At 43.7% G+C, this 461,373-nt stretch carries 352 protein-coding genes, 4 tRNA genes, 3 rRNA genes, 4 pseudogenes and 1 riboswitch (2 of these 364 cut by a window edge); of the genes and pseudogenes, 202 read left to right on the top strand and 161 right to left on the bottom strand.

The genetic code is table 11. The features are described 5' to 3' along the window. Positions 1–2,047, bottom strand: the 5' portion of a protein-coding gene (locus BF9343_RS16730; protein WP_010993435.1) for a VapE domain-containing protein. 113 nt of this gene lie to the left of the window's left edge; only the first 2,047 of its 2,160 coding nucleotides appear in the window; it begins with the start codon at positions 2,045–2,047; its stop codon lies beyond the left edge, outside the window. A 65-nt stretch (positions 2,048–2,112) separates the two neighbouring features. After that, positions 2,113–2,493, bottom strand: coding sequence for a hypothetical protein (locus tag BF9343_RS16725; RefSeq protein ID WP_005790536.1), 381 nt, complete (start codon positions 2,491–2,493; stop codon positions 2,113–2,115). A gap of 745 nt (positions 2,494–3,238) precedes the next feature. On the opposite strand from BF9343_RS16725, the gene uphY reads away from it, so the two are divergent. From uphY to BF9343_RS16640, 18 genes are all read left to right on the top strand, one after another. Further along, a complete protein-coding gene (uphY, locus tag BF9343_RS16720) occupies positions 3,239–3,778 on the top strand; it encodes a capsular polysaccharide transcription antiterminator UphY (protein WP_008769904.1) in 540 nt (179 codons plus the stop codon). A gap of 44 nt (positions 3,779–3,822) precedes the next feature. Next, the gene (locus tag BF9343_RS16715; RefSeq protein ID WP_005790533.1) at positions 3,823–4,308 is read left to right on the top strand and encodes a UpxZ family transcription anti-terminator antagonist; all 486 of its coding nucleotides are present in this window, start codon (positions 3,823–3,825) and stop codon (positions 4,306–4,308) included. A 51-nt stretch (positions 4,309–4,359) separates the two neighbouring features. Beyond that, complete coding sequence (locus tag BF9343_RS16710; protein WP_010993434.1) at positions 4,360–5,451, top strand: MraY family glycosyltransferase; 1,092 nt, start codon at positions 4,360–4,362, stop codon at positions 5,449–5,451. Positions 5,452–5,496: 45 nt separating this feature from the next. Then, a complete protein-coding gene (locus tag BF9343_RS16705; RefSeq protein WP_010993433.1) occupies positions 5,497–6,846 on the top strand; it encodes a flippase in 1,350 nt (449 codons plus the stop codon). A gap of 34 nt (positions 6,847–6,880) precedes the next feature. Beyond that, the gene (locus BF9343_RS16700) at positions 6,881–7,858 is read left to right on the top strand and encodes a nitroreductase (protein ID WP_065814074.1); all 978 of its coding nucleotides are present in this window, start codon (positions 6,881–6,883) and stop codon (positions 7,856–7,858) included. A 21-nt stretch (positions 7,859–7,879) separates the two neighbouring features. Further along, entirely contained in the window at positions 7,880–9,079 is a 1,200-nt protein-coding gene (locus BF9343_RS16695) for a polysaccharide pyruvyl transferase family protein (protein WP_158236938.1), read from the top strand. Between the two features lie 43 nt (positions 9,080–9,122). Continuing rightward, positions 9,123–10,082: a glycosyltransferase family 10 domain-containing protein gene (locus tag BF9343_RS16690; RefSeq protein ID WP_041926337.1), complete on the top strand. Its 960-nt coding sequence runs from the start codon at positions 9,123–9,125 to the stop codon at positions 10,080–10,082. 28 nt (positions 10,083–10,110) lie between these two features. Further along, positions 10,111–11,037: a glycosyltransferase gene (locus tag BF9343_RS16685; protein WP_010993429.1), complete on the top strand. Its 927-nt coding sequence runs from the start codon at positions 10,111–10,113 to the stop codon at positions 11,035–11,037. Continuing rightward, positions 11,037–12,023: a glycosyltransferase family 2 protein gene (locus BF9343_RS16680; RefSeq protein ID WP_010993428.1), complete on the top strand. Its 987-nt coding sequence runs from the start codon at positions 11,037–11,039 to the stop codon at positions 12,021–12,023. The genes BF9343_RS16685 and BF9343_RS16680 overlap by 1 nt, the downstream gene beginning before the upstream one ends. Beyond that, complete coding sequence (locus BF9343_RS16675; RefSeq protein ID WP_010993427.1) at positions 11,993–12,832, top strand: glycosyltransferase family 2 protein; 840 nt, start codon at positions 11,993–11,995, stop codon at positions 12,830–12,832. Before BF9343_RS16680 ends, BF9343_RS16675 begins: the two co-directional genes overlap by 31 nt. Next, on the top strand, positions 12,811–13,863 hold the full coding sequence (locus tag BF9343_RS16670) for an EpsG family protein (protein WP_041926255.1): 1,053 nt from the start codon (positions 12,811–12,813) through the stop codon (positions 13,861–13,863). The genes BF9343_RS16675 and BF9343_RS16670 overlap by 22 nt, the downstream gene beginning before the upstream one ends. Next, positions 13,863–14,918, top strand: a complete 1,056-nt coding sequence (locus BF9343_RS16665; RefSeq protein ID WP_010993425.1) for a glycosyltransferase — start codon at positions 13,863–13,865, stop codon at positions 14,916–14,918. The genes BF9343_RS16670 and BF9343_RS16665 overlap by 1 nt, the downstream gene beginning before the upstream one ends. Continuing rightward, positions 14,905–15,717 carry a glycosyltransferase gene (locus tag BF9343_RS16660; RefSeq protein WP_010993424.1) on the top strand — a complete coding sequence of 271 codons (813 nt, stop codon included), beginning with the start codon at positions 14,905–14,907 and terminating at the stop codon, positions 15,715–15,717. The genes BF9343_RS16665 and BF9343_RS16660 overlap by 14 nt, the downstream gene beginning before the upstream one ends. Positions 15,718–15,741: 24 nt before the next feature. Then, a complete protein-coding gene (rfbA, locus tag BF9343_RS16655; protein WP_010993423.1) occupies positions 15,742–16,629 on the top strand; it encodes a glucose-1-phosphate thymidylyltransferase RfbA in 888 nt (295 codons plus the stop codon). Next, positions 16,626–17,168, top strand: a complete 543-nt coding sequence (gene rfbC, locus BF9343_RS16650; protein WP_005817306.1) for a dTDP-4-dehydrorhamnose 3,5-epimerase — start codon at positions 16,626–16,628, stop codon at positions 17,166–17,168. Before rfbA ends, rfbC begins: the two co-directional genes overlap by 4 nt. After that, entirely contained in the window at positions 17,165–17,881 is a 717-nt protein-coding gene (locus BF9343_RS16645; RefSeq protein WP_010993422.1) for a CpsB/CapC family capsule biosynthesis tyrosine phosphatase, read from the top strand. Before rfbC ends, BF9343_RS16645 begins: the two co-directional genes overlap by 4 nt. 157 nt (positions 17,882–18,038) lie before the next feature. Further along, positions 18,039–18,182: a hypothetical protein gene (locus BF9343_RS23770; RefSeq protein ID WP_010993421.1), complete on the top strand. Its 144-nt coding sequence runs from the start codon at positions 18,039–18,041 to the stop codon at positions 18,180–18,182. Between the two features lie 356 nt (positions 18,183–18,538). After that, positions 18,539–18,979, top strand: a complete 441-nt coding sequence (locus BF9343_RS16640; RefSeq protein ID WP_009292665.1) for a cold-shock protein — start codon at positions 18,539–18,541, stop codon at positions 18,977–18,979. 228 nt (positions 18,980–19,207) lie between these two features. On the opposite strand, the gene BF9343_RS16635 is transcribed toward BF9343_RS16640, so the two are convergent. From BF9343_RS16635 to BF9343_RS16610, 6 genes are all read right to left on the bottom strand, one after another. Then, the gene (locus BF9343_RS16635; protein ID WP_010993419.1) at positions 19,208–20,107 is read right to left on the bottom strand and encodes a ChaN family lipoprotein; all 900 of its coding nucleotides are present in this window, start codon (positions 20,105–20,107) and stop codon (positions 19,208–19,210) included. Further along, positions 20,088–22,952 carry a M16 family metallopeptidase gene (locus BF9343_RS16630; protein WP_010993418.1) on the bottom strand — a complete coding sequence of 955 codons (2,865 nt, stop codon included), beginning with the start codon at positions 22,950–22,952 and terminating at the stop codon, positions 20,088–20,090. The genes BF9343_RS16635 and BF9343_RS16630 overlap by 20 nt, the downstream gene beginning before the upstream one ends. Beyond that, complete coding sequence (locus BF9343_RS16625) at positions 22,939–24,129, bottom strand: DUF4929 domain-containing protein (protein WP_224223206.1); 1,191 nt, start codon at positions 24,127–24,129, stop codon at positions 22,939–22,941. Before BF9343_RS16625 ends, BF9343_RS16630 begins: the two co-directional genes overlap by 14 nt. Before the next feature lie 29 nt (positions 24,130–24,158). Then, complete coding sequence (locus tag BF9343_RS16620; RefSeq protein WP_010993416.1) at positions 24,159–25,607, bottom strand: RagB/SusD family nutrient uptake outer membrane protein; 1,449 nt, start codon at positions 25,605–25,607, stop codon at positions 24,159–24,161. Positions 25,608–25,620: 13 nt separating this feature from the next. Continuing rightward, entirely contained in the window at positions 25,621–28,671 is a 3,051-nt protein-coding gene (locus BF9343_RS16615; RefSeq protein ID WP_010993415.1) for a SusC/RagA family TonB-linked outer membrane protein, read from the bottom strand. 375 nt (positions 28,672–29,046) lie between these two features. Next, the gene (locus tag BF9343_RS16610; RefSeq protein ID WP_008657359.1) at positions 29,047–29,895 is read right to left on the bottom strand and encodes a hypothetical protein; all 849 of its coding nucleotides are present in this window, start codon (positions 29,893–29,895) and stop codon (positions 29,047–29,049) included. A gap of 172 nt (positions 29,896–30,067) precedes the next feature. Between BF9343_RS16610 and BF9343_RS16605 the strand changes: the two genes are divergently transcribed. The 3 genes from BF9343_RS16605 (at position 30,068) to BF9343_RS16595 (ending at position 36,646) form a co-directional block, all read left to right on the top strand. Beyond that, positions 30,068–31,513: a CCA tRNA nucleotidyltransferase gene (locus tag BF9343_RS16605; RefSeq protein WP_005802427.1), complete on the top strand. Its 1,446-nt coding sequence runs from the start codon at positions 30,068–30,070 to the stop codon at positions 31,511–31,513. 264 nt (positions 31,514–31,777) lie between these two features. Further along, positions 31,778–33,880, top strand: coding sequence for a WD40 repeat domain-containing protein (locus BF9343_RS16600; RefSeq protein ID WP_005802428.1), 2,103 nt, complete (start codon positions 31,778–31,780; stop codon positions 33,878–33,880). A gap of 3 nt (positions 33,881–33,883) precedes the next feature. Beyond that, complete coding sequence (locus BF9343_RS16595) at positions 33,884–36,646, top strand: caspase family protein (protein ID WP_005790478.1); 2,763 nt, start codon at positions 33,884–33,886, stop codon at positions 36,644–36,646. Positions 36,647–36,805: 159 nt separating this feature from the next. On the opposite strand, the gene BF9343_RS16590 is transcribed toward BF9343_RS16595, so the two are convergent. The 3 genes and pseudogenes from BF9343_RS16590 to BF9343_RS24205 all read right to left on the bottom strand — a co-directional run. Beyond that, a complete protein-coding gene (locus BF9343_RS16590; protein WP_005797880.1) occupies positions 36,806–37,969 on the bottom strand; it encodes a M24 family metallopeptidase in 1,164 nt (387 codons plus the stop codon). 170 nt (positions 37,970–38,139) lie between these two features. Beyond that, positions 38,140–39,477: an NADP-specific glutamate dehydrogenase gene (gene gdhA, locus BF9343_RS16585; protein WP_005790474.1), complete on the bottom strand. Its 1,338-nt coding sequence runs from the start codon at positions 39,475–39,477 to the stop codon at positions 38,140–38,142. A gap of 149 nt (positions 39,478–39,626) precedes the next feature. Continuing rightward, positions 39,627–39,758, bottom strand: a pseudogene (locus BF9343_RS24205) (peptidase); the annotation flags it as partial. A gap of 133 nt (positions 39,759–39,891) precedes the next feature. Here BF9343_RS24205 and BF9343_RS16575 point away from each other — a divergent pair. The 11 genes from BF9343_RS16575 to BF9343_RS16530 all read left to right on the top strand — a co-directional run bounded on the left by BF9343_RS16575 (position 39,892) and on the right by BF9343_RS16530 (position 54,454). Continuing rightward, positions 39,892–42,861 carry a PEP/pyruvate-binding domain-containing protein gene (locus BF9343_RS16575; RefSeq protein WP_005790471.1) on the top strand — a complete coding sequence of 990 codons (2,970 nt, stop codon included), beginning with the start codon at positions 39,892–39,894 and terminating at the stop codon, positions 42,859–42,861. Positions 42,862–43,084: 223 nt separating this feature from the next. Further along, positions 43,085–43,894, top strand: coding sequence for a DUF4493 domain-containing protein (locus tag BF9343_RS16570; RefSeq protein WP_005792636.1), 810 nt, complete (start codon positions 43,085–43,087; stop codon positions 43,892–43,894). 20 nt (positions 43,895–43,914) lie between these two features. Beyond that, complete coding sequence (locus BF9343_RS16565) at positions 43,915–45,243, top strand: DUF4493 domain-containing protein (RefSeq protein ID WP_005797878.1); 1,329 nt, start codon at positions 43,915–43,917, stop codon at positions 45,241–45,243. A 12-nt stretch (positions 45,244–45,255) separates the two neighbouring features. Then, the gene (locus tag BF9343_RS16560; protein ID WP_005790466.1) at positions 45,256–47,046 is read left to right on the top strand and encodes a DUF4493 domain-containing protein; all 1,791 of its coding nucleotides are present in this window, start codon (positions 45,256–45,258) and stop codon (positions 47,044–47,046) included. Between the two features lie 10 nt (positions 47,047–47,056). Then, the gene (locus tag BF9343_RS16555; protein ID WP_005781085.1) at positions 47,057–47,782 is read left to right on the top strand and encodes a hypothetical protein; all 726 of its coding nucleotides are present in this window, start codon (positions 47,057–47,059) and stop codon (positions 47,780–47,782) included. Positions 47,783–47,802: 20 nt separating this feature from the next. After that, positions 47,803–49,413 (top strand): PCMD domain-containing protein, encoded by a 1,611-nt coding sequence (locus tag BF9343_RS16550; RefSeq protein WP_010993413.1) that lies wholly within the window; start codon positions 47,803–47,805, stop codon positions 49,411–49,413. 11 nt (positions 49,414–49,424) lie between these two features. After that, the gene (locus BF9343_RS16545) at positions 49,425–51,530 is read left to right on the top strand and encodes a DUF4493 domain-containing protein (RefSeq protein WP_010993412.1); all 2,106 of its coding nucleotides are present in this window, start codon (positions 49,425–49,427) and stop codon (positions 51,528–51,530) included. Between the two features lie 2 nt (positions 51,531–51,532). Further along, positions 51,533–52,210 carry a DUF4493 domain-containing protein gene (locus tag BF9343_RS16540; RefSeq protein WP_010993411.1) on the top strand — a complete coding sequence of 226 codons (678 nt, stop codon included), beginning with the start codon at positions 51,533–51,535 and terminating at the stop codon, positions 52,208–52,210. Positions 52,211–52,314: 104 nt separating this feature from the next. Further along, positions 52,315–52,467 carry a hypothetical protein gene (locus BF9343_RS23075; protein ID WP_077687742.1) on the top strand — a complete coding sequence of 51 codons (153 nt, stop codon included), beginning with the start codon at positions 52,315–52,317 and terminating at the stop codon, positions 52,465–52,467. Between the two features lie 253 nt (positions 52,468–52,720). Next, complete coding sequence (locus tag BF9343_RS16535) at positions 52,721–53,941, top strand: ATP-binding protein (RefSeq protein WP_005797870.1); 1,221 nt, start codon at positions 52,721–52,723, stop codon at positions 53,939–53,941. 6 nt (positions 53,942–53,947) lie between these two features. Further along, a complete protein-coding gene (locus BF9343_RS16530; protein WP_010993409.1) occupies positions 53,948–54,454 on the top strand; it encodes a hypothetical protein in 507 nt (168 codons plus the stop codon). A gap of 899 nt (positions 54,455–55,353) precedes the next feature. Here the strand turns inward: BF9343_RS16530 and BF9343_RS16525 are convergent. From BF9343_RS16525 to BF9343_RS16515, 3 genes are all read right to left on the bottom strand, one after another. Then, positions 55,354–55,710: a hypothetical protein gene (locus BF9343_RS16525; RefSeq protein ID WP_005790457.1), complete on the bottom strand. Its 357-nt coding sequence runs from the start codon at positions 55,708–55,710 to the stop codon at positions 55,354–55,356. Positions 55,711–55,740: 30 nt separating this feature from the next. Then, entirely contained in the window at positions 55,741–57,447 is a 1,707-nt protein-coding gene (locus BF9343_RS16520; protein ID WP_041926254.1) for a hypothetical protein, read from the bottom strand. A 927-nt stretch (positions 57,448–58,374) separates the two neighbouring features. Beyond that, positions 58,375–58,830: a helix-turn-helix domain-containing protein gene (locus tag BF9343_RS16515; RefSeq protein WP_005802441.1), complete on the bottom strand. Its 456-nt coding sequence runs from the start codon at positions 58,828–58,830 to the stop codon at positions 58,375–58,377. Between the two features lie 199 nt (positions 58,831–59,029). Between BF9343_RS16515 and BF9343_RS16510 the strand changes: the two genes are divergently transcribed. Beyond that, a complete protein-coding gene (locus BF9343_RS16510; RefSeq protein ID WP_005790449.1) occupies positions 59,030–59,350 on the top strand; it encodes a hypothetical protein in 321 nt (106 codons plus the stop codon). Positions 59,351–59,610: 260 nt separating this feature from the next. On the opposite strand, the gene BF9343_RS16500 is transcribed toward BF9343_RS16510, so the two are convergent. The 13 genes from BF9343_RS16500 to BF9343_RS16445 all read right to left on the bottom strand — a co-directional run bounded on the left by BF9343_RS16500 (position 59,611) and on the right by BF9343_RS16445 (position 76,930). Beyond that, a complete protein-coding gene (locus tag BF9343_RS16500; protein ID WP_010993406.1) occupies positions 59,611–60,735 on the bottom strand; it encodes a hypothetical protein in 1,125 nt (374 codons plus the stop codon). 3 nt (positions 60,736–60,738) lie between these two features. Continuing rightward, the gene (gene yhdJ / locus BF9343_RS16495) at positions 60,739–61,599 is read right to left on the bottom strand and encodes an adenine-specific DNA-methyltransferase (RefSeq protein ID WP_010993405.1); all 861 of its coding nucleotides are present in this window, start codon (positions 61,597–61,599) and stop codon (positions 60,739–60,741) included. Positions 61,600–61,616: 17 nt separating this feature from the next. Beyond that, positions 61,617–62,003: a hypothetical protein gene (locus BF9343_RS16490; RefSeq protein ID WP_010993404.1), complete on the bottom strand. Its 387-nt coding sequence runs from the start codon at positions 62,001–62,003 to the stop codon at positions 61,617–61,619. Positions 62,004–62,324: 321 nt separating this feature from the next. Next, on the bottom strand, positions 62,325–63,356 hold the full coding sequence (locus tag BF9343_RS16485; protein ID WP_010993403.1) for a BT_3987 domain-containing protein: 1,032 nt from the start codon (positions 63,354–63,356) through the stop codon (positions 62,325–62,327). A gap of 12 nt (positions 63,357–63,368) precedes the next feature. Next, on the bottom strand, positions 63,369–64,550 hold the full coding sequence (locus BF9343_RS16480; protein WP_010993402.1) for a DUF1735 and LamG domain-containing protein: 1,182 nt from the start codon (positions 64,548–64,550) through the stop codon (positions 63,369–63,371). A gap of 23 nt (positions 64,551–64,573) precedes the next feature. Beyond that, on the bottom strand, positions 64,574–65,614 hold the full coding sequence (locus tag BF9343_RS16475) for an endo-beta-N-acetylglucosaminidase family protein (protein WP_005790443.1): 1,041 nt from the start codon (positions 65,612–65,614) through the stop codon (positions 64,574–64,576). A gap of 31 nt (positions 65,615–65,645) precedes the next feature. Then, positions 65,646–67,274: a RagB/SusD family nutrient uptake outer membrane protein gene (locus BF9343_RS16470; protein ID WP_010993401.1), complete on the bottom strand. Its 1,629-nt coding sequence runs from the start codon at positions 67,272–67,274 to the stop codon at positions 65,646–65,648. Between the two features lie 20 nt (positions 67,275–67,294). Further along, a complete protein-coding gene (locus BF9343_RS16465; protein WP_010993400.1) occupies positions 67,295–70,564 on the bottom strand; it encodes a SusC/RagA family TonB-linked outer membrane protein in 3,270 nt (1,089 codons plus the stop codon). Positions 70,565–70,744: 180 nt separating this feature from the next. Continuing rightward, entirely contained in the window at positions 70,745–71,734 is a 990-nt protein-coding gene (locus tag BF9343_RS16460; RefSeq protein WP_005802446.1) for a FecR family protein, read from the bottom strand. 46 nt (positions 71,735–71,780) lie between these two features. Beyond that, positions 71,781–72,320: an RNA polymerase sigma-70 factor gene (locus BF9343_RS16455; protein ID WP_005797853.1), complete on the bottom strand. Its 540-nt coding sequence runs from the start codon at positions 72,318–72,320 to the stop codon at positions 71,781–71,783. 649 nt (positions 72,321–72,969) lie between these two features. Then, on the bottom strand, positions 72,970–74,304 hold the full coding sequence (locus tag BF9343_RS16450; protein ID WP_010993399.1) for an NADP-specific glutamate dehydrogenase: 1,335 nt from the start codon (positions 74,302–74,304) through the stop codon (positions 72,970–72,972). Positions 74,305–74,468: 164 nt separating this feature from the next. Further along, a complete protein-coding gene (locus tag BF9343_RS23050) occupies positions 74,469–74,645 on the bottom strand; it encodes a hypothetical protein (RefSeq protein ID WP_002562412.1) in 177 nt (58 codons plus the stop codon). Next, positions 74,642–76,930, bottom strand: coding sequence for an NADP-dependent malic enzyme (locus BF9343_RS16445; RefSeq protein ID WP_005790429.1), 2,289 nt, complete (start codon positions 76,928–76,930; stop codon positions 74,642–74,644). The genes BF9343_RS23050 and BF9343_RS16445 overlap by 4 nt, the downstream gene beginning before the upstream one ends. A 339-nt stretch (positions 76,931–77,269) precedes the next feature. On the opposite strand from BF9343_RS16445, the gene BF9343_RS16440 reads away from it, so the two are divergent. From BF9343_RS16440 to BF9343_RS16420, 5 genes are all read left to right on the top strand, one after another. Beyond that, a complete protein-coding gene (locus tag BF9343_RS16440) occupies positions 77,270–77,563 on the top strand; it encodes a hypothetical protein (RefSeq protein ID WP_010993398.1) in 294 nt (97 codons plus the stop codon). Between the two features lie 15 nt (positions 77,564–77,578). Beyond that, positions 77,579–77,872, top strand: a complete 294-nt coding sequence (locus BF9343_RS16435) for a cell division protein ZapA (RefSeq protein ID WP_005790425.1) — start codon at positions 77,579–77,581, stop codon at positions 77,870–77,872. 108 nt (positions 77,873–77,980) lie between these two features. After that, positions 77,981–79,516 carry a ribonuclease Y gene (gene rny, locus BF9343_RS16430; protein WP_005790424.1) on the top strand — a complete coding sequence of 512 codons (1,536 nt, stop codon included), beginning with the start codon at positions 77,981–77,983 and terminating at the stop codon, positions 79,514–79,516. A gap of 91 nt (positions 79,517–79,607) precedes the next feature. Beyond that, positions 79,608–80,363, top strand: a complete 756-nt coding sequence (locus BF9343_RS16425) for a copper homeostasis protein CutC (protein ID WP_005797842.1) — start codon at positions 79,608–79,610, stop codon at positions 80,361–80,363. A 109-nt stretch (positions 80,364–80,472) separates the two neighbouring features. Continuing rightward, positions 80,473–80,955, top strand: a complete 483-nt coding sequence (locus BF9343_RS16420) for a PepSY-like domain-containing protein (protein WP_009292689.1) — start codon at positions 80,473–80,475, stop codon at positions 80,953–80,955. 77 nt (positions 80,956–81,032) lie between these two features. Here the strand turns inward: BF9343_RS16420 and BF9343_RS16415 are convergent, their stop codons facing one another. Beyond that, positions 81,033–82,202, bottom strand: coding sequence for an acyltransferase (locus BF9343_RS16415; RefSeq protein ID WP_009292690.1), 1,170 nt, complete (start codon positions 82,200–82,202; stop codon positions 81,033–81,035). A 152-nt stretch (positions 82,203–82,354) separates the two neighbouring features. Between BF9343_RS16415 and BF9343_RS16410 the strand changes: the two genes are divergently transcribed. Beyond that, a complete protein-coding gene (locus tag BF9343_RS16410) occupies positions 82,355–82,921 on the top strand; it encodes a 5'-methylthioadenosine/S-adenosylhomocysteine nucleosidase family protein (protein WP_010993397.1) in 567 nt (188 codons plus the stop codon). Here BF9343_RS16410 and BF9343_RS16405 read toward each other — a convergent pair. Then, positions 82,888–83,250 (bottom strand): YbaN family protein, encoded by a 363-nt coding sequence (locus BF9343_RS16405; protein ID WP_005790413.1) that lies wholly within the window; start codon positions 83,248–83,250, stop codon positions 82,888–82,890. The genes BF9343_RS16410 and BF9343_RS16405 overlap by 34 nt on opposite strands. A 116-nt stretch (positions 83,251–83,366) precedes the next feature. On the opposite strand from BF9343_RS16405, the gene queD reads away from it, so the two are divergent. The 6 genes from queD to BF9343_RS16375 all read left to right on the top strand — a co-directional run bounded on the left by queD (position 83,367) and on the right by BF9343_RS16375 (position 88,008). Then, positions 83,367–83,699: a 6-carboxytetrahydropterin synthase QueD gene (gene queD, locus BF9343_RS16400; RefSeq protein ID WP_005790409.1), complete on the top strand. Its 333-nt coding sequence runs from the start codon at positions 83,367–83,369 to the stop codon at positions 83,697–83,699. Further along, a complete protein-coding gene (locus BF9343_RS16395; protein WP_005790407.1) occupies positions 83,686–84,231 on the top strand; it encodes a 7-carboxy-7-deazaguanine synthase QueE in 546 nt (181 codons plus the stop codon). Before queD ends, BF9343_RS16395 begins: the two co-directional genes overlap by 14 nt. A 136-nt stretch (positions 84,232–84,367) precedes the next feature. Then, a complete protein-coding gene (locus tag BF9343_RS16390) occupies positions 84,368–85,108 on the top strand; it encodes a (Fe-S)-binding protein (RefSeq protein ID WP_005790405.1) in 741 nt (246 codons plus the stop codon). Beyond that, positions 85,105–86,490, top strand: a complete 1,386-nt coding sequence (locus tag BF9343_RS16385) for a lactate utilization protein B (protein WP_005790403.1) — start codon at positions 85,105–85,107, stop codon at positions 86,488–86,490. The genes BF9343_RS16390 and BF9343_RS16385 overlap by 4 nt, the downstream gene beginning before the upstream one ends. Then, entirely contained in the window at positions 86,487–87,065 is a 579-nt protein-coding gene (locus BF9343_RS16380) for a LutC/YkgG family protein (protein WP_005790401.1), read from the top strand. Before BF9343_RS16385 ends, BF9343_RS16380 begins: the two co-directional genes overlap by 4 nt. A 70-nt stretch (positions 87,066–87,135) precedes the next feature. Further along, entirely contained in the window at positions 87,136–88,008 is an 873-nt protein-coding gene (locus BF9343_RS16375) for a pyridoxamine kinase (protein WP_005797836.1), read from the top strand. A 200-nt stretch (positions 88,009–88,208) separates the two neighbouring features. On the opposite strand, the gene BF9343_RS16370 is transcribed toward BF9343_RS16375, so the two are convergent. Both BF9343_RS16370 and BF9343_RS16365 read right to left on the bottom strand, forming a co-directional pair. Continuing rightward, positions 88,209–88,523, bottom strand: coding sequence for a hypothetical protein (locus tag BF9343_RS16370; RefSeq protein ID WP_005790398.1), 315 nt, complete (start codon positions 88,521–88,523; stop codon positions 88,209–88,211). A 202-nt stretch (positions 88,524–88,725) separates the two neighbouring features. Next, a complete protein-coding gene (locus BF9343_RS16365; protein ID WP_010993396.1) occupies positions 88,726–90,558 on the bottom strand; it encodes a vWA domain-containing protein in 1,833 nt (610 codons plus the stop codon). Between the two features lie 190 nt (positions 90,559–90,748). On the opposite strand from BF9343_RS16365, the gene BF9343_RS16360 reads away from it, so the two are divergent. Genes BF9343_RS16360 through BF9343_RS16340 form a run of 5 tightly spaced genes read left to right on the top strand, consistent with a single transcriptional unit; the run spans position 90,749 to position 94,781 of the window. Beyond that, entirely contained in the window at positions 90,749–91,405 is a 657-nt protein-coding gene (locus BF9343_RS16360) for a CDP-alcohol phosphatidyltransferase family protein (RefSeq protein ID WP_010993395.1), read from the top strand. Continuing rightward, positions 91,402–92,358 carry a phosphatidate cytidylyltransferase gene (locus BF9343_RS16355; RefSeq protein WP_005790388.1) on the top strand — a complete coding sequence of 319 codons (957 nt, stop codon included), beginning with the start codon at positions 91,402–91,404 and terminating at the stop codon, positions 92,356–92,358. Before BF9343_RS16360 ends, BF9343_RS16355 begins: the two co-directional genes overlap by 4 nt. Before the next feature lie 24 nt (positions 92,359–92,382). Further along, positions 92,383–93,039, top strand: a complete 657-nt coding sequence (locus tag BF9343_RS16350) for a lysophospholipid acyltransferase family protein (protein WP_005790386.1) — start codon at positions 92,383–92,385, stop codon at positions 93,037–93,039. Continuing rightward, positions 93,040–93,615, top strand: coding sequence for an RNA polymerase sigma factor (locus BF9343_RS16345; protein WP_009292693.1), 576 nt, complete (start codon positions 93,040–93,042; stop codon positions 93,613–93,615). Further along, positions 93,612–94,781, top strand: a complete 1,170-nt coding sequence (locus tag BF9343_RS16340) for an energy transducer TonB (protein WP_010993394.1) — start codon at positions 93,612–93,614, stop codon at positions 94,779–94,781. The genes BF9343_RS16345 and BF9343_RS16340 overlap by 4 nt, the downstream gene beginning before the upstream one ends. Before the next feature lie 50 nt (positions 94,782–94,831). On the opposite strand, the gene BF9343_RS16335 is transcribed toward BF9343_RS16340, so the two are convergent. The 3 genes from BF9343_RS16335 to BF9343_RS16325 form a co-directional block, all read right to left on the bottom strand. After that, positions 94,832–94,904, bottom strand: a tRNA-Trp gene (locus BF9343_RS16335). A gap of 65 nt (positions 94,905–94,969) precedes the next feature. Continuing rightward, entirely contained in the window at positions 94,970–95,323 is a 354-nt protein-coding gene (locus BF9343_RS16330; RefSeq protein ID WP_010993393.1) for an arsenate reductase family protein, read from the bottom strand. A gap of 2 nt (positions 95,324–95,325) precedes the next feature. Continuing rightward, a complete protein-coding gene (locus tag BF9343_RS16325; protein ID WP_005790379.1) occupies positions 95,326–95,916 on the bottom strand; it encodes a uracil-DNA glycosylase family protein in 591 nt (196 codons plus the stop codon). A gap of 106 nt (positions 95,917–96,022) precedes the next feature. On the opposite strand from BF9343_RS16325, the gene BF9343_RS16320 reads away from it, so the two are divergent. Both BF9343_RS16320 and BF9343_RS16315 read left to right on the top strand, forming a co-directional pair. Beyond that, the gene (locus BF9343_RS16320; protein ID WP_005790377.1) at positions 96,023–96,730 is read left to right on the top strand and encodes a nucleoside-specific channel-forming Tsx family protein; all 708 of its coding nucleotides are present in this window, start codon (positions 96,023–96,025) and stop codon (positions 96,728–96,730) included. Between the two features lie 6 nt (positions 96,731–96,736). Continuing rightward, a complete protein-coding gene (locus BF9343_RS16315; protein ID WP_005790376.1) occupies positions 96,737–98,062 on the top strand; it encodes a nucleobase:cation symporter-2 family protein in 1,326 nt (441 codons plus the stop codon). 90 nt (positions 98,063–98,152) lie between these two features. On the opposite strand, the gene BF9343_RS16310 is transcribed toward BF9343_RS16315, so the two are convergent. The 4 genes from BF9343_RS16310 to BF9343_RS16295 form a co-directional block, all read right to left on the bottom strand. Next, a complete protein-coding gene (locus BF9343_RS16310) occupies positions 98,153–100,252 on the bottom strand; it encodes a KamA family radical SAM protein (protein WP_010993392.1) in 2,100 nt (699 codons plus the stop codon). A gap of 133 nt (positions 100,253–100,385) precedes the next feature. Continuing rightward, entirely contained in the window at positions 100,386–101,024 is a 639-nt protein-coding gene (locus BF9343_RS16305) for a hypothetical protein (protein WP_005790373.1), read from the bottom strand. 100 nt (positions 101,025–101,124) lie between these two features. Further along, complete coding sequence (locus BF9343_RS16300; protein ID WP_005790372.1) at positions 101,125–102,504, bottom strand: alanine/glycine:cation symporter family protein; 1,380 nt, start codon at positions 102,502–102,504, stop codon at positions 101,125–101,127. Between the two features lie 35 nt (positions 102,505–102,539). Continuing rightward, positions 102,540–103,181, bottom strand: coding sequence for an AlbA family DNA-binding domain-containing protein (locus BF9343_RS16295; protein ID WP_005790370.1), 642 nt, complete (start codon positions 103,179–103,181; stop codon positions 102,540–102,542). Positions 103,182–103,329: 148 nt separating this feature from the next. Between BF9343_RS16295 and BF9343_RS16290 the strand changes: the two genes are divergently transcribed. After that, positions 103,330–103,506, top strand: coding sequence for a histone H1 (locus BF9343_RS16290; RefSeq protein ID WP_005780999.1), 177 nt, complete (start codon positions 103,330–103,332; stop codon positions 103,504–103,506). Positions 103,507–103,669: 163 nt separating this feature from the next. Here the strand turns inward: BF9343_RS16290 and msrB are convergent, their stop codons facing one another. Continuing rightward, complete coding sequence (gene msrB, locus BF9343_RS16285; protein WP_009292704.1) at positions 103,670–104,755, bottom strand: peptide-methionine (R)-S-oxide reductase MsrB; 1,086 nt, start codon at positions 104,753–104,755, stop codon at positions 103,670–103,672. A 171-nt stretch (positions 104,756–104,926) separates the two neighbouring features. Between msrB and BF9343_RS16280 the strand changes: the two genes are divergently transcribed. From BF9343_RS16280 to BF9343_RS16270, 3 genes are read left to right on the top strand one after another with little or no spacing between them, the layout of a single operon-like run. Then, the gene (locus BF9343_RS16280) at positions 104,927–105,826 is read left to right on the top strand and encodes a helix-turn-helix transcriptional regulator (protein ID WP_010993391.1); all 900 of its coding nucleotides are present in this window, start codon (positions 104,927–104,929) and stop codon (positions 105,824–105,826) included. Continuing rightward, on the top strand, positions 105,823–107,088 hold the full coding sequence (locus BF9343_RS16275; RefSeq protein WP_005802486.1) for a putative DNA modification/repair radical SAM protein: 1,266 nt from the start codon (positions 105,823–105,825) through the stop codon (positions 107,086–107,088). The genes BF9343_RS16280 and BF9343_RS16275 overlap by 4 nt, the downstream gene beginning before the upstream one ends. 7 nt (positions 107,089–107,095) lie before the next feature. Further along, positions 107,096–107,869, top strand: coding sequence for a TIGR03915 family putative DNA repair protein (locus BF9343_RS16270; protein WP_005804815.1), 774 nt, complete (start codon positions 107,096–107,098; stop codon positions 107,867–107,869). 2 nt (positions 107,870–107,871) lie between these two features. Here BF9343_RS16270 and BF9343_RS16265 read toward each other — a convergent pair whose 3' ends face one another. Then, positions 107,872–108,540 (bottom strand): MgtC/SapB family protein, encoded by a 669-nt coding sequence (locus tag BF9343_RS16265; RefSeq protein WP_005790360.1) that lies wholly within the window; start codon positions 108,538–108,540, stop codon positions 107,872–107,874. A gap of 224 nt (positions 108,541–108,764) precedes the next feature. On the opposite strand from BF9343_RS16265, the gene BF9343_RS16260 reads away from it, so the two are divergent. Together BF9343_RS16260 and BF9343_RS16255 are read left to right on the top strand one after the other, a co-directional pair. Further along, on the top strand, positions 108,765–109,136 hold the full coding sequence (locus BF9343_RS16260; protein WP_010993390.1) for a ribosomal maturation YjgA family protein: 372 nt from the start codon (positions 108,765–108,767) through the stop codon (positions 109,134–109,136). A 118-nt stretch (positions 109,137–109,254) separates the two neighbouring features. Then, entirely contained in the window at positions 109,255–115,128 is a 5,874-nt protein-coding gene (locus BF9343_RS16255; protein ID WP_010993389.1) for a DUF3320 domain-containing protein, read from the top strand. Here the strand turns inward: BF9343_RS16255 and BF9343_RS16250 are convergent. Both BF9343_RS16250 and BF9343_RS16245 read right to left on the bottom strand, forming a co-directional pair. After that, complete coding sequence (locus BF9343_RS16250) at positions 115,118–116,017, bottom strand: ion transporter (RefSeq protein ID WP_009292706.1); 900 nt, start codon at positions 116,015–116,017, stop codon at positions 115,118–115,120. The genes BF9343_RS16255 and BF9343_RS16250 overlap by 11 nt on opposite strands. 44 nt (positions 116,018–116,061) lie before the next feature. Further along, the gene (locus BF9343_RS16245; protein WP_041926252.1) at positions 116,062–117,039 is read right to left on the bottom strand and encodes a lytic transglycosylase domain-containing protein; all 978 of its coding nucleotides are present in this window, start codon (positions 117,037–117,039) and stop codon (positions 116,062–116,064) included. A gap of 136 nt (positions 117,040–117,175) precedes the next feature. On the opposite strand from BF9343_RS16245, the gene BF9343_RS16240 reads away from it, so the two are divergent. The 5 genes from BF9343_RS16240 to BF9343_RS16220 all read left to right on the top strand — a co-directional run bounded on the left by BF9343_RS16240 (position 117,176) and on the right by BF9343_RS16220 (position 126,010). Beyond that, complete coding sequence (locus BF9343_RS16240; protein WP_224223207.1) at positions 117,176–117,562, top strand: HYC_CC_PP family protein; 387 nt, start codon at positions 117,176–117,178, stop codon at positions 117,560–117,562. A 191-nt stretch (positions 117,563–117,753) separates the two neighbouring features. Next, positions 117,754–121,512: an efflux RND transporter permease subunit gene (locus BF9343_RS16235; RefSeq protein WP_005797815.1), complete on the top strand. Its 3,759-nt coding sequence runs from the start codon at positions 117,754–117,756 to the stop codon at positions 121,510–121,512. 179 nt (positions 121,513–121,691) lie between these two features. Next, on the top strand, positions 121,692–123,197 hold the full coding sequence (locus BF9343_RS16230; protein WP_008657265.1) for a TolC family protein: 1,506 nt from the start codon (positions 121,692–121,694) through the stop codon (positions 123,195–123,197). 31 nt (positions 123,198–123,228) lie between these two features. Beyond that, the gene (locus BF9343_RS16225) at positions 123,229–124,875 is read left to right on the top strand and encodes an efflux RND transporter periplasmic adaptor subunit (protein ID WP_010993387.1); all 1,647 of its coding nucleotides are present in this window, start codon (positions 123,229–123,231) and stop codon (positions 124,873–124,875) included. A 346-nt stretch (positions 124,876–125,221) separates the two neighbouring features. Then, a complete protein-coding gene (locus tag BF9343_RS16220; RefSeq protein ID WP_005790342.1) occupies positions 125,222–126,010 on the top strand; it encodes a histidine kinase in 789 nt (262 codons plus the stop codon). On the opposite strand, the gene BF9343_RS16215 is transcribed toward BF9343_RS16220, so the two are convergent. Beyond that, positions 126,011–126,835 carry a fimbrillin family protein gene (locus BF9343_RS16215; protein WP_032601254.1) on the bottom strand — a complete coding sequence of 275 codons (825 nt, stop codon included), beginning with the start codon at positions 126,833–126,835 and terminating at the stop codon, positions 126,011–126,013. A gap of 82 nt (positions 126,836–126,917) precedes the next feature. Further along, positions 126,918–127,790: a fimbrillin family protein gene (locus BF9343_RS16210; protein ID WP_005797807.1), complete on the bottom strand. Its 873-nt coding sequence runs from the start codon at positions 127,788–127,790 to the stop codon at positions 126,918–126,920. A 188-nt stretch (positions 127,791–127,978) separates the two neighbouring features. On the opposite strand from BF9343_RS16210, the gene BF9343_RS16205 reads away from it, so the two are divergent. After that, positions 127,979–128,665: an HAD family hydrolase gene (locus BF9343_RS16205; protein ID WP_005790337.1), complete on the top strand. Its 687-nt coding sequence runs from the start codon at positions 127,979–127,981 to the stop codon at positions 128,663–128,665. Between the two features lie 119 nt (positions 128,666–128,784). Here the strand turns inward: BF9343_RS16205 and BF9343_RS16200 are convergent, their stop codons facing one another. Beyond that, positions 128,785–129,114: a DMT family transporter gene (locus BF9343_RS16200; RefSeq protein ID WP_005797806.1), complete on the bottom strand. Its 330-nt coding sequence runs from the start codon at positions 129,112–129,114 to the stop codon at positions 128,785–128,787. Positions 129,115–129,261: 147 nt separating this feature from the next. Between BF9343_RS16200 and BF9343_RS24200 the strand changes: the two are divergent. Continuing rightward, positions 129,262–129,532, top strand: a pseudogene (locus BF9343_RS24200) (site-specific integrase); the annotation flags it as partial. A 176-nt stretch (positions 129,533–129,708) separates the two neighbouring features. On the opposite strand, the gene BF9343_RS16190 reads toward BF9343_RS24200, so the two are convergent. The 5 genes from BF9343_RS16190 to BF9343_RS16170 all read right to left on the bottom strand — a co-directional run bounded on the left by BF9343_RS16190 (position 129,709) and on the right by BF9343_RS16170 (position 134,171). Then, positions 129,709–132,021, bottom strand: a complete 2,313-nt coding sequence (locus BF9343_RS16190; protein WP_010993385.1) for an ABC transporter permease — start codon at positions 132,019–132,021, stop codon at positions 129,709–129,711. A gap of 590 nt (positions 132,022–132,611) precedes the next feature. After that, positions 132,612–132,755: a hypothetical protein gene (locus BF9343_RS23035; protein ID WP_164088334.1), complete on the bottom strand. Its 144-nt coding sequence runs from the start codon at positions 132,753–132,755 to the stop codon at positions 132,612–132,614. Between the two features lie 46 nt (positions 132,756–132,801). Beyond that, a complete protein-coding gene (locus BF9343_RS16180; RefSeq protein WP_010993384.1) occupies positions 132,802–133,236 on the bottom strand; it encodes a DUF6078 family protein in 435 nt (144 codons plus the stop codon). Positions 133,237–133,530: 294 nt separating this feature from the next. Further along, complete coding sequence (locus BF9343_RS16175) at positions 133,531–133,806, bottom strand: hypothetical protein (protein ID WP_005790330.1); 276 nt, start codon at positions 133,804–133,806, stop codon at positions 133,531–133,533. A gap of 101 nt (positions 133,807–133,907) precedes the next feature. Next, entirely contained in the window at positions 133,908–134,171 is a 264-nt protein-coding gene (locus tag BF9343_RS16170) for a hypothetical protein (RefSeq protein ID WP_009292712.1), read from the bottom strand. A 156-nt stretch (positions 134,172–134,327) separates the two neighbouring features. On the opposite strand from BF9343_RS16170, the gene BF9343_RS16165 reads away from it, so the two are divergent. Beyond that, complete coding sequence (locus tag BF9343_RS16165) at positions 134,328–135,323, top strand: hypothetical protein (RefSeq protein ID WP_005790325.1); 996 nt, start codon at positions 134,328–134,330, stop codon at positions 135,321–135,323. A gap of 47 nt (positions 135,324–135,370) precedes the next feature. Here the strand turns inward: BF9343_RS16165 and BF9343_RS16160 are convergent, their stop codons facing one another. Together BF9343_RS16160 and BF9343_RS16155 are read right to left on the bottom strand one after the other, a co-directional pair. Beyond that, positions 135,371–136,327: a homocysteine S-methyltransferase family protein gene (locus BF9343_RS16160; RefSeq protein WP_010993382.1), complete on the bottom strand. Its 957-nt coding sequence runs from the start codon at positions 136,325–136,327 to the stop codon at positions 135,371–135,373. Between the two features lie 127 nt (positions 136,328–136,454). Continuing rightward, a complete protein-coding gene (locus BF9343_RS16155; RefSeq protein ID WP_005802501.1) occupies positions 136,455–137,495 on the bottom strand; it encodes an N-acetylmuramoyl-L-alanine amidase family protein in 1,041 nt (346 codons plus the stop codon). Between the two features lie 169 nt (positions 137,496–137,664). Here BF9343_RS16155 and BF9343_RS16150 point away from each other — a divergent pair, with 169 nt between their 5' ends. Continuing rightward, positions 137,665–138,945, top strand: a complete 1,281-nt coding sequence (locus BF9343_RS16150; RefSeq protein ID WP_005790318.1) for an O-acetylhomoserine aminocarboxypropyltransferase/cysteine synthase family protein — start codon at positions 137,665–137,667, stop codon at positions 138,943–138,945. A 148-nt stretch (positions 138,946–139,093) separates the two neighbouring features. Here the strand turns inward: BF9343_RS16150 and BF9343_RS16145 are convergent, their stop codons facing one another. The 3 genes from BF9343_RS16145 to BF9343_RS16135 all read right to left on the bottom strand — a co-directional run bounded on the left by BF9343_RS16145 (position 139,094) and on the right by BF9343_RS16135 (position 144,936). Further along, on the bottom strand, positions 139,094–140,521 hold the full coding sequence (locus tag BF9343_RS16145; protein WP_010993381.1) for a TolC family protein: 1,428 nt from the start codon (positions 140,519–140,521) through the stop codon (positions 139,094–139,096). Positions 140,522–140,531: 10 nt separating this feature from the next. Continuing rightward, positions 140,532–143,738 carry an efflux RND transporter permease subunit gene (locus tag BF9343_RS16140; RefSeq protein WP_005802508.1) on the bottom strand — a complete coding sequence of 1,069 codons (3,207 nt, stop codon included), beginning with the start codon at positions 143,736–143,738 and terminating at the stop codon, positions 140,532–140,534. A gap of 82 nt (positions 143,739–143,820) precedes the next feature. Next, entirely contained in the window at positions 143,821–144,936 is a 1,116-nt protein-coding gene (locus tag BF9343_RS16135) for an efflux RND transporter periplasmic adaptor subunit (RefSeq protein WP_005802509.1), read from the bottom strand. Between the two features lie 150 nt (positions 144,937–145,086). Between BF9343_RS16135 and BF9343_RS16130 the strand changes: the two genes are divergently transcribed. Next, entirely contained in the window at positions 145,087–145,932 is an 846-nt protein-coding gene (locus BF9343_RS16130) for an AraC family transcriptional regulator (protein ID WP_005802510.1), read from the top strand. A gap of 26 nt (positions 145,933–145,958) precedes the next feature. On the opposite strand, the gene BF9343_RS16125 is transcribed toward BF9343_RS16130, so the two are convergent. Then, positions 145,959–146,192, bottom strand: coding sequence for a hypothetical protein (locus BF9343_RS16125; RefSeq protein WP_005802511.1), 234 nt, complete (start codon positions 146,190–146,192; stop codon positions 145,959–145,961). 177 nt (positions 146,193–146,369) lie between these two features. Between BF9343_RS16125 and BF9343_RS16120 the strand changes: the two genes are divergently transcribed. Both BF9343_RS16120 and BF9343_RS16115 read left to right on the top strand, forming a co-directional pair. Continuing rightward, a complete protein-coding gene (locus BF9343_RS16120) occupies positions 146,370–146,657 on the top strand; it encodes a YciI family protein (RefSeq protein WP_005790301.1) in 288 nt (95 codons plus the stop codon). Between the two features lie 231 nt (positions 146,658–146,888). Next, on the top strand, positions 146,889–148,382 hold the full coding sequence (locus BF9343_RS16115) for an IMP dehydrogenase (protein ID WP_005790298.1): 1,494 nt from the start codon (positions 146,889–146,891) through the stop codon (positions 148,380–148,382). 395 nt (positions 148,383–148,777) lie between these two features. On the opposite strand, the gene BF9343_RS16110 is transcribed toward BF9343_RS16115, so the two are convergent. After that, positions 148,778–150,391 carry a serine hydrolase gene (locus BF9343_RS16110; protein ID WP_010993380.1) on the bottom strand — a complete coding sequence of 538 codons (1,614 nt, stop codon included), beginning with the start codon at positions 150,389–150,391 and terminating at the stop codon, positions 148,778–148,780. Positions 150,392–150,787: 396 nt separating this feature from the next. On the opposite strand from BF9343_RS16110, the gene BF9343_RS16105 reads away from it, so the two are divergent. Further along, positions 150,788–151,459, top strand: a complete 672-nt coding sequence (locus tag BF9343_RS16105; RefSeq protein ID WP_010993379.1) for a cysteine hydrolase — start codon at positions 150,788–150,790, stop codon at positions 151,457–151,459. Between the two features lie 104 nt (positions 151,460–151,563). Here BF9343_RS16105 and BF9343_RS16100 read toward each other — a convergent pair whose 3' ends face one another. From BF9343_RS16100 to accC, 3 genes are read right to left on the bottom strand one after another with little or no spacing between them, the layout of a single operon-like run. After that, complete coding sequence (locus BF9343_RS16100) at positions 151,564–153,099, bottom strand: acyl-CoA carboxylase subunit beta (protein WP_005790286.1); 1,536 nt, start codon at positions 153,097–153,099, stop codon at positions 151,564–151,566. Positions 153,100–153,118: 19 nt separating this feature from the next. Next, positions 153,119–153,619: an acetyl-CoA carboxylase biotin carboxyl carrier protein subunit gene (locus BF9343_RS16095; protein WP_005790282.1), complete on the bottom strand. Its 501-nt coding sequence runs from the start codon at positions 153,617–153,619 to the stop codon at positions 153,119–153,121. A 4-nt stretch (positions 153,620–153,623) separates the two neighbouring features. Next, complete coding sequence (gene accC / locus BF9343_RS16090; protein ID WP_005790279.1) at positions 153,624–155,138, bottom strand: acetyl-CoA carboxylase biotin carboxylase subunit; 1,515 nt, start codon at positions 155,136–155,138, stop codon at positions 153,624–153,626. Between the two features lie 138 nt (positions 155,139–155,276). Continuing rightward, positions 155,277–155,496: riboswitch (cobalamin riboswitch) on the bottom strand. A gap of 183 nt (positions 155,497–155,679) precedes the next feature. On the opposite strand from accC, the gene BF9343_RS16085 reads away from it, so the two are divergent. Both BF9343_RS16085 and BF9343_RS16080 read left to right on the top strand, forming a co-directional pair. Next, positions 155,680–157,944, top strand: a complete 2,265-nt coding sequence (locus tag BF9343_RS16085; RefSeq protein WP_005790275.1) for a cation:proton antiporter domain-containing protein — start codon at positions 155,680–155,682, stop codon at positions 157,942–157,944. A 748-nt stretch (positions 157,945–158,692) separates the two neighbouring features. Beyond that, entirely contained in the window at positions 158,693–159,904 is a 1,212-nt protein-coding gene (locus BF9343_RS16080) for a peroxiredoxin family protein (protein ID WP_005802516.1), read from the top strand. 23 nt (positions 159,905–159,927) lie between these two features. Here BF9343_RS16080 and pncB read toward each other — a convergent pair whose 3' ends face one another. Continuing rightward, complete coding sequence (gene pncB / locus BF9343_RS16075) at positions 159,928–161,094, bottom strand: nicotinate phosphoribosyltransferase (protein WP_010993378.1); 1,167 nt, start codon at positions 161,092–161,094, stop codon at positions 159,928–159,930. 229 nt (positions 161,095–161,323) lie between these two features. Between pncB and BF9343_RS16070 the strand changes: the two genes are divergently transcribed. Continuing rightward, on the top strand, positions 161,324–162,190 hold the full coding sequence (locus tag BF9343_RS16070) for a helix-turn-helix domain-containing protein (RefSeq protein ID WP_005797785.1): 867 nt from the start codon (positions 161,324–161,326) through the stop codon (positions 162,188–162,190). Positions 162,191–162,622: 432 nt separating this feature from the next. Continuing rightward, entirely contained in the window at positions 162,623–163,834 is a 1,212-nt protein-coding gene (locus BF9343_RS16065; protein WP_005814707.1) for a site-specific integrase, read from the top strand. Positions 163,835–163,996: 162 nt separating this feature from the next. On the opposite strand, the gene BF9343_RS16060 is transcribed toward BF9343_RS16065, so the two are convergent. Then, positions 163,997–164,875 (bottom strand): helix-turn-helix domain-containing protein, encoded by an 879-nt coding sequence (locus BF9343_RS16060; protein ID WP_005814709.1) that lies wholly within the window; start codon positions 164,873–164,875, stop codon positions 163,997–163,999. Positions 164,876–165,172: 297 nt separating this feature from the next. On the opposite strand from BF9343_RS16060, the gene BF9343_RS16055 reads away from it, so the two are divergent. From BF9343_RS16055 to BF9343_RS16015, 9 genes are all read left to right on the top strand, one after another. Then, entirely contained in the window at positions 165,173–166,441 is a 1,269-nt protein-coding gene (locus tag BF9343_RS16055; RefSeq protein WP_010993377.1) for a fimbrial protein, read from the top strand. 126 nt (positions 166,442–166,567) lie between these two features. After that, complete coding sequence (locus BF9343_RS16050) at positions 166,568–167,470, top strand: FimB/Mfa2 family fimbrial subunit (protein ID WP_005802521.1); 903 nt, start codon at positions 166,568–166,570, stop codon at positions 167,468–167,470. A gap of 45 nt (positions 167,471–167,515) precedes the next feature. Beyond that, positions 167,516–169,282 (top strand): DUF1566 domain-containing protein, encoded by a 1,767-nt coding sequence (locus tag BF9343_RS16045; protein ID WP_005790254.1) that lies wholly within the window; start codon positions 167,516–167,518, stop codon positions 169,280–169,282. 26 nt (positions 169,283–169,308) lie between these two features. After that, positions 169,309–171,003: a fimbrillin family protein gene (locus tag BF9343_RS16040; protein ID WP_010993375.1), complete on the top strand. Its 1,695-nt coding sequence runs from the start codon at positions 169,309–169,311 to the stop codon at positions 171,001–171,003. A gap of 36 nt (positions 171,004–171,039) precedes the next feature. Further along, positions 171,040–172,809: a DUF4906 domain-containing protein gene (locus BF9343_RS16035; protein WP_010993374.1), complete on the top strand. Its 1,770-nt coding sequence runs from the start codon at positions 171,040–171,042 to the stop codon at positions 172,807–172,809. Between the two features lie 12 nt (positions 172,810–172,821). After that, positions 172,822–173,457, top strand: a complete 636-nt coding sequence (locus tag BF9343_RS16030) for an Lcl domain-containing protein (protein WP_005790247.1) — start codon at positions 172,822–172,824, stop codon at positions 173,455–173,457. Between the two features lie 18 nt (positions 173,458–173,475). After that, complete coding sequence (locus tag BF9343_RS23985; protein ID WP_008769814.1) at positions 173,476–173,838, top strand: hypothetical protein; 363 nt, start codon at positions 173,476–173,478, stop codon at positions 173,836–173,838. After that, positions 173,835–174,398 carry a DUF3575 domain-containing protein gene (locus BF9343_RS16020; protein ID WP_005790242.1) on the top strand — a complete coding sequence of 188 codons (564 nt, stop codon included), beginning with the start codon at positions 173,835–173,837 and terminating at the stop codon, positions 174,396–174,398. The genes BF9343_RS23985 and BF9343_RS16020 overlap by 4 nt, the downstream gene beginning before the upstream one ends. A gap of 29 nt (positions 174,399–174,427) precedes the next feature. Beyond that, positions 174,428–177,433: a tetratricopeptide repeat protein gene (locus BF9343_RS16015; protein WP_010993372.1), complete on the top strand. Its 3,006-nt coding sequence runs from the start codon at positions 174,428–174,430 to the stop codon at positions 177,431–177,433. A gap of 403 nt (positions 177,434–177,836) precedes the next feature. On the opposite strand, the gene hdhA is transcribed toward BF9343_RS16015, so the two are convergent. Further along, on the bottom strand, positions 177,837–178,616 hold the full coding sequence (gene hdhA / locus BF9343_RS16010; protein WP_008657214.1) for a 7alpha-hydroxysteroid dehydrogenase: 780 nt from the start codon (positions 178,614–178,616) through the stop codon (positions 177,837–177,839). 928 nt (positions 178,617–179,544) lie between these two features. On the opposite strand from hdhA, the gene BF9343_RS16005 reads away from it, so the two are divergent. From BF9343_RS16005 to ric, 4 genes are all read left to right on the top strand, one after another. Then, positions 179,545–180,405 (top strand): DUF6845 domain-containing protein, encoded by an 861-nt coding sequence (locus BF9343_RS16005; protein WP_010993371.1) that lies wholly within the window; start codon positions 179,545–179,547, stop codon positions 180,403–180,405. A gap of 9 nt (positions 180,406–180,414) precedes the next feature. Further along, the gene (locus BF9343_RS23015) at positions 180,415–180,810 is read left to right on the top strand and encodes a thiol-disulfide oxidoreductase DCC family protein (RefSeq protein ID WP_010993370.1); all 396 of its coding nucleotides are present in this window, start codon (positions 180,415–180,417) and stop codon (positions 180,808–180,810) included. A 63-nt stretch (positions 180,811–180,873) separates the two neighbouring features. Further along, positions 180,874–181,338 carry a MaoC family dehydratase gene (locus BF9343_RS16000; protein WP_005790230.1) on the top strand — a complete coding sequence of 155 codons (465 nt, stop codon included), beginning with the start codon at positions 180,874–180,876 and terminating at the stop codon, positions 181,336–181,338. Positions 181,339–181,580: 242 nt separating this feature from the next. Beyond that, the gene (gene ric, locus BF9343_RS15995; RefSeq protein ID WP_041926251.1) at positions 181,581–182,300 is read left to right on the top strand and encodes an iron-sulfur cluster repair di-iron protein; all 720 of its coding nucleotides are present in this window, start codon (positions 181,581–181,583) and stop codon (positions 182,298–182,300) included. Positions 182,301–182,545: 245 nt separating this feature from the next. On the opposite strand, the gene BF9343_RS15990 is transcribed toward ric, so the two are convergent. The 5 genes from BF9343_RS15990 to BF9343_RS15970 all read right to left on the bottom strand — a co-directional run bounded on the left by BF9343_RS15990 (position 182,546) and on the right by BF9343_RS15970 (position 187,538). Next, complete coding sequence (locus BF9343_RS15990) at positions 182,546–183,145, bottom strand: hypothetical protein (protein ID WP_005797760.1); 600 nt, start codon at positions 183,143–183,145, stop codon at positions 182,546–182,548. A 182-nt stretch (positions 183,146–183,327) separates the two neighbouring features. Next, positions 183,328–185,217 (bottom strand): fimbrillin family protein, encoded by a 1,890-nt coding sequence (locus BF9343_RS15985; protein ID WP_008657207.1) that lies wholly within the window; start codon positions 185,215–185,217, stop codon positions 183,328–183,330. Positions 185,218–185,497: 280 nt separating this feature from the next. Then, positions 185,498–186,355, bottom strand: coding sequence for an AraC family transcriptional regulator (locus BF9343_RS15980; protein ID WP_005790222.1), 858 nt, complete (start codon positions 186,353–186,355; stop codon positions 185,498–185,500). Between the two features lie 85 nt (positions 186,356–186,440). Continuing rightward, on the bottom strand, positions 186,441–187,103 hold the full coding sequence (gene ung, locus BF9343_RS15975; protein ID WP_005797756.1) for a uracil-DNA glycosylase: 663 nt from the start codon (positions 187,101–187,103) through the stop codon (positions 186,441–186,443). Positions 187,104–187,211: 108 nt separating this feature from the next. Beyond that, positions 187,212–187,538 (bottom strand): cupin domain-containing protein, encoded by a 327-nt coding sequence (locus BF9343_RS15970; protein ID WP_005790218.1) that lies wholly within the window; start codon positions 187,536–187,538, stop codon positions 187,212–187,214. 308 nt (positions 187,539–187,846) lie between these two features. Here BF9343_RS15970 and BF9343_RS15965 point away from each other — a divergent pair, with 308 nt between their 5' ends. Beyond that, positions 187,847–189,133: an MATE family efflux transporter gene (locus tag BF9343_RS15965; RefSeq protein WP_010993368.1), complete on the top strand. Its 1,287-nt coding sequence runs from the start codon at positions 187,847–187,849 to the stop codon at positions 189,131–189,133. A gap of 7 nt (positions 189,134–189,140) precedes the next feature. Here the strand turns inward: BF9343_RS15965 and BF9343_RS15960 are convergent, their stop codons facing one another. Further along, positions 189,141–189,683, bottom strand: a complete 543-nt coding sequence (locus BF9343_RS15960; RefSeq protein ID WP_010993367.1) for a GNAT family N-acetyltransferase — start codon at positions 189,681–189,683, stop codon at positions 189,141–189,143. A gap of 585 nt (positions 189,684–190,268) precedes the next feature. On the opposite strand from BF9343_RS15960, the gene BF9343_RS15955 reads away from it, so the two are divergent. The 5 genes from BF9343_RS15955 (at position 190,269) to BF9343_RS15935 (ending at position 199,317) form a co-directional block, all read left to right on the top strand. Continuing rightward, the gene (locus BF9343_RS15955; RefSeq protein ID WP_010993366.1) at positions 190,269–191,468 is read left to right on the top strand and encodes a glycoside hydrolase family 76 protein; all 1,200 of its coding nucleotides are present in this window, start codon (positions 190,269–190,271) and stop codon (positions 191,466–191,468) included. A gap of 130 nt (positions 191,469–191,598) precedes the next feature. After that, positions 191,599–194,754: a SusC/RagA family TonB-linked outer membrane protein gene (locus BF9343_RS15950; RefSeq protein ID WP_005790209.1), complete on the top strand. Its 3,156-nt coding sequence runs from the start codon at positions 191,599–191,601 to the stop codon at positions 194,752–194,754. Positions 194,755–194,774: 20 nt separating this feature from the next. Then, on the top strand, positions 194,775–196,640 hold the full coding sequence (locus tag BF9343_RS15945; RefSeq protein WP_005790207.1) for a RagB/SusD family nutrient uptake outer membrane protein: 1,866 nt from the start codon (positions 194,775–194,777) through the stop codon (positions 196,638–196,640). A gap of 92 nt (positions 196,641–196,732) precedes the next feature. Then, positions 196,733–197,719, top strand: a complete 987-nt coding sequence (locus tag BF9343_RS15940) for a glycoside hydrolase family protein (RefSeq protein WP_010993365.1) — start codon at positions 196,733–196,735, stop codon at positions 197,717–197,719. A gap of 5 nt (positions 197,720–197,724) precedes the next feature. Next, complete coding sequence (locus tag BF9343_RS15935) at positions 197,725–199,317, top strand: MGH1-like glycoside hydrolase domain-containing protein (protein WP_010993364.1); 1,593 nt, start codon at positions 197,725–197,727, stop codon at positions 199,315–199,317. A 113-nt stretch (positions 199,318–199,430) separates the two neighbouring features. Here the strand turns inward: BF9343_RS15935 and BF9343_RS15930 are convergent, their stop codons facing one another. Further along, on the bottom strand, positions 199,431–201,395 hold the full coding sequence (locus tag BF9343_RS15930) for a sialate O-acetylesterase (protein ID WP_010993363.1): 1,965 nt from the start codon (positions 201,393–201,395) through the stop codon (positions 199,431–199,433). A 219-nt stretch (positions 201,396–201,614) separates the two neighbouring features. Between BF9343_RS15930 and BF9343_RS15925 the strand changes: the two genes are divergently transcribed. Then, positions 201,615–203,564: a glycoside hydrolase family 97 protein gene (locus tag BF9343_RS15925; protein WP_010993362.1), complete on the top strand. Its 1,950-nt coding sequence runs from the start codon at positions 201,615–201,617 to the stop codon at positions 203,562–203,564. Between the two features lie 215 nt (positions 203,565–203,779). Beyond that, entirely contained in the window at positions 203,780–207,838 is a 4,059-nt protein-coding gene (locus tag BF9343_RS15920; RefSeq protein WP_010993361.1) for a hybrid sensor histidine kinase/response regulator transcription factor, read from the top strand. 33 nt (positions 207,839–207,871) lie between these two features. Here BF9343_RS15920 and BF9343_RS15915 read toward each other — a convergent pair whose 3' ends face one another. Next, on the bottom strand, positions 207,872–208,711 hold the full coding sequence (locus BF9343_RS15915; RefSeq protein ID WP_010993360.1) for an AraC family transcriptional regulator: 840 nt from the start codon (positions 208,709–208,711) through the stop codon (positions 207,872–207,874). A 112-nt stretch (positions 208,712–208,823) separates the two neighbouring features. Here BF9343_RS15915 and BF9343_RS15910 point away from each other — a divergent pair, with 112 nt between their 5' ends. From BF9343_RS15910 to BF9343_RS15900, 3 genes are read left to right on the top strand one after another with little or no spacing between them, the layout of a single operon-like run. Next, positions 208,824–209,333 carry a nitroreductase family protein gene (locus tag BF9343_RS15910; RefSeq protein WP_005790192.1) on the top strand — a complete coding sequence of 170 codons (510 nt, stop codon included), beginning with the start codon at positions 208,824–208,826 and terminating at the stop codon, positions 209,331–209,333. Positions 209,334–209,353: 20 nt separating this feature from the next. Continuing rightward, positions 209,354–209,977, top strand: a complete 624-nt coding sequence (locus tag BF9343_RS15905; protein ID WP_010993359.1) for a sugar O-acetyltransferase — start codon at positions 209,354–209,356, stop codon at positions 209,975–209,977. Next, the gene (locus BF9343_RS15900) at positions 209,955–210,593 is read left to right on the top strand and encodes an HAD family hydrolase (protein ID WP_010993358.1); all 639 of its coding nucleotides are present in this window, start codon (positions 209,955–209,957) and stop codon (positions 210,591–210,593) included. Before BF9343_RS15905 ends, BF9343_RS15900 begins: the two co-directional genes overlap by 23 nt. A gap of 263 nt (positions 210,594–210,856) precedes the next feature. Here the strand turns inward: BF9343_RS15900 and BF9343_RS15895 are convergent, their stop codons facing one another. The 4 genes and pseudogenes from BF9343_RS15895 to BF9343_RS15880 form a co-directional block, all read right to left on the bottom strand. Next, positions 210,857–213,859: an RNA-directed DNA polymerase gene (locus BF9343_RS15895; protein ID WP_010993357.1), complete on the bottom strand. Its 3,003-nt coding sequence runs from the start codon at positions 213,857–213,859 to the stop codon at positions 210,857–210,859. Between the two features lie 4 nt (positions 213,860–213,863). Next, on the bottom strand, positions 213,864–215,243 hold the full coding sequence (locus BF9343_RS15890) for an ATP-binding protein (protein ID WP_010993356.1): 1,380 nt from the start codon (positions 215,241–215,243) through the stop codon (positions 213,864–213,866). Between the two features lie 160 nt (positions 215,244–215,403). Next, positions 215,404–216,132 (bottom strand): SLATT domain-containing protein, encoded by a 729-nt coding sequence (locus BF9343_RS15885; protein ID WP_010993355.1) that lies wholly within the window; start codon positions 216,130–216,132, stop codon positions 215,404–215,406. A 58-nt stretch (positions 216,133–216,190) separates the two neighbouring features. Next, a pseudogene (locus BF9343_RS15880) lies at positions 216,191–216,561 on the bottom strand (AlbA family DNA-binding domain-containing protein); the annotation flags it as partial. Between the two features lie 339 nt (positions 216,562–216,900). Here BF9343_RS15880 and BF9343_RS15875 point away from each other — a divergent pair. The 7 genes from BF9343_RS15875 to BF9343_RS15850 all read left to right on the top strand — a co-directional run bounded on the left by BF9343_RS15875 (position 216,901) and on the right by BF9343_RS15850 (position 221,086). Further along, positions 216,901–217,470: a Crp/Fnr family transcriptional regulator gene (locus BF9343_RS15875; RefSeq protein ID WP_041926334.1), complete on the top strand. Its 570-nt coding sequence runs from the start codon at positions 216,901–216,903 to the stop codon at positions 217,468–217,470. 46 nt (positions 217,471–217,516) lie between these two features. Next, positions 217,517–217,918: a cupin domain-containing protein gene (locus BF9343_RS15870; protein ID WP_100764412.1), complete on the top strand. Its 402-nt coding sequence runs from the start codon at positions 217,517–217,519 to the stop codon at positions 217,916–217,918. Positions 217,919–217,969: 51 nt separating this feature from the next. Then, the gene (locus BF9343_RS15865) at positions 217,970–218,875 is read left to right on the top strand and encodes a helix-turn-helix domain-containing protein (RefSeq protein ID WP_010993351.1); all 906 of its coding nucleotides are present in this window, start codon (positions 217,970–217,972) and stop codon (positions 218,873–218,875) included. Positions 218,876–218,955: 80 nt separating this feature from the next. After that, positions 218,956–219,957 carry an aldo/keto reductase gene (locus BF9343_RS15860; protein ID WP_010993350.1) on the top strand — a complete coding sequence of 334 codons (1,002 nt, stop codon included), beginning with the start codon at positions 218,956–218,958 and terminating at the stop codon, positions 219,955–219,957. A 59-nt stretch (positions 219,958–220,016) separates the two neighbouring features. Further along, a complete protein-coding gene (locus BF9343_RS23980) occupies positions 220,017–220,256 on the top strand; it encodes a hypothetical protein (protein ID WP_077687921.1) in 240 nt (79 codons plus the stop codon). Beyond that, positions 220,210–220,629, top strand: a complete 420-nt coding sequence (locus BF9343_RS15855) for an RteC domain-containing protein (RefSeq protein WP_010993349.1) — start codon at positions 220,210–220,212, stop codon at positions 220,627–220,629. Before BF9343_RS23980 ends, BF9343_RS15855 begins: the two co-directional genes overlap by 47 nt. 130 nt (positions 220,630–220,759) lie before the next feature. Beyond that, on the top strand, positions 220,760–221,086 hold the full coding sequence (locus BF9343_RS15850; RefSeq protein ID WP_041926333.1) for a helix-turn-helix domain-containing protein: 327 nt from the start codon (positions 220,760–220,762) through the stop codon (positions 221,084–221,086). A 49-nt stretch (positions 221,087–221,135) separates the two neighbouring features. Here BF9343_RS15850 and BF9343_RS15845 read toward each other — a convergent pair whose 3' ends face one another. The 6 genes from BF9343_RS15845 to BF9343_RS15820 all read right to left on the bottom strand — a co-directional run bounded on the left by BF9343_RS15845 (position 221,136) and on the right by BF9343_RS15820 (position 226,175). Next, on the bottom strand, positions 221,136–221,861 hold the full coding sequence (locus tag BF9343_RS15845) for a hypothetical protein (protein ID WP_010993347.1): 726 nt from the start codon (positions 221,859–221,861) through the stop codon (positions 221,136–221,138). A gap of 4 nt (positions 221,862–221,865) precedes the next feature. Further along, entirely contained in the window at positions 221,866–222,780 is a 915-nt protein-coding gene (locus BF9343_RS15840) for a relaxase/mobilization nuclease domain-containing protein (protein WP_010993346.1), read from the bottom strand. After that, on the bottom strand, positions 222,746–223,129 hold the full coding sequence (locus BF9343_RS15835) for a MobC family plasmid mobilization relaxosome protein (RefSeq protein ID WP_010993345.1): 384 nt from the start codon (positions 223,127–223,129) through the stop codon (positions 222,746–222,748). Before BF9343_RS15835 ends, BF9343_RS15840 begins: the two co-directional genes overlap by 35 nt. Before the next feature lie 157 nt (positions 223,130–223,286). Next, positions 223,287–224,321 (bottom strand): toprim domain-containing protein, encoded by a 1,035-nt coding sequence (locus BF9343_RS15830; protein ID WP_010993344.1) that lies wholly within the window; start codon positions 224,319–224,321, stop codon positions 223,287–223,289. A gap of 335 nt (positions 224,322–224,656) precedes the next feature. Then, positions 224,657–225,889: a VapE domain-containing protein gene (locus tag BF9343_RS15825; RefSeq protein WP_041926250.1), complete on the bottom strand. Its 1,233-nt coding sequence runs from the start codon at positions 225,887–225,889 to the stop codon at positions 224,657–224,659. Continuing rightward, the gene (locus BF9343_RS15820) at positions 225,870–226,175 is read right to left on the bottom strand and encodes a helix-turn-helix domain-containing protein (protein WP_028727080.1); all 306 of its coding nucleotides are present in this window, start codon (positions 226,173–226,175) and stop codon (positions 225,870–225,872) included. Before BF9343_RS15820 ends, BF9343_RS15825 begins: the two co-directional genes overlap by 20 nt. 342 nt (positions 226,176–226,517) lie before the next feature. Here BF9343_RS15820 and BF9343_RS15815 point away from each other — a divergent pair, with 342 nt between their 5' ends. From BF9343_RS15815 to BF9343_RS15800, 4 genes are all read left to right on the top strand, one after another. Then, complete coding sequence (locus BF9343_RS15815) at positions 226,518–226,805, top strand: helix-turn-helix domain-containing protein (RefSeq protein ID WP_010993342.1); 288 nt, start codon at positions 226,518–226,520, stop codon at positions 226,803–226,805. Positions 226,806–226,810: 5 nt separating this feature from the next. After that, the gene (locus BF9343_RS15810) at positions 226,811–227,098 is read left to right on the top strand and encodes a helix-turn-helix domain-containing protein (RefSeq protein ID WP_010993341.1); all 288 of its coding nucleotides are present in this window, start codon (positions 226,811–226,813) and stop codon (positions 227,096–227,098) included. A 100-nt stretch (positions 227,099–227,198) separates the two neighbouring features. Next, positions 227,199–228,224: a nucleoid-associated protein gene (locus BF9343_RS15805; protein WP_157395710.1), complete on the top strand. Its 1,026-nt coding sequence runs from the start codon at positions 227,199–227,201 to the stop codon at positions 228,222–228,224. Then, complete coding sequence (locus BF9343_RS15800; RefSeq protein ID WP_061430061.1) at positions 228,211–229,800, top strand: hypothetical protein; 1,590 nt, start codon at positions 228,211–228,213, stop codon at positions 229,798–229,800. The genes BF9343_RS15805 and BF9343_RS15800 overlap by 14 nt, the downstream gene beginning before the upstream one ends. A 50-nt stretch (positions 229,801–229,850) precedes the next feature. On the opposite strand, the pseudogene BF9343_RS15795 reads toward BF9343_RS15800, so the two are convergent. The 7 genes and pseudogenes from BF9343_RS15795 to BF9343_RS15765 all read right to left on the bottom strand — a co-directional run bounded on the left by BF9343_RS15795 (position 229,851) and on the right by BF9343_RS15765 (position 236,987). After that, a pseudogene (locus tag BF9343_RS15795) lies at positions 229,851–231,067 on the bottom strand (site-specific integrase). A gap of 251 nt (positions 231,068–231,318) precedes the next feature. Further along, positions 231,319–231,391, bottom strand: a tRNA-Phe gene (locus BF9343_RS15790). Between the two features lie 118 nt (positions 231,392–231,509). Next, entirely contained in the window at positions 231,510–232,544 is a 1,035-nt protein-coding gene (gene thiL, locus BF9343_RS15785; protein WP_010993338.1) for a thiamine-phosphate kinase, read from the bottom strand. Positions 232,545–232,571: 27 nt separating this feature from the next. Next, the gene (locus tag BF9343_RS15780) at positions 232,572–233,381 is read right to left on the bottom strand and encodes a purine-nucleoside phosphorylase (RefSeq protein ID WP_005789915.1); all 810 of its coding nucleotides are present in this window, start codon (positions 233,379–233,381) and stop codon (positions 232,572–232,574) included. After that, the gene (gene lpxK, locus BF9343_RS15775; RefSeq protein ID WP_010993336.1) at positions 233,320–234,450 is read right to left on the bottom strand and encodes a tetraacyldisaccharide 4'-kinase; all 1,131 of its coding nucleotides are present in this window, start codon (positions 234,448–234,450) and stop codon (positions 233,320–233,322) included. The genes BF9343_RS15780 and lpxK overlap by 62 nt, the downstream gene beginning before the upstream one ends. A gap of 8 nt (positions 234,451–234,458) precedes the next feature. Beyond that, positions 234,459–236,237, bottom strand: coding sequence for a signal peptide peptidase SppA (sppA, locus tag BF9343_RS15770; RefSeq protein ID WP_010993335.1), 1,779 nt, complete (start codon positions 236,235–236,237; stop codon positions 234,459–234,461). Positions 236,238–236,474: 237 nt separating this feature from the next. Beyond that, positions 236,475–236,987 carry a ferritin-like domain-containing protein gene (locus BF9343_RS15765; RefSeq protein ID WP_005782541.1) on the bottom strand — a complete coding sequence of 171 codons (513 nt, stop codon included), beginning with the start codon at positions 236,985–236,987 and terminating at the stop codon, positions 236,475–236,477. Positions 236,988–238,473: 1,486 nt separating this feature from the next. Here BF9343_RS15765 and BF9343_RS15750 point away from each other — a divergent pair. From BF9343_RS15750 to BF9343_RS15670, 17 genes are all read left to right on the top strand, one after another. Continuing rightward, a 16S ribosomal RNA gene (locus BF9343_RS15750) occupies positions 238,474–240,002 on the top strand. A 154-nt stretch (positions 240,003–240,156) separates the two neighbouring features. After that, positions 240,157–240,233 (top strand) — tRNA-Ile (locus BF9343_RS15745). Between the two features lie 28 nt (positions 240,234–240,261). Further along, a tRNA-Ala gene (locus BF9343_RS15740) sits at positions 240,262–240,335 on the top strand. Positions 240,336–240,485: 150 nt separating this feature from the next. Further along, positions 240,486–243,373: ribosomal RNA gene (locus BF9343_RS15735) — 23S ribosomal RNA — on the top strand. 90 nt (positions 243,374–243,463) lie between these two features. Then, positions 243,464–243,574: ribosomal RNA gene (gene rrf, locus BF9343_RS15730) — 5S ribosomal RNA — on the top strand. The 16S, 23S and 5S rRNA genes sit together here with 2 tRNA genes alongside, the layout of an rRNA operon. Before the next feature lie 125 nt (positions 243,575–243,699). Continuing rightward, positions 243,700–243,972 carry a hypothetical protein gene (locus tag BF9343_RS15725; RefSeq protein WP_005802694.1) on the top strand — a complete coding sequence of 91 codons (273 nt, stop codon included), beginning with the start codon at positions 243,700–243,702 and terminating at the stop codon, positions 243,970–243,972. A gap of 401 nt (positions 243,973–244,373) precedes the next feature. Then, positions 244,374–245,870, top strand: a complete 1,497-nt coding sequence (locus BF9343_RS15720) for a 2-isopropylmalate synthase (protein ID WP_005789851.1) — start codon at positions 244,374–244,376, stop codon at positions 245,868–245,870. A 47-nt stretch (positions 245,871–245,917) separates the two neighbouring features. Next, a complete protein-coding gene (gene leuC, locus BF9343_RS15715) occupies positions 245,918–247,312 on the top strand; it encodes a 3-isopropylmalate dehydratase large subunit (RefSeq protein ID WP_005799043.1) in 1,395 nt (464 codons plus the stop codon). A 112-nt stretch (positions 247,313–247,424) separates the two neighbouring features. Continuing rightward, entirely contained in the window at positions 247,425–248,015 is a 591-nt protein-coding gene (leuD, locus tag BF9343_RS15710) for a 3-isopropylmalate dehydratase small subunit (protein ID WP_005789845.1), read from the top strand. Next, positions 247,994–249,523, top strand: coding sequence for an alpha-isopropylmalate synthase regulatory domain-containing protein (locus BF9343_RS15705; protein WP_005789843.1), 1,530 nt, complete (start codon positions 247,994–247,996; stop codon positions 249,521–249,523). Before leuD ends, BF9343_RS15705 begins: the two co-directional genes overlap by 22 nt. 12 nt (positions 249,524–249,535) lie before the next feature. Further along, entirely contained in the window at positions 249,536–250,597 is a 1,062-nt protein-coding gene (gene leuB / locus BF9343_RS15700; protein ID WP_005789841.1) for a 3-isopropylmalate dehydrogenase, read from the top strand. 217 nt (positions 250,598–250,814) lie between these two features. After that, a complete protein-coding gene (locus BF9343_RS15695) occupies positions 250,815–251,549 on the top strand; it encodes a glycosyltransferase (protein ID WP_005789838.1) in 735 nt (244 codons plus the stop codon). A 4-nt stretch (positions 251,550–251,553) separates the two neighbouring features. Then, on the top strand, positions 251,554–252,201 hold the full coding sequence (locus tag BF9343_RS15690; RefSeq protein WP_005802698.1) for a lipid-A-disaccharide synthase N-terminal domain-containing protein: 648 nt from the start codon (positions 251,554–251,556) through the stop codon (positions 252,199–252,201). Continuing rightward, complete coding sequence (locus tag BF9343_RS15685) at positions 252,191–253,744, top strand: ArnT family glycosyltransferase (protein WP_005789833.1); 1,554 nt, start codon at positions 252,191–252,193, stop codon at positions 253,742–253,744. Before BF9343_RS15690 ends, BF9343_RS15685 begins: the two co-directional genes overlap by 11 nt. A gap of 13 nt (positions 253,745–253,757) precedes the next feature. Then, positions 253,758–254,768: an NAD-dependent epimerase/dehydratase family protein gene (locus BF9343_RS15680; protein WP_005799038.1), complete on the top strand. Its 1,011-nt coding sequence runs from the start codon at positions 253,758–253,760 to the stop codon at positions 254,766–254,768. Positions 254,769–255,640: 872 nt separating this feature from the next. Then, positions 255,641–258,820: a SusC/RagA family TonB-linked outer membrane protein gene (locus BF9343_RS15675; RefSeq protein WP_010993331.1), complete on the top strand. Its 3,180-nt coding sequence runs from the start codon at positions 255,641–255,643 to the stop codon at positions 258,818–258,820. 12 nt (positions 258,821–258,832) lie between these two features. Next, positions 258,833–260,452 (top strand): RagB/SusD family nutrient uptake outer membrane protein, encoded by a 1,620-nt coding sequence (locus BF9343_RS15670; protein WP_005789827.1) that lies wholly within the window; start codon positions 258,833–258,835, stop codon positions 260,450–260,452. Between the two features lie 221 nt (positions 260,453–260,673). Here the strand turns inward: BF9343_RS15670 and BF9343_RS15665 are convergent, their stop codons facing one another. The 4 genes from BF9343_RS15665 to BF9343_RS15645 all read right to left on the bottom strand — a co-directional run bounded on the left by BF9343_RS15665 (position 260,674) and on the right by BF9343_RS15645 (position 267,003). Continuing rightward, complete coding sequence (locus tag BF9343_RS15665) at positions 260,674–261,690, bottom strand: hypothetical protein (RefSeq protein ID WP_041926249.1); 1,017 nt, start codon at positions 261,688–261,690, stop codon at positions 260,674–260,676. Positions 261,691–261,739: 49 nt separating this feature from the next. Then, entirely contained in the window at positions 261,740–263,878 is a 2,139-nt protein-coding gene (locus BF9343_RS15660; RefSeq protein WP_041926248.1) for a TonB-dependent receptor, read from the bottom strand. A 596-nt stretch (positions 263,879–264,474) separates the two neighbouring features. Continuing rightward, positions 264,475–265,140, bottom strand: coding sequence for a phosphatase PAP2 family protein (locus BF9343_RS15650; RefSeq protein WP_005789818.1), 666 nt, complete (start codon positions 265,138–265,140; stop codon positions 264,475–264,477). Positions 265,141–265,164: 24 nt separating this feature from the next. After that, on the bottom strand, positions 265,165–267,003 hold the full coding sequence (locus tag BF9343_RS15645) for an LTA synthase family protein (protein ID WP_164088322.1): 1,839 nt from the start codon (positions 267,001–267,003) through the stop codon (positions 265,165–265,167). Positions 267,004–267,093: 90 nt separating this feature from the next. Between BF9343_RS15645 and cysK the strand changes: the two genes are divergently transcribed. Together cysK and BF9343_RS15635 are read left to right on the top strand one after the other, a co-directional pair. Continuing rightward, positions 267,094–268,044 (top strand): cysteine synthase A, encoded by a 951-nt coding sequence (gene cysK, locus BF9343_RS15640; protein WP_008661312.1) that lies wholly within the window; start codon positions 267,094–267,096, stop codon positions 268,042–268,044. Positions 268,045–268,118: 74 nt separating this feature from the next. Beyond that, positions 268,119–268,970: a tetratricopeptide repeat protein gene (locus BF9343_RS15635; protein ID WP_005789811.1), complete on the top strand. Its 852-nt coding sequence runs from the start codon at positions 268,119–268,121 to the stop codon at positions 268,968–268,970. A gap of 394 nt (positions 268,971–269,364) precedes the next feature. Here the strand turns inward: BF9343_RS15635 and recQ are convergent, their stop codons facing one another. After that, positions 269,365–271,170 (bottom strand): DNA helicase RecQ, encoded by a 1,806-nt coding sequence (gene recQ / locus BF9343_RS15630; protein ID WP_041926332.1) that lies wholly within the window; start codon positions 271,168–271,170, stop codon positions 269,365–269,367. A gap of 233 nt (positions 271,171–271,403) precedes the next feature. Between recQ and BF9343_RS15625 the strand changes: the two genes are divergently transcribed. The 3 genes from BF9343_RS15625 to BF9343_RS15615 all read left to right on the top strand — a co-directional run bounded on the left by BF9343_RS15625 (position 271,404) and on the right by BF9343_RS15615 (position 274,678). Next, entirely contained in the window at positions 271,404–271,868 is a 465-nt protein-coding gene (locus BF9343_RS15625) for a helix-turn-helix domain-containing protein (protein ID WP_005789808.1), read from the top strand. A gap of 92 nt (positions 271,869–271,960) precedes the next feature. Next, the gene (locus tag BF9343_RS15620; RefSeq protein WP_010993325.1) at positions 271,961–274,012 is read left to right on the top strand and encodes a dipeptidyl-peptidase 3 family protein; all 2,052 of its coding nucleotides are present in this window, start codon (positions 271,961–271,963) and stop codon (positions 274,010–274,012) included. A gap of 3 nt (positions 274,013–274,015) precedes the next feature. Continuing rightward, complete coding sequence (locus BF9343_RS15615) at positions 274,016–274,678, top strand: DNA alkylation repair protein (RefSeq protein WP_005789797.1); 663 nt, start codon at positions 274,016–274,018, stop codon at positions 274,676–274,678. A gap of 97 nt (positions 274,679–274,775) precedes the next feature. Here the strand turns inward: BF9343_RS15615 and BF9343_RS15610 are convergent, their stop codons facing one another. Then, positions 274,776–276,443 (bottom strand): ArnT family glycosyltransferase, encoded by a 1,668-nt coding sequence (locus BF9343_RS15610; protein WP_010993324.1) that lies wholly within the window; start codon positions 276,441–276,443, stop codon positions 274,776–274,778. Between the two features lie 95 nt (positions 276,444–276,538). Here BF9343_RS15610 and BF9343_RS15605 point away from each other — a divergent pair, with 95 nt between their 5' ends. From BF9343_RS15605 to BF9343_RS15585, 5 genes are all read left to right on the top strand, one after another. Next, positions 276,539–277,027: a Fur family transcriptional regulator gene (locus BF9343_RS15605; RefSeq protein WP_005789793.1), complete on the top strand. Its 489-nt coding sequence runs from the start codon at positions 276,539–276,541 to the stop codon at positions 277,025–277,027. Beyond that, positions 277,024–278,295, top strand: a complete 1,272-nt coding sequence (locus tag BF9343_RS15600) for an adenylosuccinate synthase (protein ID WP_005789791.1) — start codon at positions 277,024–277,026, stop codon at positions 278,293–278,295. The genes BF9343_RS15605 and BF9343_RS15600 overlap by 4 nt, the downstream gene beginning before the upstream one ends. A 137-nt stretch (positions 278,296–278,432) precedes the next feature. Next, positions 278,433–279,737: an alpha-L-fucosidase gene (locus BF9343_RS15595; RefSeq protein ID WP_008769537.1), complete on the top strand. Its 1,305-nt coding sequence runs from the start codon at positions 278,433–278,435 to the stop codon at positions 279,735–279,737. A 118-nt stretch (positions 279,738–279,855) separates the two neighbouring features. Continuing rightward, the gene (locus tag BF9343_RS15590) at positions 279,856–280,542 is read left to right on the top strand and encodes a zinc metallopeptidase (RefSeq protein ID WP_005789787.1); all 687 of its coding nucleotides are present in this window, start codon (positions 279,856–279,858) and stop codon (positions 280,540–280,542) included. A gap of 471 nt (positions 280,543–281,013) precedes the next feature. Then, the gene (locus BF9343_RS15585) at positions 281,014–281,988 is read left to right on the top strand and encodes a 6-bladed beta-propeller (protein ID WP_005799019.1); all 975 of its coding nucleotides are present in this window, start codon (positions 281,014–281,016) and stop codon (positions 281,986–281,988) included. A 102-nt stretch (positions 281,989–282,090) separates the two neighbouring features. Here BF9343_RS15585 and BF9343_RS15580 read toward each other — a convergent pair whose 3' ends face one another. Next, on the bottom strand, positions 282,091–283,479 hold the full coding sequence (locus BF9343_RS15580; protein ID WP_005789783.1) for a TPR end-of-group domain-containing protein: 1,389 nt from the start codon (positions 283,477–283,479) through the stop codon (positions 282,091–282,093). 95 nt (positions 283,480–283,574) lie between these two features. Between BF9343_RS15580 and hisS the strand changes: the two genes are divergently transcribed. Beyond that, complete coding sequence (hisS, locus tag BF9343_RS15575) at positions 283,575–284,939, top strand: histidine--tRNA ligase (RefSeq protein ID WP_010993322.1); 1,365 nt, start codon at positions 283,575–283,577, stop codon at positions 284,937–284,939. Positions 284,940–285,194: 255 nt separating this feature from the next. Here the strand turns inward: hisS and BF9343_RS15570 are convergent, their stop codons facing one another. Both BF9343_RS15570 and BF9343_RS15565 read right to left on the bottom strand, forming a co-directional pair. Beyond that, positions 285,195–287,732, bottom strand: a complete 2,538-nt coding sequence (locus tag BF9343_RS15570; RefSeq protein WP_010993321.1) for a S9 family peptidase — start codon at positions 287,730–287,732, stop codon at positions 285,195–285,197. A 23-nt stretch (positions 287,733–287,755) separates the two neighbouring features. Next, entirely contained in the window at positions 287,756–289,939 is a 2,184-nt protein-coding gene (locus tag BF9343_RS15565) for a GH92 family glycosyl hydrolase (protein ID WP_010993320.1), read from the bottom strand. A 302-nt stretch (positions 289,940–290,241) separates the two neighbouring features. On the opposite strand from BF9343_RS15565, the gene BF9343_RS15560 reads away from it, so the two are divergent. From BF9343_RS15560 to BF9343_RS15535, 7 genes are all read left to right on the top strand, one after another. Beyond that, positions 290,242–291,393 carry a glycosyltransferase family 4 protein gene (locus BF9343_RS15560; RefSeq protein WP_005814817.1) on the top strand — a complete coding sequence of 384 codons (1,152 nt, stop codon included), beginning with the start codon at positions 290,242–290,244 and terminating at the stop codon, positions 291,391–291,393. Between the two features lie 29 nt (positions 291,394–291,422). Further along, the gene (locus tag BF9343_RS15555) at positions 291,423–292,442 is read left to right on the top strand and encodes a lysylphosphatidylglycerol synthase transmembrane domain-containing protein (RefSeq protein ID WP_041926247.1); all 1,020 of its coding nucleotides are present in this window, start codon (positions 291,423–291,425) and stop codon (positions 292,440–292,442) included. Positions 292,443–292,524: 82 nt separating this feature from the next. Beyond that, a complete protein-coding gene (locus tag BF9343_RS23765) occupies positions 292,525–292,686 on the top strand; it encodes a hypothetical protein (RefSeq protein ID WP_005789763.1) in 162 nt (53 codons plus the stop codon). Between the two features lie 361 nt (positions 292,687–293,047). Beyond that, on the top strand, positions 293,048–293,278 hold the full coding sequence (locus tag BF9343_RS23975) for a hypothetical protein (RefSeq protein WP_029327280.1): 231 nt from the start codon (positions 293,048–293,050) through the stop codon (positions 293,276–293,278). A 224-nt stretch (positions 293,279–293,502) separates the two neighbouring features. Next, positions 293,503–293,976, top strand: a complete 474-nt coding sequence (locus BF9343_RS15545; protein ID WP_005789761.1) for a sigma-70 family RNA polymerase sigma factor — start codon at positions 293,503–293,505, stop codon at positions 293,974–293,976. A gap of 10 nt (positions 293,977–293,986) precedes the next feature. Continuing rightward, complete coding sequence (locus BF9343_RS15540) at positions 293,987–294,565, top strand: hypothetical protein (RefSeq protein ID WP_005799006.1); 579 nt, start codon at positions 293,987–293,989, stop codon at positions 294,563–294,565. A gap of 328 nt (positions 294,566–294,893) precedes the next feature. Then, positions 294,894–295,775 (top strand): polyphosphate kinase 2 family protein, encoded by an 882-nt coding sequence (locus BF9343_RS15535; protein WP_005789758.1) that lies wholly within the window; start codon positions 294,894–294,896, stop codon positions 295,773–295,775. A gap of 186 nt (positions 295,776–295,961) precedes the next feature. On the opposite strand, the gene BF9343_RS15530 is transcribed toward BF9343_RS15535, so the two are convergent. The 7 genes from BF9343_RS15530 to BF9343_RS15500 all read right to left on the bottom strand — a co-directional run bounded on the left by BF9343_RS15530 (position 295,962) and on the right by BF9343_RS15500 (position 304,088). After that, entirely contained in the window at positions 295,962–296,504 is a 543-nt protein-coding gene (locus BF9343_RS15530) for a DUF3575 domain-containing protein (RefSeq protein ID WP_005799003.1), read from the bottom strand. 3 nt (positions 296,505–296,507) lie between these two features. Continuing rightward, positions 296,508–298,544: a carboxypeptidase-like regulatory domain-containing protein gene (locus BF9343_RS15525; protein ID WP_032578978.1), complete on the bottom strand. Its 2,037-nt coding sequence runs from the start codon at positions 298,542–298,544 to the stop codon at positions 296,508–296,510. 25 nt (positions 298,545–298,569) lie between these two features. Beyond that, positions 298,570–299,388, bottom strand: a complete 819-nt coding sequence (locus tag BF9343_RS15520; protein ID WP_172579065.1) for a hypothetical protein — start codon at positions 299,386–299,388, stop codon at positions 298,570–298,572. A gap of 83 nt (positions 299,389–299,471) precedes the next feature. Further along, positions 299,472–300,554, bottom strand: coding sequence for a hypothetical protein (locus BF9343_RS15515; protein WP_005789744.1), 1,083 nt, complete (start codon positions 300,552–300,554; stop codon positions 299,472–299,474). Positions 300,555–300,571: 17 nt separating this feature from the next. Beyond that, the gene (locus BF9343_RS15510; protein WP_005789743.1) at positions 300,572–301,705 is read right to left on the bottom strand and encodes a DUF5031 domain-containing protein; all 1,134 of its coding nucleotides are present in this window, start codon (positions 301,703–301,705) and stop codon (positions 300,572–300,574) included. Positions 301,706–301,718: 13 nt separating this feature from the next. After that, the gene (locus tag BF9343_RS15505) at positions 301,719–302,858 is read right to left on the bottom strand and encodes a hypothetical protein (protein WP_008769551.1); all 1,140 of its coding nucleotides are present in this window, start codon (positions 302,856–302,858) and stop codon (positions 301,719–301,721) included. Positions 302,859–302,888: 30 nt separating this feature from the next. Then, positions 302,889–304,088: a FimB/Mfa2 family fimbrial subunit gene (locus BF9343_RS15500; RefSeq protein ID WP_010993315.1), complete on the bottom strand. Its 1,200-nt coding sequence runs from the start codon at positions 304,086–304,088 to the stop codon at positions 302,889–302,891. A gap of 681 nt (positions 304,089–304,769) precedes the next feature. Here BF9343_RS15500 and BF9343_RS15495 point away from each other — a divergent pair. The 6 genes from BF9343_RS15495 (at position 304,770) to BF9343_RS15470 (ending at position 309,851) form a co-directional block, all read left to right on the top strand. Further along, positions 304,770–305,042, top strand: a complete 273-nt coding sequence (locus BF9343_RS15495; protein ID WP_005789740.1) for a co-chaperone GroES — start codon at positions 304,770–304,772, stop codon at positions 305,040–305,042. A 42-nt stretch (positions 305,043–305,084) separates the two neighbouring features. Then, entirely contained in the window at positions 305,085–306,722 is a 1,638-nt protein-coding gene (gene groL / locus BF9343_RS15490) for a chaperonin GroEL (RefSeq protein ID WP_005789739.1), read from the top strand. Positions 306,723–306,867: 145 nt separating this feature from the next. Continuing rightward, the gene (locus BF9343_RS15485) at positions 306,868–308,025 is read left to right on the top strand and encodes a 6-bladed beta-propeller (protein WP_032533745.1); all 1,158 of its coding nucleotides are present in this window, start codon (positions 306,868–306,870) and stop codon (positions 308,023–308,025) included. Positions 308,026–308,050: 25 nt separating this feature from the next. Further along, the gene (locus BF9343_RS15480; RefSeq protein WP_010993313.1) at positions 308,051–308,602 is read left to right on the top strand and encodes a carboxypeptidase-like regulatory domain-containing protein; all 552 of its coding nucleotides are present in this window, start codon (positions 308,051–308,053) and stop codon (positions 308,600–308,602) included. After that, the gene (locus tag BF9343_RS15475) at positions 308,587–309,078 is read left to right on the top strand and encodes a Kelch repeat-containing protein (RefSeq protein WP_005789737.1); all 492 of its coding nucleotides are present in this window, start codon (positions 308,587–308,589) and stop codon (positions 309,076–309,078) included. The genes BF9343_RS15480 and BF9343_RS15475 overlap by 16 nt, the downstream gene beginning before the upstream one ends. A 197-nt stretch (positions 309,079–309,275) precedes the next feature. Beyond that, a complete protein-coding gene (locus BF9343_RS15470; RefSeq protein ID WP_005789736.1) occupies positions 309,276–309,851 on the top strand; it encodes a flavodoxin family protein in 576 nt (191 codons plus the stop codon). Positions 309,852–310,080: 229 nt separating this feature from the next. Here the strand turns inward: BF9343_RS15470 and BF9343_RS15465 are convergent, their stop codons facing one another. Continuing rightward, the gene (locus tag BF9343_RS15465; RefSeq protein WP_010993311.1) at positions 310,081–311,820 is read right to left on the bottom strand and encodes a thiamine pyrophosphate-dependent enzyme; all 1,740 of its coding nucleotides are present in this window, start codon (positions 311,818–311,820) and stop codon (positions 310,081–310,083) included. Positions 311,821–312,060: 240 nt separating this feature from the next. Here BF9343_RS15465 and BF9343_RS15460 point away from each other — a divergent pair, with 240 nt between their 5' ends. After that, positions 312,061–312,279, top strand: coding sequence for a winged helix-turn-helix domain-containing protein (locus BF9343_RS15460; protein WP_005789734.1), 219 nt, complete (start codon positions 312,061–312,063; stop codon positions 312,277–312,279). A 122-nt stretch (positions 312,280–312,401) separates the two neighbouring features. On the opposite strand, the gene BF9343_RS15455 is transcribed toward BF9343_RS15460, so the two are convergent. Beyond that, entirely contained in the window at positions 312,402–312,827 is a 426-nt protein-coding gene (locus BF9343_RS15455; protein WP_005789733.1) for a DUF6249 domain-containing protein, read from the bottom strand. A 133-nt stretch (positions 312,828–312,960) separates the two neighbouring features. Between BF9343_RS15455 and BF9343_RS15450 the strand changes: the two genes are divergently transcribed. The 3 genes from BF9343_RS15450 (at position 312,961) to BF9343_RS15440 (ending at position 314,986) form a co-directional block, all read left to right on the top strand. Then, entirely contained in the window at positions 312,961–313,512 is a 552-nt protein-coding gene (locus BF9343_RS15450; protein WP_005789731.1) for an RNA polymerase sigma factor, read from the top strand. After that, the gene (locus BF9343_RS15445) at positions 313,512–313,883 is read left to right on the top strand and encodes a hypothetical protein (protein WP_005789729.1); all 372 of its coding nucleotides are present in this window, start codon (positions 313,512–313,514) and stop codon (positions 313,881–313,883) included. The genes BF9343_RS15450 and BF9343_RS15445 overlap by 1 nt, the downstream gene beginning before the upstream one ends. 89 nt (positions 313,884–313,972) lie before the next feature. Beyond that, the gene (locus BF9343_RS15440; protein ID WP_010993310.1) at positions 313,973–314,986 is read left to right on the top strand and encodes a threonine aldolase family protein; all 1,014 of its coding nucleotides are present in this window, start codon (positions 313,973–313,975) and stop codon (positions 314,984–314,986) included. Between the two features lie 119 nt (positions 314,987–315,105). Here BF9343_RS15440 and BF9343_RS15435 read toward each other — a convergent pair whose 3' ends face one another. Beyond that, entirely contained in the window at positions 315,106–317,319 is a 2,214-nt protein-coding gene (locus BF9343_RS15435) for a TlpA family protein disulfide reductase (protein ID WP_005798983.1), read from the bottom strand. Between the two features lie 743 nt (positions 317,320–318,062). On the opposite strand from BF9343_RS15435, the gene BF9343_RS15425 reads away from it, so the two are divergent. The 5 genes from BF9343_RS15425 to BF9343_RS15405 all read left to right on the top strand — a co-directional run bounded on the left by BF9343_RS15425 (position 318,063) and on the right by BF9343_RS15405 (position 324,470). Continuing rightward, positions 318,063–319,283, top strand: coding sequence for a BamA/TamA family outer membrane protein (locus BF9343_RS15425; protein WP_010993309.1), 1,221 nt, complete (start codon positions 318,063–318,065; stop codon positions 319,281–319,283). Beyond that, complete coding sequence (locus BF9343_RS15420; RefSeq protein ID WP_010993308.1) at positions 319,270–320,970, top strand: lipid A phosphoethanolamine transferase; 1,701 nt, start codon at positions 319,270–319,272, stop codon at positions 320,968–320,970. The genes BF9343_RS15425 and BF9343_RS15420 overlap by 14 nt, the downstream gene beginning before the upstream one ends. 298 nt (positions 320,971–321,268) lie before the next feature. After that, the gene (locus tag BF9343_RS15415) at positions 321,269–322,900 is read left to right on the top strand and encodes a sensor histidine kinase (protein ID WP_009292983.1); all 1,632 of its coding nucleotides are present in this window, start codon (positions 321,269–321,271) and stop codon (positions 322,898–322,900) included. Between the two features lie 301 nt (positions 322,901–323,201). Next, entirely contained in the window at positions 323,202–324,143 is a 942-nt protein-coding gene (locus BF9343_RS15410) for a DnaJ C-terminal domain-containing protein (RefSeq protein WP_005789714.1), read from the top strand. A 15-nt stretch (positions 324,144–324,158) separates the two neighbouring features. Then, a complete protein-coding gene (locus BF9343_RS15405) occupies positions 324,159–324,470 on the top strand; it encodes a chaperone modulator CbpM (protein ID WP_005789711.1) in 312 nt (103 codons plus the stop codon). 144 nt (positions 324,471–324,614) lie between these two features. Here BF9343_RS15405 and BF9343_RS15400 read toward each other — a convergent pair whose 3' ends face one another. The 8 genes from BF9343_RS15400 to BF9343_RS15365 all read right to left on the bottom strand — a co-directional run bounded on the left by BF9343_RS15400 (position 324,615) and on the right by BF9343_RS15365 (position 341,280). Then, entirely contained in the window at positions 324,615–328,640 is a 4,026-nt protein-coding gene (locus BF9343_RS15400) for a glycoside hydrolase family 2 TIM barrel-domain containing protein (protein ID WP_010993307.1), read from the bottom strand. Between the two features lie 232 nt (positions 328,641–328,872). Beyond that, positions 328,873–330,576, bottom strand: coding sequence for an acyl-CoA dehydrogenase family protein (locus BF9343_RS15395; protein WP_005789707.1), 1,704 nt, complete (start codon positions 330,574–330,576; stop codon positions 328,873–328,875). A 3-nt stretch (positions 330,577–330,579) separates the two neighbouring features. After that, the gene (locus BF9343_RS15390; protein WP_005798976.1) at positions 330,580–331,599 is read right to left on the bottom strand and encodes an electron transfer flavoprotein subunit alpha/FixB family protein; all 1,020 of its coding nucleotides are present in this window, start codon (positions 331,597–331,599) and stop codon (positions 330,580–330,582) included. 15 nt (positions 331,600–331,614) lie between these two features. Continuing rightward, positions 331,615–332,487, bottom strand: a complete 873-nt coding sequence (locus BF9343_RS15385; protein WP_005789703.1) for an electron transfer flavoprotein subunit beta/FixA family protein — start codon at positions 332,485–332,487, stop codon at positions 331,615–331,617. A 399-nt stretch (positions 332,488–332,886) separates the two neighbouring features. Then, positions 332,887–334,767, bottom strand: a complete 1,881-nt coding sequence (locus tag BF9343_RS15380) for an alpha-L-fucosidase (RefSeq protein WP_010993306.1) — start codon at positions 334,765–334,767, stop codon at positions 332,887–332,889. Between the two features lie 76 nt (positions 334,768–334,843). Continuing rightward, positions 334,844–336,535, bottom strand: coding sequence for a RagB/SusD family nutrient uptake outer membrane protein (locus BF9343_RS15375; protein ID WP_010993305.1), 1,692 nt, complete (start codon positions 336,533–336,535; stop codon positions 334,844–334,846). Positions 336,536–336,549: 14 nt separating this feature from the next. Next, on the bottom strand, positions 336,550–339,705 hold the full coding sequence (locus BF9343_RS15370; RefSeq protein ID WP_005802751.1) for a SusC/RagA family TonB-linked outer membrane protein: 3,156 nt from the start codon (positions 339,703–339,705) through the stop codon (positions 336,550–336,552). An 894-nt stretch (positions 339,706–340,599) separates the two neighbouring features. After that, on the bottom strand, positions 340,600–341,280 hold the full coding sequence (locus tag BF9343_RS15365; protein WP_010993304.1) for a transporter: 681 nt from the start codon (positions 341,278–341,280) through the stop codon (positions 340,600–340,602). A 189-nt stretch (positions 341,281–341,469) separates the two neighbouring features. On the opposite strand from BF9343_RS15365, the gene BF9343_RS15360 reads away from it, so the two are divergent. Together BF9343_RS15360 and BF9343_RS15355 are read left to right on the top strand one after the other, a co-directional pair. Beyond that, positions 341,470–342,639 carry a sensor histidine kinase gene (locus BF9343_RS15360; RefSeq protein ID WP_005802755.1) on the top strand — a complete coding sequence of 390 codons (1,170 nt, stop codon included), beginning with the start codon at positions 341,470–341,472 and terminating at the stop codon, positions 342,637–342,639. Continuing rightward, positions 342,636–343,373: a LytR/AlgR family response regulator transcription factor gene (locus BF9343_RS15355; protein ID WP_005789688.1), complete on the top strand. Its 738-nt coding sequence runs from the start codon at positions 342,636–342,638 to the stop codon at positions 343,371–343,373. Before BF9343_RS15360 ends, BF9343_RS15355 begins: the two co-directional genes overlap by 4 nt. 181 nt (positions 343,374–343,554) lie before the next feature. Here BF9343_RS15355 and BF9343_RS15350 read toward each other — a convergent pair whose 3' ends face one another. Further along, positions 343,555–344,739 carry a C1 family peptidase gene (locus tag BF9343_RS15350; protein WP_005789686.1) on the bottom strand — a complete coding sequence of 395 codons (1,185 nt, stop codon included), beginning with the start codon at positions 344,737–344,739 and terminating at the stop codon, positions 343,555–343,557. An 89-nt stretch (positions 344,740–344,828) separates the two neighbouring features. Continuing rightward, entirely contained in the window at positions 344,829–345,707 is an 879-nt protein-coding gene (locus BF9343_RS15345; RefSeq protein WP_005789684.1) for a helix-turn-helix domain-containing protein, read from the bottom strand. Positions 345,708–345,877: 170 nt separating this feature from the next. Here BF9343_RS15345 and BF9343_RS15340 point away from each other — a divergent pair, with 170 nt between their 5' ends. Genes BF9343_RS15340 through BF9343_RS15325 form a run of 4 tightly spaced genes read left to right on the top strand, consistent with a single transcriptional unit; the run spans position 345,878 to position 351,935 of the window. Further along, entirely contained in the window at positions 345,878–346,945 is a 1,068-nt protein-coding gene (locus tag BF9343_RS15340; RefSeq protein ID WP_010993303.1) for an efflux RND transporter periplasmic adaptor subunit, read from the top strand. Then, positions 346,945–350,070 (top strand): efflux RND transporter permease subunit, encoded by a 3,126-nt coding sequence (locus BF9343_RS15335; protein ID WP_010993302.1) that lies wholly within the window; start codon positions 346,945–346,947, stop codon positions 350,068–350,070. Before BF9343_RS15340 ends, BF9343_RS15335 begins: the two co-directional genes overlap by 1 nt. Before the next feature lie 17 nt (positions 350,071–350,087). Continuing rightward, positions 350,088–351,467, top strand: a complete 1,380-nt coding sequence (locus tag BF9343_RS15330; protein WP_005789673.1) for a TolC family protein — start codon at positions 350,088–350,090, stop codon at positions 351,465–351,467. A gap of 12 nt (positions 351,468–351,479) precedes the next feature. After that, the gene (locus tag BF9343_RS15325) at positions 351,480–351,935 is read left to right on the top strand and encodes a copper resistance protein NlpE (protein WP_009292968.1); all 456 of its coding nucleotides are present in this window, start codon (positions 351,480–351,482) and stop codon (positions 351,933–351,935) included. Between the two features lies 1 nt (position 351,936). Here the strand turns inward: BF9343_RS15325 and BF9343_RS15320 are convergent, their stop codons facing one another. Then, positions 351,937–353,142: a hypothetical protein gene (locus BF9343_RS15320; RefSeq protein WP_009292966.1), complete on the bottom strand. Its 1,206-nt coding sequence runs from the start codon at positions 353,140–353,142 to the stop codon at positions 351,937–351,939. After that, a complete protein-coding gene (locus BF9343_RS15315) occupies positions 353,139–354,464 on the bottom strand; it encodes a DUF4270 family protein (protein ID WP_009292964.1) in 1,326 nt (441 codons plus the stop codon). The genes BF9343_RS15320 and BF9343_RS15315 overlap by 4 nt, the downstream gene beginning before the upstream one ends. Before the next feature lie 197 nt (positions 354,465–354,661). Here BF9343_RS15315 and BF9343_RS15310 point away from each other — a divergent pair, with 197 nt between their 5' ends. The 6 genes from BF9343_RS15310 to BF9343_RS15285 all read left to right on the top strand — a co-directional run bounded on the left by BF9343_RS15310 (position 354,662) and on the right by BF9343_RS15285 (position 361,090). Then, entirely contained in the window at positions 354,662–355,714 is a 1,053-nt protein-coding gene (locus BF9343_RS15310; protein WP_010993301.1) for a Kelch repeat-containing protein, read from the top strand. Then, positions 355,695–356,045, top strand: coding sequence for a DUF4907 domain-containing protein (locus BF9343_RS15305; protein WP_041926245.1), 351 nt, complete (start codon positions 355,695–355,697; stop codon positions 356,043–356,045). The genes BF9343_RS15310 and BF9343_RS15305 overlap by 20 nt, the downstream gene beginning before the upstream one ends. A gap of 373 nt (positions 356,046–356,418) precedes the next feature. After that, the gene (locus BF9343_RS15300; RefSeq protein ID WP_005802769.1) at positions 356,419–358,608 is read left to right on the top strand and encodes a cation:proton antiporter; all 2,190 of its coding nucleotides are present in this window, start codon (positions 356,419–356,421) and stop codon (positions 358,606–358,608) included. 67 nt (positions 358,609–358,675) lie between these two features. Then, the gene (locus BF9343_RS15295; protein ID WP_010993300.1) at positions 358,676–359,515 is read left to right on the top strand and encodes a patatin-like phospholipase family protein; all 840 of its coding nucleotides are present in this window, start codon (positions 358,676–358,678) and stop codon (positions 359,513–359,515) included. 129 nt (positions 359,516–359,644) lie between these two features. Continuing rightward, complete coding sequence (locus BF9343_RS15290) at positions 359,645–360,343, top strand: type 1 glutamine amidotransferase domain-containing protein (RefSeq protein ID WP_005789656.1); 699 nt, start codon at positions 359,645–359,647, stop codon at positions 360,341–360,343. An 18-nt stretch (positions 360,344–360,361) separates the two neighbouring features. After that, positions 360,362–361,090 (top strand): nitroreductase family protein, encoded by a 729-nt coding sequence (locus tag BF9343_RS15285; protein ID WP_010993299.1) that lies wholly within the window; start codon positions 360,362–360,364, stop codon positions 361,088–361,090. Here BF9343_RS15285 and BF9343_RS15280 read toward each other — a convergent pair. Continuing rightward, on the bottom strand, positions 361,087–362,352 hold the full coding sequence (locus BF9343_RS15280; RefSeq protein ID WP_005789653.1) for an MFS transporter: 1,266 nt from the start codon (positions 362,350–362,352) through the stop codon (positions 361,087–361,089). The genes BF9343_RS15285 and BF9343_RS15280 overlap by 4 nt on opposite strands. A gap of 1,351 nt (positions 362,353–363,703) precedes the next feature. Here BF9343_RS15280 and BF9343_RS15275 point away from each other — a divergent pair. The 12 genes from BF9343_RS15275 (at position 363,704) to BF9343_RS15220 (ending at position 379,780) form a co-directional block, all read left to right on the top strand. After that, positions 363,704–365,242, top strand: coding sequence for a DUF4082 domain-containing protein (locus BF9343_RS15275; RefSeq protein WP_010993298.1), 1,539 nt, complete (start codon positions 363,704–363,706; stop codon positions 365,240–365,242). A gap of 46 nt (positions 365,243–365,288) precedes the next feature. After that, positions 365,289–366,062 carry a BT1926 family outer membrane beta-barrel protein gene (locus BF9343_RS15270; RefSeq protein ID WP_005789644.1) on the top strand — a complete coding sequence of 258 codons (774 nt, stop codon included), beginning with the start codon at positions 365,289–365,291 and terminating at the stop codon, positions 366,060–366,062. Between the two features lie 154 nt (positions 366,063–366,216). After that, complete coding sequence (locus BF9343_RS15265; RefSeq protein WP_005789642.1) at positions 366,217–366,573, top strand: helix-turn-helix domain-containing protein; 357 nt, start codon at positions 366,217–366,219, stop codon at positions 366,571–366,573. A 250-nt stretch (positions 366,574–366,823) separates the two neighbouring features. Continuing rightward, a complete protein-coding gene (locus BF9343_RS15260) occupies positions 366,824–369,112 on the top strand; it encodes a TonB-dependent receptor (protein ID WP_041926331.1) in 2,289 nt (762 codons plus the stop codon). Positions 369,113–369,236: 124 nt separating this feature from the next. Continuing rightward, positions 369,237–371,105 carry a GH32 C-terminal domain-containing protein gene (locus BF9343_RS15255; protein ID WP_010993296.1) on the top strand — a complete coding sequence of 623 codons (1,869 nt, stop codon included), beginning with the start codon at positions 369,237–369,239 and terminating at the stop codon, positions 371,103–371,105. 45 nt (positions 371,106–371,150) lie between these two features. Next, the gene (locus BF9343_RS15250) at positions 371,151–372,317 is read left to right on the top strand and encodes an MFS transporter (protein ID WP_005789635.1); all 1,167 of its coding nucleotides are present in this window, start codon (positions 371,151–371,153) and stop codon (positions 372,315–372,317) included. A gap of 31 nt (positions 372,318–372,348) precedes the next feature. After that, positions 372,349–373,239, top strand: coding sequence for a carbohydrate kinase family protein (locus BF9343_RS15245; RefSeq protein WP_005789633.1), 891 nt, complete (start codon positions 372,349–372,351; stop codon positions 373,237–373,239). A 186-nt stretch (positions 373,240–373,425) separates the two neighbouring features. Continuing rightward, positions 373,426–376,149 carry a hybrid sensor histidine kinase/response regulator transcription factor gene (locus tag BF9343_RS15240; RefSeq protein ID WP_010993295.1) on the top strand — a complete coding sequence of 908 codons (2,724 nt, stop codon included), beginning with the start codon at positions 373,426–373,428 and terminating at the stop codon, positions 376,147–376,149. A gap of 30 nt (positions 376,150–376,179) precedes the next feature. After that, complete coding sequence (locus tag BF9343_RS15235) at positions 376,180–376,524, top strand: MGMT family protein (RefSeq protein WP_005802790.1); 345 nt, start codon at positions 376,180–376,182, stop codon at positions 376,522–376,524. A 334-nt stretch (positions 376,525–376,858) separates the two neighbouring features. Continuing rightward, positions 376,859–378,085, top strand: a complete 1,227-nt coding sequence (locus tag BF9343_RS15230; RefSeq protein WP_010993294.1) for a quaternary amine ABC transporter ATP-binding protein — start codon at positions 376,859–376,861, stop codon at positions 378,083–378,085. After that, positions 378,082–378,906, top strand: coding sequence for an ABC transporter permease (locus BF9343_RS15225; protein ID WP_005789625.1), 825 nt, complete (start codon positions 378,082–378,084; stop codon positions 378,904–378,906). Before BF9343_RS15230 ends, BF9343_RS15225 begins: the two co-directional genes overlap by 4 nt. 19 nt (positions 378,907–378,925) lie before the next feature. After that, positions 378,926–379,780 carry a glycine betaine ABC transporter substrate-binding protein gene (locus BF9343_RS15220; RefSeq protein ID WP_010993293.1) on the top strand — a complete coding sequence of 285 codons (855 nt, stop codon included), beginning with the start codon at positions 378,926–378,928 and terminating at the stop codon, positions 379,778–379,780. A gap of 41 nt (positions 379,781–379,821) precedes the next feature. On the opposite strand, the gene BF9343_RS15215 is transcribed toward BF9343_RS15220, so the two are convergent. From BF9343_RS15215 to BF9343_RS15200, 4 genes are all read right to left on the bottom strand, one after another. Further along, entirely contained in the window at positions 379,822–380,325 is a 504-nt protein-coding gene (locus BF9343_RS15215) for an acetyltransferase (protein WP_005814892.1), read from the bottom strand. 201 nt (positions 380,326–380,526) lie between these two features. Then, positions 380,527–384,081 carry a pyruvate:ferredoxin (flavodoxin) oxidoreductase gene (nifJ, locus tag BF9343_RS15210; protein ID WP_005789619.1) on the bottom strand — a complete coding sequence of 1,185 codons (3,555 nt, stop codon included), beginning with the start codon at positions 384,079–384,081 and terminating at the stop codon, positions 380,527–380,529. A gap of 36 nt (positions 384,082–384,117) precedes the next feature. Continuing rightward, positions 384,118–384,678: a DUF4870 domain-containing protein gene (locus tag BF9343_RS15205; RefSeq protein ID WP_008661197.1), complete on the bottom strand. Its 561-nt coding sequence runs from the start codon at positions 384,676–384,678 to the stop codon at positions 384,118–384,120. 18 nt (positions 384,679–384,696) lie between these two features. After that, the gene (locus BF9343_RS15200; protein WP_005780701.1) at positions 384,697–385,875 is read right to left on the bottom strand and encodes an ATP-binding protein; all 1,179 of its coding nucleotides are present in this window, start codon (positions 385,873–385,875) and stop codon (positions 384,697–384,699) included. Positions 385,876–386,644: 769 nt separating this feature from the next. On the opposite strand from BF9343_RS15200, the gene BF9343_RS15190 reads away from it, so the two are divergent. After that, positions 386,645–387,832, top strand: coding sequence for a hypothetical protein (locus BF9343_RS15190; RefSeq protein WP_010993292.1), 1,188 nt, complete (start codon positions 386,645–386,647; stop codon positions 387,830–387,832). 4 nt (positions 387,833–387,836) lie between these two features. On the opposite strand, the gene BF9343_RS15185 is transcribed toward BF9343_RS15190, so the two are convergent. Both BF9343_RS15185 and BF9343_RS15180 read right to left on the bottom strand, forming a co-directional pair. Beyond that, positions 387,837–390,107, bottom strand: a complete 2,271-nt coding sequence (locus BF9343_RS15185; RefSeq protein WP_010993291.1) for a sensor histidine kinase — start codon at positions 390,105–390,107, stop codon at positions 387,837–387,839. A gap of 83 nt (positions 390,108–390,190) precedes the next feature. Next, entirely contained in the window at positions 390,191–391,711 is a 1,521-nt protein-coding gene (locus BF9343_RS15180) for a glycoside hydrolase family 10 protein (protein ID WP_032534552.1), read from the bottom strand. Between the two features lie 267 nt (positions 391,712–391,978). Here BF9343_RS15180 and BF9343_RS15175 point away from each other — a divergent pair, with 267 nt between their 5' ends. The 3 genes from BF9343_RS15175 to BF9343_RS15165 are packed head-to-tail and all read left to right on the top strand — an operon-like array spanning position 391,979 to position 394,146. Then, entirely contained in the window at positions 391,979–393,406 is a 1,428-nt protein-coding gene (locus BF9343_RS15175) for a carbon starvation CstA family protein (RefSeq protein WP_009292946.1), read from the top strand. A gap of 19 nt (positions 393,407–393,425) precedes the next feature. Next, positions 393,426–393,656, top strand: coding sequence for a hypothetical protein (locus BF9343_RS15170; protein WP_005780694.1), 231 nt, complete (start codon positions 393,426–393,428; stop codon positions 393,654–393,656). Between the two features lie 7 nt (positions 393,657–393,663). Next, positions 393,664–394,146: an outer membrane beta-barrel protein gene (locus BF9343_RS15165; protein WP_005780691.1), complete on the top strand. Its 483-nt coding sequence runs from the start codon at positions 393,664–393,666 to the stop codon at positions 394,144–394,146. 168 nt (positions 394,147–394,314) lie between these two features. On the opposite strand, the gene uvrA is transcribed toward BF9343_RS15165, so the two are convergent. Then, on the bottom strand, positions 394,315–397,092 hold the full coding sequence (gene uvrA / locus BF9343_RS15160; RefSeq protein WP_009292944.1) for an excinuclease ABC subunit UvrA: 2,778 nt from the start codon (positions 397,090–397,092) through the stop codon (positions 394,315–394,317). A 169-nt stretch (positions 397,093–397,261) separates the two neighbouring features. Between uvrA and BF9343_RS15155 the strand changes: the two genes are divergently transcribed. Beyond that, the gene (locus BF9343_RS15155) at positions 397,262–398,770 is read left to right on the top strand and encodes a glycoside hydrolase family 10 protein (RefSeq protein ID WP_005814905.1); all 1,509 of its coding nucleotides are present in this window, start codon (positions 397,262–397,264) and stop codon (positions 398,768–398,770) included. A 171-nt stretch (positions 398,771–398,941) separates the two neighbouring features. Here BF9343_RS15155 and BF9343_RS15150 read toward each other — a convergent pair whose 3' ends face one another. The 11 genes from BF9343_RS15150 to BF9343_RS15100 form a co-directional block, all read right to left on the bottom strand. Next, positions 398,942–399,490, bottom strand: coding sequence for a chromate transporter (locus BF9343_RS15150; protein WP_005814907.1), 549 nt, complete (start codon positions 399,488–399,490; stop codon positions 398,942–398,944). 25 nt (positions 399,491–399,515) lie between these two features. Then, positions 399,516–400,058, bottom strand: a complete 543-nt coding sequence (locus BF9343_RS15145; RefSeq protein WP_010993290.1) for a chromate transporter — start codon at positions 400,056–400,058, stop codon at positions 399,516–399,518. Positions 400,059–400,085: 27 nt separating this feature from the next. After that, the gene (locus BF9343_RS15140; RefSeq protein WP_005789596.1) at positions 400,086–404,078 is read right to left on the bottom strand and encodes a hybrid sensor histidine kinase/response regulator transcription factor; all 3,993 of its coding nucleotides are present in this window, start codon (positions 404,076–404,078) and stop codon (positions 400,086–400,088) included. A gap of 171 nt (positions 404,079–404,249) precedes the next feature. Next, complete coding sequence (gene purL / locus BF9343_RS15135; protein WP_005814911.1) at positions 404,250–407,954, bottom strand: phosphoribosylformylglycinamidine synthase; 3,705 nt, start codon at positions 407,952–407,954, stop codon at positions 404,250–404,252. A 180-nt stretch (positions 407,955–408,134) separates the two neighbouring features. Beyond that, a complete protein-coding gene (locus BF9343_RS15130; RefSeq protein WP_009292941.1) occupies positions 408,135–409,427 on the bottom strand; it encodes an LruC domain-containing protein in 1,293 nt (430 codons plus the stop codon). 242 nt (positions 409,428–409,669) lie between these two features. Continuing rightward, positions 409,670–410,944 carry a TolC family protein gene (locus tag BF9343_RS15125; RefSeq protein WP_005789589.1) on the bottom strand — a complete coding sequence of 425 codons (1,275 nt, stop codon included), beginning with the start codon at positions 410,942–410,944 and terminating at the stop codon, positions 409,670–409,672. Positions 410,945–410,971: 27 nt separating this feature from the next. Then, a complete protein-coding gene (locus BF9343_RS15120; protein WP_008661179.1) occupies positions 410,972–414,007 on the bottom strand; it encodes an efflux RND transporter permease subunit in 3,036 nt (1,011 codons plus the stop codon). 142 nt (positions 414,008–414,149) lie between these two features. Further along, entirely contained in the window at positions 414,150–415,202 is a 1,053-nt protein-coding gene (locus tag BF9343_RS15115) for an efflux RND transporter periplasmic adaptor subunit (RefSeq protein ID WP_005789585.1), read from the bottom strand. Between the two features lie 351 nt (positions 415,203–415,553). Next, a complete protein-coding gene (locus BF9343_RS15110) occupies positions 415,554–417,869 on the bottom strand; it encodes a family 65 glycosyl hydrolase domain-containing protein (protein WP_010993287.1) in 2,316 nt (771 codons plus the stop codon). Between the two features lie 352 nt (positions 417,870–418,221). After that, the gene (locus BF9343_RS15105) at positions 418,222–419,538 is read right to left on the bottom strand and encodes an MFS transporter (RefSeq protein ID WP_010993286.1); all 1,317 of its coding nucleotides are present in this window, start codon (positions 419,536–419,538) and stop codon (positions 418,222–418,224) included. 20 nt (positions 419,539–419,558) lie between these two features. After that, positions 419,559–420,569, bottom strand: a complete 1,011-nt coding sequence (locus tag BF9343_RS15100; protein WP_005789577.1) for a LacI family DNA-binding transcriptional regulator — start codon at positions 420,567–420,569, stop codon at positions 419,559–419,561. Positions 420,570–420,884: 315 nt separating this feature from the next. Between BF9343_RS15100 and BF9343_RS15095 the strand changes: the two genes are divergently transcribed. The 4 genes from BF9343_RS15095 to BF9343_RS15080 all read left to right on the top strand — a co-directional run bounded on the left by BF9343_RS15095 (position 420,885) and on the right by BF9343_RS15080 (position 430,123). Continuing rightward, positions 420,885–423,893, top strand: a complete 3,009-nt coding sequence (locus BF9343_RS15095) for a SusC/RagA family TonB-linked outer membrane protein (RefSeq protein WP_005789575.1) — start codon at positions 420,885–420,887, stop codon at positions 423,891–423,893. 10 nt (positions 423,894–423,903) lie between these two features. Beyond that, complete coding sequence (locus BF9343_RS15090) at positions 423,904–425,523, top strand: RagB/SusD family nutrient uptake outer membrane protein (protein WP_010993285.1); 1,620 nt, start codon at positions 423,904–423,906, stop codon at positions 425,521–425,523. A gap of 35 nt (positions 425,524–425,558) precedes the next feature. Beyond that, positions 425,559–427,157, top strand: coding sequence for a SusF/SusE family outer membrane protein (locus BF9343_RS15085; RefSeq protein ID WP_010993284.1), 1,599 nt, complete (start codon positions 425,559–425,561; stop codon positions 427,155–427,157). Positions 427,158–427,261: 104 nt separating this feature from the next. After that, the gene (locus BF9343_RS15080; RefSeq protein WP_010993283.1) at positions 427,262–430,123 is read left to right on the top strand and encodes an alpha-amylase family glycosyl hydrolase; all 2,862 of its coding nucleotides are present in this window, start codon (positions 427,262–427,264) and stop codon (positions 430,121–430,123) included. 110 nt (positions 430,124–430,233) lie between these two features. Here BF9343_RS15080 and BF9343_RS15075 read toward each other — a convergent pair whose 3' ends face one another. The 3 genes from BF9343_RS15075 to BF9343_RS15065 form a co-directional block, all read right to left on the bottom strand. Next, a complete protein-coding gene (locus tag BF9343_RS15075) occupies positions 430,234–431,760 on the bottom strand; it encodes a M48 family metallopeptidase (RefSeq protein ID WP_010993282.1) in 1,527 nt (508 codons plus the stop codon). Between the two features lie 137 nt (positions 431,761–431,897). Then, positions 431,898–433,019 carry a TlpA family protein disulfide reductase gene (locus tag BF9343_RS15070; RefSeq protein WP_010993281.1) on the bottom strand — a complete coding sequence of 374 codons (1,122 nt, stop codon included), beginning with the start codon at positions 433,017–433,019 and terminating at the stop codon, positions 431,898–431,900. 347 nt (positions 433,020–433,366) lie between these two features. After that, the gene (locus BF9343_RS15065; RefSeq protein ID WP_005789565.1) at positions 433,367–433,618 is read right to left on the bottom strand and encodes a type B 50S ribosomal protein L31; all 252 of its coding nucleotides are present in this window, start codon (positions 433,616–433,618) and stop codon (positions 433,367–433,369) included. A gap of 271 nt (positions 433,619–433,889) precedes the next feature. Here BF9343_RS15065 and BF9343_RS15060 point away from each other — a divergent pair, with 271 nt between their 5' ends. Together BF9343_RS15060 and BF9343_RS15055 are read left to right on the top strand one after the other, a co-directional pair. Further along, complete coding sequence (locus BF9343_RS15060; protein ID WP_008769604.1) at positions 433,890–434,909, top strand: endonuclease/exonuclease/phosphatase family protein; 1,020 nt, start codon at positions 433,890–433,892, stop codon at positions 434,907–434,909. Between the two features lie 180 nt (positions 434,910–435,089). After that, entirely contained in the window at positions 435,090–436,094 is a 1,005-nt protein-coding gene (locus BF9343_RS15055) for a class II fructose-bisphosphate aldolase (protein ID WP_005798895.1), read from the top strand. Between the two features lie 94 nt (positions 436,095–436,188). On the opposite strand, the gene BF9343_RS15050 is transcribed toward BF9343_RS15055, so the two are convergent. The 12 genes from BF9343_RS15050 to BF9343_RS14995 all read right to left on the bottom strand — a co-directional run bounded on the left by BF9343_RS15050 (position 436,189) and on the right by BF9343_RS14995 (position 450,464). Continuing rightward, a complete protein-coding gene (locus tag BF9343_RS15050; RefSeq protein WP_010993280.1) occupies positions 436,189–437,784 on the bottom strand; it encodes an MFS transporter in 1,596 nt (531 codons plus the stop codon). 4 nt (positions 437,785–437,788) lie between these two features. Next, complete coding sequence (locus BF9343_RS15045; protein ID WP_008661172.1) at positions 437,789–438,856, bottom strand: HlyD family secretion protein; 1,068 nt, start codon at positions 438,854–438,856, stop codon at positions 437,789–437,791. Positions 438,857–438,868: 12 nt separating this feature from the next. Further along, positions 438,869–439,309, bottom strand: coding sequence for a MarR family winged helix-turn-helix transcriptional regulator (locus BF9343_RS15040; RefSeq protein WP_005798889.1), 441 nt, complete (start codon positions 439,307–439,309; stop codon positions 438,869–438,871). A 157-nt stretch (positions 439,310–439,466) separates the two neighbouring features. Further along, positions 439,467–441,317 (bottom strand): glycoside hydrolase family 13 protein, encoded by a 1,851-nt coding sequence (locus tag BF9343_RS15035; RefSeq protein WP_008769607.1) that lies wholly within the window; start codon positions 441,315–441,317, stop codon positions 439,467–439,469. Between the two features lie 503 nt (positions 441,318–441,820). Continuing rightward, entirely contained in the window at positions 441,821–443,113 is a 1,293-nt protein-coding gene (locus BF9343_RS15030; RefSeq protein ID WP_008769608.1) for a tetratricopeptide repeat protein, read from the bottom strand. A gap of 16 nt (positions 443,114–443,129) precedes the next feature. Continuing rightward, on the bottom strand, positions 443,130–444,461 hold the full coding sequence (locus BF9343_RS15025; RefSeq protein WP_005798885.1) for a tetratricopeptide repeat protein: 1,332 nt from the start codon (positions 444,459–444,461) through the stop codon (positions 443,130–443,132). 148 nt (positions 444,462–444,609) lie between these two features. Beyond that, positions 444,610–445,770: a sodium ion-translocating decarboxylase subunit beta gene (locus tag BF9343_RS15020; RefSeq protein ID WP_005789543.1), complete on the bottom strand. Its 1,161-nt coding sequence runs from the start codon at positions 445,768–445,770 to the stop codon at positions 444,610–444,612. Between the two features lie 2 nt (positions 445,771–445,772). Further along, complete coding sequence (locus BF9343_RS15015; protein WP_005789540.1) at positions 445,773–446,204, bottom strand: acetyl-CoA carboxylase biotin carboxyl carrier protein; 432 nt, start codon at positions 446,202–446,204, stop codon at positions 445,773–445,775. Between the two features lie 25 nt (positions 446,205–446,229). After that, entirely contained in the window at positions 446,230–447,144 is a 915-nt protein-coding gene (locus BF9343_RS15010; RefSeq protein WP_005798883.1) for an OadG family transporter subunit, read from the bottom strand. 20 nt (positions 447,145–447,164) lie between these two features. Next, positions 447,165–448,718 carry an acyl-CoA carboxylase subunit beta gene (locus BF9343_RS15005; protein WP_010993279.1) on the bottom strand — a complete coding sequence of 518 codons (1,554 nt, stop codon included), beginning with the start codon at positions 448,716–448,718 and terminating at the stop codon, positions 447,165–447,167. Positions 448,719–448,843: 125 nt separating this feature from the next. Continuing rightward, positions 448,844–449,248 (bottom strand): methylmalonyl-CoA epimerase, encoded by a 405-nt coding sequence (gene mce / locus BF9343_RS15000; RefSeq protein ID WP_005789532.1) that lies wholly within the window; start codon positions 449,246–449,248, stop codon positions 448,844–448,846. 232 nt (positions 449,249–449,480) lie between these two features. Beyond that, a complete protein-coding gene (locus BF9343_RS14995; RefSeq protein ID WP_010993278.1) occupies positions 449,481–450,464 on the bottom strand; it encodes a GNAT family N-acetyltransferase in 984 nt (327 codons plus the stop codon). Between the two features lie 117 nt (positions 450,465–450,581). Here BF9343_RS14995 and BF9343_RS14990 point away from each other — a divergent pair, with 117 nt between their 5' ends. From BF9343_RS14990 to BF9343_RS14965, 6 genes are all read left to right on the top strand, one after another. After that, on the top strand, positions 450,582–451,124 hold the full coding sequence (locus tag BF9343_RS14990) for a beta-class carbonic anhydrase (protein ID WP_005814945.1): 543 nt from the start codon (positions 450,582–450,584) through the stop codon (positions 451,122–451,124). A gap of 166 nt (positions 451,125–451,290) precedes the next feature. After that, positions 451,291–451,827, top strand: a complete 537-nt coding sequence (locus BF9343_RS14985; RefSeq protein WP_010993276.1) for a nitroreductase family protein — start codon at positions 451,291–451,293, stop codon at positions 451,825–451,827. Positions 451,828–451,829: 2 nt separating this feature from the next. Continuing rightward, complete coding sequence (locus BF9343_RS14980; protein ID WP_005814948.1) at positions 451,830–452,162, top strand: hypothetical protein; 333 nt, start codon at positions 451,830–451,832, stop codon at positions 452,160–452,162. Further along, entirely contained in the window at positions 452,159–452,950 is a 792-nt protein-coding gene (locus tag BF9343_RS14975; RefSeq protein WP_005814950.1) for a Rossmann-like and DUF2520 domain-containing protein, read from the top strand. Before BF9343_RS14980 ends, BF9343_RS14975 begins: the two co-directional genes overlap by 4 nt. Before the next feature lie 20 nt (positions 452,951–452,970). After that, a complete protein-coding gene (locus BF9343_RS14970) occupies positions 452,971–453,492 on the top strand; it encodes a KdsC family phosphatase (protein WP_010993275.1) in 522 nt (173 codons plus the stop codon). A gap of 31 nt (positions 453,493–453,523) precedes the next feature. After that, positions 453,524–454,105, top strand: coding sequence for a Maf-like protein (locus BF9343_RS14965; protein ID WP_008769613.1), 582 nt, complete (start codon positions 453,524–453,526; stop codon positions 454,103–454,105). A 192-nt stretch (positions 454,106–454,297) separates the two neighbouring features. Here BF9343_RS14965 and BF9343_RS14960 read toward each other — a convergent pair whose 3' ends face one another. The 5 genes from BF9343_RS14960 to BF9343_RS14940 form a co-directional block, all read right to left on the bottom strand. After that, positions 454,298–454,690 carry a hypothetical protein gene (locus tag BF9343_RS14960; protein ID WP_005789333.1) on the bottom strand — a complete coding sequence of 131 codons (393 nt, stop codon included), beginning with the start codon at positions 454,688–454,690 and terminating at the stop codon, positions 454,298–454,300. A gap of 104 nt (positions 454,691–454,794) precedes the next feature. Then, the gene (locus tag BF9343_RS14955) at positions 454,795–455,835 is read right to left on the bottom strand and encodes a hypothetical protein (RefSeq protein ID WP_010993274.1); all 1,041 of its coding nucleotides are present in this window, start codon (positions 455,833–455,835) and stop codon (positions 454,795–454,797) included. 18 nt (positions 455,836–455,853) lie between these two features. Beyond that, entirely contained in the window at positions 455,854–457,236 is a 1,383-nt protein-coding gene (locus BF9343_RS14950; RefSeq protein ID WP_005802825.1) for an MBOAT family O-acyltransferase, read from the bottom strand. Between the two features lie 3 nt (positions 457,237–457,239). Beyond that, entirely contained in the window at positions 457,240–457,482 is a 243-nt protein-coding gene (locus BF9343_RS14945) for an acyl carrier protein (protein ID WP_005802828.1), read from the bottom strand. Positions 457,483–457,496: 14 nt separating this feature from the next. Then, positions 457,497–459,011 (bottom strand): amino acid adenylation domain-containing protein, encoded by a 1,515-nt coding sequence (locus BF9343_RS14940; RefSeq protein ID WP_010993273.1) that lies wholly within the window; start codon positions 459,009–459,011, stop codon positions 457,497–457,499. Positions 459,012–459,384: 373 nt separating this feature from the next. On the opposite strand from BF9343_RS14940, the gene BF9343_RS14935 reads away from it, so the two are divergent. Beyond that, a complete protein-coding gene (locus BF9343_RS14935) occupies positions 459,385–460,224 on the top strand; it encodes a glycoside hydrolase family 16 protein (RefSeq protein WP_010993272.1) in 840 nt (279 codons plus the stop codon). A 128-nt stretch (positions 460,225–460,352) separates the two neighbouring features. Here BF9343_RS14935 and BF9343_RS23760 read toward each other — a convergent pair whose 3' ends face one another. From BF9343_RS23760 to BF9343_RS14925, 3 genes are all read right to left on the bottom strand, one after another. Continuing rightward, the gene (locus BF9343_RS23760; RefSeq protein ID WP_010993271.1) at positions 460,353–460,505 is read right to left on the bottom strand and encodes a hypothetical protein; all 153 of its coding nucleotides are present in this window, start codon (positions 460,503–460,505) and stop codon (positions 460,353–460,355) included. A 42-nt stretch (positions 460,506–460,547) separates the two neighbouring features. Continuing rightward, entirely contained in the window at positions 460,548–461,057 is a 510-nt protein-coding gene (locus BF9343_RS14930) for a DUF3836 domain-containing protein (protein WP_005789313.1), read from the bottom strand. A 245-nt stretch (positions 461,058–461,302) separates the two neighbouring features. Next, a protein-coding gene (locus BF9343_RS14925; protein ID WP_010993270.1) for a tetratricopeptide repeat protein crosses the window boundary here: on the bottom strand, positions 461,303–461,373 show its 3' end. 2,128 nt of this gene lie beyond the right edge of the window; the window shows 71 of its 2,199 coding nt (coding positions 2,129–2,199); its start codon lies off the right edge, out of view — the gene reads right to left on this strand; its stop codon occupies positions 461,303–461,305.

Here is a 461,373-nt window from a genome sequence, read left to right as displayed (position 1 = left end):
CACGCTTGCCGAAGGTATCCCTTTCCAGAATCTGTACCAACACTTGTTGCGTTTGCGCGTTGGCCTGTGTCCGTCCGTATACAGATAGAGTAGCCAGTATTGCGGCGGCGGGTTTCCATTTCACCTCAAAGTCCTTTTCTCCTGCCGGACGGAAGTAAACATACAGGTTCTCTTCCAGTGGGTCTTTCATGCGGTGGCGTTCGTTTCGGGTGTTGATGTCGTCTATCTCGTTTCCTTCAAACCAATAGCGGAAACCGTCCTCTATCAGTTGCACCGCCTGCGCGTACACCCCTTTGTGGTCTACCGGGGTGCGGTAGTCGATGGTCTTTACAGGAATGACCAGGAAGCGCCGGTTTCCTCCGTAATCCTTGAGGAACTGCATGTTGTTGGTGCTTCCGATGAACGATGCCCTGCGTGGATACAGTTGTGCCTGGGTGTCATACACTTTCCGGATGGTGACGTTTTCTTGCCCGATGATTCGTTTTAGTTCGGCGATGTCCCCCGTTTTCACACCCTCAAACTCTTCCATGTTGATCAGCAGGCGGGTGGACAGCAGTAAGAGGTCGTCCTTGTTTGCCGGATCTATCATTCCGTTTCGGTAATATTCTGCCAGTTCCGGAGGCAGCAGATGCCTTATCCAGGTACTTTTTCCTTTTCCCTGTGCTCCGTGCAACACCAGTGCTTCTTGGTTTGCTTTGCCCGGTCGGAGGGCCGAGGCCACCATGGCCACGATCCACCGCCGGAATCCCTCCCTCCAGAACTCCTGATCTTCCGCCTGTATGGTGTCCGCCAGTTTTCTGATGTGGTCAGTCTTCCTGTCCCACCGGGCATTTCCTTCGAAGTAGTGCGTGAAGGGGTTGAACTCCGGTGAATAGTCCGAGTCGATGACCGATTTCAGGCTGTTGAGCGGATAAGCTATGCCCTGCCTGCTGATGTTCAGGAAGATGGAGTTGAAATCCTTGTTCCGCATGGCATAGAAAGATTTCTCTTCCGTTTGGGATAAGTCGCACATCTCGAGGCGGTCGAGCACCGTGTTTCGCCTGAAAGCATAATTCTTGTTCAGATAATCTATCACCTGTTCCACGAGTGGTATCTTTTTCTTCTCCTCTGCCCGTTCCGTCCTGTCGGTATATGTGTAGGCGTTTCCGATGGGTGTGTCCGTGTCCATCCCTCCTCCGTCTCCCAGCCTTTCCGCCGCCAGGCGCTTCACTTCCGACTCTTCGAGCCCTTTTCGGAAACATTTGTTTCCCAGGGTGAAGAGGAACGAATTGCGGCTTCCTTCCGTATATTTCATCAGCCTTTGCGTGGAGCAGAGGCATTTGTTGAATTCCATACACGTATAGGCGCTGATATCTCCCGTCTGTCCCGTTTCGGGTTCTTTCTTTTTCTTCCTTCCCCTTTGTGCAGGTTCGGGAGCTTCGATGGTGAGTGTCCGTTCGGGGATGCGTGCCACCCTTTCGGCAGAGTAAAATGCCTTCGGGTCATACGAGGCGAAGACACCTCTCGACAAGTCTTTTCCGCTGGTGTCCACCTCTGTTTGCAGCAGTTTCTCGTAGTGTTTCCGGGTCAGTTCGTAGATGCCTGCGTGATACTGTTCCAGTCTGTCGTAGGTGATGGTTGCTGTCTTGAAGAACGAGTTTCTCCACGCCTCCGCCTCAAGGTCTGTCAGGTAAGCCAGAATTTTGAAACCGTGCTGCTTGGCGGTGAGGAAACAGGCGAGCGTCGCTTCGTCGGCTTCTATCAGAGCCCGTATGCGTTCCAGTTCCTCTTCCCGCAGCTTGTCGATGTCGATGGTGCTGGTGTCGTTGTATGCGGCTATGCTGTGCGCCAGCCTGCATTCATGATAGTTTGCCGTGACGGTGAAGTAGTCCAGTTGCCGCTTCACATTCTCCGCCTCCTTGGTTTTTCCTTCACTGACCAGCCTTCCTATTTTCTCTATCAGGTTGGCGTATTGTCTGCTCCGTACCCATCCGATCAATTCCTGCAGTGAACATTTCCCTTTCACTTTGCTGAAACCCCTGTAAGTGGTAATACTAATGCTTTTCATCTTTCATTTTTTAAGTTTAACATAAATCTTTGATTGCAAAAGTACGGGGCTTTTTTGTACCCCTGTTAGACGTTTTCATCCAGAAACAGGCTGATATCGTCTAATAGATTTATAATCAAGTCTTTATCTTCCGCTTTTTTCATGCTTTTTAATATCCTTAGTATCTTAAATATCTCAGTTTCAATGGAATCCGGCTTCATCTCCTCGTTGCTGTTGTGTTTTTGTCCGAAGAACAGTGACCGGTGCATGATCTTTGCCAGTTCCCGTATGTTTTTTCTCTTTTTGGGATCTTTCTGCTGATGGTTCAGCCATACGAAAAAGAAGATGACAAGCTCCCTATGCGAGCCTATATCCATCTTTTCTATGTTTTCTTCCAGTGCTTCCAACACTTTCTGTCCTTCGTCACTTTTTTCATTGACGATTACTACGTAAGGGGTATTTCCCATGTTTAATACCACTCCTTCATTCGGTTTTTTTTGCTCATTTCGTCTAATAAGTTTTTTTATTACGAATGCAAAATTAGTGGTTCTTATATGGATATTTCTATATATACGCGTATATTGTTTATTTTATATTGATGTTTCGCTCCGTTAAACAAATAGGTAAGGTATACCTGACCTATTTACTTAACGGGGTGAAATAGATTAAAAAAGAAAAGATTATGCGCATAGGCGTACGCGCGATTATATATAATATATTAAGCTTCAGGAAAATCGAATTGTAAAGAAAAGAAGGCGTGTTTCAAAAAACGTTCGTTCAATGGAACAAAGGTAAACAGTATTTTTACTATAGCAAAATATTTTTATAAATAAATTCATTTATTCTATTTTTATCTTCTTCATGATGCTGTAAATCAATGAATTATTGGAATCTAAAAAATATAGATTTTCTTTTTGAATTTTTCTTTTTATCCGGTTCTGAATTTCATCAAAAATGATGTTTCAAAAGACGAACGTTTTTTGAAACATAAACCGTATCTAATATCTTCGTTCATAGCTAATTAGTCTTTAAAATCAGCGTTTTTACGAAATCGGCTGTTTTTTGAGGCGGTCACATAACATTTCAGCATCCTTCTACTGTGATAGGGGAGGGTTTTGAGATCACATGAATGCAAGCAAGACTGATATTCGCATTACATCACCTGACCGGGAGGTACTTTCGTACTCCGGTGTCCCCAAAGAACATCCTTTTGTGAAGGAATCCCCAGAGCTGTTTTGGTATGCCGTTCGTGTCACTTACAGCCGTGAGCTTGCTTTAAAAGAGTATCTCGATGGTGAATGTATCGAGAATTTTATCCCCATGCACTACGAATACATCGTCAAGAACGAGCGCCGCGTGCGTAAATTGGTTCCTGCGGTCCACAACCTGGTGTTTATCCGTTCGAGCCGTGAACGTATCGATCGTATCAAAGACGAGATGGGCATGACCCTTCCGATCCGTTATATCATGGATCGTGAAAGCCGCCAGCCCATTGTTGTTCCCACTTCTCAGATGCGCAGCTTCATGGCGGTTGCCGGCAGTTACGACCAGCAACTGGTCTATCTCGAACCCTCAGCCGTAGCTTTCCGTAAAGGGCAGCGTGTGCGTGTGACAGGAGGCATCTTTGCCGGCGTCGAGGGTGAGTTTATCCGTGTGAAAAACGATCGGCGTGTGATGGTTTCCATCCAGGGTGTCATGGCCGTTGCCACCACCTACATCCATCCCTCTCTAATCGAGCCGCTCGATCTTTAAACAGTAAAATAGCAGACAATAAATCGTAAATTGTAAATATTTCCATGAACTCTTTAGATTCTCAAATTACCGCTTTGTACACCTTGGCGCACGAACTTCTTTATCTCGGTTCCGATGGCAGCCCCATCTACAGCGACCACTTCAGCCGGTTGAACGGTGATGTACTCAGTCGTGCCAATACTTTATATCCCCATCATGGCTCCACCGACGAGGAAGAAGCCCGTTTGTGCCTTTCGCTTCTGATGGGTTATAACGCGACGATCTACAATAACGGTGACAAGGAAGTCCGCATCCAGCAGATCCTGAACCGTTGTTGGGAAGTGCTCGACCGCTTGCCCGCTTCCTTGCTGAAGGTGCGCCTTCTGACTTATTGCTATGGTGAAGTCTTTGACGACGACCTCTCCCGTGAGGCGCATAGCATCATCGACAGCTGGGGAGAGCGTGCCCTTTCCGGCGATGAATGTGAGATTGCCGAACAACTCCGCAGTCTTGAAGAGAATCCTTATCCCAACTGGGAAGTAGAGGAGTAAACTCTTTTCTTTTTCGACACAACACTGTATATAACCTAAATCCCCTTTGTCTTGAATATCCTTTTCATCATATTGGCTTTTGTCATCTCTGCTTCGGTTGCCCGGCTTATCATTCCCCGCATCCTGCTTATCTCTTTGCGGAAGAAGCTTTTCGATATGCCGAGTGAGCGCAAGGTTCATAAACGTGCCATTCCCCGTTTGGGCGGTGTCTCTTTCTTTCCCACCATCCTGCTTTCCTCCTGTGGCGTGTTCGCCCTTCGCATCCTGATGGGTTATGATGTTCCCGCCCTCCGTGCGGTGTACTTGTTGCCCGAGTGCTTGTTTCTGGTCTGCGGGATGACTTTGCTCTACCTGACGGGTATTGCCGATGACCTTGTCGGAGTGCGCTACCGTCAGAAATTTGTGATCCAGATCATCTGTGCTTCGTTTTTTCCCCTGGCCGGCCTTTGGATCAATAACTTCTACGGTCTTTTCGGCCTGTATGCCCTTCCTGCCTGGATAGGTATGCCTTTTACGGTTCTTCTGGTTGTCTTTGTCACCAATGCCATCAATCTGATTGACGGTATCGACGGTCTTGCCTCCGGTCTGAGCAGCGTTGCCCTGCTTGTCTTCGGCTTCCTGTTCATGCAGAAAGAACTTTGGACGTACAGCATGCTCGCCTTTGCCACGTTCGGTGTGCTGGTCCCTTTCTTTTACTATAACGTCTTCGGCAGTGCGGAACGTGCCCGTAAGATTTTTATGGGTGATACGGGCAGCCTGACTTTGGGCTATGTGCTCTCTTTCCTTGCCATCAAATACAGCCAGTACAATCCGGATGTCACCCCGTATACCGAAGGTGCTTTCGTGATTGCTTTCAGTACGCTGATTGTCCCTGCGTTCGATGTGATCCGTGTGGTGATGGTTCGTGTTCGCAGTGGCAAGAGCCCTTTCGAACCGGACAAGAACCATATTCATCATAAGTTCCTGGCAATGGGTTTCACACCAAGAAAGGCGATGATAACGATCTTGCTGATTTCTTGTGCGTTTAGTGCGGTGAATATTCTGTTTATGCCCTATGTAAATAATACAATAATGTTAATAGGAGATATTACTGTGTGGGTGGGACTGAATTTATGGTTCGACAGGGTAAGAGATAATTATTGACATTGTAAATTCTATTTTGTATTAAAGTAGAAATGAATAAATAGAATGTTTAAATTACTTGTTGGAAATTATTTGTTAAATTTATCAGATACAAAAAAAAGAGTTTTCTTGAATGTCTTTTGGGCTATACTAGGTAAGGTAGCCAATATGTTAGGAGCTTTGTTTGTTGGTATTTTAGTTGCTCGTTATTTAGGACCGAGTGATTATGGATTAATGAACTATGTTATCAGTTATGTTTCTATTTTTTTGATTATATCTTCTTTTGGTTTAGATGATATTGAAATTAGGGAGTTTTCACGAAATCCCCAAAAGTATCAAACAATAATAGGCACTGCATTTTGTATACGATTTTGTTTTGCTTTACTAGCATATATTTTAATAGGAATAAGTCTATTAATTTATAAAACTGATCTCTTTACATCTACTATAATATTAATATATGCAGTAACTGTTTTTTCAAATTGCTTTAATGTTATAAGAAACTATTTTACATCCATATTGCAGAATGAATATATTGTTAAATCAGAACTTTTTAGGATTATTATAGGGGCTTTTTTAAAGATAATACTTTTATGGTATAAGGCTCCGTTGGAGTACTTCATTATAGCTACTATGTTTGATACTGTCTTAGTTTCTGGAGGATATTTTTTATCTTATTATCGAAAAATCGGGAAAGTATCTTATTGGAATTTTAATAAGAAAATAGCTTTTTTTTTAATAAAAGAATCATTTCCGCTTGTCTTATCTGGTGCGGCTGTAGTTATTTATCAACGTATTGATCAGGTTATGATAAAAAATATGATTGATAATGAGTCTGTTGGATATTTTGCAACAGCAGGACGCTTTTTAGATATTATTTTATTTTTACCAATGATTTTGGTACAGACTATAACTCCTTTGTTAGTGAGAGTGAAAGAAAAGAATATTGTTGAATATGAAGAAAAGAAAATATTATTTGTAAGCATAGTTGTTTGGATTTCTATAGTTATAGCTATATCAGTTTCTCTTATATCTTATTGGTTAATTTATTATACTTATGGTGAGAAGTATCTAGCAGCGGTACCTGTTTTACAAATAATGTCTTGGAAAACAGTCGGAATGGCTCTATCTGTATGCTCAGGTCAGATTATGATAATGGAACACATTCAAAAATGGGCTGTTGTCCGTAATATTATAGGTTGTTGTGTCTGCGTGTGTGGAAATTTATTATTAATACCAGTTTGTGGTATAGTTGGATCTGCTTGGGTTACAATAATAACAATATTTTTTGCAGGATTCTTTTCTTGTTTTTTAATTCCTGTTTATCGTCCAATATTTTTTATTGAAGTTAAAGCCATTTTAAAAGGATGGAAAGAGTTGTTTCGCTTGAAAGAATTAAGGGGGAAATCAATTTAATTTTTTATATAAATCAGTTGTTATTGTGAAAAAAATGCTCAAGCCATTTTATAATTGGCTAAGATTAAAATTGCAATTCTTGGAAGAGGCTTATTATTTTTGGCTCTTGCTTTGTAGACATAATGCTTCTGTTAATACAGAAGCAAGTATGAAAAAAATGCAATATATTTTATTGCGTGAGGCACATGTTATAGAAAAAGGCATGTCTATGAGAAATCCACGCAAAGGATTTGGTCAAGCTAAGATTTTAATAATGCTGCAGAATTTAAATAGATATTATGATTTATATTCCACAGAAGATTTGGATTTTCTTAAATTCCCTATATCTACAGTTGGCAGTTATATACAATATACTAATGAAATGGGGATAGATATTACCAAGATAGAACAACAATATTTAAACTTAGTATCTAGAACTGGATTCCAAAATCTGAATAGACATTCAGGAATAGAATCTATAGCTAAGAGTGATATATTAAAGGAATGTAATAAGACTTTTGAATCTTTGTTGTATAGTCGGCATTCTATTAGATATTTTGATAATAAAATACCTTCTAAAGAAATGCTTGAAAAAGCGTTGAAACTAGCATCTCGTACTCCGTCGGCTTGCAATCGTCAAGGATGGCTTACTCATATTTTTATAGGTGAAAAGAGTTATTCACTTTTACAATGGCAGGGTGGATCGAATGGATTTGAGAAGGAAATTCATTGTTCAATATTAGTAACTGCTAATTTGAATGCCTTTTTATCATATGAGGTTCATCAAGCTTATGTGGATGGTGGTTTATATGCTATGAATTTGCTAAATGCTTTACATTCATTAGGATTAGGGACAATACCTTTATCATGTGGTTTTGGGTATAGTAAATTAAGGATGTTGAAGAAGCAATTCTATATTCCAGAAAATGAAGTACCTATAATGATCATTGGTGTTGGTGAACTATTGGATCATTTTAATGTAGCTATATCTATGCGAAGGGATGTTTCAACTACCAATACGTATCATTATTAAATGAATTATAAGACATTAGTTATGAAAATATTAATTATAAATCAACATAGCATGAATCATGGAGATGAGGCGGCGGGAAAGGCTCTAATTCGTACGTTATATGATAGAGGATTTCAGGATATAGCAGTTTCATATAATATGAATGATTTTGATGCAAGTTGTTTATTTAAGTATAAAAATGTAAAACAAATATTGCCTACAAAGAAGAAAGCTAGAGGATTAGATAAAATAACAAAACTATATTTGAAATGCCCTTGTTTTATTACTAGGTTTTTAACTTTAATGTATTTGCAAAGACGTCGAGAAGTTAAAATGATAAAAGAAGCTAATATTGTTATTAGTGCTCCGGGCGGGGTAAATATGGGATTATATCGTGATTATGGATATGTTTGGAGGTTGAAGGAGGTTTTATATCAAGGAAAGTCATTAGTAATTTATTCCCCTTCAATCGGTCCTTTTACTACGAATGATTTTTTTAGGAAAATAGCAAAGGAGATTTTGACACGTTCTACTTTTGTAAGTTTGCGAGATACACAGAGTTATAGATATGCTGAAGATTTATCAGTACATTATATTCAATCAATTGATACTGCTTATTTGGAAACCCCACGAATGGACTTACCTTTAGAGCTATTAAATTTACTTCCTAAAGAATATGTAGTATTAGTTCCTAATGAGTTATATAGTTGGCATATAGATTATTTTCATTATGATAAAAGGTCTATAGATCGTTTTTATTCTAGTCTAATTGATAAATTCACATCAAACGGATTGACTGTTGTTTTGTTACCTCAGTTGTTCTATCAGCCAAATATGGAAGATGAAGATTATTTTAACAGATTAAAAGCAGAAAACGAAAAAGTTATAGTGATTCCAACTTATTACGATTCGGATATACAACAAGCCATAATAAAGAGAGCTCAGTTTGTTGTTGGCGCTCGCTACCATACTATAGTTTTTTCTATTAATAATGAGACTCCTTTTGTTTGCTTATCTTATGAACATAAAATGAAAAATATGTTGGAAATACTTTCTTTAGATTCTTATTCAATCGATATTTCTTATGCATTTGAAAATCATAAAATTGTTATAGATAAGATTTGGAAAATGTATTTAGATCGTGTAAGTGTTCTAAATGTATTATATGATGGTAAGAAAAAAGCAAAATTACTTGCTAGAAAAACTTTTGATTTTTTGATTAAAAAGTTGAGAAGTATGTGAAAATGTTTTGTGTGATTGCTTGTCTATCATATTGTTAGTCAAAATGAAAAAGATTTATTTGAAATTTGTTGATTTTTGGGATGGATTTGATACTATTTCTAACTTTATTGTGGATGCTTTGTCCATTCAATACGAAGTAGTACTATCTAATGAGCCAGATTATTTATTCTATTCATGTTTTGGAACGTCACATTTAGAATATGATTGTATAAAAATCATGTTTATAGGTGAAAATATAGTTCCTGATTTTAACGTTTGTGATTATGCCATAGGTTTTAATTATATTGATTTTGGGGACCGTTACTTGAGGTTGCCTTTATATGCTATATATGATGGATTTTCAAACTTGCAGAATAAAAAGATTGATGTAAATAAAGCTTTAGACCGTAAATTTTGTAGTATTGTTGTTTCAAATAATAAATGGGCAGATCCTATTCGTGAGACTTTCTTTAAATTACTATCTAGTTATAAGAAAGTAGACTCTGGTGGAAGAGCTTGGAATAATATAGGAGGACCTGTTGATAATAAATTGGATTTTATTAGCCAATATAAGTTTAATATTGCTTTTGAAAATAGTAGGGTACTGGGATATACAACAGAAAAAATAATGGAACCTATGCAGGTGAATTCTATTCCAGTATATTGGGGAAATCCTTTGGTTGGTAAAGATTTTAATGTGGACTCCTTTGTAAATGCTCATGATTTTGATTCTTTAGAAAGATTAGTTGAGTATATTATAGAATTGGATTCTTCAAAGGATAAATATCTGGAAATGTTGGAAAAACCTTGGCTTCTCGATAAGACATATTTGGATTGGAAACAATTGCTGTTAAATTTTATTAATAATATTATGATGAAATCATATAAGGATGCGAAGTATTTGGTTAATTATGGTCATGCTGGAAAGTATAGAAATGAACAACGCTTTTGGGGGAGATGTGAACGTAAATTTAAACTTCAAAGAATTATTGAATATTATTCTCAATTGTTTGATAGAAAATAATTATATTTTATAATTTCTATTTTGAGATATGGTAGTTAGTGTGTTGATGCCTACTTATAATCATGAAAGATTTATAGAGCAGGCTATTTTGAGTTTTATTCAGCAACAGGTTGACTTTGATATAGAATTGCTAATAGGTGATGATTGCTCTTCTGATAATACCTCTTTTATTGCAAGAATTTATGCTGAAAAATATCCAAATAAAATTCATTTATTTCAATATTCGGTGAATAGAGGGCTAATGCATAATTATAAATATTTGCTTAATCAAGCTAAGGGTAAATATATAGCAATATTAGAAAGCGATGATATCTGGCTTGACCCCTTTAAACTTCATAAACAGGTTGAAATAATAGAAAAAACTCCCAATTGCGGTTTGGTCTTTTCTAATTGGATCGTTATAGATGCTGATTCAAAGGAAGTAACACGATCCCAAAGAACTTTAAAGACAATAGGTTATTCTGATTTATTGAAAAGCAATATGGTTGCGGCTGTAACTGTGTTATTTTCAAGAAACATGTTTGATTTATACTGTGATATTGATGAATATATACTCCGTAACTTTAAGACATTAGATTATCCTGTATGGTTATCTATTAGTGCACATTCAAATATTATTTATTTAGATGATTATACTGCAGGATATAGGTGTTTGTCAACTTCAATAAGTAATAGTAATAGTTATCAACGTTCTATGGCATTTAATCAAAGTATAGATGCTATTGTTCAATATGTTGTAAGTAAATATGGTAAAGGAGAGCTAACAATAAAGGAGTTAGAGAATGCAAGTAAACTTCGTTATTTGACTCAAGCCTTTCAATTTAAAAAATTCTCTCAAGCCTTTAGTATTGCTTGGACATTTCATGCTACAAATATAAAATCATTTATTATAAAAGTATTACCTTTTATATGGCTTTGTAAAAATAGAAAATTAATAGGGCAACGCTTAAAGTAATGGTCTCAATTATTATTCCAATATACAATGTACAAGATTATATAAATGATTGTTTATATAGCGTTTATACTCAAACTTATTCAGAAATAGAAGTCATTTTAGTGAATGATTGTACTCCTGATAATTCAATGTTAATTGCACATTCTAATATTGAAAAATTAAAGAAAAGATTTAATGTAAAAATTATAGATCACAAAAGTAATAAAGGATTGTCTGCTGCTAGAAATTCTGGGGTCAAAGAAGCCACTGGGGAATGGGTATACTTTTTAGATTCTGATGATGAAATAACTCCGGATTGTATAGAATGTTTTGTGCGACTTGCTGAAAGGTATCTTTCTGTTGATTTTATTGTTGGCGGTATTAGAGTTATAGGAAGAAATATTTCTTATAGACTTACTACTTCTGAATATGTTATAGGAAATGATAATATTTTGAAATGTTATATTAGCGGAATGTGGTATGAGATGGCGTGGAATAAACTTATTCGAAAAGAATATTTTGTTTCAAACAATCTATGGTTCAAAGAAGGACTATTACATGAAGATCAATTATTTTCATATCAGTTAGCTACTACTGCTTTGACGATGGCTACAGTTAATAAACCTACTTATATTTATAAAATGCGAATGTCAGGAGCTATTACGTCATCAAATGGTAGGAAAAACTTTGATTCATTTATTTGTATATTGGAATATATGGTTTATTCTGTCATGCAAAAATATTCGACTTCTAGTGTTACACTTGAATATGCTCAAATAATTAGATTTTCTTATTCTATATTGTTGTCACTGTATGGAAAGCATAATTTGACAGAAATGGAAGTGGTAAATTATGAATTAAAGGTGGATAGAATATGTAGAATCGTGACCTTTTATAAATGTAAACTACCAGTTCCTATACAGATTAAGTTAACTATCATAAAATTACCACAAACGATGAGAAAGGTATTATTGAAATGGCACAACAAAAAGATACAAAAAAAATAACTGTTTTTACTTCAACTTACAATAGAGCATATATTTTGCCAAAGTTGTACGAAAGTTTGAAATTACAAACGTGTAAAGATTTTGAGTGGTTGGTTGTAGATGATGGTAGTGAAGATGAAACAAGTGAATTGTTTGATAAGTGGTTGGAGGAGGATGTTATTGAAATAGCTTATTTTAAGAAAAAAAATGGTGGAAAACATCGAGCCATTAATTTTGCAGCATCAAAAGCACAAGGGCAGTTATTTTTTATTGTAGATAGTGATGACTATTTAACCTTAACTGCTGTTGAGATTATTTGTAAGGAATGGGAAAAGGTAGAGAATAAAAAGCAGAGTGCTGGATTGTGCTTTAGGAAAATTTGTTATAATACAGGAAAAATGATTGGTGCAGATTTTCCTGTATCGCCTATTGATGCATCAAGTTTGACAATATGTTATAAATGGAAGATATATGAGGATAAAGCTGAAGTTTTTAAAACTGAGCTGATACGTCGGTTCCCATTTCCTGAAATCGAAGGAGAGAAGTTTATATCAGAAGCTATTGTCTGGAATAAAATTTCGGTCTGTGATTCTCCTTTGCTAAGATGTGTGAATACAGGTATTTATATGTGTGAATATCTACCAGATGGGTTGACCGCTAATTTTATAAAACTTATGAAAAGAAACCCTAAGGGTGGAATTCTTTACTATAAGAGCTTATTTAATTTATCATGTATACGGAAAAATCCTATTGATATTTTAAAAATTTCACTGAGATTATCTCAGTGTATTATTTATTCATTTTTGAGATGCTTTGGCTCTTATTTGTAATAGTGTTTGTTTCTTTTTTATCTTTTTCTGATTTTGATAGAAAAAAGGTCAATTACTTTTCTGTTGTTATTGTTGGAATATTATTGTCAATAACGGCTGGATTTCGGAATGTTGGAGGTGTTGATACAGACTATGCTATATATAAAAATCATTATAATGGTGAATTGGGATCATATTCTTATGAACTTTTTGAACCAGGGTATAATACTGTTGTTTGGCTGGGAAATATAGTAGGATTAAGCTTTAACCTATTTGTTTTTATTTTAACTTCTATATGTTTACTATTATTGTTAAAATTGATTTTTAAATATAGTAAATATCCGATGCTTAGCGTAATGATATACCTTGGAACTTATTTCTTGTTTTATAATATGGTACTTATGCGGCAAATGGTTTCTGTAGTTATGTTTTTGTACTGTATCAATTATACTATTGAAAAAAAATATATAAAATGTTTATTGTGCTTTCTGGTTGGTCTGTCTTTTCATTTATCGATGATCGTCTTTCTTCCTGCTTTTTTTGTATTACGATATTTTAAATTGAATATATGGAATATTATTTTTATTTTAATAATAGGAGTTTTTCTGAAAATTGTAGGAGCGATTAATTTAGTAATGTTTGTAGGAGGAGTTATAGAATCAAGAATGGCTAATTATCTTGCTGGAGATGGATTCACTTTAAATATCATGGAGTATATAAAAATGATAATTATTATTTGTGCTATTCTTATATTATTTCCTAAACTAATTGGAGATTATTTTAATGAAATATTGATAAAATCATATTGTGTGTTTTTTATATTGATTTTTGCATTCGGTGATATTGAGATTTTTTTTAGAATTGCTATGTATTTTGATTTAGTTATATTGTTTCTTATTCCGATTCTTTTTGATAAAATATCAATGACTCGTTTTTCTCGGATAACTATATATACACTTGTGGTAATCTTTTTTGCATTTTCTTTTATTTATAGAGTCCATAATTTTGATAATGGTGAATTTTATCAATATAAATTCTTTTTTCTAGAATAATGAAAATAGCTTTCATAGTACCTTCTCTCATAAATAAGGGGCCTATAATAGTCGTTGATACTTTAGTTCGAAATCTTATTAATCAGGTAGAAAAAGTAGATCTTTTCTATTTTGATGAAAAATATGGGATTGATTTTTGTTGTCAGACATATCGAATTGATTTTGATACACCAATATCTTTTGATAATTACGATATAATTCATTCTCATGGATTTCGTCCTGATAAATATGTTGCTAAGTGGAAAAATAATATTTCTAATGCTAAAGTTGTTACTACTATTCATTCTGATATAGCTTGCGATTTATGCTATAATTATAATTTTTTCGTCTCTTTTATATTTACAAAGATATGGTTGCATTATATTAAAAAATTTGATGCTGTAGTGGTGATATCAGATCAACTAAAAAAGATATATGAATGTAAACTAAAATCTATTAGTAGAGTATATAATGGGATTGATATAACGTATAGACCAGATAAGAATGATCCTTCAATTATAGCACAAATAAATAAATTTAGAGATTTAAATTATAAGATTATTGGAAGCTATGCTTATTTAACTCGGATTAAAGGGTTAGAACAATTAATAAAAGTGCTAGAAAAACGAAAGGATTTGGCTGTAGTTATAATAGGCGAAGGAGAGGCTAAAAACGAACTGATTGAACTGAGTCGAACTTTAAATGTAATAGATAGAACATTATTTTTGGATTATTTACCCACTCCATATAATTATTTATCCCTTTTTGATGTCTATGCGATGTGTTCACGTAGTGAAGGTTTTGGACTTGCAGCGGTCGAAGCTACATTAATGCAAACTCCTGTGGTATGTTCTAATATATCTATATTCAAAGAGATTTTCGATGATACTAAAGTCTCTTTTTTTGAATTAGATAATATTTCATCACTTCTAGAGTCAATAAATATTGCTATTTCAACAATTGGTAAATTAAAGGCTAAAGTAGCACTAAATTATTCTTTAAATAATTTCTCTGGATATAAAATGGCTAGTAATTATTTGGATATATATAGTAATCTTCTAAATGGAAAAATTTAGTGTTTTAATGTCGGTTTATCATAGAGATAATGCCGTATATTTGAAGGAGGCTTTAAATAGTATTTTTGACCAAAGTATTTTGCCGACTGAAATAATATTGGTTAAAGATGGTTTGTTATCTCAGGAGTTAAATAGTGTAATTGACTACTTTGTTGAGAAATACTCGTCTGTCAAGATCGTTGAATTGTTGGATAATCAAGGGTTGGGTAGGGCACTTAATGAAGGTTTAAAATACTGTTCTTGTGATTTGATAGCTCGTATGGATGCTGATGATATATCGAAATTTAAAAGATTTGAAAAACAAATAGAGATGTTTGAAAGATATCCAAAGTTAGATATTGTTGGAGCTTGGGTTGATGAGTTTAGAGACGATGTCTCTAATGTTGTTTCTGTAAGAGCACTTCCAGAACTCCATAACAGTATATTTTGTTATGCAAAGAAAAGATGTCCATTAAATCATCCGGTGGTTATGTTTAAAAAACACGCTGTGCTCGCTGTTGGAGGATATATGCATTTTCCACTTTTTGAAGATTATTATCTTTGGGCTAGAATGTTAATAAATGGTGCTATGTTTTATAATATTCAAGAAAGTCTTTTGTTTTTTAGATCTTCTGAAGAGATGTTTAAGCGACGTGGAGGTTTAAAATATGCAATCAGCGAATTGAATTTACAAAGAGAGTTTGCAAGAATGGGGTTTATTAATTATTACGAATTATTTCGAAATGTAACAATAAGGTTTGTATCTCGTTTGATTCCAAATAAGGTTCGGGAATTTGTCTATTTGAAATTACTTAGATAATATTGTGGAAATGATAGTAACTTTATGAAAGGCATTGTTTTAGCCGGTGGTTCCGGTACTCGTCTGTACCCCATCACCAAAGGAGTTAGTAAACAGCTTCTTCCTATTTTTGATAAACCGATGATTTATTATCCGATTTCGGTGTTGATGCTTGCCGGTATCCGTGAAATCTTGATTATATCTACTCCGGATGATCTTCCTGCTTTCCGACGTTTACTGGGAGATGGTTCTGATTACGGAATACGTTTAGAGTATGCGGAACAACCTTCTCCGGATGGTTTGGCTCAGGCATTCATTATTGGTGAGGAATTCATTGGGAGTGATTCGGTCTGTTTGGTGCTTGGAGATAATATCTTCTATGGGCAGAGTTTTACCCGTATGCTGAATGAAGCTGTACGTATGGCAGAGGTGGAGCAAAAGGCAACGGTGTTCGGTTATTGGGTAAGTGATCCGGAACGTTATGGAGTGGCTGAATTTGACAAAGAAGGAAATGTCTTGAGTCTGGAAGAGAAGCCTGAGGAACCGAAGTCTAATTATGCAGTGGTAGGGCTTTATTTCTATCCGAATAAGGTGGTGGAAGTAGCAAAAAAAATAGAGCCCTCTGCACGCGGAGAATTGGAGATAACGACAGTGAATCAGGAATTTCTCAAAGATCAGAAACTGAAAGTCCAGTTGCTAGGTCGTGGTTTTGCCTGGTTGGATACCGGTACGCATGATTCTTTAAGTGAAGCATCTACTTTTATTGAAGTGATAGAAAAACGTCAGGGATTGAAAGTAGCTTGTTTGGAAGGAATTGCTTTGAGACAAGGTTGGATCAGTGCCGATAAGATGCGTGAATTGGCAAAGCCCATGCTGAAGAACCAGTACGGACAGTATTTGTTGAAAGTGATACAGGAACTTGGTTTGAAATGAATGTAATAAAGACTGCTATCGATGGGGTTGTTATCCTCGAACCCCGTATTTTTAAAGATGACCGGGGATATTTCTTTGAATCTTTTAATCAGAGGGAGTTTGAGGAAAAAGTATGCAAGACTACATTTGTCCAAGATAATGAAAGTAAATCGAGTTATGGTGTACTTCGTGGTTTACATTTTCAACAGGCCCCTTTTGCTCAGAGTAAATTGGTGCGTGTAGTGAAAGGAGCGGTATTGGATGTAGCTGTTGATATCCGTAAAGGATCTCCTACATTTGGACAACATGTGGCAGTAGAGTTGACGGAGGATAATCATCGTCAATTTTTCATTCCCCGTGGGTTGGCACATGGATTCAGTGTATTGAGCGAGGAAGTCGTTTTTCAGTATAAGTGTGATAATTTTTATGCTCCGCATAGTGAGGGTGCCATTACCTGGGATGATCCGGATTTGGGTATTGACTGGCGTATTCCGGCAGATCGTGTGATTCTCTCGGAGAAGGACAGCAGGCATCCCCGGTTGAAAGATTTAAATTTATGATTCTCTCTTCTTTGGTACATACCGATTTTCAGCCTTATTTACTTCCTAATACGGATGCATGGGCTTTGCCTGGGGATAAGGCGTTGGAATTGTTGGTTTATCTTGAACAGCAAGGTGTCAGGCAGATCTACTGTGTACCTCCGGTAAAGGTGGAAAATGAAGGGAATGCTTTTTCTTTTCTGAAAGATGCCTTTCAATATTTACAGCAGCAATACTCCGGTAATATCTCTCTGCGTTTGTCGGCAAGATATCGTTTGGATGAAGGATTTCCGGCTTTGTTGGAGAAGGGAGATTTGTTGGCGATAGGAGGGGGGAAGGAGTTACTGGTAGATGTGTCTCCTTTACAACAGCCGGAAGGACTCAGTGAGATGATTCATGCCATCTGCCGGTCGGGTTATATCCCTGTCCTGATGCAACCGGAACGTTCGCTTTATTGGGGAACGGAAGACTATCTGCACTTGCGGGAATCGGGATGCAGGCTGATGCTGAATCTATATTCCTTGTTCGGTTATAATGGTGACGGAGCGTTGAATTACAGCCGTATGTTGTTGAGAAAGGAGTGGTATACATATCTCTGTTCGGGTAGGGAGGATACGAAAGTGATGCGCTATGGTGAATCGTTTTCGATAGAGGATGATGATGATTTGGCGATGAAATTGCAGGAGATAGAAAGAAACAGCAGGCTGTTGTGGGCTGCTATGGAAAACGGGTAACGGCGGTTATTCGTGTTTTAGGCGGCAGCCGGGATTACCGTAACAGGTGATTCCGGCTGTTTTTATATAATATCTTTGAGCCTCTTGAGGAATCAATATCTACTGATATGCTCAGTATAAATTAAAGGAATTGAAATTGTGCAAATAAGTAATTATCATGGGAAATATCCGTTACTTTGCTGAGAAGTTCTGTACTCACCCTGCCATAATAGTAGGAAGGCTGCAACATCTAAAGGTAATATCTTATTGGCAGGATCAGGAACTGATAGAGAAGGTCGATTTGGATAGTGCCGTTAAGTGATTGCGCTATCTGGCAATTCCGGTTCCATCACGATTGGGGCCGGAGAATTAGGAATAACCGAATAAAATGTGTATATTTGCCGTTACTAACATTGAGTTTATACTGAAATCTTCTTTGTGCATGGTTGTTTTCCGCTTTATTCTGCGGACTATGGCATTCTCCAGTCGACATCATTATTTGCTGTTTTGTTCAGGATAATAGTAATTGCGCCTATGTGTTACAAGCATTCAGCGTGGTGTGTAGTCTGGATATAATAATGAAATCGTTTATTTATTGGTGTGCGTGACATAAAACTGCCTATTGACAATCAACATGAAGGAAAACAGGCAGTATTGATTCTGACATAAAATTATTGAATGGTAAAAAAGATAACAATAAGTAAACGTGACCGGGAGAAGCTAAAGGAGCAGAAACGTAAGGAGAAGCAACAACGTAAAGAGGAACGCCAAAGTAACGGTCCGAGTTCTTTTGAGGATATGATTGCATATGTAGACCAGTTCGGTGTTTTGCATTCAGTGCCGCAGGAAAGGCTTGAGGAAGAAGTGGATGCCTCTCATATCGAGGTTTCTGTACCCAAACAAGAGGATGTGGAAGTGGCTCCCCTTATGGGACGTATCGAGTATTTTAATGCCGCGAAAGGCTATGGCTTTGTGAAGGATGCGGATAATGGCGAAAAGTATTTCTTCCATATCTCTTCTGCCCCTGCGACAATTGCGGAAGGTGATAGAGTGACATTTGAAATAGAGCGCGGTATGCGTGGAATGAACGCTGTACGAATATCAATAGTGACTGAATAGCAGGAACTTTCCGTAGCTTTATTTCCAGGCCCTAATCGTACCTTGATATTGAATTTTGCTTGAAATGAACGCTTTATAAGAATTTTGTTTGAACTTAGGTTATACAAAAAATGAAATACCAAAGCGATGATCCTCTTCTCCGGTATCGATATAGTGATTTAAAAAAACGATATTGATGCCGAAGAAGAGGCAGATATTTTATCCGGGGGGGGACGAAGGCTTCGGTAGTTAGTAACTGTTTACCATGTCTTCGGGTACGCAGATGTAAAAGTCTGCCAAGCCTTTATGGTCGTCATCCAGTTTCCGGATGGACTCTTGACGTACCGAGGTTACCGTCACTATACTCGTATTGGGGCGGTAACGGAGCAGATAAGGGATGATGCCTCCCTGTCGGTTGGAATGATAACTACCGTTGATATGCAGGAATTTATTTTTGATATTACGGGCTATGAACCATCCCATTGTAGCATCTTTTATGGCTTGTGCCTGTGCCAACTTCCGATTGTTGCCGGCCCGGCGTCCTCCCATCATGTTCATCATACTGAAAGCTGCTGCGCTTTGGGCTTCATCATATTCGAAATCGATCGGTAAAGGAGCTATATATCGTTTGGCTTCCTCGGATAACGAGTCGAGTGCTTCGAACCCTTTATCTTTTACAATGTTGGCGTAGCGTCTCGGGATATTGGTTGCAATGAACGGAATGTGATGTTCTTTGGCAAAGAAAACAACCGGATAATAGTCAGTCCGGTAATTATCCCATAGACGGGCTTCGGCCTCAAAGCGGTCGTAAGAGATCTTTTGCTGCATGTATTCGTCAAAAATCAGTTGATTGTCACTTTCGAACATTTCGGCTCCCAGCATCAGTTGATCTTTATGAATGTTATAGATGGAACGGGTTATTTCGAATTCCAGCCAATGGGTGATGGGGCAGTTATGCAGTTCCCCGAGGAAGATAACATCATAGCCGGAGAGTCGTTTGATTAATTCTCCGTAGCTGATTTGTTTTCCTGTGTTGTCGAACAGGGTATAGGCCGGTTTGTCCTTATCATCCTGAGAGAAGGCTGACTGCTGAAGGAAACAGCACAGGCAGAGCAGGCATGAAATCTGTTTAATGGTTTGAAGTATCATTTTTCAGTTTGTTTTTGCTTAAATATAAAAGGATATAATTCTCGGTATCCAGATAGCGACGGAATGCTTCGCGGAGCATGGCGGGAGTGATGCTGTCGAGACATTGTTCGTAGTGATCGAAGTCGCTGATGGTTTCACCGTTTTTTAGTAAACCGACCAGGGCGGTTCGCCAGGCAGAAGGTGATTCTTTGTTTAACGCTTCGCGTTTGGCTATCAGAAATGAACGTTTAAGGGTATTCAGTTCTTCATTATCCACTTCTTGCTGTTTTAATTGGTGGAGAATCTCTTTCAGCAACTGTTCTATTTGAGGCATGTTATCGTTATCGGCGGATGCATTGATGTCAAAGTAGAAAATTCCTTGTGGGATGCCTTCATACATTAATGAAATGTAAGGAGAGTAGACAAGGGATTTTTGTTCTCTGAGGACGGAGATCAAACGGTTGCGAATAAGGTCACGCATCAATTTTAAAGTGAGTGTGTTTTTTAATCCCGGTTGATAGTGGCCGGGGAGAAGATAGTCGAACAGTGTCTGAGTGTCATTATCATTGGGAAAGCCTTCTATATGCTTTCTGACTGGAAAATTGAAATGCGGATAAGAAAATCGGGACAAATGTGACGAAACAGGAATACGTCCGAAAACGGAGACAAACTGCTGCATGAGAGTGTCCGCATTGAAATTGCCGCAAATGACATAGGTGGTTCCTTGGGGATTCGTATAGAGCTTTTTATAAAAAGCTGCGATGGAATCCAGATTCAGATTTTTGATTTGTTCGGACGAAAGCTTTTGGGAAGAGCGGGCGAAACCGGTTCCGGTCAACTCGTTTATGCGGGCAGATAATAACCGGTCAGGACTTCGTTGAAGCATTTTCTCCAATATCGTTTCTTTGTCTTGATTTTCTAAAAGGTCCTGGCGTATTTCCTCAAATTCGTCATATTTTAATTCGGGATCGAATATCTTTTCATAAATCAGATTGAATAGCTCGGGAGCATTTGCAGTGGGAGACATGCCTATGAAGCCATGCCAGTGATTTTCGACTGCCATGGAAAGTGAGATTTCTTTCCGGAAGAGGTAATCGGACAAAACTTGTCCATCTACTTTTGCGATATCTCCCATATCTATGTATCCGGCAAATCCCTCTAATAAAGGATATTCTTCATCGGATAGGGAAGAAGTGCCGAAAGGGGCAAAAGAAGTGATCAGCAGGGTGGAATCTGCTTCGAGGGTAGGTTTGAGGACTAACCGTATGCCGTTCTTCAGTTCTACTTCACGAATCCTGTTTTGCGGATATTCTGTTTGTCGTAATACGGATGCAGGATCGAAAGGAAAACGGGCTGCCAGACATGGAGGAGTCTCAATGTCGATCTCTTCTTGTTTTTCAGGACGGAAATAAAGAAAGGGAGTGCATTCGACTTGCTCGCCTTGGGCCCATGCCGACGCTATTTCGGTTTCCGATAACGGGGCTCCCAGTCCCGGATGGGTTGAACAGGCTACTAATAGAGTTTCTTCACGGTAAGACATCCACTCCTTGAGCAATGTTTGCAAAGATTGGCCGGAGACACGGGACATGGCTTCTTTGAGTTGCTGCTGTTGGGATGGATCGGTCAGATAGCGGTCTCCCGATATAACGTAATCGGCAAAATCGTCACACCACATGGAGGAAGGACGTGACGGGGCATCGGTGGACAATTTCATCCGGCGGCAAAAATTGTTTTTAATATCTTGTAATTCGTCCTCTTGCCATCCGTTGCGTATCAGATCATTCAACAGAGATACGGTTGTAGAAATAGATGTAAGTATTTCTTTTCTGTTTTCTCCTTCCACTGTCAGAACAAAATGGTTCTTGTCACTTAAATACCATTGGTCTGTAACATCGGTCTTTAGTTTTCGTGCACGGAATCGTGAAGAAATGGCACTGACGAGCAGGCGCCCTTTCTCCTTTGCTATGGCGTCTTCCATGGTACGCTCTACTGTGCAAGGGTGTGGAATCATTAGTTCGACCTTTGTACGGGGTTGCAGAGAGTCTCGTATGGAGGCCAGATGAATTCCCCGGGTGTACTCTAACGGGTAGTTCCGGAAGTCATTGACCGGACGTCCGGGCAAGGATTTGAAACGTTCTTTGATTTTAGATTCGATCTCCAGGGGAGATATGTCGCCTACAATGACCAATGTTGCCAAAGAGGGCACATACCATTTATGATAATAATTTTTGAGCACCTGCGGGGTGACCTTGCGGATATCGTCTGTTGTGCCCAAAGGCATACGGTGACTGAATATGCCTTGTCCGATTTTGAGCGGATAGAAATCGTCTTCCGGGTCGAATCCGCGTAGTTCTTCAAGAATGATTCCTTTTTCATTCTCTACTTTTTCCGGATCTATAGTGACACCGTCCAACCAATCGTGCAGGATTAGTAATGAACGATCGAGAGCTTCGTCTTTGGCAAAATCGGTGGGAACTGCGAACATATAGATTGTACGGTCGAAACCGGTGAAAGCGTTGATATCTTGTCCGTACTTCATTCCTAAGGACTCGAGGTACTCTACTAAAGAGCGTTTAGGAAAATGACGGGTACCGCCGAAAGTGATGTGTTCGAGGAAGTGGGCACAACCTTTCTCTTGCTCTGTTTCTTGTACGGAACCTACCCGCATGATCAGCCTGAACTCTACTCTGGATGCCGGAGAAGCATTGTGCAGGATAAGATAGTGCAGTCCGTTGGGAAGGCGTCCCTCTACCGTTCCGGGTGGAAGAAGGATTGGAGTGGACTGCGGGCAGGCTGTATATGGGAGCATAGCAGCTATGAATATAGCTGCTATGTATAAATATCTGTTTTTATTATTTCTTTTCATAAACTACGGTTATGCGTGTATATCCTCCGGCGTTAGCATGGCTCAGGAGAAATTGATAAGTCATTTTATCTGTGGCAAAGTCTATGTTTCCGGTGGATTTGATAAAGTTTTCGGGGGTATCATAGTTGTCGGAATTGACAAGATCGTAGCAGTTGAGGTAGTAAGCCGGATCTGCGGAAGCTCCCTGGTCATTGATCTCTTTAATTTCTGCGTTTCCACTTTCCAGGAGCTTGTTTTGACGGTCTAAAGCACTGAATTGGTAGGTAAATGGAACGATGGTAATAGGAGCTCCATAATAGTTTTTTCCCGGACCCAGATATTCCAGCCGGGTTGAAGTGGAAGTGATGTCTTTGAGTCTGATTGCATCCAATGATACGGCAAATGTCTCTTTACTTTCTTTATTCCAGTTGAGTAGTTTCATCAGTTTTTGCGGTTCCGGCTGTTGAGTCCAGAATTCCGGATCTGCTACGGTCTCGGAACGGAGTACAAAGTATAAATATTCGGTCAGTCCGAATGGATTGTCTGTCATTTTTAATACCGGCATGTCTTCTGTGGCCTGCTCACTGAGAGTGATGACGGTCTTGCCATCATATTCTTTCGTAAATGCTGCTGCAAAGGGTTGAAGATACCCATCTGCAGGGCTTTGCACAGTGGTATGGCAAGAGAGGACTCCGAGCCATTTATTCAGGTCAATGCCGTATTTGGTCTTATAACCTTTGATTAACGCTTTTTGCTGAGGGGACAATTCCGGAATTTTAGGGTTAGGCTTGACACGTACCTGCAATGTTTCGTTTAACATTAAATTATCGGTAGGGAATTGAGAAATTCCGACCTGAAAGTATGTATCCTCGGTTAATAAATTCTTTTGGTTGGAAACTACTTCGAATGTTGCAGAACGTTTTCCGGCTTTAATCGTGACGGGATTGTTCTCTAATCTTAGAACTCCGTTTTTATCATCGGGCAATTCAAAGTTGAGTACGAGGTCCTGTTCACAGGTCAATGTTAAATCTACATTTACTGTTAATGGAATGTTTTCGGACTCGGTAATAACCGGGGTTTCGGCAGACAGGTAGATTTTGTTGATTCCTGTATATTTATTTTCTTCTCTATCGTCTTTGCATGACGTGAAAGCAGACAGTAGGCAGATGCCTACTGTGTAGATAAACAGTTTTTTCATTCTAGTTTTCATTTAGTTTAGCATTTTATTTATTTTTCGACTTTAGTCCATCCTGCATTTTGCGATATATTTTCATTATATAGATATTCGCCTTTCGGAATGGGGAAAAGCCAGCGGTAGTCATCTGGTTTGATTGGTTTATTTTTCATTGTGGCAGAGAGATTCCAATCGGAAAGCAGGCTTTTCCGATAGCGCTTTAAATCAAAGTAACGTTCACCTTCACCGGCAAATTCTTTCCACTTTTCCTGAAGGATAGCTTTCAATAGGGGAGCGCCGGAAAGTGATGTGTCAAGCAAGGGAGCTTCACGTTGGGCCAGGTAGTTGTTTATTACTTCCAGGGCCAATGCATCGTGACCTTTCTGGTCTTGACAATAGGCTTCGGCAAGAATAAAACAGATGCCGGATACACGAAGTTTGTTGATATATTGTATAGGCTTATAATTCCAGTTCTGTTTGTTGTATTTTCCCAGATATAGTACCGGTAAGGTCTCGCCGATGCTTTCACCAGGCATTTCTTGGGGATAGACCGTTGCTTCGTAACGGATGTCATTGGCAGTATATAATTGGGTGAGTGTGGAGTTGATCGTGAAGTAGTCTCCTTTCTTCCTTTCGTAATTCATATCGGTATAATATGAATTGGTGGTATGCAGAGAAAAAATACATTCCTCGCATGGTTCTTGTTCCCATAGTTTTTTATAATGTACGGGGGCCAAGACATTGTATGCATTGGTTGAAGACAGGATTTTTAAGGCATATTCTTCGGCTTTATCGTAATTTTCGGCATAGAGTTCTAAGGCTGCCAATAGATAATAAGCACTTTGCCGGGAAAACCAGTAGACCTGTGAAGGACGGTTGTCTACGGTAACTGCTTCGGTCAGCAATTGGCGGATAGCATTCACACATTCACTGATGCTCGAGCGTTTTAGAAAAGCAAGTTCGAACCGCTCTTTTAAGATGATTCCGTCTTTTTCGGGACCTTCCGGATAGGTGGGGGCAAAAAGTCTGAGCAGATTGAAGTAACAATACGCTTTTAGGGTTTTCGCTTCGCTAACGATACATTGCAACTCTTGCTTGTCACTGTCTGAAATAGGGGATACATAATGGATGCGCTCCAGTACCGTATTGGCTATGGCTATGGCTGAGTAATATTTTTCCCACAGAGAGTTCGATAAGTCCTCCATCGGTTTAGGATGCCATTTATACAGGTTATTCAGGTCGGCATTCAAGTTTATTAAAAAAGTAGGCTGGAAGTCGTCGCTCAATACGGATAAACTGAATTCCGGTTTGGGAATTGCATCATAGGCTGATGCCAATAGTTCGCGTGCGGCAGTTACTGTGGTAATGGCATCCGGATCTGAATACTGATTCTCGTAGGGGATATTGAGCGAACAGGCTGCACAACTGAATATCAATATGCAACAGATTTGTACTTTGCGTATTGGGCGTTGGAAATTATTTATTATTGGGTTTAGGTTCATATATTACTTGTATTTAGAAGGTCAAACTAAGATTGATGGTTAATACGGGCTGCATAGCTCCGGCCAATGAACCTGTTTCGGGATCGGACTCTTTATAAGGAGTAATCATAAAAAGGTTGGATGCCTGAAAGGCGATATTGGCATATTTTATGAAATGACAATTCTTCTCCAGAAAGGTGTGTGGAACCCGGTAGCGTAGCGACAACATGGCCAATTTCAGATAATCGCTTTTCCCGACGGTTTCTGTATTGGGCTGTTGGAGTGAAGCATTGGCAGGAGATATGTAAAATGGAGAATGGTATATTTTTCCTTCATCTCCTCGGTGGAACCACATGTTTTCTAATTGCTTTTGAATGGCATTCTTATTGGCACTGTCGGCTGAACGGACATAAGAATAATTGTAGGGTTTAATGCCGCCGAACACATAGTAAAAGTCCATATCCAAATCGAAATTCCGATAGGAGAAATTCAGGTTGAATGTACCGCTGTAGGGAGGAGTGCTATGCCCCAAAACGATGAAGTTTTCTCTGGCCGGATTTTGTGTCGGGGAAATCTCACTTCCATCGGCTCCTTGAAATACCGGAAGACCGGTGATAGGGTTTATGCCTAATGACTTCAGCCCATAAAGCATGTTATAAGCTTTTCCGACTTCATAGTCGGGAGTCAGGGCGGTTTCGCTGGTGTATAAACGGTCGGTATAGTACAGGCTGATTACCTTATTACGGTTGTAGGCCAGTGAACCGCGTAAAGATACACGCCAGTCCGGTGTATCGAGCACTTTTAGTGCGGCGGTCAGCTCGTAGCCTTCATTGCGTAATACACCGATGTTACGTTTCATGGTATTGAAACCGTTGGAAAGGGGGATGGGGACGTCCAGCAGTGCATCACTCGTTTCGCGGCGGTATAGATTGAGACCTAATGTCAGCCGTTTGAAGAATTCGATGGATAGACTGAAGTCTGTTGTGGAAGTCTGTTCCGGTTTCAGATCGGTATTATAAAATCCGAGTAACTGTAGCAGACGGGCATTTCCGTAATAATTGGTGGAGTAGCTGAAGGTGCCGATTGTGGCGGAGGCAGATACTCCGGATAGGTTTGCCATACGTCCATGGGAACCTTTCAGGTTCAGGAGAGTGATGACCTTATTGTTTTTCAGGAAAGAGTATCGGCTGAGGGTCCACCCCAAGCCTACTGCCCATGCTGCATTCCAGCGCTTGTCCGGAGGGAGAACAGAAGAAGCATCGGCTTTGTAAGTAGCAAAAAGGTCATAGGTGGAATCAAAACTGTAGCCCATGACTATCCCGAATCCTAACTGAGCCGTTTTGTCCAGAAGCGAACTGGCTGTCGGCTTCCGGGCTCCGGTGATGGAGTGGTTGATTGCGTTTAGTGACATTTGTGTCCCTACTCCGTATCCGGTGGCAGACATGTTGTCTGTCTGGGTCAGATAGTAGTCCATGTTTCCACCGATTGTCAGGTCGTGTCTCCCGGCGAATGTCTTGTTGTAAGTGATACGTATATTGGAGGAAATATTGGTCGTTGTATTTTTTTCTTTTGTTAATTTTCCACGTTCGGCTATCGCTATTCCCATTTCCCGCTCTGCTATAGACGTGGAAGGAACAAGCGTAAGGGCTTCGTTCAGAAGGAAATCGATGCCGGTTACTGCATCTATCTCCAAACCTTCGAGTGGCCTTAAGTTGAAACTTCCGCTTACTCCGCCACGCTTATCGGTAGATTTACTATGGTATTGGCTCATCAAATCATTTAATGTATATTCGGATGATTTTTCGGAGTAGGAGATTAATTTACCGGTTTTGGTTTCATAAGGATTAAGTTGATAAATCAGATCTGTAGGGGAATGGGTGCTGCCGTTGGGAGTATCGGTTGCCGAATAACCTGCATCGGTGCTTAAGGAAAAATATCCCCAGTTTCCCAGTTTCTGATCGAGGCTCATACGGGCGGTGAAACGTTGAGTGTCATTACCCGGTACTCGTCCTCCCTGCTTGGCATAATTGGTGGATATATAATAAGATGTCTTATCTGTTCCTCCTTTTATGCTAAGGTTATGACGCTGGTAGATGCTACGATGTATCAGTTCATCAAACCAGTCGGTATGGATATTCTTTAATGAGTCGAGTACTTGTTGTCCTTCTGCGATCAGCTCGTCGAGGTTGGGGGCGGTAGCATAATATTTCCGATAGTAATCTTCACTGTATCGATATCCCGGAGTCGATATATTCTGTAAACGTCTTTCTAATTCTAACTTTTCTTCGCTATCCATCATCTTGACTCCTCTGCGTCCACGGGTGGTGATACCTATATTGAAACTGTAACTGGTGGTTAGTCTTCCGTCGGGATTGCCACGCTGGGAGGTGATTTCTATTACACCATTGGCTGCTTTTATTCCGTATAAGGCACAAGCCACAGCATCTTTCAGAACCTTTATTTCCTGAATATCGGCGGGATTAAGAGTCATGAAGGCATCAGATGATATTACTTTGCCGTCCATGACGTAGAGGGGTTCGTTAGCCATATCTCCTTTACGGAAAGATGAATTGCCTCGAATACGAATTTCCGGTTTGGAGCCCAGGTCGCCGGTATTGGTAATAATCAGGCCGGGTACGGCTCCTTGTAGGGCGAGGGACATATCGATCATGGGCTTACTGTTGAGACGTTCTACGTCGACTCGTTGTACAACGCCGGATTTGGCACGAATATCCAATTCGTTGATATTCTGCCGGGCAACGATGACCACTTCATCCAGTGCTTTGGGATCTTCTTGCATGGCTGCATCTTGTACCTTCTGACCGGTGTATTTCACACGTATCTCTTTCATTCCTATGAAAGAGAAAAGAATTAGATCGTTTTCTTTCCATTTGCCACGTAACAGATAATGCCCGTCGGTATCTGTTACTGTGCCGAATTGGGTACCCTTAATGCGGATAGTGGCACCGGGAAGCGGTCCGTTTTGATGATCCGTAACTGTTCCTGTCAATACAATATCTCTTTGCTGAGCATGACTAGTAAGGGTGGAAAGGGTGATAAAAAAAGAAATGATTACTGCTTTCATATTAGCGTTCTATCATATGTACTCAAATGTTTCGGGGGACAAAGATAGATACTATGAATAGTCTGTGTAATCGCTACACATAATGAACTTGTTTCTGAAAATACCTAAAAATTGCTATCTTTATTTTAATTTGAACTCCGTATTATTGGGGAAATTCATGAGATGAAGAGTGAGAGCATGGAGAGGCGGTCGATCATTGATAGCGACAGGATAGTGGGGAATAATCGGGACGGCCTTTTCGGAGGGGATAAAAATAGATAGGACGGAAAGAGTTCACCACAGATTGACGGATGGGACAAATAAATACGATAGCTTGTGAGCTGTATTTTGTGTGATCCGTTAATCCGTGGTGAAACAGACAGTTGGGGTGCTTTATTATCTTTGTTTTTCCGCAGCCTCTTCTTGGGCTTTCTGTTCCATTTTTCTTTTCACAAATTCGATTTTCAGGTTGGCTTCTTCTTTCTCTTGCTGAATCTGACGTATGGATGAAAGTAATTTGGCCAACTCGTAAGTACCGACGAGTGCTTCACGGTCGGAAGGAGTCATGGTAGTGGAGAATTTCCGTTCGCCGAGATACTCGACACGGATATTTTTCTTATCGCGGTTCATGTAGAGGAAACTGAGGACGTTGCCGTCTTCTCCCATTTTGTAGTCGGCTTTTTCGATTTTTTCTCCCAGATCGGTAGTCTCGTAGCTGTCGTTGGAGGCTGGGGTTTCGGCAAAACTTCCGTCCGGTGCTATCACTTTGACGGCTACGTGGTGGATGTTGCTTGGTCCGCAGTAGATAGACGTCAGTGTCATTACTCCCTGTTCGTTCACCTGAAAACGGAGGAAAGAGCGGTGCAGGTTCTTCTCTACGGTCTGGGTAGGCCAGAAGTAGTTACCGATTTTTTGGTATTCTTCGTTTTTCTCGAAAGTATATTTGTTCTTGATCGCTTCGAATTCTTCCTGTTTGACCTGAAGCATGCTGTCGAGATAAACCAGGCTTTCCTGTTGCTCTTTCAGTTCGACTTGTTGCATCAACTTGATGCCCTCTTTACGGGTGTCGAAAGCTTTAGGATAGAGAATTTTAATACTGTCGATCTGCAACTTGGCTTCGTTGTAGTCGTTATGCTCAAAGGCTGCACGGGCAGCGGCAAGCTTTTCACCCGCTTTCTTTTCGATGCTGTCACCACAAGCTGTCAGTAGTGACAATGTACATGTCAGGACAATCAGTTTCTTCATTTTGTTGTTCTTTGTTATAGAGGGCAAAAATACAAATTTAGAGTGAAGAGTGGAAAGTGAAGAGCGAAAAGTTGTACCTTTGCAGACTGATTAGCTATAAAGAGGGTATGCCAAAAGCGTCAGAGGGCTTAGGCAGGCCTTTTTCAATAACTGTAAAAAAGATAAATAAAAGATGATAGAGTTGACTCAGGAGGAATTGAAGCAGCATTTCAGTGAGCCCATTTTCGGTCAGATCTCAGAGACGGCTGATGCGTTGGGATTGGAGTGTTATGTGGTAGGCGGTTATGTCCGTGACATTTTTCTGCAACGTCCTTCTAAAGATATAGATGTAGTAGTGGTGGGGAGTGGCATTGCGATGGCCGAAGCGTTGGGAAAACGTTTGGGACGCGGTGCGCATGTCTCTGTTTTTAAGAATTTCGGTACGGCCCAGGTGAAGTGTCACGGTACGGAGGTGGAGTTTGTAGGTGCCCGGAAGGAGTCGTATCAACGGGATTCCCGTAAACCGATTGTGGAGGACGGGACGTTGGAAGACGATCAGAATCGCCGGGACTTTACGATCAATGCACTGGCTGTCTGCCTGAACAAAGGGCGGTTTGGAGAACTGGTCGATCCGTTCGGCGGCATGAATGATTTGAAGGAGAAGATCATTCGTACTCCTCTCGATCCGGACATAACGTTCAGTGACGACCCCTTGCGCATGATGCGCTGTATCCGTTTTGCTACCCAGCTGAATTTTTACATCGATGATGATACATTTGAATCTCTTTGCCGTAACAGAGAACGGATTGAGATCATTTCACGTGAACGCATTGCCGACGAATTGAATAAGATCATGCTTTCACCTATACCTTCGAAGGGTTTTATCGATCTGGACAGGAGCGGGCTGTTGGAATTGATTTTTCCTGAATTAGTGGCTTTACAGGGAGTAGAGACCCGGAACGGGCGTGCCCATAAGGATAATTTCTATCATACGCTGGAAGTACTCGACAATATCAGCAGAGTGACGGATAACCTTTGGCTCCGTTGGAGTGCTCTGTTGCATGACATTGCTAAACCGGTGACTAAACGTTGGGAGCCGAAAGCGGGATGGACCTTCCATAATCATAATTTCATCGGTGAAAAGATGATTCCGAATATCTTCCGGAAGATGAAGCTGCCGATGAACGAGAAGATGAAGTATGTACAGAAGATGGTGAGCCTGCACATGCGTCCCATTGTGATAGCGGATGATGTGGTGACGGATTCGGCTGTACGGCGTCTGCTTTTTGAAGCCGGAGATGATATAGACGATCTGATGACGCTTTGTGAAGCGGATATAACTTCGAAAAATATGGAACGTAAACAGCGCTTCCTGAATAATTTTCAATTGGTGAGGCAGAAATTGAAAGATCTGGAGGAAAAAGACCGTGTCCGTAACTTCCAGCCACCTGTGAGTGGGGAAGAGATTATGGAGGTGTTCAATCTGGGACCTTGCAGGCAAGTGGGCTCGTTAAAAAGTGCTATAAAAGACGCTATTTTGGACGGAGTGATTCCCAATGAATACGAAGCCGCCTATGCATTTATGCTTCAAAAAGCCGAAAAAATGGGATTGAAACCCGTACAAAACAAAGAGGTTTAGATGCAATAAGTTTTTGTTTTTAGTGATCTCCGGGGATTCATGCCGGAAAGGATTATATATGCCATAGAGCAGTTTTGTAACGGTTTTCCGTTACAAAACTGCTTTTTTTATCTACTCTTTCTGTCTATTCTTTTTTCATTTCTGTGTATAAACAACCAAACTTTCGAGAAAATAAAAAAAAAGGAGTTTCTGTTAGTGATAGATTGCGGAATAAGTGCTTATTTTGCAAAACACTATTAAACATAAACTAAATCATTTTAAGGTATGAATAGGATGAAATGTGGATTTTACACTTACAGAGGTATTGCTTTTTGTTTTGTAGCCGCGATGTTCTGCGGACAAACAATGGCACAGGTTGTAGAAAAAAGGGGATTCGACTCTCAGAAAAAGATTAATGCATTTGATAACACGACTTTTTGTACTGCTTATTTGTCTGACGGAGCCCTGTATACCATGCGTGATATCGCTATTAATGATGTACGAAAAATTGAGCGTATCGTGTTTAACCCGACGGGAAGCTCCATCGCTCTGTTGAGGGCGAAGAATCCGATAAGTATTTACTCTTTTCGCGACAGGAATAAGAAGCTTTTCGAACTGAAGGAGAAACGTAAGAAATTGAAGGCTAAACCGATGCCGGTGTCGATGTGCTATTCTGCTGACGCCCGTAGTTTTATTGTGGGTAACTCGTTGGGAGAAATTGTGATTTATGATACGAAAGAATATATGCCGTTAGCTTATATTCAGGGGGAGGCTCCGGCCACTGCCCTGGCCATGAGCTCGAACAATTATTTTATCGCCGCAGCGGTAGGACAGAATATTAATATCTGGAATTTCCAGACAAAGGAGTTGAGAAAAGCGATTCCTATGCCGGCAGTCGTTAAAGAGGTGACTTTCTCTCCGGATGCTGCATTGCTGGCTGTAACTACAGATGACAATCACTTGACCATTATCGATACGAAAAACTGGGATAAGGTAGATATATTTGATAAGCTGGGTGGAACACTCAGTTCTCCGTCATTCCATCCGGAAGGAAAATATATCAGTGTGGTGAAAGATGGAAAGAATATAGAGATCATCAACCTGAAGAATGGTGTTGTGGAACAAGATATCGTTGATCCTACAGGCGGTGTTACCGGTGGGCGTTTCTTTAAGAACAACCAGAACAGCGAGGTATTTCTGCTGACCAATCGTACGAAACAAATGGTCTTCTGGGATGCAAACGGACTGAACCCGTTCTATGGTAAGATTATGGGTAGGGAAGTGGATGCCAAGATGAACGAATGGGTGAAGATGATGCAGGGGGAATCGATGGAAGATTATGCGATTCGTGTAAACGATGAAACCCGTATCAAACAGCAACAGCTGTTTGCTCAGGAAGTTGCTACGGCATTGGCGGGTGACCGTATTTCTATGGATAATCCTTTTATAGATGGTTATGATGCTTCGAATAATATGTTGAATATCGGTTTTAAGGGACTGCCGTCTATCGGACTGGAAGTTCCCTCCAATGAAGCGGGCGACTTTAAAGACGGTAAGATGAAATTCTCGAATGCCGTATATGTGCTGAATGATAAAGATGAATTTGAGTTGGCCTATGTTGAAGTTACCAACGAAACGACGAACAAGGTTTATATTTATGATAATATCGGACGTACAAAACTGACTGCTCTGGAAGCAGATGAAAACTTTGTTCCTCTGGAAATTATGCAGCAGGCTACCCGTGAGGAAGCACAATTGGCCGAGATCAAAGAACAGGTCATCGAGGAGAAAAAACAAGATAAACTGATCACTGATAATACGCAGATCAATGTGAAGACAGAGGTAATCCCGGGAGTGGATGCGAATGGTAAAAAGATTCTGAACTACAAGGTGGGTTACCAATATGAAGTGATCAATAAAGAGTTTTCGGCTAAGGAAGACTTCCCGTCGGGAGGTTATAATATCGAACGTTCGAATGCAGCCATGTCATTGATGAAGATTATCAAGAATGCGTTTGAAGGTGACTTTGCCAAATATCTTTCTGAAGGTAAGCAGGTGAAGGTGATTATTACGGGATCGGCAGACGCAGCCCCGATTCGCGGACGTCTGGCTTATGACGGACGTTATGGAGAATTTGTGGACGAACCTTATTACAAGGATGGCAACCTCGATAATATCACAGTCACCAAGGCCGGAGGAATCACTCAGAATGAACAGTTGGCCCTGATGCGTGCAGCAGGCGTAAAGACTTATATTGAGAAGAACGTGACAACATTGGGTAATACAAAGAACGAATACGAATATCATGTGGAAGTAGCCAAAGAGCGTGGTGGAGAATTCCGCAAGATCAACGTAGAGTTTGTAATTATGGATGCATTTCAACAATAAACAATGAAGAGATTTTTTTTACTGACAATCATTCTTACTGTTGTTGTAACAGGTAAAGTGGGGGCACAAGAAGCTGCCTCCGCTTCAAAACGTGCTAACCAACAGTATGTGCTTTTTGAAAGTGAGCGGGATAAGGGAACGAACGTAACGGCCATGTATGATTATTTGATGGATAGTTACGAAAATTTCATGAAGGTTGTAGAGGCACCGGATAACAGTCAGTATATTGGAGGCGCCAAGAATCGACTGAGAGCGTTGTATCCTTATCTGCTGAACGGGGCAGTGTACTATTCGGAACAGAAACAACCGTCCAAAGCATTGGATTTTGCTGCTGCTTATATCGATATGCCGCAGCTGAAACTGTTCCGTAGTGAATTGTTGCCGAAAGATAACCGATATGCTTCGGTGGTGTATTACGCAGCTGTAGCGGCCTTCAATCTGGAGAAGAACGAAAAAGCTTTGAGATATTTTCAGGAATATCTCAATACCGGTACGGAGGCCCAGCAGAAAGACTGCTATGTTTATATGAATATGATTTATCAGAAGCAGAAGAAGTATGCGGACCAGGAACGTGTGCTGGAACAGGCTATTGCCAAGTATCCCGTTTCGCTTGATTTCCTATACAATCTGGTGAATGTGCATATTGCTACCAATAATATGGAGAAGCTGATTGGAGCAATAGACCGTATTCTGGCTGTCGACCCGAATAATGATAAAGTGTTGCCTATCAAGGCACGCATCCTGGAGCGTCAGGGAAAGAATGTGGAGGCATTGGATATTTATAAACGTCTTTATGCACTGCACCCTGAGAGTTTTGAATTGATGACGGGAGTGGCACGTGCCAACTTTAACTGTGCTACGGAGATTGTGAACAATGGTGCCACTATTGCCAACGATACGGAATATGCTTTGGTACGTCAACGTGCATCGGGTTATCTGATGGATGCCAAAGACCTCTTCCTGAAAATTTTGCAGAAAGATCCTTCTTCCAAAATGTATATGCAGGGACTGGCCGGGGTGTATCAGTATATGGATATGAAACCGGAATATGAGGTGCTGAACAAAATCGTTCAGGATGGGGCTTCTTATACCGCCTTTCCGTCTCGTCTTGCGGCCTATAAAGAGGCATTGAAAAAAACGGAGAATGTGGCTCAAGAGCAACAAGCGGTTCCCGTGCCTATTGAACCGGCTATGCTGGTTATCAAAGTAGACCAGTTTACGGATGCTAATAACAATAAGGTGATCGATGCCGGCGAAAGTTTTGCTATACGGTTCACCATAGAGAATCAGGGTAAGGGAGATGCCTACAATGTACGGCTTCGCCTGGCTGAACAGCAGGGCTATGATCAGTATTTTGACGGCCCTCGTGAACTGGACGGTGGTAATATTGCTGCCGGGAAGTCTAAGGAATACACTTTCCGTTATATAGCCAAGAAGGAGTTGCCGACAAGTCTGGCCAAGATTAATATTTATGCGTTCGAGGCGAATGGATTTGATGCGGATCCTTCCGAGCTGATTGTGAACACTCAGGAATATGCAATGCCTCGTCTGCGTGTTGCCGATCACCAATTCTTCGCTTCCGAGGGTTCTTCCATCACTTTGGGTAAGAACGGTAAGCTGACTGTTGCCTTACAGAATTTCGGTACGCAGACTGCACGCAAGGTGAAAGTGAACTTTACTTTGCCGAAGAATGTATATACGACTGATACGCCGGAAATTATTGTCGATAGCATTGCCCCGGGAGATGTAGCTATACTCGACTATGGTTTTTTGGTGAATAAACGTTTTGATGGAGATTCGATTGCAGTTATGCTGGCTGTCACGGAATCTACTCGTTCGGCTTCTCTGAATGAAGCTTATAAGGTGAAAGTCGGAGAGTACCTGAGTGCTTCCGCTTCGATGAACCTGAGTGGAAATGTAGCTGCACGTAAAGTGAATGTGAAAGACTTCTCACTCGGCTTTAAGAGTGAACTGATGGAGGATGTGCCTGTGGGAGCTGTCAATCGCCATCGGTATGCATTGATTATCGGTAACGAGGATTATAGCATGACAGGGGCTAATGCGGAAATAAACGTACCTTATGCGGTCAATGACGCTGTGTTGTTCCGTGAGTATTGCGTGCGTACTTTTGGGGTGCCCGACGGACAAATCAAGGTAGTGCCGAATGCCACAGCCGGTATGATGCACGAGCAACTCGACTGGCTGGTGAATATGGCAAGTACGGATCCGCAGGCGGAATTGATATTCTACTATTCAGGACATGGAAATAACGACGAGGCTACCAAAGAACCTTATCTGTTGCCGGTAGATATTACCGGTAAGAATATTCGTTTGGGTATCTCGTTGAGTGACTTGTATAAAAAACTGGCTACATATCCGGTGAAAGGGGCTTATGTATTCCTCGATGCTTGCTTTAGCGGTGGTTATAAGAGTGCTGCTCCGTTATTGGCACAGAAAGGGGTGCGTGTGGTACCAAAGGTGGGTTTACCACAAGGAAACACATTGAGCTTCTCGTCCAGTAGCGGTGACCAGACTTCAAGCGTTTATCATGAAAAGAAACAGGGATATTATACTTACTTCCTGATTAAGACCATTCGGGACGCAAAAGGGAATATCTCCATGAAAGAACTGTTTGACAGAACCAGTGCTGCCGTGAAACGTGCAACCGCATTGATCGATAAGATTCAGGAACCTCAATGTATGGCTTCTCCTACGTGGATAGGCTGGGAAGATATAAAACTGGAAACTCCGGTTGTGACGCCTTAGTAGCATAACAGCCGGTAGTGGTATAAAAAAGAATCGGGAGAGCACTTTTTTGAAAGTGCTCTCCCGATTCTTTTTATTGTTGCGGCTTTAATTTACACTTCAGGTTCATCAATAGTGTGAACCATCCCTCGGTTATCAGTATCCGTAGAGAGAGCTGTCTTATTGCAACTCAATAATCTCTTCGTTGCAGATAGTCAGTTTCTCAACACCTTCGGGAGTTACTGCCCAAGAGTTTTCGATACCTACGGGACCTACACCCGGAATGACGATTTTCGGTTCGAGAGCGAAAACCATCCCCGGTTCCAATTCTTGTTTCATACGGGGAGCAAGTACAGGGGCCTCGTTGATTTCCAGGCCGATACCGTGGCCAATGAATTTGGCTTGTTGACTGATACCCATAAATTTGTCGGCAAAACCGGCTTTGGTTACTATGTTGATCGCTGCATTATATAAGTCTTCGCATACAACGCCGGGTTGAGCCATCGATGAAACGGCTTCCTGAATGTCAAGACAGACCTGATGAGCTGTATAAGCCTCGTCACTTAGCTTTCCGACAGAGAATACACGACTCATATCTCCCATATATCCATTGAAATTTCCGCCTAAATCTACCATAACACTTTGTCCTTCTTTTAAAGGAGTCTTATTCAGTCCGCCTGGCAAAGCCGGGTCCAACCCTTCGCCCCCCAAAGCGAAATCGTAAGGTGAAGGATAAGCTGCATTGTCACCCGTCAGTACGCTACCCATAAAAATCTCCATACTTTGACCGAATACGCGGAAGATACCTAAGTTACCTTGCAGACGCATCAGCCTTTCTATTTCAATGGAGAATTCCAGATCAGTCATTCCCGGGCGATATACCGAAGGAATCTGGTCGTAGGCTTTGGCATGAGCTACACCCGAACGGCGGAATAATTCTATCTCTACAGGAGTCTTAACGCTGCGCGCTTCACGGATCAGAGGAGTACCGTTTACAATTTCCGATTCAGGGAAAATAGCAGCAAGGCGATTGTATTCTGTAAACGAAAGTTCGTCGCCTTCCAACATCAACTTTTGTGGCATCGGCAGATTGTTTTCTTTGATCAAGTCTGGAATCTGTTCCGGTTTACGGATGGGAAATACATGTTCGCCGGTGATATTGTTGGGGCGTTTGATGAATAATAAAGCCGGTGAGTGGAGAGGTAAGTAGAGGTATCCGCTGACGATACGGCCGTAAGTATAGAGCAAATTTACATTACAAGTGATAAGTGCGGCTTCAATATTTTGCTGAGCCATAAGCACACGAATTTTATCGCGGCGCATCTTTAATTCGGGTTGTAACATTTTGTATTATTATTTGGTTTCGAGGTGCAAAGTTAGGCGATTTTAGTTGAAAATGAAACCTTTTTATAAAAAAGTAGCGTTACCCATGTCCTGTCTCAGGAGATGGATAACGCAAACCATAAATACAAATACAACTAAACAAAGTTTTTATGTTAGTGGACAAGTAATAATCAGATGATTCCTTGTCCCATCATTGCATGGGCTACTTTCATGAAACCTGCAATATTGGCACCTTTTACATAATTGATATATCCGTCGGGCTCTGTACCATACTTCACACATTGTGCATGAATGCCGTGCATGATAGAATGCAGTTTCTCGTCTACCTCGGCTGCACTCCAGCTCAAGTGCATTGCATTTTGTGACATTTCGAGTCCGGATGTTGCCACACCGCCTGCATTGACAGCTTTGCCGGGAGCGTACATTGTTTTGTGTTCGATAAAGAGATCGATAGCTTCGGGTGTACAACCCATATTGGAGATCTCTCCGACACAAAGAACGTTGTTGTCGATCAGGTTCTTGGCATCTTCGCCATTCAATTCGTTTTGAGTGGCGCAAGGAAGCGCTATGTCTGCTTTTACTTCCCATGGGCGTTTACCGGCTACGAATGTAGAACCCGGAAATTCATCTGCATACGGAGCCACAATATCGTTGCCCGAAGCACGCAACTCAAGCATATAATCGATCTTCTCTCCACTGATTCCATTCGGATCATAGATATATCCGTCCGGTCCGGAGATGGTAACTACTTTGGCTCCCAGTTCGGTAGCTTTGGTAGCAGCTCCCCAGGCAACGTTTCCGAATCCGGAGATAGCCACAGTTTTACCTTTTATGTCGATACCCTTGGTCTGCAACATTTGGTTGACGAAATACAATCCGCCGAATCCAGTGGCTTCCGGGCGAATCAGTGAACCGCCAAATTCAAGTCCTTTACCCGTGAAAGTTCCTGTAAACTCACGGGTCAGTTTCTTGTACATACCGAACATATAGCCGACTTCACGTCCTCCTACACCGATATCACCGGCAGGCACATCCATATCCGGCCCTAGATGACGCCACAATTCAAGCATGAATGCCTGACAGAAACGCATGATTTCCGCATCACTTTTTCCTCGTGGAGAGAAGTCGGAACCTCCTTTGCCACCGCCCATAGGTAAAGTTGTCAGTGCATTTTTGAAAGTCTGTTCGAATCCCAGGAATTTCAGGATCGAGAGGTTGACAGAAGCGTGGAAACGGATACCGCCTTTGTATGGGCCGATAGCGTTGTTGAACTGAACACGATATCCCAGGTTGGTCTGAACTTCACCTTTATCATCCACCCATGTTACACGGAATGTGAAAATACGGTCGGGCTCTACCAGTCTTTCGATGATTTTGGCCTTTTCAAATTCTGGGTGTTGGTTGTAGATATCTTCGATAGAGAGTAATACTTCTTTTACGGCCTGAAGATATTCAGATTCACCGGGATGTTTTGCCTCAAGAGAGGACATGATTTTTTCGATGTTCATAATAGTATGTTTTAAAAAGGTTGATTCTGATAAAATGTAACTTGTTTCATATGCAAATATAAGAAAAGTTTTCTGATGTCATTCGGAATGGCGTATTATTTTGATTAAATAATGATAAAATGACAAAAATACCTATTCGGATATTTATGTCAGTATTTCATTTTCATCCCCAGGTTATACATGATAAATGCATAGATGTCTGCTTGCTCCTTTACTAACTTTGTTGTGGCTTTGTTGGAACCATGTCCGGCCTTGTGGTCGATACGTATGAGAGTAGGAGAGATTTTAAGCCGAAAACGAGAAAGCAATCTGTGCATATATGGATAGTCAGCAATAAAGTGAATTGTTTTTTCTTGTTTTTCCCAATAAAAACAGCGACTTTTGTCTGTTGAATTTTAAAACTACGGGAAGCCCATGCTCAGCAAATTTAAATTAAACCAGCTCTACTTTAAAGATACCCAGTTTGCTAACCTGATGACAAGGCGAATTTTTAACGTCTTACTGATAGCTAATCCTTATGATGCTTTTATGCTGGAGGATGACGGGCGTATCGATGAAAAGATTTTCAATGAATATACCTCACTTTCTCTCCGTTATCCCCCCCGTTTTTCACAAGTTTCCACCGAAGAAGAGGCGTTGAGGCAGCTTGAAAGTGTATCGTTCGATCTGGTGATTTGCATGCCGGGTACGGGAGATAACGATAGTTTTGATATCGGGCGTCATATTAAGGAGAAGTACGAACAGATACCGATTGTTATCCTGACACCGTTCAGTCATGGTATTACCAAACGGATTGCAAACGAAGATCTGAGTGCATTCGACTATGTGTTCTGTTGGTTGGGAAATACCGATTTGCTGGTGTCTATCATTAAGCTGATCGAAGACAAGATGAATCTGGAGCATGACGTAAAAGAGGTGGGCGTGCAGTTGATTCTGTTGGTGGAAGACAGTATCCGCTTCTATTCTTCCGTACTTCCCAATCTTTATAAATTTGTATTGAAGCAGAGTCAGGAGTTTTCTACCGAGGCCTTGAATGCCCATCAACGTACACTCCGTATGCGTGGTCGTCCCAAAATTGTATTGGCTCGTACTTACGAGGAAGCGATGGATATATATAATAAGTATACTAACAATATATTGGGAGTTATTACCGATGTCCGTTTTCCTCGTGTGGATAAGGGAGAGAAGGACGGTATGGCAGGTATCAAGTTGTGTGCCGAGGTAAGAAAGAAAGACCCGTTTGTTCCTTTAATCATCCAGTCGTCCGAGACGGAGAATGCGGCCTATGCGGCAAAATACGGGGCCACGTTTATCGATAAGAATTCCAAGAAGATGGATGTCGATCTTCGCCGGATTGTTTCCGATAATTTCGGTTTTGGTGACTTTGTGTTCCGTAATCCCGAAACGGGAGTCGAGATAGCCCGCGTACGGAATCTGAAAGAGTTGCAAAATATCCTTTTTGCCGTTCCTGCCGAATCTTTCCTTTATCATATCAGCCGTAACCATGTCTCACGTTGGTTGTATTCACGCGCCATGTTTCCGGTAGCCGAATTTCTTCGTCCCATCACCTGGCATAGTCTGCAGGATGTCGATGCACACCGCAAAATCATCTTTGAGGCCATCGTGAAATATCGAAAGATGAAAAACCAGGGAGTGGTAGCCGTATTCAAGCGCGACCGTTTCGACCGTTATTCAAACTTTGCCCGTATCGGAGACGGTTCGTTGGGAGGAAAAGGGCGCGGACTGGCGTTTATTGACAATATGGTGAAGCGCCATCCGGAATTTGAAGAATTTGAGAATGCCCGTGTAGCTATCCCGAAAACAGTAGTGCTCTGTACCGATGTATTCGACGAGTTTATGGATACGAATAATCTGTATCAGGTTGCCCTTTCCGATGCTGATGACGATACGATTCTGAGATATTTCCTGAAAGCAAAGTTACCCGACCGCTTGGTTGAGGACTTTTTTACTTTCTTCGATGTAGTGAAGTCCCCTATTGCCATCCGTTCTTCTTCTCTGCTTGAAGATTCCCATTATCAGCCTTTTGCAGGCATCTATAACACTTATATGATTCCTTATCTGGACGATAAATATGAGATGCTTCGCATGTTGTCCGATGCTATTAAGGGAGTATATGCATCAGTCTATTTTCGTGACAGTAAGGCATATATGCAAGCCACTTCGAATGTGATCGATCAGGAAAAGATGGCCGTTATCCTGCAACAGGTAGTCGGCAATCAGTATGGTGACCGTTATTATCCTTCCATGTCCGGTGTAGCCCGCTCTCTCAATTATTATCCCATTGGTGACGAAAAGGCTGAAGAAGGTACGGTAAATCTGGCTCTCGGTTTGGGCAAGTATATCGTAGATGGAGGCATGACTTTGCGTTTCTCGCCTGCCCATCCTTCGAAAGTGCTACAGACCAGTGAATTGGATATTGCCTTGAAAGAGACGCAGACCCGTTTTTATGCCCTCGACCTGAAGAATGCCGGTGATAACTTCTCGATTGACGATGGCTTCAATCTTTTGAAGTTACATGTGAAGGAAGCCGAAAAAGACGGTTCGTTGCGTTATATTGCCTCTACTTACGATCCTTACGATCAGGTGATTCGGGACGGTTTGTATCCCGGAGGGCGCAAAGTGATCACGTTTGCCAACATCCTGCAGCACGATGTATTTCCGTTGGCACGCATCCTGCGCTGGGTACTTCGTTATGGTCAGCAGGAGATGCGCCGTCCGGTAGAGATCGAATTTGCCGTGACGCTCAATCACGACCGTGATAAGACCGGTACATTCTATCTGCTTCAGGTGCGTCCTATTGTGGACAGTAAAGATATGTTGGACGAGGATCTTACGACTATTCCTGACGAAGACGTGTTGCTTCGTTCCAACAACTCTTTGGGGCATGGCATTATGAACGAGATACACGATATTGTGTATGTCAAAACCGATCATTACAGTGCATCGAACAATCAGAATATAGCTTGGGAAATAGAGAAAATCAACCAGCAATTTCTGAATGAAGGCAAGAACTATGTGCTTGTCGGCCCCGGACGATGGGGAAGCAGTGATACTTGGTTGGGTATTCCGGTGAAGTGGCCACATATTTCTGCCGCGCGTGTCATTGTGGAGGCCGGACTTACTAACTATCGGGTAGATCCCAGTCAGGGAACACATTTCTTCCAGAACCTGACTTCTTTTGGTGTGGGATATTTCACGATTAACGCGTTTATGAATGATGGAGTATACAATCAGGAATTCCTGAATACGCAACCTGCTGTATTTGAAACCGAATATCTCCGTCATGTACGCTTTGAAAGGCCGATTGTTGTGAAAATGGATGGCAAAAAGAAACTTGGAGTAGTCCTTATGCCCGATAAATAATTGAATAACGTTGTATAAAAAAAGTCCTGTTTTTCATAAGAAATGCAGGACTTTCTTGTTTTACCTCCTTTTTGTGGTCTGTTTTTATGATTAAACAACTTTTTGTGGCTCTTTTTTCAGATTTTGTAAGGAATCGCATGTTGTGCATTTATTATAATAAAGGAAAACTATAACTTTGCGTTCGGTTTTTACAACTTATGAGTAATAATTAGTAGTTATCATTATGAAAAGACTCTCTTTTATGGTTAGTATGGCGATGCTAATTTCATGTGTTGCCTCGTGTGATTCCGGCAGTGATGCTGTTTCATACGGTGTAGGAACATTGAGCCTCGGGCTCTCTGCCAATCCTTCTTTTTCCACGAAAACCCGTTCCGTCAACGAAGCGGAATATAAAAAAGCCGATAATTATCAAGTGACGGTCAAGGATGCCGACGGTGCCTCTTTATACAATGGCTTGTACAAAGACATGCCCTTGTCCATTGATCTGACTGCCGGTAAGGGGTATACCGTAAAAGCTTTCTATGGCGAGAATGTGAACGCAGGCTTCGACAAGCTATATGTGGAAGGTAGTCAGGAGTTCACGGTCAGTGAAGGCGAACAAAAGAATGTTATTTTGTACTGCAAACCGGCTAATGTCAAAGTATCGGTTGTCTATACCGAAGATTTTCTGAAATATTATTCGGATTGTACCGTATCGCTCTCTACTTCACACCTGACTGCTCCTTTTGAAGTGAATATGAAAAAAGATTCCGGCAAGGATGCTTATCTGAAAGCAAATGCCGATGGCGAGAAGGTATCGATCACTGTAGGAGGTTTCAGAGATAAAGAAGGCAATGAGGTGGTGATGGAAGCTTTGGTTGCTGAGAAAAAAGTGGCTCCCAAAACACACCTTACTATTACAGTCGATCCGGAAGTTATTACTATTTCCACGGGTACGGCGTCGTTGGACGTAACAGTAGATACCGGTACAGAAGATAAGGATGTGAATATCGAGATTCCGGAAGAGTATTGGCCGGGTAATGCAAGTAAGTAAATATAAAAAGATTGGTATATATGAATGCGATAAAAAACATATATGCGGTGCTGGCATTGATAGCACTTTGTTTGAGTTCCTGCGAGATGAAGAATGAATTGGAAGGCAAATATAATTTGAAGAATGACGAGGGGCTTCTGACATTGGATCTGGTGAACAAGACTCAGGCTACGCCTACTACAAAGGCTGAAAGTACATCACTTACTGATGAACTGGATGTGAATACCTATAAGGTGGAGATTGTTGATAATGCCACTGAAGCCGTGGTCCGTTCATTTGCCAGCTATGCAAAGTTGAAAGAAGCTTTGCCGTTGGTCGTTCCGGTAGGAAACTATAAGATTGTGGCTAAAAGCGGTGTTTTGCAAGATGCTTCGCGTACTCCCTATTTTGAAGGAAGTTCTTCTATCGAAGTGAAGCAAGGAATGGAGTCTAAGGCAGAAGTTCTTTGTAAATCGGCAACTGTGAAGGTTAGTTTGAATATATCAGAAGAGTTTCTCAATATGTTTGCCGATGATTACGTGTTCACTGTTTCAAACGGAATCGGCGGAGTCATTTATGTAAAGAAGGAAGATTTAAGTTCGATTTATCTCAGTATTCCTGACGGCTCTACCTCGATCAAAATTGTAGCGAAAGTAACGGAGAAGGACAGTGGTAGAGACATTGAGACTGTTTATACAGTGACGAAGCCCGATGCAGAAGGTCTGCAAGGCGGTGATTCTTTTAATGTCACGGTGAAACCGGTAGAAGAAGGTGAAGATCCGAACAATCCCGACGTAACTCCTTCTGATCCGAAGTTGGGGATACAGTTGGATATTGACTTGACCATGGATGAAACTGGCATTACAGTGAAAGTACCGACTGAACTGATAGAAGAATCGAAACCGGACGAACCGGATCAACCAACAGATCCCGATCAGCCGACAGTAGACGGACCGGAGATTATCGGGGCGGATGAAGTGGTAGAAGTGGATACCAATAATCCTCCAACAGTTCAGGTTACAATGAAAGCTCCGGCTGGAATTCAGAATTTACTTGTGACGATAACTTCAGATTCCAACGAGTTTATAGGTTTAATTTCTCAAATGGGGTTGGGCGAAACGTTCGACTTAGCTAATCCTGGTGATTTGGAGGATAAACTTGGAGGTAGTTTAGAAGACGGATCCGGTATAGGCCTGATTGACCCGAATGATCCGATTAAAGATAAAAAAGAGTTTATCTTTGATGTATCCGGTTTTATGCCTATGTTATCGCCGTTTGGGCTTCAGCAACACTATTTTACTATTAAACTGATTGATAATAATGGTAAGGAGTTAGCCAAGAAATTGACAGTAAAAGTGGTGAAAAACTAATTTGAATTTTCAATGAAAAGATATATATATTTGTTCGTCTCTGTCTTTACTCTTGTGATGGCATCATGCCAACAAGAGGAGACTTCCAATGGTAAGACCGGATTTCTCCAGTTTTCCGTGGAGAAGAATACAAGTACGATTTTAGTTCCGGCAACAAGAGCAGAAGAGTTGCCGATTGCCTTGCAGGTAGTTGACAGAGCCGGGACCGTTGTAAAGGAGACTGATGATTGGCATAACTGGACATCTACTCCTCTTGAATTGCCATTAGGTTCCTATACCATTAATGCTTTCTCAAAAGGGGTTGATGTAGGGACAGCCGGATTTGACGAGCCTTATTACTGGGGGCAAAGTGAAGTAACGGTTGTTCCGAAAGTAAATCAGAGTGTTAACATAGAGTGCCGTTTGGCCAATGTGAAAGTGACAGTCAATTACAGTGCTGATGTGAAGAAGTATTTTTCGAAACTGAACTGTTCTGTGGGTAATTCTTCCGGTAAGCTGGTTTTTGGTAAGGACGAGACACGCTCCGGGTATTTTGCGGTGGATAAGTTGAATATTTCGTTGGCATTGACAAATACGGATGGGCGTTCTTTTGTTTTTGAATCCGAACCGATTACAGATGTAAAAGAACGTCAGCACTATCGTATTAACTATACTATGAAGGCCAATGGTGCTATTGGTGGGGTATCAGTCACCTTAGATCCTTCTACCAAAGAGTATAATGTGAATATAGCCATTCCTAAAGAAAGTAATCCGAGTGTAAATGTTTGGTCTGATTTTGCAGACGTAACTCTTCCTCTTCCTGACGGCGTCGTTACCAAAGAGTGTAAGTATCGCATTTCCGGAACGGAAGATTGGAATACGGTGTCCAATGTTGAACAGGCCGATGGAAAGCTTGTTGCAACCATAACCGGTCTGATTCCCGGTACGGAGTATGATTTCTGTTTTGCAATAAATGGAGTAAACGGAAAAATAACGACTGCGACCACCGAACTCCAGAAACAACTGGAAAATGGAAGTTTTGATGAATGGAATCAGAATGGAAAAACTTGGTTCCCGGGAACTGCGGCTGAGGCTTCTGCAAAGAATTCGTATTGGGATACCGGTAATGTGGGAGCAGCTACCATGAGTAAAAATCCAAGTATCGGAGAAAGTAACGATGTACATACCGTAGGTGGTAAATCGGCCAAATTGTCTTCGCAATTTGTGGGAATGTTTGGTATCGGAAAATTTGCTGCCGGTAACATCTATATCGGGCGTTATATGGAAACGTATACAAGCCCGATGGGAGCACGTATACGTTTCGGCCGTGAGTTTACGTCACGTCCTACGCAGCTGAAGGGATGGTACAAATACACTCGTGGAACCAGTATAGATCGTGGAGATCATAATGTGGAGGAATTGAAAAACTCGGGTGGTGATAAATGTGCTATCTATATTGCCTTGACTGACAATGAAGGTTTGGTTGATGATAATGGAGTGAAGACGGCTTACGAAGTCAACAATAACAAAGAAGGCAGTCCTACGCGTTATACGGTTGATCTTTCTGAAGCCAATAAAGATGTTATAGCTTACGGTTCCATTACCGATGAAGAGTCTAAAGGTTCTTTCGATGAAAGCGGAAATGTAGTCTGGAAGCAGTTTACGATTGATTTGAAATACCGTGATTTGACCCGTAAACCCAAATATATTATCGTCGTTGCTTCTGCAAGTAAATATGGTGACTTCTTTACCGGCAGTGAAAGCAGTGTCATGTTGATTGATGATTTTGAATTGGTGTACGGTACACCTGTTACCGCCAACTAATCCATAGCGAATGAAAAAAATAATCATATTTCTACTTCTTCTTTGTCCGGTACTGGTCCAGGCAAAGAAGAAGTTTGACCGTGGAATCGTGAAGAGTGTGTTTGTCCCGAAAGGGCAATGGTTTATGGGTTCTACAGTTTCGTATTCGGAGCAGAGTGCTGATCAATATCAGTTTTTGGTATTGGCAAACATCGATGCCAAAGGTTATACATTCCGTTTGAGTCCTTTCGGAGGATACTTTTTTGCTGATAATATGGCAGCGGGAGGCAGGTTCACCTACTCCCGTACCTACTTCAATATAGGAAACGTAGACATTAATCTGGGCGATGATCTTTCGTTCCACATCAAAGACGATATGTATCTGGAGCATAACTACTCCGCATCCGGATTTCTGCGTACCTATATGGGGCTGGGCAGCAGTAAAGTGTTCGGCTTCTTCAATGAAGTACGTCTGACTTATGCTTACGGGCAGGGGAAACATTCCAATGGTACGGGTAACGACTTGACGGGATACTATCAGCGTTCTCACACGTTTGAGATCGGTGCGGCTCCCGGATTGGCGGCATTCGTATCCGATTTTGCTTCGGTAGAAGTTTCGGTAGGAGTGATGGGATTCAGTTATAAATGGGTCGATCAGATACACAATCAGGTAAACAAGGCGTCCCGTCATAGTGCAAGTGGTAATTTTAAGATAGACTTATTCTCGATTAATCTCGGAATGACGATGTATTTCTAACTTAAGCAGTGTTTTGAGAAATGAAGAGTTTACAAATTTATCTATTCCTGTTTCTGTCGGTCTTTGCTCTGGGTGCTTGCATACAGAATGACATTCCTTACCCTTACATCAAAGGCGAAATTACAGCTTTCGAAGTAGAAGGGCAGACCGGTGATGCCGAGATAAACAAGAACAGCCGCACCATCGTAGTGGAAGTGGGTGATGAAGTCGATATAGAAGAATTACGTATTACCAGGTTCGTTGTGAACGAAGAGGCCACTTACAGCATAGACGAACAATACTGCGTCAGCCCCAATAAATTTCCTTCGGCCGGCTTTTCTGCTTTAGCCGACTTGCCGGCAGGAGCAGATACACGGGTCGATTTCAGTAAGACCGTTCCTGTTCTGTTGCGTACTTATCAGGATTATCAGTGGATGATAACCGTTAAGCAGACAATCGAGAGAGTAGTCGAAGTCGAGAACCAGGCCTTACCTGCCATCATCGATGATAAGAATCACACGGTATTGGTGTATGTCTCGCAGAAACAGGATTTGTCTGCTGTCAAGATAACAAAGATGATTCTGGGAGGCAGTAAGGCTACCATCACTCCCGATCCATCCACTGTAACCAATTTCAGGAGACCGCAGGAGTTTGTTGTCAACCGTTTCGATAAAGAAGAGCTATGGACGGTCGATGTGGTACGTACCACATCGACAGGTACCACGGGAAGTGCCGATGTGTGGGCTACAAGAGCCACATTGAACGGGGGTATGAAGCAAGGAACCACTCCCCGTGTGGAATACAGGAAGAAGTCGGAAGATACCTGGACCGTTGTACCCGAAACAGATGTGAAACTGGAAAGTGGTACAACTTTCAGTACGACGCTGACCGGATTGCAAGATGGTACCGATTACGTTTGGCGGGTAGTGGTCGAGGAAGTTCCTAGTACGGAATCCGGATTTACTACCGAAAAGATACAGGAAATACCTAACTTAAACTTCGATACCTGGTCGCAGAATCCCACAGGAACCTTTAAGAAGAGTTGGTATCCTAATGCCGATGGCTCAAATTCTTTCTGGGCAACCGGAAATGATGGAGTGACCTCTTCACTGGCGGGCAGCCGTGATTCGAGTACCCGCCCGGAAGAAAAGAGCGTTGTGAACGGAAAGGCGGCTTATATGGTCACTTTAGGTAGTGTGCCGCTGGTAGGGGTGGCTGCCGGCAATCTGTTTATCGGTGATTATAAAACGAATGCCCAAAGTCCCAAGGATAGCCCCAAGTTTGGACGTTCGTTTACGGGGGCACGTCCCACCGGATTGAAGGGGTGGTATAAATATACTTCTAAACCGGTGGATTATGTCGGTAATCCGGATAATCTGAAAAATGATGAATGCCATATCTATCTCCGTCTGTGGGACGATAAAGATAACGAGATCGGTTACGGAGAGTTCATCGGAAAAGAGACGGTGACCCAATATACTCAGTTCCGGTTCGATGTGACTTATACCAATAAAACGGCGAAGCCTGCCAAGATAACGATTGTTGCCACTTCGAGCCATTATGGCGGTGACTTTACCGGGATGAAGGTGACCGGTTCGGTAGGTGTAGGCAGTGAACTGTGGGTCGATGAATTTGAATTATTGTATGAATAAGAAAGAGAGCTATGCATAAATCTGTTTTATCTTTAGTGTGTTGTTTGTTCTTTTTCCTGTCGTGTCAGGAAGAAATAGAAACGATGCCTAACGGCAGTTTGAATATCGTATTGACGGATGAAGCGGCGGTTACCCGGACTTTGCCGGAGGCTTTGTCAGATGAATTGCGGCAACAGTTCACGATTGAGTTGCTGCGTGACAGAGAAGGGACAATCGTGCCCGAATACAAAGGTGCATTGAGAGATTTCGGAGATCAAAGGGTATTCAAGGTAGGCAGTTATCAACTGAAGGCTTATCTTGGAGAGAATCCGTCACTGGCATTGGATGCACCCTATTATTATGGAGAAGTTCAAGACATTGCCATCGAGAAGGGTAAAGCAACGACGGTTACTGTCGGCTGTAAGGTAGCCAATGCGCTGGCTACTTTTGAGATTGTGAATCAAGAGGTCTTTGATAAACGTCTGAAAGATTATTATGTGGAAGTCAGCGCAGGGGGGGAGTCGGTTACTTGGAAACCGGGAGACGCCACACATCCCTACTTTAAAGCCGGAGGCCGGGTGACAATGGCATTGATTGGTACTTCTGTAGAGACAGGGCAGGAGGGAAGTTATGCTTTGAATCCGATCGAGACAGTGAAAGCGGGTGTTAAGTATAATTATAAGCTCTCCATGAAGGCTTCCAATGTAAGTCTAGAGGTCACTACGGAAACTCAACAGGAACCTATTACTATCAACGAAACCGTACCCGACAGCTGGTTGCCGAAGGCTAAGGTATTTAGTGAGGATTTCGATGAAAATCATGTGTTGACTTATACCGAGACGGCAGATGCTTTGTCGAGAGCCGGCATTGCGTATACAGCTTTGCGTCCGGTTCAGGATGTGGAGTTTGCCTTTAACTTTGCGGATAAGCATTTGGAACATCTGAATAAGACGTATCTGCTGTCGGAACTTTCCGAAGAAGATCGGCGGGCTTTGGCTGCTGTGAATATTGTCTTGCCCGATCTGACTGCAGGAAGTACTGAGGGAGTTATCGACTTTGCCGGAGTAACTTCCGGCATGCTGACTCACGATGGAGGACAGGATACGGATAATATAATAGCCGTTCGGGTAAAAGCAAATGACCGTTGGAGTGATGCCGGTATGTATACCATCCGGACTGTGAAACCTGTCTTTAAAGTGGGTTATTATCCGGGCAATGTTTGGACGAAAGAGTTTACTTTGAACACACTCACTGCCGATAGCGTGAAAACCGGCAATTTAGATAAGTTTACCGATATTGCTTACGAATTTAGTGCCGATGGTAATAGTTGGGAGGCGATGCCCGGAGATTTGCGAAAGGCAGGGCTGAGTCCGGGAACCTCTTATTATGTGAGAGCGAAATATAGGGGAGAAGTACCGGGAGAGAAAGTGGAGGTGAAAACGTATCCTCAGACACCGTTGGAGAATGGTAACTTGGCTGTATATTCAATTGTGAGAGGTGAGGATGGCAAGGCTTCAGGTAGTTATGGCGCCCAATATGAATGGAGTGGTTGGACTACATTGAATGTAATGACAGCAGGTGAATGTGCTATAACGGCGTATGCGTATAATTCTCGTTCTGGAACGCGACCAACTGAGGATGTACCTGAGGGTGCAGAGACAGGAGATAAATCGGCTGTCTGGATTATGACAATTGGTTATGGATATGGTGGTACTAATAATAAACCTAAGAATATCACTCAAAGCGAATTAAAGAAAGATATTTCGTATAGTTCACATCCTACAGGTGTCCGTTTTTGGTACAAATATGCTCCTTATAAAGGAGATAAAACTGACATAAAGGTGGAAATATATAATGGAGAAACTCTTATCGGTGATGGTCAGTTGCAAACGGACGAAGTAATCAGCTCATATCAACCATATTTACTTAATATAAATTATTTGAATGAATATATTGATTTAAAGCCAGATAAATTAGTTCTGCTTTTTAAATCAGGTTTTAACACAGAGGTTGAGAAGCGGGAATCTTTTAGTGGATCTTGGTGGCAACCGGAATTAACAAATTCTAATATGGCTAACCCTATGTTTCGTGGTAGTGAACTATTCATTGACGATGTAGAACTAATTTATGACAAATAAATATGAAAACCTATATATACCTCTTTCTCCTCTTGCTTGCTACGGCTTCCTGTAGCGAGCAAACTGCTCCCGATCATTCCGTCGGTTATCTCCGTGTAGAAAATATCATCCTCAGTTGTGATACCGAAACGCTGCCCATTACTCGTGCCGTCGATGCCGGACTTAAGCTTGAGATCTGGCAAGGTTCTGAGTGTGTACGTAGTTATGATCCTGGAGCAGCGGAGCTTTCCAAAAGGATCGTTCTTCCGGTTGGTGAATATACCCTGAAGGCCTTTACTCCCGATCAGACCGAGGCGCCGGACAATGAATCGGGTACACCCATCTACAGCGTCGACTATCCTTTCGCTATTGTATCGGAGGATGTTACTCTGATTTCGGTGAAAGCACCGCAAGTTAATATCGGGGTTGGCGTTGAGTATTCGGATGAATTTATGGCAAACTTTACAGACTTCTCCGTTACCGTAAGTAGTCCTACAGGACGTCAGGCAAGCCTGGCAGGTAATGTGACAGACCTTTTATATTTTAATGTCCCGACCGGTGGAACCCATTTAAGTTATACGCTTACCGCCACCAATGCCGATGGAGAAACAATGACTTCCGAAGCGCGTTCCATCCTTCAGGAATCGGGAGCGGAACTTACTTCCGGAAATTATAAAGTCCGGATCGGCCTGGTTCAGTAAGGAAGGTCGATGAAAAGCAGTCCGGCTACTCCTAAACTTCCTTAAACCTCCAAACTTTCTTCTTCCGGATTTGTCATATTGCCAATCTTTAAAACGTAGAAAGTATGAATAGAGACAGGCAATTGAAGAAGGACATGGAGAGCCGGGAAGTGCAGATCCATGAAGAATATGAAAAGAACAGGCATCTGATGTCTGAGGACAAAGTAAAGGAATATCAAAAAAAGAATAGGGGCATTAAGACCACTACCCAAAAATGACTCTTTGCGTGCAAACGGTTAATGGTTTAGCGATAAACAGTTAATAGTTTGCACGCAAAGTTTTATTATAGGGTAGGAGCTTTCTGGAGTATGTTATATCTGCGATTGATTCATATTTACCTTCGTTGCCGGTCTTCGATCAAACGACGATTGTGCGGCTGCCCGATCTTATTTTATTAACTTTTGTGAGAAAACGGGTTAATAATGTATTTTTGTAGTATATTTGAATGTAAATATCAATAGGGGTTTATTTATGAATGAAACAGTTAATCTTACTGTATATCAGTTTGGACCTATATCCGAGGCGGATGTCGTGTTCGACAAATATACGGTTTTGATAGGAAAACAGGGATCGGGAAAAAGTACCATTGCCAAATTATACTCCATGTTTACGTGGTTGGAGAAGGGGCTGGCACGCCGTATCACCAGTGAAAAATACATTACCCAATATTCACGATTCCAGAAAATATATTGTGCCTATCACCGTTTGGAATCATACTTTAAGAGAGAAACGGTTATCCGTTTTTATGGATTACATTATAACTTCTTCTATGAAAATGAAAAATTTCATGTCGAAGCCAAAGGACTTCCGGAGTCTTATAAGGTAGCGAAGGTAATGTATGTTCCAGCTGAACGAAATTTTTTGAGTACAGCCGATGATACGGATGGATTGAAAAGTCTGCCGGAATCTTTAGAAACCCTGCTTGAAGAGTTTGATAAGGCTAAGGAGGCATTCAAAACCGGATATCGGCTTCCATTCAATGACACTGATTTTGAATATGACGCACTCAATAAGATATCGTGGATTAAAGGCAGCGATTACAAGATTCGTTTGTCGGCAGCTTCCAGTGGTTATCAGTCTGTTTTACCTCTTTCTTTAATTACCAGATTCTTATCCGACCTAGTGCTGGACAATGCCAATAAAGAGGACTTGAGCATTAAAGAGAAGAAGCAGATTGAAAAGGAAGTGAATAAAGTTATGAATGATAAATCACTTACGGATGGGGTAAAGTTCGCTATGTTGCGCAATATCTCATCCCGGTTCAAATATTCCTGCTTTGTGAACATTGTTGAAGAGATGGAACTGAATCTCTATCCGGAGTCACAGCGAAGTGTACTTTTCGATTTATTAAGTTATGCCAATAAGATAGAGTTGAACCGCCTTGTGCTTACTACGCATAGTCCTTATGTCATCAATTATCTCACTTTAGCCGCAAAAGCTTTTTTGCTGACTCAAAAAGTATCTGCAAATGAAACTTTGCAAGAGAGAATAAAAGAGGTAGTTCCTGCGGACAGTGCGATAGATCCGGCGCGACTCCGGATTTACGAACTGAAAGACGGAGGAGTATTTAGGTTAAGTACTTACGAGGGCTTGCCTTCTGACGAGAACTTTTTGAATATCCAATTGGGAGTGACTAATGAATTGTTCGATCAGTTACTTGAAATAGAACAAGAGTTTGATTATAAAAACTAAGTGACTATGTCCATTGATTTTTTTATAGCAAAGTGTCAGACAGAGAACATCGTTGATAAGGAATCTGGCATTTGCGATGATGAAGACGAAGAAAAAAAGACCCCTGCTTATGTAGATAGGAATCAACCGGATAAATGGGTTGCTGTGGTAAAGAACCAAACGAATCAATCTATCAACTTTACAGCAGTCGATAATTGCGTAGAGATGAATCGAAGTGACGGAACAATGGACTTTCGTTGTGATGCCATGTTAACCAATGATGACAATATTGTTTTCGTTGAACTGAAAGTACAAGCAGCCGATTGGATCTTTCATGCGGTGGACGAACAATTACAAACTACCATTGATCATTTCAAGGCTAACCACGATTTATCGAGATATAAATATAAGCGTGCATTTGTATGTAATAAAAGGCATCCTAACTTTAGGGTCAACTATAAGGACAAAATGACATCATTTTATCAGAAAAACGGTATTCGTTTGAATCTGGTTAGAGAAATTATTTTTAAGTAAGAGACGTATACACTATTACTGAAAAGATATAAATCTGATGATGTAGAAGGGGAATATCAAAATTATATCGTTTCTGCTGTAATACAGATAAAAAGCAATAAAATTCTTCTTTTTACAGACTCGTACTTTTCTTTCTCCGGATCAACTAGGACGGTAGAAGTGAGAAATGGCTGGTTTCTTTGGCGAAGAACCGCTCTTTTGAGTCGGTAGAGCCTTGCTTTTCCGGAAAACAAGTAAGCATTTACCTCAAAACAAGTAAGCATTTGCCTTGAAAGACGGTTACATTTTCCTAATTTGCTTACTTCTTTTTTAAATATCTCCTAATGTTTTGGCAGATTACATATATTGTTATGCAAATCGGGCGATAAGAGCACGGATTTTCTTCCCGTTGCTTGCCGGAAAGTATCCTGTCCGAAGTGTGTAAAAGAATGGTATTCTACTCTAACAAGGAGATTACGGCGGATAATACTCCTTTATTGTTTCTATTTGATAAGGAAGCAGCTGAATGACCTGTTGAAATGATAATCGGGGAATCGTCTGTGAGCCGTTTTTCCGAACTTCATCAGAGACGTGCCCGAAAGAACGGGATATAGAGCCATTGGATTATCATTTTGACATTTTGGCACTTTGACATTTGCTCTCAAACACTTTCTATGACAACCCTATGTCAGTAAGTCTAATATATCCAGATAACCATGTTCCGGTATTGTAGTCGTCCTTGCAGATTAGAGGAAGTTATACTTTTATTGCTGGTTAGAAATTTCATGTTTTTAATAAAGCGCAGAAACATATTACCACTTCATATTAAAGGTCTGGGGTATCTTCTTTCCTTATTAAAAGATGGTTTTGACAGGTTCAAGCTGAATCTGTCAAAACCATTCTGGGTTTAAATATTATAATCATTCTCTTCCAATGACCTGACGAGATTCGCCATATGTCACTGTTGTTGTTTTATCCGGTCTAACCTGTATTCCGATGTCCGAATACATATCAGAAGAATCATCAGAGGGTTTTATATAATAATTCCCTATATTCAACGATACTTTCAATACTCCATTAACATTCGGGGATTCTACTAAAATGGGGTACTTAGTATTCTCCATCGAACAAATAGCAACTTTGAGTCCCTTTGTCGGTTTGGCGAATGTTATAACGAGCTTACCTTGTAACTCCTCTGCATCGTTAGAGCATGATGATACACCTAGTAGTATTCCAGCCAATATCAGGCACAACCACGTAATTCTTAATTTTTTCATTATTCTTATCGGTTTAAATTAAATATATTCTTAATGACGGATATAAACGTTCTCCGTTATACTATAAATGGGATTTAACAAAAATGTTTTCGTTACTACTGTTGCAGCCGCACCATCATGCGGTTCAATTAGAAGCGTGAAGCGTACTGCACATTTAAATGGTTTTTCATCAAATGGAGGAACCTCTTCAGGGCTTGATTGCCCAAAATAAAGTCCACACTTAATTTCATTGGGATCAACATACCCCTTCTCGTCACCAAATTCTTCTACCTTAGCATTGGTAGTAACACTTCTTGCTTTGTCTTCTACAAAAATCAACAATTCTTGTTTCTGTATTTTTATATTTACAATATCTCGAATAGAAGGATTAAATTCGAGATATTGCGAAAAATCTCTGGGAGAAAAGCTAACTGTCTCATTTATTACAGTTTCTCCTTCGTCAACAACATTAAGAATCCGTATATCCCTCTTGCCGGTAATTGTTATATTCCCCTTTACAAAATTAAATATCCCTAAACTTTCATTATACAAAGGAAGATAGCCTATCGCAGTTGGTGGTATTGAAGTTCCAGGCATCCAAAAAGATGTAGGACTTGATGGGAAAGAGCCACTATTTAATCCGGTTCCTTCCAAGTTGATATTAGCTTTAATATTCAAACTAACAAGTTGTGGGCTCTCACCTTTTTTAAACATAGCACTAAAAATACCAATTATTTGTCTCGGTAATCCATTTGCACTATTAGTTATAGCACTTCTTATCCCTTTTAGGGCAGCTTTAAAAATAGAATTGGGTAAACCCAAGTTATTCTGTCCGGTATCTTCATTTATAGTATTCTTGGTAAGGAAATTCTCGCCGAGTCCTGCAACAACTCCTGTACCCGCCACTTTGGCAACATCACCTACAGCTTTTCCTAGATTTGAAAAAATATTATTTTCAGAGGAACTACCAATTGTTCCCTTAATCGTTCCAACAAGATCTCCACCCAGTTTTATTTTTTCGACATTATGATAATTCATATACCAAGCCATTTGAATGGAGTTATAGGGTAGCTTGCTTATTCCTTTATCATAAGCTAATTCATATTGTACCATATACCATTTATTTGAGGCTAAAGGAAGAGAACCATCATCCGGAGCCGGTTGCATTTGTGAATAAGTTTGCTTTGGTTTATCCGTATCTATAATATATTCCCCCATAAAATTGAGCATAGAGGATTTATAACCACTGGAAGTAATTGAAAGGCCATCCTGAATATACGTTGATGGGGATATAAATGGTGTAGTGGTATAAAGAAAAATACGCATTAAACCACGATATTTATTATAAAGTATAAAATATGGATTTATCAACGGGCCTGTTGCTGTTGAATTAAAAGAATTATATAAAAGTAACCAGCCATCTGATGCCTTTCGATCATTAACAACATCTATTCCATAGACAGATACTATACTACCTTGCCCTACCCAAGGACTGGGTATAGGACTTTGGCCTTTGGGGGTAGGCATCCAATCACAATTCTCCCAATCAAACTCTGGGGTCGGAATAGCACGTGTACTTATTGGTGTACTTTCATTCTCAATAAATAATTCATCCTTACATCCTGTTAAAGAAACCAAGAAAAAAAATATTAAAATATTCCATCTCACTATTTGGGATATATCCGTTGTTATAGCGCAGTTATTTATAAAATAGTGATGACTATTTTGCGGGAAATTTTTTATAACTAATTTTTTCATAATTAATTTTTTAGGTTAAACTATATTTAAGGAACTCTTTTCTTCTTTTTACGAAAGTCAGAATCTATAAAATGTTTATCCAAACTCTATAGAAATATCTTGGATAATTGGTGCTTTTGAGTCTGGCGCACTGCTTATTAGTGTTTTTTAATAATGTGATTGTAATACTATATTTTTTCCTAAACAATTAAAGAGCTTAGATATATTCTCACTTGTTAATACTCGGTATTCAACGATTCTATTATTCTTCTTTTGGGATAAGGCAACAAGTACGAGAGATAAACAGAGTGAATCAAATTTTTTCATAATTAAAATTAGTTTAGTTTATGCAAACTTACAAATTTTTTCTTGTTAGCAAAATACCTATTAGTTGGTATTTTATTAATGGAATAATAGAATTGTATGAAATTTGATTGAGAGTTGGCCAATAGGGACCAAAGCTCCTTTTTAGCTAGTGAGAAAGAGGAAGAATTCATTCTTTTCTCAATTTGGACTGAGAAGATAATATCTTCTTTTGCGTCAAATAAGCGATAAATCGTTTCATAACTGTCAATTCCTGATGCTTTCTTTATAGCTCTAATATAACTGTCTGTCAGTTATAAACTGATTAAAACTCTTTTTTTCTTTCCAGACCACATGCCGGCAGAAGTTTCTGATTGGATACGCCAAGCATATTCCATTGCTTTTTTTATGTATTTAATGATGTGTTAGCGGAAACAGATACATGTATACAATGTCATGTGGAATATACCCGGATCGAAGATTTGTCCGGAGAAACGGGTGAGGGATGCCCGCCCCGATGGAACTTGCACATAATAAGTAGGGTGTAGCCATCCGGGACCGATAGCTACACCCTAACCCCGGTATGGCTACACCCTAAGCATCGGATGGCTATACCCATTTATATGGAGAGATATGTTTGCGGAATTACTTTCCGTTGTTATTTTGCTGTTCCAGACCTTGAATCCGTTTTTCAAGCGCAGCATATTTTTCATCTTTCTCTTTGAGAAGACGCTCGTAGAGTTCGGTGATTTTATCAATCGGATTAAAAGTGTTAGTTATACTATCGTTGTTATATCCTGTAGATCCCATTGAGCTGTCTTTATTGTCATGCACATTATTTGTGATATTCTCAAATACCACAGAAGGTGCATCCTCTTCCAGCGTTTTCAGATATTCTACCGGCACATTCAGTGCCCTTGCGAATCTATTTAGCATTTCATCCTCAATCACCCGCATCTTCTCGTATTTGGATACATTCGGTTGTGTCATGTTTACGAGTGCTGCCAATGCGTCCTGCTTGATGTTTTTCTCGATCCGGGTGCGCCTTATGTTATGTCCGTGATGGACATTTACATTCTGTATTTCTTCTTCTGTTTCCATGTTCTTTTTGCTTTTTGAACAACGATTTCCGTTAAAATGTTCCGTTCGAAGCAAATATACGAAAAAATGGAATAAGATGAATAAAATGAATATTACTTTGCTTAAAAATAGAATATAAGGAATACGTATATGCTTGCAGAATCAACTGTTTTACGCTTATTTTACAGCTATTGAAATAACAACAATACTATTACACACTATGATCGGACTACTGACAACTAAAGAACTTGATTTCCTCACCAAACTGGCTGAACTTTTAAAAGAATACAGTGCCATAATATCTTACGGTCATTGTAGCGAACTGCGTATTCTTGTTTGTGCTGGTGACAGCGAAGATGTGGAAAAATATCCCATTATATTTGAGGACAGCTTTGATGAAAATGAGATTTATGATCTGTTGCGCAAAAACAGAAAACGGATCGAGGAGATTATCGAACGTGAAGTAGCTGAGGCTGTTCCCGAAGGAGAACTATCTCAGCCGGACGATCAGGCCGGATCAATGGCAGACCATTTTCACTAAAGATAGTAAGGAATATGAAATGCGTTCAGAGGCATAACATGGAGAAGGGTACTGCTTCACCTGTTTGTATATTAATGTGGAATAATGATAATGCCATTAATTTACTTAATACCTTCATTTATAGACTAACTAAAATAAATGTTGACGAAAAGAAAGAGATATTATTTCTTTCTTTCCCCAGCATCTATTTGCTTACCAGTACTCATAAGTTTGGTCCGCTTTGAATATATAAATAGAAAAGCAATATAGAGAATAGAAAACTAATCCTCTTCGCCTTCTTCCTCGTCATCGTAATTAAATTCAACTTTACTCTGAATAACAATTTCATCAAGTACTGCATTCAAGCAGCCATTCTTTTCAATTTCAGCAAAACATTCTTTTAATCGATGGATATTTATTATTTCTTCAATACACTCCATATACTTATCCACAATAGACTTTATAACATAAGTCTTAGTGGCATTTGCCCTCAATTGCGATATAATACATTCATTATCTTCAAGTGTCTTAATCACAAAGGTTATAGGAAACTTTTCAATTTTCTCTATATCTAGAAAATATTTTTTAAAATCTAAAGTTTCTGTTACCTGAAAGAAACGTCCTAAAGGCTTCATGACAAAATCAATACCACCATCATTTGCATTTGTTCTTCCTGTTTTATACAATTTCAGAGTTTCAGTATTTAGGTTTTCCATATCATATCCCCAAATAATATTTTGCTCTTTATAATAATGCTTCAATATAGCATAGCTCACAATTTCGAAAAGACGAGCATCAGCAGTAGGAGCTAGTAAACTAGATACAAAATCATGAATTTGTTCTGAACCTGTAGAAACTATGTCCTGAAGAATCTTGCATTGTTCAATAAAACGTTGAAAAGAATCTTGTTTTGCTTTTACATATTCGTCAATAATTTCTATTACGGCATTGGATATATTAACGATTGAGCCATGAACTTTTATCTTAAGTAGATTTTCATTAATCCAATATCTATTATTAGTTAGGTTTCTAATTATTGGAACAAAATCAGCTGTGGGAAAAAATTTTTGGAATTCTGCATTGGTACGATTATTTAAAGCATGATTCTGCAATTTACTACCAAATGGTAACTCTCTTTGTCTACGAAATAAATTCGTATATTGCGCACCCTCATATGTGGAATACCCGTTGGTATCAACAAATCCTTGTTGAATATAATCTTCAACAATAACATAAATAGCATACAGATTTGCAAAACTACCTCGCGATTTAGAACCTTTATTAGCTGATTTTGTCTTCTGATTGATATATTTTATCAGCATACTATTCTCAAATATATCTTCTCCATGCTCCCCAAAATATTTATTAAGAACTGATTTTATTACAGGTGTAAAATTGTGCTCCATATATTACATAAAATTTAATGTTGTTTGTTTGTCTCCATCTATAGCTTGTCTTTGATAGGTTTTTAACTCTCTCTGGATGGCTTCCCCGTTATATTCAGATGCTAATTCGAGCCTTCTCAATCCTATTTTTACATAATCTTCTTGTAGCTCTATACCTATGGCCCTTCTGTTTAAAGTTTTTGCAACAAAAGCTGTAGTGAATGTTCCTGAGAAAGGATCTAATATTAAGTCACCTTCATTTGAACTGGCTTTAATGATACGTTCTAACAATGCAACAGGTTTCTGTGTTGGATGATTTTCATATTCATCCATCCGATATCGTACTCTAGCAAATTCCCAGACATTACCTGGTACTTTCTCAGTACTATATGGCTGAGGTGGGTTTTTCCTATAATCGATCAAACCTCTTTTAGCACCAGTTTTAGCTTCTACTAAAATAGCTTCAGAATTGAATGTATAGTTATTCTTATCTTTCACACAAAAAAGTATAGGTTCATACATCGAACCAAAATAATTTTTTGCTTGAACTCCGGAACTATCATAATACCATATCAGACGTGACAGGATCGTTAACTTTTCTCTAAGATAAAGATCAAAAAAAGGCATAAACTGAGTGGAGGTCATTACATAAAAAGCACCTGATGGCTTCAATTTACGAATACATAAATCTAACCATTGATAACACCATGATAAATATTTATCATCAGTCTCCCATTTATCTATACAACCAGCAAAGTTCTTGCCTATATTGTATGGAGGATCTGCAAAAATCAAATCTACAGAATTATCTTCTATTTCATTTTTCAATGCTTCAATGGCATCCCCATGTATAATCTTATAACTATTAGTTCCCAGTAAATTCATTTGTGTAACATTCTATTTTATGCAAAAATACAAAAAGCCAAATTCAATGCAGCATTGAACTTGACTTTTTTACTGAAATCTAACAAAATAGAATCATTAGAGCTTTGTACCCTAACTATCTTTTGCCTTTGTTTCATTCGTACAGACTGATTTAGCTTATTCAATTGTTCCTTAAACCAGTCACTTACATTGATATGATTGATATTTAAAAACAATTTATTCTTATCAGTTGGTTTAATCCTAATTTGAGTAATAGACATGGTTTGTTGCAAAATCTCGCCCATGTTCTTGTGAACGTAGCTTTCAGCTATACTCAATGGAGTACCTATTATCATAGTTGCTGTTTGTAGATTCCCATAAGAAATGAAGCTTGGAATCTTTACAAGAATATACATATTGTTCATATATACTAAGCTATAAAATCAGTCCCTATCTATGGGGGCATCATATTGCTTCATAATAAAAAATATAAATATTATGTTTATTGTTTTAAAACACAGACGTTTATGCTGAGTTTTAAAGTGCATTACAGTATCCAAATAGTAACAATAAAGTAGAGATTATATGTCAAAAAATCAAATAAATATACCTATTTAAAAAGAAATATAATACAGTTGTATTGTAGCTTTGAATGTGCTGTCACATGGTTTTAAGGAAGGGGCGGGACTTATGAAATAACAGTCCCGCCCCTTCACGGCGTGAATAAAAAGTAATGAAATCTTGCTTTACCGGAAAGCTGTGACTTCATTTACATCAACGGAAAATCTGCCATTGAAGGCCATCATATTCTCGAAACGCACTTTAGTACATTCCACCGGTTTTTTAAAGCTTATATAAGCAATTCCATCCATACTCTTGCGGTCGAATACTCCATGGTTCACCCAATTCCCATCCGGTGTTTCAACCATCACTCTACAGGATTTGAGCATATACGAGCCGCTTGGAGAGGTGTTGGTGTCCAGCCTGAACCCTTTGAGCGATTGTTTTTCCGGTAGAATTATCGTCAGATAATTGTTCGCGTTGGAGGTATACCAGTTGTTGGCTGTGAAGTTGCCATCGTTTAGCGAACCTAATTTATCCGGGCGTATGTCCGATTTAAAACTGATTTCTTTGTTGAATCCTTTTCCTTCGATCTTTTTATTGCTTGAATCGATATTGTCCAGGCGTATAGAAAGATTTAGTTTCACAAAGTATGACGAGCGGGTTCGGGCGATGGCCAAATGTTCATGCGATCCTTCCATCGTCAGCTTTATGGCCATCACATAACCCGATAGGTTGTTTAACTTCTCAACATCCTTGAGGGTCAGTTTCACCGTTGTTTCCAGTTCGCCGGCTTTCAGCACACCGCCTTCAAAGGTGCAGTTTTCGCTCGGAAAAAGAGGTATTCCCTCCGCCATCTCTGGAAAATCGGTTACCAGTTTGTCTTCTTTCATAAGATTGACTTTGATATCTTCTTTGTAAGGCTTCGTCACTTTTACTTTGAACGAAAGTTCGTTCTTTCCCACCAGTGTGGTATTTACCAGGTCGTTGATTGCCTCCAACTGTGTATAAGGATTGCCGTAATATCCCAGGTACACCAGATCTGTGAACGGATCGATGCCGAGTTGCTCACGGATATCTTCTTCGATATACTTATTGTCCATTTGCCAACTTGTATCCTGATCTACGATCTGTATTTCGTCTTTACTGCACGATGCTGACAAAATGAGTAATAGAACCCATAAAATGCTTTGGGCGGATTTTATTCTTCTTTTCATTTTGAATTCCTTTTATTCTTGATTTACAATTACTAATTCATCTGCCGGGAATTTAACGTTTTCCACATATTCAATGCGGGCTTTCGTGGTTACATTCTCCGTACCGGCGGGGGCTTTCAGGTCTTTGGTCTCCATCTCTTTGCTCAGTGGCAGATACGAAATGAGATGCGGGGTTGCAGGGTCCATCGGGAGGTATAAGTAATCGTTGATTTCCGACTCTGTCAGCGCCTTGTCCCATAAACGTATCTCGCGAAGATAGTCGTTACGGTAACCGGAGTTTCCGACTACGATCATGCTGTTCTCGCCAAAGGTGATGGCACTGTTCTCAAAGACCTTCTGGACCTTTCCGTTGACATAGACTGTCGTTTTCTTATCCTTGTGCACATAGGTGATATGCAGCCATTTACCCGCTTGCAGAGGCATTTGAGTCCATGTGTCGTCCCCGTCGCGTCCGTTTTTCACTTGTATGCCGGCAGTAGATGAAATGCGGGTATAGAATGCTCCTCCTGTTCCGTTGCTTAGATAGGCTGTGGTCAGGTTGCTTCGGGTCAGGCTGGAATAGATGGCGCTCATTTGAATGGTCCATTCGGCCTTTGTGTGCATTCCGACAGGTTTTATCCGGATGCCTTCTCCACCGCTGACTTTGGCTACCGACGAAAGGATGGAACGATTCAGGAGCAAGATCGCGCTGCGTTGTGAGGGAATCAGCGAATAGTTGGAAGCACCCGTGATGCTCAGGGGAATGGCGTATTTCTTACTGTCGGGGAAATCCTTGGAATTCAGTTGTCCTACTTTCACCATTATTTTTGCTGAAAAGTCACCGGCGGGTACCCGTATGCCTTCGGAGGCGGATAGCTCGTTTCCCTCTGCATCTGCCAGTTTAAAAGCGGAGGGGGGAAGGGGTTCATACGAGGCCCCGTTGTCCTTGTTGTATTTATCCAAGGCCTCTTTGTCATAACCCACTTGTATAGTCACCGGGCTTTGGCTGATATTGGCCAGCCGGGGTGTCAGATAGGTTATTCCGCCATCGGGCTCTAAAGTGAAGTTGACGATGCCTTTATTATCGGGTGTTTCCATGTATACTGCGTTTTCCGAGCCTGAACCTTCTCCGTCGGCATAGTCACAGGCGGAAAAGAGCGGGCAAAGTATGCCGATCGCAATAAACAGATATTTGTAAGATACGTTACATTTCATGTTTCAAACTGTTTTTAGGTTAATTATTTTACGGGAGGATTCATGATAGAGATGGCCTTTCTGATGTTAACATAGGCTTCGTCTTCAAATGCGTCTTCATTAATATGAAAGACTCCGATTCCTCCCACATTGCCTTGTTTGGAAGCCACGTAACCGGCGTATGTACCCGGGAATCTGCTTCGTGCACCGGGCTTGTTCTGAAAGCTTTCCGTAAATACGAGCTGTTCGGGTTTGATATTCAACCGGTTTTGGATATCATTGGTCCATCTCTCAAAACTGGAAGCCGATCCGTTGTAAGATTGAACGACAAAACGGTCGAAATACTGTGCCGCACGCGGGTCCAGCCAGTGGATAGAGCCGTTCAGATGAAACAGTTTGTCCGGGCCCAGCAGCTCGCGCATGGTCTTCATAAACAAGATTTCTTTCTCTTTATTATAATCGCGTGAGCAAGAAGTCAAATTGCCGCAATGGTTGCCCGGCTTGAACGGTGATGCGTATGACGGCTCATAGTCATAATCGAATCCGTCGTAGCCGTATTTGTTGATTGTGTCTACGATGGCTTGCGCATACTCTTTGATGGCTTGAGTATCATCGGCGGGCCATTGGTCGCGTCCCCATTTTATCTGGTCGCCTATATCTTCTATAATCCAGCCGATAATGACTTTGGTTCCTTTGGCCTGTACGCTCCGCAACTCTTTGATTTTTTCTTCGCTCAGAGAGTGCCAGTTTCCCCATATCGAAACAACATCCATGCTGTCCGGCAAAAGAGACAGGCGGGGATATTTTCCCGCTCCGTCCGGTTGCCAGGCATTGAACCACCCGAACATAATGGGGTGCTTGGTGCTTTTGTAAGCTCTCAGGTTCTCCAGGTATTTTTCGTAGGCAGCTTCGTTCTCTTTATGCCTTTTTTCTTCTTCGGCCCACTTGATGGAGTCGCGTTTGGAGTAAAGGTCACCCACTGCTTCGTTTTCTACATCGAGTTTCTCCGGTGAGGTCCAGTCATCGCATGCGACGAAGCCTACCAACAATGCTACTCCGATAAATGTAAAAATGGTATTTCTCATATTCATGTTTCTTTAATTTTCAGGTTCATTATTATTTGCTTTTTTTGTCCCACCATACTTTGGTGGCAGCATTGTCTACTCCTCCCAAATACTGGCTGATGGCGTTGTGGAGGTTTTCGCCGTTTTGTTCATATTCGGTGCGGGGATAGGGCAGTCTCCTTACGCCTCCCAGGTCGTATCCGTTTCCGATCAATACTGCGGAGTTCGTTTTATTTTCGGCAACGACTATTTGGCGGGGATATCCGGTACGTCTCCACTCGGTCCATGCCTCTTGACCGTTGGGGAAGATGGCGAGATATTTTTGAGTGATGATACGTTCCAGCTTTTCTTCTTCCGTAGCTCCGTTTTCCCAACGGATGGTGATGCTGCTCGGAGCATTGGCGCTCAACTCGCCGTTGGAGGTATCGGTGTAGTTGGCCGGTTTGCGGGTGGAGTCTTTCAGATAGGTTTCGGCCGACGAATTGTCCAGTCCATTCTCACTGAACGACATGCGGATGCCTGCGTTGTAGAAGTCGCCGGCACTGCCGCCCATATCGAATCCGGCCAGTGCCCCTTCGGCTTTCAAGAAGCATACTTCGGATGCTTTCATCCAATAGAGAGGGTCGTCTTCATGCACGTTCGGGCGTGTGAATCCGTTATAGGCGTCTCCGGACTTGGCGATCCCGCAACGTACGGCTTTGAAACCATTGTTTTTGACAAAGTATACGGCAGCGCGGGCGTCATTGTATCCTGCCAGGTAAGAATAGATGGTGGCCCCCATACGGGTGTCATTGTATTCTTCGTTGATCACTTTCAGCGGATTCTTCATCTGCAGGCCGGCTCCTTTACCCATCTGGGCTGCCAGTTCTTTACTGTTGATCAGGCCTGCGGGATGCTTCACGGCTTTCTCCGCATATTCTTTGGCGAGTCCCGCATCGGCAAAACGGACACGGATGGCCAGGCGGAGCATCAGCGAATTGGCAAAGCGCATCCATTTATTGACATCGCCGTTATAAACAATGTCGAAGGCAGGCAATACTTCTTTGCTCTTATTCGAGTAATCGTCCAGGGTTTGGACAGCCTCTTCCAGTTCTTTCAGAAAAGAGCGGTATACGCTTTCCTGAGAGTCGTATGCCACTTTAAAAGAACCTTTGCCCACTTGTGAGTAGGGAATCGGGCCGAACATATCCGTAGTGCGGTGCAGTGCCGCGATCTTGATGATCTGGGCCAAGGCATAAATCTCGTCATTTCTTGTCCCTTCATCCTGCGAGATGCGTTTTATCTGCATCCATGGCGAATATACATCCGTCACCATAAAAGAATACACATAGTTCACCCAGTTTTCGTACATGAAATAGTTGGTGAAATTCTTGCTGCCGTTGAATTTGTTGTCTCGGGGAGACATGTATCCCGCCCAGGCGTCACCGGCCAGATTTACTCCGATCTGATAGCGGTTTACCGGTTCTGTACTTTCTGAAGCGGTGCCGATGGGGATTACACTTTTTTCAAGATTGGGCAGGTAGGCTCCGTAAATAACTCCGTCCATCTTTTCATCTTCTTTCGTCGGAAGCAACGGGTTCCGGTTGATATCTTCGGATATACACGAGGTGCATAGTGTTGAACCCAAGAGGGCTATGACCGATAGAGTTCTCCACATATTCTTTACTTTATTTAATTTCATAGTGTTGCATTTTTTAAAGGTTATAATTCAATCTTCACGCTAAATCCCACACTACGCAAACTGGGTGGCATAAAGACATCTCCCCGGTTATAGGTACCTGTCGAAGAGGTCATTTCCGGATCGAATGGGGCTTTATTATAGATCATCCACAAATTGCGCCCGATGGCGGAAACTGTCAGCCGGTTGATCACATTTCCGAACCATTTGCCCGGTAGGGTATAGCTCAGGCTGGCTTCTTGAAGACGAATATTGGTTGCTTTGTATGCATAATATGCCATCAGTTGTTCGCCGCCGATGGTCGTATAATATTTTTCCGCGTCGTATTGGGTTCCGTTCACCCATACACCACCGTTCTGACGCGCTTTATAAGTGTCTTTCGATACACCGTAGTCGTCAAGGAATGCTTGGGTGGAAGAAGTGACAATACCCCCGAAACGTCCGTTGAACAGCAGGTCCAGAGTAATGTTGTTCCAGGTGACATTGTGTCTCCAGCCGATCGAGAAGTCCGGATTGACCGATCCTATCTTGATGCGTTGTGAGCGGTCTACTTTATATCCTCCTTCTTCTTCGATCAGTTTACCGTCTTTGCCCCTGGCAAGGATGCCTTTTACATATACGTCTCCGATGGCGTCCTTTTCCCGCAGGTAAACTCCTCCCTTATCTTGCAGGGTCAGTTCAGTGATGCTGAACAGCGAACCGTCCGAAGGGTTCTTATAGTCATGCACCATCTTCATGATTTTATTTCGGTTGGCTGTATAAGTCAGATTGGTGGCATATCCCACTTTTCCGAACCGGTCGTTATAGCCTAATGACAGTTCGATACCTTTGTTGCGCACTTTACCCGCCTGTACATAGAAGCCCGAGTATCCCGAAGCAGGAGACATGCTGGAAAGGAAGGTCTGGTTGTAGGTATCTGTCAGGTACACCGTGGCATCGATATTGATTTTGTTGTTGAAAAGTCTCAGGTTAGTTCCCAACTCATACGATTTGGTTTGTTCTGCTTTGAAGTTCGGGAAAGGATAGACAGATATCGGATTGATGACTCCGCCTTTCATGGGATCGGTGACAGTTCCGGGAGTCAATCCGGTATAGTTGATCGGTCCTCCTACTTCGGCGAAGGAAGCTCTCATCTTCCAGAATGAAATAAATTTAGGCAGACTTATCATCTCAGAGATTACGCCCGACACTCCGACAGAAGGATAGAAATAGGTGGGCTGGTCAGAGTTGACTAACTGGGAAGCCCATTCCTGTCGTCCGGTAAGTGTGAGGTAAAGCATGCTTTTATATCCCAGCTCGGTGCTTACAAAGACCGAATTGTTACGTGTATGGGTGTGCGATTGCGAACCGGGTCCGGAAGCCGGATCGAAGTTATAGGCAGAGAACAGGTTGGGGACGGTAAACAGTTTTCCTCCGATGCCCATGCCGGTGGTCAGGTGATCTTCATAACTGAATCCGGCATTTGCCGTCAGGTTGAAGTTACCGAAATTCTTGTTCACATTCAGCATAATATCCGCATAGGTCTGCTGATATTCTTCCATGCTCCGGTTGTAGGCTCCTTTGTCCGATTGGGCATGCAGCTTGATTGTCGAAGCGTGTAATTTGCGCTCGGAAGTAGTGTTGGTGTTATCCACACGTATACGTCCTGCTATGTTCAGCCAACTGAGAATATCGTATTTTACGTTGGCATAAAACATGTAACGTTTCTTTTTGGAAACAAACATTTCGCGGTTCACAATCCAGTACGGGTTTTCCAGATTCAGGCCCTGATCGCCATAAGACCATTCCTGTATGGGGAATTTTCGGTTGGTGTCATAGCGCTCGTACACTTTGACTGCTTCGAAATCTTCACCCCGCGGAAAGAGATACAGAGGTACCAGCGGATTAAAGTAACGCCCTGCCGACAGCATATTCTGGTCTCCCTGCAGAACATAACTGGCTCCCAGGTCGAGATGGAGTTTGTCATTCAGCATACTCGCGGTGTTGCGTAATGTGAAGTTGTAACGATAGTATTCGTTGTTGGGAATGATGCCGGTGGAGTTTGTTGTTGCCACCGATACGAACGTTTGATTATTTTTGTTTCCTACTGAAAAATTGGCGGCATTCATGATATTGGCTCCTGTCTTGAAGAAGTCTTTCGGGCGGAACGTTGAAGGCTGTTGCAGCATCTCACCCCAACTCTTGTATGATCCTTTTGCATTACCGTATCGATTTTGAAATTCCGGCATTACATACGGGGTCATAAACTCCGTATTGTTGGAGATCGAGATTTTCAGTTTGCCTTCCTGCCCTTTCTTGGTGTTAATCAGGATAACACCGTTGGCTGCCGATGAACCATACAGGGCTGCGGCGGCCGGACCTGTCAGTATCGATAGACTTTCGATGTCCTCCGGGTTGAAGTCGGAAATACCTTCACCTCCTCCCGGAGTGCTATAGTCATTGTTGATTTCGCCTTTTGAAGGGTTGCCGATAGGCATACCGTCCACCACGTAGAGCACATTATTGTTTCCTACGATAGACTTGGCTCCGCGCATGACAACACGGGTCGCCCCGCCGATGCCCGAGGAACTCCGGTTGATGGATACACCTGCAACTTTCCCGGTCAATCCGTTCACGAAGTTGGCATCTTTCACATCGTTGATAGCATCCGATTTTACCTGCTGAACACTATAACTCAATGCCTTTTCCGCACGTTTGATACCCAGTGCGGTAACAACTACTTCGTCCAGTGCCTTGGCGTCTTCTTCCAATACGACAGTTAGCGAAGAAGCATCGCCCACTGTAATATATTGGGTGGTATAGCCTACGTAGGAGAATTCAATGATATTTCCTTTGGCAGCCAGAATGGAAAATCGTCCGTCAAGACCGGTGACGGTTCCTGTGGGGCTGCCTTTGAAGGAGACGTTGACTCCGATCAAGGGATCTCCTTTGTCATCTTTCACTATCCCCGACAGTTTTTTGCTTTCGACTTCCACTTTTGATTGCGGAATAATCATGATATATTTGTCTTTGATTTTGTAGGAAAGCCCCGTTCCGGACAGGATAGAAGCCAGTGTCTTATCCAGAGATTCAGCATTAATATTCAGGTTAACGCGCTTGGTTTTCTCAAGTTTGGATTCGTTGAAAGCGATCAGATAATCAGATTGTTTCTCAACCTCCCGCAATGCTTCCTGCAACGTGATATTCTTTTTCTTGATTGTTATTTTTACGTTGTTTTGAGCAAAGGCAGCCGTTTGTAGAATAAAACAGCTAAAAATTATAAAAAAAATAGACTTTAATCGATAAAAATTCATAGATTTGAACGAATTTTAGTGTTAAATCATAATATTTATTTCCCAAAAAGTAAAGCATAAGCTTTAACGCAAAGAATTCAGATTTCATATCCGGAATCAGGTGGCCGCCTCTTTCCGGATACTTTTTTACATACTAAACAATTGTTTTTAAGGTTAAACAAATCAATATATTAAATCATTTTATTTTTTTGTCTCCGGTTTTATATAACATATATTTCCCTTCAGTTCATGACTGAATCCTCCCACAACTTCTTGCATAATGTTCAGGATATCTTCCAAAGTGGATTTTTCACGAAAACGGAAGTTGAATTTATCATCATTAAATAAATTGGCGTTATACTGGAAGGTGACTGCATAGCGTCTTTCCAGCTCGTTCAGGATTTCTGACATGGTGACGCCTCTGAATACGTACATTCCTTTTTGCCAGGCTGTTACGTCTTCGATGTTTGCTTCGGCGAGCCGGCTTTCTCCCGTACTTTTACGATAAGTGACCTGTTGTCCGGGAGTGACGATATAACTCTCTTTCCCATTGTCGCATTCCACTTTTATTTTTCCATGGATCAAAGTTGCAATCATTTCGTTCTCTTCCGGATAAGCAGCGACATTGAACTCAGTGCCCAAGGCTGTCACCGACATGGTACCCGATCTGACAATGAATGGCTGACCGGAGTTTTTCTTTACTTTGAAGTTGGCCTCACCGATTAGGTAAACTGTGCGGGTTTCACCTTTAAACTTTTCGGGGTAGAGCAAGATACTGCCCGAGTTGGTTTGTACTATGCTGCCGTCCGGAAGACGAAGGCTGCTCAGTCGTCCGTCCGGTGTTATGTTTTCAATAAGGGGAGCTTCGGCAAAGTGCTGTTTGGTCATTTGAAAAGTGACCGAAACTGATACGATCAGCAACGCTATGGCAGCCGCATAATGTGCGAAACGGATACGTGGCTGATGTCTGTCCCCGGAGTTGGCTCCGACTTTGGTATATACCGATGCAAGAGAATCCCAGGTAGTTTTGTCCACCTTTCCTTCCGTTTCGTTCCATAAATCGTGCAGTGCCGTCTCCTTTTCCCCGGCATGCTCCTGATCGAGCAGCCATCGGTGGATCTCTCCGGTGAGCTTTGGGTCGGGGTCGGAGGTGGCAAACAAACGGATGATTCTCTGAATATAATTCTTCATTTTTATAGCCTTTATATAGATAAGACAATTAGGTGTGACTGATTACTCAACCGAGATAGAAAAAAAATAGGGTGAGGAGTACTTTTTTTAAATCGATTAGTGCCAAATAGATGTGGCGCTCTACAGTGCGGATCGAAATATTCAGCTCGTCGGCGATTTCCTGATTACTTTTTTCCTGTGTCCGGCTCATTCGGAAGATTTTCCTCCTCTGTTCGGGCATATTGGCAATCGTAAGTTTTATCAGAAGTTCACTTTCCTTGGCATAAAGTTGATCGTGAATGTCAGTTTCGGATATAGCCGGCTCCTCTTTTGTGCATTGCTCCTGATAGGTCTGCCGGATTGATTTATGTTTTAGAAAGTTATAGATATGGTTGCGGACCATAGTATATATGTAGCTGTTCCAAGTTTCCTGATTTTCCCAAATCTCAGGATTAGTCCATAGTTTTGCGAATATATCCTGGGCTATATCTTCTGCATCTTCTTCTGACTTCAACAATTTCCATGCAAACGCTTTGACTTTGGGATAAGTCATAATGAAAAACTGCTCAAATTTCTTCTTCTTATTAGACTCGTTATTTAAAATCATTTAGTAGAATATAAGGCTGATTGTGATTTTTTCAAAAATAAGGCTTTGGTTTTTAAAATTCCAAAAGTAAATGGTTTAAAACAAACAAGCAAATTTTTAATAGATTAAAAAAAGAGACCTCTTTTTAGTTTTATGAAAGATTGAAACGATTGTTTTTATTTTTGTGATGCCGGCAACTTCTTTTATAGCAAACTGATAAGGCATCTGTTTGAACCGCCTGTTAATATTATTTTTTGTGACTGAACGGTTGGCGGAATATCGGCAGGAACTGAATGGGGAGACATATTCCGGTGCCGTTGGGAGTACCGGACGGAGGTCGGTAAAATGGTGGACGCGTGAAGGGAATTAAAAAAGCACTACTGGCTCTTCAATATAGTTGGTAATGCCTGTCAAGCCGTTTTCTATTCGGATTTTCGTATGGTTGCAACCAGATGAGGGATAGTTGTACTCGCAACGCCGGATGGCTCTGCCTGATTGGTTGCGGAGGTATGAAAGGGGGGGACATATGTGTGAAAGCTGTTCGATAGGGAGAGTTTCGAACCGGAGGTTATTGTAAAGAAGTAGTGTGGATTGTTTAAAATGAAAGCCCGTCCTCCTTTTAGGAGAAACGGGCTTTCTTTTACTATGACATTATTGGATTCTTTGCTGATTATACGATTCCTTGTGCCATCATTGCTTTGGCTACTTTCATGAATCCGGCAACGTTAGCACCCTTCACATAGTTTACGTATCCGTCCGGTTCGGTACCGTACTGTACGCAAGCTTCGTGAATGTTCTTCATGATGCTCTTCAGTTTTTCGTCCACCTCTTCCGAACTCCAGCTCAGTTTGATAGAGTTTTGAGTCATTTCCAATCCTGACACAGATACACCGCCTGCATTGGCTGCTTTACCCGGAGCGTACAGGATCTTAGCATCCTGGAACACTTTGATGGCTTCAGGTGTAGAAGGCATGTTAGCACCTTCCGATACGGCTATCACCCCGTTGGCAACCAACTTGCGTGCATCGTCTCCGTTAAGTTCGTTCTGAGTGGCTGAAGGCAGTGCGATATCACCCTTTTCACCCCAGGGGCGGGCTCCTTCAACATATTTACAACCATAAGTTTCGGCATATTCGCGGATACGTCCACGATAGAGGTTCTTCAACTCCATGATGTAATCCAGTTTGGCGCGGTCGATTCCGTCCGGATCGTAGATGTAACCATCGGAGTCGGACATGGTAACTACTTTACCACCGAGTTCCAATACTTTTTCGGCAGTGTACTGAGCCACGTTACCCGAACCGGAGATCAGGCATACTTTACCTTTCAGATCGGTTTCTTTGGTCTTCAGCATTTCCATCAGGAAGTAGATGTTACCGTAACCTGTAGCTTCCGGACGGATCAGTGAACCGCCGAATTCGCGTCCCTTGCCGGTGAATGTTCCGGTAAATTCGTGAGATAACTTCTTGTACATACCGAACATGAAGCCTACTTCGCGGCCACCTACACCGATGTCACCGGCCGGTACGTCGGTTTCAGGACCGATGTGGCGCCACAGTTCGAGCATGAAGGCTTGAGTGAAACGCATTACTTCGGCATTTGACTTTCCGCGTGGAGAGAAGTCCGATCCACCTTTACCGCCACCCATAGGCAATGTGGTCAGCGAGTTTTTAAATGTTTGTTCGAAAGCAAGGAATTTCAGAATACCAAGGTTTACAGAAGCATGGAAGCGGATACCTCCTTTGTACGGGCCGATGGCGTTGTTGTGCTGAACACGGTAACCCATGTTGGTCTGCACGTTGCCTTTATCGTCTACCCAAGTTACACGGAACTGGTATACTCTGTCTGGAATGCAAAGACGTTCAATCAGATTGGCCTTGTCGAATTCAGGATGTTTGTTGTATTCTTCTTCAATGGTAGAAAGAACTTCTTCTACTGCCTGATGATACTCCGGTTCGTTGGGGAACCTTCTCTTCAAATCTTCTAATACCTTAGCTGCATTCATAATTCTTTTTTCTTTTTAATATGATTGTTTTTAAATTCTATCGTCTCTGTTGATGACGTTGCAAAAGTAAACATAAAAATCGAACTAGCAAGCATTTTATAAAGAAAAACGGCATAAAACATCAAAATTGATATTTTATGCCGCAAAAAAGGAATAAAAAGATATTATTTATTCTTTTTAAGTGATTTATAGACGGGAATAAACACTAATGCTGCCGAAATGATAAGCATAAGTATGGTAGGACCGTCAATACGTTCGGCGTATACCAATACTATGTAACAAAGCGCCACCCAAAGCAGAATGATACAAACTATTTGTGATTTGGATAATGGCCGTTTCATTTATTAGCTTTTTTCTTTTCTACAATAGCGTCGATCACAGCCACGGCTGTGATGTTTACGATGTCGCGTACCGAGCTTTCTATATCCGTAAAGTGGATAGGTTTGTTCAGTCCCATCTGGATCGGGCCGATGAATTCGGTATCCGGGTCCATGGCTTGCAGCAGCTGATATCCTGCGTTGGCAGAACTCAGGTTGGGGAATACCAATGTATTGACATCCTTGCCGTTGAGGCGGGTGAAAGGGTACTTAGAGTCACGGAGCTCGCGGTTCATGGCGAAGTTCACCTGCATTTCACCGTCAATTGCCAGTTCGGGATATTCCTGTTGCATATAGGCCACTGCCTCGTGTACCTTCAGCGGGCTTCCTGCCTGGTCGGAACCGAAGTTGGAATAGCTCAGCATGGAGATCACCGGAGTATGATTGAAGAATCTGACAGTTTGATCGGCCAGTTTGGCTATATCTATCAAAGTGGAAGTATCCGGATGACGGTTGATCAAAGTGTCAGCCAGGAAGTAAGTTCCCTTTTTGGAGTTCAGGATGTGCATGGTTCCGAAATGTTTGTATTCCGGACGGATGCCGATAACTTCTTTCGCTACTTTGATGGTATTGCTGTATTTGGTGTACAGTCCGGTGATGAAAGCGTCTGCGTCTCCGGTTTCAACCATCATCATACCGAAGTAGTTGCGCTCGAACATCTTGTCGTTGGCCTCTTCGTATGTAGCACCTTCGCGGGCACGCTTCTGAGAGAGGATGTGTGCATAGCGCTCACGGCGTTCCGCTTCACGGTCGTGGCGGAGGTTGATGATTTCGATTCCGTCCAGGCTCAGGTCGAGTTCTTTGGCCAGTTTCTCGATGCGCTCTTCGTTACCTAATATAATAGGATGGCAGATTCCTTCCGATTTGGCTTCGACAGCAGCTTTCAACATGTTGGGGTGTCCGCCTTCGGCAAATACCACACGTTGCGGATTGCGACGGGCCGTGTCGTAGAGTTGGCGGGTCAGCTGAGATTCCTGTCCCATCAATTCGCGGAGATGTGTTTTATAATCATCCCAGTTCTCTATATTCTTACGGGCAACACCACTCTCCATAGCGGCACGGGCCACGGCGATGGATACTTCCGTGATCAGGCGGGGATCTACCGGTTTCGGAATAAAATATTCCGGACCGAAGGTGAAGTTGTTCACATGGTAGGCTTCGTTCACTACATCGGGTACGGGCTGTTTGGCCAGATTGGCAATGGCGTGTACAGCGGCAATTTTCATCTCTTCATTGATCGCTTTCGCTTGCGTGTCGAGAGCTCCGCGGAAGATATACGGGAAACCGATTACATTATTAATCTGATTGGGATAATCCGAACGTCCGGTTGCCATCAATACGTCCGGACGGGCTGCCATGGCGTCTTCGTAAGAGATTTCCGGGGTCGGGTTTGCCAGGGCAAAGACGATAGGCATCGGAGCCATGCTGCGCACCATATCCTGCGACAAAGTGTTTCCTTTGGAGAGTCCTAAGAATACGTCGGCATCTTTGATGGCTTCGGCCAGTGTGTGAATATCGGTACGGTCGGTTGCGAAATAACGCTTCTGTTCGTTCAGGTCGGTGCGTGCCTTGCTGATAACACCTTTGCTATCGAGCATGACAATGTTTTCAAGGCGTGCGCCCAATGATACATAAAGCTTCGTACACGATACGGCCGAAGCACCTGCACCGTTAACTACGATTTTTACATCTTCAATCTTTTTACCGGCTACTTGCAAGGCATTGACCAATCCCGCACTGGAGATGATGGCCGTTCCGTGCTGGTCGTCATGCATTACGGGAATGTCGAGTTCCTCTTTCAGGCGGCGTTCTATTTCAAAACATTCGGGTGCTTTGATATCTTCCAGGTTGATACCCCCGAAAGTAGGGGCGATGGCTTTGACGGCTTCGATAAATTTGTCGGGGTCTTTTTCATTGACTTCGATATCGAATACATCGATTCCTGCATAGATTTTGAAAAGCAAACCTTTACCTTCCATTACCGGTTTGCCGCTAAGAGCGCCGATATCACCCAATCCCAGAACAGCTGTACCGTTTGAGATAACAGCTACCAGATTGCCTTTGGCTGTATATTTATAAGCATCTTGTGGGTTCTTTTCTATTTCGAGGCATGGTTCTGCCACGCCGGGAGAGTAAGCGAGAGATAAGTCGGTTTGTGTACTGTAGGGTTTGGTAGGTACCACCTCAATTTTACCGGGTTTGCCCTGTGAATGATAGAGCAATGCGGCTTCTTTGGTTATTTTAGCCATGATTATGCGTTTTAATAAAGGTTATCATTTGCCCGCAAATGTAGGAATAAAAGTTCGAAATCGTAGTCTATCTGATATAAATTCTATTAAATTAATAACAAAAAGCCACAAAAAGATGAAAATGTATCCGGTTTTTTGCACTCTTATTGCATATTTATAACAAATCGGTTGTCGATTTTGGATAATTGTGCTTGTAGCGGGCTTTTATATAATTAGGAGTCGGGGGAGGTAAAGGAAGTCCCCCGGATAACTATTTTCACTATAAATGACTATTTTCCGCCGAAAAGTTTTTGTAATATCAGAGTTAATCGTATTTTTGTGTACAATTTTGGTGTAGTGATGACAGAAGAAGAAAAGAAGCTATTAAGTACCTTTGAAGCAAGGCTGCGGCATTTAATCTATCTGCACGATGAATTAAAGCGCGAAAATGCTGAGTTAAAGCAACTTCTCGAAGATGAGAAGTCCGAACTCGAAAAGGCGAGAGCTGAATACAAAGCGTTAGAATCAAGCTACACAGACCTAAAAACAGCTACGACAATCAGCCTTAACGGCAGCGACGTAAAAGAGACGAAGCTGCGATTGTCCAAATTAGTGCGTGAAGTCGATAAATGCATCGCTTTGTTGAATGAATAACATAAAAAAGGATGTATGAACGATAAAATAAAAATAAACCTGCAAATAGCGGATTCTTATTATCCTCTCACCATTAACCGTGATGAGGAAGAGACCGTAAGAGAAGCGGCAAAGCAGGTAAATATCAGGCTCAATGCGTATCGGGAGCACTACAGGAACGTGGCTCCGGAGAAGATTATAGCTATGGTGGCATATCAGTTTTCACTGGAGAAACTACAGTTGCTGCAACGTAATGATACCCAACCGTATACGGCCAAGATAGAAGAACTTACGGAAATGCTGGAAGAGTATTTCAGGAACGAGGAATAACTGTTTCCATTTTTATAAAGAAAATCCACGCACTGCTAAAGATGCCCGAAAGAGGAAGCTCTCGGGTATTTGGCAGTGCGTTTTTATTTATATTTAAATTAAATTACAATGTTAGTAACAATAGTAGCATCCATTGCATGCTTCATCGTAGGAGGAATCTTATCGTACGTATTGTTTAAATACGGACTAAAGGCCAAATATGATAATGTCCTGAAAGAAGCAGAGACAGAAGCGGAAGTGATTAAGAAAAACAAACTGCTGGAAGTGAAAGAGAAGTTTCTCAATAAGAAAGCAGATTTGGAGAAAGAGGTAGCTCTACGTAACCAAAAGATCCAACAGGCCGAAAATAAGTTGAAGCAACGTGAAATGGTGCTTAGCCAGCGCCAGGAAGAGATTCAGCGTAAAAGAGCCGAGGCTGATGCGGTCAGAGAAAATCTGGAAGCTCAATTGGGTATTGTAGACAAGAAGAAAGAAGAACTGGACAAACTCCAGCATCAGGAGATTGAGAAGCTGGAAGCACTTTCCGGTTTGTCGGCCGACGAAGCCAAAGAACGTCTGGTAGAGTCACTGAAAGAAGAAGCGAAAACCCAGGCACAGTCTTATATCAATGATATCATGGATGATGCCAAGTTGACCGCAAGTAAAGAGGCTAAACGCATCGTGATACAGTCTATACAGCGTGTGGCTACAGAAACAGCTATTGAAAACTCAGTAACTGTATTCCACATTGAATCGGACGAAATCAAGGGACGCATCATCGGACGCGAAGGCCGCAATATCCGTGCTCTCGAAGCTGCTACCGGTGTTGAAATCGTAGTAGACGATACCCCCGAGGCTATCGTTCTTTCTGCGTTCGACCCTGTTCGCCGTGAAATAGCCCGTCTGGCATTGCACCAGTTGGTTACTGACGGACGTATCCACCCGGCACGCATCGAAGAGGTGGTTGCCAAAGTGCGTAAGCAAGTGGAAGAAGAGATTATCGAGACAGGTAAACGCACCACTATCGACCTTGGTATACACGGATTACATCCGGAGTTGATTCGTATCATCGGTAAAATGAAATATCGTTCGTCTTACGGACAGAACCTGTTGCAACATGCTCGCGAAACGGCTAATCTTTGTGCTGTGATGGCATCCGAACTGGGACTGAATCCGAAAAAGGCAAAACGTGCCGGATTGCTGCACGATATTGGTAAGGTGCCCGATGAAGAACCGGAATTGCCACATGCTTTGTTAGGTATGAAGCTTGCTGAGAAGTTTAAGGAAAAACCGGATATTTGCAACGCTATCGGTGCTCACCATGATGAAATAGAAATGACCAGTCTGCTTGCACCTATCGTACAGGTGTGTGATGCTATTTCAGGAGCACGTCCGGGTGCACGCCGTGAAATTGTTGAAGCTTATATCAAGCGTCTGAACGATCTGGAACAATTGGCTATGTCTTATCCGGGTGTGACCAAGACTTATGCCATTCAGGCAGGACGTGAACTTCGCGTCATTGTCGGAGCGGATAAGATAGACGATAAGCAGACGGAGAATCTGTCGGGTGAAATTGCGAAGAAGATTCAGGATGAGATGACCTACCCGGGACAGGTGAAGATAACCGTTATCCGCGAAACACGTGCGGTGAGCTTTGCAAAGTAAAGATTGAAAAAGAAAATGTTTAGGATAAGGGCGAAGCAATTCGCCCTTTTTTAATTCTCCGTTCAACAGTTGTTTTTAATATGGATAAAATATGAAGAATTACTTATTTGAGGTTTGTACCAACTCTGTAGAGAGTTGCATTGCTGCACAGGAAGGTGGAGCAAACCGTGTGGAACTTTGTGCCGGTATCCCCGAAGGCGGAACTACTCCGTCGTATGGCGAGATAGCAATGGCACGTGAGGTACTGACGACCACCCGGCTGCATGTCATCATACGTCCGCGCGGCGGCGATTTTCTTTATTCTCCTGTCGAGGTAAAGACCATGCTGAAGGATATAGAAATGGCTCGTCAACTTGGAGCCGACGGGGTGGTGTTTGGCTGCCTGACTACAAATGGCGGGATAGACGTACCGGTGATGAAACAATTGATGGAGGCCTCAAAAGGCTTATCTGTCACTTTCCATCGGGCATTTGATGTCTGCCGTGATGCGTCTGAAGCTTTGGAACAGATAATTGATCTGGGATGCGACCGTATCCTGACTTCGGGGCAACAGGCAACGGCGGAACTTGGAATACCTTTGTTGAAGGAACTCCGTGAAAGGGCGAACGGCAGAATTACTCTCCTTGCAGGTTGTGGGGTGAACGAAAAGAATATCTGCCGGATTGCAAAAGAGACCGGTATTCAGGAATTCCATTTCTCGGCTCGTGAAAGCATTAAGAGCGGAATGGAGTATAAGAATGAGGCGGTATCCATGGGAGGAACTGTCCACATCAGTGAGTATGAGCGGAACGTGACGACAGTGAAACGCGTGAAAGATACGATTGAGAGTATTACTTCTTCTCTTTAAAAGAGTATTTGAGCCGGTTCGAATGGGTGTCGGCCGTTTTTTCGAAACAAACCATCCCTGCAAACTGTTAGTTAGCGAAAAGTATTCACCCGATTAAAATGCTTTAGCTATGATAAAATTGAGATTCAGCTTGTTGATGGCTTTGTTGGTAGTGGCTGTGTCGGTTTTTGCGGATAATGCACCTGCCAAAGTGCAGACAGCCCTGAAAAAAATGTATCCCAAGGCTGATGGAATCGCCTGGTCGCAGGACGGTGGTTACTATTGTGCCGATTTTATGATGAATGGTTATGAAAAGAATGTCTGGTTCAATGCACAGGGACAATGGCAGATGACGCAGACAGAGTGGGGAGATACCGATGAACTTTCTGCCACGGTATATAATGCGTATGCTTCCGGACCCTATTCCGGCTGGCAGGTAGAGGACGTCACTTACGTAGAATTTCCGAAATGGCAACCGATTATTGTCATTAAGGTGGGACAGCAAAATGTAGACATCCAGTATCAACTGTTCTATAGTCCGAATGGGACATTGCTGCGTACTCGCAATGTGAGCTATATGGGTGATATATTGGGCCCCGGTACTTTTTTGTAGCTTTCTTCATATTATGGATTTACGGGTGGATGGAAGGAGTCCGAATATCTTTCCATTCACCCGTAAATGCTTGTTCTTTATCCCATAAACCAAACGGCTTTTTGTGGCATCAGCTTATAAATTAGTGCAGTAAATGCCCAACTGCAAAGGAATATGCAGATAGCCATCAGTGGAACCTGCAAAGGGATGGGCAATGACGAAGGTCCTATTAAAAGGAAGAAGGGACCTACGACAAAATAGTGTACCATATAGATGCCGAAACCACACTGGGTCATATTGGCCAATACTTTAATGACAGTAGAGTTGGTGATGACAACCTTTTGTAATAGTAAGAAGGTAGCCAAAGTCATTAGTAGCACATTGGGGCTGCAGAAGGTAAAGAAGAGTTCCATCTCCGTTTCCGTCGCATTGGGATTTGACGCTGTGGTGCTGAACCCTGTATAAGTGATATAATATCCGACGGCAAACATGAGTATGCAGAGTATGAATGTTTTCATAAGGCTCCAGTCATTTCCTTTTTTGACATAATGCCCCAGTAATAAATAGCCGTTGAATCCGGCAAAGTAATAGAAGAGCCCGAATTCATTCCACGTGTCCGTGCCGAATACATATCCGCTTCTTTCGAACAAACAATTGGCAACATACTCTTTCAAATAAGGGATGAAGAGTGAGATAATCCATATCAGGAGAAAAGCTCGTTTGGTCTTTCGGTCGGCATTTTCTATCCATGCCGAGAAGAATGGCATGTAGAGATACAGACCGATAAGTAGATAGATATACCACATGTGGTTCTCTTTATGGCTGAAGTTGAATGGAATCATTGCCACATCTTTAAGAGAGTCTATCAGGCTTTGTGATTCCTGCCCTTGTGTATAGCAAAAGAAGTCACCGATGATCTCTTTCGGTAGTCCGAGTACGCCTGTAACCCAAGGAAACATGCTATACAACACCGACCATATAAGAAAAGGGAACAAAACACGGTAAATGCGCTTTTTGTAGAATTTACCCAGTGGTTGTTTTTTTACGGGGAGCAGAAGCAGTCCCGTCATCATAACAAACAGAGGTACCGACGGACGGAGCAGTGAACCATAGATCGCTGCCCAATGCGTGTATTCCGGAATAGCCCGCATTGTGGGAGAAATGTAAAAAGGGTCGATACAATGAACGCCTATGACCATTATCATTGCAACACAGCGGATGACGTCGAGCCAGACGATACGATTGTCGGAGATAGAGTTTTGAATCATGATATTTGTGCTTTAAGTTTCGGGCAAAGATAGGATGAAAAGGAGCCGGGTATATGTAGATTCTGACCAATTAAAGATAATATCTGGTCAATTTGGCTTTAATTGATTACTTTTGCAGCGATATAAATGTATGAAATTCAAAAAAAGTAATCATGTTAAAGATATTGGTGACTTATGCCGTACAAGGCGAATTTACAGAAATCAAGTGGCCCGACGTGGAGGTATATTATGTGCGGACCGGTATTGGAAAAGTGAAATCGGCTTTTCATTTGTCCGAGGCTATCCAGCAAGTGAAGCCCGATATTGTGATCAATCAGGGAACAGCCGGAACTATTAATCATCAGGTAGGGGACGTTTTTGTCTGCCGTCATTTTGTCGATCGGGATATGCATAAGATGACCGGATTGGGAATGGAATACCGTATTGATTCGTCGGAATTGCTTGCTGCCAAGGGCTTTTGCCAACACTGGACCGAATCGGCAACCTGCAATACCGGTGATAGCTTCCTGACTGAGCTGACGGATATTGAGGGAGATGTGGTTGATATGGAGGCTTATGCGCAGGCTTTTGTATGCAGAGCCAAAGAAATTCCTTTTATTTCGGTTAAGTATGTTTCGGATGTGATTGGACAGAATTCTGTGAAGCACTGGGAAGACCGTTTGGAAGATGCCCGTGCAGGCTTATCTCACTTTTTCAATGTTTTAAAAGAAAGTATATGATAAGTTACGCCTGCGGCTATCAGGAAGAGGAGTATCTTGACCCAGACCAACGGGATCAGGAAGAAAATGCAATAAAGCATTGTGCCCCACATGAGCAGCAGTGAGATGATTTTGGCGCGTAACGGGATCGCTTTATTTTCCCGAAAGTTGCGTATATAAGTACCAAAGTATTTGTGATTCAGAAGCCACTGGTATAACCGGGGAGATCCCTTGAAATAGAGGGCGGCAGTGAGTAGCAGAAACGGGGTAGTGGGCAATAATGGCAGAAAAATGCCAAGAATGCCGAGCCCCAGCGAAATGGTACCTAATATAATACAGATAGTTTTCATTCGGCAAAAATAGGAAAAATAACTTTTCTCGCTGAATGAAAACTATCTTTTGTATTATCTTTGTGCCCGCACCGAGGTGACATTAGGTGCAGTAACCATTAATAATATCTACAACAATGTTTACAGTAATCAAAAGAATGGAGATATCGGCTGCACATAAGCTGATTCTTCCGTACCGGAGCAAATGCGCCAGTCTTCATGGTCACAACTGGATTATCACTGTCTACTGCCGTTCTGAGCGGCTCAATGCAGATGGAATGGTAGTGGATTTCACCCAGATTAAGCAGGCCGTTAAGGAGAAACTGGATCACAGGAATCTGAATGAGGTACTTCCTTTTAATCCCACGGCAGAAAATATTGCCCGTTGGGTATGCAAGCAAATACCTCAATGTTATAAGGTCGAAGTGCAGGAATCGGAAGCAAATACGGTGATTTATGAGAAAGATTAACGAAATTTTTTATAGTTTACAGGGAGAGGGGTATCATACGGGTACCCCTGCTGTTTTTATACGTTTCTCGGGCTGTAATCTGAAATGTGACTTCTGTGATACCCGACACGAAGAGGGTGAAATGATGACAGACGAAGATATTGTCAATGAAATAGGGAAGTATCCGGCTGTCATGGTGATTCTTACCGGAGGAGAGCCTTCTTTGTGGATTGACGATGCTTTTATAGACCTTTTGCACCGTGCAGGCAAGTATGTATGTATCGAAACCAATGGTACGAAACCCTTGCCCGTTGCTATCGATTGGGTGACCTGCTCTCCCAAGCAGGGTGTCAATTTAGCTTTAAACCGGATGGATGAAGTTAAAGTTGTTTACGAAGGACAAAATATTGACGTTTATGAACAACTTCCCGCCGAACATTTTTTCCTTCAGCCTTGTTCTTGTAATAACACCGCAGAAACGGTGGATTGCGTGATGCGACATCCTAAATGGAGACTTAGCCTGCAAACGCACAAACTGATAAATATTCTATAAGCTGTGGGATCTGATTCGGGCTATATATATGTGATAAGCTGCAAGATATAGGCAGCCGTATTGTGTCTTGTGTGTTATTGATCGTTTGTGACTCGTAGCTTGTGACTCGTGACTTGTAACTAATTAATGATATATTATGAAAGTAGGTTTATTTATCCCCTGTTATATCAATGCCATTTATCCGCAGGTAGGGGTGGCATCATATAAATTACTGAAGAACTTAGGGGTGGATGTTGATTATCCTCTTGACCAGACCTGTTGCGGACAGCCCATGGCGAACGCCGGTTTTCAAGATGAATCTTTAAAAATGGCTATTCGTTTCGATGATTTATTCCGGAAGTACGATTACATTGTCGGTCCCTCTGCCAGTTGTGTGGCTTTTGTGAAAGAGAATCATCCCGGCATTCTGGCCAAAGAAGGCCATCAGTGCCAAAGCGCAGGTAAGATATATGACCTTTGCGCTTTCATTCACGATGTGATAAAACCTACGAAAATTCCTGCCCGCTTTCCCCATAAAGTCAGCATCCATAACAGTTGTCACGGTGTACGTGAACTTTTCCTGTCAGCTCCGAGCGAACTGAATATACCTTATTTTAATAAATTGCGTGATTTACTTCAGATGGTCGAAGGAATTGAAGTTTTTGAGCCCTCCCATGTGGACGAATGTTGTGGTTTCGGAGGTATGTTTGCAGTCGAGGAGCAGGCTGTTTCAGTCTGTATGGGACGCGATAAGATACGGCATCACATGGAGACCGGTGCCGAATACATCACCGGAGCGGATAGCTCCTGCCTGATGCATATGCAGGGTATCATCGAACGTGAGCACCTGCCTATCCGAATGATTCATGTTGTAGAAATATTAGCATCACAATTATGAGTACCAAGCATGCAAAAGCTGCCGAAAAATTCCTGGAAAATCCGGTGATGGCAGCATGGCACAACGAGACCCTTTGGATGGTTCGTGCCAAGAGAGACAAGATGAGCAAGGAAGTACCCGAGTGGGAAGAATTGCGTGATAAGGCATGTGCGTTGAAACTCTACTCCAACAGCCACCTTGAGGAACTCTTGCTGGAGTTTGAGAAGAATGCCACAGCCAATGGAGCCATCGTTCACTGGGCAAAAGATGCGGAAGAGTATCGTGCCATCGTTTATGAAATATTGAGCAGTCACGGAGTAAAGCATTTTGTAAAAAGCAAATCGATGTTGGCAGAAGAGTGCGAACTGAACCCGTTTCTGATAGAGAAAGGAATCGATGTGGTGGAATCCGATCTCGGTGAGCGTATCCTGCAATTGATGAATCTGGCACCGAGTCATATTGTACTTCCGGCTATCCACATCAAGCGTGAGCAGGTAGGAGAACTTTTTGAGAAAGAAATGGGAACGGAGAAAGGGAATTTTGATCCCACTTATCTGACCCATGCCGCCCGAAAGAACTTACGAAATATCTTTCTGAATGCGGAAGCCGCTATGACGGGAGCCAACTTTGCTGTGGCGTCTACCGGAGATATTGTGGTTTGTACCAATGAAGGAAATGCCGATATGGGTACATCGTGCCCGACACTGAATATTGCTGCTTTCGGCATGGAAAAGATTGTGCCGGACATGGAGGCTCTGGGAGTGTTTACCCGTCTGTTGGCACGTTCGGCAACGGGACAGCCGATCACTACTTATACCTCTCAATACCGGAATCCCCGTGAAGGAGGTGAATATCATATTATTATTGTAGATAATGGACGGAGTGCCCTGCTGGCCCATCCCGATCATATCAAGACTTTGAACTGTATCCGATGTGGTGCCTGCATGAATACGTGTCCGGTGTATCGTCGGAGTGGAGGATATTCTTACACTTACTTTATTCCCGGACCTATCGGTATCAATCTGGGAATGGCACATGATCCGGAAAAGTATTACGATAATCTGTCAGCCTGTTCTCTCTGTATGTCTTGTTCGGATGTTTGTCCGGCAAAGGTGGACTTGGCCGAACAGATTTATAAATGGAGGCAGGATCTGGATAAGATTGGAAAAGCTAATACGGGTAAGAAAATAATGTCCGGTGGCATGAAGGTGTTGATGGATCATCCTACGCTTTTCAATGCGGCGCTTTGGGCTGCTCCGGTAGTTAACCATTTGCCACGTTTTATGAAGTATAACGATTTGGATGCGTGGGGAAAAGGACGAGAACTTCCTAAATTCGCGGGCGAATCGTTTAACGAGATGTGGAAGAAAAATAAAGTGCAGGGAAAGGAGGAAAACAAATGAGTAGTAAAGAAGACATATTAGCGAGTATCCGTAAAAATACGAAGAACCGCTACGAATATCCCGATTGGCAGATCAATGCAACTGTTTATCCGGACGTGGTTGCCAAATTCTGTGAAATGAGTTTTGCCGTCGGTGGTGAGGCTATTGTGCTCGGTGAGGGAGAAGATATCAATGCTGTCATTCGCCGTACTTACCCTGATGCCGGCAGCATTGCTTCCGATTTGGAGGAAATCACGTGTGCTACGTTCAATCCTGATTTGTTAGGTCGTGCGCAGGATCTGAACGGAACCGATATAGCCGTTGTCAAAGGTGAAATCGGAGTAGCCGAGAATGCGGCTGTCTGGATTCCTCAGACAGTGAAATACAAGGCACTCTATTTTATTGCTGAGAAGCTGGTGATTGTTCTGGACAAAAATCGTATTGTGAGCAATATGCATCAGGCTTACGAACGGATAAAAGATGAAAAATATAAATTCGGTACATTTATCTCGGGACCCTCAAAGACTGCCGACATTGAACAGGCATTGGTGATGGGAGCTCATGGAGCGAGAGATGTATTGGTAATATTAAAGTAACGAAGCAGTGTCAGAGGAGATGCGACTGCGGGTTGCCTGGATGAATATTGGTTTTGATTAATATAAGTGTATGTTTGCAAATAAAGTAAAGAAGGTGGCGGCCATTCACGATCTTTCCGGTATGGGAAGGGTCTCTCTGACGGTCGTCATTCCCATTCTGTCATCGATGGGGTTTCAGGTATGTCCGTTGCCTACGGCCATCCTGTCTAACCACACGCAGTATCCTGATTTTACTTTTCTTGATCTGACGGACGAGATGCCTCGTATCATTGCTGAGTGGAAACGGTTGGAAGTGGAGTTTGATGCTATTTATACCGGTTATCTGGGATCGCCCCGACAGATTCAGATTGTATCTGATTTTATTCGTGATTTTCGCAGAAAAGATAGTCTGACTGTAATAGATCCCGTTTTGGGAGACAATGGTAAGCTCTATTCCAATTTCAATGAATCGATGGTGGTGGAAATGCAGCATTTAGTCACACATGCCGATGTGATCACCCCCAATCTGACGGAACTTTTCTATCTGCTCGACCGGCCGTATAAAGAGAGTAATACCGATCAGGAACTAAAAGAGTATTTGCGTTGTTTGTCGGACAAAGGGCCGGAAGTGGTCATTATCACCAGTGTACCGGTGTTGGACGAACCCCACAAAACTTCTGTTTATGCTTACAATCGGACAGGAAACCGTTACTGGAAAATCACATGTCCCTATTTGCCCGCCCATTATCCGGGTACGGGAGATACGTTTACGAGTGTCATTACCGGAGCTTTATTGCAGGGAGACAGTCTTCCCATTGCTCTGGACCGTGCTACGCAGTTTATTTTGCAGGGCATTCGTGCTACTTTCGGTTACGAGTACGACAATCGTGAGGGTATTCTGTTGGAGAAGGTACTTCACAATCTCGATATGCCCATCCAGAGCAGCAGCTACGAGTTGATTTAAGTAGTGACTCTGAATTTTGTTCCGGAAGTCGGTTGCTTATATTTATTGTCCCTATCATTCGTTGCCGGACAGGAGGAGGCCAGTCAATAGATGATAAGAGGCAAATAAACTGTAATGGTAAGTCCACATTCCTCCATAAACGGGAAAAGCACTGCTCCCCTGATTGGAAACAGTGCTTTTCGCCCTTTAAACGTGCACTTTTATTTTACTTCTTCCCCTTTTTCGTTCAATACCACAGTCACGTCTGTTCCGTCTTTCTGAGTAACGACTACTTTGTAAAGTTTACCTTCTTCTTTAGTTGTTACCGATGCTTCCTTGATGGTTGATTCAGGATAAGCTTTTCCGAGAGTTTCGGTTACTGCTGCGGGCAGATCCTTTACTTCAATCTTTGTATACTCGTCTTGCGGAGCTTGTGCGGTTGCTACCACTGCGTTAGCGTTTTCTGCGTTCTGTGCGAATGCTACTGAGCTACCTAATCCCATAACCAATGCTACTGCTACTAATACCTTTTTCATAATTGTAAGTTTTAAGTTAATAAATGAAGTTTGTTTTTCTGTAAGCCACTTGCTTACGATAATAATAGTGCAAGCCTCGTGCCAAAACGAAGGTGGATGTGTTATAGTGCTAGTATATAGCTGTTTATGAACGATAACCTAAAGTTCAAACTGTGGAAAACGGGACTTTGGAGTGTGGATACCGTGGAAAACTTCCACAATCTCAGAGACTTTTGGCAGTTTCTGCAAGCCGTATGAATTCTCTTTTGTACCCTTTTTCATCATTTTCTAATCCGGTTTTTGCCAAAGAGATCACTTTGTCATAAGTGGCGTTTCCTTTGAATTCCGAGTCTCTCAGTAGTTGTCCGAACATGGCTACTGCGGCTGCAAAGCGGAAATCGGCAGAGACCCGGTTGCTTTTATGGTCAATCAACGGCAATTCTATCTTCTTGCTGGTATTACTGTCCGGAGCTTTGTAACGTAGCTTAATGGTTAATAACTCGTCAGATTCATTGAGAGGCGTAGATGGTTTTTGTTTTTTCTGATATTTGAGATCGTCTATTTTTCCTGCAAAATCACTCTTTACTCCCGTGGGAATTACTTCATAGAAAGCTGTCATTGTATGTCCGGCTCCCATTTCTCCGGCATCTTTTGTATCGTTATTAAAATCCTCGTCTGCAAGCAAACGGCTCTCGTAACCTATCAGTCGGTAGGCCTGCACTTGTGCCGGATTGAACTCTACCTGTAACTTTACGTCTTTGGCAACAGTGTGTAAAGTTGCTCCGAATTCGTTCACCAATACTCGGTTGGCTTCTTGTAAGTTATCGATGTAGGCATGGTTTCCGTTGCCTTTTTCGGCGAGAGTCTGCATCTTGCTGTCTTTGTAGTTGCCCATTCCGTATCCCAATACGGTGAGGAATATACCGCTTTTACGCTTTTGTTCAATCAGCTTTTCAAGTTCCTTGTCCGATGATACGCCCACATTGAAATCACCATCGGTGCAGAGTATGATACGATTGTTGCCTCCTGATATAAAGTTCTTTTGGGCTATTTTATAAGCCAGCATGATCCCTTCACCTCCTGCGGTAGAACCACTTGCTTCCAGCTCGTCAATGGCTTCACGTATCTTTTGTTTGTCACTGCCCGGAGTTGCTTCCAGTTTCACACCGGCATTGCCTGCATAAGTCACGATAGCTACTTTATCTTTATCACGTAAGTTGTTTACCAATAGTTTAAGAGAGGATTTCACTAAATCCAACCGGTTCGCTCCCCACATAGAGCCAGAGACGTCGATCAGAAAGACAAGATTGGATGCAGGCAGATTGTCCGTCGGGATTTCTTTAGCCTTCAGTCCGATACGGACAAGACGGTGATCTGCGTTCCAAGGGCAGGTTCCGGCTTCCATCGTAATCTTCACAGGATCACTTCCCGTCGGTTTCGGATAATCATAGGAAAAGTAGTTCACTAATTCTTCCGTACGGATTGCATCGACTGGAGGCAGTTTACCTTTATTGATAAAACGACGCATATTGCTGTAAGAAGCGGCATCCACGTCAATAGAAAAAGTAGAAAGTGGAGCATCCGACACATTCTTGAAACCATTTTCCTGAATCTCGCCATATTCTTCCGCATTTACAGCATTATACATGATTCCCGATGCGGGACATACTGCCATATAAGCAGTAGACATTGATTTAGTGGCCCTTAGTTCGTGTCCGTATCCTACAACCACACATTCTTCCAATACAAGTTCGTCAGCTTTCATCTTCACATCCAGCGTGGACGATTTTACCACCCTTTTCTCTTGCTTATAGCCGATATACTGAAACAACAACGTCTCTCCTTTCTTAGACTGAATCGTGTATTGACCGTTCATGTTCGTCACCGTACCTTTCGTAGTACCCTTTATCTGTACCGAACAGCCGACAAGCGGAGTTCCATCTTTTGCATCTGTTACAGTACCCGACACAGTAATAGCTTGTGCACTCACTGTAGCCAAAGAGATAACTGCCATTAGCAGTGCGAGCACCATCGCTCTGAATTGATTTGTTTTCATAACTTCATTATTTTAAAATGTTACTATTAGTTCGCTTTTACTATAGAGATGCAGATTCCACACAGATTCCATAAACAACCCAAACTTTTTTTATTTTGCTGCAAAAGAGGTTCATTTCAAAATTCTCACTCATTCCTTTGCAACTCATCAGATGATGTGTATATTTGCGAATCATAAACATATCACAAATATGAAAAATGAAGTTGATGGAAGGCGGGAAATAGCCTCACGAAACACGGCCTGGGCTAATATCATTGCCCGTAAACTTACTCATTGGGGTGTCACACCCAACCAAATTTCCATGATGAGTGTATTCTTCGCTATGGTGGGATGTCTCCTGCTGATTGGCACAGTCATTTATCCCGGCTTCAATAAATATGTAGCCTATATTCTGTTTATCGTTTGTATGCAGTCGCGATTACTCTGCAATCTGTTCGACGGGATGGTAGCCATTGAAGGAGGAAAGAAAAGTGCCAATGGAGATCTTTATAACGATATGCCCGACCGCTTTGCCGATGCTCTGTTCATCATTCCCGTGGGGTATGTAGCTGGTGGATTCGGCATTGAATTGGGATGGTTGGCTGCTTTTCTCGCTGTTATGACTGCCTATTTCCGCTGGATAGGGGCATACAAGACACACCAGCATTTCTTTAACGGCCCGATGGCCAAGCAGCACCGTATGGCATTATTGACTCTTACCTTCGTGGTCGCCACTTGCACTATTTATTCAGGATACGACCAGATGGTATGCTTCATAGCTCTAATCATTATCAACATCGGTCTTATCGCAACACTGATACACCGCTTGTACCTCATATCACACACTACAAACACTGAAATAAAATGAAAGATCTACTGGATAAAATATTCCCCACATTAAGCGATGAACTGATTATTGTCATCTCGCTTATCATCGGACTACTTGTTACGGCAAGCCTTATTCTCTTTCTCGTAAAGAAGATATTTCCGAAAACAAATATCAGTGAACTCGCTGCACGCACACGCTCATGGTGGATCATGGCGGGCATGTTTATCGGTGCCGTATTTATCAGCTATAACATCTCTTATTTCTTCCTTGCATTTCTCTCTTTTATCGCCTTCAGAGAACTTTATTCGGTACTGGGATTCAGAGAAGCGGATCGCGGAGCATTGTTCTGGGGCATACTAGCCATTCCCATTCAATATTACCTTGCCTACCTGGCCTGGTATGGAGCCTTCATCATATTCATTCCGGTAGTCATGTTCCTTGTATTGCCTTTACGACTGGTTTTAAAGGGAGACACGCATGGAATTACCAAGTCGATGGCCCTGTTGCAATGGATTCTGATGCTTTCGGTATTCGGTATCAGTCACCTTGCTTATCTCCTGTCGCTTCCCGAACTACCGGGATTCAGTTCAGGAGGACGAGGTCTGCTGTTGTTCCTTGTATTCCTTACCGAAATAAATGATGTCATGCAGTTCATTTGGGGTAAACTCTTGGGACGGCATAAGATACTTCCGAAAATAAGTCCGAACAAAACATGGGAAGGTTTTCTGGGTGGTGTAATCAGTACCACTGTGATTGGTTACTTTCTCGGTTTCCTGACTCCCCTCTCCGCTCCTAATGTCATCCTGGTAAGTGCCCTTATCGCAATTGCCGGATTCTCGGGAGATGTAGTCATCTCCGCGATCAAGAGAGACAAAGGAATCAAAGATATGGGAAACAGTATTCCCGGTCATGGAGGGGTGTTCGACCGGATCGACTCTCTGGCCTACACTGCCCCCGTATTTTTTCATTTAGTTTATTATATTGCTTATTAAGAGGAAAAGATGGAAAAAAGATTCATGCAATCTGTTGCCATGCGGATTATATATAAAGGTGTTTTCCACTGGTTCCTGAAATTAATCGTAGGGGTTCAGTTCACCGATTGCCAGTTCCTCAAAAAGGAGAAGCAGTTTATCATCCTTGCCAATCATAACAGCCACTTGGATACCCTCAGTTTGCTATCTTCTTTGCCCGGTAACCTTTTATGGAAAGTCAAACCTGTAGCGGCAGAAGATTATTTCGGGAAAACTCGCTTTCAGGCTTCGATAAGTAACTTTTTCATCAATACTCTTTTAATCAGGAGAAAAGGGGAAAAAGATTCGGAACATGATCCGATTCGCAAGATGCTCGAAGCCATTGATGCCGGATATTCACTGATTCTTTTTCCGGAAGGAACCAGAGGAAAGTCGGAACAAATGGGAAAAATAAAATCCGGTATAGCCCGTATCCTGTCTCTGCGACCTGAAGTGAAATATATTCCCGTGTTCATGACCGGCATGGGACGTTCACTGCCTAAAGGCAAAATGATACTGCTACCCTACAAAGCATCCGTCTATTACGGTATACCCACATTGGTAAAGAGTACAGATACACATGAAATATTAGACCAGATTACAGGTGATTTTGAAGTAATGAAAGAAAAATATCAAGTCGTTATCGACGAAGAAGAGGAATAGATGTTGTTTTTCAAAAGAAACATATCGAGACTATCGGACGAGGAATTACTGATACACTATACGAAGTCTGGCGATACGGAATATTTCGGCGAATTATATAACCGATATATACCGTTACTGTATGGACTTTGCCTGAAATACCTGCATGATGAAGACCGGGCACAGGAAGCAGTCATGCAACTATTTGAAGATTTACTACCTAAGTTGGGAAATTATGAGATAAAAGTGTTCAAGCCATGGCTCTACCGGGTAGCGAAGAATCATTGCCTGCAACTTTTACGGAAGGAAAATAAAGAAATTCCGTTAGATTATACGGTTAATATTATGGAATCTGACGAATTTCTGCATCTATTAAGTGAAGAGGAAAGTTCGGAGGAACAACTGAAGGCATTACATCACTGTCTCGAAAAGTTGCCCGAAGAACAACGGACCAGTATTACGCGTTTCTTTCTCGAAGAGATGTCGTATGCCGACATTGTGGAACAAAACGGATTTACTCTGAACAATGTGAAGAGTTATATCCAAAATGGAAAACGAAATTTAAAGATTTGCATTAAAAATCAGCTTAAGGGATGAAACTATCGGATTACATACGGGGATTCCGCAAGGGGAAAGAAGCACATCGATTGGAGAAAGAAGCGATGCGTGATCCTTTTTTGGCCGATGCGTTGGAAGGGTATAGCCGGGTGGAGAGTGGAGCCGATGAGCAAATAGAGTTGTTGCGTCGCCGGGTGAATATGCGCGTAACGCAAAAACGCAGGCATACCATTGCTTGGAGTGTGGCTGCCAGCCTTCTGATCGGAGTTTGTATCGGTTCTTATTTCCTGCTTCAGGAGAATACTTTACCGGATGAAGCACGGATAGCAATGGAAGAAGTATCTCACTTGGAACCTTTGTCTGTACAAAAGGAAGAAAAGAAAGAGGATTTGGTGGCGACGGTGAGAAAAGATTCCGCAACTATTCAGAAGGGATTGATAACCGGGAATAGAGAGAAAAAAGTTGTTGTATCTCCCCACACAGAGGTGCCTCAGGCCATGACACAGGGATGGATCGATGAGGCATTGGAAACCACTATTGCCGAAGAGCCTTTGGCTGCTACCACAAGTTCGGCTATGAAATCTATTCCGGCTAATGACAGCAGCCTTACTGCTCAGGTAGCGGTTGGGGGTAAAGTACATGGCAGAGTGACAGACTCCAGCGGTTATCCTATTGTCGGTGCTACCGTTAAGCTGAAAGGGACTAATCAGGGAACTATCTCCGACGTAAATGGTAATTTTGTATTGAAGACAGGTGGAAATCGGGAACTTGCAGTCGATTATATTGGTTATGAATCCGTTACGCTTCCGGTTGATACGACTAAAAGCTTATTGATAGCGATGAACGAAGATCAAGCCACGCTTGATGAGGTGGTAGTGGTAGGGTATGGTTCGCAGTCGAAAGGGAGTATAACGGGAGCTGTAGCGAGTCTGAAAATGTCCGGTACTCCCCAACCTACCATAGGTAGAAAGGCATTTCGGAAATATCTGAAAGAGAGTCTGGTTCATCCGTCTGATAAAGACTGTGCGCGTGCCAAGGGAAAAGTTATTCTTACTTTTCGGGTAGATAAGGAAGGACGTCCACAAGACATTACTGTTAAAAAGGGACTTTGTGCTTCGGCTGATGAGGAAGCCATTCGCTTGATCGAGGAAGGACCTGACTGGACAATGGGTGAGGAACCGGTAGAAATCAGTATCCGTTTTTGATTAATGAAAAATCCCGCCTAAGTCATGTGACCTAAGCGGGATTTTTTCTGCACGGGAGGAGAGGCTCGAACTCCCGACACCCGGTTTTGGAGACCGGTGCTCTACCAACTGAGCTACTCCCGTGTTTGCGGCTGCAAAGGTAGAATAAACTTCTGAATTTGCAAGCTTTTATGCAAAGAAGTTGCTAATTATTTTAATTTTTCCCATTCTTCGGGTTTAAATCCTACCAATACGAAGCGCTCGGTCACTACCAGCGGGCGTTTCACTAATTTGCCATTGGTAGCTAAAAGGGCGATCTGTTCTTCTTCAGTCATTGTAGGAAGCTTGCTGCTGAGTTTCAGCTCTTTATATACTACACCACTGGTGTTGAAAAACTTCTTAACGGGTAGTCCGCTTAGTGGAATCCAAGCTTTCAATTCTTCTACTGTGGGATTATCGTCCACAATAAGGCGGTTAGTATACTCAATGTTGTTTTCTATCAGCCACTTTTTAGCTTTCTGGCAAGTGCTGCATGCGGGATATTGCAAAAAGAGAGTTTTCATATTTATTCTATATTAAGCATTTGTAAATCCTGATACATGGTGCGGTATGCTGCCGCTTTTTTGTCGAGTGCCAACGGATAGGCTCGTGAAGAAGAAGGCATGCGGTATAAGCGCACCGGGCGTCCATCAAAGACGAACTCAGAGAAATCGCCCACCTTGGGTTCTTCCACTTCGAATTGTGCCCGGAGTGTATCTGTTGCCTTTTGCCCTGTTGTGACGATGGCTTTGCATTCCGGGAGTTGTCCGAGAAGTCGGCTTATATCAGTGGGCTGCACCACTTCCAGGAACTTGTCTGAGGCATTGTCCTGTAGGCGTCGGATGGCCGAAGCGGTATCGAATAAAGCTATTCCTTTATCGTTGAGAAAGCTGATAATGCGTTCGCGGCAGAAAGCTTTCCGGGTTTCGTTAAGGAAGTAGTCTTTGTTGTTAAAGAACAGCAATCCCACGATTCTCCACATATCATTGTTCAGGTTCGGATAGTAAAAATCCATCGACCATCGTTTCTTTTGAGGTGGAAAACTTCCCAGCATCAGCAATCGGGCATTGGCGGGGAGAAAGGGCTCTAACGGATGATTTTCTATTTCTATGTCCATTGTTTACTATTTGATCGGGAGCAAAAATAGTGATAATATCTATTTGATAGAAACGTACTCCCACGATTTTTAATTACTTTTGCGCCTTAATAAAAAAACATTCAACATGAGAAGGACTGCTATTGCTCTTTTTTGCCTGTTTTTGTTATCCGTTGGCATCGGATTAAGGGCACAAAACATTCAGTTGCACTATGATTTCGGACGTTCTTTGTATGATAAAGATTTAAAGGACCGTCCTGTATTAACCTCTACCGTGGAGAAGTTTCATCCTGATAAGTGGGGTAGTACTTATTTCTTTGTGGACATGGACTATACTTCTGACGGAGTAGCGGCTGCTTATTGGGAAATAGCCCGTGAATTGAAATTCTGGAAGAATCCGTTCTCGGTACATGTGGAGTATAATGGAGGTCTTGCCAAAGGTTTTTCTTATCAGAACGCTTATTTGGGGGGAGTTACCTATACTTATAATAATACTGCTTTCTCGCGTGGCTTTTCATTGTCGGCCATGTATAAGTATATTCAGAAACACCATTCTCCCAATAACTTTCAGCTGACCGGAACCTGGTATATGAATTTCAGCAATAACTTGCTCACTTTTTCCGGCTTTGCTGACTGGTGGCGTGAGGAGACTGCTTATGGGAAGACTATTTTTCTTACCGAGCCCCAGTTTTGGGTGAATCTGAACCGTATAAAAGGTATCAGTGATAAATTTAAGTTGAGTGTGGGCTCAGAAGTTGAGCTGAGTAATAATTTTGGTGGACGCGATGGTTTTTATGTCATCCCTACACTGGCACTGAAATGGACAATAAACTAAAAACTGATGAAAACAGACTTGATATACGGTATTGAAGACCGTCCGCCTTTTAAAGATGCATTATTTGCGGCATTGCAGCATCTGCTTGCTATTTTTGTAGCTATTATTACTCCGCCGTTGATTATCGCCAGTGCCTTGAAACTGGATGTGGAGAAAACCGGTTTCTTGGTTTCGATGTCTCTCTTTGCTTCGGGGGTATCTACTTTTATCCAGTGTCGCCGTTTTGGACCTATAGGGGCAAAGTTGCTTTGTATTCAGGGAACAAGTTTTTCGTTTATCGGTCCTATCATTGCTACGGGACTTGTCGGTGGACTTCCTCTTATTTTTGGTGTCTGTATGGCGGCTGCTCCCATTGAAATGATCATCAGCCGCACTTTCAAATATATGCGTAATATTATTACTCCGTTGGTTTCGGGTATCGTGGTGTTGCTTATCGGGTTAAGTCTGATAAAAGTAGGTATTATCTCTTGTGGAGGTGGTTATACTGCGATGGATAATGGTACGTTTGCTTCTTGGGAGAATCTTTCGATTGCAGGTGCGGTTTTGCTCAGCGTGCTGTTTTTTAACCGTTGCAAGAATAAGTATTTGCGCATGAGTTCCATTGTGTTGGGACTCTGTTTGGGATACGGCCTTGCTTTTGTTTTGGGAAAAGTAGATATGAGTGCTTTGAATGTAGAGATGCTGATGAGTTTCAATATTCCCCAGCCTTTTAAATACGGACTCGATTTTAATGTGTCTTCTTTCATTGCCATCGGGCTCGTATATATGATTACAGCTATCGAAGCGACCGGAGACGTAACGGCCAATTCGATGATTTCTGGTTTGAAGATCGAGGGTGACGACTATCTCAAACGAGTTTCGGGAGGTGTGATGGCCGATGGTTTTAACTCTTTTCTGGCAGGTATATTTAACTCTTTCCCTAATTCTATTTTTGCTCAGAACAATGGAATCATTCAATTGACAGGAGTGGCCAGTCGGTATGTGGGTTACTATATAGCTGCAATGTTGATTCTTTTGGGGCTATTTCCGATTGTGGGAGCTGTTTTCTCACTGATGCCGGACCCTGTGTTAGGCGGAGCTACTTTGTTAATGTTCGGAACTGTCGCAGCAGCCGGAATCCGCATTGTTGCATCACAAAATATCGGACGGAAGGAAACATTGGTATTGGCTGTCAGTCTTTCATTGGGACTTGGAGTAGAATTGATGCCCGATGTGTTAAGCCAGGCTCCGGAAGCTATTCGTAGTATCTTTTCGTCTGGCATCACGACCGGTGGTTTGACTGCTATCATAGCGAATATCGTAATTCGGGTGAAAGAGGAAAACGAGGAATAACGGACGCTCGGCAAAGAGTGATGAACAGTGAATAATAAACAGGATACGCATTATATATTAGGAGGCTGTTTATTGTTCACTGTTTGTTGTTTATAATACTTCCAGATTGCTCATCCGTTCTGTTGTGTGGAATTCAAATTCAGGGTATTCATACAACTTGAAGCGAGGTTCTGTTTCTCCTTCCGTATAGCTCCAAATGCTGGCATAATCTTCCGGATCTTCCCCCATTTTGCTTAATTGCCTTAGATAAGCTGCGAGTGATTTATTTTCTACGATATATATTTTTCCCAGTTTGTCAATGATAGAGCTATGACGGCGGGTGCTGTCATGGTCGAAACGAAGGATACGTCTGCCTTCCTCTGTTATTCCCACTAGGTTGAATGTCATGCTCTTGCCGATAGCGGGCAGATTAAGTACACTTCGGTCTGTTGCCATGAAGGGTAAATGATGTTTCTTCATGAAATGACGTATTCGAGTAGCGATGTCCTCACCTGTTTCAAGAAGAGAGTACAGTTCTTCAGCCTGTTCCTGCGTCAACTTGCCAAATGCTTTTTCTTCATGTTGCTCCTGCATCGATCGGCTGTTGGGAGTGAATACGGCATAATTTTCATTGAATCCTTTGACGGAGAAGGTATAATAACAAACTACTCCCAGCGAATTGAGTACTTGTCTCAGTCTTGTGGTGTGTCCCCGTCGGGATGCAGCTACGGTATATACCAGCTGATTCGTAATCAGCCATCCGGCAGAAAGGATTTTCCGGATAGCTTCCCGGGTGTAGGGAGTAACCTCTAAAGGACTTTGGAAGTGAGTTTGAATAATAAATTGTTTCACTCCGATGGCAGAAGCCTTTTCTTTAAATTCTCTTAGAATCTCTATCAATTCATCGTTAATACGCATAGGTAGGTAAGCTAATAATCTTGATCCCAGACGGACACGTTGCAATTCTGCGTATTTTTCTCCTTCCGGGCGTTCCTGATTTGCTTTTCTTTTACGTGCGGCCATGCGGTAAACAGCCTCAAGAATATTTTTCAGGGTTTTGTTCTGACTCATCAGAGCATCTCCTCCGGTAATCAATATATCTCGTAATTGGGTATCTTCTTCAAAATAAGACATTAATCTGCGTAGCTTTTTGTCCCAGCTTTCTTTAGGACGAAGTGCGTCGAACTCGAAATTCAATCGTTCGCTTTGGAAGTCGTACATGCGTTGACATGAAGCGCACAATCCTCCACAAGCCCGTCCCATTGTATCGGGGATCAAGATAGCTACTTCCGGATAACGACGGTGGATGTTATGTCCATCCGGCAATAACCATCCGGCGGCGTTCGGTTTACCGGCTTCTACAATGTCTTCACGTTCCCAAGCACGAATGTTACCATAGGTTTCTACCAGACGGGGGGAGTAAAGAATGTAGCTGCGGATGGCTTCATCGTTATACCCTTCTCCACTGGTATTGAGTAAAGAAAGATAGTAAGGAGTGGCAAAAAAAGGCATTCCTTTTTTGCGGGCCCGTGACAACAAATACATTGTTTCGCTGGAAAGGGAGTTCCCGAGAAAGCGGTTCAACTCGGTAGGAGTTTTGATGGCCATTGAAAGATGGAAGCGAAAGTCGTTCCACCACTGACAGACCTGTTGATATTTCTCTTCATAACTCATTCCTTCTTCAAAGTGAAAACGTGAAGATGGTTTGGATTTCCGGTTTTCTATTTTTTGTATCAGTAGATGCAGCATCCGTTCCTGATTCTCGGAACGTAACTCTATCACATCTTCGTCCAGTCCGGTGGCCCAGCGTTCGGTTCGGTTTTTAATTCGTTGTGGAGAGGGGAGTGGGGATTCCGGCTCTTCCAGCCTTTTAAAGAGATAGTATAGGTCCAGGAATAAGTCAGTAGGTATTTCTGCATTTTCCAAATTCCCGGTCAAGAAGCGTCGGAGAAGAGATAAGGTCTGTATTTGCATATCCTGTTCGTTAGACAGCTCATGAACAGTCTTTCCGTCGTAGCTGATAAGGAGTCGAATTTGCTCACCCGCTTTGTTCCCTCCGGATATGTAAGGAGTGAGGAACTCTTGCAGGTGGTTTTTAAAGTCGGTGTCGTCAAGACTTTGTTGAGCCATTGCTGTGAGTTCAGGTAACTCCTGACAGTATAGTTGCCGTATTTGGGAAAGTGTGAGTGAAAGCATTTTCTTTTGTTTCATACGCGATTGTTTTTAGATTGTTAAAATTGAAATATTTGCATAAATATAACAAAAAAAGCGGAGGTAGAAAACCTCCGCTTTGCTATTCGTGCTATTCTTTACGATTCTTTTTTGTTTAATAACATTCCGCTTTTCATTTTGCTTTCGCTTCTTCGTCCTTATGTTTCGGCTCTTTTTTAGCCAGTAAAACAATGTTGTATACGTACTCTGACATCCATTGTTCCGAAAATCCGAGACGTTCTTTGTACTGGCGTACTGCGGCAGCCGTTTTGTGTACGTCATCAGCTTTCCATACTGTTTTGGTACATACATCGTGCACAGTTTTTTCTGTCATGGAGCGCAAGGCTTTTTTGAATATCGCCGGCATACGGAACTTCCATTGCATCAGGTTACCCATCAGCATCATCAGGTCACTTGAGAATCCCTGGTACATGAAAAGATATGCCTGTACATCATTTTGTGTGCGGCAGTTTTTCTTGATAGAGGTGTCTATCTCTTTAAAAAACGATTCACTGATGCCGTAATCCTGCATCAACATCTTGCGGGAAGCTGATTTCTCGGCAAGTCCTAATTTGCCACCTTGTGTGGCTACTTTGAATAAACGTTTGAAGTTGGCTACATCCGGCAGAAAACGGATATTCGTGATACCTAAATTTACTGCGATTACAGATTGAAAATATACACGTGTCAGTGATACGAAATCTTCTACATTGCCTACTACTTTTGCGTCAGCGTCGGCCTGTTTTTTAAATAAGTTAGCGAATATGCTCATAAGTCATTTTGTCAATTATAGATTGAGGTTGCAAATTTACTAAATAAGTTGTTAAATTACTACAGATTATACGGATAACATCTATTCTTTTTGAGGCTCTTTACCAACACTCAATATCTTTTTCAATATCCTTCATCTTGTTTTTGGTGAATACCGGGCTTTTGATGCCTGACTTTTTCTGTTCACGATAGTCCTGCAGCAATCGGAAAGCATATTTTCCCAGAAAGGCGATCGCTATCAGGTTGCAGATGGCCATTAACCCCATGGTGATATCTGCCAGTCCCCATACAAAATCGAGAGTGGACATGGCTCCCACCCATACCATCCCTCCTACCAATAGACGGTAAAGGTAAACTATCCATCGTTTGTGGGTGAGGTATCGGATATTTGCTTCTCCATAATAGTAATTGCCGATGATGCTGCTAAACGCAAAAAAGAAAAGGGCAACTGCCACAAATATACCTCCTATGCTTCCTATTTCGTTGTTCAACGCATGTTGAGTGAGTTGTACTCCGTTGGTCGAACCATCGAGCGGAGCACCACTGAAAAGAATGATGAATGCTGTGCATGAACAGATAATAAGAGTATCTGTGAAAACTCCTAAGGTCTGAATCAGTCCTTGTTTCACCGGGTGTGATACGAATGCGGTTGCAGCTACGTTCGGTGCCGAACCCATACCGGCTTCATTGCTGAACAGCCCACGTTTGATGCCTTGCATCAATGCAGCTGCTACACCTCCTCCTAAAGCCTGTTGCCAACCAAAAGCATGGCTGACAATGGTTCCGATAACATCCGGCAGATGTGTGATATTGATGAGTACAATGACCAATGCCAATCCTACATATCCCAGTGCCATGACAGGGACGATGATGCTGCTTACTTTAGCAATGCGCTGGATACCTCCGAAAATAATCAATAGAGTCAGTCCGGTCAGGATGATGCCCATAGGCACATGGCTGATGCCAAACGCATGTTCTACAGCTGCACAAATGGTATTGCTTTGTACTGAGTTGAAGGCAAATCCGAAAGTGACAGTAATCAGTATGGCAAACAGAATTCCCATCCATGGTTTTTTTAACCCTTTCTTCATGTAGTAGGCAGGGCCTCCGATAAAAGATTCCTTCCCTTTTTCCTTATATAATTGTGCGAGGGTAGATTCTACAAAAGCACTCGATGCTCCTAATAGAGCAATGATCCACATCCAAAATATGGCACCCGGTCCGCCGATGGCAATTGCCGTAGCTACGCCAGCCAGATTTCCTGTACCGACACGGCTTGCCAGTGATATGGCAAAGGCCTGGAACGAAGAAATATGTTTCTCTCCATGTTCTCCTTTTCCGGCAGAGTCTTTCAACAGACGTAGCATTTCGCCGATCATGCGGAATTGCACGAAACGGGTTTTAATCGTGAACCAAATGGCGCATCCCAACAGCATTGCAATCAGGATGTAGGTCCATAATATATCGTTAATTAGATTCATATCTATTAATTAATTGGTATCAGGGGCAAATTCTTTTATTTTAGCCTGAAGTAGAATTTATGGTTCTCGAATATCGGTTCCACGATATCAAACCGGATAAATTTAGCCAGTAAATGCTCTGCAGCCCGTCGGGAAATACCTGCTTGCCGGCAATAGCGGTTAAGAGAAAGCGAAGTATTTTCTTCCAGTAAGTCCAGCAACAGTTGTTCCCGTTCGGTATAGCGGATCAATTCTCCTGCCGGACTACCGCTTTGCTGCCAGACGCGCAAATGTACCGGAGTAGCCAGGATATTTTCATCTTTGATCCGAATATATGCCAGTGATTTACCGTTTTCGTCTTTTGCAAAAACGGGCTTGTGTTCACTTTCATCTATTTGTACGACTAATACAGAACGTCCTTCAACGTGAAATGTTTGCATGGAATAATCAACTTCCGGCCGGCAATAAAGTTGGGCAGCTGCTTCTATCATATATTTTTCTTCATCCGAACGTACGCCGGCTATTTTTCCATTGTCTTTAACGCCGATCAACAGCCGTCCTCCATCGGTATTGGCAAAAGCTGACAGTGTTTTGGCGATTTTACGGGCATCGGATATTTCAAATTTAAAGTCTTGCTGTTGATGCTCCCCTTCGGCTATCAATGCGTGTATGTAATCAGTATCTGTAAGCGGTTTCATGCCTGCAAAAGTAGATAAAAAAGACTAAACCTTATTTTTTTGCTGATTTTTAGCTGATAATTTCAAAAAAAATATCGTTTTTATGCGTTTATTTCGGGAAAGGATGTATTTTTGCCCATCATTATTAACGAAGAAATAAATAAGGATTATGAAAGAATTAGTAGAAAAGATTGCTACTTTGGTAGCTGAGTTCAACAAAGATGCAAATGCTCAGATTGAAAATGGTAACAAAGCTGCAGGAACTCGTGCCCGTAAAGCTTCATTGGAAATCGAAAAAGCAATGAAAGAATTCCGTAAAGTATCTTTGGAAGAATCAAAGAAGTAATCTTACGAATAGAAAAAATGGAAAAGTCGGTCTCAATTTTGAAACCGGCTTTTTTGTTTTACAGAATTTTAATCCGTCTATATTTCAGAAACGATAATCTTGTGGATATCCTCTTTTTGTGTACACTGGGATTCCGACAATGATTTTGATATCTGTTGGTGACTTATTTTTGAGGCAGAAGTTTCAAGTACTCTCCATATCCTTCTTCTTTCATTTTCTCTTTTGGAATGAAGCGTAAGGATGCACTGTTGATGCAATAACGTAATCCTCCTTTTTCTTTAGGGCCATCCGTGAAGACATGTCCTAAATGTGCATCTCCCGTTTTACTCCGTACTTCTGTGCGTATCATTCCGTGTGATGTATCCATCTTCTCTTTTATCACTTCTTTTTCTATCGGTTTGGTGAAACTGGGCCAGCCACAGCCGGAATCAAACTTATCTGTTGATATAAAAAGAGGCTCACCGGTAGTGATATCTACGTAGATGCCATCTCGTTTTTCATCCCAGTATTCGTTATGAAAAGCTGGTTCGGTTGCGTTCTTTTGTGTGACCGCATATTGCTCGGGCGTCAATTTACTACGAAGTGTGGCGTCATCCGGCTTTTTGTAATTTGTCTGGGGCTGCTCAGCCTGTGCATTTGCTTTTTTTGCCAACTCGAATAGTGCAGGGTTAATATGGCAGTATCCTCCGGGATTCTTATCCAGATAATCCTGATGATATTCCTCGGCTTTGTAGAAATTGGATAAGGGTTTCACTTCTATGACTATAGGTTTGGAATACTCTTTAGCCAATTCGTCGATGGCTGTCCGGATAGTCGGCAAGTCAACTTTATCAGTATAATAAATACCGGTGCGATATTGCGAACCTTTGTCATTGCCTTGTCGATTCAGACTTGTAGGATCTATTGTCTTAAAAAAAAGGTCGATCAATAGTTTTAGGGGAACTTCTTGTGGATTATACTCCACCTTAACGGTTTCTGCAAAATTGGTTTTTCCTGTACACACCTGTTGGTAAGTCGGATTAGCAATGTTTCCGTTGGCATATCCGACCTGAGTCGATTTTACTCCTCTGATCTGTTTCAGGAAATGGTCTGTTCCCCAGAAACAACCGCCTGCAAAATATATTTCACTCAGATTCTTCATGTTTTTTTTCTCCTGTTTTTGTTGATAAATCCATTGTACGCCTTGTGCATGGCCAGTGTAAATGATACCGGCCAATAGCACGACAAATATAGTAAACTTCTTCTTCATAATTTTCAGTCTCTTTTATAAATAACAAACGAAGATCGTTTTCGGATTATTAAGAACTGTTGTATCCTGCAATGAAGTGGTTAAAAAGAGATTATCTTTTGATCTTTTGGAGGATTGTGCTTATTTTTGGCATAAACATTTCCTTGCTTTGCAGCAGAAATCAAGTTTAGTATGGCAAAACAACAATTCAATAAACTAATCTGGCTGGTAGATACTATCTTCCGGAATGCTCCTGTGACATTTGCCGAAATCAATCGTCGTTGGAGAGCGGGAGATGATAATCGTTCTGATATACCTTTGCGGACTTTCCATAACCATCGACAGGCCATTGAAGAAATATTCGACATAAACATTGAATGTGATAAACGGAACAATACCTATTATATAGCAGACGCCGAAGGAATGTTGGGCGATAAGTTGAAGATGTGGTTACTGAATAGTTTTTCGTTGAACAATGTATTGCAGGAAAATGTGGATATGAAGAACCGGATTGTATTTGAGGAAGTACCTTCGGGAGTGCAATTCATGGATCTTGTTATTGATGCTATGCGTAGCGGACGCGTGCTTGCTATGGAATATCAGGCGTACAACTGGGAACACTCCAAAGATGTGTTACTTGAGCCTTATTTCGTGAAATTATTCCGTCATCGCTGGTATTTGATAGGAATAAACCGGGAATATAAAGCTTTTCGTTCTTATTCTCTCGATCGGATCAAGAGAATCGCTCTTTCGGAAGAGACATTCAATTTCCCACGTAAGTTTACTCCTCAGGATCATTTCAGAGATAGTTTTGGTATTATTCGTGATGAAAATCTGCTTCCTCAGCACACTGTCCTCAGGACCACTATTTCACAGGCTCCATACCTGAGAAATCTTCCTTTACATTCCAGTCAAAAGGAGATTGCCGTTACAGAGAGTTATGTTGATTTTGAACTTTATATTTCGCATACTTATGATTTTATTCAGGAGTTATTATCCAAAGGAGCGGCAGTGGAGGTGTTGAAGCCCCAGTCGCTGCGGGATAAGATAAAAGCCGAGATACAAAACATGCAAACTCTTTACCACTTATGAATGCAAATGTTCTCGAAAAATTGAAGATACTGGCAGAATCGGCCAAGTACGATGTTTCCTGCGCCTCAAGTGGCACGGTGCGTGCCAACAAGCCCGGTACATTAGGTAATACGGTGGGTGGATGGGGTATTTGCCATAGTTTTGCGGAAGACGGACGTTGCATTTCGTTACTGAAAGTGATGCTTACCAATTATTGCATATACGATTGTGCCTATTGTATTAACCGGAGAAGTAATGACTTGCCCAGGGCTACGTTATCTGTGTCCGAACTGGTAGACTTGACGATTGAGTTTTATCGTCGAAATTACATTGAAGGGTTGTTTTTGAGTTCCGGTGTGGTGCGAAATCCCGATTATACAATGGAGCGTTTGGTACGTGTGGCGAAAGATCTGCGTGAAGTGCACCGCTTTAACGGGTACATTCATTTGAAAAGTATTCCGGGAGCCAGCCGGGAATTGGTGAACGAAGCCGGGCGTTATGCTGACCGGCTTAGTGTGAACGTGGAGATCCCCAAAGAAGAGAACTTGAAACTGCTGGCTCCTGAAAAAGATCATAAAAGTGTATTTGCACCGATGCTTTATATTCAACAGGGCGTACTGGAAAGTAGTGAAGAACGAAAAAAGTTCCGGTATGCGCCCCGCTTTGCTCCTGCGGGTCAGAGTACACAGATGATTGTCGGTGCTACGGCTGAAAGTGATAAGGATATTCTCTTTCTTTCTTCCGCCCTTTACCAGCGTCCCACGATGAAGCGTGTCTATTATTCCGGTTACGTATCAGTAAATACATACGATACTCGTTTACCTGCACTTAAACAGCCTCCTTTGGTACGTGAGAATCGTCTTTATCAGGCAGATTGGCTGATGCGGTTCTATCAGTTCAAAGTCAATGAAATTGTGGATGACACCTATCCTGATCTTGATCTGGAAATAGATCCCAAGTTGTCGTGGGCGTTACGTCATCCCGAGCAGTTTCCTGTTGATATCAACAAGGCGGATTATGAAATGATACTTCGTATTCCGGGAATTGGGGTAAAGTCGGCAAAATTAATTATAGCTTCCCGTCGTTATTCGAAGTTGGGATATTATCAACTTAAAAAAATAGGTGTGGTTATGAAAAAAGCACAATATTTTATTACTTGCAGCGAATTACCCATGCGGACTGTAAATGAAATGACTCCACAGACCGTACGTAGCTTGTTACTGCCCAAATCTGCTAAGAAAAAGACGGATGAAAATCAGTTATCATTTGTTTTTAACGATTGAGATTGTTATGATTCTTTTTATCTACGATAAAACACTTGATGGCTTGCTGACAGCACTATTCGATGCTTATAACCGCAAGACCTTTCCTGATGTCTTACTCTCGAAAGGAGATACTTTACCACTTTTCTATGATGACATTTTTACGGTTATCACTGATGAAGAGAAGGCAGGACGTGTCTGGCGGGGATTGCAGAAGAAGATATCGGCATCAGCCCTTTCAGCTATCACCTGGTGTTGGCTTTCAGAGTTACCGGAAGTAGGTATGCTTTTGTTCCGATACATCCGAAAGGCCATTGACTCTCCCGTCTCCATTGAGACTAATTTCGGTGATCCGGATGTTCTCGCTCTTTCCAAAATATGGAAGCGGGTAGATTGGGAGCGTTTGCGTATGTTGCAGTTCGTACGTTTTCAGAAAGCGGTGGATGGTACCTTTTTTGCTGCTTTTGAACCACAGCACAATGCTTTACCTTTAACGGTAGGTCACTTTAAAGATCGTTTTGCCGATCAGCGGTGGCTGATTTATGACATGAAGCGCCGTTATGGTTTTTATTATGATCTACACACGGTAGAGGAGGTGACATTTGATGATGATGGTCAAGCAGCACATCTGATTACCGGAATGCTGGACGAAAGTTTGATGGATAAGGACGAAAAACTTTTCCAACAACTTTGGAAGACTTATTTTAAATCTATCACAATTAAAGAAAGACTGAATCCTCGTAAACATAAACAGGATATGCCGGTGCGTTATTGGAAGTATATCACCGAAAAACAGAAATAATCTTATTCAATTCGTTCTACTGTCACTTCAGGAAATTCTTGTATTAAAGATAGCAAATGTCCTTCGTCATTGTTCCGTTTGGATTTGATGATCATTGTCACTTGATAGGTTTCTATGCTTCCGTGCTTCTGTGTATCCATCTGATACGACACTATGAGGTAATCTTTGGAATTAAATCGGTCAGCCACTCCTTTCAGTACTTGTTTGTTATCGGTCGAAAAAGTTATCATTGAGCTTTTCATTCCTATGCTTTTAAACAGGTAACTTAGCACTTCAAGACCAATCAGGGTCAGTACCATGGCAGCAATACCTATGACGTACATGCCCGCGCCTACTGCCAGGCCTATTCCGGCTGTCGCCCAAATCCCTGCCGCTGTAGTCAGTCCTCTGACTATCTGTTTTTGAAAGATAATCGTTCCGGCACCGATAAAACCAATCCCACTGACTACTTGTGCCGCTACACGGCTTGGATCGAGTGTAACACTATTTTCTTTTATGATTTCTTGAAAGCCGTATTGAGAAACGATCATAATCAGTGCACTACCCAATGACACCAGAAAGTGTGTGCGATAGCCCGCTTCTTTGGCACGATATTCTCTGTCCAAGCCAATGATGGCACCTAAGATTCCGGCGACTAACAGTCTTAATACAAAGTCGAAGTTCAACATCATACGTAAATTTCCTTTCTATCTTTATTTCAATCGTTTATTCATTACCTAAAGATACAATAGTTTTTTAGAAATAACGTATATTCGCAGTCAAAAGATTATTTCTATCGGAAATACTGACATCATAAAGTTGATGTAATACATAAAGTTCTTAATAGTATTGATAAACAACAATCGAACTTTGTATTCTCAGTATATCCTGTGAAAGATAAAATTCGAAAGACACCATGAATAAAAATTTTTTCTATGCGATATGTTTTGTCGTAATACTGGTAGTTGAGATTATTATTGGTATATATGTTCGTGATAGCTTTGTACGTCCTTATATGGGTGACGCACTGGTTGTTGTGTTGATTTATTGTTTTATACGGATTTTTATTCCGAACGGTTTGTCACAATTACCTTTGTATGTGCTTGCTTTTGCCTGTTTCATAGAGATACTTCAATATTTTCAGTTGGTGGATGTGTTGGGAATATCGAATCGTATACTCCGTATAGCCCTTGGTTCTACTTTCGATTTGAAAGATATGGTCAGTTATGCCGGCGGATATGTATTTATTCTACTGGCAGAATATTTTTTAGATAAGAAAAGAAAATAATACATATATTTCTGCTTGTTTTGTAAATTCTTTAAATTAAAGAGGTCTCCTTTATAAATAAATATGTAATTTTGCCACATGTTATTGTTTGAATGTGAATTAATTAATCTCGTTTATCATGAGTCAAGAGAATCCTTCTTCACAATTGGATGTGGAATTTATTTATTTGCCTGTTATCAATTATTCCATGCAGCAAAACCGGATACCTGTTGTCCGGTTACTTTCTATTAAAAATAATACAGAACATCCGCTTGCGGATTTAAAGGTATTTCTAACTCTGGAGCCTGAATTTGCATCAGTTTCACCGGTAATGGTAGAAAAATTAGCTTCCGGTGAGATTATTACAATAACCGGATTAAATCTGATGCTGGACCCTTCTTTTTTTATTCAGCAAACCGAACGCTTGTCCGGTACTATCGTTCTGGTAGTTTCTGATGAAAAAAACGTATTTTTTCAAGAGAAGTATCCTGTTGATATCCTGGCTTTTGATCAATGGGGAGGCATTCAGGTATTGCCTGAACTTTTGTCTGCATTTGTGGTTCCTAATCATCCGGTACTTACAGGAGTTCTTTCGCGGGCGTCATCTATCCTGAAAGAGTGGTCCGGTAATTCTTCATTGGATGCTTATCAGAGTTGTAATCCCAATCGGGTGAAGTTACAATTGGCGGCTCTGTACGAGGCTATTAAAGAACAGCATATTGCATACTGCACGCCTCCGTCCAGTTTTGGTGATGCCGGTCAGCGAGTCAGGCTTTCGGATAATGTACTTTCCGGTAAATTAGGGACTTGTTTGGATCTGTCACTGTTGTATGCTTCATGTGCCGAAGCCATGGGGTTGCATCCGTTGTTGGTGATCATTCAGGGACATGCTTTTGTGGGATGCTGGTTGATTGACGGGACATTTCCTGATGCGGTGAACGATGACCCTTCGTTATTGACCAAACGAACGGCGGACGGTATCAACGAAGTTATTTTGCTGGAAGCCACTTGTATGACCGATGGAAACAATGTGACTTTCGATACCGCAGTCGGGCTGGCTAATGACAAAATGTTGGCTGTGAATGACTTTACTTGTTTTATAGATGTTGCTCGCAGCCGTTTTGCTCATATTTTGCCTTTACCTCAACGGGTTATGCATGGGAAAGCATGGACTGTGGGTCCGGAGGTAGCTCAGATTCCTAAAAGCGGGTTGTACATTAGTCCTGTTAGTGCTCCGGAAGAGATTAAGCAATATGATTTGGATAATCAGGATAGTTATGTGGAATTCACCAAACAACTTTTGTGGGAACGAAAGTTACTTGACCTGAGTCTACGTAATAATTTTCTGAACCTGCGTATTACCCGTAATGCCCTTCAAGTGATCTCTGCGGATATAGATAAGATGGAAGATGCTTTTTCGGACGGAACAGAATTTCAGATTTTGGGTAAGCCCTCTGATTGGGATAATCCGTTGTATGACTTCGGGCTTTATGGCACTTTAACGGAATCGGATCCGATGATTGATTTGATTAAGCAGGAGCTGACTCAAAAAAGATTGAGAACCTATCTTACCGAACAGGATCTGAAGAAATCGCTTACTTATTTATATCGTTCTTCCAGAATAGCATTGGAAGAAAATGGTGCAAATACTTTATATCTTGCCTTGGGGCTGCTGAGGTGGTATGAAACCGAACATAGTGAGCGTCCTCGCTATGCCCCGATATTGTTACTTCCTGTTGAGATGATCCGTAAGTCGGTATCCAAAGGATATATTATCCGTGCCCGTGAAGAAGAGAGTATGCTTAACATTACCTTGTTGGAGATGTTGAGACAAAACTTTGGCATCACTATTTCTGGGCTCGATTCATTGCCGAAAGATGAAAATGGAACCGATGTGAAACGTATTTTCTCAATCTTTCGGAAAGCTGTGATGAACGAAAAGCGTTGGGACGTAGAAGAACAGGCTATTTTGGGTACTTTTTCATTCAGTAAGTTCATCATGTGGAATGACATTCATTCGAATGCCGAAGAGTTGAGTAAAAATAAGATTGTCGGCAGTTTGATGAGTGGTAAAATGGAATGGGAGGTTGCAGAAGTCGATGCCAATGCCGTAGAACTGGATCATGCTTTAACTCCTGCTGATATTGCGTTGCCTGTCAGTGCCGATTCTTCGCAGCTTGAAGCGGTTTATGAAGCTGTAAATGAGAAAAGCTTTATTTTACATGGACCTCCGGGAACTGGCAAGTCACAAACCATTACGAATATTATAGCCAATGCACTGTATCAGGGTAAACGGGTATTGTTTGTGGCCGAAAAAATGGCTGCACTCTCCGTAGTTCAGAAAAGGCTTATGAATATAGGTTTAGCTCCGTTCTGCCTGGAACTGCATTCTAATAAAGCACGAAAGACAGATGTACTGAGTCAGCTGAAAGAATCAACTGAGATCTTTCGTTATAAGGAACCGGAAGAGTTTAAGGAAGAGTCGGAAAGGCTGTTTAAAATGCGTCAGCAGATTAATGGATATGTAGAGGCATTACACCGAATATATCCTTGTGGCATATCTGTCTACGAGGCTATCACCCGTTATAGCTCCATTGACGAAACAGAAGAAATAATGATACCCGCTTCTTTGCTTGCTTCGTTGACTAAGGAGCAATTCAATGAATGGAATCATGCTGTGGAAGAGTTGATCGGAGTTGGAAAAGTAAGTGGACATTCCCATCAGCATCCTCTCACAGGAATCAATATAATGGAGTACTCTTCTCAACTGAAAGAAGAAGCGGATAAACTTCTGAAAGACTATATGATTCTGTTGCAGAAGATGGAAGAGAAGATGAATAGATGCTTCTCAAATTATGGAATAGGGAATAAATGCACAGAGAAGCTATTGGATAACTTTGTTCGGTTCATCCGAATCCTAATGCAACTTCCTGGTATGACCGGTAACTTGATGTTGTTAACCGATCTTGACGAGAATGTTGATAAGATAGGCCGGATCATTGAACATGGACGAAAAAGAGATGAATTTTGCAATCTGCTAAAACAATCATTTGAAGACACTTTTCTCACTTTACCGGTGCAGCAAAAGATCTCGGAATGGAAAGATATTACACAGAGTTGGTTTCTGCCTCGCTTGTTAAAACAACGGAAGTTTTGTAAGGAACTGTCTCTCTTTTCGCTTCAGGGCCGTGTCAATAAAGAACAAGTTCTTCCCGCTTTGCAACAATTGCTCTTTTATCAGCAGCAAAAACAGGAAGTAGATAGCAGTAGTCGTTGGTTTGAGGACTTATTTGGGAATAAATCCCATCCCGGTGAAGAGCAATGGGACGATATAGAAGTGATGAGCAAGGCTATACTCCAATTGAACAGGCTTCTGGTGGAGGTAGTGGATGATCCTATGTCTATACGGCGAGTTAAGGAGAAACTGGCGGAACAACTCTCTGGGGGGTATTCTTTGTTCCGGCAAATGAATCGGGAGTTGTTGGAAGGTTTGGTATACGACTGGGAGTGTATAAAGCAATTGGAAAAATCGATGTTGCAATTATTGGGCGTTTCCAAAGAGGTGCTTCATGCTTGTGAAGACGACTGGCTGGCAGGAGCGTCACGACAATGTGAGATTTGGGCAAGGAACACGGATAAGTTGAAAGATTGGTATCGTTGGCTGAATGTATCTCGTCGGTTCGAGGCTTGTGGCTTGACTTCTGTATTTGCAGCATATACGGAACGTAACTTGCCTGCCGAACGGATGATGAATATTTATTTGAAAGGGTTTTATCATAGTTTTATTGAATATGCCATCGGGAAGGAGCAGGTTCTGCAATTTTTTAACGGGGAGCTGTTCAATGACAGTATCCGGCGTTTTCGTGAATTGAATACGGAGTATCAGGAATTAATAAAAAAGGAACTTTATACAAAACTGGCTTCTAATATCCCATCGTTTGTACTTGCGGCTGCCCAAAGTTCGGAGGTTGGTATTTTGCAGAAATGTATTCGCAGTAACGGACGTGGAATGTCTATTCGTAAGTTGTTCGATTCGATTTCCAACTTATTGTCACGTATGTGTCCGTGTATGCTGATGAGTCCAATGTCAGTAGCGCAGTATATCAATGTGAACCACGATAAGTTTGATTTGGTTGTATTTGATGAGGCTTCACAGATGCCTACTTGTGAAGCCGTAGGTGCTATTGCCCGTGGAAATCATGTAGTCGTTGTAGGTGATCCGAAACAAATGCCCCCGACTAATTTCTTTACCAGTAATTCAGTTGATGAAGAACATATAGAGATAGAAGATCTGGAAAGTATCCTGGATGATTGCCTGGCTTTGTCTATGCCTTCTAAATATTTGTTATGGCATTATCGCAGTAAACATGAAAGCCTGATTGCTTTCAGCAATTCTCAGTATTATGATAATAAGTTGCTGACTTTTCCATCTCCGGATGATCTGGCTGCCAAAGTTACTTTAGTACCCATCGAGGGATATTACGATAAGGGTAAAAGTCGTCAGAATCAAGCTGAGGCACAGGCGGTAGTAGACGAGATTGTTCGCAGACTTTCCGATCCGGAATTGAGAAATCAGAGTATAGGTGTTGTAACTTTTAGTTCCGTACAGCAGACTTTAATAGAAGACATGTTATCGGATGTTGTTTTACAGAACGCAGAATTAGAGAATCTTGCATTCAATCGTGAAGAACCTGTTTTTATTAAGAATCTGGAAAATGTGCAAGGGGATGAACGGGACGTTATTCTTTTTTCTGTAGGTTATGGTCCGGATGTCAACGGAAGGGTGAGTCTCAATTTCGGACCGTTGAATAGGGATGGTGGCGAACGTCGTTTGAATGTGGCAGTGTCACGTGCCCGATATGAGATGAAAGTCTTCTCTACATTAAGAGCCGACCAGATTGATCTGAAAAAGACATCTTCTATAGGAGTGGCAGGTTTGAAATATTTCCTTGAATATGCAGGTAAGGGTACCGGAGTTTTGAATCATTCTTATGCAGCGGTATCCGAAGAGGTCGAAATGGGTGAGCTGATTGCTGCGGCACTTCGTGAAAAAGGACATCAGGTGAAAACCAAAATCGGATGTTCCGGATTCAAAGTAGATGTAGGTATTATCGATCCTAATGATACCTCCCGTTATATGCTCGGGATTTTGTGTGATGGCGAGAATTATCGGGCTGCAAAAACAGCTCGGGATAGGGAGATTGTGCAAGACAGTGTACTGAAAATGTTGGGATGGAACATTTGTAAAGTATGGACTCTGGATTGGTGGGAAGACTCACAGAAAGTTATTGACCATATAGAGGCGGAATTGAAAAGAGCAGAGTGCGGAAAATCGCAACGATCCGTTCCGGTGATTTCTTTGGCTTCAGGATCGGGAGAAGTGCAAAAAGAGGGTTTACTATGCCATGCACAACACTGCTTAGTGAAGTTGCCGGAGCTAGTAATTCGGGAAGAAGTGAAGGCTGCGCCACCGGAGATCTATGAAAAAACTCTTTTAAACTCTGTAAATGTATCTGCTTGGGAATTGATGATGCCACGCCGGGAGCCCCGTATCAGAAAACAATTGAATGAGATCATGCGTACGGAGGCTCCGATTAGCCGTTCATTGTTAAGCAGCAGAATCTTTAATGCTTATGGCATTCTTCGGAAGACAGCTCGCCTGATTGAATGGATGGATGGTATACTGGATAAAACTCCTTATTACAAGCAGGAAATTGATGGATTGGTTTTCTACTGGAATACCAAGGAAGAAGCAGACTCGTATACCGGATTCCGCATAGACTCCAAGCGTGAAGCCGTAGATTTACCTCCTCGTGAGGTAGCCAATGCGGCTCGGAATATACTGGAACAGCAGGTCGCTTTACCTTTGGTTGACTTAATGCGGGTAACCGCCCAGTTGTTGGGGTATGCACGTTTCGGGTTGAATGTGGAGACTGCCATGCGCAGGGGAGTGCAAATACTGTTGGACGGAGAAGAGGTAAAGATCGAAGGGGGTAAGATACTTATGAAGTAGTCCGATCCGGATCAGTTGCCGTGTTTTCTTGCTGGTAAATTTCATCATTTTTCAATTTATGTCCGCAGTATTTACAATAAGTGGCATTCTCTTCGTGCCCCGTTTTATGACAGTTGGGACATTGTAAGTCTTTTAATTTTTTGTATTCTTTCATCATGGATGCAGAGACGATACCTGTAGGGACAGCAATAATTGTGTAACCGATCAGCATCACGCAGGCAGAAAGAAATTTGCCAAGAGCGGTAGCAGGAGTGATGTCTCCATAGCCTACGGTGGTCATGGTGACAATGGCCCAATAGATACTATTCGGAATGTTATTAAATTGTGTATTGGGTTGAGTCCCTTCAATCATGTACATTAAAGTGCCGATGGCAACGACGAGGATGACAACAAAGAGGAAAAAGACGGCGATCTTTTTGCTGCTTTCCCGCAGGGAAGTGAGTAGACGTTCACCTTCGAGCCAGAAGTTGAACAACTTGAATATTCGGAATACCCGGATAATCCGGAAAGCACGTATAATCAGCAGATAGCGTGCTCCGGGCAGGAAGAAGGCAAGGTAGAGTGGCAATGTAGCCAGAAGATCGACAATACCGAAAAAACTGAAAATATATTTCCGTGGATTGGGTGAGCAATAGATGCGGGTGACATATTCAAAGGTAAAAAAAACTGTGAAAAGATATTCAAGCACGATAAAGGGAGTGGAAAGCCAGGAAGGCAGACCTTGAAGGCTTTCGATTATAGCAAGCAGGATACTCAGCAGAATACATATGATAAGGGTTACGTCGAATGCTTTCCCTGCGGGTGTATCGGATTCGAAGATAATGACATACAGCTTATGCTTTAGCGGCTGATTATGCAAAAAACGATGGAGCCAAGAATCACTTTTCAATGTGCCAATATATTAATATACCAATGTACTCGTTTGATTAACCATTAGTCAATCACCCATTTATGTTCGTGAGGAACTGTTTTACGAGAATCATAATTCATACCCTCTTGCGTGGGTATATGTAAAACGTATTTCTTCCCGGTTTTGTTTTTTAGTGATGAACCTCGAAGCCAGGGGTTGGCATCGCGAAGTTGTGCATAGGTGATGCCTTGTTTCTGTGCAAAGTTGCTCAAGTCACTGATTTCTGTATCTACCGCCACTTCTTTGTAGGGGATGGCAGGGTAGAGATGTTCCCGCTTCAGCAGAAAACCGAAACGTTGAGGATTGCCGAATACCTCTTTTACAGCCAGTAGGCGGAACATGTAGCGTGAGGTTTCTTCTGCCAGCCAGAGGTCCATGGCATGATCCGCCAATTGTTTGTCCAGTTGAGAGGAAATACGTCCTTGTCCGGCATTGTAAGAGGCAGATACAGCCATCCAGTCGCCATATTTGGCATAAGCCTGCTTGAAATAACGGCAGGCGGCTGCGGTAGCTTTCTCAATATGATAGCGTTCGTCTACGTTATCATTTACTTCAAGACCGAATTCACGGGCAGTGACAGGCATAAATTGCCATAAACCGGCGGCACCGGCCGGTGAACGTGCTATCGGGTTGAGATTGCTCTCTATTACCATCAAATATTTGAAGTCGTCCGGAATACCGTTGGCTTTCAGTAATGGTTCAATGACAGGGAAGTAGCGGTTGGCCCGTTTAATCATTTGCATGGTGCTGGAGTGCATGTAAGTGAAGGACATCAGTTCGCGGTCCATACGTTCACGGCGGTCATAACGACGCAGGTCGATTGTGTCACCATCAAACACAGCTTGTTCGGGAACAGTGGGAGGAGTGACGCAATAAGGAACTTCGGATTGTACAGAGTGTTGTTCGCTGAGGCAAGTGCTGCCTACAAGGACAGGGATGCTGATGCCGATACCTAAAGCAAGTGCAGTAGTTAGAATATAGTTAATAGATGTATGTTTCATGACAATTATTATGTTAATTAGTGGGGTAAAGATAACCAAAAGGATTAAACCAAAAAGGATGTTCATACGTTAATTATATGTAACGGGTATCGGTAGTATCGGTGTCGATACTTATTTTCGCAGCCTCAAAATGCACATGAAGAAGTTTATATTAATCACCTTGACGTTGCTTTATGCCGTTGTTTCATCAGGCATAACGATTAATTTCCATTACTGCATGGGCCGTCTGGCGGATGTAGAGTGGGGAAGTGCGTCCGTTTGTGCATCGTGTGGAGAGAAGAAGATGACCTCACATTGTTGTAAGGACGAGGCGCATTACGTCAAACTGGCGGTAGATCAGGATGTGAACCACGTACCGGTAACTAATCTATTACCGGCAGTGACAGAACTGTTACCTGTGATGTATAGTGCTTTTATACCATTGGAGGCAGAAAGTCTGCGTCGAAGTGTTGCTTCTTTCAATTTCCCACCTTGGCAAACAGATATTCCGCTGTTTGTTCATCATTGTACTTATCTGATTTAGTTTTCACATAGCTTCTCTTTCGGCCAGAAAAGAAGAGAAAATTAGACCTTACTAATTTTAAAGTGAGGTAGGAGTCGTCATACCCATGTATCGATGGGGAATTGGCTCCTACTTTCTATTTTATTATCACTTTACTGATCCTTTTTGGCATTGCCAAGTGTTTACTAATTTAAAATAAATAATCTATCTGTATGATTAATAAAATAATTCGTTATTTCCTTGAAAATAGGGTGATAACTATTCTTCTGCTGACACTTGTCGTGGTTTGGGGAATTTCTACTGCGCCCTTTAACTGGCATGGGGGGATTGTGCCGCGAAACCCGATTCCTGTGGATGCTATCCCCGATATCGGTGACAACCAGCAGATTGTGGCTACGGAATGGATGGGACGTTCGCCTAAGGACATCCAAGATCAAATTACCTATCCGCTGACCACTTCATTGTTGGGTATACCGGGGGTGAAGACCATCCGCAGTTCGTCTATGTTCGGTATGTCGTTTATCTACATTATTTTTGAGGATGATATTGAGTTCTATTGGAGTCGTTCGCGCATTTTAGAGAAACTCAACTCGTTGCCTCCGGGCACTTTGCCCGAAAATGTGCAGCCTACGCTGGGGCCGGATGCTACAGCATTGGGACAAATCTATTGGTATACGCTGGAAGGGCGTGATCCTAAAACCGGGAAACCTGCCGGCGGCTGGAACGCTGAGGAATTGCGTACTATTCAGGACTTTTATGTCAAGTACTCTTTGTCTGCTGCCGAAGGTGTGTCCGAAGTAGCTTCAGCAGGAGGTTTTATCAAGGAGTATCAGATCGAGTTGAATCCGGATGCAATGTACTCGTTCAATGTGTCGGTGATGGATGTGATGAATGCTGTGAAGAAGAGTAACCTTGATATTGGTGCCGAAACAATGGAGGTGAATAAAGTGGAATACTTGATTCGTGGTCTTGGGTATGTGAAAAATGTGGCAGATATAGAGAATACGGTTGTTACCGTCCGTGAAGGGGTACCTGTACGTATTTCCGATATTGCCTTTGTGAATATCGGGCCGGGGACGAGACGTGGCGGCTTGGACAAGGAAGGAGTAGAGGCTGTGGGGGGCGTGGTGATTGCCCGTTATGGCTCCAATCCTCTGGAAGTAATTAATAATGTGAAAGAAAAGATACATGAGATGGATGCCGGAATGCCGCAGAAAACATTGGCTGACGGGACGGTGTCGAAAGTGACTGTCGTCCCTTTCTACGACCGGACGGGATTGATAAAGGAGACCATCGGTACATTGGAGACGAGCCTTTCGCACGAGATATTGATCTGTATTATTGTCATCATTGTGTTGGTACTTAACTTGCGGGCATCGGTTGTAATAGCAAGTATGCTGCCTATTGCCGTATTGGCTACATTTATACTGATGCGATATACCGGTATCGAAGCAAATATCGTGGCGCTGTCCGGTATCGCGATTGCCATCGGGGTGATGGTAGATGTGGGTGTGGTATTTGTCGAGAGTATTATCCGGTACATGGAGATGCCGGAGAATAAGGGTATCACGCGGGGTAAACCATTTGTCGGACTGATCTATAAAGCTGTAAGCGAGGTGTCGGGAGCTATTGCTACGGCAATGATTACGACTATTGTCAGTTTCTTACCCGTATTTGCCATGCAGGCGCAAGAGGGGAAAATGTTCTCTCCACTGGCATATACAAAAACTTATGCATTGGCATCAGCTTTTGTGTTGGGATTAATTTTGCTGCCTACATTGGCTTATATCCTTTTTTCGGTGCGGATTGACTCGAGGTTGATCCGGCGCGTAATGAACTGTGTGCTTATAGCAGCGGGTATTGTTTTGTTCGCCGTATACGATAGTGTCCCTGCATTGGGACTGACGGCGGTTGGAATCAATAACTTGCTTGCATATCGTTGGAAGAATCCTAAGACAGGCAATTATGTTAATATCGGTATTGCCCTGTTGGTAGCTGTTTTCTATCTGTCCGAAGAGTGGCTGCCGATGGGACCGCAACGGGGACTGTCGGTAAATGTGCTGTTTGTAGCCGGTTGCGTTGCCATCATTCTGGCTTTACTTTGGATACTGGTCATTTTCTACGAGCGTATTTTGCGTTGGTGTCTGGCCAATCGTTGGAAGTTTATGATGATTCCTGCAGCAACCGTCGTTTGTGGTTTCCTCATCTGGCGGAGTATCGGGCAGGAATTTATGCCCAGCCTGAACGAAGGCTCTTTTCTATTGATGCCTACCAGTATGCCTCATACGGGTATTGAACAGAATCTAGATTATGTGGAGAAACTCGATAAGCGGCTGGCGGCCATTCCAGAAGTAGAAACTGCCATCGGTAAGTGGGGACGTGTAAATTCCGCTCTCGATCCGGCACCGGTCCAGATGTTTGAGAATACCATTAATTATCGTCCCGAATATATCATCGGAGAAGACGGAAAGCGTGCCCGTTTCCGTGTGAATTATGATGGTGCATTCCTGCTGAAAGGTGGAGGTACATATAATCCTGCCAATGGTTTCCGGCTTATCCCTGCCGATAGTCTGGTGCCTGATTCGCGTGGCGACTATTTCCGCCAGTGGCGTCCGGAGATTAAGAATGCAAATGATATCTGGCAACAGATTGTCAATGTTACCCATTTGCCGGGACTGACCTCTGCACCGAAACTGCAACCTATTGAGGCACGGCTCGTAATGCTTTCAACCGGTATGCGTGCACCGATGGGGGTGAAGGTATACGGTCCCACACTGGAGGATATAGAGCAGGGAGGTAAGGCGATTGAGCAGGCATTAAAGTCTGTACCGTCTGTCATTCCCTCGTCTGTGTTCTACGACCGGGCGGTAGGTGCTCCGTATCTTGAAATAAAGCTGAATCGTGAGTCAATGGCACGTTATGGCGTGGCGGTGGGCGATCTGCAGGAAGTGCTCAGTGCTGCTGTTGGTGGCATGGCGTTGACCCGTACTGTAGAGGGGCGCGAGCGCTTCCCCATCCGGTTACGTTATGCACGTGAGTTGCGTGATAGTCCGGAGGCTCTTTCCATGCTACTTGTACCTACTGCTACCGGAATACAGGTACCTCTTAAAGAGTTGGCGGACATCGAATATTCCCGTGGTGCACAAATGATCCAGAGTGAGAACACTTTCCTGGTAGGTTATGTCATCTTCGATAAACTTTCAGGCCGTGCCGAAGTGGATGTGGTGAAGGAGGCGAGTAATCTGCTCGAGGCTAAAGTAAAAAGCGGTGAACTGGTTCTCCCCAAAGGTGTTTCTTATAAGTTTGCCGGTAATTATGAACAACAGCAACGTGCTACGGACCGGTTGATGATTGTTGTTCCGTTGGCTTTGCTCATTGTCCTGCTAGTACTCTATTTCCAGTTTCGTACGGTGACGGCCTCGCTGATTCATTTTTCGGGTGTATTCGTAGCTTTCGCTGGCGGTTTTATTCTCTTGTGGCTCTATGGGCAACCGTGGTTTATGAATTTCAGCATTGCGGGTGAAAACATGCGTGACCTCTTCCAGATGCATCCCATCAACCTGAGTGTAGCGGTCTGGGTAGGGTTCATTGCTCTCTTCGGTGTGGCCACGGATGATGGAGTATTGATGGGAACGTATATTCACCATGTTTTTCTGGAACGCGATCCCCGTACGAAATATGACATCCGTGAGGCGGTAGTAGAAGCCGGGCTGAAGCGTGTCCGCCCTGCTGCAATGACAACGGCGACAACACTCATCGCTCTGCTTCCCGTACTTACATCTACCGGAAAGGGAGCGGATATCATGGTACCGATGGCTATACCCACGTTTGGAGGAATGCTGATACAATCAATGACCATGTTTGTCGTCCCGGTATTACAATGCTGGTGGCGTGAGACTGTGGAGAGGAGACGTGAGAAGAAAAACGGAAGTGAAGTTTCTGAGCCGGTTACAGGCTCTCCCGGTATCTGATCTTCAGATGGGCATCCGGCATACTCCCTGATGGCTATCCGGGACATTCCCGGATATTTGGAATGTCCCCTCTGCCGGTCGTATGGGGCTGAAACCGTACTCATCATTATAAAGAATAACAGAATCAGAATCCGACAGTCTTCGATTCGTCTATCGGATTCACATAAAAACAATCAGATATGATAAACAAGAAACATATATCTTTACTCACCTTGGCGATATTCCTTTCGCTGAGTCATTTTGCCGTTTCGGCTTCGGCGCAGCCATCCGTTGTGGAGGTGCCTTCTGTTTCGGTGCAACCCTCTGTCGACAGCTTGTCCCACTATCTGGAACAGGCGGCACGCAGTAATCCGCAAGTCAATGCCGACTTCATGCTCTATAAAGCCTCTTTGGAGAAGATCCCTCAGGCCGGTGCTTTTGCCGATCCCGAATTGGAAATCGGTTTTTTCGTTAAACCTATGGAGACGCTGATGGGAAAGCAGATAGCCGACTTTACGTTGATGCAGATGTTTCCTTGGTTCGGCACTCGCAAGGCCGCCCGCAGTGAAGCTTCTGAGATGGCACGTATGGCTTACGAACAATTTCGTGATACACGTAATAATCTCTGGTACGAGGTTAAGGCCCAGTGGTATCAGCTTAGTAGCCTCAACGAGCAATATCACATTACGGAAGCTAATATCCGTCTTCTTTATCAACTCGAGCAGTTGGCACTGAACCGCTTTTCCGCTTCGTCGGCACAGGCAGCTCCCTCGTCGACTTCTGTAACGTCAGTTGCTTCGATGCCATCTGCACTTTCTTCGGGAAGTGGCATGTCCGGTATGGGAGGAATGGGCAGCCCGGCGCCTGCGGGGACTCCAGGTGTTTCTGCCGGCAGCTCTTCCGGTAGAGGCATGTCCGGCATGGGAGGCGGATCAATGGGAAACGTTGCTGTTGGTGGTATGTCCGATGTTCTCCGCATTCAAATGGAGCGTGCCGGATTGGAGGATAACCTTGCCAGTTTGCTTTCTGCCCGGCTGACCGTTCAAGCCCGGTTTAACGCCCTGCTCAACCGTCCGTCCGATGCTTCTGTCTGTGTACCCGATTCTCTGACACAACGCTTCTACCGGATAGACGGACAGCTCCTGCTCGACAGCATCTTCACCCGTAATCCCATGCTTGCCATGCTCGAGGCGGAGGGAGAAGCCTATCGTGCCAAGGCAAAGATGGACCGTCGCATGAGTTATCCTATGATCGGTATCGGTCTTCAATACTCTGTGGTCAATAAAGTGGCCGATCCGATGGGAATGCCCGATATGAACGGCAAGGACATGGTGATGCCGATGGTCAAGGTAAGTCTTCCGTTGTTCCGCCGGAAATACAATGCCCGGCAGCGGGAGAGCCATAACTACCGGATGGCAAGCGAACTGAAACGTGACAATGTACAGAACCAGTTGCAGGCTGAATACATTAACGTTCGCCAGCAGCTCGACGATGCCGCCCGTAAGGTGTCACTTTACGAACGGCAGTATGCCCTCTCTCTTTCTACCTGGCAGTTGATGGTGCGTGAATTTACCGCCGGGCGTCAATCGCTGACCGATGTGATTCAGGTGGAGCGCCAGATGCTCGATTATAAACTGAAAAAGAGTGAGGCCGTAGCCGCTTATAATACTACGGTGGCAGCCATAGAAAAGCTGATAGCCGACTGAAAATAAATAGAACCACTAAAATAGTAATTGTATGAAAAAGATATCAGATATTCTTCGTAAGAAGCAAGTACTTTATCCCCTGATTGCCCTTGCCGGCTTTGTGCTGGGATGGCTTTTGTTCAGCCCTTCATCTTCTCCGGAGTCTGCCGGGGGAACACATGCTGAAGCTCATAACCATGATATGCATGGAACGTCTCATGATCTGGTGCAGGACGAATCCGGTGTCTGGACCTGCTCCATGCATCCGCAGATTCGTCAGGACAAACCCGGCAAATGCCCTATCTGCGGTATGGACCTGATCCCTCTTAAGAAGAACGTTATTTCTGGAGGTGATGCTGTTTCCGATCCCGATGCCATCCGGCTCTCTGATGAGGCCATGGCTCTCGCCGATGTTCAGACTACCCGTGTCAGTCGCAGTAACCCCGTGAAGCAAGTCCGGCTGTACGGTAAGATTATTCCGGACGAACGTAGTTTGCAGTCGCAGACAGCTTATGTAGGCGGACGTATTGAACGGCTTGACATCGAGTTCACCGGCGAGACCGTACGTGCCGGGCAGACACTTGCTACTCTTTATTCGCCTGAACTTTTCACCGCCCAGCAGGAATTGCTCGAAGCGGTCCGTATGCAGCAACCCGCTCTTGTGCAGGCTGCCCGCGAGAAACTCCGCCTTTGGAACTTGACGGATGCCCAGATCGACGCTATCCAATATTCCGGCCAGGCGTCTCCTATGGTAGAGATTAAATCCAACACGAATGGGATCGTCATTGCCAAGCGGGTTAACCGGGGCGACTATGTTTCACAGGGGAGCATTCTTTTCGATATTGCCAACCTCTCCCGTGTGTGGGCCATGTTCGACGCTTTTGAGGTGGATTTACCTTTTCTTGCCAAAGGCGACCAGGTGGAGTTTACTCTTTCTGCCTTTCCCGGAAAGACGTATTCCGGGCGTATTTCATTCATCGATCCCATTCTTAATGCCACTACGCGCACGGCCCGGGTCCGCGTGGATGTAGCCAATCCCACTCTGGAGATGAAGCCCGAAATGTATGCTACTGCCCAGGTTGCTGCTCCTCTAAAGGGGTATAAAGACCGGATTGTTGTTCCGCAAACGGCTGTCCTCTGGACCGGCAAGCGTGCTGTGGTCTATGTGCGCCTGCCCGATACGGATACTCCCACCTTCCGGATGCGTGAAGTCACCCTTGGCCCCGCTCTTGGCGGAGCCTATGTGGTTCTCGACGGACTTTCCGATGGTGAGGAGATTGTGACCAACGGAGTCTTCTCCATCGATGCCAGTGCGCAACTCGAAGGCAAACGCTCAATGATGAACGAAGATGCTCCGGGAACTGCTCCCATGACCGGACACCAAGGACACAGCATGTCCGGTATGTCTGGCAGTCATGCTGTCTCTCAGGAAAGTGAACACGTACCGTTTGCCGTCCGTGGTTCTTGCGATATGTGCAAGGAACGCATCGAAACAGCCGCTAAAGGTGTCTCCGGTGTCCGGTCCGCTCATTGGGACCGGGAGAAACAAATGATCCACCTGCAACTCGACCCGTCAGAAACATCGGCCGACGCCGTTGCCAAAGCCATTGCCGCAGCGGGTCATGATACGGATAAGTACAAGGCTGTCAAAGCAGTTTACGATGCTCTGCCCGGCTGCTGCAAATATCGGGATGAGTAACGCTGTCACAGCGTAGGATAGAAGATAGGGGGATGTGTCAAAATTCACCACAGAGCAACACTGAGTTCTGTAGAGCGAACTTAATCTATTGATAACTAATGATGTTTATCTGTGTCAATCGCTGCAATCAGTGGTGAGCAGGAGTCTTGACACATCCTCTTTTTAGCAGCCTGCTCCTCATCCGGAAAGTAGAGGACCGCTACCGAACCTTTTCTTTTCCCGATTGTTGTACTTCAACAAACATCTTTCGGATGTGTACTATGCAATTGGATAGACAATGGACTTATAAAATAGATTTAACTGTAAAACAACTCAGGACCATCTAAGTATTCATAATCATTACAGAATGGCTAAAAAACATCGTAAAGAGAGCCTTGATGCCCTTTTCAGGGAAAAGGTATTGCTGGAAATGCTGAAAATAGCAGGAGTTGGTATGTGGACATACAGTACCGAAACGGGAAGATTACGTTACATTGGATTCGCCGATACCATCCATCGGCACGACGAATTGCAGTATGTCGATCCAGCGGATTATCTGAAATTGATGAACGGTGAAGATCTGCAGACCGTCACTCAATTTATGGCCGACATTCATGCCGGGCGTCCTCCCCAGGAAGGAATCCGTTATAAGATTCATGGCAACGGAGAGGACTTTTATCTTGAAAATCATGTTGTGACCTGCCAACCGCTGGGCAATGGATTCTATTATCTGAAAGGATACGTCAAGAATATAACCGCACAGGTGATGGAAGCCAACCGTCTGTGTATAGAGAAGGAGCGCACCGAACAGGCGGACCGGTTGCGCTCAGCCTTTTTTGCCCACGTCAGCAGGGAGCTGCGGGGACCTCTCAACCGAATAGAAGAACTTGCGTCGCAGATGGTACATGCCGAAAGTGTAGAGGAGCGGGAAGAGTGTTTCCACCGGATACAGGAGAACAGGCGGATGGCAATGAAAATAGCAGATGCCCTGCATGCGGTGTCGCAACTTCCGGTCAGCACATACGAGCCTTACCACTCACCCATGCAGCTCTGCCTGATATACCGTGACTTGTTGATGGAGAACGGCTACAGCCATAATCCGGAAGACGGAGAGCAGGAGGAGAATGCAAACTTCCTGTCGTTACTCTTTTCCTGATCAGAGACTGATCGTATAAATTACCCCCGGTTGGAAATTACCCGAAGTGGGTTTCACCAGATATGTCCTTTTCAACAGCGAAAGCAGCAGAACGACTTCTACCTTATAACTTGCTACTCCGGCAGGAACCATTACGGTATTGGTAACCGAACCTAGAAGGGGAACGGTCAATGTGATATCCGTCGTGGAACTGTCGTAGGTGACATTTCCGTTGCCGATGTCGAGCATACCTTTATTGTACACACCCAGCAGCTTGATGCTGGACAGTGCGCCCAATAGAGAAGTGTTCAGTTGGAGTTGGGTCAACACATGGTTGAATGTCAGGCTGACGGGCATGGTGCTGGTACTTCCTGTGGGAGTGCCTGCGGCATACATGATGTCTTCTGTTCCCGTCAGCGTGAAATGATAGGCAGGGGCGACACCGTTGCCCGGAGCCGTGATGTAATTGCTGCCGCTTGTGGCTGTCGTGCGCGGATAATAACTGTAGAAAATGACCCGTTTCCCTCCCAATGGATAATAGAGTTTGGGGTTGAAAGAGAGCTGGCTGCCGCTGATGCCGCTCGGTACCAGATTCAGGGCGAAAGGAGTGGATGTCCAGGGATATTGCCCGGCTATGCTCCCTTCGCTGACTGCGTAAATGCCGACATTCGACAGATTGCTTGCATCGATCGTTGTGACAGGTGCCCGCGTGGAGAGTTTTCCTTCTGCAATCGCCATCCGTATGGGTACAGGTTCTTCGGGTGGGAGGCAGTCGTCGCCCACACCATAGCTGCATCCTTGCGAGAGCAGCATCCAGCCCAATAAGATGAGGATAGTCCGTTTCATCGCCCCTTTCTTTCTTGATGTGACAGATTGCGCGGATATAGCTGTCGCCATCTCCTGCACAACCTGCGTGTTATGAGAACGTTTATTGTAATGTGGACGATCCGGTTCCTCCTGTCTGCCAGGCTGTCACACTGATAGAGGACGTGATTTCCTTCGGCGTAAAGGTAAGGGTGATTAAATGTGATTTTCCGACTTCGGTAGTGACCGAGATGGTAGATTCGGGATAAGTCACTCCGTCACTTGTGGTGACTGCCACCGTGAGGGCTTCGCCGCTTTTCACCATCGGATAGTTGTTGATTGTACTTCCGGCCGTTAGGATGGGGAATGTACCCGAAAGGGTAAGGTCTTTGGTGGTATACGTCAGGCTGGATGTATTCAGGTCCAGTGTGGCAGGTGTCTTTTGTTGCTTGATGACAAGACTGGTCACGTTGACACCCGATGCCGGATATCCTGCACCGGCCACAAGTTTGAATTGCAATTGCGTCAGCAGATGGTTGAAGACAAACGACAGTGCTCCTGCAGTCGCTTTCGTCCCTGAGGCTTGAGCGGTGAGCATCACGTCTTCTGTCCCATCGCCAGCCAGCGTAACTGTTTTGCCGGAAAGTGTCCCTGCCGGGTAGTAACCTCTGATATAGATGGGAGAATTATCCACCGGATAATACCGTGCCGGGCTGAAAGAGAGTGCGGCTGTCGGTGTGGGCGATGCCACAAACGTCACGGTGGAACTCCATGCATTCGTCGTATAGTCTCCGGTGGTGGCGGAGGCCACAAACGGAGCCGTTATATTGTCATTGGTCGATACCGGGGTGCGGGTTGCCACTCCTTGGATACCGGCACTTAATTTGATTTCCGTCACATCTCCCGCAGGTTCGGGATTGGTAGCACAGTCATCCTCCGAAGAGCAGCCCGAAAGGCCCATCGCGCAAGCTATTACAGCAAACATTAACTTTTTCATACTTCTGTTGTTTTAGGTTATCATACATTGATTTTACTGTTTGAAAATTGAACATCTCTGATTATGCGGTAATAACAAAAGCCGTATGTGTTGGTTCTTGAATCTGGAAAAGAACTTAATTTTATTTACCGGATGCAGGCTGCTTTCATTTTATAAGCGTATTTTTGCAGGAATCAAAAGAGAGAGACATGCAGCAAATTAAAGTGATCGCATTCGATGCGGACGATACATTATGGGATAATCAGGTGTTTTACGACAAGGTTGAGAGTGAATTTTGCCATTTACTTGCCGGGTATGGAACGGCGGAAGAAATCTCGTCCCGCCTATTCGCCATAGAGATGGAGAATATGGATATCTATAAATACGGGGCTAAGCCGTTCACGCTCTCCATGGTGGAGGCTGCCGTGAAGATTAGCCGGAACCGGGTGCCTGCCGAAGTGATCGGACGCATCGTGGAGATGGGAAAAGAACTGTTGGAGATGCCTATCCGTCTGCTCGGCGGGGTGACGGAAGCGCTTGAGACACTGAAGGATGACTATAAACTGGTTGTAGCGACCAAGGGCGACCTGCTGGATCAGGAACGTAAACTGCAACGTTCGGGAATCTCCCATTATTTTGATCATACGGAGATCATGACCGACAAGGCACCGCAGGATTATCAGCGGCTGATCTCTTCACTGGACGTTGCTCCACAATCTTTTTTAATGGTGGGTAACTCGCTGAAATCGGACGTGCTTCCGGTATTGTCATTGGGTGGGCATGCCATTCATGTGCCGGCCGAAGCTATGTGGAAACACGAGGTGATCTCCGGGACGGAGCGAGAGTATTTGATGATTCATTCGTTGGCGGAATTGCCGGCAGTGCTGAGAGGATAAAGCAGAAAACGAGGTTGCACAAGAGAATGACTTTGAAGAGTAGGCGGTGTACTTCCAAAGCAGTAACCACATTTCCAAAGTTTCCGTCAACGGAACCGTATGTTACAGATTACTCCTCTCTATCCGTGCGACACCATCTTCAATCCGATAATCGAACCGATTAACATCACTATAAAGAAGAGCCTCCAGAAGCCGGCAGGTTCTTTGAATACCAGAATACCTACAAGTACCGTACCCACGGCACCTATCCCCGTCCATACGGCATAGGCTGTGCCGATGGGAAGATTGTGTGTTGCTTTCACCAGTAACAGCATGCTGATCAGGGTTGCAATCAGGAATCCGGTAAACCATAAGTACATTTCTGTTCCGGTTGTTTCTTTCACTTTTCCCATGCAGAAAGTGAACAGTACTTCAAAGCATCCGGCAATCGTTAGGATAATCCAGTTCATATCATTTATTGTTTAGGGCCGTAAAGATAGGGATAAAAGTAAAGGAGACAAATAGATCGGATAAAGGAATCCGGCATTTTCCTTTTAAACTTTCTATTTCTAAAAGATGTGCAAAGATAACGTAAGCATGCTAAAAAACAAGTAGTTGTTTTCAAAGAACAGCTTGAATAGCATGAGGAAAAGATAGGTAAAGGAAAAGCGGAAGACATCTGTTGTGAACCGGTTGCCGACTACAAAAGTCTTTTGCCTTTTCATGAAAACCCGAAAGAACATTGAAGATGTAGCTATTGGTGAACTTGAAAAGCCGTTCATTGAGGACTGTTACACATGGATGCCCGGAACAGCAGGAAATGCAAATACCACAGCCTTGGGGCGCATCAACACCCTGACATGGTTATTGTGCATCGCACAGGAAAGGAGAGGGTTTCATAACTCACCACACAGGATTGCACAGATTTACACTAAACGATTTTTTTATCTGCTGATAACCAATACTGCTTATCTGTATACATCCGTGTAACCTGTGGTGAATACGAGTCTTGACACATCTCCTCATTTTGACCTTATAACGGGCAGGCGCAATAGAGATCGTTTTTATTCCTTTTTCAAGACGCTTGCCGGATTCAGGTGCATTACTTTATAAATCTTGTATGCCGTAACCAAAAAGATCAAAAGAGCCATTGTGAAGAACAACAGGACTCCCCAGCTCCAACTATATATGCTTTGCAGATTGCTTTTTTGTGCGATGCTTATCAACACCAATCGTACCAGCGGATAGATAATGACGAAGACAGAAAGATAAATAATCAAATAGATTTTGCCGAATAACAGGGCAATCACTCTCGGGGTGGCTCCGTTTATTTTTCGGATGGCTACTTCTTTTTGCCGATTTATCACATCCATGGAGATTCCGGAATAAATACTTAATATCAACAGGAGGATACTGACTATCGCCAACAACAGGGATGCTGTCTGCAAGAGTGCTACAGTTCCCATGACGGACTGTTTGGAATCACCCGTATTACGAATGTTAAGAGGCAATGTCTCGGGTACATAACGCCGGCAGATCTCCGTTATCTTTTCCAGGGCGACCGGAGTAATATCGGAATGGAGAGTTTTGAAGTAATAGGTGTAGGCTTGCGGGTTAACTAGAAAGACAGAACCGACTGAACTGCTCTGAGTATCTTCCCTGTTCAGTGCACGGTAAGTCCCGGCAATCCGGTATTCTTTGCCATCCAACGTGACACTACCTGCTATACTATCCCTTTGCAATTGTTCTTTAAACTGTTCGCTTATATAAACAAAGCCTTGAGCATCCTTATCTACTAATTTTCCGGAGAACGGGATCTTGAAGAACTCAAAATAATGAGGCTCTGCTTGGATCATCATCACATTTCCTCTCGGCTTTCCGTCTTTCATATAGGTCATATAAGTATAAACATCGGCATCGAAGGTATTGAAGGCGGATGTCCGATCGGTTATCTCGGACAAAGACTGGATATCCGAAAGAATGGCATCCATGTTTTTCTGCATGCATATGGTATTGACCGATATTGAAATCACCCGGTTCTCTTCTTCCGTGCTCAAAGGACGGTACATTCCTTCAAACATCTCATTGAACAAAAGCGTTATGCCGAATACACCGCCTGTGAAAAGGATGGAGATCGCCAATTGTAGAGCAATCATGAAATTGCGGAACACGTGCCGCTTCTGTCTCTGCACGACCGAATGGAGGACACTCAACCGGCGTAACCGATAGATAGGATAAAGAATGGCGAGCATGCAGATCAACAACAAAGCGAGGTACAAACCTAACTGTGAACCATACAAGTCTACCAGGGAGAATGAGATCATGTCTTCCGGACGGATGTACGTATATACCAGAGAGAGCGTGATTTCCGTCACGGCCAAGGACAGAAGGAAAGCGACAGATAGCATCCAGAAGATTTCGGCGAAAAGCAAGGCAAACAATCCTTTGATGTCCGAACCGATACATTTGCGAAGCACCAGTTCTCGTTGCCGGTTATAGAACATCTGGATAATGAATTTCAGAAAATTGATCAAACCAGACAATAAGATCAGCGAAGCTATAAACCGGGCGAGCAGAATGCTTATCGTTCTTTGAACACTGCTATTCTGTTCCGACTCCAGGGAGGCATATAAATAGATATCCTGGTCTCCATGCTTCCAGGTCAGGCCTTTTAACTGTTTATTCAGGCTTTCGGTCGTGGTTTGTCCGGTGAGACGTGATCTGATGCAGAGTGGAGTACGGGATTTTGCAGACAAGGGAAAATAACAATCGATCGTTTTCCCATGAGAATCTTTTTCTTCTGTCAAAGCAACATTGACAATTTTATACACCATAAGATCAGACGGGTTGGCAGCCTCTGTTTCCTGACGGATGACCTGGCCTATCGGATTCTCTTCTCCAAATGCTTTCCGGGCAAACGATCGGGAGACGATCACCTCGTCGGGAGCTGTTATCTCTTGATTGCCATACTTCAATTGGAGCGAATTATAGGTGAAATAATTGGATGATACATTTTGGAACGACACCAAAAACGGCAGTTCCCGTTGTTTTTGGTCGATGGCCGTAATCTCTTTTCCATTGCTATAAGAGGAAAAAGCCACAAGGGTATCTATGCCTGCTATCGGCAACTCTTTCAGATAATCAAAATCCTCCTTAAACAAATAGATATCGGCGGCTGTCTGGGAAGATGCTCCGGACAACCGGATGCTGTATTTATTATTATCGGACAGTTCTACTTTACCCGTTATGGCATCAATAAAATAATTCATCATACTGAAGCAGGTGATACCTATCGCTAAACAAATAGCCGAAATAAGACTATGAACTTTAAAGTTCATCAAATTGCGTAATGCTACTTTCAAGTAATGCTTGATCATGGTTCTATTACTGTTTTTTCTTTATGCTTGCAAGAATCATGCCATATCGCTAAATGGCTATTATATAATACAATATATTCCTGAACATTCTTTTGCTATTGTGCGGACACGCACAAAGGCAGTTCACTATCGCACAATTACATCCGGCTACCCTTGGATATTGAATCGGAGCTTCTGTAAAAAACGGTACATTCGCAATCTTATTTTGAATATAGAATCCGATAAGTTTATTGGAAGAATTCAGTGGAAGAATCCGGTAGATGGAGATGTATTTATTCCTTTCTCTATTGTTTCACTTTGTGTCGTGTAGGTGAAAAACTTTTTTCTCTCGGGCGACAAAAAGTTGTCGCCTAGAAGTAAAGATTGTGACACTTTAGTGGAAGGTTTCTCTTCATTTAAATGATGATTTGCCATGGAAGCAATATCTGTTTGTCATCGGTTAAATGTCTGTTTTTCTGTGGTGAAGCAACTGTTCTTGGGTGGTGAAGCAGCTCTTTTTCTGTGGTGAGGCAACTGCTTTTCTATGACAGATCGATTATTTTTCTTTGAAGAGGGCACTATTCCCCTTTTGTTGAAGTGATTGCTCCCTTTCAGATAGTAGATTTTTTCTCTTCGGCAGGCTGACTGCCTTCTTTGGGTCGTGCGATTTTTCCTTTGGGAGAGGTCTGCCATTCCCTTTCAACAAGGCGTTTTCTCTCCTTTGACAAAGCATTCGTTTCTCTTTTATGAAGCAATCCTTTCCCTTTACCGAAGTTGCCGGTTTCTTTATAAATGCTTGTGCTACCAGTCGTACTTTTCTATGTATTCATCATATACCGGTAGTTCTTTGATTCCTTTACTGACAAATAATTTACGGATGTATTCCTGTTCGGAAGGATCGAGCATCCGTTCTTTGCGGCGGCAACGATAATAAGTGGCCTGCTTGAAGTGTGCCAGCATTTGTCTTTTGATGCTGACTGCGTCACTGTAAGGCACATGATCCAGCAAATGGGTGATGCCTAAGGCATACCGCACTTTCTTGTCGGGCATGAAGAAAGGGCACACGTTGTCGATGGTGGCGGCGTAAACGGGGTTGATTATTCTTATGGTCTGGCAAGCTTCCGGAATATGAGTGTACAACCGGTAGCGCAGGCACGTGGAGGCTTGCTTACATGATTTGTTGAGGCAATAGTTGAATCCGAAAGGCACTTCACTGTAATCGAAATCTGGAGTCATGTTATATGGATTGATATTAGGTTAGAAACGTTGTATTCCAACAAAGGTAGTGTTTATCCGACGAATATCATCCCGGCATGAAAGAATATTTTCATACCGGTTACAAATAAGTCCCGTTCGTTTTCAGAAGGGCAGACACCGTCCGTAGTCCTGAGCATTCTCTTTTATCGTTTCACCGATGCGGCCGTACGCAGCCAAGGGTATGTCTTTGTGTTCATAATCGGTTGAATAAAGGTATGAGGAGGTGAACGGTAACGGATGTGGAACCGACGGTTCTCTAAAGCGGGGACAGTGCTACAATATCCACCAGAGTATGAGTGCCAGTATGGCTGTCACGGTCAGGAAGATCAGCGTGGCGCGCAGATAATATTGTGTTTCCGCTTTTTCCTTTTCACGGGTGGCCTTTTCTATCTTCTCCAGTTCTTCCAGGGTTACATTCGGATTTTGAAGCGTCCCTTTCCGGTACATTTTACCTTGAAGGTCCTTCATCCGTTCCCGGCGCAGAGTAAGCAGGTCTCTGTTCTCCTTATTGCGCCTGATCATATCAAAAACGAATCCTGAGAAACTCATATACAACAGTTTTTATAAAGTGAGGGGGTATATGGGTACAAAAGTAGGAAATAATCCGGGAATCTTTCTTCGCGCGCCTGCCTTATTGCTTTTATTTCCGGTTATTTCTCCGCCCACTCCAGGATGGTGGGGCTTTTTACGTTCACTCCCAGCAGATGTGCTTTGGCCAGGATGTTCCGTGCCAACTGCGCTTTATACTCTTCGGGCGCATACCTGAAGTAGGCTTCTGCCGCGCGTACATGGGCGGCGTCGTGGATGGGGAACTCTCTTAATTGGGGTATGCCGAACTCGGAGGTATCCAGTTCTTTACGTTCACTTGCCGTCAGTTTGTCGGACGGTTTGGGGTTGAAATCGGACATGGTCATAAGAATTTGATGTTACACTTGGTGTAGTAACAAATCCGGGACGGTTATGATCGGACGATCGTCGAATTTTTACGGTTAAATTTCCATCCGGTAGCCATTCGGGAGGGATACCTCCTGATAAATGACTATCTTTGCGGATCTTTATTGGACTTCATGATGGACAAAACGAAAAAAGTCAGATATGTATTCTCTGTTTTCATGGTGATGCTGATGGTGGGCATAGCCGAATGGACAGGCGAGAAAGAGATTATCTTTCCGGAGATGGCGGCGCTCGCCGTCGGCTTGTGGGTGATCGATAAGCGGGTTTGGAAAGTCGGGCGTTGGCAGCTGATTGGGCTGATGACAGCAGGGGCTGTTGCCGGAGTTTGTATCGTGCGCTACTCCACGCTGCCGTTGCTCTGCAATTTATGCCTGGCATTTGCCTTTGCCGCCTGCTGCCTGCTGTTCAGCCGGGCTACTCTGATTCCGCTGATTTCGGCTTGTATGCTGCCGGTGCTGCTGCACACTGAAACCTGGATCTATCCGTCGGCCGTTTTCCTGCTTTCCGCCGTGCTTGTTGCCGGACAGAGGCTGATGGAAAAAGGAGGTTTGCGCCGGGAGACGGATTACGTCCTGCCCGGGCGTGAGTGGAAAAAGGAGATTTTCCGTTGGGCGGCTCTGCTCTTTTGGGTTTCACTGGTAGCTGCCCTTTCTATCTCCTGCGGATGCAGTTATTTCATTATTCCTCCGTTGATCGTGACATTCACGGAGATTGTCAATTCGAAAGCCGGATTCAGAAACCGCCCCATGCAGGTGTTTCTGTTTTTGGTTACCGGAGCTGCCTTGGGGACTGCTTTTCAGATCATCGGGCATACCTTTTTGCATTTGCCCGAAACGGTGGTCGCCTTGCTCATCATCTGCTGCTTGTTTGCTGTCTTCGAGTGGACCGGAAAGTACTTTGCTCCCGCCGGAGCATTGGCGTTGATCCCTCTGATAGTCCCGCAAGAGGGTGTGCATTGGCTGCCTCTGCAAGCTGCTGCGGGCGCTGCCCTGTTCATCGCTATCGGTATGCTTGTGTTCCAGCAATGCTACAAGTGGAGTAAAGCCCAGTTGATTTTCTGCTTTACTCCCACATTGTTGCGCAGATATCTGAACCGCAGGAGGAAGGAGTGAGAGTTTGCATTGCCGGCACGGGCGGTCCCGTTTACCGGAGCAGACAGTTACCACGCTTTATTGTCACGGCGGTAAGCCAGCATTTCTGCGAAACGGTGCATATGCTGTTGGTTGGTTCCGCAACAGCCTCCGCAGATTTTTAACGGAAAGTCCCACAGCAGTGTCATCAGTCTGTCTGCCAGTTCTTCCGGTGAAGAAGAAATCAGATGATCGCATCCGTCCAGTTCCTCCGGGCTGAGGTTGGCGGCATTGGCCTGAATACCCTGAAAGCGCTGACGCACCAAAGGCGTATCGTTCCGGGGATGCAACAGCGCCTGGTGCAACACATCGGGATGTACGCAGTTGGCCATATAGCACAGTGGACGGGTGGAAGTTTCCTTTTCGATGGCATTGATGGCGTCATGAATGAAAGTACCGTCTATCAGGCGTCCGTCACGACATACCATGAAGCTGATGATGTAAGGCAGTCCTGTTGCAGCCATGGCATTGGCCATTCCGATGGCTTCTGTCAGTTGCGGCATGATGCCGGCAAACAGATAGTCCGCCCCCGACTGTGCCAGCGTGCGGACTGTCGGGAAATGAAACTCCATGGCTTCTTCTACCGACAGATAGTAGCGGCCGTCGTACGCATTGCCGCGGCATCCGGCCAGTCCGCCGATATATACGGGAGTGGAAGCTTCGTCACGGAAGTGGGAGAGAAAGGCCATAGTATCCGCCAGTACATTTTTATGCCGGTAATCGGACGCGGCTATTTGCTCGATGTTCGCTCTGCGGGTGGGAGTCATCAGCATCAGTGGCAGGCGGAACTCAGTGGCTATCTGCAGGTATTGCCGGTAGATGGATGCCAGAATCTCACGATGGGAGTCATCGTAGATCAGTGCGGCATGTGCAATGTGTTTGTCCGGTGAAATGTGAAACTCGTGACGCAAACGTTCTACGATAGCGCCTTCGGTGAGAATGAAAGGAGAAGTCCGGAATGATTCTATAAAAGATAACTGTTCCATAAAAATGACTTTAAAAGTTTTACTTTACATCCGGCAACAAATATAGGATTTATCGGCTCACTCCGGTCATCTGCTCTCAGTACATTCACATCCTTTTGTAATCTTTCAGAAAAACAAGAGGTTCTGTTTATTTATAGTCTTTTATAAACCCTTCCATTAACCATTTGGCGAGTGCCTGCCGGTTGGAGGGGATCACCAGGCGACGCTGGTCGAAGGTATTCTGGATGTTGCCCAACTCGACAAAAACAGAGGCGGGCGTGGTGTGGGCCAGAACATAGAGGTTGCGTCCGCTTACGGTGCCCGAAAACCCCCGGTTAGGTTGATGCTTGCCGTATTTGGACTCGAAGGTTTCCTTCATGTTTTTGGCGAGGCGCTTACTCTCGGCTTTGCGGTTGGAGTGGTAAAAGAAGACGTCGGTCTGGGTACCTTTGCTGCGACTGTCCACATGAATGAAGATGGCGCGGCAGTATTTATACTTCTTGCGGTCTTTACGATAAAGGGCATTGATTTTGTCGCAACGCTGCTGAAGGCGCTGTACCTGGTTCAGCGGGATGGGAGAGCCCATGCAGGTTTCACGTTTACTGTTCGAGAGATAAGCCTCGTCACGGATGCCGTCTTTGGCATCTTGAATGATGATACGTACTTCGGCACCCTCCTGCATCAGGTTGCGGGCAAGGCGAAGGGCGATGTCGTAGGCATATTCGTCTTCGTGGAGTTCGTGTTTGCCAACGCGTCCGATGGCGCCCGGATCGGGACCGCCATGTCCGCTGACAACATAGAAGCAGGTACCGGCAAGGCGATTGGAAGTGACCTTGACATTTGAAAGCCACTTCCCGAAGAGCGGCTCGTTGACTTCCGTACGGCGCGGGTGATGTGCGGATGTCTTTTCGGCTGCTGCCTCCGTCGTTTTTCCGGAAGTGGCGGCCGACGCTTTCTTGACAGGGGGAATCAGGTAAGTGACACCCATTTTAAGAGTTCTGCTCTTCCCTAGTTTGGCTTTGTTGAGTTCGATGAAATCATTGTAGTATTTCTTCGGGGCGCGGTTGTGGCGCAGGAGGAAGGTAGAGATACCTTCACCGGATCTGGGAGTGGCTTTCTGCTGTGCCCGCAAAGCCGGGGCAGTCAATAAAAGACAGAAGAACAGGAGAAGACAGAGTTTTCTTTTCATATCGCTACGTATAAAAGATGCAGGCTCGGGCTGCTGTGCTATTGTTTGACTTCTAAGGTGAATTTTTGCTTTTTCGCTCGCAAAGATAGCCTTTTAAACCAATAATTTTCTCTACTTTTGCGTCGATATAACTTTTTTAAGGCAATATAATCGTAAACTCAATATCATTATGGCAAAACAATTCAAGCCCGAAACCCTGTGCGTACAAGCAGGATGGACTCCGAAAAAGGGCGAGCCGCGCGTGCTGCCCATCTATCAAAGTACTACTTTTAAATACGAAACCAGTGAGCAGATGGCCCGCTTGTTCGATCTTGAAGACAGCGGTTACTTTTATACCCGTCTGCAAAATCCGACGAACGACGCTGTAGCCGCCAAGATCGCCGCTCTCGAAGGAGGTGTGGGAGCTATGTTGACTTCCAGTGGACAGGCTGCCAATTTCTATGCCATATTCAACATTTGCCAGGCGGGCGATCATTTTGTTTGTTCGTCGGCCATCTACGGCGGAACGTTTAACCTCTTTGGCGTGACGATGAAGAAATTGGGTATCGATGTCACTTTCGTCAGCCCCGATGCCGGTGAAGAAGAGATTTCGGCGGCTTTCCGTCCGAATACGAAAGCACTGTTCGGCGAGACCATCTCCAATCCGTCACTTGAAGTGCTCGACATTGAGAAATTCGCCCGCATTGCCCATAGTCACGGTGTGCCTTTGATTGTTGATAATACATTTCCGACACCGATCAACTGTCGTCCGTTTGAGTGGGGAGCCGATATCGTGGTTCACTCCACTACTAAATACATGGACGGGCATGCCACCAGTGTAGGCGGCTGCATCGTAGACAGCGGAAACTTCGATTGGGAAGCCCATGCGGACAAGTTCCCGGGACTCTGCACACCGGATGAATCGTATCACGGACTGACCTATACCAAGGCTTTCGGCAAGGGCGCTTATATGACAAAGGCAACCGCGCAATTGATGCGTGACCTGGGCAGTATTCAAAGTCCGCAAAACGCTTTCTTGCTGAATCTGGGCTTGGAGACGTTGCATTTGCGCATGCCTCAGCACTGTGGCAATGCACAGAAGGTAGCCGAATATCTTGCGCAGAACGACAAGGTGGCATGGGTAAACTATTGCGGTCTGCCGGGTAACAAATACTACGAACTGGCGCAGAAGTATATGCCGAATGGCTCGTGCGGTGTGATCTCTTTCGGCTTGAAAGGCGGTCGTGAGTTGTCCATCAAATTTATGGATTCGCTGAAGCTGGCGGCCATCGTTACCCATGTAGCCGATGCACGCACATGTGTGCTTCATCCCGCCAGTCATACGCATCGCCAGCTGACAGACGAACAATTGATAGAAGCCGGTGTTCGTCCGGATCTGATCCGCTTGTCGGTGGGAATCGAAAATGCGGATGATATTATCGCGGACATCGAACAGGCGCTGAACGCATAAGATACCGTTTAAAACAGGAAAGCCCGTACATCCTTTTTGTTAGAGAAGAGGTAGTACGGGCTTTTTCTGTACAGCCCGGTACACAAGGTACCGGACAGACAGTCGTCATCATTTAAGAAAGGTTGAAAAGTTAGGCTGTATTCTTCTGTTAAGAATTTCTTTCTCCGGAGGCAGTTTCCCTGCCCCCTCCCAATGCCTGATACAAGGTGATGACTCCCTGGATTTCGGTAAAGCGGTTGGCCACCTGGGAGAGTTGCGCATTAAGCAGTGTCTGCTGTGCGGTGAGCACTTCCAGGTAAGTCGTGTTACCATGCTTCATCAGTAGTTGCGTGCTGCGTGCAGCATTCTCCAGAGAGGCTACCTGACGGTTGAAATAGGCCGATTTGTCTCGTGCCGTCTGATATTGTACCAGAGCATTGTTGACTTCACTTCCGGCATTGAGTAAGGTCTGCTCAAAGCTGAGGCGTGCCTCTTCCTGCTGCGCCTTGGCTATGCGGAGTTGGGCGATGTTTGCTCCGCGGTTAAACAAGGGCTGGGTAAGAGAGGCTACTGCTGTGGCAAGAAACTTACCGGGGTTGACAATCATGGCACCTGCCGAATTGGTCCATCCCGCACTGCCACTCAGTGTGATCGAGGGGTAAAAGGCGGAACGGGCAGCATTGGTAGTGTAGAATGCCTGTGCCAGCGACTGTTCGGCACTGCGTACGTCGGGCCGGTTGGAGAGTATCTGCAGGGGTACGCCTACCGATAGATTCTCCGGGAGCTGTTGGTCGGCCAGACGTCCGCGGGGGATACGGTGGGGGACATCCGCCAGCAGCAAAGAAAGGGCGTTCTCGGCTTGGTTGAGCTGCTCTTGCAGATCGAGCAGAGTCGTACATATATTATAATAAGTAGCTTCGGTTTGCGACAAGGCAGCTTCGGTCACCATTCCCGCTGCTTTCATGGCACGGGTGGTGGCGACGCTCTCTTTCCAGGCAGCTTCCGTAGCGGTGGAGATTTCGATCTGGGCGTCGAGCATCAACAAAGTAAAATAGTTGTTGGCCACGGCGGCAATCAGTTGGGTCTGCACCGCCTGTTCATAATCTCGGCTTTGGGCCACGACAGCTTGGGCACGACGTTTGGCATTGGTCAGCCGGCCAAAGATATCGATCTCCCAACTGGCACTGACGGGCAGTGAATAGGTCTGAGTAGCTTTTCCGCCATCGAAGCTGCTTGCCGTACCTTGCGGAGAAAGTGAAAAAGCCGGCAGATAGGAGAGGCGTGCGGAAAGCAAGGTAGCTTCAGCCTCTTTCACCCGTAAGTGGGCAGTGCGCAGATCGGTGTTGCGCACGAGGGCAGAGTCGATCAGTACGCGCAGATATGGGTCGGTGAAAACCTCCTGCCAGCTGAGGTTGCCGAAGTTGGCGGCAGTATCACTTCGTTGGATTTCCGGATCGGCGGAAGTCAACCCGGGGGTGTCTGTTCCTCCGTGTCCGTAAAGTCCGTCGGGAATCTCCGTGACGGGTTTGTATTTGGAGTAGATGCCGCAACTGCTTAGGGCGAGGATAGCGGCAAGGGATATGATTAACTTTTTCATGCTTGTTTATTTATTTTAGAGGGCGATTCTTAGCTTCTTCTTTTTCGTGTTCACTCACTTCCTGCTCTGTCTGAATCTGCCAGTCATGACTTGGTTCTATCTGTACGGGACGTATCCGTTCCTGTAGCCATTGGAAGGCAATGAACAGCGACGGTACGATGAACAGCAGTGCCAGTGTACCGATGACCATGCCACCTACAGCACCTGTTCCCAGCGAGCGGTTACCGTTTGCACCTACGCCGCTGGCTACCATCAGCGGGAGCAGACCGAAGATCATGGTCAATGCCGTCATTAATATCGGGCGCAGGCGGGCTTTGGCGGCACTCAATGCAGAAGCAATCAGTCCCATGCCTGCCTTACGGCGTTCGGCGGCATATTCCGTCAGCAAGATGGCGGTTTTGGCAAGCAATCCAATGAGCATGATCAGTCCGGTTTGCAGGTAGATGTTATTCTCCAGCCCGAACATGCGTGCGAAGAGGAATGAACCCATCAGACCGCAGGGTACGCTCAGGAGGACGGCGAACGGGATCAGGAAGCTTTCGTAGAGTGCACTCAGGATCAGGTAGATCATCAGAAAACAGATGCCGAAGATGATGGCCGTCGTACCGCTTTGCTGATTCTCTTCGCGGGTGATGCCTCCGTAATCGTATCCATAACCTTTGGGCAGGGAAGTGGAAGCTGTCTCCTGAACGGCACGGATGGCGTCACCCGTACTGTAGCCATCGGCCGGCATGGCATTTACGGCAATAGAGTTGTACATATTGAAACGGCTCAGTGATTCGGCGCCATACGTACGGGTCAGTGTGAGGAATTGGCTGAGGGGAGCCATCTCTCCGTTAGACATGCGTACGAATGTATTGTTCAGTGACGCTTCGTCAAGCCGGTACTGCGGGTCGGACTGGATCATCACCTTGTACACCTTTGAGAATCGGTTGAAGTTGGACACATACTGTCCGCCATAGTATCCGGAAAGAGTACTCAATACCTGGTCCGGTGTGATACCGGCACGCTTGCATTTCGACGGATCGACTTCGACCAGCCACTGCGGATAGCGCACGTCGAATGTAGAGTAGGCCATGGCGATTTCCGGACGTTGGTTGAGGGCTCCCAGATACTGCTGTGTGGTCTGGAAGAATTCATTGACGTCTCCTCCGGTCTTATCCTGCATGTGAAGTTCAAGTGCGTTACCCATTCCGTAGCCCGGAATCATACCCGGTGAGATGGCGAATACACTGGCATCCTTGATGTCTGCCGTCCGTCCGTACACTTGTCCGATCACTGCCTGCACATCATCTTCTTTTCCGGGGCGTTCGTCCCATGGTTTCAGTTTCAAGATCAGCATACCGAAGGAGCTTCCTTGTCCGGCCAGCAATCCGTATCCTGCCACCTTTTGCACATGCTTCACTTGTGGAATCTGTTCCATGCGTTCCTCGATACGTTTCATTACATCGTCTGTCGTCCGTAGCGAACTGCCTGCGGCCGTACTGACGTTGACGAATATGACGCCCTGGTCTTCATCGGGTACAAGACTGGTTTTTGTTGTATTCATCAGTACTACCAGTAAGGCGATGGAAGCTATCAGGAGTGATCCTGTCAGCCACCGGCGCTTGATGAAGAAGAGAACGATGCCTTTGTATTTTTCTACCACAACATCGAAAGCTGCATTGAATGCTTTACGGAAACGGGCGGCGAAGTTCTGTTTCTGGGTACCGTCTTCATTGATGTACGGTTTCAGTAGCAGGGCGCAAAGTGCCGGACTCAGTGTCAGGGCGTTTACTGCCGAAATACCTACCGCAACGGCCATTGTCAGTCCGAATTGAGTATAGAACGTACCCGATGTGCCGGACATGAACGATACGGGGATAAAAACTGCCATGAACACCAATGAGGAGGTGATGACGGCATTGCTGATTCCTTTCATGGCATCGACACTTGCCATATAGGATGATTTGTATCCCACGTCAAACCGTGCTTGCACGGCTTCGACCACCACAATGGCATCGTCCACTACCGTACCGATGACCAGTACCAGGGCAAACAACGTAATCAGGTTGATACTGAATCCGGCTATCGCCATGAAAGCGAACGTACCGATAAGTGATACAATGATCCCCACCAGTGGAATCAGTGTCGAGCGGATATCCTGCAAAAAGACATACACGACAAGGATAACCAACAGAATGGCTTCCAACAGTGTCTTCACCACTTCGTGGATGGAGGCATACAGGAAGTCGTTGGACGACATCAGTTGTGTCAGTTCCACTCCTTGGGGAAGTTCTTTCCTTGCCTCTTCAAGGAATCGGTTGATTTGGTTGTTCACCTCTGTGGCATTGGAGCCGGCTGTCTGGAAGAGCATACACGAGACACCGTTATGCCCGTCCGTCGTACCACTGTAAGCATAACTTTCCTGTCCCAGTTCGATTGTGGCGATATCTTTTAGTTTCAGCACCTGTCCGTCGTCGGTGGAACGGATCACGATCTCACCGAATTCTTCCGGTGTGATTCGGCGTCCTTTGTATTTCATGGTATATTGATACGTTTCATCGGAATTTTCACCGAACGATCCGGTGGCCGACTCAATGTTCTGTTCCGCCAGGACAGTCGATACGTCCGAAGGGATCAGCCGGTATTGTGCCATTACGTCCGGTTTCATCCAGATACGCAAGCTATAATCTCCTCCCATAATCATCATGTCTCCGACGCCCGAGATACGGAGAATCTCAGGTTTGAGGTTGATGCTGATATAGTTGGCCAGGAAGGCTTCGTCGTACGAGTCGTCCGGGCTGTGGAGCGAGAACATTTGCAGGATACTCGTCTGCCGCTTCGAAGTGGTGACACCTACTTGGTTTACCTCCGAGGGGAGCTGTCCGGTAGCTTTGGAAACTCGGTTCTGTACATTCACCGCCGCCATGTCCGGGTCAGTCCCCTGTTTAAAGTAGACGGTGATAGAGACTGTTCCGGCATTGGTAGCGCTGGAGGTCATGTAGGTCATGTCTTCCACACCGTTGATGGCCTCTTCGAGTGGTGCGATAACACTCTTTTGCAGAGTTTCTGCGCTGGCACCGAAGTAACTGGTGCTCACCATGATGGTGGGCGGGGCAATGTCCGGATATTGTTCTACGGGTAGCGTAAACAATCCGATAATCCCGACCACGACAATGGTTATGGATATAACAGCCGATAGGACAGGCCGTTCAATGAAAGTTCGTAAATTCATAATATTCTTGTTAGTAATACGTTTAATAAGTGGATATTAAAAGCCGGCTTACTTGGATGGGCGGCTGTGGCAGTTCGGTTCATCATTCACCATTTATTGTTTTTATCTCTGTTCCTTCGCGAAGCAATCCTACACCTTCTGCCACAATCACGTCGCCGGGCTGCAAACCGCTCTCCACAATGTACTCCTGCCCGCCGTTCACACGTGTCACTTGTACCGGAGCGGATTGCGCTTTTCCGTCCACAACCTTATATGCAAATACTTTATCCTGTACCTCAAATGTGGCAGCTTGCGGAATGACCAATGCACCCGCTTTTTCTGTCGGTACAATCACATTGCCCGCGCCGCCGCTGTGCAACAATCCTTCCCGGTTGGGAAATACTGCCCGCAGGCTGACTGTTCCGGTGTTCCGGTCTATCACTCCGCTGATTGTCTCGATTCGTCCTTGTTGCGGATAGTCCGATCGGTCATTCAGTTGGAGGCCGATTTCCGGCATTTGTTTCAGTGCTTCTTCCTTCGATCCGTAGCGTCGGATCAGTCCTAAGAGTTGGTTTTCCGTCATCGAGAAGTAGACGTACATGTCCGAGTTGTCCGAAACGGTAGTCAGCGGTTCAGGCAGACTGGCACTCACCAACGTTCCTACCCGGTAGGGCAGTGTTCCCACCACTCCGTCCGCCGGACTTTTTACCAATGTGTACGATAAGTTGTTCCGGGCGTTCACCTCCTGAGCCTTCATCTGTGCCAATTGCGCTTGTGCTGCCAAAAGAGAGTTTTTGGCCGTACTCAGGTCGAAGGCCGAAACCACATTTTGCTTATATAATTCCTGTTTGCTGTCATACGTCAGTTGTGCTGTAGCCAGTGAGGCTTTGGCTGCTTCCACGTTTGCCAATGCTGTCTGCAGGGCAGCTTCGTAAGGCACTTGGTCGATGATGAACAACGACTGTCCCCGTTTTACCCGTTCTCCTTCGCTGACACACACCTGTGTCAGTGTACCGCTCACTTGCGGATAGATTTCGATGTCTTGGCGTCCGCGTATTGTTGCCGAGTACGTACTCGATAGCGTCCGGTCGGTAGGCGCAAGGGTTATTACTTTGTATCCCGATTCTACAGTTGCCTGCGGTGCTTGCTTGCATCCGGTGGCGGCCAAACAGCAGGCGAATAATATAGCCTGCTTTACTTTACTAACCTTTTCAATCATAATTCCTATTTAATTTTGTCGTGGCAAAGGTAGAGCGTTTTCACTGTCGACTGCTTTTCATACCCGCCCCAGTATTGTTCATTATCGGAACAGTATGCGGGCTAATTCACTAAAAAGACCTACTTTTGTAGGCAAAATAAAGAACATGATATGGAAAAAAGAAACCCGCTTACCCTCACGCTCGACCAGCCGTTTGTGGCAGGGACCGATGATTTTTCTCCCTTTTACAACCGTTTGCATAAACTCAATTGTGCCATTATCCTTTATTGCCGTGCCGGCCGTGGTACAATGGCCATCGATCTGAAGAAATACGAGATAACGGTAAATACCCAGGTTGTACTCCTTCCGGGAGCTGTTATCAGCCTTGATGAGAAGAGCGATGATTTTCGGGTCTCCTTTTTCGCTTCACATATTGAAATGTTTCGTGAGGCTTGTATCCGTTTTGAACCCTCCTTTTTTCATTTTATAAAAGAGAAGCCCTGTTATACACTTCCTTCCGAATTTACCGCCCCCATTAACGGTCTCCTGCATGCTACGTCTGCTATTTATGCCGATACCGATCATCGTTTCCGCAACCAGATAGCGCGCAATCACCTGCAAAGTTTCCTGCTTGATGTATACGACAAAGTACACCGCCTTTTCACCCATAAAGAGATTGAGGGCGGCAGTCGTCCGAACGAACTTTTTCATAAGTTCGTTGCTCTGGTGCACGAATATTGCTGTTCGCAACGGGATGTCGTTTTCTATGCAGGCAAACTCTGTATTTCTACTAAGTACCTGACGAGCATCTGTCGTTCGCTGACAGGTCATTCGGCCAAAAAAGTGATTGATGATTTTACGGCACTTGAAATAAAGGTACTCCTCCAATCGACCGATCTCAGTATTCAGGAGATAGCAGACCGGCTGAATTTTCCCGACCAGTCGTATCTGGGTAGGTATTTTAAGCGACACGAAGGGGTTTCGCCGATGGAGTACAGGGCGGAATTGGCAGGATAAGGTTTCTGTGTCAGGTCAAGCTGGCATTATGTGTACCATATCTCGTTAAACACGGGTCTTTTCAGAGACTTTTTCGATGTTGTTTTCCAAGCATGCGGAGTGGTTTCCCCACATCCTTTTTCCACGGATGACTGCTCTAACAGAGTCGATTCCAAGATAACCTTCCGGTCCGGTGCGCTGTTGATAATAACTTCGGAATGGTTGAAGTTGAGTTTCTGTGAAGCTTTCATTCCTGGGAATGCTTTCATTTCTTGTGACATAGGCGGTTGTTTTTTGTATGTTGATGTATAACACCGGAGGTATGAAAGTGTTTGCCAAGTAGTGTTGTTTCCTGTTAATTTAAAAGAAATATTCCGGATTCAGATTAAATTTATAAGAAAAGCCTAACGTAGGCCGATTTGTGTTACCTTTGCGGGAGAACTAAAATAAATCGGGCCATGTTCGTATTAATATTGACTTATAAAGCACCTATCGAAAAGGTGATCGAATTGCTGGAAGCACACTGTTGCTATCTGGATAAGTATTATGCTGCCGGAATCTTTCTTGCTTCCGGGCCGCAGGTGCCCCGGACGGGGGGAGTTATTCTTTGCCGTGCTCAGAGCCGTGCAGAAGTAGAAAAGATAATCGGTGAGGACCCTTTTAATGCTGTGGCAGACTATCGGGTGATAGAGTTTGAACCGAATAAGTCGGTAGAAGGATTCAAGGAACTTTTAAAAATAGGTTGATATGAAGATTGTGTTCAATAATATCCGTAGTTGAATGGACAGACATCAGGAGGATGTGATATTGTAAGAAGGTGGTTTACATGGCGTGCTTTCAGGGAGTGAGTCTCCTCTTTATTGCCCTGATGTGATTAAAAATAAGCTTTTGAGAGGATTATTGAAAAAATCTCCCTTCCCCAGTCACATAATTAAAAAGAAAGATGTAATTTTGCATGCCAAAAAATAACTTATCTTATGGCAGTTTACGTAGAAGAAGTTTCAAGAACTTTCGGTGAATATCTACTTATTCCCGGTCTTACCACCAAACAGTGTGTACCCTCCAATGTCTCTTTGCGCACCCCGCTGGTGAAACATGCGGCAGGCACACAAGCAGCAATCGAATTGAACATCCCTTTCGTTTCGGCAATCATGCAATCGGTTTCCGGTCCCGAACTGGCCATCGAGTTGGCGCGTAACGGAGGACTCTCGTTTATCTTCGGTTCGCAACCCATCGCCAGTCAGGCGGAAATGGTGCGGAAAGTGAAGAAATTTAAAGCCGGTTTTGTGACCAGTGATTCGAATCTGACGCCGGAACATACGTTGGAAGACGTACTCCGCCTGTTGCGCCAGACCGGTCACTCTACTATCGGAATAACGGATGACGGTTCGCCAAACGGACATCTTCTGGGATTGGTAACCAGCCGTGACTATCGTATCTCCAGAGACCCGCTGGATAAAAAGATCAAAGACTTCATGACTCCTTTTGAGAAGCTGATTGTGGGTGAAGTGGGATTGACACTGAGCGAGGCCAACCAGATTATCTGGGATCATAAACTCAATACACTTCCTATTATCGACAAAGAAGGACGTCTAGCTTACTTTGTTTTCCGCAAGGACTACGACAGCCACAAGGAGAATCCGAACGAGGTGTCGAGTCCCGACAAGAAATTGTTGGTAGGTGCCGGTATCAATACCCGTGACTATCAGGAGCGTGTCCCTGCCTTGGTAGAAGCCGGAGTAGATGTGCTCTGTATCGATTCTTCGGATGGTTATTCGGAATGGCAGTATGAGACCCTGCAATGGATCAAGCAACAATATGGAGATAAAGTGCTGGTAGGTGCCGGTAATGTGGTAGATAAAGAAGGTTTCCTCTATCTGGCAGAGGCTGGTGCCGACTTTGTGAAGGTGGGTATCGGAGGTGGATCTATCTGTATCACCCGTGAGCAGAAAGGTATCGGACGTGGACAGGCGACTGCCCTGCAAGATGTGGCTCGTGCCCGCGACGAATATCAGGCACGGACGGGTATTTATGTACCTATTTGTAGTGATGGCGGATTGGTGCACGACTATCACATGGTGCTTGCCCTTGCCATGGGAGCCGATTTCCTGATGATGGGTCGTTATTTCGCACGTTTTGACGAATCGCCTACCAAGAAGCTCTGCATCAAGAACAACTACGTGAAAGAGTATTGGGGCGAAGGTTCAAATCGTGCCCAGAACTGGCAACGTTACGATATGGGTGGAAGTGAATCGCTTAAGTTTGAAGAAGGTGTAGACAGTTACGTGCCTTATGCCGGCAAGATGAAAGACAACCTGGCGGCCACTCTGAGTAAGATCAAGGCTACGATGTGCAGTTGCGGTGCTGTTACCATTCCCGATTTGCAACAAAATGCCAAGATCACGCTGGTTTCATCCACAAGTATCGTAGAGGGTGGTGCACACGATGTGATCCTGAAAGAAAAAGGATAATAACGGTCATTCCGTTTCTCGCAATAGCGAGTTAAGAATACGGATATACAGATAAATGTAGAACAGGCGGACTGATGCGGATTCCAGGTGGGGTACATACCCTCCGGAGGTCCGTTTCAGTCCGCCTGTTCCGTATCAGATGTTCACTGAACGCAAAATGTCGGTTGTTTTATTTCTCAACGATTGTTCCCGGAAGACAAAAATATTATCTTTTCGGATAAACAAACCTACTCAAAAGAATGAAACCTGTTTTGCATGCCTGAGTACAGTAAAAAAATACGGGAGAAGTCATGCTGCGTTGTTCTATAGCCGCTTGTGACTTTTCCCGTGTGTTTCTTCCAAATATTTTATAAATAATTTTCTGCAGGAAAAGCGTTTATCCCTACAGTAGGAAGTTAGTATACGCTTGCCCCTTTAATTACGATTTTCTCCAGTAGTTCTTGCATCTTTCCGATTACCGGTTCGGCTTCCAGCCCGTATTCGGCCGCCATCGTCCTCATCTGTGGGAAAGTGGCCCATACGCTTCCGTTCTTGTCCTCCCAAACGGAGATCTTCAGCGGAAGTTCGATCGAGATACTCGGGTTGTCCTGCATCAGTTTTGTGCCAACTTTCGGTGAACCGAAAACGATGACCTGGTTGGGGCGGAGTTGTAATCCCACTTCTTCGGCGTTTTTCCCGTGATCGAACTTGGCAAAGACGGGAACGCCCATCGTGTGGAGGGTCTGCTCGATGCGCGTCATGGTTTCGGGCACGCTGAACTGGCTTTCATAAGTATAGAGCAGGTTGTCGTTGGCTCCCGTACCCATCTTATCACTGTCGAAAGCGGCTGCGATACGGCGTCCCAGGTTTGTCAGGTCTACCCCCTCTTTATTGGCCAGTAGGGTAACGCACACTAGTTCCGAGGCGTCCGTAAATCGACTCAGGAAAGCCGAATGGCCCGATACGTTGCCTTTGATGTCCATCAGGCCGTTGTGGTTATAGAACTGCCATCCTGCCATGGCAGGTACTACCTTGCCGTTGGCCAGCCGGGTTGGCTTGTACACCATGTCACGGTTTTCGGGCTTTTCGATCAATGCACTTCCCGCCAGTCCGATGTCCCAGTGGCTCACATTCTCGGCTGATGCCCAGATGTCGGAGAATCCTTTCAGTGCCGTCGGGCTGACAGCCGGTGCGGCGACAAGGCGACCCTCTTTTTCCACATATCCGGTAGTCGTTTCCGAGGGATTGATGTAGTCTTTATTTTTTTTGAATGTCTGATGCACGTTGCCGGTGAGGGTCACGTCCTCCTGTTTTACTTTCGCCAGGTCTTCGCCGAAAAATGTCTGTTTCAGTCCCAGGTAGTCGATCTGATACTTTTTCACAAAGTCGTGATATGGCATCTTGCCGGTCTTTTCGATGATAGAAGTCAGTAGCAGAAAGTTTGTGGCGCTCTGTTTCACGTCTGTCCCCGGTTCGAAGGCGAGCGGAATGGCGGCTACCGTTTCGATCAGTTGTTCCGGGCGATAATCGGCCGATACATCGAATCCCTTTTCATTACGATAGTCCGCAATGCCCGAACTGTGTTGCATCAACTGAAGGATACTGATCGGTTTCCAGTTTTCGGGTATATCTTTCAGGTACTTGCCGATCGGGTCGTTCAGGTCTAGTTTTCCTTTTTCGTAGAGCTGCATCACTGCCACGGCTGCATATCCTTGTGATATGGGACCGATGGGCCAAAGAGTCTTGGCAGCGGCAAGGTTTCCTTTTTCAAGGTCCGTCACTCCGTAGCCTGCTACACGCGGAATATAAGGTGCCTGTACGATGGCAAGTGTCATGCCCGGTATTCCCTGTTCTTCCATAAAATCGTAAATCATTTGGTCGATGGCTTTGCCTTGGTAGGCAACATGCACGTTTCCTCTGCCGGCTTGCGGTAGTTGGTTCTCATACTTCTTCATAATGGTTCCTCCGTTCTGTGCCGATATCGTTGCCGATGTCAGCAGTGCGACTAAAATTAATAAATTCTTTTTCATAACGTTTTGGGTCTTCTTTTAGTTGTCTCAATCTGATGTTGCAAAGATAGGCGGCTTTTAATTCACGGGAAATAGCGATATCACATATTGAATAGGCAATTATTCCCGAATACAAAAAAGAACTCTCGGGAGTTACTGTCTAATGGTTTATAACATAAGTGTTTTATATATAAATAGGTGTTCCTGCTCCGGCTTCCTTCCTATACCGGTCCCTTACCGGGATGAAAATAGATATTTTTGTGTAATCGGGAAGAATTGCCAAATTATCCGGTTGAATGGCCATTTCCCGTACCGTACCGAATACCGACCTTTGCAAAGTCGAAAAAAACGGAGGCTGCCGATACGGCAGCACCCGGGTTGAAAATGAATATAAACATCTAAAAACAGAAAAAGATTATGGAAGGTATCAATACCCCGTTCGTTATTGACGAACATACAGCGATTGTAATGACAGACCCACAAAACGATTTTCTGAGTGAGAACGGTTTAGGTTGGGGAGCTTTTGGAGAGAATATACAGAAGAACGGTACGGTAGAGAACCTCCGCCGCATCTTTGAGGTAGCGGAAGCGAAAGGTATGCTGGTATTCATCTCTCCACATTATTATTACAAACACGATCACCAATGGCTTTTTGAGGGGCCTATTGAGAAACTGATGCATGACACGGGGATGTTTGAGCGCCGGGGACAACTGACCGGTGAGGGATTTGAAGGTTCGGGTGCCGACTGGCTGGATCTCTACAAGCCTTATATCAACGAAGGCACGAATATCATCGTTACAGCTCCGCACAAACTTTACGGTCCGGAAAACAATGATCTGATTCTGCAACTCCGTAAGCGCGGGGTCAATAAAGTAGTGGTGTGCGGCATGTCCGGCAATCTCTGTGCAGAATCCCATTTGCGCGAGTTGCAGGAACGGGGATTTGAGGCAGCGGTGGTGTTTGATGCTACGGCTTCTGCCAAGCTTCCGGGGATGGATGCCGATACGGCAGCGTTTATCAACTTCACGTTGTTGGCGGAAAAGGTGTATACAACGGATGAATTTGTAAACGAGATGTGGCAGCGATAAGTGAAAGCGTTTTTTTAAAGTAGTCAGGTTAAAAAGAGAGAGAGGAGGTGTTGAAACTGGTATTCACCCTCCTCTCTCTTATGATTACTCCATCCGCCAGCTGTTTAAAGCGGCATGTTTCCGTGCTTCTTGGGCGGATTGGTCTGCATCTTGTTCTCCGTCATCTCCAATGCCTGTATCAGGCGTTTGCGGGTCTGCTTCGGCAGGATGATTTCGTCAATGAATCCCAGTTCGGCAGCCTGATAGGGGGTGGCAAACTTCTCTTTGTAGGCATTCAGCTCTTGGGCTTTCGTCTCTGCGTCTGCCTTGCGGAACAGAATGTTCACCGCACCTTCGGCACCCATTACAGCGATCTCTGCACTCGGATAGGCAAAGTTCACGTCTGCTCCCGTCTGTTTGGAGTTCATTACGATGTAAGCACCGCCGTAAGCTTTCCGGGTGATTACGGTCAGCTTGGGTACTGTTGCTTCAGCAAAAGCATACACAATTTTGGCTCCGTGGCGGATGATGCCGTTGTTCTCTTGGGTGTACCCCGGCAGGAAACCCGGTACGTCTTCGAATGTAATCAGCGGAATGTTGAAGCAGTCGCAGAAGCGGATGAAGCGGCTTGCTTTATCGCTGGCGTCGATGTCGAGCACTCCGGCCAGATAAGCCGGTTGGTTAGCTACGATGCCTACCGAGCGTCCGCCCATGCGTGCAAAACCGATAATAATGTTCTTGGCAAAGTTCTGCATCACCTCAAAGAAATAGCCTCCATCGACTACTCTTTCGATGATCTCCTTCATGTCATACGGTACGTTGGGGTCGGCAGGGACAATGCTGTTCAGTGAGGCGTCTTCACGGTTGACGTCGTCGGTGCAATTCTGCTTGCGTGCCTCGTCCATGTTGTTTTGCGGGAGGAATGAGAGGAGCTCGCGGATCGACATCAACAGCTCTTCTTCGGTGTTGGCCATGAAGTGTGTCACACCGCTCTTGCTGCTGTGTGTCATGGCGCCGCCCAGCTCTTCTTTGCTGACTTCTTCGTGGATCACCGTTTTCACGACGTCCGGCCCGGTAACGAACATGTGGCTTTTCTCTTTCACCATAAAGATGAAATCCGTCAGTGCGGGAGAGTAACAGGCTCCTCCGGCACAAGGACCCAGAATGGCCGAGATCTGGGGAATCACCCCGCTTGCCATCGTATTCTGGTAGAAGATGTCAGCGTAACCCGACAAGCTTTCGATTCCCTCCTGGATACGTGCACCGCCCGAATCGTTCAGTGCAATGATCGGAGCACCGTTCTTTAAAGCCAGTTGCTGCACCTTGACTATCTTCTTGGCATTCGATGCCGATAGCGAACCGCCGTAAACGGTGAAGTCATAGGCATAGACAAATACTTGCCGTCCATCGATCTTTCCGTAACCCGACACGACGCCGTCTCCCGGAATCTTGTTCCGGTCCATGCCGTAGTTGGTGCAACGGTGCACCATCAGCTTGTCCAGTTCTACAAATGTACCCTTATCCAGCAACATGTCGATGCGTTCGCGGGCGGTCATTTTTCCGCTTTCGTGCTGTATATCAATCTTTGCTGCGCCTCCACCCAAAGAAGCGATGCGGTCACGTTCGGCGAACGTGGCATAAGCTTTATTTATATCTTCCATTGTTATTCTTGCTTTAATTTTATTCTAACGTTATCAGCGTCTGCTCTCCGGCAATGTTATCGCCCTCCTGCACCAAAATCTCTTTAATCCGGCAGTCCGAAGTCACCTTGTAGTTGCTCTGCATCTTCATGGCTTCGATGACGATGACCGTTTCTCCGGCCTTCATCTCTTGTCCCACACTGACGGGGATTTTCACCACCTTGCCCGGCATGGGCGAAGTGATACGGTCGTTCTGCTCCTCTTCACCTTTCTTGCGCATGCGCAGGTATTTCGCCTGGCTGTCTATAATCTCGACATTGAAGCTGCTGTAGTGTGTATTCACTTTGTAGCTCTTTCCGTTCTCTTTGCGAATCAGTTGGGCGTTGGAGCTGCGTCCGTCCATCAGGATGTTGCAATTCCCGTTCTCTGCCATGACAACGTCCGCTTCGAACGTTTTTCCGTCGATGGTGAGAACCACTTTGTTGTCTTCCTTGCTGACCAATTCTATTTCGGCCACGCGATTTCCTATATGTATTTCCATACTTTTATATTCTTAATACCCCTTTGTGCAATCCAAATTCTTTCCACTTGCTGATCGGGCGGTTATCCGCTGCCAGTCCGCTGTTGTTTTCTTCCAGGTTCATCAGGTAGTCCATGTAGGCGGCAATCAGCGCAATGTTTTCCGCACGCTCACTGGTGCGCGTGATGCATTGCTGAAGCACTTCACCGTTTTTGGCGATGAAGCCTGTGTCATAGTGTCCTTCCACAAAGTCGGGTGTATCCATGATGGCGCGCAGGTAACTGATGTTGTTCTTTACGCCCGTCAACTTATATTCGTGAAGCACGCGGCGCATCCGTTCGATGGCATATTCCCGTGTGGTGGCCCACACGATCAGTTTGCCGATCATCGGATCGTAATAAATCGGAATCTCGTATCCTTCGTATACATAGCTGTCGATGCGTACTCCGATACCGTTGGGTTCTGTGATTTGCTTGATGACACCCGGGCTGGGCATGAAGTTCATTTCCGTATCTTCCGCACAGATGCGGCATTCGATGGCGTGTCCCCGTTGCTGGATGTCCTCTTGTCTCAGTTGCAGTACCTGTCCGTCGGCTACCTTAATTTGTTCTTTTACCAGATCTACGCCGACTACTTCTTCTGTGATGGGATGTTCCACTTGCAGGCGGGTGTTCATTTCCAGAAAGTAATAATTGCGGTGCTTGTCCACCAGGAATTCAATGGTTCCCGCGCCGATGTAGTTCACGGCCTTGGCAGCGGCTACTGCCTTTTCGCCCATGTCCCGGCGCAGTTCCGGTGTGATAAAAACCGAAGGGCTCTCTTCTACGATCTTTTGGTTGCGGCGCTGCACCGAGCATTCACGTTCGCACAAGTGAATTACGTTGCCATGCTTGTCGCCCAGTATCTGGAACTCGATGTGATGGGGTTCTTCCACAAACTTCTCCAGATAGACCGTGTCGTCTCCGAACGAGGAAAGCGATTCGCTCTTGGCTGTTGTATAGGCTTCGGCCACTTCGTCTGCATGATGAATCAGTCGCATTCCTTTTCCGCCACCGCCCATCGAGGCTTTCAGCATTACCGGATAGCCGATTTGGTTGCAGAGTTCTACGGCTTCCTCAACACTTTTCAGGTTGTCTTGAGTGCCCGGAACTACCGGTACCCCGGCTTCGATCATCTTGATGCGTGCCGAGATTTTATCTCCCATGGCTTCCATTGTTTCCGGGTCAGGACCGATAAAGGTGATGCCTTCTTCCCGGCAACGGCGGGCAAAGGTTGCATTTTCCGATAAGAACCCGTATCCCGGGTGAATGGCGTCTGCGTGGCATGACTTTGCCACTTCAATGATTTTTTCTATATTCAGATAACTCTCTTTCGATGCTGCCGGTCCGATGCAATAAGCTTCATCGGCGTAAAGCACATGTTTCGCTGTTCGGTCCGCTTCCGAGAAAACGGCAATGCTCGTTATTTCCATCTCCCGACAGGAGCGCATCACCCTCACGGCAATTTCACCGCGGTTGGCGACTAAGATTCTTTTAATCATATTCATTTCTCAATTAAATGCATATACATATTCGCGCTTTTCCACCCTGCGGACATACGTCCACCCGATGAAAACACAGTATTTCTACGATTTGGGGCTTAACAACGATGCTTTCTTTCCTAACCCACGAGGAGAGAATGCTCTTATTCACGAATGGCAGGTCTTCTGACTGACTCTACATCTTACCGGGACCTTCCCGACAGAGTTTGCTTTTTCTGTCAGTGGTACGAAATTGGCTGATTGATAAGATGCTATACAGAGTTTCACAGCAGCGGGACTGTCCGGGATTTACACCCGATTCCCTTTTAATCTTCGTCCGTTGACCACGGATTCCGAACCAATTCGGCGACAAATATAGAGAAATATTGAATAGGATGGATACTTTTTGCACGAAAAGTTCAGTTTTGTGCAATGCCCCCGCAGCTTTTTTTCAAAATAAATGTCATATATACGGAACACAAACGGACTACCGATTGTTCTTTGGGTACAATAAACGAGCATAAAACGGAATGAAGTACTAACGAAATATACATACCATACTATGTCACATTTACCTACCTTGATTGCTGACCTTGCCTTAATACTGATGTCCGCAAGTATCATTACTCTTTTATTTAAATGGCTGAAGCAACCCCTGGTCCTGGGATATATCGTTGCCGGATTGCTGGCCGGGCCTTATGTCCGCATCTTCCCGACTGTTGGCGATATGGAGAACATCAATACCTGGGCTGAGATAGGAGTTGTCTTTTTGCTTTTTGCTCTCGGACTCGAGTTTAGCTTTAAAAAATTGATGAATGTCGGATCGGCAGCGTTTATTACGGCAACAACCGAAGTGATCAGTATGTTACTGATCGGTTTTATGGTGGGGCATCTGTTGGGGTGGAGTACGATGAATTCTGTGTTTCTGGGTGGAATGTTGTCCATGTCGTCTACCACGATTATTATTAAAGCCTTTGATGATCTTGGTTTGCGCAGCCAACGGTTTACAGGCATTGTGTTTGGAACCTTGGTGGTCGAAGACCTGATCGCTATCCTGATGATGGTCATCCTTTCTACTATGGCGGTGAGCAAAGAGTTTGTGGGTGAGGAACTCTTGATGAGTGTCCTGAAAGTTGCCTTTTTCCTGATTTTGTGGTTTCTGGTCGGTATATTCATCCTTCCGTTCTTCCTGAAAAAAGCAAAGCGGTTGATGAATAATGAAACTCTGTTGATTGTCTCTCTCGGGCTTTGCCTGGCAATGGTCGTGCTGGCTACCCGTACCGGTTTTTCGGCTGCGCTGGGTGCTTTCATTATGGGATCTATTCTTGCTGAGACGGTTGAGGCCGAACATATAGAACACATCATACAGCCGGTGAAAGATCTTTTCGGAGCTATTTTCTTTGTATCCGTCGGTATGCTGGTCAATCCGTCTGTCCTGCTTCAGTATGCCTGGCCGGTGGTTATCATTACATTGGTGACTCTTGTGGGTAAATCGATTTTCTCTTCATTGGGGGTCTTGCTGTCCGGCGAACCACTGAAGGTTTCCGTCAAGTCCGGGTTCAGTCTGGCCCAGATAGGAGAGTTTGCTTTTATTATCGCGGGATTGGGAGCCTCGCTCAAGGTGCTGGACCCGTTTGTTCCCCCGATTATCGTTGCGGTATCCGTTATCACTACCTTTACCACTCCCTATTTTATCCGGTTGGCAAATCCGTTTTCCGAATGGCTTTATAAAGTACTTTCCCCTCGGACCCGTGAATTTCTGGACCGTTACGCTTCCGGCAAGAAGACCGTCAATCATGATAGTGACTGGAAGCGGTTACTGAAAACGATTGTCGGAAGAGTGATTATTTACAGTGTCCTCCTTACTGCTATTTGGCTGTTGTCCGTTCAGACCGTATACCCGACGATAAACGGAATGTTTGATTCCCCGGGACGATGGCTGAGTGTAGTGATGTGCCTGCTCACCCTTTTGCTGATGATTCCTTTCTTGTGGGCCCTTGTTTCAGATAAGTACAATTCTCCGGACGTGTTTCTGAAGTTGTGGAATGACGACAATTACAATCACGGGAGGCTGGTAGCGTTGATTCTGTTCCGTGTTTCGGTGGCTGTTTTTTTCATAGCGGGAGTTGTCATCAGTTATTTTAGTCTTAATTACGGGATAGGTATTGTCATAGCTGTTGCCGTGTTGGGACTGATACTTCTTCTCAGGGAGAACCTCACCCAATATTCGCATTTGGAGAACCACTTCCTGACCAATCTGAACGGAAGGGAGGAAGCAGCCCGGAATCGCTATCCGCTGAAGAGCCGTTTCAACAGTGAGTTTAGTGATAAAGATATTGAGTTGACCTCCGTTTGGGTATCTCCTTATTCATCTTATATAGGGAAGTCGCTGGAGGAACTTCCTTTCAGGCGTGAGTTTGGTGTCAATGTAGTGGGGATTGTCAGGGGAGAACGGAGGATATACATTCCGCAAAGTGACGAGTGCATTTATCCGCAGGATAAGTTGATCGTGGTCGGTACAGACGGCCAGTTACAGAAGTTTCGTTCGGAACTCGACATCCGGCAGGATTTTCCGGACGAAAAGAATGTGCGACAAGAGGTGACGCTTCACTCTTTCACGGTAGATGAAGAATCTCCGCTCCTGAATAAAAGTATTGCCCAGTCACGGTTGGGAAAACAGTATGACAGCCTTATCGTTGCCATTGAGCGGGAAGACGAGTTGATTTCCATGAATCAAAGTACGGTTTTCCGTTTGGGAGATCTGGTATGGATAGTGGGTGACAGGGAGAAGATCAGACAACTCCTGATGCGGAAAAAGCATGTGTAAGTAAAGAGAGGAGGAAAGACAAACGATTCAGATGAAAATTTTCATTTTGACAGAAGCACGTCGAACTGTCATTCTGTATTTTTAATACGGGCTGTATTCGTTTCTTTCCGGGCTTCTTTGCGATTGCTCCCGAAAAAGCTGTTGTTTTGCCATTAGTCAAAATTAAAATGATGTGATTGGGGCTCTTTATCTGATATTATGGATTGATAATCTTCCGGTATAGAAGCATTCTGTTGATGTAACTCAATTCCGTTCTCTAAAATGATAGTTGGTAAATGCTCCCTCTGAGGTCTCTGATAACTTCAGAAAGCATGTATTTTACCTCTTCTTTTGCTTTATTAATTTCTTCCGGACAAAAGACTAACTTCTTCTGAAGAAAAGACTAACTTCTTACCGGGAAAACATTAACTTCTTTTTCGGAAAGAGTTAAGTCTTTGGGTACGTAAAATGGTATATTTACTCAATATAATGTAGATTTCTGTATGTAAATGTCATATCTATGCGTTGTATCTTTCTATTACATAAGTTTTGAATAGACGGTGTGTTATTAAAAAGAGAGAAATCGTTTCTTTCTGATCTTAAAATAGGAATATCTTCGTCTATTTGTGTTCGGGCCATTAAAGTGTCTCTTTTCTATGAAAAGTTAGTAGATATTATAATATTATTATTAAGTATAAAAGTTGGGATACCGCTTGTCGATTTCTGTTTTCATTGGCTATATTTGCGTGTATCTAAAATATAAAATACTATGAAGTCCATTTTGTTATCTGTTATTTCATTCTTGTTAGTCATGAATGTCTGTGGTAAGAATGATGTGGATATGAGAACTTATTTGAAAAAAGTTCTCGGTAATCTTGGTAAGATAGAATCAGCTTCCTATCATGAGCAATCTCAGTCCTGGCAACCCGGCGATACCGTTGCCATTACCAATTTTCATCGTTTTATTAAAGAATACACCAATCCTTCTGATTCAACCATCGGCGCGAGCTATGTGTGTCTTGACGCCAAGGATACGACGCGATTTGAATTTGGTTATGATGGAAACGTGAGGATGATAAGTTATCATGAGCATAAAGGGATTATGATCGATGATTTCACGACCAGATCCCTTCCTTTCAGGTTGGTGGCTCCTCCGTTTTTTTGTTATACCCGGAATATCATCGGATATGCTTTGAGTACGGGAGATAGCATCACCACCGAATGGAAGGATTTAGGAGAAGCGTATTACTTCAAGTTGGTGATACATGAAGACAGGCAGGTTGAATTTTTTGGAAAAGCGTACTACATACCGAAGCCTCCTTTTGATTTGGGAGACCCGACCTCGATTTACGAATTGTGGATTAGCAAAGCGGACGGTCTGCCTTATAAAATGCGCAGGGAAATGTCGCATCAGATTTCTGCTACTACTTGTTCGGATGTAGTCTTGAATCAATTGTCGATAGCCGGTTTAAACTTATATGATTATGTGCCCCAAGACTATGAGATCCGCAAGTATGGCGAGCAAAAAAAGGTCACTCAGCCTGCGGCGACAGATCTTATAGGACAGAAAGCTCCCGACTGGATGTTGAAAGATATGTATGAGAAACCGGTGGCGTTATCCGAATTTAAAAGTAAAGTGCTATTGGTGAACCTCACCGGTATCGGTTGTGGTGCTTGCCATGCATCCATTCCTTTTCTGAACGGATTGAAAGGGAAGTTCAATGCCGGTGAATTTGAAGTGGTTTCTATAGAAACCTGGGGACGTGAACCCCATTCGCTGCGAACTTATGCGGATAAGAATCAAATAAATTATAGTTTTTTGTGCGGTGATGAAGGTATTGTCAAGTCATACCGGACTTATGGCGCGGCACCTTTATTCTTTATATTAGATCAGGATCGGGTGATCAGAAAGGTCATCCGGGGGTATCGAATGGGGCGGACCGATGAAGAAATCACAGATGCCATCAAAGCACTGTTATGATAAAATGTATTTGCGGTTGGAGGTTACTCCAACCGCAAGTCGTATAGACAGGCACGCACCTCTTCCGGGCTGCCGATATGTTTCCCTATGTCGTCTGATAATTTCACACATTCGCGCCATTCCTGGTTCATGTTCATCTTGCATTGCGATAGCTTCATGACAATGTTTGATGGCTTGAATCCCGTATCGTTGGTCAGGTTTGTCCCGATGCCGAAAGAGCAACGGATCTTTCCCTGGCAATACTCCTGGATATCCAGTGCTTTGTCAAAGTCGAGTGCGTTACTGAATACGATTGTCTTGGTGGTCGGGTCGATGCCCAACTCTTTATAACGTGCGGTCAGCTGATCGATGAACCGGAATTCATCACCGGAATCACACCTCACGCCATCAAACAACTTAGCCTGTTTGCGGCTTAGATTGCTTAGAAAGATGGCAGATGTATAAGTGTCGGACAAGGCGATGCCAAGGTCGCCATCGTATACATTTACCCAATTTTCAAGGGCCATATAGTTGGCATGTTTATAGCCGAATTGCGCTCCGTGAAACATGAACCATTCATGGGGATGCGTACCCATGGGCTTCATGCCGTATTTCATGGCGAAATGGCAATTGGAAGTGCCGATACAGTAATGGGCTGTCTGTTTCAGGTGCCCGATGACTTGATTCTGCACATCGAACGAAAAGCGCCTTCGGGTTCCGAATTCAGAGAAAAGTAGCTGATGCTTATTGGACAGTTCTGTCTTTTCGGACAGTTTGTACAGGATGTCTTCCAGGTTGGCAACATTGCCGGACGATTGGTTCTTTATCTCCGAAACGATGGCGAGTAGAGGTACTTCATAAAGCGTTGCTTTGTAAAGATAGTCGTTCACTTCGATGTGAAGCTGCCGATTCTCGTCCAGACGGATTTCTATTTTCTCGGGTTGGAAACGGAAAGAAGAGAGCCACTCCCAATAGACCCTGGGCAGGAAGCGGCAGTTCTTTATCATATATTCCAGTTCTTTTTCGGTCAGTGCCACGTGTGATAGCTGACTGATTTCCGTTCTCAATCTTTCCACAAACTCGTCGCTATATTCAGTCCCGTCCCTGTCTTTGAAGCTGAAAGTGCCTATTGCGTACGGGAATAGTTTGATATAAGCATACGAAGTAGTGAATTTATAAAGGTCTGTATCGAGTATGGTACGAATGATCATTGGGTTCTTTTTTCTCTGTTATTCTCGTCAAAGATACAAAATATTCTATAGTAATCCATTCCGTATCGGTTCATATGGCAAAATCATCATTCCGAAGATAAAGTATTTTCTTTATACACGGTGTTCATTTCAATGATGATAGCTGATATTAAAAACAAAAAAAGATCTTATAAGTTGGTGCTTTTCTATCTTTTTATTAGTTTTAAAACTTAATCGCATACAAACAATCATGCAAAAATTAAACCAACAACCGGATATTTGTCCTTATTTCTCTCCGGAATTTAAAGTGATACCTCAGTATATTATAATGAAAGAGGGAGAGTGCATGGAATTGAATAATAGAACTACCAGTTTTTTTATTTTTATTCTTTCAGGTGAAATTACAATTAGTTTTGAGCAGTACACTAATCGGTCCGTGTTGGAAAATGAAATGTTTTTTCTGCCTAAAAACAACTGTTTTAAATGGAAAGCTGTTACGCAAACAGTGTTGATTCTTACAGGATACAACGCCACCATTTTCCCATGTACGAGTGTCAGGGCAAGAATTTTATATAAAATAAAGGCCGGCGTGAAGTTCGATTGCCGTGGAGTAGTGATGAAGGACGAAGTCAAAGTAGTAGTGAATCAAATGAAGCATTATCTTGAGTCCGGAATAAACTGTCATCATATGTACATTTTGAAACATAAAGAACTGTATCTCATGTTCAAGCACTTCTATACGTATGAGGAGATAATACAGATATTTTATCTTATATTAGGCAGCAATCCGCTCTTTAACGAACGGGTGTTGGATAATTATTTAAAAGTGAAAACCGTTAAAGAGTTAGCCGGTCTTTTAGGGTATGGCATAAAGACGTTTGAAAAGCTTTTCAGAGAGAATTTTGATGAATCTCCTTATAAATGGATGCAGAAACGGAAGGCTTTGCAGATACAACAAAGATTGATGAATCCCGCTATCTCATTGAAGCAGATCATGTATGAATTTAAATTTGCAACCTCTTCGCATTTTAATTTTTATTGTAAGCAACATTTGGGTGCCGCTCCGATGCAAATAAGAAACAGCAATAAGGATGATAATATGAGTACCTTGCCTTAATTGGTAGATTTTATACGCAAATTGGTAATAAGCTTCTTCTTTTTATTGCATAATTTTGTATTCAAGAAATAAGAAGACATAACCTGCACTCATATTCAGTATTTATGGTAATGAAGAAAAGAGAATTAATAAAGACGCAGATCTTATATGATAGGCATTAGGACAAGTAGCACACACATAGTTCTGTCGCTGGATTATGCAGTATAACTTCTTAAAAAAATGAATTTAAAGCACACAAATAAAATAACTGCGAAAGTCACTTGACGTCCGGTATACTGTAGCCTCCTGATGTAAACAGGAGGCTCGTTAACAAAATTATTTCGGAATACAAAAGTTCAATAAAGGATTTGGTATCGATCTTTTGCGCAATTGCTGGAGGAATCTTTTATTTGCAACCCGAAAAGATAATTTTGTTATATTAAATTAAAACTTATGACATCAGTAAAATTAAAATTGAACAAGACCCGTGCATTGAAAGATGGGAATTATCCGGTGGTATTCCAGCTAATCCACCAAAAGCGCAAAAAAATAATTTATACGAAATACCGTATGAAAGAAGAGGACTTTATAATTATTGCCGGAAATGTTGTTTCGGGTTGCCATACCGGTTGCAAAATCAGTCGCGAATTGTTGAGGATCTATAAGCAACTGACCGCACGAGTTCGCAGACTGGAAAGCCGTGGTGAGGAATATACAATAAATGATATCACTACTGTCATGTTTTCAAAAGCGACCGGGAAATTCTTATTACTGCCTTACATTGATACACAAATAGAATGGAAAAAGTCAATAATGAAAAACGGAACCGCCGCTGCTTATCAAAGTACCTATGCTTCACTTGCCAAATATATCGGTAAGAAAGAGGTGAAAATATCGCAAGTGAACCACCGCTTTGTAACTTGCTACAGAGACTTTTTATCCAAAAATGGGGCTACGGAAAATACGATCGGATACTATTTAAGGAACTTCAGGGCATTGTATAATCTCGCGGTAAAGGACGGCTTGGTTCCTCCATGCGATTATCCGTTCAAGGAAATATGTACCAAGCCCTGTAAAACAGTAAAACGTGCATTAGATCGGGAACAGATGGTTAAATTGGCTTGTCTGTCATTGCATTCCGATGCAGAGTTAAAACGTTCATTGGATCTTTTTCTTTTTGGTTTCTATGCCCAGGGAATGGCTTTTGTTGACATTGCATATCTGAAGTGGAAAAATATAAGTGGTAATCGGATTATCTATAGAAGACATAAATCAAAACAATTGATACAAATAGTCATTACACCCCAGATCAAATCCATTATAGACGAGCATGGGAATAATACGAACAATGCAGAAGAGTATGTATTCTCGGTTATCAAAAACAATGCAAATGAATATACTCAGTATCGTACAGCTTTAGGACGTACCAACAGGCACTTAAAAATAATCTCTGCGAAACTGAAGATTGATCCTCCGTTGACTACGTACACCGCGCGCCATACATGGGCAACACTGGCCAGAGAATACGGGGCCCCGGTTTCGGCAATCAGTGCGGGATTAGGGCATACCAAAGAAGAAATGACACTTGTCTATCTTAAGGAATTGGATTTGGCTCCTCTTCACCGGATCAATAAGATGGTAAATAATCTTCTGGAGAGAAAATGAGTTCCTCTGTATTTCTCTATTCTATAATAGAGATTAATACTTCATATTTTTCATCAATCTATCTTTCTCGCTACAAAAGTACGACATTGTCAGTTTGCCATTATTGCCAAAAAGAACAATAATTTTGATATTTCGTACAAAACTTCACAAAGTAGTTAAAAACTACTGATTTACAACCTGATATTTCATAATCAACTCCCGTGGTGTGCAATTAAAATGCTGCTTGCAATAGTGGGTGAAATGAGCTTGTGACTCAAATCTAAACTCCTCCATCAACTCTCCGACTGTAGTCTCTGAGGTCATCACTTTATTTAATATATGTGTGTTCCGTTGTTTCAGCAACCATTGCTTGGCCGTCATTCCGAATACTTCTTTAAATTTACAGTAAAAGCTGCTTTTACACATATTGGAGAGGGAGATGAGATCATTTACATTGCTTACTTTAAAATAATTGCCAATGACAAAATCTTTGAAAGTTAATTCTGCTGAGATGATCGGGTGGAACAATAAGGCTAATTCTTCTTTCAGATAAAAACCCCGGAGTAAAAAAAATAATTCCTGTTGCAACAAAGTGTGAAAATGTCCGCAATCCATCTTATTGGTCAGGCAATACGTAACAATCTCCAAATAAGGAGGAAGGGGATAACGGATAGCGAGTGACTGGAAATTATAATCCAGTTTCCTGCATAGTCCTGTTAACGATTGTAATATGAACTTATCACATACGTTTAAGGGAACATCAAAGGATAAGGAGAGTAACCGGGTACCGGCTATGACTTTAATTTCAACCATAGCCGTTTTGGGGAGTAGCACCATACAGTTAGCCTGAAACAAACGTTCTCTAAACTGATTACAATTGATGATACATTCTCCTTCGAGAACAAATAAAAGATAGTTCCATGAAATTTCTTTTTCCAGAATAACTTCTTCATGTGAGAATTCAATATATTTGAATCCGTTTTCTACCTTTTCCAGGTAATTTCTGCATGAACGATGCTCTTGTATATAGAGCAAATTGTTAAGTGAAGATTTCTTATTCATATCATATTGAGTTTGGTGGCTTATTCATTTTACTTCAGTATTATTTCAGCATCTTGTTCTGATAGCTTTTCGTATTGTACTAAAATACTGTGAATTAAACCTTAGCTTATTATATTAATTGTTCTTTTCATAAGGTATTATGTCGGTTGTGTGATACTAATTTGTTGATAACTAGAGTTTTATGATTTGCTTACTCTCCTTTCAATCTCTATTATAGAATAGAGATGTAGTAAAAAACAATATTTAAGCTTGAAACAAATAAACATTATCAATTTTATTCATTAAAAAAATCACAGAATGAAAGTTAAAAAAATCTTATTATCAATGTGTGCGATAGCGGCATTGGCAAGTTGTTCGCAGAATGATGACGTGGTTCCTGCTGGGGCGGGCGGTGAAGAAGCAAGGGTTGTCCTTAAGCTGGAGGGAGACGCTGTGGATACAAGAGCCGATGTGCCAGCTACTGAAGAAGGTGCCAAAATTAAGGATATTACTGTATTCTTTTTTAATACGACAGGGTTTATTGTGGGTACTCCCAAATACATAGGTGTCGCGGCGGATATTGCTAAACCGATTACGACCACTACGGATGCTTCTCAAGTGGTTGTAATAGCTAATCTAGGGGGTGACGAAACAACTACAGGTAAAAAATTAGCTGGTGTGAGCAGTATTGACCAGCTGAAAACAAAAGTATTTTCTTCTGTTACTACTACCACAGATCCCACAACCAAACATACAATTAATCAAACTAAGGATCGTCTGTATATGAGTGGAATGGGGAAAGTGACAATAGGTTCAGATGGGCTGACTGGTACTGCAACAGTAAATCTGCATTTCATATCGGCTAAAATTAATAAGGTAGCTATTTCATGGAAAGCTGATAATACAAACCAGAACTATTCAACTCTGTCTGTTTTTAAAACAGATAAGTCTAAATGGTTTGCCATCAAACAAGTCTACTTAATGATGTCTCAGACAAACTCACATCTTTTACCTGCAGATGCCGTAATCGTTCCGGCAGGGACGGTAACATGGGCTGGTGCGTTTGCTCCAGCTACGGGTTTGGCGTTTGCAGGGGGCTTGTCGTGGGGGAGTACTCCGTGGGTACCAGTTCCGACACCAACTCCTCTTCAAACAGATACTTACTTAGTAAAGACAGATCTGGCTGCTAGTTCTGCCGGAAATCAAGTGGCGAATGTCATTGCTGATAATCCTTGGTATTTGTTTGAAAATCCTGCTTCTTCTGATAAACCGACTGGGCTTGTAGTTGAAGTAGTATGGAGATCTAAAGACAATGCAGAGTACAACAGTGCTGATGTTTTAACCAAATATTTTACAATCTATTTTGGTGAAAAGAAAGCAGGATCATCTCCAGCTAATCAGCCGTATCTTGAGCCTGGAAAAACTTATGATATCAGTTTAAATCTGAACGGTGATTTTAAACCGGGCGGTAATGGTGGCGGTGGTAGTGACGATCCGTCTAAGCCGAGTGTAGATGCAAATATTACCGTTACGGTACATCCTGCAAAATGGACAACGACTGCTGAAATTACAAAAGAGTTTAACTAACTTCACAACTAGCTTTTTCCTTTAAAATGGGGAAAGAACATTCAATAAAATCGGTATGTGCCCGATTGTAAATCTGCATTCGGGCGCACTTCCGCTTTTAATCGGTAACAAGAAAGAATATCTATTATGATGATAGGCAACATTAAATTCCGGTTTCAACCGGGGATATTATCCTTTATGTTCGTACTGCTACTGTTGTCGGGATGCATAGCTGAGAATAATGACGATTGTTTCAGAGGTGTTCCTCTTCAAGTGAAATTACCGGCAGGTATTTTATCCGAAACAATGCAAGACATAAACATCTATGTATTTGATGGTAGCGACCGCTTGCTGGACATACTACCAATACGCAGTTTAGAGCCTGTCATTTTAAGCTATCCGGGCATACCCAGCCTTCATTGTATTGCTTGGGGCAACACACAGGATGGTACAATGTATGTCAGTCCCCTAAAAACGGGCGATCCGCTCTCTGCCGGTTTCATTTCTTTGAAACCCTCTGCCGTCACAAGGGCACAGAAGAGCATTTTCATCTCTCCCACCGATTTATTCTATGGAGAGCTTAATGTAGACAATACTTCGACGTCCAACCGCATTGAGGAAAAGGAAATGTCCGTTTCCCGTATGGTGGCGTCAATGAATATAACCATACGCGGTCTGGAGCTTCTCAGCCAGAGCAATGAAGGCGTTTACTCCATTGTGGTGCACGAAACTGCCAGTCGTGTAGACTTTGAAGGCCGTTACGGAGGAGATCCTGCTTCTTATGCGTTCTCACCCCGTTTTGAAGCCGGAAAAGATTACATCATACCTCCTTTCAACCTTTTTCCTACTACGGTCGGTAGCGGAATATCCATCGATATCTATCGTAACGGCAGCCTGCTCAGAAGTATAAGTACTGATAGCGGGAATCAACCCATCCTGCCAGTTGTGGGTAAAACGCTGAATGTTTTGTTGAACTTCAGACTCGATGTGGATGTGGAATTGGCACTCACCGGGTGGGGAGAGGAGTATATCTGGAAAGAATACAACTGATTTCCATAGAGTGTAAAACTATAGAATGATGATAAAGTAAAGAATATGAAGAATAAACCTATATTGAAGTTGAACCGGTTGGCAATGATTATTCCTGCGGTGTTGGTGTTGCTGTCCTTGTCTTCCTGCCAGCAGGAGGAGCCGTACAGTAACCGGACTCCTTCGGGCTCTACCCTCGTAAACCTTTCTGTTTCTGCTTCCAACAGCGATGTGACATTGGTTTCCGATGATCCCGCTTCGGCTATCAAGTCCCTTTGTATTCTTCAGTTTAATGCGAACGGAAATGATTTCGGAACCTTGCGGCATGTGGGCATCGGTACGGAGAATGTGGCAGGTGGTGGAAAATACAGTGCTACACTGCTTCAAAGCGTAGATACAAATGATAAATATAAATTTGTTGTGCTTGCCAACTTTCCTAATGGCTACGGTGTCTTCCAGGGTATGACAGGCAAAAGCTATGCTGCAGTGCAACAAGCATGCCTGAGCGAGGAGATTACCGGAAACCTCGGGTTTGATACAAATAATTGTTTTCCGATGTTCGGAATACCTAAAGGCGGAACTCCTGAAGTTATCGACGAGACCCTGGATTTGGGGAGTGTCTCTTTGGTGCGTGCCGTAGCGCGTGTGGATATCGGTATCGGGAAAAAGGATGCCAATACCAATACCTGGAGCAAAAACGGGGTAAAATTTAATATGACCCAGATTCAAATCTGGAAATCGGGAAAACAGTATGCATACATGCCTTTGGAAGGTAGCTTTTCCTCTGCCGGAGGTGCACTGACCATAACCGCTCCTTCTCCTGTAGGTGCTGTGGCGACTAAAGCCTATGACAATACATATATAACAAGCGGCACTTACTGTGCGGAGAAGATTTATCTTCCCGAAGTTGATTTGCAATGGGGAAGTGTATATGATACCAAGCATACGAGCCGTCTGGCAATCATCGTGGGGGGTAAATATAACGGTTCGCAGAAAGAGACATTTTACCGGGTGGATTTAACCAACGACCAGACCTCTGAAACGATGAACATATTGCGTAACCATGTTTATCGGTTTACCGTAACGAAGGTAACGGATGACGGTTATGATACAGCCGAACTGGCCTATAAAAGTATACCGAAAGATATAAGCTTTACTGCCGAGCTTACTCCATGGACATTCCCTCCTGCGGTTTCCGTGCCTTCCATAATCGGTTACCGTATGGTGTACCAAAACACGAATGGTGGCATGTTGTTGTGGAATACAGCAACCGGACTTACTATTCCTAAAAAGAGAGATACCTGGAAGGGGACTAAAATGAACTTTAACTATAACGGATTTTATGACGAAACAAATAACGCTTATGCTATAACCTATCCGATAGAACCTCGAAACGGATCGCTATATCACACCATAGAGGTGGCTTTTGATTATGAGGGAGTATACCCCTCCCTTATGGTATCGGCCGATGATGTCACTGACGTGACGGGTGGAGATACCAATCCGTGGAAAACGGGTAAAACCCTTACGGCTTTTGACATTTGCCGCAACTATGAAGGAGACGGATTTGGCGACTGGAGGCTTCCGCGGCTTTCCGAGCTGGCTTTGCTCTATTTAAACAGAGGGAGCCTGGAGGCAATGAGAGGGTTTGCTCCACTAAGCGGAACTTACTGGAGCGGTTCGGAATATCTGGTAAGTGATTCGAAGGTAGATAAAAGACACTCCGAACAGGCTTGGGGAATCAACTTTGATGCTACGAATCCGGGCAATGCGGCACCCTATGACAAAACAACGAAAAAATTTAAAATCCGGTGTGTACGACAAACGCAGTAAATGAAAAAATATCATATACAATAAATATGGATACTCAAAAGAAACATAATTTATCCGGGACAATCATCCTTGTATCGTGCTTTTTATTACTGGCAGGAGCCTGTGATAATAGTGACCGGATCGAGACAGAGACTCAGGCAAACGGTGTGCTCCTGAATTTCAATGCGTCGACGATTGATGCAACCACTACTGAAACAAGAAGTTTTGTTCCCATTGAAGGTTTTGCCAAAAACGAATATATTTTTGGCATGTCTGTCACCAAAGATAATGCATCACGGGGTGAGATTTTTGAAGGATCCCGTAATCTGAAAGCAACCATGAGTAGACCTTCGGGCGATGCGCCTTGGAACTGGGAATTCAGCAATAACGCTAGTGGTACAGTGGTAACTCCCCGGGGACCGGAAGGAAAGCCGCTAAGGGTAATCGCTTATTATCCTGCCATTGCCGGAACCGAGAACTTCACTGATGGAATTCCGTTTGATTTTACACAGACCAATAACCCCCAACAGAAGGAAATACTCTACAATACCAACACTTCATATACGATACCTTCATCCGGTGGCTCAGACAAGGTGACTATTCCTCTGAAGTTTCAGCATGCCTACTCCTGGATAAGTATCAAGGTAACGAAATCTGTTGATAAAGGCAGTCACAAGCTGAGCGGCGTATCCATAGACAACCTATCGGGAGGATGGATTAAAAACAAAGGAAAGATCAATCCGGCAACGGGTATGGCAATGCAGGGAGCTATTCAGGGACCGATAGGAGAAGTGAGGACTGCAGAGGTACTGGATCCCTCCGGAGATACAGCAACTCCTATAATATACGACTTTCTGGTTCCTGCATTTATGGATAGAAATGTTAAAGACGACGACCTTGTTTTCACATTGATAATTGACGGAAAGAAAGAAATCTTTTCTCTCGGAAGAGAGCACCTGAACAATGACGGAGACACATATGGTTTCAAGCAGGGTTATGTCAATACTTATAACGTTGAATTCAATAATTCGTCTCTGAATATGCGGCTTTTAAACTGGACATCAACACGTATTGATGGAGATTTTGGTCAAAATGTGACTAATCCTACAAATTATCAAGAGATGAGTTTCTACTATGCCGAGGATAATGGTGGTTGGACGACGGCTAATGGCAAAGTATTTCCTCCAAAATACAAAGACTTGCCAGCTGGTGACCGTCGGTATTATAATTACCTTACTACTGTGAAGTATGGTGGCAACGGAGAATATGTGCCGGCCAAACCGGTGACGGATCCGCCTCCTCCCAAAGGTATAATCATAGAGGATGATGCTAATGTTGCTACCCAGGAACCGGCTTGCAGGCTATTTCAGATGACTACAAAAGATGTTTCCATTGAACCGGTGCCGTGGGAAGATGAAATGGGACAGTTGGTTGCAAAAGAACTTTGCAGGAAATATAACGGGGGGGGCTTTAAAGACTGGAGGCTTCCAAGGGCATCCGAGCTCAGGGCACTATTGGTATATGCAATATATGGTGCCGGTACTAAACAATTTATAAATTTGAAACTAACGAATGATGTAAACCGGGAGAAACTTTACTGGACAGGAACCGAAGAAAGTGAGGACAAAGCTTGGGCTATGCTCTATTATGATGATAACACTCTTGTTGGTAGAGGCCCTAACATATCCGCTCAAGACAAAAGCACAAGACTCTCTGTACGTTGTATCCGGCAACTTCAATAACGACATCATATAATTTCATGAATGAATAATATTCTTATGATTAGAAAATTAATATTCTCAATATGCATGATATGCCCGTTGTTGGCGGGGTGTACGGACGACGACATGATGCCTTCATCCCAAATGCCTCTATCCTCGGAAACCGTTCCCGTCAGGTTGAATTTCAGCACCGAGGCTTTTAATACCCCCTTTCAGGGCGACACGCGTTCGGGAGGAGAAAGTACTGTTTGGTCCGTTTCCAATCAGGATATGGACATCGAATTGGTGAAAACACCCGTTACAAGAGATGCTGTCGCAGCCATTGATAAAGAAAACGCCGTCTATAACTATACCGTATTACAGTTCGCCGGAATAACGGAAACTGCCACTTTACTCGGTAAAGCTACCTATCCTTGTAAGGATGGGGTAATCACAACAGCGGATGTAGAGCTTCAGGCAACTACAACAGGGCCCGGCGGGACTGTCGTTAAACATCGGTTCGTGGTTATAGCGAACGTTGATGGGACAGATTTTAATACTTTGCAGGAAAATACTTCCACATATTCGGATTTGCAGAATATGCATATTTCGCAAGCAGGAAACCAAGACTTCCCTTTGCATAAAGTTACAGTAAACGGAGTGAAGAAAGATGCAATAATCATGTCTGGTTCGGTTGATGCCACCATAAATACCGGTGAAGCCAAACAGCTATCCATAGCTTTGAAACGGACGGTAGCGAAGGTCACTTTTAATGTTAAGACAGATAATCCGGCGTTTAGTAACTTAAAAAATTGGGACTTGATATTAATGAGTATTCCCAATAAAAGTTACTTTAACACATTGGGGCGGTTCGCCGTTTTCCCCACTGTAGATCCCCTGAACCAGTTTTCGGCTTATTGGTTCAAGCCACTTACCTCCACAGTAGGCGAGGCTCTTCCTCTGAATGGGAAGTCTTCCTATCTCCCTGTCAATCTTCAGCAGTCAGTAGCGATCTCCACTTCGGGCACTCGCCGTGATAACGCGCCAATCGGAGGTACTTATCTCCAAATTATGGGTAGAGAGATGTCTCCTGATGGAGTGGGTTCATTTCCCGTAGTAAAAGATTTCGTTCTCTATCAGATTTATCTGGGAAAGAACCTGACTACTGATTTCAGTGTGTACTCCAATAATAACCTGACCTATAATATCACCCTGAAGGGAAGGTCGGACGACGACACCAATGTCATAAGGTTTATTCCCGGCTATTTCTCCGGAGAACTTAAAGCGTATGATGCAAATGACAACGCCTTGGCTTCAAAAACCGATCCGTCTGCCGTTAAATGGGAATATTCCAAAAGACTGGAGGCTTTCTTTCAGGATAGCAAGTATACGGGACAACAGGCGGGGGGTGAGGAAAACGGCAGACAGGATGTGAGATGGCAGGTTATAGGTTCGTATAATAATCGTGGAGCCACCTCCCTGACAGACGGTTATGGCAATACCCGACAACTGGAGGCAAATGATATTTTTTATCTGCATTATCCGGCGGCGCAGGCCTGTTATGGAGGATTGAATGGACTGGTTAATGGAGGTGATACATCATTTTCATGGTATCTTCCTTCCGTCTCGGAACTGATCGGAACATGGATTTCTTCTGCAAGTACGGCAAGTCAGTTGAGTGCCAGCTACTGGTCATCTACCGCCCTTGGTAGTCCTAATGCTTTTATCATCACGAATAAAGGAGAAGTGAAAACCGCACCTGTCAATAGTAATGATGATCGTCACTATGTACGGGGCTTTCGGGATCCGGATGCAGTTAACACCATTCATTATAATATAACCCATTGAAAAGTGAAAATTATGAGTTTTAAATATTATATCCTCCTGCCGATTGTTTGGGTATGCCTCTGTTTCCCTTCAGATGCTTTCGGGCAGTATATCAAAAAAGAGACTGTCAACAGCCAGGTTTATGCCGTGATTTATGCGGAAGGATTGGCAGGGTCCGCCCAATGGGTCTCCGGGTTCAAAATGATGAAAAACGACGCAACCATCCGTCACCAGGTATCCCGTGGAAATGGTGGGAATCCGATTGTCAATGACAGGATTCCGATGCGTTTCATTATAGCTCCTACCGATGTAGCTAATGTCACCTGGATGCAGGCAGAAGGTGCAGGCGATGGAAATGGAAATCTGAATGCAGATTTTAGATCAACTGCTGCCACGGGCTGCCGTAGTTACAAAATAGCCGGTGACCCAAACCGTAAATGGCGTGTTCCTACCCAGCGCGAGCTGCAATTGATGTGGCTGTTTCGTGAGCCTGTGGGAGTTATCTATCCGGCAGCACAGATGGAAAACGTATCGTCAAAAATATATTGGGCTGCCACAGAGGAAGATGCTGCCAATGCATGGTATTTCGATTTCAAACAGGGGGTGCCTCAGTGTTCCTGGCAGCTTAAAACTACTTCAAGCAATGTGAGATGCGTAAGTGATTATTAACCAATAATAAAATGTAATATGGAAATTCCGGTATTAGCAAAAACGATGGAACTTGACAATCTGTATCACATCTATCTTTTTTATGTTGATGATAGGTGGTGTGCATTTGGCTGTTCTGCGTATTACTTGAGTATCATGTATCCTGAGTTGGATGACTTTGCCGAGGCATTTTTTACGAGTGATGGAGACTGTCTGCCTTTCCTTCCCGTTACCGAACCCTGTTTGTTAAACCTCTCAGATTATTACAATACCCTGGTCTCGGATACCCATATACAGGTTAGCGTTCCACCTACGGTCTATAGCTATCGAAATGGCTATGACAAATGGTGCACTAAACTGTTTGTTGACAAAAATAAACTTCATATATTGAAACATCAATGAGACGAATCATACGATATTGTTTATTATTCTTTTTTCTATTGTTTGCAGGTAGTCTTACGAGTAATCTGCAGGCACAGTTTTATTCAGTACAGACCAATACGCTTAAATTGGCTACCACTACTTTTAATGCCGAGGGCAGTATGCTTTTGAGTACCCATTGGACGTTGAATCTTGGTTTTTCTTATAATCCGTGGAACTTCAGCGATACACGTAAGATAAAACACTTTCTGATAGAACCCGGTGCACGGTACTGGTTCTGGCAAACCTATGCAGGTAGTTTTATCAGTATGTATGCCATGGGGGCCCGTTACAATGTGGCTTGGGATGGTCTGTTGGGTGGTGACTACCGTTATCAGGGATGGGGGTATGGTGCCGGAATGACTTACGGACGTTCCTGGTTGCTGAGTAAACGCTGGAATATGGAAGTGGAGGCAGGATTGGGATTGCTTGTGGCTCCGTACACAAAATACCGTTGCGAACATTGTGGAGATAAGGTAAAATCGGGAACTTACTTTTTACCGACTCCTAAATTGGCATTTAATCTTGTTTATTTATTCTGAGGTTGATTTTTTATTCGACCCACGAGTGTATGAAGAATACTAAAAGTTTCTATATTATATTTCTGATAATGGTTATTACTGCATGTACGCCATTCGGTCTTCTCCATAAAGATCAGCCCAGGGTGACACTGGCATTGCCGGCCAGGCAGGAAACGGGACCGATGAATGTGGTAAAGCGTGATTCTGTTAGCTTGCCTCCGGTTTCAAATTTTACATTTGTCAATTCTAAAGGAGATTCTATTCCTGTGGGTATGTCTGTAGAATGGGATAGTATCCATAAAGAGAACCTGACTACGCTGGCTCTGGATGAGGTTGTGGTGTCGGCCCGTTCTACCCGTAACACGGCGGAGCGCAACGGGATGGTTAACATAGAATTTGTAGTAACGGTGCCGCAAGCCCTGCAGAAGGATAACTGGATGCTTAATATCCGCCCGGTATTAATGCGGGGGGATACGCCCGATTCATTAAAAGAATTGCGTTTCACGGGCCAACGTTTTCGGGAGGCGCAAGAGCGGGATTATCGGCATTATGACCGTTTTGTCGAAAAAATCATCCCGGATTCTGTCAATTTTTACCGGACTTATGTAAACTATCACTCTTTCGAGCGCTATCTGGAGCGTTTGAAGTGGTATAAACGCGGGTTAGAGAAACGTTGGGCAATACAGGATGCCAGGAAACGTCGTCCGGACCCTTTGCTGTTGCGTTTTGATATGTTCAACCGTCAGGTAGGCAGGCGGGACAGCCTGATGAAAAGTCGTATGTTGGATAACTCTCAACGAATGATTACCCGGCAGTGGTGGCGATACGGTCGTGCATGGGAGCGGATGAATGACACCTTACAGTTTCAAAGTAGGCATCTGCTGGAACGTTTCCGCTTCTTCAACAATAAATGGGCCGATAATGCCGCTTTCCAATCCGATGGACTGATAGCCCGCAAGAATTATTTTCGCGACAAAGCACTGAGTACCCCTATGTGGCAGGCAAAGCGCGCACTCTATAAAGCGGACCCGGATGCTGCGATACGAATATATGATTCTCGCTTTGGCTATTTTAATGATAAAATGGAACGGCTGGATGTTACCCTTTACCGATATTATCGTACCAAAGGCGCGCGTGCTGAAAGTAGAGAAGGAGTAAGATTTCTGCGAGCTTTTATGGTGGGACGTGATACTACTTCGTCGTACCTGAACCGCAACCAATTAACGGAGAAATATATTCGTCGCTACGAGAAGGTGAAAAATTTCTTCCCGATGTTTCATTTCCGCCGTCCGGATCCGGATACGTTATTTCCTTTGTGGGAGACGAGGACACGGATAGATACAATGCAGACACGGCATACATTGCTGTCGAAGTTTTCAAAAGAAGATATATACGAATATTATGTCCGGCAGCAACAAGGGGTATCTGATAGGGGAATGATAGGACCTTTTCGTGGTCTTCTGCCTCTATATACCTATCATCGTGATTTGCCCGATTCTATAGTATCGCGTGTCCCGGGACGTAAAACACGGCGGGATTTTGAACTCAGCCAGTTTGATTCGGCTACTACGGTTAATCGTTATATCGGTCGTTACGAGTTTCTGCGGTCAACTTATCCGCAATACCATTTGATACGTAAATTGTATAACATACATCCGCCTGCTCTGCGGCATGCGGCCCGGCAGGCGAGCTATGAAGAGCGACTGGCACGTATCAATTCTCTTGATTCGACCAGTCTGATAAAGATGTTCTATAATACACAGAAAATTGCCCGTAATGAGGCGCGTAAGGCGATGAAAGATACAAAATACCGTGATATCGTTCGTTTTCCGTTCAATCCTGAAGCGCAGCTCGATACGGTGATTTATGCTACTGATCAGGTACATTTCCTCTACTCGCAGAAAGTACCGGCAGATGAAAATTCGGCACGTATGAAGGTATATGTAGTTGGTGATGTGCTGAATAGTAATGGAAGCAGGTTTTCCCTTCCGTACTCGGATACGCTGACTTATCTGGTGAGTTCGATGACTAAGTTTGTTGACAGGACGCCACGCTTTGTTCGAAAAATAGTTACCCGTGATGCGGAAGCAAATGCTAGTGTAAACTTTTACTTTCCAAAAAACAGTTTTCGTATGGATGAAACTATTGACGTAAACCGGCAGGGAGTGAAGCAGGTACATAACCTTACTCTGGCATTAATGACCGATCCGGTATATATCATAGACAGTCTGACACTTTTGGCTACCTCGTCACCCGAAGGTAACTGGCACGTTAATGGAGAAATAGCCCGAAAACGTGCGGAATCAATCCGTAATATCTTGGTGGAGGACTTCAAACAGCTTTATGATTCATTGGCTATCGGTGCTGCTATCGAGATGGATGAGGCGGGCAACATCATCCGACAGGAGATGAAGGACGGGATTCCGAACTTGCCGGAGTTGATAAAGATACGTACCGTACCTGAGGGGTGGGAGAAACTGCGCCGTCTGATTGTAAATGATAAAAATTTTCAAGGCAATAAAGGTGCAATCTTGAGAATTATTGATCGTGAACAGGAGCCCGATCGGCGCGAATGGCTGATTAAAAGTCAGTATAAGACAGAATATGCCTATATGTTTGACAAACTCTATCCGGCAGTACGTAGGGTGGATTTCCTTTTCAGTCTCTCCCGTCGGGGTATGCGGCAGGACACACTCTATACCAATGAACCGGATACAATGTATGCCCGAGCTGTGGATTATCTGGAGAAACGTAAGTATGGGCAAGCTTTGGAAATTCTGCGTCCGTACGAGGATGTAAATACTGCAATTGCCTATATGTCTTTGGGATATGATAAGGCTGCCTTACGAATACTTGAACAATCGTCGCAGACTGCCGAAACCCAATATATGCAAGCTATTCTGAATGCTCGTCTGGGTAATGAGCAGCGGGCTGTATCGTTGTTGCTCAGTGCGGCGGAAGTGGATGACCGGATAAGATTCCGAGCCAATCTAGATCCGGAATTATCTCTATTAGTGAAGAAATATGGCTTGTTTAAAGAGGATGATTTGTGGTAATTTTGAGCGGGAGATATTGGGGAACTGCGTAGATGTCTTTACAAAAGAACAGGAATATAACAGATATAGTAAGTGGTCAATTAGTTTTCTTTGATTTGCTTTTGTATAAAAACTGTCTATTCACGTTTTGAAACGAGCTTAGTTTATGTTTTTAGTTAGAATACTTTTTGGTTCGGTAGAATAGGAAAGTGTCGTTGTATTTTTATCTCATGAAGATAAATAAGATTGTTTGTTTTATTCAGATGTGCTCGCTTCTAGAGAGAAGGAGCACATTTTGTTAAAATAATATTCGCTGTATGATTTGTGATTAAAAATACCTTTGTCGGAAGCGACGGATGCATTATCGGGATTTATAAGCTATTCTCGATTTTGATATAACCTCAGTAACTTGATAAGATTCTTTTTATACTAAGTTTATTGTCGGATTGTGTATTGTCAATCCGCCATCTACTACTATGGTCTGTCCGGTAATGTAACGTGCATCTTCGGAGGCTAAAAAAGCGATGGTCGCGGCAACGTCTTGCGGTTCACCTAAATAGGGTGTCGCACATTGCCCGAGAAATATTTTGCGTACCTCTTCATTAAGATTATTCAGTGCGGCCGGGGTCAGGATCAATCCTGGTGCTACTGCATTGCAACGGATGTTTTTCTTTCCCGTTTGGGTGGCAATGTATTTGGTCAGATTGATGACTCCTGCTTTGCTGGCTCCATAAAGAGTACCATTCGAATCGGCCGTGATTCCACTTATTGAGGCTACGTTTACAATATTTCCACCACCTTGTGTGCTCATAATGGGGATAACCAGTTGGGACAAATACATGGTACAAGATAAATTCAGATGAAAGGCTTCGTCAAAATAATCCATATCCAGAGTTTCGATGTTTGTGTCCCGTCTGGGATTTGTACCTCCTACATTGTTTACCAGTACATCGATCTGTCCGTATTCCTTCATTGTAAAGGTGATTAGTTCTTTGCAGCTTTTCAATTCTGTAGCAGAAAAATAAACCGGACGTACATCTGCTCCCGAATTACTAAGCTCGGCAGCAAATTGGTCTGCTTTTTCTCTTGAATAGTCAGCAATAACTACTTTGCCGCCTTCAGATACAATGCGGCGTGTGGTTGATGCGCCGATTCCACCGGCAGCTCCCGTGATAATGATTATCTTATTTTCAAATCTGTTCATAATAGGATGGTTTTGAGGATTGATACTTACATAAACAGTCTGTTTCAGAATTTGTTATTCGAATAAACCCTCTTTAGCACCATTTCCCTGACTTTTGCATCTGTATATCTTTTATTCCGCCAAATCTTTATAAATCCGTTAAATGTTAACGAAAGAAAGCCTAAATGTTAATAGGACGGTCGTTCTATTAAACCATGTTATAAGATGGTCCGTTTCGCTTGGTAAATTTGCAAAGTTGATAAAAGTCCGTATCTTTGCAATGTGTTTTTCATAGTATTAGATTTAAGGTTAACAAAAGATTGGCTGTCTGGGATAGATAGCCTTTTTTTATGCCCATATATGAAGAGACTATAAATACAGTGTTGACTTCATTGTTCTACTTTTAGAAGTAACAGATTGCATATCTCTGCAATTGCTGAAATCTGATTATTAATCGTGCTTTTATAGATTTATACGTGCTTCTTTACTCGATGCTTTTGGATGATGTTTTATATTCGGTGAGTTGGGAGGATATAATAAATAGTTTGGGATAGATTAGCCTTCTTTATATCTGTTGAGGTAAAAAAGAACTTGTTAATTGTTAACAGTATAAATGTGAAATGTTAATAAGTTGCCGACAACATTAAACCATGTTATATTATGACTGGATATGGCTTGTAAATTTGCTAATTAGTTGGAAATCGGTATTTTTGTATTGTGTTTTTTCATAAGTATTAGATTTAAGGTTAACAAAAGATTGGTTGCTCGGGATGAGTAGCCATTTTTTGTTTTATATGGTTTCCCTATATTAATCTTTATTCTTCCATCCGATTGGTTTCCTTTATAATTTATAGATGATTTTGAAAGCAAAATGATTTTTATATTGTTATTAGTGCAATATCAACGTTCTATAAGCTTGTTCTATTTATTAATTATTAAAGGAAACATTATGAAAAAAAATCTATTGTTAGTTGGAGCACTTGTAAGTGCTTTTTTGTTAGCTTCTTGCTCAGGCGGGGATAAGAGTAAAGCTCCTGTTGTCAGTACGGCAGATATTGAAAATGCGGCAGAAGTAATCAAGTATTATAATACTTCGCTTGGGGTGTTGAAAGATATGGTGAAGGAAAAAGATGTAAATGCTGTATTGGATTATATGGAACAAAAAGGAAAAACCCCGGCTCTTTCTGCCATTGTTCCTCCGGCCGTTGTTTCAAAAGACTCGGCAATAGTGTTGAATCCGGGTAACTGTTTCAACGAGGAGACCCGCCGGAATCTGAAACAGAACTATACCGGATTGTTTCAGGCAAGGACAGAATTTTATGCCAACTTTGATACTTATCTTTCTTATTTGAAAAAGAAAGATGTAACGAATGCGAAGAAATTGTTGGATGTGAATTATCAGTTAAGCACGCAGATGTCCGAATATAAACAGAATATTTTTGATATTCTGAGTCCGTTCACCGAACAGGCCGAGCTGGTACTTTTGGTGGATAATCCGTTAAAAGCACAAATTATGTCTGTCCGAAAAATGTCTTCCACAATGCAGAGTATTCTGAATCTTTATGCACGTAAACATAGGATGGACGGTCCACGTATTGATCTGAAGGTAGCCGAGCTAACTAAACAACTGGATGCGGCGAAAAAACTTCCTGTTGTAAATGGTCATGAAGGCGAAATGAAGTCTTATCAGGCTTTCCTTTCACAAGTGGAAACATTTATAAAACAGGTGAAGAAAGTAAGGGAAAAAGGAGAATACAGCGATGCTGATTATGATATGCTGACCAGTGCATTCGAGACTTCCATCATTTAGAACATTAGAATGAATGTTATACTTTTCGATGGTATATGTAACCTTTGCAATGGTGCGGTTACATTTGTTGTAAAGAGGGATAGAAAAGGCTTGTTTCGTTTTGTTTCATTACAGTCCGAAACGGGGAAATCCCTCTTGAAACGATATACTGTTGAAAGTACTAATAAAACTCTTTATTATTTTCGGAATAATCGTTGTTATTCCAAATCTACAGCTATACTCTATATTTTAAAAGATTTGGGGGGATTCTGGCAGTGTCTTTATCCATTAATTCTTATTCCGGCTAAGCTGAGGGATGCGATCTATTTATTGGTTTCGAAATATCGGTATAGAATATTTGGGAAAGCAGATTCATGTATAAAACCGTTTGGTTTTTCTTCGGAAGAATCTAAAAGATCAGATTAATTTTAACTTATCTAAAAAAAATATATCTTTGTGGCAAAGATGTACATTTTTAAATAAAGAAATATGGATAAAGTGATTATTAATTCTTATGAAGATTTTGAGAAGTTGATAGGTCAGCAGATTGGAGTCTCTGACTATCTGGAAGTTTCTCAGGAACGTATCAATCTTTTTGCTGATGCAACATTGGATCATCAATGGATTCATGTGGATACGGAACGTGCTAAAGTGGAGAGTCCTTATCATAGCACTATTGTTCACGGATATTTGACATTGTCATTGCTTCCTCATTTATGGAATCAGATTATTGAGGTCAATAATTTGAAGATGATGATCAATTATGGTATGGACAAGATGAAGTTTGGACAAGCTGTATTGTCAGGCCAAAGTGTACGTTTGAAAGCAAGTCTCCATTCTTTGACTAATCTGCGTGGTGTGGCTAAAGCCGAGATTAAATTTGCGATTGAGATTAAAGATCAGCCAAAGAAAGCCCTTGAAGGTATCGCTATCTTCTTGTATTATTTTAATTGAGAGTAGTACTGAAGGTGTGTCATAACTCACTACAGAGTAACACAGGGTTCCACAAAGTGAACTTAATCTATTGATAACTAACGATGCTGATCTGTGGCGTATCCGGGTTTTGACACATCCTCTTTGGTGTACTCGCTCTATTTATTTAAAAAACGAAAGAAAATCCATCCTGTAACATTGGTTACAAATTATTTGTATCTCATTTCCGACCTTTGCCCACTGAATAATAAAAGATGAAAGTTATGAAAGATTATAAACTAATGGCGGTTGGACAAATTGTAGCCGATTGTTTTGATTATGCAAAGGTCTTCAATAAGTATGGTATTGATTTTTGCTGTAATGGAGATGTTTCCCTGGCTGATGCTTGCGGGAAAATGGGGATAGACGCAGATTGTTTGCTTGAAGAATTGAAGCAAATAAAATCGGAACAGTCCTTAACTCTTGACTTTAAAAGTTGGCCTATAGATTTATTAGTAGATTACATTTTGAAGTTCCATCATCGTAATATCCGTTATCAGGGGCCGCAAATTCTCCAGTTGCTTGATAGGGTTTGTGAAGCACATGCCGGAAAGCACCCGGAACTTTATGAAGTGCGTGAACTGTTTCAGGAATCCTGGATAGATTTGAACAATCATCTTACTAAGGAGGAGATGGTTTTGTTTCCTTATATATATGATTTATTTGATGCGGTGGCTCAACATCGTCCTATTCCGGCTTTCCATTGTGGAAGTGTGAGTAGCCCTATTTCGGTAATGATGAGCGAACATGATGCCGAAGGAGAACGTTTTCGCAGGATTTCCGGGTTAACTCATGGATATCTGGTACCTGGTGATGCTTGTAGTAGTTATAGGTTGCTACTTGAGATGTTGAGGACGTTTGAAGATAATTTGCACCATCATATTCATTTGGAGAACAATATTGTTTTCCCAAAGGCTATAGAGTTACAAGAGAATTGTGAATGAATGTGTTAATTGTTAACGTTTTTAATGCGAAGTATTAACAAAATAGGCGTGAATATTAAACGGTGTTATAATACGGAATATTTTTGATCTGATATTTGCTAATTGATTGAAATTCGGTATATTTGTATTGTGTTTTTTTCATAAGTATTAGATTTAAGGTTAACAAAAGATTGGTTGCTCGGGATGAGTAGCCATTTTTTGTATAAGACACTTTGGTTGCTTATTCTACAATTAAAATAGGAGGATCAGAATCTGTATCCTAAACCTATTCTTAAACCCGGATAAACGGCAGAAGTTCCATTTGAGGATCCGATATAGCCGACTCCACCCGATAGATCGAATAGAAAATGCTTCCATACGCGACGGAATCCCCAATAGGGGGTGATAACATATATGTGGGCTGCTTTCACTCCACTGGTAATGGTTATTGGAAAAGAATATCCGAAATTAACAGATAAATACCCGCCGGAATTGCCCCAAGTACGTTTGCCATTGCGATGTCTTTTCTTCAGGTTATAATAAAAACGTGGTTCTATGGCTAAATCTCCGGTTACTAAATGATAGTCTTTGGTGTCGATATGAAATTCGCGGAGTGATTCCATTTTGAGCTGTAGTATTCTTCCAAAAGCATAAGAAGATCCTGCGCTAAAAATAATAGTCCCTTTGGGGGCAAAAGCATATTCATAACTATAGGCTAGTCCGATGCCATTTAAACTGATGCTGTGACCGGAGACGGTTTGGAATTGGGCAGATACATCGGGCCTTTTTCGAGGATTGTGTTCGGCACGGATAGAAAGAGCGAATAATGTAAGTAGGATTGTGGTGATAAAGAGTACTTTCTGCATATGTTTTCTGTTTTTGGTTTTATAATTGATTTCTTGATTATAAAGACAGAAAAAATAAGAAGATTCCCTATTCGGATGATAAGAATAATTTTACGATAAAATATAAAATCTAAAGTTTAGGTAGATCGCTATCACCGTTACTGACCTAAACTTTAGATTCTGTATGCTATGCAAAATGCTTGTTATTTACGGATACATCTGACAGAAAGAGCTCTGTCTGTTATATTACCATCTTTTATTTCATTTGTGGTATGCAGCAAATAGATTGCTCTGTTTGTTTGATTTCCAGATGAATTGGTAGACCAGTATACCACCGTATATAAGCCGTTGGTATATCCGTTCTTACTTTTTAGAATATATCCTTCTGGTACTCCATTGAATCCCGTAATGTTTAGTATGGGAAGCTTGTCACCATTTTCATCGCTCGACCATGGTCCGAATTTCAGTTTAGAAGCATCGTTGTTTATATATTGCTTTAATAGTTCCCACTCGGTTTCGGTAGGAATACTCCATCCTTGAGGTGATAGCTTGCCTGAAATAACAGCTTCTGAATTGTAAAAGTAAAAGTCTTGAGGTGCATCTTTAAATTTGCCGGTGTAATAGCCTGCTGTTGTTGTAAAATCTTTTTTTAAAGTAATTGCTTTACCGTCAGTATAGTGTGTCGCTTCTAGACTACGTCCCATCCAATATTGGATTCCTATTTTGACTATAGGGTAAGTTTGGGTTTCCGTATTTCGTATATCTGTCAAGACCTCTTCTTGTAATCGCACCGGTAGAGGGTTTTCCGGCTTAGAAATTGATATTGAGTTGTCTTGGGTTATATAGAAGTCGCTGATGATGCTTTGATTGCCTGGCGTGTAGTCTAATGCGTTATTAACTTTGTTCCAAGAGACTTTACCTCCATGAATGGATGCTGGTTCGTCAAGTAAACAAATTACTGTTCCGTTATTCAGATCTGTTGCTCCGTTTAGGACGGGATAGACGACAATGGCTTGTGCGTCGATGTTATCAGCTAAAAGATACTCTTTACATATTTCAGCTACCTGAGTTCCTTCATTAATTGCCTTATAAACGTTACTTTTACTGAATTTTAGAGCTGAGAGATGAATTACGCCTGATGTTTCCTGGGCTGTCGTTTCACCGGAATCCCCTTCTGTCCAGTCTGTAATGCTATGATCGAAATTGTTGATTTGGATACCTTCGGATGATTTATAAATAATGGCTATAGAACAATTTTTTTCACTGGCTAATTGAAAATTATCAGGAAATGGACAACTATAGCTTTTACCGTTTATATCTATATTTATATAGTGATTGTCAGATTCTATTTTTTCGGGTATTAATATGACTTCTTTGCCTGTCAGAGCGTTATTCTCTATTTTCCATTCTCCATGAGGTGTGACACTAATTGTTTGTCCCGATGGCTCGAATCGATCTGTGAGAAAATCATATGATGCGTCCGAATGGAATCCATTTAATGATAGAGATGGATTGTCATTTAAAAGTTCATCTATATCTTCTCCCGGAGCTGGTTTTATAGTGATTTTCAGTTTGCAGAGTTTATGTTTATATTCCATAGATACCATATTTTGACTGGGGGTAATATCACTGTTTGTAGCGATCATAAAGTCGGAGAGCGAGTGTTTGCTTACAGAACTTTGGTCGGTATGTATTTGGACTTGCATTATACTTTGGTCTTGGTTAATACCTGTTTCTTGAAAAGGGTAATAACTTATAAAATCACATTTACCGTCTCCCTTGGGATAATAGATTGTTTCTTCTGGTTCGAAACCGGTTGCTTGGGAACATGTGAAACGCATATTGTCAATGTATCGTTTCTGGTTGATGGTTGATAATTGTGTCAATACATACAGACCGATGGCATCTTTTTCCTGAAATTCGTTATTGATAGCACGTGTGTGGTTACATAAAATTTGTGTAGAAAGACGGATGGGTATCTCTCCGGGAATATCTACAGGATCTTCTGAAATTTCATTTACACATGAGATTGTAAAGAGTAGAGGCATCATTACGATTTTTATCATAAAAGATGCAATTGACTTGTTTTTCATGATTTAGTTTTGGGGTTATTTATTTGTCTTTTTAGTCGTTTGGTTTATGTGATAACAAAACTAGTATTATTAATATAATTATTACTATGAATTACGATAATATTTTGAATTTATATAATAATTGTTTAATTGGATACGATGCTTACATTATTATATAAGAGAAAGGGTAGTTGGGGGAGAGATTAGTATGTATTATTTGTATTGAATATATTTATTGCAGTAGTACCAATAGGCCGGCAAGAGGAGAAAATGCCTTGCCTGCCTATATTCTTTTGAAGATTTACCGGATTGGAATGTAGATTTCGGTTAATAACTCTTCGGGAGGAGTACATGATGGATCATTAAGATACCTTTCAGCACTTGGTTCATCGCTTAGTGTACACTCCATTTCAGGTAGATATTTGCCGTAAATTGTGTCATACACGGCTTGCAACTGATCGTATGAACCCTTGTATAGGAAGGTTGCATAACGTCCGGCAGGCAATTGCTTGAATCCTACATTTCCTTTCGGCCTTGCATTTGATGGTAACAACATACATACGTCAGTACGAAGTTTATCGGTTGGGGTTACTTTGGGGTCATCATGGTAGATACAGAGTGGAGAAGGGTCTCCCATCGGAAGATTTTGTTCTTTCACAAACTGAATGAGGTGCATCCATGTGCCTGCATAGTCATTTAGTTTATAATCACCAAAGAGGCGGATATAAATTACATTTCGTTGGGGGAGTTCTCTGATTTCCTTTTTCAATTCCAGATCCGGTTTAATAATTGCTGGTTTCATAATTACATAGTTTTTATTATTACGATATTCTGTTGGAGAGATACCATACATTTGTTTGAATATTTTGGAAAAAGACGATGGAGAAGCATATCCGATCCGATAGGCAATATCGGATATGGAAGTTGATGAATAACGTAATAGGCGTGCCGCTGCTTCAGTTCGTGTCCGGACAATAAAGGTACCGATGGGTTCACCCAAAAACGCTTTCATAATGCGGTGAAAGTAGAAGGGGGAGAAATGGGAAATTCTGGCCAATGATTTCAGGTCAATTTCTTCACCCAAGTGGAGATTAATATAATCTACTACTGCATTTACACACTTCTGATATTCTTCTTGCGTTGTCTTTTTTCCTTCCATGATTCAATTGGTATTTCAATGTTGCAAAGATAGGGTGAAAAGAAAGAGGGCACTTGTCCGATGTTGCTGAATGCAAATAAAAATGCTACCAGTCAATTTCTTCTATGCCTCTGCTTCGTAAAAAGGTATTGGCTTTACTGAAATGTTTGCAACCGAAAAATCCATAATCGGCGGATCGGGGAGAAGGGTGTACGGCGGTTAATATTAAATGTTTATCGGTATCGATTAGTGATGCTTTTTCTTTGGCATATGATCCCCATAACATGAATACCAGGTTTTCACGTTCTTCACTTAATTTTTTGATGACTGCGTCGGTGAAAGTTTCCCATCCTATATTACGGTGTGAACCTGTTTCGTGAGCTCGTACGGTAAGTACGGAATTCATGGGGAATACTCCTTGTTTGACCCACCTATCCAGATTACCCGAATTGGGAAGCGGCTTGCCTAGATCCTGATGTATCTCTTTAAAAATGTTGGAAAGTGAACCGGGAATAGCGACACCGTCCGGTACGGAAAAACATATACCATAATATTGTCCCGGATTAGGATATGGATCTTGACCTAAAATGACTACCTTTACATTCTGAAAAGGACATGAATTGAATACATGAAAAATTTGATGTCCGGGTGGAAGTATATGTGCCTTCCCGTATTCATTCTTGACAAAGTTCACTAATTTTTCGAAATAGGGTTTATCGAACTCTTCTTGCAGGCGCTGTTGCCAGCTACTTTCTATTTTGACATTCATCGTATTGAGGTAAGATTTGATTTCAACAAAGATATTAAAAAAATCAAGAATAAACTTACCTAATACATTATTCTTCTATCTCAATCCAGAATGTTGTATCAGAGGATTCTACTCTTTAATCATTGTCAGTAACATTTTAAATCTTTCAATAGCTGTCAATGCATGCGGCGCATTAGCCGGAAATACAATACTTTCTCCTGCATTTACCGTAAAAACTTGTCCATTTACAACAATATTCGCAGATCCTTCCAATACCTGTACTAAAGCATCGAATGGAGCACTGTGTTCGCTAAGTCCTTCGCCTTTGTCGAATGAGAATAAAGTAATGTTTCCGGCAGGGCTTTTGATTAACTGCTTACTGATAATTCCACCTTCAGAATATTCTACTAATGAGGCTAGATGGAGTACAATTCCCTTTTTGAATGACTGTTCCATATTCTTATTTGTTTTTTCATTCTATGTGAGAATAAAACGTTTGAGGGAAAAAATTGTTTATCCGCTTCTTTTTTATACTTTTGTTCCGTATTCATCATTAAGTCATTAATCTCCTACATGAAACTTTGTATATAGCTAAGCTCGACGAATAATTTTTTCTAAATAAAATTATTCAGCTATAGGATAGATGCCCCGGCTTCTCTCCCTGAGTTTCATATCTATTTATTTATTAGTTATGTACATGTTGATACTGTTGGGTAGGATATCTTCCTTGTGTCATAAATGTGCAGTATTCATAAAGTTGAGCAATGAATTATACTTATCGACAAATTTGGCTTATCAACTATCCTGTGATGTTGAGCATTCTGATGGAACAATTAATCAATATAACCGATGCTGTTTTTCTAGGGCATGTTGGTGAGGTGGAACTTGGCGCTTCCGCTCTTGGCAGTATTTATTATCTTGCTATTTATATGTTAGGATTTGGTTTTAGCTTGGGAGTACAAGTGATGGTTGGACAGTACAATGGAAAGGGACATTATACCGGAACAGGCAGAACTTTCTTTCAGGGGTTAGTCTTTCTATGTGTACTTGCTATCTTGCTTAGCCTCTCTTCTTATTTTTTTTCTCCGTTTCTTTTGAGATATTTTGTGCACTCTTCTGAGATATATTGTGCCGTGATTGATTATCTGGATTGGAGATGTTTCGGTTTGCTTTTTTCTTTTCCCTTTCTGGCATTTCGTTCTTTTTATATTGGTATTGTCCGAACCAATGCTTTGTCATGGGCGGCACTGGCAGCCGTTCTAATAAATATTCCCTGTAATTATTGGTTTGTTTTTGTTCTTGATAGAGGAATAGCGGGTGCAGCGATAGCTTCTTCTTTGTCCGAAGCTGCTTCTCTTCTGATTATTATGGTTTATACTTGGCTGAAAATCGATAGAACAGACTTTGGACTAAAATTTATATTTGACAAATGTTTGTTAGTGGAGCTATGGCACCTCTCCGTATGGAGTATGCTCCATGCCTTTATCAGTGTTGCTCCGTGGTTTCTTTTTTTCGTGGTTATTGAACGACTGGGAGAAGCTCAGCTTGCTGTTTCTAATATTATTCGAAGTGTCTCTACAATCTTCTTTGTGATTGTCAATTCGTTTGCTGCCACTACGGGAGCATTAGTCAGTAATTTGATCGGAGCAGGAGAGAGGCAATACCTGTTTCCGCTTTGTAGGAAAATTTTAAAGTTGGGCTATGCAATTGGGCTTCCCCTGGTAGTATTAGCTATGGTCTTTCGTCGGCAGATTACTGGATTCTATACGGACAGTTCTCAACTTATTAATATTTCAAGTATCCCTTTTGCAGTGATGTTGCTGAATTATGTGTTTGCTTTGCCTGGATATGTGTATATTAATGCGGTGACGGGTACGGGTAAAACCCGTATTGCCTTTTGGTTCCAGTTGATAACGATTGTTATTTATTTGTTCTATTTGTATCTGCTAAGTCATTATACCGCCTCTCTGGCAGTATATCTGACAGCGGAATATCTTTTTGTGATTTTGTTGGCTGTTCAGTCCGTACTCTATTTGCGGATATCATCGTAAGATCTTTTTAGTCCATGGGCACTCTTTCTTTTTTCTGATAAAAGCATAAATGATCGTATACATGTCCGTCATAAGTCATTTCTGCTTCATGGAGTATACCTTCGTATACAAATCCGTTCCGTTCCAATAAAAGTCGGGAACGGGTGTTATGCGGATAACAGTTCGCTGAAATCAAATGCAATCCCAGTACGTTAAATCCGTAATCCAATATGGTTCGTGTCGCTTCTGAGGCCATACCTTTTCCCCAATGGCACTCTTTCAGCCAGTATCCCAACATACGTGTCCGGGTATTTTCCCGTTTGGGGTCAGTAATAATACCGATAGAACCCACCAGTGAATTATCTTCTTTGAGAATTATGGCAAAAACTCCTTCATTTCCCATAAATACAGTATGCAAGACCTCTTTGGAATCTTCGATACTTTTATGTGGTTCCCAGCCGGCGTTATTTCCTAAGTTTGGGTTTTGGCAACATTCAAAGAGCTCTTGCAGATCCGTTTCCCGGAAAGGACGAAGAAGGAGACGTTCGGTTTCTAAAATGGTGGTATGCATGGGATTTGATAATTTGTTTTAGGTAAAATGAATATAATATTGTGCAAATATGGCATTTTATTTCCAATGGGTGATATTTATTCATTTTTTATTATCTGCTTAATCATATTTGAGGCAAAAAAACAGGAATCGATGTAATAAATCCCCGTTACCAAAGAAGAAATGCGATCAAAATAACATGAATTGCTTTCGGATCTTAATTATACTACCGGGGGAAGAGATAAAGTGATGCTCTACCAATCGTCAAAGTTTGACCGGAATTGTACTTTGGTTGTTGATGGATAATATATAATTTTCTCTTTCCTTCTTCATAAATCATCTTTTTTTCTCTTTTCTCACTTTTTCTTATACGATTTCGGGACATAATTATCCAAATTTATGTCATAAGATACAGCTATACTTTTATGTCATGGATTTATAAAACACCTTTCAGTGTATCTTATACTTTTGCAGGCAGATTTCAGTAGTTATTAGAGAAATTGATTAGGTGAAAGAGGTTTTATAAACAAAGGAAAAGAGGATATCTTAAAAATATCCTCTTTAAAAGAAAGTAATGATACACAATAATAATCTAACAGAGCGACAATGAACTCAAAAAAAGTACTTTTCATCATCTTCATTTGTGCATTGACTGTGACCGGATGCGATACACAAGAACAAACTACTATAGATAGTGGCTTAACTCTGATACGGGCTACACAAACACTTGATTCTTTATATGCAAATTATTCTGTATCAGGAACCTGTCTGTTAAGAGAGAATTATCCTTCCAATGTAGGAAATTACACAGCCACGTATCTGGCTTCTGAAGAACAAAAAGAAATCCCCAATCAATATTCTTACTTATGGCCTTATTCCGGGACATTTTCTGCTGTAAATGCACTATGGGCAGCAACCGGGGATGAGAGCTATAAGACATTACTCGATAACAAGGTATTGCGGGGACTTGAAAAATATTTAGATATCAGCAGAAGCCCTGCCGGTTATGCCTCGTACATAAACACGGCTTCCCAATCCGACCGCTTCTACGATGATAATATCTGGTTGGGTATTGACTTCACAGATGCTTATCTAAATACAAAAGAAGAAAAATACCTGAAGAAAGCCCAGCTTATCTGGAAATTTATAGAGAGTGGAGCAGATGACAAATTAGGCGGAGGTATCTATTGGTGTGAGCAAAAGAAAGTATCTAAAAATACATGTTCTAACGCACCGGCATCGGTGTTCGCATTAAAAATGTTCAAAGCTATCCGAGATAGTTCTTACCTGATAAAAGGGCAGGAACTATATGAGTGGACTAAAAAAAAACTGCAAGATTCAACCGATTATTTATACTTTGACAATATCTCTTTGGATGGGAAAATTGATAAGTCTAAATATGCCTACAATAGTGGACAAATGATGCAGGCTGCCACTTTATTATATCAACTTACCGGTTGTAGCCATTTTTTGAAGGATGCTCAAAATATAGCAAAAGCGTGTTATAACTATTTTTTTATAAATTTTATACCTGAAGAAGGGGAACCTTTCAAACTCCTTAAAAAGGGGGATGTATGGTTTACTGCCGTTATGCTGAGAGGGTTCATTGAACTCTACCAAACTGACCATAATAAAACATATATCAACTCTTTCAATCAAAACATGGATTATGCATGGGAACATGTGCGTGATGAGAAGGGGCTTTTTGATATCGATTTCAGTGGAAGAACCCATGATGACCGCAAGTGGCTGTTAACGCAAGCTGCTATGGTAGAGATGTATGCTCGGTTAGCAGTAACTAAATAAATATAAACACTTATTAAAAAAGAATTGGTATGACAAAAGAAAACTCTTCCTAGCTCATTCTTCCTGTTTACATAAACAAGGAACTATCAGATGTTGAAAAATAAATGTCTTTTTAATCAAAGTTAGTATTATGAAAATAAAAAAACACATTCTAATACCTCTAATGGTATTGCTACTTTTTGGAAGTATGGACGCGATGGCCGCCATAGAGCAGGCTATACAAGTAAAAGGTAAGGTTGTAGACAATATTGGCGAACCTGTAATTGGTGCTAATGTAGTTGTAAAAGGGACCACGACCGGAGTGATTACTAGTATAGACGGTAGTTTTGCCATCGACGCTGTAAAAGGTTCTACTATTGTGGTATCTTTTATCGGTTATTTATCTCAGGAAGTAAAAGTAACTGGTAATTTTCTAAATATTACATTAGAGAACAATACGGAATTGTTAGACGAAGTAGTGGTAGTGGGCTACGGTGTACAAAAGAAAGCCAACCTTACGGGTGCTATTGCCACAGTGGGGGCGAAGGAACTTGAGGACCGTCCTGTAACTAATGCTGCCGCAGCACTTCAGGGTAAGGTAGCCAACTTGAATATCTCCAATGGAGACGGTGGTCCGGGTAAGAAGGCATCGTTCAATATCCGAGGTTATGCCGGACTGGACGCAACCTACAGTCCATTGGTTATCATAGACGGTGTAACCGGTTATTTCGATGATTTGAATCCCAATGACATTGAGACGTTGACTGTATTGAAAGATGCTGCTGCAAGTGCTATCTATGGAGCACAAGCTGCCTACGGTGTGATATTGGTTACCACTAAGTCAGGTAAGAAGAATGAAAAGACTGTCATCAATTATAACAATAATTTTTCGTTCAACAGTCCGACCGTACTACCCAAAACAGCCGGTTCATTGGAGTTTTCCAGACTTTTTAGAGAAGCTGACATCAATGGGGGCGGTAGTGGTATTATTGACCTGGAGACGATGGAGCGTATTGAAAAATATTACTATGATCCGACCAGTATTCCCAACAACGTGCCGCAACGAGATAATCCGGACCGTTGGGCTGATTGGGGAGACGGACGTTCAAATGCCAACGAAGACTGGCAAAAAGCTATGTTTAAGAATAACCAGCTGAACCAACAACACAACATCTCAATTCGGGGTGGTAGCGACAAGACTACATACGTCATGTCTCTGGGATATCTGAAAGACGAAGGCAAACTGAGATATTACGATGATCATTATCAACGTTACAATGCGTTGGCCAAAATTACGACTGACGTGACGAAGTGGCTGACCGTGGGCTTGAATGTGCGTTATTCACACGAAAAGAGTGTATCTCCCGCTTACGGCATGAATCCGGGTGGCAGTGTCAACGATATGATTGGTTGGACACAAGTAGTGTGGCCTACTATTCCTGTGCGTGATCCCAATGGACATTTCTCTCCGGCCGGACGTATGGTATTCATTGCCGATGCCAATCCTCAGACCTCATACACCGATAACTTCTGGGGCACTGCTAACGTAGTCATCAAGCCACTGAAAGGTTGGACTATCAATGCCGACTTTACCTACAACAAATGGATGAACAAACGTAGTTACTCCAAAGGTCTCATTTATTCCTACTCGGTGAGCAACGAGCCTTACCTTGAAGGTGGATTTGGAACTGAAGATACGCGTGTATGGCAGGAATCTAACAATGATGACTTCACATCAATGAATGCATATACTACGTATGAAAAAGAGTTCAAGGGACACAATTTCAAGATAATGGCCGGTATGCAGTCGGAATATAAGAAGAACTTCGGTCTTTATGCCAATAAAATGGGGATGGTATTACCGGGCCAACCGTCCATTTCTACCAGTACAGGAAAGATAGAGGCCTGGGATTCTCTGGATCATTATGCTACTCTCGGTTTCTTCGGTCGTTTCAACTATGACTACAAGAGCCGCTATCTCTTTGAGTTCGACCTGCGCAGAGACGGTTCTTCCCGTTATGCCAAAGGACACCAGTGGGGAACTTTCCCAGCTTTTTCCGCCGGTTGGAATGTGGCTAAGGAAGCTTTCTTCGAACCTTATACTTCGATACTTTCCGAATTACGTTTAAGAGGATCTTGGGGAGAATTGGGCAATATGCGGGGAAAAAATTACCAATATATCTCTACCGTACCTTATAACGCTACGACCGATTATATTATGGGTGACAAACGAATCAGTGCCTTTGGTGCTCCTAATATGATTGCCTATAATACATGGGAGAAGAATCGTACTTTGGACTTTGGCGTTGACATCGCCGCACTGAACAATCGGCTTACTATGTCGTTCGACTGGTACAGAAGAGATATTATCGGACTTATTACAAAGGGTGTCACTTTGCCTGCCGTGCTGGGTGTAAACTCTCCTGATACGAACAATGCCGATATACGTAATGAGGGTTGGGAACTGACACTCGGATGGAGAGACCAGTTCTCGCTGGCATCCAAATCATTCAACTACAGTGTATCGTTCAATCTTTCAGATTACCAAGGAACTGTTTTGAAATATTCAAATCCCAAGGGGCTGATATATGACTACTACGTAGGTAAGAAGATGGGGACCATATGGGGATATACCACCGATCATATAATGACCGATCCTGCTGAAGCGAAAGCCATTAACGATTCTGGCGTACAGAACAAGTTTGGTGGTGACTGGGTTGTAGGTGACATCAAGTATGTGAATCTGGATGATGATCCTAACATTAACGATGGAAATCAGACGCTAGAAGACCATGGAGACCTCTCTATCATTGGTAATGATACCCCCCGCTATAATTTTGGTTTTGGCTTCAATGCAGACTGGAACGGTATCGACTTTTCGATGTTCTTACAAGGAACCATGAAACGTGACTTATGGCTGGAAGGTCCTGTTGCCTTTGGACTCGGAGGTGGGCAATGGGGTTCCAATGTATGGAAAAACACACTGGACTGCTGGCGTGAGGATGGAAGTAATCCGGATCCATGGTTACCAAGACTCTATTTGTGGAGCACCAGTAAGAATTTGCAGAAACAGACCCGTTACATGGATACTGGTGCTTATTGCCGCCTGAAGAACATTCAGTTGGGATATTCGTTACCGGGAGCTATTATTAATAAGGTAGGGCTGGAAAAAGTACGCATTTACTTCAGTGGAGATAACCTGCTGACTTTCTCCGGTATTAACGAGAACTTTGATCCCGAAGCTCCGTGGGGCGGTGCATATCCCATCTCCAAGTCAATTTCCTTTGGTGTTAACGTTACATTCTAAAACTCTAAAAATACAAAAAGATGAAAAAGTTAATCTATACACTTTGCCTATTTACCGGCATGGCAATCTCTTCTTGTGAAGACTGGTTGGCAAGAGACCCACTGGATCAGATTGCGGATGTGAATCTGACCTATACGGCAGATGAATGCAAACTGTACGTAAATCAGTTTTATACCTCATTTTGGGGCTCGCCTAACAACTATATTTATCATATTGACCGAGGTTCGGATAACCTGCTTAGTGACAATTATCAAGATAACAAAGACTTGATTGAAGGTTTGCACCAGGTTCCTTCCAGTGGCGAAGGCTGGGGAACTACTGAATGGGGAAAAATACGCAGTGTCAACTTTTTGTTGGATAACTGTGACAAGTCTCCCGAACCGGAAAAAGCCCGCAAATACATTGGTGAAGCTTACTTCTTCAGAGCTATGCTCTACTATGAACAGTTTCTGCGGAAGTTTGGCGGTGCTCCCTGGATTGATAAAACACTGGATCTTGAATCAGGAGAATTGTACGGCCCTCGCCTGAAGCGGCACGAGTTAGCTGATAAGATTCTGAATGACATGGATGATGCCATAGACAGATTACCGACATATAGTCAGCAGGAGACCGGACGTGTCTCAAAAGAGGCAGCTATGCTATACAAAGCACGAATTGCCCTGTTCGAAGCCACTTGGGAAAAGTATCATGCCGGTACGCCTTTCGCCGGAGAGGGAAATGTACAGGCTTATATGGAAGAAGCGGCCAGAATGGCGAAGTTGGTCATTGACAGCCAGTTGTTTGACTTGGACAACATGGGCGTGGAAGACGGCTATCACACACTGTTCAACCGTTGGGACTATTCAAGCAGCAAGGAGATTATGCTATGGAAGAAATTTGATCGCTCACTGGGATTTTGGCACAATGATAACCGTAATCCCGGACGTAATGGTGCCGGTGTAGGATTGACCAGGGCATTGGTTGATTCCTATCTCTGCATCAGTGAAGACGGTACACAGGCATTGCCGATAAGCCTGGCCGAAAATTATGCAGGGGATACTAATTTATTGAATGTGGTTGCCAACCGTGACCCACGCTTGGCACAAACAATGTTTACTCCCGGACGTCCGAGAACTATCAACGGGAAGGATACAACGGTTGTGTTCATAAAGCCGAATATTACCCTTTCCGGTGTAGAGAAGTGTTCCACAGGATATGAACTGGCCAAAGGTGCTGATCCCGATGCCAACGAACAGGAGACCATTTCGGGAAGTATCAAAGGAAGTATCATTTTTCGCTATGCTGAAGCACTGCTGATTTATGCAGAGGCAAGAGCCGAACTGGGTAACATCACACAGAATGATTTAGACATTACCATTAATAAACTGCGTGATAGGGTAGGTATGCCACATCTCACACTTTCCGTAGGTTATACCGATCCGAAGGGAGACTTTACGGCAGCAAGAGGTTATGAGGGGGTACCGGTTTCCAATCTGCTACAGGAGATTCGACGTGAACGCCGTATAGAATTAGCATGTGAAGGTTACCGCCACGATGACTTAAAGCGTTGGCGTGCCCACCACTTATGGAATCACGATAGAATACAGGGGGCAAACGCTGCTCAGTTTGAAAACCTGGATTGGTTAGTGAAGTATTTCCAAAACGACTTCCACATTCCCGCCGCAATCAATAAGGCAGATTTCATGGAAAAGGTGGGGCATTGGAGTCCCGAACGTAATCAGGACAACTACTGGGTGGACAGTGAAGGTTATTTTGAACCTTATCAACGTCACATTCCGGACGGACATTTTCATTTCGACCCAACAAAAGCGTATCTTCAGCCGATTCCTACTGAACAATTGGTGTTGAATCCTGACTTGAAACAAAATCCCGGCTGGGAAAAATAGTAATAGTTAAAGTTAAAAATTTAATGTAATATCCATACCTTTGTTTTTCCCTGTCTGTAGGGAGGGGGAAAAGCAAAGGTAAAAAACAGAAAATGAACATGAAGAAAAATGTAATTCAGACATTGATTAGCCTTACCGTCATCATCGGAATTTGTAGTTGCACTACCTCCCCAAAGAAAACAACACAAAAAGAGGAGGCCACAGGAAAATGGGTAAAATATGAAAATAATCCTGTCTTGGGTGGTGGCGATTTAGGTACGGTATTCGATATTTGTGTACTGAAAGATAATGACTCTTATAAGATGTACAGTTCTTGGCGCCCCCAAAAAAGTATTGCATTGTCCACAAGTAAAGATGGAAAAAATTGGAGTGCGCCGCAAATAGTTTTGCCACCTGTTGAAGGCAGTAGTTGGGAGGCTGATATGAATCGTCCGGTTGTTGTTTACAAAGACGGACTGTATCACATGTGGTATACGGGACAAAATGACGGTAAGTCATGGATTGGATATGCTATAAGTAAAGACGGCTATAACTTTGAACGGCAAAGCAAAGAACCGGTCTTGTCAGCGGAACAGCCTTGGGAGAAAGTTGCGGTCATGTGTCCTCATGTAATTTGGGATAAACACGAGAATATTTTTAAAATGTGGTATTCCGGAGGAGAACAATATGAACCCGATGCTATCGGTTATGCAACGAGTAAAGACGGGTTACATTGGACTAAATGGGACAAAAATCCGATATTTAAAGCCGATCCTGCACAAAGTTGGGAACAGCATAAGGTTACCGCATGTCAGGTGATAGAACGCGAAAATGATTATTTAATGTTTTATATCGGTTTCTATGACATTAATTTTGCGCAGATAGGAATGGCACGTTCCAAAGACGGAATCAATGATTGGGAAAGATACTCCGAAAACCCAATCATTTCTCCTACGGAAGGTGGGTGGGATGCCAGTGCCACTTACAAGCCATTTGCCATTCAAGAGAAAGACTGCTGGATGCTTTGGTACAATGGGCGGAATGAACATTTGGAACAGATTGGTTTGGCTATTTATGACAATCATGACTTAAATTTCTAAGCTATATGCAAATAAAGAAGTTATTTATAGCTTTAGGTATAGTTTTGCCCCTGCACATGCAGGGGCAAAACTTCCTCATTAAAGATGCTCCGGAAGTAATCGAGTCTTACGTCAATCAATTCAATCGTGAAGATAATGAATTGTATAAACAAGATATCCCTAACTGTGGTGCATCTGATTTTTTAAGAAAGAATATTCCATTTTTTGAGTGTCCGGATAAGGAGTTGGAGAAAACATATTATTTTCGATGGTGGACCTATAGAAAGCATATAAAGAAGACTCCTGACGGGTTCGTTATTACTGAATTCTTGCCGGATGTTCCTTGGTCCGGAAAGTATAATACCATCAGTTGTGCGGCTAACCATCATTTCTACGAGGGCCGGTGGCTGAGAAACGCTGAAATTTTATCTGATTATGCTTCTTTCTGGTTTTCTGGTAGCGGGAATCCGAGGCTATACAGCTTTGGGGCTGCAGACGCTATCTACAATTACTATTTAATTCACAATGATAAAATGCTACTGGCCGATTTGTATCCCAAGCTAAAAGATAACTTTGCAAAGTGGGAAGAAGAAAAGCGGGATTCGACTGGAATGTTCTGGCAGGTTGACGACAGGGATGGAATGGAGATGTCTGTTTCCGGACATTTGTCAGAAGGTGGACGTGGTTATCGTCCTACCATTAACAGCTATATGTACGGTGAGGCTGTTGCGTTGGCAAAAATAGCTTCAATAGTAGATCGTGACATGGAAGCCCGGACCTATCAGAAGAAGGCTGATAAGTTAAAAGGAATAATAAACCGGAGGCTATGGGATAAACAGGCTGATTTCTATAAGGTTATACCTCTAAATGGCAAGATGGAATTCTCTTATGCACGTGAACTTCTTGGATACATTCCCTGGTTCTATAATATACCGCCGGATAACTATTCCATAGCATGGAAACAACTATTTGATTCCAAGGGATTTGAAGCAGCCTATGGCCCAACTACTGTAGAACAGCGTTGCCCTGATTTCAAGATTTCATACGAAGGACACGAATGTCAATGGAATGGTCCCAGCTGGCCCTATTTGACTTCCATGACACTGGCAGCAATGGCTAACTATTTCAATAGTTATGATTCTCCCATCATCACTAAAAAAGATTATTTAAGTCTTTTGAACATATACAGTAATAGTCATCGTATTTTATCAGTCAATAACGATACGATTTGTTGGATTGATGAAAATATCAATCCCTATACGGGAGACTGGATATCGAGGACTCGCCTGAAATCATGGAAAAACGGAACTTGGGATGATTCTAAAGGTGGTGTAGAAAGAGGGAAAGATTATAACCACTCTTCTTTTTGTAATTTGATTATTTCAGGATTAATGGGAGTTCGTCCGCAGGAAGATGGAAGTATTATCATAAACCCTCTTGTTCCTGATGGATGTTGGGACTATTTTTGTTTGGATAATGTATATTGCCAAGGCAAAACCATTACCATTATTTTTGATAAGAAAGGGAAAAAATATGGTAGGGGAAAAGGTTTTATAGTTTACGTGGACGATAAATGTTTATCCCATACGACAAGGGTGCAGAAAGTAGTAATCCGGTAATTTATTTATGTAACATTCAGGATACCCTTGGAGACCATATATCAGCATTTACAAAATACCCTCATACCTTTCGTTTAACAGTGACAAAGGATGAGGGTATTTTATGAGAACAATTAATCCTTTTGTGTAATTCCTCTCCAGTCATCTGTTCGGAAAGGTGAAGCCGGAAGTCCTGCTCCATTATACAAATAGCAGACCGGATTATTGGCCCAAGCATATCGCACAGCAACCGGATAAGGTACCGCTTCAGGTGCACTGACTATAATTTTGTCTCCGTCTATCTCAGCTTTGGCCCAATGGAATTCATGATTGCGCCCGGCTATAGCAAAGCCTTTCAACTCCTTGCCATCGCTACTTTTCAATCCACCATCGGTATGATCAAAAGAAAGAATTATCTTATTTCCTACAATCTGATGGGAGCGATAGATCGGGCCGGAATAAGGCAGTTTTTCCCCATATGTTTTGGCACGGGCAATCAAAGCCAGTCGATGTCCTACGGTTTGTTTATCTTTAGGGTGAATGTCGTTGGCGTCACCTCTGTCTATTATTACAGCCATACCGGTATTGCCTACTGCCAATGCACGCATTTGTGCTTCACGAAGCTCTGCCCACTCTGATTCTGCCGGTTGGGAAACTTCATGCATAAAATTGGCCAGTTGCACAAAATAGAATGGAAAATCCTGTTTCCAATCCCGGCGCCAATTCTCTATTACCAATGGGAAAAGTTCCCGATACTGATAGGCTCTGGAAGAATTATTCTCACCCTGATACCAAATTGCTCCTCGAATACCATAAGATATCAGTGGATGAATCATTGCATTATAAAGGGAAGTCGGTAAATTGGGATCTACGGATCTGTCTACCGGAAGTGCCCCTACCTTATGAGTATCCGCAGCAACCTGATATTTCCAATTACCGGACAGACTAATCTGTTCATCATTTGTAGAGCGAAGATAAAGGTCTCCCCAAATGCCACAGTTACCACCTGTATCCAAGACTCGAATGGCTAATATTGCTTTTCCAGCCTTTACCATTTTTTCCGGAATGATGTATTTGCGTTGAAGAGTCGGCCCATCTGTACGGCCTATTTCTATTCCATTCCAATAAGTAATATCATTATCATCAATAGCCCCCAGGGATAGTTGTACATCTTTACCTGCCCAACTAGCGGGAATTTCGATTTCTTTTCTAACCCACATAACTCCATCAAAGCCGGCCAATTGTGGACCCACTTCACCCGGGAAATTCATACTTTCCCAATCTTTGTCATCTAATGATGCAGCAGCTCTTACCGGTTTTCCTTCAGCAAAACCTTCGTCCACACGGTTATTCCAGGCAGTGAGCTCCTTTAAATATTCTGCTTTGAGTATTTTCTTATCATTCGGCATCTTCTGAATGGACTCCACTGTTTTCACAAATTCCGGCATCTCCTTCAAGACTTCTCCACTTATCCAGGATTCAACGTTTGTGCCTCCCCAAGAAGTATGTATCAAGCCAACCGGAACATTTTGTTTCTCTGAGATTTCTCTGCCAAAGAAATAAGCCGTAGCAGAAAACTCAGGGATGGTTATCGGTGAACAAACCTGCCAACTGTCATTGCGGACTTTTATATTCGTTTCCGGTTGGGTACTGTTGATTTGTTCTATTTGCAGAAGTCGTATATTAGAGTGTCCGGCTTCTGCAATTTCTTTCTGGTAATTTGTAATCTTTCCCCATCCCCCTAATGGCATTTCCATATTCGATTGTCCCGAACATATCCATACTTCGCCAATCATCACATTTTTTAAATTTACTTTCTTACCATCTGTCAAGGCAATCTCGTATGGTCCTCCGGCAACAGGCGTGTGAACAGTTACTTTCCATTTTCCTGCTTTATCAGCCTGAACCGCATACGTCTTCCCATCCCATGAGGTGGTTACTTTTACAGTTTTCATAGGCTGCGCTTCACCCCAAATGGGAGCATTGGTTTGTTGCTGCAACACCATATTATCAGAGAAAATAGGTGGCAGTACAATTTTTGCAAATGCTGTACCTGACAAGATCAGTAAAATTACAACTAGCATACATTTGTTTTTCATACCCTTTAGTTTTTACTTTGATATACACATTATTTTAGTTTTATTCATTTGTACAAAGATAGAAATCTATACTTAAAAACGCACCCAAATACATGACATTAAAGTATATAGAACCCATAATGACATAAATGGATACATATATGTCACAAATGCAGAACAGAATGTTCTATTTATGTGCTAATTTTGCAAATAATAAAACTTTAAAACACATCATTTAGTATGAAAAAACAATTACTGCTGCTATTAATTTTCAGTATTTCTTTGTATGTTCAGGGACAGAACATACATAAGCTGGCTTCGCCGGATGGGAATATTCAGATTTCAGTGAATCTTTCAGATAAAATCTACTACGATGTCATTTGCCGGAATGAGACATTGTTAAAGCAGTGTCACCTTGCAATGGAAATCGGTGACCAGGAATTGGGAACGAATCCTAAAATGACTAAAGTAAGCCATAAGAATATAGACGAGTCTTTAAAGCCTGTTATTCCATTGAAATTTTCGTCTGTAAGTAATCGGTACAACCAACTTCTTCTAGACTTCAAAGGAGGTTATTCCGTAGAGTTTCGTGCCTTCAATGACGGAATTGCCTACCGTTTTATAACCAATAAAAAAGGAATGATCAATGTGAAGAATGAGACCCTCCAAGTGAACTTCCCTGGTAATTATTTGCTACACATGCAACAGTCCGGAAGTTTTAAAACGGCTTATGAAGAAGAATATACCCATTTGTATAGCAAAGAATGGAAATCATCTGCCTCAATGGCTTTATTGCCAATTCTGATTGATACTCAAAAAGGAAGTAAGATATTAATCAGTGAAACATCACTAACCGATTATCCGGCTGTTTTTCTGAAAAGTAATGGCAGCAATGGTATGGTTTCTGTATTTCCCAAAGTACCTCTTGAATTTGGAGAAGACGGTGATCGGAGTGTCAAAATACTGAAAGAAGCCGACTATATAGCACAAACCAGTGGAAAGCGTAATTTCCCTTGGCGCTATTTTGTCATTAGTACAGAAGATAGCCAACTCATTGAGAATACGATGTCTTATAGATTGGCCGAAAAGAACATATTGGAAGATACTTCCTGGATTAAGCCCGGATTGGCAAGCTGGGAATGGTGGAACGGTGCTACTCCCTACGGACCGGATGTTAATTTTGTAGCAGGATGCAATCTCGATACTTACAAATATTTTATTGATTTTGCTGCTAATTATGGTATACCATATATTATTATGGACGAGGGCTGGGCTATGAGTACCCGTGATCCCTATACACCAAATCCTGCGGTAGATGTGCATGAACTCATTCGTTATGGCAAAGAAAAAAATGTAGGCATTGTGCTTTGGTTGACATGGCTCACTGTAGAAAACAATTTCGGGCTGTTTGAGACTTTCGAGAAATGGGGTGTGAAGGGAGTCAAAATCGACTTCATGGACAGAAGTGACCAGTGGATGGTGAATTATTATGAAAGAGTAGCCCGAGAGGCTGCCAAGCACCATCTGTTTGTCGATTTTCATGGGGCATTTAAGCCTGCCGGATTGGAATATAAGTATCCGAATGTATTGTCTTATGAGGGCGTAAGAGGAATGGAACAAATGGGTGGATGTCGACCGGACAACAGCATATATTTGCCTTTTATGAGAAATGCGGTTGGTGCAATGGACTATACGCCGGGTGCCATGCTTAGTATGCAACCGGAAATTTATTGTTCCGAACGTCCTAATTCAGCCAGTATAGGTACACGAGCTTACCAAATGGCTTTATTTGTTATTTTCGAAAGTGGGTTGCAGATGATGGCGGACAATCCTACACTTTACTATCGCAATGACGAATGTACCCGATATATTACTCAAGTCCCGCAGACATGGGATGAAACCATTGCTTTGAAAGCTAAGGCTGGGGAATATGTGATTGTGGCAAAACGTAAAGGAGATAAGTGGTATATCGGTGGCATGACTAACAACCGACAGCAAGAGAGAACCTTTGAATTGGATTTTGACTTCCTGAAAGAAGGACAATCTTATCGGATGACTTCTTTTGAGGATGGGGTTAATGCTAACCGACAAGCTATGGATTACAGAAAAAAAGAATATACTCTTAAAAAAGGAGATAAAATAATAGTGCGTCTGGCACGTAACGGAGGATTTGCCTCTGTCATTGAGTGATAATCCTATCTCGATCTTTATCCAATCCGGACTGGTTGCATCATTTCTCTCCTTTCATATTGCTTTGCAGGGAGAAGTTGTGGAGCAAGTCCGGATTCGGATACTATTTTGATAGAAATGGCAATCTCTTCGGGAGAAAACATTTATCATGCACTTGAGAATTATTTGTCCGGCATGTATTATCTTTGTGAACCCACTAATGCATTATATCTAACATGAAATACATTTATCGAACATACTTGTCACTACTGTATTTTCTTTGCTTACTATTTTGCCTGCCTTTGGAGGTTCATGCATACAGTTTGAGACAATTTTCCAATAGAGCTGGTCTTTCAAATAGTGCTATTCTCTCTCTTCATCAGGATGATCGGGGCATCATTTGGATCGGCTCTTGCGATGGCATGAATATCTTTGATGGAACCGACATACATTTGTATACCCCAATAAACTCTTCCAAAACCTTACTTTCCGGAAACTTGATAAATCAAATCATCGAATCGGAGAAGGATATATTATGGGTGCAGACTAATTATGGATTGAATCGCTTAGATACCAAGCAACAGACCAGTCAGAGTTTCACTGAATTCAAAGGGCAATACTTTATGGCTAACAATAAGGATGACATGCTTTTTATTCTGAAAGATGATGGCTATCTTTATTATTATCAGCGAGAAGCACAATCTTTCAATAGATTGGAGATTCCCAATCTTGAATTTAGCCATGTACTCTCTATGACTGTAGATTCAAACAATATTTTATGGATATTTACCTCCAATGAAGAGACTCAAAGTTATCGTATTGAGAATACAAAACAGGGGCTGATATTAACCCGTAAGAATCTTTTTACGCATTCGTGTAAATTATACCATGCCTTTGCCGAGAAAGATATGGCTTACTTTATTGACGAAACCTACGCTCTTTACGAATATGATTTTAATAACCGGCAAGCATACTATATAGCTGACCTAAGAGGTCAGATTGAAGTGCATGGGGAAGTATCTTCCATCATCAAGCAAAAAAACGATTACTACATCGGTTTCAAAAACAGTGGTCTCATTGTTCTAAAATATATGTCCTCTCAAAAGATGAAATATCAGATACAGAAAACAGAAATACATTCCGGTATTTTCTGTCTGATGAAAGATAAATTTCAAGATATTGTATGGATAGGAACAGACGGACAAGGTGTATACATGTATTATAATGACACCTTTTCTATTACCAATACTCTTTTAGACACTCCTGTATATCAAATAAGTAATCCGGTTAGGGCTCTTTACTACGATCAGGAGCAAACGCTTTGGATAGGAACCAAAGGAAGTGGGATACTCCGCATTAAAAAGTATACTCCGGATAACAGTATGCCTATGTCGTCTGATCGGATTACACCATATAATAGTGCGCTGGCAGATAATTCCGTCTATTGTTTTGCTCCCGGATGCAAAGATAAATTGTGGATCGGAACCGAAAATGGAATTAATTATTATTCGTACTTAAGCAGGCAATTAAAAGAACTGCCTATCATTGCCAATGGAGAAAAAGTGAAGTATGTGCATTCTATAAAACAACCGAATGATACGACCTTATGGGTATCTACGGTAGGTGAAGGCATTGTAAAAGTTATCTTTGATGCTTCTACTGCTACTCCTACTGTAAAATCTGCTTCCCGTACTGTTATTGATAACGGGCGTATGGCTTCGAACTATTTCTTTACTTCTTACCAGGAAAACGACTCCATACTTTGGTTTGGCAATCGTGGTTGCGGTGCATACCGCATGAATGTAGAGACAGGGGAAATGATTCCGCATCGTTTTGACAGTATTGTAAGCAGTCAGACAGCTAACGACATTTTTGCTATTTACAAAAACGCAAAAGGTTATTGGTTAGGAACTAGCTCGGGGTTGTTGTATCTTGAACAAGATGATTCCTTATATACGAAAGCGGACTTGTTTTTAAATAACACTGTACACGGAGTTTTAGAGGACCACCAAGGCGATCTTTGGTTGAGTACCAACCAGGGATTGATACGTTTCAACCCCGAGACTCGTACAGGGCAAACCTATAACAGTGGAAATGGATTGGAAATCACCGAGTTCAGTGATGGTGCTTTCTATAAAGATGTCGTTTCGGAAACACTGTTTTTTGGAGGTACAAATGGTTTTATTTCCATTCAGACAAATGACTGTATCACCGAAGAGTATATGCCGCAAATCACCCTGAAAGGACTGTCTATCTTTGGCAAAGAACACAATATTCATAAGTTTCTTTATGAAAAGGAGGGTAAAACAATCCTTCAACTGGATTACAGTCAGAACTTCTTTCAGCTAAATTTTATGGCTATTGATTACATCAATGGCAACAACTATTCTTTTTATTATAAGCTTGAAGAAATGAGCAACCAATGGATAGAAAACGGAACATCCACCAGCGCTATTTTCTCTAATCTTGCTCCGGGTGAATATTCTTTATTAGTAAAATACAAAAACAATATAAACGGGCAAGAAAGCCAAACACAGTCCGTCATTATCCGTATCACTCCGCCGTGGTATCTCAGTCCGCTGGCCTATATGGTATATTTCATTCTATTTGCACTGTTGTGCACTGCAGGGATATATAGGCTCATTTATATATACCGTCGCAAACAACACCGTATGTTGGACAAGATGAACCGGGAGAAGAAAGAAGAAATCTACGAATCAAAATTGCGTTTTTTCACTAATATCACTCATGAATTCTGTACGCCACTGACCTTGATTTATGGTCCTTGTGAGAAGATACTTGCCAATCCGGAGATTGACGCATACACTCAGAAGTATGCAAAGATGATACAACAAAATACTGAAAAACTGAATAATCTGATTTTAGAGTTACTTGAATTTCGCAGATTGGAAACCGGCAATAAAGTACTTTCTATTCAACAGTTATCCGTGTCGGAAAAGGTTAGAAGCATAGCGGAATCTTTCGAAGAACTGGCTGAAAATAAAGAAATGAATTATCAGTTGCATATTTCTCCGGGCATTGAATGGAATACGGATATCAGTTGCTTTAATAAGATTGTCAGCAATTTAATATCCAACGCTTTTAAGTACACGCCCGACAAAGGAATTATCACAATAGAGTTGAAAGTGGAAAACCAGTCGTTAATTTTTTGTATATCCAATTCTGGAAAAGGGATAGCCAAAGAAAATTTATCCAAAATATTCGATCGTTATAAAATATTGGATTCTGTTGAGATGAACGGTAAGAATTCTCGTACAGGACTTGGATTAGCTATTTGTAAGAGCATGATTACGCAGTTGAATGGGGAAATCAGCGTAAATAGTGTTCTCTATGAAATGACAACATTCACCGTTACCTTGCCCAATCTTCCCATAACTGAACGGGAAACTACACAAACTACTTATGAAACCGGACTATTACATACGGCTACGGAGGAACCTATTGTTTTAGAAAAGACTGCCATAGAGTTTGATACGGGTAAACGGACCATCATGGTTATTGATGATGATAATTCCATGTTATGGTTCGTTTCAGAACTTTTTGCAGACAAATACAATGTGCGCTCTTTTGATAATGCAAAAGATGCATTGAGCAGTCTGGAGCAGAAGCAACCCGACTTAATTATTTCAGACGTCATGATGCCCGGTATCGATGGACTATCGTTTGCTCAGAAGATAAAGCAACACAAATTATGGAGTCACATTCCACTGATCCTCCTTTCCGCCCTACATCACGAAGACGATCAGGTAAAGGGCATCGAGTCAGGAGCAGAAGCCTATGTTACCAAACCTTTTAACGTGAAGTATCTGGAGAAAATCGTTTATCGTCTCATCAAACGGGAGGCAGACTTGAAAGAATATTATAGCTCTATTTTCAGTTCCTTCACTATGGAACATGGCAATTGTATACATAAAGAAGATCAGGAGTTCCTGGATAAAATGCTCGAGATTATAGAGAAGAATATTGCAAATCCCGATTTACAAATGGAATTGCTAAGTAGTGAGATGGGGTATAGTACCCGCCAGTTCTACCGGAAACTAAAACCGATAACCGAACAGTCTCCTGCTGATATCATTAAGGAATACCGTCTAACAATGGCAGAACGACTGTTAATAGCCAAGAATCTTACTATTGAAGAGATTATGGACCAGACCGGATTCAACAACCGCGGAACATTCTATAAACTGTTCTCGAAAAGGTATGGCATGCCTCCGCGACAGTATAGAGAGCAACAAAAGGAAAATGTAAAGAAGGAGAAGATATCAGACGAATAGGGCGTCTGAAACTTGTATAACTTATTATTGGGGCTATACTGCATTATTCTTTCTGAAATTTGTGGGGCTGCAACCTCTGTATTTTTTAAATAGTTTATTTAAATGGCTTTCATCGGTGAAGCCTAATTCTGCTACAATCTCACTGATTCTCATTTCACTATGCAATAATCTGTTTTCTACCAGTTTCAGTTTATAATTCAGTATGTACTGTTGCATTGTTTCGTTTGTGTGTTTTTTAAAGTAACGTCCCAAATAATTCTCTGAAATGCCGAAATGTTGACTGATAGCTTTCGTTTTGATTTTCTCGGATTGATAAATGTAGGTCTGGATATATTGCAGTATACCGAGTGATTTCTCTTCGGAGCATTCATTGACTTGTTCAGGCAGAAACATGGCGATATTGCGTGCAACGACTATTATTATGGTGTTTATCAGTTGCGTTATGATTTCTTTGCTATATAAGTTTCTATTGACGTATTCCCTGATGATGGCTTCAATCATAGGTTTTACGAGTAGTTTGTCTGTTCGATTTCGTAAAATACAGCCAGGTTGGTGGTTGGCATGCTGTAAGATAAATTCTAATCGTTTTATGTTTTCTGTACCGAAAACAGCGGAATGAATGTAGATATCATTGAACTTAATATCGATAAACTTAGTAGTGGAATGTATTTCAAATGAATGTGAGTCTCCGGGAGTTATCATAAATAGGTGTCCGCCGTGATAAGAAAATTTATTATTGTTAATCCATTGGATACCTGTACCCGATAAGATGTAGACCAACTCAAAAAAAGTATGGTCGTGTTCTTTTAGCATTGACTCGTCAAACTCACTGAAACTAATCTCAAACGGTTGATGTAAGTTTTCTCTTTTCATAAGACAAATATAGTCTAAAAAACGTAATTTTACCGATATAACGAAAAGTAATACATAATAATAGACCTAAAAATGGTATAACTTTGCTTTAAATATTAAAAATTGATAGGATATGAACTTTTTAGAACTTACAAAAAAACGTTTCTCGGTGAGAAATTATAAGTCAGACAGGGTCGAACAGGATAAAATCGACTATATCATTGAATGTGCCCGTTTAGCTCCTTCTGCAGTTAATTATCAGCCTTGGCATTTCATGGTGGTGGTCAGTGAAGAACAAAAACAGAATTTACGGCAATGTTATAATAGAGAATGGTTCGCACGGGCACCGGTATACATTGTTGTTTGTGCCGATAAATCGATAGCATGGGTACGTAAATCCGATAACAAAAATCATGCGGATATCGATGCTGCTATTGCTACAGAGCATATCTGTTTAGCCGCAGCCGAAATAGGGCTGGGAAGTTGTTGGGTGTGCAACTTTGATCCGGAATTGTTTAAAGCTAATTTCAGGCTGTCGTCCGAAAGATATCCGGTAGCTATTGTATCATTGGGATATATCCAAGAGCAACCTGATCATTTTACTACCCGAAAGGACAAGGATGAAATTGTTACTTTCTTATAAATCCGCATGGGAGGGAACGAATGAAAACAGAGATGGAGAAATGCTTGGCCGGTGAATGGTATGATTGCCATGCTCCGGTTTTTCTAGAACTAAAAGGAAAAACTCACCGTTTGTTGATGAGATACAATTCACTGTCTTATGAACAAAAAGAAGAAAAATATGCGATTCTGAAAGAAATGTTCGGTAGTATCGGAACAGAGGTTTCCGTAGGACATTCTTTTCTCTGCGATTATGGATGTAATATTCATATTGGTGATAATGTTACGGTAAATATGGGCTGTGTGTTTGTCGATTGCAATAAGATTACAGTTGGTAATAATGTACTGATTGCTCCTAATGTCCAGATTTATACGGCAACGCATCCCATTGATTTGAATGAACGGTTAACACCTGTTGAGGCACCGGAGGGAGTTCGATATGTCCGTCATACATTTGCCCTTCCGGTCACTGTTGAAGATGGTTGCTGGATCGGTGGTGGAGTTATTATATTGCCCGGGGTTACTATTGGTAAGGGAAGTGTTATTGGTGCCGGAAGTGTTGTTACCACAAATGTTCCTGCAAACAGTCTGGCTGTTGGAAACCCATGTAGGGTGATTCGTCAAATCAATAAATCTGAAAATTATGATCCGGCTGGTAGCTTTTGATCTGGATGGTACGATAGGAGATACTATTCCGCTATGTTTAGCAGCATTCAGAGAGGCGACTACTCCTTATGTAGATCATGAACTATCAGATGACGAGATAGCGCGGACCTTCGGATTAAATGAAGAAGGTATGATCAATCAAGTGGTTTACGGTGATAGTCGGGAGAAGGCATTAAATGATTTCTATGTAATTTATGAAGAAATGCATGCCATTTTATGTCCCAAGCCATTTGAAGGGATGAAAACATTGATCGGGCAATTACATGAAAGAAATGTAATAGTAGTTCTTATTACGGGGAAAGGTATAAGAAGTTGTGATATTACATTGAAACAATTTGGTATGGATGGGTGTTTTGACCGAATAGAAACCGGCTCTTCTGAAAAGAACAGAAAATCAGAAGCAATGAAGGACATATTATTATATTATGGCTTTAAGTCGAATGAAATGATATATGTAGGAGATGCGGTTTCTGATATCGAGGCATGCTATTTCGTAAAGATACAGTGTTTGTCAGCGGCATGGGCTGCATCGACAGACTGTGAGCAGTTAGAAAAATATAATTCCGGTTATGTCTTTAGTTCAGTTCGGTTATTACGGGATTTTCTACTTTGTTGAAGTACTAGTTTGAACCATAAAAAGGTTACTAATATAGTTTGTGGAGATAAATAAAAAACGTTGCGAAAGATGATTCACAACGTTTTTTATTTTGAAGTGGTGCCACCAGCAACCGAAAATAAGTTTGTATAGCACTATTTCTCAATAAGTTATATCTTTATCACGATGTTAGTCCCTTGAATAAGGTTTTCACAGCTTTGCACCGTTCAACACAAGTTTGTGTCTTAGGTTCGATTTCTGAATGCAAAGATAGTAAAATTATTCTATATAGGCTCATCTTTTATTCTTTTTAAAACATTGTCTTTATTAAAGTCAGGAGGTGTTGGCTTTAAATGTGTTTTTTCTTTATCTATTAATTCTTTTTGCAAATTGTATTCTTTGTTTTGGAAATCTCTTAGTTTATCGATCTGTAATTCATCTATCAAGACAACGGGGTGCTTACCTCCTTTTACAGATATCATATTTTTAAAGTCACTTTTTGCTGGTTGAACGATTCTTGAATCTCCATATTGTGAGGAGTTTGCTTGTACGAAGAAGCAATGTAAATCTCTAACCCATGAACCTGCAATATCTGAGAAATAGTTAATATCTTTATTGTACTCTGTTGCAACAATGAAATCTAATTTAGATTTAAATAATGCACGATCTGAGATATTGGCGAGTTCAAAGCAATTATATACAGAAAAGTACGATTTTCTCCAGTGAAATAAATCGTATAGTTTTAATTCTGGTTTAATTTCTGAGGGGTTTATAAGTCTATATCCCTTTAGGAGTTCTTTTTCAGAGTGTGAATAATAGTTTTTAAGACGAATTCTAACTAAACATGTTGTAAATTCTTTTTGTTTTATTGGAAGAATTGTTGCTGTAAAATTATATGCAAAGTTATATGAGCTAACAACATGTTCTAAGCCAATAATAAATGCAATATTGTTATTCTTGCTTTGTTCTGCAAAAAAGTCAATCCATTCAAAAGGTACAGAAACTTCAGGTAATACTACTAAGTCTACGTGTTTCTTGTGTGAATAATTCATTATTTCAAAAATCCTTTTTCTTCTCTCTTTTGAGATATTTGGAATCATTTTTATAGCAGATAAAATATCATTTTCTGAAACTTCAATATTTGCAAGGCCTATTTTTTTGTTGCATTCAACTTCGTTGTCTTCTAATATATTTATATTTTTGCAATTACTGTTTTCTGATTGTGTTAAAGTGAAAAAATCTTTAGGATATATTGGATCTGTATTACTATATAAAAATCTCCAATCGTAATTGAATTCTTTGTACTGATTAAAAGCGATATCCTGTATTTTGTCAAATAATCGAATGTCGGACTCTTTATTTATACTGGAAAATACTTGATAGATGTTAAGTATGTTGAATTCGTGGTAGTGCACGAAACGTGGGGATATAAATTTTGCTATATTGATTTGAATTTTTAAGTCCTTTATATTTTTGATATTTATATGAAATAAGTCATTTGTAATATGATCTATATAATCAGTATAATTAATACAACTTATTCCTAATAAATTCTGTCTAAACATATTTGTTTTTCTAATATCATCTGCTAGCTTATGTATTACCACATCGTCATTGTTATTATCTATTTTGATATTCATTCGCATAGAAATAGGCATTGCAATAGAGATAAATAAAAATTCTTTTAAATCCTCTTTTATTTTGTTTTCACCATTGACTGTCTTAATATTATTTATTGTGTTTAGTACTTGATTGTAGAAAATAATTAGACATTTGGATTCGTTGTTTATAACAAAATATGTCGCTACTTTTTCCCATAAAGTATATAGAGATAGAGCAGTAGAACCTTTAAAGAAAGTCAGTATCTGTTTCGAAGATTGAAAAAAATATTTTCTATTGTAATCTTTTTCATTAGGAGATATTTTTGAAAGAAATATTTTATGAGCTAAAAATTTGGAGGCTCCATATTTATCTTCTTTGAACTCTTTAATACTTCTAAGTTTATTAATAGAGTCTGAATAATGCATTGAAAATGCTTCGTTATCAAATTCATTATCAATGTTTTCCTCATATGGAAGAAAACGAAATTCACTCCGATTTTTATCTAGATTTTTTTTAAATATATTAATTGCTGCTCTAGATTCTTTATGATTAAAATGCTCTAATATTACTTTTTCAGATTGAATTTTTAACTTATGAGAACCAACTGGTAAGAGATAGGTAATATTGTTTTCATCTAGTATTGTTTCCAATATATTTTTTTTAATAAAATATCGATCAATAAAATCATGAATAGGATTGTTCACCTCTAATTTGACCTTTCGATCACTAAATACAAAAAGAATATCATCTACATATCTTCCATAATAAGCGGGATTTAATTCTTCTTTTATCGTTTTGTCAAAATCTTCTAAATATAAATTTCCTAATAGTCCAGAGGATAGAAGGCCTATAGGTAAAATTGTATATCCAGCATTCAATTCATCATTTGTTAGTGGGATGTCTAATAACTTGTTTATTTTTGATGTATAAGTTTTGTTTATAATTTGAAGCAGATGAAAGCATTTCTCAATTTGTTTATTGGAATGTGAACATCTGTTTTTAATTGAATCCAAGTCTATTCTGACTGAGTAGAAATATCTTTGTATATCAAGGCTTAGAATGGTGGCATCTTTGTTATCATCTAAGAGTTTTGTGGCTGAATTTAATGCATTATCTCTCCAATTTTGATAGCCAATAAAATAAGGTTCATAGAGTTGCAAGCCAGTAACAACATAGTTCTCCTTATTGGTCTCAATCTTAATATCTGTCATTGGTAGATAAGATTCATCTAATAGCAATAACTTATAAGCATAATTGTTTTCATTTACATATTTGCAAAGTTCTTTTCCTGCTACTATTAACCACAATACTGATATTATATGTATTTCAATAGGTGCATCTATTAATATATTATAACTTTCTACCTCTATTTTCCCTGTATGAGGTATATTGGTGACTATTGTGCTTTCTTTTTTCTTTATAGATTTAGGTACAAGTTTATAACCTATTTTGCTTACAAGTTTATCTAAATCAGTTTGATAATTATCAGAATTCAAGATGTCATACAAACTTTTCATCTTCTTTTTAAAATTATCTTCAAAATTCTCACCTGCTAATATTGAAGATTCGAAACTGGAGAATTCTTTTCTAATAAATAAAGATGTATTATCATAATAAATATAGCTTTTCAATTTACGATAAGCTTCGTATATTTGTTGAAATGTAAATAGTTTATTATCTATCATACTTTTATATGTTTCTTGTTAAATAATATCCTCCGGTTTTTGGGGCACCTCTGAATTCAACCAAACCTTTATCATTTAGAGATTTAAGGTAGCGCATAGTTGTTCTCCAACTTTTAGAGAGACTTTCAGCTACTTCCGAAGCATTTAATCCCGGTTTAGCTTTAAGCAGGTTTAAAATCGTTTGCTCATTCTCATTTACTATGCCATTTATTATGCCATTTACTATGTCACGGTTGGCAGAGTTAGTGTTTTTCCGTTTGAACACTACCGTAAACATCCCTTCCGTATGAAATTCCGGTTCGGGCAGATTTGCTTCCCTCATGGCTTCCTGCATACGAGGAATACCGGATGCAACTCTTTCTACCAAGTGCATACGGGTAAATAATCCGAATATTAGCGGATTACGTGTCATGCTTTTATGCCCGAAATCTTTAGCCACAACAGGCAGAAGTCCTCCGGGATTGGAAATTTCTACCCGGTCATCAAACATTTCTATCATAATGCTTGCGCCTTGTTCGTAGTAATCACGGTGCGACAGGGCGTTTATAATGGCTTCTTTAAATACGGTCAGAGGTATTTCCCAAATTTCCTCTCTTGGTCCTGCTCCCTCTATTTTATAAGCTACTTGCAGTTTGCTTTCCAGCCAAGACATTGCCTGTAAATACTGTTGGTACAATGAACCTCCGAAAGTTTTATCATCTATAATATAGACTTTATTCGTTCCCTTGAAAAGAACACATCTTGTAACAGCGTGTGGAAATTTTCTTTCAGGTTGTTTTCCGAAGAACATCGCTGCTCCGTTCTTTGCCGTTCCATTTTCAATAAACAGTTCCAAGTTCTCAAATATTTGTTTGTCGGGTGTGGACGGACTTAGTTTGGCTTCTGTTCGAAAGCCTTTAATCATTTGTTCGTCTGCATCCGTGTAGATATTGAACCAATGACAGGGTATATGGTCGAAAAAGATTTTGTTACATTCCTGAAAGAAGCTACGCATTTCTTCGGCTGTGCGAAGTTTCTGTGAGTTTGCCCCTTCACGCACATAGATAGAACCGGAAAATATATAAGGTTTATCCTTGCCGGACGGAACATCAATTACCCAAACAGTTTTATTCCCAACATTTACGGAATACAATTCACAGTGGAGTGCAGGAGATATTTCGCTGATAGAACCTTGAATGGCAGAACGTTTATCGTTTTCTAAATTAGTATCTACTACTTGCCCGTTATCATCTACTCCAATAAGCAAATATCCTCCGTCTGCATTGGCGAAAGCACATATTTCCTCTGTCAGTTCACGAACTTTTGAAGGAACACGAACTTTAAATTCTACATTATAGCCTTTTCCGCTATCAATGAGTGACTGTAGGTTTTCTGTGTAAAGCATAATTTTCTGAAATAGTGGTACAAAGTTAATTGTTTGTTGGGTAAGTAGTTCATAAACTCCTGCCTATTTGTCATGAAAGTCTCTTTTATCTTAGATATGATGGACCTGAGAAAATCTGAAAACAGGATGCTCTTTAAAATCTCATCATGAAAATTTCCGTTTATTTTAGGAATGTTCCTAGATTGATTATACAAATGGAGCAATACAAAATGGGAAGAATGAATACACAAAAATAGTAAGCAGAACGAACTAATATAAAGTATCTTATATGATTAAAAAAACTAGAATATAAGCTTATATTAAAATATTCTCTTTTCTCCAACTTGAACATTATTAAATCAATAGGCAAATGATTATTGTATCTATCGAGTATCTTTTCATATTCACCCTTTATTTTAAGAACTTCCTGCATACTATGTTCTGATTTTACTTTTAATGACCGTAGTTCATTATATAATTTTGCTATTTCCAAAGCGCATTCGTGATAATTTTTAGCATGAACAGAGTAATTTTTTGCATAAGCAAATTGGCTAAAAACTAAAATTAATATGGAAAGTGAGATGGATATAAATGTACTGCAATTATCAGGAAGAGTAAAAAATGGTATTTTGCATAGATTTAAAACACTAAAAATAATTAAATATGAGGATACCCATCCTACAATACGATTATATCTAGCATCTAATTCTTCGCATCGTTCACTTGCCTTAAATCTAGCTCCTTTCGTAACCCATAGTTTGTAATTTAATTCAACCTCAAAATTATTATCTTTTAAGTATTCTGGAATGTACTTTTTCTTATTACGTATATTCTTGGCTCTTCTTGTCTTATTATAATACTTTTTGAAAGAACTTGAATCTGGTAATGTTTCAATAATATAGCGGAACATAATATGTGTTTTTGATTAATATTGACTATTGCTGAGTGACAATGCTCTGTTATTCATATTTTGGGGAACAAATACTTCCCCTCACAAGGATAAAATCGGGAAATATATAAACTTGTCTTTCCCTGATAGGACATCAATTATCCAACTTGTCTTATTCTCAATACTTACCGCATACGTCTCACGATGAAGAGTCGGAGATATTTCACTGATAGAGCCTTGGATGGCAGAGTGTTTGTCATTTTCCAAATTTGTGCCAGTAATCAGTCCATTATCATCTACCCCAATAAGTAAATATCCTCCGTCTGCATTGGCGAAAGCGCAAATTTCCTCTGTTAGTTCACGAACTTTTGAGGATACACGGACTTTAAATTCTACATTATAGCCTTCTCCGGTATCAATGAGTGATTGTATGGTTTCTGTATTTATCATAGACATCTATAAATATAATGCAAAAATAGCTATTTGTTTGGTAATCTCTTTATTAATACAGCTTTATTTGTTGTTGTGGCTTTTAATTGCTTATTTGTGAATCCCTTAATTCAATTTACGTTTTCACTTAACGAAAATAAGAATTTTATCAGTTGAATAACAGGTGCTTAGACGAAGTGTATAGAATAAGCTGTAACGATATAGAAACGAAAGAATTTCTTCAATCTGTTTAGCATTTCCATTGTTTCAAAACCTCACTATAAAAATAGTGATTTTGTTTGTTAAATGGAGTATCTGTTTGAAATCTTTTGGGTAATTTTGTACTCTCAAACGGTAAATATGATATTAGAAGACTTAATAATCAAGGAAATAGGTCTATCATTCAATTCATATGGAAGATTGATGGATGTATGCGATGAAGTTGTTTTGAAGAAGAAAGAATTTTTATTGCATCAGGGACAAGTATGTTCATTTATTGGTTTTGTAGAAACGGGAGTTTTACGTTCTTATATAGAGAAGGAAGGAGATGATTATATCAGTGACTTTTATTTTGAAGGTTCATTTACCACATCATATAGAAGTTTTTTGACGAGAGAAATAAGTGTAGGAAGTATACAAGCGTTAGAAGATTCGGTTATATATCGTTTGTCTAAATCCGACTATGACCAATTACTACAAGAGTCAAATGAGTGGTATAAATTAGGAAAGTATATAGCAGATACTCTCTTTATAAAAAAATGTAGAAAAGAAACATCATTACTTATGGATAATGCTTTAGGCAGATATAAATTGCTATTACAGACTTATCCTAATATAGAACAAGATGTGTCGCAATATCATATTGCATCTTATCTCGGAATAAAACCTGAATCTTTAAACCGCCTTAAATCTCTTAACATAGGTCAATGAAATAAGGTCTTGTTCCGTTCTATCTTTGCAGCAAAACAAATCAATCATGAATAAGATAGCGATATTCATTTTATTAATCGTTTTAAATTGTTGCACAAATATGGAAAAGAAAAACGTAGCAAGAACCAATCTTTTTTCTGTCCGATTGAAGGAAAAACAAGGTTTGTCGAAAGTTGAAATTAAGAGAGTTGTTATTCCACAAAGCGGAAAGGCGGAGTATCATTTGCACCCTTGCCCAGTTGTAGGTCATGTTGTTTCGGGAACTTTATTATTTCAGATTGAAGGGGAAAGTCCTCAATTGCTAACAACAGGAGAAGCATTCTATGAGCCTAAGAATAAGCCGATATTGCATTTTGATAATGTATCAGATTCCGAGTCTTTAGTGTTCATAGCATACTATTTAATAGAAGAGTGTGAGGATTTAATAGTGTTATTGCCTAAAAAGTAAGCTGTTCTTCGGTAAATAATTGTTTATTTTGCAATAAATAGCCATAGTATTATGCCTGAAAGCATTCCGCAATTCTATAAAAGAATACAAAGTTGTGACCTTCAATCGGATACAACCTATTCTAAGGAGAAACCTTATTTTAATATTTTCTCCCGTCAATGTAATTTTGGAACAGTACAATTCAGTTACAGGGAATTTTATAAGGTTACATTGATTATAGGTGTAGGAAAGTTATATTATGCAGACAAATGGATTTTGGTAAATCGTCCTGCATTATTATTTTCCAATCCTTTAGTTCCCTATGCTTGGGAATCAATCAGCGAAGAACAGAAAGGTGTGTTCTGCATTTTTAATGAACGATTTGTGCAGTCGGAAGAAAAAAACGGCTCATTAGCTAATACTCCGTTATTCAAAGTAACAGGAGATAAAGTTTTCTTTTTGGATGATACGCAAGTTGCTAAAGTGTTGGATATATACACGCAAATGCAGGAAGAAAATCAATCAGACTATGTAAATAAGTTTGATGTCTTAAGATGCTATCTTCATTTGTTGATACATACAGCCTTAAAAATGCAGGATTCCAATCGGTATGAGTCACATCTAAATGCTTCGCAACGTATTACAGAATTATTCATTGAATTGTTAGATAGGCAATTTCCCATTGATTATCCGCATGCGGTATTAAATTTACGTACTCCTGCTGATTATGCAAACCGCTTGTCTGTACACGTTAACCATTTAAATAAGGTGATTAAAGATACGACAGGAAAAACGACCTCTGAAATGATAGCGGAAAGAATAATCAAAGAGTGTACGCAATACTTATTACACAGTAATCTTTCTATTTCAGAAATAGCGTATAGTCTGGGATTTGAAACAGTTTCTTATTTCAGTAAATTCTATCGTAAGCATACAGGCAAATCACCAAGCGAAGTCAGGGAACGAACAATTATTTGATTTGTGCAAGTGATGCTTTGAATTGTATCAATCCACCCAATTGCCTTTCTTTAATTTTGTACCGACTAAAAATATAAATTATGAAGTACAGAAAATTAGGTAAAACAGGAGTAAGCTTGTCCGCTATCGGATTAGGTTGTATGGGTATGAGTGCTGCATATGGAGTAGCCGATGAAAAAGAAAGTATCAAAACATTGTATCGTGCATTGGAACTCGGAGTTAACTTTTGGGACACTGCCGATGTGTATGGCAATGGTGCAAATGAAGAATTATTATCTAAAGTATTGGTTGAAAAAAGAAATCAGATTTTTATTGCAACAAAATTCGGTTTCCGTTTACGTAATAATCAAGGCAGTGTATTTGCCGGTGGTGAAAGTTATGTGGATGCTTCTCCTAAATATCTAAAACAAGCAGTAGAAAGCAGTTTGAAAAGGTTGAATATTGAAACTATAGATTTGTACTATGCACATCGGATAGACCCGACAATACCGATTGAAGAAACCGTTGGTGCTATGGCAGAATTGGTAAAAGAGGGTAAAGTACGTTATTTAGGATTAAGCGAATGTTCTTCCGAATCATTGCGGAGAGCCTGTGCTATTCATCCCATATCTGCTGTTCAAAGTGAATATTCTTTATTAACTCGTGACGTTGAAAAAGAGATTTTACCATTGACAAAAGAATTGGAAGTAACTTTAGTCCCATTTTCACCATTAAGCAGAGGATTGGTAACAAATACTATCAATGTACACACATTAGGAGAAAATGACCTCCGAAAGCATTTACCACGTTATAATGGCGTATATTGGGAAAATAACAAGAAACTGGCTGCTGAATTTGCAGAAATGGCAGAAAATAAAGGAATAACCTCATCTCAGCTTGCTTTGGCTTGGTTATTAGCACAAAGTGAGAATATTATCCCCATTCCGGGCACTAAACGGATAAAGTATTTGGAAGAAAATGCAGAAGCTGCCAATGTTAATTTGTCAACAGAAGATGTTTCCAATATAGAATTGCTTCTAAAGAAATATCCCAATATCGGTAATCGATATAATGAACATTATTTCAAATTTGTAAATAAATAGTCCTCTCAACGGGAAGTTCTGTCAAATTCTGGCAGAACTTCCATATTACAAATATTATGATGAGCAACTTATTACAACAGAGATTTTTCCGTCTATTGTCGGAATATCCACAGCGTAAAGCTTCTGTGGATAAACTATCAGAAGCTATCAACGAATTAGCTACCCATTTAGCTGATTTTAGTACTAACGAACAGGATAATAGCGTTTTACTACGCTGTTTTTCTTTCGGATTACATAGACTTAAATCGTACCGTGTGTGGTTTGAGCAAGAAAAAAATGCCTTATTTGTATCTCATTGATGAAGCGATAGGATTACTGAACAATGAAATACGCCTTGTAGAATGGCGTATTAAATACCCTGAACAGTTCAAACCACACTTTAATAAACAACCTTTTTCTCCTCTTTATTTGGCAGACAAAACAAACCTGATTGATATAATGGAAATTATCAGCAGTTTATTCCTTTCCAAACATATCGTCTATAAAAATGGCAAACCAGCTTTTTTGTCTGACTTCTCTAAAGCCTTTGAATGGGTGTTTAACATCCAACTGAAAGACTATCACCAAAAGCATGAGGATGTAATAAAGCGCAAGCTGGGCAAAATAACCGAATTTCTTAATGGACTATCTGACCTTATCCGAAACGAACATGATAAAAAAGGATATAGATAATCAATGACTTAACTTTAATTTATAGGGGATTCCATGTGCTACCCCGTAATTTCTTTACGCTGGTTTTCTCAACTTTGCTTCATCAATCGATTGACAATCATTAATGTATAATCTGAAGAATGAACCAAATATGTATATAGAAAACTACGATTTCAAAGAATGGATGCAAAAGCTATTTGATAAATTGGATGAGCTTTGCAAGGATGTACGGGTATTGCGTAATGTCGACAAGGTGTTGTCTGAAGATGATAACCTGCTGGATAATCAGGATTTATGCCTGTTATTCAAAGTAAGTATCAGGACTTTACAACGACTGCGAAGCAAAAACAAATTACCCTATATGTTGATTAGTGGAAAAGTCTATTACCGGGCTTCGGATGTCCGGGAGTTTATCAAGGAACGGTTTAATGCGGTCATGCTCCGTAACTTTGAAAAGCAGTTCGGGGAAAAGAAGTAAGACAGATAAGCCGGAGTGGTGGGTATCACTTGCTCCGGCTCTCTCTTTTCTATGGTTTCCCTAACTTATCCGCTTCCTTTTTTAACTGTTTGGCTTGCTCGTCCAACAGCCTTGCACGTTCCAACGCTTCCGCTTGCTTACGGCTGCGATATTCAAAATCTATAACCGTATCTGTTACGCTTTGAATAAAAGCATTATCCCGTTTCCGGCTGAAATTCATTTCCAGCAAATCTAAACTGCTACCGTCAGCCTTTCCTTTCATCAGGAGATAACGGTATTTTATATCATTGTCCTGTAACTGCTGCATCCGTTCCGCAAAACGGATATTCAGGACTAACGACACAAGGCAAATGAGTATTCCTGCTAAAAAAAGAAAGAATTTCGGTTTCAGGTAGAGAGTAGTCCAGTTTAGAAATTTATCATACCAAGAACTGGATTCTGTCTTTTCCAATTGTTGTGTGTCAGCCGGAAACAATATCTTTACTTTCTCCTTGAAATACCTGTGTGAAGCTACGATAAGCCCTTTTATATCTTCAAGGTCTTGTTTTGGGTTCTCGGACTGTCCTTGCTTGATATTGGCGATTTGACTTAAAATCTCCTGCTCTATGTTTTCAAGAATGGCAGGCTTTCCCTGTAATTCTAAAATACGCTGCTCAATAACATCCAGTCGGTTTATCGTTTCCTCCCGGCTGGCTGGTGTCACCTGTTGTTCCTGCTTCTCTTTCAGTTCCGTAACCATAGAGAGAAGCCCCTCTAAAATCAAATTTTCTTCCATACGCTTATAACTTAAATTGTCGTTTCTTTTTCTTCTTCTTTCTCAAATCGGGATTGTCAGGCGTTTCATCAACAGGAGAGGACGAAACGGAAAACAAACCACCTAAACCTGCCAGTAGCGAATTATCACTTTTGTTTATTGCTGGTTCCTGTGTTTGTGGGGTAATCGTTTGCTTGTTGCTTCCGGCTGTTGTCAACCTTGCATCCCCGAAATATTTATCCAATTTGGAAAAACTGAAACTGCGGTCAATCTCCGAGCCTTTGAACATGTATTCACCTTTGGAAAAAATGCCCTGTATTTCATCCGTCTGCCCTTTGTGTTTGAACTGAATGCTGATACCTTTTTCCATTAACTGCTCCTGTAACTGCTGCCAGTTCCTTGATTTCCCGATTTCATTCTTTACAGCCGTGTAAATCTCGTATTTCGTTTTGTCCGGCTCTTTTAGACAGTGCTGTTTCACCTGCTCTGTCCCTTTGGCAAAATACAATCCGTGTTTTTCTTTCAGCTTCTTGCAAACTTGCTCGTTCCGGAACATATCGTTACTGTCTGAAATGGTTTTACCGTTATTATCTATCCGGTTGAATACGATATGTACATGCGGATGCTCCCGGTCTTGATGCCGCACGATGATATACTGCGTATCGGTGATTTTCATTTCACGCATGTACTCTTGTGCCAACTGTATCATTTTCTCGTCTGTTAGTTTTGGGGCATCCACTACCGAATAACTTAGCGCAATATGTCCGACTGGCTTCTTCAAACCGGGATTCATTTCTGTTTGCATACAGAAACTACGGATAATGTCCTGCTTGCTTTCGGCTAACACTCCCTCCGCATGAAGCAAAGCTGCCTGTTCCTTGCCGAGTACATAGTTCACACAACCTTTAAATCCGCTTCCCTTTTTTATTTTTCCAATCATCCGATAACTGGTTTATGATTTCAATAATCCTGTTTTTCAGTTTCACAAGCTCCACTGCCACGAGCGCAAAACCTCCTGCATTGGCACGGTGCGCAAGCTGGTTGAGGTTGTTGGCTTCTCCGGCTAACTTGCGGATACTGTCTGCGTCCTGCTTGTTCAGTCGGGGTGTTACCTCTGTCGAAATAATCGCTTGCCGGACGTATTCGCTAATAGGCAGACCGGATTCTCCGGCTCGCTTCTTGATAGCGTAATACTGTAACTCTGTCAGCTTCGTACTGACTACCCGTTTTTGTTTGTCTATCCGGTTCTTTGCCGGTCGACCTCCTGATTTGTTTCTTATCTCTGTCATACGTTTTTGCTTTTTAGGTGGTATCTTAGAAATTGCGACCAACGGGAGAAATTTCCCTTTGCGATGAGCAAAGCAAGGTGTTTCGGTCTACCGAAACATAACCTTGCTCCCCTAAATCATACCGCTTGCCGTTGGTATGCTTTGCCTGTTCTACTAATTACAACCGCCTGCCCCTTTTTCTTTTTTCATCGGGAGTTTGTCTATTTTTATCTTCCTGCTGTTGTTGCTTGGCAGACTGTTTTTGTTTCTCCGACTGCGTTTGTTGGGTTGACTGTTGCATCCTATTCTCTGCTTGGTTGAACTTCTTCCCACACAGGTAATCGTTCAAGTCCTTGTATTCATTGTACAGATGTGATGAATCACGTACATGCCAACAATATTCTTTTTGTATGGCTTGGGTAGCTTTACGCCCTGCATCGTCATTATCCAAAAGGCAGTGGATATGTTCGTATTCGGCTAACGGGTATAAGGCTTTATCTACATTTGTGGTTGAGTTCAGGATAACATAATCCTGCCAGTCAAGACAAGGATAGGTAGGATTTGTTTTCTGCCGGATGGCGATAAAAGAAAGATAGTCCATAACTCCCTCGAAAACAAAACAGCTATCGTTCTTTTTGCCTGACTGCCGTATGTGTGTGATGTCTTTGGGTGATGTACTGCCCTTGAAACGTGGATTGCGAAGCTCGTAACCTCCGGCATCGTTCTTGAAAGCGAGTGCAAAATAAGGTTTGTCGCCGATACGGTAATACATTTCCTGCACATAGTGTACTGCCATTTGAGGTGGAATGTTCCTGCTTCTCAAATAATCTATGAGTGCTGGATTCTGCAACGGCTGGATTTTACGGATTTCTATCGGGCTGGTCGGTTGTTTCCTTTCATGCTGATTCTTTTCTGAAACCTCTTTTCCTTGAAAAGAAAAAGAATTTCCGGATGAATACTGTTCCAGCCGACAGATAGCATCGTAGGCGTTGTACCCGTGCTGCTTCATTACAAGGTCGATGAGCGAGCCACCCTCGCCTGTCCCGAAGTCACACCACAGGTTTACACCGTAATCCACCTTGAAACTGGGCGTATCATCCTGACGGAACGGACTATGGTACATGCCGTAATAATATTTATCCACTGCGGGCAGAATGCCCAATGATTTCAGATAGTCTTTGATACTGATATGATTAGCTTCCTGATAAGTCATAATCTTTATTTTTGAATGTTTGTAAATTGCAGTAATGAAGTAAGAAGCGAGTAAGAAGAAAAATAGTCAACTTTTTGCACCTATCTCTTTTTCTTTCAACGGATTATACTCTATGCAGTAAGATAAGTAAGTTATTCTATACAAAAGAGATAGAAATATTACCTATGTTGTTTTCTGACTTTTCTTTTTTTTTAATTTCCTGAAAGTTCAGGGTTTTATCTTACTTCTTTACTGCGTATTGTATAAATGATTGGTATTCAATGAATAAAACACAGTAAGATGTTTTGCGGTAGTTACTACATGGGAGTAACTGTGCCAATTATAAAACGGCTGTGTTAACCGTAATCGTTATCGGTGTAGGGTATGGAAACAGGCTTTATTCTGTACCCATATACTGAATAGTTGCAGTTGCTGATACGCTTTTGTACCCGTTTAAATCCGGCTTTCCGCAATGCTTCCCCCAACCGTTTTTCAGATAACTGCATAGGGCAGACATCCCGTAAACAAGTGAGAATTTGCGCTGTTGTCATAAAGAAAAGGCTTTCTTCTTCCTCTGTGGGCTTCTCAAAATACTGCATCAGCATTTCAAACTCAACCGTTTGCACCTCAAATTCCGCATTTGTCAGGTGCAGTTCTTCAATCTCCGCATCATTAAACCAATAGCGTACACCTTGCCGATACAAGTACATGATTTCGGAGTAGACATTATCCATGTTGATACTTTCTGCTGTCGGTTTATCAATGTGCAGGACTTCAAAAGGCAGAAATCGTCTGTTCCCTGTCGGGTCTGTCAAGAACTCGTTACCGTTCACCGAAGCCATGAAGCTGGCTAAATGCGGATATTCCTCTATGTAAATATCATACGGTCTGCGGTATTTAACTGCCGGGGTGGTTATCAGGTTCTTTAATGCGTTTTCATTCTGCTTGTTGAGTTCCTTTAGCTGGTCGTCGATGTTGATAAACAGATATTCGGCTATCAGTGTCAGAATATCTTTGCTTTGTGGGTCTATCTTCCCGGTAAATAGATAATTTTTTAGCGATGACGGGCAAAGGTTATCCAGCCACCATGTTTTGAACTGTCCCTGATTGTCGCCAGTAAGGACTAAACAAGTATGGTTTTGACAGCCTGTATCATTCATGGCATTAGCTACCACACCGACAAGCCATTTCGTAAAATACTCCTCCCACTCGCCGGGATTGGCTACTTGCACCGTGTTCAACAGTTTTTTGATATATCCATGTCCGGCAGGATTCAACAAGGGTAGGGCAGTAAGGTATTCCCGTATGGGATGCACCTTATTTGCGAAATCGCTTTCCAATATCATACGGATGTTTTCGGCAGAGGTGGTAATACCTGCGGTAACATCCAGTTTGCGCCTGAAAGAGTTCAAAGCAAACTTTGTGACTGGCTGATACAAACCGGAAGTATTTGCAGCCCGGTATTCTGTCCTGCTTTTCACAATATTAAACCGGAAGTCGTACAAGGAATTAAGCTGCCTTTCGATGCGCTCGTTCTTGGATAACCTACCCTCGGTGTGTTCCGCTTCGTTATCCCTTTTCTCTTTCATCGGATAGTTTGCTGGAAGCTGGTACATATTGTTGCTGCATCCACCGCTGCAACTCGTCCACATCGAAACGTAAGGAGCGTCCACGTTTGACACATGGTATTGCTCCGCTGCTGGCTAAGTGGTAGAGGTAATTAACTGAATATCCGGTTATCCGACTGGCTACGGATATTTTGACTAAAACGGATTGCTTGCTGTCCGGTTCTTTGGATGAAGAACTGACTATGGGGGAAATCATCTTTTCGATGTTTTCCAGCTGCTTGAAAATTTCTTCAAAAGGATTGTTCATGGTGCTTTGTTTTTTGAATTAGCACCACAAATAAAATAAGAAAAAATGGTAAAAAACAAAGCGTCAGGCATTGGGAATTGCTTTGCTCGGCTCTGCTTCAAAATACTATCAGACTGTGAAAGTTCGCTTGTGTTCTTTACCTTATTATAATAGGGAATGAAATGTGAACGAAGTTCTTTATATCGCTTACCTTTTTGGGTTTTTCTTATACTTTTCTCTATGCAAGTGGGACAAATGAGGACATATAAGGACATCTGCGGACAGTCTGAAACAAGCTATTATTCAAGGCTATATATTTGCATCAAACAAGAAAAAAGAAGTAATATCAAAACATAATGAAATATGGAAATAGTAACCATTGAAAAGAAAACATTCGAGCTTTGGCAGGAAAAATTTAACCACTTTATCAATCGTATGGATGCCCTGTGTATTCCTTTGCGGAGAAAACAGGATAAGTGGTTGGATAACTGCGAAACCTGCCGTTTGCTGAACGTGTCTGCCCGGACGATGCAAACCTATCGTGATACGGGTAAATTACCTTATTCGCAAATCAATAACAAGATTTATTATAAGGTTTCGGATGTGGAAACCTTTATGCAAAATCACGTGAAGAATAACTCTAAAAAATAGAACCTATGGATTTGATAACGAAAGATTCCAATATAACACAAGTCTTGTTTTCATCCCTTGACCGGATGTTGGAGAATGTGGAATACATGGTAACGAATTATCATCCGGTACTGGGTGGCGAACATTACCTGACAGGTGAGGAAGTCTGTCAAAAGCTGTGTATCAGCAAGCGAACTTTGCAGGATTACAGAGATACAGGACTGTTGGGATATGTACAGCTTCCAGGAAAGATAATTTATAAAGAATCAGAAATTTGTGTCCTTTTAGAAAATCATTATCGAAGAAGTTATTAACACATTTCTTTTATGATCGTATAAAATAGGCTAAAGAGTTTGATTATTATGTGCAGAAAAAGAGCTACATTTGTCTTATGTTACTTAAATATAAATGCTTATGAACATTAGAAAGGCTTTTCTGCACCATATTGAACAAAGTTTGAATACAATCGATGCTGTAGATCTAACAGAACATTATAGTGATATTGAGCCAATAGTGCAATCAATTCTAAATGAGATATTCTCAGGTAAGAATAAGAGAGCTTGTTTGATTCCTCCTGATAATAGACTCTTGAGTGCTATTGTTGAAGGAATTGAGAATGATATTGTAGAAATACAAAATTCATCTGTTACCATTAGTGCCGAAAGATTGCTTCGTAAAGAAAAAGATGCTCAAGAACTATATGGCTCTATTACACAAATACCTAAAGGTAGTTTATTTCATTTGTTGGTAGAGGACGATGGTAAGACTTATTTCATAATAACTAAAACTGACCATGATAAATTTCTCGATGAGAGAGAGCTGTTGACTAGAAGAGGCATTCCATTGAATAAGAAAACGTATAAATCATTCTTTTGTGAGATAGTTGATAATCAGTTAATCAATGCTTTTATCTATGATCCTTCAGGACGCTCGGCTAGATATTGGTGGGAAGGATATTTGGATGTACAGCTTTGTAATTCTGATGCAAAGAATACTGAGAAAGTATTGACGCATTTGATCGATAAGATTATCTTTTCGGTGAAAGTGAAAAGTCCAGATGATTATAGAGTACTACGGGACAATACAATTTATTATTTTAGAAGTCATGAGGAGTTTAATTTATCTGAATATCTGCAACATGTTTGGGAGCATTATACTCCAATTCTTGAAGGGCTCTCTCTTGACAGGTGTAAGGATAAGGTAAACAAAATGTCTGAAAATAAAAATTTCGATACATCTTTTTCTATTATACCTGCAAGTATAAATCGTAGAGTTAAAAGAAATATTCCATTAAGTCCAAAGTTGAAATTGCAAATAGATGATATGAGTTTTCAAGAAGAGAAAAGTCTTATTATTCCATTAAAGAATGAAGATGGAAAATGGATTCAGATAAAAACAGATTCTGGATATGATTATTTTAAACGCAATGAAACTGATTAATCTTATTTCGACAACATTTGGGATTGGTGTACAAGATCTCTTATTGAAAGAATCATTTAATGAAGTTGAGGTATGCTTTCGATTACCTCGTCCATTTTGTGTGATAGCTGATGATATAAACTTATTTTATGCGCAAATACTGGATGATTGTCAGTTTGATTTTTTGTATTGTGGCAATTCTGAAATAACCATTAATTCTTTGCATAGTATAACTGATGTAGAAAACTTTGTAAGTCATATTAGTGATAAACTTGCAAGTTTAGATTTAAATGATCCTGATGATATAGAAGTTGTAAACTCTTTCTCTATTCTAGTAAAAATTAGAAAAGAAATTAGAGAAAGGGTATTGAATATTTATGATTTTATAGCTTTATGTAATTATTGGAATGACTTGACATGGGAAAACCGATTATTTGTTTTATCAAAAGAAGAGTTGAAGAGGGGGATAGTCTTTTATCTTTTGGAGGATGATATATGTTCTTTTAAAACAGAGGGGTTCTATTTCTCCCACAACAGGGAAGAAAAGCCTCATATAGTAAATTGTTTAGAGGATATTAGAGAAAATGTGTATTGGGGAAATCTTGATGTATACAAATTGACCCCTCTATATTTTCATATAACTCAAAGAAGTAATGTGGAAAATATATTTCAAGAAACATTTGATGTTCTATCGGCTGTTTTTTCATTGTGCTCTATTTTAGATATAGTATCATTGAATGCAAAGGATGGAAAACTGGTTTACAAACTTTGTGGTTATAAGAATATTAATGGAGAGTTGAATATTGATAATTCATTTTCATTACTAAAAAATACCGAAAACGAGTATTTTAAAATATTTAGATGGATTTATATTGGAGAAGGTAATAAAACAGATAAGATCGGTATTGCAAGAAATGTATTAAGCCTTTTTATTGCAAATGATAATATTGCTATTGAAGATAATGTTTTTATTTCTATTCAGTCTTCATTTAAGACCTATTTAAAAGAAAATCTAGATAAATATGTTGCTATTAGAAATCAGATTTATCAAGAACTTGATGCTATAATCTCTTTGTCTTCTGCTGTTAAAAAAGATTTTTTAGAAGGGTTTAAACACAATCTTCTTGCCTGTATTACGTTCTTTTTTAGTACTATCGTTTTAGAAGTATTAGGTGGTAATTCTAAGTCTTATTTTTTATTTACAAAGGAAGTTTGCATATTGTGTTATGCCGTCTTTTTTATTTCATTTTTATATTTACTTTGGATGCGAGGTGATATTGAAGTAGAGAAGAAAAACATAAGCAATCGATATGTTGTTTTAAAAAAACGATATTCAGATTTACTGATCCCTAAAGAGATTGATATAATATTAAGAAATGGAGAAGAACTAAAAGAACAAATGGGATATATTGATTTGGTAAAGAAAAAATATACAGCTTTATGGATTTGTTCTTTGTTGACTTTATGTGTTATCGTAACAGTTCTGTCTCCTATTGGAAATATGTTTGCTGGAATGATATTTGCTTTTAAATCAATAATAGTAATATTCGGACTATTGATTTTTTTACTTGTGAGATTGGGTTCGTTTATTTTGTAATTATTGCTATACTGTAGGGAGAAGATGAACTTCATCTTCTCCCTAATATGTTACAGTAGTAATAGATTTTCAACATTTTGCATATCTTTCAAAATACTTAGGTCTAATACCTTTGCGTAATGCTGTGTCATTCTCGTAGAAGAATGTCCCAACATTTTAGACACATTTGGAAGTGATACATTGTTAGCCAGTGCAATGACGCTTGCGAAGCTGTGTCGGGCGGTGTGCGTGGTTAGATTTTTTCTAATTCCGCACAGGTCGGCAATTTCTTTCAAATAACTGTTCATCTTTTGATTACAGGGAACTGGCAACATAACGCCTTTGTCAAGGCAATACGGATTGTCCTTGTATTTGTCAAGTATCTGTTTCGGAATACTCAGAAGTGGAATATTACAAAGATTGTTTGTCTTTTCACGAGCTTTTACTATCCACAAGTTGCCGTTGCTATCCTCTGAAATATGTTCGGGACGTAAATTATATACGTCTATAAACGCCAGTCCGTGTACACACAGAAGATAAATACATCCCGTACCAGTTCCAGCCGTTCTATTTTGAACTCTTTCTGCCATATCTTATTTATTTCGGCTTGGCTAAGGAACTGTTTGTTTACTTCTATCTCGTGAAACTTGATTCCGGCAAATGGATTTTTTGTTATCCATTCATTTGCAATGGCAAGGTTTATCACTTTCTTGAAACACTTCATATAACGGATAACAGTATTTTGTGCGCAATGCTTTTCCGTTTTCAGGTATAAATCAAAGTTACGCACCAATTCCCCGTTTACTTCACGTAGTAGAATATCATCTACCTTATAATCTCGTTTCACCAGTTCCATAAGATATTTAAGGCAATTATCGTAACGTCTTACGGTAATGTCGGCATAATCCGTTCCGATTAGCTTCCGGCAGTTGTCGTTATGCTCCTTGAATACATTATATAATGTCTTGAAAGTTTCGTCCTTTCCCTGATAGCGGTTTACTATGGCACGGGCAGAAATAATCTTTCCCTCCAGTTCTAAATCTTGATAGATTTGATAGAATTTCACACGTAAGGCATCAATGTAATGGTTTAGTTCTATGGAATTGCGGTCTTTGCCTATTGATTTCTCTTTGTCCTGCGACCAAAGTGGGACTTTTACGCTTCGTTTTAGTTGAAGTTCCACATACAAGCGGTCATAAGTAACACGCACACGCACGGGAGCTTCCCCGTTTTTTAACAGTTTGCTTCTCTTGATGAAGAACAAAACACTGAATCTTTTTCTTTCCATACAGCTCAATTTTTAATGATACAAAGTTAGGAAATCGAACCGAGGACTCTGTTGTGTAAAAAAGCGCAGCGTGCTGTAAAAGAATGAAGTAGCTATTGTGCAGTGGAACATTCAAGGCTTTCTAAAACTGTCCCCCGAATAAGGACGTATAGTCTGCTTCAATCCCACTTATTTTACCTATTCTTGGAAATGAGAAATCCCTGAACTTCTTTGAAATTCAGGGATTTACATCGTTTTTCTTTCTTTAAAAGTGGTGCCACCAGGAATCGAACCGGGGACACAAGGATTTTCAGTCCTTTGCTCTACCAACTGAGCTATGGCACCTTTCTTGTTTGCGGTTGCAAAGGTAGTGAAAGTTTTTGATTTTGCAAACCTTAGGGTAATAAAAAACACTGATAATAAGCTATTCTGCTTATTATCAGTGTTTTTCTTTCGGAATTTTTTATTTATTTTCCTGTAGTGGATTCCATCCCTGAGCTTTTAACTCGAATTCCTGACCATCGCGTGTGATCAGTGCGCAGCCTAATTCGGGCTTTGTAATATGTCCGATCAGGCGGACACCTTCCATTTCCGATACTTTTTCGTGATCGGCAATGGGAACAGTGAAAAGAAGTTCATAATCTTCACCACCGTTCATGGCACAGGTGGTGAGGTTCATATTGAACTCTTCTGCCATAACTGCAGTTTGATAATCGATAGGGATATGCTCTTCGTAGACACGGCAACCTGCTTTACTTTGAGTACATATATGCAATAGCTCCGAAGAAAGTCCGTCAGAGATATCCATCATAGAAGTCGGAACGATGTTTGCGGCGGACAGTTTCTCAATAATGTCTTTGCGGGCTTCCGGTTTGAGCTGTCGTTCCAACAAATACTCTTTTCCGGAGAAATCCGGCTGAGCATCCTGTTCGCCTTTAAAGACTGCTTTTTCGCGTTCTAACAGTTGTAGCCCCATATAGGCGGCACCTAAGTCGCCACTGACACAGATCAAGTCGGTATCTTTGGCGCCATTACGGTAAACTACTTTATCTTTGTCGACTTCACCAATACAAGTGATACTGATGGCAAACCCTGTCAAAGAAGAGGTGGTGTCACCACCTACAATATCGACTTTATATTGTTGGCATGCCAGACGGAGTCCGGAGTAAAATTCATCCATATCTTCCACACTGAAGCGTTTGGAGAGAGCAAGTGAAACTGTAATCTGTTTGGGCGTTCCATTCATCGCATAGATGTCGGAGAAGTTAACCACAGCAGATTTGTATCCCAAATGCTTTAACGGCGTGTAGGTTAGGTCGAAATGTACACCTTCCATCAAGAGGTCGGTAGTCACCAACACTTGCTTGTCGGCAGGATAGGAGAGGACGGCTGCATCGTCGCCTACTCCATATTTGCTTGATTCATTTTCTAATTTAATTCCTTCGGTGAGATGCTTGATCAGTCCGAATTCACCTAAGGTTGCTATCTCTGTTCTCATATATCTTATTTTATGATAAGGAAGTATCTATGCACGGTTTATCAGTTCGCGCATGATGGTGGTCATCTTCGGTTGGGCAGCATCGGCTGCTTTCTGAACTTCTTCGTGTGATACTTCTACAATCTTTCCTTCTACCCCAAGATCTGTTACGACGGAAATGCCGAAAACTTTGATGCCGCAGTGGTTGGCTACAATCACTTCGGGGACAGTAGACATTCCTACCGCATCAGCTCCTAAGATATGGAACAGTTTGTATTCTGCAGGTGTTTCGAATGTGGGTCCCTGTGTACCGATGTATATTCCGTGCTGTACTTTAATACCTTTTTCTGCTGCAATGGCATCTGCCTTGCGGATCAGTTCCTTATCGTATGCCTCACTCATATCCGGGAAACGGGGGCCGTACGGGATGTTTTTACCACGTAACGGATGTTCGGGGAAATAGTTGATATGATCAGTGATAATCATCAGATCACCGATTTCGAATTCAGGATTGGTGCCGCCACTGGCATTGGACACAAACAATGTTTTGATACCCAGTTCACGCATCACGCGTACCGGGAAAGTCACTTCTTTCATAGAGTAACCTTCGTAGTAATGGAAGCGTCCTTGCATTGCCATAATCTCTTTATTACCCAATTTACCGAAAATAAGCTTACCGCTGTGCCCTTCTACGGTAGACACAGGAAAGTTGGGGATATCTTCGTACTTTATTTCATACTTTTCGGTAATTTCGTTTGCCAGACTGCCAAGTCCGGTTCCCAGAATGATTGCTGTTTCAGGACTTGTGTGCATCTTTCCTTTCAGGAAGGCTGCCGTTTCTTGTATTTTCTCTAACATAGCCAATAATGTGTTGGTTAAAATTATCTTGTTGATTTTGTAATATTTCTACTTCAATGGGTAGGGCATAAATAAATGGTTTCAGCCCTTCATCCAGCTCCTGATGACATATCAGGCGTGTCGCGTCTTTTTCGGTTGTGACAATCAGGCGTTGCCCTTTTCTTAATTTACCGAATCTCTCTTTTATTTGCGCCAAGTCTCGCTGGCTGAAATTATGATGATCACTAAAAGCGAGTAAGTCGATGTTCCGTGTATGTATTTCCAATTCACGGATGATCGTATCGGGAGATGCAATACCGGTAATTAGCAGTATCTGTTCCTCTGTTTGTAAAGAGGATAATTTTCTCTCTTGTACAGTGGCACAATCGGGAAAGACTGCCCGCAGGTTTCCGTATCGGAAAGACGAGAAATATAACTGCTGGTAGGGGAACAGATTCAACCTTTTCGTAATAATATTGTAGTCAATAGGTTTGATATCCGGCGGACATTTGGTTACGATGACTATCTGTGCCCGATTTTTGCCTTGTGCAGGCTCCCGTAAGCGTCCTGCAGGCATCAAGGTGTCATCGCAGAACAGACGGTGATAATCTGTCAGAAGAATATTTAGTCCTGCTTTCACGTATCGATGTTGAAACGCATCGTCCAATAAGATAACTTCGACTGGAGGCTCTTTAAGTGTGAGTAACCTTTCGATGCCATGGCAGCGGTCTTCGTCAACTGCTACCCGGATATCGGAGAATTTCGATTGTATTTGATAAGGCTCGTCGCCAATACTGCGGGCGTCACTTTCTGCTGTTGATAGTATGAATCCTTTGGTATGGCGCTTGTATCCCCGGCTTAATACAGCCACTTGGAATTCATCATGAAGCAACTTTATCAGATACTCTGTGTGCGGCGTTTTACCCGTACCGCCCACTGCGATGTTCCCGATACAAATAATAGGAACATTAAAACTCTTTGACTGAAGTTTCCCCCAGTCAAAGAGTTTATTTCGTAATGCTACTCCTGCTCCATATAACCATGAAGCCGGATATAGCCATTTATGTATCTTGATAGAGTTTTCTTCCATGCAGTTTGCTATTTCACATTCAGTTCAAACGGAACGCGTGCTTGAATCATGGCGCGTTCTTTTATATTTTTCAGCAGGCTGAAATCTTTATAATAATCTCCCAGTTGACTTTTCAGCACTTGGGATTCTACATAATTACCGGGTTGGACATCAAGCAACGTAGACAGAATATCCTTTTTGGCAGGATAGGATATAATGGTGTATCCTTTTAAATCGGCTTTTTGTGCAGCTATTTCCAGTGCCTTACCTATTCCACCCAATTCGTCTACCAATCCGATTTTTTTAGCCATCTCTCCGGTCCATACACGTCCTTCAGCTATTTTCTCAATTTTATCTTTAGACATATGGCGTCCCTCGGCACAACGACTTACAAATAAATCATATCCTTGGCCGATCATCATCTGTAGCAAAGCTCTTTCATCGCTGTTTACCGGGCGCATCAGATTGCCGAAGTCTGAGAATTGGTTGGTTTTTACTACGTCATATGTCAATCCGATTTTTTCGGTTAGTCCTTTAACGTTCGGAATCATGCCGAAGATTCCAATAGAACCCGTCAGAGTGGTTGGCTCGGCTATGATACTGTCGGCAGCACAAGAGATATAATATCCACCGGACGCGGCATAGTCGCCCATCGAGACGATGACCGGTTTCTTAGCCTTCAGCTCTTTTACGGCATGCCAGATCTGTTCGGACGCAAAAGCACTTCCTCCCGGAGAGTTTACGCGTAATACAACAGCTTTTACATCGTCATCTTCTTTCAGTTTACGCAGGTCACGAATCATTTTGCTACCTATAATACCTTCATCAGACGCTGCTGATCCGGCATAATCGGTTATCTCACCGGAAGCATAATAAACAGCCAGAATATTCCCGCTCTTGTCTTTAGGAACATTCTTTTTAATGTTAACCATCTCTTCGAGTCCTAAGATGGGCAGGCGATCGTCCTCGTCGATTTTTACAAGTGTTTTCAAATAGTCGCGTACGTCATTTTGATAAATCAGCGTGTCGGCCAGTCCGCATTTTACGCTTTCGTCTGACGGATAGAACATCAGCATGCGGTCAGCATACATATTCAGTGAATCTTTTCCTATTTTACGTGAAGCGGAAACACCATCCAATATTTGATTCCAGATAGAACCGATGAAAGCTGTAACCTGCTCCCGGTTGGCTGGAGACATCTCTGTGGCGGTGAAAGGCTCCACTGCCGACTTGTAAGTACCTACCTTGAATACCTGCATCTCAATTCCCAGTTTCTGTAATAGATCTTTATAGAAAATAGGTGCTGAAGCGAGTCCGCGCCATTCGATCATGCCTTTGGGGTTGAGCATCACCTTGTCGGCAACACTCGAAAGATAATAAAGTCCTTGCGTATAATTGTCGCTATATGCTACGACAAATTTGCCACTCTCCTTAAAGTCATCCAATGCTTTACGTATCGCCTGTAGCGAAGCGTACGAAGCATCCAGCCATGAGGCTTGTATATAAATGCCCTTGATGTTATCATCTTCTTTAGCTTTCTTGATTGAAGCCAGTATATCGTCCAGTCCGTATGTATCGGCTGTTTCACCGGTAAATTTACCCAGTAAACCTTCTAAACTCTCCTGAGTGCGCTCAACCAGTGTACCTTTCAAGTCGAGCATCATCACAGAATTCTTCTTTACCACAGTTTCTGTATCCGATGACGAAATGATTCCGACAAGCGTTACGACTCCGATAATGAATAAAACAATGCCCGATAACACGATGCCGGTCACTGTAGCAAGCGTAAATTTAAAGAAATCTTTCATTGTACATATTGTTTTTATGCCAGCTCTTTTAAAGCTAACAAAGATAAATAATTGAGTTGAAATTCATCCCATAAGTCGCATAGTTTTTTGTTTTGTCACGGTTGCGACATATAAAATGTGAATATTTGAGTATAACCGGGGAGTAAAGGAGAAGTTATTGTATGGAAATAAACAATAAAAAGAGGAAACAGCCTCAGGTGGGGTATTTCCTCTTTCTATTTCTGAAGAAACTAATATTTATTTCTTAAGAAACGATTCTTTCATTCTGGCAATGTCAGTCAGATAATCCTGTAGGTCTTGTTCATGCTCTTCTTCTTCAGCTAAAATATGCTTTGCGATGTCGCATGTAGTATAGTCTTTACCGTTTGTAAAGTTAGCAATCTCCTGATAACGGAGAATAGCGCAACGTTCGGAAGAGACGTTCTGATTTAACAGGCTGACAGAATCAAATGCTGTTGGAGAATCGTATTTACAACGAGCCAGTTCAAACCATTTTTTCGGATCGAGTACCGGAACTCCTTCCAATTCTATGATTCGGTCAGCAATCAATTGTGCGTGATGACGCTCCTCTTCAGCATGTTCTTCGAATTCCCCTTGTACATCAGCGCGCATAGCACCTTCCACTACCAATGCACCTACCCAATATTGATAGTATGCCAACCATTCTTCAGATAATGCAGCATTCAGCTGATCAATCAAACTTTTTACATCGAGCTTTCCTTGCAGGATTTTTACACTTTCTTTAGCCATAATTCTTTTGGTTTAGGTTATAAAAATTAAGTTGGTTATGTAACATGGGGTAGGGGATTTTGTTTTCTGAAAGGGTGATTTTAACAGGAAGACATTTGCTTTAGGAGCCGGTTTCGGGAGCGGGTGGGGTACTGTGCTCCGGCTGTTTCCTTTTAGTTTCAAACCAAGGCCCTTTACCTTTTAAATCAACGCCCTCTTGGTTTCAAACCAACATGTCTTTGGCTTGAAAGGTAGCCTTCTTCCGTTTCCGCCCCGAACTTCGCTGATGAAAATATTGTGCAACTTGGCTTCCCGGACCGCAAATGCGTTCTCCCGGATTGCCCCCATACTTGCTTTAATCGCAACTATCCCTTTCGGACCGGCACTTATCCCTTTTCCCAGAAAATACTCCCTCGTTTCTCTATCATCTTCATCTTCAACCCTTTTCCTCCTCTTGTTTCCTCTCTTCCTATTACTTGATTTAACACACTGTTAAATCAAGTCTTTTGTTTTCAAAGAACAAGTCTTTTAGAAGCAAAAGCTTTGTTCTTTCCATCCCTGAAATAAAAGTCTTTCTCACCGCATTAACAATGTTAACGCAGGATTCCGTTCCATTCTTGTTTGATTTGCGTTTGATTCCTGTGTGATCCCTGCTCAATTTTCATTCAATTCCCGTTCAGCCCTCGTTTGATTTCCGTTCAGCCCTCGTTTGATTTCCCGTCCAACTCCCGTCAATTCCCTACCTGTTTTTCAGTTTATCTCTCTCCCAATCCCAATTCCTTCCGCGATATTCTTCCTCGAAACATCCCTTTTCCTTCCGCAAACACTTCTCCTTCTCCCTTTCTCGGCAAATCCCCTTTTCCCTCTCCCCGATAAATTTCCCCTATATAATATAATAATGTGTCCCTTTTCCTCTCTTCCTTCCCTTCCCCCATCATCCTGTATTAAAATCCTCCTCTCCCTCAGTTCTTTACGTTTTTATTCAAAATATTTTCAAAAAAATCCCCTTTTATATTTGTCTCTTATCTCCTAATGCCTTACTTTTGCATCCGCTTTCCAAGAGACGGACAGCATTTAATTTTGACATGTTGCAACGGCGTAGGACCTGCCTTACAGAATAACAAAAATAATTTCCTTTTTATTTGGATCATTATTATAAAAGTCGTTATCTTTGCAGTCCGATTCGCAGAGCGAGGGCCTTTGGCTGTCTTTTCTTTCCCTTTCGCACAGAGAGGCTTGGAAATAAAAGACGGGCATTGAGAAAAAAAACTTCCCAAAACATTTGGCAGTTTAAAATAAACCCCTTACCTTTGCACCCGCTTTTGAAACGAAGCAGAATTTAAAAAGAAGAGTTCTTTGAAACATTGATAAACAATACAAGTAGTACAAGTCAAATTTAGAACCGTCAATACTTATTATATAGGTATGTAAAAATGACCGTCAATAAATTTTCGACATCCTGAACAGAGCTAATATCATCCCTTATGGGATATATAACAATACTTTTACAATGAAGAGTTTGATCCTGGCTCAGGATGAACGCTAGCTACAGGCTTAACACATGCAAGTCGAGGGGCATCAGGAAGAAAGCTTGCTTTCTTTGCTGGCGACCGGCGCACGGGTGAGTAACACGTATCCAACCTGCCCTTTACTCGGGGATAGCCTTTCGAAAGAAAGATTAATACCCGATAGCATAATGATTCCGCATGGTTTCATTATTAAAGGATTCCGGTAAAGGATGGGGATGCGTTCCATTAGGTTGTTGGTGAGGTAACGGCTCACCAAGCCTTCGATGGATAGGGGTTCTGAGAGGAAGGTCCCCCACATTGGAACTGAGACACGGTCCAAACTCCTACGGGAGGCAGCAGTGAGGAATATTGGTCAATGGGCGCTAGCCTGAACCAGCCAAGTAGCGTGAAGGATGAAGGCTCTATGGGTCGTAAACTTCTTTTATATAAGAATAAAGTGCAGTATGTATACTGTTTTGTATGTATTATATGAATAAGGATCGGCTAACTCCGTGCCAGCAGCCGCGGTAATACGGAGGATCCGAGCGTTATCCGGATTTATTGGGTTTAAAGGGAGCGTAGGTGGACTGGTAAGTCAGTTGTGAAAGTTTGCGGCTCAACCGTAAAATTGCAGTTGATACTGTCAGTCTTGAGTACAGTAGAGGTGGGCGGAATTCGTGGTGTAGCGGTGAAATGCTTAGATATCACGAAGAACTCCGATTGCGAAGGCAGCTCACTGGACTGCAACTGACACTGATGCTCGAAAGTGTGGGTATCAAACAGGATTAGATACCCTGGTAGTCCACACAGTAAACGATGAATACTCGCTGTTTGCGATATACAGTAAGCGGCCAAGCGAAAGCATTAAGTATTCCACCTGGGGAGTACGCCGGCAACGGTGAAACTCAAAGGAATTGACGGGGGCCCGCACAAGCGGAGGAACATGTGGTTTAATTCGATGATACGCGAGGAACCTTACCCGGGCTTAAATTGCAGTGGAATGATGTGGAAACATGTCAGTGAGCAATCACCGCTGTGAAGGTGCTGCATGGTTGTCGTCAGCTCGTGCCGTGAGGTGTCGGCTTAAGTGCCATAACGAGCGCAACCCTTATCTTTAGTTACTAACAGGTTATGCTGAGGACTCTAGAGAGACTGCCGTCGTAAGATGTGAGGAAGGTGGGGATGACGTCAAATCAGCACGGCCCTTACGTCCGGGGCTACACACGTGTTACAATGGGGGGTACAGAAGGCAGCTAGCGGGTGACCGTATGCTAATCCCAAAATCCTCTCTCAGTTCGGATCGAAGTCTGCAACCCGACTTCGTGAAGCTGGATTCGCTAGTAATCGCGCATCAGCCACGGCGCGGTGAATACGTTCCCGGGCCTTGTACACACCGCCCGTCAAGCCATGGGAGCCGGGGGTACCTGAAGTACGTAACCGCAAGGATCGTCCTAGGGTAAAACTGGTGACTGGGGCTAAGTCGTAACAAGGTAGCCGTACCGGAAGGTGCGGCTGGAACACCTCCTTTCTGGAGCGATGTTGAAAACGACGTTCATTGGTTCTAAATTGTACTACTGGTACTTGTTTATTTATAGAATATAGATCAACCATCTATAGCAATATAGATAGAGATAAACAAGAGAAAAACAGAAGCCGAGTCTAAAACAGGACACGGTTGAACTAGTCCTATAGCTCAGTTGGTTAGAGCGCTACACTGATAATGTAGAGGTCGGCAGTTCAACTCTGCCTGGGACTACCAACAGATAGATATTTTATCTTGTATGATTGGGGGATTAGCTCAGCTGGCTAGAGCATCTGCCTTGCACGCAGAGGGTCAACGGTTCGAATCCGTTATTCTCCACTCCGATACCGCGACCTAACAGGCTTGCGTGTAATCAAACGATCTTTGACATGATGTACAGAAAAAAGTAAATTTAGTAAGAGCTAAAAGTATATATCGAACCATTTGGTTCAGATCCTTTTTAAGAAAAGGAGATGAATCTGGCGATAAAAGAAAGTAAATAAGGGCGCATGGCGGATGCCTTGGCTCTCGGAGGCGATGAAGGACGTGATAAGCTGCGATAAGCTTCGGGTAGGTGCAAATGACCTTTGATCCGAAGATTTCCGAATGGGACAACCCGGCATTCTGAAGGAATGTCATCCAACTTGGTTGGAGGCTAACGCAGGGAACTGAAACATCTTAGTACCTGCAGGAAAAGAAAATAAATAATGATTCCCCTAGTAGTGGCGAGCGAACGGGGATTAGCCCAAACCACCCATGTTACGGCATGTGTGGGGTTGTAGGACCACGCTCTCGCAAGACAGTTATTGAGAAGAAACGACTGGAAAGTCGTGCCATAGACGGTGATAGCCCGGTATTCTAAGGTAACCGAAGCGTAGTGGTATCCTGAGTAGCGCGGAGCACGAGGAATTCTGCGTGAACCAGCCGGGACCATCCGGTAAGGCTAAATACTCCCGAGAGACCGATAGCGAACCAGTACTGTGAAGGAAAGGTGAAAAGCACTTCGAATAGAAGAGTGAAATAGTCCCTGAAACCATGCGCCTACAAGCGGTCGGAGCAGCTTAAGCTGTGACGGCGTGCCTTTTGCATAATGAACCTACGAGTTACTTTTTCCGGCAAGGTTAAGCATCTTGAGATGTGGATCCGAAGCGAAAGCGAGTCTGAACAGGGCGGATAGTCGGAAGGAGTAGACGCGAAACCAAGTGATCTACCCTTGGGCAGGTTGAAGGTTAGGTAACACTAACTGGAGGACCGAACCGATAAGCGTTGAAAAGCTTCCGGATGACCTGAGGGTGGGGGTGAAAGGCTAATCAAACTTGGAGATAGCTCGTACTCCCCGAAATGCATTTAGGTGCAGCCTTGAGAGTTACTAATGTGAGGTAGAGCGACTGATAAGATGCGAGGGCTTCACCGCCTATCAAGTCTTGATAAACTCCGAATGCGCATTAGTTCTATCTCAGGAGTGAGGGCATGGGTGCTAAGGTCCATGTCCTAAAGGAGAAGAATCCAGACCATCAGCTAAGGTCCCCAAATAAACACTAAGTTGAACTAACGAAGTCAGATTGCTAAGACAGCTAGGATGTTGGCTTGGAAGCAGCCATTCATTTAAAGAGTGCGTAACAGCTCACTAGTCGAGGAGTTTGGCGTGGATAATAATCGGGCATAAGTGTTTTACCGAAGCTATGGGATCCTAATGGATCGGTAGGGGAGCATTCCACTCAGCGTTGAAGGCGAAGCGTGAGCTTTACTGGAGCGTGTGGAAAAGCAAATGTAGGTATAAGTAACGATAAAGGGGGTGAGAAACCCCCTCGCCGCAAGACTAAGGTTTCCTGATCAACGCTAATCGGATCAGGGTTAGTCGGGTCCTAAGGCTCAGCCGAACGGTGAGGCCGATGGCAGAACAGGTTAATATTCCTGTACTACCTATAAGAGTGATGTGGAGACGGAGGAGTGACAACGCCGCGGACTGACGGAATAGTCCGTTAAAGGGTGTAGATGTTGATTATCCCAGGCAAATCCGGGATAAGAGTCGAACCTGATAGTATACCAATTTCCTCGGAAAACGGTAATAGTGCGTGTAAACATACTCCCAAGAAAATCCGCTAAACTTAATCTTATAGGTACCCGTACCGTAAACGGACACACGTAGTCGGGTTGAATATACTCAGGCGCTTGAGTGAATCACGGTTAAGGAACTAGGCAAATTGACCCTGTAACTTCGGGATAAAGGGTCCCTACCCGGTGACGGGAGGGCGCAGAGAATAGGTCCAGGCAACTGTTTAACAAAAACACAGGGCTGTGCAAAATTGAAAGATCACGTATACAGCCTGACACCTGCCCGGTGCTGGAAGGTTAAGAGGAGATGTCATCGCAAGAGAAGCATTGAATTGAAGCCCCAGTAAACGGCGGCCGTAACTATAACGGTCCTAAGGTAGCGAAATTCCTTGTCGGGTAAGTTCCGACCTGCACGAATGGTGTAATGATCTGGACACTGTCTCAACCGTGAGCTCAGTGAAATTGTAGTATCGGTGAAGATGCCGATTACCCGCGATGGGACGAAAAGACCCCGTGAACCTTTACTATAGCTTAACATTGAATTTGGGTAATTGATGTGTAGGATAGGCCGGAGACTTTGAAGCAGGCACGCCAGTGTTTGTGGAGTCGCTGTTGAAATACGGCCCTTTGGTTATTTGAGTTCTAACTCGCTGGTGCGAGGACACTGTTTGGTGGGTAGTTTGACTGGGGTGGTCGCCTCCAAAAGCGTAACGGAGGCTTCTAAAGGTGCCCTCACGCCGATTGGTAACCGGCGGTAGAGTGTAATGGCATAAGGGCGCTTGACTGGGAGACTTACAAGTCGATCAGGTAGGAAACTAGAGCATAGTGATCCGGTGTTTCCGTATGGAAGGGACATCGCTCAAAGGATAAAAGGTACTCCGGGGATAACAGGCTGATCCCTCCCAAGAGCTCATATCGACGGAGGGGTTTGGCACCTCGATGTCGGCTCGTCACATCCTGGGGCTGGAGAAGGTCCCAAGGGTTGGGCTGTTCGCCCATTAAAGTGGCACGCGAGCTGGGTTCAGAACGTCGTGAGACAGTTCGGTCTCTATCTATCGTGGGCGTATGAAATTTGCGTGGCTCTGACACTAGTACGAGAGGACCGTGTTGGACTGACCTCTGGTTTACCGGTTGTGCCGCCAGGTGCATTGCCGGGTATCTAAGTCGGGATTGGATAAGTGCTGAAAGCATCTAAGTACGAAGCCAGCCACAAGATTAGATTTCTTTTTAGGGTCGTTGTAGACTACAACGTTGATAGGACGCAGGTGTACAGGTGGTAACATCACAGCCGAGCGTTACTAATTGCCCGATGACTTTCTTTTATCCGCCTTCAATGGTTTATATATCCGTTTAGCTTCACTATTTATATAATAGACCGCTGAATTTACTTTTGTACATTATGTCTACCTTATTCAGGTGACTATAGCATCAGGGTTCCACCTCTTCCCATTCCGAACAGAGAAGTTAAGCCTGATCACGCCGATGGTACTGCGTAACAGTGGGAGAGTAGGTAGTCGCCGTTTTTTTCAGATGGTTCATCCCCTTCGGTCGAAAGACCGGAGGGGATGACTTGTTTTTGGTAGATTACTTATTTTTATTTATATTTGCAATCGAGTATTTATAAACGTTTAAAGCAAATATTTTAAGTATGAAGACAAAATTCTTTTTAGCTGCTGCAATGGTGGCATTTTCTTTTGCAATGGTTTCATGTGGTGGCAACAAAACAGCTAATTCAGATGCTGCAGCAGACTCGACTTCAGTAGCTGTAGAAGCAGCGGAATCTGCTGCTACTTGCTGTAAAAGTGATTCTGTTGCTTGTGATTCTACAAAAGCTTGTTGCAAAGATAAAGCTGCGTGCGATCAGAAAACAGAGTGCCCTCAGAAAGAAGATTGTGCAAAAAAAGCTTGCGATAAGAAATAATCAGCAAGTAGCGACCGTATAATTAAATGGGAATAAGGTATCTGACAGTACTTTATTCCCATTTTTTGTAGGTGAATCTATAGACTTTGGTTGTGATATATTTGTTATTATAATGGTGTTATTCTTATGAAATGATATTTTTATCAATAAAAAAGTAACGTATTATTTGGAGGCTAAGAAATAATCTCTACCTTTGCATCGTCAAACATTAAAAGAGACAATTAACATGAATCAATCATTTATACATATTCTACTGTGTGGTATTATTATTCTGCTGGCAAAGGTCGGGGGAAGTGAGTGTCGCGCGTAAATGTGTATAATGAAAATATACGAAAGCCTTTCTCACTTCCTTGTGTGAAAGGCTTTTTTGATGGTGTATAATCAGATTAAAATAAAAGAATATGAGCGACAGATTATTTATTTTCGATACCACCCTTCGTGATGGTGAACAAGTACCGGGATGCCAATTGAATACAGTGGAAAAAATTCAGGTGGCAAAGGCTTTGGAAGTTTTGGGGGTAGATGTGATTGAAGCAGGTTTTCCTATTTCCAGTCCGGGTGACTTTAATTCTGTGATTGAAATTTCAAAGGCTGTGACGTGGCCTACAATTTGTGCGCTGACACGTGCGGTGCAAAAAGATATAGATGTAGCTGTGGATGCTTTGAAATTTGCTAAGCATAAGCGTATTCATACGGGAATCGGAACTTCAGATTCGCATATCAAATATAAGTTTAACTCAACTCGAGAGGAAATCATAGAACGTGCTGTAGCAGCGGTGAAATATGCCCGTCGATTTGTAGATGATGTGGAATTCTACGCGGAGGATGCCGGACGTACGGATAATGAATATCTGGCCCGTGTGATCGAGGCAGTTATTAAAGCAGGAGCTACTGTAGTGAATATTCCGGATACGACGGGATATTGTCTGCCTTCAGAGTATGGAGCGAAAATTAAATATTTGGTAGATCATGTAGCAGGTATCGAGAATGCGATTATTTCTACCCATTGTCATAATGACTTGGGAATGGCTACTGCCAACACGATGGCCGGTATATTGAACGGTGCCCGTCAGGTAGAAGTTACCATCAACGGTATCGGTGAACGTGCCGGAAATACAGCCCTTGAAGAGATAGCAATGATTATTAAGAGCCATCACGAGATTGATATTGAGACGAATATCAATACTCAGAAGATTTATCCTACCAGCCGCATGGTATCGAGTCTGATGAATATGCCGGTACAGGCTAATAAGGCCATTGTGGGACGCAATGCATTTGCACATTCTTCGGGTATCCATCAGGATGGAGTACTTAAGAATGTGCAGACTTATGAAATAATTGATCCGCATGATGTAGGTATTGATGATAATTCTATTGTGTTGACTGCCCGTAGCGGACGTGCTGCCTTGAAAAATCGCCTTTCCATTCTGGGGGTGACACTGGATCAGGAAAAACTGGATAAAGTATATGAAGAATTCCTGAAACTTGCCGACCGCAAGAAAGATATTCATGATGATGATATTCTGGTATTGGCGGGTGCAGACAGAAGTGGTAACCATCGCATCAAATTGGAATATCTTCAGGTGACCAGCGGAGTAGGAGTCCGTTCTGTTGCCAGCCTCGGATTGAATATTGCCGGAGAGAAATTTGAAGCGGCTGCCAGTGGTAATGGTCCGGTAGATGCCGCCATCAAGGCTCTGAAGCGTATTATTGACCGTCATATGACTCTGAAGGAATTTACAATTCAGGCCATTAGTAAAGGAAGTGACGATGTGGGCAAGGTACACATGCAGGTTGAATATGATAATCAGATGTACTATGGATTTGGTGCGAATACGGATATTATCGCTGCATCGGTAGAAGCTTATATCGACTGTATTAACAAGTTTACTAAATGATGTGACTCCAAACGTAATTTGTAAATCATAAAATAATAAATAAAAAGATGAATACATTATTTGATAAAATATGGGATGCACACGTAGTGACTACAGTGGAAGATGGCCCTACACAGCTCTATATCGACAGATTATATTGTCATGAAGTAACCAGTCCTCAAGCTTTTGCCGGATTGCGTGCACGCGGGATTAAGGTGTTTCGTCCGGAGAAAGTATATTGTATGCCAGACCATAATACGCCGACTCACGATCAGGATAAACCAATTGAAGATCCTGTTTCAAAGACTCAGGTGGATACACTGACTAAGAATGCAGCTGATTTTGGTTTGACTCATTATGGAATGATGGACAAGCGGAATGGTATTATCCATGTGGTTGGTCCGGAGCGAGGACTTACTTTACCTGGGATGACCATTGTTTGCGGCGATTCACATACTTCCACTCACGGCGCGATGGGAGCGGTTGCTTTTGGTATCGGTACAAGTGAGGTCGAAATGGTACTTGCTTCTCAGTGTATTTTGCAGTCACGTCCCAAGACCATGCGCATCACGGTGGATGGTAAGTTGGGCAAGGGAGTAACAGCCAAAGACATCGCTCTCTATATGATGTCGAAAATGACAACGAGTGGTGCGACCGGATATTTTGTAGAATATGCGGGTGAAGCGATCCGTAGCCTTACGATGGAAGGTCGGTTGACGCTCTGTAACCTTTCTATTGAGATGGGGGCCCGTGGAGGTATGATTGCACCGGATGAAGTGACTTTCGAATATATCAAAGGCCGTGAGAATGCACCTCAGGGAGAAGAATGGGATCAGGCAGTGCAGTATTGGAAAACTCTGAAGAGTGAAGATGATGCGGTTTTTGATAAAGAAGTTCATTTTGATGCTGCGGATATTGAGCCGATGATTACTTATGGAACTAATCCGGGTATGGGTATGGGCATTACGCAGCATATTCCTACAACGGATGGAATGAATGAAACAACCAAAGCTTCATTCCTGAAATCTTTGGATTATATGGGATTTCAGCCGGGGGAAGCATTGTTGGGGAAGAAGATTGATTATGTGTTTCTGGGTGCTTGTACGAATGGGCGTATCGAAGATTTCCGTGCATTTGCTTCTATTGTGAAAGGACATCAGAAAGCTGAACATGTGATAGCATGGCTGGTGCCGGGCTCTTGGATGGTTGATGCCCAGATCCGCGAAGAAGGATTGGATAAGATTCTGGAGGATGCCGGTTTTGCTATTCGTCAACCGGGATGTTCGGCTTGCTTGGCTATGAATGATGATAAGATTCCTGCCGGAAAGTATTCGGTTTCTACCAGTAACCGTAACTTTGAAGGACGTCAGGGACCCGGAGCGCGTACACTATTAGCTAGTCCGCTTGTGGCAGCTGCCGCTGCGATAACGGGAGTGATAGCTGACCCGAGGGAACTGATGTAATGGTCAATGTAGCGATCGTAGATTTACCGGCCAAGGAGTTTGTGAATAAAGATCGTTTGCATAATAAGTCGAAGTTATTTAAATCGCAAATGTTTAAATTGTAAATAAAAAGATGAAAGCAAAATTCAATATACTCACAAGTACTTGTGTACCTCTCCCATTGGAGAATGTAGATACGGACCAGATTATACCTGCACGTTTTTTGAAAGCTACAACGAAGGAAGGCTTTGGAGAAAACTTATTTCGGGACTGGCGTTATGATAAACAGGGGAATAAAATTGACTCGTTCGTATTGAATGATCCCACATATGGGGGACAAATTCTCGTAGCCGGAAAAAATTTTGGTTCAGGATCCAGTCGTGAACATGCTGCCTGGGCTATCGCTGATTACGGTTTTCGTGTCGTAGTAAGTAGCTTCTTTGCGGATATTCATAAAAACAACGAATTGAATAATTTCGTTCTTCCGGTTGTGGTAACTGAAGAATTTTTAGCCGAACTGTTCGATTCTATCTTTAAAAATCCTAAGATGGAAGTGGAAGTGAACTTGCCGGAACAGACTATCACGAATAAAGCCACCGGAAAAAGTGAGCATTTTGAAATCAATGCCTACAAGAAGCACTGTCTGATGAACGGACTTGACGATATAGACTTCTTGTTGACTAATAAAGATAAAATAGAACAATGGGAAAAGGCGTCAAAATAGAAATCATGGACACAACCCTCCGCGATGGTGAACAGACCAGCGGAGTATCGTTTGTGCCCCATGAAAAACTAATGATTGCCCGACTTCTGCTGGAGGAGTTGAAAGTAGATCGTGTGGAGGTGGCTTCGGCACGTGTGTCCGACGGAGAATTTGATGCGGTAAAGATGATATGTGACTGGGCCGCCCGCAGAAATCTGCTACAAAAAGTAGAGGTACTGGGATTTGTCGACGGACATACTTCACTGGATTGGATTCATGCTACGGGATGTCGTGTTATTAATTTGCTGTGTAAAGGTTCGCTGAAACATTGTACTTGTCAGTTAAAGAAAACACCGGAAAAGCATATCGAAGACATTCTTGCCGTAGTAGATTATGCTAACGAACTCGATATTGAAGTCAACGTGTATTTGGAAGACTGGAGTAACGGTATGAAGGATTCTCCCGAATATGTATTCCGGATTGTGGACGCATTGAAAGAGACTACCATTAAACGATTCATGCTACCCGATACATTAGGAATACTGAATCCGCTTCAAGTGATTGAGTTTATGCGGAAGATGAAGAAACGTTATCCTGATACCCATTTTGACTTCCATGCACACAATGATTACGATCTGGCTGTAAGTAATGTACTTGCTGCCGTGCTAAGTGGTGTCAAAGGACTGCATACGACGATCAATGGTTTGGGCGAACGAGCTGGTAATGCACCTTTAGCAAGCGTACAAGCTATTTTGAAGGATCATTTCAACGCTATTACCAATATAGACGAGAGTCGGCTGAATGATGTAAGTCGCGTGGTCGAATCGTATTCGGGTATTGTGATACCAGCCAACAAGCCGATTGTCGGTGAGAATGTTTTTACGCAAGTGGCCGGAGTACATGCCGACGGAGATAATAAAAGTAATCTCTATTGCAATGATTTGCTTCCCGAGCGGTTCGGACGTGTGCGCGAATACGCTTTGGGGAAAACTTCCGGTAAGGCCAATATCCGTAAGAATCTTGAAAGCCTGGGACTCGAGTTGGACGAAGAGTCCATGAAAAAAGTTACGGAGCGGATCATTGAATTGGGTGATAAGAAAGAGTTGGTTACTCAGGAGGATTTACCTTATATCATCTCTGACGTGCTGAAGCATGATGGCATGAGTAATAAAGTGAAGTTGAAAAGCTACTTTGTCACTTTAGCACACGGATTGAAACCGATGGCAACGCTGAGTATCGAAATCGACGGTCAGGTTTACGAAGAAAGTTCTTCCGGCGATGGACAGTATGATGCTTTTGTACGTGCTCTGCGTAAGATTTATAAAGTGACTTTGGGACGTAAGTTCCCTATGCTGATCAACTATGCTGTAAGTATCCCTCCCGGAGGGCGAACAGATGCTTTTGTGCAAACCGTTATCACCTGGAGTTTTGGTGAAAAGGTGTTCCGTACCCGTGGGTTGGATGCTGACCAGACAGAGGCTGCTATTAAAGCTACCATAAAAATGCTGAATATAATAGAAGAATATTAATTATTGAATAATATGGATTTTAAAATTGCTGTATTAGCCGGTGACGGTATCGGACCGGAAATCTCTGTACAAGGTGTGGAGGTAATGAGTGCCGTCTGTGAGAAGTTTGGACATAAAGTAAACTATGAATATGCCATTTGCGGTGCGGATGCCATTGATAAAGTAGGCGATCCTTTTCCGGAAGAAACTTACCGGGTTTGTAAGAATGCCGATGCAGTTCTTTTTTCGGCCGTAGGTGATCCTAAGTTTGACAATGACCCGACTGCCAAGGTGCGTCCGGAGCAGGGGCTACTGGCTATGCGTAAAAAACTCGGCTTATTTGCCAATATCCGTCCTGTCCAAACATTTAAGTGTTTGGTGCACAAGTCTCCTCTTCGTGCAGAGTTAGTAGAAGGAGCCGATTTTCTGTGTATTCGCGAATTGACCGGAGGTATGTATTTTGGTGAAAAATATCAGGATAATGACAAAGCATACGACACGAATATGTATACACGTCCTGAGATAGAACGTATCTTGAAAGTCGGTTTCGAATATGCTATGAAGCGTCGTAAGCACTTGACTGTTGTAGATAAAGCTAATGTGCTTGCTTCCAGTCGTCTATGGAGGCAGATTGCACAAGAAATGGCGCCGCAGTATCCGGAGGTGACCACTGATTATATGTTTGTGGATAATGCTGCAATGAAGATGATTCAGGAGCCTAAATTTTTTGATGTGATGGTGACGGAGAATACCTTTGGTGATATTCTTACCGATGAAGGGTCTGTCATCAGTGGCTCTATGGGGTTGCTTCCGTCTGCTTCTACAGGTGAGAGTACTCCGGTGTTCGAGCCGATTCACGGTTCGTGGCCGCAAGCAAAAGGCTTGAATATCGCTAATCCGCTGGCGCAAATTCTTTCGGTGGCCATGCTGTTCGAATACTTCGATTGTAAAGCTGAAGGTGCATTGATCCGCAAAGCAGTTGATGCTTCTTTGGATGCTAATGTACGTACACCCGAGATTCAAGTGGAAGGTGGTGAAAAATTTGGTACGAAAGAAGTAGGGGCATGGATTGTTGATTACATCCGGAAAGCATGATTTAGTTTTCAGATTTATAAAACAGATAACAATGCCGGAGAAAATCTTATCTTTCTCCGGCATTCTTTTTATATTCTAATTCTGTATGAATGTTATAATCCGGTTCCTTTTTTTCTTTTTGTGCTATAAAAACATAAATTAGATTTGGATTGTTGTTTCAATAATCCTATTTTATTTCATATTTTTTGTACTTTTGCGGGATATTTACAATGAGGCAATGAATAAAACGATCAATTATCAACTGACTATCGTTGTTCCTGTATACAACGAAGAAGACAATATCTACTCTTTGGAACAGAAATTGGGAGAGTTTTTACCCAAATCTATTTGTACGGCCTGTGTGTTGTTTGTGAATGACGGTTCGCGTGACAACAGTAAGCAGCGTATTATGGAGGTATGCGCACGTAACAAGGATTTCTTTTATATGGATTTAGCAAAAAATTCTGGATTAAGTGCTGCTATGAAAGCAGGTATCGACTATACAGAGTCGGTATATGTAGGGTATATGGATGCCGACCTTCAGACTACTCCCGAAGATTTCAATCTGTTGCTGAAAGATATTGCTGATTATCAGCTGGTGATGGGAATCCGTGCCAATCGTAAAGATTCTTTTTTCAAGAATCTGCAATCGAAGATTGCCAATGGTTTCAGAAGAATGATGACCAATGACGGTGTGCAGGATACCGGTTGTCCTCTGAAGGTTTTGCATACAGCCTATGCCAAACGTATTCCGTTCTTTACGGGTATGCATCGTTTTCTTCCGGCATTGATCTTGTTGCAAGATGCTAAAATCAAGCAAATCCCGGTTCGCCATTTTCCTCGTGTAGCAGGTACATCCAAATATCATTTGTGGAACCGGTTGGTTTCTCCTTTTCTTGATTGCTTTGCCTATCGTTGGATGAAAAAGAGATATATTAACTATCGTATCGGTGACAATAACTTAATAGCGTAAATTTGTGAAGGGGAGCGGCTTTATCTATGTAATCGGTTTTTTAGCGCAGGCTTTTTTCTCAGCTCGCATCATATTTCAATGGATATTATCGGAAAAGGCAAAGAAGGTAGTGTCTCCTTCCATATTCTGGATATTGAGTATTGCCGGATCTTACTTGTTGTGTATTTATGGATGGTTGCGTGATGATTTTTCTATTATCTTCGGACAGTTTATTTCCTATTATATCTATTTGTGGAATCTGAACGAGAAAGGTATTTGGAATAAGCTTCACGGAGCACTGAAAACCTTGTTAGTGATTACACCGGTAATTGCGGCAGCTTTTATGTTGCATGATGCGCAACATTTTATCGATAGTTTTTTCCGCAATGAAGAGGTACCTCTTTGGCTATTGATTTTCGGTTCAATGGGGCAAATTATTTTCACTCTCCGCTTTGTATATCAATGGGCTTATTCATTCCATCATAAAGAGTCTTTACTGCCTGCCGGCTTCTGGATTATCAGCCTGGTCGGTTCATCGGTTATTGTGGCATACGGTGTATTCCGTCTTGATCCTGTGTTGATTTTGGGTCAATCCGTCGGATTCGTTGCCTATTTTCGCAATCTGATGATTGGACGTAAAAGCTCCAAGCAATCAGTTGCCTATGAAAAGTAAATTTCTTCCGTTTTTATTATTGCTGGCTGTACTGCCGGTGTTGATTTTCCGTGACTACACTCCCTCCAACGAGTTACGTTACTTGAGTATTGTTGACGAAGCACTGCGTAATGGTGATATTTTTACGTTCACTAATCATGGTATTCAGTATGCTGACAAGCCTCCTTTGTATTTCTGGATTCTGATGTTGGGCAAGTGGCTGTTAGGCAATCATGCCATGTGGTTTGCTTCACTCTTCTCTTTTATTCCGGCTTTAGTGATCATGTTGGTAATGGACCGGTGGGTGGAACGTGAAGTCTCTGTAGCTAACCGTTTATCGGCTCAATTAATGTTGATGAGTTGTGGACTCTTTTTAGGGTTAGCTGTTGTATTGCGCATGGATATGTTGATGTGTATGTTTATTGTGCTTGCTCTTCGTACTTTTTATCAGATGCTGAAAGGGCAAGGCAGTAAGAACTGGAATCAGTTTCTGTTTCCTTTTTATATTTTTATGGCAGTTTTCTCCAAAGGGCCTGTGGGGATACTGGTACCATTGGTGTCTACTTTCATTTTTTTGCTGATTACCGGACGTGTGAAGACCTTTGGACGTTATTGGGGATGGAAAACGTTCGCTGTATTATTGCTCGGATGTTTCATTTGGTTCGGTGGTGTTTGTTGGGAAGAGGGGGGATTAACTTATCTGCATGATTTGTTATTCCGTCAAACAGTGGGGCGTGCTGTCAATGCGTTCGATCATAGTGCTCCGTTTTATTATTATTTTATTTCTGTTTGGTATTCGTTAGCTCCGTGGGCTCTGTTTCTGGTCGGTATAATTATTGCCGGGGCTTGTCGCCGACTGATTCGTTCTGATATGGAGCGTTTCTTTATGGTCATAATTCTCACTACGTTACTGATGTTATCTTGTTTCAGTGGTAAACTGGCTGTCTATTTGGCACCGACTTTTCCATTCTTTGTTTATTTGGCTGTACTTTTGTTATCTCATTTCCGCTGGAATCAATGGTTGGCGTTGACGTTGCTTCTTCCTGCCGTCGTATTCGTGGCAGGGCTGCCGGCTCTTATTGTGCTGGGACGAATGCCGGGTACTGAATTCCTGGGACAGAAGCTTTTTTATGTAGCCGGTGGAATATTGACTGTCAGTGGTGGTACGGCCCTGTATTTTCTTTATCGGAAGAAATCGTTGAACAAGACTATTAATGTGCTTGCCCTCGGATTGTTTTGTGCTGTCTTTGTGGGAGGTTGGGATGTACCGGCTATTAATGGTGAGTTGGGTTATTCCGAGTTATGCCGGAAAGCAGTGGAACTTTCTAAGGAGAAAAACGTATCCGGTTATTGTGTCCTGAATGTACGTCGTTCTGAAAATATGGATGTGTATCTGCATGAAAGAGTGAAAGAAGTGACAGAAGAAGAAGTCTTGGATAATAAATATCAGAATACCATTTTGATGATTTCGAACAAAAAAATACGTTCGAACAAGAAACTGGAAGAGTTTGTTAATGGTAAAGAACATTACGTTATAGGTCGTTTTTCTGTAATGGTACTCTAAACTAAATTGAATCATGAAAGCATTAGTAACAGGAGCCGCAGGTTTTATTGGCTCTTATACGGTAAAAGCATTGGTAGCACAAGGTTGTGAAGTTGTGGGGTTGGATAACATCAACTCTTATTATGATGTACAGTTGAAATATGATCGTTTAGCTGATACCGGCATAACTAAAGAATCGATCGAGAAAGACATATTGTTGCCGAGTGCTAAATATCCTTCCTATCGCTTTATCAAGATGGATTTGACAGATCGTGAAGGATTGACCAACTTGTTTAAAGACGAACATTTTGATATTGTGGTGAATTTGGCTGCTCAGGCCGGTGTTCGCTATTCGATTGAAAATCCTTATGCATATATTGAATCGAATATTGTAGGTTTCTTAAATCTGTTGGAATGTTGTCGGCATTATCCGGTAAATCATTTGGTTTATGCAAGTTCAAGCAGCATTTATGGACTGAATGATAAAGTGCCTTATGCTGAAACAGATAAGGCAGACTCTCCGGTGAGTTTGTATGCAGCAACAAAAAAGTCGAATGAACTGATGGCGCATGCTTATAGCAAACTTTATAGTATACCTACTACCGGTGTGCGTTTCTTTACAGTATATGGTCCTTGGGGGCGTCCGGATATGGCTCCTTGTCTGTTTATGAAGGCAATATTAAATGGCGACCCCATTAAAGTATTCAATAACGGGCAAATGCGTCGTGATTTTACATATATCGATGATATCATTGCAGGTCTGATGAAGATCATTGCTCATCCTTCTGCCGATCCCATTCCTTTCTATATTTATAATATTGGTAATTCTGCACCGGTAGAGCTGATGGATTTCATTTCTGTTATTGAAAAAACAGCAGGTAAGACAGCCATTAAACAGATGATGGGTATGCAACCGGGAGATGTGGTATGTACTTATGCCGATACGGGCCGATTGGAAAAGGACTTTGGCTATAAACCCTCTACTTCTATAGAAGAAGGGATTCAAAAATTCTATGACTGGTATGTAGGCTATTTCAATAAATAATCCTATACCAGCTCTTTAAAAAAGATAAACTGTTTTTGCTATCCGGAAATTATTGATGGCAAAAACAGTTTTTTTATTATAAGCAATTCTTCCGGAAGGCATTCCAAGAGTAATTTTAAATGTAGCTTATTCATTTATAATATTTCAAATAAATAATGATATACTAATATCAGATAATGATGTTGGGTAGTGGGGCACTTATTTTCTTGATTAAATAAGGCATTGGACGTCAATTAGTATAAAATAGGTAGTACAGAATGGAGGCCTCTTGTGTGTTGTTAATTGATTAAGTTCTTTCAGAACTATATCCGCAGCATAGAAAGTACATTTCGGAGCTTTTAAGGCTAACAAATAATTCACATCTATTAAGTCTTTGGCAGATGTTATGCGGCAAAGATAAGAATAAGATTTAATAAAATGCAAAATACGAATCTTTTTTTTAATAAATCTCAATGTCTTCAAGCTAATTAGTCATTTGAAGTAAATCTAAACAGCCTTCTATTTTCCTGTTTAACTGGTATAAGTTTCGTTTAATCAATATGTTATATCTCTATTAGGTAGAATTAGGGTACAAACAAGTATAAATATTGCGTACGGTACCGAAGGAAATCAATACTTTTTCCGCTTTTATCTTACCAAATTGTATGAAAGTTGTGTTTTTCCAAGTTCTGAAAGGACTACTCCCCAATGGATTGCTTTCGGAATGGAGTATCAGCATAGTTCAGTAAAGTTCTAATATTGACAGAATACTAATAATCAAAATCAGAAAGCTTATGAAGACTTAGAAAAACGACTAAAAACAAATTCCGGGTTTTATAAATCTTCCGGATAGAACATTCCTTATTTTTATGTTTAACCGAAAAATTTAATGTATGACAAAAAGAACTAACCTGTTTCCGAGTTTAATCAAGACTCGTGAAATGAATTGTCTCAAAATAGCAGGTGCCAGTCTACTGCTATTATGTATTTCTCCTCAGTTTGCCGTGGCCGATGGGCTCAAACAGGATGCGGTTACCATTATGCAACAACAAAATCTAAAAGTCAGCGGCGTAGTTACTGATGAAGCTGGCGAACCTCTTATCGGTGTATCCGTATTGGTAAAAGGAACTACTTTAGGAAACATCACAGATCTGAACGGCCGGTTCTCTTTGGATGTTCCGGAAGGGAGCATTTTGGAAATTTCCTATATTGGCCTTAAAACACAGAGTATCAAAGCCCAGAGAGAACCAATGAACATTGTTCTTAAAGAAGATGCCCAGAAGTTGGATGAAGTTGTCGTAGTGGGTTTCGGTACTCAAAAGAAAGTCAATCTGACCGGATCTGTGTCTGCTGTGACGGGTGACGATATTTCAAAACGTCCGGTTGCCAATGCTGCTATCCTGCTGCAAGGGCAGATTCCGGGACTTCGTGTCAATCAGGGACTTGGACAGCCAGGTGGGGAAGGAACCTCTTTTCGTATCCGTGGCCAGGGGACTTTCTCTTCCGCCGGGTCGGATCCTTTGATCCTGATCAATGGTGTACCGGGTAGCATGACAAATCTTGATCCCAGCGTGATCGAGAGTGTTTCTGTGTTAAAGGATGCAGCTTCGGCTGCTATTTATGGAGCGAGAGCTGCCAACGGGGTTATCCTGGTAACTACCAAGCAAGGTGCGGTAGGAGATAAGGTGCACATTAGTTATCATGGAAATGTAGGTTTGCACACACCCACCAAGTTATATGATCGTGTCACCAATTCTGTGGAATATATGGAGCTAGCGAATCTGGCCTGGAAGAACTCCGGAACCGGTAAACAATACACTCAAGACCAGATTAATCTTTATCGGAATAATGTCGGGGACCCCCAATATCCTAACTTTGACTGGCAGGACTATATGTTCCGTACAGCTGTAGTGCAGACACATAATCTCTCGATGGCCGGTAGCACGGAGAAGACTACCTACAATGTAGCTTTGAATTTTGTCGATCAGCCGGGTACTATGCGTGGATTTAAATATAGAAAATACAATGCAACAATCGACCTTACTGCGCGTATTACTAATTTTATAAAGGTGGGAACTTATGCCAACTTGATGTATGGTGAGACAGAGCAGCCTCGCCAGGGACAGAATGATGCTTTCCTCTCTACGCTTTCGCAGGCACCGACCTATATGCCTTGGTTACCGGATGACGGAACAGGTATTCGCCGCTGGACAAGTTCCGCTTATTCCTTCGAAAGTCATAACAAAAACATGCCTGCCATTATCGGAGATAACGCCATGAAGCGTGATAATAATTTTGATATAAATGCTCAGCTGTGGTTAGAGATCAATCTGGCTAAAGGCTTGACGTGGTATACTAAAGGAGCTGCCCGCCTTCAGTCTAACAAAAGTAAAGACTGGCGAGGAAGCACGACTTATACTTACGATTACCATACCGGCGAGAGATCGTCCGAACTCGATAAAGGCGGATTGGGATTAAGTGTAGGCGATGGCCGCCGTTTCTATACCAACCTTTATAGTTATCTGAAATATGATTTGTCGTTAGTGGATAATGCACATAATTTCTCTTTGATGGTAGGTTACAATCAAGAGTCGGAGAAATATGAAACGCTCAATGCCTATCGTAAAGACTTTGCATTTGACTTGCCGGTACTCAATGCCGGAGGGACAGCCGATTGGAGTAACAGTGGAGGTGAAGAAGAGTGGGCTATTCAGTCCTTGTTCGGACGTTTTAACTACGATTTTAAAGAGCGTTATCTGTTTGAAGCCAATATGAGATACGACGGAACTTCACGCATCTCCGATGAAAATCGTTGGGGAGTATTTCCATCATTCTCAGTCGCTTGGCGTGCCACAGAAGAAGAGTTTATTAAAAATTTGAATCTTAATTGGCTGAACAATTTCAAGTTGAGAGGTTCATGGGGACAGTTGGGTAACCAGAATATCGGACTTTATCCCTATCAAGCTATGATTTCGGGTGTGGATGACTATCCGTTTACCAAAACTTCGGATGGTGTTATTATCGGATATCAGCAGACAGCTTATGCCAACCGTAACATTAAGTGGGAGACCACTACTATTACCGATATCGGTTTCGACCTGCAGGTGTTCGATGGCTTGAGCGTAACTTTCGATTGGTATAAAAAGACTACTGATGACATATTGCGTTCTTCACAAGTGTCGAGTTTACTCGGACTTTCTGCTCCGACGGTGAATAATGGTTCGGTGGAGAATAAAGGTATAGAGGTTGCCTTAAACTATGCCAATATGGTGAAGGGAGGTACATTCAGGGGATTCCGCTACAATGCAGGGGTTTATTTTGACCGTTCGCGCAACAAGCTGACTGAATTTGGTGCAGAAGAAATCGGAAGTTACAGCATCAAACGTGAGGGATTACCTTATGATGAGTATTATATGTTGGAGTGTATCGGTGTATTTGCAGATCAGGCTGAGATCAATGCATCACCAAAGCAATTTAATGATAACACACAGCCGGGTGATCTGAAGTACAAAGATATCAGTGGACCTGATGGAAAACCGGACGGAGTGATTGATAACTATGACCGCCGTACTTTCTCAGGACGTTTTCCGGGTTTCGAATATGGTATCAATGCCAGTGCGACATGGAAAGGTTTTGACCTGTCGCTGATCGGTCAAGGGGTAGCTGATAAAAAATATTATACTACTGACTGGGGAGTACAGCCCTTTATGCAAGGATCATCTCCCAACAAGGACTACATTAAACACATGTGGACAGAAGAGAATCCTTATGGTGCTAAACATCCTAAACTCTATTGGCAGGATATGGGTGGAGGCAAGAACACACGTCCCAACAGCTATTACTTGAAGGATGCCTCTTTCTTCCGCCTGAAGAATCTGACTTTGGGCTATACGCTGCCTCGGGTATGGACCGAAAAGGCGAATATCTCTAAAGTGCGTATCTACTTCTCCGGTGATAATCTGTTGACTCTGACTCCGTACAAAGGACTCGACCCTGAACGTAACGGGGATGGAAGAGATGCCATCTATCCACAAAACAGAATCTATTCGTTTGGTTTAAATGTTGAATTTTAATTAGGACATGCAATGAAAAAGAATATTCATATATTGTTAGCTGCCACATTACTTTTCGGTGCCACCTCGTGTGAAGACTTTCTTCAGAAAGATCCTCCGTCAAGCCCTTCGCAAAGCGTATTCTGGCAGAAAAAGAGTGACTTTGAATCGGCTTTGGCCGGAACTTATTCGGTCATGTACTCCGGCGTATTTTCTCAGATTATGCCTTGTCTGGACGGATTGACGGATAATGCGATCGTACAACATAGCGAAGGTACGTATGGTTGGGCCAAGACGATTGCCCAGGGAGATCTTACTCCCAATCAAGGTGGGTTCGTTACCGATATTTACGGCAATTGCTATAAAGGCATTGCCCGTGTACATATCTTGATGGAACAACTCGATCAGTATACCGGATCGGATATCAGTGCGGATGAAAAAAAGTTTATGCTTGCACAGTGTAAAGCATTGCGCGGCTATTTTTATTCATGGTTGTATCAGTGTTATAAAGAGGTGCCTGTAGTGACTCAGTCTCTCGATCTGAATACGATGTATCAACCTAAGGCTACCCGCGCAGAAGTGTTGAATCGTGTAATGACCGACTATGACGAAGCCATCAGTGAATTGCCCGATAAGTTGTATTCCGATTCACAAACTTCCGGTCGGTTCACTGTTTCGGCTGTCAAGGCTCTGAAAGCGAGAATCCTGCTATTCGATGCTTACGATAGCAATGGAAAGGCTATTTCTTCCAAGATGGAAGAAGTACTGACTCTGTTGCAGAGTATCAAAGGTTATAGTTTGGCTGCGCGTGTGCGTGACAATTTTATCTCCGAAAAGCAATTGGCATCACCGGAGATCATGTTTTCCGTTCGCTTCCTGCGTCCGAACCTGACTCATTCTATGGATTTGTATTATGGCGCCTGGGCGGTTCTGGACCCCACCCGCAATATGGTGGACGCATTTGAATGTACGGATGGAAAGCCATGGGGAGAATCTCCTTTGACGGTACGTCCTGACGAAAGTATTTTATATGGTAATGACGATGCCCTGAAGAAAGCGGAACGTGCTAAAATGTTTATGAACAGAGACCGTCGTCTGTACGAGTCTGTCAACCATTCTATGATGGCCAATTTTGTCGATGACGGGTTTAAAGACGAAGAGGTTCAGGTGAACGAATCAAATAATAAAGGGCCTACCGGTTTCAGCGCTCTCAAATATGTCCAACCTACGGATGTGACACCCGGATACAGTACTGTTTCGGATGCAGATATCGTTGTACTGCGTTACGCTCATGTATTGTTGATGATAGCCGAAGCCGAAAACGAAGCACACGGAGCTACCACAACAGCCTTGAATGCTATTAATGAAGTAAGGACACGTTCGGGACAACCGGCCATCGAAGCCGGTATCTCACAAGACGATCTTCGTGAACGTATCCGGAACGAATGGCGTATTGAAACTTGTTTTGAAGGGCTGCGTTACTTCCAGTTGAAACGATGGAAGTTGATGGATAAACGGGTGAACGGGGTAGAAGATCCTGCTTATCCGGGATACATCAAGGTGTATAAACCTGCATTTGAATTTTTCCCGATTCCACAGTCCGAAATAGATAAAGCGGGCGGTGTATTGAAACAGGACCCGGCGTATGAATGACAATCTGTACACCGAAGATATGACTTGTAACTAAACTCACCGTTGATAATAAAGATAATAAGCCGACGGAACGTATCATTCTTCATAAAGAAGAAATACGTTGCCGTCGGCTTTTTATAACCGATTAGGTTTCACTTCATAGTCCGGTAGAGTTGCCTCAGGACATCACTTGCGATATTCTGAATCAGTCGTACCAATGTGTAGTTTCTATTGGGACGAGATTACAGCCAGATAGCTCCTCCTTCGGCATCTCCGGCCTTATAGGTATAGGTTATGAATTCTTCCAGAGCTTCTTTCCAAGTCAGGTTGAAAGTTTCCATGATGGAGTGTACGGTACGGTTGCTGCCCTCGTCGAGACTGTCTTCGCCCACTTTCTCTAAGTTTGCTTCTTCATCTATATCGATAAATTCTTCCCGACTCCAGAATACAACGACCGGCAGATTCAGGTTAATATCCCATGTTCCCCGTTGTATCAATACCCCGGAAGGTTTGTAGAAAGGATCGAAAGTACCGGTCTGCGGATTTTTTTTGGATTCGTAACCGTGATACAGCCGGACTTTTAGATCGAACTCTTTGCGGTCTTTCAAGAAACGGATAATTCCTTTTAACCCTACCGGATTGTCCCGTCCCGTGATTTCGGCCTCTCCGCTGTGATAGGTCTTATCCCAGGGGGTAGTGTCTACATAAAGATAGTCTATCAGCTTCTGTGGATCGTTGTCGTCAGCTTCTATCTGTCCGTCGAAGGTTGGCTTTATATTTTCCGGCGTGAAGAAGTGCTGGTGTATGTTCTCTTGCCCGTTTTCCACAAACTGGTTATTCATCAGTTCGCCTTTGGCATTGTAGTAATAGATAAACATCAGATAGACGGGAGCAGGCGTAAAGCGTCCTTGATTTTTATATTCCCCGTTTTTCTGTACATAGAACTTCTTCTGGCTACCTTCTGCCAGTGTCCAGCCTTGTCCGGCCTTCAGTTCATAGGTAATTTCCTGTATTCTTTTTATATGTCGGGCAGGAGATTCGGGATTCTGATGCGGACCACCGTTGGTCTGTATCTCGTTCCAGTCGGCATGCAGGTGGCATTCTACCAGCCGGACCGTTACTTTGGCCGGGTCTTCATGCAACTTGTTTTTTGTTTCGTCTTCGGGAATCACCGGATCTTTGGTGCAACTATTAAACAATAAGACAAGAAAGGCCCCCGTCAGGAGCATTAAGATGGTTTTAGATGTAATTGTTTTCATTTTTCTTTCAATTGGTTTGTTGATATTATACAATGAATAAAAATCATAGTCAGAAGTTCCAGTTCAGTGTGCAACGTATGTCACGTCCCATATCATGCGCATAGTAGCGTGAGCGGTTGGTATATTCCTTATATTCCCTGTTGAGGAGGTTGTCTGCTGTCACAGTCAGTGTTAGTTTGTTTCCGTATTTTACGGGACACTCCATACTGGCTTCCGCTCCGAAAAGATGATAGGCGGGAGGGGTATATGGAATAAGGTCGGTTGCCGGATTAAAACGGTTTTGTTTCGCTACAAATTTGTGGCGGGCAGTCAGGCGAAACAGGATGTGTGACTTTGTTTGGTGCGTCCATGCCAGTTCATGACTGAGGTGGAAAGAAGGAATATAAGGGAGGTAATTCCCGGTTCCTTGTTCGTTTGCCCGGATAAAGGAGGCGATCAGATGATACTCCCAGGAGGCGGCAGGCATAAAGCGGAAGTCAAAATCCGCTCCTCTGAAAAAGGCGGGTGTCTGCCGGTACCGGAATACCGGATAAGTGCCTGAAATGACAGTGATGTTCTCTTTCAGCGGTTCATCATAAATATACCCCTTTATCCATTGCAGATAGCTGTCCAGACGGATATGGAACACTTTGTCCCGGTAGCTGACCGAGGTTATCCACTTGTGGCTTCGTTCGGCATTCATGGAGGCGTCTCCCCGGACAAACATGCCTGATCCTAATTCATTTCCGTTGCTGTACAGCTCGTGCACATGCGGGGCTCTCCATGTCAGTGCGAAGTTGGATGTAAGCTCCCAGTATTTTGAAAGTCGGTAGTGCCCGCCCAGGCCATACGTGAAATTACAGAATTTTCTGTTTCCCCCATAATAGTTTCCGGTCCAGTCATATCCGCCGGCACGTGTCTCTTGCCTATCCAGGCGAATTCCAGCTTCTACGGCGGTTCTTTCATACCGGTATTTCTGTATGCCGTACGCGCCTGCCTGCATTTCTGTGTAGTTGGGAATGACGGGGACGATTCCCGTCCCTGCTTTGCTGTGATTGTCGGTGAATATCATTTGTCCCCCGATTTCGGTCTGCCATGGCCCATAATCCAGTTTCCAACGGAAAGTATTTTGGATAGAACTCAGCAGCAATGCGACGGCCGGTATATCCGAATGATTCATCCGGCGGATGCGATTCTCCCGGCGGTCGTCTTTCTGCCAGGAAGTTTGCCAGTAAAAGACACCTGCCGCACCTGCATTGTATCTGACTTTTCCGATGGCAGTTCTGTGGACAACTTTTTGGTAGGGGTAAGAGATATGCCGTGTAAAAGGGTCTGTATATACCGGACGTCCCAAGCGGATACGTTCGGCAAGCAGGTCCTCACTTCCCATCTGTGCACCGAACATCACTCCCGTCTGTTCGCCGAAGTGGCTGTATATTCCTTCGATCTGTAATCGCCCGCTGTCATATCCCGCAGATGCAGAGAAGTGTAATCCTCTGGTTCCGGTATTGTTGAGCAAATAATGTGCCGTAGAGCGGTCTCCCGAATTTGAATAGGTCCCTTGCATACGCCAGGCGATGTTTCTGAGGAAAGGTAGTGTGCCTTCCAGGCTTCCGGTTGCCGCATAGCGATGCCCGTTACTTCCGTAGAATGTGGCGATTCTGCCTTTGGGGTGTTCCTGCCCGAAAGCGAAAGGGGGCTGTTCCATCACGATAATACCTCCCAAGGCATCCGAACCGTACCTTACTCCGTCCGCGCCTTTTATGACCAGAATATTACCGCTTTCGTTTATATCTACTTCGGGGGCATGGTCTGTCGCCCATTGTTGCCCCGTCTGGCGCGCACCGTTATTGATGATCAGGATGCGGTTGCCATGCATTCCATGAATGACGGGTTTGGATACTGTTGTTCCTGTGCTGAGAGAACTGACACCACTGATCCGTTCCAGCAATGTGGCAAGCGAACTGCCTGCCGCACGATGGATTTCGGAGGAAGAGATCCGGTTACTTACGGCTCCTGCCGTTATTCCCGGACGCCCTGCGGTGATGACGACTTCTTCCAGATGTTGTACCGGAAATGTGACAGGAACAGTATCTCTCTGTGTTCCCGCATGTTGGTGCAGCGTTTGTGCGTATAGTCCCGTGCCGGATGTGGCATACAGGCATGCAACATACAGGTACACATGTTTGAAATATGTTTCGAATATCATATTTTACATGTATAGTAAGTCTATGCCCGGGAAATATTCCTTTGGATCTTTTCCCGGGTAGTTTCAAAAAATAATGGGGTTTAGAGAGAAATGTTATACTGTCACAAAGGGAGGGGCACGGAGGGAATGAAAGATAAGGGAAGTCGTGAAGCTTCTTTCTTCCTGCTGAAGATACCCCACCGGAACGCTTACCGGCAAGCAAATATATTCAAAGTTTTCGGCTTCAGTGAAGGGGGAGAGAGTAAAAAGGCAAATTGCACAACCTTCCTCCGGATTGCATCTGTGCTGTACACCGGAAGACATGCACTCAGACCGGTCATGTGTATGGAGCGTTTTTATCCAAAAGAATGGCATGAGAGTCAGCAGCAACAGATATGCTGCCAAAACTCGGTTCTTCTGTATATGTTTTACCCTTTTCATTTGTCCGGCAAATATCGGTTTTTATGCGGTAGTGTACAATACCTATATGTAGGTATATCCCTTTTAGATATTGTCCGGAGGATAAGAACCTGGTCGGTTACTCTATGCCGTATATACAAGTTACCGGAAATAGGGTAAGTACCCTAATTCCGACAATGGGAGACGAAGTGGGTTCATTATGCCATGATTGAAGCGTAAACCAGAATTCCTATTGTTGTAAGTAGCCCTACGTAGATCGTGATTTCCGTATGTTTCACTTTTCCAAAAGAAGCGCCTCTTGCTGTTTTCTTCAGTAAATAACACATGAATGCTGCTCCGCAGCATCCTATGATGGCACCTACTATGAGGTCGCCCGGATAATGCACTCCCAGGTAAATGCGCGTATAGCAATTCAGCGTGGCCCATAAAAGAATGAAAAGGCTCAGCCATCGTTTGCGGAACAGGAAGACCAGAAAGAATGCCAGTCCGAAAGAATTGGAGGCATGGCAGGATGGAAAGCCGTAACGTCCGCCCCGGTAGTTGTTTACAATGTGGACGAGGTCGGAGATGGGATTTGCCGGATTGGACGGTCGCAGGCGTTCTACGGCAGGGCGTATCAGGCTGGCACAAACTTGATCGGCAAAGAGGATGGTGAGTGCGATGGCAGTCAGGCAGCATAGTGTTATTTTCCAATTGAAGTTCTTTAGCAGAACATACAGGATACTGGCATACATCGGTACCCAAATCCATTTTCCGGTGAAAGTACTCATGAAATAATCACCAAAGGCATTGTGAAATCCGTTGAGGTATAGCAGTAGATTCTGGTCTGTGTTGACCAGTAACTGGATCATGTCGTTAGTCATATCATTTTGGGGTTAAGAGGGTGGTTATCGTTTAGCCAAGTCGTCATACAACTTTTGCAGGTATGCTTTGGCTTTAGGTAAATTCTCTCCTTTATGTGTTCCTTCATCTGAGACGATGGAGTTCGATTCGCAGTTGAATACGACCTCATTCTCCGGTGTCATCATTCCGAAAGCATTTGGAAAGGTGAAGAATCCGAAGTGAGGTGAGTTCGGATTAAGCATGTTTTTACTAAAGATAAACTCTTCGTGCGGTAATCCGAGTTGTCCCAACAGTGTGGCGGCAATGTCAATCTGCGAGCCGTAAGTACCTATCTGTCTGGGCTCTTTTACGGCACCTCCTATGAAAATCAGCGGAATCCGATAGCGGTCTACGGTCAGGTTGTCTATGTCCTGCGGATAGGCTCCCAGATGATCGGGAACCAATACGATTACCGTATTTTTCCATAAGGGAGTCTCTTTGAACTGACGTACAAAGTCGCCGGCACAACTGTCTGCATAGGCAAAAGCGTTTAGTCTGGGATTTTCCAATCGTCGGAACGGGACTTCGAACGGTTCATGACTGCTTGAAGTCTGCAATATCTTCATAAAGGTTTTTTGGGGTGTATGCTGTTTCAAGTCGTCCAGCAGACGGTTGAACACCACATGGTCATGCGCTCCCCATTTGCTGAGACGTTCGGAAAGCGGGAAATCTTTATCCGAAACGATGTTGTCTATTCCTGCCTGGATCAGGTAAGAGCGCATGTTGGTAAAATCGGCGTCACCTCCGTAATAGTATTGCAGGTCGTATCCTGCTTTCTTCAGGCTGCCGGGGATCGAAGGCAAGTGTTGCGTTTTCTTTGGATACTTCATAATACTGGTAGTCGGTTGTGCCGGATAACCACTGATGATGGCTGCCAGTCCACGGTCGGTGCGGAAGCTGTTGGCAAAGAAATGAGTGAACAATACCCCTTCACGTCCGAACTGATCCATGTTGATTGCCACATTGGACTCTCCTCCGAGGGTTTCCATCAGTTTGGACGAAAAGCTTTCAAGTATGATTAATATCACGTTCGGGCGTTCGGTCGTGAAGAGTTGTGGGATGCTGTCAGTGGGGGCAACCGGCTGGTCTTTGAGTTCGGCAAAGAGTTTGTCTGCCTCTTCGGCTGGCATGAATCGATATTGCTTGTCGAAATTGTCCTGGCGTGACAATGACTCCATCAGGCTGAAACAAGGATTGATAGCCGCATGGTTCAGCCGCTGATTACTGCTGAAGTAGGCTTTGCTCAGGTTCATGGTCGACACCGTGAAACCTCCCCGTATCGGGATGAACAGGAGGGCGGTGGCAAGTAGCAATACTCCGGATACACTCAACCGGTGAAAAGGTATTTTTACCGGTTGTTTTTGATAAATCAGTATCCGGTAGAATATCAGGTAAAGTAAAGCCGCATAGACAGCCATTGCGGCCAGTCCTGCCATCACGACCCAAATGCTGACACTGGCCAAAGCATCTTTGGGCGAGGAGAAGAGGTAGAACAGCGGAGTGGCATCCAAGCGGAATCCCCAGTATTCATACAGTCCCAGGTCACCGATAAAGATGCAGGAAAGCAGAATGGCGATTATCATGAAATATCCCCGGCGTATCTGGCGGATAACCGCCGGCTGTATCCAGACCGATGCGATCAGCAATAGTCCGGGAATGGCAGTCAGATATCCGGCAAGTGAAAAATCTAACGGAAGCCCGTGTCCCATTACAGAGAAATAATCAGTCCATGACACCTTATTATATAAGGTATGGTAGTAACCCATGAAAATTGGTTTCTGGAGGACGAATATGAGGACAAAAAGAAAATAAGTCGTAACGAATTGGATAAGTCTTCTCTTCATAAACTCTATACTTAAAAAGATTGAACGGTCGCAAAGGTACGATTCTTTTCTTTATCTTTGCGCATTAACTGTGGTAAAACAGAGAGATATATGGCAAAAATCGCAAAGAAACTTACCGAACTGATAGGCCATACTCCATTGATGGAGTTGTCCGGTTATAGTCGTAAATACGGCCTTCAAGAGAATATAGTTGCTAAACTGGAGTCGTTTAACCCTGCCGGAAGCGTAAAGGACCGCGTGGCACTTTCGATGATTGAGGATGCCGAAGAGAGAGGAGTGCTGCAACCCGGTGCCACTATCATCGAGCCTACCAGTGGCAATACCGGTGTGGGACTTGCGATGGTGGCCACTATCAAAGGGTATCGCCTTATACTGACCATGCCCGAAACCATGAGCCTGGAACGTCGTAATCTGTTGAAGGCATTGGGAGCCCAGATTGTTTTGACTAACGGACAGAAGGGAATGGCCGGTTCCATTGCCAAGGCAGAGGAACTGAAAAAGTCGATTCCAGGTTCGGTCATTCTGCAACAGTTTGAGAATCCTGCGAATACCGAAGTCCATGCTCGGTCTACCGGTGAAGAAATCTGGCAGGATACGGACGGAGAAGTGGCTGTATTCGTGGCGGGAGTAGGAACCGGAGGTACTGTTTGCGGGGTGGCCCGTGCATTAAAAAAACATAATCCGAATGTATATATAGTAGCTGTAGAGCCTGCATCCTCTCCGGTACTCGAAGGCGGGAAAGCAGCTTCACACCGTATACAGGGGATCGGAGCGAATTTCGTGCCCGGCATTTATGATGCTTCGGTTGTGGACGAAGTCATGCCTGTGCCCGATGATGAAGCGATTCGTGGCGGACGAGAATTGGCCTCGACAGAAGGATTGTTGGTGGGAATTTCTTCCGGAGCAGCTGTTTATGCAGCCCGTCAACTGGCCGGACGTCCGGAATTTAAAGGAAAAATGATTGTGACTCTGTTGCCGGATACCGGCGAACGCTATCTAACCACCGAGCTATTCGCATTTGACGCTTATCCGTTGGACTGAAAAGAATATCTGCGATTGTCTGATATTTTATAATATTCTCTTTTAATATACTATTTATGAATCGAAAAACTATCATGATTCCCTTTCGGGAAAGAGAAGGGGTGAGGAGGAAGTTCCTCTTTCTTCTTTTTTCCTGCCTCTTGTCTGTTTCCCTTTCTGCCCAGACCTATCAGGAACTTTCTGAAAAGGCTGTGGAGTGTGTCGGAAAAGACAGTCTGGTACAAGCTGAAGACCTCCTGAAACAAGCTTTGAAACTGGAGCCGAAGAACGCCCATAATGCTCTGCTGTTCTCCAATCTCGGCTTGGTACAACGCAAGTTGGGACGTTATAATGATGCTGTCGAGTCGTATACTTATGCACTCAACATTGCTCCGCTTGCCGTACCTATTTTGTTGAATCGTGCTGCCATTTATCTGGAACAGGGTATGCAGGACAAGGCTTATGTGGACTATTGTCAGGTGATGGATGTAGATAAGAAGAATACGGAGGCGCTGTTGATGAGGGCGTATATTTATATGTTGCGACGGGATTATAAAGGTGCCCGTTTGGATTATCAGCGTTTGCTCGAAATCGATCCGAAGAACTATAACGGACGTCTCGGATTGGCGACTCTGGAACAGAAAGAAAACAAGTTCCGTGAAGCTCTGGATATCCTGAACCAATTACTGGTGGAGTTTCCCGAAGATGCGGTTTTGTATGTGGCTCGTGCCGATGTGGAGCGGGATATGAAACATGATGATCTTGCATTGGTCGATCTGGACGAGGCCATTCGCTTGGCACCCGACTCGATCGATGCCTATCTGTTGCGGGGTGACATTTATCTCGATCAGAAAAAGAAATCGCTGGCAAAAGCGGACTTCGAAAAAGCTATTTCGCTGGGAGTGCCTCCTGCCGATGTTCACGAACAGATGCAACAATGCAAATAATCCGGAAAAATAAGAGTCCTAAAACTTGACTTTTGTTATTGATTGTCGTATCTTTGTCTGCGTAATCATAAACTATATTCAGATTAAAATACAGTAAAAGGGGGAAGCCGACAGCTTCTCCCTTTTTTCGTACTCATTCTTTTCATCGGCCCGGAAAGCCGGTGTACGCGGGGAAAAGTTGGGTTTGGGGCGGATGAAAGTCTGGTTTTTCAACCCAAACAGAAGGTTGCTTCGACCCGGACAGACGCCATCTTCCGATAAAGATGAAGCTTTGTTCTGCTATATTACAATATATGTTACGGGAATATCTCCTATTGTAATTGGCAGCTCCTCTATTCGGTTAATAAAACATAAAAATGCTATTGACAAAATTCAGCTGGGGTTTCCGTTTTTGCTATACGAACTGACGGATCAGGGCAACAAAATCTTTTCCGTACTTTTTCTTTTTATATTCACCAATCCCGTTGATGTTACCGAAGGCTTCGACTGTCGTGGGACGTGACAGACAGAGCAGATGCAATACTTTATCCGACAATACGATGTAAGCCGGGAGTGCCTCCTGATCGGCCAACTGTTTGCGTAATGCGCGCAATGCTTCGAACAGGTCTTCTTCTTTGCTTCTGCTTTCTTCTGCCCATGCTTGTGTGGGGGTGGCTGCACTCTTTTTTCTTCTTTTGGCAGTTGCAGGCTCTTCTCTGCGGATGACAACCAGCATTGCCTTTTTACGGCCGAAAAGAACGTCACTGCCGCTCCCTGTTATTTTCAGGTGATTGTTTTCGTTGTAGGCTATCTCGAAGTAACCCATTTGCAGCATTTGCAACAGATAATCCTGCCAGTCACGTGCGGGGATGTCTCTTCCGGCTCCGAACGTTTTCAATTCTGTATATGCTTTTTCTGTGATTTCAGTCGTTGGGTTTCCCCTCAGAATGTCTATCAGGAGAGTGATGCTTACCTGCTGGTTGGTGCGGGCAATGGCACTTAAGGCTTTCTGGACGATGATGGTGCCGTCGAACCGCTCGGGTGGATTTCGGCATACATCACAGTTGCCACAATCTTCCGTAGTCGTTTCGCCGAAATAACTTAAGAGGATACGCCGCCGGCAGATGTCGGATTCGGCATATTGTTGCATCCGGTTTAATTTTTCCAGATTGATATTCTGTTGGTTACTCTCCGTTGCAAACTTTGTCAGTAGAATCAAGTCACCCAATGAGTAGAACAGGATAGTGTCGCTTGCCATGCCGTCGCGTCCGGCACGGCCGATTTCCTGATAAAAGCTTTCGATGCTTTTAGGTAGGTTATAATGTATCACCCAGCGCACATTTGATTTGTCGATACCCATTCCGAAAGCGATAGTGGCACATACCACCTCTATCCGGTCGTTGATGAAGTCGTCCTGTGTCTCGTCGCGTTGCCGGGCGGACAATCCGGCATGATACACACCGCAACGGATGCCGTGCTTTTGCAGCATCTGTGCCACTGTTTCGGTCTTACTACGGCTCATGCAGTAGATGATTCCGCTTTCCCCCCTGTGACGGGTAATGAAATCTATGATCGCTTTACTTTTCTCCTTGGGTTGATAGCCTCTTTTTACAGACAGGCTCAGGTTGGGGCGGTCGAACGATGAAATAAATATTTGCGGTTGTCTCAATTGCAACTGGCGGACGATATCCTCCCTGGTAATTTTATCTGCCGTAGCAGTCAGGGCGATCATAGGCACATTGGGGAACTGGTTGCGTAAGAATCCCATCCGGGCATATTCCGGGCGGAAGTCATGCCCCCATTGTGAAATACAGTGGGCCTCGTCCACTGCAAACAGTGAGAGAGTCATGTCTCTCAGCAGATAGTCGGCTTCAGATAGTAATTTCTCGGGCGAGATGTAGAGGAGCTTAAGTTGTCCTGAGATGCAGGCTCTGCGTAAGTTGGCATTTTCGGTTTCGTCATTGCTGCTGTTTAGTGCACCTGCCGGTATTCCGTTGGCACGTAGAGTCTCTACCTGATCCTTCATCAGTGAAATAAGGGGCGAAATAACAATGGCTGTGCCTTCCATAAGCAGAGCCGGAAGCTGATAGCAGATTGATTTGCCTCCCCCCGTAGGCATCAATACCAGTGAGTCTTTTTTACTTATCAGGTTGTGGATGATCTCTTCCTGCAAAGGACGGAAGCTATCATAACCGAAATAAGTTTTGAGGGTCTGTATCATTTGATATTTTTCGTTCATCTTTCAGGCAAAGGTACGCTTTATTTTCGGGTTATTAAAAGTTAAATATTCTTATTAACGGCCCTTTTTACCTACTTTTCGACGATTTTGATTGTTTTTATATCAAAAATATATACGAAAAAGTTGTGTATATCAAAATAATGTATGAAATTTGTGACATCTAAAGTTACAAATTAATAGTGATATTTAAAAACAAACCCTAACCAGTTAATTCAATGAGTGATTTAGAAAACAAAACCCAGGAAGAAACTCCTAAAAAACGCCCTTACAATTTAAGGGAGAAAAAAGAAAAGAAAGCTGCTTACCGGTCTTTGATCAGACCCGAATTGGCAGATGAATTGTACGACAGAATCCTGAACATCATTGTTGTACAGAAGAAGTACAGAGACCCGGACTATTCAGCTAAGGATTTGGCTAAGGAACTGAAAACCAATACCCGTTATCTTTCAGCTGTAGTTAATTCTCGCTTTGGTATGAACTATTCTTGCCTGCTGAACGAGTACAGAGTAAAAGATGCTTTGCACTTGTTGACGGATAAAAGATATGCCGACAAGAATGTAGAGGAAATCAGTGCGATGGTTGGTTTCGCTAACCGTCAGTCTTTTTACGCTGCATTTTATAAAAACGTAGGTGAAACACCCAACGGATATCGTAAAAAACACGCAGAAAAAAAGAAATAATTGCATTTCTTGAAACGGAATAAAAAGGAATTATCTCAGGCTATGTCTTTGAGATATTTCCTTTTTTGTTTTATAACCATAATGTCTAAAGTATGAAGAAACATTTAATTTCAATGGCTGCAACCGTAATCTTGTTGACTGCTTGCGGCGGCGCCAAAAAAACAAACACTGCTGAGGCAGATAATTTTAAATATACAGTGGAACAATTTGCAGACTTACAGATATTACGCTATCGCGTACCCGGATTTGAGAATTTAACTCTCAAACAAAAAGAGCTGGTATACTATCTGACTCAAGCTGCGCTCGAAGGAAGAGATATCCTGTTCGATCAGAACGGAAAATACAATCTTACCATCCGGAGGATGCTTGAGACGATCTATACGGATTATACGGGTGACAGAAACAGCCCGGACTTTGTGAATCTGACCACCTATCTGAAGCGTGTGTGGTTCTCGAACGGTATTCATCACCATTATGGCTCGGAGAAGTTTGTTCCGGGCTTTACACCGGAGTTTCTGAAGCAGGCATTGCTTAGTGTTGACGCTTCGAAGCTCCCTTTGGCTCAAGGGCAGACGGTAGAACAACTTTTTGAAGAACTGTCTCCCGTGATCTTCGATCCGAAGGTAATGCCGAAACGTGTGAATCAGGCCGATGGTGAAGACTTGGTGCTAACTTCGGCCAGCAATTACTATGACGGGGTGACTCAGCAGGAGGCTGAGGCTTTTTATAATGCGTTGAAGAATCCTAAAGACGAAACTCCTGTCTCTTACGGGCTGAACAGCCGTTTGGTGAAAGAAGACGGAAAAATAATAGAGAAGGTCTGGAAAGTAGGGGGACTCTATACTCAGGCTATCGAGAAGATTGTGTATTGGCTGAAGAAAGCTGAAGGAGTGGCCGAAGACGATGCTCAGAAAGCGGCTATCGGCAAGTTGATTGAATATTATGAGACCGGTGATCTGAAGACGTTTGACGAATATGCCATTCTTTGGGTGAAGGATCTGAATTCCCGTGTTGACTTCACAAACGGATTTACCGAAAGTTATGGTGATCCGCTTGGCATGAAAGCCAGTTGGGAGTCGATTGTGAATTTTAAAGATCTGGAGGCCACCCGTCGGACAGAACTGATAAGCAGTAATGCCCAATGGTTCGAAGATCACTCACCTGTGGACAAACAGTTTAAAAAGGAAAAGGTGAAAGGAGTAACTGCCAAAGTAATCACTGCCGCTATCTTGGGAGGAGATTTATATCCCTCGACTGCCATTGGCATCAACTTGCCCAATTCTAACTGGATTCGCAGTCATCACGGTTCCAAGTCGGTGACTATCGGGAATATTACCGATGCTTATAATAAGGCGGCCCACGGAAACGGGTTCAACGAGGAGTTTGTGTACAGTGACACAGAAAAGCAGCTGATTGATAAATATGCCGATCTGACGGGTGAACTGCATACCGACCTGCACGAATGCCTGGGACACGGTTCCGGAAAGTTGCTTCCGGGAGTCGATCCGGATGCATTGAAAGCCTATGGCTCTACAATAGAAGAGGCACGTGCCGATCTGTTCGGTCTTTATTATGTAGCTGATCCCAAACTGCTGGAGTTGGGACTGGTGCCGAGTGAAGATGCTTATAAGGCCGAATATTATACTTATCTGATGAATGGACTCATGACCCAGTTGGTGCGTGTCGAGCCGGGCAACAGTGTTGAAGAGGCGCATATGCGTAATCGTCAGCTTATTGCCCGTTGGGTATTTGAGAAAGGAAAGGCTGATAAAGTGGTGGAAATGGTACAGAAAGATGGAAAGACTTATGTCGTAGTAAACGATTATCAGAAGCTTCGTCATCTGTTCGGCGAACTGCTGGCCGAGATACAACGTATCAAGTCTACCGGAGACTTTGACGCAGCCCGCTCATTGGTGGAGACCTATGCCGTGAAAGTAGACCCGGGACTTCATTCCGAAGTATTGACTCGTTATAAAAAATTGAACCTGGCACCTTATAAGGGATTTGTGAATCCGAGATACGATGCGGTCATTGACGAGCAGGGAAATATAGTGGATGTACAAGTAACCTATGATGAAGGCTATGCCGAGCAGATGCTGCGTTATAGCAGGGACTATTCGCCGCTGCCTTCTATAAATGATTAACTTATGGACGTAAAAGAACAACTGAAAGATATAAAAACACAACTCCGCCTCTCTATGAACGGAGTCGTGTCTCAAAGCATGCGTGAAAAGGGGCTGGACTATAAACTGAACTTTGGTGTTGAATTGCCCCGTATCAAAAGCATTGCTGCCGCTTACGAGAAGAGTCATGATCTGGCACAAGCCTTGTGGAAAGAGAATATCCGTGAATGTAAGATTCTGGCAGGCTTATTACAGCCGATAGATACTTTCTTTCCCGAGATAGCCGATATTTGGGTAGAGGATATTCGGAATATCGAGATCGCTGAACTGACATGTATGAATCTGTTTCAGAATTTGCCTTATGCTCCGGCGAAAACTTTCCAATGGATTGCGGATGAGGCGGAATATACACAAGTGTGTGGCTATCTCACCATAGCCCGGTTGCTGATGAAAAAGGGAGATATGGCCCAGCGTCCTGCCGGTGAGTTGCTCGATCAGGCGATTTGTGCCGTACAGTCAGGGAGTTATCATGTTCGCAATGCGGCAATGCTTGCCATCCGTAAGTATATGCAGCATAGTGAGGAACATGCTTTTCAAGTTTGCCGTCTGGTAGAAGGCATGGAGAACTCTGAAAAAGAGGCGGAACAGATGCTGTATGCGATGGTGAAAGACGAGATAAACGATTGATTATAAATGACGGATGGTGAACAATAAACGGGTGGTATTGATTACGAATATACCCTTTATTGTTCACCATTCATCGTTTTTATATACTGTCTTCTGGTTATTGTTCCTTTATCGGTTCTACGATTGTCACATTGCTGATAAATACGCTGTCATATCTTTTATGTCCTTTTGCCCAGCGGTTGTTGTCATAACAATCAATAAAACGGAGGTTCAGGTCCTTTCGGATAGAATCCGGAATCAGCAGTTCCGCCGGCTTTTGTGAGATAAGGACGAACGGCAGCGCTTTTATGATCTCCTCTTTATTGCTTAAATCCATGTCCCCGATCTTTTTATGTGCTTCGTATACCAGTTCGATGCGCAACACTTCGTCTTTACTGTGGTAAAACGGTAAAGGTTGCAGTTCCGGATTCTCTCGGGTAGCACTGATACTTTTGGGATCCGAGTTGCTCACAAAACTTCCTATATAAGGCATCACAAATAGTTCGGCAACAGCAAATAACGCCACGATTCCCATCAGGAAGGAAAAGGGCTGAAGTTTGAAAGCAGATCGGAATAGCCATACTGCTACTGTCAGGAACAATACGACCAACCATACGAACATTCCCGTTCCCATCCGTCCTTCCCGGTACATGAATAGATAAAGCGCTATGGGTAGAGCCAATGCGGCTACTACAATCAAGTAAGCATTGATGCGGTAGAGTACCCTATCCTTAAGTTGTGGCATTTTTTGTTTTGCCTGCCGAATCCAATATACAAATAGATGTCCCATTGTCAGGGCTGCGGGCAACAATATCGGGAGTAGATAGCGTGTTTTCTTTTCCGGAAGCAGGGACAAAAAGAAAAGGATCAGTAACATCCAGCTCAGACAGAACAGATATTCTTTAGATGATTCTACTCGCTTCTTCCAGAAGGGTACTAAAAGAGTGGTCAGTGTCAGCAGTGACCATACACCCGTCTCCAAAAAGAATTGCCAGTAATAATACCAGGAACGTACGTTGTGATTACTCCAGGAAGAAGACTCTTTGTGAAACACGTAGGAAGCCATCTCTTGATGATAGATATAAATATAGGCATACCACCAAGTGCTGAGTACGATGCCGATGAGAATCATGACAGCGAGTGCAATCCACTTTCCTTTCATTTGAGTCTCTTTGCGGTAATATAAGATGTAGGCACATACGAACGGGAGAAGCAGGGCATAGAAAGATACGGGACCCTTGCCGAGAAAAGATAATCCCATAAAAATACCTGCACCAATAAAATAAGTCCACTTGCATGTATTCTGCCTTAAAGCAAGATAAAGATAATAAATGGCTCCTATCATGAACGCATGGCAATAGATATCCCAGGTAGCCGTACGTCCCATCAGAATAATGTTATACGAAGTACATAAGACGAGCGAAGATACCAGGGCATAGGTTCGGTTGTCGGTTAGCTTGGTGGCGAATTTATAAAAAAAGAGTACTAACATGACAGCGGCAAATCCGGCCATGGCGCGTTGTAAAGGGAGGTTGTCTGGCGAAATCATTTCGGTTATGGCAGCAATCCAGGTGGGGAGAGGAGGCTTTTCCAATCTTAATTCTCCGTTCATGGTTGGCACCAGCCAATTATGATCGTATACCATCTCACGTGCAGTGATGATATTTCTCGACTCCATGATATCTGCAAAGATAGCTCCATTGTTAATGAAGAAAGAACAGCAGAAAACGAGAAGGAGGAGAGGCAAGTGCCAGCGATAGTTTTGTGTAAAGGGGACTCTTGTCATAAAACATTTTTTTAGTGGTTGGCTGCAAATTTACAGATATATTTTTGCTTTCCGCAAAAAACAATTAACTTTGTTGGCGCTAAAACGGCGCCGATATGGAAACTCAAAATGTGAAAGATACGGTACGGCAGATATTCACAGAATATCTAAATGCGAACGGACATCGCAAGACTCCTGAACGTTATGCGATACTGGACACCATATACTCCATTGACGGGCATTTCGATATCGATATGCTGTATTCACAGATGATGAATCAGGAGAATTTCAGGGTGAGCAGAGCTACGCTTTATAACACCATCATCTTACTTATCAATGCCCGGCTGGTTATCAAACATCAGTTCGGTACTTCCTCCCAATACGAAAAATCATATAATCGCGAGACGCATCATCACCAGATATGTACACAATGCGGCAAGGTCACCGAGTTTCAGAACGAGGCTTTGCAGAACGCGATTGAAAACACCAAATTAAGTAAATTCCAACTTTCGCATTACTCCTTATATATATATGGTATATGTAGTAAATGCGACAGGGCAAATAAGAGAAAAAGAGTAAATAACAACAATAAAAAAGAAAAATGAAAGTAGATGTTCTATTAGGATTACAATGGGGCGACGAAGGTAAAGGAAAAGTTGTCGACGTCTTAACTCCGAAATACGATGTGGTTGCACGTTTCCAGGGTGGCCCGAATGCCGGTCATACACTTGAATTCGAAGGACAGAAATATGTGCTTCGTTCCATTCCTTCAGGTATCTTCCAGGGGGATAAGGTAAATATCATCGGTAACGGTGTTGTGCTCGATCCGGCTTTGTTCAAAGCTGAGGCAGAAGCGCTGGAGGCATCGGGACATAACCTCAAGGAGAGACTGCATATTTCGAAGAAAGCGCACCTCATTTTGCCTACACACCGTATTCTGGATGCGGCTTATGAAGCTGCCAAAGGCGATGCTAAGGTAGGAACTACCGGAAAAGGTATCGGTCCGACTTATACGGATAAAGTGAGCCGTAATGGCGTTCGTGTAGGTGATATCCTGCATAACTTTGAACAGAAATATGCTGCGGCAAAAGCTCGCCACGAACAGATCCTGAAAGGATTGAACTATGAATATGATTTGACAGAACTTGAAAAAGCCTGGTTCGAAGGAATCGAATACCTGAAACAATTCCAGTTGGTGGATAGTGAACATGAAATAAACGGTTTGCTCGATAACGGCAAATCCATTCTTTGCGAAGGTGCTCAGGGTACTATGCTGGATATTGATTTTGGCTCTTATCCGTTCGTAACTTCTTCGAACACAGTTTGTGCAGGTGCATGCACAGGTTTGGGGGTTGCTCCGAATAAGATCGGTGATGTATATGGTATCTTTAAAGCTTATTGCACACGTGTAGGTTCGGGGCCGTTCCCGACAGAGTTGTTCGATAAGACAGGGGATCAGATTTGTACACTTGGCCACGAGTTTGGTTCGGTAACCGGACGTAAACGCCGCTGCGGATGGGTGGATCTGGTTGCACTGAAGTATTCTATTATGGTTAACGGTGTCACTAAGTTGATCATGATGAAGAGCGACGTACTCGATACGTTCGAAACGATCAAAGCTTGTGTTGCTTACAAGATGAATGGTGAAGAGATCGATTACTTCCCTTACGACATAACCGATGAGGTAGAGCCGATCTATGTGGAACTTCCGGGATGGCAGACTGATATGACAAAAATGCAGAGTGAAGATGAATTCCCTGAAGAATTCAATGCTTATCTTTCGTTCCTTGAAGAACAGTTGGGCGTACAGATCAAGATTGTGTCGGTAGGCCCTGATCGCGAACAAACTATCATTAGATATACAGAAGAATAAGAAAGCCTCACCTTTCTCCCTTTTTTGTGGAGAAGGAAAAGCAGACTTTATAAAAAGCATTGATTTAAAATGAGGCCTTTCTTCCTCCCTCTCTTTCCGGAGAGGCTCGAAGTGAGGCCTTTTTATTTATAATACTTATGAAGAAACATTTTATTACGTTTTTGCTATTAGTGGGAATGACAGCTTCCCTGACAGCACAGCAAAAGTATCAACCGACAGAGGCTAACCTGAAAGCCCGGAGTGAATTTCAGGACAATAAGTTTGGAATCTTCCTTCATTGGGGACTCTATGCCATGCTCGCTACCGGAGAGTGGACGATGACAAACAATAACCTGAATTATAAAGAGTATGCCAAACTGGCCGGGGGATTCTATCCTTCGAAGTTTGATGCAGACAAATGGGTAGCAGCCATCAAGGCTTCCGGAGCTAAATATATTTGCTTCACTACTCGTCATCACGAGGGATTCTCGATGTTCGATACCAAGTACTCTGATTATAACATTGTAAAAGCGACTCCTTTCAAACGTGATGTGGTGAAGGAGCTGGCCGATGCATGTGCCAAACATGGCATCAAACTTCACTTCTATTATTCACATATAGACTGGTATCGTGAAGATGCTCCTCAGGGAAGAACCGGACGTAGAACCGGACGTCCCAATCCGAAAGGAGATTGGAAGAGCTATTATCAGTTTATGAATAATCAGTTGACAGAGCTGCTGACTAATTATGGTCCGATCGGCGCTATCTGGTTTGACGGTTGGTGGGATCAGGACATCAATCCCGATTTCGATTGGGAACTTCCCGAGCAATATGCACTTATTCATCGTTTGCAGCCGGCTTGCCTGGTAGGTAACAACCACCATCAGACACCTTTTGCCGGAGAAGATATTCAAATCTTCGAGCGTGATTTGCCGGGAGAGAATACTGCAGGACTTTCGGGACAAAGCGTCAGCCATCTGCCTCTTGAAACATGTGAGACGATGAATGGTATGTGGGGATACAAGATTACAGATCAGAATTATAAATCGACTAAAACTTTGATTCACTATCTGGTGAAAGCTGCCGGTAAAGATGCAAATCTGTTGATGAACATCGGTCCGCAACCTGATGGTGAACTTCCGGAAGTGGCCGTTCAGCGCTTGAAGGAAGTGGGAGAGTGGATGTCGAAATATGGTGAAACTATTTATGGAACCAGAGGCGGTCTGGTTGCTCCGCATGATTGGGGAGTAACGACTCAAAAAGGCAATAAACTTTATGTACACATTCTTAATTTACAGGATAAGGCACTCTTCTTGCCTATTGTCGATAAGAAAGTGAAAAAGGCGGTGGTCTTTGCTGACAAAACACCGGTACGTTTCACAAAGAATAAGGAAGGAATTGTACTGGAACTTGCTAAAGTTCCAACGGATGTAGACTACGTGGTAGAACTTACAATTGACTAATTTTTAGCTAATTCTTCATAAAAGCGATGTACGGTAAACTCCCTGTACGTCGCTTTTGTTTATTTTTGGCAAGCTATTTGTATGATAACACATATATAACAATTAAATAAGAAAGAATATGGTAATAGGATTTCAATGGATTATTTTTATTGGCATTGCTCTCGTTAGCTGGCTGGTGCAGATGAATCTGCAGAACAAGTTCAAAAAATACTCCAAGATACCGACAGGAAATGGAATGACAGGACGCGACGTAGCTATTAAAATGTTACAAGATAACGGAATATACGATGTTCAGGTGACTCATACTCCCGGACAGTTGACCGATCATTATAATCCTGCCAATAAGACAGTGAATCTGAGTGAAGGAGTATATGACAGTAACAGTATCATGGCCGCTGCCGTAGCTGCTCACGAGTGTGGACATGCGGTGCAGCATGCGCGGGCTTATGCACCCTTGACACTGCGCAGCAAGCTGGTACCGGTCGTTTCGTTCGCTTCTCAGTGGATGACATGGTTGTTGCTTGCCGGTATTTTGCTGTTAGAGCCTTTCCCGCAGTTGTTGTTTGCCGGCATTATCTTGTTTGCTATGACTACGTTATTCAGTTTTATCACCCTTCCGGTGGAGATCGATGCAAGTAAGCGTGCATTGGTATGGCTGAGTGCTTCAGGTATAACGAATTCATATAATCATAGACAGGCAGAAGATGCCCTTCGTTCAGCCGCTTATACTTATGTAGTTGCTGCCCTTGGTTCGTTGGCTACACTGATTTACTACATTATGATATTTATGGGACGTAGAGAGTGATCTTTCATCTATACACAATAAAAGAGGCTCCGTAGATTTTTCTGCGGAGCCTCTTTTATTGTGTATAGGGAAGTGTTTTTTATGTTCTAAATGTTGATAGTCTCTTTTTATATATATCTTTGTAAATGCCGATGGTGGAGATCGGGTATATAGTAAAAATTCAAATACCAATCAATATGGTCCTTATCTTATAACCCTGAGAGGACAAAACGTTTTTGCATATCGCGTGGTAACAGAAACATCCTGTTTTGGAGTTAGAGTGATAAACTGTACATCAGGTATAACCGAAAGTTGGGTTCCGGTAGATTGAGAAGTATGAAAATTAGAACAGCCCTTTTTATATTTTGCATTTCTTTATTGTCGGGGGCCTGTAGGCAAGTTGCTACAGAGTCTCGGGTGCAGCCGGCTTCTTTTGAAGTCGGTTCTTCTATGATAGCTGATACGTTTTTCTTAGATAGCTTATCTCTTTTTATGCCCGAAACAAATGAAGAAGCTTTAATAAATAACATTGATAGAGTCTATGAATCTAACGGACGATATTTTATTCTGGATAAGCGGATGAAGCAGGTGCTTTGTTATACTCTTTCCGGGAAACATTTATTTACGATACATGCTGTGGGGAATGGGAAGGGAGAGTATGTTGACCTGTTCGATATCGCTATTGATGAAGCAGAAAATAAATTGTTGCTTTTAACCTATCCTTCGCAAATTCTTTACTATGATTTGGAGGGTACATACCTGTCTTCTTATCCATTAGACGATACGTATCAATCTTTTGCCGTGGATAAAGGATTTATCTATTTGCGGAATGATACTTATGCTAATGGAGTGGTATCAGATTATTCTCTGATAGTGATTAATAAGGAAACGGGTAAACAAACTTCTTTATTAGAACCTTTATACGAAACAGCACCGTTTTGTTCTTCTGGTAATTACCAAATTACGAATACTGCCTCAGTGCTATTTACCCGTAAGTTTGACAATCATATATATCGGATAACGGGAGAATCGATTGAACCACTTTATATGGTAGATTGGAAAGATAAGGCTTTTCCGGAGAGTGATAAGCAGCGTCAGTTCCAATGTAATGATTTGAATCAGCTCTGTTATCAAGGAAAATATGTATATACTATGACTGATTTATGTGATACTCCTTCCTATTTGTTGTTTAGAACCAACCAACCTGGCATGTGTTTGCTTTCAAAAGCCACTAGTACAGTGAACAATTATCAGGTAATTATCAATACGGATTATCAGTTGCCTTTGCCCAATTATATGTCGGTAGAGGGAAAACAAAGTCGGATTTTCTTCATTTATTCATCTGAAGTACTATGCGAGCAAAAGAAATTGTCTGCTGAAGAAGATATTAATGAAAAAATGTCCAGTTTGCTAGGGCAGATAAAGGAGGGAGACAATCCGGTTATTTTTACATATCATGTGAAGTAAGTCGTTTAAAGGTTGCCCCAAACATCATAGATTCTATAAATGGCGTTTTAGAGTTGATGTTGTCTATGACGCTTGAGGATAATATCGTTTGGTCTTTTAGGCTTATTCTTGATAAGGTGATTGCCAGAAGTAAGAGTCATTATGTGAGTCGTAGGCGGTGGCACCGGGCTTTCCATTGCTACTGTATCCTTCCGGAACTAACGAGATATACATCGGCCACTTTTTGCCCGGATAGTTTGTTTCTGCGTTATATTCGCTTTGCAGAGGGCAAGTTACGTAATACAGGTTCTTGGCCATATAGTAATCCAGATAATACTCTTTGGTCTGCTTATTCTTATTATTCCAGTTTGCGTCTTCGTTTAGTACAACGGGTTGATTGTTGCGGAGGCGTTCGCGCACTTCACCAATGCCCAGAAGGTTTCCTTTTTCATCTGTTACATAAGCGTTGAATGTCGGGTCCATCCATAACCATTTGTCGAGGGTGTTGGAGTAGACCGCATTGATGACGTGGCAATCGTTGATCATCACTTTGGGCATACAGGTGATGAAACGGGATTTGAATCCCATAGCCAGATAGCACTCGTTCAGCATTTGTGCCATCATCCGGCAGTTTACGCCCCGGTTCTCCTTTTTGCAAAGTTCTACCATGGCTATTGTGTTCCGCTCTTCCGGATTACGTGAATTGCCATCATGCGGAACTATGTTGTGAACCCAGTAGAGAAGGTTTTTGATTTTAGAGATCTCGTCTCCGCTTCCGGCGATGCTATCCAGGTTGAAATGTTTCCGTAACTGTACCAGATTACTGTCGTTAGGATTCATGTAGGTGAAGCGGGGTAGAGTGTCAGTTACTGATTCATTATAACATATCGGTTTTGTTTCAGTTCTGTTGTATCCTTCGGCTTGTTGCAGAATATACAGATAGTCACTGTCCAGACGCATTTTAGCCATTATTTCCAGATACTTCTTCTCTTTACGTAAATTGTCGATGTCACTGTCACCTTTAGCATGGTTGTAATCATTCCATCCGGAGTTGAAAGCCTTCTCAAAGTTTTTTAGGGCTGCCTTTTTCTTTCCCTGAAGTGCCTGATAGCAAGCAAGGTCGTAATAAACCAATCCTGTTATATTTTTTGCATTTTCCTGAAGTTGTTGAGGCAATCCTTGATACAACTTCAGTTTCTCCCAATTTAATTTCTCGGCCTTTTTGTAATCTTTCTGTTTGCGGGCGTTTGCTACTTCCTGAGTGAGTGCGCTGTACTTTCTCTCAAATTCTTTTTTTTCGTTGTTTTGTGCCATTCCCGATAGTCCAAGGCATAACATTGTAATGATCAAAAAAACTGTTTTCATATGATTTCTGTTAGATAATGTGATTTCTTTGTCTTTCAGAAAGCAAATAGTATACCAAATTAATAAATATCTCTTATTGAGCAGAATGGCATTAAAAAGTATTGTCCGAAAATGAACAGTCTTAACGGAACCGGACACCGGATACATTTGCTTACAGATTCACAGAAAGTCTGTGGTTTCTGTTTCAATAATCAATTATTTCATATAACTTTGCAACTCAATTCAATAAAACAGTTAGAACAATGGCAGCAAAACCAGGTATACCTAAAGGAACACGTGATTTTTCGCCCGTAGAGATGGCGAAGCGTAACTACATATTCAATACCATTCGTGACGTTTATCATCTGTATGGTTTCCAGCAGATAGAAACTCCTTCCATGGAGATGCTTTCTACCCTGATGGGGAAATATGGTGAAGAAGGTGACAAACTACTTTTTAAGATTCAGAATTCCGGCAATTATTTTTCAGGCATTACTGACGAAGAGCTGTTGAGTCGCAATGCGGCTAAGCTGGCAAGTAAATTCTGTGAAAAAGGTTTGCGTTATGACCTCACAGTGCCTTTCGCCCGTTATGTAGTGATGCACCGTGACGAAATTACTTTCCCTTTCAAACGTTATCAGATTCAGCCCGTATGGCGTGCCGACCGTCCTCAGAAAGGACGTTACCGTGAGTTTTACCAATGTGATGCTGATGTCGTAGGCAGTGATTCATTGCTGAACGAAGTTGAATTGATGCAGATTGTTGATACGGTGTTTACCCGTTTCGGTATCCGCGTTTGCATTAAAATCAATAATCGTAAGATTCTGACCGGTATTGCCGAAATCATAGGAGAGGCGGATAAAATAGTAGATATTACAGTAGCAATCGATAAACTGGATAAAATTGGTTTGGACAATGTCAATAAAGAGCTGGCCGAGAAGGGTATCAGTGGAGAGGCTATTGCCAAACTGCAACCTATCATTCTTCTGAGTGGAACCAATGCTGAGAAGTTGGCTACACTGAAGACTGTACTTTCCGATAGCGAAACAGGTTTGAAGGGAGTGGAAGAGAGTGAGTTTATTTTGAATACCCTTCAAACGATGGGACTGAAAAACGAAATAGAGCTTGACTTGACATTGGCACGTGGATTGAATTACTATACAGGTGCTATTTTTGAGGTGAAGGCGCTTGATGTGCAGATTGGCAGTATCACCGGTGGAGGTCGTTACGATAACCTGACTGGTGTATTCGGTATGGCAGGAGTATCGGGCGTAGGTATTTCGTTTGGTGCCGACCGTATTTTCGATGTGCTCAACCAGTTGGAACTGTATCCGAAGGAGGCCGTTAATGGAACTCAGCTTCTGTTTATTAACTTCGGTGAGAAAGAAGCTGCTTTTTCTATGGGTATTCTGTCTAAGGCCCGCGCAGCCGGTATTCGTGCCGAGATATTCCCCGACGCTGCGAAAATGAAGAAACAGATGAGTTATGCAAATGTTAAGAACATTCCTTTCGTTGCTATCGTAGGTGAGAATGAAATGAATGAAGGAAAAGCTATGCTGAAAAACATGGAAAGCGGTGAACAGCAATTGGTTACTGCTGAAGAACTGATTGGCGCTTTAACAAAATAAGGAAAGTGCCCTTACCTTTTTAAAACCGGGGACTGTTGGTGTAAAAAAGGTAAGGAGATAAAAGGAACGGGACCTTGGTTTAAAACCAAAGGCCCCGTTCTTTTTTATAAGTCTTTTCAACGCCAATACTGATTGGATTGATGATTGCTGTTTTCATCGGATTCCACCGCCATAAAGATCACAGAGTTTTAACTGTTTTCAGATTATCTTCGTAATAAATCAGTGCTCTCCCTGTCTTTTTCAGTGGAATGTGTTTTATAAATGACGTTCCGGATACATATCTTCCCACCACTGAGGACTATCCTGCAACCAGCGGGCAAACCATGCCATAATACTGTTATGCCATTGCATGCGTTTCGGATAGTCGGCAATAAAGTGGTTTTCTCCATCTACAGTGATGAACTCTACTGTTTTACCCAATATTTTCAGAGCATTGAATAGCTGGATGCTTTCACCGATAGGTACGTTGGTATCTACGGTGCCGTGCAACAACAGAAGCGGGGTGTTTATTTTATCGGCGTTGAAGAGCGAACCTTGTTTGGTGAACAGTTCCGGATTGTTCCAGGGATAACTGTCGGCTGCCGCTATGGCATTATAACCGTATCCCCAATAGCCTTCACCCCAATAACTGGTCACATTGCTGATACCGGCATGTGAAACTGCGGCGGCGAAAATATCCGTCTGAGTCTGGAGGTATTGTGTCATGAATCCACCGTAAGATGCACCGAGACAACCGATTTTTTTATCATTCACGAACGGGTGTTCCTTGCAGAACTGTTTGGTACCTTCAATGATGTCGTCCGCAGTACGTTTGCCCCAGGCATTGACATGGCGTGCTGAAAACTCCTGTCCGAATCCGATTGTTCCGCTCGGCTGGATAACATATACCACGTAGTCGCGTGAAGCAAACAACTGTGCGCAGTACGGATTACTGATCCCCCGTTCTGTGGGAGTCGTTCCTCCGTAATAGTACACAATTAGAGGATATTTCTTGTTCGGGTCGAATGAAGGCGGCAGACACATCATCCCTTTGATCTCTGTTCCGTCTGAAGCTGTGAAGTTCCAGGGTTTCATTTCGCCCAGTTCAATTCTCTCCAGAGTCGGTTTCATCGGGTCGGCTATCAGTCGAGAGGTTTTCTTTTTCAGGTCGTATACATAAGCGACTCCTGCATTGTAGCATCCCTGTCCGATATAAGCAGCCAATGACGGATTGTTTTCCGACATGGCAAATGCACTGGTGACATCAGTCTCCAGGTTCAGCTTTTCAAACTTACGATCTTTGGGTGAATAGCGATAGATATTCCGGCAATCTTCATCATTGGTGCTGAAGTAGATGCAACCGTCACCCTTGTTCCATTGCAGGAAGTTGACAGACGGATTGAATTCTTTGGTGATCGGATCGATTTTACGGGTAGCCAGATCCATGATAAATGCCTGAGAGTCGAAGTCATTGGCGATAGGGTGGTTGCCGCAATTCTTACCGATACCGTCAAAAGCTTCCGGGCTTGCCGTCAATAGCAATTGCTTACCGTCCGGTGAGTAGCTGGCTCCTCCGAGGAATCGGTCTTCGAAGAACAGTGTGTCGACGGCCAATGTTTCAAGATTTACCTGAAACAAAGAGCTCAAAGAGAAAGGACGTTGCGTGATATTCTCCTTTGAACTGCTGTAAAGCAGATATTTACCATCCGGTGAAATGTCCTGCATATAAGTGCTGTGATTACCGTAAGTGAGCCGTTCTGATGTTCCGCTGGCGATGTCATATCTGGCCAGGAAGCTGCGTCCGCGTGTATTGGGGATACGGTCTGCCGGGCTGACAATACGTTTCAACGGACCTTCATCTTTTACACCTTCTTCACGGGGATAGTATATCAGGAAGTCCTCGTTGGGCGACCAACTGAATCCCTGCTCGGGGATACCTCGCAAAAGAACTTCTTCTTTCAGTGTGACAGGATCGAGAGTGATAACGTCATTTCCTTCCGGAGCCACTACTGTATAATACAGTTTATTACTTTTCGGCATCCATCGCATACCATCTCTTAGATTAGTGAGCAGCACTTTTCCTGTTTTCAGTTCGGTCAGTTCACAATAAGTGCGCGAACGTTTCAGCGAATGGTTATCCCAATAACGGGTTAGCAGATATTTTCCGTCCGGTGATACGGAAACAGCTATGGCACGGTTACCGTATACTGTGTTATCGAGTGAGAAACGATGTTTCTGTTCAGGATCGGTGCTGCATGCCACTTCTTTGAATTTGTCATCTTTTACCAGTTCGCATTTCAGTGAAGGTACGGTTTTGTCGTCCGGAGTCGAAAGCAGTTTGATGGCTATTTCATAATCCATTTCGGGTTCGAGGCGTAAAGCGACCTCTTTGGTTGCTGCTTTAGAGATGCTGTCTTCCGAAGCATCCTTTACCATCTTCGATTCACCATTAATGAAAAGCTCCCATCTGACCGGAGAGGTCACTTTCAGTTTACCTTTCATAAAGCGTTCGGCACGCAGTTGGGTTTTGATCAGGTAAAGCAGATTGTCTTTATCAGCTTTCGCGAAGGTGACCAGACCGGCTGTATCGGCAGCTGTCATTTGAGTCGGTGCATTGGCAAGGTCGAGTACTACCGGTGTTTGTAGCAATGCTTTGGCTGTGTGTTTTTCTCCTTTCGGGTTGATGCTATCGTTCATGATCGGAGTACGCACCGTAATGGCATTCCTCACCTGATAGCGGGTCAGCTTCTCCTGTGCATGTGTGGCAAGTCCTGTTGTTATCAACAGCGCCATCATCAGTAACTTTTTGTCCATTGTAGTTTTGAGTTTATAATTGGTTATTTCATTTTGTACACCAGTGTACCTCCCTTCACGATATTTTCATGTGAAATGTAGTTTTTAGTATAGGGTTCACCATTCAGTGTGATACTGTCGATATATTTATGTTCTTTCGATAAATTTTCGGCAATGACCGTAAACGTTTTACCATCCGGCAGATGGAGAACAATTTTAGGCATCTGCGGAGCACCGAACACATAATGTCCGCTCACCGGATCGACCGGATAGAATCCCATGGCATTGAACATATACCAAGCCGACATCTGTCCGCAGTCGTCATTGCCGCAGAGCCCGTCAGGTTTGTTTTTGTATTGGGTATCGAAGATTTCACGGATCAGCTCCTGAGTGCGTTCCGGCTTTCCGGCCAGTGCGTACAAGAAAGTGACGTGATGACTTGGTTCGTTACCGTGAGCATATTGACCGATCAGTCCGGTTACGTCGGCCAGTCCGCTTCCTTTCAGTTCGATAGTAAACAATGAATCCAGTTTGTTGAGGAAAACTTCTTTACCGCCAAACAGTTCGATCAATCCCGGTACATCGTGCTGGACATGCCAGGTATATTGCCAGGCATTTCCTTCTGTATAATCGCCCCCACGGCTTTCTGCATGTGCCAGATCACTGGGATTGAAAGGAGTCTTCCAACGTCCGTCGGCATAACGCGGGCGCATAAACTGTGTTTCTTTATCGAATAGGTTCTTGTAGAATTCCGAACGTTTCCCGAAGTATTCCGCATCTTCTTTTTTACCCATTAACCCGGCCATGGTAGCTGCGGCATAATCATCGTAAACCGATTCGAGGGTGCGTGAAACCGATTCGGCATCTACTTTGTCTGTCGGGTAGTAGCCGTATTTCATATAAATTTCCCAGTCCGATTTCGGATGTGAAACGGTCAGTGTCTGTTTGATGGCATCGAATGCTTTCTCGGCATCAAAGCCGCGGAAACCTTTCTTGTAGGCTTCGGCAATAACCGAAACCGAGTGGTTACCGATCATCGTATTCGTTTCTTTACCCCATAAGGTCCAGACGGGTAAATAGCCTTGTGCCTGATTTTGTTCGATCATCGAATTGATAAAGCCGTCTACTCGTTCGGGTACGGCCAGAGTATAGAAAGGATGGGCGGCTCGGTAGGTATCCCAAATTGAAAAAGTAGAGTAATAAACGCCTGATGAGGATTTTACAATCGAATCTTTGGCATTGCGGTATCTTCCGTCCACGTCAGCAATATTATTAGGTTGTATCAGTGCGTGGTAGAAACTGGTATAGAAATTCTCCAATTCATCCGGAGTACCTGTTACCTCGATGCGGCTCAGGTAACTGTTCCAGCTGTCTTTTGCTTTTTGTCTTGTCCCGTCGAAGTCCCAGTCAGCCAATTCTTTCTCCATATTCTTATGGGCACCGTCTACACCGACTGTGGAGATAGCGACTTTCATCAGCAACTGTTCGTCCGGTTTCATGTCGAAGCTCATGATCAGGCGTTTTCCTTTTTCCGTCTCTTCCATCGGCAGATAGATGGAGTCGGTCACCGGTTTATTGAATTTCATGACAAAATACAAATCTTGGTTTACCCATACACTGCTACGTACGTGTCCGGTCAGTGTTTGAGCATCTTCCCAGTTGATTTCACAGGCTTTGACATGCGATTTGTATTGTTGGGGATTCCATACCAAGCCGTGTTGTAAGTCAAGTAGCAATGAAGCCGAGTCGGCATTCTGATAAGTGTAACGATGCAGGGCTACATGATCCGTAGCGGTCAGTTCTGCTTTTACCTTATATTTATCGAGTTCTACGGTATAGTAGCCCGGAGTAGCGCTTTCTGTCTTTTTAGAAAATCCGCTTTTATAGTCGTCCCGAACTCTCTGCCCGGTGACAGGCATTACCAGTAGATCACCCAGATCCATGCAACCGGTGCCGTTGAGGTGAGTCTGTGAGAATCCCCAGATCAGCGAATCCTGATAATTGTATCCGGAGCAATATTGCCATCCGATGGCGTTGGTTTCCGGACTTGCCTGGATCAGCCCGAAAGGCAGGCAAGCACCCGGGAAGGTGTGACCGTTGTCGGCTGCTCCGATAAAGGTGTTTACGTACTGAGTGTAGTCTTGGGGTGCTGTCGGAGTTTCGGGAGTGCAGGAGGTGCAAAGACCGATCCCCAGACATGCAGTCATAAAGGTTGATTTGAACTTCATAGCAATGACCTTGATAAATTATTTTTGTGACAAAGATAAGCAAACTGAGGGCAGAATAAAATGAACTCGTTCATTTTTTATGCCAAAGTGCGGCTTATCTTCACTTTTCGGGCAAAAATAAGGAAAAAACTGACAGTATCGTACAGAATAAAGGAAGAAGGCTGTAAGCAAGGAATTTAGAAGACGGACGGATCAGAGGAGATGGGAACCCGTTATCTCTTGCAGAAGAACACTCTCGTCATACTTCCGTCAAACAATTGTAATACGTAAGCTGTTTCTTTGCAAACAGATAATGGAATACAATGATAGGTCTTTTTAATGATTGTTTCCCTCCGATCATGGATGGGGTATCACTTACTACACAGAACTATGCCTACTGGCTGCATAGGAAGGCGGGGAATGTTTGTGTGGTGACTCCTAAGTCACCTGATGCGAGAGATGCGGAAGAATATCCGGTTTACCGCTATTCATCTGTTCCCATTCCTATGAGAAAGCCTTATAGACTGGGTTTTCCGCGCATCGATTGGCCTTTTCACGAGCGTATCAGCCGGCTTTCATTCGAGCTGGTACATGCCCATTGTCCCTTTTCTTCGGGAGCACTGGCCATGCAGATTGCCAGAGAACAGCATGTTCCGATTGTAGCTACGTTTCACTCCAAGTACCGGGCGGATTTTGAGAGGGCTATTCCTTCCCGTCTGTTGGTGAACTATCTGATAAGAAAGGTGATTCGTTTTTACGAAGCTGCGGATGAAGTGTGGATTCCCCAGGCAGCTGTCGAAGAGACGTTGCGGGAGTATGGGTATAAGGGCAGGATAGAAGTGGTGGATAACGGAAATGATTTTGCAGGTACGCCTTTTCTCCAATCTGTCCGGCAGGAGGCTCGGAGGACTTTAGGTATCCGTTCCGGGGAGTTTATGTTTCTTTTTGTCGGTCAACATATTTGGGAGAAAAATCTCGGTTTTTTGCTCGATTCGCTTGTCCGTTTGTCTGATATACCTTTTCGGATGTACTTTGTCGGTTCAGGCTATGCAAGCCATGAATTGAAACAAAAGGTTGTGGAACTGGGATTGGCTTCCAAAGTGTCTTTTGTAGGTAGTATTGTGGAACGCGAGATCTTGAAACGCTATTATGTTGCTGCCGATCTGTTTCTGTTTCCTTCTTTGTACGATAACGCTCCGCTGGTGATACGTGAAGCGGCTGCATTGGGCACTCCTTCGGTATTGATCAGGGATTCTACCGCTTCGGAAATAATCTCCGATTCGGTAAATGGTTTTCTGAGTCCCAATAGCACAGAGGCTTATTCCAATCGCATACGTGAAATATTATGCAGTACTGCTATAATAAAACAGGTGGGAGAGGAGGCATCACGAACTATTGCCCGGTCATGGGAAGACGTGGCCGGTGAAGTGTACGATCGTTATAACCGGTTGATAAAGCGAAACGGAAATAAATAAGATTATCATTGAAACTCTCTTCCTCCATTATGTCAGATTCTATTAAAACCTTTAAAACCGGCTATATCCTGCTTCCCGTCCTGATAGGGCTGTCGGTGGTGGGGTGGTTGTTCTACTGGGAGTTCAATCCGGAACTTTTCAGTGGCATTCGTTTCTCTTGGCGTCTGGTAGGCGGATTGCTACTTGCCGTACTTTTTATGTTTGGACGAGACGGTGGGCTGATGTGGCGTTTCCGCTTTATTACTGACCGGGAATTAACTTGGCGTCAGGCATTCCGGGTAAATATGCTTTGTGAATTTACATCGGCAGTGACTCCTTCTGCCGTGGGAGGGAGTAGCCTGATCGTGTTATTTTTGAATAAAGAAGGCATTAATGCCGGACGCAGTACAGCTTTGACTATCTCCTGCCTGTTTCTGGATGAGCTATTTCTTGTATTGGCCTGTCCGTTTGCTTTACTTCTATTTTCATTCGATGATCTGTTTGGTAATGTGGCGATTCTATCTTCGGGAATAGAGGTACTGTTTTTTCTGGTCTATGGAGTCGTTACGATTTGGACTTTCCTGTTATATCTTGCATTGTTCCGCCGTCCGGAATGGGTAAAACGTTTGTTGCTCACTATTTTCCGCTTGCCACTGCTTCGCCGTTGGCACAAGGCCATCGAAACACTTACGGACAATCTGGTATTAAGTTCCAGAGAGATGAGTCAGAAGTCTTTTACCTTTTGGTTGAAAGCTTTTGGGATTACTTGCTTGGCTTGGACTTCACGTTATCTGGTAGTCAATGCTTTGCTGATAGCCTTTACTACTTCGGGTAGCCAACTGTTGGCTTTTGTGCGTCAGCTGATTCTATGGGTAGTGATGACTATCAGCCCTACTCCCGGTGGAAGCGGAGTAAGCGAATATATGTTTCGTGAATATTATGCCGATTTTTTTGATGTGGCAGGTATGGCTTTGGTCGTTGCTTTCGTTTGGCGGATTATTACTTATTATATGTATTTGCTGATAGGTGCTATCATTATTCCCGGTTGGGTGAAGAAGTTGAGAGATTAAACAACGTTGTCACAAGCCTGTAAAAAGAACGTAAATTCTTGCCGCTATCTTTGTCATACCCAAATTAAAAGAGTATCCCCCTATGAGTAGAGAAGAATTACAGCAAAAAAGTCGTTTCGCCATGATAGGAACATTGATGACCATTGTCAGTCTGGTGTTTTTGTTTTATGTAGGCAGTTCGTTGGTCAATACTACTAAGAAATATAAAGAGCTGGCCATTGAGATAGCTTGTATAAACAAGTAGCCTGATTATCTTGTATCCGGAGAAATGATTTGACCAATTTCCGGGAAATGTGTGATGCTTTAAAGTATCCGTAGGAGAAATATTGTCTTTATAAAACATACTTCTCCTACGAAAAATGGTTCTTCAAATTTGGTGGTAAGTTTTCTTTTACTCATGGAATCTAATTCAGTTTTCGGAAGTGTAAGCCCTCGTTTATAGTTGACAAAAAAGCAGGTATCCCGGCTTTCGCCCGAAGAGTCCATCCGTGAGGTGAAGAAGCTAATCTTAGACTAAACTGTCTGAAAATCAATATCTTTAAAAAGTAAGATTTCTGTCCTCAAAAGCTTTGTTTTAACACAGTGTTAAAGCTTGTTCTTTGGATGTGAATAAAAAGTTCTTTAAATGCAAAAGACTTGTTATTTGCGCACAAGAACCTGACAATCCGCAAAAGGCGTTAACAATGTTAATTGAAAAAAGGTATAAGGATGAAGATACCGGTTCAGACGGCGTAAACTCATTTCCGAAACTTGAGCTATCTTATTCAGCCGGTGTCTGTCTTTTCTTATTAAAGCAAGCAAAAAGGACAATTATCAACTTGAAAATAAAGAAATAAAGAATTTACCACTAAATTTGAAGAAGAACCCGAAAAATGATTTTCGATCTTCCATCTTCCACCTTTCAGGATGTATGTTGTTGATTACAAGATGCCTATCCTAGTGGGAGATGCTGTTTTGAGGCTATTTATATTCCACCTTTATCTTCCACTTTAATTTATTTCTTTTTTGCTGAAACTATTTTCTGGTTTTATCGACTAATGGATTAAAAGAGACAAAAAACATGGAAATAGAAAAAGATTTTATAGACCTACTGACTGAACACAAAGCGCTGATATATAAAGTCTGTTTTATGTATGCCTCCAATCAGGAAGATTTGAACGATCTTTATCAGGAAGTAGTAGTCAACTTATGGTGTTCTTATCCTAAATTCAGGTATGAAAGTAAATTGTCTACCTGGATATATCGCGTAGCTTTAAATACTTGTATCTCGGATTTACGGAAAAAGAAAGTACTGGATTATGTACCATTGAGCGTGGATATCGGAGTGTATGATGACTGTTTGCGCAATGATTCTTTAAAAGAGATGTATCAGTTGATATGTCAACTCGACCGATATGAACGGATGCTTGTCCTGCTATGGCTGGATGAAAATAGTTATGACGAAATAGCATCCATTACCGGAAGTAACCGAAATACAGTAGCTGTCAAGTTGCATCGGATCAAAGATAAATTAAAAAAGATGTCGAACCAATAAATAAAGGAACATGGAACTGGATGAATTAAAACAAAAATGGACAGAACTGTCCGAGCAGGTAGAAAAAAATGAATTACTTAACCGTCAGATAATTATTGATATGATACAGTCAAAGAAAGAAACCCACCTGCAGCAACAATTGCGTGTGGAAAAGATGGCTTTCGGTGTCTTAGGTATCTTTCTGGGAATAGTGTGTTACACTTTTTGGAGAAATGTAGCTCCAGGTTGGATTTCATGGTATTTGCTGGGAATGGTGATATGGCTTTTGCTCATGCAGACTCTTATGTTTCGGATTATATATACCTTAAAGACAGTAACTGAACATGTAGAGCAACAATATAAAAGGTTACAATCTTATAAGGTATTGATGAATCTGACCTATATTTTTTCGTATGTGATAATCACTCCCGTTATAATCGCTTTTTTCTATATATGGCACAATCCTCTTTTTAGAACAGTATTGTGCGTGATGATACTGGCCGGCTTTTTAGGGGATTATTTTATTTATCATAAGACCGGTGACCGGTTAAAAGGGTTTAGAGATGCTGTCCGTGCGTTGCAGGATTTAAAGTCGGGAAAGCAGGAATAGAATTTAAGCCTCCTTTGCTTTAATTAGCTAATCGGATGAAACTTTTCTGCCCGATTTTTTGTATCTTTATTACCGGATAATAACAGGTGTTCCTGTAAAGAGAGGCACCTTAAAAAGAAAGGATCAGAAATGGATACAAACGAGTTAAAACAAAGACAGCATTTCATTCTAATCAGGACGTTACTGGTTGTTACGGCTCTTGCTCTGTTGGTCTATATTGCTTTTTCTATGGCCTATTCATCCAGAAGATTTCAAGAAAGTACTTCAATTATCGAATGGGTAAATGATTAGAAAAAGAAGATGTGAGGATAATTAACTGATTTGCGGAATGAAAAAGGAAATCTTGAAGAGACTGTTGGCCAAGCCCGGTGAGGAACATAGCGTTTCGGAGTTTGATGCTCGCTATACCGGTGATTTGACCAAATCGGAGGCCGAGGCATTGCTGGCTGAAAACATAGGAAAACTTTCCTCTTTGCAGGATAAGTTGTATGCGCAGGACCGTTATGCTGTCCTCGTTATTTTTCAGGCAATGGATGCTGCCGGAAAGGACGGGACGATCAAGCATGTGATGTCCGGCATCAATCCGCAAGGTTGTCAGGTATATTCTTTTAAACAGCCATCGGCTGAAGAACTCGATCATGATTATCTTTGGCGCATCAACAGATGCCTGCCGGAGAGAGGACGCATCGGTATATTCAATCGCTCACATTATGAAGATGTATTGGTTGCAAAAGTGCATCCTGAAATTGTTTTATCCGCTAAGTTACCGGGTATTATGGGACCGGGAGATATTACTCCGAAATTTTGGAAAAAGCGTTATCGTCAGATTAATGATTACGAACGCTACTTGACGGAGAATGGTACAGTCATTATTAAATTCTTCTTGAATGTTTCGAAAGAAGAGCAGAAGAGGCGCTTTCTGTCAAGGCTGGAAGATGAGGCTAAGAATTGGAAATTTTCCGTATCCGACCTGAAAGAGCGCAGCTATTGGGACGACTATATGAAGGCTTATTCGGATATGTTGACCCATACTTCGACGGAAGAAGCACCTTGGTATGTGATTCCTGCCGATAATAAGTGGTTCATGCGTTATGCAGTAGGACAGATTTTATGTGACCGCATGAATGAACTTGATTTACATTATCCGGAAATGCCTGTTGAGGCGCGGCATCAGATTGAGGATTTCAAAAGAGCATTGTTGAATGAATAAGCATAAAAGAGGGTATTTTATAACTTACCACTGATTACACAGATAAATATTATTGGTTATCAGTAGATTAAATATCATCCTGTGTAAATCTGTGTAATCTGTGGTGAATACGAGTTTTGATTCATCCGCTTGCTTTTTAACATAAAATTTTTAGAGAACTATGAAATTGCTGATGAAAAGTATTTGCTATTTGAGTATATAGATCAGGCTGACTCCGAGTTTGGTTAATCCAAAATAGTTGGAATGGTCTTTCCCAAGGAATAGTCCGCATTTGGGACGTTCATATTTATCGTAGTTCATAGATGCATATCCTATTCCCGCAGATACTTCAATGTTCCATCGTCTTTTCCATATCCATTGGTAACCATAAGATAAACCGATACCGTACAAGTCTCCCTGATAACGATATTTACTGAATCCACCGTTATATTGTCCATAGTGGGCATGAAGGCCCATAAAGTGCTTATAGAAAGGGATGCAAAACCAATACTTAGCTTCGGGTTGAACTAAGAATCCGCCCATTTTGCGGTTATCGGATAAAAAACTCCATCCTTTATACATGATATCTGCCCCGGCTGTCAGTCGGGGTGATATTTTGAATTCTGCTCCCAGGTTTATGGTCGTGGTTGCCCAGGAGAGGGCATTTGTTTTTAGTGCTATCTCTTGGGAAAGTATGGAAGTCAACGGAATCAGCAATAACAAAAGCAGGAAGAATGCTCTCTTTTTCATACCTTATTTCTTATCTAAATCTAATAAATCCAGTAAATCTAACACATCTCCATCTTTTTGTGCTATTTCCTTTAAAGATGGTTTTTGAGTGATGGCATTTCGTAGGTGAATGACGGCTTCATTGACGTTATTCAGCCTGTTTGCGGCAATCGCTTTCACATATTCGGTGTCCGGAGAGGTATCTTCTATCTTTTTCAGGACTTCCCAGGCTTTTGAGTTTTGCTTCATACTCAGCAATAAGATTGCTTGATTGATTCCCCCTTGTTTTTCGAATATTGGGTAGGCTTCCTGATATTTCCCGTCCATGGCGGCAGCAAGTGCTTTCACTATTTCAGTATCTTTATTGTCAGGCAGGAGTTCTGCAAAATGATTCGCCCTTTTGAAGTCGCGCTTTTGCAGATAGGCTACAGTTTGGTTGACAAGTATGGCTGAGGGAGCATCTTGTGTGATAAAAGGTTTCAGGAGAGTGGTATCGGCACGATTTTGTTTTATTAAGAGCGATGCCAGGTTGTTGGCTGCGATCATTAAATCGGGATGTATCGAGAGAGCCTCTCTGTAAAGTGCTTCCCGTTTTTCGTCCGTAGCATCTTTCTGACTCATGATATAACTCCAAAACTCGCTGGCTGTCAGTTTTTGGGGATCTTTTTTATAAAGAGCGTCGATTTCGTCTTTATTGAGCGTACGTAGTTCGGAATATTCATAGAAATATTCTACTCTTCGGAGTCGGGGCAGATAACGGTCCCGGATGAGCGGGTAAATCTTTATTCGTCTGGCTCCCCAGGATATTTCATTATGGTTTCCGCGGGCACGTTTGATCAGTTCTTTGAGCTGTGATACTTCTTGAATGCTGTCCTTTTCCATGAGTTCACAAACCGTTGTCCATGACTCTACTACGGCATCGTTATCTACTTTGGCTTTTCGGATGGTTTCTTCGGAAATGTTCTCGAATACTTTTCCTTCTGCATTTTTCATTCTTTTTTTGGCCAGCTTTAGGTTATATTCATATGTTCCTTCCGGCGAAGTGTATCCTATGATCTGAAAGGTGGTCAGTGTCTTTGTTCGATCTTTGTCTATGTCGTCCAATGCCTTTTTCATTTTTCTGAGTTCTTCGGCGTTTTTTCCTTCATTTTCATAGATGTTCGCGTCTTCAGGGCGAAAACGAAGATGCATTTCTCCTTTTTCATTGAAGTTGAGCGGAGTCTGCTTGGGGATGTAGCTGTTGTCCAAGTCCATTGCACTCAGATTATAGTTAAAGAACCGCATCGGGTAGATAATGCCGTTGGTGATACGAATCGTATCCCGATATTCATCCTGGCAGAAAGTGCTTATTTTGATGCGTACTTCGGTTGTATATAGGTCGTTGATGTCGTCCACCGTACACGAGTCCGCATAAGTCAACGTCTGGTTACAAATGGAGTCAGGGTCTATGACCTGTGCAAAGCGTGAATAATATTCTTTTTCAGCCCGGTCGCCGCAGACGTTTCCTCGCCGGAGTAAAATATCATAATTCTTGCCATCGTACACAATGGGAGAGAAGTTTTTTTGAGTTCCCCGGCTATTGTTTGACAGAATGGGTTGAATGATGACCCGGGAATCACTTTGAAAGCGTTTGGAGGGGATTTTATATCTCGTTTTAAGGTAGAGCATGTCTTTGATCAGCTCCAGGTCGGATGGAGCGAAAACAAATTTCATGCTGTTTTTTAATGTGGAAGTAACTGTTATTTCGGGCAACAGGCTTTGAGATTCTTTGAGAGTGATTTCTATCCATTTCTTCTCACCGGAATGGATGGTGACCGGCTCATAACCAACAGAGGAAAAGGTGATGGTGGAGTTTTGAGGAATTTCCAATGTAAACTTCCCTTCTTTTCCGGTGGAGGCTTTCCATTTCTGCCCTTCTACTCGGATATTGACTCCCGAAATGGGAATTGAGGCCCTGTCTTTAACGATACCGCTGATGGTATGTGGAGTTTGGGCGGAAAGAGGGACAAACATCAAAGCATATAATATGACAATTATCAGGATTTGTATTCTCTTTTTCATAATTAGTTGTGTTAAATAACCGGAGTTAAGGTATGATTGTTTCATCATCGTCATGTATACCGTCCCAGTCGGGATTGATTGTTATGGAGAATCCCGAGTTGCCGAGGATACTGTGATTAAAGTCTGTACTAATACGGGTCAGTTGATTGCGTAGAATGGATATGTTGTTCAGTGTTTTTTGATAGATAGGGAAGCCGGAATGATCATCGGCATATAATTTTAAGGTAATACTGGCATTTTCCGGTCCGGACGTCGGGAAAGTACCTATGCTGAAGTCGGCAACTTCTTCGGCGTTAGTGACTTCTGCAACTGTAGTGTGGTATTCGGCTATCGTTTCACCTTTGTATAGAGTATCGATTTGACAGGTTGCTGCTACTTTGTGTATCTCTATTCCAATTCCGGTAATGTTTTCGGGTAACTGTTTCAGCTGGAATTGAGTGACGCCCTGTGTACGTCGTAGAATTACGAAATCCTGGTAACCGCATTCGCAATCGACGGTGAAATCATAACAAGACGTGAAGTAGTCTTTGGTCTGTTCAACTCCCGGATAGTTTAGGTTGAGAGCTTCAGGAGTAGTCGTATCAGGCAACTCTTCTTCTGAAACATTGGTAGCAAGTGCCAGACAATAATCTCCAAATGCTAATTTAGGAAAGGTCAGTTTGTAAGCATCTGTATTCAGGTCGGTAACGTTATCGATGATTCCGGAATGGATAAGCACGTTGTCTTTATAGAGATAATAACGTATACTGTTGATTCTGGTAGACAAGTTCTCTTCCAGTTTTCCTTCATCAGTGGCGGGTTGCTGGAATTTTTCTGCGACAATTGTCAAGGTGACATCGCCCATCCAGCAGTTTTTCAAGTCTTCTTTCCAGCAACTACTAAGAAGAAAGACTAAAGACAGAAGGTATAAAATGTATTTTGTTTTCATTATAAAAAATTGAGTTCTAAATGTCCCCATGGAATATTATCAGGATCCCAATCGATAGGTGTGCCTATAATAGGAGGTTGATTCCAGTTTAAAACTGATTCTGTCTTATCAAGGATAAGGGTTGTCACTTGATTGGGTTTCGCTTGGGTTGTTGTTTCGATAGGAGGTGTTTGCTTTTCTTTTTGGAAAATGGTTACAGTAATATCTTTACCGTCAGAAGGAGTTAATATGTTTTGCAATTGCTTGGCTTCGTCTTCATCTCCAAAATAACTGAAAAAAAGTTTCTTATCTCCGAGTTGACATTCAAAATTCTTTCTGATGCTTGCCGTTAAAGTTCCGAAAGACAGCTCGGTGTCTTTACTTACGATCTGTCCTAATAGATTTATTCCATTTATACTTTGTTCTTTTATACTATAAGAGATATCTGTTGCTCTTTCAAGGCTTCCCCAAAAATCGTCTCCTGTTGCACACAGTCTGATTAGAGAAGAATACCGCTTAAGAACCAATGGGGTGGGAAGCGGGTGATACTGTCCGGACTCCTCTAACCTATCTGTTTTCTTAATGGTGACGATGCCCGATGTAGCGAAAAAGATTTCATATCCGGAATAGTCTTTCTCAGTATCCGTTAGCCATGGTACATCCTCTTCCGAAAAATTTTGATATAGGTGCAATGCTTCGTTTTTCGGACCGTTAACGAGTAGCATGAATTTGTAGTTTCCCGGACGAAGTGTTGTCTGCATGGTATACTTACATGCATCGGAGGATTTGATATATCCCTGAGGAATAACATTATCCTCTATTTTTTCTATGCTCCAGGCAGATTGCCCTGTCTCTTTAATAATTACCAACCGGCTGTCATATATTGCCGTTACGTAGTAGTCTGTTGATCGGGTGCTTCGGGTTTTCATTGGTATGATTTCATTGTCAGTTGAAAACCCTTGGCCGTCGATGGTAGTGGTTAGTTGAATGGTCACCTGTTCATTGGGGCTGTCGATGAATTCCATTTCCTTGCTACAAGAGGTATATGAACATAATACACTCCCACATCCTATCCAAATAGATAGTAATTTGTTTTTCATCATATTCTTATTGTTGTTTTTCAATCCCATTTCCAATCTATTCCGAAGTCACCCGAAACGGAAAGATCTATGATACGGTTGTTCCGCAAACGTATATTGGTCACCGTATAATGGTCTTTCACAACCGTCAATGGCTTGTCGGTAAGAGAAAGAATAAGTTTTTTCGTGCTATAGCTCCCGTTCGGAAGAGGAGTGGTATCGTAGTACGAAAAGTTGAGTATGGTCTTGATACCTTCTTCCGGATCCGTTGCTTCTTCGTCCGGATGATCTAATGTCATTTTAGAGAAGAGATAGGGGCCGCAGATGCGTGTCGCACCTTTTACGGCTTTTTCATTCGTATCTAATGGAGCATTAGTAAGTGGCTCTATGACTCCTGTGTTGTTTGCAAAATCAGGGGTATAGTCGCTTTTGAGAACTATTTCTTTAGAAAAACAGATGTTGATCCGTTCGGGATTCCTGGTTTCGTTGGTTAATGAAACTTTGGGGATCACGCCATTGATTTCTATATCGATCCGAAACACTCTGTCTAAAGTTGAAGAACATTCTGTGTCAATGTCAATCGGGTTGTGGCTTTTTTCATCGCATTTCATTACGTCAAATACCAATTCTCCCACAGCCCGCTTTAATTTGAATTCGATAGACGTTTTCCCTTGCGCTATATCCTCGGGAGTGAGTTGTTGAATGGCGTAATAGTTATCTTTTGAAAGCGGGACATAGTTGTTATCGTTTTCTTTTATCATGCTGATTTCTGACTCACTGAAAGTCATTCCTTCTTTGCTTATGATCTCAGATTCCGGCTTTTCTTTAGGGGTGGCGTGAACTAGCAGCAGATAAGACCGATCTGTAGACTCACTGGGGATGGATAAAGTGTATTCCCGGATTTGCTTTAGGGTGAGATCTCCGGTATGCCTCCAAAAAGTGTAATTGGAGCCGTCATTATCGGGGGAAGGATTGGCAGTATTGGAACGGAAAATAAAAAGATGGTATACCAGTTTTTGCAATACCGCATTGTCGTTATCGGTGGAGGGCTCTCCGTCAGGAGATGTCAGGTTGAGACTGAAAGCGGGCGTCTCGGGAGTTTCATTGAGTGGCTCGCATGCGGAGAATCCGAGCAATAGGATTCCTAAAGTCAGAAAAAGTGTATGTGGTTTCATTGACTATATATTATTAGTTCCAGAATCCGTCATTCCCGGTGATTTGATTATTGAATTTGAGTTCTTCCAAGTCCAAATCGGCATCGGGAGAGATGGAAATGTCAACATCTTCATTTAGAAGCCAAAGAGTGAACAGATACATCTTGTTGCGCTCCAAGGGGATGTTTTCTAACGTAAAGGTTTTGTTTTTCAACGTTCCTGTGTAATCGATGTCAATGGTTACACGGATTGTCTGATCAAGAGGAGCGGGGAATAGCAACGGACCTTCACAATAAGCGGCTCCCTCATATCTTTGATAATCTGTTTTCTCTATAATCGGGCTGAACAAGGATACGAACTGGTCTGCATCAAATCTTTTAAAAGAATAGTCCCCATTCTGGAGCTGTACCAAACAGTGATATGACATTGGGCTTTTAAATATCAGTCCGGTTTCACTTAAATAGCAACATTGGCTGCTGCCTTCTATTGTGAGATTTATGGCACTGATTTTTTTCAATGCATTATCGAAGCTGTTTTCGGGTGAATCTATTAATGTGTATTGTCCGTTTTCTTTTTTAGCTCTTTGAATGATGAAACACACTTGTCCCTGCAAATGGCTGATTTTTCGGGCAATCAGTGTCCTGTTCGTTTGGGATAAGTCATATTCTGTCTGACTATTTTGTGTCGATTCTTCATTTTTGTCAGTGAATAGAGCGGTTGTACAGTGATTGAGTTCCGTTTGTCCGTTTAAGGTTCGGGTAGGATATTGAAAATAATAGTTCCGATCATACGAAGTGGAAACTAAGTTTCCCGGATTATTGTCTGTCACAAATGATATTTTCCCAGAGTTTCCCGGGGAGTTTGAGAATCCTTTTGCCAACAGAAATCGATAGATCCCTGTTGGCAATAAGATATTCTTCTGCAATTGTTCTTGTTCGAAAAGCCATGGACTCTCTTGGATACTTTCTACTTTGGTAAATTGGTCTTTCTCTTTTCTAAATATAAGAACAGAAATTTCGTCGTCATTTTCTCCTTTGGTAGAAGGTAGTTGCCGGGTTTTAAACACGACACTGACAGAAGTATCTCCTTCGATAACTTCCTGGTGATTGGTACAGGCACTCCCCAGCAAAAGTGTTCCCAAAAGTATTTGTCGGATGTAGCGTTTCATTGTCATAGGGTTTGGCAGAAAAATTCTAATGGATTTTTATTCGACGTCTACATTCGTATTGTGAATGCCAACATAGGTCTTTTCTATTTCTACGATAAAAGTAGATTTAGGATTAAATAAGTGTTCGTCGTCATTACCGTTGTTATTGTCTCCGGCATCAGTCGAAGACTTCAGCCTGACAGTAATTATAGAAACATAATTTGAGGTAACAGCGAAACCGGGAACTTTGATGGTTCGTTCTTGATTAGCCTTGTTGAGTTGAATGTTGGCATTCAGTGTTTGCGATGATGAGGGAAATGGAAGTAAGTACGATCCCATGAAGTAAGCTCCGCCCTTGGCTATGCCTTTTTTAATATTAGTTTCCATATTGTTGTTAATGGCATCGGCATTTTGGGGGAATGGCTGGTAATCAAGTGCCTTGACTGCATCTGCATTGGCTTCTCCGTATTGAAATGATGGAGCAGCATAAGTGACTTGGCATTGAACTCCTGTAACATAATCCGGATTTTCTCCATTAAGATTATATTTAAGAGGTACGTTGGATGATGTGAAGATTAACGAAGTCAACGAAGTAGTACCTGTTCCACCGAAAATATTGCCGGTAGCATAAGGTACTTCTATATGGTCGTCATCCGATGCCACTTTGATAAACTTAATGTCGATGCGTGATACAATGCGTTCCAGAGTTAATTTGATTTTTATTTCATTGTCATCTCCGCCGATTCCACTGGAGATATCGATTTCATCTGTTGTTTTGCCACAGAATATTTCATTCATATCTTCATGGTATTGACCAGTGGCGGAAGGAAAATGGGTAATAACAATACTCTTCAATATGTTTTCCCAAGTTTGGTTACTGATACCTGTTATGGTCGTGTTGAGAGCGGCTTGGTTCTTCTCGTCCAGGTTATAAAATGCGATGAATTTGTAGGTGCCTACCGGGAAAGCTGCATTGTATTTCCAAACTCCGCCATCAATGACACTTGTTTCATGTTTGGCTTCTTCATAACTAAAGTTGCCTTCACCGTTTTTTTTGAATGCATAAAGCACGAAATCGTTTTCATTCAAGGTTGTTGGTGCCGCTCCTCTGGTTTGAGCAGATGAATGAGTGACTAATTGGGTGCTACAACTAATGTTTTTCAATTCTGTTTCAGGAATTTCTGTCGTCGTTTTCTCGCTACAACTCAGAGTCATTACGGATAATACCGTGATGAGCATGATTTTAAATGATTTCATAATGTTAAGTATTTGTTGTTTCTTTAGTGAATGATCGGGTCGTGGGCGATTTCCTTCTTCCGAGGAAGTGGGTATGAGTTTAAAATAGCTATGCTGAGCTTGCAGAGCTTCTGGAAAATAATTAGAAAATAATTTGTTGATTAGGTATGCTACGCTCTTACCTCTTACAGAGGCAATGTGAGATAATGTAATATAAAGACTGGAAAAAAGACTTTTCTCATACTTAATAGGTAAGAGAATAATTTTAATGAATATATGGCTATGCAAATGATTCTGACCTGAAACCGTATCTCTAATTAGGAATGAATATCTAGATATGAATTATTTTATAATAAAGAATTATATTTACTTTAAAAAATATGCATAGATAACAATTTAATTAAAAGAGTTGAGATAATAGTCGCATATTAAATAGTTTCATTATAAAAAAAGAAATGAAATATTTTGGTTACATTAAAAAGAATCCATACATTTGCAGCAACAAAAGGACTGATTTATCATTCTCTTACCTATTAAGTAAGCGTCTTTTTTTCCCAAAGGTCATCAGTCATTTTGTCAGTCCTTCTCTGACAAACAATCATTCTTTCTTTTTGGCACGCTTTTCGCAATAGGTTATTCGTCCGGCTAAAAGGACAAAATATTACTATAATAAGTATAACATATAAAAAATAAAAAGTAACTATGAACATTAAACCATTAGCAGACAGAGTGCTGATACTCCCTGCACCTGCAGAAGAAAAAACAATTGGTGGTATCATTATTCCTGATACAGCAAAAGAAAAACCTTTGAAGGGTGAAGTTGTGGCAGTTGGTCACGGTACGAAAGACGAAGAAATGGTATTAAAGGCAGGCGATACTGTTCTTTATGGAAAGTATGCTGGAACGGAACTTGAAGTAGAAGGTACAAAATACCTCATTATGCGTCAGAGCGATGTTCTCGCTGTTTTGGGTTAATAAACGTAGTGTCTAATCAATTAATTAAATAGTAAAATCGTTATGGCAAAAGAAATATTATTCAATATCGAAGCTCGCGATCAATTGAAAAAAGGTGTTGATGCTTTGGCTAATGCAGTAAAAGTAACACTAGGCCCGAAAGGACGTAATGTGATTATTGAAAAGAAATTCGGTGCTCCTCACATTACTAAAGATGGTGTGACTGTAGCAAAAGAAATTGAACTGACAGATGCTTACCAGAATACCGGTGCACAGTTGGTGAAAGAAGTGGCTTCAAAAACAGGTGATGATGCCGGTGACGGTACAACTACTGCAACTGTTTTGGCTCAGGCTATTATTGCTGAGGGTCTGAAGAATGTAACTGCCGGTGCAAGCCCTATGGATATTAAACGTGGTATCGATAAGGCAGTTGCCAAAGTGGTTGATTCTATTAAACACCAGGCAGAGAAAGTGGGTGACAACTATGACAAGATTGAGCAGGTTGCTACTGTTTCTGCTAACAATGATCCGGTTATCGGTAAACTGATTGCCGATGCTATGCGTAAGGTTTCTAAAGACGGTGTGATTACTATCGAAGAAGCTAAAGGTACTGACACTACAATCGGTGTGGTGGAAGGTATGCAGTTCGATCGTGGTTATCTGTCAGCTTACTTTGTGACTAACACAGAGAAAATGGAGTGTGAGATGGAGAAACCGTATATCCTGATTTACGATAAGAAAATTTCTAATCTGAAAGACTTCTTGCCTATCCTTGAACCGGCCGTTCAGTCTGGTCGTCCTCTGTTGGTTATTGCAGAAGATGTAGACAGTGAAGCGTTGACTACACTGGTAGTGAACCGTCTGCGTTCTCAGTTGAAGATCTGTGCAGTGAAAGCTCCGGGATTCGGTGACCGTAGAAAAGAGATGTTGGAAGATATTGCCGTATTGACAGGTGGTGTAGTGATCAGTGAAGAGAAAGGTCTGAAACTGGAACAGGCTACTATCGAAATGTTGGGTACTGCTGACAAAGTGACTGTTTCTAAAGACAACACTACAATTGTAAACGGTGCCGGTGCTAAAGAAAACATCAAAGAACGTTGCGATCAGATTAAAGCTCAGATTGCTGCTACTAAATCAGACTACGATCGTGAAAAATTGCAGGAACGTCTGGCTAAATTATCAGGTGGTGTAGCTGTTCTGTATGTAGGTGCTGCTTCAGAAGTAGAAATGAAAGAGAAAAAAGACCGTGTGGACGATGCTCTTCGTGCTACTCGTGCTGCTATCGAAGAAGGTATTGTAGCCGGTGGTGGTGTAGCTTACATTCGTGCTATTGAATCACTTGACGGATTGAAGGGTGAGAATGATGACGAGACTACCGGTATTGCTATCATCAAGCGTGCGATTGAAGAACCGCTTCGCCAGATTGTTGCCAATGCAGGTAAAGAAGGTGCAGTCGTTGTTCAGAAGGTGAGTGAAGGTAAAGGTGACTTTGGTTACAATGCCCGTACCGATGTTTACGAAAATATGCATGCTGCAGGTGTGGTAGATCCTGCTAAAGTGACACGTGTTGCTTTGGAAAATGCCGCTTCTATCGCAGGTATGTTCCTGACTACTGAATGTGTGATTGTAGAAAAGAAAGAAGATAAACCCGAAATGCCGATGGGCGCTCCCGGAATGGGAGGAATGGGTGGAATGATGTAATTTGTTCCCAAGATTGAAAAAAGAAGCTGCTTTCGGAAACGGAAGCAGCTTCTTTTTGTTGGCTACTGCGGATATTGCGTGGAACGCTTTGTCGAGATTATATAATTGTGTACATTCGTATATCCAAAGCAAAACAAACTTATATATGAAGACACATCTTATATTCTTATGGTTCATCACTTTTGGGGTGATGGCTTGTACTTCTCAGCCGGGGATTAATACCGGTGAGAACAAAGTAGAAGGAGATACTATACCGGTATTGGATTTTGCTTCGGCAATCCATAAACAAGTTCCTGATACGTTTATGTGGAATAGTGTGGCCAGAAAGATTACCTATATACCATTGGCCTCTTCCCATCTGATGGATGGCCATCCTGTAATAGAATATCTCGATGATGATATGTGCATTATTATGGAAGGGAAAAGCCAATGGATAAATTGTGTCGATTATAAAGGTAATTTCTTAAGTACTTTCCGGCATGTAGGCAATGGGCCAGGAGAATATGTTAATTTATCTTCAGTTGTATATCATTCAAAAGATTCCACTATTCGTATTTTTGATAATGGCAGTTATAAGCATATTATTTATAATAAGCAGGGGAAATTTCTCCGAGAGATCAGTTTGGCCGATTCCGAGTTTAATTACTTATTGCACATGCAGAGCGACACTTATTTCTTTCGTGGCAGTTTCAGTAAAGGCAAATCAGAAATTATTGTGACGGATACGACGCTGCGGGTGAAGTTTCCCATTTTGCCTTTTGATTCGACGGCCGATTATATTACACGGGGAGCCATTATGTTGAATACCACTGGAGAAGAGTGCGCCCCTGACATTTGTTTGTTTAATCACATTTATAGCGATAGTGTTTTTCTCCTGACTCCTGATGGATTGAAACTTGACTTTATTCTGCGTAAGGGCAAATATGCGCCGTCTTTGGAAGATGTAAAGCAATTCATGAAATGGAATCAATATGATCCATTCATTAAAGGATTGTTTATTAAAACTTTTCCGGGATATTATTATTTGCAGTATACATACAAGGAGCAAGTCCTGGGTGAAATATGGAGTCGGAAAACGAATCAAATCGTATCGAGAAGTATCTTGACCCGTCCCAATCAATTTACAACGCTCCGTGGAATCCGGTTTCGTTTTCCTTCGGGTACTGTCATCAGATTATTACCAGATTATATAAGTGGAAATAAAATTGCTTTCTTTATTCCTGCGGATGAAGCTATGGGTGAAATTCCCGGGATAAAGATAAGGGAGGATGATAATCCGATATTGATGGTGATGGAGTTGTAGTTCATCTTTTTTTTGGGGGGGCGATATGTTGACAAAGTACTTGCGCGTGATTCTATTTCTATGTGTTCTCCTTTGGGGGACATCGGTTGTTGATGCCCAGACTAAAGGAATCGTTGTCGATAGTGTGAAGGGCCGGTCTTTATCCGATGTGAATATTTACTTGCAGAAAGATTCCGTTGGAATCGGATCGACAGACCGAAATGGAGAATTTATGTTTAGCCGTGATCAGATAACGATAAGTGATACCATTGTCTTTTTGCATGTCGGTTACTTTCCGTTGAAGTGTACATTATCCGAATTACAGCATCTTGGATATAAAGTGGTTCTACATGAGCATCCCCAATTGCTGCATGAGGTAGTGGTTAGTAGAGAGCGTCCACCATTCTTCCTGGAATGGACTTCACTGTCTCCTTTACCCAAGCCTTTATACTCTTTCGGAGGATTTCTGCATGCAGGAAAAATTTATGTGGTTGCCGGTGACGAAACACTGGTCCGAATGGTTACTGATAAACACAGGCGGTCGACTTCACTTCTTTCATTTACGATGACTGCTTGTATGCGATGGGAGGAGCTATAAGAGAAAAAGCTTATTCTAATAAAATACACACGCTTGATTTAAAACGAGGTGTCTGGTATGAATTGGAAGGTACTCTTCCTGCCGGGCGGTGCGGCAGGATGAATGGCATACTGGTGGGAGATAAGGTGTATTTTTGGGGTGGTTATCATACAGCCCCTATGTGGACAGCAGCGAGCTACGATTTGCGGACGGGAGAATGGCGGCGATTGTGTGACTTGAAAGACGGGGTTTCCTATCCCGGGCTGGCTTCTGATGGCAGCTACATTTATATTTTTGAGAATCGCAACTTACAGGTCTACCATATTGAAACAGATACAATGCGTATATACGAACTGGCTGCTTTGGATGTGGAAAATGCAGGACTTTTCTACTGGAGGAATACGCTTTACATAGTGGGTGGGTGTAACTGTCAAGGGATATATGTAGCTCCTCATCGAGATGTAATTGCCATTGACGTAAGTCAGATTAATCCTTAACGGGTCAAGGATATTGGGCCGCTCTGTTTTCTTTTCATTCCCCCTCTTATTAATATATTGATTACGGTAAATAGTGTTAAAATAAGAGTGCGCATCAATAATAAAACAAAATAGAAGGCTCGGAAACAATATTACTTTAACCATCGCATATTTAACTGATTATATTTGTATTTTAAACCTATAAAAGAACAGACAAAATGAAGATTGTGGCGTTTAATGGAAGCCCTCGTAAGGGTGGCAACACAGAGCTTTTAATTAAAGAAGTTTTTAAACCGATACAGGAAGCCGGTATAGAGACCGAATTAGTACAGTTGGGTGGGAAACTATTGCGCGGTTGTGCCTCATGTTATACCTGTTTCAAGACAAAGGACGGGAAATGTGCGATTAAGACCGATCCAATGAATGAGTTCATCCAAAAGGCCCAGGAAGCAGACGGTATTATTCTGGCTTCGCCTACTTATTACGGCAGTGTGAGTGCTGAAATGAAGGCATTTATGGATCGGTTGGGACTGACCACGATCGGTCAGGGACGTACACTGACACGTAAGGTGGGGGCGGCTGTAATTAGTGTCCGTAGGGGCGGTGCTGTAACGGTGTATGATGAACTGAACCGTTTTATGCTCGGAAGCGGAATGATTGTTCCCGGATCTACCTACTGGAATTTCGGTATTGGTGAAATGCCGGGAGAGGTTTTTGATGACGCAGAAGGGTTGAGAAACATGAAAGACCTGGGAGTGCAGTTGGCATGGCTTCTGAAGGCGATACATAATTAACGCGAATGAAAGGTTTGAGGATGTGTCGAAACTCGTATTCACGACAGATTACATAGATTTACACAGACGAATATGATTAGTTATCAATAGATTAAGTTCACTCTGTGATAATCTGTGTAATCTGTGTAATCTGTGGTGAATTATACCTACCTCCTTCGGTGCGTTTCCCTGCTCAGTTTTGAAATGCAGTTGGTGGATGTCTGTCAATCACATATCCATCCGTCCGTCATTAAAATACCTCTCTGATATGTTTGAAATTCGAATTAATCGTATCGATAACTTCTTGTGACCGACCATTGATCAGCAGTTTATACATAGACTGGGCAAAGCCTACCATCTGCCCCAATTCGATTTTCGGAGGCATAGCCAAAGCATTCGGATCAGTCATGACATTTATTAATACTGGACCTTCCAGCTCGAAAGCGTTACATAATGTATTTAATACTTCTTCCGGATCTGATACGTTGAACCCTGTCATCCCCATTGCTTCGGCTACTTGTGCGAAATTCGGATTTAGCATATCGGTCTGCCAGTCCGGCAATCCGTCTACTTCCATTTCCAGTTTTACCATACCTAGCGAACGGTTATTGAATACGATGATTTTTATGGGAAGTTTATATTGCACTACTGTTTCCAGGTCACCCAATGTCATGGACAGTCCTCCGTCACCACAAAGTGCGATCACTTGCCTGTCCGGACAAGCCAATGCCGCTCCGATGGCCTGTGGCAATGCGTTTGCCATAGAACCATGATTGAAGGATCCCAGCATGTGACGCTTTCCGGTTGCCTGCAGATAGCGGGCACCCCATACACACGTCATGCCCGTATCTACCGTATAGATGGCGTCGTCGGAGGAAATATTATTAATTTCGGACATTACATATTCCGGATGGATCTGGTCCATTTTGCCTTTGTCTTCCGTATATGCCGCCAGATCCTTCTTAACCCCTTCATAACGTTTCAGTTGTTTCCGTAAGAAAGAGTCATTCTTCTTTTGTTGCAACATAGGCAGCAGGGCACGGAGTGTAGAACGTACATCTCCGCAAAGCCCGAGATCCACTTTGGCGCGTCGTCCCAGTCTTTCGGGCTTAATGTCTACCTGAACGATTTTGATATCGTCGGGTAGAAAAGCAGAGTAAGGGAAATCGGTGCCCAACATGACAAGTACTTCCGCTTCATGCATGCTATAATAGCCCGAGGGCATGCCCAGCAGGCCGGTCATCCCTACTTCATAGGGATTGTCATATTGTACTTCCATTTTTCCTTTAAAAGTGTATGCTACAGGAGCATTTAAGGTTTCAGACATCCGGATGATTTCTTCATGTGCCCCTTTGCAGCCTATGCCGCAAAACAAAGTGATACGTTCGTAATGATTGAGCATCCCTGCCAGCCGTATCAGGTCTTCTTCTGCCGGACAGACAGACGAGGCAAGCGGATAAATCTGTTCCGAGGACTCTACCTTGACTGCCGGTTTCTTTGCCAGGTCGCCGGGAAGTCCGACTACGGCTACTCCTTTCCGGGTGGTTGCCGTCTGGAGGGCCGATTGCAGCATACGGGGAAACTGCTCGGGAGTAGTAGCCACTTCATTGTAAAAGCTACAATCGTTGAATAGCTTGACGGTATTGGTTTCCTGGAAATATTCGGTTCCGAACTCTCCTGTCGGAATAGTGGAAGCGATGGCTATCACAGGTGCTCCCGAGCGATGCGCATCGTAAAGTCCGTTAATTAAGTGGACATGCCCCGGACCACTGCTACCCGCACAACATCCCGGTAGTCCGGTCAGTTGCGCTTCTGCACCTGCGGCATACGCACCGGTTTCTTCGTGGCGGACATGAATCCACTTCATTACCTCATTTTGCCTCACGGCCTCGTTTACTTCGTTCAGGCTGTCGCCTGTCACTGCATAAATTCTTCTGACGCCCGCCTCAATCAGCGTATCGACAAGCTGTTCTGCTACCTTCTTTGCCATATTTATCGTTAAGTTTAGGTGATTTGATGTTGCAATAACAGGTAGTTGTGATAAAAAGTTGTATATTTAACGTATGCTAATATCCTTGATAGATGGGTATATAAGACGAATTTTATGTTAAAAATATCGTATGTGATATGTTTTTAGTGTCTTTGTAATAACAATGCGTGCATAATTTTGTTAACTTTCACCGCGTAAATAGTAACTTTATGTGTTTTAACCTTTAAACTTTTGTATCAAATGGATAAAAATGAAATCGGCTTGAATGCCGGAAAAGTTTGGCAATTGTTGAGTAACAATGACAAATGGAGTTATGGTAACTTGAAAAAGAAATCCGGACTGAAGGACAAGGATTTGGGGGCAGCTCTGGGTTGGTTGGCCAGAGAAGATAAGATTGAGTTTGAACAGGAAGAGGAAGAACTCTATGTTTACCTCTGTGTAAATGTTTATATTGGGTAGATGATGCTGCTTATTATGACAAAGAAATCCCCGGAACAGTCCATTTGAAGTGTACCCCAAAAGTCAGATACGAATATTGGGGGACACATCAATTGCCGGCATTACATTCCGGGGATTATTTTTTATTTCTCTTTCTTTTTCGCTGCAAAGTTCTGTTCTATCAGGAAAGAGGCCACTAATCCTGCTCCTCCGAAAAGAAGGGTACACGAACCGTAGATGACCCCAACCATCTCGCGGGTATACCCTCTGTCGAGTCTGTCGAGATCGTAGGGAGAAAAACTGACATAGCTCAAGATAAATCCGACTAGTAGCCCTAAGCCTACTCCCAGCAATAAGCAACCGCCTTTCAGGGCTCCGAATGATAGTTGGGGACGATTAAAGTCGGGCAGACAGATTTTTCCGTTTAGCTCAAGATCGGTTTGAGACATTTTCTCTCCTAACTTTTCAATAAGCGTGATGCGTTCGCGTCTGCACGCAAAGAGTTCGAACAATTTGTAAATACCTAAAGTAATGATGCCTACAATTAAAGGGGCTGTAATAAAATCCATCATGATCGTATGTTTTTAAGTGAATAATTTCGTTCTTTGCACTGTTTGACGCAGCAGGCTGCGGAAAGGTTACAAAGAAAAAAATATTTTTGGGCTGTAACCTTTCAGATTTGTCAGCGTCTAACCGGATATCATGGTACAGAACGACGAAACACAATATATAGCACGGATACTGGATGGAGATACAGAATGTTTTTCTGCATTTCTCGATCGTTACAGCCGTCCGCTTTATGTGCTGATTGTACAAATAGTCGGTTGTTCCGAAGATGCGGAAGAGTTGGTCCAGGATGTATTCCTGAAAGCTTTCCGGTGTCTGGGTAGTTATAGAGGGGAGTGCCGTTTCTCTACCTGGCTTTATCGGATTGCTTATACCACGGCCGTATCTGCCACACGCAAGAAAAAGCAGGAGTTCCTTTATATAGAAGAGAACACGATCAACAACGTGCCCGATGAAAAAGCTGACGATATACTTTATCCTACTGATGATGAAGAGCGGACAGCGAGGTTGATTCAGGCTATCGATTTACTGAATGTCGAGGAAAAAGCCTTGATTACACTTTTCTATTATGAAGAAAAGTCGATAGAAGAGATAGGAGAGGTGCTGAAACTTTCGCCGGGAAATGTGAAGGTAAAGTTGCATCGTACCCGCAAAAAGATTTATGTATTGATGAACGGAAAGGAGTGATGATGGAAACAAATAAGAAGCATACGGAAAATGCGTTGAAACAGGCCCTCCAAAGGAGGCAGCCCGGCAGATTGCCGTCCAATTTTAATTATCGGATGATGGAGCAGATCCGTCTGGAAGCGGAAAAACAACAGAAGCGGAAGGAGAGGGTCATGCTGTGCGGCATGATTGCGGGTATATTGCTATTGTTGGGAGTGGGAGTATATACGCTTGTTTTCAAATTGGAATTCAATTTCAAGGAGTACTTGTCCGGTATGGATTTTTCTCATGCTGATTCTTCCCTGTTGGCTTTCTATAGCTATATTGCAACGTTGGTCCTGTTGTTGCTCGGATTGGATTACTGGCTTCGTAAGAAGAAGTTTCATTCCTGAACAGTCTTTGGGGGCACTCTGTGGTGAAATCCTTTCTTTTTCTGCGAATAATTTTCTTCCTTTGCAGAATAATTTATCTTTAACACACTATGAGAAGTTTTGCCTCTGATAATAATTCGGGTGTGCATCCTGCCATTATGGAAGCCCTGACACGGGCTAACCGGGATCATGCCTTGGGCTATGGCGACGATTTGTGGACAGAAGAAGCTGTCCGGAAAATTAAAGAAACGTTTGTAGCCGATTGTGAGCCACTGTTTGTTTTCAATGGAACAGGCAGCAATGTCATTGCCCTGCAATTGATGACTCGTCCTTACAACTCTATCCTTTGTGCCGAAACTGCGCACATTTATGTGGATGAATGTGGCTCTCCGGTGAAGATGACCGGTTGTCAGATCCGTCCTATCGCCACTCCCGACGGAAAACTGACTCCGCAACTGATCACACCCTATCTGCATGGCTTTGCCGACCAGCATCATTCCCAGCCGGGGGCCATTTATCTTTCGGAATGTACGGAACTGGGTACTATTTATACACCCGACGAATTGAAAGCCATCACTTCGTTGGCCCATCAATACGGTATGTGGGTACATATGGACGGTGCGCGCATCGCCAATGCTTGTGCTTCGCTGGGGCTTTCATTGCGAGCGCTGACTGTGGATTGTGGTATCGATGTGCTTAGTTTCGGTGGAACCAAGAACGGGCTGATGATGGGAGAGTGTGTGATCGTATTCGATGATTCGTTGAAGTCGGAAGCGCGTTTCATACGCAAGCAATCGGCTCAGTTGGCATCCAAAATGCGTTATCTATCCTGTCAGTTCACTGCCTATCTGACAGACGAACTGTGGCTGAAAAACGCAACCCATGCCAATGCTATGGCAAAGCGTCTTGCCGATGCCCTGGAACAGGTTCCCGGCGTACGTTTCACTCAGAAGGTGGAAAGCAACCAGTTGTTCCTGACTATGCCCCGTGCCGAAACAGATCGCATGCTGCAAACTTATTTCTTCTATTTCTGGAATGAGGAAGCCGACGAAATACGTCTGGTCACTTCATTTGATACAACGGAAGAAGATATCGATACGTTTATCCGTATACTGAAAAATTAGTTTTATATCCAATAGGGGCAGATGCTCATCACAGGGTAACACAGAGTCTCACAGAGGGAAAAATAATAGAAATTAAAACTCTGTGGGACTCTGTGTTACTCCGTGGTGAACAATCTTTTTTATTCCTTCCTTATCTTAGATTCTTTCAGGAACAGTTCGATATTATACATCGGGAAGTTCTCGTCCAGCAATTTGCCGTCCCGATCCAACAATACGTAACGGGGAATGCCATTGAAATGGAATAGTTCCCTCAGATAGTTATAGTCGCTTTGTGGAAGGCGGAAGATGGTTTCCTCTTTCAGATGCTTCTCCACATAGTTTTCGTAAGCTTTTTCAGGTGAGTCCTGATTACTGGTGACAAAGATAAACTTGATATCGGGACTGTTGCGGTAGTCTTTTCTCAAATCAGCATGTTGTTCGATGCTGGCACGGCAAGGACCGCAAGACGTTGCCCAAAAGTCGATAATTACAAATTTTCCCAGATAAGGTGCTGTCAGTTTACGGATAATGTCCGTACCTTTTCCTGCCGGAAGTTCTTGTGGCTTGTTCCCCTGTACGGGATAAACCTGACGGTACATACGTTCGGCTTCTGCTACCAGGAATGGGTCGTGCAGATATCCCTTCAGTGTGTCCAGCAGGGCAAAAGCCTTCTTCTCGTTCTCAAGTGTTTTGGCTAGGAACGGATAGGAACGTGTCAGGATAAGTTCGCCGACTACCGGGAAGGGCATTCCTGTTGTGTCCTGCAATATCTCCTTTTTTTTCCTCCAGCTTTCTGCATATTTCTCCATCCGATCGTCCGTCCCATTCTTTATTTGCCAGCTTGCCGGGAGAAAAGGGTTCATAAATTCAATGCGGTTGATAAAGGTGGAGAAGTTGTTGCAACCGATGCTGCGGACATCATTCAACGGCATTGCTTTCAGGAAGTCATAATAGTCCGGGGTTTCCTTTATTTTCAATATCGTGTTGGTCGTATCTTTACGGGCATCCATGTCTCTCATCAGGATAAACTCCAAGAGCCAGGCGCCGTAATTTATCATCACATCGTTCTTCAGCATTTGCATCGCTTCGGGTTGTAGTGTTTTCGATTGCTCCAGCGAGTCGACCCGATGCATCCACAACTTGTACATCGGTTCCTGCTGTGTTTTGAATTCAGAGGGTGTCAGCGTTTTGCATGCATTCTGTATGATGTGATAGTCTTTTGAGAACAGCGGTTCACAAGGCATCAGTTCCTGATTTATGCTGCTTGAAGGTCCCATGTACAGAGTTTCTGTCAACATAGGTTTCAGTCTCCTCTGGCGTAGATAGTCCAGATGGTCTTCCCAATTGATATAAAGCATCAGTGTCTCGCCCGGCCTGATATAGAACGTCATCCAGTTGTTGCCCATAGAGAGGTGATGTACTCCGGGATAATTGACGACGAAGTCCGATTCAAAGCGTCCGTCCGGATGGATGGTGACTACGGCGGGAGTGCCTTCATTAGTTATGTGATTGTCCGTATAAATCAGTACGGTAGTGAATCCCAGTTTGGGACTGTAGCCATCCAGGAATCCGCGTATGTGAACCGTGTCTTTCCGGAAGAAGGCTGTTTGTGGGGCTGTGGCTGCTGTTGTTGCCGCATAATTTCTTTGTGGACGCCCGGCACGGATATACTTATTGGCTTTTCCCCCGTTTTTTCCGATACATAGGTTGCCGTCTTTTTCCTGTGTTATTTCAAGCAGGCACTGTTCGCCTGTTTCGTCTTTTAAGTTCAGTTTGAATTTTTTTCCCTGTTTCCGGCAAAGATCATATTTCCAGAAACGGTTGTCCATAATGGCTAGTGAATCATAAATTCCGATGTCCCATCCGTTTTGGGCATCGGCTTGCTGCCAGTTGCCGTGAATCTTGCGGAGGGAGGCCTGTTCTTTGGTTTCCTGAGGTTTCACCAGCAAGATGCCGTAAGTATTGGTTTCCGAATTCAGGTTGTCGTCCATCCAGTCTATCCGGGTAGTGCCTTCGGGCAAGGGAGGATAGGTGATGACACAATCGTCCTCTATGATACCGGAGGCGGGAGTCGTCACCTGTTCGCCAAATTTACGTCCTTCTATGCGCAGGGGATACAGTTGCTTTTTGCTTTCGGGAGCGTAAATGTAAGTCAGGCTGTCCAGACTGGTCCACCATTGCGGGCGGAACACAGTCCGTATCGTCAGTCGGGTTTCTGTTGGCGAGAGTTCTATTTTCGAGATGGTGTGTATACTTCCCTGACGTGTTTCGAAAGGGGGATTTTCAATCACTGTCTGTGCTGTGATGTAGCTGCTTCCCAAAAGTAGCAGTAAGAAGAGTAGTTTGCTTTTCATATATGTATCGTTAAAGTTGAGACTGTAAAGATAAAGATTTGTCGGTAAAAACCTTACGGAACGTTACTTTATCTTTGTCCGGAAGATAGATTCTTGTACTTGGGAAGGCAGGGAATACCAGTTGTGCAACTGGTGCATGACGAGTTGTGCAACTGGTAGTGCCCGAGTTGCACAACTCGTATGCTGCCGGATGGGTAACTCGTCGTACTGATGTTCCGAAGGAGTGGAACTTGCCTTGGCAAGAAGGCATAATAAAGGTCCGGACCTTCGCAGGGGCGGACCTCAGGTTATACAAACCACGCTCTCCTTGGGGGGGGGAGACGGGTCATTTACTGAAAACAATCGGATTGATTGTCTACCTTAAATACCTATTATGATAGCTTTCTTAACTAACCTTTATCTTATTGTAATGCTAAGTGGGGCTGTCTCTAATATCCGGTGTAGTGCAGCCGGCATCATGGAAGCATTGTTTAAGGTTGGGGAATGTGTTAAGCTGTATGATACAAATAAAGCGGATTTAATTTACTTAAGGAATAGCAGGGAGCTTTTATTAGTTGACATTATAGGTTATTTACAAGTTTTTGGGATTGAGCCATACGGTCTCATACCTTGGATTTTGAACATTTTCTGTTTATTAAGTGTTAAATGGAGGCAATAAAAGATAAAAGAGAATGTAATATGATTGTAACAAGGCGGGATGAAACTACTTTTGCAAATTGAGTTTTCTAAAGAGGGAACAATATATGAGACCTAGACACAAAAACTGGCTATTACTGGGATGCTTCTCCATCGTGTGGACTGCATCTTTGGCACAAGGAGAGAATCACAACGACAGCCTCTCACCGATTACGCATATTCCTGTGATAGAGGACTCTGCTTCTGTATCCGTCACTGCTGATTCTGTCGCGGTGAAACGTAGTTTCTTCAAGAAATTCCTGGACTACTTCAATGATGCCAACAAGGAGAAGAAGAACAAAAAGTTTGACTTCAGTGTGATCGGTGGCCCGCATTATTCCAGTGACACCAAACTCGGACTGGGCTTGGTAGCCGCCGGACTATACCGTACCGACCGTGCCGATACACTGCTTCCTCTCTCTACTGTTTCGCTGTATGGCGATGTGTCCACTGTCGGGTTCTATCTGCTCGGTGTACGCGGAAGTCATATATTTCCGAAAGACAAGTACCGGCTCAATTATAACCTTTATTTCTATTCTTTCCCCAGTCTGTATTGGGGCGTCGGCTACCGGAATGCGGTGAATGACGAGAATGAAAGCAGTTACAAGCGCTTTCAGGCACAGGTAAAGGTTGACTTTATGTTCCGGATGGCAAAAAACTTCTATCTGGGGCCTATGGCAAGTTTCGACTATATCGATGGGAGGAATTTTGAGAAACCCGAGCTTTGGCAAGGGATGGATGCCCGCACCTCCAATGTCAGTGCGGGACTTTCTCTGGTGTACGACTCGAGAGATTTCCTGACGAATGCCTATAAAGGATATTATCTGCGCATAGACCAGCGTTTCAGTCCGGCATTTCTGGGGAATGACTACGCTTTCAGTAGTACGGAACTGACCACCAGTTACTATCGCCGGGTGTGGAAAGGCGGAATACTTGCCGGACAATTCCATACCCTGCTGACCTACGGCAATCCGCCTTGGGGGCTGATGGCTACCTTGGGAAGTTCGTACTCCATGCGTGGCTATTATGATGGCCGGTACCGCGATAAGAATGTGGTGGACATGCAGGTGGAACTCCGCCAGCACGTATGGAAACGGAACGGAGTAGCCGTCTGGGTGGGAGCCGGAAATGTTTTCCCCGACTTTTCCTCATTCAAAGTGAAACATATACTTCCCAACTATGGCTTTGGCTATCGGTGGGAGTTTAAGAAGAGAGTAAATGTACGATTGGATTTAGGGTTTGGAAAAGGCCAGACCGGATTTATATTTAATATCAATGAAGCTTTTTAATAGTATAAAAAAATGGTTCGGTAATCAGGAGAATTTGTTCTACCTGTTCCTGTTTGTGCTGATAGTGCCCAACGTTGTATTGTGTTTCACCGAACCTTTGCCGCTTGTAGCCAAGATTGCCAATGTCCTGTTGCCATTGGGGTGTTATTATCTGATTATGACCCTTTCCAGGAATTGCGGAAAGATGCTCTGGATTTTATTCCTTTTCGTATTCTTCGGGGCCTTTCAGATCGTGTTGCTCTATCTGTTCGGGCAGTCCATCATTGCGGTGGATATGTTCCTGAACCTGGCGACTACCAATTCTTCCGAAGCCATGGAGTTGCTCGACAACCTGTTGCCGGCTTTGATTACGATTGTGATCCTGTACATCCCGGCCCTGATACTGGGGATGATCTCCATTGTCCGTAAGCGTACGCTTTCCGTCGGCTTTATCCGCAGGGAACGGAGACGTGCGTGGGTTGTGCTGGGTGCAGGTCTGGTATCGTTGGGAGCGGCCTTCCTGTTGGATAAGAAGTACGAGATGACTTCCGATTTATATCCGGTCAATGTGTGCTATAACGTAGTGCTTGCCGTGGAGCGGAATGCCCGGACTCTCGATTATGAAGAGACTTCGAAGGATTTCACTTTCAATGCCGCCGCCACGCATCCGGCAGAAGACCGGGAGATTTACGTACTGGTAGTGGGAGAGACTTCCCGTGCGCTCAATTGGTCGTTGTACGGTTATGATCGTGAGACAAATCCCAAACTGTCGGAGGTATCCGGCCTGACGGCTTTTACGAATGTGCTGACCCAATCGAATACAACTCATAAGAGTGTTCCGATGCTCATGTCTGCCGTTTCGGCAGAGAATTTCGATTCCATCTATCATCAGAAAGGAATTATTACCGCTTTCAAAGAAGCAGGTTTCAAGACAGCTTTCTTCTCCAATCAGCGTTACAACAACTCTTTTATCGACTTCTTTGGAAAAGAAGCCGATCACTGTGACTTCATCAAGGAAGATTCGTTGACTGCCGGTCAGAATCTTTCGGATGATTATCTGCTGGCATTGGTGCAAGAGGAACTTGCGAAAGGAAACCGCAAACAGTTTATCGTGTTGCACACCTACGGGTCACACTTCAACTATCGGGAACGTTATCCTGCCGAAGCTGCCTTTTTCCAACCCGACAGTCCTGCCGATGCCGAATTTAAGTATCGGGATAATCTGATTAATGCCTATGACAATTCCATCCGTTATACCGACGATTTTCTGTCAAGGCTGATCGGCCTGCTGCAGCAACAGGATGCCGGGTCGGCTATGCTCTATACTTCGGATCATGGAGAAGATATTTTTGACGACCATCGTCATCTCTTCCTGCATGCGTCTCCCGTGCCTTCCTACTATCAGTTGCATGTACCGTTCATTGTCTGGACTTCGGACACCTATCGGGAGAAGTATCCTGAGCATATGGACGCTTTACAGAAGAATCGTCACAAATCTGTTGCTTCGAACCGGGTGGTGTTCCATTCGGTACTCGATCTGGCCGGGGTGACCACCACCTATGTAAACGATTCATTATCGGTGGCCAGTCCGTCCTATACAGAGTTCCCCCGTTTTTACCTGAACGACCACAACGAGCCGCGTTCGTACGATGACATCGGGTTACGTAAAGAGGACTTTGAGATGTTCGGAAAGATGGGGATACGTTGAAAATGCCGGGCTAACGTGCAATCCGGCAAGGAGCAGGATTCACTACAGATTACACGGATTTATACAAAACGATTTTTAATCGATTGATAACCAATAATATTTATCTGTGTAATCTGTAGTGAATACGAGTTGTGACACATTTACATTTGCCGCATGGTTTGATTTCGGGAGATACCTTGGGATAGATAAGTGTCAGCATCTCGAAACTTTGCTTCCTTTCGGTACTTTTGTTGTGTTTTGTGTTGAAAGTAGGAGAATAATATCTATATTTACTGTCGATTCATCACAACATGCAATTATGACAATCCAACTACTATTGGTGACGGGAGTAACAGACTGTCTGTGGCTTTATGTATTATCCCTGCTTTTGTTTCTGACCGTTTGCTTCCTGCTCTATCAGAACTTCCTGCTTCGTAAGTCGGCTTCGGCTGATGACGACTATCGTCGTTTCCTGTTTGATATTTTAGATAATCTCCCGTTTCCTATCATGGTGAAAGATATTCAGGAACAATTCAAGTATACCTACTGGAATAAAGAATCCGAGTTACAGTCGGGCATCAGCCGCAAAGATGCCGTCGGCTTCTCCGATGTCGATATCTTTGGTGAAGAAAGGGGGAAGCAGTACCGGAAGATAGATGAGGATCTTGTCAGGGCCGGAATACCTTATAAGGCGGAAGAGAGGTATGTCACTGCTGACGGAAAAGTGCACGATACACTTGTGATGAAGTCGATCATATCTTCGGGTAAATTGGGTAAATGGCTGTTGGTGGCCCGTTGGGAAATCACCCAGCTGAAAATGTACGAAAGAGAACTGCTGGCTGCCAAAGAGCAGTTGGAAGGAGCCGTATGTAAGCAAAAACTGGCTTTGAGAAGCATTGATTTCGGATTGATTTATATCGACCGGAACTATCTGGTGCAATGGGAAGAGACCGGTAATATTAAAAATCTGGTTTCCGGACGCCATTATACTCCCGGCACTGTTTGCTACCGGACTACGGGGCAGGGAACCCAACCGTGCGGAAAATGTGCTTTTCGGGAGGCTATCGGTACCGGTAAGATCGTGAGACACATCACCCATGTGGATCATGTGGACTTTGAGATCACCGCCACCCCCGTTTATGATGATACGGGAAACGAAATTATCGGCGGACTGCTACGCTTTGAAGATATTACCGAGAAACTGAAAGTAGAACGTATGTTGCAGGAAGCCAAAGAGAAGGCCGAAGAGTCCAATCGGCTGAAGTCGGCGTTCCTTGCCAATATGAGCCATGAAATACGTACGCCGCTCAATGCCATCATCGGTTTCTCCGATCTGATTTGCCAGACGGACGATGTTGAAGAGAAGGAGGAGTATATCCGGATTGTCACTTCGAACAATGAGCTTTTACTGCAATTGATAGATGATATTCTCGACCTGTCGAAAATAGAAGCGGGGACAATGGATTTCTCTTATGCCCCGACGGATATCAATGAACTGATGGAAGACATCTGTTTACAGATGCAGCAGAAGAATCAACGCCCGGAGGTGCAGATCATGTTTACTGAAAAAGAACCCGGTTGCGTAATCAATACCGACCGTTTGCGCTTGTCACAGGTCATCATGAATTTGATGAACAATGCAATGAAGTTCACTTCCGAAGGTTCCATTACTTTGGGCTATCGGCTGACCAGGCAAAAGGACGAACTTTATTTCTTTGTAAAGGATACAGGTATCGGCATCCCTGCCGATCAGGCGGGAAAGGTTTTCGAGCGTTTTGTCAAACTGAATACTTTTATCAAAGGTACCGGACTGGGACTTGCCATCTGCCGGGTGATTATCGAACGGTTGGGAGGAACGATCGGAGTGGAGACCCGGGAAGGAAAGGGTTCCTGCTTCTGGTTCCGTCTTCCTGTCAGAGAGGATATGCTGCTCGAAAGCCCTGTCCGTTGAATTTGATTCACCACTCTCTTGAAGTATTTGCCGGATGGACCTGAAGGTCTGTTTTGATCTGGCCCGGTATTGTTGTCAAGGATATGTTCTTGTTTTGTGAGGAGTATAGCCGGGCTATGTGACGAATACAAACGGTGGAACAGACCGAAAGGAAACTCAAGGCGGACCGATAAAGCTCCAATGAAATTTTATTCGGGTAAAATCTAAATAGGCTCTTAATTTGTGCTAAAACTTGAATCTAAAACTCAGGTTGGCGTGTTGTTTGTATACACTTAATATAGAGGTTTAAATATATAAAAACATGGCTTATATAGATTATTACAAGATTCTCGGAGTTGACAAAAATGCTTCTCAGGATGATATTAAAAAGGCTTTCCGTAAATTGGCCCGTAAATATCATCCGGACCTGAATCCTAATGACCCAAGCGCTAAGGATAAGTTTCAGGAGATTAATGAAGCTAACGAAGTATTGAGCGATCCGGAGAAAAGGAAAAAGTACGACGAATACGGCGAACATTGGAAACATGCGGACGAATTCGAAGCGCAGAAGAAGGCGCGGCAGCATGCCGGTGGAGGCGGAGGAGGATTCTCCGGCTTTGGCGGAGACGGCGGTTCTTATTGGTACTCGTCCGATGGAGAGGGGTTCTCGGGTGGTGATGCCGGAGGATTCTCGGACTTCTTTGAATCTATGTTCGGACATAGAGGAGGAGGCGGACGAGGCAATGCAGGCTTCCGAGGACAAGATTTTAATGCAGAATTGCACCTGTCTCTTCGCGATGCGGCCCGGACCCACAAACAGGTGTTGAATGTGAATGGCAAACAGGTTCGTATTACGATACCGGCCGGTGTAGCCGACGGACAGGTGATTAAGTTGAAGGGATACGGAGGCGAAGGCATCAACGGTGGCCCTGCAGGAGACCTGTATATCACTTTCAAGATAGCCGAAGACTCTGTATTCAAGCGTCTTGGAGACGACCTGTATGTGGATGTGGAGATGGATCTTTATACTGCCGTACTGGGTGGTGAGAAGGTGATCGATACACTGGAAGGTAAAGTGAAACTGAAGATAAAGCCCGAAACCCAGAATGGAACGAAAGTGCGCCTGAAAGGTAAAGGTTTTCCCGTTTATAAAAAAGAAGGACAGTTTGGCGACTTGATCATCACTTATTCAGTCAAGATACCTACCAATCTGACAGATAGGCAGAAAGAACTGTTCAGAGAGTTACAACAGAGTATGAACTAATAATGAAAGAGCACTATGCAGACCGAATTAATAATTGTCAGTGAATACTGTCACAAATGTCATATTGAGCCTTCATTTATCGACCTGTTAGAGGAAGGTGGCTTGATTGAGGTACGCACCGAGGGAGGCGAGCACTATCTGCTTGCGTCGCAACTTCCGGATGTGGAACGATACAGCCGTATGTATTATGACCTGTCCATCAATATGGAAGGTATCGATGCCATTCATCATTTGCTGGAAAGGATGGAAATCATGCGAAGGGAAATCAGTTCGCTCCGGAACCAGCTTATTGTCTTTAAGAGAGAAGGCATTATGGAGGATTGGTGAAAAGATTGTTTCATGTGTTGAAATACTGAGGTCCCGATGGTTTCGGCCGGAGCCTCTATATCATATAAACAGAGCCTTTATCAAGGGCGGACAGAGTGTCTGTTCCGCCCTGATAAAGGCTCTGTTTTTTATGCTTGCCTGTGCTTATTCAGCCAGGATAGTCAGTTCGGCACCCGAAGCATAGTCTTGTCCGCGTTGTTCGCTCAAGGCGGTGAAGCGGATATAACGGGCTTTCACAGGTTTATCGAACATTACTTTCTTCTCTTTCAGGTCTCTTGCGAAAGTACCTTTCAGGATAGGTTCACCCCATTCTTTACCGTCCATACTTACGTGGATGGTGTAGTCTTTCACATTACCGTTGCTGCTGTCCTGACGGGGCAGGTAAGTGAAACCTTTGATTGTTTTCACTTCGCCGGCATCCAGGTCTACCCAATGCGGGTGTTTAGCCACCGTTACAGAGAACATGGTGTGCCAGATGGTATTCGGATCACCGTCTGTCAGGTTCTTGGCTTCGCCACCGTCCGATTCTTCGCTACTTGCGTAGATTACTTCTGTCTGGATGCTTTCGATCTTGTCGAATGTCATGCTTGCCTTGATGAAAGGTGCATCTTTGAACCAGGCAGTCACCGTACCGCCATTGCGTAGTGCGATCGGTTCGGTATAAGTTTTGGATTTACTCTTATCTACTGTATAAAGGATAACGGCGTCTTTTTTCTGTGATGATACAGATACCACACCGGCACGGTTGCGGGTTATGGACAACGGCATCTCTCCGGCGGGAGCTACATTGGCTGTTACAGTCAGGTCTTTACCTGCGGGGCGGATAATGAAACCTGTGTTGTGATGGCTGGCGAAGACACGGTCTTGCTCCAACGGGCCGCCTTGACCGCAGCTGTTACCACCCAGGCCGGTTACGGCTGCATCCAGGTGAAGATAAGTATCACCGGCTTTCGGTAACTGATACGGATGTGAAGCCAGAATCAGGTCGAGTGCAGAGTAAGGCAGAGCTGAAGCCGACAAACGGTCGGTAGCTATAAACACGGCACCGTTGCCTGCATTGTTGGTCAGGGCACACCAGCGTACGTCTTCGTGATTACCCATATCTTGCGGTTTGGGGAAGTTGACGAACTCTCCGGCAACCGTATTCTTATGTTGCTCGATGAACTGTCCTACTTTACGGTCGGCGTAGTTGTCGATAGGACCGCGTCCGTAGTAAGTAAAGTTGGCATATTGCTGAGGCACACGTACCATGTATCCCAGACGAGGCAATACGAGACTCGGCTGATTGGAGGTGATGCTTGCTTCCAGTTCGATAGAACCGTCTTTGTAGACTGTCCATACCTGGTTGGTAGTAAACTTGAAGTCACTGCTGCCGAACTTCTTGTCTGTCAGTTCCTCAATCTTGTTCTTGCCCGAGCTTGTTCCACCCAGAATCTTGGCTGCATTAGGAGCCTGAGACTGTACTGTGAATGACAATACGACTGTACCATCTTCTTTGGTAGTCATATTGAACCCGGTAGCTGAATGCTTCAGGTTGTGCAAACCATTATCAAACCACTGTGAATAGAACCAGTTATCGTTATTGGTGAAAGCACGGAGCGCATCCAGCTTCGGACCGTTGCCGTCAGTAATCACCTTCTCGTTTCCGTATGTCAGACTGTAGATAGTACCTGTCTTGATATCGAACTGAGCTGTGTAACCATTGCCTTTGATGGTAATGATATCGCTCGCTTTAGTCATCATCACTTCCGGTTTGTCGCCCTCGGCTGCTACGGTGGCGATAGAAGGACGTGCGGTAGCCTCTTTCACAAGTATCTGTTCTTCTGCTTGTGCGAAGTTCTTGTCAGCCCAAGGCATGTTGTCTTTCAGCAGGAATTGAATCTTCACGAAATATTCCGAATCGGCTTTCAGCTTACTGAACTGATAAGGAACAGTAATCTGCGTACGGGTACGCGGAGCTACTTCGCCTATGCTCAATAGGCCCGATTGTGCTTCTTTGCCGTTTTCGTAGAGTGACCATTTCACATCATAGTCCGAAAGGTTCTTGAAGTAATACTTGTTGAACACTTCAAACCGGCCTTTTTCTACATCGATAGCCTTCACGTCGATGTGCTGGTATACCTTTTTCACTTCATAATACTGAGGTTTCGGTTCCAGATCGCCGAATACGATACCGTTCATAACGAATTGACCGTCGTTCGGAGTATCGCCGAAATCACCGCCATAAGCCAGGTAGCGTTCACCGGTTTTCTTGTCATAGTTGTACATCGATTGGTCTACCCAGTCCCAGATTGCGCCGCCGCAGAAGAAGTTGGTCGATTCGATAGCTTCCCAGTAGTCCACCAGGTTACCGCAGGCGTTACCCATAGAGTGAGCATATTCCGAAACGTGGAACGGATATTTGATGTCATAGTTGCCTTTCACAGCACCGCGCATCCAGCCGATGGAAGGATACTGGTTGGAACCCATATCGACGATATCGTTGTTACGTTCATACTGAACAGGGCGTGAGAGGTCGAATGCTTTCAGTGCATCGTAAGCTGCTATGAAGTTCTTTCCCGGTCCGGCTTCGTTGCCTAATGACCAGATGACAATCGAAGGATTGTTTACGTTGGCATGAACCATTTCCATCACACGGGCTACATGGGCGTTTTTCCATTCCACCGGATGAGACAGGGAAGCGGCTCCGTAATAATACTCGTGAGATTCGATGTTGGCTTCATCTTCCAGGTAGAGTCCGTATTTGTTGCACAGATAGTACCAGTACGGATCGTCCGGATAGTGAGAGTTACGTACGTGATTGATGTTGGCACGTTTCATCAGCATAACCTCTTTCTCCATCATTTCACGGGTGATGGCATGTCCCACAGCCGGATTTGATTCGTGGCGGTTGACACCTTTCAGTTTTACGGTTTTGCCGTTTACGTAGTAATAGCGGCCTGCCAGTCCGAATTCGTCAGCAGAAGCAGGAGTATCTTTGATTTCCACTTTGCGGAAACCTACGGTAGTCGAAACGGTTTCTATTGTTTTGCCTTTCTTGTCTTTCAGTTCTGCAACGAGTGTGTAGAGGTGGGGGAATTCAGCCGACCATTTGTTGGGGGACTGTACGTTCATGATCGCTTTTTCCGCTTCTACGGTTTCGTTCGGGTTCACCAGATTCACAGTGGCCGAAGCAACGGCATTGGCAACCGGAGTGTTTTCATCCGAGTACAGTTTATTAGCATATAGTGTATACGCCATCTGGTATCCTTTGGCTGCTTTCTTGCCAAAGTTGCGGATGTCGGCGCTGATGGCCAACGAACCGTTGGTGTATGTCTCGTCCAGGTCGGGGATTACCACGAGGTCACGTACCTGTACTTTTGGAGTAGAGTAGAGAGCTACGGTACGGAAGATACCCGGTAAGCGGAACATATCCTGTGCTTCGAGGAACGAGCCGTCTGAACTGCGGTATACTTCGGCAGCAACGGTGTTCTTTCCTTTTTGCAGATAGGGGGTGATATTGAAACTGGCCGTATTGCGTGAGTTTTTTGAGAAACCTACGTACTGGCCGTTGATCCAGAGGTAGAAGAAAGAGTCCACACCGTCGAAGTTGATAAATACTTCACGACCGTCCCAATCTTGGGGGATGTCGAAGTCGCGACGGTAGGAACCCACTTCGTTACGGTATTTATAAGTAGTCCAGTTAGTGGGAGGAGTACGCATCACACCTCCGCGCCAGTCGTCTACTTTCACTTTGTGCATGAAAATGACAGGTTGGTTCACATAGATAGGTACTCCGTATTTCAGGCTACCGTCTTTCTGGATACCATAGATATTCCAGCTTGAAGGGACGGGAATGTTGTCCCAGCCCGAAACATCGAAAGTAGTCTGATAAAAATCTTTGGGGCGAGAATCCGGATCGGGTGCCCAATTGAATTTCCAGTCACCATTCAGTGACAACCAGTATTTACTGTTCTCCGGTAACACTTTGCGTGCGCTTTCCACATCCTGGAAGGAAAAGAACCAGGCTCGTGGTTGTTCTTTGTTGAGTGCAATGTTCTCCGGTGATTCCCATTCATTGCCCACCGGGGCTTTTTCCGAGGCATACTTAAATCCCTCTAAAGGTCGTTGACCGGCAAAGCAGAGCGTAACCATGCTGCATAGTATCAGACCTAACGTGATTTTCCGCATAATTGTTTTTCTTTTAATAGATTATTTACTGAAGTTTTTCGTGTCATATTGAGCCGTAATCCGGTATCTCTTTAATTTTGTTGCAATATTCGTAAAAACCAGCCACATAGCCAAATCATTTGACATTAATTGGGTATTTTCGGAGGATAAAATGCCTTGTTGCCCTCCCGTAATGCAAAAAGAAAAGGGATCCGGTCGTCCGAATCCCTTTTTTAGTATTGGAGTAAACTCTTTACTTTCTGTAGTAAGCCAGATCGTCTTTATCGAATTTGCGGATAAAGTTGATATGTTTTTCTACTTCAGCTTCTGCATAGCGTACATATACTTGAGCCGATTCAGAGAACAGATCGCTCTTTGAAGCGTCCTGTACCATCAGGTGACCCATGATGATGTGAGCTGCCATTTCTACGAGGCGGCGTGCACAGAAGTCGAGCAGTTCCTGATCTTTTGCCTCTGTGATTTGAGTCACACAAGCCGCGTATTTGCTTGCCATGCTTTTCAGACGGTTCTGTAAGCCTTCCAGTTCGGGAGCTACCGGCATATTCTCGTATTCCTGGATACGGGCCAGGTAAGCGCCGGTCGTTACATAACGGATGGCGGCCACAACCTGCAACTGAGTGGTACCCTCGTAAATGGAAGTGATACGTGAATCACGGTAAATACGTTCGCAGGCATAATCTTTCATAAAGCCCGAACCGCCGTGAATCTGAATACAGTCGTAAGCGTTCTGGTTGGCAAACTCACTGCCCATGCCTTTGCCCAGCGGGGTGAAGGCGTCAGCCAGTTTAGCGAATGTTTTCTGTTCGGCACGTTCTTCCGGAGTCAGTTTGCGCTCCTTGGCAATGTCGTCCAGTGCTTTGTAAACGTCTACGAAACGGGCTGTCTCGTACAACAGTGAACGGGAAGCATCCAGTTTGGCTTTCATCAGAGAAAGTATTTCGGCCACGGCGGGGAATTCGATGATTGCCTTACCGAACTGTTTACGATCTTTGGCATAAGCCAGAGCTTCATTGTAAGCAGCCTGTGACAATCCTACCGACTGAGCGGCAATACCCAGGCGGGCACCGTTCATCAACGCCATTACATATTTGATCAGACCCAGTTTGCGGTCACCGCAAAGTTCGGCCTTGGCATTTTTATATACCAACTCGCAGGTAGGAGAGCCTTTGATACCCATTTTGTTCTCAATACGGCGTACGTTTACTCCACCATTGCGCTTGTCGTAGATGAACATGGAAAGACCGCGTCCGTCGTGTGTTCCTTCTTCCGAACGTGCCAGTACGAGGTGAATATCGGCATCACCGTTTGTGATGAAGCGTTTCACTCCGTTCAGATACCAGCATTGGTCTTTTTCACTGTAAGTGGCTTTCAACATGACAGACTGGAGATCGGAACCTGCATCCGGTTCCGTCAGGTCCATTGACATGGTTTCACCCTGGCATACGCGGGTGATATAACGTTGCTTCTGTTCTTCGTTGGCAAATTCGTAAATGGTTTCAGCACAATCCTGCAATCCCCACAGGTTCTCGAAACCGGCATCACTGCGGCTCACGATATCGGCAGCCATAATGTACGGAGTGATCGGGAAGTTCAAGCCTCCAAAACGGCGGGGCATAGCCATGCCCATCAGCCCTGCTTTGCGGCAGGCATCCAGGTTCCGGGTAGTCCCGCTGGCATAGGTCACACGATTGTCGGCGCAGACCGGGCCTTCATGATCGACACCTTCTGCATTGGGAGCGATGATGTCACCACAGATTTCTCCTACAATTTCCAGCACTTTGTCGTAGCTGTCCATTGCGTCTTCGAAGTCTACCGGAGCATAGTCGAATTTATCTTTATCAGCATAGTTGCGCTCTTTCAGCTCAACAATTCTCTTCATCAACGGATGGTTCAAGTGATGCTTGAGTTCCGGAGTATCTAAATAAAAGTTAGCCATTTCTTACTTACTGTTTTGTTTATAATACTTAATCATCTTCGGTACAACTTCTTCGATGGTTCCGTTGATTACATAGTCTGCAATCGTATTGATCGGAGCTGACGGATCGTTGTTGATAGAGATGATGATACCGCTTTCCTGCATACCGGCGATGTGCTGAATCTGTCCGGAGATACCGCAGGCAATATAGAGTTTGGGACGTACCGTAACACCGGTCTGTCCGATCTGGCGGTCGTGCTCAACGAAACCTGCGTCTACGGCTGCACGGCTGGCACCTACTTCTGCGTTTAATACCTTTGCAAGATCAAACAGCAAGTTGAAGTTTTCTTTCGAACCTACACCATAACCACCGGCGATGATGATGGGAGAACCCTTCAGGTTGTTCTTTGCTTTTTCTACATGACGTTCGATGACTTTCACTACGTAATCGGTGTCGGCTACATATTTCTTCACATCATGATGGATTACTTCACCTTTGTAGTCTGCTGCCAGAATGGCTTTTTTCATCACTCCTTCGCGAACGGTTGCCATTTGAGGACGGTGTTCGGGGTTGACAATGGTAGCAACGATGTTGCCACCGAATGCAGGACGAATCTGATAAAGCAGGTTCTTGTAGACCTTGCCTTCTTTCTTATCTTCGTGATCGCCTATTTCCAATGATGTACAGTCGGCTGTCAGACCACTGGTCAGGGCTGAGGATACGCGCGGACCGAGGTCACGACCGATAACGGTTGCACCCATCAGGCAGATTTGCGGTTGTTCTTCTTTGAACAGATTGACCAGGATTGAAGTGTGGGGGAGTGAAGTATAAGGATAAAGTCCTTCACCGTCGAATACATGGAGTTTGTCTACTCCGTACGGGAGGATCTGTTTTTCAATATCTTTAAGTCCGGTTCCGGCAACGACTGCTTCGAGCTGGCAACCCAACTGATTGGCTAACGAGCGTCCTTTTGTCAGAAGTTCGAGGCTTACGTCTGCGACGATGCCGTCTTCTATTTCGCAATATACAAATAAGTTATTCATATCTTTTCTCTCCTCTTATCCAATAGTGTGGTTCTCCAACAGTTCAACAATCAGTTCTTCCACTTCACGGTCGCTGCCGCTGATGGTTTTACTCTCTTTCGCTTGGAACACGATGTTCTGGATCGCTTTTACCTTTGTCGGCGAACCGCTGAGGCCGCATTGTTTCAGATCACCGTTTACGTCTGCTACGCTCCATTCCACCAGATTCAGGTAGTCACGGGTGTCGTACAGGTCGGTGTAGTCCAGGTTACCCTGTTGCTTCTCGGTAATGGTTTTGGCGTGTTTGTACTTCTGAACCAGTTTAGCATTGCGCGGGCGGCAGGGAGCTGCACTTCCGTTGACAGTGATAACGATGGGCAAGGGTCCTTCTACTGTTTCCACACCGCCGTCGATGTGGCGTTTTACGGTGATGCTTCCGTCACCTACTTTCAGGATCTCTTCGGCATACGTAATCTGAGTCAGTCCCAGCTTTTCTGCAACCTGCGGTCCTACCTGTGCCGTATCTCCATCGATAGCCTGACGACCGCCGATGATGATGTCATATTCACCTATTTTCTTGATGGCTGTTGCCAGAGCGTACGAAGTAGCCAGCGTATCAGCACCGGCAAAAGCACGGTCTGTCAGCAAATAACCGTTATCGGCACCACGGAAAAGTCCTTCACGAATAATGTCAGCTGCACGTCCCGGTCCCATGGTCAGGATGGTAACGGTAGAGCCTGGGTGAGCATCTTTCAGTCGGAGAGCCTGTTCTAGAGCATTCAGGTCTTCGGGGTTGAAGATGGCAGGGAGTGCCGCACGGTTAATAGTTCCGTCGGCTTTCATGGCATCTTTCCCAACGTTTCGTGTGTCGGGAACTTGTTTTGCCAATACAACAATTTTCAAACTCATGTTATTAATTTTAGTATTAGTATTTCTACAAGTTAGCAGCCAGTAGTCAGTAGTAAGGTTCTTGCTATTCACTATCCGGTTAACTATCAGCCTGCAAATTTAAGCAAACGCTTGGTTCTGACAAGAAATCTATCTGAAAAATGCACAAGTTTAAGGATTCTGAGCAACTTGTCGGGGTCTTACGATCATGAATACAGGGTTATCGTCAGCTTTCAGATCTTTTAATTCGGGAATGTTTTATTGATAAAATCTTCGTTGCCGGAGTAGGTCAGTAGCGTTCTTGCCCGCCGGTACGATCTTTCTTATAAGGTATCTATTGAGAAAAGAGGGAAAGAGTAGAATATTGGAGGTATGCCTCAGATTTATGAAAACTTCCGGCATACCTCCGGAATAATGTTGTTATTGGATTCCTATTTCTGCAAATCCCATAGTTTCTCCTTCAGTTACCATTTTGGTCGGTTTCAGAGAGAGGTATCGTGCTTTCACCGGAGTGAAGTAGACGGACTGTAGAATCGGATTGTTTTTAATATTTGAGAATTCTCCTTGGGCTACTATCCGGTTTACCGCATTTGCTTCGGTACCCACAGATAGTTCATAAGAGGAAATCAATCCTTTGTTGTATTCACTCTGATCCGGTAGATAATGGAAAGAGGTGATGGTACGTTCTTCTCCCAGATCGATCACCAATGCATCTCCCTCGACAAAAGCAGTGGTGTTCTTGTCTTTATCCATGCATTTTTTAGTTTCTTCTTCGGGTACTCCGACAAGTGTAAACGGATAACTTTTCAGTTCTTTTGCTTCCACGGTGAATGTGTCGGCTGTTTCACCTGCATAATAGGCCTCTATATTATTGATACAAAGGCAGGCACGTGCATCAGTGAAACGTATGCGGAGTTTATCGGTCGAAACGGTTTCAAAGCGCAATAAACGTTTGTAGCCCACGGTGGTAGTCTCTTCATTGAGTTTGACCGGAAGCCATTTCCCGTCTTTATCATATTCCACGATGAACGATTTGACACGTTGTCCCAACGGGATATATTCCTGGATCATCATACGGTTGACCTTCTCTGTTTTCGGAAAGTCGAACTCTATATCTGCGGCAGTCACGCCGTCATTGGTAGCCCAGTAAGTATCCCAGCTTTCGTCTGTTGCGGCTTTGGCAGAGAATTGTCCTCCTCGTTCATCCGAGGCTTTGGGACGGATGCCGGCAAGCAGATTGTGTGCCAACTGCTTTTGTACATTCTTGTGGAAGTTTACTGCATTGGCCGAATCGATCGGGTGGATCAGACCGTCGCGGTCAACGGGGAAGTTAAGCAGGAGGGTGGCGTTGTGTCCCACGCTCCGGTAATAAAGGTCCGTTAATTGCTCTACGGTTTTTACCCGGTCGTCTTCTTCCGGATGATAGAACCAGCCCGGACGGATGGAGACGTCACATTCTGCCGGTACCCATTGGTTGCCGTCGGCATGTCCGTATTGCAGTTCGCGATATTTCGGATAACCCGGATACACTTCACCTGCACGCAGGAATGACCAGTTGGTGGCTCCGGCAAATCCGTTTTCATTACCCACCCAACGGCAACCGGGACCTCCGTCGGAGAAGACGATAGCTTGTGGCTGAAGCTTGTCCAGTATTTCGTAAATTCGCGGATAATTGTAGTAGGTCTTACGATCAATAGTACGGCTGTCTTTGGCTCCGCCATACCATCCGTCACCTCCGTTGGCCCCGTCAAACCATACTTCGAATACTTCACCATAGTTGGTCATCAATTCAGTCAGTTGTTTATGGAAGTAATCTACGTATTCCGGTGTGCCGTAATTGGCCTGGTGCCTGTCCCATGGAGAGAGGTAAACAGCGAACTTGATGCCATATTTCTTACAAGCGGCAGCCAGCTCGCCGACGATGTCCCCTTTTCCGTCTTTATAAGGAGTATTGCGGATGCAATACTCCGTCAATTGGGTGGGCCACAGGCAGAAACCGTCATGATGCTTGGCGGTGAGGATCACACCCTTCATGCCTGATTCGACAAACGTTTTCACCCATTGTTCACAGTCCAGTTTGGTTGGATTGAACGTTTTCGGTTCCGAATCGCCGTATCCCCATTCCCGGTCGTTGAAGGTGTTCAGACCAAAGTGAACGAAAGCATACGTTTCCATTTTCTGCCAGTCTACTTGTTTCTCTTCGGGAACGGGTAAGATGGCTTCGGGAGCTTTCACAGTTGGAGCGCAGGCGCCAAGTAGGGTCAGGGCGGCTCCGGCATACAGTAGTTTGTTTATTTTCATGATATGTTAAAAGGGTTAATGGTGCAAAGATAAAAAAATCCCCGGAAACTCGTTCCGGGGACTAACTAAAAAGCAATTATTCCCATCCCGGATTTTGCGGGAGAAGGTTATCATTTCTCTGAAGTTCCCCGGTCGGTATCGGACGCAAGTAGAGTCTGTCATTCCAGGTGCGGCTCTTGCCGGCTTCATAAGAGTAGTTATCATTGGTATAAGCAGGATATACAATCGCGTATTGGCCTTCTTTATAAGGCTCACGTTTTCCGATGTATGTCTTCACGTTGTTACAGATTGCACCGGCTTTCCAACGGGCCAGGTCGTCCCAACGGAATCCCTCTCCGGCCAGCTCGATACGGCGTTCGCGGCGAATCTCTTGTAACAGCGGAGTCAGGCTGTATCCCCATGCCGGCCAGTTGGGATCGGTGAAACCAACTTCCAGTGTCAGGTGCGGCATGCCCGCCCGGTCACGCAATACGTTGATGGTTTTGTTCAGATCCGCTTGCGTAATCGTTCCCAGCTCGGCTTTAGCCTCTGCGTTTATCAGCAAGGTTTCTGCATAGCGATAGGCAATGCCGTCATAAGTATTATTGTTTGCTTCGAAAGCTTTGTCTGTCGGTATGAAGTATTTGATGGATTTATATCCGGTCAGGCAGTATTGTGAAATGAAGTCTTCTTCTTTCTCGATGTATGTACTGTCATTGGTGGCTACAGTTACTCGTGTCGGAAAGTCCCAAGTCAGAATGGTTTGCTTCAGGCGCGGATCGCGGTCGGTCGTTTCATCCTTCATATTGGTATCCCCTTTATACTGGTCGTTTCCTGTAATGGGTTTACCATTTAGGCACAGATAGCTTTCTACAAAATCTTTTGAGAAACCTGTGTTTGCTTCTGCCAGCGTACGGCTCATGCCATGTTTTCTTTTACCATCCAGATAGGTGACCGGGAGAATGGCCTCTTTCAGATTCGTTTTGTCTTCCATCACAAATACGTCATAATAGTCTTTTTCCGGATGTCCGGTGTTATAGATTTCGTATTTACCGGTTGCCATGATTGCATCTGTTTCATCAGCAGCCATTTTCAGCAGGCGGTCAGCTTTGTCTGTCCATCCCAATTCGGTATGATACTTATAGTATGTACCTTCGTGCAGGCAAGTTCTGGCTTTCAGTTGGCGTGCTACATCTTTCCCTATACGTCCGGTAGCCGGTTTTTCGGGCAACCATTGGATGGCAAAATCAAACTCTTCAATGATTTTATCCATCACTTCATAACGTTTTAGTTTCGGACCGTAAAGAATATCCGTATCGCCTGTACCCAGATCTTTATCCAACCAGGGGATATCACCGAATGTTCTCATCAGTCCGGCATATTGCATTGCCTTAAAGAAGCGGACTTCTGCTACATACTGGTTGATTTCCGACTCCTTACCGCTTACGGTCTGATAGTGAGTCAGGAAATAGTTGACTAGCCGGATCGGTTGCCATCCGCCTTTACTCCAATTACACCAACTAGCTGCTTCCGCAGGGGTGCTCAACTGATTCCAGAAGAACTGAGGAATACTGTTGGGCACCTGATTGTCACTTTCACCATCTGCTATCGAGGTTACACCTCCGGGCAGATAACTGTAGAATTGATTGGCATACGTTTCTAAGTCTCCTGTGGTATTCCAGAAGGTTTTGTCATTGATCGCTTCCGGGGCTCTTTCCAGGAAACCGTCATTACAACCCGATAGGGCGAGTGTTGCCACTCCGATGTAGAATAGATATTTGATTTTCATAAGATGCTTTGTATTTAGAATGTGAGACTTAAACCAACAGATAATGATCTTTGCATCGGATATGTGTATGGGTTATCCAATTCCGGATCGAGTCCGTCGGGGGTATCCGAAATAGTGAAAAGGTTTTCACCGGTGAAATAGATACGTATCTTTTCGATAGAAGCCTTTTGAGTCAGCACTTTAGGCAATGTATAACCGATGCTGAGTGACTTCAGTCGGCAGTAAGATGCATCTACCATATAGCGTGTCTGGGCTTGGTTGATGGCAGAACCACCATTGAAACGCGCACGGGGGAAATATGCTCCCGTATTTTCTTCTGTCCAGTAATCGTTGTTGTAGGCTGAAGGTACTTGCCATTCGCTTCCGTAGTGGCTTCGGAATGAAGTTCCCGGTAGATAGAGGTCACGTTTGCCCACTCCCTGGAAGAAGATACCCAGGTCGAAACCTTTCCAGTCGGCTCCCAGGTTGATGCCGTAATGATAGCGCGGAGTGCTGTTGCCGATGATTTTCTTATCACCCGGATTATCTACGGTGTTGTCACCCCAGTCGATAACGCCGTCGTTGTTACGGTCTACAAAACGGATGTCACCGGGCATCAGTTTGATACCTCCCGATACTTTGTCCTGATTGGCTGCTCCGGCTATTTCCTGTTCGGACTGGAATAAACCATAGGTTTCATACCCCCAGATCTCACCCTGTTTCTGACCTACATACCAGTTGCCCAATTCTTTCGATTCGTTATCGAACTTGGTAACTTCCGATTGATAGTCGGACAGATTGAACCCAACTGTATAGTGGAATCCGTTGGCCAGCTGATCATTCCAGCTGATCTCAAATTCCCAACCCTTTGTCAATGACTCGGCTGCATTTTCCTGAGGTTCGTTCGCACCCAGGACGCCCGGTAGAATTTTACCTGCGGCAAGAATATCGGACGTACGTCTTTGATAGTAATCGAAAGCACCTTTCAATCGGCTGTTCAGGAAGTTGAAGTCAAGTCCCAGGTCCCACTGTGTAACGGTTTCCCAAGTGATGGACGAGCTGACGAGGCCGCCGGGAACCACATACTGCGGTTGGTTGCTGCCCATGATCCAGCTGATCTGTCCCGTACTATAGTTAGAAAGATAAGCATACCAGCCATTGTTGAGTGCCTGGTTGCCTAGGCTACCATAAGATCCTCTGATTTTCAGTTCGTCGAAGAAACTGTTTGTCCAGCTCTTGAACCAGCTTTCGTTAGAGAGTCTCCAGGCTGCAGAGAACGAAGGGTTGAATACGGCACGGTCGTGCTTGGGAAATTTGGAAGAGAGGTCGTAACGGCCGTTTACTTCCAGTAAATAGCGCTCGTCATATCCGTAGTTGATGCGGAAGAAACCGCTTCGTGTAGCCCAGGAGTTATCACTGCTGCCTACCCAGCGGTCTCCTGTAGCATAACTTAAAGATCCCAGATCGTTTGAGATCAGCTGTTCGCGTCCGGCATTGAATCCGGTAGTATGTTTGCTTTCCTGATTATAACCGATCATTCCTTTCAGGTAATGTTTACCCAATGTTTTTTCGTAATCACCGAAGAAGTTGAAAGCATTGTATGTATCGTTGGCTTGTGATTGTGACACAGAATTCGGATTCGTCCATGCAAAAGTTTGCAGGAATTGTCCATTGGCTCCATATTCGTCAAATGACTTCATGTGAACCTTATTGTTTTCACTGTAGTAATTGAACGTGTAGTCCATGTTGATGCTCATTCCTTTGATTGGGGTCAGTTTCATCGTGATCGTGTTCCAAAGGTCATTCTTGTTGGTGAGCCGGCTACCGCCATCTTCAAGGATAGCAGGAAAATTGGTAAAGTCACCTTGTCCTGCCCAGTTGCCGTCCGGATGTTTCACCGGCATGATAGGACGGGTATCACCTCCCATAAAGTTATCACCATGTACATTGTCCTGATTCAGTCCTCTCAGTTTGGTGCGGTTAAAACTTGTCTTCATCGAGAGGTGTAACCAGTCGTTCACGTCATAATTGATGTTGTTCATCACATTGAACTTCTTGTACTGTTCGTTACCGAAACGAATCAGTGATCCCTGGTCGGTATATCCTAAGGATGTGTAGTAAGTTGCCTTCTTTCCACCTCCGCTGATATTGACATTATACTTCTGGACGGGATAGTTCTTTTTATACAATTCTTTCATCCAGTTTGTATTGCCGGCATACGTGTATTTGGTGCCGTTTTTACTGATACTCGGGTCCGAATGGATAAATACCGGAGAATTGTTCACCGGATCTTTATAGTAGGCTTCGATATGCTGCATCCACTCAGCATCGAAATAGTCGCGTCCCACGGTGTTCTGTTGCGCAGTGTTCATCCAGGTAGCATATTGCATGGAGTTCATATATGTGGGGCGGGTAGTAGGGCCGTTGAATGAAACCGATGCATCGAACGATACTTGTGTCGGCTGGTCTTTACGGCCTCCTTTGGTGGTAATCAATACGACACCATAAGCTGCACGTGCACCATAGATGGAAGCAGACGCGGCATCTTTCAATACGGAAACACTTTTCACGTCTTGCGGGTTAATCAGGTTCGGGTCCATTTCCACACCGTCAACCAATACCAATGGTGAACTTCCACTCATGGCAGTAGTACCACGGATATTGAAACTTGAACCTTGCCCGGGCCGTCCGCTGGTGGTTACATTTAAGTTAGGAATGGCACCTTGCAAACCTTGTCCGAGGTTGACAATCGGGCGATCTTCCAATACTTTACCATCTACGGCCGACACTGCTCCGGTCAGGTTGGCTTTTTTTACGGTGGCATAACCGACTACCACCACTTCTTCCAAAGCCTTGCTGTCTTCGGCAAGTTTCACTTGAATAGGTTTTCCTGTATAAGGTATTTCTTGTGTAACGTATCCGATGTAAGATATTACAATAATATCTCCTTTTTTCACATCATTCAGCGAGAACTTACCTTCTAAGTCCGTAATGACACCATTGGTCGTGCCTTTTACCATGACACTGGCACCAATAACCGGACCCAATGCATCTTCAACTGTTCCTGTCACTTTCTCTTGAGTAACTTCAGGAACCAATACTTCTGTTGCTTGCGTTGCATACGAATAAGCTGGGAAGCTTAATGCACCGGCGAGCAAGAGCAGAGTAACTTGTCTAGTGATTTTTAACATAACAATTTTGTTTTGGGTTAATAATAAAGGTTTTGTTTGGTTCTTTTACATTCTTCCTTTCTTGTTGATTATCCTTTCTTATTTCTTTAAAAATGGATTAGTTCTGGCAGAACTTAGTGAAATGTAATTCCCTTATTATCACCGGATATATATACTTTATCACTGCTCTGTATTTATAATGAAGGACTTTATAGGCAGGGAGTAAGAGATGGAAATAGCCTGTTGTTCTACTGATTGGTTTGGCATTGTGTTTGGTATTTAGTGTTTTATGACAAAAACAGAAATTTTTGAAGTCCTCTCTGTCTACCCTTTGTACTTGGTTCAGTGTACTTCTCTTGATTGGTTTCCGGAAGGAGTAAGAAGAGAAAGGAATATTGCCTTGGAATGAAAAAAACTTTTGTGATTATTATCTATTTTTAAAATAATCGCTATATTTGCAACGTTGTTAATCTAAAAAACGAAAAATATTCTGTTCTTTTTTAATACATTATAAAATGTATTTCTTTAAAATCAATTAGTTTGGTTATAGTTCTGCCAGGAATAATCTGATTTATGTCATTTGATTTGTACTTAATGTATTGTAATATAATGATCTATGAATTTAAGTCTAATGTGAATCAGGGTTTGCTACGTAAGAGAGACGTTATAGGCTTATTAGAAGAATGAAGAGATGATTTCGAATAAAATATTCAATATTTTTATAAACGAAGAGCTGGATTTATTATATTAATTTTATCTATATCTTTCTTTTTGTAGGCGTTACTTCTTCCTCTGCTCTCTTATCTGTGCTGTTTTTGTCAGACGTTTGTCCGGTATTAGCTACTTGGTGGTGAGTTCGCTTCTTAAGCTTGTGACTGCTTGGATGGATAAATAAATGATAGATTGGATAGCATGCTATAAACTTATCCCGAAAACGAAGTAGAACCGGTTCTCGTAAGGGTTTGCTATCAGTTTGCCAAAGATGGCCGGAGTAAATCCGGAGGAAATATTCAAGGTCTTGGTAGCCGAAAGTCCGACATTGACTACATTCAGTTTGTCTGCATATTCTCCTTCCCACGGAGTGAATCCTGCTTCGACGGCCAAGTCTACTCCCTTTACTGCGAATGGGTAACTGAATTCACAATAACTGGACCAGGCACGCTCCTCATTTTCCCGATAGTCATTTCCGGCAAAGGTGGTGTACCAGCCTATGGATAAAGGGAAACGTTCACTGACTGTGTAGACGGCTCCTGCCTCAAAAGTATGTCCCGTAGTTCGGGGAGTATAGTGAAAGTATTTGAAAGGCTCGTCTTCGCTTTGATAGAAATAGTTGTTGAGACACAGTTGCAGATTTTTATATTCGTATTCCAGTGTAAGGTCTATTTCATTGTTTTCATTTCTGAATTCTGTCGATCCCCATGCTGATAAGGTCCATCCTTTCCACTCTACACCCAAAGTGGGTTGTACGGAAGCATTTCCATTCTTCATTCCACGCCAGATGTAGCTGCTGACAAGGTCTGCATTGATAAAAACTTCTTGTGCCTGTGTTGCAACCGAACAGATGGTCAGGACTGCAAGTATCCATATTTTCTTCATATTGCTGATAGGTATCTTTTTCGGGCTGCAAAGATAGATAATTACTGATAAAATCCCTCTGTTTGTTGATTCTATTTCCTTTGCAGGCGACTTTATCGTCAAAAGAGCCTTCTTGGTCGACTTCTTTTGCAGGGGTAGGACAAAGGAGGTATTTTTGTAAACAGACATTCAAGACGAACTTTTTGGAGTATGAAACAAATTAATAAACAGAAGTTACTGGAGCAGATGGTTTATCTCGTCATTTGGCTGACGGTTATCTCTGTGCCGTTGGTGGGTGATTATCTGTTTGCTTCCATTAGCCCGGTACATACGTTTAGTTGGCAGACCATACGGGTAGCATGGTTGCTGACTCTGCCTTTCATTCTGCTTTTCGTAGTCAATAACTATTTTCTGGCTCCCCGGCTGTTACTTCGGAAACGGTATTGGGCTTATGCACTTTCATTAGCAGGAGTCGTGACTCTGCTTTTTATTTTGTATCCTTCTATCAATCCTCCTCAACATAAACAATTTCAGAATCTGATGCCGATGCAACCCCGCCGCTATCCGGAAGGAAAGGTGTTACCGGATAGGGAGAGGGAGTTTCCCAATACATTTCCGGAGCATTCGTCACCGCTCCTTTTGCCGAAACAGGAGCTTGATATGCGCTGGCGGGGCCCGCATCCTCTTCCGGGATATTTTCTCGGACGACTTTCACTGGCATTGCTTGTGGTAGGCATTAATGTGGCTATCAAACTCTTGTTCAAGTCGATGCGTGATGAAGAAGCATTGAAAGAGTTGGAACACCAGCATTTGCAATCGGAGTTGCAGTATCTGAAGTATCAGATAAATCCGCATTTTTTTATGAATACCCTTAATAACATACATGCGTTGGTCGATATGGATGCCGGCAAGGCAAAACGTACTATTGTCGAACTTTCCAAACTGATGCGTTATGTGCTTTATGAAGCCAGCAACCGGACGATTTTGCTTTCACGCGAGATACAGTTTTTGGACAATTATATTGCCTTGATGAAATTGAGGTATACCGGGAGAGTCCGGATCGAATGCTGTATGCCCGATGAGGTGCCGGAGGTGCAAATTCCTCCTTTGCTTTTTATCTCTTTTGTCGAGAATGCCTTCAAACATGGAGTAAGTTATCAGGAAGAGTCGTTTATCCGGGTTTTTATGTCTGTCGAGGATGGCAGACTTGCCTTTCGTTGTTCGAACAGCAACCACGGGCGATCTGTGGAACAACACCACGGCATCGGGTTGGAGAATATCCGCAAGCGGCTGAGGCTGCTATTCGGACAAGATTATACTTTATCTATCAACGAACGTGACGATAGTTTTAATGTTTTACTAATTATTCCGTTATTATGATCAAATGCATTGCTGTTGATGACGAGCCCTTGGCGCTCGAGCAATTGACGGGCTATATAGCCCGTGTCCCTTTCCTGCAACTGATAGCCTCGTGCCAGGATGCATTCAGTGCCATGCAGGTGTTGTCGGAAGAAGAGGTCGACCTGATGTTTGTCGATATTCACATGCCCGATTTGAACGGGCTCGATCTGGTGCGTTCGTTAGTGGTGAAGCCCCTGATTGTGTTTACAACCGCCTATCCGGAATATGCCGTCGAGGGTTTCAAGGTAGATGCAGTCGACTATCTGCTGAAGCCATTTGAATTTCAGGATCTGCTGAAAGCAGCCGATAAGGCACGTCGGCAATTTGAGTATCATTTGCAAGATAACGGGGGAGGGACGGAAACTGATTTATTGGAAAAGGACGGTTCATTGTTCGTTAAGTCCGAATATAAGATTATCCGCATCAATGTGGCAGACATTTGCTATATAGAAGGTATGAGTGAGTATGTACGCATCTATACCGATACGGCGGATAAGCCCGTAGTGACTTTGCTGAGTATGAGAAAGCTGGAAGAACGCTTACCACAGGAGATGTTCATGAGGGTACATCGGTCTTATATCGTCAATCTTCGGAAAATAACCGAAGTTTCCCGGTTACGCATCATTTTCAATAAGAATATATATATACCGGTGGGAGATAACTATAAGGAAAGATTCACAGAATATATTAACAAGATTTGTGTCAGCAGTTAATGACCGGATGTTAGGTTGGTGAAGCTCTTTTTGAGCATGTGCCGGAAGTTTATCACAGATGAACAGATTGTATAGGGCAGTACAGGGATTTCGGTTGCCTGTAAGTGTATATCCTTATAAATCTGTTCATCTGTGGTGAAAGAGACTTTAAGACCTGTTGTTGTCTTAGTCTTGCAATGTTTTACTTAATTCCCAGTTTCTTTGCGATATCCTTGGGAAGGGCATCTTTGTGAACCAGAATATTCATAGTCTTGTAAGCAACAAAAGCTTTAGAAGCATACCAAGTACCTTTGTACTTGTTGTTTGTACCCCAAGAGTTCTTAACCATGAAGTATTCTTTGCCGTTCTGGTCTTTAGCGATACCATAGATAATCATTCCATGGTCATCAGTTGTTTCCCAATTATCGAAAGCTGTCTGACGCATTTCCTGAGTGATTTTCATTTCCGGCAATGGTTTTGAAGTCAACTCTTTGCGTTTGTCGGCAGCAGTCATTCCTGTCCAGCGTGCCATGTCCGATCCTGTCAGTTCGGCACCTTTGGCTGCATCCGGAACTACAGCGATACCGTCACGGGTAAATCCTTCTTCGCTCACGTCGCTACCCCATGCAAATGTATATCCGTTCTTTACAGCGTTATCCATTACAGCCATAAATTCGTCGAGCGGCAGGTTGTATGACAATCCGTTACGCCAGTTGTCCTGGATTTCGATGGCAAACTGAGAATAGAACGGGTGATGTGTGTACGAAGTCAGAGATACATAGTCGTCCGGATTCAGTCCCAAAGACTGTGCAAAAGTCATCGGAGTATACTCTTTGCCTTTGTAAGTGAACTTTTCCGGGCATTGTCCCAGGTAAGTATCATAAATAGCGCAAAGGCCCTTCTTCCATACCGGAGTCAGTTTCTTCAGATTACCTTTGGCAATAGCGTTAACATAGGCTCCTGCTGTTGCATCCAGTTCGTTGTGAACAGGCAGTGAGTCACCATACATGATTCCCGGCATAGCATCCTGCGGTACAAGTCCGTAGTTCTTCATACAGAACATGATATCATAGAAACTTCCTCCCGGAGAGAAAGAACTGTCGCCATGATAGCGAACGTAGTTAACAGCGCGGTCAACCATCGTGTGGTGTACAACGAACATTTCAGAAAGATCGTATTCACCCTTTCCTGTGCGGAGCAATTCCGATTCGAGAAAACCGAGACTTGAGAAGCTCCAGCAAGTGCTCGAACGGTTCTGATTCTTAATGGATGTAATCGGGTTTTCTTTCACAGTAGTGAAAACGAAGCCTTCTTCTTGTGGTTTGTCTTGGGCCAATGCACTCAGACTGATCAGGCCTAAAGCGGCCAGGAGGATTGTCTTTTTCATTATTATGTCGTTTTTATTAATATTTATGCGACAAAGATAGCTGAATATCCCCAAATATGGAAATGAACGTCTATCTTTACTGCTATATTTTAGCGTTTTATTCTCGTTGTCGCAGCATTGTTTCTATATTCTTTGGGCGAAACTCCCACATATTGTTTAAAATATTTGCCAAAGAAAGACTGTGTCGGAAAATTCAGTTGGTCCGCTATCTCTTTTATGCTCAGATCAGATTCCTCCAATAATTGTTTCGCTTCGGTTATCACCATCCGTACGATCCATTGCAAGGCACTATCTCCTGTTTTCTCCTTGATGATGGCCGAGAAATAACGGGGAGTGATATGCTGCATCCTTGCATAAAAAGAGACGTCACGTTCCTTGCGATAGAAACGGAACAGAGACAGCATGAAATTCTGAAAGACAACATCTTTTTTCCCTTGTTGTAAAGGCTGCAAGGGCTGGTTGGTAAAATACATGTTTAAGATTTCATAGCAGATAGTCTGTCCCATCGATTTTATCAGTTCCAGTTTCAGATGCTGGTACTGGACATTCTCCTTCTGGCAGTCTTCCGCATTTATCCTATCCCATAGATTATTCAGCAAATATTCAAAATGGGCACATTGTTCACCGGACAAGGAGACACATGGATTTTTCCGCATAAAGAGCTGGCTTTCCACATTTATCACTTTGTTTACAATCGGTAGAATATAGTAAAAGTCCACTTCAACCATAATCCCCTCGGCATCTTCACTCTTATGCAACAAGTGCACCAAGGTAGAAGCCATATAGATATAAACATCCCCGGGTTTGATATGATAATGGCAACCTTCCAAAGAGACTTCCACACTGCCGCGTTGACAATAGAAGATACCACATTTATTGAATGTCGAAATTATTTGTCCCTCTTTAAGTATTTGAAACGTATCACTGGTAAGCAGAATTCTCCGAAAAGGCATTTGTTGTTCTATCATTCTTCTGTTCTTAAATTATAAACCGGCTACAAAATAAATACAAATCGCAAAGTTTTTACCTGTATACAGACTGAAAAAGATACAAATAGAACAATTTATCATTCATTTCAACCTTTCTATCTCCTCCCTTCCCAATAACTTTGCATATGAAATACAAAAGTACGCAAATTATGAAACAGATTTATCTTATTCTGACAGGGATTTTTCTTATGCTGTTTATTTCCTGTGCCCGGCACACCAAGGAAAATAAAGATTGTCAAACAGTAAAAATAGACACAGTCATTGCTGCTGATAAACAGAAATTTCTACAATTTCCGGGGAGAGTAAAAGCCGCTCAGGACATTAGTCTTTCTTTTCGGGTAAGTGGCACTATCAATAAAATATACGTGAAAGACGGGGCGCAGGTACGAGAGGGGCAGATCCTGGCCGAATTGGATCCGACTGACTATCAGGTACAACTGGACGCTACGGAAGCTGAATACCGTCAGGTAAAGGCCGAAGCGGAAAGGGTCATGGCTCTCTATAAAGAGAACGGAACCACACCCAATGCCAATGACAAGGCTGTCTATGGACTGAAACAAATCACAGCCAAATATAAACATCATCAAGATCAGTTGGCATATACCCGCCTTTATGCTCCTTTCAGCGGATATGTACAAAAACGTTTGTTCGAAGCCCATGAGACCATAGGAGCCGGCATGCCTGTCATCTCGATGGTAAGTGCAGGTGCACCCGAGGTGGAAATCAACTTGCCGGCAGCTGAATATATCCGGCGTAACCGGTTCAACCGCTATCACTGTACATTCGATATTTATCCGGGAGAAACCTACCCGTTACAACTGATCAGTGTCACTCCTAAAGCAAATGCTAATCAGTTGTATACCATGCGACTTCAGCTAATACCCGGAAAACAGGCTGTTCCTTCTCCCGGAATGAATGCCATGGTGACTATCTTTTGCGATACAGATCGCTCCGGTACGTTATCCGTCCCTACCAGTGCCATCTTGCAGAAAGACGGAAAGTCGTATGTCTTTATCTACAATGCATCAGACCATACCGTACACAATTGTGAAGTATCTGTATTGCGGTTGACCAATGACGGGTACAGCCTTATTTCTTCTGACGGACTGCAACCCGGAGACAAAATCGTATCTTCAGGAGTACATCATATAGAAAACGGGGAAACCGTAAAAACTCTGCCTGAAATCACTCACACAAATATAGGAGGACTGTTATAATGGATATAAGTAAATGGGCATTCCATAATCGTAACCTGATTTATTTCCTGATAGCCGTCCTGATGTTCGGAGGAGCTTATTCCTGCTATCAGATGAGTAAACTGGAGGATCCGGAAATAAAGGTAAAACTTGCCATGGTGATCACCACATATCCCGGGGCTTCGGCACATCAGGTAGAGTTGGAGGTGACCGATGTACTGGAAAAGAACATCCGCACCATGGGAAATATAGATAATATAGAAAGTTATTCTTATAATGATCTGTCACTTATACAGATTGAACTTCTGAGCACCGTGCCGGATGATGATGTGGAGCAATGCTGGGATATGCTGCGTCGCAAAGTCAATGATGCCCGGGCTTCACTGCCCGAAGGAGTCAGTGCTCCTATTGTAAAAGACGACTTCGGGAATGTGTACGGTATGTTTTACGCTTTGACCGGTGATGGTTTGTCTGATCGTGAGTTGTCGGACTATGCCGAACTGATTAAGCGTGAAGTCGGCGAACTGGAAGGGGTAGACCGGATAGATCTGTATGGAAAGCGTCCGGAGTGCATCAACATCTCTTTGTTGCAGGATCGTATGGCAAATTTGGGTGTAAAGCCTGCTGAAGTTCTTGCTACCCTGAACGGTCAAAACAAGACTACCTATACCGGCTATTATGACAATGGTGACAATCGGATCCGTGTGACTGTCAATGATAAATTCAAGACGGTAGAAGATATAGGCAAAATGCTTATTCAAGGACATGATGACGACCAACTGCGTCTGAGCGACATCGCACAAATAGAGAAAGGCTATGAAGAGCCGGTCCGTAACGAAATGTACTATGACGGTGAGCGTGCACTGGGCATTCTGATAGCCGCTACCAGTGGTTCGGACATCGTGAAAGTGGGGCATGCCGTAGAGGCCAGACTGGCTGAACTCAAGGCCGAACGTCTGCCTGCCGGGGTCGAATATCAAAAGGTATTCTACCAACCGGAGCGTGTGGGCGAGTCATTGGGTACATTTGTCATCAACCTGATAGAGTCAGTCATCATCGTAGTGCTTATCCTGATGATTGCCATGGGATTTAAGAGCGGGGTTATCATAGGCATCAGCCTGGTGGTTACTGTTTTCGGTTCATTCTTGTTTCTTTATTCCGCAGGGGGAACCATGCAACGTGTATCTCTGGCTGCCTTTGTGTTGGCTATGGGGATGCTGGTCGATAATGCCATTGTCATTATCGATGGGATATTGGTAGATCTGAAAGCCGGGAAGGACCGGATGGAGGCAATGACCGCCATAGGGCGGCAGACTGCCATGCCGTTGCTGGAAGCTACACTGATCGCCATCATCGCTTTCTTGCCGATTTATATGTCGCCGGATACGGCAGGTGTCTATACGCGCGATCTTTTTATCGTACTTGCCGTTTCTTTGCTGCTCAGCTGGGTGTTGGCGTTGGTTCATGTACCGTTGATGGCTAACCGTCGTCTGCATTTTGCCGTAGAAGCCGATAGTGGTGGCAAACGGGTTTACAAGGGGAAGATTTATGCCGCATTACGTACGGCACTTCGTTTCGGATTGGCACACCGGTGGAGTTTTGTCTTTACCATGGTCGGTTTGCTGGCTCTTTCTGTTTTTGGCTATCAGTACATGCGGCAGGGTTTCTTCCCCGATATGGTTTACGATCAGCTCTACATGGAATATAAACTCCCCGAAGGGAACAACTATACCCGCGTAGAACAGGATCTGAAAGAGATAGAAGCTTACTTGAAAGGGCGTAAGGAAATCACCCATGTCACAGCTTCCATCGGTGGTACTCCCGGGCGGTACAATCTGGTGAGAAGTGTAGCTAACCCGTCACTTTCTTATGGAGAACTGATCATCGACTTCACCTCTCCCGAGGAGTTGGTAGACAATATGGATGAAATTCAGCGCTATCTGTCGGCAACTTATCCGGATGCTTACATCAAACTGAAGCGCTATAACCTGATGTTCAAGAAATACCCCATTGAAGCACAATTTCTGGGACCCGATCCTGCTGTTCTTCACCAATTGGCCGACAGTGCACGCAACATCATGAAGAATACCCCCGAAGTATGTCTTATCACTACCGATTGGGAGCCTCAAATACCTGTCCTGACCATTGAATATGACCAACCTGCCGCACGCGCACTGGGTTTGAGCCGCAGTGATGTCAGTATGTCTTTATTGACTGCTGCCGGTGGCATTCCTATCGGATCTTTTTATGAAGGCATACATAAGAACAATATCTATCTGAAATGTCTGGATAAGGAAGGACAACCGATAGAGGACTTGGGCAATACACAAGTCTTTTCTGCCTTACCATCCCTGAACGGGTTGCTGAACGAGGAGACCATGGTCAAGTTGAAGACTGGTACTCTTTCTAAAGAAGACCTGGTAGAAAGTATGATGGGGAGCACCCCGTTGCAGCAAATCAGCAAAGGAATCGATATTCGTTGGGAGGACCCTGTAGTGCCCCGTTACAATGGACAACGCAGTCAGCGTGTACAATGCTCGCCTGCTCCGGGCATTGAAACGGAGAAGGCACGATTGACCATTGCGGATAAGATAGAGCAGATACGGTTGCCCGACGGGTATTCATTGGTGTGGCAAGGTGAAAAGATAGCCAGCGACCAATCCATGAAGTATTTGTTCAAGAACTTCCCCTTAGCGATAATCCTGATGATCGCTATTCTGATTATGTTGTTCAAGGATTACCGTAAACCCATTATTATCTTCTGTTGCCTGCCGATGATATTCGTAGGGGTAGTGGGCGTGATGCTGCTTACCGGAAAGGTTTTCAACTTTGTAGCCATTGTGGGAACACTGGGACTGATTGGTATGTTGATTAAGAACGGCATTGTGCTGATGGATGAAATCACCTTGCAGATTAATGCCGGTATAGAACCGGTCACCGCGTTGATAGACAGTTCGCAAAGCCGTCTCCGTCCCGTAATGATGGCATCGCTCACTACTATTCTGGGGATGATTCCATTGCTGTCCGACGCTATGTTCGGTTCACTGGCAGCAGCCATTATGGGAGGGTTGCTATGCAGTACACTTATCACACTGCTTTTTATACCCATATTATATGCTTTATTCTTCAAGATAAGAAACGACTGATTAAAAAACGAGAACTGATGAAAAAGATAATTATACTTTCTCTTTGCTTTATGTTGTCGGACTTCTGTGCTCCGGCATTCGCACAGGAGACACTCAGCCTGCAAGAGTGTCGCGAAATGGCATTGAAATACAATAAGGAAATGGCGGCCTCCATTAAACAGACGGAAAGCACCCACTACACAGCCAAAAGTTACAAAGGGAACTTCTTCCCCAATTTTACAGCCAGCGGTACCGGACTTTACAGTAATGCCGACGGAAGTTACGGGATAGCCGGTGGCAATCTGCCCACTTTCCTGCCCGATGCGACCGGACAACTCATACCTAATGGCGGCTTTGCCTATTTTCCGGGTATCAACCTGGATTATAAGATAGGATGGGTCTATATGGGAGGGATACAGTTGGAACAGCCGCTTTATATGGGGGGCAAAATCACTGCTGCCTACAAGATGTCGGTACTGGGAAAACAGATGGCGCAGATGAATGAAACCCTGACTGCTACCGAAGTGATTCTGAAAACCGATCAGGCTTATGCTCTTGTCGTGAAAGCCAAAGAGATGAAGGTAGTAGCCGATGCCTATCATACGGTACTTACCGAGCTGAAGAAGAATGTAGAAAGTGCATACAAACACGGTCTGAAACCACAAAACGATGTATTGAAGGTACAGGTCAGGCTGAACGAGAGCGAGCTGGCTGTTCGTAAGGCGGAGAATGCGTTTCGGCTGGCTACCATGAACTTGTGTCATCTCATTGGAAAGCCATTGACTGCCGACATCCATGTTTCCGGTAACTTTCCGGAGATAGAGCAGGGATTGGAAATTCAGGTATTGGATATCACTGCCCGTCCTGAATATACTATTCTGGATAAACAAGTTGCCATAGCCAAACAGCAGGTGAAACTGAACCGCAGTGAATTGTTGCCCAAAATCGGTATCAAAGGTTCTTATGATTATGTACATGGTTTGGAACTGAATGACAAGAATTTCCTGGACAATGCCAGTTTTTCCGTCCTGCTCAATGTCAGCATACCGCTTTTCCATTTCGGTGAACGGAGCAACAAAGTACGTGCAGCCAAGGCCAAGCTGGAACAGACCCGCCTGCAACAGCAAAGTCTGAACGAGCAGATGTTGCTGGAACTAACCCGGGCGGCCAATAATCTTGATGAGGCGAAACTGGAAAGCGAGCTTGCCGACCGTTCTCTCCAACAGGCCGAGGAAAACAGGCGTGTCAGCAAAAGCCAATATGAAGTGGGATTGGAAACCCTTTCCGATCATCTGGAAGGACAAGCCTTATGGCAACAGGCATACGAAACGAAAGTGAATGCACATTTCCAGCTTTATCTGAATTATGTGGCTTATTTGAAAGCGGCAGGTATATTATATAATAAGATTAATTTATAAAAACTTAAACCGATGAAAAAGAATCTTTATTGGATGGCAGCAGCATTCATCACTTTAACTGCTGTAGGTTGTACAGCGAAGAAAGCCAATGTATCTGCGGCAGGCAGCGATACCACACAAGTGGTAGATATGCATACTGCCGAAACCTCTCTCGATTACTATGGAGTTTACAAAGGTACGGTTCCGGCTGCCGATTGTCCGGGCATAGAACTGACCCTGACATTGAAGAAGGATCGCACCTATACGTATCATTGGGCTTATATTGACCGTAAAGATGCCGATTTCGATGAAACCGGTACGTTTACGGTGAAGGATAATCTGCTTACGCTTACTGAAAAAGGAGGCGAAGTGTCTTACTTCAAAGTGCAGGAAGGCAGCCTGGTGATGCTGAACAATGAGAAACAGCCTGCTACCGGTGCTTTGGCCGATGCCTATGTATTAAAGCAGGAAGAGGTGTTCCTCGATTGATTTATTGGATCTTCGCCCGGTACGTCCGTTCCGAAAAGGTAAAATTGAAAAAGAGTGTGACTCCCCGTTCCCGTTGCATGCCGTTAGGCAGATGAAGCTGGTCGCTGTATTTCACTCCCAGGGAAAGAACGTTGCCGTTGTACAGAGTGAAGTTGCTTCCTGCACTGACATAGTAGTTGGTTGCTTTCTTCTTCTGAATGACTATATAAGAGTTGCTGACGCCCGCTCCGAGTAACAGTTTCACCGGATTCCGGTAAATATTGCCTGCCGTATAGGCTGTGCCTGCCGACAATCGGTGTTGGTTCTCGAAGCGGACGTTGCTTTGTGATGACTTCATACGACTCCAATCCGTATATTTATATTCAGCTGTCAGCGTCCAGCGCGGACTGTTGTATGCAAGTCCCGCTCCCACAAACTGGGGGAGGCATTGGCGCACATGGCTTTGGCTTTCGTCAATCGATTCGTTGCCCGATGTGCTGCTTACCGACAAGGTATTGTCTTGTGCCAGGTCTTGCGAATATCCGTATACAGCTCCTGCCACGAGGTACTTATTCCGGCTCAGTGGAAATTTGTATTGCAAGCCGAAGTCAGCATAAAAGGCATGCTTGTATGAGCTTTCTTCCACACTGATACTTCCCTGGGTTTCTGTCTGTTTGATGGTCCCGGTTACGTAGGAAAGGTTAGCGCCGACAGAAAATCCCTTGAAAAGCCGATAGGCTGTACTGATTCCCATTTTAGACAATCCGCCTTCGCCTTCGAAGAGTGACGATACGGTGGAACTGCCGGTTCCCGTGATGTCCTGATCCAGTGTGATGGCATAGCCTACACTACTGACCGGTGCCATGAACACGGCTCCATACCAGCGTGGAGTGATGCGGCAACCGATGCTCAGGTTGTTCAGGTTACCTACCAGCGAGTGATTGCTCGTCCCGGTTTGTGTATATACCTTGTAAGCTCCCATTACTCCGGCGTCTATCAGGAAGCGTTGTCCCTCGATGGCGGTAAGTGAGGCCGGATTGGCTGTATTCAGGAAGTTGTAGCTTTGCAAGGCAATTCCTGCTCCACCAAGTCCGGAGTATTGTCCGCCTTCTCCGGTTGAGAGTTCGCCCAGTCCGAACATGGAAGTCGGGGAGTTGGTGGTATTTTGACTATATATTAATAAAGTGGAGTGGCAAAGAGTAAGCAATAGAATCAGGTTTCTTTTCATGGGTTATATGTTTTATAAAGTAGGGTTAGTTTCACGGGATTGCTGTCCGGATGTCTGGCATCCCCGAATACGACTCCGTTCAGGGTAGTGAAGAATAAGTTGTCCGGGAGCATCAGTTGAAGAATCTTCCGGTTGTATCCTACCGTTCCCAGATTGCTTTGCAGGAAAGAGGTGATATCGAAAGAGTAATAGGTATCTTCTCCCATCATTTCATCTGTTACCAAGCTTCCGGTTTGTACGGAACTGCCTGAAATATCAGTCACTACATCTTCCGTCACATTGTTTTCATCGGCTGTATACAGTGTCAGCGATTCGGGAAGGGGATACTGTTTGCCATAAGTTCCTTTTACCGGATATAGCCGGAGCAGGGCGCTTTCGATGGTCACCAGCCTGCCTTCGGCACGCAGGTCATTGAGAAATGGAAAATCAATATTGATATACATGCCGGTCAACCCTTGCAGATAGGACTGGTGCTCCGATTTTTCTGAAGGAAGCCCGTTGTTGAGTCCGCTTTGCAAAGAGGAGAGTGCGGTCCGGCTGCGGTCACAACTGACCTGGTTGAACCTCAGATCGCTGTTGGGTAAAAAATCGGCGGACAGTTCCGTGGCATCCGTTTCCGTCTGATGATAATAGAGAGTGATGCATAAGCTTGAGTCGTTCACCATGAAACCGTTGACACAATTTCCCCCTTCTTCGGGAATAAACGCGATACCTTTGAAATAGTCGCGGAAGTACTCTTGCGACTCCATCTCACGTGAACCGGCCTGAAAATGTTCGAACCACTCGACTCCCCATTCGTCGGGGAGGCGGATTTCATGTTCCCGGATTGTTTCGCCCGGGGTGGGGGTGAAAGTAAAGGAAGCCAGGGGAGTGGAGTGATAGGACACCTTCGAAGTAGTGTACAGATAACCTTCGTCCAAAGACAGATTCTCCGATAGACTGTGCAGTGAGATACGTTGCGGACTCAGGGTATCTCCCAGATAGTTACCCGATGAATAGAACCGGATGGTAATGGAGTCGAATCTGTAGTCGGCATTTTCACTGAATGAAACTGTCGGTACGTCATATTCGGCATAGAAAGCCGCCTTTATCTTTCCCCAGACGGGATCGTCAATGGTTCCTATCTGGCAGACAGTGTCACCCGATGTGGCAAGAGAGTCACTCAGGATAGTGCTGAGGCGTACGGTACAGGTATCGGTTTGTATGGTTCGCAGGGAGCTTTCCACCCATTTGCCTCCCGCCGTCGACAGTTCGTCACGACAAGAGGCGAGGAGTGATATAAAAAGAGTGATAAAAAACAAGGATAAGTTTTTTCGTTTCATGAATCGGATCATTTTTGCCGCAAAAGAAGACGATTTATTTTCCCTGTAAAAAAAGGATCGACTAATCGGAACGATTTATCGACTTCATTTTCGTTGGTAGAGAGAATGTGCCTGTTAGTCGATCCTTTTTTTGGCGCTTACCGATGTCGCCTACATTTGCGGTCAGTAATTAACGATTAAAAAAACAGAATAAAAGAATGACTGGAATAGAAAAAACAGTAACGAATAGGTCGGGGGCCGGAGCTTTGGTGCTCTGTGCCATACTTTTTTGCTTGTGCGCCTGTACGGAAGATGCTTCCTATACGGCAGGAGTCTGGTACCGCCGTTCGGACTTCGACGGGGTGGCACGGACCGATGCTGCCGGTTTCACCATTGGCAACAAAGGATATATCTGTGGAGGTTACAACGGGAAAACAACCCGTCTGGCCGATACCTGGGAGTATGACATCGACAATGACTGGTGGACGCAACGTGCCGATATGCCCGGTACGGTTCGGAATGCCGCTACAGGTTTCCCGGTGGGGAATAAAGGGTACATCACTACCGGTTACAATCCCGATCAGAAGTATCTGGCCGATACGTGGGAGTACGATCCGGAGACAAATACCTGGCGGCAAATGGATGACTTCAAAGGGGGAGCCCGTTATTATGCCCTTGGGTTTGGCATTGATAATTATGGCTATGTAGGTACCGGTTACAATGATAACTATTTGAAGGACTTTTATCGATTCGATCCTACTGCGGCAGCCGGTTCGCAATGGACTATCGTGAATGGTTTCGGTGGACAAAAGCGTCAGGGAGCCACAGCCTTTGTGATCGATGGAAAAGCCTATGTCTGTGGAGGACAGAACAACAATTCCGATGTGTCGGACTTTTGGCGTTTCGATCCTTCTGCCGCCACGCCGTGGACACAATTGAGAGATATTGCCAATACCAGCGATGATGATTATGATGACGATTATACTTCTATTGTCCGTTCTTACGGAGTCAGTTTTGTGATCGATGGAAAAGCGTATCTGACTTTGGGCTCTACTGCCGGAGGAAGTTATTATTCGAACTATTGGATCTATGATCCTGAAACCGATCTTTGGGAAGGAGACGACCTGACAGCGTTTGAAGGCAGTACACGCATCCATGCTGTCTGTTTTTCTACCGGAATCCGGGGGATCATTGCGACAGGCGGCAGTGGATCGAGTTCATACTTTGATGACACTTGGGAGTTGAAGCCTTATGAATATGAAGAAGAATAAGAGCATACTTTGGCTGACTCTCGCTATCTGCATGCTGATATCCTTCTTCTTATACCATCGGCATGAGGCTTGTAGGTATAGTCTCCAAATAATTGAAACGGAGAATGAAGGCGGATATGGTTACCGGATTCTTTGTGGCGACCGGGTAGTGATCTGCCAGCCATACATACCTTCACTTCCCGGACGGAAAGGGTTTGCTTCGGAAGAAGATGCCCGGAGAGTCGGAAAGCTGGTACTGGAAAGGATACGGTCGGGAAGTGATTTCACGATATCGGCTTCCGACTTGGAGCAGGTGACGGAAACAAATGGATTCCTTTACAGGGCTCACTGAAAATCGATATTTGAAAATGTATTTGCAAACAGGAGAATGAAAAGCGATACCTTTTGGTCTTTATAAGGCAAGTTTAAGGTTTCTTTTTGATAGGTTTCGAAGCACTGCCCCGTTGGTTTTAAATTAACGGGGCTTACCTTTTAAACCCAAATACCTTTGATTTAAAACCTATTTTTGTATTTGTATAGTGCTGCTTTTGAGTTGGTTATGGTTTTGTGCCGCCACGAATCGGTTTCATCCCGGTCTTCGCCTGCTTTGTCTGCTCTGTGGTGAAAATACTATTTCGAATAGATTTAAACTTACTCTAAAACTATTTTTTATTTTGGTTTGTTTTATCTTTGCATAGACACACTTCACAAAAAAATATGCTTGTATGCAGAGAGCCAAAAAGAATTATCTTATTTATGCGGTTATGTTGCTCCTTTTCGGGGCGCTTATTTACATGGCTATCGAGGAGGGAGATCGTTTTTCACACCATGCGGTAGCATCGTCAACTGTCGCAGAAGACACTCCTTTCACTATGTTTTGTCAGTTTGTCACCGACAACTTACATCATCCCTTGAGTATATTGCTGATACAGATCATTGCTGTCCTGCTGATGGTAAGGCTTTTCGGCTTTCTGTTCAAGCATATCGGGCAGCCCGGGGTGATTGGTGAGATTGTGGCGGGTATTGTGTTGGGGCCTTCTGTGTTAGGCTATTTTTTCCCGGATGTGTTTCAAGCCCTTTTCCCTCCCGAATCTCTTACCAATCTGGAGTTGCTGAGCCAGGTCGGACTGGTTCTTTTCATGTTCGTAATCGGGATGGAACTAGACTTTAGCGTACTCAAAAACAAGATAAACGAAACATTGGTCATCAGCCATGCGGGTATATTGGTTCCGTTCTTCCTCGGCATCGTGGCATCCTACTGGATTTATGAAGAGTATGCGGCTGCCCAGACCGCCTTTCTGCCGTTTGCCCTCTTCATCGGTATCTCAATGAGTATAACCGCTTTTCCGGTGTTGGCACGCATCATTCAGGAACGGAATATGACAAAGACTTCTTTGGGAACTTTGGCCATTGCTTCGGCTGCCAATGATGACGTCACTGCCTGGTGTCTGCTGGCTGTAGTCATCGCCATAGCCAAGGCGGGAACGTTTGCCAGTGCCCTTTACGCCATCGGGCTGACGGCTCTTTATATCATTATCATGTTTATGGTGGTACGTCCTTTCCTCAAGAAAGTGGGAGAGGTGTATGCCAATCAGGAGGTGATTAACAAAACATTTGTGGCGCTGATTCTGCTGATTCTCATCATTTCTTCCACGCTTACCGAGATTATCGGTATTCATGCCCTGTTCGGTGCTTTCATGGCAGGAGTGGTGATGCCGCCCAGCATCGGATTCCGCAAGGTGATGATGGAAAAAGTAGAAGATATTGCCCTTGTCTTTTTCCTTCCTCTTTTCTTTGCCTTTACAGGATTGCGTACCGAGATCGGATTGATCAACAGTCCGGCGCTTTGGGGTGTCTGCCTGCTGCTGATTACGGTTGCCGTAGCAGGAAAACTGGGAGGATGTGCTGTTGCCGCGCGTTTGGTAGGTGAGTCCTGGAAAGACAGTTTTACTATCGGTACGCTGATGAATACACGGGGACTGATGGAACTGGTGGCACTGAATATCGGATACGAAATGGGAGTACTTCCGCCTTCTATCTTTGTAATCCTCGTCATTATGGCATTGGTAACTACTTTTATGACGACTCCGTTGTTACACCTTGTCGAGCGGATTTTTGCCCGTCGTGAAGAACGCTTGTCGGCCAAGCTGAAGCTGGTCTTCTGTTTTGGCAGGCCGGAGTCGGGACGCAGCCTGCTTTCCATCTTTTTCTTATTGTTCGGAAAGAAGATGAAAGCTGCCCAGGTCGTTGCTGCCCATTTTACAGTGGGTACGGATCTGAACCCCCTGAATGCAGAACAGTATGCCCGAGATAGTTTTTCCCTCGTGGACGAAAAAGCTTCCGAATTGGGACTTAGCGTTGAGAATCGTTACCGGGTAACCGATAAATTGGTACAGGATATGATCCGGTTGGCACGAAAAGAGCGTCCCGATATGTTTCTGTTGGGAGCCGGTAGCAAGTACAGGCCGGATACTGCGGGAAGCAATGGGGTGCTGTGGCTCTCTCTGTTTCGCGATAAGATAGACGATGTAATGGAGCAGGTGAAATGTCCGGTTGCTGTTTTTGTCAATCGTGGCTATAGCGGCAGCTCCCCCGTCTCTTTCGTACTGGGGGGAGTGATTGATGCTTTTTTGTTGACTTATCTTGAAAGTATGTTGGAAGGGGGAGCACAGGTTCATCTCTTCCTTTTTGATACGGATGATGAAGCTTTCCGGCAATCGACCGATCCGATCTTGGCAAAATATTCGTCTCAGATCCGGACGCAGCCTTTTAGTGGTGCTGCCAATCTGACTTCGGCAGCGAAGGATGGCTTGCTTGTGATGAGTCACTTATCTTATACGAAGCTGTCCGAAGAAGAAGAGGTGTTCCGCGATTTGCCTTCACTGTTGGTCATCCGGAGGCCTAAGAAGGGTTGAAGTTTCAAACCCGACAACTGCTGATTCGTATTGATTACTGAATTCTAACGACTAATTATTTTGAAAGATGACAATTGATAATCAAACCGGTCTGGTACTCGAAGGAGGAGGTATGCGCGGCGTATTTACCTGTGGGGTACTGGACTATCTGATGGACCATGATATTCGTTTTCCCTATACAATCGGGGTCTCTGCGGGAGCTTGCAACGGGCTTTCGTATATGTCTCGCCAGCGTGGACGGGCCAAGTACAGTAACATCGACTTGTTAGAGAAGTACCATTATATCGGATTGAAGCATTTGCTCAAGAAACGGAATATCCTGGACTTCGATCTTCTCTTTACGGAATTTCCCGAACATATTCTTCCTTACGATTATCAGGCATACTTTGATTCGCCCGAACGATATGTGATGGTGACTACCAATTGCCTGACCGGGGAAGCCGATTACTTTGAGGAAAAAAAGGATAAGAACCGTGTAATCGACATCGTCCGTGCTTCCAGCAGCCTTCCTTTCGTTTGTCCCATAGCTTATGTAGACGGCATCCCTATGCTGGATGGCGGTATTGTAGATTCAATTCCTTTGCAACGTGCCATACACGACGGATATCGGAATAATGTAGTTGTCCTCACCCGGAATCGTGGTTATCGGAAAGAGAACAAAGACATCCGTATTCCTCCTTTTGTCTATCGTAAATACCCCAAGATGCGGGAAGCGTTAAGTCGGCGTTGTGCTGCGTACAATGCACAGTTAGAGATGGTAGAGCGTATGGAAGAGGAGGGGGACATCCTTGTCATCCGTCCTCAGAAGCCTGTTGTGGTGGACCGCATTGAACGTGATATTCAAAAACTGACCGATCTCTATGAGGAAGGATACGAATGTGCGAAGCGGCAGTTTGAAGTTCTCTGATGATGTGTCCGGTGTACTGAAAATAGGGATGACCGTAGCCACCGAAAATAAAGTTAAAACTCCGGTTAGCAAGATAACAAGTCGGTTGTAGGTGCGTTTCTATATCACGTCACTATAAAATAATATATTATGGATGCTTTAAAGATGCTGATTGTTGTAACCGGAACCGATATGTATGCCGATGGTAACCTGCAAACAGGGTTATGGCTCAGTGAGTTGACCCATATCTATCATTGTGCCGAAGAGGCAGGGTATGAAATAACCGTCGCAAGCCCCAAGGGCGGCAATGTTCCTGTTGATCCGGAGAGTCTAAAACCGATGATGTTGGACAAACTTTCTAAGGATTATTGGGATGATCTTGAATTCAGGCGTGAATTGCAGCATGCAAAAAGTTTAGCCGAAGTTTCCGGACAGCTATTTGACTGTGTTTATTTGGCAGGTGGTCATGGTGCGATGTATGATTTTCCTGACGATACTGTATTGCAGGCGATTATTGAAAAGCATTATGAGAGTGATAAAGCAGTAGCGGCCATCTGTCATGGTGTAAGCGGGCTTTTGAATGTTAAACTGTCCGGAGGAGAGTATCTTATCAAAGATAAAAAGATCACAGGCTTTTCTTGGTTTGAAGAAAGTTTGGCCGGGAGAAAAAAGGAAGTACCTTTCGACCTTGAGGCTGCACTCGAAAAGAGAGGAGCCGACTACGAGAAGGCATTGATTCCGATGACCTCGAAAGTAGTGGTGGACTGTAACCTGATAACGGGACAAAACCCGTTCAGTTCAAAAGAAATGGCAGAAGTTGTAATGCGGCAATTGAGTCGCGAAAAGTAATTTTGATTATTATAGGAAATGAATTTAGAAGAAGTCTTAAATTATCGTCGTTCCGTGCGGGTGTTTGATAAAACGAAGCCGTTGGACCCTGAGAAAGTGAAACATTGTCTGGAACTGGCAACATTGGCGCCTAACAGTTCAAATATGCAATTGTGGGAGTTTTATCAAGTCATACAGCCGGAATTGCTGGCAAAAATATCCAAAGCCTGCCTTGATCAGACCGCAACTTCAACGGCTTCGGAGGTTGTTGTTTTTGTTACGCGTCAGGATTTATACCGGATCCGGGCAAAGTTCGTGCTTGATTTTGAAAGAGGAAACGTGAGACGAAACAGTCCCAAAGAACGTCAGGAAAAACGTATTAAAGACAGAGAGCTCTATTATGGAAAGCTAATGCCGTTTCTGTATGCCCGCTTCTTTAGGATACTGGGACTCCTGAGATCTGTATTGGCTAAGGCTATCGGCCTTTTCCGCCCCATTGTGCGTGAAGTTTCCGAAAGTGATATGCGTGTTGTCGTCCACAAATCTTGTGCACTGGCTGCCCAGACATTTATGATTGCCATGGCAAACGAAGGATATGATACCTGTCCTTTGGAGGGTTTTGACAGCAAACAAATGAAGAAACTATTGAAGTTGCCTCATGGGGCGGAAGTGAACATGGTGATCGCCTGTGGAATACGGGATGGAAACAAAGGAATCTGGGGTGAACGGGGCAGAGTACCGTTTGATGAAGTTTATCATAGAGTTTAATGTTGTTTGTATCCATTTAGGCCATAATACAAAATGTAAGCTTCCCCGGCGATGACCAACAGCCATGTCCAAAGCCAGTTGCCACCCATCACATCGGCAAAGATTCCTTGTAAAAGAGGGATAATACCTCCGCCGATGACTCCCATTGTCAGCACTCCGGATGCCTTAGTGGTATATTTCCCCAGTTGGTCGGTTGCCAATGTAAAAATGGCCGGCCACATGATGGAATGAAAAAAGCCTATCAATGTCAATATCCAGGGATTGGCCGTCAGCATAGCAAGCACGAGTAGTACGATGGCTCCGATGGAGGCTATCACCAGTTGCTTTTCGGAAGGGACCTGCTTGATAAAGGAGCCTAAGAAGCGTCCCAATAACAGCAATCCCCAATATAAGGCAGCCATGTGGGTAGCGTTTGAGGCGAACGATCCTCCGAGTTCGGATGCATACATATTGACATTAGCTCCGACGGCCACCTCGATGCCTACATAGAAGAAAATACCCCATACCCCTAATTTCAGGTTTCTAAAGGACCATACGCTTTTATCAAATTTTTCTCCCGGTGCTTGGCGTACATTGTCGATAGAAGGCATTTGTGTTTTACCAACTAAAAGAGTAATAATCAGCATGATCAGAATCAATATGATCAGTGGGATAATGAACTGCTTCGTCACGATGTCGTGCAAAGGTGTTCCGTGAAATATCAGATAACTGATTACCAACGGAGCGATAGCCATACCTATCGAGTTGCTTGTTCCGCCGATCATCTGTCGCTGCAAGGCTGTTGTTTTACCAATCCGGCAAACTGTGAGATATAGATTGAGCACTACTTGCAGGATCGTTGCGGCTACACCGATCACAAAAGAGCCGATCAGAAAAATGAAAAAGCCGACAGAAATGTGATTTCCGATGATGGAGACCTGCATGGGCGTATATATATGGAAAAGCACAGCTGCTTCGTAGATTGCCAGTCCGGCGATAAGTATCAGTAAGGCAAGATAAGATGTTTTTCGGTATCCGTATTTTTCCAGCCATCGTGTTCCGAATCCTTCGGATAGGGGATAGGCAAGAAACCATGAAAAATTCAGCATTGTCACCAATGCATTGGTGATATTACCATCGTGGGGCAGCATAGCTGTTTGTAACGGTATCTGGAATTGTTGATTGATGACGGTGAAAAGTCCCACGATAAAATACAATATCAGCATTACCATAAATACGGTAAACACGTTTACGACTTTGGTTTGATTGCGCTTTTGGTTCATAAGAGATCATTTGAATTACATGTTTGGGAAACAATCTTTTGTTTTGAAAGTTGTGTGAAAACATATTATTTACCTATATTATAATGAAATTTGAAAGAGTACTTCATAACTATGTTAGCTAATACAAGACATAAACAAAGTTAGACCAATATATAATTTAGGTTGAAAAGGCTATGATGGGCATTAATTGTTCATATCTATAAAAGCAGGTGTCTGAATAGGGATTTGGGTAGCCATTGAAAGTAGCATCGGTATCTATACTTACCGATTGTTATTATGTAAGCAATATCTCGAAATCTATATTAAAAAGTGGGAAAAAGTGATCTTGGGATAACTCTCTGTTTTCAAAAAAATAGTGAGACAGGAGTGGATCGGCAAGCGAAATGCAAATATTGAGCCTGTTTATACCATGAAATCCGGAAGTCGGCAACAGGAAGTTAACATCGTAAAAACAAAGAACTAACTTCTTGGCAAGAGAAAGTTAATATCCTGAAAGCAGGAAGTTAACTTCCTGCTTTCAGGATATTAACTTTCAGACAAAAAAGCAAGGTCAGGTTGTAGAAAAAACAATAAATAGAATAAAAAAAAGGGTATTTCTTTCTGGAATCCAATCACAAACGGGTAGCATGCGAATAGCATTTTGAAATCATTCAGGTACTTCAGGCTTCGATCTTGTTACGACATCCGTCAACAATCCTTTATTGTGATCAAAATATCCTCTAAATACAAGATGCGTGAATTGTACTATTGCAAAATCCACACGTTTTTATCCTATCCGTTCCCTTTGGGCTGTAAAAAAGCGCTTCTCCGCATTTTAAAAATACAAAATGGCAGACTGTAAGTGAGCGTGAAAAACAAGTTGTATCAGCACTTTCTTCTACGTTAGTAGATTAGAGTAGATGGAACTGAGAAAAAGGCAGGTGGAAGATGGGAGGATGGAGCTGCCTGATATATATATGGTATACCTTATTATATGTAAATGCAGTTGTGTTTCTTTTTCTTTTTATCCGGGAGCTTTTTTACGATTATATTCGCGTAAGTGTTTTTTGGGGTTGCGTGTTGAAGGCGCATGAAGAAGAAGTTTGAATGTGGCTTGTATGATAAAATCCCATTAAAATTCAACCTTATTGAAAAATTAGAATTTTTTTTCTCTTAACTCTTGCTTAGTATAATTATAATATCTATATTTGCTTCGAACAATTAAATATACCCAATTATTAAAGGGAACTTTAAAAAGTATGTTAACCATTGGCAGTTGGCAAATATAGCCAATTTTGATAGAACAGAGAAGAATTAAGGTATTACACTAATATTGAATTACTTATATTATTAACACTAAAAAATTGAGATTATGAAAAAGAAACTCATGATGGTTGCAGTGCTTCTGGGTGCTTTGTCACTGGGTGCTTGCGTAGACAATGACGAATCGGCATCGGTAGAAGCGGTACGTAATGCGAAAGCTGAACAGTTAAAGGGCTTGGCAGCATTGGCAAATGCACAAGCTGAGGCTACAAAAATTACAGCTGAGGCAGAAGCGGCATTGAAAAATGCACAAGCTGAATATCAGAAAGAAATGACTGAAGAAGCTAAACAAAAGTTTGCAGTTAAAATTGAGCAGATCAAGGCTAAAGCCGAGCAAGATATTGCCGCAGCAAAATTGCAAGCTGCCCAAGATCAGCAGGCATTATTGGATCTTGCCGACAAACGATTGAGAGAACTTTATAGCCAATATTCTATTGCTGTAGGTGAGCTTAATCAATATACCGGTAGAAAACTGAATGCAGTCACTGAACTTACTGCTTTGGAGAGTGGTATAGTTGATTTTAAGACTCAGCAAGAAATCAATATTGCCCGTCAAGAGAGATATATAGCAAACTATAATTTCCAGATCGGACTGTATGAAAAGTACGAGAAGGTGGATAAGACGGAGCTGGAACAAAAGGCTATCACATTGCGTAAAGAATACGATAAAGTGAACGCATTGGTAGGACCTAAAGAAACGGCTAGATACAATGCTAACAAAGCTTTTGAAGAAGCTAGCTATAGATTTAATTCTTACTACTATCCGGAACCTAATTCTAATGGTGAAAACTATGTAAAAGATCCTATTAAGACAGTTGCCAGTGTAAAGACTTTTGAAGCTAAACGTTGGTGGAATGTATATGCTCAGGAAAATAAAGCGTTATCAGCTAATAAATCTATTCCATATTATACATTGAATGCTTCAGGTGTTGAAAGTAAAAAGCAGGAACTCGCTAATACATTGAAATATAATAAAAGTTATTTGGGCACTCCTAAGGCAGGGGAAACTCCTGCTAAAGGACTGTATAAAGATTTAGCTACTGCGGAAACTAATTTAGAGAATGCTAAAAAGGCTGATCCGGTAAATCAAAGTGACGTAGATTATTGGCAGGGAGAAGTTGATCAAGTAAAGGCTAATATTGAATCAGCTAAAAAACTAATAGCGGATAATGAAGCAGATGTTGCGGAGTTCGCCGCATTGATCGCTACATTCTCGGGTGACGATTTGAAGGCTTATGATAAAGCGGTTGAGGATCAGAAAGCGCTTGCGGAAGCATTGGAAACAGCTCTTAAAGAATTGAATGCCGCACAAGAAGCTTCTTCCAAGGCTGAAGCTGAATGGCAGACCGCTGCAAGTGCTGCAAACTCTGCTTTCGATGTTGATAAAGCTATTGAAGATTTGAAATATAGTATTGCTGGTTGTGAACAACTGATTATTACTTATAAAACTCAGATCAATAGCCAAGAAGACGCCATTGCCAGCAAGAAAGCTGAGATTGAAACAATCAATACTCAGATTGAAGCTCAGACTGCAATCGTAAATAACTGGAAGGCTCAGATTGAAGCTGCTATCGAAGCACAGAAATAATCGCCAATAGTAACGGCAAAAAACAACAAATTAAAAAAAGTATCGTATGAAAATAAAAAGACTTTTAGTGTTGGCCGTTCTACCCATGCTGTGTCTTGCAGTGAATGCACAGAACTCCAGTAAAGACAATACTCCTAAAAAAGGAGACTTTACGGTAGCAGCTACTGTTGGATACAATAGTTACACAAGTGTCACAGCCCCTTCGGGGCTGCTGACTGACTATGAAGTCAGAGCGCTCTCTACCAACTGGGCAGACAAAAAGCTGATGGTTGGTTTTGAAGGAGGCTGGTTCTTCAAAGATCAGTGGAAACTAAATTTGGGTGGCGGTGTCAGCTTCACGAATAACCCCGGTTATCCGGCTGTTCCCGGCACAATAGACGATTCGAATAAGAATAACTCGGCTGACGAGAATATGGGAGAGATTCCTAATTATCGTGCCGTAGCCGATGCTCAGTCGTTCGCCTATAATGTGTCAGCAGGTGTTGATCGTTATTTCAACATCAAGCGTGTTCCTAACCTGATGTGGTATACAGGTATTCGCGTAGGTTTTGCTTACGGTGAAAATGAAATGAAGTATGATGAAGAGACCTCTATGGGCAAATCTATTGCCGAGAGTTGGAATCTTCGCGGCGCCTTGACTATCGGTGTCGACTACTTTGTTCTTCCTGCACTCTATATCGGTGCGCAGATTGATCCGTTTGCATATACGTACAACAAGACTACGTATAACCCGCAAGCAGGTCTTGGCGATCTGTCGGCAGACAGCCACAACTACAGTGTGCTGGCCGCTCCGACATTTAAGATCGGATTTAAGTTTTGACCTCTATCTCCATCCGGCTGATAGGCCATCGGCCGGGTGGACGATTTTATAAATAAATAAGTCCATTTATTTATACCTCCCCGGTGTCCGTGACGGCTGTCGGGGATTTTTATGTGATTGGTATCTTTGGGAAAGACTGAATGGTATTTGGAATATGAAAAAGAGTAATATATACATAGGTGAAGTGATAAAACAGGTCATAGCCGAAAAGCAGGTGACAAAGGCCGAGCTTGCCCGTAGGTTGGGGGTAAAACCACAGAGTGTGGACTATCTGCTGACACGGAAAAGTATCGATACGGATACCCTGTATAGCTTGTCGTTGGCGCTGGATTATGATTTCGCTGTTTTATATTCCATAAAGAAAGAGCATGCCCTTGCTACGGACGAAGAGTCTCCGTTTAAAGTGGGAAATGCAAAGATCAGTTTAGAGATCGAGTTGCGTCCCGATGAAATGTTGAAACTGAACCTGAAACAGAAGATTGCAGACTTGTTGGAAGGAAAGGGAAAGTGATTTTACATATCTGATATCTTCTTTTCACCTGCTTTTCTATAAACAAATAGAAGGAAGAAGGGAATTACCTCGTATTTATAATTCTAAAAAGATCTTTTTACTTCTTTTGTAAGTTGTTGATAATTAGAGGATAAATAGTAGACGAAACAAAATTAGCAGCCTTTGAAACAAATCTTTTAGTTGGGAAATGGGATTCCGCGTTCCTTTGCGGCATCAAAACAATCTCAATCAACTAAAAAATTTAAGTACCATGATGAAGAACCAGAAAAGGGCTGTTTGCTTGCTGGCTTGCTTGCTGATAGCGGGCTTCACAGCTGCACAGGAAAAGAAAGAATCTGCTCAAACAGCTTCCGGATCAAAGGAAGAAGGCAATCGTAATGTTATGCTGAACGCTTCGAGCGCCAATGGTCCCCGCGAAATCTCTATCGGCTTGCCGGGTGGAGACGTAAATGTACTCGAAAACGGACTCCCCGTAGTCTATACCTCTAATCCGCATAATGTAAATACGCACTGGCGTGGAGACAGCAGTCTCGGGCACGTCGGGTTGCTCAAAATCTCCGAAACCGCCATTACTACCGGCAATATCGGTTATGCTGTAAACTCTTTCACCCAGTTGGGAACAGAAAAGTTTCGTGGAATCGTCAATTATAGTACCAATCACTTTGGCAAGCAGCAGTTCGATGCTAATATCAGCGGTGGTATGGGGAAAGGATGGTTCTACAGTGGAAGCGTTTACCAAAATTTTGATCCGGGCAGTTTCAAACTGCGTTTTACATCGAATCAGGACCGTACTCAAATCTATAAAGCAGCCCTGACCAAGAATTATAATGAAGGACGCGGACAGCTGTCGGCTATCTATCACTACAGCAACAGCCGTTGGCCAAGCAACGAAGTGACTTCGGCCCCTTTCATCTATGTAGGCGACGGTAGCGTGAAAGAAATACCGGGATTCAGCCTCGGAACAAGTTCCTATCTGCCTACAACGGGCGAAATGCTCTACCGTGACATGCGTACGGGTGAACTGAAGGAGACCAATCTTTATGATGCCACTTTGAATAGAGGAAACCAGTTGACCTTGCTCAACACGTACACCTGGGATAATGGCCTGAACTGGAAGATCAATCTGAAGTATGATCATGCCTTGGGTTCGTATGTCTACCAGACTCCAATGGCCATGGAACAGAAAGATGCCTCTGCCGGTTACTACCTGAAAGCGGTAGACGGTACATTGAAACCGTATGAAGGATATGTGCAGAGCCGCATGTCTTGCCTTAACCGGGGAAAAATCGATGAGTTTTTCGCTACCTCCGAACTCTCCCGTTCCTATCGTAATACGACCTGGAGAATCGGAGTGAACGAATGGCACTATAAGGTGGATTATGCTTCGAATACTACCATGTACGATCATACGGTAGGGGAGTATCCCGAACGTCTGGTACGTGAAGGGAATACAGATGGTGTATATTACGATTTCAATAAGAATGCTTCGGAATATTATAAAGGACATGAAAACAAACTGGCTGTTTATGCCACTCACGATTGGGATATTTCGCCCAAGTGGAACGTGTATTATGGCGCCCGTCTGGAATGGCAGCACCTGGAAGGTGAAAATGCGGCTGTATACGATGCCGAAGGGAATGCCGTAGGCCGTTTCCCGGATTATTACCTGGGAGCTGTGTCCGATAAAGGAGTCAGGATCACTCCCCGTCTTTTCGACTACGACTGGATGAACATGGCCTTTACTGCCGCCGCTACTTATAAGCTGACCCGTGAATTTGGTTTTACCGCCGATTTCACTTACAACACACAGCGTCCCGGCTTGTCGAACTTTGCACCGGCCACTATGCCCAATACCGATAAAATCTCTGTTCCCCTGGGACGTGCCGGGGTCTATTATAACACCGATTGGATCAGTCTGACCTCTCTGTTCTCTTATATCTCGAAGACGAATAACAACTCGACACTGAACCTGATTAATCCGAATGACCAGACTGAGATTCTCGCCGCCCCGTTGAGTTATGACATCCAAACCATCGGCTGGACGACGGATGCAGTGATCAAGCCGTTTAAGGGCTTCAACTTCCACTTCTTGTTCACTTATCAAAGTCCGACTTACAAGAAGTATGAAACGAGTGTGACCTTTAAAGACGGTACGGTGGGGGAGATCGATGCCACAGGGAATATTGTGACGGAGATTCCGAAAGTGCTTGTCGAACTGGATCCCAGCTATAACATCACGAATGATCTCAGAGTCTGGGCCAGCTTCCGCTACTTCAGCAAGACGTATGCCAACATTAAAAATGCTTACTATTTCAACGGACGCTGGGAAACCTTCGGAGGTATCAACTGGACGGTGAACAAGCATCTTGCGTTGAGTGCCACGGTTATCAATTTCCTGAATCAGACCGGGGCTAAAGGAAGCATTGCCGGTGCCGAACTGGTGGACAAAAAAGATGCGGCATCTTATAACGGTCATTGGATGGCGGGCAGTTATATTCGTCCGTTTACCGTGGAGCTGGCTGCCAGTATCCGCTTCTGACAGGAGTTTGGTATCAATCGTTATACAATTTGAAACAAAATTAATAGCCGGTGGCAGATATCTCCGCTATATTTGCCACCGTAAATACGGCTATTACATTACTTAATAAAAATACCATGTTATCATGAAAACAACTTTTATGAATGTAAGTAGAGGAGTGATCGGTGCTTTGGCTTTCTCTCTCGGAATTTCGTCTTGCCAAAGCTCACAAAGTAAAATGATATTTGAACAGGAAGGCGACAGCCTTACGGTGATTCATATTACAAATCCTACGCAGTATTTACTTTTGCCCGTCGAGGAGAAGACTCCCGAAGCACAGGTCTGCATTGCTTCGGACTCGGTTCCGGTAGACATGGACGTACGCCTGTCAAGGGAGAAAGTGGACTATTTTGTTCCCTTTGCTTTGCCTAAGGGAGAGAAAGAGGTAGCCGTGCGTATCCGTCACTTGCCGAAGGAGGCTTTGTGTTGGAAAGAACTCAAGCTTTCGGATACTTTTGACACGACCAATACAGACCAATACCGTCCCTTGTATCACCATACTCCGCTCTACGGATGGATGAACGATGCCAACGGACTGGTATATAAAGATGGTGAGTATCACTTGTTCTATCAGTATAATCCTTACGGCTCGATGTGGGGCAACATGCACTGGGGACATTCGGTGAGCAAGGATCTGGTGCACTGGGAACATCTGGAGCCGGCACTTGCCCGCGATACACTGGGACATATTTTCTCCGGCAGTTCAGTAGTGGATGATGCCAATACGGCCGGATATGGGGCAGGGGCCATCGTTGCCTTCTACACTTCGGCCAGTGATAAAAACGGGCAGATACAATGTATGGCCTATAGCACTGACAACGGACGTACGTTTACCAAATATGAAAAGAATCCGGTTCTGACTCCGTTTGACGGACTGAAAGATTTCCGTGATCCGAAAGTATTCTGGTATGCTCCCGATCAGAAGTGGGTGATGGTGGTGTCGGCCGATAAAGAGATGCGTTTCTATTCGTCGGAGAACCTGAAAGAATGGACCTATATGAGCGGTTGGGGTGAAGGTTACGGGGTTCAGCCCAGCCAGTTCGAATGCCCAGATATGGTAGAACTTCCGGTAGACGGCAACCCGGACCATAAAAAGTGGGCGCTGATAGTCAACGTGAATCCGGGATGTTACTTTGGGGGAAGTGCCACCCAATACTTTATCGGTGACTTTGACGGAGAGAAGTTTGTTTGCGACAATAAGCCCGAAACGGTGAAATGGCTCGACTGGGGAAAAGATCACTATGCGACGGTCTGCTTCTCGAATACGGGTGACCGTACGATTGCGGTTCCCTGGATGAGTAACTGGCAATATGCCAATATTGTGCCTACCCGTCAGTTCCGCAGTGCCAATGCATTGCCCCGCGAACTGAGCCTTTATACACAAGATGGGGATATCTATATGGCTGCCGCCCCGGTGGAAGAGACCAAGTCATTGCGTAAAGAATCCCGGGAGATTCCGGCTTTTGAGGTGGGGGATGCTTATCATGTCGATTCGTTGTTGTCCGATAATAAAGGGGCTTACGAAATAGAGTTGGAACTGGCAGCCGGCTCTGCCGAGATTATGGGACTGAAGCTGTTCAATGAAAAAGGGGAGAATGTAGATATCTACATCAGCCTTCCGGAGAAAAAGTTGGTGATGGACCGTACGAAGAGCGGCATCGTAGACTTCGGCAAAGACAGTGCCCCGCATGCCATCGAGGCACACGATCGCCGGAAACAGAACTCTATTAATTATGTAGACGATTTTGCTTTGGGTACCTGGGCTCCGGTGCAGAAAACCGGTAACTATAAATTGGATATCTTTGTAGATAAATGCTCGGTAGAAATCTTCCTGAACGGAGGTAAGATTGCTATGACGAACCTGATATTCCCTACAACTCCTTACAATCAGATGAGTTTCTACAGTCGTGGGGGAGCCTTCAAGGTGGATCGGTGCAAGATATACAGGTTGTAGTTCCTCTATCGCCTCCCGTTGAGACATTCATTAAATTAACATATCATGGAAAATACCAAAAACAACTCTTACATGAAACTCATCCCGGTGATGCTCTGCTTCTTTGCCATGGGATTCGTAGATCTGGTGGGCATTGCCTCCAACTACGTCAAAGCAGATTTGGGACTGACGGACTCACAGGCAAACATCTTTCCGTCGCTCGTTTTCTTCTGGTTCCTGATCTTCTCTGTACCTACGGGGATGCTGATGAACCGCATCGGGCGTAAAAAGACCGTGTTGCTCAGCCTGGTGATCACTTTCGCATCATTACTGCTACCGGTCTTTGGTGATAGCTATTTGCTGATGTTGGTCTCTTTCTCGTTGCTCGGCATTGGCAATGCGTTGATGCAGACATCGCTCAATCCGTTGCTGTCGAATATCGTGAGCGGCGAGCGCTTGGCAAGTACCCTGACCTTCGGGCAGTTTGTAAAGGCCATCGCCTCCTTCCTAGCCCCTTATATCGCTATGTGGGGAGCTATTGAGGCCATCCCTACCTTCGACTTAGGCTGGAGAGTGCTGTTCCCCATCTATATGGTGGTGGCTGTAGTCGCTATTTTGTTACTCAACGCCACGCAGATCACCGAAGAACCGGAAGAGGGCAAACCTTCCACTTTCGGTCAGTGTCTCGCTTTGCTGGGTAAACCCTTCATCCTGCTCTCGTTTTTGGGCATTATGTGTCATGTGGGGATCGATGTGGGTACCAATACTACAGCACCGAAGATTCTGATGGAACGTCTGGGCATGACTCTGGCGGATGCCGGGTTTGCGACCAGTCTTTACTTCATTTTCCGTACGGCAGGTTGTTTTCTGGGAGCTTTCATTTTGCAGAAGATGGCGGCTAAAACCTTCTTCGCTATCAGTGTGTTGTGTATGCTGGCCGCCATGTTCGGGTTGTTCGTTTTCCAGGACCAGGCGATGATTTATGTCTGTATTGCCCTGATCGGGTTTGGCAACTCTAATGTATTCCCCATCATTTTCTCGCAGGCAATGCTCTATATGCCGGACAAGAAGAACGAGGTTTCCGGCCTGATGATTATGGGACTTTTCGGTGGAACGATCTTCCCGCTGGCAATGGGAGTGGCTTCGGATGCTGTGGGACAAAGCGGAGCGGTAGCGGTGATGCTGGTCGGAGTACTCTATCTGATGTTTTATACATGGAGAATCAAGAAATAACCGGATTTATAGATAAAAATTAATTCATACCATGAACAGTATAATCGTAGGAATGGGCGAAGCGCTATGGGATGTGCTGCCCGAAGGAAAGAAAATCGGGGGAGCCCCGGCTAATTTTGCTTATCATGTGTCTCAGTTTGGTTTCGACAGCCGCGTTGTCAGTGCGGTAGGAAATGACGAACTGGGTGACGAGATTCTGGAAATATTCCGGGAGAAACAGTTGAAGCACCAGCTCGAAAGGGTGAACTACCCGACCGGAACGGTGCAGGTGACTCTCGATAACGGCGGAGTGCCGTGTTATGACATCAAAGAGGGAGTGGCATGGGATAATATTCCTTTCACAGACGACTTGAAACGTCTGGCTTTGAGTACACGTGCTGTCTGTTTCGGCTCGTTGGCACAGCGCGACGAGGTGAGCCGTGCCACTATCAACCGCTTCCTAGACACCATGCCCGACATGGAAGGACAGTTGAAAATATTCGATATCAACCTTCGTCAGAACTTCTACACCAAGGAGGTCTTGCGTGAATCTTTCCGGAAGTGCAATGTGCTGAAGATTAATGATGAGGAATTGATCATTATCAGCCGCATGTTCGGTTATCCCGGCATTGACCTGCAGGATAAATGTTGGATTCTGCTGGCCAAGTACAACCTGAAGATGCTGATCCTGACTTGCGGAACGAACGGAAGTTATGTATTCACTCCCGGTACGGTCTCTTTCCAGGAGACACCGAAAGTTCCGGTTGCCGATACTGTGGGGGCGGGTGATTCGTTTACAGCGGCTTTTTGTTCATCTGTTTTAAAAGGAAAGAGTATCCCTGAGGCACATCGGCTGGCGGTAGAGGTATCTGCTTACGTATGTACCCAAAGTGGAGCGATGCCCGTACTTCCGGAGGCTTTGAGGAATCGTTTGAATGACTAATGTGTTGGTTTATATAGGGTTATTGATTGGTTAATAGAAAGTTCCGTTTGGTTTAAAATCAGGAGAGTGTTTCATAACTCACCTTTTTTTAAACCAACGAGACTTTGGTTTTAAACCAAGCAGGTGGGAGATTCCGGAGGGAAATTGTTATATTTGCCTCCGGAACCTTTTATGTAATAACCGACCATGAACCGTATACTTTTCTTACTCGGACTGATGCTGTCGGGACTGCTTGTCTCGTGCAGTCCGGATGCTCCCCGATATACCATCGGTGTGTCACAATGCAGTGACGACACCTGGCGTCACAAGATGAATGACGAGATACAGCGGGAAGCTTTGTTCTACGGAGGAGTCAAAGTAGAGACACGTACGGCGCATGACGACAGCCGGCGTCAGATAGAAGACATACGATACTTCATCCGGCAGAAGGTTGACCTGCTGATTGTAGCAGCCAATGAAGGAATGGCTCTTACTCCGGTTGTCGAGGAGGCTTTCGATAAAGGAATACCGGTGATTATGGTAGACCGCAGAATACTTTCCGATAAATATACCGCATACATCGGAGCCGACAATTATGAGTTGGGCAAAGCCGTCGGCAATTACATAGCCCATCGCCTGAAAGGGCGCGGAAAAGTAGTCGAACTGAGCGGACTTGTCGGTTCTACTCCCGCTATCGAGCGCCATCAGGGGTTTATGAGTGCCATCAGCCAATATCCGGACATGACCTTGCTTGCCAGCGAAGATGCAGGATGGCTGCAACAACCTGCCGAGGCAAAGATGGACTCCCTTTTGCAACGTTTTCCGGAGATCGATGCCGTATATGGAATGAATGACCGTATGGCTGCAGGGGCTTTTCGGGCTGCCGGTCGTCGAGGACGGGAGAAGGAGATGATTTTTGTGGGCATCGATGCCCTGCCGGGTAAGGGGAATGGAGTGGAACTGGTGCTCGACAGCGTACTGGATGCCACCTTTATCTATCCCACCGAAGGGGATAAAGTGGTGCAACTGGCAATGGATATTCTCGAAAAGAAACCTTTTGAACGGGAAACGAAGTTGAAGACGGCTGTAGTCGATGCGGTAAACGCGCATGTGATGGAGTTGCAGACAAACCATATCGGTGAGCTGGATGGAAAGATCGAGACACTGAACGACCGTGTGGGGATATATCTCTCGAGGGTGGCTACGCAACGGATAGTGTTGTACGGAGGCCTGATCATCCTGCTGTTGATCGTCGGGTTGCTGATTGTAGTATATAAATCGCTTCGTTCCAAGAATCGCCTGAACCGGGAGCTGTCACGGCAAAAGGAGCAGTTGGAAGAGCAAAGAGATCAGTTGATCGAACTTTCCCATCAGTTGGAAGAGGCTACCCATGCCAAACTGGTTTTCTTCACCAACATTTCACATGATTTCCGTACTCCTCTCACTTTGGTTGCCGATCCTGTGGAACAGCTACTGGCAGATCCGTCGCTGGAAGGTGACCGGCGTAGAATGTTGTTGCTGGTGCAACGCAATGTGCAGATCCTATTGCGTCTGGTCAATCAAATACTTGATTTTCGCAGATACGAGACCGGAAAAATGGAGTTTACACCGGTTCCGCTCGACCTGTTGCAATGCTTTGTAGAGTGGAATGATTCGTTTCAGGCGGCTGCCCGGCGGAAACATATCCACTTCTCTTTCGACAGTATGCCCGATACGGATTATCACACACAGGCAGATGCGGAGAAGCTGGAACGCATTTACTTCAATTTGTTGGCAAATGCCTTTAAATTCACTCCGGAGAATGGAAAGGTCACTGTCCGTCTTGCGGCTCTGCAGAAGGACGGCGCGCCTTTCTTCCGTTTCACGGTGGCCAATACCGGCAGCCTGATTTCGGCTGAACACATTCGCAGCATTTTCGATCGGTTCTATAAAATCGACAGGCATCATACCGGTTCCGGCATCGGGTTGGCATTGGTGAAAGCATTTGTCGAGATACATGGCGGAAGTATTAGTGTGGAGAGTGACGAACGGTTGGGAACTGTCTTTACTGTCGATCTGCCGGTGCGGACTTGTGAAGAGGGGGCTTGTGTGGTGACTGCTCCGATGGAGGAGTCTGCTCCGGACCGGGTGGACAGCCTGCTCTGCGAGGATGAAGCGGAAAACCTGAATGATCCGTCCAAACCTTCTGTCCTTGTGATCGACGATAATGCCGACATCCGTGCTTATGTGCATACGTTGCTCAATTCGGAGTATTCGATTATTGAAGCTGCGGATGGTACCGAAGGAATCCGTAAAGCGATGAAGTACGTCCCCGATGTGATTATTTCGGATGTGATGATGCCGGGGATCGATGGCATAGAGTGTTGTCGGAGGCTGAAGGGAGAACTGCAAACCTGCCATATTCCCGTTATCCTGCTTACGGCCTGTTCGCTCGATGAGCAACGCATCCAGGGATATGCGGGAGGAGCCGATTCATACATCTCAAAACCGTTCAGTTCGCAACTCTTGTTGACCCGTATCCGAAATCTGATTGAATCGAGGCAGCGTATGAAGCAGTTCTTTGGCGACCGGCAGACGCTGGCGAAAGAAGACATTTGCGATATGGATAAAGATTTTGTGGAGAGGTTCAAGTCGCTGATCGAGGTGAAGATGGGTGATTCGGAACTTAATGTGGAAGATCTGGGCAAGGAGATGGGGTTGAGCCGGGTTCAGCTTTATCGGAAGATCAAGTCGCTCACGAACTACGCTCCCAATGAGTTGCTCCGCATGGCACGTCTTAAAAAGGCGGCATCTCTGTTGGCTTCTTCGGATATGACGATAGCGGAGGTCGGATATGAAGTGGGATTCACATCTCCTTCGTACTTTGCGAAGTGTTACAAGGAGCAGTTCGGTGAAAGTCCGACGGAGTTCCTGAAGAGAAGCGGATTATAAAGGAACTCACTGTATAAAAGCAATACATCCATGAAAGATTATAAAGAAAATAAATCTAATTTGTCCGAAACTTTTTGTAATGAAGTATACAGTGTCGTGCGTGAGATTCCTGCCGGTAGTGTTACTACTTATGGCGATATTGCCGCTTTGCTCGGGATGCCGCAATATTCACGCATGGTGGGGCGTGCCTTGAGGCAGGTGCCTGCCGGTTTAAACCTCCCTTGTCATCGGGTAGTCAATGCCATAGGCCGATTAGTGCCCGGATGGGACGAGCAACGGCGGCTGCTGGATGCCGAAGGTGTTTCTTTCCGTAAAAATGGATGTGTCGACCTCAGGCTTCACAGGTGGAGGGATGACAGTGTGCTGGCCGATTGATACTGACTCTTTTGTAGGGGTTTATGTACGTGTAATGCGCCTGCCGGAAATAATGCGATGAACCATTTGAACGTTCGGCTTGTTTACTTAATTGTCTGCATACGCATCTTTGGAAGATAGCTGTGTGCAGATGTGAAATTGACTTTCGGGATATAGTAAACTATCTGTTGACAGGAATCCTGTCTGTAATAATCGGGTAAAGAAATCATATTTGACCGGGGAACGGCGGAACCGTCGCTTCCCCGGCATCAACTTCCTTGCTATAAAGAAGTGCTTGTTTTCGTGTGTATAGGTCACCCGATCTGTTTTTTTAATAATCTAAACCCTATTATGTATGAGTAAAATAACGATTAAAGACTTGTATCTCATTTTTGGCAATGACAAACAGCATGCTTTACGCATGTTGAAGGAAGAAAAGAGCAAAAGTGAGATATTGAAGGCTACCGGATGTACGGTGGCCGTAAAAGATGCAAACCTATCTATCCGGGAAGGAGAAATATTTGTGATTATGGGACTTTCGGGAAGTGGAAAATCAACTTTGCTGCGTTGCATCAACCGATTGATAAAACCGACCTCAGGCGAAGTGATCATTAACGGGAGAGATATTTCTAACGTCACTGATAAAGAATTGCTCCGTATCCGAAGAAAAGAGCTGGCTATGGTGTTCCAGCATTTTGGGTTGTTGCCCCATCGCTCGGTGTTGCATAATATAGCTTTCGGACTGGAACTGCAAGGAGTAAAGAAACAGGGGCGGGAGCAGCGGGCAATGGAAAGCATGCAACTGGTAGGACTGAAGGGCTACGAGAACCAGATGGTCGGCGAACTGTCGGGAGGTATGCAGCAACGTGTCGGTTTGGCCCGTGCGTTGGCCAATGATCCTGAGGTGCTGCTGATGGATGAGGCTTTTTCCGCTCTCGATCCTTTGATTCGCATACAGATGCAGGATGAATTGCTGACTTTACAATCTAAGATGAAGAAGACCATTGTGTTTATTACCCACGATTTGAATGAAGCTATTAAATTGGGCGACCGGATTGCTATCATGAAAGATGGTGAGGTGGTACAGGTAGGCACTTCGGAAGAGATCCTGACAGAACCGGCCAATGCTTATGTAGAGCGCTTTGTGCAGAGTGTGGACCGTAGCAAGATTATTACCGCTGCATCAGTGATGGTAGATAAACCCCTTGTGGCCCGATTGAAGAAAGAGGGACCGGAGGTGTTGATTCGTAAAATGCTCGAGCGTAACCTGACTGTGTTGCCTGTGGTCGATGCAAACAATGTGCTTGTGGGAGAGGTCCGGCTGAAAGATTTGCTCCGATTGCGTCAGGACCAGGTGAAGTCGATCGAGTCGGTTGTCCGGGAGGAAGTGCATTCGGTGTTGGGAGATACGATACTGGAAGATATTTTACCGTTGATGACAAAAACCAATTCGCCTATCTGGGTAGTGAACGAGACCCGCGAGTTTCAGGGAGTTGTTCCGTTGTCATCGCTTATTTACGAGGTAACCGGAAAGAACAAACAAGAAATCAATGAAATCATTCAAAATGCAATAGAATTATGATCAACATAGGACAATATATTGAGATGCTCATCAACTGGATGATGATACACTTCTCCACTTTTTTCGATGCACTCAACTTAGGCATCGGTAGTTTTATTAATGGATTCCAGCACATACTGTTCGGCATTCCTTTCTATCTGACCATTGCGGCAATGGTGCTGCTGGCATGGGCGAAAGCCGGACGCGGGGTTGCAGTTTTCACCCTTTTAGGCTTGTTGCTTATTTATGGTATGGGATTCTGGGAAGCCACTATGCAGACATTGGCACTGGTTCTGTCATCCACCTGCCTGGCCCTTATCGTAGGGGTTCCCATCGGAGTATGGACGGCAAACAGCAATCGTGCCGAGAAGGTGATACATCCCATTCTCGACCTGATGCAGACCATGCCAGCCTTCGTCTATCTGATTCCTGCTGTTTTGTTTTTCGGCCTGGGAGTGGTTCCGGGAGTATTTGCTACAATCATCTTTGCGATGCCTCCGGTGATTCGCCTTACAGGGCTTGGCATCCGTCAGGTGCCAAAGAATGTGGTAGAGGCTTCACGCTCGTTCGGAGCTACCCGATGGCAGTTGCTTTATAAAGTACAGTTGCCCCTTGCTTTGCCCACCATCCTGACCGGAGTGAACCAGACGATTATGATGTCTCTTTCCATGGTTGTCATTGCGGCTATGATTGCTGCCGGCGGTTTAGGAGAAATCGTTTTGAAAGGTATCACCCAGATGAAAATCGGGCTGGGCTTTGAAGGAGGTATAGCCGTTGTCATATTGGCAATTATTTTAGACCGGATTACTCAGGGAATGGTCCGTCGGAAGGACAAAAAATAGAAAGGAGAAAGAATAGGATATGCGAAAATATAGAATAATAGGAAGTTTGTTGCTACTGGCTGTGATGTGCGTAGCCTGTAACCCGGATAGCGGGAAAAAGAAGATAAGCATTGCCTATGCCAACTGGTTGGAAGGAATTGCCATGAGTCATCTGGCTAAAGTGGTGCTGGAAGAGAAGGGGTACGAAGTGGAGTTGCTGAATGCAGATGTAGCTCCCGTTTTTGCCTCGGTTTCCCGTAAGAAGGCAGATGTGTTTATGGATGCCTGGTTACCTGTGACAATGAAGGATTATATAGATCAATACGGTGATCAGATAGAGTTTATCGGAGAGGTATATGATAGCGCGAGGGTAGGGCTGGTGGTACCTCAATATGTCACTATCGATTCGATTGGGGAACTTGCCGCCTACAAAGGGCAGTTCTCTTCCGAGATTGTCGGGATCGATGCCGGAGCCGGTATTATGAAAACTACCGATAAGGCTATCGGGGATTATGGTCTTGATGGTTATAAATTACTCACCTCGAGCAGCTCTACTATGTTGGCTTCTTTACAGAAGGCTATGGAGAAGGAGGCGTGGATCGTCATCACCGGATGGACTCCGCATTGGATGTTCGACCGCTATCCATTGAAGTTCCTGCATGATCCGAAAGGTACTTATGGGAATGTGGAATCTATCTATGTCGTCGGATGGAAAGGATTTACGGAGAAAGATCCTTTTGCGGCAAAGTTTTTCAGTAATATTAAATTCACTACAGAAGAGATTAGTTCGTTGATGAAAGCACTTAAAGATGCACGCATGGATGAAGAAGATCTTGTCCGAAAATGGCGTGACGAACATCGGGAACTGGTAGAAAGCTGGATCCCTGAATCATAAGCGGTATATGTGTGTCCGGGAATCCAACTTCTGATTTCTGTCTATCGGGTAACGGCAGTGCGTTGGTAGGCAAGTCGTTCCGTACCGTTTTTCACATAAATAATGCCACAATAGGTGAAACCGTTCTTTAGGAGAATGTTTTGGAGTACTTTATTGTCACGGTGAGTGTCTACACGCAGGTTCGGACAGTGGGACGAACACCATTCTAGGCATAAGTCCATCAATCCCTTTACCCGTCCGCCGGATGCGATGCGATGGATCACCCCGTAAGGGGCATCGTTGAGCCAGGCGCCGTCTTTGATGACTTTGTAGTTGGGATCTTCTCCCCGGATGAAAGCAAAACAGCCTTCTAACTCTTGATTTTCGTTTACAAACACATAGCTGCTCCCGTTTTCGATATCTTGCCGGATATCATCAGGGGAGGGGTATCCGTTGATCCACTGGTTGGCATTGCCATTGGTAGCCATGAAGCGGCGGGCACGTTCGTAGAATGGCATCACTTGGCCGAGTTCTTCAAGCCGGGTGGGGCGTATGGTTATATTCATGATTATTCCGTTTTTTGGGGGGGCACCACAGATTACACAGATTAACACAGATTAATAATTTATCTTCGTCAATATATAGGATTAAGAGTTCTGTGTTAATCCGTGTAATCTGTGGTGAAACCTATTCATTTTTGTTCAAAAAGGGGGAAAGAACCTCTTTTAGTCCCTTCCCCCTTCGAAAGTTATTATCTGATCAAAGATTTATTCAGCTGCACCCCAAGCCTGGTTAGCCAGACGCTTGTAGTTGTTGTAACGCCATTTTGCGTTGTCTTCAGCTGCCTGGAACAGTTCTTCTGCTTCTGCAGGATACTGTTTCATAACTGATGCATAACGAACCTCGCCTTTCAGGAAGCCTTTGAAGTCATCCCAATTCGGTTCTTTGCTATCCAGCGTGAACGGATTCTTGCCTTCTGCTTCCAGAGCCGGGTTGTAACGCCACAAGTGCCAGTAACCGCACTTAACAGCTTTTTCTTCCTCTTCCTGGCTCTTACCCATACCGGCTTTCAGACCGTGGTTGATACACGGAGCGTAAGCGATGATGAGTGATGGTCCGGGATATGCTTCAGCTTCGCGGATAGCTTTCAGAGTCTGAGCCTGATCAGCACCCATAGCGATCTGTGCAACATATACATAACCGTAAGTAGTAGCCATCAGACCGAGGTCTTTTTTACGTACGCGCTTACCGGAAGCAGCGAACTTAGCGATAGCACCTACCGGAGTAGCCTTAGAAGACTGACCGCCTGTGTTAGAGTAAACCTCTGTATCCAGAACCAGAATGTTAACGTCTTTACCTGAAGCGATAACGTGGTCGAGACCGCCGTAACCGATATCGTAAGAAGCACCGTCACCACCGATGATCCACTGGCTGCGTTTCACCAGATATTGAGTCAGGCCCTTCAGCTCTTTGCTGATCGGGCAACCTGCTGCGATACCTTGTTCGATGATTGCTTCGATCTGCGGAGCCAGTTCTTTGGTCTTATCTGCATCGTACATGTTTTCGATCCATGCTTTCAATACTTCCTTAGCTTCTGCAGGAGCATTGTCGGCTGCCAGGATTTCGTTGAACAACTTCACGATACGTGCACGCATCTTTTCGTTAGCGAGTTCCATACCTAAACCAAACTCACAGAAGTCTTCGAACAGTGAGTTAGCCCAAGCCGGACCGTGTCCTTTTGCGTTGGTAGTATATGGAGTTGAAGGTACTGAACCGGAATAGATAGAAGAACATCCGGTAGCGTTGGCAACCATCTCGCGATCACCGTACAACTGAGAAATCAGTTTCACATACGGAGTTTCACCACAACCAGAACAAGCTCCTGAGAACTCGAACAACGGAGTAGCGAACTGAGAGTTCTTCACGTTAGCCTTGATGTCTACCAGGTGTTGTTTGCTCTTTACGTTGTCTGCACAGTAAGTCCAGTTATCAGCTTGAGCCAATTGGCTTTCAAGGTGTTTCATAGTCAGAGCCTTGCCACCCTTCTTCGGGTTACCCGGACAGATGTCGGCACAGTTACCGCAACCCAGACAGTCGAGAACGTCAACCTGGATACGGAATGTCATACCGTCGAATTGTTTACCTACAGCTTTCAGCATCTCGAAGTTAGCACCCTTCTGCTCTTCAGCGTCGAGTACGAACGGACGGATAGAAGCGTGAGGACAAACGTAAGCACACTTGTTACACTGGATACAGTTTTCTGCGTTCCATTCCGGTACGAAAGCAGCTACACCGCGTTTTTCGTATTTAGAAGTTCCCTGATACCAGGTTCCGTCTTCGATACCTTTGAATGCAGATACCGGCAGTAAGTCTCCGTCCTGAGCATTGATAGGGCGAACTACTTCGTTGATGAATGCCGGGTCGTTGTTTTCAACCTTGGCATCGTCCGGCAGGTTAGCCCAAGCCGGATCAACAGTCAAAGTCTTGTATTCGCCACCGCGGTCAACGGCTGCGTAGTTCTTGTTTACAACGTCTTCACCCTTCTTACCGTAAGACTTCACGATAAACTTCTTCATCTGTTCTACAGCCTGGTCTACAGGGATTACACCTGTGATACGGAAGAATGCAGACTGAAGGATAGTATTGGTACGGTTGCCCAAACCTATTTCCTGTGCAATCTGAGTTGCGTTGATATAATATACAGAGATATTGTTCTGTGCAAAGTATTTCTTCACCTTGTTAGGCAGGTTCTTAGCCAGCTCTTCGCCTTCCCAGATAGTGTTCAGCAAGAACGAACCGTTCTTACGCAGACCACGGGTTACGTCGTACATGTGCAGGTAAGCCTGAACGTGGCAAGCCACGAAGTTCGGAGTGTTTACCAGATAGGTAGAACGGATAGGATCGTCACCGAAACGCAGGTGAGAGCAAGTGAAACCTCCTGACTTCTTAGAGTCGTAAGAGAAGTATGCCTGACAGTGTTTATCTGTGTTGTCACCGATAATTTTCACTGAGTTCTTGTTGGCACCTACTGTACCGTCAGCACCCAAGCCGTAGAATTTAGCTTCGAACATACCTTCGCCACCCAGAGCGATTTCTGCTTCCTGAGGAAGAGAAGTGAAGGTTACATCGTCTACGATACCGATTGTGAAGTGGTTCTTCGGCATCGGCATAGCCAGATTCTTGAATACGGCGATGATTTGTGCCGGAGTAGTATCTTTAGAACCCAGACCGTAACGACCGCCTACGATAACCGGAGCATTTTCTGCGCCATAGAAGCAGTCTTTAACATCCAGATACAGAGGTTCACCGTTAGCACCCGGTTCTTTTGTGCGATCGAGTACTGCGATTGTTTTAGCTGTTTTAGGTACGGCGGCCAGGAAGTGTTTAGCAGAGAACGGGCGGTACAGGTGAACTGCAACCAAACCGACTTTTTCTCCTTGGCTTGTCAGATAGTCGATAGCTTCGCGGGCAGCTTCTGTTACAGAACCCATAGCGATAATTACGCGTTCTGCATCTTCTGCTCCGTAGTAATCGAACAAACCGTATTTGCGGCCTGTGATCTTAGAAATTTCATTCATGTATTCCTCTACGATGGCGGGAACAGCTTCATAGTAGTTGTTGCATGATTCACGGTGCTGGAAGAAGTGGTCAGGGTTTTCGGCCATACCACGGGCAACCGGATTCATCGGATTCAGCGCACGTGCACGGAATTCGGCAAGCGCTTCCTGGTCAACCAACGGAGCGAGATCTTCATTTTCCAGCATTTCGATCTTCTGGATTTCGTGTGAAGTACGGAAACCATCGAAGAAGTTCATGAAAGGAACACGGGCTTTGATTGTGGCAAGGTGTGCAACACCGGCCAAGTCCATCACTTCCTGTACAGAACCTTCAGCCAACATAGCGAAACCTGTCTGTCGCGCAGACATTACGTCCTGGTGGTCACCGAAAATACACAGTGCGTGAGAAGCCAGTGTACGAGCAGATACATGGAATACGCAAGGCAGGAATTCACCGGCAATCTTATACATATTCGGGATCATCAAAAGAAGACCCTGAGAAGCAGTGTAAGTAGTAGTCAGTGCACCGGCCTGAAGAGAACCGTGAACAGCACCGGCTGCACCACCTTCAGATTGCATTTCCTGTACCAATACTGTTTCGCCGAAGATGTTCTTACGTCCTGCGGCAGCCCATTCGTCTACGTATTCAGCCATTGTAGAAGAGGGAGTGATGGGGTAAATGGCAGCTACTTCTGAGAACATATATGAAATATGTGCAGCAGCCTGATTACCATCACATGTGATGAATTTCTTCTGTTTAGTCATAACTAAAAATAATATTTAAGTAAGTAATTTATTTGTTTATTTCAAAAACGGTATGGAAAGCGGATACTTCCATGTTTTTCCGTTCAGTCCTTTGATACCTCCGATGATGGGGAACAGCAGACAAAGAAAACAGCCTATTCCAAGTATCAAGAGGAGCAAGATTCCGGCACCTCCGCCGAATATACCCAGCAGAACTGCTAACGGAGAAGTCTGATCATTTGCGTAATCCATGTCGTTTATGGATAAGATTCCGCTGAACATGAATATTACAAAAAGTACTGTCAGCGCGATGCCGTACAGGAACCAACTGATGTACCAGTTCAGAATGTATTTGCCTTGGCGATTGACGAGTATAGAATTCTCTTTACCCATGATCCAGAATACAATAGGGGCAATCCAGCCTACGTATGGTATGAACATGGCGAAATTCATCAGTGCCAGATAAGCATTTTCCGTCAGTCCCATAGGAAGTACGGCTGTAGGTTTAGCCGTAGCTTCTTCGTCCAATATCTTTTTCTTTTCTTTTTCGAACTCTTCATCGTTCAACGCTCCGCTGTCGTGGAGGCGTTTTAGTTGTTCAAGCTTCTCGTAATCCATAATGTTCAAGATTTGATGTTAATATAAAAAGCCGAACATCCAGAGTGGTATCTGATTGCCACGACCTATTTCTGCCTTGTGCAAAGCATACGTCACTCCGGGGTTATTCTTAATTTTTGCTCCTTCGCAGCATATTTTGAACGGCATCACTTCGTCAACCATGAACGAGGTGTTCTTGTCACCCTTGTGCACTTTGTGGTCTTTCCACATCGTGTTTACAAAGAAAGTGTCCAGCACATCCTGTTCTTCCACCTTTACGGGGTAGATGGAGTACATCAGGTTAGGGTTGTGCAGCATAATCTTCGAGGGCTTTTTAGGAAACTCTTCCCCTTTGGGATAGACCAGGTTGATCAGCCGTGCATCGGCCAGATACTTGATGTAGTTCATCACCGTGGCGCGTGATGTCTGTATGTCGCTTGCCAGTTGGCTTACGTTCGGAGCCTTTGGCCCGTCTACAGCCAACAAATATAATAATTTTTTTATCTTCGAGAGATATTTTAGCTCAATTTGTTTGATAAGCAGGATATCTACTTCTACCATCATGTTCATGGTCTTGAGCAGATTCTCAGAGAAATTGCGTTTCTCGAGGAAGAAGGGGTAGAAGCCGTGATGGAGGTAGTCTTGAAAATAATCCAGAGGGCGGACTTTGGAAAGCACCCCTTTGGCTATCTGTTCGTGGCTGCTCAATATCTCTTCGAGTGTGTAGTGACGGAATTTCATCCCTGTTTGCAGGTTCAGAAATTCGCGGAACGAAAAACCGCGGAGGTTGTAGCTCTTCACGATGTCACGCAATTCCAGGTTTTCTTCTTTGAGCCGCATGACGGACGAACCGGTGAATACAATCTTCAGGTTGGGGAAACGGTCGTAGCACATACGTAGCTCGCGGCTCCAATCGGGGTGCTTGAATACTTGGTCGATCAGCAGAACCTTCCCACCGCGTTTCTGAAATTCATTGGCGAAATCGACAATGCTGTGTCCGGAGAAGTAGAAGTTGTTCATGTTGATAAAGAGGCACGAACGGTCGGTTCCGAACTTCTCCTTGGCGTATTGAAGCAGGAAAGTGGTTTTTCCCACGCCACGTGTTCCTTTGATACCAATCAAGCGGTCACTCCAGTTTATTTCGTCCATCAGGTCGCGGCGGACCGGGGCATTGGTGTGCTCAACAAGGTAGGCATGTGTGCGGTAGAATGTTTCCATCTCTTATCTTGGGTTTTTCGGGGGGCAAATATAAGCCTTTTTTTAGAGATTGCAAAGTAGAGATAGCAAAATTGTGGTTTCGTTTAGCAAGTTTATCTTTTGCTTCACTTTGTCAAAACGGTATTCCTGATAGGTGGCAGGGGCGTTATTTCGGGGCAATGGCAAGCTGCTTCTGAAAAAACGCAGCCATTTCAATCGGGCAATTGTGATTTTGCTTGTCTACTTCAGTGTTTGCTTGCAAATATAAATATTGTTTTTTGTTTTCGGTAGTTTCTGCCGGTATTTATTTGAAAAAGGGTTTCTTTTGTCAGTTCGAAATGTTTGCTCCGGAGAGAGCAAATAGAGACGGAGAAAGGGAAAAGAGCCTTTGTTGACGGGCTGTCAATCGTCACTCCGGGAGATATGAAGGCTTTGCCCCGAAGAAGTGAAGGCTTTACCCGGGGGAAGTGAAGGCTTTGTCCGGCGGAAAGTGACGGTTTGCCCCGCATAAAGTGACCTGTTTCCCGGTTTTATATGCGTTTTTGTGCATATATTTGCAGGAAACTTACCGGCTTTAACGCTGGTTGTTTCTTGGATAGCAAAGGGCTTGTAAGTGAAAAACCGGAAATGGAAACAAAAGGACAGGAGACGGTGCATTTAAGGAATTAAATGATGGTTTCTGTCCCCGGGCATGGATATATCTTAGGGTGAAAAAACACGTAACTGTTCGCTGCCATCACTCGCACAAGTTCCTGCGTCCGGATGAACCCTGTTTAATTAATTGATGCTAATGACGAATCTGCTTTACTTGTTTAATCCTGATCAGGATCTGGCTCTTGCCAGTGGCGAAGTCAATTATATGCCGCCTGCCTCCGCCCGCAGAATGGCGGAAGAGTTGGCATTGCTTCCCGTATGGTTTGCGGACGGGCCGTGCAGTGTGCTTGCTCCGTCTGCCTATAATCAGTCTTTTCTGGAAGAGATGCTCGACTTATTTCCGCTTCCCGCATCATTGAGAACCCAGGCCGAAGATTTTTCGGAAGTCCGTTCGGTGGTTCCCTGGGGATGGAATCCGGCACTCCGGAAACGTCTGCTTTCATTGGGAGTACCCGATGCTGCGCTACCTTCGATGGAGGATATAGGACGGTTGCGCGATCTGTCCCATCGTTTGCAAGCCGTACAGTTGTTGCCCGGTCTGCAAGTGGATGAAGTGTTTTGTGGAGAGTCTTGCTACCTGACTGCTTTGTCCGACTGCCGGGCATTTGTAGAGAGTCTGGAACGCTGTCTGCTCAAAGCCCCCTTGTCCGGAAGCGGTAAAGGGCTGAACTGGTGCAAGGGAGCGTTCACTCCTCTGATAGAGCGTTGGTGTGCCCGGGTTATAGAGCAGCAGGGGGGAGTTGTCGGTGAACCTATATATAATAAGGTAGAAGATTTTGCCATGGAGTTTTATTCGGACGGAAAGGGGCGGATTATTTTTGCCGGATACTCTTTGTTCCGTACCAATGCCGGTGGGGCTTACGAAGGAAACCGGTTGTTGCCTGATGCGGAGATTGAACGAAGATTGTCGGCTTATGTGTCTGTGGCGGCTTTACACCGGCTTCGGGAGGAGTTGCAAAGACGGTTGTCCGTCTCTTTGGAGACGGAGTATGCCGGTTATCTGGGAGTAGATATGATGATTTGCCGGTTCGCTCTCCTTCCGGAGTTTCGCATCCATCCTTGTGTGGAGATCAACCTGCGGATGAATATGGGGCTTGTGTCGCGGATGCTATACGATCGTTATGTACGACCCGGGGCTGGCGGAACGTTTCGTATCTCTTATCATCCGTCTGACGGGCAAGCATTGCAGGAGCATGATGCAATGAAGGTTGCGCATCCGTTGCACACCCGAAACGGACGGGTGGTGAAAGGCTATCTGCCATTGGTGCCTGTCCGGAAGTCGAGCCGCTATCGGGCTTATATCTTGGTGGAAACCGGCGGATAAAGTTTTATATAGGTTGCTTTTTGCAAGAAAAGAAAATGGAGAAGCGGCTTCCCGTGCCTGCTTCGGACCGTAATGATAGCCTTCCCTGAAGTTTTTCTATGATCAGTTTGCAGATAGAGAGTCCCAGGCCGGTTCCTTGCGCAAACTCGTTCTGTTTGTAGAATCGGCCGAATATCATCTTTTGTTCGGACTGCGGGATACCGATTCCGGTGTCCTCTACATAGATCTCCACTTCTTCGGTTTGCGGCATGTAGCTCCATCCCAGTTTGATGGAGCCTTCCCGGGTAAATTTGGAGGCATTGTTCAGGAAGTTGGTGATCACCTGAACCAGCCGGTTTTTGTCGACGTGTACGATCAAGCCCTTTTCGCCTTCTTCCAACAGGAAGTGGAGCTGTCCGGGAATCAGAATCTTATGTGTCTGATAAGTATCCCTGATAAGGGCATCCAGCGGATAGTCATCACAGTCGAATGACATATATCCGGACTCGATGCGCGAAAGTTCCAATATATCGTTAATCAGTTTCAGCAACAACTCGCTGTTGCGGTTGATGGTATCTATATACTGTTCCTTCTCTTCGGGGGTGATGTCCGTATCATCCGGAGAGGCAAGCAGGGTGGAGAATCCGACAATGGCATTTAGCGGTGTACGTATTTCGTGGCTTATGTTGGCCAGGAAGGATTCTTTAAGTTCCGCCTTTTCCGCCATTTTACGGGCCTCGATCAATTCCTGTTCCCGTTTCTTGTAGTCCTCAATGTTTAATAAAAGGCCGGTGGTTTTCTGTCCGCCCAGAGCACTCTTCATGGTGCTGCACCGAAGTTCCCACCATTGGTATCCTGTACCGTTAAAGTCGCATTTCAGCTTTATGAAGTGTTTGCCGTTGGTGGCGTTCTTTGTCAATAAGGCTTGTGTCGTATCCAGATAGTCGGCATCCACAAAGGACAGGAACCCGTCAATCGTCAATGGATGGGGAGCCATGCCCAAGTTTTTCCAAAAGGCGTATTCAAACACCATCGTATCGTCCTTTAACCGCCATGCGTATGTATCGCTTCCCTCGACTGCCAGCGCCAACGATTCTTTCTCATCTTCCAGTTCGTACAGGATGGAGCGTTTCCTTTTCGTTTCACGCCAATACAGGTAAGTGATGCCCGACAGCAGGCTGACAATGGCGGTGATGCTGCCTAATAGTGCGAACCACCAGACGATGGGGTGCCGGGTCTTGAATGGAATGTTGATAATGGTGTATTCATGGGGAATGTCTGCGATGGCCAGATGTTCTTTTTGCATGGCATTCCAGTCGATGAAGTATCCTTTGGCGCTTTCCTGAATGGGTATGTCGGCAACGTTTTCTCCATTGAGGATACGGGCCGCCGCATGAACGGACTCTTCTACCTGGATATGCATCGGGGTGATGTATCCGCCCAGAAAGTCGTGCCCGCAGTCAAAAAGTTCATTGATCGTTGTAAAGCGTTGCCGGGTGGACAAAGATGCCATAGTGACCGTTGTGTAGTCAAACTTTGTCTGCAGATAAGGGAGGGTACTGTATTTACTGATAGACCAGATGAAGTCTCCACCTTTTGTCTGATCCTTATTCTGGTTCTTGGAGAGGTTACGGGCAGATAGCGCATTAATTATTATATGTCCTTTTTCTGCTTCTTTCCGTGTGTCGTTTTTGTCCAGATGCCAGTCCAGATTGGATATGATGTCCGTCGATTTCAATTGGTTGTCAATATCGTTTCGGACTTTCCGGTCTAAGAACGTAAAGTCAAGTATGGTGTAAATATGGTTTTTGCCGGTTAGCTTGTGCACCATTTCCAGATTCTTTCTGAAATCTATCTTGTCGTGAAACCCGGTGACGTTGTTGTATTGTCCGATCAGTTCCCAATTGGGATAATTGACTCCGGAGAATACGATTGGTATTCCCTTCAATAACGGATGATGGGTTTCCAATAACGAGTAAGTGGCCTGGTCATCGTTAACAAGAAGAACTTCAGGTTTCCATTTCGAAATAGAATCGAGAAAGTTATTGATCTTATCTATCTCTTGCTGTTCGTTGTTAATTTCACAATTCAGATAGAAGAAAGTAAGTTCTACGGGAATGTGAGCTTTGGCGAATTCCTTTTTTATCAGTTTATTGAATTCTGCATATCCTTGGTAATCCTTTTCATAAGAGTGGATCACCAATACCCGCCGCTCTTCTTTTGAATAACAGGAGGTCAATAGCAGTAAGATCATACAGCAACGTATGAGTGAATGAATGGACCGCATACTTTTCATTCGGTGTGTTGTTCGTTTGTTCGGTTTGTTTTTCGTCTATTTCACAAAGATACTATATTAATGATATAAATAAGAAAAGATGGTTATTTTTCTTCTTGTTGAGCTGCCTTACTTTCATTTCCACAGCGGTCCACAGCCGTGACGGCAAAATACTTCCTGGCTGTCCATGGGAGGATGGGAGCATATATGTAGTGCGTATCCCGCAGATTCTGCACGAGGATATTTTCCGGATTCGTGATATCTACCGGATACGTGTCCGATGCGTAGACCACGTACATGGGAGCATTCTGCTTGTCATTGTCCGTAGCGGCTTTCCAGTTGAGACGGGTATATCCGTCGCCGGCGGAGACAGCCTTCAATGCTGAAGGGGCGGTGGGGGAGACGTTGTCAATCCACGGCATCGGCGGTTGTAGTGCCGGATATTGATAGAAATGATCCAGCAGGAGGTCGTATACCCCTTGGGTGTTGTCCATCAGATACTTTACCCGGTAGTGCGCTTCGCCTGCCAGCCGATTGGAGCGGATGAAGTGCATTTGGCGTTCCACCTCTTCGGTGGTCCAGTTACCTTCGTCGGGGTGGAGGAAGTAGATACCGAGTCCGGGGACGATGTGGCGTCCGTTGCTTTGTTCCTGCCAGTCGAGGGCAAACGGATAAAAACCGTTGCCCCGGAAATACATCATCGGGTAGATCTGGTCCTGGATGCCTTCGCCCAGCCAGCCTTGCGGATCCTGATAGACAGTGAAGAAGGCATTCCAGCCTTTAGAGGAGTAGCGTGAGGTGTCACGGTATTTTCCTACCGGGCAGGTGCTCACCTTCACCCAAGGCTTCATGGCTTTTACACCGTTGTAGATGTAGCGTACAATGTCGGTCAGGTTGTCCCGGCGCCATTGTGCCAGCGTGCGTCCTTTGCCGTAGCGGCGGAAGTCGTAACTGTCCGGAAAGCGCGGGGCGTTTTCCGGATAGCGGAGATAGTCGAAGTGCACTCCGTCCACATCGTAACGGCTGACTACCTCACGTACCAGTTTCATTAAATATTCCTTGGTAGCAGGATGTCCGGGGTTGAGGAAATATTCATTTTTGTAAGGCACGCAGATGTCACGCTCACGCCTGGTCACCGATTGCTTGCCAAGTGAGGCCACATGTTTTTTGCCTCCCAAGGGGATGGTCACCATCCAGGCATGGCATTCCATGCCTCGTTTGTGGCACTCTTCAATGGCGAAGGCCAACGGATCGTATCCGGGATCGCCTCCGGTTTTTCCTGTCAGTATGGAGTTGAAGGGTTCGATGTCCGAACGATAAAGCACATCACCACGGGTACGAGTCTGGAAAAGTACCGTATTGAAGTTGGCCTCTTTCAAGCGGTCGAGGATATCGATCAGTTCTTCTTTCTGTCGCCGGATACCTGCAGGAGTGGTTGCTTTGGTGCGTGGCCAGTCCAGTCCGTAGACCGCAGTTATCCAGGCAGCCCGTACCTCGTGTTTCGGGGAGGTCTGCGCATGGAGCGGAAGTAAGGAGAGGAGAAAAAGAAAGAGGAGGGATGTTCCTCTTCCGGCTCTCTTTTTCACTGAGAAAGATTCGTTATGGCTTTTATAGATGGTATTCATAAATCTAATGGTTTTGATGTTCACCACAGATTACACGGATTAACACAGATTGATAATTTATTTCATTGAGAATCCGGTTAAAGAATCCGTATCAATCCGTATGAATTCGTATGAATCTGTGTTAATCCGTGTAATCTGTGGTGAAACGTCTTCTAAACTGCCTTCCGCGGTAAGCGGAAGGCTTGCAAAGTTAGCAAAACCCTTCGTAAAGTTGTGTAGTTTCCTTAGATTATGTTACATTTGCGCTGATTAACAATTCAACACGCCATGATTACATTCACGATTTGCCTGCTGGCTCTGATTGCAGGTTACTTTATTTACGGACGGTTGGTGGAGCGTGTCTTTGGCCCCGACGACCGAAAGACCCCGGCACTGACACATGCCGACGGAGTGGATTATATTCCCCTTCCTACCTGGAAAATCTTCATGATTCAATTTTTAAACATAGCCGGTCTCGGCCCCATCTTCGGAGCTATTATGGGAGCGAAGTTCGGTACTGCTTCCTATCTGTGGATTGTGTTGGGAAGTATCTTTGCCGGTGCCACACACGATTATTTCGCCGGAATGCTCTCTCTGCGTAACGGTGGTGAGAGCTTGCCTGAAATTGTCGGCCGTTTTCTGGGGATGACTACCAAGCAGGTGATGCGGGGTTTTACCGTTGTCCTGATGATTCTGGTAGGTGCGGTCTTTGTGGCAGGACCGGCAGGACTGCTGGCGAAGTTGACTCCCGACAGTCTCGACACTACTTTCTGGATCATTGTGGTGTTCATCTATTATATTCTTGCCACTCTGCTTCCGGTCGATAAAATCATCGGAAAGATATATCCCTTGTTCGCTGCAGCTTTGTTGTTTATGGCAGTGGGTATCCTGGTGATGCTTTATGTTCATCATCCGGTCATCCCGGAGTTGTGGGACGGATTACAGAATACTAATCCGGAAGCAGCCGTGTTACCTATTTTCCCGATTATGTTTGTCAGTATCGCCTGTGGAGCCATCTCCGGATTTCATGCTACGCAAAGTCCCCTGATGGCACGTTGCATGACTTCTGAGCGTCATGGACGTCCTGTCTTTTACGGTGCCATGATTACCGAGGGCATTGTGGCGCTGATCTGGGCTGCCGCCGCGACTTATTTTTATCGTGAACACGGTATGGAAGAGAACAATGCCTCTGTCATTGTAGACGCTATAACGAAAGATTGGCTCGGTGCGGTAGGTGGGGTGCTTGCCATTCTGGGAGTGATTGCGGCGCCTATTACATCGGGCGACACCGCGTTTCGTTCGGCACGTCTGATCGTAGCCGATTTTCTGAAACTGGAACAAAAAAGCATGCGTCGCCGTTTGTATATTTGTGTGCCGATGTTCATTGTCGCCATCGGGCTGTTGCTTTACAGTTTGCGTGATAAAGACGGGTTCGACATGATCTGGCGCTATTTTGCCTGGGCCAACCAGACCTTATCGGTCTTTACTCTCTGGGCCATCACAGTCTACTTGGCGCGTGCCCGCAAGTGGTATGGTTTGACATTGGTTCCCGCTCTGTTTATGACAGCTGTCTGTTCCACTTATATCTGCATCGCCCCCGAAGGATTAGGATTGTCACATTGGGTTTCGTATGTGACAGGAGGGCTTTGTACACTGATTGGAGCCGTTTGGTTTATTGTTTGGAAAAAAGGGATTGGATACTCGTATAAAAAATAAACTCGATATTCGTATAAAGATGAAGAAAGTAAAAAAGTCAACCTGGGTTACTGTCGCCTTGCTGATCTATGTATCTGCGACAGCGGCTTATCTGCTGCCTCGCAATCATGAGGTGAGCGACACAGAGAAATATCTCACCCTGGCTGCTTCGTATGTCATTGTTCTGGTTCTCTGGCTGGTGCTGAGAAAAAAAGAACAGATGCAGCAGCGCCGCCGGGAGGAAGAACATATGAATAACCTGAAAAAGTAGAAACGTTATGAAGAAATTAATGTGGATCGTATGTCTGCTTGTCGTTTCAGTGACGGCACAGGCACAGTTTGAGAAAGGAAAGTGGATTGTGAATCCCTCGGTGACGGGACTTGGACTTTCGTACAGTAAGTCTGAGAAAACCCAGTTCGGGTTGCAGGCGCAAGGCGGTGCTTTCCTGGTGGATAATGTGGCACTGATGCTCACGGCCGGAGCCAATTGGAGCAAACCGGAAGATAAGTACACACTGGGTGTGGGTGGAAGATATTATTTCGACAAATGCGGCATTTATCTCGGAGCCGGATTGAAGATGAATCGCTATAACTGGAAAGTAGGAGACACGACCGACTTTGCCTTCGGTGCGGAGGCTGGCTATGCGTTTTTCCTGACACGGACTGTTACCATCGAACCGGCTGTCTATTATGATTTGAGTTTCAAAGACAGTGATTTGTCGAAGTTCGGACTGAAAGTAGGCTTCGGATTCTACTTCTGATTTTTCTTTTAAAAGGAACTCACCACAGAGGGCACAGAGTAACACAGGGTGAATTTTAAGTCATTGATTATCCATATTGATAATCTGTGTATTCTGTGGTGAAAAGACTTTTGACAGCCCCTTTGTGGTGAGTTCCCGATAAAATTGATTAGAGAACCCTTGCTTGTTTTACAAGTGGTTCAGTTTCTCCTGCAGGAATTGTCCCGTATAACTTGCCGCACAGGCAGCCACCTCTTCCGGCGTTCCGGTTGCCACAATATTGCCGCCCTTATCTCCGCCTTCCGGTCCGAGGTCTATCACGTAATCGGCACATTTTATGACATCCATGTTGTGCTCGATGATTACGATGGAGTGTCCGCGTCGGATCAGTGCATCGAATGCATCGAGCAACTTGCGTATATCGTGAAAGTGCAATCCCGTAGTAGGTTCGTCGAAGATAAACAGCGTCGGGTCTGCTTTCTCCTGACTCAGATAGTAAGCCAGTTTCACGCGTTGGTTCTCTCCTCCTGACAGGGTAGATGAAGATTGCCCCAGTTTGATATATCCCAAACCGACATCCTGCAAGGGGATCAGTTTCTTCACAACCTTCTTCTGTCCGTGTTCCGTAAAGAATTCAATAGCTTGGTTGACTGTCATTTCCAGTATGTCATAGATATTTTTATCCTGGAATTTCACTTCGAGTGTATCGGCCTTGAAACGTTTTCCGTGACATGATTCACACTCCAGCACCAGGTCGGCCATGAATTGCATTTCCACTGTGATGGTTCCGTCACCTTTACACTCTTCGCAACGCCCACCCTCGTTGTTGAAGCTGAAATGTCCTGCGGTATATCCCATTTGTTTGGCGAGCGGCTGGTCAGCCCAGAGCTTGCGGATTTCGTCGTATGCTTTGATGTAGGTCACCGGATTGGAGCGGGAAGACTTGCCGATGGGATTTTGATCGACAAACTCCACATTGCGCAGATTGCGCAGGTCGCCTTCGATGGACACAAATTCTCCAGGACGCTCGCTGCATTCGTCCAGTTCGCGTTTCAGCGCGCGGTAAAAAATGTCGCGTACCAGTGTGCTCTTTCCCGAACCGCTAACACCCGTCACTACCGTCATCACATTAAGTGGGAAGCGGGCGTCCACACCTTTCAAGTTGTTTTCACGGGCACCTTTTATTTCGATATAGTTGTTCCATGGACGACGGTGTTCCGGCACGGGAATGGTCTCTTCGCCCAGCAGGTATTTCACCGTATAACTGTTGCTGCCTTTCTTTAAATCTTTCATGTCACCCTCGTATACTACCTGTCCGCCCAGTCGTCCGGCATTCGGACCGATGTCGATGATGTAGTCTGCGGCACGGATGATTTCTTCGTCGTGCTCTACCACCACGACCGTGTTGCCCAACTGCTGGAGTTGGCGGAGCACATGAACCAATCGGTCGGTATCCCGACTGTGGAGTCCGATACTCGGTTCGTCGAGGATGTAAAGGCTGCCCACCAAGCTGCTTCCCAACGAAGTGGCCAGGTTGATGCGCTGGCTTTCTCCGCCCGACAACGAATTGCTGAGGCGGTTCAGTGTGAGATAGCCCAGACCCACATCAATCAGGAACCGGATGCGGCTGTTGATTTCCGTCAGGATACGACGGGCTACGGCCTGGTCGTGTTCGTTCAGCGTGAGCGAGTCGAAGAATTTTTGCAATTCGGTGATAGGCAGGTCTACCAGTTCGGAAATGTTCTTTCCACCCACGCGGACGTATCCCGCTTCGGGTTTCAGACGGGTGCCGTGGCATTTCGGGCAAAGCGTCTTTCCGCGATAGCGTGCCAGCATCACACGGTATTGAATCTTATACTGATTCTCCTCGAGCATCTTGAAGAAGTCGTTGATGCCATGGAAGTATTGGTTTCCTTCCCACAACACCCGGCGCTGTTCGTCGGTTAGCTCGTAGTAAGGAGTAAAGATCGGGAAGTTGAATTTTTCGGCATTGTGGATCAGCTCTTCGCGCCATTCTCCCATCTTTTCGCCCCGCCAACAGACAATGGCTCCGTCGTAGACGGACAAAGAACGGTTAGGCACCACCAAGTGCTCGTCGATACCGATCACTTTTCCGAATCCTTCACATACGGGACAGGCACCGATCGGGGAGTTGAACGAGAACATCTGGTCGTTCGGTTCTTCGAACGTCATACCGTCGGCTTCGAATTTGGTACTGAAAGTATGCAACCGGGTCGTTCCGTCCGGCTGATAAAAGCGAAGCATACACATGCCGTCGCCTTCGTACATGGCTGTTTCGGCAGAGTCGGTCAGGCGACTGATGGCATCCTTGGATTTTGCTGCCGTCATTCGGTCGACGAGCAGGTATACCACGTCCTCTTTGCCGGCAGCATATTCGTCGATACGCACCATCTCGCCGTTTACTTCAAGACGGTTGAAACCTTGCTTCCGGTCGATCTCCAACTGTTGTTCGAGCGTGCGTCCGTCATGCAGGTAAATCTGTGTCAGCACGGTATAGCGGGTCCCTTCCGGATAAGAGAGCATGCAGTTTACAATGTCTTCGATGGAGTGCTTCTTCACTTCCTCTCCGCTGACGGGACTGTAGGTTTTGCCCACACGTGCATAAAGCAGGCGCAGGTATTCGTAAATTTCGGTCGAGGTACCTACGGTGGAACGCGGGTTACGGCTGTTCACTTTCTGTTCGATGGCAATGGCGGGCGGAATGCCTTTGATAAAGTCACATTCGGGTTTGCTCATTCGGCCCAGAAACTGGCGGGCATAGCTACTGAGACTTTCCACGTAGCGACGCTGTCCCTCGGCATAGAGGGTGTCGAAAGCGAGCGATGATTTTCCGGAACCGGAAAGACCGGTGATCACCACCAGTTTGTTGCGGGGAATGTTTACGTCAATATTCTTCAGATTGTTGACTCTGGCCCCTTTTATAGAGATGTATTTACTATCAGTCATAAGCATTTTCGTTACTTGGACTGCAAAGATAGTGAGTCAGCAACGTTTAACCTAACAGTGGAAGGAACTTTTATCTTAAAAACACTTGCGAAGATTGAATTGCTTGCTTAACCGTTGCAAATGAGGAGCAAAATTGTATCTTTGCACCACATTTTTATGAAAACCAATTATGAACCTGAGAAAACTGATTCTTCTTTTAGCTCTCTTTCTTGCAACAGGAGTGGGGGCACAAATACAACAACAAAGCCCTTATCCGAAAAGAGAATTTCGCGGAGCGTGGATACAGGCTGTTAATGGGCAGTTCCGTGGTATTCCTACTGAGAAGTTAAAACAAACACTTATCGATCAGCTCAACTCTTTGCAGGGGGCAGGCATCAATGCGATCATATTCCAGGTGCGTCCGGAGGCAGATGCTTTATATGCTTCACAATTGGAACCGTGGAGCCGTTTCCTAACCGGAGTGCAGGGGCAGGCGCCTTCGCCCTACTGGGATCCGATGCAGTTCATGATCGACGAGTGCCATAAACGGGGAATGGAGTTCCATGCGTGGATCAATCCTTATCGGGTGAAGACATCACTGAAGAGTGAGCTGTCGGCCAATCACCTGTATAATATCCATCCGGAATGGTTTGTCACTTACAATAATCAACTCTTTTTTGATCCGGCATTGCCCGAAAGTCGTCGTCATATTTGCATGGTGGTGGCGGACATTGTTTCGCGTTACGATGTAGACGCTATTCATATGGATGATTATTTCTATCCTTATCCGGCAAAAGGCATGGACTTTCCGGATGACGCAAGCTTTGCCCGTTACGGCGGAGGGTTCACCAATCGTGCCGACTGGCGCCGGAGCAATGTTAATATATTGATTCAGAAGATACACGAGACTATTCGTGGCTTGAAGCCTTGGGTGAAGTTCGGTATTAGTCCGTTTGGTATCTACCGTAACGAAAAGAACGATCCGCTCGGAAGCAAGACCAACGGCCTGCAGAACTATGACGATCTGTATGCAGATGTATTGCTTTGGGCGCGCAATGGTTGGGTCGATTATAATATTCCGCAGATATACTGGCAGATAGGGCATCCTGCCGCCGATTATGAAACCCTGGTGAAATGGTGGGCAAAGAATACGGAGAACCGTCCTTTGTTCATTGGCCAGTCTGTGATGAATACGATTCAAAATGCCGATCCGAAGAATCCTTCCATGAATCAGCTGCCTCGCAAGATGGCTTTGGAAAGAGCTTATCAGACGATCGGTGGCAGTTGTCAGTGGCCGGCGAGCGCTGTGGTAGAGAATGCCGGAAAATATCGGGATGCACTTGTGCAGGAGTATCATAAGTATCCTGCTTTGGTTCCCGTTTTCGACTTTATGGATGATAAAGCACCGGGTAAAGTCCGTAAAGTGAAAAAAGTATGGACGGAAGATGGTTACATGTTGTTCTGGACTCCTCCGAAAGCTAAAGATGAGATGGATCGTGCTGTGCAATACGTTGTTTATCGTTTTGGTGATAAAGAAAAAGTGAACATTGACGATGCTTCGCATATTGTTGCCGTTACCCGTAACAATTTCTATAAGCTCCCTTACAAGGATGGGAAAAACAAATACCGTTATGTTGTGACAGCACTTGACCGTCTGCACAATGAATCGAAATCGGTAAGTAAGAAAGTGAAACTGTAAATGTATTACAAAAGATGAGGGGATGTGTCATCATTCACCACAGAGGACACAGAGTAACACAGAGGAGATTCTAAATTATTGAGTAGTAACAAAAAAACTCCATGTTACTCTGTGTTCTTTGATACTCCGTGTTACTCTGTGGTGAATTTGAGTTTCCGCAGTGAGATTCCCCTAGTATAAGATTAGTCCGGCTATTCCGCAGGCGATAATCATCAGAATCGGGTTAGCGTGATATTTTTTTGTTCCTATAAAGGCTACTAGGAAAATAATGATGCTGATGACAAAAGTATAAGTATCGTCTGTGGGCGAACCGAAGTTTTCCACATTCATCAAGACCAGAGCAGCCGATGCCAATAATCCTACCACTGCAGGGCGGAGTCCGCAGAACACAGCCTCTACGGCAGGATGTTTCTGATATTTCAGGAAGAACTTACTGATGGTCAACATCAGGATAAATGACGGCAACACTACCGCAAAGGTGGCGATGACAGATCCCCAGATACTGCCTGTAGCCGTAAAGCCAACATAGGTAGCGGCGTTGATACCGATGGGACCGGGAGTGGACTGGCTGATAGCTACAATATCGGTGAACTCTTGAGTACTTACCCAATCATAGCGTGTCACCACTTCTCCCTGAATCATCGAGAGCATGGCATATCCGCCTCCGAAGCCAAATAATCCGATTTTGAAGAATGTATAAAAGAGTTGCAGGTAAATCATAATGTTTCAATGTAAATGTGAATGATTAGGGATGTGACTGTTTCCATTTTCCCCAGCAGAAGCCACCTACACCTGCCGCGATAATAATCCAGATGGGAGAGAAGCCCAATAACCAAATGAGCAGGGCGGAGATAACCGGAATCCAGAGGGTATATCGATTGACTTTGGCAGACTTTGCCATGCTGAAAGTGGGTGCTGCAATCAGTGCGACTACAGCAGGACGTATCCCTTTGAAGATTCGTTCTACAATGGGGTTGTCTTTGAAGTTATGAAAAAACATGGCAATGGCCAATATGATGACGAATGACGGAAGTACCGTCCCAAGAGCGGTGACAAGGCTTCCCCGTATGCCGCGTAGCTTGTATCCTATAAAGATCGAAATGTTTACGGCAAGAATGCCCGGGGCGGATTGGGCTATGGCAAGCAGATCGATAAAGTCATCCTTGGAAATCCAGTTCCGTTTGGTTACGATTTCGTTTTCGATCAGAGGCACCATAGCATAGCCGCCTCCGATAGTGAAGGCACCAATCTTGAAAAAGATGCCGAATGCTTCAAGATAAATATTCATTTAACGTATTGTTCTTATTCTCTTTTCTTATTCTTGTTGTTCCTCTACATCCTCTTTTCCGCCCTCTTTACAATATTTGCTGGGGCTCACTTTGAAATGTTTCTTAAACACTTCCCGGAAGTATTTGACATCGTTGAATCCCGTCAGTTCGGATATTTCGGTGACAGAGTGCTGACCGGTCTTTAATAATGCCGCCGCCCGTTTCAGGCGGATTAATCTGATATAGTCAGCAGGGGCCTGATCGGTCAGTGCTTTCAGTTTATTATAGAAACTTGTGCGGCTCATGTTCAACAGATTGCAGAGTACATCTACATTGAATGCCGGATTGTCTATGTTCTCTTCAACACTCTTCTTGACCGTAGCGATGAATTTCCAATCGAGATCTGTAGCACAGTTTGGAGATACCTCCTCTTCCTCGCTGACTTCAAGATTGGCATACTTGCTTTTCAATAATGCACGGTTTGTCAGCAAGTTAGCAATAGTTGCTTTCAAGATACCAATGTTGAATGGTTTCACGATATATTCGTCTGCTCCTATTTTCAGCCCTTCCAGGATATTCTTTTCGTCATTCAGTGCTGTAAGCAGGATGATGGGGATGTGCGAGGTTTCGATATCGTTTTTAATGGCGGCGCACAACTCGTCTCCCCGCATTTCCGGCATCATGATATCCGAAATAATCAGTTCGGGCATGTACTCTTTTACGATCGTCAGTGCTTCCTTACCGTTGGAACATGTCTGAATGGTGTAATTATCCGATAATGTATGAGTCAGATAATTCCGCAGTTCATCATTGTCCTCAACGATCAACAGGCGTTGCAGGTTCTGGTCGTGTTGCTTTTTCGCCTTTTCATAAATCTCGGCCGGAGACACGTGTGGCACTTGCTCTGTGCTGAGTTCACGGGTACGGGTTGCCAGGTGTGCTTTATGAAAGTGCTTACTGTCCTTCGGAAAACTTACTTTGATAGACGATCCCTGATGTTCCACGCTGCTCAGATTGATTTTACCTTTGTGCAGATGAACCAGTTTCCATACAAGCATGAGTCCGATACCACTTCCGGTTACTTTAGAGTTGATCGCATTGCTACCCCGGAAATGTATTTTAAATAACTTCTTCTGCTCATTGGCAGGTATTCCGATACCTGTATCGTTTACCTCTACATTCCAACTGTCATTGGTCTCCGAAGCATAAATATGTACGCTACCGTTCTCCGGTGTATATTTCAAGGCATTCGAGATGATATTTTTCAGGATTGAATCCATCTTCTCTTTGTCAATCCATACATTCAGGTAACGGAAATTGCTTTCGTAGGTGAAGTTAATATGCTTCACGCTTGCGTATGGACGGAATGCGTTGAAAGTCTCCGTCAGATAGGTATTCAGTTCATATTCCGAAATATAAAGTTCTGACGAATATACGTCTGCCCGTTCAAAGTTGATCAGGTTGGTGGTCAGACGCAGTAGGGCATTTACGTTTCGCAGTGCCGTATTCATGTTGCTGATGCCATCTTTTGTCAACGCTTCCCGTTCGCGTATCTCTTCGAGCGGTGCCTTGATCAATGTCAGCGGGGTACGGATGTCATGCGCCGTGTTGATGAAGAAATGGATTTTCTCGTCCGATACTTTTCTTTGTTTTCTCAAAATAATGATGCGGAGAGTAATGATGGCAATTACTGCCAGTACGATTGCATAGACCAGCATGGCCCAGAAACTGAGCCAAATGGGTTGGGCAATACTGATTTTCATGGTACGTTCTTCGAGTACGATACGTTTATCTTCGTTAGAGACTGCACGGATATGAAGGGTATACTCTCCCGGACTCAGATTGGTGAAACGGATGATGTTTTCATTTCCGGGACGGCTCCACTGGTCGTAAAATCCTTCCAACTTCCATGAATATAGAATATTCGACGGATAATCGTAGTTGATGGAGGACACTTTCAGCGAAAAGATATTTTGGCTGTAACTGAGTTCCAGTTCTTTGGTATCATCGATATCCGTACTTAACGGGGAGTTTTCGTCACCGGGATAGACCGTTTGATAAAAAATTGTCAGATCACTGAGTACCATTTTAGAACTGTACTTCCTGGGTATCTTCATTTCCTTGTTAAACTCGATGGCACCGTCTGAGCTGCCGAATATAAAGTTACCGTTTTTACGCAATGTACCTGAGCCGGCATTGAAATGGCTGGCCATTAGTCCTTGATCTTTGGTCCAGTTATGGAACAATTTTTCTGCCGGATAATAACTGCTGAGCCCATTTTCGGTACTCATGATAATGTCATCGTCGGTATCCGAAAGAATGGTATATATGTTATTGGAAATCAGCGCGCAGTTGTCTCTGTGGTAGTGGGTGAAAGTTCTCTTTTCCGGGTCGTATATCAATAATCCGGAACCACTTGTTCCGATGTAAAGAAGCCCGTTCCGTGCTTGGTACAGAGAATAAATATACATTGATTCTACAGGAAGTTCGATACGTTGGTACTTACCGGATTCTTTCTCTAATAAGTATAGTCCTGTGGCCGTACCTATCCACATCTGCTTACTGTCTTTTTCCATGATGGAAGTTATCGAGTTCAGCTTGGGGTATAGGCGAAGAGTCTTTTTATGAAAATCAATGCGTTTCAGGTTGTAGTAACCTCCCGACCAGATGTCTCCATCGGCTGTTTTTATGATCGAACGGATGTACTTATCCGGCCGGATGTTGACTCCATACAGTGAAGATGGAGTGATATACTCGACAGATAAGGTCCGTTTGTTTATTTGATAGATGCCCGAACTATATCCGGCAGCCCAGATAATTCCCGGCTCTACCTCGCATAGTGTAACGAATATGTGATTCTTGTTGCCTCCATTCTTTTCAAAAGAACTCATGAACGAATGCCATACTCCGGTTTCGGAATTGTAATAACTGATTCCGTTATTGGTGGCATACCACAAATCTCTTTCACTGTCCTCAATAATAGAATTTACCTGGTCGTTAATAAGTGATTGTTTGTTACCGATAGAATGTTTTATCCAGTTATAGCTTGAATGGCGGTTATTGCGTACCGTGATACCGATTGGATAATTGGCGAGCCAGATACGTTGTTCATCGTCTACGTAAAAGTCAGAGATGTTGTTACCGTTCATTTCATTGTACTGGTTGTAATCGGCAACGATATAAGGAGTAGTCAGATAAGAGTTTATGTTTATCTTATACACTCCAGCACCGTCTGTAGCGACAAGCAGTTCTTTATTATTCAACGGCTTTATCCGCGTGATGCTGACGTCGGTCAGGCTCATATGGGGCTGAGTGCTTTGTTTGGTATTCATGTCATAGACATAAATACCGCGTTCAAACGTCCCGATGAATAGTTTACGTGAGGGACGGTGGAAATAAAGTTCATTGATTTGTATCGGAAGATTATCCAGTTTGTCGCAAGGAAGCAAATGTAGCCCTTGATTCTTCAACTCCGCATGATGGATACCTTGTTCCGTACCGATAAAGAAGTGAGTATCGTCTATCTGTTCGATATCAGTGATGTCTTCTCCGATTTCGTTCTTGATCTGGAGGGTCTGTAGTGTATGGGTATTATATAAATAGAGAGTCTCCTCGTTACACAGCCAGATGTTGTTATTCCGATCGATGAAGCTGTAACTGATGGGAGCGGGGCGGTCTTTGATTTTCTCTTCTGGTAGTTTGTAGACCAGCGTGAACTGATCTCGTAACGGGTCGTAACGAAACACTTTTCCTTTCTTTCCTATTTCCCACAAGGTGCTCTCGTGGTCCAGATATAGCCAATTCAAGTTAAGCAGTGAATTGAGTTCTTCACCGTCATCCATTAATTTATATCGTTTGAACTCTTTGCCATCATATCTGTCCACACCTTCGTGGGTCAGAAACCACATATAACCCTTTTTATCTTTTTGGATGTAATATACCCTCCGGTTGCTTAACCCATCCTCTACACCGATATATTTGTAAGTTTGTGCAGAGACCATAAGAGGCAATAAGAGCAGAAGAAAAAGAATTTTTTTCATACAAGCTGGAATCCTTTAATGATTTTTCTTTCGGGGGGCGAATGATTTTACAAAATTAATAAAAAGAGTGGAGAAGTGCAAACTTTAGGAAAGGATTTGTTACGGTTGACGAATGACAAAAAAGGGCGAACCTATCTGTAGGCCCGCCCTTTATCATCATTATTTATCTTATTATTTTTTCTTTTCTTCTACCCACTTACGTGCATTAACGAAGGCTTCGATCCAAGGAGTTACCTGGTCGTTGTGTACACGGTCGGCAGGATAACAGGCATTTTGCCACGGGAAGATAGCACGTTCCAGGTGAGGCATCATGGCCAGATGGCGTCCGTCTGCACTGGCCAGAGCGGCTATTGAATAATCCGATCCGTTCGGATTGCCCGGGTATTCGTCATAAGAGTATTTAGCAACTACGTTGTATTGGTCTTCATCGTATGGCAGAGAGAATTTTCCTTCTCCGTGCGCTACCCAAATACCCAGTTTGCTGCCACTCAGTGAACCGAACATGACACTACGGTTAGTCGGGATGGTGACACCGACGAAAGTCGATTCGAACTTATGTGATTCGTTGTGCAACATCTTTCCTTTCTTCTCGTGTTCCGGATTTACCAATCCCAGTTCCATCATCAACTGACAACCGTTACAGATACCTAATGACAGGGTGTCTTCGCGGGCATAGAATTTATCAAGAGCCTCTTTTGCTTTCGGGTTGAACAGGAATCCTCCGGCCCATCCTTTGGCAGAACCCAACACGTCCGAGTTGGAGAAACCGCCGCAATAAACAATCATATTTACATCTTCCAGTGTCTCACGTCCGCTGATAAGGTCGGTCATGGTCACGTCTTTTACATCGAAACCTGCCAAATAGAGTGAGTAAGCCATTTCGCGCTCACCGTTGGTTCCTTTCTCGCGGATGATGGCGGCACGTATACCGCTCGGTGTGCGACGTTCGGGAGTGATGCCATACTGTGAAAGTTTTCCTTTGAATCCCGGCATGAACGCAAATTCGAGCGGTTGCATCTTGTAGTTCTCAAAACGCTTCTTAGCACATCCGTTCATTGACTGTTTACGGTCGAGCAGGTAAGAAGAAGAATACCATACATCACGCATATAGTCAATGCCGAACTGATAAGTAGCACCCTCTTTGTTTACCAAGATATGGCGTTCGTCTGTCGGTTTACCCAATTTAATGAAACCGACACCTGCATCTTCAAGGATTTTCTTCACTTCGTCCTTATGCTTGTCGCTGATCTGAATAACGATACCCGGATTTTCGGCGAACAGAATCTTCACGATATCTGTCTCTTTCATTTTATCAAGGCTGATTTCCAGACCGCCTTCTACGTTGGCAAAGCACATTTCGAGCAGAGTCGTGATCAGACCACCAGCTGAGATGTCGTGTCCGGCAAGGATCAGTCCTTTATTTACCAACTCTTGTACTGCCAGAAAAGCATCACGGAAGTATTCGGCATCCTGTACACAAGGTACTTCGCTACCGACTTTACCCAATGACTGTGCGAAAGCCGAACCGCCCAGTTTGAGGTTGTCGAAACTGAAGTCGATATGGTAAAGTGTGGTTTTTGCATCGTTGACGAGTACCGGAGAGACCACTTTCTTTATGTCCGAGACTTCACCGCCTGCTGATACGATAACTGTTCCGGGAGAAACAACTTTTTCTCCGTTCGGATATTTCTGGGTCATGGACAAAGAGTCCTTTCCGGTAGGTACATTGATCTGAAGTGCACAGCAGAAGTCACTTAAGGCTTTTACAGCTGTGTAGAGGCGTGCGTCTTCTCCTTCCTGTGAGCGGCATGGCCACATCCAGTTGGCGGAGAGTGATACACTGTCCAAACCTTCGGCCAGCGGAGCCCATACCAAATTGGTCAGTGCTTCGGATACAGAAAGAATAGAACCTGCCGCCGGATCGGCCAATGCAGCCTGAGGGGCATGTCCGATAGAAGTAGCGATACCTTTTTCGCCACGATAATCCAATGCTACTACTCCACAATCGCTCAATGGCAATTGAATCTCGCCCTGACATTGCTGACGGGCTACTTTACCGGTAACGGAACGGTCTACTTTATTGGTCAGCCAGTCTTTACAAGCTACTGCTTCCAATTGCAACACCTGGGTCAGGTATTCGTGAAGTTTAGATGTTTCATATTCCGGCATTGTATAGTGACGTTCTACGGTTTTGTCTATCATGTAGGTCTTGGGAGAAGAACCGAACATCTGGTCCACAGCCAAATCGAACGGACGCACACCGTCCGCTTGCTGGAACGCAAAACGATGGTCGCCGGTTGTTTCGCCTACTACATACATCGGAGCGCGTTCACGTTCGGCAATTTGGCGTACGTGTTCAATGGCTTCCTCTTTAATAAGGAGTCCCATGCGCTCCTGACTTTCGTTTGCTATAATTTCTTTAGCCGACAGCGTTTTGTCGCCGATAGGCAATTTGCTCATATCGATCAGGCCGCCACATTCTTCTACCAACTCAGACAGACAGTTGACGTGTCCGGCCGAACCATGGTCATGAATCGATACCACCGGATTTTCATCCTCTTCGCAAAGAGCACGAACCACGTTGTTGGCACGTTTCTGCATTTCTGCATTGGCACGTTGTACGGCATTCAGCTCGATTCCGCTGCTGTAACGACCTGTATCAACCGATGAAACAGAACCACCGCCCAATCCGATGCGGTAATTGTCGCCACCGATGACCACTACTTTGTTGCCGGCTTCCGGCTGTCCTTTTAAACAGTCGCGTTGTGTGCCGTAACCTACACCACCGGCAAGCATGATCACTTTGTCGTAGGCATAAGTTTCGTTGTTTTCTGTATGTTCAAAAGTTAATACCGAACCACAGATCAGCGGTTGGCCAAACTTGTTGCCGAAGTCACTTGCTCCGTTGGATGCCTTGATCAGGATCTGTTCCGGAGTCTGATACAACCATTTGCGTACCGGCAAGATGTCTTCCCATTCGCGTCCTTCTTCGGTGCGCGGGTAAGAAGTCATGTAAACAGCAGTTCCGGCAATGGGCCATGAACCTTTACCTCCTCCCATACGGTCGCGGATTTCACCACCGGTACCGGTAGATGCGCCGTTGAAAGGTTCTACGGTAGTAGGGAAGTTGTGAGTTTCCGCTTTTAGTGAAATAACACTCTTGATGTCCTTTATCCGGAAGAAGTCGGGCTTAGAGTGATCTGCCGGAGCGAATTGCTCGACTACCGGACCTTCGGCAAAAGCCACATTATCTTTATAGGCCGAGATAATCTTATTGGGGTTCTCCTGGGTCGTCTTTTTGATCATCTGAAAGAGAGAAGACTCCTGTTCTACGCCATCGATGATAAACGTTCCGCCAAAGATTTTGTGACGGCAATGCTCCGAGTTGATTTGTGCGAATCCGAATACTTCAGAATCAGTCAGGCGACGTCCTAAATCAGATTCTACCTTTTTCAGGTAGTCCATTTCTTCTTTTGACAGGGCAAGGCCTTCTTTTTCATTGTAGGCTTCCAGATCGTCGATATAAATAATAGCTTCCGGCTGGCGGTTGGTAGTGAATACATTTTGGTTAAGACCTTTGTACATGCGTTGCAGCATGGGATCATGGTCTGCATTTTCATCTTTTACGGGGAAATATTCCTCGATGCGGCTAATGCCGTCGAGTCCCATGTTCTGGGTTATTTCTACTGCGTTGGTACTCCATGGAGTAATCATTTCACGTCGTGGCCCGACGAAGCAGCCTTGCAGGTTTTCTTCACTTTCCGGCATGGCTTCACCAAAAAGCCAGCAGAGTTTGTTGTTGTCGTTCGCGTTAAGTTCGTGGTTGCTCTCTACGGCAATCACGCTCTTGGAAGGGGTTCTGAAAAAAAGAATCATGTGTGTATATACGATTTTGTTTTCTTTGCGTGCAAAGATAAGCAAATTCGTTGGTGGTGAGAAGGAAATACTATAAAAAAACTTCAGCCTACCACGGGTCAAGGGGGGAATGACCGGGTAGGCTGAAAAACAAATCAAACAAATATCTATGTGAAAACAGGAAATAGTCTGTCTGATAGCTTATCCTATTACTTTCGACGTATCATAATATTTGAACCAGTTTTCATTGAAGTCCGGACTGCTTGGATCCGAATGGTTCGGTTCGGTGATCCAACTCCTGAACTTGCTGTAGACCTGCATGATGTCTATCTTCTCGATGGGATGCGGGATGGCGACAGGAATTTTTATACCCCACACAAAGTTGTCAGTACTGCAATATTTAATATCGGTACGCATATTGCCGCCTGCCTCGCCGGCGTATGAATTGCTGTAATAAGCTGTCGGTTCGTAGCCTCTCAAGTGGATTTCGCGTCCTCCGTTTTTCTCTTTTTGCAGGAAGAAGTTCTGATTTTCTGATGTGGCTGCTGCCCACAGTGCCTGAGTCTTTTCTAAATTTTTGAAGCAATTTATCTTTAATCTGTATTTGATGGTCACCAGATCGTTGTTCGCTATTGCGTGGTCAGGTTCGGTATTATAGAATGTTCCGCCATTGTTCCGCTTTCTTAATTGTTCTGTTCCTGTAAAGATAAAGATGGCGGGCGCATCTTCTCCGGGATTCTGAAGCTCCATTTTAACCAGGTCGTTTCCTTCTATTTCAATCACGTCATCAATGTATCGGGCATGTGTTTTATCCAGTTGCAGTCCTAAACGGTAGGGCAGATACCCGCCCATCGCACGGAAAGTGATCTTGATTTCAAGTCCGTCTTGTTCGTAATCTTCCTTGCTTCCGCCGTGTCCGTCGAAGAAGGTTGCTTGTGTGCGATATCCGATAACGAAGTCGTTAAAGTCATAATCTCCTGTTTCCGGCCAATTATCTTCCATCATAAGAGTAGCTTCTCCCCCTTTGACGGGATACCATTGGTAGCTATATGCGCCTTCTCCTCCGTTTGTATCGAAGCCACTCACGTTTTCCGGCAGTTTAATCGACAGTTCCGCACGTGTAGAAGCTCTGTTGATCGGAACGCTTATCACTTCTTTCCCTTTGCCGGCAGGATACTGTACATATAATGCCCGGTTTGCTTTCGCTACATCCAGTTCGATACTTTTAGAGATATCGGATACGGGTGTTTCTGCCAGCAAACTTTCGTCAGTACATGCTGCGTCGGTATAAATCGCTACCCGGGTTGCCACAGGAGAGTGGATCGAGAGATTGACACTTCGTGTAGTAGTCCAGTCCGCATCATCCGGAATGATCAGATCTGTTGTTTTCTCCGGTTCTTTGGGCTGTGAGAGGTCTTTGTCATCGTCAACACACGCGGTTAAAAGAAGCGTGATTCCCAGTAGGGTGTACATCATCCAATGCGTAGCTTTCATTCTTTTCGTGTTTAGAATTAGTCATTCATTCTGTTTGTGACAGCAAATATACGATAAAAGTTGTATATTATACCCTTTTTGTATTATATTTTATATAAAATATTGATTGTCTATATTGGAATGTGGATAAAATGAACAACTTTTTCTCCTTTGATTGGATGGAACAGAGCCTTCCTATACAACAAACAGAGGCTCAATTCACCCGGAATTGAGCCTCTGTTTGTATAGAATGAAGCTTCTGTTTATTCGCTGATGACCTTGCGGTATTCCGCTACTGCCATTTTTTCCGCCAGATAAGCGTTGATCAGGCTGGTGTGTGCCTGTGTCCACGAAAGCTGCGCCGACAGTACATCGACCATACTTGCCTTTCCTTCATTATAAGAGAAGGTGATCAGGTCCAGGTTTTCCTCAGCCAGTTCTTTGTTTTCTTCAGCTGTCTTTACCTGCTCTTCCGTCTCTTTGAGCTTGGTCAGTGCGGCTGCCAATTCCTGGTTGATCTGGTCTACTACGTAACTTTGCTGTAGTTTCTGGATACCTGTGTAAGCCTTCTGCTGCCGGTTGGTCTTGAATCTTGCTCCCCAGCGCAATACAGGGATATTTACGCTCATTCCCACAATGGGAGTAAACTTCACGTCATATCCCATATTGGGAGAGGCTGTTGCCCATCCGCCGGTGACGTACATACTTACTTGCGGATTGTATTGGCTCAAGGCTGCTTTTCGTTGGGCTTCGCTCTTCTGTATGTTGACTTCTGTGCTGGCGAAATCGGCCCGGCGTTGCAGCACATCATCCAATGGAAGCAGGGTGACAGGCGGGCATACGACACCGATGGCGCAAAGGCTGTCTACAGGTGCGTTAGGCTCTTCTCCCATCAGGATATTAAGCTTTTGCAAAGCCAGCGTATAGTTCTGGCGTGCATTGATGTATTGAAGTTCGGCCTCTTTGCGGCGTGTCGAAATCATCAACAGGTCTGTGCGGCTGATAGCGCCGTCTTTGAAGCGATCCTGGATGATTTCATATTGTTTTTCAACGATCTCCTGATATTGGGCCGAAGCATTGAGCATGGCACGGGCCGAAGAAGCATTCCAATAGAAGGCATCGCTCTGGTAGTGGATTTGGTCACGTGTCAGTTCTTCGCTCAGCTGGTCGAGTTTTTCGTCGGCTTTGGCTATGCGGTTCTGGGCCTGCAGGGCACCTCCGGTATAGAGTGGCTGCGACACGACGAATATGCCTTGGTACGTGTGATTACGATATTGTCCGGCCGGTCCGTCCCATGAATCCATCTCTTTCAGGTTCAGTGTTCCTTCGGCAGAGATGTCCACTTTGGGCAGAAATCCCGTAAAGGCTATTTTCCGTGCGTCCGTGCTTGCCATCGATTTCAGATGTTGCTGTTTCAGCACCTGGCTATAGGCTTCCACACGTTCACGGTATGTCTCACGGCTCAGATGCGGGACTTGTGCCTGCACTTGCGCACAGAGTCCCAATGCAAATAGAAGTATAAGTTTATTCTTCATCATATACTTTTAGATTTTTAATTCGTTTCTTTATCCCTTAATCCTGTGAATGGCGCAATAGGCTACCGGAAGCACGAACAGGGTCAGTGCCGAAGCTACGAGCAGTCCGCCCATGATGGTAGCCGCCATTCCGCCGAACATGGCGTCGAACAGCAACGGAAGCATACCCAGGATTGTTGTACCCGAAGCCATGGCTACCGGCACGATACGGCTGATCGTTGCTTTGATCACCGCTTTGCGCGGATCGAGTCCCGATTGATTTTCGATGTCGATCTGGTCTACCAGTACAATGGCGTTTTTGATATTCATACCGATCAGTCCCAACAAGCCGAGAATGGCGAAGAAATCGAACGATTTGCCCAACAGCAGTAATCCCAATACGATGCCGATGAATATCAGTGGAAGCATCAGCAGGATGACTGTCGGCTTGCGATACGTCTTGAACAACAGCAGCAGGGTGGTAAACATCAGGAAGAAGGTCAGCGGCAGATTCTTTGCCAAAGCTTCGTTCGATTCCACCTGACTCTCCTGTTCACCAAAGTATTTCAAGGTGTAGCCTTCCGGAATCTTGATTTCCTTCTGTACCTGAGACCATATCTGGTTGAAAGCTGCGATGGCGTTCACTCCCCGTCGCGGGTCACATTGCGCCATCATCACCAACTGCCGGTTATAGTCTTTCACGTTTGAGAAGCGATATCGGAAATCGAATTCCGACACCACCTGTTCCAGACTGGTGGTCTCGGGACCATTGCCGAATACGGGCAGTGTGCGCAGGTCGTTAATGCGGAAGGAATCTGCCACGCTATTGCCTTTCAATAAGATAGGCAGTACCTGGTCTCCCTGGCGGAATTCACCCAATGTCATACCGTTCGTCCCGATCTGGATGCTTTGTGCCATGCCCTGACGGGATACTCCCAACGGCTGTGCCCGCTCCGGACTGTAAATTGGTTTCCAGATAGGAATTTTGTTTCCCCAGGAGTTACGTATATTAATAAGGTCGGGATTCCGGTGCATGATTTCCAACGCCTGGTTGGTCAGTGCTACCAACGTATCCACATTGGGACCGATGAAGCCGATTTCGATGGCCGCGTCCACAGCCGGTGACAGCTTGAACAGGCTGGTACGGGTGATGGCATTCGGGAAGTTGGCCTTCATGTATACATCGAACTTCTCTTCATATTCCTTGGTATACTTGCTGTCGTTCAGTTCTACCAGTACGTTGGCAAAATTCGGTTTCGGACCGACTGAGGTCGATGCCAGATAGTAACGCAACGGAGTGCTTCCGAAGGTGATCGATACTTTCTTCACTTCCGGCAGTTTCAGCAAGTGAGCTTCTACTTTTTTCATTTCCCGGGCCACATCGTTTACTCCATATCCGTCCGGATAGAACACGTCGGCACGGAAGTAAGGCTTGTCCAGAGACGGGAAGAAGTTTTGCGGCATCATTCCCATTACTACCAGAGAGACGACAAAGAGTACGATCATCGACCCCAGCGTCACGATTTTCCGCCGAATCAAAACGCTCAGTATTTTTTCGAACTTGTGATAGAACGGTTTGTCATACGGATCTTTGCCGGCATTCTTTGCTTTGGATTTGAGGATGAAGTTTCCGAATACGGTGGTCTGCGTCAGTGCCAGTACCCAACTTAACCCCAGCGAAATGGCCAGTACGACAAAGAGCGGCTTCACGATCTCGGCTACCGACGAAGGTGCCAGATAGAGCGGCAGGAACGAACAGATGGCAATGAATGTGGCGCCCAGCAGTCCCCATTGCGGGCCGGTGGCTCCGTCAATCAATGCTTTCCGGCGGTCCACACCGCGGGCGATGGCTATTTGGGCGTTGTCCGTCACCACGATGGCATTGTCCACCAGCATACCCATGGCAATGATAAATCCCGCAAGTGACGTTCGGTTGAGTCCTACCCCCATGAATGACATGATAAGCAGTGTGCCTCCGATGGAGAAAACCAGCGAAGTGCCGATCAATACTCCGGCGCGCATTCCCATCACCAGCATGATGATGACAATAACGATCAGTATGGATTCTATCAGGTTGATGATAAATCCGTTATTGGCCTCTTTGGCTATGACGTTTTCGAGATAAAGACTCTCCAGATTCAGTCCTACGGGCATCAGGGGGAGGAGTTCGGCCAGTTTCTTGTCTACCATTTCTCCCGTCAGTACCACGTCTCGTTGCGGGTCGGTCGATACACCGATACCGATGGCGCGTTTACCGTTGACACGCATGATGGTGCTCGGCGGGTCCATGTATCCTTTCTCTATCACAGCGATGTCTCCCAGTTTTACCTGTCCGGCCCGGGTGGTGATGACCTGGTTCCGGATGTCGTCCACTGTGGTGTACATGCCGTTGGCCACCACGCGTAGCTGTTGCTCGCCGGCTGTAATCTCTCCGGTGTTGATAATTTGGTTTTGCGATTGCAACAGGCCGGCCAGTTGTTTGGGATCGATGCCCATACCCGCCAGCTTGTTCACGGAGATGGAGATGTTTACCACTTCGGTCTGTGTGCCGAAGAGTGCTACTTTCATTACTCCGTCGGCAGTGACTACCTGTGTCTTGATGCGTTCGGCCCAATTTCTCATCTCTTCATAACTGAATCCGTCGTCGGCCGTCAGTCCGTAATAAATACCGAACACATCGCCGAAGTCGTCCGAAACCGTCGGTACCGAAGAGCCGCTGGGTAACTGTGGCTGTATGTTAAGTACCTTGCGTCGCAGTTCATCCCATTTCTGAGGGATGGAAGAGGCGGGTAGCGAAGGGAGCAGTTCGAATGTGATTTTGGAAATGCCATACATGGATTCGGACTTGATTTTGTATACTCCGCTCATGCTTTGTATCTCGCGGGAGATGGGTTCGGTGATCAGCCGTTCCACTTCGGCAGGCTCGGCACCGGGATAGCGCGTCATGATGACGGCCGATTTGATGACAAAAGGAGCGTCTTCCTTCTTTCCCAGTTTGCCGAAAGAGAAGACTCCTCCGATCAGCAATACAGCCAGAAAGAAGTAGATTACTTTGGTATTGTCTAATGAATATTTGGCTAAATTCATGATTGTATATGGTTTTGAGTGCACCACAGATTACACGGATTTTCACAGATTAATGATTTATATTATTGATAATAAGATTAAAAAATCTGTGTTAATCCGTGTAATCTGTGGTGAAATTAATTATTGCGTTGAACGGGCACTCTTATTTCAGTTCCTTTACCGTTTCACCTTCTACCAGTTGTGTCACACCGGCTGTCACCACAGTCTCGCCTGCTTTCAATCCTTTTGAAATGAAAGCCTGTGCATCTCCCATAGGAGAGTAAACGGTTACTTCACGACGGTTCACTTGGTTTCCGTTCAATACCCATACGTAGGTTTTGTTACCTTCGCTTTCACCGAATATCGCGCTCAGCGGCACCACCGTCATGCTCTCTTCCAGGAACGGGCCTACATCGGCAGAGAAGCGTATGCTGCACGTAAAGCCCGGTTTTACTTCGTACAGGGCATGGTCGAAAGCCGGATCGTCGATCGTGATGGTCACCGGGATACCGGTACCGTCTGTCGATATGTCGAGATACTCCTCCAGTTTGGCGTTGAAGATGTGCCCGCGGTAGGTGTCGAATTCTACGCGGAAACGTTGGTCTTTGGAGCGGAGCAGGTAAAGGTAAGCGTCGGGGATAGTGAATTTGATGCGTAGTTTTTTGGTGTTCACCAGCTGTACAATGCCTTCTCCCGAGTTCACGCGTTGGTAATTTTCTACTAACCGCTTCTCGATCGAGCCGTCAAAAGGAGCCGTCAGTCTGGTGTCCCGCATATTATTGCTTGAAAGTTCGTAGGCCGACTTTTTTTGTTGGAAGGTCGATACGCTGATTTCATATTCCTGTACCGAGATGGCTTGCCGTGCCAGCAATCGTTTGTTACGCTCCACTTGTGCGGCGGCGGTTTCGTAAGCCGATTTGTCTGCCGCGTATTGCAAAGCCAGATCACGCGGGTCGATAGCGGCAATCAGTTGTCCTTTTTTGACCCTTTGGCCTTCTACGACTGGCAGGTTAATGATCTGTCCGCTCACGCGGAAGGCCAGTTTCACATAGTCCACAGCCTCTACAATGCCCGAGAAGTCTTTTCTGATTTCCGACCGGGACTCTACCCTGGCCGTCTTTACGGGGCGTACTGTTGTCACACTGTCTTCTTTCTTTTGTCCGCAAGCCGTCAGTAGAATGAGGGCTGCGAGGATACATCCATAGTTTTTTTTCATATTTCCCATTGATTATACGCTAAGTGTTTTTTGTTCCTTTCACCACAGATTCACAGAGAGTTCCACAGAGTGGAAACAATAGAAAAGAAACTCTGTATGGTGTTGTGGCGAACTCCTTTAGTTCGTTTTAAAGTAATTAATAGTCTGTTTAGTCACATTTTGAGGGCGCAAAGATATAAAACTAAAAAACCAAAAACAGTTTTCCGGTTTGTATATTTCATATTATTAACGAAATATTGATTTACCGAAGAGAGCATAAGAAGGTGTAATTTTCCTTACCTGTTTGAAAATCAAAGAAGTATATCTTTTTGCCTTTATGTTCCTTTGAGTCCTGCCATAGAACTCCCTGCCTTAATTTTGTTTCGGTACAATCAAATCTTTACCCTTTTTCAGGTTATAAACAACTTCGGAGATGCGTATGTTCAATTCATATCCCTCTAAAAGAGAGATTTTTATCTCTTGTTTTCCGACTTTCATCTGCAAGGTGCAGTTGCGGAAATTTACTTTGAAAGTATAGCTGTCCCATGCTTCGGGAATGATGGGAGTGAGGTCGAGTTGTCCGTCCAGTATTTTCATTCCCGCGAATCCGCGTACAATGATTTGCCAACTTCCGGCCATACTGGTGACGTGCAGGCCTTGGTGCACCTCGTTGTTGTAGTCGTCCAGATCCAGGCGTGTGGAATGCAGGAAGAGACGGTAAGCTTCTTCCGTATCTCCTATCCATGCAGCCAGAATGGCATGCACGAAAGGCGAAAGAGAAGATTCGTGTACGGTGCGGGGTTCGTAAAACCGGAAGTTGCGACGGATGGTTTCCCGGTCGAAATGTTCATAATAGAGGAAAAGTCCCAACAGCACATCGCTTTGCTTGATGTAGCACGAGCGCAGAATCCGGTCCCACGACCAGTGTTGGTTGATCGGCCGTTCGTTGACGGGAATATCGTTTACCGTACCCAGCACTTTGTCCGGATAGCCGTCGTCTTGCACAAAGATACCGCGTTCTTTGTCTTCGGGCAGATACATTTTCTCGATGATCTCCTTCCATCGCGCCGTCTCTTCGGCATGCCGGAACTCGGTTGAGCGACGTATCCGGTTGTACTCTTCCGGATATTCATGCGCCACCATCTCCAGGCATTCGATGGTGCTTTGCAGGCACTGCACGCAAGAGTAGTTGGTGTACCAGTTGTTGTTTACATTGTTCTCGTATTCATTGGGTCCGGTTACCCCGAGCAGCACATACTTCTGTCGGGCTTCCGAGAAAGAGACTCGCTGGCTCCAGAAACGGCTGATGGCGATCATCACTTCCAGACCGTAGTAGGCGATATATTCTTTGTTGCCTGTTACCCTCGAAAATTGCATGATGGCATACACGATGATGTTGTTGCGGTGTATCTCTTCGAATGTGATTTCCCATTCGTTGTGGCACTCTTCTCCATGGATAGTCACCATCGGATAGAGGGCGGCTCCGCCGCCGAATCCCAGTTTGCGTGCGTTTTCGATGGCTTTGGGTAGTTGGTTGTAACGGTATAGCAAGAGTTTCCGTGATATTTCTCTCGGGGTCGATAACAGGAAGTAGGGCACGCAGCACAGTTCGGTGTTCCATTGTGTATTTCCGCCATATTTCTCACCGGTAAATCCTTTGGGGCTGATGTTCAGGCGCGCGTCGTCTCCCCGGTAGCTTTGGTTCAGCTGGAAGATGTTGAAACGGATGCCCTGTTGCGCTGCCGGGTCTCCCTCGATCATCACATCACTTTCCTCCCAGATTTCTTCCCATTGCTGTTTGTGCGCGCCGACCAGTGCTTCCCAACCCTGCTCTTTGGCGGCTTGCGCTTCGTCCACAGCATACTCCACCAACTCCTGACGGTCGCATTGCAGAGAGGAGAGGATAGCAACATATTTTTCCAGAGTCACCCGGTCACCCGGTTTCACATCGGCACCGGCGCTGAATCCTGTCAATTTCTCCTTTTCTATTTTGATGGGACTGATATGGGTGGGTTTGCTGTTTTTATAAAACTGGTAAGTCATGCCCAGGCAGATTTGTGAATCCTCATGCTTGGTTTGCACCCAGAGGTAGGCGTACTCGTTAGTAGCTTCGGCCCGCAGGATGTTCCACATTTTTTCGTCGAAATTAGAGTTCTCGTGCTTTACGTCGCCGTTCAGGAAGGGTACCAGGGAGATTTTACCTTCGTAGTTCACCGACGTCACACTGTACTTTATCAGACAAAGATTTTGGTTTGCCAGGCTGTTGATATGCTCTACGTGTACTTCCAGCGTGTGGCCTTTGGGTGAGGTCACCCGAAAGTCGCGGTAAGAGATTCCCTCGCGCATGTCGAGTCGTCGTCTGTATGCTTCTACATCCCAATGGGCCAGGTCCAGCTCCTCATCGATCAGTCTCAGGTAAATGCCGCTCCAGTCCGGTGCGTTGGGGACGCGCGAGAAGAAACGGGGATATCCGTTTTTCCACCATCCCACCCGGGTTCGGTCCAGGAAGGTGATGCCTGCCACGTACGAGCCTTGCAGGCTGTCACTGCTATAGGTTTCTTCAAAATTTCCCCGCTGTCCGAACCGGCCGTTTCCGAGGCTGAATATGCTTTCCGAAGCGCGCATGTTATCGGGGTGAAAACCCTCTTCTATGATGTTCCATTCGTCTACCTTGAGGAATTGTTTCATGGCTTTTTAAGATTGAGTCGGTTGTTTACGGCACCCAAGATACAAAAAAAGTCCGTGCCGACAGTGGATAACAGATAAAACTCTGCGCTCTTTTTATCTTTCGTGCTATTTTATGGTACGAATGGTGGGAGATGATTCCGGATCAGCGACAGGTAAGGGGCGATTTATTTTGTTATGAAGGTATTCTTTTATCCCTTGCCGACGGAGGTTGCGTTGGTTTAAAATCAGGTAGCCTTTGGTTTAAAAGAGAGGGTACTTTGATTTTAAACCAATACCCCCTCTCTTTTAAACTCAAAAGTCATTCGCGCTATAGCTGCTTATGGAGCACTTTTTGTCTTTCCGCAGTATACTTTTACGCTTCGTGATGCGCCATCGTCTCTTTGATGAAATATACACAAATGGCACCTGCAATCAGGAGTACGCCTGCCAGCACCAGCATGTTCACCTGATGCCCCCCGACGAGGTGGAGCAGTCCTCCTCCGACAAGGGCGGCGGCGATTTGCGGTACACAGATGGTTCCGTTGAACAGTCCTAGGTAAGCCCCCATGTTTTTGCCCGAAACCGAATTGGTCAGGATAGTGAACGGCATGGCAAGCATGGCGGCCCAGGCACAGCCGATCAGCAGATAAGAGATGAACAGCAGATATTCGTTGTGGAAGAACAGGGTGGATATGAAACCGATGCCACCCAGTACGAGGCTCAGGGCATAGGCCTGTTTGCGGGCCTTGAACAATGGCAATATCACAGCCCAGATGACTGATCCGATGGCCTGCACGGCGAACAGCACGCCTACCCAGTTGCCCGCTTCCTGATAGCCGGCGCTTTGGACGTCCGTAGTGCCCCACACCGTGGCGGCAATGGCACCGTTGGTGTAGGTCCACATGTACATGAAGGCGGCCCAGCAAAAAAACTGTACCAGCCCTACCGTCCAAAACACTTTGGGAGCATGCTTCAGCAGGGAGATAAAGTCGGCTTTTTCCTTCTTTTCGTCCGCCGTGATACCATGGAACTCTTCAAACTCTTTGGGAGGCATCTCTTTCACTTTTACTGTGGTATAGATGACGCATAGAATCAGGATGGCGGCGCCGATGTAGAACGAGTAAATCACCGAGTCGGGCACCGTGCCCTTGTCCGCCGTGTTGCTGATCCCGATAAATGTGAAGATGAATGGGAAAAGATAGCCCATCAGGCTACCCGCATTGCACAGGAAACTCTGAATGGAGTAGGCCAGCCCTTTCTGTTTCTCGTTCACCATGTCACCCACCAGCATCTTGAAAGGCTGCATCGCCATATTGATGGAAGTATCGAGAAACATCAACGCTACCAGTCCGAAGATCATGGCCGTGCCGACTGCCATACCGAAACTTCCCGCATTAGGCAGTAGGCACATCACCCATACCGCCAGCAGCGAACCCGCAAAAAGGTAGGGGATGCGTCGTCCGAAACGGGTCCATGTCTTGTCGCTGGCAGCTCCGATGATCGGTTGTACAATGATTCCCGCCAGCGGAGGGAGTATCCAAAAATAGCTCAGGCTGTGCGGGTCGGCGCCCAGCGTGGCGAATATACGGCTGATGTTGGCGCTTTGAAGGGCATAGGCTATCTGCACGCCGAAAAAACCGAAGCTGATATTCCACAGCTTCCAAAAACTTAAGTCAGGCTTTACTTTCATGGTGTATTTATTAAGTAGATTTATTTCGTCGTTCCCCGTACCACTAAGTTGGTACGCACGATTTTATTACCGCTTTTTCCTTCATCGTTCCCTTCCAGTTTGTCTATCAGCAGCCTGATGGTGCTTTTGCCCACCTCTTCGCCATGTTGCTCCACTGTGGTCAGCTTCGGATCTGTGCTTTGGGCGATGGCGCCGTCGGTGAATCCGCAGATGGACACTTCGTCGGGCACTTTCCGTCCGGTCAGTTTGCACGAGTAGAGGATGCCCGAAGCTGTTTCGTCATTGATGGCGAAGAAGCCGTCCGGATGATCCGGCCTTTCGAGCAGAGCGGGTGTGATGGCGATCGCTTTTTCGCGGCTGTCACATAACTTTATCATGCTTTGGTCCACCGGAATCCGATACTTTTTCATCGCGTCCATATAACCGTTCCGCCGGTTTTTCGATATTTCGAGGTGGGGAGCGGCGCTATAAAAGAAGATGCGCTTGCAGCCCGTCTGTATCATATACTCCACGGCGGCAAACGAACCGGCGTAATCGTCTACCACCACCCGTTCGGTGTTGATACCGGTACAGATGCGATCGTAGAAAACGATAGGAATATTGTTGTCCAGCAATTCCTGGTAATGGTCATATCGGGATGTGTCTTTGGCGAGCGAAGTGATGACTCCGCAAACCCGTGCGGCGAGGAAGGAGTGAACGATTTTTACCTCCCGCTCGTACTCCTCGTTGCTTTGCGCCACCAGGATGTTGTAGCCCGCTTCGGCCGCCGTTCTCTCAATGCCGCTCAGCACACACGAAAAGAAGTGGTGAACTAACTGGGGGATGATGACCCCGATGGTGTTCGAACGGCTGGTGCGCAGGTTCAGTGCCAGTACGTTGGGCTTATAATTATGTTCGCGCGCGTACTTATGTATAGCATCCCTCGTCTCCTGGCTGATGTCCGGATTGTCCTTCAGTGCTCTCGATACGGTGGAGGGCGATACCCCCAGTTCGCGGGCAATGTCTTTGATGGTGATTTGCGGTTTACTCATGGTACATATTGGTTTTCAGCCAAAGGTAAATGAATTTATATAAAGACAAAACCAATGTATATATGGATTTGTTTAATATGTCACAAAAATAGTGTAAAGGAGACTGAAAAGTTCAGTGATAGTATGTTATAAGTCCGCTTTTATGATGCAATCGTTTGCGGAGTTGCATGCGTGGATTTGTTTGAATTTAAATAAGCGACTGTTGTTTAAATAGTATTTTTGCTACGTAATCAAGAATCGGGATGAAGTCGTTCATTCTCTATCTCTTAGAAAGTATATTTAATATTTATATTGTTAACTTTAATTTTTAGATGCATGAAGCAAGTTAATCTTAGAGTCTGTCGTATGATTCTGCCCCTATTGTTTGGGCTATTCTTGTCATTGAGCGCTTATGCACAACAAGTCTCTGTCAAGGGACATGTGAAAGATTCAACGGGTGAACCCGTAATCGGCGCGAATGTGGTTGTGAAGGATAATTCTTCTATCGGTACGATTACCGACCTGAACGGAAACTTTGTTCTGAGTGTTCCTCAAAATTCAACTCTTGTAATTTCTTTCATCGGTTATAAGCCGGTTGAAATGAAAGCCGCTCCCAGCGTGACGGTAACTCTCCATGAAGATGCGGTGATGCTTCAGGAAGCGGTGGTGATTGGTTATGGTACCGTGAAGAAAAATGACGTAACCGGTTCGGTGATGGCAATCGATGCGGATAAGATGGTAAAAGGTATGGCTACCTCGGCTTCCGACCTTTTGGTGGGTAAGGCTGCCGGTGTCAGTGTGATTACCGATGGTGGAGCCCCGGGGGCCGGAGCTACGATCCGTGTGCGTGGAGGTTCATCCATGTCGGCCAGCAACGATCCGTTGATCGTTATTGACGGAGTGCCTGTCGATAACACCGAGATCAAGGGTATGGGCAACCCGCTCTCTACTGTTCATCCCAATGACATCGAGACGTTTACGATTCTGAAAGATGCCTCTGCTACTGCTATCTACGGTTCGCGTGCTTCCAATGGTGTCATTATCATTACCACTAAGAAAGGGCAATCGGGACGCGTGAAGGTAGACTACAGTGGTACGTTCTCTATCAGTACGAAATCGAATACGGTTGATGTGATGAAGGCGGAAGATTTTCGTAATTTTGTAATCGAGAAGTTTGGCGAAAACAGCCTTCAGGCCAATGCGCTGGGTAAAACCTCTACCGACTGGCAAGATGAAATCTTCCGTACGGCTTTCAGTACCGATCATAATGTAAGTGTATCCGGAGCAGTTCCGCATATGCCTTATCGTGTGTCCGTGGCGTATACAAACGAAAACGGTATCCTGAAGACTTCGAATATGCAACGTCTGACAGGTGCCATCAACTTGAACCCCAACTTTTTCGACAAGAAGCTCAACATCCAGCTCAATGTGAAGGGGGTATACAATAAGAACCGTTTTGCCGACCGTGCAGCTATCGGTCTGGCTACCCAGTATGATCCCACACAGCCTGTCTATATGGAAGGCAATCCTTATGGAAACGGATACTTTATGTATATGAAGCAGGAGGGAGACAAGACTTCTCCGATTGATATCGGCCTGGCCAATCCGGTTGCCATGCTTGAAGAGAAAGATGATAAATCGACTGTTTACCGCAGCATCGGCAATGCGCAGATTGATTATAAATTCCACTTCCTGCCTGAACTTCGCGCTAACCTGAACTTAGGTTATGATGTATCGAAAAGTAAAGGTGACGTGATTATAGCCGATAATTCACCTTTGACTTACTGTACGGGTAATTTCAAAAACGGCTTTGGTGAAAACAGCCATTATACTCAGCTGAAACGCAACACTTTGCTTGATTTCTACCTCAACTATGCCAATACGTTCGGAGTTAATTACATTGATGTCATGGCAGGTTACTCCTGGCAGCATTTCTATAATTCGACTACCAACTCCTATCCTTACTCGGCTGCCTATGCAGAGAAGACGGGAGAAGAATTCTATAAAAAAGGAGATGACTATGCGAGCGAAAGCTATCTGGTTTCTTTCTTCGGACGTCTCAACTATACTTTGTTGAACCGTTATCTGGTGACATTTACCCTGCGTAACGACGGCTCCTCACGTTTCAGTCCGGACAATCGTTGGGGACTGTTCCCATCGGTAGCACTGGCATGGAAGCTGAACGAAGAGTCATTCCTGAAGAATGTGAACGCTATTTCGGATCTGAAATTACGTTTGGGATATGGTGTGACCGGACAGCAGAATCTGGGCAATGGAGACTATCCTTATATGGCCCGATACATGTATTCCAAGGCAGGTGCCAACTATTATTTTGGTGATACCGAATACTCACTGATTGCTCCGCAACCTTATGACCAGAACCTGAAGTGGGAAGAAACCACAACCTGGAACGTAGGTATCGATTACGGTTTCCTGAATGGACGCATCACGGGTACAATCGACTATTACTTCCGTAAAACGAAGGACTTGCTGAACACCGTTACGGCTCCTGCCGGAACTAACTTCAGCAATCAGTTGCTGACTAATGTAGGTACATTGGAGAACAAGGGTTTTGAGTTCAGCATCAATGCCCATGCTGTTTCAACACAGGACTGGAACTGGAATATCGGCTATAACATCTCTTATAATAAGAATAAGATCACCAAGATGACTTTCAACGACGACCCGAACTATGCCGGTGTCATCCATGGCGGCATCGATGGTGGTACAGGATACAATGCCCTGATCCATCGGGTAGGTGAGGCGTTCAATTCCTTCTATGTGTTCGAGCAGATTTATGGTCCTGACGGTAAACCTATCGAAGGTGCTTATGTAGATCAGAATGGAGATAACCAGATTAACGACGCCGACTTGATCTGCTTCAAAAAAGCTGCTCCTGATGTGTTCATGGGACTGACCTCACAACTTTCTTATAAGAACTGGGATTTTTCATTTGCTTTGCGCGGTAGCTTCGGTAACTATGTTTACAATAATGTGCAGTCCAACCGTGAGGCATACGAAGGCGCCAATATGTATGACCAGACCGGATTCCTGAAAAATCGTCTGACCTCTGCCCGCAGCACTGATTTCAAGAACGCTCAATACCGTTCCAGCTATTACGTTCAGAATGCTTCGTTCGTGCGTATGGACAACATCTCTTTGGGATATACGTTTAATAAACTCTTCAATGATAAGCAGAGTGCACGCGTATATGCTACGGTACAGAATCCGTTTGTCATTACTAAGTACAAGGGACTGGATCCGGAAATCAGTGGTGAAGGAATCGATAACAACATCTATCCTCGCCCCCGTGTATTCATGATCGGCCTTAATCTCAACTTTTAATCTGTAAAACATGAAAACAATAAAATTTAAATATCTTCTTCCCTGTGCATTGCTGGGAATGATGTTAGGAGTAGCGTCTTGTGTGAACGACCTCGATACGGTTCCACTGGACAAAGACGAATTGGTTTCCGACGTTGTTTTCGGGAACGAGCCCTTGGCTTATGAGCAGAGTCTTGCTAAGATTTATGCAGGCATGGCCATCGGCGGTAACAGCGGGGGTGATTCCGATCAGGATGTGGTAGGCATCGATGGCGGTAGCCAGGCTTCCTTCCTCCGTGTATTGTGGAATATGCAGGATTTGCCTTCGGACATTGCACACTGTGCATGGAATGACCCCGGTATCCCTGAGTTCAACCATATCTCCTGGGGTGCATCTAGTCCGTGGATCAAGGGTTCATATTACCGCCTGTTCTATCAAATCAATGTAGCCAACGCTTATCTGCGTGAGACTGCCGAAGATAAACTGGATGCCCGCGGTTGTGACGCATCACTGAAAGCCTCGATCAAGACATGGCGTGCCGAAGCCCGTTTTCTGCGTGCATTGAGCTATGAATATGCGCTCGACTTGTATCGCAATGTACCGTTTGTAGACGAAAACAGCCCGATCGGAAGTATTCCGCCGAAGCAGATCATGGCTGCCGATCTGTTCAACTGGATCGAGAAAGAACTGACTGAATGCGTAGAGGATATGTTGGAGCCCACAGTGGGATACAGCCAGGACTACGGGCATGCCAACAAAGCTGCCGCGTGGGCACTCTTGTCACGCCTGTACCTTAATGCGGAGACTTACGTTGGCCAGAACAAATATACCGAATGTATCACGTATGCTAAGAAAGTGATCGAAACGGGTTATCAGTTGGAACCTGTTTATGTAGATATGTTCAAGGCAGACAACCACTTGTCCAACGAAATGATTTTCCCGGTACGCTATGAAGGCGATCAGACGATGACCTGGGGTGGTATGACCGCCTTCCTTTGCTGGGGGGCTACGGCGACTCAGGAAGAAGTCAATGCCAAAGGAGCATGGCAGGGTGTAAGGGCAAAATCGTCACTCTACAATCTGTTCCTCAAAGAGAGTGGCAGTGATGCGGATACCCGTAAGGCAATGCTCCGTACCGATTTGACAACCAGTCTTGAAATTATTGACGAAAATACATTCCAGAATAACGGTATTCCCGTTACCAAATACTTCAATGTAAATAAGGATGGAACGCTGCCTCCTTCAAAGGAAGCTTATGTAGACTTCCCGCTTTTCCGTCTGGGTGAAATCTACCTGACGTATGCCGAAGCTGTGCTCAGAGGCGGTCAGGGTGGCGACAGAGCTACTGCTCTCCGTTATGTGAACGATCTGCGTAAGAGAGCGTACAGTGATAAGACGCTGGCTCCTATCTCTGATTCCGATTTGACATTGAACTTCATCATTGACGAGCGAGGCCGTGAATTCTTCTTTGAAGGACAACGCCGTACAGACCTGGTACGTTTCGGACTGTTTACTACTGCCGGTTACGTATGGCCTTGGAAGGGTGGTACAGCCAAAGGTAAGGCTGTTGAGAACTTCTACAACGTGTTCCCGATTCCGTCAGACGATATCGGTTCTAACACCAATCTCAAGCAGAATGAAGGATACTAAAATCGAATGACTATTAAAAACAACGAATTAAGATTATGAAAAAAATATATTTCTATACACTGTTGTTAGGACTTCTGGCCTTTACGGCTTGCGAAGATGAGAAGTCGCCCGTCATGGAGTTGCAGAAAGCCTCTGCTTTTGAGCCTTTCTCTCAAAGCGACTTTACTTTCAACGATGAAAATGCTGCGGCTGAGTTTCCCGAGATCAAGTGGACGGCAGCAGACTATGGAGTGAAGGCAGTGGTGAATTATGACGTTACACTGACGAATGATGCGAATGCGAAAACTGTCTTATTGGGTGAAACCGGAACTACCAGCCTGAAGTTTACCAATGGACAGATGAACACTATGATGGCTAAGGTGGGGGCTTATCCGGGACAGACTTATAACTTTACGATTACGCTGACTTCTAAAGCGTATGACATGACTGCTGATCCGGCTTCGAACTCGATTACTTTTAAGGCGACTCTTTTTGATCCGAATGCGGTTGACTGGAAGTTCGCTTATGTGGCCGTGGGCTATCCGGACTGGGACTATACGAATGCTTACCTGTTGGGCGATCCCGATGGTGACGGGGTATACCAGGGATATGCCAACTTCGATGCGGATGGTGTTTCGTATGCTATTATAGACGGAAGTGATCTTACCAAGATTCTGGCAAAGGATCAGACGGCTGCTAAAAAAGGATTCTACGGGATCAAAGTAGATGCCGAAGGTAAGGTGGAACAGACCGAACCCCTTGTATGGGGAGTGGTGGGAGACGCTACTTCCGGTGGTTGGGATAAGGACACACAAATGGACTATGACGCCACCACCCGCTTATGGACGGTTACTACTTCATTGCTTGACAAAGAGTTTAAATTCAGGTCGAACAATAACTGGGATTCCGATAATTACGGAGCGGTATCCGGTAAGGAGTCCGAACTTGAAGGCGAACTGGTGGCAGGGCCTAATAATTTTAAGGTGTTGAAAGCCAGTCCATACGTGATCACTATGAATCTGACAAATGCCGGTAAATATTCTTATAGCATGGTAGAAACTACCATTGAATTGTCGAGTGCGGAAATGGCATTGCCGGGAAGCTATCAGGGATGGGACGCTACTAAAGATGATTGTTACAAAGTGCAATCTGCTGCCCGCGACTTTATCTATACCGGAACATTTTATTTTGATGCCGATACCAAATTTAAATTCTGGGATGCCGGGGTATGGATCGGTATGATGGGCCCTATCAGTTGGGATGAAGCTAAGAACATAGGGACATTTGTTCTGATGCCCAGCGACGGCGATAATATCAAGATTGAAACAGCCGGATACTATCGGGTAGGTGCCGATATGAAGAAGCTGACAGCCTCGTTGACCAAGACCGGTTGGGAGATAATTGGTGATGCCACACCCGGTGGATGGGACAAAGGAACTGTGATGAATTATGATCCGGCAACTAAACTCTGGTCGGTGGACGTCACTCTGGTAGCCGGTGAGATGAAATTCAGATGGGACGGTGCTTGGACTGTCAATCTGGGTGGCAGCCTGGGGGCATTGACTCAGGATGGTGCTAATATGAAAGTGACAGCCGGAGCCTATACCATTGTATTGAATCCGGATGCTAAAACGGCGACCATGACTAAAAAATAATCCTGTATTTCTCTATCTGGAAGAGAAATGCCAGGAAGATACTTCGGATGTCAACCTGCATAAGGTTGGCATCCTTTTTTATATACAATAATACCTTTTAATCTATGAAATATTTAACTTTTCCGTTTCTGCTCCTCCTGCTTCCGCTGATTGGTTCCGGTTGCTCGTCGGAAGAGAAAGAAACCGATTCTCTGATTCTTTCTTCTGATAGTGAGATTTTTTTTGAGCAAGGCATTGATTTTGCCGCTACTTCGGGAACCCGGAATCTATCGTTCTCGTCAGGACGTCCATGGCGGATCTCGCTGACCACCGATACGGATACACGCAGAGCGGCAGACTGGTGTACGGTGTCTCCATCTTCGGGAACAGCGGGCGATGCTTCTGTGACTATCAGTATACAGGAAAATGCTGATTATGACAGCCGTAGCGTCAAGCTGACCCTGGTGGCGGGAGGAATTGAAAAAAGTTTTACCGTTTCACAAAAGCAGAAAGATGCACTGACACTGACAGCTTCCCGTTTCGAAGTGGGCAAGGAAGGAGGAACTGTGCAGGTGGAAGTAAAAGCCAATATAACATTTGAGGTCGAAATTCCGGAAGTGGATCGTAGTTGGATTTCGCAGGCCAATACCCGCGGACTGGTGGTTACCAACTTGGCTTTTACGGTGGCTCCCAATGAGGGAGTGGCCGGGCGTGAAGGAGAGATTGTCATCAGGAGCGGCAGCCTTTCGGAAAAAATCCGGATCACGCAGGAGGGAAGATGTGACGACGGACTGAGTTTCCGACCTGAGACTCCGGATGCTGACAGGCAATTGACGCTATATTTTAAAGCGACGAAAACTTCCCCGCTCTATGGTTATGCGGGTGATGTGTATGTACATACGGGAGTGGTGTCAGAAGGGACCTGGATGTATGTGCCTGCGGAGTGGAATACTAATGTGGATAAATGTAAAATGGTCCGGGTGGCAGATAATATCTGGAGTATTACGCTGGCACCTTCGATCCGTCAATGGTTTGGTTCGAACGAAACACCGGTTCGGCAATTGGGTGTCGTGATTCGCAGTGCCGACGGGAGCAAGAAAGGAACGGACGGAGACTCGTTTGTCTCTGTTACCGATCATCTGTATAAACCCTTTGAACCCGCGGCTGTCAGATATGCTTCTATGCCTGGCGGTCTGCAGGAAGGAATCAATCTGATAGACGCATCCACAGTCACGTTGGTGCTGTATGATAAAGACAAGAAAGGGGGACATAAGGATTTTGCCCATGTCGTGGGTGATTTTAATGACTGGAAGTTGAGTAATGAAAGCAACAGCCAAATGAACCGGGATGATGCTGCGGGCTGCTGGTGGATTACACTGACCGGACTTCAGCCTACCCGTGAATATGCTTTTCAGTATTATGTCGGTACAAGGGCCGGGGAGATTCTTCGTCTGGCTGATGCTTATAGCCGTAAGATACTCGATCCGGATAACGATAAATACATTCCCTCTTCTACCTACCCCGATGCGAAAGAGTATCCCAAGGGTGCTGTCGGCATTGCTTCTGTATTCAAAATACAAAGGGATTCTTATGAATGGAAGGTTAAAAACTTCCGGATACCCGATAAAAATAATCTGATGATCTATGAACTGCTGTTGCGTGATTTCACTGCCACAGGCGATCTGAACGGTGCTATGGAGAAGATAGGATATCTGAAAAGTTTAGGTTTCAATGCTGTTGAGTTGATGCCGGTGCAGGAGTTCGATGGCAATGACAGCTGGGGATACAATCCTTGTTTCCATTTTGCTTTGGACAAGGCTTACGGTACCGATCATATGTATAAGGCTTTTATCGATAAATGCCACGAAGTGGGTATGGCTGTTCTTTTTGATGTTGTTTACAACCATGCCAGTGGTTCGCATCCTTTTGCCCGTTTGTATTGGGATACCAAAAATAACCGTACGGCAGCCGATAACCCTTGGTTTAATGTGAAAGAACCTCATCCCTATGGTGTCTTTCATGATTTCAATCATGACTCGCCTTTGGTACGTGCATTTGTGAAACGGAACCTGAAGTTCCTGCTGGAGGAATATCGCATCGATGGCTTTCGTTTCGACATGACAAAGGGCTTTACACAAAACAGCAGTACGGAGGCCACTGCCGGAAGTTATGACGCTTCGCGTATTGCCATCCTGAAAGATTATAACGAGACAGTTCGTGAGGTGAATCCGGAGGCAGTCGTCATCCTGGAGCATTTCTGTGACGAAAAAGAGGAGAGCGAATTGGCCGAAGAAGGCATGCAACTTTGGCGTAACCTGAACAATGCTTATTGCCAGTCGGCAATGGGGTATCCGTCAAACAGTGATTTTACACCATTGGTTACTTTCGGAACAACAATGCCCTACGGAGGGTGGGTTGGCTTTATGGAAAGCCATGACGAAGAGCGGACAGCCTTTAAGCAGATTGCTTATGGCGAGGGACCTTTAAAATCGGATATAAATGTCCGTATGAAACAGCTTGCTGCGAATGCTTCATTCTTTTTCACGGCACCCGGTCCTAAGATGGTATGGCAGTTTGGTGAAATGGGATACGATGTGTCGATTGAAGAAGGGGGACGGACAGGTAGGAAACCTCTGCACTGGGAATATCTGGACAATGAAGCTCGGAAAGGGTTGTGCAATACATATGCAAAACTGTTGAAGTTGAGGCGGGAACATTCTGAACTCTTTAATCCGGGGAGCACGTTCTCCTGGTTGGTGAAGACAGCCAACTGGACCGGAGGACGTTTTCTGACTCTTGCAGCAACCAACGGCAAGAGGTTGGTCGTAGTTGGTAATTTTACCGCTAAGCCGATAGAGGCAATCACTTCTTTTCCGGTAACGGGAGTCTGGACAAACTATCTGGATGGTACGAAACTTCATGTGACCTCGATACCGACCGGTCTGATGATACCTGCCCACGAATGTCGCGTCTATATCAATTTCTGATTCTATAAAAGGGCTACACCCTTTACCCCGGAAGGTGTAGCCATCTGTAATAAAGGGTGTAGCTATACCGGTTGTATGGCTACACCCTTTATGGCATTTTAAGATAGCAACTATAGCAGACTGATTTTTGAAAGCATTTTGCTAGCCCAGTCCAGTTCTTCTCCGATCCATTCGGATTCCTGGGTGTTCATGTCGTTTTGCTGTTTATATTCGGCCAGCAGGTCCAGATACTCTTTCAGTTTGTCGGCGGCTTTTGCCTGTTTGTTCATGCGCATCAGCAACAGAATCTCCTGTTTGTTGATATCCAGATTGCGTGCAGTGGCAATTTCCCGGGCCTTTTCCAATAGTTTCATACAAGCTTCGTTGCTCTCCGGGGTATTCTCCTGAGCCATACGTGCTTTGACCAGGATCACGTAGTCATGATCGGAGGCCACCCGATTGTCTATGTTCTTCTGAGCCAGTTGTTCCGCCATTTTATAGCGTTTGTCTCCCTGATACATGGCAGCATTGAAAGTCACGATGTCCGAGGTCATTTTCTCAAACATATGGCTGTGTATGCCTTCGGTTTCTCCCAGTTTGGCAAGGCGCTCCTTCAACAGACCGTAGCTGCCGTAGCGTGTCAGGTTGTCGTAGCGATGGACTGAGCCATAAAACTCTTTTATTTTATTGATGGCAGAAGAGAGAGCATTGGGGTTCATCCCTTTGAAGGCAAGGTAATCGCGGGCAATCCGGTCGGCTTGCAGCTCCTGCTTGCTGCTGTAATCCATACCCAAGCGATTCACTGTACGCACGTTGATCAGAGCGGCAATGGTTCCGATGCTGGCTGCCAACTCGATGGCACCCACCCGTTCGTCATATCCATACATCCAGTTGGTATCGTCGGCCGCCATGGCTACTGTCCCCAATACATCCGCCCAGAAAGCGGCCCGTTTGGCGCGGGTTTCGGCACGTGACACATTATCCACCTGATGATCGAGGATGAAATGAACCATTTCGTTGGCGATAATAGCTTCCAGTTCTTCTTCCGAATCGATGGTACAGAGAAGTCCGGTGCTTACCAGCATGGCCCCGTTGGGTAGCATATAGGCATCCGGTTCGGGTGACTGAATGATGCGTACATTCAGTCGTTCCGGACGGTTCGTATCTATTTCGCCGGGATTGACTTTGGCAAAAATGGCCTGTACATAGTCTTGAATGTAGGCGTCTTTGTAGGCTATTTCGTTGAGTTTATCCAGATAGTCCAGGCACTCCTCGTCCAGTTCCTGTCGCATCTTGTAACGATAACCTTTCCGATTGTAGTAATCATACATGCCTTGTGACAAGTAAACGCCTTGCCAGTATTCAAGGACTGTCGCCGGTTTCAGCCGGATGATCTTACCGGCTTCTTCTGCCCCGACAGGATATTGCAGCCCGTCTATTTCCACGGCATAGGTGATGCCTGCCGTTTCATCGGGTGAAATGCGCATTTTTCGTACTCCCCGGATGACGACAGGAGTACCTTTCGTGTAGTTTTGGTACTTTTCGGTCAGTTCGCCTTTCAGTGCAATGGGACCGCTGAGGTCATTTCCTTTCCGGTCTTTGGCATAGAGGATGCACGAGGTCAGAAAGAGCATAAATAGGATAGTCAGTCGTTTCATAGTCGTATCTTTTTTAGTGAATTTATGATTAGATGTTACGAAGATACGAAAGAAGTTTCCTACAGCGCTGTTTTTTCTCCTATTGTGCCATAGGGTTTTCCCTATAAAAGTATATATTGCTTCTGGAAAGCTGTTTTTTACTTTGATGCTTCTGTAGGTGAGGGATTTGGGAGAATAATTTCCATGATCTCTTTCTCCATGCCGGAGTGGTGCATGGCATATCCTTTCCAGTATTTTTCTATTCGCCCATTGGGTGCTATCAATATAAAACAAGGGATGGATTTTATTCCGTAGCGGGATGCAATCCCCGTCAGGCCTTGCCCGTCGCTGAGGTTTTCCCATAGAAAATCAGAGCTTCCCTTTACCTGGCTTTCGCGACTGCCGACATTGATACTGATAATCGTCAGTTTGTCCGCACAGGAAGAGAACAGTTCCTTTAAGCCGGGCACTGACTTCTTGCAAGGTGCACAATATAGATCCCAGAAATCCAGCAGAATATATTTCCCTTTATTTAAATAATCTGTCAGTTTGCAAGAATCTCCTTTCAGATCAAATAGGTTGGCATCTATATAATAGTCTCCTTTTTCGGGTGTTTTGTCGGGATAAAAATAAGATTTGGCAAACTTACCATAATAGGTTTGCTTTTGCTTTCCTGTTAATTGGCCATAAATTTCTCTCCCCATACAGAGATGTTTCGGATTGGTCATCCAATGGGCATAACCACTCGATAAGAAAAAGTACACCAACCCTGTATCAGTCAGTTTAGGCTGTTTATGCAGATGGCTGAGTATGCGGATCTGCCCTGGTAGGTCATTCTGTATGATTTGATTCGTTAGTATTCGAACACTGTCCGGAGTGAGTGACCTATCCCATAATTGCCTGCTGTTCATCCGACTTGTCTTTATTATATTGTCCTTGCCTTTCAGTTGTCTATAGAAGTCTTCTTCTGCTTGTTGCGGCATGTTGTTCTCCACAATCCAGGTTTCCGGTACTTCTGAATTGGCGGATACTCTTATGGTGTCATCGCCGACCCACAAACGTAGGTTAAGTGTACCGATAGCCTTTTCTGTTCCGTACAAATAGATAATATCCGGAGTCTTTTCTCTTTTGCCTTCCAAACGAAAGGTGCCGTTACGGATCATGTCAGATGTGAAATAAATCATTGCTCCCATTCCGTTCCAGCGTCCGAGGTAGAGAATAGAGCCGTCGGGAACATATCCATTGGTTTTCCCTTCGATTACGAAATGTTGTGCGTGCATATCCCAAGAGGAAAGACAGAACAAAACTAAAAGCCATATCCGTTGATACTCCATTATTATTCCTTTCTTTATTTTTTGTAGTAGTGGTCAGTTACCTTTATCCATCTCTGACCTTTTTTGCTTTTCCTGCTACTTTACGAGGATAGGAGGGGAGATCCGGGAGGGTTTCTGTTGTTTGCTGTAAATGAACTAAAAATATTAGTTGCAAACCTAATTTTGATAGTTAATAAACTAAAATGGATCGTTTTTGGGAAGCAGTTTCCTTTGCGGAGTGGCTTTAGGGCAAAAAAATAAGCTGCCTCAATATTGGGGCAGCTTATTTTTTATCAATCGGATGATCCGACCTATTATTTCTTACGGTTACCGTAGCGGCTCATGAACTTGTCAACACGTCCGGCTGTATCTACCAATGTAGATTTACCTGTATAGAACGGGTGAGAAGTGTTAGAGATCTCGATTTTCAGTAACGGATAAGTTTCACCTTCGAATTCGATGGTCTCTTTTGTAGCTACAGTTGATTTAGACAAAAACATATCACCGTTTGACATATCTTTGAATACTACCGGACGGTATGATTCAGGATGAAGACCTTTTTTCATTTTAATATTCGTTTTTTAAATTATTATATCGTTTTACTATTTGGTAAGAATAGTGTAATGGTCATTTTTCAGGTTGCAAAGATAATGCTTTTTTGTTTCTTAGGAAAAAAGTTTTGGAAAAAAAGTCGTATTCTCGCTTTTTTTTAAGACTTTTGCAGGGGTGACGGGTTAAGGGATTACACGGATTGGCACAGATTGAAGATTTATTTCATTGGAAATTGAAGAATCTGTGCTAAACCGTATAATCTGTGGTGAACTCAAAAATAAATATATGAAGAAACTAATTATTGCATTCAACTTTTTATTGTTGCTGGCGGTCGGTGGCCGGGCACAGGATCATGCGGACGGGCTGTACAGCGTAGCTTTTTACAATCTTGAGAATCTGTTTGATACCATTCATGATACGGGAAAAAACGATTATGAATATCTTCCGGATGCGGCAAAGGGGTGGAACTCGGAGAAATATCGTTCGAAACTGAAAAATCTGTCCAAGGTGCTGGGCGAACTTTCGCGTGATAAAGTACCGGCAGGGCCTGCCGCAATCGGTGTGGCGGAGGTGGAGAACCGGCGCGTGCTTGACGATCTGATTCGCCAACCCGAACTGGCTGCCGGAGGTTATCGATACATACATTATGAAGGACCTGACAAACGGGGCATCGACTGTGCGTTGCTGTATGACCCCAAACAATTCACTCCCCATGCGACGGCATTGGTGCTTTCCACTCCTTTCGAGGGAGATACCATCCACAAAACCCGTGGATTCCTGATTGTAGGCGGCGAGCTGGCGGGTGATAAAGTCTGCTTGATAGTCAACCACTGGCCCTCTCGGGGGGCGGCGGAACCGGTACGCGTGCACGCTGCCATGCAGGTGAAGGCATTGAAGGACTCGCTGATGCGTACGGATCCGGACTTGAAACTGATTATCATGGGCGACCTCAACGATGATCCGATGGACTTGAGCCTTGCCGTACTGGGGGCAAAGAAACACGTCGAAGATATGACTGAAGATGACCTTTACAACCCCTGGTGGGTGACGCTGGAAGATAAGGGAGTGGGCACTTTGCTCTATCGCGGCAAATGGAATCTGTTCGATCAGATCATCCTTTCGCCCACGCTGCTTCAAGCCACAAAAGGATTGAAATATGATCACAATGAAGTTTTCATGCGCGATTACCTGTTTCAGCAGGATGGTAAATATAAGGGTGCACCCCTGCGTACATATGGTGGCAGAGTGTGGTTGGATGGTTACAGCGATCATTTGCCTACCATTATATATATGAGGAAACAATAAAAAACCTTTATTTGCTACGTAGACATTACAAACAGCTCTTAAAGGATGGGAAATAATTTGAAATAGAATTGAATTACGCTCCTCAAACGGATATTTCCGCCCGAGGGTTTCTCTATTCAAAGGATTATTCTTACTTTTGCATAGAATTTTTAATTCACTAACAATAAACTTTTAAACAAAATGGTTAATTACAAAGATTTAGGTCTGGTAAACACTAGAGATATGTTTGCTAAGGCTATCAAGGGTGGATATGCAATCCCTGCATTCAACTTCAACAATATGGAACAGATGCAGGCTATCATCAAGGCTGCTGTAGAAACTAAGTCTCCGGTTATTTTGCAGGTATCAAAAGGTGCTCGTCAGTATGCTAACGCTACATTGTTGCGTTACATGGCTCAGGGTGCTGTAGAATATGCAAAAGAACTCGGCTGCAAAAATCCTGAAATCGTTTTGCACCTCGACCACGGAGATACTTTCGAAACTTGCAAAAGCTGTATCGACTCAGGCTTCTCTTCTGTAATGATCGACGGTTCTCACCTTCCTTACGACGAAAACGTTGCTCTGACTAAGAAAGTTGTTGAATACGCTCACCAGTTCGATGTAACTGTAGAAGGTGAACTTGGCGTATTGGCAGGTGTAGAAGACGAAGTTTCTTCTGACCACCACACATATACTGAACCGGACGAAGTAGTTGATTTCGTTACCAAGACAGGTTGCGATTCATTGGCTATCTCTATCGGTACTTCTCACGGTGCTTACAAATTTACTCCGGAACAGTGCCACATCGATCCGAAGACAGGCCGTATGGTTCCTCCTCCGTTGGCATTCGACGTATTGGACGGTGTAATGAAAGAACTTCCGGGATTCCCTATCGTTCTTCACGGATCATCTTCAGTTCCTGAAGAAGAGGTTGCAACTATCAACCAGTTTGGTGGTGCACTGAAAGCTGCTATCGGTATTCCTGAAGAGGAACTGCGTAAAGCCGCTAAGTCTGCTGTTTGCAAAATCAACATCGACTCAGACTCTCGCCTGGCTATGACTGCTGCTATCCGTAAGGTATTCGCAGAAAAACCGGCTGAGTTCGACCCGCGTAAATATCTGGGACCGGCTCGCGACAATATGGAAAAACTCTACAAGCACAAAATTATCAACGTGCTGGGTTCTGACAACAAGTTAGCTGAATAAATTCCAAATCTAGTATTTAAAAGTTTTACTTGATTTAATTTATATTTTAAGAAGCCACTCAAGCAATTGGGTGGCTTTTTTGTATCTCTTCTCATTATACCATATCGTCACCCGTCTTCACTACAGCCACCTTCAGCGTTTTATGGAAAGGAATGAACGCTGCGATGACAGCAATCACCAGTGCCAGTATCAGTACATAGCCGATTAGGGTTTTCAGGGCAAGCAACAGGGATTGCTGCTGCAAAGTGGAGTACAGACTGTTGGCTGCCAATTGTCCGGCCTCGCCGAATTCGTGCCCTTGCGCCAGGGCATTGCTCAATGCCTGATTGTATTTTTGTTCGGCCAGCGGATTGGTCAGCGTCATGTTTTCCGAAAGAATGTTCATCCCCTTTGCCTGCAGATAGTAAAGCATGTTGTTAAAGAACGAAGCGGACAGGACCGGAGCTAATACTGAGCGGAATGAAATCAGGAAGAAGGCATTGGACAACGTCAGGCGCGGGTCTAAATCTTCGACAACAAACACACCGAACGCAATGAATATGACCATCATCCCCACTCCCCGGAACAGGATGGGGAGGTAGAGCATTTCATAAGTTCCATAAGGGGTGATACCAAAGTAGAGGATAGCCAGATAGATGACGTAGCAGAACATACCTCCTGAAATGAGGAAGCGAAACCGCCATCGTTGCCATCGGAACCACCAGAAGCAAATGACGGCCCCTACCACATATCCGGGCAATAGCCACAGGCTCAGCGAATTGGCGTGTATGCTGTCTACCCGGATGATGCTGTTCATATAGTTGGTTACCAGTGAACTGGTGGCTGTCAGGAACATGGCGAGTACCATGAAGCCATATCCGATGATGGATTTATGCAGAAAGAGTGGTTTCAGGCTGACAAAGGGTTTGCCTTGTGTACGCTGCCGATGGATGAAAAGAGCTATCAGGAGCGGGATGACGAATACATATACTCTGATCTTCGGGGATGCGAACCAATCGAGTGTTTTCCCGTAGGTAAATGTATAGAGCGTTAGCAGGAAAGCGGTGGCGATGATGAACATGCTTCTTCCGTCCATTTCTTTGAACGGAATGTGCATGGGACGCCTTGCATAGCGGAAGAAACAGATGACGAACAGAATGGCGATCAGCAAGAGGATGGTGACAAAATAGTACATGTGCTGCCATTGGTAGTGATAGGCCAGTTGAGCGGTGATAGCCATCGATAGCTGACCTCCGGAGAAAACGATGGGGTAGAAGTAGGCATAGAATTCACTTCGTACGTTTTTCGGACTGAAGAGCGGGCGGATCAGGATGATGAACTCCAACATGACGAAGGCTTTGAGAAATCCCATACAGAAACTGCATACCATGATGACATCCATACTACCGGTTTTGGCGCATACCAGGCTGAAGAATATCTGTAGCAGCAGGTCGGTAAGCAGTAAGGTTTTCGGAGTGGCTATGGTGCGTATTTTCGGTACGATGGGATAGGCAACAGCTATCCCTACCGAAGCTGAATAGTAAGCCATGGTAATATCTTCGCTCAATACTCCCAGCGTGTTCGATACTTCGACCATACTTCCTGTGTAGGCACCGTTGAGCAGGGTGATGGGAAAGATGACAATAAACATGGTCACGATGCCCAACCATTGAGGCACCCAGGGACGGGTAGGCAGATTGAGCTTCACCATAAGCCTAAGGGCGGACCGCTTCCGTTTCTACCATCATCCCTGCACGGAGACATTCCATCTCTTCGGGTGAGGCGTCATTGAGATCGATGCGGACCGGAATGCGTTGCTGCACTTTGACGAAGTTCCCTGCCGAATTGTCGGTCGGTACCAGGGAGTATTTCGATCCGGTGGCTTCGGAAATGGCGGTTACGGTCCCGTGAAAAGTGCGTCCGCTGAAAGCATCTACTTTGATGCGGACTTTTTGCCCGATATAGATATGGGCAATTTGAGTCTCTTTATAATTGGCTGTCACCCACTTGTCATTGCCCCGTACCAGGTAGGAAAGAGTTTGTCCGCCTTGTACGAACTGTCCCGGTTCAAGTGTACGTCGTCCCGTGTATCCGTCATAGGGTGCGGTGACAACGGTATACGACAGGTTTAGTCGGGCCATCTCCAGGTCGGCCTCCTTCCGGAGGATATTGGCTTCGGCGCCTGTACTGCGTTTGCTGGTTTCGGAATACTGCGATTGGGCCGCTTCTTTTTGTCGCAACAGGGCGTTGTATCTTGCCCGGGTCGCTTCGAAGTTCGCTTTGGCCAGTTCATAATCCTGTTGGCTGACGGCCTGCTTTTTCAGGAGCCGGGTATATCGGTTCAGTTCCGCTTCTTGCTGTGAAAGGTGTGCCAGTGTTTCGGCTATGTTGGCTTCCTGCACGGCTACATTTACTCCTGAAGTCCGGATGCCGGAGTTTAACACTTCCTTTGATCCCAAGGCATCCATCAAGGCCGCTTCCGCGTCTTTCAGCCGGATCCGGTATTCCCGGTCGTCCAGTATCAGTAACGTGTCGCCGGCATGAACATACTGATGTTCGGTAAAACGTACTTCTTTGATATAGCCCGGTATCCGGATGTTTAGCGGAGCGATGTATTGATCCACTACGGCATCATTGGTTATCTCATAGCGGGCGTATTTCCAGAAGTAGTTTACTGTCCATGAAATACCTGCCAATGCCAGCAGGATGCATACTGTGTTGAGAAAGATGTTCCTGAACTTCAGTCTTCTCAATTGTTTTAGCTTTATCTGACGGGTGGACATGGCGGATTTCTTTTAGATCTCATTGAGCACTTCATGCAGTCTCTTCAGGTCTTCGATGCATTCCGTTATCCGGCTTGCCTCCATCTCTGCTCCGGTTTGGGCATAGATATCGTTGATCAGGGGTTTCACGGTGAGGGCAAGTTCTTCGCCTTGGGGCGTCAGGAAAATCAGGCGGTTTCGGCGGTCGGAGGGGCCTTCTTTCCGTATCACCCAGTTTTTCTTTTCCAGATTATTAATCAGATTGGTCAGGCAAGCCTTGTCCTTTGCTGTTTTCTCAGCCAGGGATTGCTGGCTGATGCCTTGTTTGTTCCACAGGCAGTTCATTACTTGCAGCATCTCGAAGGTCATATCCACGTTGTGGCGTTTGAGTACCCGCTGAACGGCCTGGCGGAATGCCATCCAGGTTCGTAAGGTTTGTAGGACGAGCTCGCGCTCCGATTCGTTGTTTGTCATCGTCGTATTCTTTTAGTCGCTGCAAAGGTAGGAATATTCTCCGATAATAGTCAAACGTTTGACTATTATTATTCGCATTAGGCTACACAAAGGGCACAGAGGATGTCGGGTGAAATCCTTTGTGCCCTTTGCTTATGCGGTTATAACCGGTGTGAGATTAAAGCTCTATAACCATCGATTGGCGGGGTGCCATTGTCAGTTCTTCATTGAGTGCCGTTACTTTTCCGCTAATGACGTCTTTTCCTTGAGTCTTGTCTTTCAGCACTTCGGCATAGTATTTCAGGGGAAGTTTCACCTCTTTATCCGTACCGTTCAACAGGACGAATACCGTTTTCCCTTTATATTGGCGTGCATAAGCATATACGCCGTGCTGCACCATGAACTGTTTCATGCTGCCTTTGGCGATCACATCGTTGCCCTTACGCCAGTTCAGCAGGTTGCGGTAGAAGTTATAGCTTTCATTCTGCAATCGGGTACGTCCCTCGGGAGTCAGGGCATTCTCTTTATCGTCCGTCCATCCGCCCGGGAAGTCCTTTCGTACATAGCCGTCGCTTTTACTCTTTACTCCGTTCATCATCACCTCCGTTCCATAATAGAGTTGCGGGATGCGTCGGGTGGTCAATAAAAGGGTGGAGGCCTGTTTCAGCATATCGAGGTTTTCGCCTTCACCCAAGAAACGGTCGGTGTCATGATTCTCGATGAAAGCCAGTACGGAAGCCGGATTGGGATACAGATAATCGTATACAAAATTGTTGTAGACACGGTCCAATCCTTTGAACCAAGTGTCCGTTTGTTCATTCTTGGCCGTGTTGACTTTGTCGAAGAAGCTGAAATCCATGACTGTTTTCAAGTGACTGTTGCGCGGGGCGGAGAGTTTGGAGTCTTTCTGCCACCAGGCTGTATAGGCCGGTTCGGTAACCCAGGTTTCGCCCACCGTGTTGTAGTTGGGGTATTCTTCGTTCAGTTCTTTCATCCAGTTGCTCATGGCATCGTAATCGGCATACGGGTAGGTGTCCATCCGGATGCCGTCGATATCGGCGTACTCAATCCACCACAGGCTGTTCTGCAAGAGGTATTTGTATACGTGAGGGTTCTTTTGGTTGAGGTCAGGCATGGCTTCCACGAACCAGCCGTTGTTCATCTGGTCGAAATCGTACTCCGAGGCATACGGATCTACATGTGGAGTCAGCTTGTAGGAAGTTTGCACAAAGTTGTTCTTGAAGTCCGCATGGTTGAACCAGTCCTTTGAAGGCATGTCCTTGATCCAGGGATGTTCTACTCCGCAATGATTGAAGATCATGTCCATCACGACCTTAATGCCCCGGTTGTGGGCTTTCGCTATCAGTGAGCGATATTCCTCGTTAGTGCCGAAACGTGGGTCTACCTTGTAATAATCGGTTGTTGCATATCCGTGATATGAGCCGCCTTTCATATTATTTTCGAGTACCGGGGTGAACCAGAGTGCGGTCACTCCCAAGTCGGTAAAATAGTCCAGATTTTGTTCGATACCGGCCAGGTCGCCTCCGTGACGTGCGTTCGGGTCGTTGCGGTCCACTTTATATTCGGCCATGCCTTCTATCCGGTCGTTATCCGGATTGCCATTGGCAAAACGGTCCGGCATCAGCAGGTATAATGCATCCGATGCGTCAAAACCTTTGTGATCGACTCCGGCTTTGCTGCGTGCTTTCAATTCGTACTCTTTCACCAATTTCTTCTTTCCGACCGTAAATGTGATGGGCATCTTGCCCGGCTTTACTTCTTTATCGAGATGCAGGTAGACAAGCAGGTAATTGTTGCTTTCCAGTTTCACGACGCTGCTGAGCGATACACCGGGATAATTTACTGATACGGATGCCTGGCCGATGCCTTCACCGTATACCATTAACTGGAGTTCCGGATTGTTCATACCGGTGAACCAGAAGGGCGGATCGATTTTGGATATGTTCATGGCTGCATAAGTGGTTAATGACAGTAGGAATGAACCTAAGAGTAACAATAATTTTTTCATGATATTAGCTCGTTATTATTTAATGTTGCTAATATAGGGTAAATCATCGGATTGTTTTCCGTTTTCTTTCTTACTGTGTGCCATCTATTTATGCAAACGTTTTCATTGGAGAATTCTCCGGGATGGAGCTCAACCGATAAGGAACACTTTTCGATGCAATCAGGTGAACGTGACGTCCGGAAAAGGAGATGCCGTCATAGCTTCGGCTACGCAGCACCGTAACTTCGGCTACGCAGCACCGTAACTTTATCTACGCAGCACCGTAACTTCGGCTACGCAGCACCGTAACTTTGGCTACGCAGCACCGTAACTTTGGCTACGCAGCACCGTAACTTTAGCTACACAGCACCGTAATTTCGGCTGCGTGCCGATGTGACTTCGGTTACGTGCCACTGTGCCTTCTACCGCACATCTTCAAATTTATTTTCCATTATTCTCCCTCTGTGAAACTCTGTCTGCACTCAGTGGTGAATTGTCCGAAACGATGCATCTATCCGATCAATTCACTTTTCTCCCTTTAAGAATTTCTCTTTTCGGATGCTTTCCAATTTATTGGTGGCACTTTTGTAGTAATCTATGTAGGGTGCGGGTTCTTCTTCGTCATCATCCGGCTGCTGTAGTACTGCATTTTGTTTGGATTTTGTTCGCAGAAAAGCCTGCAAGTAATGCTCTGTGGCTTTAGTATCTCCTATTTTGTCCGATAAGAACGCCAAGTTATAAAGTAAAATATGCTTGTCAGGGGCATATTTGTATTGTTCTTTGGTAGCCTTGATTTGGTCCCGGGTTTGCTTGGTTTGCCTGTAGCAGTCTGCCAAGCCTGAGTATAAGCGCTCCATGATACTGTCGGCGGGGATAGTCAGGGCGATAGCCTGGTTCAGATATCCTATTCCCTCTTGTTTCCATAATGTCTTGGAGCACGAACGTCCCAAATAGTAGAGTAGGTTGGCGCCGGGTGACTGGCATGATTTTGCTTTGAGTAGCCAATCGCGCGCTTTATAGTATTCTTTCGTAGCGTAGTAGCTGACTCCCAGGTAATAACATGTCAGCAGTGTGCTGTCTCCCCGGGCGGTCAGATCCTGATAACGTTTGATGGCGGTGGGATATTCTTTGCGCAGACAATACGCCAGTGCGTTTTGACGGTTCACTTCTACATTGGTGCTGTCCGTCCGGCGGTATGCTTCTGTCAGGGCAATTGCCCCTTCGTAATCTTTCATTGTATTGAAGATACTGCCCAGCTTAGCTACCGAGAGATAGTCGGAGGGATATTTCCTGATGATGGAAAGATAGCAAAACATACTTTCTACCGGCATGCCGGCTCCTTCCATGCTTTCCGCCATCAGTCGCAATACGGTGGCGGAACTGTCTTTCCTGGCCAATGCGATACTCTCACGCAATGCATCGCCGTATCGCTGATAGTTGTATAACAAGCGGGTGTATTGCAAGTGTGCGTAAATATGTTCGGGATTGAGTTCCATCACCTTCCGATAATACCCCAAGGCCTCGTTAAATTTGCTCAATTGCCTGCAACATTCTGCTGCCTCTACCAATGCCTGCTGATTTTCGGGCAGCTCGATAATGATATGTTGCAAAGTGGACAGGGCTTCGGCGGTACGCCCTAAACTTTTTAAAGCTTTGGCTTTCTGTATGAGTAACTGTGGTGATGCACTTTCTTCATCAATCAGTCTGATCACCGTTTTATAGTCATAGTTTGCCATTGCTTCTTGAACGGAGGCGGTGTTCTGGGCTTGCAGCACTACGCTGAACCCCAGATAGAGGAGGAGTATCCAATGTTTCATGGGGGGGGGACAGATTCTATTGTTTCTGACTTTCTAACGGTATTCCTTCTTTGAAGAACTTTTCTTTCTGTAAGTCTTTCAGCCAATTTTCGGCAGCGTTGTAATAATTTTCAAGTCCGAGTACAAGTTCCCCTTTCTCACTCACCGGTTCTTCTTTCCTGGCATTCGCCTTTCGGGTTTTTAAGAAAGCCTGCAGATAACGTTCGGCCGATTTGTTGTCTTTGAGTTGATATGAATAGTTCCAGGCGATGTCATAAAGAAGTTTATGGTTCGTCTTGTCATATTTGTACAGTTCTCTGAGAGCCTGGATTTGCTTTGGAGTATCCTGAGCCAGTTTACAACAATCCACCAAGCCTTTGTAAAGTCGGATCATGGTGCTGTCTTTGGGAATGGTCAGTTCGATAGCTTTCTCCAGGTGTTCGATGCCTTCTTTTTTCCAGGAAGTCTTGGCGCAGCAACGTCCCAGATAATAGAGCAGATTGGGATTTTCTTCCATCTCTTTTTGCAGTTTGCTGAAACACGCGTGCGCTTCGTAATAATATTCATCCGCGTAATAGCTGACTCCCAGGTAGTATAAGGTCTGTGTACTGCTGTCCCCCTGTTGGCACAGCTTTTCATAGCGCTTGATGGCTGTCGGATATTGTTCGGCGTGGCAGTAGGCGAGAGCGTTTTGCTGGTTGACAATCAGGTTGGTGGAGTCCCGTTCCCTATAGCGTTCGGTAGCTTGGATGGCATATTCGGGATATCCAGCCACAATGTTCAGGTTTCCGAGTTTGGCCGCAGCCAGATAATCGTCCGGATATTTATCCTGAATGACTTCATAGCAACCGATAGCCGGTAGTATCTGTTGCATCCCTTCAAGGCTTTGAGCCTGTAGGTGGAGCACTACGGCCGAACTGTCCGTTTCGGACATCATTGAACTTTCTCCAAAAGCCTCAGCATAGTTTTTGGTGTTGCAAAGCAGGTTGATGAATTGCAAACGGGCATACTTGTTTTTGGGATTCAGGCTGATGGCTTTCCGGTAGTAGTCCAGCGCATCGTTGTACTTGGCCATTGCTTTACAGCATTCCGCTGCTTCGATGTGTGCCTGTTGGTTGGTGGAGTCTTCCGCTATCACTTGGCGGATGGAACGTAGAGCTTCCGCATTGCTGCCGATTCCTTTCAGGGCTTTTGCTTTCTGCATTAACAGTGGGATGGTGGGAGGTTCCTTGTTTATCAGTTCAACGGCAGTCTCGTAGTCATAGTTTGCCATTGCTTCCTGAATTTTGTTTTGATTCTGGCCCATCAGTAGGGGACTGAGGCAAAGACAGAAAATAAGGAAGAGTGGTTTCATTGTTCTTGTTCTCATAGGACGTATTGTTTTATTGTCCGCAAGTTAGTAAAAATATCCATTCTACGAAAGATTCGTAATATCTTTTAGATAGATTAACGCAAAAAAAAGACGCCCTTCTTTGCGAAAAGAAGAACGTCTACCTTACTAATGAAAAAAATATCGTTTACATGAGGAATCCGAGCAGGATACCGGCAGCTACAGCCGAACCGATAACCCCCGCTACGTTAGGACCCATGGCGTGCATCAGCAGATAGTTGGTCGGATCATATTCCAAACCGATTACCTGTGAAATACGTGCCGAGTCGGGTACGGCAGATACACCTGCATTACCGATCAGCGGATTGATCTTATTGCCTTTCTTCAAGAATAGATTGAAGAATTTGACAAACATGACACCTGACGCTGTTGCGATGATGAAAGAGAATGCACCGAGGATAAAGATCAAGATAGAATCCCAGGTGAGGAATTGTGAAGCTTGGGTAGAAGCTCCCACAGTCAGTCCCAACAGGATAGTGATCACATCGATCAACGGACCACTGGCCGTATTTGCCAAACGACGGGTTACTCCACTTTCTTTCAGAAGATTACCGAAGAACAGCATACCCAGCAAAGGCAGACCCGAAGGAACCAGGAAGCATGTAAGCAACAGACCCACGATGGGGAAGATTACTTTTTCCGTATGCGATACTATTCTCGGTGGTTTCATGCGGATCAGACGCTCGTGTTTGGTGGTTAGCGCACGCATGATAGGTGGCTGTATCACCGGCACCAGCGCCATGTAAGAATAGGCTGACACAGCGATGGCACCCATCAGGTTGGGAGCCAGTTTGGACGAAAGGAAGATGGCCGTCGGTCCGTCGGCACCGCCAATGATACCGATAGCACCCGCCTGGTTGGGTTCGAACCCAATGAGCAGGGCAATGATATACGCGCCGAAGATACCGAATTGCGCAGCAGCTCCGATCAGCATCAATTTGGGGTTGGAGATCAGCGCCGAGAAGTCCGTCATGGCTCCGATACCCAGGAAAATGAGCGGCGGATACCAGCCGGAGGTTACTCCTTGATAAAGGATGTTCAGTACCGAACCTTCTTCGTAAATACCCACTTTTAATCCGGCTTCCATATTGAATGGAATATTACCGATCAGAATACCGAAGCCAATGGGGATCAGCAGCATCGGTTCAAATTCTTTGGCTACGGCAAGGTAGATAAAGAAGAGACCGATTAGCAACATGAAAAGATGTCCGGGTGTCGCGTTCGCAAAACCGGTGTATCCCCAGAAGTCAACAAGGTTATTCCCTAAGAATGATACGAAATCTCCCATAATTATTCAATGATTACGAGGTCTGTACCTTCAAGTACAGAATCTCCTTTATTAACTTTAATTTCTGCTACTTTTCCGTCTTTATTGGCATTGATGTTGTTTTCCATCTTCATAGCCTCAAGGATGATGATCGTCTGGCCTCTCTTCACGGTATCCCCTTCTTTCACTTTTATGTCGAGGATAACGCCCGGAAGCGGAGATTTCACACCGTCTTTTTTGGAAGCTGTCGGTTGTTTGGTTACTACCGGAGCACCTGTTTCCGTTTTCGGAGCGGCTGCCGGGCGGGTCACCGGTTTCGGAGCGGCTTTGACGGGCTTGTCCAACTCTACTTTATAAGAGGTTCCGTTCACTTCAACGTTGGCTATGTTATCTTCTACATCGTTCACTGTAACGTTGTAAAGGTTGCCGTTGATTTTATATTTATATTGTTTCATTGCTTCATTTTATTAGGGTTAGTAATTATCTTTTCGGAGTCTGACGCAGTGTGTAGATCTTCGAACTCCAGGGTGAGTAGGTGCGTTTCACTTTGTTGATAGTCAAAATCATGTCTTCAACGTCGTGAGCGTCATTCAGGTATTCATGCAAAGCCATGGCGATCGCGGCGGTTTCTTCACCTGTGTGGCTACCCAGGTTCTTTTCCTTCGCTTCCGTCTTGTCGGTGATACCGGTGGCTTTCATCGCGTTTTTCTTACCCAGTCTGACCGCTACGTTACCTACCGCCTTGAATGAAAGATACAAGAGTACCAAACCTATGAATACGACCGACATGGCGATGATGGCCATACCGATACCGATAGAGTCGTGTTTCTTGAAGTTCTCGATCTTCGGGTTTTTGTCGATAGTCATATTGTTGGTGCTCGGAGTGACATAGCTGTGTTCTCCTTCACCTTTTACTACCCAGTTGGCACTTCCGTCTTTTTCGCGAGCGTATGAACGGTCGGCAAGCTGACCGGCGGGTATGGTTACTTCGTCAATCAGAGTTTTACCGTTAGAGTCATACAAAGCAATGTAATTCTCTTTGTTCGGGTCGAGCGTAAAGTTCACGTGGAACGTACCCCGGTTAGGCATTCCGTCTGCCCAGAACAAAGCATGTTGGCGCGGCTTGATCAGAGTCAGCACGTCGCCTTTGGGAATAGGATATTTGGTCGGATTGTTTTTATCGTTCGTCAGAAAGCAACCTTCCAGATTTACAGAAGCGAAAGAGGTGTTGAATATCTCTATCCACGCATTGTGCAGTCCGTAGTCATCCTGATAGTTCTGGTCGTTGACGACCAAAACCTCATTGATTCTCAGACTGGTGGCACTTTGCGCCCTGAGCCCCATGCAAACCATTGCCAGCAGAGCGATAAATATCCCGATTCTTTTCTTATTCATAACAATCGATGTTTAATTTGTTACAATGGAATATTACCGTGCTTTTTAGCAGGGTTGGTTAATTTTTTGGTCTGCAGCTGTTGCAGGGCGCGGATCACGCGGAAACGAGTGTTTCTCGGTTCGATAACATCGTCAATGTAACCGTATTTGGCTGCATTGTATGGGTTGGCGAACAGTTTAGTGTACTCGGCTTCCTTGTCTGCCAGGAATTGAGCAGGGTTTTCCTGATCTTTGGCTTCTTTGGCATACAATACCGCTACTGCACCGGCACCGCCCATTACGGCGATTTCGGCTGTCGGCCATGCATAGTTCATGTCGCCGTGGAGTTGCTTGCAACTCATTACGATGTGCGAACCACCGTAAGATTTACGCAGGGTAACAGTTACTTTGGGCACAGTGGCTTCACCATAAGCGTACAGCAACTTGGCTCCGTGCAGGATTACACCATTATATTCCTGACCCGTACCTGGAAGGAATCCCGGAACGTCTACCAATGTCACCAGCGGAATGTTGAATGCGTCGCAGAAGCGAACGAAGCGTGCACCTTTGCGTGAAGCATTGCTGTCGAGTACTCCGGCGAGGTATTTAGGCTGATTGGCAACCACACCTACCGATTGTCCGTTCATACGGGCAAAACCGATAATAAGATTTTTCGCATAGTCTTTCTGTACTTCCAGGAATTCTCCGTTATCGATGATGGCGCCGATCACTTCGTACATATCGTACGGTTTGTTCGGGCTGTCGGGGATGATCTCGTTCAGCAGGTCGTCCATACGGTCGATGGGGTCGGTACAGTTCACCAATGGAGCTTCTTCCAGGTTGTTTTGCGGAATAAAGCTGAGAAGCTTGCGAATAATCGCCAGACCTTCTTCACCGGTTTCGGCAGTGAAGTGAGTTACACCGGACTTGCTGGCATGTACGCTTGCACCACCCAGATCTTCCTGAGACACGTCTTCACCCGTTACTGTTTTCACAACAGCCGGTCCGGTGAGGAACATGTAAGATGTACCTTCCGTCATCAGCGTGAAGTCTGTCAGGGCGGGAGAGTAAACCGCACCGCCGGCACACGGACCGAAAATACCTGAAATCTGTGGGATGACACCCGAAGCCATGATGTTGCGCTGGAAGATTTCAGCATAACCGGACAGGGCGTTGATGCCTTCCTGAATACGTGCGCCACCCGAGTCGTTGATACCGATGACAGGGGCACCCATCTTCATGGCCATATCCATTACTTTACAGATCTTTTGTGCCATGGTTTCCGACAGTGAACCACCGAATACTGTGAAATCTTGTGCGAAAACATATACTAATCTACCTTCTATCGTTCCATAACCGGTTACCACACCGTCGCCGAGGAAATGTTTTTTCTCTTGTCCGAAATTGGTACATCTGTGTTGAACAAACATATCCAGTTCTTCGAAACTACCTTCGTCAAGCAACTGTGCAATACGCTCGCGGGCTGTATATTTGCCTTTGGCGTGTTGTTTTTCAATAGCCTTTTCGCCACCACCTAAACGAGCCTGAGCACGAAGTTCAATAAGCTCTTTTACTTTTTCAAGCTGGTTACTCATGAGTTTTTCTTAATTTAAAGGGTTATAATATTTACAACCGGACGATTGACAACCCGGATGGGGAATTTAATGCAAAGAAAAATTCCGTTTGTCCGTGGCGCGGATCGTCCGAATCGTACATCTTTTTAGTGTTCGCAGAGTTCTGTCAGTACGCCCAGAGTTGATTTCGGGTGAAGGAAAGCAATGTTCAGGCCTTCGGCACCTTTGCGCGGAGCTTTGTCGATCAGGCGGATCTCTTTGCTTTCGGCTTCGGCTAGGGCATTGGCTACGCCGTCTTCAATGGCGAATGCCACGTGATGAACACCTGCACCTTTGTTTTCGATGAATTTCGCGATGGTACTTTCCGGACATGTGGGTTCCAGTAATTCGATTTTGGTATCACCTACTTTCAGGAAGGCTGTTCTTACTTTTTGATCTTCTACAGTTTCGATGTTGTAGCATTTCAAACCTAAAACGTTTTCATAATACGGAAGGGCTTCTTCGATACTTTTTACGGCAATGCCCAAATGTTCAATGTGTGAAATCTTCATAACTATATTTTTAAATTTTGGTATTAATCGTCTTTTCGGAATGGTATAAAACAGCACAAAGAAAATCAATTCTTGTTTAATAAAGAAATTTTTCTGCAATTAATTATGGTGAAAATAGGTTTAAAACCTAAGGTGCATGGGTTTAAAAGGCAGGTATCGTTGGTTTAAAACCTAAGGGAGGTGGTTTAAAAGGCGGAGAGGGTTGGCGCTGATCCCTGAGACAGGCGGATGTTCAGACGTATATTTTGATCAGCAGGTCGTTCAGCCATTGCCAGCGGAAACGGAACCATCGCCGGGTGCTGCTTTGCTTGCCACCGAAGCGGAGCACGAAGTCACGATAGCCGTGCTTCTTAAATGGGAGTCCGGCGTCCATGAACTCCATGTGGCGGAATCCGTTTTGATGGGCATCCTGGAGGGCTTTCCATACAGCCAGTATACCCGGGTATTGCAAGGCATAGGTCTTTCGCATACCTCCCGAAAACCAGAGATAGGCATCGTTTCCCGAATAGATACAGGCAGATCCTCCGATAATTTTGTCTTTGTAGCGGACGATGAAAATCTTTGCCTGCCGGCTGTGAATCAGCCGGGTGTCCATGTGCTGGAAAAAGATGATGTTGGGAAAATGTTTACGGATGCGGGACGAATAGAGATGCCTCAGCATATTCGAAAATTCGCGTATCTCTTCTACCGTACGTGCCTCGTCTACTTTTGCTCCATTTTTCAGGCCTTTTTTGATCTGGCGGATACGGGAGGGGCTGAAACGTTGTTCGGCGTTTTCGATGCCGTGAAGCGAGTTTCGTACCCGCAGCCAGTTGACAGGGAAGTATCTGTTGGACCGGAAATATTTGTAGCCGAACATGGCGTTCTCCAGATTGCGGAATTCTATCAGAAACGAGTTCCGCAAAGCCTCCGTGGTGAGGTGCTCCAGCATTTCGCCGAATATCCTTTCCTTGTCGGCTTCCGCTGTCAGATATTCGCCCGTGCCATAGATTTCGCAGCGTTTGATGAAAGCGGGAGGAAACATGCGGATGCTTTTGCGGATGGCAGCAAGCAGTCGCGCAACGGGTTTTCCGTCTTCCGAAGCCATAATCAGGAGTGGGGTGTAGCCCGGAGTTTCTTCGTAGATCTGAAATAACTCTTTCGAATGAAACGTATTGGTTCCGGGAAAATCCGGAATCTCACTCCCTTGGTAATATGTAGTCAGTTTTAATGGCATATCGGGACAAATTTACATTTTTTATTTCTCTTTACAACATTTGCAGGGCTTATTTTGTTGAGCTGTCGTTTTGTGACTATCTTTGTGGAGATACTACAATAAAATCCGTTTTTGATTATGTTAGAAGAAATTCTTGAATTCAACAAAAAGTTCGTTGAGAACAGGGGATACGAAAAGTATATCACTAACAAGTATCCTGATAAGAAAATCGCTATCCTTTCCTGTATGGATACCCGTCTGACAGAACTGTTGCCCGCCGCTTTGGGGATTCACAATGGAGACGTAAAGATTATAAAGAATGCCGGTGCCGTCATTTCCCATCCTTTCGGCAGTGTCATCCGTAGTCTGCTGGTGGCCATCATCGAGTTGGGAGTAGAAGAAGTGATGGTCATTGCCCATTCCGATTGCGGTGCTTGCCACATGAACAGCGACGAAATGATAACTCACATGAAAAAGCGGGGAATCAAGTCCGAAACAATCGACATGATACGCTACTGCGGGGTCGATTTTAATTCGTGGCTGGGCGGATTCGACGATCCGGTGAAGTCCGTCAGGGGCACGGTTCGTTCCATAGAGAACCATCCGCTTATTCCGAAAGATGTCCGGGTGCATGGTTTTATCATCGATTCACTGACCGGCGAGTTGACGAGAGTGGAATAAATTGCCTATCTTTGCGCCCGAATCGCCACGGAGCGCGCCGATTCATGCAAAGTCCTGCAGGGCATACCTTATGTAGACGGGCATGCCGGGTGGTACCTTGGTTCGCGTGTGTTTGTGCATTCTATGGTGACTGGCGGTATATTCAAATAATGCAAAGTATAGATACATGGAAAATTTCAGTGAACTAATAAAAAATCGCCGCAGCATGCGGAAATTTACCGGAGAAGAACTTTCTCAGGAAGATGTAGTCGCTTTGCTGAAAGCGGCCCTGATGGCTCCTACTTCAAAGCGCAGTAACAGCTGGCAGTTTATCGCAGTCGATGATAAAAAGTTGCTCGGTGAACTTTCACATTGCAAAGAGCAGGCTTCGGCCTTTATTGCCGACGCGGCATTGGCCATTGTCGTTACTGCCGATCCCTTGGCGAGCGATGTATGGATTGAGGACGCTTCCATTGCCTCTATTATGATTCAGCTTCAGGCCGAAGACTTGGGGTTGGGAAGTTGCTGGGTGCAGGTGCGTGAGCGATATACTGCCACCGGGATGCCTTCCGATGAATTTGTGCGCGGTGTGCTCGACATTCCTTTGCAGTTGCAGGTGTTGTCCGTCATAGCGATCGGGCATAAAGGGATGGAACGTAAACCCTTTAATGAAGACCATTTGCAATGGGAAAAAATCCATATTAATAAGTTCGGAGGTAAGTAACGGTGAGTGCAGTAAAAGCAAACAATAAAGATACCTACAAAGCCACGGCAGTCACCCTTATTGTGATAGGGGTGCTCTATCTGATCGACAAACTGATACACTTTTCCACTTTGGGGATACCTTGGGTGATGAATAAGGATAATCTTTTGCTTTACACTGCGGTGATTTTCCTGTTTATTAAGCGGGATAAATCCGTCGGCTTGGTATTGCTCGGATTGTGGTTGGTGCTGAACATCGGCCTGATTGTTTCGTTGCTTGGTTCGATGTCCGGTTATCTGCTGCCTTTGGCTTTATTGATAATCGGAGGTATATTGTATTTGATTTCAACACGATGAAAAGAAGTATAGAAGATACGCCGATCGTATTGATCGGTGCCGGAAATCTTGCCACTAATCTGGCAAAAGCCTTATATCGGAAAGGATTTCGTATCGTACAGGTGTATAGCCGTACGGAAGAGTCGGCCCGCGAGCTGGCACAGAAAGTGGAAGCCGAATATACGACAGACCTCGCAGAGGTGAACCCGTATGCGAAGCTGTATATTGTTTCACTGAAAGATTCCGCCTTTGCCGAACTTCTTCAGGGCATTGTCGAAGGTAAGCGGGAAGAGGCATTGATGGTGCATACGGCAGGTAGCATCCCGATGAATGTCTGGGAAGGACATGTCCCGCATTACGGTGTGTTCTATCCCATGCAGACTTTCAGCAAGCAGCGGGAGGTAGATTTTAAGGAGATTCCTTTCTTCATAGAGGCTTCTTCGACAGAAGATGCCGCGTTTCTGAAAGCCATTGCCTCTACACTGTCCAACCGTGTGTACGATGCCGACTCGGAGCAGCGTAAAAGTCTCCACTTGGCTGCCGTGTTTACATGTAATTTCACCAATCACATGTATGCCCTTGCTGCCGAGTTGCTTAAGAAATACAATCTGCCGTTTGACGTGATGTTGCCGTTGATTGATGAAACCGCCCGTAAGGTGCACGAACTGGAACCTAAGACGGCCCAGACCGGGCCGGCCATCCGTTATGACGAGAATGTGATCGGCAATCACTTGCGGATGCTTGCCGATGATCCTGCCATGCAGCGGTTATACGAGTTGCTTAGCCGAAGCATTCACGAAAGACAATAATCCCGAAACATTAAATAAAAATGAGCACAATCAATTACGACCTTACCCGGATAAAAGCACTTGTTTTTGATGTAGACGGAGTGCTGAGCGCCAATGTCATCCCTTTGCATCCGTCGGGTGAACCGATGCGTACGGTAAATGTAAAAGACGGTTATGCCATCCAATTGGCCGTAAAAAAAGGGCTTCGTATCGCTATTATTACAGGTGGGCGGAGCGATGTCGTGCGGAAACGTTTTATCGGGTTGGGGGTATCCGATCTGTACTTCGGCTCTGCGGTGAAGATACACGATTATCGTGGTTTCCGTGACAAACACGGACTTACGGACGAGGAGATACTCTACATGGGCGATGACGTTCCCGATATGGAAGTGATGCGTGAGTGCGGATTGCCTTGTTGTCCCAAAGATGCGGTTCCCGAGGTGAAAGCGATTGCCCGTTACATTTCATATGCCGATGGAGGATACGGCTGTGGACGCGATGTGGTGGAGCAGGTGCTTAAAGCACAAGGCCAATGGTTGTCCGATGATGCTTTCGGATGGTGATTTCCAGTATATACCTTATTTATTTATCAGTATGCTTGCTAACTTAGATCGTTATAAAATCGTATTGGCCTCTAATTCTCCGCGTCGGAAAGAGCTGATGACGGGCTTGGGTGTCGATTATGTAGTAAAAACTTTGCCGGATGTGGACGAATCTTATCCCGATACGTTGCAAGGTGAAGAGATTCCTCTTTTCATAGCCCGTGAGAAGGCAGCCGCCTATCAGTCGATGATCGGACCGGAAGAGCTTTTGATCACAGCCGATACCATTGTCTGGCATGAAGGCAAAGCGCTCGGCAAACCTGTCGGAAGGCAGGATGCCATAGAGATGTTGCGGAGCCTCTCCGGTAAATCGCACCAAGTGATTACCGGTGTGTGTCTCACTACCCGAGAATGGCAAAAATGTTTCGCTGCCGTGACGGATGTCCGTTTTGCGATTCTTGATGAAGATGAAATCGCTTATTATGTCGATCACTATCAGCCCATGGACAAAGCCGGTTCGTATGGTGTGCAGGAGTGGATCGGTTTTGTCGGAGTAGAATCCATATCCGGCAGCTACTTCAATGTAATGGGACTTCCCATTCAGAAATTATACAGAGAATTGAAACAACTATAGAGAGTGTGCCGAAACTCGTATATACAACGGAGTAGCACAGAGTCTCACAGAGTAGATTTATTCTCTAAAGAACTTTTATAAAAAACTCTGTGTTGCCTTGTGGTGAATTATGCCTTCCTTGTAGGTCGCATGATTCCGTATGGCGACTCCCTCCGTGGAAGGAGAAGAGTGCCATGCGAAATTATAGTTTGATCATTTGTTTTCTGTATTTTCTTTCTCCATTTCGATATTGATAATTGTGTTATCCCATTTGTTCATCTTTTGCGTACCCAAATCTACCAGAAAGCCCGGCCAAAATAGAATGTTCCACAGGCAGGCATTGTTAAATGTAGATTCCAGGACAAAGGGAGTCGTTTGGTACCCTTCCTTTTTGGCTACTAGTTGTTTGTCTTCCCTTTTCTTTTTGATTTGTACAGTGACACTATTGTCTTCTTTGATTTCCGCTATTTTCTGTTTGGTCGATGCTTCGTAGATTTTAGTTCCATTCATTCCCGTAAAGGTGATATCTTGTTTGGAACTGCTGAATAATGTACAGCATGATGAAAATGAAATACAGACGGATAGCAATAATAAAATCTTTTTCATAATCTAAGTTTTTAATGTGATATAATTGTTTTCTTTGATCTAATTATTTCTTTCGGATCGAGGATGCTCTTCTTCTGTGTGTGCTACTGTTATGGGAGGAACTTTTATTGCCTGTGGCAGGTGTCTTGATCCTGATAAATGGCTTTCAGTAAGCGTGCTCCCAGCAGCGGACGATAATGACCGGGTTCGTAATAATGATGTATGTCGGCTGTGTATTCGTTGATTCCCGTGAAATCCCAGACAGCGGAATCACCCAGTATAGCCTTCAATATTTTTATGTCTTCCCGGCTGGTCTTTTTCTGATAGTAATCCGGACCGATAATGAACTTCAGGTTCGTGTGGTGCTTATCGCAGATTTTTTTGATGGAGCGAAGTACCTGAATCTGGCTGGCAAATATAACAGGAAGTTCTTCCATACCCGCATTCGTTCGCTTCTTGAATTCTTTTTCATGACGGCTCCAGTATATTTCGCCATCTTGCGCGATCTCTTTTTCTCTGGGATTGATAAAATTGTTCGTGTAAGGCTCCCTGACGGGATCTCCCGGATTTATAACCCCTTTCATATAAGGAGCATACTTATGTCGGATTAGATAATCTATGTAAGGAATCATTCTGTCCGGATAAAGGAACTCCTGCAGGAATCTCAACTGGAATCCCAATTGGCTGATGCCGGCTGCTTCGGCCGAAAACAGATGATTGTTGCCCGATAAAGGAGCGTTTTTGTCCAGTGATTTTTTATCCAGAACGATCAGTATATTTTTCAGGGGTGCACCTACAGAGTCGAGCAGCTGAAGCTTTTGACGGACGCCGCCCAGGCTTTCTCCGTTGTCATAGAAGCGTACGGCATGGTCGTTCTTATCCAGGTATTTTTCCCATTCTCCTGTCAGGAATGCCATGGTACAGGAGTTGCCGAGTATAAAGGAGTTATAGACTATCGAATCGCGATTCTGCAGATAATTCTGCCATCCCACATGGGCTTCGTTGAGTAGCATGGGAGAGTCATCGAATCGTTTGTAGGGGTGTAATACCCTATAAGGATCAAACATAAAATAGACAACCACTATCGGGATCAGCGGCAGGATCAGTAAAAGCAACTTCAGGCAAAAACGTGTCTTGGGGGAGATTCTCGATGAATGATGTAGCATGCGCGTAAAGGGTTTCGGTTAAAATTGTAAATAGATGAAAGTTTCCGTGTCAAATTTGCCTAACATCAGCAGAGCGAATACCAACAGATAGTAGACACTCCACCGTAACCATGCGGGTTGGCGTTCAAGTGTTTCCATCAGGTTGTACTTAGATGCATAATATTCGTAGATCAATACTAGTAATAGGGCCGAACCTGCTACGATGCAATTATGATCGCGTATGCCGATGTTCATTTCTTTCCAGGAAGAATGTACCTCGAACGAGATGTTCCGTAAGAAATACCAGGCATCGCTCAGCGATTGTACACGAAAGAATATAAGCGAGAGTGCGAACAATAGATAAGTCCGGACAATCAGCAAGCTGTCGGCCGCATATTTTCCTATATATTGGGGCAGATTATTGCGGAAAGCAGCTGTTTTCATTTCCCAGCAGATAAGGACACCCTGAATCAGGCCGTATATGGCGAAAGTCAATCCGGCCCCATGCCACAAACCCAATGCGAGAAAGGTGATGAGGAGGCTGAAGTAGATTCCCCACTGTCCCCAGTTACGGGTACCGGCGGTTAGCGGTACATAGAGATAATCGCGTACCCAGAAGGAGAGTGACATGTGCCAACAGCGCCAGAAGTCGGCAGTCGAGCGTGCTGCAAACGGGCGGTTGAAGTTAGGAGACAACTTGATGCCGAACATATAGGCCCCTCCGATAGCAATATCCGTATAACCCGAAAAATCGGCATACAGTTCGATAGGGTAGAGTAGGCAAGTCATTAGCAGTTGTACACCCGAGAGGTCATGAATCGAATGAAACATGACATCTGTTTGTGGGGAGATCTGATTGGCTATCAGCAGTTTCTTGATCAGTCCGAGTAAAATATATTTCAGTCCGGTCACCGCGTTTGAGTAGATGAACGGGCGGGGATCTTTCAATTGTGGCAACAGGTCTCCACCCCGTTCGATAGGGCCGGAGAGAAACTTCATGAAGAAAAGCATATAGATCAGGAAATCCACCCAGTTTCTTTCGCTGCGTTGCTCTTGCCAGTACACGTCTGTCAGATAACTGATGGCTTGAAATGTGTAAAATGACATCCCGAGTGGAAAGATGATATCATCTATGACCGTGCCATGAAGAAGGAGCCATCCGCCGATCAGGGCGATGATTCCTGCGATATAGACGGGTTTGGTCTTTTTTCCGGCTTTTGCCCTGCTTTCCATCCATTGTGCCCAAAAGAAGGTGAACAGTGCTACCACTACTGCCGTCAACAGGAAAGGCAGATAGTACCATCCGATGAAAATACAACTGGTTACCAGTAGTATAAGGTTGCGGGCACGGCCTTTGACTGCATAGTAGAGGAAGAAACAGAGGGTAAACAGGGCCAGGAAATTAAAAGAGAGGAACTGCATCGTTTATTCCATTTTGGTTAATAAGGCACTGCACAAATCGCCGACATTCTTGAACTTAATGACCTCCCTGAAATTGAAACGTACTCCGAAATGTTTCTCGATTTGAGCTATAATTTGCATGTGGGTCAGCGAGTCCCAGCCATCTACATCTTTTGAGGTAGATGATTCGTCGATACATACGTTGTCCTTTTTTAAGATATCACGGAAAATGCTTTGTAGTTGTTTTAATACTTCTTCTCGATTCATATTTATTATTGTTTTTAGAGTTTCTTCTCTTTTATCAGTTCGGCAATCTTTTTACGGTCTGTTTTATTACTATTGGTCACCGGAAATTGGGAAATACAATGAATCTGCTTCGGCAGCATGTATTTGGGCAGCTTTTCTTTCAGATATTCTATCAATGCGCTTTGGGTACATTCAGTTGTCTCGACGGCCAGATGTAATTCGTTACAGATTCCGTCGCAGAGCAACGGAACGGCAGCCACGCTGCAGGGAGTCTTGAAAAACGACTGGGCAGTATATTCTATTTCACTCAGTTCTATCCTGAAACCCTGTATTTTCACCTGATAGTCTTTACGTCCGCAATAAATAATATCCCCGTCGCTATCCAGAATACACAAGTCTCCGGTCCGGTAATAGATTTGTCCGTCGGGACGGTGTATCAGAACCAATGCCGATTTTTCCGGGTCGTCCAGATAACCTTTCATTACCTGCCGGCCGGATACCCAAAGTTCTCCCGTCTCTCCTTGAGGTAGCTCGTTTCCTTCTTCGTCGGCAATGATGGCGCGGATGCCGGGAAATGGTTTTCCGATAGCCACCATTCCGTTGTAATGCTTGCATTTGTCCGAAGCCGGAATACGGTAACAGGTGCAGTAAATCGTAGCCTCGGTCGGTCCGTATAGGTTGATGAACGTTGCGTTGGGTACCGATTTTCTGAATCGCTCCAACAGCTCGGTTTGCGATGCTTCTGCCGATACTCCCAGATATTTCAGAGAGGGCAGATTGATTTCATCGAAGTAGGGTGAAAGGAGTTGTAGCAGTGAGGGAGTGACAGTGGCAAAGGTCAGTTGATACTTCTCCAGAAGTTCAAACACCTTGAAGTGCTTTACATCCTGATGGCCTACCGTATAAACGGCAGCACCTAAAGTAAGAGGATACAGTAAGGATACTACGGATACATCGAATGTAAGTTCGAACATTTGCAACATGCGATCATGTTCATCCAGATTCCAGTCGAGCAAACTGTATGCCCGGTAAAAGGCGTTCAAGTTAGCCCGTGTGATGGGCACTCCTTTGGGCTCGCCTGTGCTTCCCGATGTAAAAATGATATAAGCGTTCCTTTCTTCGTTCGATGAATGAGACTGTTGTTCTGACTGTGCTTTTCCCGGTAGCCGGTCCGTATCGATGATTCTGAAGTGTCCGGTGCCGAATGCTGACCGGTCAGTGTCACTTGTACAGAGCAAAGTACGCAGTCCGGCCAGAGCGGCTATTTTGAGATTACGCTCTTCCGGGTAGGCAGGATGCAGGATAACATAGGTCTTTCCGCCGGCTAGTACTGCCAGAATAGCAGCATAGGTTTCAATCCGGTTTTCCGCTACGATTCCGATTTTTTCATCTTTTATTTCTGATAGCGAATGGGTGATAGAAGCTGTTATTTCACCGAGTTGGGCATAAGTATAATGTTTATCGTCAATAATGAATGCTTCGTTTTCGGGATAACATTGCATGGCGGAAAGAATATCATTGATAATATCCTTCTGGGAAGATGTTGTCATATCCATTAGTTTTTATTCATGTTTTGGGTTTAGGGGTTCTTTATATATCTTCTTGAGATCGTTTATTAAGATGACAGTGAAATGGTCTGATCTCCCTACGCACAATCGATTAAAGAATGTTAATTGTGTGGTACGCACGTGCCCGGTCTCGCTTTCCCTCTTTCGGAAGGGGAAATAGCGTTGGCTTCATAGCCGACGACTTTGAATGGGATAGACAACACGATACTTTATTGATACTTACATAAATTCTAATCGGACAGATTTGTCATCTCTATCAGATTGTATAAAAAAACAATGGGGGACGATGAACTAAATAAATATACGGTTTGTTGCTTATTAGTAATTTTATGTTTAACTCTAAAATCTTAGTATTATGAAAAGATTTCTTGTCTTATCATGCAGTGTTGCCATATCGGCACTTTTCTTCCATGCTTGTTCGTCTTCTGATGATTCAATGATCGATGCGCCTCTGACAAGGGCGGATGCAGTTTCGGAGAAGATCGTTTTCCAAGATGATTTCAACCAGGTAGATAGTATTCCTGATAGAAATAAATGGAGTTTGTGTAAGAAGGGAAGCCCGGCCTGGAGCAAATATTTATCCGAAAGCTATGATCAGGCTTATGTACACGATGGAAAATTAGTGTTGGTTGCCGAAAAAGTGAACGGAGTATATAAGACAGGAGGAGTGCAATCATTGGGTAAAGCGGAATTTCAATATGGTAAGATAGAGATATGCGCCCGTTTCACCAAGACGGCAAAGGGCGGATGGCCTGCCATCTGGATGATGCCTGCCAAACCCGTTTACAGTGGATGGCCTGCTTGCGGTGAAATAGATATTATGGAACAGTTGAATCATGATGGCATTGTATATCAGACAATTCACAGTCATTATAAAAATGATCTGGGATTCACTAAGCCTGTTCCGACAAAAACAGTGTCTTACAATAAAGGGCAATTCAATATATTTGGTATCGAGTGGACTCCCGAAGCTCTTACTTTTAAGGTGAATGGAGCTACTACTTTAGTTTATCCTAACTTGCACTTGGCTGATGAGAGCGTCAAAAAGCAGTGGCCGTTCGACACCTCTTTTTATTTGATTTTAAATTATGCCTTGGGTGGTCCCGGAACTTGGCCCGGTACTATAATGGATAGTGAATTGCCTGCAAAGATGGAGATTGACTGGGTAAAAGTGAGTCAGCCTAGGGGACGTTAACATTGTTAATTCATAATTTTCATTTTTACTTTTCCGGATATAAACAACAAGTCTTTGATGTATCAAAGACTTGTTGTTTATATCCAAAGCACTAACTTTAACACTGTGTTAAAACAAACTTTCTACCGTTAGCTTTCAAGATTGCTCAGTCGGTTGATTACCAATAGTATGTCTTGATTGATCGTTTGGGGGGCTGACAATGTTTCGATAAAGAGAACATAGGATAATTGTTCTTTTGCCAACTTCCGGATCCGGTTTTTTCCTTTTACGTTCCGGTTCATCCGATTGTGGTGTTTGACTTTCCCTGCATCCGAGGGGCTCCGTTAACGGGTTGTTGCGTAGATGTTCTCGTAAATGGGTGTCAAGGCGTCTTTCTCTAATATCCATTGATTGGTGCGGGAGTTCATTTTGTATGCATATTGGGCAATCAGTTGATTGTTATTGTCAGTTATGTATATATATTTTTTTGATAGATCGAATGATCCTTTTTCTTTATTCCATACAGAATACTCCACCGATGTTTCGGTCTCGTACCGGGAGATTACGGTCCTCGATTCTGTTTCCCAAGTGTTCTTGAATATGTTCCATGCATAGGTGGATTTCACTGTTTTCTGTTGATCGGTATCGTAGCTGTATTTATACATCTTTACCGGATTCAGTATGCCTGAGGCGGCATCGTTCATTGCATATATTTCACGGCAAACCAACTTTCCTCCTTCCATCGTATCGTTATGGATAAACTGTTTTCCATTGTTGGTTGCACATGCGAATCCGCATACTGAAACTAATGCAGCAGAAGCTAATACTCTTTTGAAAAATGTAATTGTTTTCATATCCTTTATTGTTTAGTTAGTTTATATCTTTCTTTGTCTATTAGACGTGATGGAATCGTATTAAGTTGCACGGATATGAAATTATTTTCAAATTATTTTTTGCAGGGGAAGCTTTAACGGGTATGCTACGTTGTCAGATGGATGATAATAAGCGGGTTATTAAAAAAGATCAGAGTGCCTCAGGAATCTGTTAATTAGTGATCAACTCCTGCCACACTCTGATCATTCTGTTTTTCTTTTTTGTTTTAAATCAGATCGAGAACCAAGGGAATGTCATCCAGGGTGACTCCTTTGCTTGTGATAATCTCCTCGTCTT

Origin of the sequence: Bacteroides fragilis NCTC 9343 (assembly GCF_000025985.1) — a bacterium.
Classification (GTDB): domain Bacteria; phylum Bacteroidota; class Bacteroidia; order Bacteroidales; family Bacteroidaceae; genus Bacteroides; species Bacteroides fragilis.
Note: the sequence above shows the minus strand (reverse complement) of the source record. Positions and strands in the feature narration are given on the sequence as shown.

Coding starts and splice junctions, on each gene's coding strand:
- BF9343_RS15460 (WP_005789734.1), top strand. CDS start 312,061: ATGGATAAAAATGAAATCGGCTTGAATGCCGGAAAAGTTTGGCAATTG.
- BF9343_RS16125 (WP_005802511.1), bottom strand. CDS start 146,192: ATGTCACAAGAAATGAAAGCATTCCCAGGAATGAAAGCTTCACAGAAA.
- BF9343_RS15150 (WP_005814907.1), bottom strand. CDS start 399,490: ATGATTTACCTGCAACTCTTTTATACATTCTTCAAAATCGGATTATTT.
- BF9343_RS15500 (WP_010993315.1), bottom strand. CDS start 304,088: ATGAAATCATTTAAAATCATGCTCATCACGGTATTATCCGTAATGACT.
- BF9343_RS16455 (WP_005797853.1), bottom strand. CDS start 72,320: ATGATTTTAAATAACGAGTCTAATAAGAAGAAGAAATTTGAGCAGTTT.
- BF9343_RS15425 (WP_010993309.1), top strand. CDS start 318,063: ATGAGACCTAGACACAAAAACTGGCTATTACTGGGATGCTTCTCCATC.
- hisS (WP_010993322.1), top strand. CDS start 283,575: ATGGCAGCAAAACCAGGTATACCTAAAGGAACACGTGATTTTTCGCCC.
- BF9343_RS15950 (WP_005790209.1), top strand. CDS start 191,599: ATGAAAATAAAAAAACACATTCTAATACCTCTAATGGTATTGCTACTT.
- BF9343_RS16440 (WP_010993398.1), top strand. CDS start 77,270: ATGACAGAAGAAGAAAAGAAGCTATTAAGTACCTTTGAAGCAAGGCTG.
- BF9343_RS15965 (WP_010993368.1), top strand. CDS start 187,847: ATGAATTATACTTATCGACAAATTTGGCTTATCAACTATCCTGTGATG.
- BF9343_RS15305 (WP_041926245.1), top strand. CDS start 355,695: ATGAATATGAAGAAGAATAAGAGCATACTTTGGCTGACTCTCGCTATC.
- BF9343_RS16105 (WP_010993379.1), top strand. CDS start 150,788: ATGGAAGGTATCAATACCCCGTTCGTTATTGACGAACATACAGCGATT.
- BF9343_RS15240 (WP_010993295.1), top strand. CDS start 373,426: ATGAACCGTATACTTTTCTTACTCGGACTGATGCTGTCGGGACTGCTT.
- BF9343_RS16550 (WP_010993413.1), top strand. CDS start 47,803: ATGAAGAGTTTACAAATTTATCTATTCCTGTTTCTGTCGGTCTTTGCT.
- BF9343_RS16705 (WP_010993433.1), top strand. CDS start 5,497: ATGTTTAAATTACTTGTTGGAAATTATTTGTTAAATTTATCAGATACA.
- BF9343_RS14935 (WP_010993272.1), top strand. CDS start 459,385: ATGAAAAGATTTCTTGTCTTATCATGCAGTGTTGCCATATCGGCACTT.
- BF9343_RS14975 (WP_005814950.1), top strand. CDS start 452,159: ATGAAAAGAAGTATAGAAGATACGCCGATCGTATTGATCGGTGCCGGA.
- BF9343_RS16305 (WP_005790373.1), bottom strand. CDS start 101,024: ATGAGCATATTCGCTAACTTATTTAAAAAACAGGCCGACGCTGACGCA.
- BF9343_RS15530 (WP_005799003.1), bottom strand. CDS start 296,504: ATGAAAAAGAGAGCATTCTTCCTGCTTTTGTTATTGCTGATTCCGTTG.
- BF9343_RS15030 (WP_008769608.1), bottom strand. CDS start 443,113: ATGAAACATTGGATACTCCTCCTCTATCTGGGGTTCAGCGTAGTGCTG.
- BF9343_RS16050 (WP_005802521.1), top strand. CDS start 166,568: ATGATGATAGGCAACATTAAATTCCGGTTTCAACCGGGGATATTATCC.
- BF9343_RS16665 (WP_010993425.1), top strand. CDS start 13,863: ATGAAAATAGCTTTCATAGTACCTTCTCTCATAAATAAGGGGCCTATA.
- BF9343_RS16035 (WP_010993374.1), top strand. CDS start 171,040: ATGATTAGAAAATTAATATTCTCAATATGCATGATATGCCCGTTGTTG.
- BF9343_RS15485 (WP_032533745.1), top strand. CDS start 306,868: ATGAAGACACATCTTATATTCTTATGGTTCATCACTTTTGGGGTGATG.
- BF9343_RS16390 (WP_005790405.1), top strand. CDS start 84,368: ATGAAAGTAGGTTTATTTATCCCCTGTTATATCAATGCCATTTATCCG.
- BF9343_RS16635 (WP_010993419.1), bottom strand. CDS start 20,107: ATGATACTTCAAACCATTAAACAGATTTCATGCCTGCTCTGCCTGTGC.
- BF9343_RS14965 (WP_008769613.1), top strand. CDS start 453,524: ATGCTTGCTAACTTAGATCGTTATAAAATCGTATTGGCCTCTAATTCT.
- BF9343_RS16615 (WP_010993415.1), bottom strand. CDS start 28,671: ATGAAAGCAGTAATCATTTCTTTTTTTATCACCCTTTCCACCCTTACT.
- BF9343_RS16085 (WP_005790275.1), top strand. CDS start 155,680: ATGTCACATTTACCTACCTTGATTGCTGACCTTGCCTTAATACTGATG.
- BF9343_RS14990 (WP_005814945.1), top strand. CDS start 450,582: ATGTTAGAAGAAATTCTTGAATTCAACAAAAAGTTCGTTGAGAACAGG.
- BF9343_RS15565 (WP_010993320.1), bottom strand. CDS start 289,939: ATGAAGTTCAAATCAACCTTTATGACTGCATGTCTGGGGATCGGTCTT.
- BF9343_RS15340 (WP_010993303.1), top strand. CDS start 345,878: ATGAAACAGATTTATCTTATTCTGACAGGGATTTTTCTTATGCTGTTT.
- BF9343_RS15505 (WP_008769551.1), bottom strand. CDS start 302,858: ATGACAATGAAACGCTACATCCGACAAATACTTTTGGGAACACTTTTG.
- BF9343_RS15075 (WP_010993282.1), bottom strand. CDS start 431,760: ATGAAACGACTGACTATCCTATTTATGCTCTTTCTGACCTCGTGCATC.
- BF9343_RS16535 (WP_005797870.1), top strand. CDS start 52,721: ATGAATGAAACAGTTAATCTTACTGTATATCAGTTTGGACCTATATCC.
- BF9343_RS15800 (WP_061430061.1), top strand. CDS start 228,211: ATGAAACTGATTAATCTTATTTCGACAACATTTGGGATTGGTGTACAA.
- BF9343_RS15670 (WP_005789827.1), top strand. CDS start 258,833: ATGAAAAAGAATATTCATATATTGTTAGCTGCCACATTACTTTTCGGT.
- BF9343_RS16030 (WP_005790247.1), top strand. CDS start 172,822: ATGAGTTTTAAATATTATATCCTCCTGCCGATTGTTTGGGTATGCCTC.
- BF9343_RS15040 (WP_005798889.1), bottom strand. CDS start 439,309: ATGACAAACAACGAATCGGAGCGCGAGCTCGTCCTACAAACCTTACGA.
- BF9343_RS16590 (WP_005797880.1), bottom strand. CDS start 37,969: ATGTTACAACCCGAATTAAAGATGCGCCGCGATAAAATTCGTGTGCTT.
- BF9343_RS16225 (WP_010993387.1), top strand. CDS start 123,229: ATGAAAAAGATATCAGATATTCTTCGTAAGAAGCAAGTACTTTATCCC.
- BF9343_RS15960 (WP_010993367.1), bottom strand. CDS start 189,683: ATGCATACCACCATTTTAGAAACCGAACGTCTCCTTCTTCGTCCTTTC.
- nifJ (WP_005789619.1), bottom strand. CDS start 384,081: ATGACTAAACAGAAGAAATTCATCACATGTGATGGTAATCAGGCTGCT.
- BF9343_RS15085 (WP_010993284.1), top strand. CDS start 425,559: ATGAAAAAAATATATTTCTATACACTGTTGTTAGGACTTCTGGCCTTT.
- BF9343_RS15355 (WP_005789688.1), top strand. CDS start 342,636: ATGATCAAATGCATTGCTGTTGATGACGAGCCCTTGGCGCTCGAGCAA.
- BF9343_RS15140 (WP_005789596.1), bottom strand. CDS start 404,078: ATGAAAAAAATTCTTTTTCTTCTGCTCTTATTGCCTCTTATGGTCTCT.
- BF9343_RS14960 (WP_005789333.1), bottom strand. CDS start 454,690: ATGAAAAAGATTTTATTATTGCTATCCGTCTGTATTTCATTTTCATCA.
- BF9343_RS15970 (WP_005790218.1), bottom strand. CDS start 187,538: ATGGAACAGTCATTCAAAAAGGGAATTGTACTCCATCTAGCCTCATTA.
- leuC (WP_005799043.1), top strand. CDS start 245,918: ATGAATACATTATTTGATAAAATATGGGATGCACACGTAGTGACTACA.
- queD (WP_005790409.1), top strand. CDS start 83,367: ATGTTTACAGTAATCAAAAGAATGGAGATATCGGCTGCACATAAGCTG.
- BF9343_RS16490 (WP_010993404.1), bottom strand. CDS start 62,003: ATGAACAATATGTATATTCTTGTAAAGATTCCAAGCTTCATTTCTTAT.
- BF9343_RS15095 (WP_005789575.1), top strand. CDS start 420,885: ATGAAGCAAGTTAATCTTAGAGTCTGTCGTATGATTCTGCCCCTATTG.
- BF9343_RS15185 (WP_010993291.1), bottom strand. CDS start 390,107: ATGAAAAGTATGCGGTCCATTCATTCACTCATACGTTGCTGTATGATC.
- BF9343_RS15180 (WP_032534552.1), bottom strand. CDS start 391,711: ATGAATACCATCTATAAAAGCCATAACGAATCTTTCTCAGTGAAAAAG.
- BF9343_RS16595 (WP_005790478.1), top strand. CDS start 33,884: ATGAAGAGATTTTTTTTACTGACAATCATTCTTACTGTTGTTGTAACA.
- BF9343_RS16175 (WP_005790330.1), bottom strand. CDS start 133,806: ATGAGTTTCTCAGGATTCGTTTTTGATATGATCAGGCGCAATAAGGAG.
- BF9343_RS16045 (WP_005790254.1), top strand. CDS start 167,516: ATGAAGAATAAACCTATATTGAAGTTGAACCGGTTGGCAATGATTATT.
- BF9343_RS15475 (WP_005789737.1), top strand. CDS start 308,587: ATGGGAGGAGCTATAAGAGAAAAAGCTTATTCTAATAAAATACACACG.
- BF9343_RS16540 (WP_010993411.1), top strand. CDS start 51,533: ATGAAAACCTATATATACCTCTTTCTCCTCTTGCTTGCTACGGCTTCC.
- BF9343_RS16080 (WP_005802516.1), top strand. CDS start 158,693: ATGAAGTCCATTTTGTTATCTGTTATTTCATTCTTGTTAGTCATGAAT.
- BF9343_RS15205 (WP_008661197.1), bottom strand. CDS start 384,678: ATGGATTACGAGAAGCTTGAACAACTAAAACGCCTCCACGACAGCGGA.
- BF9343_RS16270 (WP_005804815.1), top strand. CDS start 107,096: ATGATTCTTTTTATCTACGATAAAACACTTGATGGCTTGCTGACAGCA.
- BF9343_RS16405 (WP_005790413.1), bottom strand. CDS start 83,250: ATGAAAACTATCTGTATTATATTAGGTACCATTTCGCTGGGGCTCGGC.
- BF9343_RS16515 (WP_005802441.1), bottom strand. CDS start 58,830: ATGGAAACAGAAGAAGAAATACAGAATGTAAATGTCCATCACGGACAT.
- BF9343_RS16545 (WP_010993412.1), top strand. CDS start 49,425: ATGCATAAATCTGTTTTATCTTTAGTGTGTTGTTTGTTCTTTTTCCTG.
- BF9343_RS15450 (WP_005789731.1), top strand. CDS start 312,961: ATGGTACAGAACGACGAAACACAATATATAGCACGGATACTGGATGGA.
- BF9343_RS15890 (WP_010993356.1), bottom strand. CDS start 215,243: ATGCTTTACACAGAAAACCTACAGTCACTCATTGATAGCGGAAAAGGC.
- BF9343_RS16230 (WP_008657265.1), top strand. CDS start 121,692: ATGATAAACAAGAAACATATATCTTTACTCACCTTGGCGATATTCCTT.
- BF9343_RS15170 (WP_005780694.1), top strand. CDS start 393,426: ATGAAGAAAGTAAAAAAGTCAACCTGGGTTACTGTCGCCTTGCTGATC.
- BF9343_RS15860 (WP_010993350.1), top strand. CDS start 218,956: ATGAAGTACAGAAAATTAGGTAAAACAGGAGTAAGCTTGTCCGCTATC.
- thiL (WP_010993338.1), bottom strand. CDS start 232,544: ATGAGAACAGAGATAGCAACCTTAGGTGAATTCGGACTGATCAAGCAT.
- BF9343_RS15250 (WP_005789635.1), top strand. CDS start 371,151: ATGGAAAATACCAAAAACAACTCTTACATGAAACTCATCCCGGTGATG.
- BF9343_RS16675 (WP_010993427.1), top strand. CDS start 11,993: ATGGCACAACAAAAAGATACAAAAAAAATAACTGTTTTTACTTCAACT.
- BF9343_RS15345 (WP_005789684.1), bottom strand. CDS start 345,707: ATGATAGAACAACAAATGCCTTTTCGGAGAATTCTGCTTACCAGTGAT.
- BF9343_RS15620 (WP_010993325.1), top strand. CDS start 271,961: ATGAAGAAACATTTAATTTCAATGGCTGCAACCGTAATCTTGTTGACT.
- BF9343_RS16575 (WP_005790471.1), top strand. CDS start 39,892: ATGCTCAGCAAATTTAAATTAAACCAGCTCTACTTTAAAGATACCCAG.
- BF9343_RS15955 (WP_010993366.1), top strand. CDS start 190,269: ATGAACTCAAAAAAAGTACTTTTCATCATCTTCATTTGTGCATTGACT.
- BF9343_RS16690 (WP_041926337.1), top strand. CDS start 9,123: ATGAAAAAGATTTATTTGAAATTTGTTGATTTTTGGGATGGATTTGAT.
- BF9343_RS15435 (WP_005798983.1), bottom strand. CDS start 317,319: ATGAAAAGCAAACTACTCTTCTTACTGCTACTTTTGGGAAGCAGCTAC.
- BF9343_RS15405 (WP_005789711.1), top strand. CDS start 324,159: ATGCAGACCGAATTAATAATTGTCAGTGAATACTGTCACAAATGTCAT.
- BF9343_RS16380 (WP_005790401.1), top strand. CDS start 86,487: ATGAGTAGTAAAGAAGACATATTAGCGAGTATCCGTAAAAATACGAAG.
- BF9343_RS16055 (WP_010993377.1), top strand. CDS start 165,173: ATGAAAGTTAAAAAAATCTTATTATCAATGTGTGCGATAGCGGCATTG.
- BF9343_RS15940 (WP_010993365.1), top strand. CDS start 196,733: ATGAACATGAAGAAAAATGTAATTCAGACATTGATTAGCCTTACCGTC.
- BF9343_RS15515 (WP_005789744.1), bottom strand. CDS start 300,554: ATGATGAAAAACAAATTACTATCTATTTGGATAGGATGTGGGAGTGTA.
- BF9343_RS15980 (WP_005790222.1), bottom strand. CDS start 186,355: ATGGAAGGAAAAAAGACAACGCAAGAAGAATATCAGAAGTGTGTAAAT.
- BF9343_RS16435 (WP_005790425.1), top strand. CDS start 77,579: ATGAACGATAAAATAAAAATAAACCTGCAAATAGCGGATTCTTATTAT.
- BF9343_RS16180 (WP_010993384.1), bottom strand. CDS start 133,236: ATGACTCCAGATTTCGATTACAGTGAAGTGCCTTTCGGATTCAACTAT.
- BF9343_RS16485 (WP_010993403.1), bottom strand. CDS start 63,356: ATGAAAAGAAGAATAAAATCCGCCCAAAGCATTTTATGGGTTCTATTA.
- BF9343_RS16530 (WP_010993409.1), top strand. CDS start 53,948: ATGTCCATTGATTTTTTTATAGCAAAGTGTCAGACAGAGAACATCGTT.
- BF9343_RS23075 (WP_077687742.1), top strand. CDS start 52,315: ATGAATAGAGACAGGCAATTGAAGAAGGACATGGAGAGCCGGGAAGTG.
- BF9343_RS14955 (WP_010993274.1), bottom strand. CDS start 455,835: ATGCTACATCATTCATCGAGAATCTCCCCCAAGACACGTTTTTGCCTG.
- BF9343_RS16165 (WP_005790325.1), top strand. CDS start 134,328: ATGGACAAAACGAAAAAAGTCAGATATGTATTCTCTGTTTTCATGGTG.
- BF9343_RS23760 (WP_010993271.1), bottom strand. CDS start 460,505: ATGAACCGGAACGTAAAAGGAAAAAACCGGATCCGGAAGTTGGCAAAA.
- BF9343_RS15380 (WP_010993306.1), bottom strand. CDS start 334,767: ATGAAAATAAACAAACTACTGTATGCCGGAGCCGCCCTGACCCTACTT.
- ric (WP_041926251.1), top strand. CDS start 181,581: ATGAAAGATTATAAACTAATGGCGGTTGGACAAATTGTAGCCGATTGT.
- BF9343_RS15850 (WP_041926333.1), top strand. CDS start 220,760: ATGTATATAGAAAACTACGATTTCAAAGAATGGATGCAAAAGCTATTT.
- BF9343_RS16670 (WP_041926255.1), top strand. CDS start 12,811: ATGCTTTGGCTCTTATTTGTAATAGTGTTTGTTTCTTTTTTATCTTTT.
- BF9343_RS16640 (WP_009292665.1), top strand. CDS start 18,539: ATGGTAAAAAAGATAACAATAAGTAAACGTGACCGGGAGAAGCTAAAG.
- BF9343_RS16135 (WP_005802509.1), bottom strand. CDS start 144,936: ATGATTGAAAAGGTTAGTAAAGTAAAGCAGGCTATATTATTCGCCTGC.
- BF9343_RS15540 (WP_005799006.1), top strand. CDS start 293,987: ATGGAACTGGATGAATTAAAACAAAAATGGACAGAACTGTCCGAGCAG.
- BF9343_RS15190 (WP_010993292.1), top strand. CDS start 386,645: ATGACGAATCTGCTTTACTTGTTTAATCCTGATCAGGATCTGGCTCTT.
- BF9343_RS15410 (WP_005789714.1), top strand. CDS start 323,202: ATGGCTTATATAGATTATTACAAGATTCTCGGAGTTGACAAAAATGCT.
- BF9343_RS16365 (WP_010993396.1), bottom strand. CDS start 90,558: ATGAAAACAAATCAATTCAGAGCGATGGTGCTCGCACTGCTAATGGCA.
- BF9343_RS16420 (WP_009292689.1), top strand. CDS start 80,473: ATGATAAAATTGAGATTCAGCTTGTTGATGGCTTTGTTGGTAGTGGCT.
- BF9343_RS15275 (WP_010993298.1), top strand. CDS start 363,704: ATGAAAAAGAAACTCATGATGGTTGCAGTGCTTCTGGGTGCTTTGTCA.
- BF9343_RS15025 (WP_005798885.1), bottom strand. CDS start 444,461: ATGAGAACAAGAACAATGAAACCACTCTTCCTTATTTTCTGTCTTTGC.
- BF9343_RS16395 (WP_005790407.1), top strand. CDS start 83,686: ATGAGAAAGATTAACGAAATTTTTTATAGTTTACAGGGAGAGGGGTAT.
- BF9343_RS16345 (WP_009292693.1), top strand. CDS start 93,040: ATGTTGTTTTTCAAAAGAAACATATCGAGACTATCGGACGAGGAATTA.
- accC (WP_005790279.1), bottom strand. CDS start 155,138: ATGATTAAAAGAATCTTAGTCGCCAACCGCGGTGAAATTGCCGTGAGG.
- BF9343_RS16520 (WP_041926254.1), bottom strand. CDS start 57,447: ATGAAAAAATTAGTTATAAAAAATTTCCCGCAAAATAGTCATCACTAT.
- BF9343_RS15815 (WP_010993342.1), top strand. CDS start 226,518: ATGGAAATAGTAACCATTGAAAAGAAAACATTCGAGCTTTGGCAGGAA.
- BF9343_RS15990 (WP_005797760.1), bottom strand. CDS start 183,145: ATGCAGAAAGTACTCTTTATCACCACAATCCTACTTACATTATTCGCT.
- BF9343_RS15070 (WP_010993281.1), bottom strand. CDS start 433,019: ATGCACGCACAACATTTCGTAATCGAAGGGAAAACCAATGGATATGTT.
- BF9343_RS15295 (WP_010993300.1), top strand. CDS start 358,676: ATGACAATTGATAATCAAACCGGTCTGGTACTCGAAGGAGGAGGTATG.
- BF9343_RS15200 (WP_005780701.1), bottom strand. CDS start 385,875: ATGGAAACATTCTACCGCACACATGCCTACCTTGTTGAGCACACCAAT.
- BF9343_RS15335 (WP_010993302.1), top strand. CDS start 346,945: ATGGATATAAGTAAATGGGCATTCCATAATCGTAACCTGATTTATTTC.
- BF9343_RS16325 (WP_005790379.1), bottom strand. CDS start 95,916: ATGGACATAGAAATAGAAAATCATCCGTTAGAGCCCTTTCTCCCCGCC.
- BF9343_RS15420 (WP_010993308.1), top strand. CDS start 319,270: ATGAAGCTTTTTAATAGTATAAAAAAATGGTTCGGTAATCAGGAGAAT.
- BF9343_RS16600 (WP_005802428.1), top strand. CDS start 31,778: ATGAATAGGATGAAATGTGGATTTTACACTTACAGAGGTATTGCTTTT.
- BF9343_RS15810 (WP_010993341.1), top strand. CDS start 226,811: ATGGATTTGATAACGAAAGATTCCAATATAACACAAGTCTTGTTTTCA.
- cysK (WP_008661312.1), top strand. CDS start 267,094: ATGGCAAAAATCGCAAAGAAACTTACCGAACTGATAGGCCATACTCCA.
- BF9343_RS15270 (WP_005789644.1), top strand. CDS start 365,289: ATGAAAATAAAAAGACTTTTAGTGTTGGCCGTTCTACCCATGCTGTGT.
- BF9343_RS15905 (WP_010993359.1), top strand. CDS start 209,354: ATGAAAACAGAGATGGAGAAATGCTTGGCCGGTGAATGGTATGATTGC.
- BF9343_RS16065 (WP_005814707.1), top strand. CDS start 162,623: ATGACATCAGTAAAATTAAAATTGAACAAGACCCGTGCATTGAAAGAT.
- BF9343_RS15915 (WP_010993360.1), bottom strand. CDS start 208,711: ATGAAAAGAGAAAACTTACATCAACCGTTTGAGATTAGTTTCAGTGAG.
- BF9343_RS15125 (WP_005789589.1), bottom strand. CDS start 410,944: ATGATGAAGAATAAACTTATACTTCTATTTGCATTGGGACTCTGTGCG.
- BF9343_RS16200 (WP_005797806.1), bottom strand. CDS start 129,114: ATGAACTGGATTATCCTAACGATTGCCGGATGCTTTGAAGTACTGTTC.
- BF9343_RS16500 (WP_010993406.1), bottom strand. CDS start 60,735: ATGGAGCACAATTTTACACCTGTAATAAAATCAGTTCTTAATAAATAT.
- sppA (WP_010993335.1), bottom strand. CDS start 236,237: ATGAAAGATTTCTTTAAATTTACGCTTGCTACAGTGACCGGCATCGTG.
- BF9343_RS16340 (WP_010993394.1), top strand. CDS start 93,612: ATGAAACTATCGGATTACATACGGGGATTCCGCAAGGGGAAAGAAGCA.
- BF9343_RS16115 (WP_005790298.1), top strand. CDS start 146,889: ATGGCAGTTTACGTAGAAGAAGTTTCAAGAACTTTCGGTGAATATCTA.
- BF9343_RS15440 (WP_010993310.1), top strand. CDS start 313,973: ATGAGAAGTTTTGCCTCTGATAATAATTCGGGTGTGCATCCTGCCATT.
- BF9343_RS15825 (WP_041926250.1), bottom strand. CDS start 225,889: ATGAAAGAGAAAAGGGATAACGAAGCGGAACACACCGAGGGTAGGTTA.
- BF9343_RS15290 (WP_005789656.1), top strand. CDS start 359,645: ATGGATGCTTTAAAGATGCTGATTGTTGTAACCGGAACCGATATGTAT.
- BF9343_RS16235 (WP_005797815.1), top strand. CDS start 117,754: ATGATTAATAAAATAATTCGTTATTTCCTTGAAAATAGGGTGATAACT.
- BF9343_RS16475 (WP_005790443.1), bottom strand. CDS start 65,614: ATGAGAAATACCATTTTTACATTTATCGGAGTAGCATTGTTGGTAGGC.
- BF9343_RS16645 (WP_010993422.1), top strand. CDS start 17,165: ATGATTCTCTCTTCTTTGGTACATACCGATTTTCAGCCTTATTTACTT.
- BF9343_RS15050 (WP_010993280.1), bottom strand. CDS start 437,784: ATGGTGAAGCTCAATCTGCCTACCCGTCCCTGGGTGCCTCAATGGTTG.
- BF9343_RS15465 (WP_010993311.1), bottom strand. CDS start 311,820: ATGGCAAAGAAGGTAGCAGAACAGCTTGTCGATACGCTGATTGAGGCG.
- BF9343_RS16220 (WP_005790342.1), top strand. CDS start 125,222: ATGGCTAAAAAACATCGTAAAGAGAGCCTTGATGCCCTTTTCAGGGAA.
- BF9343_RS14985 (WP_010993276.1), top strand. CDS start 451,291: ATGGAAAATTTCAGTGAACTAATAAAAAATCGCCGCAGCATGCGGAAA.
- BF9343_RS16020 (WP_005790242.1), top strand. CDS start 173,835: ATGAGACGAATCATACGATATTGTTTATTATTCTTTTTTCTATTGTTT.
- BF9343_RS15005 (WP_010993279.1), bottom strand. CDS start 448,718: ATGAGTAACCAGCTTGAAAAAGTAAAAGAGCTTATTGAACTTCGTGCT.
- BF9343_RS15145 (WP_010993290.1), bottom strand. CDS start 400,058: ATGAATATTTATCTTGAAGCATTCGGCATCTTTTTCAAGATTGGTGCC.
- BF9343_RS16205 (WP_005790337.1), top strand. CDS start 127,979: ATGCAGCAAATTAAAGTGATCGCATTCGATGCGGACGATACATTATGG.
- lpxK (WP_010993336.1), bottom strand. CDS start 234,450: ATGGAAGAAAACTCTATCAAGATACATAAATGGCTATATCCGGCTTCA.
- BF9343_RS15175 (WP_009292946.1), top strand. CDS start 391,979: ATGATTACATTCACGATTTGCCTGCTGGCTCTGATTGCAGGTTACTTT.
- BF9343_RS15845 (WP_010993347.1), bottom strand. CDS start 221,861: ATGGAAGAAAATTTGATTTTAGAGGGGCTTCTCTCTATGGTTACGGAA.
- msrB (WP_009292704.1), bottom strand. CDS start 104,755: ATGAAGAAGAAGTTTACTATATTTGTCGTGCTATTGGCCGGTATCATT.
- BF9343_RS16565 (WP_005797878.1), top strand. CDS start 43,915: ATGAATGCGATAAAAAACATATATGCGGTGCTGGCATTGATAGCACTT.
- BF9343_RS16620 (WP_010993416.1), bottom strand. CDS start 25,607: ATGAACCTAAACCCAATAATAAATAATTTCCAACGCCCAATACGCAAA.
- BF9343_RS15310 (WP_010993301.1), top strand. CDS start 354,662: ATGACTGGAATAGAAAAAACAGTAACGAATAGGTCGGGGGCCGGAGCT.
- BF9343_RS16110 (WP_010993380.1), bottom strand. CDS start 150,391: ATGAAAAAGAATTTATTAATTTTAGTCGCACTGCTGACATCGGCAACG.
- mce (WP_005789532.1), bottom strand. CDS start 449,248: ATGAAGATTTCACACATTGAACATTTGGGCATTGCCGTAAAAAGTATC.
- BF9343_RS16190 (WP_010993385.1), bottom strand. CDS start 132,021: ATGATCAAGCATTACTTGAAAGTAGCATTACGCAATTTGATGAACTTT.
- BF9343_RS15260 (WP_041926331.1), top strand. CDS start 366,824: ATGATGAAGAACCAGAAAAGGGCTGTTTGCTTGCTGGCTTGCTTGCTG.
- BF9343_RS16150 (WP_005790318.1), top strand. CDS start 137,665: ATGGCAAAACAATTCAAGCCCGAAACCCTGTGCGTACAAGCAGGATGG.
- BF9343_RS16060 (WP_005814709.1), bottom strand. CDS start 164,875: ATGAATAAGAAATCTTCACTTAACAATTTGCTCTATATACAAGAGCAT.
- BF9343_RS15605 (WP_005789793.1), top strand. CDS start 276,539: ATGGAAACTCAAAATGTGAAAGATACGGTACGGCAGATATTCACAGAA.
- BF9343_RS16700 (WP_065814074.1), top strand. CDS start 6,881: ATGCTCAAGCCATTTTATAATTGGCTAAGATTAAAATTGCAATTCTTG.
- BF9343_RS15280 (WP_005789653.1), bottom strand. CDS start 362,352: ATGAACCAAAAGCGCAATCAAACCAAAGTCGTAAACGTGTTTACCGTA.
- BF9343_RS15625 (WP_005789808.1), top strand. CDS start 271,404: ATGAGTGATTTAGAAAACAAAACCCAGGAAGAAACTCCTAAAAAACGC.
- BF9343_RS16275 (WP_005802486.1), top strand. CDS start 105,823: ATGAATGCAAATGTTCTCGAAAAATTGAAGATACTGGCAGAATCGGCC.
- BF9343_RS16130 (WP_005802510.1), top strand. CDS start 145,087: ATGGAAAAAAGAAACCCGCTTACCCTCACGCTCGACCAGCCGTTTGTG.
- BF9343_RS15875 (WP_041926334.1), top strand. CDS start 216,901: ATGATATTAGAAGACTTAATAATCAAGGAAATAGGTCTATCATTCAAT.
- BF9343_RS15480 (WP_010993313.1), top strand. CDS start 308,051: ATGTTGACAAAGTACTTGCGCGTGATTCTATTTCTATGTGTTCTCCTT.
- BF9343_RS14945 (WP_005802828.1), bottom strand. CDS start 457,482: ATGAATCGAGAAGAAGTATTAAAACAACTACAAAGCATTTTCCGTGAT.
- BF9343_RS16095 (WP_005790282.1), bottom strand. CDS start 153,619: ATGGAAATACATATAGGAAATCGCGTGGCCGAAATAGAATTGGTCAGC.
- BF9343_RS16660 (WP_010993424.1), top strand. CDS start 14,905: ATGGAAAAATTTAGTGTTTTAATGTCGGTTTATCATAGAGATAATGCC.
- BF9343_RS16630 (WP_010993418.1), bottom strand. CDS start 22,952: ATGAAAAGAAATAATAAAAACAGATATTTATACATAGCAGCTATATTC.
- BF9343_RS15080 (WP_010993283.1), top strand. CDS start 427,262: ATGAAATATTTAACTTTTCCGTTTCTGCTCCTCCTGCTTCCGCTGATT.
- BF9343_RS15510 (WP_005789743.1), bottom strand. CDS start 301,705: ATGAAACCACATACACTTTTTCTGACTTTAGGAATCCTATTGCTCGGA.
- BF9343_RS15330 (WP_005789673.1), top strand. CDS start 350,088: ATGAAAAAGATAATTATACTTTCTCTTTGCTTTATGTTGTCGGACTTC.
- BF9343_RS16160 (WP_010993382.1), bottom strand. CDS start 136,327: ATGGAACAGTTATCTTTTATAGAATCATTCCGGACTTCTCCTTTCATT.
- BF9343_RS16445 (WP_005790429.1), bottom strand. CDS start 76,930: ATGGCTAAAATAACCAAAGAAGCCGCATTGCTCTATCATTCACAGGGC.
- BF9343_RS15285 (WP_010993299.1), top strand. CDS start 360,362: ATGAATTTAGAAGAAGTCTTAAATTATCGTCGTTCCGTGCGGGTGTTT.
- BF9343_RS15520 (WP_172579065.1), bottom strand. CDS start 299,388: ATGGGCGATGTCACCTTGACAATTGTCGCAGAAAAATTCCAGCAACCC.
- BF9343_RS16355 (WP_005790388.1), top strand. CDS start 91,402: ATGAAAGATCTACTGGATAAAATATTCCCCACATTAAGCGATGAACTG.
- BF9343_RS15300 (WP_005802769.1), top strand. CDS start 356,419: ATGCAGAGAGCCAAAAAGAATTATCTTATTTATGCGGTTATGTTGCTC.
- BF9343_RS15215 (WP_005814892.1), bottom strand. CDS start 380,325: ATGAATATAACCATACGCCCCACCCGGCTTGAAGAACTCGGCCAAGTG.
- BF9343_RS15900 (WP_010993358.1), top strand. CDS start 209,955: ATGATCCGGCTGGTAGCTTTTGATCTGGATGGTACGATAGGAGATACT.
- BF9343_RS16215 (WP_032601254.1), bottom strand. CDS start 126,835: ATGAAACGGACTATCCTCATCTTATTGGGCTGGATGCTGCTCTCGCAA.
- BF9343_RS15365 (WP_010993304.1), bottom strand. CDS start 341,280: ATGAAGAAAATATGGATACTTGCAGTCCTGACCATCTGTTCGGTTGCA.
- BF9343_RS15685 (WP_005789833.1), top strand. CDS start 252,191: ATGAAAAGTAAATTTCTTCCGTTTTTATTATTGCTGGCTGTACTGCCG.
- BF9343_RS15130 (WP_009292941.1), bottom strand. CDS start 409,427: ATGAAAGCTACGCATTGGATGATGTACACCCTACTGGGAATCACGCTT.
- BF9343_RS16290 (WP_005780999.1), top strand. CDS start 103,330: ATGAAAGAATTAGTAGAAAAGATTGCTACTTTGGTAGCTGAGTTCAAC.
- purL (WP_005814911.1), bottom strand. CDS start 407,954: ATGATTCTTTTTTTCAGAACCCCTTCCAAGAGCGTGATTGCCGTAGAG.
- BF9343_RS16280 (WP_010993391.1), top strand. CDS start 104,927: ATGGCAAAACAACAATTCAATAAACTAATCTGGCTGGTAGATACTATC.
- BF9343_RS15720 (WP_005789851.1), top strand. CDS start 244,374: ATGAGCGACAGATTATTTATTTTCGATACCACCCTTCGTGATGGTGAA.
- BF9343_RS15065 (WP_005789565.1), bottom strand. CDS start 433,618: ATGAAAAAAGGTCTTCATCCTGAATCATACCGTCCGGTAGTATTCAAA.
- BF9343_RS16015 (WP_010993372.1), top strand. CDS start 174,428: ATGAAGAATACTAAAAGTTTCTATATTATATTTCTGATAATGGTTATT.
- BF9343_RS15665 (WP_041926249.1), bottom strand. CDS start 261,690: ATGAAAACAATTACATCTAAAACCATCTTAATGCTCCTGACGGGGGCC.
- BF9343_RS15635 (WP_005789811.1), top strand. CDS start 268,119: ATGATTCCCTTTCGGGAAAGAGAAGGGGTGAGGAGGAAGTTCCTCTTT.
- BF9343_RS16120 (WP_005790301.1), top strand. CDS start 146,370: ATGTTCGTATTAATATTGACTTATAAAGCACCTATCGAAAAGGTGATC.
- BF9343_RS16570 (WP_005792636.1), top strand. CDS start 43,085: ATGAAAAGACTCTCTTTTATGGTTAGTATGGCGATGCTAATTTCATGT.
- BF9343_RS23770 (WP_010993421.1), top strand. CDS start 18,039: ATGGGAAATATCCGTTACTTTGCTGAGAAGTTCTGTACTCACCCTGCC.
- BF9343_RS15840 (WP_010993346.1), bottom strand. CDS start 222,780: ATGATTGGAAAAATAAAAAAGGGAAGCGGATTTAAAGGTTGTGTGAAC.
- BF9343_RS15060 (WP_008769604.1), top strand. CDS start 433,890: ATGAAGAAACTAATTATTGCATTCAACTTTTTATTGTTGCTGGCGGTC.
- BF9343_RS16005 (WP_010993371.1), top strand. CDS start 179,545: ATGAAAAAAAATCTATTGTTAGTTGGAGCACTTGTAAGTGCTTTTTTG.
- BF9343_RS15470 (WP_005789736.1), top strand. CDS start 309,276: ATGAAGATTGTGGCGTTTAATGGAAGCCCTCGTAAGGGTGGCAACACA.
- BF9343_RS14970 (WP_010993275.1), top strand. CDS start 452,971: ATGAGCACAATCAATTACGACCTTACCCGGATAAAAGCACTTGTTTTT.
- BF9343_RS15495 (WP_005789740.1), top strand. CDS start 304,770: ATGAACATTAAACCATTAGCAGACAGAGTGCTGATACTCCCTGCACCT.
- BF9343_RS14930 (WP_005789313.1), bottom strand. CDS start 461,057: ATGAAAACAATTACATTTTTCAAAAGAGTATTAGCTTCTGCTGCATTA.
- BF9343_RS15255 (WP_010993296.1), top strand. CDS start 369,237: ATGAAAACAACTTTTATGAATGTAAGTAGAGGAGTGATCGGTGCTTTG.
- BF9343_RS14940 (WP_010993273.1), bottom strand. CDS start 459,011: ATGACAACATCTTCCCAGAAGGATATTATCAATGATATTCTTTCCGCC.
- BF9343_RS15015 (WP_005789540.1), bottom strand. CDS start 446,204: ATGAAACAATATAAATATAAAATCAACGGCAACCTTTACAACGTTACA.
- BF9343_RS16375 (WP_005797836.1), top strand. CDS start 87,136: ATGTTTGCAAATAAAGTAAAGAAGGTGGCGGCCATTCACGATCTTTCC.
- BF9343_RS14950 (WP_005802825.1), bottom strand. CDS start 457,236: ATGCAGTTCCTCTCTTTTAATTTCCTGGCCCTGTTTACCCTCTGTTTC.
- ung (WP_005797756.1), bottom strand. CDS start 187,103: ATGAATGTCAAAATAGAAAGTAGCTGGCAACAGCGCCTGCAAGAAGAG.
- BF9343_RS16100 (WP_005790286.1), bottom strand. CDS start 153,099: ATGGAAGATATAAATAAAGCTTATGCCACGTTCGCCGAACGTGACCGC.
- BF9343_RS15935 (WP_010993364.1), top strand. CDS start 197,725: ATGCAAATAAAGAAGTTATTTATAGCTTTAGGTATAGTTTTGCCCCTG.
- BF9343_RS15675 (WP_010993331.1), top strand. CDS start 255,641: ATGACAAAAAGAACTAACCTGTTTCCGAGTTTAATCAAGACTCGTGAA.
- recQ (WP_041926332.1), bottom strand. CDS start 271,170: ATGATACAGACCCTCAAAACTTATTTCGGTTATGATAGCTTCCGTCCT.
- BF9343_RS15525 (WP_032578978.1), bottom strand. CDS start 298,544: ATGAAAAAGAGAATACAAATCCTGATAATTGTCATATTATATGCTTTG.
- BF9343_RS15375 (WP_010993305.1), bottom strand. CDS start 336,535: ATGAAAATCAAATATCTATTCTACATCGGAGTGGCAACACTCGCCCTA.
- BF9343_RS15695 (WP_005789838.1), top strand. CDS start 250,815: ATGAATAAAACGATCAATTATCAACTGACTATCGTTGTTCCTGTATAC.
- BF9343_RS15570 (WP_010993321.1), bottom strand. CDS start 287,732: ATGGACAAAAAGTTACTGATGATGGCGCTGTTGATAACAACAGGACTT.
- BF9343_RS16040 (WP_010993375.1), top strand. CDS start 169,309: ATGGATACTCAAAAGAAACATAATTTATCCGGGACAATCATCCTTGTA.
- BF9343_RS16525 (WP_005790457.1), bottom strand. CDS start 55,710: ATGAAAAAATTAAGAATTACGTGGTTGTGCCTGATATTGGCTGGAATA.
- BF9343_RS15325 (WP_009292968.1), top strand. CDS start 351,480: ATGAAAAAGAATCTTTATTGGATGGCAGCAGCATTCATCACTTTAACT.
- BF9343_RS16210 (WP_005797807.1), bottom strand. CDS start 127,790: ATGAAAAAGTTAATGTTTGCTGTAATAGCTTGCGCGATGGGCCTTTCG.
- BF9343_RS16425 (WP_005797842.1), top strand. CDS start 79,608: ATGAAGAATTACTTATTTGAGGTTTGTACCAACTCTGTAGAGAGTTGC.
- BF9343_RS16610 (WP_008657359.1), bottom strand. CDS start 29,895: ATGAAGAAACTGATTGTCCTGACATGTACATTGTCACTACTGACAGCT.
- BF9343_RS15400 (WP_010993307.1), bottom strand. CDS start 328,640: ATGCGGAAAATCACGTTAGGTCTGATACTATGCAGCATGGTTACGCTC.
- leuB (WP_005789841.1), top strand. CDS start 249,536: ATGGATTTTAAAATTGCTGTATTAGCCGGTGACGGTATCGGACCGGAA.
- BF9343_RS15245 (WP_005789633.1), top strand. CDS start 372,349: ATGAACAGTATAATCGTAGGAATGGGCGAAGCGCTATGGGATGTGCTG.
- BF9343_RS16480 (WP_010993402.1), bottom strand. CDS start 64,550: ATGAAATGTAACGTATCTTACAAATATCTGTTTATTGCGATCGGCATA.
- BF9343_RS16605 (WP_005802427.1), top strand. CDS start 30,068: ATGATAGAGTTGACTCAGGAGGAATTGAAGCAGCATTTCAGTGAGCCC.
- BF9343_RS16310 (WP_010993392.1), bottom strand. CDS start 100,252: ATGAAACAAAAGAAAATGCTTTCACTCACACTTTCCCAAATACGGCAA.
- BF9343_RS23985 (WP_008769814.1), top strand. CDS start 173,476: ATGGAAATTCCGGTATTAGCAAAAACGATGGAACTTGACAATCTGTAT.
- BF9343_RS16555 (WP_005781085.1), top strand. CDS start 47,057: ATGAAAAAAATAATCATATTTCTACTTCTTCTTTGTCCGGTACTGGTC.
- BF9343_RS15925 (WP_010993362.1), top strand. CDS start 201,615: ATGAAAAAACAATTACTGCTGCTATTAATTTTCAGTATTTCTTTGTAT.
- BF9343_RS15220 (WP_010993293.1), top strand. CDS start 378,926: ATGCGAAAATATAGAATAATAGGAAGTTTGTTGCTACTGGCTGTGATG.
- yhdJ (WP_010993405.1), bottom strand. CDS start 61,599: ATGAATTTACTGGGAACTAATAGTTATAAGATTATACATGGGGATGCC.
- BF9343_RS15610 (WP_010993324.1), bottom strand. CDS start 276,443: ATGACAAGAGTCCCCTTTACACAAAACTATCGCTGGCACTTGCCTCTC.
- BF9343_RS16625 (WP_224223206.1), bottom strand. CDS start 24,129: ATGAAAAAACTGTTTATCTACACAGTAGGCATCTGCCTACTGTCTGCT.
- BF9343_RS15835 (WP_010993345.1), bottom strand. CDS start 223,129: ATGACAGAGATAAGAAACAAATCAGGAGGTCGACCGGCAAAGAACCGG.
- BF9343_RS16265 (WP_005790360.1), bottom strand. CDS start 108,540: ATGATGTTGAACTTCGACTTTGTATTAAGACTGTTAGTCGCCGGAATC.
- BF9343_RS16145 (WP_010993381.1), bottom strand. CDS start 140,521: ATGAAAAAGTTAATCATATCCCTTGCCGCTATCCTCGCCCTAAGCAGT.
- BF9343_RS15265 (WP_005789642.1), top strand. CDS start 366,217: ATGAAAAAGAGTAATATATACATAGGTGAAGTGATAAAACAGGTCATA.
- BF9343_RS15055 (WP_005798895.1), top strand. CDS start 435,090: ATGGTTAATTACAAAGATTTAGGTCTGGTAAACACTAGAGATATGTTT.
- BF9343_RS16695 (WP_158236938.1), top strand. CDS start 7,880: ATGAAAATATTAATTATAAATCAACATAGCATGAATCATGGAGATGAG.
- BF9343_RS16510 (WP_005790449.1), top strand. CDS start 59,030: ATGATCGGACTACTGACAACTAAAGAACTTGATTTCCTCACCAAACTG.
- BF9343_RS15580 (WP_005789783.1), bottom strand. CDS start 283,479: ATGTATCCGGTGTCCGGTTCCGTTAAGACTGTTCATTTTCGGACAATA.
- BF9343_RS15120 (WP_008661179.1), bottom strand. CDS start 414,007: ATGAATTTAGCCAAATATTCATTAGACAATACCAAAGTAATCTACTTC.
- BF9343_RS15650 (WP_005789818.1), bottom strand. CDS start 265,140: ATGACTAACGACATGATCCAGTTACTGGTCAACACAGACCAGAATCTA.
- BF9343_RS15110 (WP_010993287.1), bottom strand. CDS start 417,869: ATGAAACAATTCCTCAAGGTAGACGAATGGAACATCATAGAAGAGGGT.
- BF9343_RS15115 (WP_005789585.1), bottom strand. CDS start 415,202: ATGAAAAAAAACTATGGATGTATCCTCGCAGCCCTCATTCTACTGACG.
- BF9343_RS16140 (WP_005802508.1), bottom strand. CDS start 143,738: ATGAATTTACGAACTTTCATTGAACGGCCTGTCCTATCGGCTGTTATA.
- BF9343_RS15370 (WP_005802751.1), bottom strand. CDS start 339,705: ATGTTAAAAATCACTAGACAAGTTACTCTGCTCTTGCTCGCCGGTGCA.
- BF9343_RS16300 (WP_005790372.1), bottom strand. CDS start 102,504: ATGAATCTAATTAACGATATATTATGGACCTACATCCTGATTGCAATG.
- BF9343_RS23050 (WP_002562412.1), bottom strand. CDS start 74,645: ATGAAACGGCCATTATCCAAATCACAAATAGTTTGTATCATTCTGCTT.
- BF9343_RS15870 (WP_100764412.1), top strand. CDS start 217,517: ATGAATAAGATAGCGATATTCATTTTATTAATCGTTTTAAATTGTTGC.
- BF9343_RS16245 (WP_041926252.1), bottom strand. CDS start 117,039: ATGAAACATACATCTATTAACTATATTCTAACTACTGCACTTGCTTTA.
- BF9343_RS15765 (WP_005782541.1), bottom strand. CDS start 236,987: ATGGCTAAAGAAAGTGTAAAAATCCTGCAAGGAAAGCTCGATGTAAAA.
- BF9343_RS15385 (WP_005789703.1), bottom strand. CDS start 332,487: ATGAGTTTGAAAATTGTTGTATTGGCAAAACAAGTTCCCGACACACGA.
- BF9343_RS15350 (WP_005789686.1), bottom strand. CDS start 344,739: ATGAAAAAGACAATCCTCCTGGCCGCTTTAGGCCTGATCAGTCTGAGT.
- BF9343_RS15360 (WP_005802755.1), top strand. CDS start 341,470: ATGAAACAAATTAATAAACAGAAGTTACTGGAGCAGATGGTTTATCTC.
- BF9343_RS15320 (WP_009292966.1), bottom strand. CDS start 353,142: ATGAAAAGAAACCTGATTCTATTGCTTACTCTTTGCCACTCCACTTTA.
- BF9343_RS15805 (WP_157395710.1), top strand. CDS start 227,199: ATGAACATTAGAAAGGCTTTTCTGCACCATATTGAACAAAGTTTGAAT.
- rny (WP_005790424.1), top strand. CDS start 77,981: ATGTTAGTAACAATAGTAGCATCCATTGCATGCTTCATCGTAGGAGGA.
- BF9343_RS15010 (WP_005798883.1), bottom strand. CDS start 447,144: ATGAATAAGAAAAGAATCGGGATATTTATCGCTCTGCTGGCAATGGTT.
- BF9343_RS16070 (WP_005797785.1), top strand. CDS start 161,324: ATGCAAAAATTAAACCAACAACCGGATATTTGTCCTTATTTCTCTCCG.
- BF9343_RS15315 (WP_009292964.1), bottom strand. CDS start 354,464: ATGAAACGAAAAAACTTATCCTTGTTTTTTATCACTCTTTTTATATCA.
- gdhA (WP_005790474.1), bottom strand. CDS start 39,477: ATGAACATCGAAAAAATCATGTCCTCTCTTGAGGCAAAACATCCCGGT.
- BF9343_RS15865 (WP_010993351.1), top strand. CDS start 217,970: ATGCCTGAAAGCATTCCGCAATTCTATAAAAGAATACAAAGTTGTGAC.
- BF9343_RS23980 (WP_077687921.1), top strand. CDS start 220,017: ATGAGCAACTTATTACAACAGAGATTTTTCCGTCTATTGTCGGAATAT.
- BF9343_RS15600 (WP_005789791.1), top strand. CDS start 277,024: ATGAAAGTAGATGTTCTATTAGGATTACAATGGGGCGACGAAGGTAAA.
- BF9343_RS16330 (WP_010993393.1), bottom strand. CDS start 95,323: ATGAAAACTCTCTTTTTGCAATATCCCGCATGCAGCACTTGCCAGAAA.
- BF9343_RS23015 (WP_010993370.1), top strand. CDS start 180,415: ATGAATGTTATACTTTTCGATGGTATATGTAACCTTTGCAATGGTGCG.
- BF9343_RS15680 (WP_005799038.1), top strand. CDS start 253,758: ATGAAAGCATTAGTAACAGGAGCCGCAGGTTTTATTGGCTCTTATACG.
- BF9343_RS16000 (WP_005790230.1), top strand. CDS start 180,874: ATGGATAAAGTGATTATTAATTCTTATGAAGATTTTGAGAAGTTGATA.
- groL (WP_005789739.1), top strand. CDS start 305,085: ATGGCAAAAGAAATATTATTCAATATCGAAGCTCGCGATCAATTGAAA.
- BF9343_RS16680 (WP_010993428.1), top strand. CDS start 11,037: ATGGTCTCAATTATTATTCCAATATACAATGTACAAGATTATATAAAT.
- BF9343_RS15590 (WP_005789787.1), top strand. CDS start 279,856: ATGGTAATAGGATTTCAATGGATTATTTTTATTGGCATTGCTCTCGTT.
- BF9343_RS15725 (WP_005802694.1), top strand. CDS start 243,700: ATGAAGACAAAATTCTTTTTAGCTGCTGCAATGGTGGCATTTTCTTTT.
- BF9343_RS15445 (WP_005789729.1), top strand. CDS start 313,512: ATGATGGAAACAAATAAGAAGCATACGGAAAATGCGTTGAAACAGGCC.
- BF9343_RS15100 (WP_005789577.1), bottom strand. CDS start 420,569: ATGAGTAAACCGCAAATCACCATCAAAGACATTGCCCGCGAACTGGGG.
- BF9343_RS14995 (WP_010993278.1), bottom strand. CDS start 450,464: ATGCCATTAAAACTGACTACATATTACCAAGGGAGTGAGATTCCGGAT.
- BF9343_RS23765 (WP_005789763.1), top strand. CDS start 292,525: ATGAGTAGAGAAGAATTACAGCAAAAAAGTCGTTTCGCCATGATAGGA.
- BF9343_RS15920 (WP_010993361.1), top strand. CDS start 203,780: ATGAAATACATTTATCGAACATACTTGTCACTACTGTATTTTCTTTGC.
- BF9343_RS16725 (WP_005790536.1), bottom strand. CDS start 2,493: ATGGGAAATACCCCTTACGTAGTAATCGTCAATGAAAAAAGTGACGAA.
- BF9343_RS16415 (WP_009292690.1), bottom strand. CDS start 82,202: ATGATTCAAAACTCTATCTCCGACAATCGTATCGTCTGGCTCGACGTC.
- BF9343_RS16360 (WP_010993395.1), top strand. CDS start 90,749: ATGAAAAATGAAGTTGATGGAAGGCGGGAAATAGCCTCACGAAACACG.
- BF9343_RS15585 (WP_005799019.1), top strand. CDS start 281,014: ATGCCCGAAACAAATGAAGAAGCTTTAATAAATAACATTGATAGAGTC.
- uvrA (WP_009292944.1), bottom strand. CDS start 397,092: ATGACTGATAGTAAATACATCTCTATAAAAGGGGCCAGAGTCAACAAT.
- BF9343_RS16450 (WP_010993399.1), bottom strand. CDS start 74,304: ATGAATGCAGCTAAGGTATTAGAAGATTTGAAGAGAAGGTTCCCCAAC.
- BF9343_RS15660 (WP_041926248.1), bottom strand. CDS start 263,878: ATGATATTCGAAACATATTTCAAACATGTGTACCTGTATGTTGCATGC.
- BF9343_RS15615 (WP_005789797.1), top strand. CDS start 274,016: ATGGACGTAAAAGAACAACTGAAAGATATAAAAACACAACTCCGCCTC.
- BF9343_RS16560 (WP_005790466.1), top strand. CDS start 45,256: ATGAAAAGATATATATATTTGTTCGTCTCTGTCTTTACTCTTGTGATG.
- hdhA (WP_008657214.1), bottom strand. CDS start 178,616: ATGAACAGATTTGAAAATAAGATAATCATTATCACGGGAGCTGCCGGT.
- BF9343_RS15020 (WP_005789543.1), bottom strand. CDS start 445,770: ATGGGAGATTTCGTATCATTCTTAGGGAATAACCTTGTTGACTTCTGG.
- BF9343_RS16685 (WP_010993429.1), top strand. CDS start 10,111: ATGGTAGTTAGTGTGTTGATGCCTACTTATAATCATGAAAGATTTATA.
- BF9343_RS15230 (WP_010993294.1), top strand. CDS start 376,859: ATGAGTAAAATAACGATTAAAGACTTGTATCTCATTTTTGGCAATGAC.
- BF9343_RS16715 (WP_005790533.1), top strand. CDS start 3,823: ATGAACTCTTTAGATTCTCAAATTACCGCTTTGTACACCTTGGCGCAC.
- BF9343_RS15045 (WP_008661172.1), bottom strand. CDS start 438,856: ATGTCCACCCGTCAGATAAAGCTAAAACAATTGAGAAGACTGAAGTTC.
- BF9343_RS15945 (WP_005790207.1), top strand. CDS start 194,775: ATGAAAAAGTTAATCTATACACTTTGCCTATTTACCGGCATGGCAATC.
- BF9343_RS15985 (WP_008657207.1), bottom strand. CDS start 185,217: ATGAAAAACAAGTCAATTGCATCTTTTATGATAAAAATCGTAATGATG.
- BF9343_RS16460 (WP_005802446.1), bottom strand. CDS start 71,734: ATGAAGAATTATATTCAGAGAATCATCCGTTTGTTTGCCACCTCCGAC.
- BF9343_RS15235 (WP_005802790.1), top strand. CDS start 376,180: ATGAAAGATTATAAAGAAAATAAATCTAATTTGTCCGAAACTTTTTGT.
- BF9343_RS16410 (WP_010993397.1), top strand. CDS start 82,355: ATGTTAAAGATATTGGTGACTTATGCCGTACAAGGCGAATTTACAGAA.
- BF9343_RS15595 (WP_008769537.1), top strand. CDS start 278,433: ATGAAGAAACATTTTATTACGTTTTTGCTATTAGTGGGAATGACAGCT.
- BF9343_RS15895 (WP_010993357.1), bottom strand. CDS start 213,859: ATGATAGATAATAAACTATTTACATTTCAACAAATATACGAAGCTTAT.
- BF9343_RS15390 (WP_005798976.1), bottom strand. CDS start 331,599: ATGAATAACTTATTTGTATATTGCGAAATAGAAGACGGCATCGTCGCA.
- BF9343_RS15395 (WP_005789707.1), bottom strand. CDS start 330,576: ATGGCTAACTTTTATTTAGATACTCCGGAACTCAAGCATCACTTGAAC.
- rfbA (WP_010993423.1), top strand. CDS start 15,742: ATGAAAGGCATTGTTTTAGCCGGTGGTTCCGGTACTCGTCTGTACCCC.
- BF9343_RS15035 (WP_008769607.1), bottom strand. CDS start 441,317: ATGAAAAAATTATTGTTACTCTTAGGTTCATTCCTACTGTCATTAACC.
- BF9343_RS15705 (WP_005789843.1), top strand. CDS start 247,994: ATGGGAAAAGGCGTCAAAATAGAAATCATGGACACAACCCTCCGCGAT.
- BF9343_RS15830 (WP_010993344.1), bottom strand. CDS start 224,321: ATGACTTATCAGGAAGCTAATCATATCAGTATCAAAGACTATCTGAAA.
- BF9343_RS16350 (WP_005790386.1), top strand. CDS start 92,383: ATGCAATCTGTTGCCATGCGGATTATATATAAAGGTGTTTTCCACTGG.
- BF9343_RS16315 (WP_005790376.1), top strand. CDS start 96,737: ATGAAAACAGACTTGATATACGGTATTGAAGACCGTCCGCCTTTTAAA.
- pncB (WP_010993378.1), bottom strand. CDS start 161,094: ATGATCATTCGTACCATACTCGATACAGACCTTTATAAATTCACTACT.
- BF9343_RS15090 (WP_010993285.1), top strand. CDS start 423,904: ATGAAAACAATAAAATTTAAATATCTTCTTCCCTGTGCATTGCTGGGA.
- BF9343_RS16295 (WP_005790370.1), bottom strand. CDS start 103,181: ATGAAACCGCTTACAGATACTGATTACATACACGCATTGATAGCCGAA.
- BF9343_RS15105 (WP_010993286.1), bottom strand. CDS start 419,538: ATGAAAGTAAAGCCTGACTTAAGTTTTTGGAAGCTGTGGAATATCAGC.
- BF9343_RS15415 (WP_009292983.1), top strand. CDS start 321,269: ATGACAATCCAACTACTATTGGTGACGGGAGTAACAGACTGTCTGTGG.
- rfbC (WP_005817306.1), top strand. CDS start 16,626: ATGAATGTAATAAAGACTGCTATCGATGGGGTTGTTATCCTCGAACCC.
- BF9343_RS15910 (WP_005790192.1), top strand. CDS start 208,824: ATGAACTTTTTAGAACTTACAAAAAAACGTTTCTCGGTGAGAAATTAT.
- BF9343_RS16370 (WP_005790398.1), bottom strand. CDS start 88,523: ATGAAAAAGGTATTAGTAGCAGTAGCATTGGTTATGGGATTAGGTAGC.
- BF9343_RS15455 (WP_005789733.1), bottom strand. CDS start 312,827: ATGGATTTTATTACAGCCCCTTTAATTGTAGGCATCATTACTTTAGGT.
- BF9343_RS15165 (WP_005780691.1), top strand. CDS start 393,664: ATGAAGAAATTAATGTGGATCGTATGTCTGCTTGTCGTTTCAGTGACG.
- BF9343_RS16320 (WP_005790377.1), top strand. CDS start 96,023: ATGAGAAGGACTGCTATTGCTCTTTTTTGCCTGTTTTTGTTATCCGTT.
- BF9343_RS15225 (WP_005789625.1), top strand. CDS start 378,082: ATGATCAACATAGGACAATATATTGAGATGCTCATCAACTGGATGATG.
- BF9343_RS15155 (WP_005814905.1), top strand. CDS start 397,262: ATGAACCTGAGAAAACTGATTCTTCTTTTAGCTCTCTTTCTTGCAACA.
- BF9343_RS15930 (WP_010993363.1), bottom strand. CDS start 201,395: ATGAAAAACAAATGTATGCTAGTTGTAATTTTACTGATCTTGTCAGGT.
- BF9343_RS16255 (WP_010993389.1), top strand. CDS start 109,255: ATGAGTCAAGAGAATCCTTCTTCACAATTGGATGTGGAATTTATTTAT.
- leuD (WP_005789845.1), top strand. CDS start 247,425: ATGAAAGCAAAATTCAATATACTCACAAGTACTTGTGTACCTCTCCCA.
- BF9343_RS15780 (WP_005789915.1), bottom strand. CDS start 233,381: ATGTTAGAGAAAATACAAGAAACGGCAGCCTTCCTGAAAGGAAAGATG.
- BF9343_RS15560 (WP_005814817.1), top strand. CDS start 290,242: ATGATAGGTCTTTTTAATGATTGTTTCCCTCCGATCATGGATGGGGTA.
- BF9343_RS15545 (WP_005789761.1), top strand. CDS start 293,503: ATGGAAATAGAAAAAGATTTTATAGACCTACTGACTGAACACAAAGCG.
- BF9343_RS16155 (WP_005802501.1), bottom strand. CDS start 137,495: ATGAAAAGAAAACTCTGTCTTCTCCTGTTCTTCTGTCTTTTATTGACT.
- BF9343_RS15535 (WP_005789758.1), top strand. CDS start 294,894: ATGAAAAAGGAAATCTTGAAGAGACTGTTGGCCAAGCCCGGTGAGGAA.
- BF9343_RS15645 (WP_164088322.1), bottom strand. CDS start 267,003: ATGAAGAGAAGACTTATCCAATTCGTTACGACTTATTTTCTTTTTGTC.
- BF9343_RS16170 (WP_009292712.1), bottom strand. CDS start 134,171: ATGACCATGTCCGATTTCAACCCCAAACCGTCCGACAAACTGACGGCA.
- BF9343_RS15820 (WP_028727080.1), bottom strand. CDS start 226,175: ATGAACAATCCTTTTGAAGAAATTTTCAAGCAGCTGGAAAACATCGAA.
- BF9343_RS16465 (WP_010993400.1), bottom strand. CDS start 70,564: ATGAATTTTTATCGATTAAAGTCTATTTTTTTTATAATTTTTAGCTGT.
- BF9343_RS16260 (WP_010993390.1), top strand. CDS start 108,765: ATGAATAAAAATTTTTTCTATGCGATATGTTTTGTCGTAATACTGGTA.
- BF9343_RS15555 (WP_041926247.1), top strand. CDS start 291,423: ATGTCAGATTCTATTAAAACCTTTAAAACCGGCTATATCCTGCTTCCC.
- BF9343_RS16385 (WP_005790403.1), top strand. CDS start 85,105: ATGAGTACCAAGCATGCAAAAGCTGCCGAAAAATTCCTGGAAAATCCG.
- BF9343_RS16240 (WP_224223207.1), top strand. CDS start 117,176: ATGAAGAAGTTTATATTAATCACCTTGACGTTGCTTTATGCCGTTGTT.
- BF9343_RS16470 (WP_010993401.1), bottom strand. CDS start 67,274: ATGAAATTAAATAAAGTAAAGAATATGTGGAGAACTCTATCGGTCATA.
- BF9343_RS15885 (WP_010993355.1), bottom strand. CDS start 216,132: ATGTTCCGCTATATTATTGAAACATTACCAGATTCAAGTTCTTTCAAA.